At 54.5% G+C, this 461,373-nt stretch carries 381 protein-coding genes, 3 tRNA genes, 1 other RNA gene, 11 pseudogenes and 1 other annotated feature (2 of these 397 only partly in view); of the genes and pseudogenes, 210 read left to right on the plus strand and 186 right to left on the minus strand.

Annotation, left to right across the window (positions count from 1 at the left end):
- The 4 genes from AAGQ96_RS08560 to AAGQ96_RS08575 form a co-directional block, all read right to left on the minus strand.
- Nucleotides 1-384, minus strand: a protein-coding gene (locus AAGQ96_RS08560) for an IS3 family transposase (RefSeq protein WP_342755229.1) whose coding sequence is annotated in 2 segments (ribosomal slippage) — nucleotides 1-147 and nucleotides 147-384 — 1,149 coding nt in all (it extends 764 nt beyond the left edge of the window). Because the reading frame shifts where the segments join, the coding sequence is not laid out codon by codon here.
- Nucleotides 385-406: 22 nt separating this feature from the next.
- Complete coding sequence (locus AAGQ96_RS08565; RefSeq protein ID WP_342755278.1) at nucleotides 407-2,026, minus strand: DUF3732 domain-containing protein; 1,620 nt, start codon at nucleotides 2,024-2,026, stop codon at nucleotides 407-409.
- On the minus strand, nucleotides 2,023-2,475 hold the full coding sequence (locus AAGQ96_RS08570) for a three component ABC system middle component (RefSeq protein WP_336227586.1): 453 nt from the start codon (nucleotides 2,473-2,475) through the stop codon (nucleotides 2,023-2,025). Before AAGQ96_RS08570 ends, AAGQ96_RS08565 begins: the two co-directional genes overlap by 4 nt.
- Nucleotides 2,472-3,686, minus strand: a complete 1,215-nt coding sequence (locus tag AAGQ96_RS08575) for a hypothetical protein (protein WP_342755279.1) — start codon at nucleotides 3,684-3,686, stop codon at nucleotides 2,472-2,474. The genes AAGQ96_RS08570 and AAGQ96_RS08575 overlap by 4 nt, the downstream gene beginning before the upstream one ends.
- Before the next feature lie 511 nt (nucleotides 3,687-4,197).
- Between AAGQ96_RS08575 and AAGQ96_RS08580 the strand changes: the two are divergent.
- Nucleotides 4,198-4,399 (plus strand): annotated as a pseudogene (locus tag AAGQ96_RS08580) (IS3 family transposase); the annotation flags it as partial.
- A 62-nt stretch (nucleotides 4,400-4,461) separates the two neighbouring features.
- Nucleotides 4,462-5,379, plus strand: a complete 918-nt coding sequence (locus tag AAGQ96_RS08585; protein ID WP_342755280.1) for an SMEK domain-containing protein — start codon at nucleotides 4,462-4,464, stop codon at nucleotides 5,377-5,379.
- Between the two features lie 115 nt (nucleotides 5,380-5,494).
- On the opposite strand, the gene AAGQ96_RS08590 is transcribed toward AAGQ96_RS08585, so the two are convergent.
- The gene (locus AAGQ96_RS08590) at nucleotides 5,495-5,830 is read right to left on the minus strand and encodes a hypothetical protein (protein WP_342755281.1); all 336 of its coding nucleotides are present in this window, start codon (nucleotides 5,828-5,830) and stop codon (nucleotides 5,495-5,497) included.
- 85 nt (nucleotides 5,831-5,915) lie between these two features.
- Between AAGQ96_RS08590 and AAGQ96_RS08595 the strand changes: the two genes are divergently transcribed.
- Nucleotides 5,916-7,063 (plus strand): IS3 family transposase gene (locus AAGQ96_RS08595; RefSeq protein WP_342755229.1). Its coding sequence is split into 2 segments (ribosomal slippage): nucleotides 5,916-6,153 and nucleotides 6,153-7,063, totalling 1,149 coding nucleotides; the frame shifts between segments, so codons are not numbered across the junction.
- Nucleotides 7,064-7,079: 16 nt separating this feature from the next.
- Here the strand turns inward: AAGQ96_RS08595 and AAGQ96_RS08600 are convergent.
- Both AAGQ96_RS08600 and AAGQ96_RS08605 read right to left on the minus strand, forming a co-directional pair.
- Nucleotides 7,080-7,520, minus strand: a pseudogene (locus AAGQ96_RS08600) (restriction endonuclease); the annotation flags it as partial.
- 70 nt (nucleotides 7,521-7,590) lie between these two features.
- The gene (locus tag AAGQ96_RS08605) at nucleotides 7,591-8,043 is read right to left on the minus strand and encodes a hypothetical protein (RefSeq protein ID WP_001543683.1); all 453 of its coding nucleotides are present in this window, start codon (nucleotides 8,041-8,043) and stop codon (nucleotides 7,591-7,593) included.
- Nucleotides 8,044-9,092: 1,049 nt separating this feature from the next.
- Here AAGQ96_RS08605 and AAGQ96_RS08610 point away from each other — a divergent pair.
- The gene (locus tag AAGQ96_RS08610) at nucleotides 9,093-10,565 is read left to right on the plus strand and encodes a hypothetical protein (protein ID WP_342755282.1); all 1,473 of its coding nucleotides are present in this window, start codon (nucleotides 9,093-9,095) and stop codon (nucleotides 10,563-10,565) included.
- Nucleotides 10,566-10,702: 137 nt separating this feature from the next.
- Here AAGQ96_RS08610 and AAGQ96_RS08615 read toward each other — a convergent pair whose 3' ends face one another.
- From AAGQ96_RS08615 to ychF, 5 genes and pseudogenes are all read right to left on the minus strand, one after another.
- Nucleotides 10,703-11,530 (minus strand): hypothetical protein, encoded by an 828-nt coding sequence (locus AAGQ96_RS08615; RefSeq protein ID WP_001543686.1) that lies wholly within the window; start codon nucleotides 11,528-11,530, stop codon nucleotides 10,703-10,705.
- Entirely contained in the window at nucleotides 11,511-12,068 is a 558-nt protein-coding gene (locus AAGQ96_RS08620; RefSeq protein WP_001543687.1) for a hypothetical protein, read from the minus strand. The genes AAGQ96_RS08615 and AAGQ96_RS08620 overlap by 20 nt, the downstream gene beginning before the upstream one ends.
- A 151-nt stretch (nucleotides 12,069-12,219) precedes the next feature.
- Nucleotides 12,220-12,420 (minus strand): annotated as a pseudogene (locus AAGQ96_RS08625) (hypothetical protein); the annotation flags it as partial.
- A 179-nt stretch (nucleotides 12,421-12,599) separates the two neighbouring features.
- The gene (locus tag AAGQ96_RS08630; RefSeq protein WP_001543689.1) at nucleotides 12,600-13,793 is read right to left on the minus strand and encodes an integrase arm-type DNA-binding domain-containing protein; all 1,194 of its coding nucleotides are present in this window, start codon (nucleotides 13,791-13,793) and stop codon (nucleotides 12,600-12,602) included.
- Between the two features lie 214 nt (nucleotides 13,794-14,007).
- A complete protein-coding gene (gene ychF / locus AAGQ96_RS08635) occupies nucleotides 14,008-15,099 on the minus strand; it encodes a redox-regulated ATPase YchF (protein WP_147197159.1) in 1,092 nt (363 codons plus the stop codon).
- A 348-nt stretch (nucleotides 15,100-15,447) separates the two neighbouring features.
- Here ychF and AAGQ96_RS08640 point away from each other — a divergent pair, with 348 nt between their 5' ends.
- Together AAGQ96_RS08640 and AAGQ96_RS08645 are read left to right on the plus strand one after the other, a co-directional pair.
- A complete protein-coding gene (locus AAGQ96_RS08640) occupies nucleotides 15,448-16,929 on the plus strand; it encodes a SulP family inorganic anion transporter (RefSeq protein WP_147197161.1) in 1,482 nt (493 codons plus the stop codon).
- Between the two features lie 134 nt (nucleotides 16,930-17,063).
- Nucleotides 17,064-17,711 (plus strand): EAL domain-containing protein, encoded by a 648-nt coding sequence (locus tag AAGQ96_RS08645; RefSeq protein WP_147197162.1) that lies wholly within the window; start codon nucleotides 17,064-17,066, stop codon nucleotides 17,709-17,711.
- A 349-nt stretch (nucleotides 17,712-18,060) separates the two neighbouring features.
- Here the strand turns inward: AAGQ96_RS08645 and pth are convergent, their stop codons facing one another.
- Nucleotides 18,061-18,645 (minus strand): aminoacyl-tRNA hydrolase, encoded by a 585-nt coding sequence (pth, locus tag AAGQ96_RS08650; protein WP_147197164.1) that lies wholly within the window; start codon nucleotides 18,643-18,645, stop codon nucleotides 18,061-18,063.
- A 259-nt stretch (nucleotides 18,646-18,904) separates the two neighbouring features.
- On the opposite strand from pth, the gene ychH reads away from it, so the two are divergent.
- Entirely contained in the window at nucleotides 18,905-19,186 is a 282-nt protein-coding gene (gene ychH / locus AAGQ96_RS08655) for a stress-induced protein YchH (protein WP_147197167.1), read from the plus strand.
- A 129-nt stretch (nucleotides 19,187-19,315) separates the two neighbouring features.
- Here ychH and prs read toward each other — a convergent pair whose 3' ends face one another.
- From prs to lolB, 3 genes are all read right to left on the minus strand, one after another.
- Entirely contained in the window at nucleotides 19,316-20,263 is a 948-nt protein-coding gene (gene prs / locus AAGQ96_RS08660; RefSeq protein WP_013201847.1) for a ribose-phosphate diphosphokinase, read from the minus strand.
- A gap of 129 nt (nucleotides 20,264-20,392) precedes the next feature.
- Nucleotides 20,393-21,283 (minus strand): 4-(cytidine 5'-diphospho)-2-C-methyl-D-erythritol kinase, encoded by an 891-nt coding sequence (gene ispE / locus AAGQ96_RS08665; RefSeq protein ID WP_147197169.1) that lies wholly within the window; start codon nucleotides 21,281-21,283, stop codon nucleotides 20,393-20,395.
- A complete protein-coding gene (gene lolB, locus AAGQ96_RS08670) occupies nucleotides 21,280-21,903 on the minus strand; it encodes a lipoprotein insertase outer membrane protein LolB (RefSeq protein ID WP_147197171.1) in 624 nt (207 codons plus the stop codon). The genes ispE and lolB overlap by 4 nt, the downstream gene beginning before the upstream one ends.
- 226 nt (nucleotides 21,904-22,129) lie before the next feature.
- On the opposite strand from lolB, the gene hemA reads away from it, so the two are divergent.
- The 6 genes from hemA to kdsA are packed head-to-tail and all read left to right on the plus strand — an operon-like array spanning nucleotide 22,130 to nucleotide 27,439.
- Entirely contained in the window at nucleotides 22,130-23,383 is a 1,254-nt protein-coding gene (gene hemA, locus AAGQ96_RS08675; RefSeq protein ID WP_342755537.1) for a glutamyl-tRNA reductase, read from the plus strand.
- 38 nt (nucleotides 23,384-23,421) lie between these two features.
- A complete protein-coding gene (gene prfA, locus AAGQ96_RS08680) occupies nucleotides 23,422-24,504 on the plus strand; it encodes a peptide chain release factor 1 (RefSeq protein ID WP_147197174.1) in 1,083 nt (360 codons plus the stop codon).
- Nucleotides 24,504-25,334: a peptide chain release factor N(5)-glutamine methyltransferase gene (gene prmC / locus AAGQ96_RS08685; RefSeq protein WP_342755283.1), complete on the plus strand. Its 831-nt coding sequence runs from the start codon at nucleotides 24,504-24,506 to the stop codon at nucleotides 25,332-25,334. Before prfA ends, prmC begins: the two co-directional genes overlap by 1 nt.
- A 14-nt stretch (nucleotides 25,335-25,348) precedes the next feature.
- Entirely contained in the window at nucleotides 25,349-25,747 is a 399-nt protein-coding gene (locus AAGQ96_RS08690) for a SirB2 family protein (protein WP_342755284.1), read from the plus strand.
- Entirely contained in the window at nucleotides 25,744-26,553 is an 810-nt protein-coding gene (gene sirB1 / locus AAGQ96_RS08695) for an invasion regulator SirB1 (RefSeq protein ID WP_147197180.1), read from the plus strand. The genes AAGQ96_RS08690 and sirB1 overlap by 4 nt, the downstream gene beginning before the upstream one ends.
- A 31-nt stretch (nucleotides 26,554-26,584) precedes the next feature.
- Nucleotides 26,585-27,439, plus strand: a complete 855-nt coding sequence (gene kdsA, locus AAGQ96_RS08700; protein WP_147197182.1) for a 3-deoxy-8-phosphooctulonate synthase — start codon at nucleotides 26,585-26,587, stop codon at nucleotides 27,437-27,439.
- A 75-nt stretch (nucleotides 27,440-27,514) separates the two neighbouring features.
- On the opposite strand, the gene chaA is transcribed toward kdsA, so the two are convergent.
- Complete coding sequence (gene chaA / locus AAGQ96_RS08705) at nucleotides 27,515-28,606, minus strand: sodium-potassium/proton antiporter ChaA (RefSeq protein ID WP_147197184.1); 1,092 nt, start codon at nucleotides 28,604-28,606, stop codon at nucleotides 27,515-27,517.
- A gap of 399 nt (nucleotides 28,607-29,005) precedes the next feature.
- Between chaA and chaB the strand changes: the two genes are divergently transcribed.
- Complete coding sequence (gene chaB, locus AAGQ96_RS08710; protein ID WP_342755286.1) at nucleotides 29,006-29,236, plus strand: putative cation transport regulator ChaB; 231 nt, start codon at nucleotides 29,006-29,008, stop codon at nucleotides 29,234-29,236.
- 275 nt (nucleotides 29,237-29,511) lie between these two features.
- Nucleotides 29,512-30,189: a gamma-glutamylcyclotransferase gene (locus tag AAGQ96_RS08715; protein ID WP_342755287.1), complete on the plus strand. Its 678-nt coding sequence runs from the start codon at nucleotides 29,512-29,514 to the stop codon at nucleotides 30,187-30,189.
- 6 nt (nucleotides 30,190-30,195) lie between these two features.
- Here the strand turns inward: AAGQ96_RS08715 and AAGQ96_RS08720 are convergent, their stop codons facing one another.
- The 9 genes from AAGQ96_RS08720 to AAGQ96_RS08760 form a co-directional block, all read right to left on the minus strand.
- A complete protein-coding gene (locus AAGQ96_RS08720; protein WP_342755288.1) occupies nucleotides 30,196-31,632 on the minus strand; it encodes a serine/threonine-protein kinase in 1,437 nt (478 codons plus the stop codon).
- 54 nt (nucleotides 31,633-31,686) lie between these two features.
- On the minus strand, nucleotides 31,687-32,634 hold the full coding sequence (locus tag AAGQ96_RS08725) for a hypothetical protein (RefSeq protein WP_147197192.1): 948 nt from the start codon (nucleotides 32,632-32,634) through the stop codon (nucleotides 31,687-31,689).
- Between the two features lie 14 nt (nucleotides 32,635-32,648).
- Nucleotides 32,649-33,425: a PP2C family serine/threonine-protein phosphatase gene (locus tag AAGQ96_RS08730; protein WP_147197194.1), complete on the minus strand. Its 777-nt coding sequence runs from the start codon at nucleotides 33,423-33,425 to the stop codon at nucleotides 32,649-32,651.
- Entirely contained in the window at nucleotides 33,415-34,572 is a 1,158-nt protein-coding gene (tagH, locus tag AAGQ96_RS08735; protein ID WP_147197196.1) for a type VI secretion system-associated FHA domain protein TagH, read from the minus strand. The genes AAGQ96_RS08730 and tagH overlap by 11 nt, the downstream gene beginning before the upstream one ends.
- A gap of 39 nt (nucleotides 34,573-34,611) precedes the next feature.
- Nucleotides 34,612-35,310, minus strand: coding sequence for a type VI secretion system-associated protein TagF (gene tagF, locus AAGQ96_RS08740; protein ID WP_147197198.1), 699 nt, complete (start codon nucleotides 35,308-35,310; stop codon nucleotides 34,612-34,614).
- 17 nt (nucleotides 35,311-35,327) lie between these two features.
- Nucleotides 35,328-37,439 carry a type VI secretion system membrane subunit TssM gene (gene tssM / locus AAGQ96_RS08745; RefSeq protein WP_342755289.1) on the minus strand — a complete coding sequence of 704 codons (2,112 nt, stop codon included), beginning with the start codon at nucleotides 37,437-37,439 and terminating at the stop codon, nucleotides 35,328-35,330.
- Nucleotides 37,439-38,656: a type IVB secretion system protein IcmH/DotU gene (icmH, locus tag AAGQ96_RS08750; RefSeq protein WP_342755290.1), complete on the minus strand. Its 1,218-nt coding sequence runs from the start codon at nucleotides 38,654-38,656 to the stop codon at nucleotides 37,439-37,441. Before icmH ends, tssM begins: the two co-directional genes overlap by 1 nt.
- A gap of 101 nt (nucleotides 38,657-38,757) precedes the next feature.
- The gene (locus AAGQ96_RS08755; protein WP_147197204.1) at nucleotides 38,758-39,246 is read right to left on the minus strand and encodes an SH3 domain-containing protein; all 489 of its coding nucleotides are present in this window, start codon (nucleotides 39,244-39,246) and stop codon (nucleotides 38,758-38,760) included.
- A 292-nt stretch (nucleotides 39,247-39,538) separates the two neighbouring features.
- Entirely contained in the window at nucleotides 39,539-40,090 is a 552-nt protein-coding gene (locus tag AAGQ96_RS08760; RefSeq protein ID WP_147197205.1) for a YbhB/YbcL family Raf kinase inhibitor-like protein, read from the minus strand.
- A gap of 207 nt (nucleotides 40,091-40,297) precedes the next feature.
- Here AAGQ96_RS08760 and AAGQ96_RS08765 point away from each other — a divergent pair, with 207 nt between their 5' ends.
- Together AAGQ96_RS08765 and AAGQ96_RS08770 are read left to right on the plus strand one after the other, a co-directional pair.
- A complete protein-coding gene (locus AAGQ96_RS08765) occupies nucleotides 40,298-41,722 on the plus strand; it encodes a YchO/YchP family invasin (protein ID WP_342755291.1) in 1,425 nt (474 codons plus the stop codon).
- Between the two features lie 76 nt (nucleotides 41,723-41,798).
- Nucleotides 41,799-42,704 carry a bestrophin family ion channel gene (locus AAGQ96_RS08770; protein ID WP_147197209.1) on the plus strand — a complete coding sequence of 302 codons (906 nt, stop codon included), beginning with the start codon at nucleotides 41,799-41,801 and terminating at the stop codon, nucleotides 42,702-42,704.
- On the opposite strand, the gene AAGQ96_RS08775 is transcribed toward AAGQ96_RS08770, so the two are convergent.
- Nucleotides 42,705-43,772 carry a porin gene (locus AAGQ96_RS08775; protein WP_305790948.1) on the minus strand — a complete coding sequence of 356 codons (1,068 nt, stop codon included), beginning with the start codon at nucleotides 43,770-43,772 and terminating at the stop codon, nucleotides 42,705-42,707.
- Between the two features lie 812 nt (nucleotides 43,773-44,584).
- Between AAGQ96_RS08775 and AAGQ96_RS08780 the strand changes: the two genes are divergently transcribed.
- From AAGQ96_RS08780 to spy, 6 genes are all read left to right on the plus strand, one after another.
- Nucleotides 44,585-45,805 (plus strand): bifunctional succinylornithine transaminase/acetylornithine transaminase, encoded by a 1,221-nt coding sequence (locus AAGQ96_RS08780; protein WP_147197211.1) that lies wholly within the window; start codon nucleotides 44,585-44,587, stop codon nucleotides 45,803-45,805.
- Complete coding sequence (astA, locus tag AAGQ96_RS08785) at nucleotides 45,802-46,836, plus strand: arginine N-succinyltransferase (protein WP_342755292.1); 1,035 nt, start codon at nucleotides 45,802-45,804, stop codon at nucleotides 46,834-46,836. The genes AAGQ96_RS08780 and astA overlap by 4 nt, the downstream gene beginning before the upstream one ends.
- Complete coding sequence (gene astD, locus AAGQ96_RS08790; RefSeq protein WP_342755293.1) at nucleotides 46,833-48,302, plus strand: succinylglutamate-semialdehyde dehydrogenase; 1,470 nt, start codon at nucleotides 46,833-46,835, stop codon at nucleotides 48,300-48,302. The genes astA and astD overlap by 4 nt, the downstream gene beginning before the upstream one ends.
- Nucleotides 48,299-49,627: an N-succinylarginine dihydrolase gene (astB, locus tag AAGQ96_RS08795; protein ID WP_342755294.1), complete on the plus strand. Its 1,329-nt coding sequence runs from the start codon at nucleotides 48,299-48,301 to the stop codon at nucleotides 49,625-49,627. The genes astD and astB overlap by 4 nt, the downstream gene beginning before the upstream one ends.
- An 85-nt stretch (nucleotides 49,628-49,712) precedes the next feature.
- A complete protein-coding gene (astE, locus tag AAGQ96_RS08800) occupies nucleotides 49,713-50,723 on the plus strand; it encodes a succinylglutamate desuccinylase (RefSeq protein WP_342755295.1) in 1,011 nt (336 codons plus the stop codon).
- A 358-nt stretch (nucleotides 50,724-51,081) separates the two neighbouring features.
- A complete protein-coding gene (spy, locus tag AAGQ96_RS08805; protein ID WP_342755296.1) occupies nucleotides 51,082-51,570 on the plus strand; it encodes an ATP-independent periplasmic protein-refolding chaperone Spy in 489 nt (162 codons plus the stop codon).
- 130 nt (nucleotides 51,571-51,700) lie between these two features.
- Here the strand turns inward: spy and cho are convergent, their stop codons facing one another.
- The 4 genes from cho to AAGQ96_RS08825 form a co-directional block, all read right to left on the minus strand.
- Nucleotides 51,701-52,564 (minus strand): excinuclease Cho, encoded by an 864-nt coding sequence (gene cho, locus AAGQ96_RS08810; RefSeq protein ID WP_342755297.1) that lies wholly within the window; start codon nucleotides 52,562-52,564, stop codon nucleotides 51,701-51,703.
- Nucleotides 52,565-52,771: 207 nt separating this feature from the next.
- Nucleotides 52,772-53,599, minus strand: coding sequence for an ammonia-dependent NAD(+) synthetase (gene nadE / locus AAGQ96_RS08815; RefSeq protein ID WP_147197225.1), 828 nt, complete (start codon nucleotides 53,597-53,599; stop codon nucleotides 52,772-52,774).
- 121 nt (nucleotides 53,600-53,720) lie between these two features.
- A complete protein-coding gene (locus AAGQ96_RS08820; RefSeq protein ID WP_147197227.1) occupies nucleotides 53,721-54,914 on the minus strand; it encodes a multidrug effflux MFS transporter in 1,194 nt (397 codons plus the stop codon).
- The gene (locus AAGQ96_RS08825) at nucleotides 54,911-55,492 is read right to left on the minus strand and encodes a TetR/AcrR family transcriptional regulator (RefSeq protein ID WP_147197230.1); all 582 of its coding nucleotides are present in this window, start codon (nucleotides 55,490-55,492) and stop codon (nucleotides 54,911-54,913) included. The genes AAGQ96_RS08820 and AAGQ96_RS08825 overlap by 4 nt, the downstream gene beginning before the upstream one ends.
- Nucleotides 55,493-55,673: 181 nt before the next feature.
- Between AAGQ96_RS08825 and osmE the strand changes: the two genes are divergently transcribed.
- Nucleotides 55,674-56,009: an osmotically-inducible lipoprotein OsmE gene (gene osmE, locus AAGQ96_RS08830; RefSeq protein WP_147197232.1), complete on the plus strand. Its 336-nt coding sequence runs from the start codon at nucleotides 55,674-55,676 to the stop codon at nucleotides 56,007-56,009.
- 95 nt (nucleotides 56,010-56,104) lie between these two features.
- Here osmE and AAGQ96_RS08835 read toward each other — a convergent pair whose 3' ends face one another.
- From AAGQ96_RS08835 to AAGQ96_RS08855, 5 genes are all read right to left on the minus strand, one after another.
- Nucleotides 56,105-56,491 (minus strand): DUF6515 family protein, encoded by a 387-nt coding sequence (locus tag AAGQ96_RS08835; RefSeq protein WP_147197234.1) that lies wholly within the window; start codon nucleotides 56,489-56,491, stop codon nucleotides 56,105-56,107.
- A 129-nt stretch (nucleotides 56,492-56,620) separates the two neighbouring features.
- Complete coding sequence (locus AAGQ96_RS08840; RefSeq protein ID WP_147197237.1) at nucleotides 56,621-57,952, minus strand: MFS transporter; 1,332 nt, start codon at nucleotides 57,950-57,952, stop codon at nucleotides 56,621-56,623.
- A 219-nt stretch (nucleotides 57,953-58,171) separates the two neighbouring features.
- Nucleotides 58,172-60,436, minus strand: coding sequence for a catalase HPII (gene katE / locus AAGQ96_RS08845; RefSeq protein ID WP_147197239.1), 2,265 nt, complete (start codon nucleotides 60,434-60,436; stop codon nucleotides 58,172-58,174).
- A gap of 201 nt (nucleotides 60,437-60,637) precedes the next feature.
- On the minus strand, nucleotides 60,638-62,035 hold the full coding sequence (locus tag AAGQ96_RS08850) for an L-cystine transporter (RefSeq protein ID WP_342755298.1): 1,398 nt from the start codon (nucleotides 62,033-62,035) through the stop codon (nucleotides 60,638-60,640).
- Between the two features lie 156 nt (nucleotides 62,036-62,191).
- Complete coding sequence (locus tag AAGQ96_RS08855; RefSeq protein ID WP_147197243.1) at nucleotides 62,192-62,782, minus strand: metal-dependent hydrolase; 591 nt, start codon at nucleotides 62,780-62,782, stop codon at nucleotides 62,192-62,194.
- A gap of 235 nt (nucleotides 62,783-63,017) precedes the next feature.
- Between AAGQ96_RS08855 and AAGQ96_RS08860 the strand changes: the two genes are divergently transcribed.
- Nucleotides 63,018-64,214 (plus strand): L-talarate/galactarate dehydratase, encoded by a 1,197-nt coding sequence (locus tag AAGQ96_RS08860; protein ID WP_342755299.1) that lies wholly within the window; start codon nucleotides 63,018-63,020, stop codon nucleotides 64,212-64,214.
- 41 nt (nucleotides 64,215-64,255) lie between these two features.
- Here the strand turns inward: AAGQ96_RS08860 and hxpB are convergent, their stop codons facing one another.
- Nucleotides 64,256-64,927: a hexitol phosphatase HxpB gene (gene hxpB, locus AAGQ96_RS08865; protein WP_342755300.1), complete on the minus strand. Its 672-nt coding sequence runs from the start codon at nucleotides 64,925-64,927 to the stop codon at nucleotides 64,256-64,258.
- A 171-nt stretch (nucleotides 64,928-65,098) separates the two neighbouring features.
- Between hxpB and AAGQ96_RS08870 the strand changes: the two genes are divergently transcribed.
- Nucleotides 65,099-65,638 (plus strand): YniB family protein, encoded by a 540-nt coding sequence (locus tag AAGQ96_RS08870; protein WP_147197249.1) that lies wholly within the window; start codon nucleotides 65,099-65,101, stop codon nucleotides 65,636-65,638.
- Between the two features lie 3 nt (nucleotides 65,639-65,641).
- On the opposite strand, the gene AAGQ96_RS08875 is transcribed toward AAGQ96_RS08870, so the two are convergent.
- Nucleotides 65,642-66,535 (minus strand): fructosamine kinase family protein, encoded by an 894-nt coding sequence (locus tag AAGQ96_RS08875; protein ID WP_147197251.1) that lies wholly within the window; start codon nucleotides 66,533-66,535, stop codon nucleotides 65,642-65,644.
- Between the two features lie 106 nt (nucleotides 66,536-66,641).
- Nucleotides 66,642-66,935 carry a type V toxin-antitoxin system endoribonuclease antitoxin GhoS gene (gene ghoS, locus AAGQ96_RS08880; protein WP_342755301.1) on the minus strand — a complete coding sequence of 98 codons (294 nt, stop codon included), beginning with the start codon at nucleotides 66,933-66,935 and terminating at the stop codon, nucleotides 66,642-66,644.
- A gap of 244 nt (nucleotides 66,936-67,179) precedes the next feature.
- On the opposite strand from ghoS, the gene AAGQ96_RS08885 reads away from it, so the two are divergent.
- Nucleotides 67,180-67,935, plus strand: a complete 756-nt coding sequence (locus AAGQ96_RS08885) for a DUF481 domain-containing protein (RefSeq protein WP_147197256.1) — start codon at nucleotides 67,180-67,182, stop codon at nucleotides 67,933-67,935.
- Between the two features lie 46 nt (nucleotides 67,936-67,981).
- On the opposite strand, the gene AAGQ96_RS08890 is transcribed toward AAGQ96_RS08885, so the two are convergent.
- A complete protein-coding gene (locus AAGQ96_RS08890) occupies nucleotides 67,982-68,080 on the minus strand; it encodes a YoaK family small membrane protein (RefSeq protein ID WP_147197258.1) in 99 nt (32 codons plus the stop codon).
- Nucleotides 68,081-68,413: 333 nt separating this feature from the next.
- Between AAGQ96_RS08890 and thrS the strand changes: the two genes are divergently transcribed.
- From thrS to AAGQ96_RS08960, 14 genes and pseudogenes are all read left to right on the plus strand, one after another.
- Nucleotides 68,414-70,342, plus strand: a complete 1,929-nt coding sequence (thrS, locus tag AAGQ96_RS08895; RefSeq protein WP_147197260.1) for a threonine--tRNA ligase — start codon at nucleotides 68,414-68,416, stop codon at nucleotides 70,340-70,342.
- Nucleotides 70,343-70,345: 3 nt separating this feature from the next.
- Nucleotides 70,346-70,897, plus strand: a complete 552-nt coding sequence (gene infC / locus AAGQ96_RS08900) for a translation initiation factor IF-3 (RefSeq protein WP_071995442.1) — start codon at nucleotides 70,346-70,348, stop codon at nucleotides 70,895-70,897.
- 94 nt (nucleotides 70,898-70,991) lie between these two features.
- Nucleotides 70,992-71,189, plus strand: coding sequence for a 50S ribosomal protein L35 (rpmI, locus tag AAGQ96_RS08905; protein ID WP_004157374.1), 198 nt, complete (start codon nucleotides 70,992-70,994; stop codon nucleotides 71,187-71,189).
- Nucleotides 71,190-71,230: 41 nt separating this feature from the next.
- On the plus strand, nucleotides 71,231-71,587 hold the full coding sequence (gene rplT / locus AAGQ96_RS08910) for a 50S ribosomal protein L20 (protein ID WP_147197262.1): 357 nt from the start codon (nucleotides 71,231-71,233) through the stop codon (nucleotides 71,585-71,587).
- Between the two features lie 118 nt (nucleotides 71,588-71,705).
- Nucleotides 71,706-71,831, plus strand: a sequence feature (Phe leader region).
- A pseudogene (locus AAGQ96_RS08915) lies at nucleotides 71,715-71,756 on the plus strand (hypothetical protein). (Overlaps the previous feature by 42 nt.)
- 77 nt (nucleotides 71,832-71,908) lie before the next feature.
- Nucleotides 71,909-72,892, plus strand: coding sequence for a phenylalanine--tRNA ligase subunit alpha (gene pheS, locus AAGQ96_RS08920; protein WP_147197267.1), 984 nt, complete (start codon nucleotides 71,909-71,911; stop codon nucleotides 72,890-72,892).
- Between the two features lie 15 nt (nucleotides 72,893-72,907).
- The gene (gene pheT, locus AAGQ96_RS08925; protein ID WP_342755302.1) at nucleotides 72,908-75,295 is read left to right on the plus strand and encodes a phenylalanine--tRNA ligase subunit beta; all 2,388 of its coding nucleotides are present in this window, start codon (nucleotides 72,908-72,910) and stop codon (nucleotides 75,293-75,295) included.
- A gap of 4 nt (nucleotides 75,296-75,299) precedes the next feature.
- A complete protein-coding gene (gene ihfA / locus AAGQ96_RS08930) occupies nucleotides 75,300-75,599 on the plus strand; it encodes an integration host factor subunit alpha (protein ID WP_004157378.1) in 300 nt (99 codons plus the stop codon).
- Nucleotides 75,600-75,711: 112 nt separating this feature from the next.
- The gene (gene btuC / locus AAGQ96_RS08935) at nucleotides 75,712-76,695 is read left to right on the plus strand and encodes a vitamin B12 ABC transporter permease BtuC (RefSeq protein ID WP_342755303.1); all 984 of its coding nucleotides are present in this window, start codon (nucleotides 75,712-75,714) and stop codon (nucleotides 76,693-76,695) included.
- Between the two features lie 43 nt (nucleotides 76,696-76,738).
- Nucleotides 76,739-77,284: a glutathione peroxidase gene (locus tag AAGQ96_RS08940; RefSeq protein ID WP_147197273.1), complete on the plus strand. Its 546-nt coding sequence runs from the start codon at nucleotides 76,739-76,741 to the stop codon at nucleotides 77,282-77,284.
- Nucleotides 77,285-78,016, plus strand: coding sequence for a vitamin B12 ABC transporter ATP-binding protein BtuD (btuD, locus tag AAGQ96_RS08945; protein ID WP_342755304.1), 732 nt, complete (start codon nucleotides 77,285-77,287; stop codon nucleotides 78,014-78,016). It abuts the gene before it with no gap.
- 69 nt (nucleotides 78,017-78,085) lie between these two features.
- Nucleotides 78,086-78,544, plus strand: coding sequence for an NlpC/P60 family protein (locus AAGQ96_RS08950; RefSeq protein WP_147197277.1), 459 nt, complete (start codon nucleotides 78,086-78,088; stop codon nucleotides 78,542-78,544).
- Between the two features lie 381 nt (nucleotides 78,545-78,925).
- The gene (locus AAGQ96_RS08955) at nucleotides 78,926-79,669 is read left to right on the plus strand and encodes an EAL domain-containing protein (RefSeq protein WP_147197279.1); all 744 of its coding nucleotides are present in this window, start codon (nucleotides 78,926-78,928) and stop codon (nucleotides 79,667-79,669) included.
- A 101-nt stretch (nucleotides 79,670-79,770) separates the two neighbouring features.
- Nucleotides 79,771-81,204, plus strand: coding sequence for a YdiU family protein (locus AAGQ96_RS08960; protein ID WP_342755305.1), 1,434 nt, complete (start codon nucleotides 79,771-79,773; stop codon nucleotides 81,202-81,204).
- A gap of 243 nt (nucleotides 81,205-81,447) precedes the next feature.
- On the opposite strand, the gene AAGQ96_RS08965 is transcribed toward AAGQ96_RS08960, so the two are convergent.
- The gene (locus tag AAGQ96_RS08965) at nucleotides 81,448-82,494 is read right to left on the minus strand and encodes a 3-deoxy-7-phosphoheptulonate synthase (RefSeq protein ID WP_147197283.1); all 1,047 of its coding nucleotides are present in this window, start codon (nucleotides 82,492-82,494) and stop codon (nucleotides 81,448-81,450) included.
- A 155-nt stretch (nucleotides 82,495-82,649) separates the two neighbouring features.
- Nucleotides 82,650-83,477, minus strand: coding sequence for a pyruvate, water dikinase regulatory protein (locus AAGQ96_RS08970; RefSeq protein WP_147197285.1), 828 nt, complete (start codon nucleotides 83,475-83,477; stop codon nucleotides 82,650-82,652).
- A 475-nt stretch (nucleotides 83,478-83,952) separates the two neighbouring features.
- Here AAGQ96_RS08970 and ppsA point away from each other — a divergent pair, with 475 nt between their 5' ends.
- Entirely contained in the window at nucleotides 83,953-86,331 is a 2,379-nt protein-coding gene (ppsA, locus tag AAGQ96_RS08975; protein ID WP_342755306.1) for a phosphoenolpyruvate synthase, read from the plus strand.
- 59 nt (nucleotides 86,332-86,390) lie between these two features.
- On the opposite strand, the gene rprA is transcribed toward ppsA, so the two are convergent.
- Nucleotides 86,391-86,499, minus strand: an RNA gene (gene rprA / locus AAGQ96_RS08980) — antisense sRNA RprA.
- A gap of 256 nt (nucleotides 86,500-86,755) precedes the next feature.
- Nucleotides 86,756-87,874, minus strand: coding sequence for an AI-2E family transporter YdiK (gene ydiK, locus AAGQ96_RS08985; protein WP_147197289.1), 1,119 nt, complete (start codon nucleotides 87,872-87,874; stop codon nucleotides 86,756-86,758).
- 216 nt (nucleotides 87,875-88,090) lie between these two features.
- Between ydiK and AAGQ96_RS08990 the strand changes: the two genes are divergently transcribed.
- Together AAGQ96_RS08990 and AAGQ96_RS08995 are read left to right on the plus strand one after the other, a co-directional pair.
- Entirely contained in the window at nucleotides 88,091-91,144 is a 3,054-nt protein-coding gene (locus tag AAGQ96_RS08990) for an FAD-binding and (Fe-S)-binding domain-containing protein (protein ID WP_342755538.1), read from the plus strand.
- Nucleotides 91,144-91,569: a hotdog fold thioesterase gene (locus AAGQ96_RS08995; protein WP_147197290.1), complete on the plus strand. Its 426-nt coding sequence runs from the start codon at nucleotides 91,144-91,146 to the stop codon at nucleotides 91,567-91,569. Before AAGQ96_RS08990 ends, AAGQ96_RS08995 begins: the two co-directional genes overlap by 1 nt.
- Nucleotides 91,570-91,581: 12 nt before the next feature.
- Here AAGQ96_RS08995 and AAGQ96_RS09000 read toward each other — a convergent pair whose 3' ends face one another.
- The gene (locus tag AAGQ96_RS09000) at nucleotides 91,582-91,986 is read right to left on the minus strand and encodes a hypothetical protein (RefSeq protein ID WP_147197293.1); all 405 of its coding nucleotides are present in this window, start codon (nucleotides 91,984-91,986) and stop codon (nucleotides 91,582-91,584) included.
- Nucleotides 91,987-92,378: 392 nt separating this feature from the next.
- Here AAGQ96_RS09000 and sufA point away from each other — a divergent pair, with 392 nt between their 5' ends.
- The 7 genes from sufA (at nucleotide 92,379) to AAGQ96_RS09035 (ending at nucleotide 99,081) form a co-directional block, all read left to right on the plus strand.
- A complete protein-coding gene (gene sufA, locus AAGQ96_RS09005) occupies nucleotides 92,379-92,753 on the plus strand; it encodes a Fe-S cluster assembly scaffold SufA (RefSeq protein ID WP_342755307.1) in 375 nt (124 codons plus the stop codon).
- Between the two features lie 5 nt (nucleotides 92,754-92,758).
- Entirely contained in the window at nucleotides 92,759-94,252 is a 1,494-nt protein-coding gene (sufB, locus tag AAGQ96_RS09010; protein ID WP_147197298.1) for a Fe-S cluster assembly protein SufB, read from the plus strand.
- A gap of 57 nt (nucleotides 94,253-94,309) precedes the next feature.
- Nucleotides 94,310-95,056: a Fe-S cluster assembly ATPase SufC gene (sufC, locus tag AAGQ96_RS09015; RefSeq protein WP_147197299.1), complete on the plus strand. Its 747-nt coding sequence runs from the start codon at nucleotides 94,310-94,312 to the stop codon at nucleotides 95,054-95,056.
- Entirely contained in the window at nucleotides 95,031-96,314 is a 1,284-nt protein-coding gene (gene sufD / locus AAGQ96_RS09020) for a Fe-S cluster assembly protein SufD (protein ID WP_147197301.1), read from the plus strand. The genes sufC and sufD overlap by 26 nt, the downstream gene beginning before the upstream one ends.
- Complete coding sequence (gene sufS, locus AAGQ96_RS09025) at nucleotides 96,311-97,534, plus strand: cysteine desulfurase SufS (protein WP_342755308.1); 1,224 nt, start codon at nucleotides 96,311-96,313, stop codon at nucleotides 97,532-97,534. Before sufD ends, sufS begins: the two co-directional genes overlap by 4 nt.
- Before the next feature lie 24 nt (nucleotides 97,535-97,558).
- The gene (sufE, locus tag AAGQ96_RS09030; RefSeq protein WP_147197305.1) at nucleotides 97,559-97,981 is read left to right on the plus strand and encodes a cysteine desulfuration protein SufE; all 423 of its coding nucleotides are present in this window, start codon (nucleotides 97,559-97,561) and stop codon (nucleotides 97,979-97,981) included.
- 71 nt (nucleotides 97,982-98,052) lie between these two features.
- Nucleotides 98,053-99,081, plus strand: a complete 1,029-nt coding sequence (locus AAGQ96_RS09035) for a L,D-transpeptidase family protein (RefSeq protein ID WP_342755309.1) — start codon at nucleotides 98,053-98,055, stop codon at nucleotides 99,079-99,081.
- 115 nt (nucleotides 99,082-99,196) lie between these two features.
- On the opposite strand, the gene AAGQ96_RS09040 is transcribed toward AAGQ96_RS09035, so the two are convergent.
- From AAGQ96_RS09040 to AAGQ96_RS09065, 6 genes are all read right to left on the minus strand, one after another.
- Nucleotides 99,197-99,433 carry a major outer membrane lipoprotein gene (locus AAGQ96_RS09040; RefSeq protein WP_016169824.1) on the minus strand — a complete coding sequence of 79 codons (237 nt, stop codon included), beginning with the start codon at nucleotides 99,431-99,433 and terminating at the stop codon, nucleotides 99,197-99,199.
- A gap of 304 nt (nucleotides 99,434-99,737) precedes the next feature.
- On the minus strand, nucleotides 99,738-101,150 hold the full coding sequence (gene pykF, locus AAGQ96_RS09045) for a pyruvate kinase PykF (RefSeq protein ID WP_147197309.1): 1,413 nt from the start codon (nucleotides 101,148-101,150) through the stop codon (nucleotides 99,738-99,740).
- Between the two features lie 510 nt (nucleotides 101,151-101,660).
- Nucleotides 101,661-101,737: transfer RNA gene (locus AAGQ96_RS09050), tRNA-Val, on the minus strand.
- A 4-nt stretch (nucleotides 101,738-101,741) separates the two neighbouring features.
- A tRNA-Val gene (locus AAGQ96_RS09055) sits at nucleotides 101,742-101,818 on the minus strand.
- 4 nt (nucleotides 101,819-101,822) lie between these two features.
- A tRNA-Val gene (locus tag AAGQ96_RS09060) sits at nucleotides 101,823-101,899 on the minus strand.
- A gap of 146 nt (nucleotides 101,900-102,045) precedes the next feature.
- Nucleotides 102,046-103,419: an MATE family efflux transporter gene (locus tag AAGQ96_RS09065; protein WP_147197311.1), complete on the minus strand. Its 1,374-nt coding sequence runs from the start codon at nucleotides 103,417-103,419 to the stop codon at nucleotides 102,046-102,048.
- 233 nt (nucleotides 103,420-103,652) lie between these two features.
- On the opposite strand from AAGQ96_RS09065, the gene AAGQ96_RS09070 reads away from it, so the two are divergent.
- Nucleotides 103,653-104,309, plus strand: coding sequence for a riboflavin synthase subunit alpha (locus AAGQ96_RS09070; protein WP_342755310.1), 657 nt, complete (start codon nucleotides 103,653-103,655; stop codon nucleotides 104,307-104,309).
- A 63-nt stretch (nucleotides 104,310-104,372) separates the two neighbouring features.
- On the opposite strand, the gene cfa is transcribed toward AAGQ96_RS09070, so the two are convergent.
- Nucleotides 104,373-105,521 carry a cyclopropane fatty acyl phospholipid synthase gene (cfa, locus tag AAGQ96_RS09075; protein ID WP_147197315.1) on the minus strand — a complete coding sequence of 383 codons (1,149 nt, stop codon included), beginning with the start codon at nucleotides 105,519-105,521 and terminating at the stop codon, nucleotides 104,373-104,375.
- A 297-nt stretch (nucleotides 105,522-105,818) separates the two neighbouring features.
- On the minus strand, nucleotides 105,819-107,009 hold the full coding sequence (punC, locus tag AAGQ96_RS09080) for a purine nucleoside transporter PunC (protein ID WP_342755311.1): 1,191 nt from the start codon (nucleotides 107,007-107,009) through the stop codon (nucleotides 105,819-105,821).
- Between the two features lie 111 nt (nucleotides 107,010-107,120).
- Between punC and punR the strand changes: the two genes are divergently transcribed.
- A complete protein-coding gene (gene punR, locus AAGQ96_RS09085) occupies nucleotides 107,121-108,029 on the plus strand; it encodes a DNA-binding transcriptional activator PunR (protein ID WP_342755312.1) in 909 nt (302 codons plus the stop codon).
- A 61-nt stretch (nucleotides 108,030-108,090) separates the two neighbouring features.
- On the opposite strand, the gene purR is transcribed toward punR, so the two are convergent.
- Nucleotides 108,091-109,116, minus strand: a complete 1,026-nt coding sequence (purR, locus tag AAGQ96_RS09090; protein ID WP_147197321.1) for an HTH-type transcriptional repressor PurR — start codon at nucleotides 109,114-109,116, stop codon at nucleotides 108,091-108,093.
- Between the two features lie 294 nt (nucleotides 109,117-109,410).
- Complete coding sequence (locus tag AAGQ96_RS09095) at nucleotides 109,411-110,193, minus strand: C40 family peptidase (protein WP_147200582.1); 783 nt, start codon at nucleotides 110,191-110,193, stop codon at nucleotides 109,411-109,413.
- Nucleotides 110,194-110,549: 356 nt separating this feature from the next.
- Between AAGQ96_RS09095 and AAGQ96_RS09100 the strand changes: the two genes are divergently transcribed.
- A complete protein-coding gene (locus tag AAGQ96_RS09100; protein ID WP_147197323.1) occupies nucleotides 110,550-110,888 on the plus strand; it encodes a Grx4 family monothiol glutaredoxin in 339 nt (112 codons plus the stop codon).
- Between the two features lie 55 nt (nucleotides 110,889-110,943).
- On the opposite strand, the gene rnt is transcribed toward AAGQ96_RS09100, so the two are convergent.
- From rnt to eptA, 5 genes are all read right to left on the minus strand, one after another.
- Nucleotides 110,944-111,585 (minus strand): ribonuclease T, encoded by a 642-nt coding sequence (rnt, locus tag AAGQ96_RS09105; RefSeq protein WP_147197325.1) that lies wholly within the window; start codon nucleotides 111,583-111,585, stop codon nucleotides 110,944-110,946.
- 102 nt (nucleotides 111,586-111,687) lie between these two features.
- Complete coding sequence (gene gloA, locus AAGQ96_RS09110; protein ID WP_147197328.1) at nucleotides 111,688-112,095, minus strand: lactoylglutathione lyase; 408 nt, start codon at nucleotides 112,093-112,095, stop codon at nucleotides 111,688-111,690.
- 132 nt (nucleotides 112,096-112,227) lie between these two features.
- A complete protein-coding gene (locus AAGQ96_RS09115; protein ID WP_147197330.1) occupies nucleotides 112,228-113,331 on the minus strand; it encodes an alkene reductase in 1,104 nt (367 codons plus the stop codon).
- Between the two features lie 42 nt (nucleotides 113,332-113,373).
- Nucleotides 113,374-113,967 carry a TetR/AcrR family transcriptional regulator gene (locus tag AAGQ96_RS09120; protein WP_342755313.1) on the minus strand — a complete coding sequence of 198 codons (594 nt, stop codon included), beginning with the start codon at nucleotides 113,965-113,967 and terminating at the stop codon, nucleotides 113,374-113,376.
- Nucleotides 113,968-114,013: 46 nt separating this feature from the next.
- Nucleotides 114,014-115,645 carry a phosphoethanolamine transferase EptA gene (eptA, locus tag AAGQ96_RS09125; RefSeq protein ID WP_342755314.1) on the minus strand — a complete coding sequence of 544 codons (1,632 nt, stop codon included), beginning with the start codon at nucleotides 115,643-115,645 and terminating at the stop codon, nucleotides 114,014-114,016.
- A gap of 223 nt (nucleotides 115,646-115,868) precedes the next feature.
- Here eptA and AAGQ96_RS09130 point away from each other — a divergent pair, with 223 nt between their 5' ends.
- Together AAGQ96_RS09130 and sodC are read left to right on the plus strand one after the other, a co-directional pair.
- Complete coding sequence (locus tag AAGQ96_RS09130; RefSeq protein ID WP_147197335.1) at nucleotides 115,869-116,108, plus strand: DUF1289 domain-containing protein; 240 nt, start codon at nucleotides 115,869-115,871, stop codon at nucleotides 116,106-116,108.
- Between the two features lie 90 nt (nucleotides 116,109-116,198).
- Nucleotides 116,199-116,717, plus strand: a complete 519-nt coding sequence (gene sodC / locus AAGQ96_RS09135; protein WP_147197337.1) for a superoxide dismutase family protein — start codon at nucleotides 116,199-116,201, stop codon at nucleotides 116,715-116,717.
- A gap of 108 nt (nucleotides 116,718-116,825) precedes the next feature.
- Here the strand turns inward: sodC and AAGQ96_RS09140 are convergent, their stop codons facing one another.
- Nucleotides 116,826-118,193, minus strand: a complete 1,368-nt coding sequence (locus tag AAGQ96_RS09140; protein WP_342755315.1) for a heavy metal sensor histidine kinase — start codon at nucleotides 118,191-118,193, stop codon at nucleotides 116,826-116,828.
- Nucleotides 118,186-118,866 carry a response regulator transcription factor HprR gene (gene hprR, locus AAGQ96_RS09145; protein WP_147197341.1) on the minus strand — a complete coding sequence of 227 codons (681 nt, stop codon included), beginning with the start codon at nucleotides 118,864-118,866 and terminating at the stop codon, nucleotides 118,186-118,188. The genes AAGQ96_RS09140 and hprR overlap by 8 nt, the downstream gene beginning before the upstream one ends.
- A 134-nt stretch (nucleotides 118,867-119,000) precedes the next feature.
- On the opposite strand from hprR, the gene hiuH reads away from it, so the two are divergent.
- Nucleotides 119,001-119,405, plus strand: a complete 405-nt coding sequence (gene hiuH / locus AAGQ96_RS09150; RefSeq protein ID WP_342755316.1) for a hydroxyisourate hydrolase — start codon at nucleotides 119,001-119,003, stop codon at nucleotides 119,403-119,405.
- Between the two features lie 50 nt (nucleotides 119,406-119,455).
- On the opposite strand, the gene AAGQ96_RS09155 is transcribed toward hiuH, so the two are convergent.
- From AAGQ96_RS09155 to AAGQ96_RS09165, 3 genes are read right to left on the minus strand one after another with little or no spacing between them, the layout of a single operon-like run.
- Nucleotides 119,456-121,456, minus strand: coding sequence for an FUSC family protein (locus AAGQ96_RS09155; protein WP_342755317.1), 2,001 nt, complete (start codon nucleotides 121,454-121,456; stop codon nucleotides 119,456-119,458).
- Entirely contained in the window at nucleotides 121,453-122,310 is an 858-nt protein-coding gene (locus tag AAGQ96_RS09160) for an HlyD family secretion protein (protein WP_147197347.1), read from the minus strand. The genes AAGQ96_RS09155 and AAGQ96_RS09160 overlap by 4 nt, the downstream gene beginning before the upstream one ends.
- On the minus strand, nucleotides 122,307-122,546 hold the full coding sequence (locus AAGQ96_RS09165; RefSeq protein ID WP_342755318.1) for a DUF1656 domain-containing protein: 240 nt from the start codon (nucleotides 122,544-122,546) through the stop codon (nucleotides 122,307-122,309). The genes AAGQ96_RS09160 and AAGQ96_RS09165 overlap by 4 nt, the downstream gene beginning before the upstream one ends.
- Before the next feature lie 143 nt (nucleotides 122,547-122,689).
- On the opposite strand from AAGQ96_RS09165, the gene slyA reads away from it, so the two are divergent.
- Complete coding sequence (gene slyA, locus AAGQ96_RS09170; RefSeq protein ID WP_305790949.1) at nucleotides 122,690-123,133, plus strand: transcriptional regulator SlyA; 444 nt, start codon at nucleotides 122,690-122,692, stop codon at nucleotides 123,131-123,133.
- A 31-nt stretch (nucleotides 123,134-123,164) separates the two neighbouring features.
- Here slyA and slyB read toward each other — a convergent pair whose 3' ends face one another.
- Complete coding sequence (slyB, locus tag AAGQ96_RS09175) at nucleotides 123,165-123,632, minus strand: outer membrane lipoprotein SlyB (protein WP_147197353.1); 468 nt, start codon at nucleotides 123,630-123,632, stop codon at nucleotides 123,165-123,167.
- A gap of 284 nt (nucleotides 123,633-123,916) precedes the next feature.
- Here slyB and anmK point away from each other — a divergent pair, with 284 nt between their 5' ends.
- From anmK to AAGQ96_RS09205, 6 genes are all read left to right on the plus strand, one after another.
- Complete coding sequence (anmK, locus tag AAGQ96_RS09180) at nucleotides 123,917-125,038, plus strand: anhydro-N-acetylmuramic acid kinase (RefSeq protein WP_147197355.1); 1,122 nt, start codon at nucleotides 123,917-123,919, stop codon at nucleotides 125,036-125,038.
- Between the two features lie 30 nt (nucleotides 125,039-125,068).
- A complete protein-coding gene (locus AAGQ96_RS09185) occupies nucleotides 125,069-125,377 on the plus strand; it encodes an MliC family protein (protein ID WP_342755319.1) in 309 nt (102 codons plus the stop codon).
- 63 nt (nucleotides 125,378-125,440) lie between these two features.
- Nucleotides 125,441-126,097, plus strand: coding sequence for a pyridoxamine 5'-phosphate oxidase (pdxH, locus tag AAGQ96_RS09190; protein WP_147197359.1), 657 nt, complete (start codon nucleotides 125,441-125,443; stop codon nucleotides 126,095-126,097).
- Nucleotides 126,098-126,231: 134 nt separating this feature from the next.
- Complete coding sequence (gene tyrS / locus AAGQ96_RS09195) at nucleotides 126,232-127,506, plus strand: tyrosine--tRNA ligase (protein ID WP_147197361.1); 1,275 nt, start codon at nucleotides 126,232-126,234, stop codon at nucleotides 127,504-127,506.
- Between the two features lie 59 nt (nucleotides 127,507-127,565).
- Nucleotides 127,566-128,426: a pyridoxal kinase PdxY gene (gene pdxY / locus AAGQ96_RS09200; protein WP_147197363.1), complete on the plus strand. Its 861-nt coding sequence runs from the start codon at nucleotides 127,566-127,568 to the stop codon at nucleotides 128,424-128,426.
- Between the two features lie 137 nt (nucleotides 128,427-128,563).
- Complete coding sequence (locus AAGQ96_RS09205) at nucleotides 128,564-129,304, plus strand: nitroreductase family protein (protein ID WP_342755320.1); 741 nt, start codon at nucleotides 128,564-128,566, stop codon at nucleotides 129,302-129,304.
- 85 nt (nucleotides 129,305-129,389) lie between these two features.
- Here AAGQ96_RS09205 and AAGQ96_RS09210 read toward each other — a convergent pair whose 3' ends face one another.
- The gene (locus tag AAGQ96_RS09210) at nucleotides 129,390-129,815 is read right to left on the minus strand and encodes a MarR family transcriptional regulator (protein ID WP_342755321.1); all 426 of its coding nucleotides are present in this window, start codon (nucleotides 129,813-129,815) and stop codon (nucleotides 129,390-129,392) included.
- Nucleotides 129,816-130,062: 247 nt separating this feature from the next.
- On the opposite strand from AAGQ96_RS09210, the gene AAGQ96_RS09215 reads away from it, so the two are divergent.
- Both AAGQ96_RS09215 and AAGQ96_RS09220 read left to right on the plus strand, forming a co-directional pair.
- The gene (locus AAGQ96_RS09215) at nucleotides 130,063-131,496 is read left to right on the plus strand and encodes a non-oxidative hydroxyarylic acid decarboxylases subunit C (RefSeq protein WP_342755322.1); all 1,434 of its coding nucleotides are present in this window, start codon (nucleotides 130,063-130,065) and stop codon (nucleotides 131,494-131,496) included.
- Nucleotide 131,497: 1 nt separating this feature from the next.
- Nucleotides 131,498-131,731, plus strand: coding sequence for a non-oxidative hydroxyarylic acid decarboxylases subunit D (locus AAGQ96_RS09220; RefSeq protein ID WP_147197370.1), 234 nt, complete (start codon nucleotides 131,498-131,500; stop codon nucleotides 131,729-131,731).
- A 158-nt stretch (nucleotides 131,732-131,889) separates the two neighbouring features.
- Here AAGQ96_RS09220 and gstA read toward each other — a convergent pair whose 3' ends face one another.
- A complete protein-coding gene (gene gstA / locus AAGQ96_RS09225; protein WP_342755323.1) occupies nucleotides 131,890-132,495 on the minus strand; it encodes a glutathione transferase GstA in 606 nt (201 codons plus the stop codon).
- 87 nt (nucleotides 132,496-132,582) lie between these two features.
- On the minus strand, nucleotides 132,583-133,497 hold the full coding sequence (locus AAGQ96_RS09230) for a LysR family transcriptional regulator (protein WP_342755324.1): 915 nt from the start codon (nucleotides 133,495-133,497) through the stop codon (nucleotides 132,583-132,585).
- 95 nt (nucleotides 133,498-133,592) lie between these two features.
- Between AAGQ96_RS09230 and AAGQ96_RS09235 the strand changes: the two genes are divergently transcribed.
- Nucleotides 133,593-134,210: a glutathione S-transferase gene (locus AAGQ96_RS09235; protein ID WP_342755325.1), complete on the plus strand. Its 618-nt coding sequence runs from the start codon at nucleotides 133,593-133,595 to the stop codon at nucleotides 134,208-134,210.
- Entirely contained in the window at nucleotides 134,211-135,104 is an 894-nt protein-coding gene (locus AAGQ96_RS09240) for a pyridoxamine 5'-phosphate oxidase family protein (protein WP_342755326.1), read from the plus strand.
- A 190-nt stretch (nucleotides 135,105-135,294) separates the two neighbouring features.
- On the opposite strand, the gene dtpA is transcribed toward AAGQ96_RS09240, so the two are convergent.
- Nucleotides 135,295-136,758 (minus strand): dipeptide/tripeptide permease DtpA, encoded by a 1,464-nt coding sequence (dtpA, locus tag AAGQ96_RS09245; RefSeq protein ID WP_147197381.1) that lies wholly within the window; start codon nucleotides 136,756-136,758, stop codon nucleotides 135,295-135,297.
- Between the two features lie 715 nt (nucleotides 136,759-137,473).
- On the opposite strand from dtpA, the gene betI reads away from it, so the two are divergent.
- From betI to betA, 3 genes are all read left to right on the plus strand, one after another.
- Nucleotides 137,474-138,070, plus strand: coding sequence for a transcriptional regulator BetI (gene betI / locus AAGQ96_RS09250; protein ID WP_147197383.1), 597 nt, complete (start codon nucleotides 137,474-137,476; stop codon nucleotides 138,068-138,070).
- A 26-nt stretch (nucleotides 138,071-138,096) separates the two neighbouring features.
- The gene (gene betB, locus AAGQ96_RS09255) at nucleotides 138,097-139,554 is read left to right on the plus strand and encodes a betaine-aldehyde dehydrogenase (RefSeq protein WP_342755539.1); all 1,458 of its coding nucleotides are present in this window, start codon (nucleotides 138,097-138,099) and stop codon (nucleotides 139,552-139,554) included.
- A gap of 76 nt (nucleotides 139,555-139,630) precedes the next feature.
- Nucleotides 139,631-141,319 (plus strand): choline dehydrogenase, encoded by a 1,689-nt coding sequence (gene betA / locus AAGQ96_RS09260; protein ID WP_342755327.1) that lies wholly within the window; start codon nucleotides 139,631-139,633, stop codon nucleotides 141,317-141,319.
- 75 nt (nucleotides 141,320-141,394) lie between these two features.
- Here betA and AAGQ96_RS09265 read toward each other — a convergent pair whose 3' ends face one another.
- Nucleotides 141,395-143,311: a sigma-54-dependent Fis family transcriptional regulator gene (locus tag AAGQ96_RS09265; RefSeq protein ID WP_342755328.1), complete on the minus strand. Its 1,917-nt coding sequence runs from the start codon at nucleotides 143,309-143,311 to the stop codon at nucleotides 141,395-141,397.
- A gap of 275 nt (nucleotides 143,312-143,586) precedes the next feature.
- Between AAGQ96_RS09265 and ssuD the strand changes: the two genes are divergently transcribed.
- The 14 genes from ssuD to AAGQ96_RS09335 all read left to right on the plus strand — a co-directional run bounded on the left by ssuD (nucleotide 143,587) and on the right by AAGQ96_RS09335 (nucleotide 159,490).
- Complete coding sequence (ssuD, locus tag AAGQ96_RS09270) at nucleotides 143,587-144,753, plus strand: FMNH2-dependent alkanesulfonate monooxygenase (protein ID WP_147197389.1); 1,167 nt, start codon at nucleotides 143,587-143,589, stop codon at nucleotides 144,751-144,753.
- Nucleotides 144,754-145,851 carry a dimethylsulfone monooxygenase SfnG gene (sfnG, locus tag AAGQ96_RS09275; protein ID WP_342755329.1) on the plus strand — a complete coding sequence of 366 codons (1,098 nt, stop codon included), beginning with the start codon at nucleotides 144,754-144,756 and terminating at the stop codon, nucleotides 145,849-145,851. It begins immediately after the preceding gene.
- The gene (locus tag AAGQ96_RS09280) at nucleotides 145,844-147,349 is read left to right on the plus strand and encodes an FAD-dependent oxidoreductase (RefSeq protein ID WP_342755330.1); all 1,506 of its coding nucleotides are present in this window, start codon (nucleotides 145,844-145,846) and stop codon (nucleotides 147,347-147,349) included. Before sfnG ends, AAGQ96_RS09280 begins: the two co-directional genes overlap by 8 nt.
- A 3-nt stretch (nucleotides 147,350-147,352) precedes the next feature.
- Nucleotides 147,353-148,762: an LLM class flavin-dependent oxidoreductase gene (locus tag AAGQ96_RS09285; RefSeq protein WP_342755331.1), complete on the plus strand. Its 1,410-nt coding sequence runs from the start codon at nucleotides 147,353-147,355 to the stop codon at nucleotides 148,760-148,762.
- 561 nt (nucleotides 148,763-149,323) lie between these two features.
- Nucleotides 149,324-150,790 (plus strand): MFS transporter, encoded by a 1,467-nt coding sequence (locus tag AAGQ96_RS09290; RefSeq protein ID WP_147197397.1) that lies wholly within the window; start codon nucleotides 149,324-149,326, stop codon nucleotides 150,788-150,790.
- A complete protein-coding gene (locus AAGQ96_RS09295) occupies nucleotides 150,783-151,994 on the plus strand; it encodes an acyl-CoA dehydrogenase family protein (protein ID WP_342755332.1) in 1,212 nt (403 codons plus the stop codon). The genes AAGQ96_RS09290 and AAGQ96_RS09295 overlap by 8 nt, the downstream gene beginning before the upstream one ends.
- Before the next feature lie 2 nt (nucleotides 151,995-151,996).
- A complete protein-coding gene (locus tag AAGQ96_RS09300) occupies nucleotides 151,997-153,268 on the plus strand; it encodes an SfnB family sulfur acquisition oxidoreductase (RefSeq protein ID WP_147197401.1) in 1,272 nt (423 codons plus the stop codon).
- Between the two features lie 9 nt (nucleotides 153,269-153,277).
- A complete protein-coding gene (locus tag AAGQ96_RS09305) occupies nucleotides 153,278-154,480 on the plus strand; it encodes an SfnB family sulfur acquisition oxidoreductase (protein ID WP_342755333.1) in 1,203 nt (400 codons plus the stop codon).
- Nucleotides 154,477-155,841, plus strand: coding sequence for an LLM class flavin-dependent oxidoreductase (locus AAGQ96_RS09310; RefSeq protein ID WP_342755334.1), 1,365 nt, complete (start codon nucleotides 154,477-154,479; stop codon nucleotides 155,839-155,841). Before AAGQ96_RS09305 ends, AAGQ96_RS09310 begins: the two co-directional genes overlap by 4 nt.
- A complete protein-coding gene (locus AAGQ96_RS09315; RefSeq protein WP_147197409.1) occupies nucleotides 155,838-156,638 on the plus strand; it encodes a MetQ/NlpA family ABC transporter substrate-binding protein in 801 nt (266 codons plus the stop codon). Before AAGQ96_RS09310 ends, AAGQ96_RS09315 begins: the two co-directional genes overlap by 4 nt.
- Nucleotides 156,639-156,691: 53 nt before the next feature.
- Complete coding sequence (locus AAGQ96_RS09320; RefSeq protein WP_342755541.1) at nucleotides 156,692-157,729, plus strand: ATP-binding cassette domain-containing protein; 1,038 nt, start codon at nucleotides 156,692-156,694, stop codon at nucleotides 157,727-157,729.
- Nucleotides 157,716-158,363, plus strand: a complete 648-nt coding sequence (locus tag AAGQ96_RS09325; protein WP_147197413.1) for a methionine ABC transporter permease — start codon at nucleotides 157,716-157,718, stop codon at nucleotides 158,361-158,363. Before AAGQ96_RS09320 ends, AAGQ96_RS09325 begins: the two co-directional genes overlap by 14 nt.
- Before the next feature lie 143 nt (nucleotides 158,364-158,506).
- The gene (locus AAGQ96_RS09330; RefSeq protein ID WP_147197415.1) at nucleotides 158,507-158,713 is read left to right on the plus strand and encodes a hypothetical protein; all 207 of its coding nucleotides are present in this window, start codon (nucleotides 158,507-158,509) and stop codon (nucleotides 158,711-158,713) included.
- A gap of 9 nt (nucleotides 158,714-158,722) precedes the next feature.
- Entirely contained in the window at nucleotides 158,723-159,490 is a 768-nt protein-coding gene (locus tag AAGQ96_RS09335; protein WP_342755335.1) for a hypothetical protein, read from the plus strand.
- 43 nt (nucleotides 159,491-159,533) lie between these two features.
- Here the strand turns inward: AAGQ96_RS09335 and catA are convergent, their stop codons facing one another.
- The 7 genes from catA to AAGQ96_RS09370 are packed head-to-tail and all read right to left on the minus strand — an operon-like array spanning nucleotide 159,534 to nucleotide 165,245.
- A complete protein-coding gene (gene catA / locus AAGQ96_RS09340) occupies nucleotides 159,534-160,460 on the minus strand; it encodes a catechol 1,2-dioxygenase (protein ID WP_342755336.1) in 927 nt (308 codons plus the stop codon).
- 34 nt (nucleotides 160,461-160,494) lie between these two features.
- The gene (catC, locus tag AAGQ96_RS09345) at nucleotides 160,495-160,785 is read right to left on the minus strand and encodes a muconolactone Delta-isomerase (RefSeq protein WP_147197421.1); all 291 of its coding nucleotides are present in this window, start codon (nucleotides 160,783-160,785) and stop codon (nucleotides 160,495-160,497) included.
- A gap of 8 nt (nucleotides 160,786-160,793) precedes the next feature.
- On the minus strand, nucleotides 160,794-161,912 hold the full coding sequence (locus AAGQ96_RS09350; RefSeq protein WP_342755337.1) for a muconate cycloisomerase family protein: 1,119 nt from the start codon (nucleotides 161,910-161,912) through the stop codon (nucleotides 160,794-160,796).
- Nucleotides 161,896-162,675 (minus strand): 3-oxoadipate enol-lactonase, encoded by a 780-nt coding sequence (pcaD, locus tag AAGQ96_RS09355; protein WP_342755338.1) that lies wholly within the window; start codon nucleotides 162,673-162,675, stop codon nucleotides 161,896-161,898. Before pcaD ends, AAGQ96_RS09350 begins: the two co-directional genes overlap by 17 nt.
- A 10-nt stretch (nucleotides 162,676-162,685) precedes the next feature.
- Nucleotides 162,686-163,891, minus strand: coding sequence for a 3-oxoadipyl-CoA thiolase (gene pcaF, locus AAGQ96_RS09360; RefSeq protein WP_342755339.1), 1,206 nt, complete (start codon nucleotides 163,889-163,891; stop codon nucleotides 162,686-162,688).
- Nucleotides 163,884-164,549, minus strand: coding sequence for a 3-oxoacid CoA-transferase subunit B (locus tag AAGQ96_RS09365; protein ID WP_342755340.1), 666 nt, complete (start codon nucleotides 164,547-164,549; stop codon nucleotides 163,884-163,886). Before AAGQ96_RS09365 ends, pcaF begins: the two co-directional genes overlap by 8 nt.
- 9 nt (nucleotides 164,550-164,558) lie before the next feature.
- Complete coding sequence (locus AAGQ96_RS09370; protein ID WP_147197431.1) at nucleotides 164,559-165,245, minus strand: 3-oxoacid CoA-transferase subunit A; 687 nt, start codon at nucleotides 165,243-165,245, stop codon at nucleotides 164,559-164,561.
- 226 nt (nucleotides 165,246-165,471) lie between these two features.
- Here AAGQ96_RS09370 and AAGQ96_RS09375 point away from each other — a divergent pair, with 226 nt between their 5' ends.
- Complete coding sequence (locus tag AAGQ96_RS09375) at nucleotides 165,472-166,299, plus strand: IclR family transcriptional regulator C-terminal domain-containing protein (protein ID WP_342755341.1); 828 nt, start codon at nucleotides 165,472-165,474, stop codon at nucleotides 166,297-166,299.
- A gap of 114 nt (nucleotides 166,300-166,413) precedes the next feature.
- Here the strand turns inward: AAGQ96_RS09375 and tssD are convergent, their stop codons facing one another.
- From tssD to ydgT, 10 genes are all read right to left on the minus strand, one after another.
- Complete coding sequence (tssD, locus tag AAGQ96_RS09380; protein ID WP_147197435.1) at nucleotides 166,414-166,893, minus strand: type VI secretion system tube protein TssD; 480 nt, start codon at nucleotides 166,891-166,893, stop codon at nucleotides 166,414-166,416.
- A gap of 228 nt (nucleotides 166,894-167,121) precedes the next feature.
- Nucleotides 167,122-167,811: a hypothetical protein gene (locus AAGQ96_RS09385; RefSeq protein ID WP_342755342.1), complete on the minus strand. Its 690-nt coding sequence runs from the start codon at nucleotides 167,809-167,811 to the stop codon at nucleotides 167,122-167,124.
- Between the two features lie 414 nt (nucleotides 167,812-168,225).
- Nucleotides 168,226-168,858 (minus strand): endonuclease III, encoded by a 633-nt coding sequence (gene nth, locus AAGQ96_RS09390; protein WP_147197439.1) that lies wholly within the window; start codon nucleotides 168,856-168,858, stop codon nucleotides 168,226-168,228.
- Nucleotides 168,855-169,550, minus strand: coding sequence for an electron transport complex subunit E (locus tag AAGQ96_RS09395; RefSeq protein ID WP_147197441.1), 696 nt, complete (start codon nucleotides 169,548-169,550; stop codon nucleotides 168,855-168,857). Before AAGQ96_RS09395 ends, nth begins: the two co-directional genes overlap by 4 nt.
- Nucleotides 169,543-170,172, minus strand: a complete 630-nt coding sequence (gene rsxG / locus AAGQ96_RS09400; RefSeq protein WP_147197443.1) for an electron transport complex subunit RsxG — start codon at nucleotides 170,170-170,172, stop codon at nucleotides 169,543-169,545. The genes AAGQ96_RS09395 and rsxG overlap by 8 nt, the downstream gene beginning before the upstream one ends.
- Entirely contained in the window at nucleotides 170,172-171,233 is a 1,062-nt protein-coding gene (gene rsxD, locus AAGQ96_RS09405; protein WP_147197446.1) for an electron transport complex subunit RsxD, read from the minus strand. The genes rsxG and rsxD overlap by 1 nt, the downstream gene beginning before the upstream one ends.
- A complete protein-coding gene (gene rsxC, locus AAGQ96_RS09410; protein ID WP_342755343.1) occupies nucleotides 171,234-173,891 on the minus strand; it encodes an electron transport complex subunit RsxC in 2,658 nt (885 codons plus the stop codon).
- Entirely contained in the window at nucleotides 173,884-174,459 is a 576-nt protein-coding gene (gene rsxB / locus AAGQ96_RS09415; protein ID WP_147197450.1) for an electron transport complex subunit RsxB, read from the minus strand. The genes rsxC and rsxB overlap by 8 nt, the downstream gene beginning before the upstream one ends.
- Complete coding sequence (gene rsxA, locus AAGQ96_RS09420) at nucleotides 174,459-175,040, minus strand: electron transport complex subunit RsxA (RefSeq protein ID WP_067710437.1); 582 nt, start codon at nucleotides 175,038-175,040, stop codon at nucleotides 174,459-174,461. Before rsxA ends, rsxB begins: the two co-directional genes overlap by 1 nt.
- 308 nt (nucleotides 175,041-175,348) lie before the next feature.
- The gene (gene ydgT, locus AAGQ96_RS09425) at nucleotides 175,349-175,564 is read right to left on the minus strand and encodes a transcription modulator YdgT (protein WP_342755345.1); all 216 of its coding nucleotides are present in this window, start codon (nucleotides 175,562-175,564) and stop codon (nucleotides 175,349-175,351) included.
- Between the two features lie 540 nt (nucleotides 175,565-176,104).
- Between ydgT and ytfQ the strand changes: the two genes are divergently transcribed.
- The 6 genes from ytfQ to AAGQ96_RS09455 all read left to right on the plus strand — a co-directional run bounded on the left by ytfQ (nucleotide 176,105) and on the right by AAGQ96_RS09455 (nucleotide 183,911).
- Entirely contained in the window at nucleotides 176,105-177,061 is a 957-nt protein-coding gene (gene ytfQ, locus AAGQ96_RS09430; RefSeq protein ID WP_342755346.1) for a galactofuranose ABC transporter, galactofuranose-binding protein YtfQ, read from the plus strand.
- A 46-nt stretch (nucleotides 177,062-177,107) separates the two neighbouring features.
- On the plus strand, nucleotides 177,108-178,637 hold the full coding sequence (gene ytfR / locus AAGQ96_RS09435; protein ID WP_342755347.1) for a galactofuranose ABC transporter, ATP-binding protein YtfR: 1,530 nt from the start codon (nucleotides 177,108-177,110) through the stop codon (nucleotides 178,635-178,637).
- The gene (ytfT, locus tag AAGQ96_RS09440; protein ID WP_147197458.1) at nucleotides 178,630-179,640 is read left to right on the plus strand and encodes a galactofuranose ABC transporter, ATP-binding protein YtfT; all 1,011 of its coding nucleotides are present in this window, start codon (nucleotides 178,630-178,632) and stop codon (nucleotides 179,638-179,640) included. Before ytfR ends, ytfT begins: the two co-directional genes overlap by 8 nt.
- Nucleotides 179,633-180,616, plus strand: coding sequence for a galactofuranose ABC transporter, permease protein YjfF (gene yjfF / locus AAGQ96_RS09445; RefSeq protein WP_342755348.1), 984 nt, complete (start codon nucleotides 179,633-179,635; stop codon nucleotides 180,614-180,616). Before ytfT ends, yjfF begins: the two co-directional genes overlap by 8 nt.
- A gap of 292 nt (nucleotides 180,617-180,908) precedes the next feature.
- Complete coding sequence (locus AAGQ96_RS09450; protein WP_342755349.1) at nucleotides 180,909-182,138, plus strand: anaerobic sulfatase maturase; 1,230 nt, start codon at nucleotides 180,909-180,911, stop codon at nucleotides 182,136-182,138.
- A 93-nt stretch (nucleotides 182,139-182,231) separates the two neighbouring features.
- Entirely contained in the window at nucleotides 182,232-183,911 is a 1,680-nt protein-coding gene (locus tag AAGQ96_RS09455; RefSeq protein ID WP_342755350.1) for a sulfatase, read from the plus strand.
- An 83-nt stretch (nucleotides 183,912-183,994) separates the two neighbouring features.
- On the opposite strand, the gene araA is transcribed toward AAGQ96_RS09455, so the two are convergent.
- Both araA and AAGQ96_RS09465 read right to left on the minus strand, forming a co-directional pair.
- Nucleotides 183,995-185,500, minus strand: a complete 1,506-nt coding sequence (araA, locus tag AAGQ96_RS09460; RefSeq protein WP_342755351.1) for an L-arabinose isomerase — start codon at nucleotides 185,498-185,500, stop codon at nucleotides 183,995-183,997.
- Nucleotides 185,501-185,509: 9 nt separating this feature from the next.
- Entirely contained in the window at nucleotides 185,510-187,192 is a 1,683-nt protein-coding gene (locus tag AAGQ96_RS09465) for a ribulokinase (RefSeq protein ID WP_147197469.1), read from the minus strand.
- 355 nt (nucleotides 187,193-187,547) lie between these two features.
- On the opposite strand from AAGQ96_RS09465, the gene AAGQ96_RS09470 reads away from it, so the two are divergent.
- From AAGQ96_RS09470 to AAGQ96_RS09490, 5 genes are all read left to right on the plus strand, one after another.
- Nucleotides 187,548-188,531 carry an arabinose ABC transporter substrate-binding protein gene (locus AAGQ96_RS09470; protein ID WP_147197471.1) on the plus strand — a complete coding sequence of 328 codons (984 nt, stop codon included), beginning with the start codon at nucleotides 187,548-187,550 and terminating at the stop codon, nucleotides 188,529-188,531.
- A gap of 63 nt (nucleotides 188,532-188,594) precedes the next feature.
- Entirely contained in the window at nucleotides 188,595-190,118 is a 1,524-nt protein-coding gene (gene araG, locus AAGQ96_RS09475) for an L-arabinose ABC transporter ATP-binding protein AraG (RefSeq protein ID WP_147197473.1), read from the plus strand.
- 17 nt (nucleotides 190,119-190,135) lie between these two features.
- Nucleotides 190,136-191,116, plus strand: a complete 981-nt coding sequence (gene araH, locus AAGQ96_RS09480; RefSeq protein ID WP_147197475.1) for an L-arabinose ABC transporter permease AraH — start codon at nucleotides 190,136-190,138, stop codon at nucleotides 191,114-191,116.
- A gap of 9 nt (nucleotides 191,117-191,125) precedes the next feature.
- The gene (gene araC, locus AAGQ96_RS09485; protein ID WP_147197477.1) at nucleotides 191,126-192,043 is read left to right on the plus strand and encodes an arabinose operon transcriptional regulator AraC; all 918 of its coding nucleotides are present in this window, start codon (nucleotides 191,126-191,128) and stop codon (nucleotides 192,041-192,043) included.
- Nucleotides 192,044-192,130: 87 nt separating this feature from the next.
- Nucleotides 192,131-193,171: an oxidoreductase gene (locus AAGQ96_RS09490; RefSeq protein WP_342755352.1), complete on the plus strand. Its 1,041-nt coding sequence runs from the start codon at nucleotides 192,131-192,133 to the stop codon at nucleotides 193,169-193,171.
- Nucleotides 193,172-193,323: 152 nt separating this feature from the next.
- On the opposite strand, the gene add is transcribed toward AAGQ96_RS09490, so the two are convergent.
- Nucleotides 193,324-194,322 carry an adenosine deaminase gene (gene add / locus AAGQ96_RS09495; protein ID WP_342755353.1) on the minus strand — a complete coding sequence of 333 codons (999 nt, stop codon included), beginning with the start codon at nucleotides 194,320-194,322 and terminating at the stop codon, nucleotides 193,324-193,326.
- A 254-nt stretch (nucleotides 194,323-194,576) separates the two neighbouring features.
- Entirely contained in the window at nucleotides 194,577-196,091 is a 1,515-nt protein-coding gene (locus tag AAGQ96_RS09500; protein WP_342755354.1) for a YdgA family protein, read from the minus strand.
- A gap of 408 nt (nucleotides 196,092-196,499) precedes the next feature.
- On the opposite strand from AAGQ96_RS09500, the gene fumC reads away from it, so the two are divergent.
- Nucleotides 196,500-197,897: a class II fumarate hydratase gene (gene fumC, locus AAGQ96_RS09505; RefSeq protein WP_342755355.1), complete on the plus strand. Its 1,398-nt coding sequence runs from the start codon at nucleotides 196,500-196,502 to the stop codon at nucleotides 197,895-197,897.
- 68 nt (nucleotides 197,898-197,965) lie between these two features.
- Here the strand turns inward: fumC and tus are convergent, their stop codons facing one another.
- Nucleotides 197,966-198,895, minus strand: a complete 930-nt coding sequence (gene tus / locus AAGQ96_RS09510; protein ID WP_342755356.1) for a DNA replication terminus site-binding protein — start codon at nucleotides 198,893-198,895, stop codon at nucleotides 197,966-197,968.
- Nucleotides 198,896-199,046: 151 nt separating this feature from the next.
- A complete protein-coding gene (locus AAGQ96_RS09515; protein WP_147197489.1) occupies nucleotides 199,047-199,448 on the minus strand; it encodes an H-NS family nucleoid-associated regulatory protein in 402 nt (133 codons plus the stop codon).
- 733 nt (nucleotides 199,449-200,181) lie between these two features.
- On the opposite strand from AAGQ96_RS09515, the gene AAGQ96_RS09520 reads away from it, so the two are divergent.
- Entirely contained in the window at nucleotides 200,182-201,225 is a 1,044-nt protein-coding gene (locus tag AAGQ96_RS09520) for an AbrB family transcriptional regulator (protein WP_147197491.1), read from the plus strand.
- Nucleotides 201,226-201,279: 54 nt separating this feature from the next.
- Here AAGQ96_RS09520 and AAGQ96_RS09525 read toward each other — a convergent pair whose 3' ends face one another.
- Nucleotides 201,280-203,319 (minus strand): choline transporter, encoded by a 2,040-nt coding sequence (locus tag AAGQ96_RS09525; RefSeq protein WP_342755357.1) that lies wholly within the window; start codon nucleotides 203,317-203,319, stop codon nucleotides 201,280-201,282.
- A gap of 428 nt (nucleotides 203,320-203,747) precedes the next feature.
- On the opposite strand from AAGQ96_RS09525, the gene msrA reads away from it, so the two are divergent.
- The gene (gene msrA / locus AAGQ96_RS09530) at nucleotides 203,748-204,278 is read left to right on the plus strand and encodes a peptide-methionine (S)-S-oxide reductase MsrA (protein ID WP_147197495.1); all 531 of its coding nucleotides are present in this window, start codon (nucleotides 203,748-203,750) and stop codon (nucleotides 204,276-204,278) included.
- A 42-nt stretch (nucleotides 204,279-204,320) separates the two neighbouring features.
- On the opposite strand, the gene AAGQ96_RS09535 is transcribed toward msrA, so the two are convergent.
- On the minus strand, nucleotides 204,321-205,547 hold the full coding sequence (locus AAGQ96_RS09535) for an MFS transporter (protein ID WP_342755542.1): 1,227 nt from the start codon (nucleotides 205,545-205,547) through the stop codon (nucleotides 204,321-204,323).
- 156 nt (nucleotides 205,548-205,703) lie between these two features.
- On the opposite strand from AAGQ96_RS09535, the gene AAGQ96_RS09540 reads away from it, so the two are divergent.
- The 4 genes from AAGQ96_RS09540 to AAGQ96_RS09555 all read left to right on the plus strand — a co-directional run bounded on the left by AAGQ96_RS09540 (nucleotide 205,704) and on the right by AAGQ96_RS09555 (nucleotide 210,398).
- Nucleotides 205,704-206,621: a LysR family transcriptional regulator gene (locus AAGQ96_RS09540; RefSeq protein ID WP_342755358.1), complete on the plus strand. Its 918-nt coding sequence runs from the start codon at nucleotides 205,704-205,706 to the stop codon at nucleotides 206,619-206,621.
- A 110-nt stretch (nucleotides 206,622-206,731) separates the two neighbouring features.
- Nucleotides 206,732-207,949, plus strand: coding sequence for an ROK family transcriptional regulator (locus tag AAGQ96_RS09545; protein ID WP_147197499.1), 1,218 nt, complete (start codon nucleotides 206,732-206,734; stop codon nucleotides 207,947-207,949).
- Between the two features lie 119 nt (nucleotides 207,950-208,068).
- A complete protein-coding gene (gene bioD / locus AAGQ96_RS09550) occupies nucleotides 208,069-208,737 on the plus strand; it encodes a dethiobiotin synthase (protein WP_342755359.1) in 669 nt (222 codons plus the stop codon).
- 206 nt (nucleotides 208,738-208,943) lie between these two features.
- Nucleotides 208,944-210,398, plus strand: a complete 1,455-nt coding sequence (locus AAGQ96_RS09555) for an MDR family MFS transporter (protein ID WP_342755360.1) — start codon at nucleotides 208,944-208,946, stop codon at nucleotides 210,396-210,398.
- A gap of 35 nt (nucleotides 210,399-210,433) precedes the next feature.
- On the opposite strand, the gene AAGQ96_RS09560 is transcribed toward AAGQ96_RS09555, so the two are convergent.
- Both AAGQ96_RS09560 and AAGQ96_RS09565 read right to left on the minus strand, forming a co-directional pair.
- Nucleotides 210,434-210,727: a DUF1161 domain-containing protein gene (locus AAGQ96_RS09560; RefSeq protein ID WP_174822383.1), complete on the minus strand. Its 294-nt coding sequence runs from the start codon at nucleotides 210,725-210,727 to the stop codon at nucleotides 210,434-210,436.
- A gap of 51 nt (nucleotides 210,728-210,778) precedes the next feature.
- Entirely contained in the window at nucleotides 210,779-211,132 is a 354-nt protein-coding gene (locus AAGQ96_RS09565) for a DUF1283 family protein (RefSeq protein ID WP_147197506.1), read from the minus strand.
- A gap of 131 nt (nucleotides 211,133-211,263) precedes the next feature.
- Here AAGQ96_RS09565 and AAGQ96_RS09570 point away from each other — a divergent pair, with 131 nt between their 5' ends.
- The gene (locus tag AAGQ96_RS09570) at nucleotides 211,264-211,593 is read left to right on the plus strand and encodes a YnfA family protein (RefSeq protein WP_342755361.1); all 330 of its coding nucleotides are present in this window, start codon (nucleotides 211,264-211,266) and stop codon (nucleotides 211,591-211,593) included.
- Between the two features lie 121 nt (nucleotides 211,594-211,714).
- On the opposite strand, the gene ydfG is transcribed toward AAGQ96_RS09570, so the two are convergent.
- Nucleotides 211,715-212,461: a bifunctional NADP-dependent 3-hydroxy acid dehydrogenase/3-hydroxypropionate dehydrogenase YdfG gene (gene ydfG, locus AAGQ96_RS09575; RefSeq protein ID WP_147197510.1), complete on the minus strand. Its 747-nt coding sequence runs from the start codon at nucleotides 212,459-212,461 to the stop codon at nucleotides 211,715-211,717.
- A 400-nt stretch (nucleotides 212,462-212,861) separates the two neighbouring features.
- Here ydfG and guaD point away from each other — a divergent pair, with 400 nt between their 5' ends.
- Genes guaD through xdhC form a run of 4 tightly spaced genes read left to right on the plus strand, consistent with a single transcriptional unit; the run spans nucleotide 212,862 to nucleotide 218,760 of the window.
- The gene (gene guaD / locus AAGQ96_RS09580; RefSeq protein WP_342755362.1) at nucleotides 212,862-214,193 is read left to right on the plus strand and encodes a guanine deaminase; all 1,332 of its coding nucleotides are present in this window, start codon (nucleotides 212,862-212,864) and stop codon (nucleotides 214,191-214,193) included.
- Nucleotides 214,190-215,635, plus strand: coding sequence for a xanthine dehydrogenase small subunit (gene xdhA / locus AAGQ96_RS09585; RefSeq protein ID WP_342755363.1), 1,446 nt, complete (start codon nucleotides 214,190-214,192; stop codon nucleotides 215,633-215,635). The genes guaD and xdhA overlap by 4 nt, the downstream gene beginning before the upstream one ends.
- Entirely contained in the window at nucleotides 215,625-217,991 is a 2,367-nt protein-coding gene (gene xdhB, locus AAGQ96_RS09590; protein WP_342755364.1) for a xanthine dehydrogenase molybdopterin binding subunit, read from the plus strand. The genes xdhA and xdhB overlap by 11 nt, the downstream gene beginning before the upstream one ends.
- A complete protein-coding gene (gene xdhC / locus AAGQ96_RS09595; RefSeq protein ID WP_342755365.1) occupies nucleotides 217,981-218,760 on the plus strand; it encodes a xanthine dehydrogenase accessory protein XdhC in 780 nt (259 codons plus the stop codon). Before xdhB ends, xdhC begins: the two co-directional genes overlap by 11 nt.
- A gap of 58 nt (nucleotides 218,761-218,818) precedes the next feature.
- Here the strand turns inward: xdhC and AAGQ96_RS09600 are convergent, their stop codons facing one another.
- The 3 genes from AAGQ96_RS09600 to AAGQ96_RS09610 all read right to left on the minus strand — a co-directional run bounded on the left by AAGQ96_RS09600 (nucleotide 218,819) and on the right by AAGQ96_RS09610 (nucleotide 220,786).
- Nucleotides 218,819-219,286 carry a DUF3237 domain-containing protein gene (locus tag AAGQ96_RS09600; RefSeq protein ID WP_147197520.1) on the minus strand — a complete coding sequence of 156 codons (468 nt, stop codon included), beginning with the start codon at nucleotides 219,284-219,286 and terminating at the stop codon, nucleotides 218,819-218,821.
- 19 nt (nucleotides 219,287-219,305) lie between these two features.
- Complete coding sequence (locus AAGQ96_RS09605) at nucleotides 219,306-220,175, minus strand: MBL fold metallo-hydrolase (protein ID WP_342755366.1); 870 nt, start codon at nucleotides 220,173-220,175, stop codon at nucleotides 219,306-219,308.
- A gap of 104 nt (nucleotides 220,176-220,279) precedes the next feature.
- On the minus strand, nucleotides 220,280-220,786 hold the full coding sequence (locus AAGQ96_RS09610) for a phenolic acid decarboxylase (RefSeq protein WP_147197524.1): 507 nt from the start codon (nucleotides 220,784-220,786) through the stop codon (nucleotides 220,280-220,282).
- A gap of 98 nt (nucleotides 220,787-220,884) precedes the next feature.
- Between AAGQ96_RS09610 and AAGQ96_RS09615 the strand changes: the two genes are divergently transcribed.
- The 5 genes from AAGQ96_RS09615 to AAGQ96_RS09635 all read left to right on the plus strand — a co-directional run bounded on the left by AAGQ96_RS09615 (nucleotide 220,885) and on the right by AAGQ96_RS09635 (nucleotide 225,553).
- Nucleotides 220,885-221,754 carry a LysR family transcriptional regulator gene (locus AAGQ96_RS09615; RefSeq protein WP_342755543.1) on the plus strand — a complete coding sequence of 290 codons (870 nt, stop codon included), beginning with the start codon at nucleotides 220,885-220,887 and terminating at the stop codon, nucleotides 221,752-221,754.
- 61 nt (nucleotides 221,755-221,815) lie between these two features.
- Nucleotides 221,816-223,861 carry a peptidyl-dipeptidase Dcp gene (dcp, locus tag AAGQ96_RS09620; protein WP_342755367.1) on the plus strand — a complete coding sequence of 682 codons (2,046 nt, stop codon included), beginning with the start codon at nucleotides 221,816-221,818 and terminating at the stop codon, nucleotides 223,859-223,861.
- The gene (gene bla, locus AAGQ96_RS09625; protein ID WP_342755369.1) at nucleotides 223,858-224,745 is read left to right on the plus strand and encodes a class A beta-lactamase; all 888 of its coding nucleotides are present in this window, start codon (nucleotides 223,858-223,860) and stop codon (nucleotides 224,743-224,745) included. The genes dcp and bla overlap by 4 nt, the downstream gene beginning before the upstream one ends.
- A 99-nt stretch (nucleotides 224,746-224,844) precedes the next feature.
- Complete coding sequence (locus tag AAGQ96_RS09630; RefSeq protein WP_147197530.1) at nucleotides 224,845-225,231, plus strand: type II toxin-antitoxin system RelE/ParE family toxin; 387 nt, start codon at nucleotides 224,845-224,847, stop codon at nucleotides 225,229-225,231.
- Nucleotides 225,224-225,553, plus strand: a complete 330-nt coding sequence (locus tag AAGQ96_RS09635; protein ID WP_342755370.1) for a helix-turn-helix domain-containing protein — start codon at nucleotides 225,224-225,226, stop codon at nucleotides 225,551-225,553. The genes AAGQ96_RS09630 and AAGQ96_RS09635 overlap by 8 nt, the downstream gene beginning before the upstream one ends.
- A gap of 113 nt (nucleotides 225,554-225,666) precedes the next feature.
- On the opposite strand, the gene hpxO is transcribed toward AAGQ96_RS09635, so the two are convergent.
- Entirely contained in the window at nucleotides 225,667-226,824 is a 1,158-nt protein-coding gene (gene hpxO, locus AAGQ96_RS09640) for an FAD-dependent urate hydroxylase HpxO (RefSeq protein ID WP_147197534.1), read from the minus strand.
- Between the two features lie 241 nt (nucleotides 226,825-227,065).
- Here hpxO and AAGQ96_RS09645 point away from each other — a divergent pair, with 241 nt between their 5' ends.
- From AAGQ96_RS09645 to AAGQ96_RS09660, 4 genes are all read left to right on the plus strand, one after another.
- On the plus strand, nucleotides 227,066-227,701 hold the full coding sequence (locus AAGQ96_RS09645; protein WP_147197536.1) for an aspartate/glutamate racemase family protein: 636 nt from the start codon (nucleotides 227,066-227,068) through the stop codon (nucleotides 227,699-227,701).
- A gap of 97 nt (nucleotides 227,702-227,798) precedes the next feature.
- On the plus strand, nucleotides 227,799-228,245 hold the full coding sequence (locus tag AAGQ96_RS09650; protein WP_147197539.1) for a DUF441 domain-containing protein: 447 nt from the start codon (nucleotides 227,799-227,801) through the stop codon (nucleotides 228,243-228,245).
- Nucleotides 228,246-228,314: 69 nt separating this feature from the next.
- Nucleotides 228,315-228,731: a hypothetical protein gene (locus AAGQ96_RS09655; RefSeq protein WP_342755372.1), complete on the plus strand. Its 417-nt coding sequence runs from the start codon at nucleotides 228,315-228,317 to the stop codon at nucleotides 228,729-228,731.
- Between the two features lie 62 nt (nucleotides 228,732-228,793).
- The gene (locus AAGQ96_RS09660) at nucleotides 228,794-229,816 is read left to right on the plus strand and encodes a LacI family DNA-binding transcriptional regulator (protein ID WP_342755373.1); all 1,023 of its coding nucleotides are present in this window, start codon (nucleotides 228,794-228,796) and stop codon (nucleotides 229,814-229,816) included.
- 131 nt (nucleotides 229,817-229,947) lie between these two features.
- On the opposite strand, the gene AAGQ96_RS09665 is transcribed toward AAGQ96_RS09660, so the two are convergent.
- Nucleotides 229,948-230,862 carry a TIM barrel protein gene (locus AAGQ96_RS09665; RefSeq protein WP_342755374.1) on the minus strand — a complete coding sequence of 305 codons (915 nt, stop codon included), beginning with the start codon at nucleotides 230,860-230,862 and terminating at the stop codon, nucleotides 229,948-229,950.
- Between the two features lie 509 nt (nucleotides 230,863-231,371).
- Between AAGQ96_RS09665 and AAGQ96_RS09670 the strand changes: the two genes are divergently transcribed.
- Both AAGQ96_RS09670 and AAGQ96_RS09675 read left to right on the plus strand, forming a co-directional pair.
- The gene (locus tag AAGQ96_RS09670) at nucleotides 231,372-232,550 is read left to right on the plus strand and encodes a Gfo/Idh/MocA family oxidoreductase (RefSeq protein WP_342755375.1); all 1,179 of its coding nucleotides are present in this window, start codon (nucleotides 231,372-231,374) and stop codon (nucleotides 232,548-232,550) included.
- Between the two features lie 100 nt (nucleotides 232,551-232,650).
- Nucleotides 232,651-234,027 (plus strand): glycoside hydrolase family 10 protein, encoded by a 1,377-nt coding sequence (locus AAGQ96_RS09675; protein ID WP_342755376.1) that lies wholly within the window; start codon nucleotides 232,651-232,653, stop codon nucleotides 234,025-234,027.
- A gap of 72 nt (nucleotides 234,028-234,099) precedes the next feature.
- Here AAGQ96_RS09675 and AAGQ96_RS09680 read toward each other — a convergent pair whose 3' ends face one another.
- Nucleotides 234,100-235,374, minus strand: coding sequence for a Glu/Leu/Phe/Val dehydrogenase (locus AAGQ96_RS09680; protein ID WP_147197549.1), 1,275 nt, complete (start codon nucleotides 235,372-235,374; stop codon nucleotides 234,100-234,102).
- A 349-nt stretch (nucleotides 235,375-235,723) separates the two neighbouring features.
- Here AAGQ96_RS09680 and AAGQ96_RS09685 point away from each other — a divergent pair, with 349 nt between their 5' ends.
- Both AAGQ96_RS09685 and eptB read left to right on the plus strand, forming a co-directional pair.
- Nucleotides 235,724-237,061 (plus strand): D-serine ammonia-lyase, encoded by a 1,338-nt coding sequence (locus tag AAGQ96_RS09685; protein ID WP_342755377.1) that lies wholly within the window; start codon nucleotides 235,724-235,726, stop codon nucleotides 237,059-237,061.
- 228 nt (nucleotides 237,062-237,289) lie between these two features.
- Entirely contained in the window at nucleotides 237,290-238,948 is a 1,659-nt protein-coding gene (gene eptB / locus AAGQ96_RS09690; protein WP_342755379.1) for a kdo(2)-lipid A phosphoethanolamine 7''-transferase, read from the plus strand.
- Nucleotides 238,949-239,056: 108 nt separating this feature from the next.
- Here the strand turns inward: eptB and AAGQ96_RS09695 are convergent, their stop codons facing one another.
- Nucleotides 239,057-240,220 carry a hypothetical protein gene (locus AAGQ96_RS09695; RefSeq protein ID WP_342755380.1) on the minus strand — a complete coding sequence of 388 codons (1,164 nt, stop codon included), beginning with the start codon at nucleotides 240,218-240,220 and terminating at the stop codon, nucleotides 239,057-239,059.
- Nucleotides 240,221-240,576: 356 nt separating this feature from the next.
- On the opposite strand from AAGQ96_RS09695, the gene AAGQ96_RS09700 reads away from it, so the two are divergent.
- Nucleotides 240,577-240,978, plus strand: coding sequence for an H-NS family nucleoid-associated regulatory protein (locus AAGQ96_RS09700; RefSeq protein WP_147197557.1), 402 nt, complete (start codon nucleotides 240,577-240,579; stop codon nucleotides 240,976-240,978).
- A 131-nt stretch (nucleotides 240,979-241,109) separates the two neighbouring features.
- Here the strand turns inward: AAGQ96_RS09700 and AAGQ96_RS09705 are convergent, their stop codons facing one another.
- Nucleotides 241,110-242,123, minus strand: a complete 1,014-nt coding sequence (locus AAGQ96_RS09705) for an NAD(P)-dependent alcohol dehydrogenase (protein ID WP_342755382.1) — start codon at nucleotides 242,121-242,123, stop codon at nucleotides 241,110-241,112.
- Between the two features lie 114 nt (nucleotides 242,124-242,237).
- Here AAGQ96_RS09705 and AAGQ96_RS09710 point away from each other — a divergent pair, with 114 nt between their 5' ends.
- The 4 genes from AAGQ96_RS09710 (at nucleotide 242,238) to AAGQ96_RS09725 (ending at nucleotide 256,347) form a co-directional block, all read left to right on the plus strand.
- Nucleotides 242,238-243,179 carry an AraC family transcriptional regulator gene (locus AAGQ96_RS09710; protein WP_342755383.1) on the plus strand — a complete coding sequence of 314 codons (942 nt, stop codon included), beginning with the start codon at nucleotides 242,238-242,240 and terminating at the stop codon, nucleotides 243,177-243,179.
- Nucleotides 243,180-243,701: 522 nt separating this feature from the next.
- The gene (locus tag AAGQ96_RS09715; RefSeq protein WP_342755384.1) at nucleotides 243,702-245,366 is read left to right on the plus strand and encodes a ShlB/FhaC/HecB family hemolysin secretion/activation protein; all 1,665 of its coding nucleotides are present in this window, start codon (nucleotides 243,702-243,704) and stop codon (nucleotides 245,364-245,366) included.
- 11 nt (nucleotides 245,367-245,377) lie between these two features.
- The gene (locus tag AAGQ96_RS09720; RefSeq protein WP_342755385.1) at nucleotides 245,378-256,018 is read left to right on the plus strand and encodes a hemagglutinin repeat-containing protein; all 10,641 of its coding nucleotides are present in this window, start codon (nucleotides 245,378-245,380) and stop codon (nucleotides 256,016-256,018) included.
- Nucleotides 256,018-256,347 carry a hypothetical protein gene (locus AAGQ96_RS09725; protein WP_342755544.1) on the plus strand — a complete coding sequence of 110 codons (330 nt, stop codon included), beginning with the start codon at nucleotides 256,018-256,020 and terminating at the stop codon, nucleotides 256,345-256,347. The genes AAGQ96_RS09720 and AAGQ96_RS09725 overlap by 1 nt, the downstream gene beginning before the upstream one ends.
- A 75-nt stretch (nucleotides 256,348-256,422) precedes the next feature.
- On the opposite strand, the pseudogene AAGQ96_RS09730 reads toward AAGQ96_RS09725, so the two are convergent.
- A pseudogene (locus tag AAGQ96_RS09730) lies at nucleotides 256,423-256,539 on the minus strand (RstR family transcriptional regulator); the annotation flags it as partial.
- An 86-nt stretch (nucleotides 256,540-256,625) separates the two neighbouring features.
- Here AAGQ96_RS09730 and AAGQ96_RS09735 point away from each other — a divergent pair.
- Nucleotides 256,626-256,838 (plus strand): hypothetical protein, encoded by a 213-nt coding sequence (locus AAGQ96_RS09735; RefSeq protein WP_342755386.1) that lies wholly within the window; start codon nucleotides 256,626-256,628, stop codon nucleotides 256,836-256,838.
- 475 nt (nucleotides 256,839-257,313) lie between these two features.
- On the plus strand, nucleotides 257,314-257,592 hold the full coding sequence (locus AAGQ96_RS09740) for a contact-dependent growth inhibition system immunity protein (protein ID WP_342755387.1): 279 nt from the start codon (nucleotides 257,314-257,316) through the stop codon (nucleotides 257,590-257,592).
- A gap of 194 nt (nucleotides 257,593-257,786) precedes the next feature.
- Here the strand turns inward: AAGQ96_RS09740 and AAGQ96_RS09745 are convergent.
- Both AAGQ96_RS09745 and AAGQ96_RS09750 read right to left on the minus strand, forming a co-directional pair.
- A pseudogene (locus AAGQ96_RS09745) lies at nucleotides 257,787-258,089 on the minus strand (integrase core domain-containing protein); the annotation flags it as partial.
- Entirely contained in the window at nucleotides 258,058-258,282 is a 225-nt protein-coding gene (locus AAGQ96_RS09750) for a hypothetical protein (protein ID WP_342755613.1), read from the minus strand. The pseudogene AAGQ96_RS09745 and the gene AAGQ96_RS09750, both read right to left, overlap by 32 nt.
- A gap of 36 nt (nucleotides 258,283-258,318) precedes the next feature.
- Here AAGQ96_RS09750 and AAGQ96_RS09755 point away from each other — a divergent pair, with 36 nt between their 5' ends.
- Both AAGQ96_RS09755 and AAGQ96_RS09760 read left to right on the plus strand, forming a co-directional pair.
- On the plus strand, nucleotides 258,319-259,398 hold the full coding sequence (locus AAGQ96_RS09755; RefSeq protein WP_342755545.1) for a VENN motif pre-toxin domain-containing protein: 1,080 nt from the start codon (nucleotides 258,319-258,321) through the stop codon (nucleotides 259,396-259,398).
- On the plus strand, nucleotides 259,395-259,895 hold the full coding sequence (locus AAGQ96_RS09760; RefSeq protein ID WP_342755388.1) for an immunity 42 family protein: 501 nt from the start codon (nucleotides 259,395-259,397) through the stop codon (nucleotides 259,893-259,895). Before AAGQ96_RS09755 ends, AAGQ96_RS09760 begins: the two co-directional genes overlap by 4 nt.
- Nucleotides 259,896-259,941: 46 nt before the next feature.
- Here the strand turns inward: AAGQ96_RS09760 and AAGQ96_RS09765 are convergent, their stop codons facing one another.
- Nucleotides 259,942-260,145, minus strand: a complete 204-nt coding sequence (locus AAGQ96_RS09765; RefSeq protein ID WP_342755389.1) for a hypothetical protein — start codon at nucleotides 260,143-260,145, stop codon at nucleotides 259,942-259,944.
- A gap of 27 nt (nucleotides 260,146-260,172) precedes the next feature.
- Between AAGQ96_RS09765 and AAGQ96_RS09770 the strand changes: the two are divergent.
- Together AAGQ96_RS09770 and cdiI are read left to right on the plus strand one after the other, a co-directional pair.
- Nucleotides 260,173-262,053, plus strand: a pseudogene (locus AAGQ96_RS09770) (VENN motif pre-toxin domain-containing protein); the annotation flags it as partial.
- A gap of 316 nt (nucleotides 262,054-262,369) precedes the next feature.
- The gene (gene cdiI / locus AAGQ96_RS09775) at nucleotides 262,370-262,735 is read left to right on the plus strand and encodes a ribonuclease toxin immunity protein CdiI (RefSeq protein ID WP_342755390.1); all 366 of its coding nucleotides are present in this window, start codon (nucleotides 262,370-262,372) and stop codon (nucleotides 262,733-262,735) included.
- Nucleotides 262,736-262,786: 51 nt separating this feature from the next.
- On the opposite strand, the gene AAGQ96_RS09780 is transcribed toward cdiI, so the two are convergent.
- On the minus strand, nucleotides 262,787-263,047 hold the full coding sequence (locus AAGQ96_RS09780; protein ID WP_342755391.1) for a SymE family type I addiction module toxin: 261 nt from the start codon (nucleotides 263,045-263,047) through the stop codon (nucleotides 262,787-262,789).
- A 114-nt stretch (nucleotides 263,048-263,161) separates the two neighbouring features.
- On the opposite strand from AAGQ96_RS09780, the gene AAGQ96_RS09785 reads away from it, so the two are divergent.
- The 4 genes from AAGQ96_RS09785 to AAGQ96_RS09800 all read left to right on the plus strand — a co-directional run bounded on the left by AAGQ96_RS09785 (nucleotide 263,162) and on the right by AAGQ96_RS09800 (nucleotide 265,684).
- Entirely contained in the window at nucleotides 263,162-263,491 is a 330-nt protein-coding gene (locus AAGQ96_RS09785; protein WP_342755392.1) for a hypothetical protein, read from the plus strand.
- A 7-nt stretch (nucleotides 263,492-263,498) separates the two neighbouring features.
- Nucleotides 263,499-263,777, plus strand: coding sequence for a hemagglutinin repeat-containing protein (locus AAGQ96_RS09790; protein ID WP_342755393.1), 279 nt, complete (start codon nucleotides 263,499-263,501; stop codon nucleotides 263,775-263,777).
- A 61-nt stretch (nucleotides 263,778-263,838) separates the two neighbouring features.
- Nucleotides 263,839-265,455, plus strand: coding sequence for a VENN motif pre-toxin domain-containing protein (locus AAGQ96_RS09795; RefSeq protein WP_342755394.1), 1,617 nt, complete (start codon nucleotides 263,839-263,841; stop codon nucleotides 265,453-265,455).
- On the plus strand, nucleotides 265,436-265,684 hold the full coding sequence (locus AAGQ96_RS09800) for a hypothetical protein (protein ID WP_342755395.1): 249 nt from the start codon (nucleotides 265,436-265,438) through the stop codon (nucleotides 265,682-265,684). The genes AAGQ96_RS09795 and AAGQ96_RS09800 overlap by 20 nt, the downstream gene beginning before the upstream one ends.
- 52 nt (nucleotides 265,685-265,736) lie before the next feature.
- Here AAGQ96_RS09800 and AAGQ96_RS09805 read toward each other — a convergent pair whose 3' ends face one another.
- Together AAGQ96_RS09805 and AAGQ96_RS09810 are read right to left on the minus strand one after the other, a co-directional pair.
- Nucleotides 265,737-265,850, minus strand: a complete 114-nt coding sequence (locus AAGQ96_RS09805; RefSeq protein ID WP_342755396.1) for a SymE family type I addiction module toxin — start codon at nucleotides 265,848-265,850, stop codon at nucleotides 265,737-265,739.
- Nucleotides 265,841-266,143, minus strand: a pseudogene (locus AAGQ96_RS09810) (integrase core domain-containing protein); the annotation flags it as partial. The pseudogene AAGQ96_RS09810 and the gene AAGQ96_RS09805, both read right to left, overlap by 10 nt.
- Before the next feature lie 52 nt (nucleotides 266,144-266,195).
- On the opposite strand from AAGQ96_RS09810, the pseudogene AAGQ96_RS09815 reads away from it, so the two are divergent.
- Nucleotides 266,196-266,657, plus strand: a pseudogene (locus AAGQ96_RS09815) (VENN motif pre-toxin domain-containing protein); the annotation flags it as partial.
- Nucleotides 266,658-267,427: 770 nt separating this feature from the next.
- The gene (gene imm40 / locus AAGQ96_RS09820) at nucleotides 267,428-267,727 is read left to right on the plus strand and encodes an Imm40 family immunity protein (protein WP_147197585.1); all 300 of its coding nucleotides are present in this window, start codon (nucleotides 267,428-267,430) and stop codon (nucleotides 267,725-267,727) included.
- Nucleotides 267,728-267,778: 51 nt separating this feature from the next.
- Here the strand turns inward: imm40 and AAGQ96_RS09825 are convergent, their stop codons facing one another.
- Nucleotides 267,779-267,985, minus strand: coding sequence for a hypothetical protein (locus AAGQ96_RS09825; RefSeq protein ID WP_147197587.1), 207 nt, complete (start codon nucleotides 267,983-267,985; stop codon nucleotides 267,779-267,781).
- A gap of 1,261 nt (nucleotides 267,986-269,246) precedes the next feature.
- Here AAGQ96_RS09825 and AAGQ96_RS09830 point away from each other — a divergent pair.
- The 11 genes from AAGQ96_RS09830 (at nucleotide 269,247) to AAGQ96_RS09880 (ending at nucleotide 313,010) form a co-directional block, all read left to right on the plus strand.
- Complete coding sequence (locus tag AAGQ96_RS09830; RefSeq protein WP_342755397.1) at nucleotides 269,247-275,600, plus strand: amino acid adenylation domain-containing protein; 6,354 nt, start codon at nucleotides 269,247-269,249, stop codon at nucleotides 275,598-275,600.
- Nucleotides 275,601-275,630: 30 nt separating this feature from the next.
- On the plus strand, nucleotides 275,631-284,603 hold the full coding sequence (locus tag AAGQ96_RS09835) for an amino acid adenylation domain-containing protein (RefSeq protein ID WP_342755398.1): 8,973 nt from the start codon (nucleotides 275,631-275,633) through the stop codon (nucleotides 284,601-284,603).
- Nucleotides 284,600-296,236, plus strand: a complete 11,637-nt coding sequence (locus AAGQ96_RS09840) for an amino acid adenylation domain-containing protein (protein WP_342755399.1) — start codon at nucleotides 284,600-284,602, stop codon at nucleotides 296,234-296,236. Before AAGQ96_RS09835 ends, AAGQ96_RS09840 begins: the two co-directional genes overlap by 4 nt.
- Nucleotides 296,233-297,000 (plus strand): SDR family NAD(P)-dependent oxidoreductase, encoded by a 768-nt coding sequence (locus AAGQ96_RS09845; RefSeq protein WP_147197595.1) that lies wholly within the window; start codon nucleotides 296,233-296,235, stop codon nucleotides 296,998-297,000. The genes AAGQ96_RS09840 and AAGQ96_RS09845 overlap by 4 nt, the downstream gene beginning before the upstream one ends.
- A gap of 47 nt (nucleotides 297,001-297,047) precedes the next feature.
- The gene (locus AAGQ96_RS09850) at nucleotides 297,048-297,260 is read left to right on the plus strand and encodes an MbtH family NRPS accessory protein (RefSeq protein WP_147197597.1); all 213 of its coding nucleotides are present in this window, start codon (nucleotides 297,048-297,050) and stop codon (nucleotides 297,258-297,260) included.
- A 42-nt stretch (nucleotides 297,261-297,302) separates the two neighbouring features.
- Nucleotides 297,303-298,967, plus strand: a complete 1,665-nt coding sequence (locus AAGQ96_RS09855; RefSeq protein ID WP_342755401.1) for a cyclic peptide export ABC transporter — start codon at nucleotides 297,303-297,305, stop codon at nucleotides 298,965-298,967.
- Nucleotides 298,968-298,995: 28 nt separating this feature from the next.
- On the plus strand, nucleotides 298,996-307,410 hold the full coding sequence (locus AAGQ96_RS09860; protein ID WP_342755402.1) for an amino acid adenylation domain-containing protein: 8,415 nt from the start codon (nucleotides 298,996-298,998) through the stop codon (nucleotides 307,408-307,410).
- Nucleotides 307,407-308,144, plus strand: coding sequence for a glycosyltransferase (locus AAGQ96_RS09865; RefSeq protein ID WP_147197600.1), 738 nt, complete (start codon nucleotides 307,407-307,409; stop codon nucleotides 308,142-308,144). The genes AAGQ96_RS09860 and AAGQ96_RS09865 overlap by 4 nt, the downstream gene beginning before the upstream one ends.
- Nucleotides 308,144-308,833 carry an alpha/beta fold hydrolase gene (locus AAGQ96_RS09870; RefSeq protein WP_147197601.1) on the plus strand — a complete coding sequence of 230 codons (690 nt, stop codon included), beginning with the start codon at nucleotides 308,144-308,146 and terminating at the stop codon, nucleotides 308,831-308,833. The genes AAGQ96_RS09865 and AAGQ96_RS09870 overlap by 1 nt, the downstream gene beginning before the upstream one ends.
- 129 nt (nucleotides 308,834-308,962) lie before the next feature.
- Entirely contained in the window at nucleotides 308,963-312,076 is a 3,114-nt protein-coding gene (locus tag AAGQ96_RS09875) for an efflux RND transporter permease subunit (RefSeq protein WP_342755404.1), read from the plus strand.
- Between the two features lie 31 nt (nucleotides 312,077-312,107).
- Nucleotides 312,108-313,010 (plus strand): LysR substrate-binding domain-containing protein, encoded by a 903-nt coding sequence (locus tag AAGQ96_RS09880; RefSeq protein ID WP_342755405.1) that lies wholly within the window; start codon nucleotides 312,108-312,110, stop codon nucleotides 313,008-313,010.
- Here the strand turns inward: AAGQ96_RS09880 and AAGQ96_RS09885 are convergent.
- From AAGQ96_RS09885 to AAGQ96_RS09895, 3 genes are all read right to left on the minus strand, one after another.
- On the minus strand, nucleotides 312,979-313,794 hold the full coding sequence (locus tag AAGQ96_RS09885; RefSeq protein ID WP_342755546.1) for a substrate-binding domain-containing protein: 816 nt from the start codon (nucleotides 313,792-313,794) through the stop codon (nucleotides 312,979-312,981). The genes AAGQ96_RS09880 and AAGQ96_RS09885 overlap by 32 nt on opposite strands.
- 14 nt (nucleotides 313,795-313,808) lie before the next feature.
- Nucleotides 313,809-315,119, minus strand: coding sequence for an MFS transporter (locus AAGQ96_RS09890; RefSeq protein WP_342755406.1), 1,311 nt, complete (start codon nucleotides 315,117-315,119; stop codon nucleotides 313,809-313,811).
- A gap of 330 nt (nucleotides 315,120-315,449) precedes the next feature.
- Nucleotides 315,450-316,457 carry a LacI family DNA-binding transcriptional regulator gene (locus AAGQ96_RS09895; RefSeq protein ID WP_147197608.1) on the minus strand — a complete coding sequence of 336 codons (1,008 nt, stop codon included), beginning with the start codon at nucleotides 316,455-316,457 and terminating at the stop codon, nucleotides 315,450-315,452.
- A gap of 223 nt (nucleotides 316,458-316,680) precedes the next feature.
- Between AAGQ96_RS09895 and AAGQ96_RS09900 the strand changes: the two genes are divergently transcribed.
- From AAGQ96_RS09900 to AAGQ96_RS09920, 5 genes are all read left to right on the plus strand, one after another.
- On the plus strand, nucleotides 316,681-317,601 hold the full coding sequence (locus tag AAGQ96_RS09900) for a substrate-binding domain-containing protein (RefSeq protein ID WP_342755407.1): 921 nt from the start codon (nucleotides 316,681-316,683) through the stop codon (nucleotides 317,599-317,601).
- A gap of 52 nt (nucleotides 317,602-317,653) precedes the next feature.
- Nucleotides 317,654-318,832, plus strand: coding sequence for a Gfo/Idh/MocA family oxidoreductase (locus tag AAGQ96_RS09905; protein ID WP_342755408.1), 1,179 nt, complete (start codon nucleotides 317,654-317,656; stop codon nucleotides 318,830-318,832).
- 8 nt (nucleotides 318,833-318,840) lie between these two features.
- Nucleotides 318,841-319,782 (plus strand): sugar phosphate isomerase/epimerase, encoded by a 942-nt coding sequence (locus AAGQ96_RS09910; RefSeq protein ID WP_147197614.1) that lies wholly within the window; start codon nucleotides 318,841-318,843, stop codon nucleotides 319,780-319,782.
- A 242-nt stretch (nucleotides 319,783-320,024) separates the two neighbouring features.
- On the plus strand, nucleotides 320,025-321,473 hold the full coding sequence (locus tag AAGQ96_RS09915; protein ID WP_342755409.1) for a flagellin: 1,449 nt from the start codon (nucleotides 320,025-320,027) through the stop codon (nucleotides 321,471-321,473).
- A gap of 101 nt (nucleotides 321,474-321,574) precedes the next feature.
- Nucleotides 321,575-322,447, plus strand: a complete 873-nt coding sequence (locus AAGQ96_RS09920; protein ID WP_342755410.1) for a substrate-binding domain-containing protein — start codon at nucleotides 321,575-321,577, stop codon at nucleotides 322,445-322,447.
- A gap of 41 nt (nucleotides 322,448-322,488) precedes the next feature.
- On the opposite strand, the gene AAGQ96_RS09925 is transcribed toward AAGQ96_RS09920, so the two are convergent.
- Nucleotides 322,489-322,716 (minus strand): YgdI/YgdR family lipoprotein, encoded by a 228-nt coding sequence (locus AAGQ96_RS09925; protein WP_147197620.1) that lies wholly within the window; start codon nucleotides 322,714-322,716, stop codon nucleotides 322,489-322,491.
- Nucleotides 322,717-322,731: 15 nt separating this feature from the next.
- On the minus strand, nucleotides 322,732-322,965 hold the full coding sequence (locus AAGQ96_RS09930) for a YgdI/YgdR family lipoprotein (protein ID WP_147197622.1): 234 nt from the start codon (nucleotides 322,963-322,965) through the stop codon (nucleotides 322,732-322,734).
- A 232-nt stretch (nucleotides 322,966-323,197) separates the two neighbouring features.
- Between AAGQ96_RS09930 and grxB the strand changes: the two genes are divergently transcribed.
- Complete coding sequence (grxB, locus tag AAGQ96_RS09935; RefSeq protein ID WP_342755547.1) at nucleotides 323,198-323,833, plus strand: glutaredoxin 2; 636 nt, start codon at nucleotides 323,198-323,200, stop codon at nucleotides 323,831-323,833.
- Nucleotides 323,834-323,911: 78 nt separating this feature from the next.
- A complete protein-coding gene (locus AAGQ96_RS09940) occupies nucleotides 323,912-324,553 on the plus strand; it encodes a LysE family translocator (RefSeq protein ID WP_342755411.1) in 642 nt (213 codons plus the stop codon).
- Here the strand turns inward: AAGQ96_RS09940 and AAGQ96_RS09945 are convergent.
- Nucleotides 324,513-325,484, minus strand: coding sequence for an alpha/beta hydrolase (locus AAGQ96_RS09945; protein ID WP_342755412.1), 972 nt, complete (start codon nucleotides 325,482-325,484; stop codon nucleotides 324,513-324,515). The genes AAGQ96_RS09940 and AAGQ96_RS09945 overlap by 41 nt on opposite strands.
- Before the next feature lie 57 nt (nucleotides 325,485-325,541).
- A complete protein-coding gene (locus tag AAGQ96_RS09950) occupies nucleotides 325,542-326,156 on the minus strand; it encodes a TetR/AcrR family transcriptional regulator (protein ID WP_342755413.1) in 615 nt (204 codons plus the stop codon).
- 228 nt (nucleotides 326,157-326,384) lie between these two features.
- On the opposite strand from AAGQ96_RS09950, the gene fabV reads away from it, so the two are divergent.
- The 7 genes from fabV (at nucleotide 326,385) to crtB (ending at nucleotide 334,792) form a co-directional block, all read left to right on the plus strand.
- Entirely contained in the window at nucleotides 326,385-327,581 is a 1,197-nt protein-coding gene (gene fabV, locus AAGQ96_RS09955; protein ID WP_147197630.1) for an enoyl-ACP reductase FabV, read from the plus strand.
- A gap of 359 nt (nucleotides 327,582-327,940) precedes the next feature.
- A complete protein-coding gene (locus AAGQ96_RS09960) occupies nucleotides 327,941-328,858 on the plus strand; it encodes a polyprenyl synthetase family protein (RefSeq protein ID WP_342755414.1) in 918 nt (305 codons plus the stop codon).
- 40 nt (nucleotides 328,859-328,898) lie between these two features.
- The gene (fni, locus tag AAGQ96_RS09965) at nucleotides 328,899-329,942 is read left to right on the plus strand and encodes a type 2 isopentenyl-diphosphate Delta-isomerase (RefSeq protein WP_342755415.1); all 1,044 of its coding nucleotides are present in this window, start codon (nucleotides 328,899-328,901) and stop codon (nucleotides 329,940-329,942) included.
- Nucleotides 329,939-331,189: a glycosyltransferase gene (locus AAGQ96_RS09970; RefSeq protein ID WP_342755416.1), complete on the plus strand. Its 1,251-nt coding sequence runs from the start codon at nucleotides 329,939-329,941 to the stop codon at nucleotides 331,187-331,189. Before fni ends, AAGQ96_RS09970 begins: the two co-directional genes overlap by 4 nt.
- Nucleotides 331,186-332,349: a lycopene beta-cyclase CrtY gene (gene crtY, locus AAGQ96_RS09975; RefSeq protein WP_342755417.1), complete on the plus strand. Its 1,164-nt coding sequence runs from the start codon at nucleotides 331,186-331,188 to the stop codon at nucleotides 332,347-332,349. The genes AAGQ96_RS09970 and crtY overlap by 4 nt, the downstream gene beginning before the upstream one ends.
- Nucleotides 332,346-333,827, plus strand: coding sequence for a phytoene desaturase (locus tag AAGQ96_RS09980; RefSeq protein WP_147197647.1), 1,482 nt, complete (start codon nucleotides 332,346-332,348; stop codon nucleotides 333,825-333,827). Before crtY ends, AAGQ96_RS09980 begins: the two co-directional genes overlap by 4 nt.
- Complete coding sequence (gene crtB, locus AAGQ96_RS09985; RefSeq protein WP_342755418.1) at nucleotides 333,824-334,792, plus strand: 15-cis-phytoene synthase CrtB; 969 nt, start codon at nucleotides 333,824-333,826, stop codon at nucleotides 334,790-334,792. The genes AAGQ96_RS09980 and crtB overlap by 4 nt, the downstream gene beginning before the upstream one ends.
- On the opposite strand, the gene AAGQ96_RS09990 is transcribed toward crtB, so the two are convergent.
- Nucleotides 334,680-335,222 carry a sterol desaturase family protein gene (locus tag AAGQ96_RS09990; RefSeq protein WP_342755419.1) on the minus strand — a complete coding sequence of 181 codons (543 nt, stop codon included), beginning with the start codon at nucleotides 335,220-335,222 and terminating at the stop codon, nucleotides 334,680-334,682. The two genes, crtB and AAGQ96_RS09990, sit on opposite strands and share 113 nt — an antisense overlap.
- A gap of 42 nt (nucleotides 335,223-335,264) precedes the next feature.
- Nucleotides 335,265-336,128 (minus strand): LysR substrate-binding domain-containing protein, encoded by an 864-nt coding sequence (locus AAGQ96_RS09995; protein ID WP_342755420.1) that lies wholly within the window; start codon nucleotides 336,126-336,128, stop codon nucleotides 335,265-335,267.
- 123 nt (nucleotides 336,129-336,251) lie between these two features.
- On the opposite strand from AAGQ96_RS09995, the gene AAGQ96_RS10000 reads away from it, so the two are divergent.
- Nucleotides 336,252-337,628 (plus strand): NAD-dependent succinate-semialdehyde dehydrogenase, encoded by a 1,377-nt coding sequence (locus AAGQ96_RS10000; RefSeq protein WP_342755421.1) that lies wholly within the window; start codon nucleotides 336,252-336,254, stop codon nucleotides 337,626-337,628.
- Between the two features lies 1 nt (nucleotide 337,629).
- Here the strand turns inward: AAGQ96_RS10000 and AAGQ96_RS10005 are convergent, their stop codons facing one another.
- Entirely contained in the window at nucleotides 337,630-339,357 is a 1,728-nt protein-coding gene (locus AAGQ96_RS10005; protein WP_254446330.1) for an EAL domain-containing protein, read from the minus strand.
- Nucleotides 339,358-339,504: 147 nt separating this feature from the next.
- On the opposite strand from AAGQ96_RS10005, the gene AAGQ96_RS10010 reads away from it, so the two are divergent.
- Together AAGQ96_RS10010 and AAGQ96_RS10015 are read left to right on the plus strand one after the other, a co-directional pair.
- Nucleotides 339,505-339,933 (plus strand): thiol-disulfide oxidoreductase DCC family protein, encoded by a 429-nt coding sequence (locus AAGQ96_RS10010; protein WP_147197660.1) that lies wholly within the window; start codon nucleotides 339,505-339,507, stop codon nucleotides 339,931-339,933.
- A 227-nt stretch (nucleotides 339,934-340,160) separates the two neighbouring features.
- Nucleotides 340,161-341,033, plus strand: a complete 873-nt coding sequence (locus AAGQ96_RS10015; RefSeq protein WP_342755422.1) for an ABC transporter substrate-binding protein — start codon at nucleotides 340,161-340,163, stop codon at nucleotides 341,031-341,033.
- 140 nt (nucleotides 341,034-341,173) lie between these two features.
- On the opposite strand, the gene AAGQ96_RS10020 is transcribed toward AAGQ96_RS10015, so the two are convergent.
- The 8 genes and pseudogenes from AAGQ96_RS10020 to AAGQ96_RS10055 all read right to left on the minus strand — a co-directional run bounded on the left by AAGQ96_RS10020 (nucleotide 341,174) and on the right by AAGQ96_RS10055 (nucleotide 349,212).
- Complete coding sequence (locus tag AAGQ96_RS10020; protein ID WP_342755423.1) at nucleotides 341,174-341,614, minus strand: hypothetical protein; 441 nt, start codon at nucleotides 341,612-341,614, stop codon at nucleotides 341,174-341,176.
- Nucleotides 341,611-341,871, minus strand: a pseudogene (locus AAGQ96_RS10025) (hypothetical protein); the annotation flags it as partial. The gene AAGQ96_RS10020 and the pseudogene AAGQ96_RS10025, both read right to left, overlap by 4 nt.
- Before the next feature lie 181 nt (nucleotides 341,872-342,052).
- Complete coding sequence (locus tag AAGQ96_RS10030) at nucleotides 342,053-343,141, minus strand: alkylhydroperoxidase domain protein (protein ID WP_342755424.1); 1,089 nt, start codon at nucleotides 343,139-343,141, stop codon at nucleotides 342,053-342,055.
- Nucleotides 343,138-344,163, minus strand: a complete 1,026-nt coding sequence (locus AAGQ96_RS10035) for a putative FMN-dependent luciferase-like monooxygenase (RefSeq protein WP_342755425.1) — start codon at nucleotides 344,161-344,163, stop codon at nucleotides 343,138-343,140. The genes AAGQ96_RS10030 and AAGQ96_RS10035 overlap by 4 nt, the downstream gene beginning before the upstream one ends.
- Complete coding sequence (locus tag AAGQ96_RS10040; protein WP_342755426.1) at nucleotides 344,160-345,770, minus strand: ABC transporter ATP-binding protein; 1,611 nt, start codon at nucleotides 345,768-345,770, stop codon at nucleotides 344,160-344,162. Before AAGQ96_RS10040 ends, AAGQ96_RS10035 begins: the two co-directional genes overlap by 4 nt.
- Complete coding sequence (locus AAGQ96_RS10045; protein WP_147197672.1) at nucleotides 345,767-346,618, minus strand: ABC transporter permease; 852 nt, start codon at nucleotides 346,616-346,618, stop codon at nucleotides 345,767-345,769. Before AAGQ96_RS10045 ends, AAGQ96_RS10040 begins: the two co-directional genes overlap by 4 nt.
- Entirely contained in the window at nucleotides 346,615-347,559 is a 945-nt protein-coding gene (locus AAGQ96_RS10050) for an ABC transporter permease (RefSeq protein WP_147197674.1), read from the minus strand. The genes AAGQ96_RS10045 and AAGQ96_RS10050 overlap by 4 nt, the downstream gene beginning before the upstream one ends.
- Nucleotides 347,560-347,571: 12 nt before the next feature.
- Entirely contained in the window at nucleotides 347,572-349,212 is a 1,641-nt protein-coding gene (locus AAGQ96_RS10055; RefSeq protein ID WP_342755427.1) for a TIGR04028 family ABC transporter substrate-binding protein, read from the minus strand.
- Nucleotides 349,213-349,439: 227 nt separating this feature from the next.
- Here AAGQ96_RS10055 and AAGQ96_RS10060 point away from each other — a divergent pair, with 227 nt between their 5' ends.
- The 5 genes from AAGQ96_RS10060 to AAGQ96_RS10080 all read left to right on the plus strand — a co-directional run bounded on the left by AAGQ96_RS10060 (nucleotide 349,440) and on the right by AAGQ96_RS10080 (nucleotide 354,677).
- The gene (locus tag AAGQ96_RS10060) at nucleotides 349,440-350,147 is read left to right on the plus strand and encodes a GNAT family protein (RefSeq protein WP_342755428.1); all 708 of its coding nucleotides are present in this window, start codon (nucleotides 349,440-349,442) and stop codon (nucleotides 350,145-350,147) included.
- A 205-nt stretch (nucleotides 350,148-350,352) separates the two neighbouring features.
- Nucleotides 350,353-350,778, plus strand: coding sequence for a DUF2231 domain-containing protein (locus AAGQ96_RS10065; protein WP_147197679.1), 426 nt, complete (start codon nucleotides 350,353-350,355; stop codon nucleotides 350,776-350,778).
- Between the two features lie 12 nt (nucleotides 350,779-350,790).
- Nucleotides 350,791-352,113, plus strand: a complete 1,323-nt coding sequence (locus tag AAGQ96_RS10070) for a sorbosone dehydrogenase family protein (RefSeq protein ID WP_168199676.1) — start codon at nucleotides 350,791-350,793, stop codon at nucleotides 352,111-352,113.
- 272 nt (nucleotides 352,114-352,385) lie between these two features.
- The gene (locus AAGQ96_RS10075; protein WP_147197683.1) at nucleotides 352,386-352,913 is read left to right on the plus strand and encodes a PadR family transcriptional regulator; all 528 of its coding nucleotides are present in this window, start codon (nucleotides 352,386-352,388) and stop codon (nucleotides 352,911-352,913) included.
- A gap of 108 nt (nucleotides 352,914-353,021) precedes the next feature.
- Nucleotides 353,022-354,677 carry a methyl-accepting chemotaxis protein gene (locus AAGQ96_RS10080; protein WP_147197684.1) on the plus strand — a complete coding sequence of 552 codons (1,656 nt, stop codon included), beginning with the start codon at nucleotides 353,022-353,024 and terminating at the stop codon, nucleotides 354,675-354,677.
- Nucleotides 354,678-354,768: 91 nt separating this feature from the next.
- Here the strand turns inward: AAGQ96_RS10080 and AAGQ96_RS10085 are convergent, their stop codons facing one another.
- Nucleotides 354,769-355,674, minus strand: a complete 906-nt coding sequence (locus tag AAGQ96_RS10085; protein WP_342755429.1) for a LysR family transcriptional regulator — start codon at nucleotides 355,672-355,674, stop codon at nucleotides 354,769-354,771.
- Between the two features lie 111 nt (nucleotides 355,675-355,785).
- Nucleotides 355,786-356,184 (minus strand): cupin domain-containing protein, encoded by a 399-nt coding sequence (locus AAGQ96_RS10090; RefSeq protein WP_342755430.1) that lies wholly within the window; start codon nucleotides 356,182-356,184, stop codon nucleotides 355,786-355,788.
- Between the two features lie 867 nt (nucleotides 356,185-357,051).
- Here AAGQ96_RS10090 and AAGQ96_RS10095 point away from each other — a divergent pair.
- The 3 genes from AAGQ96_RS10095 (at nucleotide 357,052) to AAGQ96_RS10105 (ending at nucleotide 361,921) form a co-directional block, all read left to right on the plus strand.
- Nucleotides 357,052-358,209 carry a glycosyltransferase family 4 protein gene (locus tag AAGQ96_RS10095; protein ID WP_342755431.1) on the plus strand — a complete coding sequence of 386 codons (1,158 nt, stop codon included), beginning with the start codon at nucleotides 357,052-357,054 and terminating at the stop codon, nucleotides 358,207-358,209.
- 322 nt (nucleotides 358,210-358,531) lie between these two features.
- Nucleotides 358,532-360,907: a membrane-bound PQQ-dependent dehydrogenase, glucose/quinate/shikimate family gene (locus tag AAGQ96_RS10100; protein ID WP_147197689.1), complete on the plus strand. Its 2,376-nt coding sequence runs from the start codon at nucleotides 358,532-358,534 to the stop codon at nucleotides 360,905-360,907.
- Between the two features lie 204 nt (nucleotides 360,908-361,111).
- A complete protein-coding gene (locus AAGQ96_RS10105) occupies nucleotides 361,112-361,921 on the plus strand; it encodes a flagellin (protein WP_147197691.1) in 810 nt (269 codons plus the stop codon).
- 101 nt (nucleotides 361,922-362,022) lie between these two features.
- On the opposite strand, the gene AAGQ96_RS10110 is transcribed toward AAGQ96_RS10105, so the two are convergent.
- From AAGQ96_RS10110 to AAGQ96_RS10140, 7 genes are all read right to left on the minus strand, one after another.
- Complete coding sequence (locus tag AAGQ96_RS10110) at nucleotides 362,023-363,657, minus strand: GMC family oxidoreductase (RefSeq protein ID WP_342755432.1); 1,635 nt, start codon at nucleotides 363,655-363,657, stop codon at nucleotides 362,023-362,025.
- Nucleotides 363,654-364,190, minus strand: a complete 537-nt coding sequence (locus AAGQ96_RS10115; protein WP_147197694.1) for a sugar dehydrogenase complex small subunit — start codon at nucleotides 364,188-364,190, stop codon at nucleotides 363,654-363,656. Before AAGQ96_RS10115 ends, AAGQ96_RS10110 begins: the two co-directional genes overlap by 4 nt.
- Nucleotides 364,174-365,520, minus strand: coding sequence for a c-type cytochrome (locus AAGQ96_RS10120; protein WP_342755548.1), 1,347 nt, complete (start codon nucleotides 365,518-365,520; stop codon nucleotides 364,174-364,176). The genes AAGQ96_RS10115 and AAGQ96_RS10120 overlap by 17 nt, the downstream gene beginning before the upstream one ends.
- A 134-nt stretch (nucleotides 365,521-365,654) precedes the next feature.
- The gene (locus AAGQ96_RS10125) at nucleotides 365,655-366,365 is read right to left on the minus strand and encodes a hypothetical protein (protein WP_147197696.1); all 711 of its coding nucleotides are present in this window, start codon (nucleotides 366,363-366,365) and stop codon (nucleotides 365,655-365,657) included.
- 52 nt (nucleotides 366,366-366,417) lie between these two features.
- Complete coding sequence (locus AAGQ96_RS10130) at nucleotides 366,418-367,566, minus strand: beta-propeller fold lactonase family protein (protein WP_342755433.1); 1,149 nt, start codon at nucleotides 367,564-367,566, stop codon at nucleotides 366,418-366,420.
- 31 nt (nucleotides 367,567-367,597) lie between these two features.
- A complete protein-coding gene (locus tag AAGQ96_RS10135; protein ID WP_147197699.1) occupies nucleotides 367,598-368,233 on the minus strand; it encodes an aldolase in 636 nt (211 codons plus the stop codon).
- 20 nt (nucleotides 368,234-368,253) lie between these two features.
- Nucleotides 368,254-369,567: an MFS transporter gene (locus AAGQ96_RS10140; protein WP_342755434.1), complete on the minus strand. Its 1,314-nt coding sequence runs from the start codon at nucleotides 369,565-369,567 to the stop codon at nucleotides 368,254-368,256.
- A gap of 225 nt (nucleotides 369,568-369,792) precedes the next feature.
- Between AAGQ96_RS10140 and AAGQ96_RS10145 the strand changes: the two genes are divergently transcribed.
- The gene (locus AAGQ96_RS10145; RefSeq protein WP_342755435.1) at nucleotides 369,793-370,824 is read left to right on the plus strand and encodes a LacI family DNA-binding transcriptional regulator; all 1,032 of its coding nucleotides are present in this window, start codon (nucleotides 369,793-369,795) and stop codon (nucleotides 370,822-370,824) included.
- A gap of 3 nt (nucleotides 370,825-370,827) precedes the next feature.
- On the opposite strand, the gene AAGQ96_RS10150 is transcribed toward AAGQ96_RS10145, so the two are convergent.
- The gene (locus AAGQ96_RS10150; RefSeq protein ID WP_342755436.1) at nucleotides 370,828-371,529 is read right to left on the minus strand and encodes a substrate-binding domain-containing protein; all 702 of its coding nucleotides are present in this window, start codon (nucleotides 371,527-371,529) and stop codon (nucleotides 370,828-370,830) included.
- 153 nt (nucleotides 371,530-371,682) lie between these two features.
- Nucleotides 371,683-372,909, minus strand: coding sequence for an alpha-hydroxy acid oxidase (locus AAGQ96_RS10155; protein ID WP_147197708.1), 1,227 nt, complete (start codon nucleotides 372,907-372,909; stop codon nucleotides 371,683-371,685).
- 230 nt (nucleotides 372,910-373,139) lie between these two features.
- Here AAGQ96_RS10155 and AAGQ96_RS10160 point away from each other — a divergent pair, with 230 nt between their 5' ends.
- The gene (locus AAGQ96_RS10160) at nucleotides 373,140-373,802 is read left to right on the plus strand and encodes an aspartate/glutamate racemase family protein (protein ID WP_342755437.1); all 663 of its coding nucleotides are present in this window, start codon (nucleotides 373,140-373,142) and stop codon (nucleotides 373,800-373,802) included.
- A 3-nt stretch (nucleotides 373,803-373,805) separates the two neighbouring features.
- Nucleotides 373,806-375,098, plus strand: a complete 1,293-nt coding sequence (gene otnK / locus AAGQ96_RS10165) for a 3-oxo-tetronate kinase (protein ID WP_342755439.1) — start codon at nucleotides 373,806-373,808, stop codon at nucleotides 375,096-375,098.
- A gap of 166 nt (nucleotides 375,099-375,264) precedes the next feature.
- On the opposite strand, the gene AAGQ96_RS10170 is transcribed toward otnK, so the two are convergent.
- The 9 genes from AAGQ96_RS10170 to AAGQ96_RS10210 all read right to left on the minus strand — a co-directional run bounded on the left by AAGQ96_RS10170 (nucleotide 375,265) and on the right by AAGQ96_RS10210 (nucleotide 387,799).
- The gene (locus AAGQ96_RS10170) at nucleotides 375,265-376,158 is read right to left on the minus strand and encodes an SDR family oxidoreductase (RefSeq protein WP_147197719.1); all 894 of its coding nucleotides are present in this window, start codon (nucleotides 376,156-376,158) and stop codon (nucleotides 375,265-375,267) included.
- Between the two features lie 77 nt (nucleotides 376,159-376,235).
- On the minus strand, nucleotides 376,236-376,919 hold the full coding sequence (gene kdpE / locus AAGQ96_RS10175; RefSeq protein WP_147197721.1) for a two-component system response regulator KdpE: 684 nt from the start codon (nucleotides 376,917-376,919) through the stop codon (nucleotides 376,236-376,238).
- Nucleotides 376,891-379,593: a two-component system sensor histidine kinase KdpD gene (gene kdpD / locus AAGQ96_RS10180; RefSeq protein ID WP_342755440.1), complete on the minus strand. Its 2,703-nt coding sequence runs from the start codon at nucleotides 379,591-379,593 to the stop codon at nucleotides 376,891-376,893. The genes kdpE and kdpD overlap by 29 nt, the downstream gene beginning before the upstream one ends.
- 10 nt (nucleotides 379,594-379,603) lie before the next feature.
- A complete protein-coding gene (kdpC, locus tag AAGQ96_RS10185) occupies nucleotides 379,604-380,179 on the minus strand; it encodes a potassium-transporting ATPase subunit KdpC (RefSeq protein WP_342755441.1) in 576 nt (191 codons plus the stop codon).
- 10 nt (nucleotides 380,180-380,189) lie between these two features.
- Nucleotides 380,190-382,238, minus strand: a complete 2,049-nt coding sequence (gene kdpB, locus AAGQ96_RS10190; RefSeq protein WP_147197727.1) for a potassium-transporting ATPase subunit KdpB — start codon at nucleotides 382,236-382,238, stop codon at nucleotides 380,190-380,192.
- Nucleotides 382,239-382,243: 5 nt separating this feature from the next.
- On the minus strand, nucleotides 382,244-383,932 hold the full coding sequence (kdpA, locus tag AAGQ96_RS10195) for a potassium-transporting ATPase subunit KdpA (protein WP_342755442.1): 1,689 nt from the start codon (nucleotides 383,930-383,932) through the stop codon (nucleotides 382,244-382,246).
- Nucleotides 383,932-384,021 carry a K(+)-transporting ATPase subunit F gene (gene kdpF, locus AAGQ96_RS10200; RefSeq protein ID WP_147197732.1) on the minus strand — a complete coding sequence of 30 codons (90 nt, stop codon included), beginning with the start codon at nucleotides 384,019-384,021 and terminating at the stop codon, nucleotides 383,932-383,934. The genes kdpA and kdpF overlap by 1 nt, the downstream gene beginning before the upstream one ends.
- 175 nt (nucleotides 384,022-384,196) lie before the next feature.
- Nucleotides 384,197-386,158, minus strand: a complete 1,962-nt coding sequence (locus AAGQ96_RS10205; RefSeq protein ID WP_342755443.1) for a methyl-accepting chemotaxis protein — start codon at nucleotides 386,156-386,158, stop codon at nucleotides 384,197-384,199.
- 96 nt (nucleotides 386,159-386,254) lie between these two features.
- Complete coding sequence (locus AAGQ96_RS10210) at nucleotides 386,255-387,799, minus strand: methyl-accepting chemotaxis protein (protein WP_147197736.1); 1,545 nt, start codon at nucleotides 387,797-387,799, stop codon at nucleotides 386,255-386,257.
- Nucleotides 387,800-388,269: 470 nt separating this feature from the next.
- Here AAGQ96_RS10210 and AAGQ96_RS10215 point away from each other — a divergent pair, with 470 nt between their 5' ends.
- The 3 genes from AAGQ96_RS10215 to AAGQ96_RS10225 all read left to right on the plus strand — a co-directional run bounded on the left by AAGQ96_RS10215 (nucleotide 388,270) and on the right by AAGQ96_RS10225 (nucleotide 390,501).
- A complete protein-coding gene (locus AAGQ96_RS10215; protein ID WP_147197738.1) occupies nucleotides 388,270-389,583 on the plus strand; it encodes a CitMHS family transporter in 1,314 nt (437 codons plus the stop codon).
- 219 nt (nucleotides 389,584-389,802) lie between these two features.
- Nucleotides 389,803-390,012: a DUF2767 family protein gene (locus tag AAGQ96_RS10220; protein ID WP_147197740.1), complete on the plus strand. Its 210-nt coding sequence runs from the start codon at nucleotides 389,803-389,805 to the stop codon at nucleotides 390,010-390,012.
- A 102-nt stretch (nucleotides 390,013-390,114) separates the two neighbouring features.
- A complete protein-coding gene (locus AAGQ96_RS10225; protein ID WP_147197742.1) occupies nucleotides 390,115-390,501 on the plus strand; it encodes a NirD/YgiW/YdeI family stress tolerance protein in 387 nt (128 codons plus the stop codon).
- A 14-nt stretch (nucleotides 390,502-390,515) separates the two neighbouring features.
- Here the strand turns inward: AAGQ96_RS10225 and AAGQ96_RS10230 are convergent, their stop codons facing one another.
- Entirely contained in the window at nucleotides 390,516-391,022 is a 507-nt protein-coding gene (locus tag AAGQ96_RS10230; RefSeq protein ID WP_147197744.1) for a CinA family protein, read from the minus strand.
- Nucleotides 391,023-391,101: 79 nt separating this feature from the next.
- Entirely contained in the window at nucleotides 391,102-391,464 is a 363-nt protein-coding gene (locus AAGQ96_RS10235) for a hypothetical protein (RefSeq protein ID WP_342755444.1), read from the minus strand.
- Nucleotides 391,465-392,081: 617 nt separating this feature from the next.
- Between AAGQ96_RS10235 and AAGQ96_RS10240 the strand changes: the two genes are divergently transcribed.
- Complete coding sequence (locus AAGQ96_RS10240) at nucleotides 392,082-392,252, plus strand: general stress protein (protein ID WP_342755445.1); 171 nt, start codon at nucleotides 392,082-392,084, stop codon at nucleotides 392,250-392,252.
- Between the two features lie 400 nt (nucleotides 392,253-392,652).
- Entirely contained in the window at nucleotides 392,653-392,886 is a 234-nt protein-coding gene (locus AAGQ96_RS10245; RefSeq protein WP_147197746.1) for a hypothetical protein, read from the plus strand.
- Between the two features lie 116 nt (nucleotides 392,887-393,002).
- Here AAGQ96_RS10245 and AAGQ96_RS10250 read toward each other — a convergent pair whose 3' ends face one another.
- The 4 genes from AAGQ96_RS10250 to AAGQ96_RS10265 form a co-directional block, all read right to left on the minus strand.
- A complete protein-coding gene (locus AAGQ96_RS10250; protein ID WP_168199616.1) occupies nucleotides 393,003-395,414 on the minus strand; it encodes a membrane-bound PQQ-dependent dehydrogenase, glucose/quinate/shikimate family in 2,412 nt (803 codons plus the stop codon).
- 217 nt (nucleotides 395,415-395,631) lie between these two features.
- A complete protein-coding gene (locus tag AAGQ96_RS10255; RefSeq protein ID WP_342755549.1) occupies nucleotides 395,632-396,957 on the minus strand; it encodes an LLM class flavin-dependent oxidoreductase in 1,326 nt (441 codons plus the stop codon).
- On the minus strand, nucleotides 396,948-397,514 hold the full coding sequence (locus tag AAGQ96_RS10260) for a GNAT family N-acetyltransferase (protein WP_342755446.1): 567 nt from the start codon (nucleotides 397,512-397,514) through the stop codon (nucleotides 396,948-396,950). Before AAGQ96_RS10260 ends, AAGQ96_RS10255 begins: the two co-directional genes overlap by 10 nt.
- Nucleotides 397,511-398,512 (minus strand): MsnO8 family LLM class oxidoreductase, encoded by a 1,002-nt coding sequence (locus tag AAGQ96_RS10265; RefSeq protein WP_342755447.1) that lies wholly within the window; start codon nucleotides 398,510-398,512, stop codon nucleotides 397,511-397,513. The genes AAGQ96_RS10260 and AAGQ96_RS10265 overlap by 4 nt, the downstream gene beginning before the upstream one ends.
- 339 nt (nucleotides 398,513-398,851) lie before the next feature.
- On the opposite strand from AAGQ96_RS10265, the gene AAGQ96_RS10270 reads away from it, so the two are divergent.
- The 4 genes from AAGQ96_RS10270 (at nucleotide 398,852) to AAGQ96_RS10285 (ending at nucleotide 402,610) form a co-directional block, all read left to right on the plus strand.
- On the plus strand, nucleotides 398,852-399,811 hold the full coding sequence (locus AAGQ96_RS10270) for an Rpn family recombination-promoting nuclease/putative transposase (protein WP_342755448.1): 960 nt from the start codon (nucleotides 398,852-398,854) through the stop codon (nucleotides 399,809-399,811).
- Between the two features lie 284 nt (nucleotides 399,812-400,095).
- Complete coding sequence (locus AAGQ96_RS10275) at nucleotides 400,096-401,118, plus strand: methionine ABC transporter ATP-binding protein (RefSeq protein WP_342755449.1); 1,023 nt, start codon at nucleotides 400,096-400,098, stop codon at nucleotides 401,116-401,118.
- Entirely contained in the window at nucleotides 401,115-401,783 is a 669-nt protein-coding gene (locus AAGQ96_RS10280) for a methionine ABC transporter permease (RefSeq protein ID WP_147197757.1), read from the plus strand. Before AAGQ96_RS10275 ends, AAGQ96_RS10280 begins: the two co-directional genes overlap by 4 nt.
- Before the next feature lie 14 nt (nucleotides 401,784-401,797).
- Nucleotides 401,798-402,610, plus strand: a complete 813-nt coding sequence (locus tag AAGQ96_RS10285; protein ID WP_147197760.1) for a MetQ/NlpA family ABC transporter substrate-binding protein — start codon at nucleotides 401,798-401,800, stop codon at nucleotides 402,608-402,610.
- Between the two features lie 282 nt (nucleotides 402,611-402,892).
- Here the strand turns inward: AAGQ96_RS10285 and AAGQ96_RS10290 are convergent, their stop codons facing one another.
- Nucleotides 402,893-403,273, minus strand: coding sequence for a helix-turn-helix domain-containing protein (locus AAGQ96_RS10290; protein ID WP_147197762.1), 381 nt, complete (start codon nucleotides 403,271-403,273; stop codon nucleotides 402,893-402,895).
- Between the two features lie 574 nt (nucleotides 403,274-403,847).
- Nucleotides 403,848-404,963, minus strand: coding sequence for an NADH:flavin oxidoreductase (locus tag AAGQ96_RS10295; protein ID WP_342755450.1), 1,116 nt, complete (start codon nucleotides 404,961-404,963; stop codon nucleotides 403,848-403,850).
- A gap of 411 nt (nucleotides 404,964-405,374) precedes the next feature.
- Between AAGQ96_RS10295 and AAGQ96_RS10300 the strand changes: the two are divergent.
- Nucleotides 405,375-405,586 (plus strand): annotated as a pseudogene (locus AAGQ96_RS10300) (IS3 family transposase); the annotation flags it as partial.
- A 162-nt stretch (nucleotides 405,587-405,748) separates the two neighbouring features.
- On the opposite strand, the gene AAGQ96_RS10305 reads toward AAGQ96_RS10300, so the two are convergent.
- Both AAGQ96_RS10305 and AAGQ96_RS10310 read right to left on the minus strand, forming a co-directional pair.
- Entirely contained in the window at nucleotides 405,749-406,756 is a 1,008-nt protein-coding gene (locus tag AAGQ96_RS10305) for an ABC transporter permease subunit (RefSeq protein WP_147197766.1), read from the minus strand.
- A 12-nt stretch (nucleotides 406,757-406,768) separates the two neighbouring features.
- The gene (locus tag AAGQ96_RS10310) at nucleotides 406,769-407,809 is read right to left on the minus strand and encodes an ABC transporter substrate-binding protein (protein WP_174822357.1); all 1,041 of its coding nucleotides are present in this window, start codon (nucleotides 407,807-407,809) and stop codon (nucleotides 406,769-406,771) included.
- Between the two features lie 191 nt (nucleotides 407,810-408,000).
- On the opposite strand from AAGQ96_RS10310, the gene AAGQ96_RS10315 reads away from it, so the two are divergent.
- Both AAGQ96_RS10315 and AAGQ96_RS10320 read left to right on the plus strand, forming a co-directional pair.
- The gene (locus tag AAGQ96_RS10315) at nucleotides 408,001-408,783 is read left to right on the plus strand and encodes an ABC transporter ATP-binding protein (protein WP_342755451.1); all 783 of its coding nucleotides are present in this window, start codon (nucleotides 408,001-408,003) and stop codon (nucleotides 408,781-408,783) included.
- Between the two features lie 14 nt (nucleotides 408,784-408,797).
- The gene (locus AAGQ96_RS10320; protein ID WP_342755452.1) at nucleotides 408,798-409,847 is read left to right on the plus strand and encodes a cysteine synthase family protein; all 1,050 of its coding nucleotides are present in this window, start codon (nucleotides 408,798-408,800) and stop codon (nucleotides 409,845-409,847) included.
- Between the two features lie 45 nt (nucleotides 409,848-409,892).
- Here AAGQ96_RS10320 and AAGQ96_RS10325 read toward each other — a convergent pair whose 3' ends face one another.
- Genes AAGQ96_RS10325 through AAGQ96_RS10350 form a run of 6 tightly spaced genes read right to left on the minus strand, consistent with a single transcriptional unit; the run spans nucleotide 409,893 to nucleotide 415,128 of the window.
- On the minus strand, nucleotides 409,893-410,732 hold the full coding sequence (locus tag AAGQ96_RS10325) for a VOC family protein (RefSeq protein ID WP_342755453.1): 840 nt from the start codon (nucleotides 410,730-410,732) through the stop codon (nucleotides 409,893-409,895).
- A 14-nt stretch (nucleotides 410,733-410,746) separates the two neighbouring features.
- Nucleotides 410,747-411,898, minus strand: a complete 1,152-nt coding sequence (locus AAGQ96_RS10330) for an amidohydrolase (RefSeq protein ID WP_147197773.1) — start codon at nucleotides 411,896-411,898, stop codon at nucleotides 410,747-410,749.
- Nucleotides 411,899-411,906: 8 nt separating this feature from the next.
- Nucleotides 411,907-412,728, minus strand: a complete 822-nt coding sequence (locus AAGQ96_RS10335) for an amino acid ABC transporter ATP-binding protein (RefSeq protein ID WP_147197775.1) — start codon at nucleotides 412,726-412,728, stop codon at nucleotides 411,907-411,909.
- Between the two features lie 18 nt (nucleotides 412,729-412,746).
- On the minus strand, nucleotides 412,747-413,670 hold the full coding sequence (locus AAGQ96_RS10340) for an amino acid ABC transporter permease (RefSeq protein ID WP_147197777.1): 924 nt from the start codon (nucleotides 413,668-413,670) through the stop codon (nucleotides 412,747-412,749).
- Nucleotides 413,671-413,679: 9 nt separating this feature from the next.
- Nucleotides 413,680-414,189: a GNAT family N-acetyltransferase gene (locus tag AAGQ96_RS10345; RefSeq protein WP_147197779.1), complete on the minus strand. Its 510-nt coding sequence runs from the start codon at nucleotides 414,187-414,189 to the stop codon at nucleotides 413,680-413,682.
- Nucleotides 414,190-414,204: 15 nt separating this feature from the next.
- Nucleotides 414,205-415,128 carry an ABC transporter substrate-binding protein gene (locus tag AAGQ96_RS10350; RefSeq protein ID WP_147197781.1) on the minus strand — a complete coding sequence of 308 codons (924 nt, stop codon included), beginning with the start codon at nucleotides 415,126-415,128 and terminating at the stop codon, nucleotides 414,205-414,207.
- A gap of 234 nt (nucleotides 415,129-415,362) precedes the next feature.
- On the opposite strand from AAGQ96_RS10350, the gene AAGQ96_RS10355 reads away from it, so the two are divergent.
- Genes AAGQ96_RS10355 through AAGQ96_RS10380 form a run of 6 tightly spaced genes read left to right on the plus strand, consistent with a single transcriptional unit; the run spans nucleotide 415,363 to nucleotide 422,726 of the window.
- Entirely contained in the window at nucleotides 415,363-416,361 is a 999-nt protein-coding gene (locus AAGQ96_RS10355) for an MsnO8 family LLM class oxidoreductase (RefSeq protein WP_342755454.1), read from the plus strand.
- Nucleotides 416,358-417,686, plus strand: coding sequence for an LLM class flavin-dependent oxidoreductase (locus tag AAGQ96_RS10360; RefSeq protein WP_147197785.1), 1,329 nt, complete (start codon nucleotides 416,358-416,360; stop codon nucleotides 417,684-417,686). The genes AAGQ96_RS10355 and AAGQ96_RS10360 overlap by 4 nt, the downstream gene beginning before the upstream one ends.
- A gap of 12 nt (nucleotides 417,687-417,698) precedes the next feature.
- Nucleotides 417,699-419,312, plus strand: coding sequence for an ABC transporter substrate-binding protein (locus AAGQ96_RS10365; protein WP_342755455.1), 1,614 nt, complete (start codon nucleotides 417,699-417,701; stop codon nucleotides 419,310-419,312).
- A 2-nt stretch (nucleotides 419,313-419,314) separates the two neighbouring features.
- Nucleotides 419,315-420,292: an ABC transporter permease gene (locus tag AAGQ96_RS10370; RefSeq protein WP_342755456.1), complete on the plus strand. Its 978-nt coding sequence runs from the start codon at nucleotides 419,315-419,317 to the stop codon at nucleotides 420,290-420,292.
- The gene (locus AAGQ96_RS10375) at nucleotides 420,292-421,125 is read left to right on the plus strand and encodes an ABC transporter permease (protein WP_342755457.1); all 834 of its coding nucleotides are present in this window, start codon (nucleotides 420,292-420,294) and stop codon (nucleotides 421,123-421,125) included. Before AAGQ96_RS10370 ends, AAGQ96_RS10375 begins: the two co-directional genes overlap by 1 nt.
- Nucleotides 421,122-422,726: an ABC transporter ATP-binding protein gene (locus AAGQ96_RS10380; protein ID WP_342755458.1), complete on the plus strand. Its 1,605-nt coding sequence runs from the start codon at nucleotides 421,122-421,124 to the stop codon at nucleotides 422,724-422,726. The genes AAGQ96_RS10375 and AAGQ96_RS10380 overlap by 4 nt, the downstream gene beginning before the upstream one ends.
- 190 nt (nucleotides 422,727-422,916) lie before the next feature.
- Here AAGQ96_RS10380 and AAGQ96_RS10385 read toward each other — a convergent pair whose 3' ends face one another.
- Entirely contained in the window at nucleotides 422,917-423,867 is a 951-nt protein-coding gene (locus AAGQ96_RS10385; protein ID WP_342755459.1) for a sulfonate ABC transporter substrate-binding protein, read from the minus strand.
- Between the two features lie 334 nt (nucleotides 423,868-424,201).
- Here AAGQ96_RS10385 and AAGQ96_RS10390 point away from each other — a divergent pair, with 334 nt between their 5' ends.
- Nucleotides 424,202-424,660, plus strand: a complete 459-nt coding sequence (locus tag AAGQ96_RS10390; RefSeq protein ID WP_342755460.1) for an Exc2 family lipoprotein — start codon at nucleotides 424,202-424,204, stop codon at nucleotides 424,658-424,660.
- An 85-nt stretch (nucleotides 424,661-424,745) separates the two neighbouring features.
- On the opposite strand, the gene AAGQ96_RS10395 is transcribed toward AAGQ96_RS10390, so the two are convergent.
- The 3 genes from AAGQ96_RS10395 to AAGQ96_RS10405 form a co-directional block, all read right to left on the minus strand.
- Nucleotides 424,746-426,920, minus strand: coding sequence for a glycoside hydrolase family 3 C-terminal domain-containing protein (locus tag AAGQ96_RS10395; RefSeq protein ID WP_342755461.1), 2,175 nt, complete (start codon nucleotides 426,918-426,920; stop codon nucleotides 424,746-424,748).
- The gene (locus AAGQ96_RS10400; RefSeq protein ID WP_342755462.1) at nucleotides 426,920-428,764 is read right to left on the minus strand and encodes a glycoside hydrolase family 15 protein; all 1,845 of its coding nucleotides are present in this window, start codon (nucleotides 428,762-428,764) and stop codon (nucleotides 426,920-426,922) included. Before AAGQ96_RS10400 ends, AAGQ96_RS10395 begins: the two co-directional genes overlap by 1 nt.
- A gap of 139 nt (nucleotides 428,765-428,903) precedes the next feature.
- Nucleotides 428,904-429,920, minus strand: a complete 1,017-nt coding sequence (locus AAGQ96_RS10405) for a LacI family DNA-binding transcriptional regulator (protein WP_342755463.1) — start codon at nucleotides 429,918-429,920, stop codon at nucleotides 428,904-428,906.
- Between the two features lie 272 nt (nucleotides 429,921-430,192).
- Here AAGQ96_RS10405 and AAGQ96_RS10410 point away from each other — a divergent pair, with 272 nt between their 5' ends.
- Entirely contained in the window at nucleotides 430,193-431,152 is a 960-nt protein-coding gene (locus AAGQ96_RS10410) for a UV damage endonuclease UvsE (RefSeq protein WP_342755464.1), read from the plus strand.
- Between the two features lie 105 nt (nucleotides 431,153-431,257).
- On the opposite strand, the gene AAGQ96_RS10415 is transcribed toward AAGQ96_RS10410, so the two are convergent.
- Both AAGQ96_RS10415 and AAGQ96_RS10420 read right to left on the minus strand, forming a co-directional pair.
- The gene (locus AAGQ96_RS10415) at nucleotides 431,258-432,046 is read right to left on the minus strand and encodes an OBAP family protein (RefSeq protein ID WP_342755465.1); all 789 of its coding nucleotides are present in this window, start codon (nucleotides 432,044-432,046) and stop codon (nucleotides 431,258-431,260) included.
- A 96-nt stretch (nucleotides 432,047-432,142) separates the two neighbouring features.
- On the minus strand, nucleotides 432,143-433,471 hold the full coding sequence (locus AAGQ96_RS10420) for an amidohydrolase family protein (RefSeq protein ID WP_342755466.1): 1,329 nt from the start codon (nucleotides 433,469-433,471) through the stop codon (nucleotides 432,143-432,145).
- Between the two features lie 198 nt (nucleotides 433,472-433,669).
- Between AAGQ96_RS10420 and AAGQ96_RS10425 the strand changes: the two genes are divergently transcribed.
- Complete coding sequence (locus tag AAGQ96_RS10425) at nucleotides 433,670-434,080, plus strand: cupin domain-containing protein (RefSeq protein ID WP_147197809.1); 411 nt, start codon at nucleotides 433,670-433,672, stop codon at nucleotides 434,078-434,080.
- Nucleotides 434,081-434,250: 170 nt separating this feature from the next.
- A complete protein-coding gene (locus AAGQ96_RS10430; RefSeq protein ID WP_342755467.1) occupies nucleotides 434,251-435,276 on the plus strand; it encodes an LLM class flavin-dependent oxidoreductase in 1,026 nt (341 codons plus the stop codon).
- Nucleotides 435,277-435,561: 285 nt separating this feature from the next.
- On the opposite strand, the gene AAGQ96_RS10435 is transcribed toward AAGQ96_RS10430, so the two are convergent.
- On the minus strand, nucleotides 435,562-436,626 hold the full coding sequence (locus tag AAGQ96_RS10435) for an LLM class flavin-dependent oxidoreductase (RefSeq protein WP_147197813.1): 1,065 nt from the start codon (nucleotides 436,624-436,626) through the stop codon (nucleotides 435,562-435,564).
- Entirely contained in the window at nucleotides 436,627-437,823 is a 1,197-nt protein-coding gene (locus AAGQ96_RS10440) for an acyl-CoA dehydrogenase family protein (protein WP_342755468.1), read from the minus strand. It lies immediately after the preceding gene.
- A 319-nt stretch (nucleotides 437,824-438,142) separates the two neighbouring features.
- On the opposite strand from AAGQ96_RS10440, the gene AAGQ96_RS10445 reads away from it, so the two are divergent.
- Both AAGQ96_RS10445 and AAGQ96_RS10450 read left to right on the plus strand, forming a co-directional pair.
- Nucleotides 438,143-439,192: an ABC transporter substrate-binding protein gene (locus tag AAGQ96_RS10445; protein WP_342755469.1), complete on the plus strand. Its 1,050-nt coding sequence runs from the start codon at nucleotides 438,143-438,145 to the stop codon at nucleotides 439,190-439,192.
- Between the two features lie 17 nt (nucleotides 439,193-439,209).
- On the plus strand, nucleotides 439,210-440,142 hold the full coding sequence (locus tag AAGQ96_RS10450) for an ABC transporter substrate-binding protein (protein ID WP_342755470.1): 933 nt from the start codon (nucleotides 439,210-439,212) through the stop codon (nucleotides 440,140-440,142).
- A gap of 50 nt (nucleotides 440,143-440,192) precedes the next feature.
- Here AAGQ96_RS10450 and AAGQ96_RS10455 read toward each other — a convergent pair whose 3' ends face one another.
- Complete coding sequence (locus tag AAGQ96_RS10455) at nucleotides 440,193-440,666, minus strand: hypothetical protein (RefSeq protein WP_342755471.1); 474 nt, start codon at nucleotides 440,664-440,666, stop codon at nucleotides 440,193-440,195.
- Between the two features lie 829 nt (nucleotides 440,667-441,495).
- On the opposite strand from AAGQ96_RS10455, the gene AAGQ96_RS10460 reads away from it, so the two are divergent.
- Complete coding sequence (locus AAGQ96_RS10460) at nucleotides 441,496-442,281, plus strand: hypothetical protein (RefSeq protein WP_342755472.1); 786 nt, start codon at nucleotides 441,496-441,498, stop codon at nucleotides 442,279-442,281.
- A 492-nt stretch (nucleotides 442,282-442,773) separates the two neighbouring features.
- Nucleotides 442,774-443,748 carry an Rpn family recombination-promoting nuclease/putative transposase gene (locus tag AAGQ96_RS10465; protein WP_342755473.1) on the plus strand — a complete coding sequence of 325 codons (975 nt, stop codon included), beginning with the start codon at nucleotides 442,774-442,776 and terminating at the stop codon, nucleotides 443,746-443,748.
- 166 nt (nucleotides 443,749-443,914) lie between these two features.
- Here AAGQ96_RS10465 and AAGQ96_RS10470 read toward each other — a convergent pair whose 3' ends face one another.
- From AAGQ96_RS10470 to AAGQ96_RS10485, 4 genes are all read right to left on the minus strand, one after another.
- The gene (locus AAGQ96_RS10470) at nucleotides 443,915-444,952 is read right to left on the minus strand and encodes a tyrosine-type recombinase/integrase (RefSeq protein WP_342755474.1); all 1,038 of its coding nucleotides are present in this window, start codon (nucleotides 444,950-444,952) and stop codon (nucleotides 443,915-443,917) included.
- Nucleotides 444,953-445,481: 529 nt separating this feature from the next.
- Nucleotides 445,482-445,931, minus strand: a complete 450-nt coding sequence (locus tag AAGQ96_RS10475) for a hypothetical protein (protein ID WP_342755475.1) — start codon at nucleotides 445,929-445,931, stop codon at nucleotides 445,482-445,484.
- A 169-nt stretch (nucleotides 445,932-446,100) separates the two neighbouring features.
- Nucleotides 446,101-446,331 (minus strand): hypothetical protein, encoded by a 231-nt coding sequence (locus AAGQ96_RS10480; RefSeq protein WP_147197828.1) that lies wholly within the window; start codon nucleotides 446,329-446,331, stop codon nucleotides 446,101-446,103.
- A gap of 154 nt (nucleotides 446,332-446,485) precedes the next feature.
- Entirely contained in the window at nucleotides 446,486-447,583 is a 1,098-nt protein-coding gene (locus AAGQ96_RS10485; RefSeq protein ID WP_342755476.1) for an NADH:flavin oxidoreductase, read from the minus strand.
- 113 nt (nucleotides 447,584-447,696) lie between these two features.
- Between AAGQ96_RS10485 and AAGQ96_RS10490 the strand changes: the two genes are divergently transcribed.
- Entirely contained in the window at nucleotides 447,697-448,572 is an 876-nt protein-coding gene (locus tag AAGQ96_RS10490; protein ID WP_342755477.1) for a LysR family transcriptional regulator, read from the plus strand.
- Nucleotides 448,573-448,641: 69 nt separating this feature from the next.
- On the opposite strand, the gene AAGQ96_RS10495 is transcribed toward AAGQ96_RS10490, so the two are convergent.
- Entirely contained in the window at nucleotides 448,642-449,313 is a 672-nt protein-coding gene (locus AAGQ96_RS10495) for a GntR family transcriptional regulator (RefSeq protein WP_342755478.1), read from the minus strand.
- 113 nt (nucleotides 449,314-449,426) lie between these two features.
- On the opposite strand from AAGQ96_RS10495, the gene AAGQ96_RS10500 reads away from it, so the two are divergent.
- Genes AAGQ96_RS10500 through AAGQ96_RS10515 form a run of 4 tightly spaced genes read left to right on the plus strand, consistent with a single transcriptional unit; the run spans nucleotide 449,427 to nucleotide 452,899 of the window.
- Nucleotides 449,427-450,107, plus strand: a complete 681-nt coding sequence (locus AAGQ96_RS10500; protein WP_342755479.1) for a DUF2848 domain-containing protein — start codon at nucleotides 449,427-449,429, stop codon at nucleotides 450,105-450,107.
- An 11-nt stretch (nucleotides 450,108-450,118) separates the two neighbouring features.
- Nucleotides 450,119-451,468 carry an amidase gene (locus AAGQ96_RS10505; protein ID WP_147197837.1) on the plus strand — a complete coding sequence of 450 codons (1,350 nt, stop codon included), beginning with the start codon at nucleotides 450,119-450,121 and terminating at the stop codon, nucleotides 451,466-451,468.
- Nucleotides 451,465-451,605, plus strand: a complete 141-nt coding sequence (locus tag AAGQ96_RS10510) for a hypothetical protein (RefSeq protein ID WP_168199618.1) — start codon at nucleotides 451,465-451,467, stop codon at nucleotides 451,603-451,605. Before AAGQ96_RS10505 ends, AAGQ96_RS10510 begins: the two co-directional genes overlap by 4 nt.
- Nucleotides 451,592-452,899, plus strand: a complete 1,308-nt coding sequence (locus AAGQ96_RS10515; RefSeq protein ID WP_147197839.1) for an MFS transporter — start codon at nucleotides 451,592-451,594, stop codon at nucleotides 452,897-452,899. The genes AAGQ96_RS10510 and AAGQ96_RS10515 overlap by 14 nt, the downstream gene beginning before the upstream one ends.
- 397 nt (nucleotides 452,900-453,296) lie before the next feature.
- On the opposite strand, the gene AAGQ96_RS10520 is transcribed toward AAGQ96_RS10515, so the two are convergent.
- Nucleotides 453,297-454,106, minus strand: coding sequence for a flagellin (locus tag AAGQ96_RS10520; RefSeq protein WP_342755480.1), 810 nt, complete (start codon nucleotides 454,104-454,106; stop codon nucleotides 453,297-453,299).
- Between the two features lie 359 nt (nucleotides 454,107-454,465).
- Here AAGQ96_RS10520 and AAGQ96_RS10525 point away from each other — a divergent pair, with 359 nt between their 5' ends.
- Entirely contained in the window at nucleotides 454,466-456,778 is a 2,313-nt protein-coding gene (locus AAGQ96_RS10525; RefSeq protein ID WP_342755481.1) for an FdhF/YdeP family oxidoreductase, read from the plus strand.
- 49 nt (nucleotides 456,779-456,827) lie between these two features.
- Here AAGQ96_RS10525 and AAGQ96_RS10530 read toward each other — a convergent pair whose 3' ends face one another.
- Entirely contained in the window at nucleotides 456,828-457,829 is a 1,002-nt protein-coding gene (locus AAGQ96_RS10530; RefSeq protein WP_342755482.1) for a hypothetical protein, read from the minus strand.
- A gap of 294 nt (nucleotides 457,830-458,123) precedes the next feature.
- Nucleotides 458,124-461,373 carry the end of an amino acid adenylation domain-containing protein gene (locus AAGQ96_RS10535; RefSeq protein WP_342755483.1) on the minus strand. 5,162 nt of this gene lie beyond the right edge of the window, so 3,250 of the gene's 8,412 nt are visible here — the last part of the coding sequence; its start codon lies off the right edge, out of view; its stop codon occupies nucleotides 458,124-458,126.

Raw genomic sequence — 461,373 nt, forward strand, 5'->3', positions numbered from 1 at the left:
GCGGCTGCTGAAGCCAGGCGTAAAAGCCACTGGGATGAACATCCAGCACCCGACAGAGCAGACGAACAGGCCAGCAACTGCTGTTGTCACGGATAAAGGCGTACCTCAGTCGGACAGCTTTGCGAAGTACGCCGCGGCTTTTTTTAATATGTCCCGTTCGTCGGTAACCCGCTTCAGCTCCTTCTGGAGCCGGCGGATCTCGGCCTGAGCATCTGACTGTTCTTTATTAGTGGAAGAATCCGGACCGTACTTCTTTATCCAGGCGTAAAGGCTGTGGGTGGTGATATCGAGACGTGTTGCAACGCTGGCAACAGAATAACCGCGATCAACAACCTGTTTGACTGCTTCAATTTTAAACTCTTCGGGATAACGCTTACCGCTCATGGGCACCTCTCTTTAAGCCATCTTAAATGACTCGGAGGTGTCTGTTAAACACGTGGCGATTCAACGGAATCCATGGAACCTGCCTTGTCTTGGCGATCTCATGTATAGCAAGGAAAAAGGATATGTGAAGATAAAGGTAGTTTGAAGCACTCCCCACATCAGGCATTTTTTCTATTGTTGTTAAATCGGGAGAATGTAGATGTATAAGTTTTTCTTTCTCATAGTAGAAAGCAGAAAAGTCATTGTAGCCCTTTAGCGGTAGTTTTTTGAGTCGCTTGTTAATTAAAAGATTTAACCCCTGTTTTGCCAGAGTACTCTTCTCTTCATTTTGCTCGACTATCCCACGTAGTTCGGCGATAGAATCATCAAGATTATCTTGTACTACACGAGCGACCTGCTTATTGCTTTGGTTATAGACCGCAAGGTTTGCTTCCAATCGACCTAAATAACGATAGTAATCATTAGGGTTATACCTAATAGGCTGCTTTTTCTCCAGTAGCGACAGTTCCTCTTTGAGCTCCCATATTTTATTATTATTCTCTGCGTGTAAAATTTTTACCTCCTCAAGAAACGGGAAGCTTTTACGGCTACGCAATGAAGACTTAATATCAGAAAGTTCACGTTGTAATTTAGCGATAACTTCATTTGCTAAATCGGAAGGAAATATTTTGTCAACTTGTGAGTTGAATACATTGACAGGCTTGAGCGAATCTTCAGTTTCTTTTAATGCATTGGTATAAGTAGGCTTATCGTCGATAAATGCTTTCAATTGACGATTTTTGGCTGACAAGCCAAATATTTCACGTTCTATCCTTTCCACTTCATGCTTATAATCACTTGGTGCTGTAGGTGTTTGAATCAATTCATAGAGTACGTTAAGTCTGTCTTTATGCGATTCAGGAACACGCTCGATCACTCCTAAAGAATAGGCCTCTCTGGATAGAGTATCTATTTCTTCAGAAAATATAATCGCAGATATAGCATAAGACTCATTTTTTCTTGTCTGAACAGCTTTTTTTCGCTCCAATTCTAAGAGGCGATTCCGTGAAAGTGCGGTGTCTACATTTTCCGCTCCAATGGTCATTCTGAATGTTCGTTCAATTGCTTCCTGATAGCGGCCATCTGTCGGCCGAATGTATAGATGATCTGGTGCGACTATGGTGTTTTGGTCTTGGTAGCTGTATGCAAGGAAATTTCTGAAGGAAACCTTCGAACCCGCCTGAATGAATCGACCGCCATAGGGGACTTTCAACTCAGTATCAATCCCAAAGGCGCTGCTCAGGACTTTCTTTAGATTGTCTATTCGGACATTTAGAACTGGCAAAGTTGGGATTACGCCGTTCTCACTAAAATAGGCTTGGTCTGTTGTTCCATTGCTTTCTGAAGGGCGTGCTATGACCAGCTCTTTGCCATCAATAGCGATTTTGATACCGTACCAGTCTACTTTGGAATCGATATTAGTTTTCGATATTCCAGTAGTTTCGCTTGCTAGTAAGCAATAATCAATGATAAATAGAATTGATGATTTGCCTTTACCTGAGTCCCCTGTAATGACGTTTACACGGTTATGTAAGAACTCAAGAGTCCTTTTGATACCGTTCTTTTGCCAGAGGACAACATTGGAAATCTGAATGTTACTCACAATTCAATCCTAAAAGTTTGATAGAGATCTGAGGTGGCTTCACTGAGAATTAGACCGAGTTTGGGTCCAGCCGCTAAAATATCTAATGCAATTTTTCCAATCTCGGAACTACTTTGAAAAAAAATCTTTTCCTTGAGAACAAGATCATTATTTTTCAATGTAGCTATGCCAAGTTCCTGGGTTAGGAGTATTGTATTCAAGGAAGTGATAGTTAAGTCTTCATACCTTGCACGTACCGTTATAAATGCAGTTGGGTTAGAAATTAGAAGGTCTTTACTGCTTAAAACAACACTGTTTTTCCTCTTCAGAATAGAGCGTATGGCACTATCAAAAAGCAAGGGTAATACCAACATTACTTTGGCAAGAGGTAGGCTGTTTAATTTTGAATTTTCCAATGCACTTTGAATAGCAACCGTACCTATCAATTCATTTTGAATTAATCGATTCATTTTTTAAACCTACTCTGCCAGTCTTTACGCCAGCCAATACGGGGGAGGTTGGAAAGCTTCATGTATTTTCCACAACTCAAATTGCTTGGAAGCTCTATATTTTCAGCCTTCAAGGTATTGCACATTGTTTGGTCATAGCAGTTTTGTGATGCTTGCATGTGTGCAACATCATCTTCTTCTTTTATATTTCTATGCGATTGGTTGTGTAACAGTTGCCAATCAGAAACGGCCTTGTTTTCTAGTCGTAAATTTTCGCTCGCACTAAATGAGCCAGCTTTGCTCAAGGACTCCATAAACTGCTCAGCTAGCATCATTTCGACTCCACGATCAATGATTTCTTCATTGCTGATGCCAATGTCTTTGAGTTGGTCATGAAACTTACTGTTGTTAAAAGATAACTTATCTGGCCGCTGATAACTGTAGTATATATCAAGGAATCTATCGAAGTCGGTGGGATCAGACCGAGCGGATCTGATTATTCTATCAAAGCCGATTTCAGTTCTGAAATTGTCAAAATCAATGATTATTTTTTCACCACTTATGATTCTTGAGAATTTTGACTCTTTGAATGCACCGATCACGTGCTTTCTTGTATCTTCCAAACGTGATTCAGGGATCGAAAGCTGCCGAAGTGCTGACGATATTCTTGTTATGACAGAGGAGTTATCAGAGTGAAACTCGAATCGTTCCAAGACAAAAATGAGCTCTGTATCATCTGTCTGGGATACTGACTCTACATATTTTGCTAACGGATTTGGGGTGTCACCGGTTTTTTTTTGTGACTCTGTCAACGAAATTTCTTTTTCAATTTTTCTAATATAATTGAGGATTGCTTGAATATTCTGGCGCGGAGATTTTAGCAAGTTTACAAACGGTTGATTATTGATATTTTTGTTTGTGTAAAGTTGGAATGTAATTGTTCGACAAGACGGAAGATCCGGAACGAGCTTGAGCCAGTTATATAGGGTCTTCCAAAGATCAATATCTCGTTCTGTGATATTGCCAGGGTTGACAGAATGTTTAACCTGAATAAGTATAAGATCTTTGATGGAGGAATCTTCTGCGATAGTTTCTACGTGAATATCATCGTAGAGTTCAAGACCTAATGTTTGTCCTGGTCTGAGTTCGATAAGTTTTTCGATATATACAAGATCTTGGAATTCAAACCCAAGTGATGTTTTGTCCGCTGCTATTTTATCTGAATGATTCATGCCATTTTCACTCGTTAGCTGAAGTCCTTTTCATGCCTTTATGTCTCATGGAACAATCTTTAATAGCTGATTTGTTTGCTTTCCATGAACAACGAAAGGGTTGCTTAATTGATATAAAAACAAGCTGTTATCTTCTTAATAGCATACGAGGAGGATAATGTCTATCCGTTTTTCATGCTATTGTGGACCACGTGAATCATACACAGCGGGATTTGCGTCTGTGGGTAGATGTTGTTGACCGCATCCTGAAACGCTTTCACAGCATTCATGCAGAGAAATCGGTAGATACTCAATGCCCCGCCCCCCGATTTTTAAGCACTGTCAATACACTTAGCCAGGATATAGCGCATTTGTTTTCTGCCACCCATATGCCTAGTAACTCTTGTTTGCTTTCAATGTTAATGTCTATTGTTAGGGATGACGATTTTTTAATTAATCTACTACAGACAATCACAGGATTTAATCACAGTTTCGATGTATTTGACTGATGTGTCACCTGGGAGACCAGATGGTAGCAGAAAACGGTATGCGACGATGCTCAGATGGCTTCGAGTTAGGCTGCGGTGCGGGTAATGTTCGCGCTGGACTGTTGTAACTAGGAGGCTATAGACTGAGCCGCGAGTTCTATTAGCTAGGAAAGTTCGACCGTGAATGATGTGATGCTGAGAACGGTGGAAAAGTGCTTCGGCAATAGGTTACCAGACAAACCGCTTTAGTGATTGATGAATAACGGTTATGCGTGCATTCGACTTTAATTAGAATGGAGAGTAATAAAATGTTCGATAAGCAAAAGAAGATTGATCAAATTGGATTTGGGCTTGCATATCTAGAGACCTCAATCAAAACCTTCTCGACTGCTAATTATAATAACTTGGCTGTTGTTTCTGAAGATTTAATAAGCTCGCTTTTCAGTTTGCAGAAGGGGTACAACTTAGTGTCTACTAATATTTTAAAGTCAAATTATCCCGGTATAGATGCTGTGGACGTGAATGCTAAGGTTGGCCTTCAAATTACTTCGATTAAAACTTCAGCTAAAGTGAATAAAACATTAAGAGTCATTAGGGAGAATGATGTAAATAGGGATATTGATGTTTTATATATATTCATGAGTGCAGGGAGGCAAAGTAGTTATTCAATTACTGAGAGTTGCCCTGGCGTTGAGTTTTCTGACAAAAACATAATAAGCTTTAAAGATCTTAAGAGGTTACTGGCTGAGGATGATTTCAAGATCGCTAAAGCTTCAGAACTAATAGTGAAGGCATTACCAAGTATCTTTAGTGAGACTCGTGAGAGATATCAGGCTTTACTTGATAACATTGTAAATGTGAGATCTTTGTTGGATCGTAAAGCTTTCTGCGGGCATTATGCCATAGAAGAGCCTGAGTTAATGCTTAAAGCTTATCAGGAAACAAGGATCAGTATACAAACAAGCAAAATATTACATATAGAAAATAAAGATGTTGCGAATGCTTTTTCTAATATTAGATTGTTGATAAGTAATGCTGAGGATGAGGTGGCGGTCAAATATCCTGATGAATATATTCTATATAAGCATGGGAAAACAAATGCCTTTCAAAAGGTCTCTGCGGATTGTGTTCAAATTTTAATGAAAGTGCGTAATGAGATAGCTCGAGAGATAAGTGTTATTGATAAACAGAAAAATGATGTTCTAAAAAGAATATCCACGATGTAGTTTTTTGACATACTTTTTTTCTAAGATTAGGTGCGCGTTACTGTTGCTGGCACGCACCTTAATACGAGCTTATATCAAATAAGCGTTTCACTTGCTGAATTTCTGAACCCTCTGGTTATAACCCGAAAATATTTATATAGAACTGACCTTTACCTTCATCAGTTTTCTGAATCCGGTATGTGATTGGTAGAGAGTTTTGCAGGTCTGGTTTTGTGAATGTTAAGTCAGCCGCACACTGATAAACGTCAAGGCCTGATTCATGGCTTATTGTTCTGACATTTTCAACAGAAATCCTCACATCCTTATCCAGTGTCATGCTTTTCTCGATTGTCTTTCTGGCAATATCCACGACCAGGTTTTTTGCATCATCACTACTACATTTTGGCGTTTTCTCGCCGCAGCCAACCAGCAAACCAGCAGCTATTAATACCAGAAGCATTGTTCTTTTCATCTAAGATTCCTTCGTTAATTAATGAATCGCCACGTGTTTAACAGACACCTCCGAGTCATTTAAGATGGCTTAAAGAGAGGTGCCCATGAGCGGTAAGCGTTATCCCGAAGAGTTTAAAATTGAAGCAGTCAAACAGGTTGTTGATCGCGGTTATTCTGTTGCCAGCGTTGCAACACGTCTCGATATCACCACCCACAGCCTTTACGCCTGGATAAAGAAGTACGGTCCGGATTCTTCCACTAATAAAGAACAGTCAGATGCTCAGGCCGAGATCCGCCGGCTCCAGAAGGAGCTGAAGCGGGTTACCGACGAACGGGACATATTAAAAAAAGCCGCGGCGTACTTCGCAAAGCTGTCCGACTGAGGTACGCCTTTATCCGTGACAACAGCAGTTGCTGGCCTGTTCGTCTGCTCTGTCGGGTGCTGGATGTTCATCCCAGTGGCTTTTACGCCTGGCTTCAGCAGCCGCATTCTAAGCGCCACCAGGTAGATCTGAGACTGACGGGAAAGATCAAACAGTTCTGGCTGGAGTCCGGTTGCGTTTATGGTTATCGCAAGATCCATATGGACTTGCGGGATAGCGGGCAACAGTGCGGAGTGAACAGAGTCTGGCGACTGATGAAGCGTGTCGGGATAAAGGCCCAGGTCGGGTACCGGAGCCCGCGGGCACGCAAAGGCGAGGCCAGTATCGTATCGCCCAACAAGCTCCAGCGACAGTTCAATCCGGATGCTCCGGATGAGCGTTGGGTAACGGACATAACCTACATCAGGACTCACGAGGGCTGGCTGTATCTGGCCGTGGTTGTTGACCTGTTCTCACGCAAAATTATCGGCTGGTCAATGCAATCCCGGATGACAAAGGACATTGTCCTGAACGCACTGCTGATGGCTGTATGGCGGCGTAATCCGCAAAGAAAGGTGCTGGTCCACTCGGACCAGGGCAGTCAGTATACAAGCCATGAGTGGCAGTTATTCCTGAAATCACACGGCCTGGAAGGGAGTATGAGCCGTCGCGGTAACTGTCACGATAACGCGGTTGCAGAAAGCTTTTTCCAGTTACTGAAACGAGAGCGCATAAAGAAAAAGATCTACGGAACGCGGGAAGAAGCCCGCAGCGATATTTTTGATTACATCGAAATGTTTTATAACAGTAAGCGTCGGCATGGGTCGAGCAATCAGATGTCACCGACAGAATATGAAAACCAGTATTATCAACGGCTCGGAAGTGTCTAGATTATCCGTGGCGATTCATAGAGTTGAATGAAGTGGTCAGCAATAGCTTATCTAACAATGATGGTAACTGCTCCAGTTCGTTGAACCCTTTTCTAATCAGTACTTCCTGGAATAATCTTATCTCTGAATAATCACTATTGCGCTCACTATCTATGTTACTGTTGCTATCCTGATTGTTATACGAAAATCTTGATGTGTGAATATAGTTGGTAAAATAGGGGTCTTTCAGTGTGGCATATTTCAAAAGGACGTTTTCAAGTAGGGCGTTGAGTTGGGACTGCTCTTTCTTCTTACCAAATAAATCTTTTATGATGCCTTTAGACTGGTACTGGAAATCAGGGTAATAGGATGGATCTAATGGCGTCATTTGCCGAAATGTTCCAGATACCTCTGGAGAGCACCACGGACAGCTTGTTTCGAAGGTTGTTCTAGAACATGAATAGCATTGATAAATCATCATTATCCCTTATTATTTTACAGTGATTGCTTAGTGATTTTCTCCTTGGAGAATCATCCTTGAGATTTATCTAAAAATCTTTCAGGTTGATATCGAAATAGGGCGTCAATATCAGCTCTTCAAATAAATCATATTCGTGGTGCGGAACCTTAACAAAGGTAGAGTTGTGATTAGGTGTCCACCATTTCTCGACGCCATAATACGCTTCTCTGGCATTAGCTTTGTGGATCAGCCGGAATGGTCTGTCCATCCAACCATCACTATGCTTTGTGAAGTAATTGACTGGGCCGGTGAACTGACCAAGCAGGTATACACCCTGATTACCGTGAGTCAGGTAGAAGTAATCGCCAATCGGAGCGTTTACGAACTCCTCTGCTTGGCTGACGGAAGACTGTCCTTTACCAGCGGTCGTGCGGTGAATGTAGACGAGCTTTTCATCAATACATTCGACCATATCCAGGAATGAAAACTCCTTCCAGCCATGTGACAGCTTCCAGAAATTGGGCATCAAATCGGTATTCATAAGCCTCTTAACCTTACGTTATAAGTGATCGCAATCTGTTGAAATGCGGATCGATTGTGATGACCATTCTGTCGCTGAATACCCATAATCGCAACAAGGTTTGTTGATGAGCTTTTCGCTGAAATCGTTCAAAGAGGATATCGGGAAGGTATGTAGATGCGTTAACTCGCCTGGTTGCTGAAAATGGGTGATCAACACTACTCAGCACTGGCAGGCCAACCATGGTGAAAACATTTGGCGCTTTGAAAAAAGTGATTGAGTGATTTAGTGATTGCGGCTTTGTAGGCGAGCCTGGTCTCTGACTGTGCAATTCTGCATTCAGCGCTGAGCTGGGTTGCGGTTTTTCACCAGCAATTCGTTCATAAGCAAGGGGACTGTCCGCTTCGTCATCAGCCTATTGTACGGAGACCAGCCCGGCAGATTCAGAGGCCAATTACTTCACTGATTAATCGGTTAACAGGCAGAACTGAAATGAGTGACCTGCAAAAAAACACCCTTCCAGACCGCCCAACGTTGCCGGATTTTGGCGTGGTAGACCGGCGAACTACCGCTGCTGTTTAGTGTCCGATTCGCATCTCGTACAATGGTAGGGGGAAATCGGCGATAGTTTCCCCTTATTCTGATGGTTGCAAGGAGCGGTGGTTTTGAGCAAAGTTGAGGTTTCAAAAGAATAAAACCAGAGAATAACATGCGCCTACAACCGCTATTTAATATCACCGGGAGGAAGTTGTACCGCTTAATAACCGGTAACGTTTTACGTATCTGCTAATCCCATTCTGACCAAGCTGATATTTAATCGCTATTTACGTCTACAAGGTATATAGACGTATCTATTATACTCTTTATACACTCTATCTCTATATTACTGTATATATGTCATTACATACTATAGCCATTATCCAGTATCAGCTATCATGAGGCTCCAGCCTCCAATATTATGATCATTATCTAGCATCTGAACCTTGTTGGGTTCACTTATGATTTGAGTAATTCAGTTGTAAATAAATGAGGTCAGGGCATGGGGCTCTGCCCATATATACAGGTGAATTATGAAGCCATACATTACGCATAACAATATCCTTGTGACAGATTCAACGCTGGACTATTTCAAGTCGGTCGTTTTCAGTGTTCCTTATAACGGTGTGCCAAGTCTGCGGCGTCCATTTTATCGAAATATAGCAGTATTCCTTCAGCATGTTATATGTGTCGCTACCTGTAGCCGTAAGAACAGGAAAAAAGCAAAGATTAAAGCGAATAAAAAATGGTCTTATTCTGTGCCAGTACCATTTGAGCTGGGTAGGGATAAACTTCCCGGAGTATTTAAGAAAAGTGGGCCAGCCTATGAACGTGCAATGGAGGCACTGGCAAGCGCGGGAATTATCAAGCTAACCGGGTATTCAAATACTAATCATTTATGCCGGGAATATGCTGTTTCTCAACGTGTTCTGCGTAAGTTGTTTGGCAACGACCGCGAGGCATACCTTAGCCGTCAAGATCGCTACCATTATCTGACGGATATTTTCACCAAGCGTAAAAGTTACTCATTTGATGAACTGATTGGGGTTGCGATCGACCGTGGGCAGAACGCTAAACATAAGCAGTCTAAACGCGATATCCCTAACGCTGCCTTCAGGGAGTTGGTAGTGGGGGTCTGGAATAATCTTGAGCCGCTTGAAATCAATCTGGATGCATTGCTTGCTTATCATCGCAAACATCCCACGAAGAAGAACAAAATATTCATTTTCAACTTCCTGTCGCGACTGGCTGAAACAGGTGTGGATTTGGTGAAGGAATCACCGCTAACGGTTTCTTACAGGCAGTCGTATAAAACAGCGTACATCGGCGGGAGATCCTTTGAGGTTGGTACAGGCTTCCAGACTCTACCGTCTAAAATGAAGTGGGCGTGTCTGGCACGTGGTGTGAACTATGACATCAAGGGATGCCAGCTTGAGATACTGCGACATGAGCTGTTGAGTATTGGCATTTCGGACAAATCGCTGGAAAAGCTGGAAACTCAATATATCTGCCGGGTATTGCGTATTGCTGAAGAACTGGTGAAGCAATTCAGGTTTTCCAGCGTATTCAACGCCGGGTTCGTTACGCTATCGCTTAAATCCAGTACCCGATGCTTGCTGAACCGTGAGTTAGGCAAGGTCGAGGCTGAACGGGTACTGAAACGTTGGAAACGTCTTCTGAAACCCTTGAGGCGGGATCTGGCTTTACTACTGGATCATTACGAAGGCACAGCATTGACCAACCGTTATGGTAAATGCGTTACAAACGCGGTAGGGCAGCCATTCAATATTACCTATAAAGATGTTGCTGCGCGTAAACGCAGGAAGTCAGATGTGATACGCCGAAAGCTGTTGTCGCACATGTTACAGGGGCTGGAAAGTCAGGCTGTATACGATTACGTTGCCAGCCATAAGGGCGTTTGCGCACTGGAGCACGATGGGTTTGTTTCATATGAAGAGGTCACTGACTGGTCCCATCCATATCTTTTGATTGAGAAAAAGCATTAAAGAGAGTTATACATTATCTAAATCTGAGGATTCATAGACTGGGCTGGTATCTAATTAACTTATTGTATCTTTTTCATTATTGTCCAGATTCATTCAACTTGTGACAAAATACTTAATCGATATTCCTGAATCTATAGCTAACATTTTCTAAGGGGGACAATTTCAATGTGCGGCGTCAAAATTGCCGGTTTGGAAGAGCAGCAGTCCTTGAAAAGACGATCTGCGCCACAAGGACAAATATCATCCGGCAAGGTTTCTGTGAAGTCAATGCGTCGATGCCAGTCAAATGTCTTGTTGATTTCCCACCAGTAAAATAGGGTAGGAAGTTCTCGTATGATCATTTTAATACATTTATAATCATAATGATCCACAGTTTTCCCGTTCTCGTCCGTCTTGAAGGGAACACTATATTTGTTAACGGGATTTTTCACCATCGCAAAGCCTACAATTTCAAAATCTTCAATAATGCGATAGCAAATCTCTCCGTCATAAATTTCGCCCTTATCATGTCCGCAAAATTTCCTGGGAGTTATAGGGCTTTTACAGGTGCTGCATAGAATTTTCTTTTCAAGAAACTCTGTGCTGTTGAAAATCCGATAGGGAAACACCTCCTGCCAAAGAGGGACTTGGTGATACAGGAAATCCAGATAAACTTCTTGGCTCAGCATCTGAGGAAAATGACGTTTTAGGTTTCCTAATGTTATCTCGCATTGTTCAAGCAGACACCATGCCTTATAGAATTTCTCTCGGCGCAGTAAATTGATAAATTTTATATACATATTTTGCGCAAGTAGTGCGTTTTCCAGACACCAAATCTCTTTAGCCTCAGCTTGTTTACCTTGGCTTACCAACCGGCTCTTAAGTGTCTTACAAGCCTGTAGATACTTGGCTTGACGTTTTTCATTTGTTTTTTTTCTAGTGAACAGCTTAAGTTCAGCGATAAGCTCAAATTTTAGTGATGTCATCCGGTCCTTCTTTTGTTGACGACACGGCATTTTTAGGTCCATCACAGCCGTTGGTAAGTTGTAATAAGCGGGGTTCAATCTGTCGGAAGTCTTTTGCCGGGCCATTGTAACTAAGGAGATAATCGTTACATTCTCCTTCTATTTGCAAGGTAAGCGTAACATTATCCTCTGGCGCGCTTTTAATAATATCATAGACATAGCTAGTAAGTAGCCCGATCAGAACTGGAGCAACCACCTGCGTTACCAGTAAGTGTCCGAGTCTTATTTCTCGGGAATAGAGCGCGAGCTCCTGGTAATCATCATCGGCAATACATAATTCTGTCTGCCCAAGATGGGTCATATGTTTTTGAATAAACTGGAAAAGATCGACGGTTCCCTGAGGAAACGAGTAGTTGATGACACCTCTAAAGTTTTCGATTGGGAGAAAAAGGACTGAGGAGTGGCGCACGGACTCTATCATGTCCGGAGGGAGTTGCACTCGCTCCAGCCAATTCTGTCTGGACAATAATGAACTTTTGTCGAGTAATTCAATTTCCATATGCTTTATTCTGTTTTGGGAACCGCACTGAAATTATTATATCTGAACAGGCTCTGACTTCATATCACTGTGTGTGCTTGGTCCGGCCTCATGTCTGGTTGCAGTGGTCATCAAAAACGGAGGTTACTAATATGCATAAGCACCTATTTTGCCAGCTTTTTAGCATGGGTACGCTGAGTTGGCCTTCCGGGAACTGTTCTTCAACAACAGACTGGTAGAGTTGTTCTAACAAGACAAGTTCAGCCTCATCCATCTCATCAGAAGTAGCGCTCCCCTGCTTGTTAGCCAAAACTTGTTCACCAGAGTCTTTCTCATACTGGCCTTCACTGCTGGATACATGGTATCGGCTCATGGAGATGCCCTGTGTTATTAGAGGGATGGAAAAACAGAGGGATTATAACGCTGGATGAGTACAGTAAACAATATTCGCAAAATCATGTAGTTACAAAAGTGTAGGTTAAAATGTAGTTTTTATTCTCTTGTGGAAAATAATCGTTAGTAATAAGCGTTAACACACCAAAGCATCTTCGTTTACGACACATCAGTACTATTGGCAGTGCTTTTTACCCATCCCTCAAGCTTATCCGCCCATTCCTGCATCATCACTTTACGCTCATCAAGATAAGTTGCATGGTTGTATGTGCGACGAACATTGTTGGTATCAGCGTGCGCAAGTTGGGCCTCAATAGCATCAGGTCGATAGCCCATTTCGTTTAAACGCGTACTTCCTGTAGTTCGGGTAGCATGGGGGCTGTATGTCCCACTCCAGCCGAGGCTTTTAAGTAGCTGGCGGAGGGAGTGCGATGTCATTGGACCTTTCGGATTATCCCTGCCCGGAAAAAGGTGCTGTCGATGCCCAGTTAATCCCTGTAGCGTTCTGAGCATGTTGACAGCCTGGGAGGGAAGGGGAATAACGTGTTCTTTGCGGGCTTTCATTCGCGTTGACGAAATAGTCCACAGTGCGTTATCGAGATCGAATTCTTTCCATTCAGCCTCAGTTACTTCGGCTGGTCGCGCGAGCGTCCACCACATGAGCCACATGCAATAGTTAACCTGATATGAGCCACGACTATTGTCAAAACAACTTAATAGCCTCCCGATTTGCTGCGGATTCAATGCCTGTTTGTGCTGCGTTTTGTTTGCCGGAATCGCCTTACGCACTGGCCAGACAGGATCGCTATCTGCTCTAAGCGTCGCCACCGCCAGCTCAAAAACGGATGAAATGGTGCGGCGGGCTTCAGCGGCAACGGTCGGAGCTCCGCGCTTAGCCGTTTCCTGAAGAATTTTAAGAATGTGATGTGGAGTGATCTCCCTGACTGGGAGCTTACCGATTGCGGGAAAAACCACTCGTTCAAGCATATCCAGTCGGCGCGTTTTGGTGATTTCGGCCCAGTCTTTCATCTGCAACCACTCTTTGGCGATTAGCTCAAAGGTGTTACATGCGTCATTGACCTTGCGGATTTTATCTAACTGACGGGCCTGTGTCGGACTAACTCCATCTGCGACTAGCTTACGCGCTTGCTCGCATTTCTCGCGGGCTTCTGCAAGTTTGACCGTTGGGTATTCACCCAACGCAAACATGCTGGATTTACCGTTGAGTTTAAACCGATAGCGCCATGCCTTTTTGCCATTGGGTTTCACTTCGAGGTAGAGACCGTTGAAATCATTGAGTCGATAGAGTTTTTCTTTCGGCTTGGCAGTGCGGCATTGCGTATCGGTGAGCATAACGGGGCCTTGTTTAATTATTATACCGTTATTGTACTCACTTAAAATGAAGATGGAAGAATGTTGTACTCATCTATGTACTCATTTTTGACAGCGTTGTTACGAGATGATTTGAGACATTATGAAATGAAAAATCCACGCAATTGCGTGGATTTTATAGGTTTTTTTCGTTGTTATGAGATTCAGCGAAACCTCATGAGACAACAGGTTTTATTTAGACGTTAAACAGGAAGTTCATTACGTCGCCATCTTTAACGATGTAATCTTTACCTTCAGAACGCATTTTCCCGGCTTCTTTTGCGCCTTGCTCGCCCTTGTAGGTAATGTAATCTTCATAGCCGATAGTCTGAGCGCGGATAAAGCCTTTCTCGAAATCGGTATGGATTTTACCCGCAGCCTGTGGAGCGGTAGCGCCAACAGGGATAGTCCATGCACGCACTTCCTTCACGCCCGCGGTGAAGTAAGTTTGCAGGTTCAGCAGCGAATAGCCTGCACGGATTACGCGGTTCAGGCCTGGCTCTTCAATACCCAACTCGGCCATAAACTCTTCGCGATCGGCATCTTCCAGCTCGGCGATATCAGATTCCACCGCGGCGCAAACCGGCACCACAACAGAACCTTCTTTCTCTGCAATCGCACGAACCTGATCCAGGTATGGGTTGTTCTCGAAGCCGTCTTCGTTAACGTTTGCAATGTACATGGTTGGCTTCAGGGTCAGGAAGCTCAGGTAGCGGATTGCTGCCTTATCTTCTTCGCTCAGACCCAGCGAGCGCAGCATGCCAGCGTTCTCTAAATGAGGCAGACATTTTTCCAGCGCAGCCTGTTCCGCTTTCGCATCTTTATCGCCGCCTTTCGCACGTTTCTGAACGCGTTGCAGCGCACGTTCGCAGGTATCGAGATCCGACAGCGCCAGCTCGGTATTGATCACCTCAATATCATCCGCCGGGTCAACTTTGTTGTTAACGTGGATAATGTTGTCGTTTTCAAAGCAGCGCACAACGTGACCGATAGCTTCGGTTTCACGAATGTTGGTCAGGAACTGGTTGCCCAGGCCTTCGCCTTTCGACGCGCCTTTTACCAGACCCGCGATATCAACGAATTCCATGGTGGTTGGCAGAATGCGCTGCGGCTTCACGATTTCTGCCAGGGCGTCGAGACGGGAGTCAGGCATTGGCACCACGCCGGTGTTCGGCTCAATGGTACAGAACGGGAAGTTGGCTGCTTCGATGCCCGCTTTAGTTAACGCATTGAACAGGGTGGATTTCCCGACGTTTGGCAGGCCGACAATACCGCATTTGAATCCCATGTTTGAATCACCTTAAGCTATAAATCAGGGCGGCTTTTGCATCCCCTGATGTGTTGAGAGTGTTGATACTGCAAATTTCCCGACATTATACACGTAATTGCAGGCTGAATGGCGCTGATTTATCGCCGCGCCAGCGAGAAGAGGGTTGAGATCTGGTTCACATTTTTCCATACTGACGAAACCTGACACATGATGGAGACAGCCGCAGATGCATCGCTTCCTGCTTACGCCACCTTGAGACCTCCCCGCCATGCAACCTCTGTTGCGTTTCTCGTCTCCCTGACGACCGTGCCCGGCTACTGGCGGCACAGTAAATACCTGCATCATTTATAAAAACGGAAAATAAGTATGTTCAATCTGAGCAACCTCAAGGCTGCTGACGTCAAAAATGACGTTCTGGCGGGCGCGGTGGTCTCGGTGGCGCTGATCCCGGAAGCGACCGCCTTTTCACTGCTGGCCGGACTGTCGCCGACTATCGGTCTGCACACTGCCTTTATTTTAGGTCTGGTCACGGCGCTGTTTGGCGGCAAACCGGGCATGATTTCCGGCGCAGCCGGTTCCATCATTGTGGTGTTGATCAGCCTGATTCAGACACACGGTTATCAGTATGTGCTACTGGCCACTATCTTCGCCGGGCTGATCCAGCTGGCGATCGGGCTGTTCCGCCTGGGTAAATTTATTCGGCTGGTGCCACAACCCGCTATTTATGGCTTTGTGAATGGCCTGGCGATTGTGATTGCGCTGGCGCAGATCCCGATGATTAAAAACCAGGGACCGGTGATGTATGCGCTGGTGGCGCTGGCGATGCTGATTGTCTGGCTGTTCCCTAAGTTTACGAAAGTCATTCCAGGCTCGCTGGCCGCGCTGATCGCTATCAGCGCCATTGCAATCGGCTTTGGTCTGGACACCAAACGCGTGGGCGATTTGGCTGATATTTCCGGTTCGCTCCCGTTCTTTCACCTGCCTGAAGCCCCTCTAAGCTGGGCCACGTTGCAAATTGTACTGCCTTATTCGGTGATTATCGCACTTGTCGGTCTGATAGAATCGTTGTTAACGCTGGCCGTTTTGGATGAAATGGGCAGTAAAAAAGGTGACGGCAACAAAGAATGCGTGGCGCAGGGCATAGGTAACACGCTGTGTGGTTTCTTCGGCAGCTTTGCCGGTTGCGCCATGATTGGTCAGTCGATTATCAACTTTACGTCCGGCGGGCGTGGGCGCATCTCTAATTTTGTTGGCGCCGTTTTGTTGATTTTGTTTGTGGTTAGCCTGTCGAAATATATTGCGTTGCTGCCGGTTGCAGCGCTGGCCGGGATCATGTTCGTGGTATGCATTAATACCTTTGAATGGAGCTCGATCCGCCGTCTGAAGCGCATGCCGAAGCCGGATGCGGTGATTATGGTTGCGGTTACGGTGGTGACTATCTACACCGACTTGGCGATGGCAGTTATTTGTGGCGTCATCATTTCTGCACTGGTTTTTGCATGGCAGCATGCGCGCATTACCATCCTGGCACAGCAGGAGAGCGATGAGCAGAAGACCTATCAGCTTGAAGGTCCGCTCTTCTTTGGATCGGTAGTCAGTTTCCAGGAACTGTTTGATACTGACAAAGATCCGCAGGATGTGGTTATTGATTTTGCCCGTACACGGGTAATGGACTCAAGCGGTGTTGAGGCCATTGATAAATTGACTTCACGCTATCTGGCTGCGGGAAAAACCGTACGATTACGCCATCTTAGCGAAGATTGTATCAGTCTGTTGAAGCAGGCGGGGCCCTTCTGTAGTCACGAGCTTGATGCGCCTGACTATAAAGTTGCTGCTGACAAGCGTTAACGCATAAAGCTGGCGCGGGTCCTGCCGATATACATAAAAATTGCCGATCTGGCCGAAGTTGCAGAATGAAAATCTGTAGCTTTCCTGGTCGGCGAACATAACCACTGGCGGGATGTCCTAACTGGCACCATGGCATGATAAACGACTATATTTGCATTCCGATTCACTCCCTTAGCGGTGAGCTCATTGCACTGGATCTCACCCCTGTAGCAAATCAGGATAACTCAACATTCCTTGAGGCAGATCCGCAAACCCGGCTGCTTAGTCAGCTGTTGACGATTGAGCACTATGCCGACCAGTTCCAGCAGCATGGACTGTTGTGCTGTCTGAATATTGATTTTCAACTGGCCCGTGTGGTGACGGAATCGACCTTTATTCAGCAAATTCTCAGCCATCTGCCGTTTGTACGCCTGAAGCTGTCGGAAGATTTTCCTAATCTGCATGACGGGCCGAATAACCCGCTGCTGCGTACGCTGATGGAACAGTTGAATATCTTATGGCTGGATGATTTGGGCGCGGGCGATGCCAATCTGAATGCATTGCAGTCGAAGATGTTTGAAGTCGTGAAACTGGATCGTCAGTTTTATCTCGATAACGTCAGCAAGCCGTTTTTCAGCATCTTGATTGCGAATATTCGTCAGTATACCAATCGGGTAGTGATAGAAGGCGTTGAAAGCGCGATTCAGCTGGAGAAGCTTGCTACCAGTAAGATCTGGGGTGTCCAGGGGTATTTTGCCGCAACGATGGGGCTGTCCACGCTCGACGGTACGGAAGGGCCGTAAGGTTTGGGACTTGCTGTAAATGTTGGGCTAACTAATAATTTCGACCTGCTCCCGTTTAGCTCATCAGGCTGTCGGAAGCAGGGTCTGAAACGTTTTTAACGCCTACCTGTTAAAGCCGTACTTTTTCTCGAGAATGAACTGCGGCGCTTCCCAGTTTGGGCCTTTAAACACGCCACCTTTTTCACCTTTACAAAGTTTGCCTTCCGCTATGAGCTTAGTAAAAGTTCTGATAAGCAGACCTTCTGCTATAACTTCGAATCTTTTCTTCAAAAGCCTTTTGCAAAAAAATATAGCGACTTACATTAAAATATAAGCCGGTGATACTTTCCATATGCAGACGGATTAAATATTAAGCCTTATAACTGTGCAGACGATTCATGGCTTTTAACCTGTCTTCTTTCAGCCAGACTTCGGTACAGCGCGCCGCTTCATCAATGGCGTTATCGATTAGCGTCTGTTCAGCTGCCTGAGGTTTGCCCAGCACAAAACCCACCACCTTGTTCCGATCGCCCGGATGACCAATACCGATACGCAGACGGTGAAAGTTCAGGTTATTACCTAATTTACTGATGATATCTTTCAGGCCGTTATGACCACCGTGGCCGCCGCCCTGTTTGAATTTCGCCACACCCGGCGGCAAATCCAGCTCATCGTGCGCCACCAGAATCTCTTCAGGTGCGATGCGATAAAAAGTCGCCATTGCCGCCACGGCTTTACCGCTCAGGTTCATAAAGGTGGTCGGCACCAGCAGCCTGACGTCTTCACCGCCGATATTCAGCCGGGCGGTGTAACCATAAAATTTACTCTCTTCTTTCAGTGACTGATTGTGACGTTCAGCCAGAAGATCAACGTACCACGCGCCTGCATTGTGGCGTGTCGCGGCATATTCCGCGCCAGGATTGGCAAGGCCGACAATCAGTTTAATGCTGCTCACTTGTCTCTGTTCCTGAGAAGTCCGATAGGGAAGGGCGCTAGTGTACTAAGAGCGGCGGCAGAACTCAAAACTGCGCGTGATATCACAATAGTTGTGTAGCGTGATAATGCCGTTTCTATATAAAAATCAAGATGCTGCGCGTAAAGATTTGTCAGACTTTTAGCAGTAAATGTGATCTGTCCCGCAACGAGTTGCCAAACCATTGCATAAACTTATGGCACTAACCGCACAGGAAGGCACTGACTTTTGGAGGTGACAGATGAAACGCAGACACGTCAATTTAACCGGTAACGCCCTGATGGTTATTGGTCTGGCAGTCGTGGTAACAGGGATCGGCTATGCCGTACTCAATCAGCTGCCGCAGCTACAGCTGCCCCAGTTTTTAGCCAATGTCGCCATTTTCGCGATATTTATCGGTGCGTTAATGTGGCTGATCGGCGCAAGCATGAGCGGGCGTGAAAAGATTACCGATCATTATTACTGGGTACGTCGTTACGGGGACAAGCGTTGTCGCAGAGTATCAGGCCAGGGTCATCACTGACGGATCGTGATTCAGACAAACAAAAAAAGTGGGACGGATGAAAATCCGTCCCACTTTTTGTTTCAGCAGAGCATTATTGCTGGCGGCATGGCTGAAAAGGCAGCAATGCTAATTCAGCCGGTACGCCAATTAATGCTCGAACATCGCTGAAATTGACTCTTCGTTGCTGATGCGGCGAATCGCCTCAGCCAGCATGCCAGACAGCGTAAGCGTACGCACGTTTGGCAATGCTTTGATCTCTTCCGGTAGGGGAATGGTGTCGCAAACCACCACTTCATCAATCACGGAATTACGCAGGTTTTCAACGGCGTTGCCGGAGAAAATAGGGTGAGTAGCGTAAGCGAATACGCGCTTAGCACCACGCTCCTTCAGCGCTTCAGCGGCTTTACACAGCGTGCCGCCGGTATCGATCATGTCATCAACCAGCACACAGTCGCGGCCAGCAACGTCACCGATGATATGCATCACCTGTGAAACGTTAGCGCGCGGACGACGTTTGTCGATGATCGCCATATCGGTATCGTTGAGCAGCTTAGCGATAGCACGGGCGCGAACCACGCCACCGATATCCGGAGAAACCACGATTGGGTTTTCCAGACCAATCTGCAACATGTCTTCCAGCAGGATTGGGCTACCGAAGACGTTATCAACCGGGACATCAAAGAAGCCCTGAATCTGTTCTGCATGCAGATCCACAGTTAACACGCGATCGACGCCGACGCTGGAAAGGAAATCAGCCACAACTTTGGCGGTGATAGGCACGCGAGCGGAACGCACGCGACGGTCCTGACGGGCATAGCCAAAGTAAGGAATGACAGCAGTAATACGACCAGCAGATGCGCGACGCAGAGCATCGACCATAACAACCAGTTCCATCAGGTTGTCATTGGTTGGTGCACAGGTGGACTGGATGATGAAAATATCACCACCGCGTACGTTTTCATTAATTTGTACGCTAACTTCACCATCACTGAAACGACCGACGGCGGCGTCGCCCAGGCTGGTGTAAAGGCGGTTGGCAATACGTTGTGCTAGTTCCGGGGTGGCGTTACCAGCAAAAAGCTTCATATCAGGCACGAGAAGAACCTCAGGCTTTGCGTCCAGAGAATGAACATCTTCGTCAGCAGCACTGGGCGGAATACCGCTGACGGGTTCATACGGGTGTTGTAATGAGTGTCGTGCTGCTTCAGGAACAGTTTGATGCAGTCACGGCAACTCTAACTGCTCTGAAAGATGACGGTGCAGCGGCGAAACGTTAACGCCTCGCGCAACAAAGCCCTGCCATGCTTTCGGAGCAAGCTCAAACACCTGACGGGCAGCGGACTCGGTGTCGAATTCAGCAAACACACAAGCGCCGGTTCCTGTCAGGCGCGACGGCGCGTATTCTAGCAGCCAGGAAACAAGCTGTTCAACCTCACGAAAACGTTTTCTTACTACTGGCTCACAATCATTACGGTATTCGGCCTCTAATAACTGCTTGATCTGCCGCTGTGGCGTGTCGCGAATCAGTTCCGGATCGTTAAAAACCACCGGCGTTGAAATAGATACGCCAGGGTGAAAGACCAGATACCACTTCTCCGCCGGGCTAACCGGGGTCAGTTTTTCGCCAACCCCTTCGGCGAAGGCTGCAAAACCTTGTACAAACACCGGCACGTCCGCGCCAAGGCTCAGGCCCAGCGTGGCCAGGTCGGCAAAGCTGAAGCCGGTTTGCCAGTAATAATTCAGCGCGACCAGTACCGTTGCGGCATCTGACGAACCGCCGCCAAGCCCGCCGCCCATCGGCAAACGTTTTTCAATTGCAATCGATGCCCCGGCATTATCCGGCAGCGCTCCCCGCAGGCGTGCCTGTTCCTGCAACAGTTTCGCCGCGCGAACCACCAGATTTTCTTCGGCAGGTACGCCCGGAACTGCGGTGAGCAGCCGAATCTGACCGCTGTTATCAGGCTCTATGGTCAGTGAGTCGCCATAATCCAGAAACTGAAAAAGCGTTTGCAGGTCATGATAGCCGTCAGAACGACGGCCAGTAATATAGAGGAACAGATTCAGTTTAGCGGGTGCTGGCCATTTCGCGCTGGCTGACGGGTGGGTGGGTTTCATTTAACGGTCCAGCTATCCATTCTCAGCTTGATGCGCTGTTCGCCTTCGCGCAGTTCGAGGTTAGAAGGCAGCGCAGGCTTCTGGCGTTCGTCGTAGCCCTGATAGCTCACTTTCCACTGCTGACCGTCACGGCTGTAGTTCACTTCACGCAGGCGATACTTGTCATCAAGGGAGAAATCGCTCGCCTCGCCCGGTAAGCCCATCATCCACTGACGCAGGCTGTTTAGAGGAATATCCATACCGGTAAGCTGAGAAATCATTTTCTCGGCATCGTTACTGGTATAACGCTTGCCCTTGTTATCAACCAGCTGCACCACGCTGCCCTGTGCATCCAGCTGAAGTTCGGTACTGCCCAGCGGGTTAGTCAACAGTAAACGGTAGCGATCTGGCGCGGTTTGCTGCCAGTTGAAACGTGCATAAACTTTTTGCCTATCGGAAAGATAGGCAAAAGCGCCACGGGTCTGATACTGGGTAATTTTTTCGACAGCCTGCTGGTGCTGCTGCCACTGGGGGGAGGTAACACTCTGTCCGGGCCCCTGGGGTTTATTGACGCTACAGGCGGCCAGCACGATGCTGGCAAGCGGGAGAAGCCGCATCAGACGGCGATTCTTCATAAACATAGGGGAACAACTCCTCAGACTCCATGTGGGCGCTCATGCGCAAACTAACCGTTCAAATTATCGGCCTGCAAAGGCGGCGTCAATGCTCAATTTGTCTTATTTAATGCACAATAGCTATATCTTGTTACAGGGAACGGTGAAGGATGGCTTTTCTTGATCTCGCGCATCTTGTAGAATGCGCCTCTCAAAACCCTATCAACAGTGGGATAACCCAGACCAAATCACCATGACGTTGCTGGCACTCGGAATAAATCATAAAACGGCTCCTGTCGCTCTGCGTGAACGCGTGACGTTCTCGCCGGAGACGCTGGATCAGGCCCTCGACAGCCTGCTGGCTCAGCCGCTGGTGCAGGGAGGCGTTGTGCTGTCTACCTGTAACAGGACCGAGTTATACCTTAGCGTTGAACAGCAGGAAAACCTGCAGGAACAGCTGGTGAAATGGCTGTGTGACTACCATCAGCTCAGTGCTGAAGATGTGCGTAAAAGCCTCTACTGGCACCATGATAATGAAGCTGTCAGCCATCTGATGCGCGTTGCCAGCGGCCTTGATTCGCTGGTACTCGGTGAGCCGCAAATTCTCGGTCAGGTCAAAAAAGCGTTCGCAGACTCCCATCGCGGCCATCCGCTTTCCAGCGAGCTGGAAAGAATGTTCCAGAAATCGTTCTCGGTCGCTAAACGTGTGCGCACGGAAACCGATATCGGTGCCAGCGCCGTTTCGGTGGCCTTTGCCGCCTGTACGCTGGCGCGTCAGATTTTTGAATCACTCTCAACCGTAACCGTTCTGCTGGTCGGTGCGGGTGAGACCATTGAGCTGGCCGCACGTCATCTGCGTGAGCATAACGTGCAGAAGCTGCTCATCGCTAACCGTACCCGCGAACGCGCTCAGGCGCTTGCTGATGAAGTGGGTGCAGAAGTGATTGGCCTTGCCGACATCGATTCGCGTCTGGCGGAAGCCGATATCATCATCAGTTCTACCGCCAGTCCGCTGCCGATTATCGGTAAAGGAATGGTCGAGCGTGCGCTGAAGCAGCGCCGTAATCAGCCAATGCTGATGGTGGATATTGCCGTTCCGCGAGACGTGGAGCCGGAAGTGGGCAAACTGCCTAACGCCTACCTTTATAGCGTGGACGATTTGCAGGCGATCATTGAAAGCAATATGGCGCAGCGTAAAGCCGCGGCCGTGCAGGCCGAAACCATCGTGGTGCAGGAAAGCGGCGAGTTTATGTCCTGGCTGCGTGCGCAAAGCGCAGTAGAAACCATCCGCGATTACCGCTCGCAGGCCGACCAGATCAGGGCTGATTTAGAAAGCCGTGCGCTGGCTGCGCTGGAGCAGGGCGCAGATGCCCAGGCCGTGCTGCGTGAGCTGGCCCATAAACTGACAAATAAACTGATCCACGCACCAACCAAATCTCTTCAGCAGGCTGCCCGAGACGGGGACGATGAACGCCTGCAGATTTTACGCGACAGCCTTGGGCTGTAGCGTTTTCGCCTCTTTGATTACAAGGTAAAACAACATCGATGAAGCCTTCTATTGTTGCCAAACTGGAAGCCTTGCAGGAACGCCATGAAGAAGTTGAGGCGATGCTGGGTGACGCTGGCGTGATTGCCGATCAGGAGCGTTTCCGTGCGCTGTCACGTGAATATGCTCAGTTGACCGATGTCAGCCAGTGCTTCAGACGGTGGCAGCAGAACCAGGATGATATTGCTGCGGCAGAAGAGATGCTCAGCGATCCCGAAATGCGCGACATGGCGCAGGAAGAACTTAAAGAAGCCCGCGAGGCCAGCGAAACCTTAGAGCAGGAATTGCAGGTTCTGCTGCTGCCGAAAGATCCGGATGATGAGCGCAACTGCTATCTGGAAGTCCGCGCCGGAACCGGTGGCGACGAAGCAGCGATCTTTGCAGGCGATCTGTTCCGTATGTACAGCCGTTATGCGGAAGCACGCCGCTGGAAAGTGGAAGTGATGAGCGCCAACGAAGGCGAGCACGGTGGTTATAAAGAAGTGATCGCCAAAATCGTGGGCGACGGCGCTTACGGACGTTTGAAGTTCGAGTCAGGCGGGCATCGCGTTCAGCGTGTACCGGAAACGGAATCGCAGGGCCGTATCCATACGTCTGCCTGTACCGTTGCGGTGATGCCGGAAGTGCCGGAAGCGGAATTGCCGGATATTAACCCGAGCGATCTGAAAATTGACACGTTCCGTTCATCGGGCGCGGGTGGGCAGCATGTTAACACCACCGATTCCGCGATCCGCATTACTCACCTGCCAACCGGCATTGTGGTGGAGTGCCAGGACGAACGTTCGCAGCACAAAAACAAAGCCAAAGCGCTGGCGGTGCTCGGCTCGCGTATTCGTGCCGCCGAGATTGCCCGACGTCAGCAGGAAGAGGCGTCGACGCGTCGTAACCTGCTGGGCAGCGGCGATCGTTCCGATCGTAACCGAACCTATAATTATCCTCAGGGACGCATTACCGATCATCGTATCAACCTGACGGTTTACCGTCTGGATGAAGCAATGCAGGGCAAGCTGGATATGCTGATTGAGCCTGTGGTGCAGGAATACCAGGCGGATCAGCTGGCTGCGCTGTCCGAGCAGGAGTAATGGAAATCCGCCAGTGGCTGCGTTCAGCCATCACACAACTGGCCGAAAGCGACAGCCCGAAGCGCGATGCGGAAATTTTGCTGGGATTTGTCACCGGCAAATCCCGCAGCTGGCTGATCGCCTTTGATGATACGTTGCTCAGCCCTTCACAGCTTGAGCAGCTTGCCCCGCTGCTGGCCCGACGCGCCAGCGGGGAACCTGTCGCTTATCTGACTGGCGAACGCGAGTTCTGGTCATTGCCGCTCAGCGTTTCCCCCGACACGCTTATTCCCCGCCCCGATACTGAACTGCTGGTCGAACTGGCTCTCGCCCGGATCCCCGCTGGCGCAGCTTCCGTGCTGGATTTGGGCAGCGGAACCGGCGCTGTTGCGCTGGCGATAGCCAGCGAGCGGCCTGATTGCCAGGTAACGGGCGTCGATCGCATCGCGGCGGCTGTTGAGCTGGCGCAGCATAATGCTCAGCGACTGGCTATCAGTAACGCGTCATTTCGTTTGAGCAACTGGTTTAGCGCGCTCTCCGGGGAACGCTTTACGGTTATCGTCAGTAATCCGCCGTATATCGATAGCAATGATGAACATCTTCAGCAGGGCGACGTACGGTTTGAGCCAGACAGCGCGCTGGTTGCCGCTGATAACGGGCTGGCGGATATTAAAATTATTGCTGAACGTGCAGGAAATTATTTATTGCCCGGCGGCTGGCTGTTGCTTGAGCATGGCTGGCAGCAGGCGGCTCAGGTACGGGCAATTTTGAGCGAAAACCTATTTATCCAGGTGGCTTCCTGCCAGGACTACGGCGGTAACGACCGTGTCACACTGGCACAGCTGGCCTGATTAAGGAAGAGAGAATGACGGACTGGTATAGCGCGGTTAAGACGCTGCATATGGTGACGGTTGCCATCACCCTCTTGATGTTATTATTGCGTTTTTTTTGGTTACAGACCGGATCGGCAATGATGCAGCGTCGCTGGGTGCGCATCGTGCCGCATCTCAATGATACGCTGCTGCTGCTTTCGGGCGCCTGGCTGGTAGCGATCACGCATTTTTATCCGTTCAGCCCACAGGGCGCGTGGCTGACTGAAAAGCTGTTTGGCGTTATTATCTATATCGCCCTTGGGTTTGTTGCCCTTGGACGTAAACCACGCGCACAGAAAGCGCGCTGGATAGCCTTTATAGTGGCGATAGCCATGCTGGTGCTGATTTATCACCTGGCCACCACAAAAATGCCATTGTTGGGGATTGTATGACGTCGATAGCAACTGATGAACCCACAGCGATGCCGCTGTGCGAGGCGGTAATTGCAGCCACGTTGGCGATCCGTCCCGATTTTCCTGCTGAAGACGTGAAAAAGCAGCTTGCGGAGCTGGTCGCAGAGGCCCGCGCCTATGTTTCCTCGCAGACGGAACAGGATCTTCAGCTGGAAAAACTGATTGAACTGTTCTGGAAAAAGTGGGGATTCGGCGGCGCCAGCGGCGTATACCGCCTTTCGGATACGCTATGGCTGGACAACGTGTTGAAAACCCGCCAGGGAACCGCCGTCTCGCTGGGCATCATCTTCCTGCACATTGCCGAACAGCTGACCATCCCGCTGATGCCGGTGATTTTCCCCACCCAGCTGATCCTCAGAGCCGACTGGATTGATGAAGAGATGTGGTTAATCAATCCTTTCAATGGCGATACGCTGGATGAGCACACGCTGGAAGTCTGGTTGAAGGGCAATATTGGCCCGGTCGCGGAACTGTATGATGATGATTTACAGGAAGCCGAGCCGCAGCTGGTGCTGAATAAAATGCTGGATACGCTGAAAGCCGCGCTGATGGAAGAGAAACAAATGGAGCTGGCGCTTCAGGTCAGTCAGGTACTGGTAAATATGGATCCAGAAGATCCCTATGAAATCCGCGACCGTGGTCTGATTTTTGCCCAGCTGGATTGTGAACACGTGGCGCTGAGCGACCTGACCTATTTCGTTGAGCAGTGTCCGGAAGACCCGGTCAGCGAAATGATCAAATTACAAATTCACTCGATTGAACAAAAACAGATCACGCTGCACTAATCTGTAAACTCTGCATGAATAAGGCGAAGACATGAAACAAAAAGTGGTTAGCATTGGTGATATCAAGGTAGCAAACGATCTGCCGTTTGTGCTGTTTGGCGGCATGAACGTGCTGGAATCCCGCGATCTTGCCATGCGCATCTGTGAACACTATGTCACCGTGACTCAGAAGCTGGGTATCCCTTACGTGTTTAAAGCCTCTTTTGATAAGGCTAACCGTTCGTCTATTCGTTCCTACCGGGGTCCCGGTCTGGAAGAGGGCATGAAGATTTTCCAGGAGCTGAAACAGGCTTTCGGCGTGAAGATTATCACTGACGTGCATGAAGCCAGCCAGGCGCAGACCGTTGCCGACGTGGTTGACGTTATCCAGCTGCCTGCATTCCTGGCGCGTCAGACCGACCTGGTGGAAGCGATGGCGAAAACGGGCGCGGTCATCAACGTGAAGAAGCCGCAGTTCGTCAGCCCGGGTCAGATGGGCAACATCGTTGAGAAATTCGCTGAAGGCGGCAACGAGAAAGTGATCCTGTGCGATCGCGGTGCTAACTTCGGTTACGACAACCTGGTTGTGGATATGCTGGGCTTTAATGTTATGAAGCAGGTTTCTAACGGCAGCCCGGTGATTTTCGACGTGACCCATGCGCTACAGTGCCGCGACCCGTTTGGCTCTGCTTCAGGCGGTCGTCGTGGTCAGGTTACAGAGCTGGCGCGTTCTGGTATGGCTGTTGGCCTGGCCGGCCTGTTTATCGAAGCGCACCCGGATCCGGCTAACGCGAAATGCGACGGTCCATCCGCACTGCCGCTGGACAAGCTGGAGCCGTTCCTCAAGCAGATGAAAGCGATCGACGATCTGGTGAAGAACTTCCCGGAACTGGATACCAGCAACTAATCGCTGAGCGAGTAACAAAAAGAGCGCCTTCAGGCGCTCTTTTTTTATTGGCGTAGTGCCAGCAGCGGTAAAAATTTACAGCATAACCGTCATCAAATAGCCGGCGAACAGTGCAAGATGCGCCGCGCCATTCAGCACGTTGGTGCGCCCGGTCGAGAAGGAGATTTGGCAAAGAAGCAGGGCGGCAATCATGATGACCATCTGCGGCGACTCCAGACCAAATATCAGCTGTTGTCCGGTCAGGGTGGCAATGATAGTGACGGTGGGAACCGTCAGTGAAATCGTCGCCAGCACCGAACCAAAAAACAGATTCATCGCGCGCTGTACCTGATTAGCCAGCACCGCTTTTATCGCTCCCAGACCTTCTGGTGACAGGATCAATAACGCGACCAGGAAGCCGGTAAACTGCTCGGGCGCATTCATCTCGGTCAGTAAGGATTCCAGCGTGTTGGCGTTCATTTTAGTTACGGCAATCACAGCGATCAGATGAATCAGTAACCAGACGGTGTGCCAGAGGCTTGAATGGGCGGAAGGCCTGCCGTGATGCGGATCGTCGCCTTCGTCCTCATGCTCATACACAAACAGGCTCTGGTGGGTTTTGGTTTGAATCAGCAGGAATACGCCGTACATTGCGGCTGAAATCGCCGAGATCAGCAGAGCCTGCCCGGAAGTAAAATTGCCGCCCGGTAGCGCATTAGGGAAAACCAATACCAAAATACCCAGCGGGAAAATAGCGATAAGGTACTGTTTGACCCCGGCCAGGTTAACATACTGCGTGGCAAATTTACGGCCGCCAAGCAACAAAGCAAAGCCAACCAGCCCACCGGTAACAATCATGATGATCGAATAGAGCGTATCACGCATTAAGGCGGGGGCCGCGTCGCCTGTTGCCATCAGCGCGGAAATTAAACTGACTTCCAGAATCACCACCGACAGGCTGAGGATCAGGGAACCATAGGGTTCGCCAAGGCGGTGTGCCAGCACGTCAGCATGACGAACTACGCTGAATGCACTGCTCAGAATCGCCACCAGCGCCAGTAAATTGATCGCGATGATGACCGGGAAGGACGTCGAATCACCCCAAAGCCAAAGTATGGCCAGGGCAATGAGCGGTAAGATGAGAAACGACTCTTTATGACGAGTTTTGACGCTTTCTTGCGTGCCCATAGGTAGCTTTTCCTTATCACTGACGATTAACCGGTAGACGCGGCGGCCCACCGGTAAAAAAATACCATTTGTTTCAACCTGGTTATTTTACATACGCGGGCAGTGTAACGGCTAATGGGTTAAAAATGTGTAAAATTTACACTGATTTACGCATTAAAAGAGAAAAATCATAAACTTCCATTCTTTAAAATTTATTCAGTTATAACTTTATGAATTATATGAATTAATAATTTTTATTTTCACGCTATTTGTGGTGATTAATGCGCATTTGAATCGCATCTGTATTGGCTAAATTAGCCTTACAACCTGTTTTTTAATCCTGATGGCAATAACTGCATTGCTGGCACAGTCGTTAATTATGTTCCAGGCTTATATGGCCTAATCAGAGGAGGGAAAACGATGCCATACAGTACAAGATCTTCACTGCCTGACAGCGTGAAGCATGTCCTGCCGGCTCATGCTCAGGACATCTACCTGGAAGCATTTAATAGCGCCTGGGATGAATACAAAGAGAAGAAAGATCGCCGCGGTGACGAGTCCCGCGAAGAGGTGGCTCACAAAGTTGCCTGGTCTGCGGTAAAGCATTCCTATGAAAAAGGCGACGATGACAAGTGGCATAAAAAGCACTAGCTTTCCGCAGGGCGGCAGCCGCTGCCCTGCAAAACGTTTCCGTACGGTCTCCCGCGTCACGATCTCCGGCTGTTAACGGCCATCACACTTTTTGTCTGCCGGCCTTAAGTTTTTTCTTATGCGGCCGATGATAAACCTAAGTAAAATTTTTCGCTTTTGTGACAAAGTTCAAACTTGATTGCCAGGGACGAAATGACATATTGTCACCTTTAACGCAAAACAATTTTCGGAATAAGTTAACTTGTCGCAAGCATGAGCACGGGTAAGGGGGGTCAATGTTAACAAGGGATTTCTTATTAAAAGCGGATTGTAAGACGGCTTTTGGTGCAATCGAGGAATCGCTGTTATGGACCTGCGAACAGCGTGCTGCGTCGCTGAGCGCCACGCTTTCCTGTCGGCCTAATCACAGTCCGGTATGGATTTTCGGCTATGGTTCGCTAATGTGGAACCCTATATTCGAGTCCGATGAGGTGGCTGAAGGAACCTTAAGGGGCTGGCATCGGGCTTTCTGCCTGCGGCTTACGGCGGGACGGGGCACGGCTCAACAGCCCGGAAGAATGCTGGCACTGAAAGAGGGCGGCGAAACGACCGGGCTGGCTTTTCGCCTGCCGGAAGAAAAACTCCGTGAGGAGCTGGAGCTGCTGTGGAAGCGCGAAATGGTCACAGGCTGCTATCTCCCTACCTGGCGTGAGCTGGAGCTTTCAGACGGGCGTAGCGTGACGGCGCTGGCATTCGTTATGGATCCGCGCCATGCGCTTTACGAGGCCGATTCCTGCCCAAAAACCATTGCGCCGCTGATTGCTCAAGCCAGCGGTCCACTCGGCACTAACGCACAGTATCTTTACTCGCTGGAACAGGAGTTGAAGACGCGCGGTCTGTATGATGATTGCCTGACCGATCTGGTGCAGCGCGTGCGTGAATTACAGCAATGCCACGACCCTCTGGTCGGCTAAGCCGGCTCAGCTTCCAGGATTGATCAGCCAGGTGCCTGCCTTGTTAATCGTCAGGCTCTGGCGGTGAACCGCGTTCGCAGAATGCACTTCAATATTGTAGTTACCGGATGCCAGGTTCAGTGAGGCATAGCCGCTGTTGTTCGGCTTGACCTCGATCGGCGTGCCGTTGAGCAGCACGGTTTCGCCGCTGGCAAGCCGCAGGTAGACGGTAGCCATCATCGGCTTAGTATTCACTGCCGCTCCACCCGAGACGGTGCGGGTCGGCGCTGTTTCCGATCCGGCTATCGCAGGTTGCTGGGTATCGGCAGAGGTGTCTTCCCGGCTGAGAGAGATGGCCAGCGCAACCGCAGCCAGCACAGCGACGCCGCCGAGGGCGATAAGCGGTTTAGACAGTCGGGTTTTGACGCCGGGTATTTCCCCGCCTGCCACCGGCGGAGGGGTATAGCTGACTGGCTCCGGCTCAGGGACCGGTTCAGGTTCCTGCTGCGCCTCTGGCACCTCTTCCGACACAGCCGGTATGCTGGTCACCAACTCTTCTACAGAGCTTACGGGCAGGGCAATAAGCGCCGCTAATTCATCGATAGACTGCGGACGGTCCTGAGGTTTCATTTCCAGCGCGCAGTCAATGGCGTTGAGCAGCGACAGCGAGAATCCTTCCGGGCGCAGCTGGGCGAGCGGCTGGTAGCGATCTTCAATACAGCGCACCACGCTTACCGGCGGTGGGCTTCCGGTAACCAGCGTATGCAATACCGCGCCGAGGGCGTAGATATCCGTCCACGGCCCCTGGTCAATATCACTTTCTTCGCTGTACTGCTCAATAGGCGCATAGCCGGGTTTCAGCATAATCTCCGTTTCGTCGGAGAGGTTACCAATCGTTTTACGCGCTGAACCGAAATCCAGCAGCACCGGCAGCTGATTTTCCTGGATCTGAATGTTATCCAGCGAGATATCGCGGTGCAGGTAGCCGCCACGGTGGATGGTATCAATCGCGCCAAAAAGGGGCGGAAGCAGCTGGCGGATCCATTCATCGGTGATCCTTTCCGGGTGGCCTAACTGCCACTCTTTCAGGGTCATACCGCTGTAATAGAGCGTGCCCATATAGGCCGTGCCGTTCTCCTCCCAGAACCGCAGCACGTGCAGCAAGCCCGGATGGTTGAAGCGGGCCAGCAGGCGGGCTTCCTGAATAAAGCTGCTAAGTCCTGCTGAAAACAGTTTTTGATAGCGCTCGCCGCGCAGCACGATAGTCAGTTGTTCATCGCGGGAGGCGAGTGAAACCGGCAAATACTCTTTAATGGCGATGGTACGTTCAAGCAGGTGGTCCCAGGCACGATAAACAATGCCGAAGCCGCCACCGCCAATGACTTCTTTAATTTCAAATTCGTTAAAACGGTGGCCAGCCGGAAGGGCGTTGGGCACGTTCTTGACATTATCGTTTGCCGACATAGTAAACACTCTCTGAATGCCAACTTCTCTGCTGCTCCCATCCGGGAGAGCCGGTCAGTTAACAGTGCGCCAGGCGCCAATAGCCGGATCGGCCAGGTCTGCATGCAGGTCATCCACCAGCAGCACATTAATTTTTACTTTTGAATCGACGACTTTGCTCCAGACCTGACGCAGAGCATCTACGCGAGCCTTCAGGACGGCAGGGTCCGCCGCCTGGCTTTTGTCCATTTTTACCAGCAGTGCGCCATCAAATGACCAGACGTGCAAAGCAGGATTAAACGTCAGCACCAGCCAGCTGTTGGGGGCCGTCTTTTTACTGACGACCAGCCGTTGATTATTCGCCGCGACAACGTCCAGTTCTCCCGAAGCAGGATGGATATTGCGTAACGGAAATCCCTGGTAAAACTGGACGTCAACGGGCTGATCTTTCCCGTTAGAGGAAAGGGTCAACTGACTTTTCCCCTCCAGCCATCCTTCGGTAGAACAGCTGAGGTGACGATCGTCAGGGATAAACAGCGACTGGCCTTTTTCATCCCACCAGGTGCGAAAATGACAGCCACCGGGCAGATCGAAATGCTGCAATGGTGCGCTATTGGCTGGCTGTGACAAATCCAGCGGTTCCGCATTGCTGGCATTCGCCGCCGTTGTCCCGTCCGCGATAACGATTGGGCGCCAGTTCTGTTCTTTGGCTGCGGTACCGGCAGCCAGCACCGTTCCGGCAGCGTTGGTCATTTGCCATGGGAGTTCGGTAAGTTTGCCGCACTGGTTATTTAACAGCTTGCCGACGCGCGGCAGAAAACTGGTCAGGGTGCTGGATTCTTTGCTTTTACCGGAAACGAGGCGCAAGTGGATAGTCTCCTGACACCAGTCTCGCGGCGCATTACTTTCAACGTTGTCAATGAACACCTCCAGCGCCAGGCTTGGGGAATATACCACGCGGTAATCCTCAGCCTGAGCGGCAGTTGCAATCAACAAAGCAATAGCTGGCAACCCGTATTTCATAGTGTTCCTTGGTGTTAATCACGCGTCGGCAGGAAGCGTCCTGAGTCCGCTACGGATTGTAAGAGAGTGGTTTCCTGTGGCGAGCCAATCCAGACGGCTACGGCACTCAGGTTATCCTTCTGCTCGCTACGGTTGATGGCTTCCTGCATCAGCGCCAGCCACTCATGAGGCGAGCTGACCATACGCAGCGCCTGTTGCATCTCTTCCGGCGTCAGGCTGCACCAGAAACCATCGGTACAGACTAAAAAGGCATCGCCATCTTCCAGCGGCATAACCTCACTGTAACTCACCGGCAATGTACCGCCCGCACCCAAAGCATTATAGAGTAAGTTGCTGTTAATGCCGGAATTATCTACACCAGCATCCTTTAACTGCTGCGCCAGGCTATGATCGCGCGTGACCGCATGAATATACCCCCGGCGAAAGTGGTAAATCCTGCTGTCACCGGCATGCGCCCACCATGCACGCTGAGAATCACGGTCAATAAATACCGCCGCCAGCGTAGTGCTCATCCGATCAAAATTCAGAATTTTACTCTGTGCCTGGCGAATCGCCTGCTCGGCCTTATCGATCCATTCCGCGGTATCTGCTGGCTGAATAGGCTTATCGACCATCAGCTCAGCCAGCAACGTATCGCGGGCGATTCTCGCTGCCGTTTCACCGCCTGCCGTGCCCGCTACCCCGTCACAGACTAAAAAACAGGCGCAGCGTTCGCCTATCAACGCGCCCGTTTCATCCTGATTACTTTCCCGGGCACCCGTTTGTGAGGTCAATGCATAGTTAATGTTCATTCTTTTCCGGTTTGAGCTGCGAGTCTTTATACTGATTCACTTCCATATCATAGGCTTGCAGAAATGCGTCGCCGAAGAGGGTATGGAAATCGTCCTCAATTTCGCCAGACGTGTTCTGGTAGTGACGCAAAAAATAGTCCCACAGGGCGGCTTTTTTTACCGCGCTTAACCCTATCCGTGGAACGTTGCCATCACGACGGGCGTAATCTTCCAGCCGTTGCGGATTGAAAGATTGCAGCATGGCGGCAATAATCGCGCGGATCCCGGCAATCATCCCCAGCTGATGCGCCTGCAAATCCACTAACGCATCACGCACTGCCTGCTCAGGCGGCATAAAGCCTGGCATCTGGCTCTGATATATCTGCATCAGGACCGTCTTACCTGAAGGCAATATTTTGAACGGGTTGTTCGCTTCGTTCAGGATCATCGTCATTTCTGCCTTCACGCCGCGTTTCAGGATTGAACGTGATGAGAGCAGGGCGACGGTTCCCTGAGAAAAGAGGCTGAGCATTTTCCCCGTCGTGCGCATTTGGTCTTCTGTCAGCTGTGGCCTGCCCGCGCCATTATCCAGCCCCATGCCTTCCAGCAGAGCGGCGAGCAAGCGCTGCTCGTTGCCTTCATGTACAGCATTCTCAGCATGCGGCAGATCGCTGCGAACCGGGTCAATATCCAGCCGCGCATCGTTTTGCCGAACCTGACGAACGGCGGGCTGCTCGGGAGCAGGCACCACGACCGGTATCTGCTCGTTCAGGATACCCAGCGGATCGTTGGGCAATGTCTGGTCATGGCTGAATAATGCAAGGGGATCCACGTCGCTGAAAGCGGTATCCTGCTGGCGGTTGGGATCGCTTATCGTAATTTGATAATCGCCAATGCCCAGTATGTCGCCATGATGCAGAACAATTTGCCTGCCGCGATCGAGAGGGGCCTGATTATGCACCACCGCGATCACGCTACCGTGATTGGTCAGACGACACTCGCCGTTGCTGGCGATCTGGACGACTGCCTGCAAGCGAGAAATGGCGCGCTCGGTATCCGGTAAAACCAGATCGTTATCAACGCTACGGCCTATGGTGCCGCCTGGCGGCATAAAATCACAGGCGGTAACGGGCGCCTCGGTTCTGCTTTCAACAATGGTAAATCGCATGCGCTTTTCCTGAAGCCAAAGCCAACGGGCCAAATAACTCTATTCGAACATGGGTGGATAGAGTCCATGCCGACCCGGCTGTGCTACAGCGGCCGGATCGAATAACTGTGAGAATAGTTGTGCGGTAAGGTTGCCGCTGTGTTTATGGCTGGCCAGGGGATAACCATCGCTTTGATTTGTCCACCAGTAGCTGGTATAGCGCATGGGGTCAAAGCGGGTCGCCACCTCGTGCCATGCCAGCGTGCAAGGCAGATCCTGATAGCCAATCACATCCATAATATCTGAACGGCCGGTATCGGGCAGCGACAGCGGCGGCAGCGTCAGTAGCCTTTGTTCAAGCCGCTCGGGGGTCGATTGCTGGCTGACGGCCTGATGCAGCGTTTCCCCCAACGTCTGAAACCAGTCGCCAGATACTGCCAGCTGCGCCGGATGCCAGAGACTGACCGGCACGCTTTGCAGCGCCAGCAAAGGCCAGGTTCGGCCTACGCGATCGCGCGAAGGGAGCAGACAGCCAATTTGTACACGCTGTACACCGAGCGTAGCAGGGACGGCAAAATTCCACACCGGTGCGCGGCTAAAAAGCTCACCGTCACCCTCGCTCTGGTGATACCAGAGTGATAAACCCTGCTGAAACCAGTTAGACCAACTGGCGACAATCGCTTCCGGTAACCGACGCTGTAAAAAATCGCCGGTGCCGGGTAATTTCCCGTACCAACCCAGCATATTTTTATCTGGCATAGTCATCACCTTCCCGGCTAGTGAGGGGGGATAGCCTGAACCGGCGGAGCAATATTTGCCGCAGTGCTGCCAGACGGCCGTCCAGGACTCTCAAGATTAAACGCCAATTTTCTCATCACCAGCGCATTATCACGCGCGAACGGTGAAGTCTGGATCTGCCGATCCAGTAACTGGCTCAGATGCCAGTCAAGCTGCTGAAGCTGACGCGTCGTCACGTTGGCAGGCAACGTACGCTGCAAATTTTGCATTACCCAGCCGCGTAAAAATTCGCCATCGTAGCTGCGGGGCTGATACAGCATTTGATAAGCGCGCAGTGCATTGCGGCTGAATTCGCTATCCTCGCCTTTATCATTACGTAAAGTTTGCGTGATGTTCTGTGCCACGCGCGGCAGCAGCAACGTTTTTAACGCGTTCTGATAAAAGCCCTGTGCGGCGGCGTTAATCTGATCGCCACGGTACAGGCCGCCGCGCATGCTCAAAGGCGGCTCGTCAAGCCGGAAGCTACTGCTTTGCGGCAGGGCCACCAGGCTATTTAAGAAGGGTAGCAGATCCAGGATATCTCCGTGGTTATTGCCGATGAGTTGCTGAGCCTGACGGTCCACCGGAGGAAGCCGTGCTTCAACCTGTTGCAGATACTGCTGATTTTTATAGTAACTGGTGGCCCAAAGCAGGGTGGCGAGGATCAGCGCCAGGCCAAGCGAAGCGTAGCCCGTCCAGTGCAGCAGGCGATTGCGGTGTTCCCATGACCGATCGCTGCCCGCCAGCTCGCTCTCCTGAAAGATCAGATCGCTCATCAGCGCACGAATAAAGTAGCTCTGGCCTTTATTGGCAGGAATGGGCGCAATGCGGTTGACGCTGTTCCAGCTGGCGATAGGATGGCTGGAAGCCTGCGGCAGCTGAAGTTTGCGGGTCAGCTCTCCCATAATGCGATCGAAAGGCAGACCTTCCTGCGTGCCGCTGGTGAAAAACAGCCCGCGCGGCGCCCAGGGTATTTCACCCTCTTTCTCCGCGAAGACAATATCCAGATATTCCGCCAGTAGCGGACGCAGTGAAGCAAATTCCTGTGGGAAGAGAAAACAGTCGGCGCGCTGCGTCAGGTCGCTTTCCTTCGCCATTCTGCCCGCCAGCCCGGTTTGCAAACGCAGCGTCATGTCGTTGAACTGTTCAGTAAACAGTGACGTTAACGATTGTCCAGCAGGTCGCTCGGCGCCCCATGGGAAACCAAAGCCCCAGATACGGTCACGCTGCGTTTTATCCAGCGTACCGTAATAGCTCATAAAACCTTTCAGTAAATCGGTCTTGGTCACCATGATGTAGACCGGGAAGTGGATCCCGGTTTGCTGGTGCAGCTCCGCCATGCGGGTACGCAACGCCTGAGCCTGAAAACGACGAGCCTCGGCGGAGTCGCTTAACAGATCCGCGACGCTGATCGCCATAATCACGCCGTTAATCGGCTGGCGCGTCCGGTAGCGCTTAAGCAGATTAATAAAGGTCTGCCATTCGCTGGCATCTCTTGCCCGCTGGCTTTCCTGGAGCGTATAGCGTCCTGCGGTATCCAGCAGCACCGCTTCCTGAGTAAACCACCAGTCGCAATGGCGAGTACCGCCCACGCCCCGCAAGGCCGTTCTGCCGATGCTTTCGCCCAGAGGAAACTCAAGACCTGAGTTGATCAGCGCGGTAGTTTTTCCCGCTCCCGGTGCACCAACAATGATGTACCACGGCAGCTGATAGAGATATTGCGCATTGAAACGCTGAAGCCAGCCGCGTTTTTTCTTCTGCTGGGGGCCGGTGAAGTGGGTTTTCTTTAGCAGCGAAGCCGCTTCGCTGAAGAGCGCACCGAGCAGCTCTTCGGCGGCGGCCTGTTCGCTGTGATCGGCGCTGGAACGCTGCATATTGCTTAACAGCTTGCTGTTAAACCAGGCGCGGTAAAGCTGAGGGATCAGCTGGAAAAGGATCCACAGGAAATAGCACAGACCAATGGCTATCTGGCGATTAAGAGGGCTTTCCAGCCAGTGAGTATTATGGAACGACAGCTGCGGGCCGATCATCCAGATCAGCGCCGAAAGGGCGGTAATCCCTAAAAAGCTCCACAGCAGTCGGCTGAAAAAAAGCATAAACAAAGAAGGCATCAGAATTTTCTCGCCTGGCTGGTTTTCACTTCTGGCGCTGGGAACAGAACAATTTCGACCCGGCGGTTTTGCGCCCGGTTTTCGTCGCTGTCGTTAGGTAGCAACGGGCTGCTGTCGCCACGGCCTTCGCTGCGCAGTAAATGTTCCGGTTCCAGCATCTGCTGGCGCATCTGCGCGCTAATCGAGCGCGCCTGCGCCAGGGAATATTCATAATTTGAGGCAAAGTGCGTTGAATGCACAGGCCGGTTATCGGTGTAAACGCTGATTAAAATCGTGCCTTTGATATTATCCATCGCGGCAGAGACACGGGTGATAATCGCCCGGCCTTCCGGCGTAAGATCGCTGCCTGAAGGGCTAAACAGTTTGTCGGCGGCGATGATCACTTTGCTGCCATTAGTCCCGTCTGCCACGTCCAGCTGGCGAGCAGTAATCAAATCATCCAGCCGCTGGCGCAGATCTAATAGCGCCTGGCTCGAACTGTTGCGGGCAATTTCGTTCTGCGGCAGTGGCGTCTCCCAGATAGCCCGCAGCAGCGGTTCAGCCGCATTGCCTAAACGCCAGTTGAGGCCTGAATAAATCATGCTGGCGATGAAAGCCGTCAGCGCAATACAGGCCCAGAGCGGTACCGGAGGACGCCATCGCGAATCACGACCGACCGGCTCCAGCGGTTGAGGCTCTGGCTGCGGCGGTAATTCACCTCGCGTATCGTTGATTAACTGCGCAAGGCGATTTCTTACCGCGTCGCGTTGCAGCCTGCCTTGCTCAACCGCACGATAGCGTCCTTCATAGCCCAGCAGCAGGCAGTAGTGGATGACTTCCAGCAGCCATAAATGTTGCGCAGGCGTTTGAGAAATACGCGACAGCAGTTGAAACACTTTTTCGCCGCCCCAGCTCTCATTATGAAAAGTCACCAGCAAGCCGTTACCGGACCAGACGCCACGCGTTCCCCAGGGCGTTTGGGCCGCCGCTTCGTCCAGCACGCTGCAAAGGCAGTAGCGGGCGCCAATGATCATATCGAAAGGCAAACCGATGTTTTTGCTGCGCGCTTCAAACTGACGAATCTCATCAACCAGCTGCTGGCGCAGGCCGGCAGGGTCATCATGCGTTGCCGCCAGGCGGATCTGTACGATTGCATTCAGCAACGGCGCTGCTGCTGCAAGTAATGGGTTTTCCTGACCGCTAAAAGTGCGGGTGTCAGCAGGGTGTTCCGGGGTCATCAGGCTTTACTGTCTCAGCTGTTTGGCACCTGCAGCGCAGGCGCTATCCAATCTTATCAGACGGTGATACAGGGCCTTCCATGGCGCTGAGAATATCATGTCTATTCCAGAATCCAGGTGGCGGTATCGTTGTTACGGCAAGCCTTACTTTGCCCGCCAACGTCGACGCAAACTTGTTTGGCTTTACGTGGGCGAGGGCGATCGCTGCGCAGCGTGGCGTCATACAGGTCGGTTTTGACGCCCGCTTTGTACGGCACGTAACCAATAAGCTCTTGCTGATCGGGTTCGGCTACGGCTAGCCAGTGATTTTCCACTTCGCCCAGCACGGTGAACGGCTTGCTGTTTTCCAGATAGCGAACCACCTTGCTGCCAAAGTCCGGGCCGCTCATCACCGACGCGTTGTATAAAGCCCGGTAGGTTTCATTAACTGGCGTAAAGGTTTTTGGTGCATGAACGGCATGGCGATGCGTCAGCTTCACGCCATCGACTTCAGAAGTGACGAGCGTGTCGTCCGTCATCGGAGGAAGAGGAGCCTTGCATGCAGACAGCGTCAGCACAGCCAGCAGGGTTAACGCGATGCTTATTTTCACAGCGATCCTCGTGAATATCATCAGTGAGTAGTAGTGTTCACAAACCCGTCTCACACGCTTCAGTCGTCTGGGCAGAAAAAAGGCCAGTCGGCTGAAAATTATTCTGTTTTACATAAAGATAAATCTGTATTCAGTTTACATGACACTTTTGAGAATGGGAACAATTGCAGTGCCCGGCCTGACATGTTATTGCAGCCAGACCGGGGCAATCCTCACTTTTAAAGAAAGCGATGTCAATTTGATAAGTTCATTAGCGTGAAATTCACGCAGTGTAAGTAATCAGCAGCCTGTCTCAATGGTCGTTACCGTAACGGCCGACCAGGCCAGCTGCGCCAAGCGCATGACCTTTTAATCGTTGCAATAATTCCTCACGCGTCAGCCCCTGTTCAAGTTCACTGGCGGGTAAATCGGTGGCGATGAGCGTGAAGTTGTAATGGTGCAGTCCCGTTCCGGCGGGCGGACAGGGACCATAATAGTGCAGCGTGCCGGGACTGTTTTTACCCCCCGTGTAACCTTTGCCCTCGGTCAGCTCGCCCTGGGCAAAGCGGGTGCGCTGAGCAGGGATGTTGTAGCCAACAAAATGGTTTACGCCCAGGCCTTTCGCGCCGACCGGGTCGACAATCGTCAGGGCAAAACTTTTCGTCCCCTCCGGCGGGTTAGTCCAGCTTAACGCGGGCGAAACGTTTTCACCGGTACAGCTGATATTGCCTTTGGCCGCGCCAGCAAATTTCTTCTGAAGTACCGCGTTGTCATTAAAATCTGGCGAGCTGAGTGAAAAAAGGGGGGCAGCATAGGCGGCGTTGATGTTCGCCACCAGTGCCATCGCGAGTAAGGTTTTTTTCATCGTCACGTTCCTGTTTGGCGGGTCTGCGCAAAGTCTGGTCGATAAATACACGATCTGCCAGTGGCTTAACCCGGCGTCCATGAATCAATTGCCGCAGAAGGTGCCGTTAGCGGGGCAAAAGTGTTAAGCTGGCATTTATCTGATTTTGTGAGCCATCTTCCATTTTCATCGATTAAATTAGCTTGCCAGATGGCAAATTTTGAAATTATGAAAAATTTTAACCCTTGTTCCCTGCCGATCGCATCGCTACTTTTCTTTACGGCCGCCAGCCCGTTTGCGCAGGCGCTAACCACGGATACTCGCGTCGCCAGCGCGCCTTTTGCCGATCCCGCACGTTTTAGTGATTCGCTGCCTGATTTGGGCAGTGATAAAACGGGCGACACGGCGCTATCGAAGCGTGTCGCAGAAGCAATGAAAAGTATTGGCCAGGCCAGTATGAGCAGCGATGATGATAAATCGCTGGGCAGCGAAGCCGGGCAGTGGGCGTTTGAACATTTTCGTGATGAAGCGGCACGCCGGGCGGAAAGTGAAGGGAAAGAGCTGCTGTCGCCTTACGGTCGCGCGACGCTGTCGCTGATGGTCGACAGCAAAGGCAACTTTGATGGCACCTCCGCGCAGCTGGTCACGCCCTGGCAGGATAATTATCGGTATCTCACCTTCAGCCAGCTGGGTATTGAGCAAAGTGATTATGGCCTGGTAGGCAATGCCGGTCTGGGGCAGCGCTGGCTGCTCGGCAGCTGGCGTCTGGGTTATAACGCGTTTGTTGATGACCAGTTCGAATCCGATCTTCAGCGCGGCTCGCTGGGAGCAGAAGCCTGGAGCAATTTTCTGCGCTTTTCCGCCAATTACTACCAACCGCTTTCAAGCTGGCGGCAAAACGCGGCTGACTCGCAAATGCGTATGGCGCGCGGGTACGATATTACTACGCAGGGATATCTGCCGTTTTACCAGCAGCTTGGCCTGTCGGTAAGTTATGAGCGCTATCTGGGCAATAACGTCGATCTGTTTAACAGCGGCACCGTCAGCAGCAATCCTGCGGCCATTGAGCTGGGCGTCAGCTATACGCCGGTGCCGCTGTTTACGCTCACTGCCAGCCATAAAACGGCGGACACCGGCGAAACGCAGGATCAGCTGGGATTGAAGATGAACTACCAGATCGGCGTGGCTATCAGTAAGCAACTTTCGGCCGACAACGTTGCCGCAGCGCGTTCGCTAAGCGGCAGCCGCTATGATGTGGTAAGCCGCAACAATCTGCCCGTCATGGAGTTCCGCCAGCAGAAAACCCTGTCGGTGTTTTTAGCGACGCCGCCGTGGCAGGTGATGCCGGGTGAAACGCTGCCGTTGAAATTGCAGATCCGTCATAGCAACCCTGTCGCTGCGGTCAGCTGGCAAGGCGATACCCAGGCCCTCAGCCTGACGCCGCCAGCGGATAACACAGATCCTCAGGGCTGGAGTATTATTATTCCTGCCTGGGACAGCTCGCCGGAGGCCAGTAATGAATATCGCCTGTCGGTGACGGTTGAGGACAGCAAGCAGCAGCGCGTCACCTCTAACTGGATCACATTGAAATTGACGCCGCCGGTGACGTTGCAGGATCCTGATGCCAGCCACTTTGACCTGTTAGCGCCCTGATAATGGCAATGGATAAAACGTCCGACGCTATGACGGGAAGTTGTCAGCATTTACTTACTGCCTGAGCCTGTTCACTATGATTATTCGTCCGCATCGCAACTGGTTTCTCCGTCTCTTTTCCTGGCACGGCTCTGTGCTGCCCGATATTCTGTTTCGCCTGAGCCTGAATCTGCTGATGTCAGTGGTGGCCATTTTCAGCCTCGACTGGTATGAGACGCTGGGGGTGAAACTGACGCTGGCACCGTTCAGTCTGCTCGGCGTCTCCATCGCGATCTTCCTTGGTTTCCGTAACAGCGTTTGCTATGCACGCTACACCGAAGCCCGACTGCTGTGGGGCGGACTGCTGATCAACTGCCGTAACTTTCTGCGACTGGCACTTACGGTTGCGCCAGCTGATGGCCCGAGGATTGGCGCGTTGCTGATGGCGTTCAGCTATAGCCTGAAACACCAGCTGCGGCAGACCGATGCCAAAGCGGACATGTATCATTATCTGGGGGATGAAGCGGAAGACATTTTGCGGCGTCGCGCGCCAACCAATGCTATCGCGATGAAAATTTCGCAGTGGCTGGCTGAACAGCGGCGCAGCGGTAACGTCTCTGATATCGTGTTTGCCCAGCTTGATAACAGTCTTAACCAGCTTTCTCAGGTATTGGGTGGCTGTGAACGCCTGGCGAGTATGCCGGTTCCCTTCGCTTATGGCCTGTTGCTGCACCGCACGGTTTATCTGTTTTGTACGCTGCTGCCTTTCGCGCTGGTGCCCGATTTACACTATATGACGCCGCTGGTCTCAGTGTTTATCGCCTACAGTTTTCTGTCGCTGGATAAGCTGGCGGAAGAGCTGGAGATGCCGTTTGGTTATGCCAATAACCATTTGCCGATGGATGCCATGTGTACCAATATTGCCATTAACCTGATGGAAATGAATAACCAGCGCGAACTGCCGTCCGCGCCGGTTCCTGACGGGCGCTATCGTTTAACGTAATCAGAATTGATAAGTCAGCCCCACGCCGGTAATGTCGTCGGTTGCGGCACCAAGTGGATTATTGTCTTTTAGCAGGTTAATACGGTATTCCGCATAGGCCAGCATATTTTTATTAAAGTAATAGCTGGCACCGGCACTGATATATTTGTACAGATCCACGTTGCCGATGTTTTCAATATCCTTACCGCGTGAGGTAACAAAGGCCAGGGAAGGGCGCAAACCATTCAGGAACTGATATTGTGCGACCGCTTCAAAATTCTGAGCCTTATTGGCAAAGCCGCCGCTAACCGGCGTAGCGTTATGCGTTTCGCCATACATCGCCGCCAGATAAATCAAATTGGCATCGTATTTCACCGCCGTCGACCAAAGTTCGGCGCGATCGCCTTCGCCACGCGCGGCCTGATTCTGGGCCGTTGTGCGGTCTACGCTGGCCCATGCCGCCGCCAGACCCAGCCCGAAATCAGCCGTCCAGGAAAGGGAGGCGGCGTAACCATCGCCATTAGAGCGACGTACGGCATCCGTTCCGCTGCGTTCATTTTTACCCTGATACTGTGCAGCAATATTCAGCCCCTCTACCAGCCCAAAAAAGTCGCTGTTGCGCCAGGTAGCAACGCCGCCTGCACGTCCGGCTAAAAAGCTGTCGCTATAACCTGAGTCGCCGCCAAACTTCGGCAGCATATCGGTATAGGAGAGGGCATCATAAACAAGACCGTAATTACGCCCATAGTCAAAAGAGCCATACTTGCCGAATTTCAGACCCGCGTAACCCAGACGAGTTTTATTACCGGTTTGCGCATCGCTACCTTCCGAGTTATTGAGCTGAAACTGGTACTGCCACATGCCATAGCCCGTGAGCTGGTCATTGATTTGCGTTTCCCCTTTAAAACCCAAACGAGCAAAAGAGACGTCACCATTATTGGCTTCATCTGAAGAAAAGAGATGCCCGGCATTCACTTTTCCTGCCAGATCCAGTTTGTTACCGTCCTTATTATAAATTTCAGCGGCGTTAGCACTACCAAACGTTATTAGTGTCGGGATTGCCCATAGGATTACATTGCGCTTCATCATTTTTTACCCTGTGAATTATTTATATTTTTTGAGGTGTTAACTAGCATCGGGAAGAAAAATAACGGCTAACTATTTTTATCAGAATTCATTACTTGTAACAAATTGTAATTTAAGATTGCGTGGGGTTTTTATGGGCTTTTATAAACGGGGGATAATGGAGTTTATGTGGCAGGAATCTGTTAATATGATTTTTTGTTATAACAGTTAAATTATTATATTATTGATTTTAAAGTGTTTTTTATATCTAAAGCCTGGGATTTTACCTTTCTTTCTCTCTTGCAAAATATTTTTTATTTGGCAGGGCGTTTATTGGCGACGTAACTAAATAAAAAGTGATTTTGTTATCCATAAAAATATTTTGCTTTTCTCTGTTTGCAATGTTTTCACGATGTTTCAATGAATTTCCGCCGGGTTTCATTTCCTCCACAAATGTCTTTCAAAGGTTCGCTGGAGCCAGACGTTCAGTGCGCAATCAGGGTGCAGTAAGCCCCCTTTTAGTGCGCTAACTGCCTCATTTACGGGCTAAATCCTGGCAACGATCACAAAAACAATATTTTATTTTACGAATGCATAATTCCGCTCTTTTTTTATCTGCTAACCCGCTGCGGATTGAGGCGTATTCACTATTTATTCATTAAATGTGAATAGTGAGCTTGCTTAACCTGTTGATTGTTGGTGACAGAAAACGATTTATGCATTTTTTTGCTGGCTGGCACAAAGCATGCAATTTACAGTGAGGCTCAGATGAAGCAATTCATTAACATTATTTAAACTAAAAATTTACCTGCATTTGGGCAGGATAAGAGGTCGCCATGCAATCAGCAGTCACACGTGAAGATTTCGATCGGTGGATGATCCCCACTTACGCGCCCGCCAGCTTTGTGCCGGTTCGGGCTGAGGGCTCCACGCTTTGGGATCAGCAAGGGAAATCCTGGATTGACTTTGCCGGTGGCATCGCGGTCAACGCGCTGGGCCATGCCCATCCCGATTTACAGCTGGCTTTACAGCAGCAGGCCGCGCTGCTGTGGCATACCGGTAACGGCTATACCAACGAGCCGATCCTGCGGCTGGCAAAGCAGCTTATCGACGCCACCTTTGCAGAAAGAGTCTTTTTCTGCAATTCCGGCGCGGAAGCTAACGAAGCCGCGCTGAAGCTGGCGCGTAAGGTCGCGCACGATCGGGTTGGCGAGCAAAAAAGCGGCATTGTAGCCTTCAGTAACGCTTTCCATGGCCGCACGCTGTTTACCGTTTCCGCAGGGGGCCAGCCCGCTTACTCAAAAGATTTTGCGCCGCTGCCTGGCGGGATCCAACACGCCACGTTCAACGATCTCGCCTCAGCCGCCGCGCTGATTGATGACCACACCTGTGCCGTTATTGTCGAACCGATTCAGGGCGAAGGCGGCGTTGTCCCTGCCGATCCGGCTTTTCTTCGCGGCCTACGCGAGCTCTGTGACGCACATCGTGCGCTGCTGATATTTGACGAAGTACAAAGCGGCGTAGGGCGTACCGGTTCGCTGTATGCCTATATGCATTACGGCGTAACGCCAGACGTGCTGACCACCGCTAAAGCGCTGGGTGGCGGTTTTCCGATTGGCGCAATGTTAACCACCGGGCAGTATGCCAGCGCGCTGGGTGTGGGAACGCATGGCACCACCTATGGCGGTAATCCGCTGGCGGGCGCGGTAGGCGGAAAGGTCATGGAGCTGGTCAATCGCCCGGAAGTGATGGCGGGCGTAGCCCTGCGTCACCAGTGGTTTGTGGAGGGATTACAGGAGATCAACCGACGTTTGCCGTTGTTCAGCGAAATACGTGGCCTGGGCCTGTTGATCGGCTGCGTATTAAATCAGGACTACAGCGGCCAGGCAAAATTGTTCAGCCTTGCTGCGGCGAAGCACGGACTAATGGTACTGATTGCCGGTGCCAACGTAGTGCGCTTCGCGCCTTCCCTGATTATCAGCGAGCAGGAGGTGAAAGAAGGGCTGGCGCGTTTTGAACGGGCCTGCCACGACATCGTCGCAGGAGCGGGATCATGATGATTATCCGCCCTGTTGCACATGACGATCTGGCTCAACTGATGCAGCTTGCCGGTAAGACCGGCGGCGGCCTCACGTCCTTACCGGCCGACAGCGCAACGTTAGCGGCACGGATTGAGCGCTCGGTGCTAACCTGGCAGGATAAATTACCGCGCGCCGAACAGGGCTATGTTTTTGTGCTGGAGGATACGGACACCCGACAGGCCGTGGGCATTTGCGCAATCGAAGTCGCGGTTGGCCTTCAGGATCCCTGGTATAACTTTCGGGTGGGAACGCAGGTGCATGCTTCCCGTGAACTGAATGTCTATAACATCCTGCCTACGCTGTCGCTTAGTAACGATCATACCGGCAGCAGCGAGCTCTGTACGCTGTTCCTCGATCCTGACTATCGTAACGGCAAAAACGGCTATCTGTTGTCGAAATCCCGCTTTCTGTTTATGGCCGCTTTTCGAGAACGGTTTATGCAGAAAGTGGTGGCGGAGATGCGAGGCGTGAGTGATGAACAGGGCCATTCGCCTTTCTGGGAAAGCGTCGGCAGTCGTTTTTTCTCCATGTCCTTTCGGGACGCGGACTATTTATCCGGCACCGGGAAAAAAACCTTTATTGCCGAGCTGATGCCGAAACATCCCCTGTATATCAATTATCTCGCGCCGGAAGCGCAGGCGGTGATCGGACAAACTCATCCCCAGACTTCACCCGCGCGGGCGGTGCTGGAGGCAGAAGGATTCCGTTATCTGAATTATGTCGACATCTTTGACGGCGGCCCGACGCTGGAATGCGATATCGATCGCGTGCGGGCGATTCGCAAAAGTCGTCTGGTGACGGCGGTCATTGGTAAAGAGAGCGACAGCGACCAGCCGCTTTGCCTGGTCGGCAACGAACGCTATGAGGATTTCCGCGTCATGCTACTGAATACCGATCCGCAGGGCGATACCCTGAGCCTCAGCCCGCAGCAGGCTGATATTTTACGCTGCAGACAGGGCGATACGCTGCGAGTCGCGGCGCTGAACGTTGGGGAGAAAAAAGCATGACGCACTGCATCAATGGACAATGGTTAACCGGCAGCGGTGAAAACTTTACGAAACGGGATCCGGTAAGCGGCGAACTGCTTTGGCAGGGGAAGGCCGCAAGCGCCAGTCAGATCTCTTCAGCCTGTGAAGCAGCGCGCAACGCTTTTCCTGGCTGGGCCAGACGCCCGTTTAGCGAACGTCAGGCCATCGCCGAGAAATTTGCACGCCTGCTGGAGAAAAATAAGGAGCAGCTGGCGGCGACGCTGGCGCAGGAAACCGGCAAACCGCGCTGGGAAGCCGTCACGGAAATCCAGGCAATGATCGGTAAAATCGCTATTTCGGTTGAGGCTTACCATGCCCGTAGCGGAGAAAGCGTACAGGGTGAAAGCTCGCTGCGTCACCGGCCACACGGCGTCATGGCGGTGTTTGGCCCGTACAATTTTCCCGGACACTTGCCGAACGGGCATATTGTTCCGGCGCTGCTGGCAGGAAATACGGTCATTTTTAAACCCAGTGAACTGACGCCGCTGATTGCGGAAAAAACCGTCCGGCTGTGGCAGCAGGCGGGGTTGCCTGGCGGCGTACTGAATATGGTGCAGGGGGGGCGTGAATGCGGTCAGGCGCTGGCGCAGGAGCCCCAAATTGACGGCCTGCTGTTTACCGGCAGCGCAGCCAGCGGGCACCAGCTACATCAACAATTCGCCGGACGCCCGGAAAAAATGCTGGCGCTGGAAATGGGCGGCAATAACGCCCTGATTGTTGAAGACCCGGCGGATATTGATGCCGCGGTAAACATCGCCATTCAGTCCGCTTTTATCACCGCCGGTCAGCGCTGTACCTGCGCCCGCAGAATGTTGGTGAAACGCGGCGCGGCGGGGGAGGCTTTTCTTAAACGGCTGGTGGAAGTGGCCGGAAAAATCAAACCCGATCGCTGGGATGCCGAACCACAACCTTTTATGGGCAGCGTGATCTCTTTGCAGGCGGCGGAACGAATTTACAGTGAATGGCAGGCACGCGTAGGCGCGGGTGGTACGGTTCTACTGCCCATGCGTTGGCCAAATCGCGAAAGCGCCATGCTTACACCGGGAATTATTGATGTTACTGCCGTGGCTAACCTGGCCGACGAAGAGGTATTTGGCCCACTGCTGTCGGTTATCCGCTACGATGATTTTTCTCAGGCGATCCGTCTGGCAAACGCCACGCGCTACGGCCTGTCCTGCGGGTTGATCTCGCCGCAACGCGAGCAGTTTGACCGGCTGTTGATTGAGGCTCGTGCCGGCATTGTCAACTGGAACAAACCGCTAACCGGTGCGGCCAGCAGCGCGCCTTTCGGCGGGATCGGTGCTTCCGGTAATCACCGGGCCAGCGCCTTTTATGCGGCGGATTACTGCGCCTGGCCGATGGCTTCGCTCGAATCTTCCAGCCTGTCGCTGCCAGCAACGTTATCGCCAGGGCTGGATTTCAGCGTTGCCGGAGGTGAGCGATGAGCGCGCGTGAAGTCAATTTCGATGGCCTGCCAGGCCTGACGCATCATTACGCCGGACTGTCATTCGGCAACGAAGCCTCAGCCCGACATCAGCACCAGGTTTCTCATCCGAAACAGGCGGCGAAGCAGGGCTTACTCAAGATGAAAGCGCTGGCCGATCTGGGCTTTGTGCAGGGCGTCATTCCGCCCCACGAGCGGCCAAACGTGACGGCGCTACGGCAAATCGGTTTCAGCGGCAGTGATGCTCAGGTGGTGAGCGACGCGGCAAAGCGCGCGCCTGAATTGCTTTCGGCCACCAGTTCGGCGTCGGCCATGTGGGTGGCGAATGCGGCAACGGTTTCACCTTCTGCCGACAGCGCAGATGGCCGTGTGCATTTCACCGTGGCAAACCTGAATAACAAGTTTCATCGCGCAATTGAAGCGCCAACCACCGGCGCACTGTTAAGAGCGATATTTCGCGATCCGCAGCATTTTTGCGTTCACGATGCGTTACCGCAGGTGGCGATGTTTGGTGACGAAGGCGCGGCCAACCATAACCGTTTTAGCCAGCAGTATGGCGACGAAGGGATACAGCTGTTTATTTACGGTCGGGAAGAGGGCGGCGGTGGGCTGGTGCCCGCTCGCTATCCTGCCCGCCAGACGCTTGAGGCGAGTCAGGCGGTGGCGCGTCAGCATTTACTCGACGCTGGCCGCACGGTCTTTGCCCAACAGAATCCGGCAGTCATCGATCGGGGCGTGTTTCATAACGATGTTATCGCCGTCAGCAATCAACAGGTATTGTTTTGCCATCAGCGGGCGTTTCTCAATCAGGCCGGGCTTTTTGCCACGCTGCGCGAAAAATTTCCAGCTTTTACCCCAATTGAGGTGCCGGAAGATCGGGTCAGCGTCGCGGATGCCGTCGCCACCTATCTTTTCAACAGTCAGCTGCTGAGTAAAGCTAACGGCAAAATGCTGCTGGTTTTACCAGAGGAAGCCCGGCAGCACAGCGGCGTCTGGCGCTATCTCAATGAACTCATTTCAGCGCAAAATATTATCGACGAACTGCGCGTTTTTGACCTGCGCGAAAGTATGGGAAATGGCGGTGGGCCAGCCTGTCTGCGGCTGCGGGTGGTACTCACCCCGGCTCAGCTTGCGGCAGTGAATCCAGCGGTAATGATGAATGATTCACTGTTTGTCACCTTAAACGCGTGGGTCGATCGCCACTATCGTGACGACCTCACGCAGCATGACCTGGGCGATCCGCAATTATTAACAGAAGGACGGGAAGCGCTGGACGAACTGACGAAGCTGCTAAACTTAGGGAACATATACAGCTTTCAGCAATAATCACGGACGAACAGCGCGCGTCAGGCTATGCTAAGGCGCGCTCTGCCACTGGATGAAGGAGCAGAATTTATAATAAGGAGAATGTATGCAGGATTTTCTTAAGCAGACCCTGAGTGGAGAACCGCCTGCGCAGCTTTCAGGTCGTAACGATCGGCTGAGCTGGCAGTGGCTTGATGAAGGGATTCTGGAACTCACCCCAAACGGGCCGACATCGCAGGCTCTGGTGATTTCCGCCGGGATCCACGGCAACGAAACCGCCCCCATTGAAATCTTGAATGCCCTCATTAACCCGCTGCTGGCCGGCATGAAGCGGCTGATCCCCCGATTACTGATTATTTATGGCAACCCGGATGCGATACGCCATAACAAACGCTATATGCGCTGCGACGTAAACCGGATGTTTGGCGGACGCTGGCAGCAGTATGACGACAATATGGAAGCCCGTCGCGCCTGGCGGCTGGAACAGGCGCTGGAAACCTTCTGGCAGGCCGGAATGAATGAAGAGGTTCGCTGGCATCTCGATTTGCATACCGCTATACGTGGCTCTTGGCATAGCCGTTTTGGCGTCATGCCGCTGCGTGAGACGGACTGGCCGGACGACTTTCTGCACTGGCTGACGGCGGCAGGGCTGGAGGCACTGGTTTTCCATCGCGCGCCGGGCGGTACCTTTACGCACTACAGCTCACAGCATTTCAACGCCGCCAGCTGTACGCTGGAATTAGGCAAAGCGTTGCCGTTTGGCAGTAACGATCTGACGCAGTTTTCAGCGGCACGCGAGGCGCTTGCCGCCATAATATTTGGTGAAACGCTGCCGGAAGTAAAAGCTCCGCCGCTTCGCTACCGTGTTTCTCAGCAAATCACTCGCCTGTCAGAAGCCTTCGTGCTGCATATGAACAAGGACACGCTGAATTTTACCGCTTTTCCGCAAGGCACCTTGCTGGCAGAGGATGGCGACAAGCGCTGTTACGTGCAGCAGGCGAGGGAATACGTAATGTTTCCTAACCCGGATGTGGCAATTGGCCAGCGTGCGGGACTGATGCTGGTGGAAGACAACGCGCACAATGAGACTTCTGGCGCAGCAGACGCAGTGATTTAAAACGGTTGTTAATACCGGCGAAAGTTTGTTTCGCCGGTCCGACCGGCATTTCATACGTAATCTGCTCAGAAAGAGTGAACGGGCGCTGAAGCAGACAATCCAGCTTACTTATTCCTTTCTCAATCCTGCCGCCTGTATTACACTTCTCCATAATTTCTGCATTAATCAGTTTATATTCATACTCTTTTGCAATTCCTCACGCGATCCTTCTTATTCTCTCCATGATTGCCGCCTTTTTGTCTTTTATGCTTGCAGGGTTTTACCAACCCTCTGAGTACTTGACGTTCAGCGTATTAAGCTTGTTTCCGACATCGCGACATTGCTGTCGTCACAGAACTGAAAAGTAAGGATAAAAAATATGCGTAAATTAACTTCTCTGGTAGTGGCTATGACTCTGGCTATGGGCGCGGCGAACATTGTTCACGCAGCGGCAGATAACGTGACGCCACCACCGGCAGGCGCAGACAAACCTATGATGCACAAGCCACCTCGTCACGGCGGCCCGCACGAAATGTTTAAAGGTCTGAACCTGACTGAAGCTCAGAAAAAGCAGATGCACGAGATCATGAAAGATGCCCATAAAGATATGCCGCGTCCTTCTCTCGACGATCGTCGTGCCATGCACAGCGTTATTGCTTCAGACAGCTTCGACCAGGCTAAAGCGGAAGCACAGGCAACTAAGATGAGCGCGGAAGGCAAAGATCGTGCGCTGAAAATGCTGGCTACGCAGAACAAAATGTATAACGTGCTGACGCCAGAACAGAAGAAACAGTTCAACGCTAACTTTGAAAAGCACCTGACTGAAAAACCGCACCATGGCGACAAAATGCCACCTGCGGGCGAATAAGTTCTTAAGACTTGAGTAAGACCGCCGACGTTGTTCACACTGCTTATATGCCGTGGACAGCGTCGGCGGTTTTTCGTATCCACTATTTAGCGCTAACGGCTAAAGGCTTTCACCGACGGGCAGTTCGTCCTTAATTCAGCGGAATAATCGGGAACTTCCCGCTAAGGACTGGCTTACAGAGGATCTTATAACCATCGCTGTCAAAACCCTGCGGCGTTGATGTCAGCTTGCCAGCCTCGGCAATATCGTCCACCGAACCCAAATAAAACCAGTTATTGATAATATGGATCTGCGTTTGCAGCGGGCCTTCTTCCACCACGGCGACTGCGCCATTCCACGGCCAGCATTGCACGCGCACACGTTCCAGCGCGGCCAGCAATCGCTGGTGATGCGCTTCCAGCGTCTCTTTCCCACAGCAGGCTCCCGCACAGCGACCAAGGCTGGCACGGAAGCAGGCACGTCCTTTACTGACGTTTTCCAATCCCAACAGGCCCAGGCAAAGACGCTGTTCATCGGCAATTTTTTGCAGCGTTTCCAGCGCGGAGCGGCGGCTGGAATAGAGGCCGAACAGATCGGGCGTATGGGAAAAATCCACCTCTTTGGCATACACCACGCTGGGCTTGAGATTGCTGATATGCAGGGAGCAGAGCTGGCGGTTTTTCCGCAGGCGCTTATTGAACAGCGGCTGCTGCATTTTGATCATCTGTGCTTCCAGCAGCAGCGCGCCCAGTTCACCAGCGGTAGTAATCCAGGTAACGTGGCGAGCCTGGCGAAGCATTTTCGCTTCATCGGGCGTGCGGAAGTGTGACATCACCCGGCTGCGTAGATTAATACTTTTACCGATGTAAAGCGGCATAGATTCGCTTTCGCCATGAAAAGTATATACGCCAGGTAGAGAGGGCAGCCCTTCGAGCGAAGGACGTAAATGTTCGGGATATTGATAAATGGCCGCCGGCTCAAATGACAGGCGATGGCTTGCAGTACGTCTTACCACTATTGCACTCCGCTTACTGGTTACTTATACAGTGTAACAGCAGCGTAGTGGATAAAAAAGAGGCGTTTAAACCGGGGTTAACCGGAGATAACAGGATTTTATCGCTGGATACGCACCAGGGCATATTGGGGTAGGGTGAAAAAGGTTGTTATATCAGCAGGATCCGGGTCGTCCCTGACCCGTGTCGCTTACCGGACGGAAAAAATGTTATTTTTTCCAGAAATCATCAAATACGGTAATCGGCGGGCGACGTTTATGTTCGGTCTTCAAATACCAGCCTTCGATGATTTTAGCAGCGGCTTCATCAATGGTTTTACCTTCCAGGTACTGGTCGATCATCTCATAAGTCACGCCCAGCGCGACCTCATCCTGAAGTCCGGGGCGGTCGTCTTCCAGATCGGCGGTAGGGTGCTTAAGGTAAAGATGTTCCGGGCAGCCTAACGCTTTCAGCAGCTGTTTGCCCTGACCTTTATGCAGCCGGAACAGCGGGTTAATATCCGTGCCGCCATCACCGTATTTGGTAAAGAAGCCCGTAACCGCCTCTGCTGCATGGTCAGTCCCCACAACCACGCCCGAGGTCATTCCGGCAATGCTGTACTGCGCCTTCATCCGTTCGCGCGCTTTTTCGTTACCGCGCACAAAGTCAGAAACGGTAATGCCCGCATCGCGCAACGCTTTTTCACTTGCCTGAATAGCTTCTTTGATGTTCACCGTTAAAACGCGGTCAGGCTTGATGAAAGCGATCGCATCCTGACAATCTTGCTCATCTGCCTGCACGCCATGCGGCAAACGTACGGCAATAAATTGATAATCCTTATTGCCGGTCTCTTCGCGCAGTTCGTTGATCGCAGTCTGGCTCAGTTTTCCTGCCAGTGTAGAATCCTGACCGCCGCTGATGCCGAGCACCAGCGTTTTGATAAACGGATATGTCTTGAGATAAGACTTCAGAAAGTCGACGCTGGTGCGAATTTCCTGATTAACCTCAATAGTGGGCTTAACCCCCAGCGCTTCGATAATTTCCTGTTGCAGAGCCATTCACCTCTCCTCAGATTCAGTGCCCGCCGAGCTGGGCAGTTGCGAAAACGTCTGTTTTAAAACTTAACGCGCCCGGCGGGAAACAACAAGGCAGAATAAGGTTTTGCCGGTCTTTTGCTGATTATTCAGGCTTTTCCGGCTTCTGCGCTAATAACAGGAACAGGGTGATTGCCAGCAGATAGCAGCCAAATATGGTGGCGGTCATGGTCAGCACCGACGTGCCGCCAATTCCCGTGACCGGCACGGCGATCCCACCCAACGTAAACATGGTGACGCCAAGAACGGCGGAGGCGCTGCCGGCACGATGTCCCTGGCTCTGCATGGCCAGCGAGGCGGCGGCAACACCGACCGCGCCGTTGCTGGCAACGCTAAAGAACAAGGCAACCAGAACAAAAGGCAGCGCGGCCCCGCTAAGGCCGGTAAGCAACAGGCTGGCGGAAGAGACAAACGCCAGCGTCAGGCCGCCTTTTAACACCCGATACTCCCCCCAAAGCGGACTGAGACGAGCGCTGGTTTGTGAGGCAATAATCAGTCCAAATCCATTAGCGGCAAAGCAGAAGCTGAACGCCTGCGGCGACAGGCCATAAATCTGTTGCAGAACAAACGGCGACGCGCCGATGTAGGCAAACATGCCGGACATCATAAAGCCCTGCGTCAGGCAGAAGCCCATAAAAGGACGGTAGGTGATGACCTGGCCCAGCGCGGCCCAGGCGGAAAAAATGCTGCCCTGACTGCGGCGCTCTGGCATAAGCGTTTCGTGCAGCTTTACCCGCGCCAGAAACAGCAGCAATACGGCGATGGCTGCAATAACCATAAACAGGCCGCGCCAGCTGAATATGGCCATCATTGCGCCACCCATCACCGGCGCGGCAATAGGCGCAAAGCCGTTAACCAGCATCAATAACGCAAAAAAGCGCGTCAGGTCATGGCCGCTGTACATATCACGCGCAATGGCGCGGGACAGCACCGCGCCACCCGCGCCGAAAATGCCCTGTAGCAGACGCGCTAACAGTAATTGATGAATATTCTGCGCCAGCGCACAGCCGACGGAAGCGATTGTCAACAGCAGCAGAGAAATCAGCAAAGGACGAACGCGGCCATATTTATCACTCATTGGGCCAAAAAGCAGCTGGCCAGCGCCCAGACCGATCAGGCCGGCGGTCAGGCTTAGCTGTGCAGTCGCGGTGGGCGAATTCAACTCGCGGGCGAGTGCGGGTAACGCAGGAAGGTAAAGATCGATACAAAGCGGCCCTAAAGCCGCCAGCAGGCCGAGCGTGATGGCGTAGCCAAAACGATTGGAATGGGCAGGTGTCATGAATCCTCTGTCTTGAAAAGTAGATCGTTGAATTGTTGGTATAAAGAGTACAGGCGTTCCGCTGAGGCTTTCTGAGGCGTCAGGCGTCGGCATGAGGTGCCTTCCGTCAGGACAGCCAGAACCTCCACGCAGGCGCGGATATGTTCATCGCTGAAGTGCGGATAGTCTCGTTTTACATTTCGGCAGGCATGCGTGAACATGCGGTTATCGGCGTCGCTTACCATTTGTGCAACAACCGGGTTACGCGTCGCTTCGGCTGCCACCTCCATCATCAGGGCTTCATCATCTTCATTCAGCGCGTGACGCCACGCGAGCAGCCGCGGCAGATTGGTCGCCGCCGTCTCTTCCATGTGTTGCAGCCGCGTATCGATAATACGTTTCACCATCTCTTCGATAATCGCGTCTTTATTGGTGAAATAGCGATAGATCTGACCGACGCTCAGGCGCGCCTCTGCGGCCAGCTGCGCCATACTGGCACCGTGAAAACCTGCCTGGCGAAAACAGCGACGGCCAGCAGCGATAATCTCGTCCTGGCGTTGGCGATGCCGTGCATCGCGTGCTTCAGATTGTGTACTCATCACGCTTTCCCGCTCTTTGTCGCTCGCCAGACTGTGCGAGAGCGAACGTTCATTCTCAAAAAGGCCATTATAGTCACCCTGTTGATAAGGATGTTAGCGTTTTTCTCTGCCAAAAAGTTGATAACTCTGCATTTCTGTTCCAGGCTTATGCTCACATGGAAAATAAATGAGGAATAAAAACATGAATAAAGTAACAGGATTTATTGGTGCTGCCGTGGCTCTGGCTGTGTTGTCCGGTTGTACAGCTTATGACCGCGCCGAAAGTTTCGTAACCAAGCCCGTTGTTCAGGATGTTAAGAAAGGGATGACCCGTCAGCAGGTTCGCGATATCGCGGGACCACCTTCTACTGAAATCACCATGACGCATGCTCGCGGCACTTGTCAGACTTATGTGCTGGGCGAGCGTGATCATAAGCAGCAGACCTATTTCGTGAGCTACAGCGACACCGGCCGCGTGATGAATTATGGTTTCCAGAGCTGTAAAGAGTACGATACCGATCCGCAAGCGGGTCAGTAAGCTGTTATAAAAACCGGTGACGGATGTGACCGGTTTTAAACAATAAAAAAACACCCTGCCAGCGTACTGCGGCAGGGTGTTTTATTTTGTCCCGTTTACAGGCCTGGCGGGCGTGGCACTTCCAGGTAACGACCGTCAATATCCCGACGGTAGTAATGACCATCCTGCACGTAAAAACGCTCGCCGTTGTAGTCAAGCGCGTGCATATCACCGCTGAAGCGTTCCGCGGGTGGCTGTACAACAACATAGGTGTTGTCGTTCTGACGCTGATAGTAGTTGCCGTTTAGCGCGTAATAGGTCAGGCCGCCGATGATCACTGCTGCGGCGGCTTCCGGCAGAAAAGAGAGCCGTCCAGGGCCACCGCCACCATGGCCGTGACCATGATCCCAACCGGGTCCCGGGCCCCAGTCTCCGGGATGCGCAATGGCCAGCGTAGGGGCTAACAGCGTCAAGGCGAACAATGTACTTATCACCTTTTTCATAAAGTATCTCCTGGTTCTGACTGAGGCTAACATTACTCCGGGCCAGTGAAAACGCAAGAGGCAACCCGCCGCTATTGCGGGTTGCTTACAGTGCTTAACGTATTCTTAACTCTCTCTCCATGCTCTCTGTCAGATTGCTTCCTTACGCTGCGGATGGAAAACAGGGCCAGTCACCGTCAGCTTTTTCTCCGGCTGTAAAAACAGCATTGCCAGCATGCTGCCAAAGGCAATTGCCGCAGTGGCACTAAACATAGCATTGTAGCCATAATGCTGTGCCAGCCAGCCGCTAAGCATCGGAGAAATAATCGAGGCAAGGTTTGCGATCGCCAGCGTCATTCCGCTGTAGGTGCCGACCGTCGATTTAGGCGTGACGTCAATAACCACCGACCAGTAGACGTTGTTCACCAGCGCATTCAGCGCGTTGCCCAGCGTCATCATCAGAATAATAGCGGTTGCTGAAGGCATCCACGGGATGGCCATAAAGCAGAGTGCGGTAAGCATTAAAGTGACGGAGGCGAAGACATTGCGCGCCAGGCGCAGATTTTTGAAGCGTTTTAATAACGTGTCGGCAATTTTCCCGCCTAGCAGCACGGTCAAACAGGCGCCGCTCCAGGGGATCATGGCGACGTACCATAACGAGTGCAGATCATAATGGAAATTATCCTGCAGGTATTTGGGCCCCCATGTCACCAGGGTGAAAGTAATATAGAGAAAAGAGAAATAGCCCAGCGCGTTGCAAACAAGGGTACGGCTGCTAAAAAAACGCCACCAGGGCAGGCGGGGGCCAGCGGCGCTTTCAGCCTGGCCGTGCAGGATCAAATTTCGTTCAGAGGCACTGACGCGCGGCTGCTGTTCCGGCGTGTCGGTAAATGCGCGGGCGAAAAGCAGCATGGCTGCCAGTGAAAAAATCCCCAACAAAATAAACATCACTCGCCAGTCATTCGTTAATAACAACAGGCCAACCGCGACAGGCGCAGTGAGTAAAGCGCCAACCTGAGTACTCAGCAAGCCAATACCCAGCGCAATTCCACGTTCATTGTCAGGTGCCCAATGCGCGATGGCTTTGTTCATCAGGGCGTACGCTGGCCCTTCCGCAACGCCAAACATCACGCGCATTACCGCAAAGCCCATAATCGCCGAGCCGCCAAATAGCGCCATACCCAGCTCGCCAGCCCAGGCGGTAGCGATTTCCAGTAATGACCAGAGAACGCCAGCAAGGAGCCAGACCTTTTTCGTGCCTAAGCGATCGGCAAGAAAGCCGCCGCACAATGAGCCAAAAAGATAGCCAAAACCAAAATAGCTCAGCACCACACCAAGCTGGACTTTGCTGAAATGGAATTCGTCTGCAATCGCGTTAGCCGCAAAGGAGAGGGCGCCGCGATCGATGTAGTTGATTAGGGCGATCAAAAACAGCATGGCAAAGATTCGATAGCGATAACGGGTGTCGGTAGCAGCTCTCATGGATTGTCTCCTGAACAACGAGGGTATTCAGGAGAAGCAACTTTGATGCCACTGTTTTGACCGGCCGGTCAAAATGCAGAAGGTTGGGTATTTTAGTGCGGGATCCTGCTGGAAAGGGTGGGCAAAATAAGGCGAGGCTAAGCGCTTTGAGCCTGTCCAGCAAGGCGCAGCGTCGGCTGCACCTTACTGGAACGGCATCATGCCGCTTTACAGGGCAAATTATGCCGGAACGCTTAACGCTTTCTGACTGCGCGACCAGATACGGTGCGCGGCCATCGCGGCAAGGAATTCGCTCATCAGCACGCCTTCCGCCTTGCTGTCTTCGATAATGCCTTCTTCCTGCTCGCTGTCGCCCAGGCCAAATTGTGATTTAAAGCGGCGTGCGGCACCGCTCAGGCCAATCACTTTCAGATGCTTATAGGCTTCCAGCAGGAAGTAGCGCGCGTCGCCACTGAGCAACAGCGCGTCGATATTACCATCCGGCACGATAACGGCATCGAACGTCAGTGACGGCAGGCCGCTAAAGGTCGCGTCAATCGGCAGTGAAGATCCATCATCAGCGCGCACCTGGCCCATATGTGGCGCAAGCAGTTTGGCATGCACGCCCTGGGCTTTCAGTTCCTGGAGGATCGCCAGCACGTCGGCCGCTATCACGCCGTCGCTGATCAGCAGCGCCACCTGGCGTCCCTTGATGCTTCCGCTCGGTACGGCATAGAGGCTCAGGCTGGCATCTTTTTTCAGGCCATTAACATCTTTTGGCGGTGCGGTGTGCATTTTTTCATCCGAGAGCGCGATACCCAGATTTTGCGCCACGCCATTGGCCAGCGATACGTCGATATGAACCAGATGGTCGACAACGCGTTCACGGATATAGGGCCGCGCAACCTTACTTAGCTCAAATGAATAGGCGTCGATAATGTGCTGTTGCTCAACCGGCGTCTGACTGTTCCAGAACAGGCGTGGCTGAGAATAGTATTCACCGAAGGAAGGGCTGCGCTCGCGAACCTTATGGCCTTCAATGCGTTCCTGATAGCTTTCGAAACCGCCGCGATGGGGGGACGGAGGTGTTTCACGCGGCCAGTTATCATTGATGGAGTTCGGCTCGTAGTTAGCCGGGTTGGTATCAATGTCCATGCGGTGCATGCCCTGACGCTGGAAGTTGTGGTAAGGGCAAACGGGACGGTTAATCGGAATTTCGTGGAAGTTCGGCCCGCCAAGGCGGCTGATTTGCGTATCGGTATAGGAGAACAGACGTCCCTGAAGCAGCGGGTCGTTGGTAAAATCCATGCCGGGAACGATATGGCCGGGATGGAAGGCGACCTGCTCGGTTTCGGCAAAAAAGTTATCCGGATTGCGGTTCAGCACCATTTTACCGATAAGCTCAACCGGCACGAGTTCTTCCGGGATCAGCTTAGTCGCATCCAGCAGGTCAAAGTCGAACTTAAATTCGTCTTCTTCCGGGATCAGCTGCACGCCCAGTTCATATTCCGGGTAATCGCCCGCTTCAATGGCTTCCCACAGATCGCGACGATGGAAATCGGGATCGCGCCCGGTCAGTTTTTGCGCCTCATCCCATAGTAGCGAGGCTTTACCGGCCACGGGCTTCCAGTGGAAGCGGACGAAGGTGGCTTTACCTTCTGCATTAATAAAGCGGAAAGTATGAATGCCGAAACCTTCCATGGTGCGATAGCTGCGAGGAATACCGCGATCTGACATCGCCCAAATCACGTTGTGCAGGGTTTCAGGCTGAAGCGAGACGTAATCCCAAAACGTATCGTGTGCGCTCTGGCCCTGAGGAATTTCATTGTGCGGCTCAGGCTTCACGGCGTGAACAAAATCGGGGAACTTGTGCGCATCCTGAATAAAGAACACGGGCGTGTTGTTGCCAACCAGATCGAAGACGCCTTCCTCCGTATAAAACTTGGTGGCCCAGCCGCGGATGTCGCGCACGGTGTCTGCTGAACCTGCGCCGCCCTGAACCGTAGAGAAGCGGACAAAAACCGGCGTCTGCTGATTCGGGTCGCGTAAAAAATCAGCTTTCGTAATATCGCTCATATCGCGATAGGGCTGGAAGTAACCATGTGCTGCTGAACCACGCGCGTGAACGATACGTTCCGGAATGCGCTCGTGGTCGAAATGGGTGATTTTTTCTCGCAGGATAAAATCTTCCAGCAATGTTGGACCACGGGTGCCAGCACGCAGCGAGTTTTGGTCATCAGCAATGCGTGTGCCCTGATTGGTGGTCAGCGGGAAATTTTCACCGCCTTTGCGGAAGGTTTCCAGCGCGTCGAGCTTAGCGTTACTGGTCTCCGGCGCTTTCAGACTGCCTGGCGCCGTCGGCTGTTTTCCGGGAGGCGTTGGCTCGGACAGAGGCTTGTGTGAGCCGTCCGCGGGTGCCAGAGAATCCATGCCTGGCTTTGCCGAGTCGGGACCGGTTAGCGGGGCGTTATGGGTTATTTCCTTGTTATCGGTTTCTTTTGACATGCTCACTTGCTCCTGTTGTTGTCTTTTGGACTTCAGTAACTATAGAACAGTCAGGCGGATACGCATGAAAAGTACAGGGTTAAACATCTGAAACGCTGAAGGGAGAGCAGGGGCGCAATAAAAATGCCCCGCAAGCAGCAAACTTACGGGGCAGTAGCTCAGTAACGGCAGCGGGCCGTGACGACATTTGTGGGTAGGGCGTTACCGGTGTGCCAGTTCGGCATCTTCCCTGGCGTCGGCGTTTAGCAATGCGCGATCGGTTTGCTTCAGCCACTGGCTGGTCAGCGTACCGGCCGTCATTGAGCCATTCACGTTGAGCGCCGTACGTCCCATATCGATTAATGGTTCAATGGAGATCAGCAGCGCTACCAGCGTAACCGGCAGGCCAAGCGTAGGCAGGACGATCAGAGCAGCGAAAGTCGCACCGCCGCCAACGCCTGCCACGCCCGCAGAGCTGAGCGTCACGATGCCAACCAGCGTTGCAATCCACATCGGTTCGAACGGATTAATGCCAACGGTAGGCGCGACCATCACCGCAAGCATCGTGGGGTACAAACCCGCACAGCCGTTCTGACCGATAGTTGCGCCGAAAGAGGCCGCAAAGCTGGCAATCGATTCAGGGATCCCCAGGCGGCGAGTTTGCGCCTCAACGCTCAGCGGGATACTTGCCGCACTGGAGCGGCTGGTAAAAGCAAAGGTAATAACTGGCCACACTTTGCGGAAGAACACTTTCGGGTTAACGCCGTTGACGGCCAGCAGCAGCGCATGGACCGCAAACATGATCGCCAGGCCCAGGTAGGACGCCACCACGAAGCCACCGAGTTTAATGATGTCGTTGAGATTTGAACTGGCAACAACCTTCGTCATTAACGCCAGCACGCCGTATGGCGTCAGCTTCATAATCAGACGAACCAGTTTCATTACCCATGCCTGTAGCACATCAATCGCGGCCAGCACGCGTTCGCCCTTAGGTTTATCATCACGTAATAAATGAAGCGCAGCGACACCCAGGAAAGCAGCGAAAATCACTACGCTGATAATCGACGTAGGATTAGCACCGGTTAAATCGGCAAACGGATTTTTCGGTACAAAGGAGAGCAGCAGCTGTGGCGGCGAAAGATCGGCCACTTTTCCAACATAATTTGATTGCAGCGCGGCGAGACGAGCCGTTTCCTGTGCGCCCTGAACCAGCCCGTTAGCGTTCAGGCCAAACAGCCAGGTGACAAAGACGCCGACCAGCGCAGAAATAGCCGTGGTAAACAGCAGCACGCCAATAGTCAGAAAACTGATTTTACCTAATGAGGAGGCGTTATGCAGCCTGGCAACGGCGCTCAGTATGGAGGCAAACACCAGCGGCATAACAATCATCTGTAAAAGCTGAACGTAGCCGTTACCGACTAAATTAAACCAGCTAATCGACTCTTTCAGGACAGCACTGTCGGGCCCATAAATAGTGTGTAAAGCCAGTCCGAACAGCACACCCATTACCAGCCCGACGAGCACTTTTTTTGCCAGGCTCCACTGGGTTTTACCGCTTCTGGCCAGCAGCGTCAGGAGAGCAATAAATGCTACCAGGTTAAGTATCAAAGGAAGGTTCATCCCCAAATCTCCATTTATAGCGAGGGTTATACTGCCCTCTGGATATAATTCGTATCGCGTATTAAGTCCGCGGATCTGCAAATGGTAACAGTTCCGCGGATACGCACTATATATCCAAAATCAATAGCTTATAACTAAATGGAATTTAGGGTGACGTTATTGCGCCAGCGAGTGGTTAAGGAAGCGGCTGATGCTGCTTTGCACCGCATTTATTGCCTGGGGAGGCCAGTCTGTCTTGCCAAATCCAGGCGAACCTTGCGGGAAAATAATGGCGTAACCCACCAGCGCCAGGCAAAGCATTCTTTCCATCTGGTTGCCATTCTGGCTTCTGAGCAGCGGCAGGCGAAAACGCCAGCGGCATGGCCAGAGCAGCGGTACGCCTGCGGGGGTTAACATATCCGCAACGATATGGCTCAGATAACCCAGCACCAGTCCCTGAAATACATCGGCAGGCACTACCCATTCGGCCGGGACCTGTAAATTAAACAGCGCTACGCCGCCCGCTACCGCCAGTAGACTGTGGGTGAAGCCCCGATGGCCGAACGCCCGTGCTATGGGATGCGACAGCCAGCGGAATCGCTGCCCCAGAAACGAGCGCGGATGATCGATATCCGGCAGCAGGCAGGTCAGCAGCGTGGCGGGAACAATATGCCACCAGTCAGCGCTGGCCAGCACCGGGGTTAACTCGGCTCGCTTGGCAAAAATGGCGCTGGCAATGGCGAAAATGAGATGGCCTTCGGCCGTCATGGGATTACCTGGTAGTCGAACTGTCAATTCATCCAGTATAGGGGATATATACAGTAGAAGAAATATGTGACGCTGTAACGAAAGATAAATATTTCTGCCATAAGGTTAACATTCCGGCTCGTTTCGTGATCGATTATCCAGTTATTAGCTTTGATGCTGGTCTCTGCTGAACGTATTACGCTAAATGTTGACGTATTCACCATCACCAGCCTTATGTTGAAGGAGATCCTGCCTTATGAGCACCAGCGCTAATTCTCAGGCCGTAACCTATGCCCAGGCAACCGGTACAGCCACTGCGGCCGACACTGGGGACCGAATAACCTGGGTAAAACTTTCTCTGGCTTTCCTTCCTTTAGCCACACCGGTTAGTGATGCTAAGGTCCTGACCGGTCGGCAAAAGCCCCTCACCGAAGTGGCCATTATTTTTGCTGAAATCCGCACCCGGGAAGGTTTTGAAGGCGTGGGATTCAGCTATTCAAAGCGAGCGGGTGGACAGGGCATTTATGCTCATGCAAAAGAGATAGCCGATAATCTGCTCAACGAAGATCCTAACGACATTGATAAAATCTACAGCAAGCTGTTATGGGCCGGCGCTTCGGTTGGGCGAAGCGGCATGGCCGTGCAGGCGATTTCGCCGCTGGATATCGCCTTATGGGATCTCAAAGCAAAGCGTGCAGGATTACCGCTGGCCAAACTTTTAGGGGCGCATCGGGATTCTGTACGGTGCTACAACACCTCCGGTGGCTTCCTGCATACGCCGCTGGAGCAGGTGCTTAAAAACGTGGCGATTTCTCGTGAAAGCGGTATTGGCGGCATTAAGATTAAGGTCGGTCAGCCGGATACGGCAGAAGATATTCGACGACTCAGCGCCGTGCGTCATGCGCTTGGCGACGATTTTCCATTAATGGTGGATGCCAATCAGCAGTGGGACAGAGACACGGCTATCCGCATGGGACGCAAAATGGAGGATTTTAATCTGGTCTGGATTGAAGAGCCGCTGGACGCGTGGGATTTTGAAGGACATGCGCAGCTTGCCGCCGCGCTCGATACGCCTGTCGCCACAGGAGAGATGCTTACCAGCTTTCGCGAGCATGAGCAGTTGATTCTGAACAACGCCTGCGATTTTGTGCAGCCTGATGCGCCAAGAGTGGGTGGCATTACGCCATTTCTGCAAATTATGGATTTAGCGGCAAGGCACCATAAAAAACTGGCACCGCATTTTGCGATGGAAGTGCATCTGCACCTGTCTGCTGCCTATCCACTGGAGCCGTGGCTGGAGCATTTTGAATGGCTGAATCCGCTGTTTAATGAACAGCTGGAGCTGCGCGACGGAAGGATGTGGATTTCAGACCGGGCTGGTTTGGGCTTCACTATCAGCGAGCAAGCGCGTAAATGGACGGTGCTGGAGTGCGAGTTTGGCGAGCGGCCATAATAGTCAACGGAGCGGGGCTGAAGCAGCCTCGCTCCGCGGTTTTATTTGCCGTGCAAATGGCAGCTGCTTAACTCAACAAGCGAAGAAAGTTTTACGTCAGCCAGCGCCCAGCGCGGATCGGCGGCATAGTCAGGATCAGGCACGACAATTGAACGCATGCGCGCGGCTTTAGTGGCGATCATGCCATTAAATGAGTCTTCAAGCGTTACGCAGTTCAACGGATCGATGCCTAATTGCGTAGCGGCATCCAGGTAAACCTGAGGATGAGGTTTGCTGTAGGGCAGAGCTTCTGCCGACGCCAGCACGTCAAAGTAGTGACGCAGGTTAAACATCTCCAACACCTGTTTCAGCATATGCAGTGGCGAAGCGGATGCCAGCCCAATTTTTAACCCTTCGGCTTTGCACAGCTTCAGCGCCTGTTCCACGCCGGGTAACAGAGGGCGGGTCTCTTCAACCAGATCCAACGCGCGGGTAATAATCCGCTGCGTTACTTCCTGCTGGCTCGGGCCGCTCCACGGCAGCGTTTCGTACCACATACGAACGACCTGATCGATGCGCAAACCAAGCGTATCCGGTAACGCGTCTCGCTTTGAAAGATCGACATCCAGCGTTTCAAAAACGTCCAGTTCGGCACGGTACCACAACGGCTCTGAATCGATCAGCAAGCCATCCATATCAAAAATTGCTGCAAGCACTGGGCGTGACCACGTCATATTACGGCTCCGTTATCCAATTTTCTTCACCTTATCATGAAGTATTGCTGGACGATATCTGCGCATTCAGAGTGATAAGTCGCCATTTGCGCTTGCTGCAACAAATTTTCAGGCACATTTAGCGGCGGGCGGGTAAACTTACAGCCTCACAGCTAAAGGACAGGAGAAAGCATGACTTATCAACAGGCTGGGCGAGTCGCAGTCATTAAGCGTATCGCTGGCTGGATTATTTTTATTCCAGCGCTGATTTCCACGCTGATCTCGCTGATGGGGTTTCTGGAAAAAACCCGCGAAAAGCAGGAAGGGATTAATGCGGTAATGCAGGATTTTTCGCACGTGATGATCGATATGATCCGTTTCAACACCCATTTTCTCGATGCATTCTGGCAGAATTCCCCGATTCCTGATTTTAACCAGGGCAGCAATGTCTTGTTCTGGGTTATTTATATCGCCATTTTTGTGGGGCTTGCTTTACAGGCGAGCGGCGCCCGAATGTGGCGTCAGTCACGTCATCTGCGCGAGGGAATTGAAGATCAGATGATCCTCGAAAAGGCGAAAGGTGAAGAAGGGCGCAGCCGCCAACAGCTGGAAGAAAAAATTGTGGTGCCGCGCCATACAATTTTCCTGCAGTTTTTTCCGTTATATGTCCTGCCGGTTATCATTGCCGCCGCAGGCTATTTTGTGCTGAAACTCGCCGGGTTTATTCATTGATTTTCAGGCTGGGCGGGCGTGCTGTCTGCTCAGTTCGTCCAGATCCAGCAGCGTGCCTACCGCTCGCTGCGCTTCTCCCAACCAGTGTCCGCCAAACACGTTTGCCCTGTTCAGCAAATAATAAAGCTGATAGACCGGCTGACGCAGCAGATAATCGTCCGGCAGCGGCCAGACTGACTGATAGCCCTCGAAAATCTGACGTGGCAGCTCCGGAAACCAGGCGAGCATTGCCAGATCGCATTCTCGGTCACCCCAGTAGCAGGCAGGATCGAAAATCCATGGGCCCGCATCGCTGGCTCCACAGTTCGCCGGCCATAAATCGCCATGCAGCAAGGAAGGCTGAGGGTGATGAGCAGCCAATACGTTCTGCGCACAGCGGGTAATCAACTCTATATCGCCATACTGGATGCCCTTTTCTGCCGCCAGCTGTAGCTGCCAGCCAATCCGCTGTTCGGCAAAAAAAACAGACCAGCGTCGTAACCAGCTGTTTGGCTGAGGTGAGGTGGTAATGTTGTTATCAAAATCCAGACCAAACTGAGGCTGTTCGCTCCATTGATGCAAATGAGCCAGCTGTTGGCCCAGCTGCCGGGCGCTGTGTTCATCCAGCGCGGTAAGAGGAATATATTCCAGCAGCAAAAAACTGACCTCACGGTCGCTCCCTACGCCGTAAACTGCCGGAACGCGAACGGTGTTACTGCGGGAAAGAAGTTCAAGCTGGTCGGCTTCCCATGTGAACAGATCCAGCATCTCCCGGGTGTTGCACTTGATAAAAACCTCGTGCTCACCGTAACGAATACGCCATGCCGGATGGACATCACCGCCCGGCAACTCTGTGCGCTGGCTGATTTCAGCCTCACCTAACTGCTCACTCAACAGACGACCAATGGCTGACCACATAGCGGTTTCCTCTTTCGCTGTGTCTTGCAGGACAGGATGATACTAACGCTTAAATAATAATCAAAACCAGCGGTTGCGCACAGCATCGGGCATCTTTTACAAAACCTTAGGTTTTGCTGGCGGCCAGAAACGCGTCAAAACGTTGTATTTCAACCTCGGGTTTTTCTCCCAGTGCCATTTCACCCAGCCCCTCTGCCTGCTCACGGACTTTTTCTTCATCCAGTGCGCTAACAAGGCCAAAGCTGTTGGTTCCCAACTCAAAAGGATGGCCTTCTTTGTCGTGAAGGCTGGTGGTAAATCCGCCATTGGTCAGAGCGCTGTTCAGCTCAAGCACATCAGAAAGTCCCTTTTCCTCGAAACGGAAAGTGACAACATACTGTGTAACATCTGAATCACCCATAATTCACCTCGTTGTTAAGCCATCGTTTTTTAGCATAGCTCACCTGGCCGCGTCCGATCGGGCTATACTTTGCGCCGCCGGGGAAAGCGCTTCTCATTTCATTACTTTTTTTGCGGGTAACCAGGTGGAAAAATGCGATTTAATAAAATGTTACAACTCTTTCCATAAAAGGCATTGATCGTCTTTGAAAACTCTTCAGACTCACTCTTTTTTTCAACCTCAACAGCCGTATGGATCATATTTAATGAAAGCGCTTAATAAGTTGTCGGTCGTACTTTTACTTTCTGGCGGCGCCCTGTGCCATCAGGCTCTGGCGGATAACAATGTCTTCACGGTCATGGATGATCCTTCTACTGCCAAGAAAAATTTTGAAGGTAACGCTGCTGCGGGTTACCTCGCTCAAACCGGCAATACCACCAGTTCTTCACTAACTGCCAGCACCAATATGACCTGGTACCAGTCGCAGATGGCTTACAGCCTGTGGGGCAACGCCAGCAATACCTCTTCTAACGATGAGCGCTCTTCCGAAACCTATCAGGTGGGCGGTCGTTCGCGTTATAACATCAACACGGCCGATTACCTGTTTGGTCAGGCAAGCTGGTTAAGCGATCGTTTCAATGGCTACGACGGACGTTCTATTCTGGCTGCCGGTTACGGTCGTCAGATCCTGAGCGGTCCGGTTCACTCACTGCGTCTGGAAGCCGGTCCTGGTGTGCGCTACGACGACTACCATGATGGCGGCCATGAAACGCAGGCACTGGCTTATGGTGCGGCGAGCTACCAGTGGCAGCTGACCGATACCACTAAATTTATTCAGGGTGTTTCCGTGCTGGGCAGCGATGACACAACGGTAAACTCCGAAACCGGTTTACAGGTCGCGATCAACGCTCACTTCTCACTGAAGATGGCTTATAACGTTACCTGGAACCAGAATCCGCCGTCTTCTGCACCGGATAAAACCGATACCAAGACCACGATTCAGCTTTCTTACGCCATGTAAGAAAGCCTGTGGGTTATGCCAGGCATAACCCACACTCCTCCTGCCATTATGCGCCCGGCATCCATGCGCCGCTGGCGATAAACCACACCAGCAGAGCAACACCCGTTATTCCCACTGCGGCGGGAAATAAATAACCAATTTTCATTTTTTCTTTATCCGGAAGTGAGGGCCTCTGCGTAAGGACTCGTGCTGAGCGGAACGTTACCGGACAGCTTTTCAGCGAAACCGCAGATGACCACAAATAAGCCTTGTTAACTGACAAATTTTTTTCGCGCCGTGCATTTGTTGGCCATGGCGTGTAAGATACTACTCCTTCAAAGGTTTTTGCTAAATGGCTGCTTTTGAATATGTGTATCAGGCTTGACACCGAATCAGCAAATGTGAGTTGATTTTAAGTGCCAGGTTGCTGGTATATAAGTAAATTTCAATTTTGTATGTAGCCTTGCGTATGGGTTACCACTGCAAGTAAGGATGTATTATGCCTGTTATTACTCTTCCTGATGGAAGTCAGCGCTCTTTTGACCACGCCGTTAGCGTGATGGATATCGCCCAGGACATCGGTCCGGGTCTGGCTAAAGCCTGTATCGCAGGCCGTGTGAATGGTGAACTGGTTGATGCTGTCGATCCCATCACCGAAGATGCACACGTCGCCATCATCACCGCTAAAGATGAAGCAGGTCTGGAAATTATCCGCCACTCCTGCGCTCACTTGCTGGGTCATGCTATTAAGCAGCTGTGGCCAGATACTAAAATGGCGATCGGTCCGGTTATCGACAACGGCTTCTACTATGACGTTGATATCGATCGTACTCTGACCCAGGAAGACATTGAGCAGCTGGAAAAGCGTATGCACCAGCTGGCTGAAACGAATTATGACGTCATCAAAAAGAAAGTGAGCTGGCAGGAAGCGCGTGACGCCTTCGCTGCTCGTGGCGAAACTTATAAGATGACCATTCTTGATGAAAACATCAGCCATGACGACCGTCCTGGCCTGTATCATCACGAAGAATATGTTGATATGTGCCGCGGGCCGCACGTGCCTAACATGCGCTTCTGCCATCATTTTAAACTGCAGAAGATTTCCGGTGCTTACTGGCGTGGCGACAGCAACAACAAAATGCTACAGCGTATTTACGGTACGGCCTGGGCAGATAAAAAACAGCTGGCAGCTTACCTGTTGCGTCTGGAAGAAGCGGCCAAGCGTGACCACCGTAAAATCGGCAAGCAGCTTGACCTGTACCATATGCAGGAAGAAGCGCCGGGCATGGTGTTCTGGCACAATGATGGCTGGACTATTTTCCGTGAGCTGGAAGTCTTTGTCCGTAGCAAACTGACTGAGTACGATTATCAGGAAGTGAAAGGTCCATTGATGATGGATCGCGTGCTGTGGGAAAAAACCGGTCACTGGGAAAACTATAAAGAAGCCATGTTCACGACCTCTTCTGAGAACCGTGAATACTGCATTAAACCAATGAATTGCCCTGGACACGTGCAGATTTTCAATCAGGGTCTAAAATCATACCGCGACCTGCCTTTGCGTATGGCCGAGTTTGGTAGCTGCCACCGTAATGAACCCTCTGGTGCGCTGCATGGTCTGATGCGCGTGCGTGGCTTTACTCAGGACGATGCGCATATCTTCTGTACAGAAGAGCAGGTACGTACTGAAGTAAACAGCTGCATCCGTATGGTTTACGACATGTACAGCACGTTCGGTTTTGAAAAAATCGTGGTGAAACTGTCTACCCGTCCGGTGAAGCGCATTGGTTCTGATGAGCAATGGGATCGTGCCGAGGCTGACCTGGCTGCCGCGCTGAAAGAGAACGATATTCCGTTCGAGTATCAGCCGGGCGAGGGCGCGTTTTATGGCCCTAAAATTGAATTTACCCTGCATGACTGCCTGGATCGCGCATGGCAGTGTGGTACCGTTCAGCTCGACTTCTCCCTGCCGGGCCGTTTGAGTGCTTCTTATGTAGGTGAAAATAATGAACGTCAGGTGCCGGTGATGATTCACCGTGCGATTCTGGGTTCAGTGGAGCGCTTTATCGGTATTTTGACCGAAGAGTATGCCGGTTTCTTCCCGACCTGGCTCGCTCCTGTACAAGTTGTGGTGATGAATATCACCGATGGCCAGTCCGAATATGTTGCAGAATTGACCCAAAAACTTCAGAATGCGGGCATTCGTGTAAAAGCGGACTTGAGAAACGAGAAGATTGGCTTTAAAATCCGCGAGCACACTTTACGTCGTGTCCCGTATATGTTGGTCTGTGGTGATAAAGAGGTGGAAGCAGGCAAAGTTGCCGTTCGCACCCGCCGTGGTAAAGACCTGGGCAGCATGGACGTAAACGAAGTGATCGCGAAGCTGCAGGAAGAAATACGCAGTCGCAATCTTCATCAACTGGAGGAATAAGGTATTAAAGGCGGAAAACGAGTTCAACCGGCGCGTCCTAATCGCATTAACAGAGAAATCCGCGCCACAGAAGTACGACTGACTGGCGTCGATGGCGAGCAGATTGGTATTGTCAGTCTGAATGAGGCTTTGGAAAAAGCTGAGGAAGCAGGCGTTGATTTAGTAGAAATCAGCCCTAACGCCGAGCCGCCCGTTTGCCGTATTATGGATTACGGCAAGTTCCTCTATGAAAAGAGCAAATCTTCTAAAGAACAGAAGAAAAAGCAAAAAGTTATCCAGGTTAAGGAAATTAAATTCCGTCCTGGTACCGATGATGGCGACTATCAGGTAAAACTACGCAACCTGATTCGCTTTCTGGAAGAGGGTGATAAAGCCAAAATCACGCTGCGTTTCCGCGGTCGTGAGATGGCGCACCAGCAGATCGGTATGGAAGTGCTTAACCGCGTCCGTAAAGATCTGTGTGAAGACATGGATCTGGCGATTGTCGAATCCTTCCCTTCGAAGATCGAAGGTCGTCAGATGATCATGGTGCTCGCTCCTAAGAAGAAACAGTAGGCCATAAAGTGACCGCGACCCGACGGTGTATGCCGTCGGATTGTTGTCCGCCTGTCTGTTTTATTTTATTAACAATGCGAAGTGGATGTTTTAAATGCCAAAGATTAAAACTGTACGTGGCGCGGCTAAGCGCTTCAAGAAGACCGCCTCTGGTGGCTTCAAGCGTAAACACGCAAACCTGCGTCATATTCTGACTAAAAAATCTACTAAGCGTAAACGTCATCTGCGTCCGAAAGGCATGGTGTCTAAAGGCGATCTGGGTCTGGTTATTGCCTGCCTGCCGTACGCATAAGTAATTTTTTTTTAAATCAGAATATTAAACAGGAGAGCTAAATGGCTCGTGTAAAACGTGGTGTAGTTGCTCGCGCACGTCACAAAAAAATCTTAAAACAAGCTAAAGGCTACTACGGTGCACGTTCACGTGTATACCGCGTTGCTTTCCAGGCTGTTATCAAAGCTGGTCAGTATGCTTACCGTGACCGTCGTCAGCGTAAGCGTCAGTTCCGTCAGCTGTGGATCGCGCGTATCAACGCAGCGGCACGCACTAACGGTATTTCTTACAGCCGTTTCATCAATGGCCTGAAAAAGGCTTCGATCGAAATCGACCGTAAGATTCTGGCTGACATCGCCGTATTCGACAAAGTGACATTCTCTGCACTTGTTGAAAAAGCGAAATCAGCTCTGGCGTAAGTCAGGTGAAAGAGGGAGCTGGTCTCCCTCTTTTATTTTGTGTAACTTAAGCAATTTGTTGACATTTTTATCCATGCGTTTTTCAATAGGGCGCTGATACGGCGAATGACAACAAGGTAATACAAGCATGAACGCGAATTTTCGTTTCTTTTTTTACTTTAGCACCTGAACATCGGGGGCTTTTGCGCAAAGAAAAGAAACGAAAAATCGCGCTGAAAGCCTCCCTCGTGGAGGCTTTTTTATTTCCGGCGTAGCAAATCCAGGACAGAGTCGTCCCCATAAAAAACAGACCGGCCACGGCGGCTGGAAGAAGAGGAAAGCATGTCACATCTCGCAGAACTGGTGGCAAACGCGAAAGCGGCCATTACAGATGCACCCGATGTTGCCGCGTTAGATACGGTACGCGTTGAGTATTTAGGGAAAAAAGGTCATCTGACGCTGCAGATGACCACGCTGCGCGAGGTGCCAGCGGAGGAGCGTCCTGCTGCAGGCGCTATCATTAACGAAGCCAAGCAGCAGGTGCAGGAAGCGCTCAACGCACGTAAAAACGATCTGGAGTCTGCGGCGCTTAACGCTCGTCTGGCTGAAGAGACGATTGATGTCTCGCTGCCGGGACGTCGTATCGAGAATGGTGGCCTGCATCCGGTTACGCGTACGATCGATCGTATCGAAACTTTCTTTGGCGAGCTGGGCTTCGCGGTTGAAACCGGGCCTGAAATTGAAGACGACTATCACAACTTTGATGCGCTGAATATTCCGGGACACCATCCTGCTCGCGCCGATCACGATACCTTCTGGTTTGATGCGACCCGCCTGCTGCGTACCCAAACGTCTGGCGTGCAGATCCGCACGATGAAAAACCAGCAGCCGCCGATCCGTATTATCGCGCCGGGCCGCGTGTATCGTAACGATTACGATCAGACGCACACCCCAATGTTCCACCAGATGGAAGGGTTGATTGTTGATAAAAACATCAGCTTTACCAACCTGAAAGGAACCCTGCACGATTTCCTGAATAATTTCTTTGAAGAAGACTTACAGGTGCGTTTCCGTCCTTCCTATTTCCCCTTCACCGAACCTTCTGCGGAAGTGGACGTGATGGGCAAAAATGGCAAGTGGCTGGAAGTTCTGGGTTGCGGCATGGTGCATCCAAACGTTCTGCGTAACGTCGGTATCGATCCTGAAGTCTATTCCGGCTTTGCCTTTGGGATGGGAATGGAGCGTCTGACCATGCTGCGTTACGGCGTGACCGATCTGCGCGCCTTCTTCGAAAATGATTTACGTTTCCTCAAACAGTTTAAATAAGGGTGGGTTATTCCAATGAAATTCAGCGAACTCTGGTTACGTGAGTGGGTTAATCCGTCTGTTGACAGTGCAGCACTGAGTGAACAAATCACCATGGCCGGTCTGGAAGTGGACGGCGTGGATGCAGTAGCCGGTGCTTTTCACGGCGTAGTTGTGGGTGAAGTGGTGGAGTGCGGCCAGCATCCTAATGCAGACAAACTGCGCGTAACAAAAATCAACACAGGTGGCGATCGCCTGCTGGATATTGTTTGTGGCGCACCGAACTGCCGCCAGGGCTTAAAAGTGGCCGTCGCCACCGTCGGTGCCGTACTGCCGGGTGATTTCAAAATCAAAGCGGCTAAGCTGCGCGGTGAGCCTTCTGAAGGCATGCTGTGTTCCTTCTCCGAGCTGGGTATTTCTGACGATCACAACGGGATTATTGAACTGCCGCTGGATGCGCCTGTCGGCACGGATATTCGTGAATATCTGAAGCTCGACGACAGCACGATTGAAATCAGCGTGACGCCTAACCGGGCTGACTGTTTAGGCATTATCGGCGTTGCCCGCGACGTCGCCGTACTGAATAAAATGTCGCTGACCGAGCCACAAATTTCGCCGGTTGCCGCAACTATTCAGGATACTTTCCCAATCCGTGTCGATGCTGTCGATGCCTGCCCACGTTATCTGGGCCGCGTAATCAAAGGCGTTAACGTTAAGGCAGCAACACCGCTGTGGATGCGTGAGAAGCTGCGTCGTTGCGGTATCCGCTCTATCGATCCGATCGTTGATATCACCAACTTCGTGCTGCTTGAGCTGGGCCAGCCGATGCACGCTTTCGATCTGGATCGCATTGACGGCGGCATTATCGTGCGGATGGCAGAAGAGGGCGAAACCCTGACGCTGCTGGACGGCACGGAAGCCAAACTGAACGCCGATACGCTGGTTATCGCCGACCACCATAAAGCGCTGGCAATGGGCGGCATCTTTGGCGGCGAGCACTCTGGCGTCAATGAAGAAACCACCAACGTGCTGTTTGAGTGCGCCTTCTTCAGCCCGCTGTCGATCACCGGCCGTGCTCGCCGTCATGGCCTGCATACCGATGCCTCTCATCGTTACGAGCGTGGTGTCGATCCACAGCTGCAGCTGAAAGCGATGGAGCGTGCTACACGCCTGCTGCTGGATATCTGTGGTGGTGAAGCAGGTCCGGTCATCGATCAGACTAACCCGGCGTCATTGCCAGCACGCGCAACCATTACGCTGCGCCGTGAAAAATTGGATCGCCTGATCGGTCATGTTATTTCTGACAGCGAAGTGAGCGATATCCTGAATCGTTTAGGCTGTGAAGTCACGGAAGGGGAAGGCAGCTGGCAGGCAGTCGCGCCATCGTGGCGTTTCGATATGCAAATCGAAGAAGACCTGGTGGAAGAAGTTGCTCGTGTTTACGGCTACAACAATATTCCTGATGTGCCGGTTCAGGCTGGTCTGATTATGACCTCGCATCGTGAAGCCAATCTGTCGCTGAAGCGTGTGAAAGCGCTGCTGGTGGACAAAGGTTATCAGGAAGCGATCACCTACAGCTTTGTCGATCCTAAAGTTCAGGCGCTGCTGCATCCGGGCTTTGATCCTTTGGTACTGCCCAGCCCAATCTCGGTTGAAATGTCGGCGATGCGCCTCTCTTTATGGACAGGCCTGCTTTCTGCCGTGGTTTACAATCAAAATCGCCAGCAAAGTCGCGTGCGTCTTTTTGAAAGCGGATTGCGCTTTGTCCCTGATACACAGGCAAACCTCGGTATCCGACAGGATGTTATGCTGGCGGGTGTGATCAGCGGTACGCGATATGAAGAGCACTGGGATCTGGCGCGTGAGTCAGTTGACTTCTATGATTTAAAAGGTGATTTAGAGTCCGTGCTCGATTTAACGGGTAAACTGGCTGACATTCAGTTCCGTGCTGAGGCTAATCCAGCCCTGCATCCGGGACAGAGCGCCGCCATTTATTTACACGATGAGCGCATAGGTTATCTGGGTGTTGTGCATCCGGAACTTGAACGGAAACTGGATCTTAACGGCCGTACCGTGGTGTTCGAACTGGAGTGGGATAAGGTGTCAGACCGCGTCCTGCCTGATGCGAGCGAGATTTCACGTTTCCCGGCAAACCGTCGCGATATCGCCGTATTGGTGGCTGAAAACGTCCCTGCAGCAGATATCATCGCCGAGTGTAAGAAAGTTGGCGTAAATCAGGTAGTTGGCGTAAACTTGTTTGACGTGTACCGCGGTAAGGGTGTAAATGAAGGTTTTAAGAGCCTCGCTATCAGCCTGATTTTGCAAGATACCGGCCGGACACTCGAAGAAGAGGAGATCGCTGCAACCGTCGCCAAATGTGTTGCGGCGTTAAAAGAGCGATTCCAGGCAACCTTGAGGGATTGAACCTATGGCGCTTACAAAAGCTGAGATGTCTGAATATCTGTTTGAGAAGCTGGGGCTTAGCAAACGGGATGCCAAAGAGCTGGTAGAGCTGTTTTTTGAAGAAGTGCGTCGTGCTTTGGAGAACGGTGAACAGGTGAAACTGTCAGGATTTGGCAACTTCGACCTTCGCGACAAAAATCAACGTCCGGGACGTAATCCCAAGACCGGCGAAGATATTCCGATTACGGCGCGTCGCGTGGTGACTTTCCGGCCTGGGCAGAAGCTCAAAAGCCGGGTAGAAAACGCTACGCCGAAAGAAGACTGACGCATCTATAAAAGGCCGCTTTTGCGGCCTTTTTTATCGACGTCCCAAACCCACTTTCTTTTTCAGCGTTTCCCTCTAAAATCAACCTACTGATTTCATTAAGAACTCGCGAATGACTCTGCTTTCACAACAGATGAAACTGGCTCGTCGCCATCAGCGCCGGTGGCTGGCTGCTCTTGTGCTGTTCAGCGTGACGATGGCGATCCTCAGTCTTTGTACCGGCGACCGCTGGTTACCGCCGAACGTCTGGTTTAGTGATGAAGCTCGGCTGTTTGTCTGGCAGCTGCGTCTGCCGCGCACGCTGGCTGTTCTGTTAGTTGGCGCATCGCTGGCCGTCTGTGGCGTGGTGATGCAGGCACTGTTTGAAAACGCACTTGCGGAGCCAGGCCTGCTGGGCGTGGCGAATGGGGCCGGCGTAGGACTTGTATTGAGTATTTTTGCCGGTGTACAGATGCTGTGGCAGCTGAGTTTATTTGCAATAGCAGGCGCGCTGTTAGTCACCTTTATCCTGCTGCATTTTTCGCGCCGGCATCTTTCCAGCAGTCGGCTGTTGCTGGCTGGCGTGGCGCTTGGCATTATTTGTAGCGCCATCATGACCTGGATAGTCTATTTCAGTACCAATCTGGATCTGCGTCAGCTGATGTACTGGATGATGGGCGGCTTTAGCGGCACGGACTGGCGCTATAGCGGTTTACTGTTGGCGCTGTTGCCGGTATTGATCTGGCTCAGTACCCGCTGGCGGGTACTGAATCTGCTTGCGCTGGGCGAGGTTTCTGCGCGACAGCTGGGTTTGCCACTTCTACTGTGGCGAAACATACTGGTGCTTGCCACTGGCTGGCTGACAGGCGTAAGCGTGGCGCTGGCAGGCGCTATCGGCTTTATTGGTTTGGTTATCCCACATATTTTGCGCCTTAACGGCATTCACGATCACCGAATGCTGTTACCCGCCTGTGCGCTGGCAGGCGGCGGCGTATTGCTGGCTGCCGATATCCTGGCACGCATAGCGATTGTATCGGCAGAATTGCCCATTGGCGTGGTGACGGCGACGCTGGGCGCGCCGGTTTTTATCTGGTTACTGTTACGCAACCGGCCGTAGTTTCTGGCCGGTTTACTTCTCCCTTCTGATACAGGAACAATCCATGACTATTTTTGATACAGAACTGGTGACGCTGGATGGTGAACCGACCTCGCTGGCTAAATGGCAGGGCCAGGTGCTGCTGGTGGTCAACGTTGCGTCTAAATGCGGTTTGACCCCGCAATATGAGCAGCTGGAGAACATTCACAAAGCCTGGCACGATCGGGGTTTCTCGGTACTGGGTTTTCCGTGTAACGCCTTCCTTGGGCAGGAGCCGGGCAGCGCAGAAGAGATCAAAACCTTTTGTAGTAGCACCTACGGGGTGACTTTCCCGCTGTTTGAAAAAATCGAGGTTAATGGTCCACAGCGTCATCCACTCTATCGCCAGCTTGTTGCGGCAAAGCCGGAAGCCGTTTCGCCGGAAAGCAGCGGTTTTCTGGAAAAAATGGTCAGCAAAGGGCGCGGTCCAAAGGAGACGGGCGATATCCTGTGGAACTTTGAAAAATTCCTGATTGGACGTGACGGCACGGTAATTCAGCGTTTCTCACCTGACATGACGCCGGAAGACCCTATCGTGATGGAAAGCATCAAAGCGGCGCTGGCGAAATAAATGCTGCTGCATTGCGAAGGCGTTGCGGTAGCGCAACGCCTGAGTTCCTTTAGCGTGCAGGTCAGGAAAGGGCAGCTGATTCACCTGCTGGGACCGAACGGGGCCGGAAAGAGTTCATTGCTCGCCTGTCTTGCGGGTTTATTACCGGCGTCCGGCAAAATAGAATTTTTGGGGCAGCCGCTGAACCGCTGGTCAGGCTATGCGCTGGCCCGGCATCGCGCCTGGCTTACGCAACAGCAGATCCCTTCGGGGACTATGCCGGTTTGGCATTATCTTCAGATGCATCAGATCGGCGCTGATGACCGTACGTTAATGGCGCTGTGTGAAAGCTTCCAGCTGGATAATAAGCTGACGCGTTCTCTGGATAAGCTTTCGGGCGGGGAGTGGCAGCGGGTGCGTCTGGTGGCGGTCTTCTGTCAGATGGCTCAGCCGCAGGGGCAGTTACTGTTGCTGGATGAGCCGCTTACCGGCCTGGATCTTGCCCAACAGGCCGCTTTCGATCGTTATATTAATGCGCAGGTGAACGCCGGGTTGACGGTCATCATGAGCGGGCACGATCTTAATCACAGCCTGCATCATGCACAACGTGTCTGGCTATTAAAAAACGGCGCGCTGGTACAACAGGGCAGCGCCGGGGAGGTTCTGCAACCGGCAACCCTGTCAGCGGTTTATGAGGTTCCTTTTAAGCGCCTGTGCATTGAAGGACAACAAATCCTGACGACATTCCTTTGAAAGCATGACGTATATTGTCGGCAGGCCTTTTCGTCAGTAAAGTAGTCACAACTTATGAGGGATCCTGTTATGCGCTGCTGGTTTCTGTTTATTGCTTTCGTGCTCGCGGGTTGCAGCAGTCATGCGCCGCCGCCAAACGCGCGACTGTCTAACTCCATCACCGTTATCGCTCAACTGGACGATCAGCTTAGCCAGTGGCATGGCACGCCTTACCGCTATGGCGGTATGGGACATGGCGGGGTGGACTGCTCCGGTTTTGTCTATCTGACTTTCCGCGATCGTTTTGACTTACAATTACCGCGCACGACGTCTGCACAGACAGAAATTGGAACGCGAATTGCCAAAAAAGAGTTATTGCCCGGGGATTTAGTCTTTTTTAAAACGGGTGCGGGAGAAAATGGTCTGCATGTCGGCATTTACGATACCGACGATCGGTTTATTCATGCCTCGACCAGCCAGGGCGTTATCCGTTCTTCATTAAATAATGTCTACTGGAAAAAAGTTTTCTGGCAGGCAAGGCGGATTTAGTTATTGCTAATTAATAGCCTGCTAACCGTTTAAGAAAAAGCTTATTTATCCGGCATTTGATTTATGAAAATATTACCAGCGCTGCCTGATTTTTTAATCGGTAAAGAAACCTGTTGTGGTTAAAGTGACAGGGAAAATCGACTTATGTCAGATTTTTGTAAAGTGCCGTTAAAGCGAACAATGTTATGCTTCAAAAGTGCAAAAATATGATTTAATAGTTAAGCATCTTTCATGCAGGAAATGTGATAGCTTAGGGCTTTTAGCACAGGCCGATCCTTTATCCTGGCAATCCTGCCGCAGCTGAATTTAATAATGGTCCTGTCAGACCCTTGTTGCTGAGTCAGTCTGCGCAGTTTGCGACTTCATCATGGCTGAATAAAAATGAAAATCCATTTGGAAGCGGATTATAAAAGTTACACAGCATTCAACCCTGTCTACAGTTTTGATGGGCATCTTCTCTCTGTCGAACTGCTGACCCATTTCTCGCACAGCACGGCCAATGTGGCGATCCCGCAAGAGCTCCTGCTCCCGCAGTTGAGCTGCGAGCAACGGATGACCTTGCTGCAAAGCCAAATTAACAGTATTCAAAAACATCATGCCTTTTTTAGCGAACAGGGTGTGAAAGTGACGTTGAAAATAGACGAAATTTCCACAAAGGCCATTCTTGAAAGTGATTTTCTGAAATATAAACTGGACGGATTGTCTTGGCTTGAACTGGAAATAAACGAAAGCTTCCCGGATTTAAAACTGGGCAAGGATCACCCGGGGCTGATGGCGTTAAGCGAGCGCTTTGATTTAAGTCTGGCGAACTACGGTTCGGGCAAAGCGCCTTCCAAAGCCGTCTACGACGATCTCTTTTTCCGCATCAAACTGGATAAAGGCTTTATTCAGCATCATATTAACCGCCTGACTTTCAGACCACTAATTAGTACAGTGCTGGACCATATTAAGCCTCATTGTCAGCAGATTATCGTACAAGGTATTGATGATATTAGCGGACTGGAAAAAATCAGCGATTATGCTTTTGACGGTATTCAGAGTGCGCTGTTTTCCCCGGTAACGGAAGAAGCCCTTCCTTCGCTTATCCATCCTCCTAAAGTGCTTACTGGCGAACTGGTGCAATAACCCTGTAATAAGTCCGTGTTTACTACGTCGCTGACGGTTTACACTTAGACGATCAACTGACGTCAAATCCTGGCGACGTCCGGAAATCATAAGGGGACGTCATGCAATTCAATAATACCTGGCACAACGAGCTGGCCGGCTTTTACACCGCGCTGATGCCGACACCGCTTAAAAATCCACGATTACTTTATCACAGTCCTTCGCTGGCTCAGGAGCTGGGCATCGACGAGAGCCTGTTCAGCACCGCCGCGCCATGGAGTGGTGAATCTTTGTTGCCGGGCATGCAGCCTCTGGCACAGGTTTACAGTGGACATCAGTTTGGCGTATGGGCCGGTCAGCTTGGCGATGGACGAGGTCTGTTACTTGGCGAGCAGCAGCTTCCCGACGGGCGAAAAATGGACTGGCATCTGAAAGGTGCCGGACTGACGCCATACTCACGTATGGGAGATGGCCGCGCGGTTCTGCGCTCGTCACTGCGCGAATTTCTGGCCTCGGAAGCGATGCATCATCTTGGGGTGCCCACCTCCCGTGCACTCACCGTCGTAACCAGCGATGAGCCGGTATACAGGGAGACGACAGAGCGTGGCGCAATGTTGCTGCGCGTGGCTGAAAGCCATCTACGCTTTGGCCATTTTGAACATTTCTTCTATGGCGGCCAGCCCGAGAAAGTGCGCGAGCTGGCTGACTATGCGATTCGTCATCACTGGCCGCAATATCAGGATGAGCAGGATCGCTACCTGCTGTGGTTCAGCGATGTGGTCAAACGCACGGCCCGTCTGATTGCTTACTGGCAAAGTATCGGTTTTGCGCATGGCGTGATGAATACCGATAACATGTCGATTTTGGGCATTACGCTGGACTATGGCCCTTACGGTTTCCTTGATGATTACAAACCTGACTTTATCTGCAACCACTCCGATTATCAGGGGCGTTACAGCTTTGACAATCAGCCGGTAGTGGGATTATGGAATCTCAACCGGCTGGCTCACGCGCTTTCCAGTTTACTGGATGCAACCCAGCTGAAGCAGGCGCTATCTGGCTACGAGACTGAGCTGATGCGCTGTTGGGGAGAGAAAATGCGGGCGAAGCTGGGGCTGTTGACCCCCCATCGGGATGATAATGATATCCTGACGGGTTTACTGTCATTGATGACCAAAGAGGGTAGCGATTATACCCTGACGTTCCGCAAGCTGTGTGATACCGAGCAGCAGCAATCCCGCTCGCCGTTGCGCGATGAATTTATCGATCGTGAAGCCTTCGACAGCTGGTATAACGTTTATCGTCAGCGTTTACTTCAGGAAGCGCGACAGGATGAGCAGCGGCAGCAGGAAATGAAGCAGGTAAATCCGGCCATTATCCTGAGAAATTATCTCGCTCAGCAGGCGATTGAGCAGGCAGAGAAAGATGATATCAGCGTGCTGGCCCGGCTGCATCAGGCGTTGAGCCGTCCCTTTGATGACGCGCCGGAGTTTGCAGATTTAACACGTCGCCCACCGGACTGGGGCAAAACGCTTGAGGTAAGCTGTTCAAGCTAAAAATGGGTGGGGGGCTTTGACGGAAGAGCGGGTTGCAGCACAAATTCGCCGTGAATCCGCCCTCCAGGCTCGTGACGCGCGTCCCTGCGCGTCACGGTTCGCTTCTCCGGTCAGCTATTTCTGCCATAAGCCACGCTATTGCTGGTAGCCTCGCATGGGGATCCACGTAAGACTGAGTTAGCGAGGCGCAACCGCTTGTTGCCGCCAGCTTTCACCCGCTGCCGCGTTAACCTTACCTCGCCCTTAAAACCGTGTCTCAACAGCCTCAGCCAGCAACGCCAATACCTCTTCGCTGTCATCCCATCCCAGACAGGGATCGGTAATTGACTGGCCGTAAACCAGCGGCTTACCGCTCTCAACCTTTTGCGTGCCTTCCTGTAAGAAACTCTCAATCATTACGCCAGCGATCGCCTGCGTGCCTTCCCGGATCTGCTGAGCAACGGAAGCGGCAACGTCTTTCTGGCGGCGATGTTGTTTGAGACAGTTAGCATGGCTGAAATCGACCACCAGACGCTCCGGCAGCTTAAACTCACGCAGGCTGGCAGCGGCAGCGGCAATATCTTCCGCATGATAGTTCGGCTGTTTACCGCCGCGCATAATCACGTGTCCGGACGGGTTGCCGCTGGTCTGGTAAATGGTCATCTGACCATTTTTATCCGGCGATAAGAACATGTGGCTGGCTCGGGCCGCGCGTATGGCATCCACCGCAATCTGAATATTACCATCCGTACCGTTCTTAAAACCTACCGGGCAGGAGAGCGCCGAGGCCATTTCGCGATGGATCTGGCTTTCGGTCGTTCGTGCACCAATCGCACCCCAGCTAATCAAATCGGCAATAAATTGCCCCGTCACCATATCTAAAAATTCAGTCGCCGTCGGCATCCCGAGCGCATTGATATCCAGCAACAGCTTACGAGCGACGTCTAATCCGTGGTTAACACGAAAGCTGCCGTCGAGATCCGGATCGGAAATCAGTCCTTTCCAGCCGATTACCGTACGGGGCTTTTCGAAATAGGTACGCATAACGATTTCAAGGCGCGACTGATGCTGCTCTCGCAGTAGGTTAAGCCTGGATGCATAATCAACGGCGGCAGCAGGATCGTGCAGCGAGCAGGGACCGATCACCACCAGCAGGCGAGGATCGTCACCGGAAAGGATACGGGCAATACGCTTGCGGGAAGCGGTAACATTTGCCACAACAGCGGGCGTGATCGGATGCCGTTTCGCCAGTTCATCAGGCGTAACCAGGCTCTCGATGCGCGCGGTCCGCAGTTCATCTGTTTTGTTCATAGCGATCTCAAAAATTTTGTCTTCGCAGCGGCAGGAGTGCCGGGAAGTGATGGCGATCACAATAGCCTTGCCCCGAGGATGATTTCAACCCTAAACGCCCGTCGCACGAGCGTATCGGGAGAAATATCACTTTTTGACGCGATGGGTATTGCCGATCAATACATGCGGCGGTTAAGTCCCATAATATCGAGGATTTTTGTGGCGATTTCTTCAACGGAATAGTTGGTGCTGTTGAGGTAACGAATTTGATGGGTGCGGAAAAGGGCTTCGACTTCACCCACTTCAAGACGGCACTGGCGCATAGAAGCGTAGCGGGTATTTTCAGCGCGCTCCTGACGAATGGCGGCCAGACGTTCCGGGTCGATGGTCAAACCGAACAGTTTATGTTGAAAAGGTCTCAGGGCTGGGGGCAGTTTCAGGTTGTCCATATCGTCGGCGATAAACGGATAGTTAGCGGCCCGGATGCCAAATTGCATAGCGAGATAAAGGCTGGTTGGCGTTTTCCCGCAGCGTGACACACCCAGCAATATCACCTGGGCATCTTCCAGTCCACGCAGTGAAATGCCGTCATCATGCGCGAGCGTGTAATCGATGGCGGCAATGCGCGCGTCGTATTTGCCAAGATTATTTGCCGTCAGGCCATGCGTCCGGTTCGCTACCGGTGCCGGAGCAAGGCCTAATTCCTGTTGCAGCGGGGCAACCAGCGACTGCACAATATCCTGACAAAATCCGTCGCTTTGCAGGATAATCTCGCGAATTTCAGGCGTGACGATTGAGATAAAAACCAGCGGACGCACGCCGCTTTTCACATACAGCGCATTGATTTGTGCCTTAACTGCCTGTGCCCGCTGCACATTTTCCACAAAGGGCAGCGTGACGCTGTTGATGCCAACAGGAAACTGTGACAACACTGCATGACCCAGTACCTCGGCGGTGATTGCCGTCCCGTCAGAAATATAAAACACGCTTCTTTCAGTTTCCATTTTCTCATCCTGTAGCGAATTTAACGCAGACTAAAATAATTTACTGCTGTAAAGCAAATCCTGACGGCGACTACACTATAAGATTGATACCTTAAAACAGAATAAAGTAAATCTGTTATTTCCCTTGCGTGCCTCAGAACGGAATAAACATCGAATAATGAAATAACGTTTTCTTTTACTATTCATAAAAACAGGTGTTATCAAGAAAATCATTCTTAATTTTCATCATTATCGAATGAGGGATAAATTCGGCACAGAGACAAGCGTGTCATTTTTTAACTTCATGATAATTAAGTTTTTTATATTTAATTTCATCTCGGGCGTACAGAGTTTATTGTGCGGAATTTTCTTAAAAGCCATTTTTTAACCCGCTTGAACGATTCAACAGTTTCTTTCTGTATTAAGAATGTGCCAGGCTCAAAAACGTATAACTCTGTCCTCAATCAGTTAGTTAAATCATAAAAGGATTTCTTCAATGTCCAATAAAGACCTGCCGCTCGTGCTCTGGTATAACCAGCTTGGCATGAACGATGTTGATCGGGTGGGAGGCAAAAATGCCTCTCTGGGTGAAATGATTACTAATTTGTCATCGCTTGGCGTTAGCGTGCCGAACGGTTTTGCGACAACTTCTGAAGCTTTCAATCAGTTTCTCGATCAGAGCGGCGTCAATCAGCGTATTTACGAACTGCTGGATAAAACTGATATTGAAGATGTGGATGAACTGGCAAAAGCAGGTAAGCAGATCCGCCAGTGGATTGTCGAAACCCCTTTCCAGCCCGCGCTGGAACAGGCGATTCGTGAAGCCTATCAGCAGCTCTCCGCGGATGATGATGAAGCCTCTTTCGCCGTACGTTCATCGGCAACGGCCGAAGACATGCCGGATGCCTCTTTCGCCGGACAGCAGGAAACCTTCTTAAACGTTCAGGGCTTTGACGCCGTGCTGATTGCGGTAAAACACGTTTACGCCTCGCTGTTTAACGACCGTGCTATTTCTTATCGGGTACATCAGGGATACGATCACCGCGGCGTGGCCTTATCGGCTGGCGTACAGCGAATGGTACGCTCAGATGTAGGCGCTGCTGGCGTAATGTTCACGATCGATACAGAATCGGGCTTTGATCAGGTGGTCTTTATCACCGCCGCGTTTGGCCTTGGCGAAATGGTTGTGCAGGGGGCCGTAAACCCGGACGAATTTTACGTACATAAGCCAACGCTGGCGGCCGGGCGTCCGGCCATTGTTCGCCGCACGATGGGCTCAAAAAAAATTCGCATGGTCTATGCCGATTCGCAGGAGCATGGCGAGCAGGTCAGAATCGAAGATGTGCCAGAGGCGGAGCGCGATCGGTTCTGCCTCAGCAGTGAAGAAGTGGAGGCGCTGGCCGCACAGGCAGTACAGATCGAAAAACATTATCAGCGACCCATGGATATTGAGTGGGCCAAAGATGGCCACACCGGTAAACTCTTCATCGTGCAGGCACGCCCGGAAACCGTGCGTTCAAGCGGCCAGGTAATGGAACGCTACACCTTACAGGGTAAAAGCAAAGTGGTGGTGGAAGGGCGCGCCATTGGCCATCGCATTGGGGCCGGTGAAGTCAAGGTGATCCATGACATCAGCGAAATGAACCGCATTCAGAAAGGCGACGTGCTGGTTACGGATATGACCGATCCCGACTGGGAGCCGATCATGAAAAAAGCCTCGGCCATCGTGACCAATCGTGGTGGGCGAACCTGTCATGCGGCTATCATTGCCCGCGAGTTGGGTATACCGGCAGTGGTAGGCTGCGGCGACGCCACCGATCGATTAAAGGATGGTCATAAAGTCACCGTCTCCTGCGCCGAGGGCGATACGGGCTACGTCTACGACGATTTGCTGGATTTTGAGGTGAAAAGCTCGCAGGTAGATGAAATGCCTTCGCTGCCGCTGAAAATCATGATGAACGTCGGCAACCCGGATCGCGCTTTCGACTTTGCCTGTTTACCGAATGAAGGCGTGGGTCTGGCGCGTCTGGAATTTATCATTAACCGCATGATTGGCGTGCATCCTAAAGCGCTGCTTGAGTTTGATCGGCAGACGCCGGAAATACAGCAGCAAATCCGTAGCATGATGAAAGGATTTGACGATCCGGTTGAGTTCTATGTTGCTCGCCTGACCGAAGGGATCGCGACCCTGGGCGCGGCCTTTGCGCCTAAGCGCGTTATCGTTCGGCTGTCGGATTTTAAAACCAACGAGTATGCCAACCTGGTGGGCGGAGAACGCTACGAGCCGGAAGAAGAAAACCCCATGCTGGGCTTCCGTGGGGCAGGTCGTTACGTAGCAGACAGCTTCCGTGACTGCTTCGCACTGGAATGTGCGGCAGTTAAGCGCGTCCGCAACGAAATGGGACTGACCAACGTCGAGATCATGGTGCCGTTTGTTCGCACGGTAGCTCAGGCAAAAGCGGTCGTGGAAGAGTTAGAACGTCAGGGACTGAAGCGCGGCGAAAATGGGCTTTCTATCATTATGATGTGCGAAATACCCTCTAATGCGCTGCTGGCCGACCAGTTCCTGCAATATTTCGACGGCTTCTCAATTGGCTCAAACGATATGACGCAGCTGGCACTTGGACTGGACAGGGACTCTGGGGTGGTCTCTGAACTCTTTGATGAGCGTAATGATGCGGTAAAAGCGCTGCTTTCCATGGCTATCCGCTCGGCGAAAAAAGCCGGTAAATACGTGGGCATTTGTGGTCAGGGACCCTCTGACCATGAAGATTTTGCCGCCTGGCTGATGGAGGAGGGCATTGACAGCCTTTCACTCAATCCCGATACGGTGGTGCAGACCTGGCTGAGTTTGGCGGAATTACCGAAAAAATAGCATAAGGCACTAAAATAGTGAGCAAAGGCCAGATTTCTGGCCTTTTCTTTTGGATCGTACAAAAAAAAAGCCCATCACATGGGATGGGCAAAGACTACACACAGCAATTCGTTACGTTATTCGGGGAAAAAAGGTTGTTTATAAATCAACATGTTGATTGTAAAACATAGGGTTTATACTATTCTGCCGGACAGAGTGAGTCATTAAGAATCCTCTTATTAGTTTAAGTTCCGTAACCTTTTATTTGGGAAACTAATTGTTTTAATGCGCTAATCTGTACGAAAGGTAAACATTTGCCCTTAAGTTAGATGGCGTTGCGCTAAAAGTGCGCTTTACAGGTAAAAGTTGCTAATGAAATGAAACATTACAGGGAAGGGAAAGCTTTCTGAAAGAGGCGGCCAGCAGGCTGACCGCCTTCAAAGGACTATTTAGTGATGTTTTCTTGTTCTATTTCAGCAAGTTCTTCTACGACGTCCAGCGGATCGTCCAGTGGGGCAGGCGCCTCATGCATCCAGACGGAAAGCAGACGATAAGAAACAGCCAGCACTACCGGTCCAATAAACAGTCCGATCATCCCAAAAGCCACCAGGCCGCCAATGACGCCGGACAGTATCAGAATCATGGGCAAATCGGCCCCCATACGGATCAGCATTGGGCGAAGAACGTTATCCAGCGTGCCAACCACACAGCTCCACACCAGCAATACCGTGCCCCAGGTCGTGTCTCCGCTCCAGTACAGCCAGATAATCGCCGGGATCAATACTACCAGCGGACCAAGCTGCACCAGACAGGAGAAAATCATCAGCACCGTCAAAATGGTTGCATAAGGAATACCTGAGATAGCAAGACCGATCCCACCCAGCACGCCCTGAACCAGCGCGGTGACGACCACGCCAAGCGCAACGGCACGAATTGCCTGTCCGGCCAGTAAAACCGCCGCGTCGCCGCGACGAGAGGCTAAACGGAAAGCAAAGTGACGAATACCGTGGCCTACCTGTTCACCGCGCCAGAAAAGCAGCACGCTGAACAGCAACATCAGCCCGAGATGCAGCATAATGCGGCCAAAATGTCCGGCCTGCGCAAACAGGAAACCGCTGGTACGCCCGATGTAAGGCTGCACCTTGGCCATAATCGCGCTGCCGCCGCCAGCCACCATATTGTGATAAACGGCATAAAGTTTTTTGCCGCCCAGCGGAATACTCCTCAGCCAATGCATCTCCGGCATTTGTAAATGACCTGCCGTCGCCCAGGCGACCACCGGCCCGCTGTTTTCAATCAGGCTGTTAACCAGAAGCGCAATCGGGACGATAAACAGCAAAATCAGGATGATGGTCATGGCGATGACCGCCAGCGAACGTCTTCCCCACAGCCAGCCCTGAATTTTAATCATCAGCGGCCAGGTGGCAATCACCACCATGCTGGCCCAGGCAAAGCCCAGCACGAACGGCTGAACAATCCAAAAACTGGCCACAATCAGTAGAATGATAAACAGCAAAGAAAACACGATTTGCGGCATATCCCATTCTTTATGCGCGTTCTTCATTTATAAACATTTACCTCAATATAAGAGCAATAAAGGGAGCCCTGGCCTGAAGCTGCGTTGGACGGGCCTCCTGATAAGGCTATTAAACGCATTTTCGACTGAAACGGCACGTTATTCTTTTCTCTGCTTTTTTTGAAACCGCGACAGGTCATAAAAAAATGTGATAAAACCATGACAAAGCACAAACGTCATACACAACATTTTGGTCTCTCTATAATGATCCCACAGATTTCTCAGGCGCCGGGCCTCGTTCAACTGGTGCTGAATTTTTTGCAGGCGTTAGAGCAGCAGGGTTTTACTGGTGATACCGCGACCAGCTATGCCGACCGCCTTTTAATGTCCACCGACAACAGCATCTACCAGCTGTTACCCGACGCGGTGATTTTTCCCCGTTCGACAGCCGACGTGGCGCTGGTGGCCCGCCTGGCTGGCGAAGCGCGTTTCAGCAGCCTGACGTTTGCGCCGCGCGGCGGCGGCACCGGCACTAACGGTCAGTCGCTGAATCAGGGGATCGTAGTGGATATGTCCCGCCATATGAACCGCATCCTGGACATCAACGTTGAACAGGGCTGGGTCAAAGTTGAAGCGGGCGTGATTAAAGATCAGCTCAATGCCTTTCTCAAGCCCCTCGGCTATTTCTTCTCTCCCGAACTTTCTACCAGTAACCGTGCAACACTGGGCGGAATGATCAATACCGATGCATCCGGTCAGGGATCGCTGGTTTACGGTAAAACGTCCGATCACGTCTTGGGGCTGCGGGCGGTGCTGCTCGGCGGTGATATTCTGGATACACGAAGCGTACCGGTGGCAGTGGCTGAAACGCTGGCCCGGGAAGCCACGCCGGAAGGCGTTATTTATCGTACGGTGCTGGAACGCTGTCGCGATCGCCGTCAGCTGATAATCGATAAGTTTCCCCGGCTCAACCGCTTCCTGACGGGCTACGATCTGCGGCACGTCATCAGCGATGACCTGCAAAAAGTCGATCTGACCCGACTGCTGTGTGGTGCAGAAGGCACTTTAGCGTTCATTACCGAAAGCCGGTTGAACATTACGCCCATTCCTGCAGTCCGCCGCCTGGTCAATATTAAGTATGACTCTTTTGATTCTGCCCTGCGCAGCGCGCCGTTTATGGTAGAAGCGCAGGCGTTGTCAGTCGAAACTGTCGATTCCAAAGTGTTAAATCTGGCGCGGGAAGATATCGTCTGGCACTCAGTGAGTGAACTTATTGCAGACGTCCCCAATCGCGATATGCAGGGCCTGAACATTGTAGAATTCGCTGGAGATGATAAGGCGCTGATCGACGCTCAGCTGGCCTCTTTGTGCCAGCGTCTGGACGAATTAATGGCTTCGGGGCAGGCTGGCGTCATTGGCTATCAGCTGTGTGACGATATCAGCGGCATTGAGCGCATTTATGCCATGCGTAAAAAAGCGGTGGGATTGCTTGGCAATGCGAAAGGTCGGGCCAAACCTATCCCGTTTGTGGAGGATACCTGCGTGCCGCCGCAGCACCTGGCGGACTATATAGTCGAGTTCCGCAAGCTGCTTGATGGGCATAACCTGAGCTACGGCATGTTTGGTCACGTTGACGCGGGTGTTTTACATGTGCGCCCGGCGCTGGATATGTGCGATCCGCAGCAGGAAATGCTGATGAAGCAGATTTCTGATGAAGTGGTGGCACTGACAGCACGCTATGGCGGTTTGCTGTGGGGAGAGCATGGCAAAGGCTTCCGTGCTGAATACAGTCCGGCCTTTTTTGGTGAAGAGCTGTTTAATGATTTACGCCGCATCAAAGCGGCTTTTGACCCTGAAAACCGGCTGAATCCGGGTAAAATCTGTGCGCCTTATGGTGTGAATGAGCCAATGATGCAGGTCGATGCGGTCAAACGTGGCACCTTCGATCGCCAGATCCCGGTTAACGTTCGCACCAACTGGCGTGGCGCGATGGAATGTAATGGCAACGGCCTGTGCTTCAACTTTGATGTCCGCAGCCCGATGTGCCCGTCAATGAAAATCACCAGTAACCGAATCCACTCTCCTAAAGGCCGCGCCACGCTGACGCGAGAATGGCTGCGCTTGTTAGCAGAGCAGGGGGTGGATCCGCTGGAGCTGGAGAGACGTCTGCCGGAGCAGAAAGTCAGCCTGCGTGGATTAATTGAGCGGACCCGTAACAGCTGGCACGCCAGGCGTGGCGAATACGATTTTTCACATGAAGTGAAAGAAGCGATGTCCGGCTGTCTGGCGTGTAAAGCCTGTTCGACCCAGTGCCCGATCAAAATTGACGTGCCCGGTTTCCGCTCCCGCTTTTTACAGCTTTATCATACCCGCTACCTGCGTCCGGCAAGTGATTACCTGGTCGCCAGCGTGGAAAGCTATGCGCCGCTGATGGCGAAAGCGCCAAAGTTCTTCAACTTTTTTCTGCGCCAGCCGCTGGTGCGTGAAATGAGCAAAGCGCAGATTGGCATGGTGGATTTACCGCTGCTCTCGTCGCCTAATTTAAAACAGCAGCTGGCAGGCCACCGTTCAACGAATACCACGCTTGAGCAGTTAGAAGCGATGAGCGAGACGATCCGTGCGCGCCACGTCCTGATCGTGCAGGATCCTTTCACCAGCTATTATGAGGCCCGATTAGTCAGCGATTTCGTCGCGCTGGTGGAAAAGCTGGGTTATCAGCCCGTGGTGCTGCCGTTCTCGCCAAACGGCAAGGCGCAGCACATTAAAGGTTTCCTGCAACGTTTTGCCCGTACGGCGCAGAAAACCGCCGACTTTCTCAATCGTGTGGCAATGCTGGGGCTACCGATGGTGGGCGTCGATCCGGCGCTGGTACTCTGCTATCGCGATGAGTACAAAGAAATTTTGGCTGATAAGCGCGGCGATTTCCATGTGCAGCTGGTGCATGAGTGGCTGCAAAAAGCGCTGCCGGAACAGCCCGCTATGCCACAAAGCGGTGAATCCTGGTATCTGTTTGGGCACTGTACTGAAGTGACTGCGCTGCCAGCGTCGAGCCAGCAGTGGGCCGGCATTTTTGCCCGGTTTGGCGCCAGGCTTGAAAACGTTAGCGTGGGCTGCTGCGGTATGGCAGGCACCTACGGCCATGAGAGCAAGAATCTGGAAAACTCCCTGGGCATCTACGAGCTTTCATGGCATCAGGCGCTGCAAAAACTGCCGCGCCAGCGCTGCCTTGCCACCGGCTATTCCTGCCGCAGCCAGGTAAAACGCATCGAAGGCAACGGCATGCGCCATCCTTTGCAGGCCTTACTGGAACTCGTCTGATGGCCATTTGGCAACGACACACCACGCTGGAGCAGCTAAATCAGCTTAGCCAGGGTACAATGGTTGAGCATGTTGGCATTGTATTCACGTTCATCAACGACGAAAGTCTTGAAGCCACTCTGCCTGTGGATGCACGCACGCGTCAGCCCTTTGGCCTGTTGCACGGCGGAGCGTCTGTCGTGCTGGCAGAAACGCTGGGCTCCGTTGCCGGCTATCTTTGCAGCGTAGACGATCAGCGTGTCGTAGGACTGGACATCAATGCCAGCCACCTGCGAGCAGTGAGTGAAGGTGAAGTGCGTGGCGTCTGTCGTGCGATCCATCCTGGCCGCACGCACCAGGTCTGGCAGATCGATATTTTCGACCAGCAACAGCGATTATGCTGTACGTCACGCTTAACGACGGTTGTGCTCTCGGGTAAAAAATAAGGCCCAATCGCCTTATATAATCCAGGAGGCGTGCCTGACGAAATCGCTTTGCAGCCGGGTCGCTTTGTCCCACTCGCCGTTCAGCGCCAGCTGGTGACAAAGGCGGCTGAGCGTGTTGCGTGCCAGCTGCCAGGCCTGCATGCGAAACAGCCGTTCGCGTCCGGTGTTGGTTAACTCCTGCATCAGGCGCTGATGAAGGCGGCCAAGTGCATGCAGGTAGCTTTGGTCATCGCCATTAAGCTGACAGAGTTCAGCCATATCAAGACAGGTGTCATTAAACCTGCGCAGTTGTTCGGGAGTGGATTCCGGGCGGTTTAATTTTGCCTGGGCCATGTAGTAGTCGACGGTAATATCGCGGACGGAAAATTTGTATTCATCAATCTTATGTTGCAGCCAGGCACTCATCGACACATTCATTACAGGCCCCATTCGCGCTAATGATAATCATTATCATATAATAAATGGCGCATTATTCAACGCCACCCGCAATTATTTTTATCGATTCATGCTGCCTCTCAGATAAATTGGTAATAACAATACGCCACAGGGCTGAAAGAGTTAAAATAAGCATTATTACTGCTTAACGCAGCGCGGCTGATATTTACTGGCTGCTTTTCAATGTGTTACCATTTCGTTAAATCGTGCTGTAACACAAAGCGCAATCCTCTTCACAGGGTCTAAACTGATTAAAGAGACCGAAAAACCCCCTGTTAGCCTTAATCCCTGCAAAACAAGAGGTTGAAGAGACTATCATTATCACTAACATAGGGGTATCAGCCCGCAGGGCTTCAGACTCGCGAGGTAATGTTATGCCATCATCATCAACTGCTTCTTTTTCTCCTGACGACTACGTCTGGAAAGGACTGACGCTCACCGACAGCGCCGCTAAGCAAATTATTACGCTGGCTGCTGGCGACGCGCAGGTGAAAGGTTTACGGCTGGGCGTGAAAACGTCGGGCTGTGCCGGATTCGGTTACACCATGGACTTGACTAAAGAGCCGGCTACCGATGATTTAGTTTTCAGCCATAACGGCGCGAATCTTTACGTGCCGTTGCAGGCTATGCCCTTTATTGACGGAACCGAAGTGGATTTCGTTCGTGAAGGCCTGAACCAGATTTTCAAATTTAATAATCCTAAAGCTCAACACGCCTGCGGCTGTGGTGAGAGCTTTGGCGTTGAGTAAAGCTTATGTCTCGAAATACTGATACATCAGACGACGTGCAGGTCTGGGAAGGGAATCATCAGAAATACAAGGAAGGCTTTTTCACCCAGCTGCAAACGGAAGAATTCGAACACGGCCTCAGTGAAGATGTCGTGCGTGCGATTTCGGCCAAACGCAATGAGCCGGACTGGATGCTGGAATTCCGCCTGAAAGCCTATGCGGCCTGGCTGGAAATGGAAGAGCCACACTGGCTGAAAGCGAATTATAAATCGCTGAACTATCAGGATTACAGCTATTACTCAGCGCCTTCCTGTGGCAACTGCGACGACAGCTGCGCATCTGAGCCTGGCGCTCAGCAGGCTTCTGGCGCGCAGGCACCGAACTACCTGACGGAAGAAGTGGAAAACGCCTTTAAACAGCTGGGCGTACCGGTACGTGAAGGGCAGGAAGTCGCGGTAGATGCGATTTTTGACTCGGTGTCGGTTTCCACTACCTACCGCGGCAAGCTGGCAGAGCAGGGCATTATTTTCTGCTCGTTTGGCGAAGCGATTCATGAGCATCCCGAGCTGGTTAAACAGTATCTGGGCACCGTCGTGCCGGCAAACGACAACTTCTTTGCCGCGCTGAACTCCGCTGTCGCCTCAGACGGCACCTTTGTTTATATCCCGAAAGGGGTACGCTGCCCGATGGAACTGTCGACCTATTTCCGCATTAATGCGGCGAAAACCGGTCAGTTCGAACGTACGATTTTGATTGCCGATGAAGGCAGTTACGTCAGCTATATTGAAGGCTGCTCTGCGCCCGTGCGCGACACCTATCAGCTGCACGCTGCCGTAGTGGAAGTGATTATTCACAAAGATGCTGAAGTGAAATATTCCACCGTGCAGAACTGGTTCGCCGGTGGCGAATCTGAAGGCGGTATTCTCAACTTCGTAACCAAGCGCGCGCTTTGCGAAGGCGAGAACAGCAAAATGTCCTGGACACAGTCCGAGACCGGTTCTGCTATCACCTGGAAATATCCAAGCGTGATCCTCAGAGGCGACAACTCGATCGGTGAGTTCTTCTCGGTAGCATTGACCAGCGGCCATCAGCAGGCTGATACCGGCACCAAGATGATCCACATCGGGAAAAACACCAAATCCACCATCATCTCGAAAGGGATTTCGGCGGGTAAAAGCCAGAATACCTATCGCGGCCTGGTGAAAATCATGCCAACAGCGACCAACGCCCGTAACTTCACCCAGTGTGACTCAATGCTGATTGGCGCTGAGTGCGGCGCGCACACGTTCCCTTATGTGGAAGCGCGCAATAATACCGCTCAGCTGGAGCATGAGGCGACGACATCACGGATTGGCGAAGATCAGCTGTTCTACTGCCTGCAACGCGGGATCAGCGAAGACGATGCCATCTCGATGATCGTAAACGGTTTCTGTAAAGACGTTTTCTCCGAGCTGCCGCTGGAATTTGCAGTGGAAGCGCAAAAATTGCTGGCGATCAGCCTTGAACACAGCGTGGGTTAATCCGCGCTGCTTACGATCATTCAGCGCAATGCCCGAGCGTATTGCCCAGGAAACACTATGTTAAGCATTAAAGATTTACAGGTAAGTATCGAAGATAAAGAGATCCTGCGCGGACTGAGCCTTGAGGTGAAGCCGGGTGAAGTCCATGCCATTATGGGACCAAACGGTTCAGGTAAAAGTACGCTGTCGGCCACGCTGGCAGGCCGCGAAGAGTACGAAGTGACCGGCGGCTCGGTGAATTTCAAAGGTAAAGATCTGCTGGAGCTTTCTCCGGAAGATCGCGCGGGCGAAGGCATCTTTATGGCTTTCCAGTACCCGGTTGAAATTCCCGGCGTCAGTAACCAGTTTTTCCTGCAGGCGTCAGTCAACGCCGTGCGCAAATATCGCGAGCAGGAAGCGCTGGACCGTTTCGACTTCCAGGACTTTATTGAAGATAAAATTCACCTGCTGAAAATGCCGGAAGATCTGCTGACCCGCTCGGTTAACGTTGGCTTCTCTGGCGGCGAGAAAAAGCGTAACGACATTCTGCAAATGGCGGCGCTGGAACCTGAACTTTGTATCCTTGATGAAACCGACTCCGGTCTGGATATCGATGCGCTGAAAACCGTGGCAAACGGCGTCAACACGCTGCGCGACGGCAAGCGCTCGTTTATCATCGTGACGCATTACCAGCGTATTCTGGATTACATCAAACCTGACTTCGTGCACGTCCTTTATCAGGGCAAAATCGTCAAGTCGGGTGACTTTACGCTGGTGAAACAACTGGAGGAGCAAGGCTATGGCTGGCTTACCGAACAGGAGTAGTGACAACGCCCTGCAGCAATGGCATCACCTGTTCGAAACCCAGGGCGAGCACCGTTCACTGCAGGCACAGCAGCACTGGCAGCAGGTACTGCGTTTAGGGCTGCCGACGCGCAAGCAGGAAAACTGGAAATACACGCCGCTTGACGGCCTGCTTGGCCAGAATTTTGTTCTGCCTCAGCCTGCGACGCTAAGCAGTGCCGATGTCGCTGCGCAGGCACTGAACATCGATGCGGTGCGAATGGTCTTTGTTGATGGTCGCTTCAGCGCCGAACTGAGCGATAACAGCTGGGATCTGTTCGACATCCAGGTAACAAAAGCTGCCGGACGCCGCGAGCTGAGCGCACCCGTCCAGCCAGAAGTTTTCCTGCATCTGACCGAAAGCCTGGCGGAAGAGGTGACCACCATTCATCTGCCGCGCGGCAAGTCGGCGGCTCGGGCGTTGTATATCCTGCATATCAGCAGCGGCAGCGCACAGGAAGAGATGAATACCTCGCATTATCGTCATCATTTGCAGCTGGATGACGGTGCGGAAGCGACGGTCATTGAACACTATGTCAGCCTGAATGACGCTACGCATTTTACCGGCGCTCGCTTTACCGCGACCGTGGGTAATAACGCGCAGCTGAAGCATTACAAGCTGGCCTTTGAGCACGCCAGCAGCTATCACTTCTCCCATAACGATCTGGTGATTGAACGTGATGCGCGTGTGCAAAGCCATAGCTTCCTGCTGGGCAGTGGCCTTTGCCGCCATAACACCAGCGTGCAGCTGAATGGTGAAGGCACCGATTTGGGCATTAACAGCCTGATGCTGCCGGTAGAAAAAGAAGTTTGCGACAGCCGTACTTACCTTGAACACAACAAAGGGTATTGTCAGAGCCGTCAGCTGCACAAAACCATTACGCGTGATAAAGCGCGATCCGTGTTCAATGGCAAAATTACCGTAGCGAAGCACGCGCTGAAAACTGACGGCCAGATGAACAACAACAACCTGTTGTTAGGACGTCTGGCGGAAGTGGACACCAAACCTCAGCTGGAAATTTATGCTGATGACGTTAAGTGCAGCCACGGTGCGACAATTGGCAGAATCGACGACGAGCAGATGTTCTATCTGCGCGCGCGTGGTATCAGCGAAGAGTCTGCGCAGCGCATGATTATCTATGCATTTGCCGCAGAACTGACCGAAGCAATTACAGATGACGTACTGAAGGAAGCGGTGATGCAGCGTATTGCACAGCGTTTTCCCGGAGGCATTAAATGAGTTTTGACCTGACACGCGTCAGGGCTGATTTTCCTGTTTTGGCGCGAGAAGTGAATGGCCAGCCGCTGGCCTATCTTGACAGCGCCGCCAGCGCGCAAAAGCCGCAGGTGGTTATCGATGCTGAAAGCCGGTTCTATGAACACGGCTACGCGGCAGTGCACCGTGGTATTCACACGCTAAGCGCTGAAGCGACAACGGAAATGGAAAACGTGCGTGCTCAGGCCGCGCGTTTCCTTAACGCCGCTTCGCCAGAGGAGATCGTTTTCGTCAAAGGCACCACCGAGGGCATTAACCTCGTGGCCAGCAGTTGGGGAGGCAGTCAGCTGCAGGCGGGTGACAACATTCTCATTACCGAGATGGAGCATCACGCCAATATCGTTCCGTGGCAGATGATTGCGCAGCGTACCGGGGCGGAAGTACGCTTTATTCCGCTAACCGAAACCGGTGAGCTGGATCTCTCAACGCTGCCGTCGCTGATGGACAGCCGTACGCGGATGCTGGCCATTACTCAGGTTTCGAACGTGCTGGGCACCGTCAATCCGGTTAAAGAGCTGGTTGCTCAGGCCAAAGCGGCGGGCGTGGCCACGCTGATTGACGGCGCTCAGGCGGTGATGCACGGCAAAGTCGACGTTCAGGATCTGGACTGCGACTTTTATGTCTTCTCCGGGCATAAAATTTACGGTCCATCCGGGATTGGTATCCTGTATGGCCGTAAAGCCATGCTGGATCAAATGCCACCCTGGGAAGGCGGCGGCTCAATGATTGCCACCGTCAGCCTGACAGAAGGCACGACCTATGCCGCTGCGCCATGGCGCTTTGAGGCGGGTTCGCCAAATACCGGCGGGATTATGGGCCTGGGGGCCGCGCTGAAGTGGATAACCGGGCAGGATCTGGACGCTATCCATCAGCGTGAGCAGGTACTGATGCGTTACGCGCTGGACAAGCTGGCTTCCGTGCCCGATCTGGTCATCTACGGGCCCGAGCAGCGTGCAGGCGTCATCGCCTTTAACCTGGGCAAGCATCATGCTTACGATGTCGGCAGCTTCCTCGATCAGTACGGAATTGCTATTCGCACCGGTCACCATTGCGCCATGCCGTTGATGACGCATTACGGCGTACCGGCGATGTGCCGTGCCTCCTTTGTTTTGTATAATAGCGAAGAAGAGGCCGATCGCCTGGCGGCTGGCCTGACACGTATTCATCGCCTGCTGGGCGGCTGAGCCGTTTAGCGAAGGGAGGTTTTAATGGCAACGTTGCCAGACAAAGAAAAACTGGTGCGCAACTTTACCCGTTGCGCTAACTGGGAAGAGAAATATCTCTACGTTATCGAACTGGGTGCCATGCTGCCAGCACTGGCTGACGCGCTGCATCAGCCGGAGAACACCATTTCTGGCTGTCAAAGCCAGGTGTGGATCCTGATGGACACCGACGCTCAGGGCCGCGTGACGCTCGGTGGCGACAGCGATGCCGCTATCGTTAAAGGGCTGATTGCGGTGGTCTTCATCCTCTATCAGCAAATGACGCCTGCGGAAATTCTCGCGTTCGATGTCCGTCCGTGGTTTGCCCAGCTGGCGCTGACTCAACACCTCACGCCGTCCCGTTCTCAGGGACTTGAAGCAATGATCCGTGCCATCCGCTCCAAGGCTCAGGCGCTGACTCAGAGCTGAGTTGCTACACTTCTCGAAGGGCTTCCCGCCTCGCTGGTGGGAAGTTTTCTTTATCCTGACGAGAAATTAGCATGAAAATTTGCCTCACTTTGTCATTACTGCTGACCGCTTTCCTGTTTGCGCACCCTGCCAGCGCAACAGAATATCCTTTACCTGCTGCTGACAGCCGCCTGATCGGTGAAAACACCACCTACACCGTCCCCAACGACGGCCGCTCGCTGGAAGCCGTCGCCGCCCATTATAAAATTGGCCTGCTGGGCATGCTTGAAGCGAACCCCGGCACCGATCCCTGGCTGCCGAAAGCCGGCTCACGGCTGACCATTCCGGGCCAGATGTTGCTGCCTGATACCAAACGTGAAGGCATCGTCGTTAATCTTGCGGAGCTGCGGCTTTATTACTATCCGCCGAATGAAAACAAAGTGGTGGTCTATCCCATCGGCATTGGTCAGTTAGGCGCGAATACGCCGCCAATGATTACCCGCATCAGCCAGAAAATACCTCATCCCAGCTGGACGCCAACACCCAATATTCGTAAGCGCTATGCGCTTGAGGGGAAAACGCTACCTGTGACTATTCCGGCAGGGCCGGATAACCCCATGGGGCTCTTTGCGCTGCGCCTGGCTTACGGTAAGGGGCACTATCTGATCCATGGAACAAATGCGGATTTTGGCATTGGCATGCGCGTCAGTTCCGGCTGCATTCGTCTGCGGCCTGAAGATATAGAGGCGCTATTCAACAGCGTGCCTCAGGGCACTCGCGTGCAGATTATTAATCAGCCGGTAAAATATGCCGTGGAACCCGATGGTAAACGTTATATCGAGGTGCATCAGCCGCTTTCCCATACGGAGCAAGACGATCCTCAAACCATGCCGATTACGATGACGATAAATGCCAAAAAATTTGCCCGCAGCGCGCAAAGTGACGATGCGGTGATCAAAGAAGCGATTGCAAGACGTTCAGGTATGCCCGTGTTGTTGAACACAGGGGATACCATTGATAGCGAGACGGAGATGCCCGCTACGATGCAGCAAACGCATTCTGACAAGGGTTCAGCAAAAAAGGCTACCGTGACTCAGGTTCAGTCACAAAGCGCACAGTAAGAGGTATAGCTCGTTTTGCTGCGGAGAGGTGAGGAGAGAAGGGCCAGGGAAAGTGTTGCAAAAACAGGGCAAAAAAAATGGCGCACATTGTGCGCCATTTTTAAAACCAGAACTCTTACTTACGGTAAGAGTGAGCCTGGTTGTCCAGACGCTGGTTAGCGCGAGCTGCGTCGTCTTTAGCAGCCTGAACGTCAGAACGGATTGCGTTCACGTCGTTGCTCAGCTGGTCAACTTTCGCGTTCAGAGTCTGAACATCGGTAGACAGCTGGTCGATTTTAGCGTTGCTTGAGCAACCAGCCAGCAGAGTTGAACCCAGAATTACCGCGCCCAGTACCAGTTTAGTACGATTCATTATTTATACCCTCTAGATTGAGTTAATCTCCATGTAGCGTTACAAGTATTACACAAAGTTTTTTCTAATGAGAATAAATTTTTAGTGAGAACGTGCTTAAATTAGCTCGTTCGCTCAAAGAAGCACCGTCTTTCCAGAATTGTCTAAAAAATTTAGCGAAAACAGGCTATTTTAATCGGAGCGATCGACGCTTAACGGTAAGTTGGATAGATAATTTCGATTGAAATTTTTCGAGAGCGTGTTAACAAAATTGTAAAAAAAGCGCCTCTCAGGGCGCTTTTATCATGCAAGGCGTAATCTTTGATTACAGCACGTGTACAGAGGCAGTATTGGTGGTTCCACTTGGCACCAGGGCGCCGGAAACCATCACCACAACCTCACCCTTCAGGCCATAGCCGCTGGCGAGCGCTGCTTCTTTACCAATGCGGTAGAAATCGTCCGTAGAGGCGATCTCTTTAACCACAGAAGTAATGATGCCTTTACTGAGGATCAGCTGACGAGCCGTTTGCTCATTCGTTGTCAGTGCCAGGATCGTTGCGTTAGGGAAATATTTACGCACGGACTTGGCTGACTTACCACCCTCGGTTGCGACCACAATCAGCGGCGCTTCCAGTTTCTCAGCGGTTTCTACCGCACCGCGACAAACCGCCTCGGTAATACGCATTTTGCGGTTGTCATGCTGAGAATCGATACGGCTCTTCATCACGCGATCGGTACGTTCGCAGATGGTTGCCATGATAGTGACCGATTCCAGCGGGTATTTACCTTTGGCACTTTCACCAGACAGCATAACCGCATCAGTCCCATCCAGGATGGCGTTCGCCACGTCACCGGCTTCAGCGCGGGTAGGGCGTGGGTTTTTGATCATGGAATCGAGCATCTGGGTGGCGGTGATCACCACTTTGCGTGCACGGTTACATTTTTTGATCATCATTTTCTGGGCGAAGATCACTTCTTCAACCGGGATTTCTACGCCCAGATCGCCACGCGCTACCATGATGCCGTCAGAAGCATCAAGGATTTCGTCGAAGTTATTCAGGCCTTCCTGGTTTTCGATCTTGGAGATGATCTGGATGTGCTCGCCGCCGTGCTGCTTCAGGTGCTCACGAATTTCCAGCACGTCAGAACGTTTACGGATGAAAGAAGCCGCAACGAAATCAACGCCCTGCTCGCAGCCGAAGATCAAATCACGCTTGTCTTTCTCGGCCAGTGCAGGCAGCTGAATGGAAACGCCTGGCAGGTTAACGCCTTTGTTTTCACCCAGATCGCCGTTGTTTAACACCTTACAGATAACGGTGTTTTCAGTAACTTCAGTCACTTCCATACCGATCAAACCGTCATCTACCAGCACGGTATTACCGATTTTCAGGTCAGACGTTAAGCCAGCATAAGTCACTGCTACGCGCTCAGCATTACCAATCACTGACTGATCGGTAGTGAAGGTGAAGGTCTGGCCCGCTTTCAGCGAGGCATCAGCGCCGCCTTCCAGCTTCATGGTACGGATTTCCGGACCTTTCGTGTCCAGCAGAATAGCCGCCTGCTTACCGGTTCTATTCATTACCGCACGGAGGTTAGCGATACGCTTGCCGTGTTCTTCATAATCGCCGTGGGAAAAGTTCAGACGCATGACGTTCATGCCCGCGTCCAGCAGGTTGGTCAACATTTCTTCCGATTCGGTTTTTGGACCGATAGTACAAACAATCTTGGTCTTTTTCATGACGAGTCATCTGTTAAGTTGTGATGGATGAAAAAATCGAGATCCCGGTGGTTGGTGTTGCGCGCCGGAAAAGCATGGGTGCCAGAGCGGCGAACTGCGATACAGCTTAAGGATAGGTGACAGTAAAAGAGCGTGCAGGGGAAGTTTCAAGGCGGTTGAGCCACAGACGCGGTCAGGCGTTGCGCAGGATGCTATCGTTTTTGCTAAAAGGCCAACCATACGCTGAAACCATTCAAGTGAAACAATGTTTCGTATTATAGCGGTTCAAACAGGTGAAAACCAATTAAAAAGCGGACAAAGGCAAGGGAAAGGTTGTACCAGATCAGGTTGTTGCGTGAAAAATCCCTTTTGCGCTGCGGCGGCAAACGGTGACTGAGCGAGCCAGCACAGCTTTTCTGATTGCTTAATATTTATACAAAGACGGGAAGGGAAACGTTATGCCATAAAGCCGGTGTCAATATGCTGAAGTGGGAGAAGAGCGAAATGGAAAGGAGAGAAGCAGTACAGAGATGGTGCGTTCTAGAGGACTCGAACCTCCGACCCCCACCATGTCAAGGTGGTGCTCTAACCAACTGAGCTAAGAACGCGTTTTGGTGCGTCCGAGTGGACTCGAACCACCGACCCCCACCATGTCAAGGTGGTGCTCTAACCAACTGAGCTACGGACGCACTGTGGTGCGTTCTAGAGGACTCGAACCTCCGACCCCCACCATGTCAAGGTGGTGCTCTAACCAACTGAGCTAAGAACGCATCATGCCGTCTGGGTGACAGCGGGACGAATATTAACGACAGCCCAGGCACCTTGCAAGCGGAAATCCGTTTTTTTCAGCACGACTGCTGCGCAACTGTGCGAAGCGCAGCAAAATTAGCCATGGATGCCGTAAATCTTCGCAAAATTAGCGAGCTGCATGAGCCAGAATCACTGCCGCCGGCTGGCGCTGTAAACGTCGGATACGCCAGATCATCATCACCGCAGAAGAGGTCAGGCCGATAATGAACCCCGTCCAGAACCCTGCCGGTCCCATTTTCGGCACCACCCAATCGGTTAAGGCAAGGATGTAGCCGCTCGGCAGGCCCAGCACCCAGTAAGCAACAAAGGTAATAAAGAAAATGGAACGGGTATCTTTATAGCCGCGCAAAATACCGCTGCCAATCACCTGTATCGCATCTGAAAACTGGTACACGGCGGCTAAAAACATCAGCTGCGCTGCCAGCGCCACGACGGCGGGATTATCGTTATAGAGCAGAGCGATTTGCTCCCGGAAAGTGATAGTGAACAGCGCGGTCAGCACCGATAACCCCATTCCGACGCCTTGCGCAGTCCATGCTGCGACACGAGCCGCCTCTGTCGAACCCTGTCCCAGCCGAAAGCCAACACGGATCGTCGTCGCAACGCCAAGCGACAGCGGTATCACAAACATCAGCGAACTGAAGTTCAGGGCGATCTGATGGCCTGCAACGTCAACAATTCCCATCGGCGAGACCAGCAGCGCCACAACGGCAAACAGCGTCACTTCAAAAAACAGCGCAAGCGCAACGGGCAGCCCTAGCTTGAACAGGCGCCACAGCACTTTAGTATCAGGTTTGCTGAACCGATCTGTCAGGCGAATATCCCGCATTGAACCGGCGCGCATTACCCACCATTTCATCGCAACAAACATGACCCAGTAAACGGAGGCGGTAGCCACGCCGCAGCCCACGCCACCCAGGGCGGGCATGCCAAAATGGCCGTAAATAAAAACATAGTTAACCGGAATATTCACCAGCAGGCCGAGAAAGCCAATTACCATACCCGGCTTGGTGCGCGACAGGCCTTCACATTGATTTCGGGCAACCTGGAAGAACAGATAACCGGGCGCACCCCATAGCAGCGCACGCAGATATCTCACGGCTTTGTCCGCCAGTGCGGGATCGATATCGTGCATGGCGTGGATCATAAACCCGGCATTATAGAGTACCAGCATAACGAAAAATGCTGAGAATGCCGCCAGCCAGTAGGCCTGACGAACCTGAAAAGCAATGCGGTCGCGTCGGCCCGACCCGTTGTATTGGGCAACAACCGGGGTCAGTGAAAGCAACAAACCGTGGCCGAACAGAATAGCGGGAAGCCAGATGGAGGTTCCTACAGCGACGGCGGCCATATCCGTGGCGCTAACCGCGCCGGCCATAATAGTATCGACAAAACCCATAGCGGTTTGCGCAACCTGCGCAATAATCACCGGGAGTGCCAGCGCTAATAATTGACGCGCCTCAGTCAGGTACTTCTGCACGTATACACCTATATTATTGTAAGACTGAACAAGGAGGCACTGATGACAAAAATGCGCTTGAGGCAAAATGACAGCAGGGCAGGCGATACAGTGTAATGTTCATGGCGTAATTAGCCAATCGTCGACATGGAGAATAGCTCTTTCCGTCACGTTAAAATGCGGTTCGGCGTTTGGTTTTATCCCAAAGCCAGGGCAAACTAGGGCAGCGAAAAAATATTACTGAGGCCACAACTATGTTTACCGGTATTGTGCAGGGCACCGCCGAGGTGCTGGCAATTGAAGAAAAACCGAATTTTCGGACGCACATCATCAGCCTGCCAGACGAGATGCTGCCCGGTCTGGAACTGGGCGCTTCAGTGGCTCACAACGGATGCTGTCTGACGGTGACAGAAGTTAACGGGAATCGGGTCAGTTTCGATCTGGTCAAAGAGACGCTGCGTATTACTAATCTTGGCGACCTGCGTGCAGGCGATAAAATTAACGTTGAGCGTGCGGCGAAATTTAGTGATGAAATTGGCGGGCATTTAATGTCCGGTCATATTATGACCACGGCCGAAATCAGTAAAATTATTACGTCGGAAAATAATCGCGAAATCTGGTTTAAACCGCAGGATCCTTTGCAGATGAAATATATCCTGCATAAAGGTTTTATTGGTATTGATGGTATCAGCCTGACCGTCGGCGAAGTCACCAGGAGTAAATTCTGTGTCCATCTTATTCCTGAAACGCTGGCGAGAACCACGTTGGGCAGCAAGCGTCTGGGCGACAGAGTGAATATTGAAATCGATCCGCACACGCAGGCGATTGTAGAAACCGTAGAACGCGTCCTCGCGCAGCGTGAAGCCGCATTGCTGGCTGCTGCGGTAGAAGCCACATCACCTCAGCAGTAAATCTCAGGCAGGCGTGGTAACGAAAAAGGTCGGCAAATCGCCGACCTTTTTAACGGTTAACCGCTAGCGCGGAACGCGCAAACCGCCTTCGGAACCGTGTGTAAATACTACCTGCCAGAGCTGCATATGCCGCGCGCGAAAGGCACCAGCACAAGCGTTAAGATAGTAGGTGAACATGCGGTAAAAGCGCTCGCCATATTTTGCAGACAGCTGCGGCCAGGCCGCAAGAAAACGCTCGTGCCAGGCCATCAGCGTGACGTCATAGTCCGGTCCGAAATTGTGCCAGTCCTCCATCACGAAATGACCTTCGTGAGCAGCTGCAATATGACGCACAGAAGGCAGAAAACCGTTCGGGAAAATGTATTTATCCATCCAGGGATCGACATTATCGGCGGTCAGGTTTGAGCCGATGGTGTGCAGCAGGAAAATCCCGTCGGGTTTCAGATTGCGGTCAACCACGTCGAAATAGGTGGCGTAATTCTTTGGCCCGACGTGTTCAAACATGCCGACGGAAACAATCCGGTCAAACTGCTGATTCAAATCACGGTAATCCTGTAAAAGAATCGTGACGTCGAGACCTTCACCACGCTGTTGCGCCAGCTTCTGCTGCTCGGCAGAAATCGTGACGCCAGTGACTTTGACGCTATAGTGCTTCGCAGCATAGGCAGCGAGTCCGCCCCAGCCACAGCCGATATCAAGTAACGTCATGCCTGGCGAGAGCTGCAATTTTTCGCAGATTAATTTGAGTTTGGCTTCCTGCGCCTGTTCCAGCGTTTGCGCTTCTTTCCAGTAACCACAGGAATACTGCATATAAGGATCGAGCATCAGCGTGAACAAGTCGTTACCCAAATCGTAATGCTCTTTACCTACAATCCAGGCCCGTTTGCGTGACTGGAGATTAGTCAGGCGGGCGGCAGCGATACGCAGCGTATCTTTAAAATGATGAGGGAGTTGTTCGTCAAGTTTGGCTTCAAGCACCCGGTGAAAAAACATATCCAGCCGTTCGCATTGCCACCAGCCATCCATATAACTTTCACCCAGCCCCAGCGAGCCTTCCTGCAGGACACGCTTAAAAAAATCGGGGTGAGTGACCTGAATATCCCACGGGTGAGTACCATTGATTTCAACACCGGCTTTCTGCAGCATCTCCTGCACGATGCGGTACCACTGATTTTCTTCCAGGCTCACTTCTTCTATACACGATGAACTCATAGCCTCTCCATCACTTAGGGTGATTGAAACCTAAGAAAAGAATAGTCAACTTCTCAAGGTTTGTGAGAAAACGCACAGTATTTGCTGTACGACAGATTTCTTGTGCTTCAGAGGATTGAAAAGAAACCTGCAGAGTGGGCGATAGGCACCCGTGAAGAAAGGACAATCGGACGACCCTGTCAGGACTCAAAATGATACTGAATTGTTATATTTTATTGCCTGAAAATGAGTATATGCTCACGCCAGGCAATATTCAATATCATATTGTTAGGGTGCTAACTAAATACTTTCAGCGGCTTAACTTTCGCCGTGGGCGCTGGAGAAAGTCGTTTTTACCGTCCGGGCACGCTGTAACAAATAGCCTGCGCCTGCCAGAATAACCGTTGACAGCATCACCAGCGAGGTGGTGAACAACGGTGTGGTAATCAGCGTAGACACAATCAGGCTTGCAACAAAACATAACCCCAGTTGTAACGTATTTTGCAGCGCTGCTGCTTTGCCGCTGGCCTGAGGAAACGGCAGTAGCGCATTTGAAACCACAACCGGATAGATAGCACCGTTCGCCAGTGCCATGCCGCAAAACGGCAGCAGCAATGCGTAAGTGGAAGGCTCTTCAACCTGAGCGGCGATAAAAAACGCGCCCACGCTCAGCGCATATATCGCCAGCAGCCAGGGCAGCAGCGACGCACCCTCGGTATGTTTCAACAGCGTGCGGCAGCCATAGCCGCCAACCAGAAACGCCAGCGTCTGCGGAACATAGCTCAGGCCGATATCGCCCGGCGTCATGCCCAGTTCGGCGAGGATGAACGGCGAGCCGGTTAGCCAGGCAAAAAAGCTGGCGGAACAGGCGGCATAAATCAGGACGTTTCCGCTCCACACAGGCGACTTAAGCAGAGTGAAAAACCCGATTTTAGCTGCCGCCTTGTCGTCAGCTTTTGGCCTGGCGGGAGAGAGGAAAGCCGTAGCGACTAACAGCACGCAGGCGATCAGCATCAATACCAGAAAAATAGCGCGCCAGGAAAAATGGTTCAGCAGCCAGGCACCTAATAGCGGGGCCAGCGCCGGGGAGAGCGCAACCAGCGGCATGATGGAAGCAAAAACGCGGTTTGCAGCGGATGCCGGATAGCGATCGACAACCAGGGCCTGCCAGGTAACAGCCGCTGCACAAATGCCTACGGCTTGCAAAAAGCGTAATACCAGCAGCACGGTAGCGGATTCAACCCACCACATCGCCAGGCAGCTTACGGCGAAAAGCGACAATCCCATCAGCAGCACAGGTTTACGGCCAATTCGGTCTGAAAGCGGGCCCCAGATAAGCTGTGCCAGCGCAAAACCCGCCAAAAATATGCTCAGGCTGGCACTAATTGCACCCGGCTGAATTTGCAGGTCTTGCTGCATTGCACCAAACGCGGGTAAGTACATATCGGTCGCGAGAAAACCTGCCACGCTCAGCAGCGCCAGGTAAATAATAAATCCTTTCGAAGGCATTTTTTGCTCTGTATCCGTTATTACCAAAGAGGCAGGAGTCTAATTGAGTGCCAAAGGGGTTGTGAAACGGTATTATTTGTTTCTTACGTTCAAAAATATTGCAGGCAGAAAATGTGGTCTGAACATTCACTTGAAGTGGTCGATGCGGTTGCGCGAACCGGCAGCTTTACGGCCGCCGCGGCTGAGCTGCACCGTGTTCCGTCGGCTATCAGCTATACCATCCGTCAGCTGGAAGAGTGGCTGGCGGTTCCGCTGTTTGAAAGACGACACCGTGATGTCGCCCTAACCGATGCGGGTAGGGTATTTATTCAGGAAGGTCGTCTTGTCATCAAAAAAATGCTTGCCACTCGCCGCCAGTGCCAGCAGGTCGCTAACGGCTGGCGTGGTCAGCTGAATATTGCTGTCGATCGCATTGTTAAAGCCGAGCGAACCCGTCAGCTGGTGGTCGATTTTTATCGCCACTTTCCCGATATGGAGCTGCATCTTGCGCATGAGGTTTTTAACGGCGTCTGGGATGCGCTGGCAGATGGTCGGGTAGACGTGGCCATTGGCGCTACCCAGGCGATACCCGTTGGCGGTCGCTTTGCGTTTCGCAATATGGGCGCGTTGAACTGGCGATGTGTGGTACAGGCCGCGCATCCGCTTGCGCAACGGCTGGAACACGTCAGCGAGGACGCGATTCGCGAATGGCCTTCGCTGGTGCTGGAAGATACCTCAAGGGCGCTACCCAAAAGGACGACCTGGACGCTGGATAACCAGCGACGGCTGGTGGTGCCGGACTGGCAGAGTGCGTTTGACTGTTTGCTGGCGGGACTGTGTGTTGGCATGGTGCCGGGCCATCTGGCTCAGCCTTTGTTGCGCAACGGCACGCTACGCGAAATTACCCTGGATCCTGCTTTTCCTGACAGCCCCTGCTGCGTCAGCTGGTCGGAACAACAGGCATCACCGGCGCTGAGCTGGCTGCTGGACTATCTCGGCGAAACGGAAACGCTGAACAGCGAATGGTTGCGGGAAGAGTAAGCGGGCGGAGTGAGAATGAAACGCCGGTTATCTGCATTAAAGCAGATAACCGGCTAAAATCTTAGCGACGGTAATCCATAAACGGGCCGTCAGCGACCGAGCGACGCTCGATCAGCGTTGGATGAACCTCGATGGTCTGGGGCTCTTCGCGCTTGCTGGTGATGCGGTCAAGCAGCATATTGAATGCGGTTGCACCCAGTCGCTCTTTAGGCTGATGCACGGTGGTTAGCGCAGGCGCAAAGTAGCGTGAGTTGCGCACGTTGTCATAACCGATCACCGAAATATCCTGCGGGACACGCAGTCCCATCTCATCTGCTGCGCAAATTGCGCCCATAGCCATAATATCGCCGCCGCAGAATACGGCGGTAGGACGCTGCTTTTGCGCAAGAATTTGCTGCATCGCGCGATAGCCGGATTCCGGCTCGAAATCGCCCTGGACCAGCCACTCCTCACGCAGGGTGATGCCCGCTTCTGCCAGCGCTTTCAGAAAACCGGCATGGCGGCCGCCGCCGGTGTTGCGCTCCAGCTGGCCTGGAATGGCACCAATATCGCGATGGCCCCGGTCAATCAGATAGCGCCCAGCCAGATAGCCGCCTTCAAACGCGTTGTCCAGCACGGTGTCGGTAAAATCACCCCGTGATTCGCCCCAGTCCATCACCACCATAGGGATATTACGATGATCTTCCAGCATCTGAATCAGCTCATCGGGATATTCCGAGCACATCACCAGCAGGCCATCGACGCGTTTCTGCGCCATCATTGACAAGTAGGCCTGCTGTTTTTGCAAATCGTTATGCGCATTACCCAGGATCAGGGTATAGCCTTTGGCAAAACAGCTGTTTTCCACCGCTTCAATAATTTCGGCAAAATAGGGCGCTTCGCTGGACGTGGCAAGCAGGCCAATCGTCCGGGTATTGTTCACCTTCAGGCTACGGGCCACGGCGCTGGGGGAATAGTGCAATGCTTTGATTGCAGCCCAGACGGCTTCTCGTGTCTCTTCAGCGACGAAGCGGGTTTTATTGATGACGTGGGACACGGTGGTGGTGGAGACACCGGCGCGTTTAGCCACATCTTTAATGGTTGCCATGAAATAGCTACTCCTGCGCCTATCGCAACTTGCTGATAAGCATCTTGTTAAACGTTTGCCTGGTAACAAAGAAACCTGACGTTGGTTGGCGTTTTTTTTGTGGTCCGGATACGTCAGGAAGGAAAAAAAGGCGGTAAAAGCCTGCCGCGGAGCCCGATAAAATCTGGCCTCCTGGCGTGTTGCGCAACAAAAAAAAGGATTCTAACAAGGCTGGGGCGAGAAAACGAGATTTTTACGGCCCGACGGGGAAAATCTTTGCCTGTGTTAATGCTTTGTATAACCCGTCGGGCTCGGTTAGCGAATGGTTTTCGGCGTCATTACCCGACGAGCGCCAACGTAGTGACGCTGCCAGTAATCTTCGCTCAAGGCGGTAACCTGAATATCTTTGCCGGTACGCGGTGACTGAATAAATTTGCCATTCCCCAGGTAAACACCAACATGATCGGCGGTTCCGCGTCCGTTAATCTGGAAGAACACCAGATCGCCTTTCTCCAGCTCATCGCGTTTGATCGACGCCGCGTCACGCAGATGGAACATCTCATTAGCGGTGCGTGGAATTTTAAATTTCACCAAATCTTTATAGGCATACCAGACCAGACCGCTACAGTCGAAGCCGGTTTTAGGCGACGTCCCCCCCCACTGGTAAGGTTTGCCGAGCTGGCCCATGAGTTTGCTCATCGCGGTTTCGCGCGCTTTCTGATAGCGAACGCGGTGCGCTTTACTGAGCTTAAGGGGCGCTGTAGCAGAATTTTCCGTCAGCGATTCAGCCGCTTCCGGGTGGCGTGAGTGACGGCCATAGCGTTTTTTAGGCGGAAGCGCAGCGGTCTGAACGGTTTTCTTTTTAAATTTATACTTCTTCAGGATGGGCGTGCGAGCTTTTTTAGCGGTGACTTCTTTGACTTTTTTCGTGCCGGTTGATTTTACCGGGCGGCGTTTGCGACGATCGTCTTCACGTGCCGCCGTGTTGCTGTCCACTTTATGGTGGCTGGCATTGACGGGAGCATGGGGCGATGCGTGTGCCATATTCAGGAACAGTTGCGCAAAGGCCAGCATGATAAGCGTAATGAGTGAACGCATCGTTACCATTAACAGTTTGTGCTCCCGCCAGCGGCCAGAGCCTGGATAATTAGGGATATCTGCGCCAGGGCAGACAGCTCGGACAATTCTAATCGAACTCATTACCAAAGGGTTAGGCTTTTTTGTTTCAATAATACATAACACGTAAAAGCTGTAAAAATTAGCCGAATCAGCTGCTTATCTGCGCAGTTTCGCGCGGTTTTTTTCTAAAGTCAGCACACCAGATGGCTGGGAAATGGTATTTTAACGCAGGCCATCGCCTTGTTAGCTGTAAAACCCTGCTGAAAATGACGTTTTCATCAACGGGCCAGACTCGCTACAATTAACAGACATGTAGTTCTTAAAGGAAGCCATTTATGAGTACGATTGAAAAAATTGAGCGCCAGATAGCAGAAAACCCGATTCTGCTGTACATGAAAGGTTCACCAAAACTGCCAAGCTGCGGCTTCTCCGCACAGGCCGTTCAGGCGCTTTCTGCCTGTGGCGAGCGTTTTGCTTACGTGGATATCCTGCAAAATCCTGAAATTCGCGCCGAGCTACCGAAATACGCTAACTGGCCAACCTTCCCGCAGCTGTGGGTTGATGGCGAACTGGTTGGCGGCTGCGACATCATCATCGAAATGTATCAGCGTGGCGAACTGCAGCAGCTGATCAAAGAAACCGCGCAAAAGCATCCTTCTGACGCGGCTGAATAAGTTCATCAGTAAAGAAAAGGGCGGGAAATTGCTTTCCCGCCCTTTTTTATGTCAGTTATTCGGCCTGTGGCAACGGCCAGCCGCCAAGGCGTTTCCAACGGTTAACCAGCTCGCAAAACAGATCGGCCGTCTGCACCGTATCGTACAGGGCTGAATGCGCCTGAGCGCTGTCAAAAGGCATACCGGCTGCGGTACAGGCTTTTGCCAGCACCGTCTGTCCCAGTACCAATCCGCTTAGCGCGGCGGTATCAAAGGTGACGAAAGGATGGAACGGGTTACGTTTCAGCGCGGCACGCTCCGCTGCTGCGTTCATAAAGTTCAGATCGAAAGTGGCATTGTGCGCCACCATGATTGCGCGGTTACATCCCTGATCTTTAATCCCTTTACGTACCAGTTTAAAAATAGCGTGTAGGGCTTCGTATTCGCTGACTGCACCACGCAACGGATTCGACGGGTCAATACCGTTAAACGCCAGCGCTTCAGGTTGCAGAACGGAACCTTCGAACGGCTCGACGTGGAAATGCAGCGTTTCGTCTTTCTCCAGCCAGCCATCGCTGTCCATTTTTAGCGTAACGGCGGCGACTTCCAGCAATGCATTGGTTTTGGCGTCGAAACCGGCGGTTTCCACATCAATGACTACCGGATAAAAACCGCGAAAACGGCTGCTGAGGGCGTTCAGTTGGTTCGATTCAGACATCAGGATCTCACAGGGGAAAAATTGCAGCGCGTATTATGGCAAATTTCACGGCGGGATGCAGCAGAGGAAGGAAGAAGGGCGCCATAATGGCGCCCCGAAAGATTAAGCGCCCAGGCCGTGACCCGCGTGCTTGTTCTCAATCAGTTCGATTTTGTAGCCATCCGGATCTTCCACGAAGGCGATAATCGTGGTGCCGCCTTTAACCGGGCCCGCTTCACGAGTGACGTTGCCGCCATCCTTACGAATGCGTTCGCAGGTCGCTGCGACGTCATCCACGCCCAGTGCGACATGGCCGTAAGCGTTGCCCAGGTCATACTTCTCAGTGCCCCAGTTGTAGGTCAGTTCAATGACCGCGCCTTCGCTTTCTTCGGTATAACCAACAAACGCCAGCGTATATTTGTATTCAGCATTTTCGCTGGTACGCAGCAGGCGCATACCTAAAACTTTGGTATAAAAATCAAGGGAGCGTTGCAGATCGCCAACGCGCAGCATGGTGTGAAGTAAGCGCATAACATCCTCTTTAAAAAAACGTTATCATCCGATAACTAAGAAACAAGTATAGCGATGAAATCGCCCGGACGATAATCACGCCGGGAAATCTCATCGGGTGCAGCGAGCCGCTCAGCGCTGGCCCGCTGACGTTCAGTCGGCCAGTGACGGATAGTCGGTATACCCTTCCGCATCGCCGCCATAGAACAAGGCAGGGCGCTGCTCATTCAGCGGGGCTGCCTGTTGCAGGCGTTCAACCAGATCCGGGTTAGCAATATAGTCGCGGCCAAAGGCAACGGCATCAATCAGCCCTTTTTCGATCAAATCTTCGGCTTTCTCCGCCGTATAACCGCCAGCACCAACAATCACGCCAGGGTAAGCATGGCGGATAGCTTTACGGAAAGCCTCGCTGTAAGGCTTGCCGCCAGCCCAGTCTGGTTCCGAGATATGCAGATAAGCCAGCCTGCGTTTCGCCAGCTCAGCAATAAAGTACAGCGCGGCGGCTTCCTGATCTTCACCATTGTCCAGACCATTGAACGGGCCCAATGGCGAAATACGGATGCCAACGCGGTCTGCGCTCCAGCCGTCAATCGCGGCATCCACTACTTCGAGCGCAAAGCGGGTACGATTTTCAACGCTGCCGCCGTAAGCGTCGGTGCGCTGATTAGACGCGGGTGACAGGAACTGATGGATCAGATAGCCGTGAGCGGAATGCAGCTCAACCAGGTCGAAATCGGCTTCGCGAGCATTAATGACTGCCTGACGGAAATCATTAATCACGCCCGGGATCTCATTGAGTTCCAGCGCGCGAGGTGTAGAGGTCGCTTCACGAATGGCCTGGCCTTTTTCATCACGCAATGACGTGCGGGTTTCAGCGTTAATGGCAGAAGCGGAAACCGGAGCCTGACCTTCTGGCTGTACGCTGGTGTGAGAAATTCTGCCGGTGTGCCACAGCTGTACCGCACTGTGTCCGCCATCTGCATGGATACCCGCATTAATCGCTTTCCAGGCCGCAATTTGTTCGGACGTGTGCAGCCCAGGCGCACCAGCATAACCTTTAGCCTGGAAAGAGATTTGGGTGGCTTCAGTGATAATCAGCCCGGCACTGGCGCGCTGGCGATAGTACTCGCCCATCAGGGGCGTAGGGATATCGCCTGGCTCAATGCTGCGCAGACGCGTTAAGGGCGCCATAAATACACGGTTAGGCACGGTGATCGCGCCGGTTTTCAACGGGGTAAAAAGCTTATTCAGTTTCATTGTTACTCCTGGTAGACCGGTCGACTAGTAACGAGCGTTTTTTTAGAGCGGCGCTGGCAGCATCTGATTAATTTGCTGCCAGGCGTTTTCCAGCGGCCTGACGTCGCGAGAAATTTTACTCAGCAGGCTGGCACCAAGCCACAGCATATAAATGTTTTGTGCAACATCTTCTGCATTACTGACCCGCTGCAATGTTTGCTGCTGCTGCGCTTTCTGTAGCGCAGAGGTCAGTGTGGCAATTATCGCCTTAGACCCGGCATCCAGCGCAATGCGCATGGGTTCAGAGAGATCGCAAACCTCGGCAGAAAGCTTAACCGACAGGCAGCCGGCAAAGCTGCTTTCCTGACAGAACGTCTGCAACGACTGATGATAATAGTCGAGAACACGCTGACGCTGATCGCCCTGATGGTCGTCAAGGTAGCCGCGCAGCTGCTGATGATAATGCGCAAAATAACGCTCCAGCATGGCAACGCCAAACGCCTCTTTTGACGCGAAATAGTGATAAAACGATCCCTTCGGCACGCCCGCGACCTTCAGCAGCTCAATCAAACCCATGGCATGAAAGCCGCGCTGAACGCAGAGCTGTTCGCCAGTGGTCAGAATATGTTCGCGAGTATCAAAACGGGTCGTCTTCATGGCAGGTAGCGTAACAGACCAATCGGTCTGTTACAAATCCACCGATTCAGGACTGGCACGAACGGATCATATCAAGTGAAGGCTGATACACCGTCGTTTGCACGTTCATCATGCCCAATAAGGTATGAAAAACATTGTCTTGTGAAACATCTGAGCTGAGCGCTTCCTGCTGTAAGCACTGCTCTTTTATGCCATATGTCCGCAGATAATCGGGCGACAGCCAGAGTAACAAAGGAATATGGGTTTGCTGGGAGGGGGCAAAAACATAAGGGGCGCCATGCAGATACATGCCATGTTCTCCCAACGATTCACCGTGGTCAGAGAGATAAATTAGCGCCACGTTGTACTTCTCACTGTAAGACTTCAGCAGACCGATTGTCTCACTCAGCATCGAGTCGGTATAAAGAATCGAATTATCATAGGTATTAACCAGCGCCTGATGATCGCAATCCTGAATTTGATTACTGTCGCAGGTCGGCGTGAACTGGCGCATCGTCGCGGGATAACGGCGGAAGTAGGCCGGGCCGTGGCTGCCCATTTGATGCAAAACGATCACCGTATCGTCTTTAATGCTGTCGATATAGTGATTGAGCCGGTAAAGCAAAACGTCATCCAGACAGGATTCATCCTGACACAGGGTGTTAAGCTGCCATTTGGTCATATCGGTATGGGGAACGCGATTGCAGGTGCCTTTGCAGCCGCCATCGTTTTCACGCCAGAGCACATTGATGCCAGCATGGGCCATCACATCCAGCACGCCTTCCTGATGGTGGGCAAGATTGGCGTCGTAATGCTCACGTGGCATATTGGAAAACATGCAGGGCACGGAGATGGCGGTTTCCGTACCGCAGGAGGTGGCATTGCGATAATATATGACGCCCTCCTGCTTGAGTTTTGGATTGGTTTCCCGCGCATAGCCGCCGAGCGAAAAATTTTCTGCGCGTGCCGTTTCGCCCAACACAAAAACCACCAGGGTCTTTTTCTTTTCGGCGCTAATCAGCGGGCCTTTTTGCGCATCCTCACCGATTTTAACCAGCGTCTGATTCCCGGCAAACCAGCGATTATCCGCATAATGACCTATGCCGCTAAGCACGTTAGCGGGCGTCACCATTTTTACCAGGCCTTTATTGTTGCGCACCAGTGACGCGTATTCTTTATAGAATAATGCGGCGACAAGCAAGATAACCAATATGGAAACCAGCGCGGTTATAGCGCGAAAGGCGATATTCATCCACCAGGGATAACGGGTTTTTATCTTTACCAGTAATATCGCCAGGGCGGGTATTATGCCTGCGGCCATTAGCCAAATGACGTAACGCAGACTGAACAATGCGGCCGCTTCCTGCATGTCGGTCTCAAACACGTTCTGAATCATATTCGTGTCGATAACCGTGCCAAAACTGTAGATAAAATAGTTTGCTGCCGCGCTGGCTATTACCAGCACCATCAGCAGGGGCTTACGTATCCATGGCAGGGCAGCCACGCTGAAAATAAATAAAAAGGCGCTGAACAATACCAGCGGGATCGTAGCAGCGAACAAATAGTCCCGCAGTTTCTGGTAGGGAATCGTTTCCCAGGCATGAAAGAGGAAAACGGCATTAAGAATAAAGGTAAAGAAAAAAGCCATTAAGAGGTTAAAGGTGTTTTCGTTACAGTGTAACTTTCTCAGCAGGTTCATGGCAGCCCAGTCACGGAAGATTCTTCGATCAGCATAGCGGTATTACATTAACTAAACCTTAATAATTGCTAAACAATGATCAGATCCATTATAAAATTTATAACTCTGTTATTGGGTTCACAAACGAGACGCTTGCTGGCGTGGACGACTTGCGTCACGATTAACTTGCCGGAAACGCGCAGAGGAACTTGAATAGAAGGGCGTTCACTAACCGGGAGCCGACGTGGCCGAACAATTAGAATTTTTTCCCGTACCCAGTCCCTGTCGGGGTATTTGTCAGGCTGACGAACGAGGCTACTGCCGTGGGTGCATGCGCAGCCGGGAAGAGCGCTTTAACTGGATGGCATTTAGCGATACGCAAAAGCGCGAGATACTGCGTTTATGTCGGTTACGCTATCAACGATTGCAGCGCATCCATAAACCTGAATCGCCGGCCGATCCTGAACAGCCGTCACTTTTCTGAAAATTTTACTTATCTTTATGCGCTTTTTTTCAGGCGTTTTCCGGAATTCTGTTCAGACTTAAAGCTCTTAAAGACTGTTGAGGAAAGCGTATGAAACGCATTAATTTACTGGTGTTATCTCTCGGGCTGTGCGGGCTGGCGCATGCCGCCAGCGAAAAAGTAGAGATCAAGCTGGCTACCGAAAAAGGAGCCGGAGAGAGCATTGGCTTTGTCACCATTGATGAAACACCTTACGGCCTGAGTTTTACGCCCCAGCTGAAAGCGCTACCGCCGGGCATTCACGGCTTTCACGTTCATGCTAACGGGAGCTGCGAGCCGAAAACAACGGACGGTAAAGTGGTTGCCGCTGGCGCAGCGGGCGGACATCTTGACCCGGAAAAAACCGGGAAGCACCTGGGGCCCTGGCAACCCGGCCATTTAGGCGATTTACCGGCACTGTTTGTTACGGATGACGGCACCTCAACGTATCCTGTTCTCGCACCCCGCCTTAAAAAACTGTCGGAAGTAAAAGGTAAAGCGTTGATGGTGCACGTGGGTGGCGATAACCATTCCGATCATCCTCAACCGTTGGGCGGCGGAGGCGGAAGATTTGCCTGTGGCGTTATCTGAATAACGGCTGCACAACATTTTTTTCGCTAAAAGAAGCGAAAATGGACAGCAGTGAAGTGAGTGAATGCCAGAAAGCGGTCTGTCAGAGGGCCGTTTTCTGCCGTTATTTTATTTATCAATGTGATTAGTGAAGCTGATTCCAAAAATATTTTCCCCCCGGCAATGTTGATACCAGCACCGCCCGTCATGAAGTTTCGCAATGGCACTAACCAGCGAGAGCCCAAGACCGGAACCGGGCGTATGACGTGAGTTGTCTCCTCGCCAAAATCGTCGGAAAAGCTTCTCAGTCTCGGTTAATGGCAGACCCTGATTACTAACCTGCACTTCGGCGGCAGTATGATCTGAGCGGGCACGAAGGGTGATTTGACTCTGCATGGGTGCATGCCGGATAGCGTTAGTTAACAAATTTATTACTGCTCGCTGGAAAAGTATCTTATCCGCAAAGACCCACCCCGAAGCGTCCAGGTTCAGGCTGACAGTATGCTCCTCAGCCAGAGAGTCCATGAAATCGATAATGTTCTCCAGCATATCGTGTAACGGCCAATGCGCTTTTTGCAGAGTGATATTGTGATGATCTGCACGTGATAAAAAAAGAATGTTATCCGTCAGCCGTGACAGGTTTTCCAGCTCTTCGATATTGCCCTCAATGAGCTGCTGGTAGTGTTCGGGTGTGCGTTTTTGAATAAGCGCCACCTGATTTTGCCCTAACAGAATATTAACGGGCGTGCGGAGCTCATGGGCGAGATCGTCGGCGAACTGGTTCAGACGAGCAAAGTCTTCGGCCAGCCGGTGGCGCATTACGTTCATCGCATTACCCAGCGGCAGGAGTTCGGCAGGCAGTGTGCCAACCGGCACTGGCTGATTTAGCTGGTCCGCCTTTGTCGTCGCGGTAATTTCACTGAGCATCTTTATTGCCCGTAAACTCCGGCGAATAAGCAGGGGGCTGAGAATGGCGCTCAGCAACACCGCCGCAAGGCTGACAAAAAAACTCTTTTGCCGATAGCTGGCCAGAACCCTGGCTCTTTCACTGTTTATTCTGGCTACAACAATAGTGACCGGCAGGCCGTCAAAACTGCCCTGCAGACCCAGAATAGTGATTTCATCGCCGTTATTAACCCGCGAGCGATAAAGCGCCCTGGCCGTTGCAGCCTGTTCTACAGGTAAAGTCGCAACCGGGGGCAGCGTGATGCCCGTATGGTTGATAGCCACATCCTTGCCCCGTGCAGGATGAATGACAAGAATATCCTGGTGGGTATCAACCATACGGTTGAAGTAAAGCGGTAACGAAGCAGGTTCAGCACCATCCAGCAGGAGTTGTCTCAGCTGAGCGCCACGGTTAATCAGCGTCTGCTCGTCACGCCATATCAGCTCATTTTCCAGCGCCCGATATAGCGTAAAGGTGATGCCGGTGCAGGCCAGCGTAACAAGGACAATAAAGACTATCGTCAGCCTGAGCGTCAGGGATATCCTAAGCATTCCGTTCCCCATTCGCCGACAGGCAATATCCCATACCACGCACGGTGGTAATCAGTTTATGCCTGTAAGGGTCGTCCATCTTACGGCGTAACCGGCGGATAGCGACGTCGACGGTATTGGTCTCGTTATCGTAGTTAATGCCCCATACTTCACTGGCAATTAACGTTCGTGGCACGATCTCCCCGGCCCGGGTAGCCAGCAGCCACAGTAGCGCAAATTCTCGTCGGGTTAATGCGATACTTTTTCCTTCCCGGATCACGGATTGCCGCACTAAATCCATTTCCAAATCCGCCACTTTTAATGTCGTATCGGCGACATTATGTTGCCGCAGCTGCGAACGTACGCGAGCCAGAAGCTCAGCAAAAGAGAAGGGTTTCACCAGATAATCGTTGGCACCCAGTTCCAGACCACGGATTCGATCGTCTACGGAGTCTCTTGCCGTAAGACAAATAACCGGAACCGGGCGGGTGGTTCTGAGCAGTTGCAGTATCTGCCACCCGTCCAGGCCTGGCAGCATAATATCCAGAACGATCAGGCTATAGTTCCCTTCCAGCGCAAGGTGCAGGCCGTCTCGTCCATCACCCACCGCGTCCACTACGTAACCCGCTTCCTGTAGTCCTTTACTTACCCAGTCACGGGCTTTTTGGTTGTCTTCAATGAGGAGTATTTTCATCAGGCAAGTCTGCCATGGGGTCAGTAATTTGTCCTGCTGATTAGCGCAATATGACAATAATGTCATGCTGCTGTCAGGTGGACGGTATCCGTTGCAGGTTATGCTGTACTGGTCGAAAATAATGGAAACCAAAAATGAAAAAGAACCTCATCTTTACCGCTCTTGTTATGGCACTGTCGCTCCCCGCGGTGGGTCAGGCCAAAAATCTGTTAAGCGTCCATATCCTTAACCAGCAGACTGGCAAACCCGCTTCTGGCGTGGAAGTTACCCTGGAACAAAAGCAGAGTGATGGCTGGAAAAAGCTTAATGCAGCAACCACGGATCAAGAAGGCCGTATTCCCGCGTTGTGGCCAGCGCAGCCAGCGGCTGCCGGCGATTACCGGGTAGTGTTCCAGACGGGAAAATATTTCTCGGCACAGCACATGGAGAGCTTCTTCCCGGAAATCCCCGTGGAATTTCATATCACCAACACCGGGGAGCATTATCACGTTCCTCTGTTGTTGAGTCAGTATGGCTATTCCACCTATCGCGGAAGCTGAGTGTATAAAGCGTGCTACCGGAATTATCCTGCCGGATGAAACCGGCCGGCTTACTGAGGTAGTGCCACACGCAGCTGAGAGAGCGAGCAGTAGAGTCGCCAGACGATCCCGGCCAGCTCCGTCTCATTTGCGGTATGGCCCGCCGCCAGCGTGGTAACAATGGTTTGGAGTTCATTAAGGGTGTTATCCAGCGGATCCTGCTGCACGCCCTTCACGCTGATAATTTGTTGCAGATTACGCAGTGTGGCATCACGCAGCGCAGCAAGCGTTGCGGAATCCGTTTGCCATTCCCGCAGCTGCCAGACGATATGTGAGCAGTTCAGCAACACCACGCCCCAGCGTAAAAGCCAGATGCGGGCCGGTTCATCCCGACTATTGTTCAGCTGATTAACCCGATAGTAAATCAGCGATTCAAAATGACTCTGGTTGCGCTGCGGCCGCCGGCTTAGCTGATCGAGAAACTCCCTTCTGAGCGCGCGTATATGACGGCGGCTGCGGCGTTTATCCGAGCTGGGCCGCAAAATCTGAAACGCCACCCAAACCAGCAGCACGCCGCAAACTTTAGCAATGTTATCGTTAAGAAAGCTTTGGTAATCGTAATCAGGTGGATTCGTCACCGCTAAAAACGAGCCGCCGAAGACAATCAGCTGCGCCCACAGGCTGGCACGCTTTTTCTGTTGCAGCTTAAACAGCTGAAGCGTAATCAGCAGCGGGAACAGAAAAAGTAAAAACTGCCACAGCACGCTGACCTGTACCATCAGGCCAAATTTGATGATAAAGCTGAAAACGGACAGCAGCAGCAGCGTTTTAAGCAGCAGCGAAACGCTGCTGGTGGGCGAGGGCACCGAAGAATACAGCACGCAGCTGATAGCGGCGAGAGTCAGTGCAGCATCGCCTGAATCCCACTGGGTGGTAATCGTAAACGCGCAGCCCAACACGATGACAACAAAAGTGCGTAACGCACTCCAGCTGGCTTCAGCGCTGTCGCTGTGCCGTGCTAATGCGGGAACCGGCGGAGGTGAAAGCAAGGTGTCGGCATCGGCCCGTTCGAACTGGCGTAGCCAGCGGCTGACATTCAGATACAGCCAGCAAAAGTAGCGCAGCCGATGCCAGAAGGCATGATGGCGGTAATCGCCTTTGTCTTGTGGTGCCGCGCTCGCCAGGATGCGGGCGAGCTGATATTTATCGCAGTCGCTGCGCGCCAGTTCGGTCAACAGTTGCTGAAGGGCGGTGAAGACGATTTCAGGAGGATCGGGCCAGTTGAGCAGCATCCGCCGCAGGCTGGAAATCACGCTGGTCAGCCGCAGCTGCTGATGAAGCACATAGTTAAGGACATGGTTTTGACGCCGAAAGCGATAGTGACTCCAGAAAGCCTGAATGCGCAGCAGATTCATGGTCAAAATCTGCCCAATAACGTTTTCATGCGCGCTGCGAACATTATCGGTGGTTTCACGCTGCAACAGCAGGTTAGCATGCTCCAGCAGGCGACCGTGCATCTCCTTCAGCGATGTTATCAGGGTATCGCCATCGGAGGTGCTGGGCAAAATCATCATCATCAGCCCGCCGCACAGGATGCCGGAAATCACTTCACAGACGCGGGCCTGAGTAATATCCCACAGGTCGCTAATATCGGTAACGTTCACCGTGGTAAAGGCAATGATCGCTGCTGTATAGCCTGCAAGCGAGAAAGCGTAGGCGACATTATTTTGATAGTGGTTTTGGATCCAGGTACAGAGTGCCAGCCAGGAAGCGATGGCCAGGGCAAACAGCCAGGGTTCATTCAACGTATGCCCGGCAATCAGCAGTGCGGCGGCTGCCCCCATCAGGCTGCCGGCAATGCGACCCAAACTTTTGCCGATCACCCCGCCTAAGGTAGGAAAACTCACCACGGCGGCAGAGGTCATTGCCCAGTAAGGTTCGTCCAAATCCAGGCCATAGGCGATGCTCAGCGCCAGACACATGGCAATGGCGTTGCGTAACGCATAGCGCCATTGTCCCGGCGTGGCCTTAATCCATGGCAGCTGTTGCCACTCCAGCCAGCTAAGATTCATGGTTGAATGGAAATACTGCAGGTGGTGCCAGCGACAAGCGGCAAATCTTTGGGCACCCCAGTCAGCCGGATACGCACTGGCACTCGCTGCGCAAGACGCACCCAGGGAACGTTAGGTTTAATATCCGGGATCAGCCCGCTGTCGGTTTCAACGCTCTGATCGTAAATGGCCCGGCCAATACTCTCCACTTCGCCCGTCAGTTCCCGATTATCGCTGTATAAGCGAATGGACGCTTTATAACCGGCACGAATATGGCGTAGCTTGGTTTCTTCAAAATAGCCCATCACGTAGAAAGAGTGGCTGTCGACCAGTGCCACAATCGGCGTCCCGCTGGTGGCATAATTGCCGGGCCGCACCACCAGATTACTGATCCAGCCGTCGGCCGGTGCATAAATCTGCGTTTGCGAAAGATTCCATTTAGCCTGCTCCAGCTCGGCCTGCGCCGCCTTCTCCGCAGCCTCCATCGCTTTAGCATTGAGATTCGCCGCATCCAGATCTTCCGCGGAAATGACATTGCGCGGGAGATTCTGACGTCGGCGAGCTTCGTGCTGCGCCTTCAACAGATCAGATTGCGCCTTCGCCAGCCCCGACTCGGCGTTCAGAACGGCAATGCGAAAAGGCTCATCATCCAGCGTCATCAGCTTGCTGCCTTGAGTGACGTACTGATTATCTTTTATCGGCAACTGCGCGATCCGCCCGGAAACCTGCGGGGTGATATTGACCAGCTCGGCGCGAACTTTACCGTCTCGCGTCCAGGGAGACTGCATGTAGTAATTCCACAGCCACCAGCCGGCAAGAAGCGCAGCGGCAAAAAAAATCAGGGTGGAGAAGTATTTTAACGTGCTGAATTTCATACGATCACCAGGAGAAGCCACAGCGAAGCGCTGACGCAAAGAATAAACAGAGAAAGATCTAACAGCGTGGGATGCCAGATCTCCCCGGAGTAGATCCAGTTGCGTAACAGCGGATGGATCAGTAACCAGAAGAAAAAACCTAACAGCACGGCTTTAAACAGCGGTGGAAAATAGACTGACGCGCCAAATACCAGGTCGGTCAGTGGTGATGCGGAGGTTGAATGCGCGTTGCCCACGGAGTGATTCCCTCTTGCCGGATCGCGTGTTACGGGCCGGGTTAGCAATACAGTTTCATGGCGGATGAATTTGTATTTTGTCCTGTAAACTCGCAGAATAGTCTAGAATCAAGCTTGATAGCTAGCAAGCTAATTATAAGGAGATGAAATTGGATACCCCCTTAGGAACGGACCTGGCAAGACTGGTGCGCATCTGGCGTTCTTTAATCGATCAACGGTTAAAACCGCTGGAACTGACGCAAACACATTGGGTAACGCTGCATAATATCCATCAGCTGCCGCCTGAGCAGTCGCAAATCCAGCTGGCCAAGGCCATTGGTATTGAACAGCCCTCTCTGGTACGCACGCTGGATCAGCTGGAAGAAAAAGGGCTGATTACGCGTACAACCTGCGCCAGCGATCGCCGCGCAAAGCGGATTAAACTGACAGAAGAAGCTGCACCGATTATCACTCAGGTTGAACATGTAATTGATGCCACCCGAGACGATATTTTATCGGGTATCTCCCAACAGGAGATCGACAAAATGGTGACGCTGATTGCCCGTCTGGAAAAAAATATCCTGGAGCTACAAAACCGGGATGAATAAAAGAACCGGCTTTTTGCCGGTTCTTTCGCATTTAACGTGGGGAAACGGTGACCTGGCTGCCGTTTGAGGCCATCGCCACGCGTTGACCAACAGCATAACGGCTGGCGGCCTGTTTCTGGACCACCATAATGGTGTTGCCATCATCCTTACGGATCTCAAGCTCCACGCCTTCGGTTTTATTCATTGAGCCCTGAACACCCTGACCCGCAACGCCGCCTGCTACCGCGCCCGCAGCCGTTGCCAGGCTACGACCGGTGCCGCCGCCAAGCGTATTCCCCAGGAAGCCACCCAGCACCGCGCCGCCAATCGCGCCGATAACATTGCTGTCATCGCCGCCCTGAATTTGCACGGGTCTCACTGCGACCAGCGTGCCGTAGGTGACGCTTTGCACCTGTTTCGCTTCCGACGCACTGTAGACATCTCCGGAAAGATTACTGGTGTTCGTACATCCCGCTAAAGTTACGCCAGTCAGTGCCACGATCAATATGCGCTTGAACATTGTCAAAACTCCTTCGATTTCCATTTGCTGCAGTCAATTGCGCAGCGATCAATAACGTAATTATATGGCACAGGCAAGGCCTGCGTACTGATTGGGTTAAGAAAACTGGTTTAAGGATAGCGCAGGCAAGCTAAACCTGGAATCAATTGGTTGTGAATTGCCAGCGCTCTTCGTAAAAAAGGAATACAGCTCGGAAAACGCATAGTTAATCATAGAATTGCAGTACTATTTTTGCGACGCTGTAGAGATAATCTCATCTCCCCGATCGCGGGTAAGGCATAAGCATGAAATCTGGACGCTATATAGGCGTGATGTCAGGAACCAGTCTCGATGGCGTCGATGTGGTGCTGGCTGCGATTGACCAGCAAATGGTGGCGCAGCAGGCCAGCTATTGCCATCCCATCCCGGGCGAACTGCGTCAGGCCGTGTTAGCCATCAGCCAGGGGCAGCCGCTGACGCTTTCGCAACTCGGGCAGCTGGATACAAAACTGGGACGCCTGTTTGCCGATGCGGTGCTGACGCTGATTCGTCGTGAAGGTTTAGAGAGAGAAGATATCACCGCCATTGGTTGCCATGGTCAGACCGTCTGGCATGAACCGCAGGGCGACGCGCCTAACACGTTGCAAATTGGCGATAACAATCAGATAGCAGCAGCGACCGGTATCACGGTGGTGGGGGATTTTCGCCGGCGTGATATGGCGCTGGGTGGTCAGGGCGCGCCGCTGGTGCCGGCTTTTCATCAGGCAGTGCTGATGCACCCTGGTGAGCGACGCATGGTGCTGAATATCGGCGGGATAGCCAACCTGTCATTGTTGATCCCGGGCAAACCGGTCGGGGGTTACGACACCGGGCCGGGAAATATGCTGCTGGATGCCTGGATTTGGCGGCAGCAGCAGCAGCCGTTTGATAAAAATGGCGAATGGGGCAGCCGCGGGCAAATTATTTATCCTTTGCTGAAACAGATGCTGTCCGATCCCTGGTTTTCACTGCCGGCGCCTAAATCTACCGGGCGGGAATATTTCAATCTTGGCTGGATAGAACAGCAGCTGGCCAATTTCCCTGGCCTGGCCGCGCAGGACGTCCAGGCAACGCTGACAGAGCTAACCGCGATAACGATTGCCGAACAGGTGATGCTAAGCGGCGGCTGCGAGCGGCTGCTGGTATGCGGCGGCGGCGGCAAAAATCCACTGCTGATGGCGCGTCTGGCAAACCAGCTGGCGGGAACGGAAATCAGTTCAACCGATCGGGCTGGCCTGGACGGCGACGATATTGAAGCGCTGGCCTTTGCCTGGCTGGCATACCGCACCCTCTCCGGCGAACCGGGAAATTTACCCTCTGTTACCGGCGCGCGGGAAGCCTCGGTACTCGGTGCGATTTTTCCGGCCAATATTCCGCGCTGTAGATAAGACGCGCTTTAACAACCTTAAGGAGCAAGCATGAAAACCGTTCTTATGCTGACAACCCTGTTGCTTTCTGGCTGTAGCCTGTTTCATTCGTCGCCTGAAAGGCCGGTAACGCTGCACTACCAGTGCGGTACGCTGCCGCTGACGGTGAAGCTGGATAATGCCCGGCAGGAGGTTAATCTTATTCTTGATGGCAATCCGCTGACGCTGAAGCAGCTGCCTGCCGCCTCAGGCACCCGTTACGGTGATGGTCATTATGTTTTCTGGTCGAAAGGCGAGGGTGCATTTATTGAACGTAATGATAAAGTCATCATCAATGACTGCCAGCTGAATAACAGTTAAACCGTTGAAATCTATTATGATGAGGCGCACAATGCCTTTCCCCTGTCAGTGGAAACCTGAGCGATGAACGAGAGCGATAATTTGCAGCAGATTGCCCATCTGCGCCGTGAATATACCCGTGGTGGTCTGCGCCGTAAGGATCTGCCAGCCGACCCGCTGGCGCTGTTTGAGCACTGGCTTGGCCAGGCGGTTGAAGCACAGCTGCCCGATCCTACAGCGATGAGTGTTGCCACGGTTGATGAGAACGGTCAGCCTTATCAACGTATTGTATTGCTAAAACATTTCGATCAGCGCGGGATGGTGTTTTACACCAATCTTGGCAGCCGCAAAGCGCATCATCTTGAAAAAAACCCGCGCATCAGCCTGCTGTTTCCCTGGCACATGCTTGAACGCCAGGTGATGGTATTGGGGCGTGTTGAAAAACTGTCGATGATTGACGTGGTAAAATATTTTCACAGTCGCCCCCGCGAAAGCCAGATCGGCGCCTGGGTTTCAAAACAGTCGAGCCGTATTTCGGCACGTGGCGTACTGGAAGGAAAATTCCTTGAGCTAAAGCAAAAGTTCCAGCAGGGCGAAGTGCCGCTGCCGAGTTTTTGGGGCGGCTATCGCATTGTTATTGAGTCAATGGAGTTCTGGCAGGGCGGTGAACACCGGCTGCATGACCGTTTTTTCTACCAGCGTGAAGCCGACGGCTGGCAAATTGACCGGCTCGCACCTTAAACGCGCGAAATAATGGTGTTAAGCGCTGGCACAGAGTGCGCCAGCGCTTTATTCTATGTCCCTAATTTTCTCCGCTAGTCAGCGGAAAGCTGTGTACCAGCATAGGTGCAGACTTTTTTTTCATGGAGTCACAGATGGCCAGCAGTAACCTGATCAAACAATTGCAAGAGCGGGGCCTGGTAGCCCAGGTAACGGATGAGGACGCGTTAGCAGAACGACTGGCGCAAGGGCCAATCGCACTCTATTGCGGCTTTGATCCAACCGCCGACAGCTTGCACTTGGGGCATCTGGTCCCGTTACTCTGCCTGAAACGTTTCCAGGATGCCGGACACCGTCCTGTTGCACTGGTCGGCGGCGCAACCGGTCTGATCGGCGACCCGAGTTTCAAAGCGGCCGAACGCAAGCTCAACACCAGCGATACGGTTAACGAGTGGGTAGAAAAAATTCGCCGTCAGGTCGCCCCGTTCCTCGATTTTGACTGCGGCGACAACAGCGCCATTGCAGCCAATAACTACGACTGGTTTGGCAGCATGAACGTGCTGACTTTCCTGCGCGATATTGGCAAACACTTCTCTGTAAACCAGATGATCAATAAAGAAGCGGTAAAGCAGCGCCTGAACCGTGACGATCAGGGCATCTCCTTTACCGAATTCTCCTACAATCTGCTGCAAGGCTACGATTTCGCCTGCCTGAATGAGCAATATGGCGTTGCGTTGCAGATCGGCGGTTCCGATCAGTGGGGTAACATCACCTCCGGTATCGATTTGACGCGTCGCCTGCATCAGAATCAGGTCTTTGGCCTGACCGTACCGTTAATCACCAAGTCTGACGGCACCAAATTTGGCAAGACCGAAGGCGGCGCGGTATGGCTGGATGCGAAGAAAACCAGCCCGTACAAGTTCTACCAGTTCTGGATCAATACGGCTGATGCGGATGTCTACCGCTTCCTGAAGTTCTTCACCTTTATGGACATTGCCGAAATCAATGCGCTGGAAGAAGAAGACAAAAACAGCGGCAAAGCGCCTCGCGCCCAGTATGTACTGGCCGAGCAGGTTACAAAAATGGTGCATGGCGAAGCTGGCCTGCTGGCGGCGCAGCGTATCACCCGCAGCCTGTTTTCCGGCAGCCTGAGTGACATGACCGAAGCGGACTTTGAACAGCTGGCTCAGGATGGCGTACCCTTCGTCGAGCTGGAGCAGGGACAGGATCTACAGCAGGCAATGGTCGATGGCGATCTGGCACCGTCTCGCGGTCAGGCACGTAAGCTGATCGATTCCAAAGCGGTCAGCATCAACGGTGAGATCCAGCTGAACGCGGAGTATGGTTTTGAGCAGGCCGATCGTCTGTTTGGTCGCTACACGCTGCTGCGTCGCGGCAAGAAGAACTACTGCTTAATCGTCTGGAAATAATCCACATCCATTGAGGCCGGTCTGACCGGCCTTTCTTTTTGTCAGGGTAGCATTCCGCAATGAAAAATATTTTATCCGTTCAGTCGCATACTGTTTTTGGTCACGCGGGCAACAGCGCCGCAGAATTCCCAATGCGGCGTATGGGCGCAAACGTTTGGCCGCTGAACACCGTGCAGTTTTCTAACCATACTCAGTATGGTCACTGGACCGGTGTGGTGATGCCCGCTACGCATCTCAGCGAGATCGTCAAAGGCATTGCGGATATCGATCGCCTGAAAACGTGCGATGCGGTACTCAGTGGCTATCTGGGTTCTGCCGAGCAGGGTGAACAGATTCTGGAAATCGTTCGCCAGGTGAAGCTGGCCAATCCGAACGCCTGGTACTTTTGCGATCCGGTGATGGGCCATCCGGAAAAAGGCTGCATCGTGGCACCGGGCGTGGCTGAGTTCCACAGCCGTTACGCACTGCCAGCTAGCGATATTATTGCGCCGAACCTGCTGGAGCTGGAGATGCTCAGCGGCCATGAAGTCACCAGCGTGGAGCAGGCGGTCGCCAGCGCGCGCGAGCTGATTGCCCAGGGGCCAAAAATCGTGCTGGTTAAACATCTGGCGCGCGCCGGCCAGCGTAGCGATCGCTTTGAAATGCTGCTGGTCACCGCTGATGAGGCCTGGCACATCAGCCGTCCGCTGGTGGATTTCGGCGTTCGTCAACCGGTGGGCGTGGGTGATCTGACCAGCGGGCTGTTACTGGTCGATTTACTGCATGGGATGCCGCTGAAAGAGGCGCTCGAACATATTACGGCGGCGGTTTACGAAGTGATGCTGAAAACCCATGAAATGGGTGAATATGAGTTGCAGCTGGTGGCTGCACAGGATCGTATTGCCAATCCTCAGCAGCATTTTGACGCGGTAAAACTGTAAGCGCTTTTCTCCGGGCTGGTTCTCAGCCCGGATGGCCAGCACCTGCATCAAATCTTCCTTTCTCTTGCCATGGCATAAGGTGTTAAAACCCTCGATAGCAATGGCTTATACTCACTCGCAACTAACCCGGAGGTAAAATGAATTCAGTTTTTGATGTCCTCACCGCTCATAAAAGTGAGCGCAGCTTTACCGAACAGCCTGTTGATGCCGCGGCGCTGGAACGTATTGTTTTGTCTGCCTATCGCGCGCCTACCTCTGTCAATTCCCAGCAGGTTTCACTGGTCATCACCCGCAATGCGCAGGCACGCGAGAAGATTGCCGCTATTGCGGGTGGGCAGCCGTGGATTGCCAAAGCGCCGATCTTCATCACCTTTGTGCTGGATATGTATAAAAGCCGTCAGGCGATGGCTGCGATTGGCCGTGAGCAAATTGCCAACCAGAGCATTGAAAGTATCGTTGCTGGCGCCACGGATGTCGGGATTGCGCTGGGCAGCGTCATGGCTGCCGCCCGTGCGGAAGGGTTGGGAATTGTGCCGATCGGCGGTATCCGCCGTGATTCACAGGCGATGATTTCACTGCTGAACCTGCCCGAACAGACTTTCCCGGTTGTTGGTCTGGCTGTTGGCCATGTTGATGTGCCTGCCCATGCGAAACCGCGCCTGCCGCTCAGCACCTTTGTTCATGATGAGCAATATCACACCGAAGGGCTGGAAGAAAACATCGCCGCTTACAATCAGGAAATGGTTGAGCACTGGCAGGCTATCGGCCGCAGCGACGGTGAAAACTGGAGCGAAAGCGTCAGTGGTTATTATCAGAAAATCTATTTCCCGGATGTTTTATCCGCGCTGCTTAAGCAGGGATTCGGTAACGATAAATAGTCTTGATGCGTTCAGGACTGATTGTTAGGGCCGTTTAAGCCGGGTTCATACCCGGTTTTTTTTTAAACGTGGTAAAGCTTCAACGCTACTCGCCGTTTTCCTCCGTAATCATCTTCTGCAACAGACCCACTAAAACCTGCCGTTCTTCAGCAGAAATCCGTAAAAGAAAACGTTTATCTACCTCATTCGCAACCGGCTGTGCCTTCAGAAGAAGCTGCTCTCCCGCCTCGGTCAGCCAGATGAAGCGCCGTCGTCGGTCGCTGCTGCCGGGTTCACGCCTTAACAGCCCGCGATCTTCCATCCGCACCAGCATTTCTGCCAGCGTCGCCTTGCTGCTTAGCGCCGCATCCATTAAATCGACCTGCTCTATGCCGGGCTGTTCAGCCACCGCGCAAAGTACGGAATACTGCGGCTTGGTCAGCCCCTGCAACGCTTTTTGCCACTGGGCGGTGTGATCCTGGAATAAAAGTCGCATCAGGTGAAAAGGGGTGCTGGCGAGCGTTCGGGTCATGATTACTGTCTCAATTTAACAGGCGAAATAACGTTATGGTCCAAGAGTAACGTAACAGCTGGATGATTTTAATAAACTTTCCAATAAAGTCAGTAATATAACGTTCGTACGCGAACTATTTGCCTGGCCTCGCTTGTTTAATGCCTGACAAAACACTACGCTGGTAATGTTGTTCGCATGCGAACAATATCAATAAAGGAACCTGATGTTGTAAAACGACATCACCCGACAGCGGAGAGGATGAAGTATGGCATTTGATGATTTAAGGGATTATCTTCAGGCGCTCGACGAGCAGGGACAGTTACTGACAATTGAAGAAGAAGTTAAAGCGGAGCCGGATATCGCCGCCGCCGCGAATGCAACGGGGCGGATTGGAGAGGGTGCACCGGCGCTCGCCTTTACCCATATTCAGGGGTTTAATCAGGCCCACGTGGTGGTAAACACCCTGGGCTCCTGGAAAAATCATGCGATCGCGTTAGGGATGGCTCCTGCAGCGCCAGTCCGACAGCAAATTGAAACCTTTATTCAGCGTTGGGACAATTTCCCCATTGCCCCCGAGCGGCGGAACAGCCCACCCTGGGCGGAAAACAGCCGTGATGGCGAAGAGATCAACCTGTTCGATATTCTGCCGCTGTTTCGGCTTAATGACGGCGATGGGGGTTTCTACCTTGATAAAGCCTGTGTCGTTTCGCGCGATCCTCTGGACCCGGATCACTTCGGCAAACAGAATGTCGGCATTTACCGAATGGAGGTTAAGGGCAAGCGTAAACTTGGACTGCAACCGATCCCGATGCATGATATCGCACTGCATCTGCACAAAGCGGAAGAGCGGGGCGAGGATTTGCCGATAGCCATTACGCTTGGCAACGACCCCATTATCACCCTGATGGGTGCAACGCCGCTGAAATACGATTGGTCTGAGTACGAAATGGCAGGAGCATTACGCGAAAGCCCTTATCCCATTGCTACCGCGCCGCTCACCGGTTTTGATGTCCCCTGGGGCTCAGAGGTAATTCTGGAAGGCGTCATTGAAGGGCGCAAACGTGAAATCGAAGGCCCTTTTGGCGAATTTACCGGCCACTATTCGGGCGGCCGCAATATGACCGTTGTACGCATCGATAAAGTCTCTTACCGCACAAACCCAATATTTGAATCGCTCTATCTTGGCATGCCGTGGAGCGAAATTGATTATCTGATGGGGCCGGCAACCTGCGTTCCCCTCTATCAACAGCTGAAAGCAGAATTCCCCGAAGTTCAGGCGGTTAACGCCATGTATACCCATGGTTTGCTGGCCATCATCTCAACCAAAAAACGCTATGGCGGTTTTGCCCGCGCAGTAGGCCTGCGCGCGATGACCACGCCGCACGGGCTGGGCTACGTCAAGATGGTCATTATGGTGGATGAAGACGTTGATCCTTTTGACCTGCCGCAGGTGATGTGGGCGCTCTCATCGAAGGTCAATCCGGCTGGCGATTTAGTGCAGCTGCCGAATATGTCGGTACTGGAACTGGATCCGGGCTCAAGCCCTGCCGGCATAACCGATAAGCTGATCGTTGACGCCACCACGCCGGTCGCGCCCGATAAACGTGGCCACTACAGCCAGCCGGTAAAAGATTTGCCGGAAACAGCGCTGTGGATTGAAAAGCTGACCGCAATGCTGGCTAACCAACGAGGAGAGTAAAATGATTTGTCCGCGCTGTGCTTTTGATACCCTTGCAACACTGGCTCATTCTCCGGTAAAAGGCGTCTGGACGGTTTTTCAGTGTCAACGCTGCCTTTATACCTGGCGCAACACTGAACCCTTACGCCGTACCAGCCGGGAGCATTATCCGCACGCCTTCCGCATGACCCAAAGCGATATTGATAATGCGCCTGAAGTGCCCACCGTTCCGCCGCTGCTGGCAGACAGGGAGTAATTTTTCTTCACGGGGCGCCATGTGACTGCACTCTTGTGATAAGCGTACAGATTGCCATAGCCATGCAGCGATGCGATGACAATGGCTATCTGTTTTTGCAAAAGATCGGCAAAGAGCACGCGGCGACGGACGGTTTTTTCAAACGTCAGTCTCTTCTGCTAGCTCAGCCCTTCCGCCGCTAAGGCGTCTGTCACCGCTGGCCTCGCCGCTACGCGCTGAAACCACGCTTCCAGCGTCGTCAGTTCGTTTAAATTCAGCTTCAGGGATTTTGCCCAGCGCATGACGGTAAACAGATAGGCGTCCGCCACGGTGAAGTGCATACCCAACAGCCATTGCCGATCGCTGAGCTGTTGATTCACCCAGCTAAACTTTTGCTCCAGCTTTTTGCGCAGCAGGGTTTTGTACTCATCCGGCGTCGCAGAGCTGAACAAAGGACTAAACGTTTTGTGCAGTTCGGCAGAGATAAAATTGAGCCACTCCAGCGTCTGATAACGGGCCAGGCTGCCGGTCGGCGCAAGCAGCTGTCGGTCAGGCTTGAGGTCAGCAAGATATTGTACGATGGCAACGCCTTCAGTCAGCACGGTGCCGTCATCAAACAGCAGGGCGGGCACCTGGCCTTTGCTGTTGATCTGGTGATAATCCTCATGCTGTTCGGTGAGACCCGCTTTGGTATCAACCTTGATCAGGGTGAAATCAAGACCGGTTTCCAGCATGACGATATGCGGCGACAGCGAACAGGCACCGGGCATAAAAAACAGTTTCATCACTTGCTCCTCACTCCGTGGCGAAAGATCTCTTTAGCTTAACGCCGCATGGTTAAAAATCCAGCAGCAGAAGACGGCAGCAAAGCGTTAATTGTCCTGCCGCAAGCTTTCGTCTTTAAAACAGCCCAGCATCGGGAGCTCGCTGCGGGCAAGATCCCAAAAAGCCCGCACTCTGGCTGGCATAGACTTAATGTTTTGCGTCACCAACTGCACCGGCACGGCGCTGAGGCGATACGCCGGCAGGACTTCACACAACCGTCCATTTTTAAGATCGTCATACACCTGATAAGAGAGCAGGCGGGCGATGCCTTTTCCCGCGCGTGCTGCAATAAGCTGCGTCTCGACTTCATTAACGATTAACCTTGGGCGGATACGTACGCGCCGATCGCCACTGGCGGCAAAGCGCCACTCCCGGTTTGCCACCTGCGATGCACTGGCTATCAGATGATGGTCCGTCAGCGCGCCGGGAGAGGAGGGGGTACCTGCTCTGGCTAAATAGCCCGGGCTGGCGACCAGCATCCGCTGTACGCTGCCGACTTCGGCCGCCACCAGCGAGGAGTCACGCAGCTGTCCAATCCGTACCGCGATATCCAGCCCCTGTTCAATCAAATCCTGATAGCCATCATTGAGCAACAGCTCAATCTGAATATCCGGATAACGCTCCAGAAAACGCAACACCAGCGGCGCAATATGCTTGCGGCCAAACTGCACCGGTGCGGTCAGCCGAAGTTGTCCGTTGAGCTGGGTATAGGTCGCGGCGACCAGCGCCTGCTGATAATCATCCAGTAATCCTTTTGCCCGTTCGAACAGCGCTAATCCAGCTGGCGTGGGGGAAAGTCGGCGTGTTGTTCGCTCAATCAGGCTGGTGGCGAATCGGATTTCGAGAGCGGCCAGCGCACGCGTAATCGCCGCCGGTGAACGCCGCAGTGAACGGGCCGCCGCCGCCAGGCTTCCCTGCTGTACCACGGCGACAAACACCGCCAGCTCGTCGAGTTTATCCATGATTATTCCAGGTATCGAAATTATGAATTGTTATTTTTGCCCGTTTACGCCGTTTTCAGCAAGAGTATGCTGATGTAAACCCATCGGAGGTAACAATGAGTTCATTAACACTGTACGGCACCGCACTTTCCGGACACGTTCATCGTGTGCAACTGCTGTTGAACATGCTGGATCTGTCAGCAGAGTGGATCGAAGCGGGCGCAGATATCCGCGCCACCGACGCTTTTTTGCAGCTAAATCCACTGGGACAAATTCCGGTGCTGGTGGATGGCGACAGCGTCATCACCGACAGCAATGCCATTCTGATCTGGCTGGTAAAACGCTATGCGCCGGAAAGCCACTGGTTGCCGCAGGATCTCTATCAGGAAGTGCAGGTCCATCAATGGCTGGCAAAAGCGGCGGGCGAAATCCGCTACGGTGTGGCATCCGCCCGGATGATTAAGCAGTTTGGTACGTCAGAAAATTATGCCTCAGCCTGTGAGATTGCGAAAAAATTTCTGCCGCAGCTGGAGGCGCATCTTGGCGAGAGAACATGGCTGGTAGGGGAACACGTCACGATAGCCGATCTGGCCTGCTACGCCTATGTGGCCTGTGCACCGGAAGGCGGTATTTCGCTAAACGGTTATTCCGCTATCCAGCGCTGGCTGCAAAATGTGGCTTCACTGCCTGGTTTTGTCGCGCTGCCGCCGCTGCCCTATCCCGAGGAGAGGTAAATGTTTCATCCCGGTGAACGACTGGCGCAAGAGAAAGCGGGCTATAGACATGTCAGTGCCGCGCTTTACACGGCAATGCCGGACCAGCACCGCCTGTTTTATGCCGGGCTACGGCAATTCTATTTCAGCGTGCCCGATGCGAAAGGCTACCCGGTTGCCTGTGTGCTACAGGGAATACCGGGCTTTGTCTCGGCCCCGGATGCCGGGCATCTGGTGATCGGTCGGGCTTCGCTGGAGGCTGTAACTTATCTGCCTGAGCTTGAAGCGGGCATGCGGGTAGGTGGACTGGGTCTGGATTTGTCTAACCGACGTCGTAATCGGGTGAATGGCATTATAGAGAGCGTGACCGCCGAAGCAATTACGCTGGCGGTGCAGGAAAGTTTTGGCAATTGCCCGCAGTATATTCAGCGGCGAATGTTGCCAGAAAATTCGCCTGAGCGACTGCCTCAGCTGGAAGAACTGACCACGCTGGATGCGGATGCACGCTATCTGATTGCCGCCGCCGATACCTTGTTTATCGCCAGTCAGGCGCAGCGTGAAAATGGCGCAGGCGGGGCAGATATTTCACACCGGGGCGGCCTTCCCGGTTTTATTGGGCTGAGGCAGGGCCGCCTGCATATTCCTGATTATCCGGGAAATCGCTATATGAACACCTTAGGCAACCTGCTGGTAGAGCCGCGGTGTGCGGTATTGATTATGGATTTTCATCAGGGCGCGGCGCTGCATATTCAGGGCCAAGCCGACATTTTGTGGCAGCCGTCAGAAGGGGCGATTGAGCGCTGGCTGGTCATTGAGCCGGAAAGGATACTGCGGATCCGTCAGCTGCTGCCTGCTGCCGGACTGGCGGTTGAATATGCTGGCTCATCGCTGGCCGTTGGCAATAAAAAAGGGTGACATTGCTGTCACCCTGAGGTCGCGCTGGCACGAGGAACACGAGCCTTTCACAAAGACGCAAAAAGCGGCATCCATGCCAGCTCGACCAGGGCCGTCCATGGCCCTGGACGCTTTGTTCCAGGCTCATGTTCCTCGCGCTTTGAGTTCGTCAGCTGTCGGAGGGTGACAGCAATGTCGCCCAAATCATCACTCAGTCCTGAGTCATCCGGTTCAGCTTCGGCGCTGTCAGCATCATCAGCACGGCAATCACGCCGGTGGCGATACCAATTTGCAGGAACACGTCACCGTAAACATGCAGCGACTGCAAGGGATCGGTAATACCTGAAGGCACTGCCATCAGGTTAGCCACCTTACCGGCAATCATCGCTGCGCCAGCCGTGGTCAGGAACCAGGATCCCATAATAAAGCCCATCAGACGCTGTGGCACCAGCTGCGCCACCATCGCCAGGCCCAGACCGGAAATCATCAGCTCGCCCACGCTTTGCAGCGCATAACTCAAAATCAGCCAGTTCACCGACACAATGCCCAGCTGATTGGCGAATTTCGCCCCCAGCGGCAACACCAGGAAAGCAGCTGAACAGAGCAGCATCCCCAGCGCAAACTTATGCGGCATCGGTAAACGATCGCCCATCTTGTTGTAGATAGCGGCCAGAATCGGGCTGAAAATCATAATCCAGAAGGGGTTCAGCGCCTGATACTGCTCGGCCTCAAAAGCGATGCCCAGGATGCTGTGCTCCACGTTACGAATGGCGAAGAAGTTCAGCGAGGTTGGCATCTGCATATACAGAACGAAAAACACTACCGCTTCCGTCATCAGCAGAAAAGCGACGATCATTTTGCGACGCGCTGCGCCTTGCAGGGCAAAGGTTTCTTTGGCAAAGATGAAAACAATGGCCACGGCAACCAGCGCCAGAAGCAGACGGGCGATGCCCTGGTTATGCAGCATCCAGGTCGCAATAACGACCAGCACGGCAATGCCAACCAGCGTAGCCAGCAGCTTACCGATATGCAGTGGCTGGAAATCGGGTTTTGAACCGTAGGGTTTAACCCATTTGCGGCACAGCATAAAGTTGACCAGCGTAATCAGCATTCCGACGAAGGAGAGCGAGAACGCCATGCTCCAGCCGTAATGAGCGGCCAGCCACGGCGTCGCCAGCATTGAGAAGAACGAACCAATATTGATCGCCATGTAATACATGGTAAATGCGCCATCAAGACGCGGATCGTCTTTCTCATAGCAGGTCGAAAGCAGCGAAGAGGGGTTAGCTTTAAACAGACCGTTGCCGACGGCAATGGTCGCCATGCCGATATAGACCATGCTGACATCGTGACCAGACCAGGCAATCAGCGCATAGCCCAGCGCCAGCACCAGCGTACCCAGCACAATGACGCGCTTGGTGCCGAGCACTTTGTCACCCAGCCAGCCGCCCACAGCGATCAGACCGTACACCAGCGCGCTGAACGAAGAAAACAGCGTCACGGATTCGGATTCAGACATGCCGAGCATTTTGACGAGATAAACCGCCATAATGCCTTGCAGACCGTAATAGCCAAATCGTTCCCATAATTCGATTGAGAAAATCAAATAGAACGATCGCGGTTGCTTAAACGCGTTGAGACTCGGGGTCTCGGGATGTTTGTTTGCAGTTGACACAAGTACCTCTGGCGTTAAATCCTGATTCGACCTGAAAATTAAGTCGCCATCATTCAAGGTGGGCATTCGCCGCATGGTTATAAGATGGGAGAAACGGCAAGTAATTTCGCCGATTGCGGTGCATCAGGCAAGTCTTTTTTCCGGTAAGGGAAAAACGGCTTTAAAAAGGATGAAGAGAGGCCATTAACTCTATTTTTAGAGTTAAAAGCTAATTGATAATGTATTTCTGAATTTTCCTGCTAATAACAGGCTGCTTCTTGTACTTCACAGCACAGGTTTGCACCAGGCAATCGTTTGCGAGATGAAATAGGGCAAGGTGGAATGCAGGTAAAATAATCATCCGTTAATAGCCTGTTTACAGAGCAAGTAAACTGTTTAATGGCGGTTTACTGTTTGAAAATTTATTTAGTTGAGAAAAATGTGATTTAGATCGCTTATACGATGATATTAATTGTTGAAAAAAAACTTTTATTCCCTCTCCGTTAACACAACAAATCTCTCTGCTTCATTTCCTCCATAGCTTGCTCTGCCAGTAAATGCTGTTCTGTTACTAAGCCCAGTCTTCCCAGCAGAGAAAGAGAAATAAGCACGCAGAAAGGGCGTCGTCCGAACCCTGTTCAACAAAACCTCAGTGCACCGCTTCTTTTTATTGATTGAACGTTCAATATAAAATGACTATACTTACCCTCATTCAATAGCCAAAACCGATGAAGCGATGCCAAAAGTTGGAATGAAAGCCATTCGTCAGGCGCAGCTGATCCACGCCACCCTGACCGTTATCGATCGCGTAGGCCTGGCCGATGCCAGCCTGGCGCTGATTGCGAAAGAAGCCGGGGTGTCAACCGGGATTGTCAGCCACTATTTTGGCGACAAAAACGGTTTGCTGGATGCCTGTATGCGTCAGATCCTTTTCGATCTGTACAGGGCGGTGGAACACCACCGCAACCTGGCAACGGACGAACCGGCAGCGCGTATTCGCGCCATCATAGACGGTAACTTTGACGTGTCGCAGATTGCCGGGCCGGTACTCAAAACCTGGCTGGCTTTCTGGACCAACAGCCTGCATCAACCGGAATTACAGCGATTACAGCGGATTAACGACCGCCGGCTCTATTCCAACCTGACGGCGCAGTTTGCCAGGGCGCTGCCTGCACAGCAGGCGCGAGATGCGGGTGCCAGCATGGCAGCGTTAATCGACGGCTTGTGGCTACGCATGACGCTGGCGCCGCAGCCGATGGCGCAGGGGCTGCTTGAAGCCCGACAGCTTTGTTATAAAAATCTTGCGCTGTGGTTAACAACCCCGGCAACCTAAACCCCAAAGGAGGAGACATGGCAGATATGCAACGCCGTGGAATTTACATTAATGGCCGCGAAGAAGCCGGTCATGGCGAAACATTCACCACCATCAATCCCGCCAATGGTGAGGTACTGGCAGAAATCACCTCGGCCAGCCAGCAGGATATCGATCGCGCCGTGGCCACCGCAGAAGCCGGTCAGCGCATCTGGCGCAGCTACACGCCCGTTGAGCGTAGCCGCGTCCTGCTAAAAGCCGTTGCGATCCTGCGCGAGCGCAACCAGCAGCTGGCTGAGCTGGAGACTGCCGACACCGGTAAGCCCATCAGCGAAACCGCTGCGGTTGATATCGTCACCGGTGCCGACGTGCTGGAGTATTACGCGGGTCTGGCCGTCGCAGTGGAAGGGGAATCCATTCCTCTGCGTGACAGCGCGCTGGTCTACACTCGCCGCGAGCCGTTGGGCGTCTGCGCGGGTATTGGCGCATGGAACTATCCCATCCAGATCGCCATGTGGAAAAGCGCCCCGGCGCTGGCGACCGGCAACGCAATGATCTTCAAGCCAAGCGAAGTCACGCCGCTCAGCGCGCTGGAACTGGCAAAAATCTTTACCGAAGCGGGCCTGCCGGATGGCGTGTTTAACGTTGTTCAGGGCGCAGGAACCGTAGGCCAGGGACTGAGCCAGCATCCGAAAATCGCTAAAGTCTCCTTCACGGGCGAAGTGAACACCGGTAAGCGCGTGATGGCGGATGCCGCACTGGCTAACCTGAAGTCGGTCACCATGGAGCTGGGCGGTAAATCTCCGCTGATCGTCTTTGAAGATGCCGAGCTGGAACGTGCGGTAGACGGCGCGATGATGGCGAACTTCTACAGCAGCGGGCAGGTTTGTACCAACGGCACGCGCGTATTTGTGCATCGTTCACTGCTGCCCGCGTTTGAACAGCGCCTGCAGGAAAAGATGGCCGGTATTAAATGCGGCGACCCGCTCGATCCGCAGGTCAACTTTGGCCCACTGGTGAGCGAAGAACACTGCCAGAAAGTGGTTTCGTACCTGAACATCGGTAAAGAAGAGGGCGCTCGTGTGCTGGCAGGGGGATCGCGCATAACCGAAGGCGCGATGGCGAAAGGCTGCTATGTCGAGCCAACCGTGTTCACTGACTGTACTGATGATATGCGTATCGTGCAGGAAGAGATCTTTGGCCCGGTAATGAGCGTGCTGGTCTTTGACGACGAGCAGGAAGTGATTGAACGCGCGAACGATACCCAGTACGGCCTGGCGGCGGGTGTATTCACCACGTCACTCAACCGTGCACATCGAGTGATCCATCAGCTGGAAGCGGGTATCTGCTGGGTCAATAGCTGGGGCGAATCGCCTGCGCCAATGCCGGTTGGTGGCTATAAGCAGTCTGGCGTTGGCCGTGAAAACGGCCTGGAAACCCTGCATCACTATACGCGCACCAAGTCGATTCTGATTGAGATGGGTGAGTATCCGTCCGCATTCTGAGTCGCTGGCCTGAATAGCCATTTTGAACACTGATTACTAATTACCGCGGCTTCGGTCGCGGTTATCTGGAGGTTTAATGCAGAAATTTGACTATATCATTATTGGAGCCGGTTCCGCAGGCAACGTCCTTGCAACGCGACTGACTGAGGATGCTGACGTATCGGTACTTTTACTGGAAGCGGGTGGAAAAGATCACCGCTGGGACTTCCGTACCCAAATGCCAGCCGCTTTGGCTTATCCGCTTCAGGGGAAACGCTACAACTGGGCTTATGAGACCGATCCTGAGCCAAAAATGAACAACCGCCGCATGGAATGTGGACGCGGTAAAGGCCTGGGCGGCTCATCGCTAATCAACGGCATGTGCTACATCCGCGGCAACGCGATGGATTACGATAACTGGGCGAAAAAAGACGGGTTGGAAAACTGGTCTTATCTGAACTGCCTGCCCTATTTCCGCAAGGCGGAAAAGCGTGATATTGGTGAAAACGACTATCACGGTGGCGAGGGCTACCTGAGCGTCACCACGCCGAAAGCAGGCAACAATCCGCTGTTCCGCGCCTTTATCGATGCGGCTACGCAGGCCGGTCATCATGAAACCGACGACCTGAACGGCTACCGTCAGGATGGTTTTGGCCCGATGGACCGCACCGTGACGCCAAAAGGCCGTCGCTCCAGCACCGCTCGTGGCTATCTGGATGTGGCTAAGCAGCGTTCAAACCTGACCATCGTCACCCATGCGCAGACCGATCGCATTCTGTTCAGCGGCAAAACCGCAACGGGCGTGTGCTGGCTGCGCAACGGCAAAGAAGAGCAGGCGGAAGCCACGCGTGAAGTGCTGCTGTGTGCTGGCGCAATTGCGTCGCCGCAGATCCTTCAGCGTTCAGGCGTTGGCCCGCAGGAATGGTTGCAGGAGCTGGATATCCCGGTGGTTCACGCGTTGCCTGGCGTTGGCCGCAATTTGCAGGATCACCTGGAAGTCTATATGCAGTTCCGCTGCAAAAAGCCGGTCAGTCTCTATCCGTCGCTACAGTGGTGGAACCAGCCGGCGATTGGTGCTGAGTGGCTGTTTAACGGCACCGGCACCGGGGCCAGTAACCAGTTTGAAGCGGGCGGCTTTATTCGCAGCGATGACCAGCCAGACTGGCCGGATCTGCAATATCACTTCCTGCCGGTGGCGATTAACTATAACGGCAGCAGCCCGGTGAAAGAGCATGGTTTCCAGGCCCACGTTGGCCCCATGCGTTCAATGAGCCGCGGTCGTGTGAAGCTGACCTCGAAACATCCTTATGCCGCACCTTCGATCTTCTTTAACTACATGTCAGAAGACCGTGACTGGGTGGAGTTCCGCAACGCGGTTCGCCTGACGCGTGACATCATGAAGCAGCAGGCGCTGGCAGAATATTGCGGCGAAGAGATCCAGCCTGGTGCGCATGTGCAGAGTGATGAAGAGATTGACGCTTTCATTCGTGACCACGCCGAAACGGCTTATCACCCGTGCGGCAGCTGTGCGATGGGTAACGACGAAATGGCGGTTGTGGATGCAGAAGGGCGCGTCCATGGCATGCAGCGTCTGCGCGTAGTGGATGCGTCGATTATGCCGCAGATCACCACCGGCAACCTGAACGCGCCAACGGTTATGATTGCCGAGAAGATGGCCGATGTCATCCGCGGTCGCGCGCCGCTGGCGGTATCCACGGCGGATTACTATCAGCTACAGCGTGAAAAGGCTGAAGCAGAGCACGAAATGGCCGACGGCACCGTTTAACCGCTCGCCTTTTGCTTATTTGCACAACAAGCCTCTGGTTAACGCCAGAGGCTTTTTTACATCGAACATCCCGCCTCACAGCGCACTGCGCCATTTCGCTCGCTCTACCGGCATCTGCCAGACCGCATCCCGCACTTTAATGGCCCGTGGCAGCAGGCCGAGAGCATAAAACCTGTCGGCAATAGCCTGCTGCTCACGAACGATGGCAAAATCCATGTGCCGGGTTTGGTGGCTGCGCCGGGAAAGTGCATGGCTGAGCGAGGCGGTCGATAACCCCAGCTCGCCTGAAAGCAGCGTTGCCGCCTCACTGCGCTGGGTATCAATGTAACGGCCGGTCTGCTCCAACGCCGTCATCAGCGTTTGCAGCAAATCTGCCGAATGGCTGGCGAAATCGCGATGGGTAAGATAGAACTGATGGTTGTTGACGCGGCCTTCACCGTTAGCGATCACCCGCAGCTGCTGACCTTTTTCGGCGTCGCTGAGCAACGGATCCCACATCATCCAGGCATCCACCGCATGGCGATCGCTGGGCGTCAGTGGATACTTCGGCGGCGCGTAAACCACCCGCACATCGTCCAGCGTCAGTCCGGCTTCATCAAGAATTTGCAGCAGCAGGTAGTGCACGTTAGAGCCTTTGTTCACGGCAATGCGTTTGCCTTTTAAATCGGCCAGCGTGTGCAAATCGCTGTCTGCGGCGACCAGCAGCGCCACGCTTTGCGGCGCGGCCGGCTCCCAGGCGACATACAGCAGCGGACTCTGGCTGGCCTGGGCAAACAGCGGTGGCACCTCGCCGGTGGTGCCAAAGTCGATCTCGCCATGGCTAAGCGCATGCAGCAGCTGCGGCCCGGCGGGGAACTCGCTCCACAACACGCTGACGCCGCAATCGGCAAACTGCGCTTCCAGCGACTGCCGCGCCTTGAGAATGCCAAGGTTGCCGAATTTTTGATAACCGATACGCAGCTCGCGCTCCTGCGCTGTGGCCGTGGTGATGCGCGGTGTTTTTCCTGCCACGCTGCGGCGCGGCTTAATCAGGCCGATATGGCCCAGATGCGTGCGCAGGCTGTTGCGGCTGATGCCAAGCAGCGCGGCGGTCTGGATCTGATTGCCCTGGCTCATCTCAAACGCGTTACGCACCAGCGAGTCCATGATGCGCTGCCAGGCCGCACCGTCATTGCACGCCAGCTGCTGCCGCAGAAAGCTGTCGAGAGAATTCTCTGCCGCTGACGTTGCCGTCATCACCGGGCTGAGGCGCAGTTGCTGTGGCGTAATCAGCGGTTCTTTGCTCAGCAGCACGGCGTTATGTAGCGTATTTTCCAGTTCGCGGATATTGCCCGGCCAGGCATAGTCCATCAGCGTGGCCAGCGCCTCTTCGCTGAGTTTACGCTGTGGGCGACCCAGCCTGCGGGCGTACAACGTCAGGAAATGCTCCGCCAGCAGCGGAATATCCTGGCGGCGCTGTCGCAGCGGCGGCAGCGTAACGGCAGCCACGTTTAACCGGTAATAGAGATCTTCCCGGAAGCGTTTTTCACCGATCGCGCTGGCCAGATCGACATGGGTGGCGGCGATGACCCGGACATTGACCTTCACCGGGCGACGGGAGCCTACGCGGGTCACTTCACGCTCCTGCAACACGCGCAGTAGCTTTACCTGCAAAGAGAGGCTCAGTTCGCCGATTTCATCCAGCAGCAGCGTGCCGCCTTCGGCTGCCTCAAACCAGCCCTGATGCTGTCCGGCCGCGCCGGTAAATGCGCCTTTCTCGTGCCCGAACAGTTCCGACTCTGCCAGGCTTTCCGTTAGTGCACCGCAGTTGACGGCGAGAAAAGGGCGATCCCGTCTGGCGCTATGATGATGAAGGTAGCGCGCAACCACCTCTTTTCCCGTGCCGGTTTCGCCAACAATCAGCACGGTTGCGTCGGTAGGCGCAAGGCGATCCAGCACGCTCTGAAAAGCAAGGGAGGCGGGATCGATCAGCGCGGGAATGGCGTTATGCATCGCAAAATCCTGAGTGACAAGCGTGCTGTCACCATACCGCCTGACTGATAACAAAACGAGAGGGCGCAGCGCCGAAACTGTTGCATATGCAGCAGTTGCTGTATGCGGTGTGTTGCATTTGCAGCAGAACATCGCCCGGGTAAAAATAGTTAATTCACTGATTTATAATAAAAAATAAATCTTCATCGGCTGGCACGTTTCCTGCTAACTGATTTATAACCAAAGAGTCTGACTCTATAAGATAAATTCAGATAATGTTATAAGGATAAGCGATAATGAGCCACCCTTCACCGGAAAACATCAACGTCTTTTGGTTCCTGCCGACCCACGGCGACGGGCGCTATTTGGGCACTACGGAAGGCGGACGTGCGGTGGATTTGCCTTATTTACAACAGGTTGCGCTGGCAGCCGATAACCTCGGCTATTACGGTGTGCTGATCCCCACGGGCAAAAGCTGTGAAGATTCCTGGCTGGTGGCCTCGGCGCTGGCGCCCATCACTAAACGCCTGCGTTATCTGGTTGCCGTGCGGCCAGGCTTGCAGCCGCCAACGCTGGCGGCACGGATGGCCACCACGCTGGATCGCCTCTCGGAAGGACGTCTGCTGATTAACGTGGTCACCGGCGGCGATCCCGTTGAAAACAAAGGCGACGGTATTTTTCTCAGCCACGCCGAGCGTTATCAGGTCACGCGTGAATTCCTCGAAGTCTATTCACGCCTGCTGAAAGGCGAAAAGGTCGATTTCCACGGCGAACATATTCAGGTCGAAGGCGCTGAAGTGCTGTTTCCACCGGTGCAGGAAAACGGCCCGCCGCTCTATTTCGGCGGCTCCTCTGAGGAAGCTATCGACGTGGCTGCTAACCAGATCGACAGCTATCTGACCTGGGGCGAACCCGTAGAGCAGGTTGCCGAAAAGCTGGCAGTGGTGCGTCAGCGCGCGCAGGCACGCGGCCGCACGTTGTCATACGGCATCCGGTTACACGTTATCGTGCGCGAAACGGAAGAGGAGGCCAGGGCCGCTGCTGACCGGCTGATTGCGCATCTGGATGACGACACCATTGCTGCGGCACAAAAAATTTTCTCGCGGATGGATTCTACCGGTCAGGCGCGAATGAGCGCGCTGCATAGCGGCTCGCGCGACGATCTGTGGATTGGGCCAAACTTATGGGCTGGCGTCGGGTTAGTACGTGGCGGCGCAGGAACCGCGCTGGTGGGGAACCCGCAGCAGGTCGCCGGGCGCATCCGTGAATACCAGGCGCTGGGCATTGAGAACTTTATCTTCTCCGGCTATCCGCATCTGGAAGAAGCACACCGCTTTGCCGAACTGGTGATGCCGTTGCTGCCGCTGGCCTCCAACAGCGAAAAGCGTCAGCGTACCATCAATACCGGGCCGTTTGGCGAAACCATTGGCGGCGATCGCCGTCCGGCAAAAAACCGAGGATGAATGACTATGAGCAATCAACCCATCAAGTTCGCCTACTGGGTGCCTAACGTTTCGGGCGGCCTGGTCATCAGCGACATTCCACAGCGCACCAGCTGGGACGTTGACTATAACCGCAAGCTGGCGCAAATCGCCGAGCGGGCTGGCTTTGAGTATGCGTTAACCCAAATCCGTTTTACGGCGGGCTATGGCGCAGATAATCAGCACGAATCGGTCAGTTTCTCGCAGGCGCTGCTGGGCGCAACGGAGAAGCTCAAGGTGATTGCCGCTCTTCTTCCCGGCCCCTGGAATCCCACGCTGGCGGCAAAACAGATCGCCACCATCAGCCATCTCAGCAATGCCCGCATCGCGGTCAACATTGTCAGCGGCTGGTTTCGCGGCGAATTCAAGGCGATCGGTGAACCCTGGTTGGATCATGAAGAACGCTACCTGCGTTCGGAAGAGTTTATCCGCTGCCTGAAAGGCATCTGGCAGCAGGAAAGCTTTACCTTTGCCGGTGATTTTTACCGCTACCGTGACTATTCGCTGAAGCCGAAGCCGCTGGATCCGCAGCCTGAAGTCTTTCAGGGCGGCAGCTCGCGCGCCGCACGTGATATGGCCGCTAAGGTTTCCGACTGGTACTTCACCAACGGCAATACGCCGGCGGGGATCCGCCAGCAGGTTGATGATATTCAGCATAAGGCCGCGCAAAACCAGCATCAGGTAAAAGTCGGTGTTAACGGTTTTGTTATCGCCCGTGAGACCGAGCAGCAGGCGCAACAGGTCTTGCAGGAGATCCTCGATCATGCCAATCCGGAGGCGGTGAAAGGCTTTCAGCATGAGGTGAAAAATGCGGGTAGCGCCTCGCCGGAAGGGGAAGGCAACTGGGCAAAATCGACGCTCGACGATCTGGTGCAGTACAACGACGGCTTTAAAACCAACCTGATCGGCACGCCGCAGCAAATTGCGCAGAGGATTATGGCGCTAAAAGAGGCGGGTGCCGATCTGCTGCTGCTCGGCTTCCTGCATTTTCAGGAAGAGGTGGAATTTTTTGGTCGTGAAGTGATTCCGCTGGTGCGCGAGCTGGAGGCTCAGCGGCAGCCGGAGCTGCATCATGGTTGAGCGGCATATCGTCATCGTCGGCGGCGGTTTTACCGGCACCGCGCTGGCGATCCATCTGGCGCGTTTGGGCAGCGCGGGCTTAACGGTCACGGTTATCGAGCCGCGTCATCAGCTGGGACAAGGCGTGGCCTACGGTACTGACGATCCGGCACACCGCATCAACGTGCCCGCCGCACGTATGCAGCTTTCAGCGGCGCAGGAAGGCGAGTTTGACCAGTGGTATCGCGCCTCGGCGGCCTGTGCGCAGGATCCGGCCGCGCGCTGGCATGACGGCAAGATCTATCCACAGCGCGGGCAGTTTGGCGCATACGTTGCCGAACAGTTTGCGCAGGCTGCCCGCACGTCGGCGGTCAGCCTGCGGCACGTGCAGGATCGCGCCGTCGCGTTACGTCATCATGCAATAGTCACCGCTTCGGGTGCGGTGTTTCAGGCAGACGAGGTGGTGTTAGCCATCAGTCATCCGCCGCCCGCGCTACCGCAAATTTTGCAGCGATGGCTTGCGGGAGAGCACGGGCAAAACCACGCCGCTGAACGGACCGGCGATGCAGGCTCTGCCAGCCCTGCCGCGCTGATCGCCAATCCGTGGCAAAAAAATGCGCTCGCGGCGGTGGGCGCGGACGATCGAATCGCCATTATCGGTTCAGGACTGACCATGTCGGACGTGGTGGCCTCGCTGCACCGCCAGGGACATCGCGGTCAAATCGTCGCTTTCTCACGGCGCGGGCAACTGCCACGTGACAACGTCAGCGGCGACTATCCGGCGCGACCGCTGGATTACCAACGCCCTCAGGCCGCCACCGCCCTCGGCTGGCTGCGACGTGTTCGTCAGGAAGTGGCTCGGGCTGCGGAAGACGGTGTGCCGTGGCAGCTGGTGCTGGATGATATCCGCCTGAATGGCCAGCGCATCTGGCAACAGCTGCCGGTTGCCGAGCAGCGGCGTTTTCTGCGGCATCTGCGCCCCTGGTGGGACGTGCACCGTTACCGCATCGCCCCGCAGGTGAGCGAAATCCTGAATCAGTCTCAGGCCAGCGGCAGACTGCATGTGCTGGCCGCTCGCTTAACGGCCGTGCGCAGCGCAGAACAGGGTATTCAGCTAACGCTTCAGCCGCGTCGTGGCGTACGGGCTGCCTGGCCTGAGTGGTCTGAGCAGCCCGGGCTGCACGTCGATAAGCTGATTGTCACCACCGGACCGGCGCACGGCGCACTGCTGAACAGCGACGCTTTGCTCCACCAGCTGGCTGAAGCGGGGGAGATTCAGGCCGATCCGCTGGCACTGGGGATTTTGGTCAATGCCCATTCACAAGCAGTTAATCAGCATGGCTTTGCCAATCCGCATTTGCATGTTGTTGGACCCGCTGCCCGCGGTCGTTTTGGCGAACTGATGGGCCTGCCGCAGGTGGCTGAACATGCCGAAACGCTGGCGTATCAGCTTCTCGGCAAAACCCCGCACCCGCAAAAATCGTCCACTGACGTACTAAAAACTATTCCTCTGGAGTGAACTATGCCTGTGCAACGCGAAATTCGCCTGAACGCTTTTGATATGAACTGTGTCGGACACCAGTCGCCGGGGCTGTGGGCGCACCCGCGCGACCGCTCGTGGGAATATAAAGATCTCGCTTACTGGACCGATCTGGCGCGTCTGCTGGAGCGCGGTAAATTCGACGGCCTGTTTATTGCGGACGTGCTCGGTGTTTATGATGTGCTGAACGGCAATAACGAGGCCGCGATCCGCCACGCCACGCAGGTGCCGGTAAACGATCCGCTGGCGCTGATTACGCCAATGGCGCTGGTGACGGAGCATCTTGGATTTGGCCTGACGGCCTCGCTGTCGTTTGAACATCCTTATCCGTTCGCCCGCCGTCTTTCCACGCTGGATCATCTCACCAAAGGCCGCGTCGGCTGGAATATCGTCACTTCTTATCTGGAAAGCGGCGCGCGCAATATTGGCTACCGGGCGCAAACCGATCATGATGCGCGCTATGACTATGCTGATGAATATTTGCAGGTGGTCTACAAACTGCTGGAGGGCAGCTGGGAGGAGGGCGCAATCCTGCGCGATCGCCAAAAACGTCTGTTCAGCGATCCGGCCAAAATCCATCCGATCAATCATCAGGGGACTTTCTTCCAGGTACCGGGCATTCACCTTTGCGAACCTTCACCGCAGCGCACGCCGGTACTGTATCAGGCGGGTGCCTCCAGCCGGGGCAAGCAGTTTGCCGCCGAACATGCCGAATGCGTTTTCGTTGCTTCACCGTCAAAAGTGCTGCTAAAGAAAACGGTCGCGGACATTCGCCGACGCGCCGCAGAAGCGGGACGCGATCCCCGCAGCGTACTGATTTTCAACCTGCAAACGGTGATCGTTGGCGAAACGGATAAGGCCGCACAGGCCAAATGGCAGGAATATAAAAGCTATGTCAGTTATGAAGGCGCGCTGGCGCTGATTTCCGGCTGGACCGGTATCGACTTTGGACAGTATCAGCCGGATCAGGTGCTGAAGCATCTGCATACCAACGCCATTCAGTCGGCGGTGGAAACCTTCTCAACCGCCGATCCCAACAAACAGTGGACGGTGCAGGCGCTGGCGGACTGGGTGGGTATTGGCGGCTTTGGCCCGCTGCTGGTGGGCAGCGCTGAAACGGTGGCTGACGAGCTGCAAAGCTGGGTGGAAGAGACCGACGTCGATGGCTTTAACCTCGCTTATGCCGTCACCCACGAAACCTTCACCGACGTAGTAGAACTGCTGATCCCCGAGCTGCAAAGACGCGGCGTTTACAAGCAGGACTACCAGCCCGGCACGCTGCGTGAAAAACTGTTCAACCAGGGACCGCGCCTGACCGCGCCGCATCCGGGCGCAGGCTATCGACGTCAGTCCCAGGCCGAAAGTCCCTCACAGACAGTGGTCACGTCTTAATCTGCTAAAGCGCAGTGGGCAGGCTTCTGAAAAGGTGACGTTGTAACAAATCAGCATCGCCTTTTCCTGACAGCGCTAACTGTATCAAAACGGAATGAGCAGGCTTCTTAACAAGCGATGCCTGTGACAATGCAAAATGAGCGGTTTTCTGAGCAAATACATCTTTGAAAAAGCAACATTATTAGCATTTTAGGAAAAGCAACGCCTGTATTAAAGCGGGAGGGGAATGGGCCGGTAATAAAGCGTCCTGGGCCATGGACGGCCCAGGTCGAGCGGCCAGGGAGGGCGTTTTTTGCGTCTTTATGGACGGCCCATTCCCCTGACGCCTGCACCGGAACCGGCAGCCACATTACCAGCGAGCACCGGACCCGGCAGCCACAATGCCAACGATCACCGGCCTACTCCCCCCGAATCAGCCCCGCCGATCCGGCGTCTTCGCCTGCCTGAAAAATATCATTTAACTTATTGAATTTATTAAATTTAATAGCATATTTTGTTGTTTTGATGCGTCTCATTTTCGCTTTATAACAGCTCGACCTGCAAAATAATAATGAGGGTTCTATGAGCACCATCAACCTTGATGACGAAGGCGAATTGATTTTGCCCTCGCCGCACTCAACACCGATCCGCTCCGTCAGCGACGTGGCGCAACTGATCAACAGCAGCACCAGTAAAAACAGCTATGCACGCTTTATCGTTTTCCTCGCCCTGGGCGGCGTCTTTCTCGACGCCTACGATCTCACTACGCTCTCCTGGGGCATCGACGACGTGGTCAAAGAGTTTGGCCTGACCCCGACGCTCACCGGCTTAGTCACCTCGTCGATTATGATCGGCACCATCGTCGGCAACCTGCTGGGCGGCTGGCTCACCGACAAATATGGCCGCTATTCCGTGTTTATGGCCGACATGCTGTTCTTTGTGGTCTCGGCGATTGCCGCCGGACTGGCACCCAACGTCTGGGTATTGATCGGCGCACGGTTTCTGATGGGCATTGGCGTAGGCATCGATCTTCCCGTGGCAATGGCTTATCTGGCCGAGTTCTCGAAATTTACCGGTAAAGGCAACAAAGCGGCGCGGCTGGCGGCCTGGTGCCCGATGTGGTACGCCGCCTCGTCCGCCTGCTTCTTTATCATCTTCGCGCTTTATTTCCTGCTGCCGAAAGAGCATCTGGACTGGCTGTGGCGCGCCTCGCTGCTGTTTGGTGCCGTTCCGGCGCTGCTGATCATCGCCGTACGCAGTAAATTTATGAACGAATCGCCACTGTGGGCCGCTAATCAGGGCGATCTGAGCGGCGCGGCACGCATTCTGCGCGACTCTTATGGCATTCACGCGCACGAAGAAAAATCCGCCTCTGCGGCAGAAAAGAAAGCCCCACCGAAAGTCAGTTTCCGCGTGCTGTTCCAGAAGCCTTATCGCGAACGCACCATCGTCACCAGCGTGATGAACGTCTGCATCTCGTTCGAATATACCGCCATCGCCTTTTTCCTGCCGTCGATTCTGGCGCAGTTCCTTGGCGCTGGCATGTTCGAAACGATTTCCGCCTCGCTGGGGCTGAACGCACTGTTCGCCTTTACCGGCGGCCTGCTGGGCATGCGGCTGGCGTGGAAATTCCCTTCCCGCCACGTGGCCATTGCCGGTTTCGCGCTGCAATTTATCGCGCTGGTGGCGCTGGCATTGGTCGGTCATCCGCAGGCCACCTTCGGCGTGGTGTTTGCCATTCTGATGCTCGGCCTGTGGCTGTTCGCCGAAGGCTTCGGGCCTGGCGCGCAGATGATGATCTATCCGGCGCTCTCCTATCCAACGCATATTCGCGCTACCGGCGTCGGCTTTGGCCGCTCGCTTTCCGGTATCGGTAGCGCACTGGCGCTGTTTGTTCTGCCCATTTTGCAGGCCTCGTACGGCACTAACATGTTCTGGATTGTCTCGCTGGCCGCCATCATCCCGATCTGCTTCCTGATGGTGGTGCGCTTCGAACCGACGCGTCAGGACATTGACGACACTCAAGCTACTGGAGAATCCCATGTCTGAATCCAACACAGCACACGACAACGAGCTGGCTGCACGCTTCCGGCCAATCTTTGCCCGCATCGCCGAAGGCACCGTTGAACGCGAGCGGCGTCGTGCGCTGGCGCAGGAACCCATCCGCTGGCTGAAAGAAGCAGGATTCGGCACCTTACGTATCCCCCGTAGCGAAGGTGGGCTGGGTGCAACGCTGCCGCAGCTGTTTCAGCTGCTGACCGAACTGGCGGAAGCCGACTCTAATCTGCCGCAGGCGCTCAGAGCACACTTTGCCTTTGTGGAAGACCGCCTGAACCAGCCGGACAGCGAGGAGCGTAAACGCTGGTTCCGCCGCTTTATCGACGGTGAGCTGGTAGGCAGTGGCTGGAGCGAAATCGGCAATCTGAAACTGGGGGAAGTATTAACCAAAGTCGCGCCCGCAGAAGAAGGCTGGCTGCTTGATGGCGAAAAGTTCTACAGCACCGGCACACTCTACGCCGACTGGATCGATGTTTATGCTCAGCGCACCGACAACGGCCGCGACGTGATTGCGCTGGTGAACACGCATCAGGCGGAGGTTGAACGTGACGATGACTGGGATGGTTTCGGCCAGCGCCTGACCGGCAGCGGCACCACCCGCTTTAAGCGGGCCAGGGTAGATCGGACGCACGTCTATGACTTCAGCGAACGCTTCCGTTATCAGACCGCCTTTTATCAACACGTTCTGTTGTCAACGCTGGCCGGAATTGGCCGCGCCGTCACCCGTGACGCAGCGAAAAGCGTGGCCGCCCGCAAGCGCATCTACAGCCACGGTAACGCGCCGCAGGTAAAACAGGACGTTCAGGTATTGCAGGTTGTCGGTCAGATCTCCAGCTGGGCCTGGTCGGTTGAGGCAACGGTCCAGCGCGCCACGCAGTCGTTACAGCTGGCGTTTGACGTTCATCAGCAGGGCGGTGATGACGCGCAAATTCGTGAGGCCAATGTTCAGGCGGAACTGGAAGCGGCGAAAGCGCAGGTCATTGCCAGCGATCTGATCCCGCGTGCGGCAACGGAGCTGTTTAACGCGCTCGGTGCGTCAGATACCCGTGTCAGCAAAGCGCTGGATCGCCACTGGCGCAACGCCCGCACGGTCGCCTCACACAATCCGGTGATCTATAAAACGCGCAACGTCGGCGACTGGGAAGTCAACGGTCAAGAACCGACCTTTATCTGGCAAATCGGCAACGGTGAATAGCGATGGCTTCTGAAAAACTAACGGCGGCCAGCGGGGCGAGCCTGGCTGCCCACAGCGAAAGCCCGCTCAGCGACATTGACTGGCAGCCCCCAGAGCCTGCCGCAGTACTTGACAGCGAGCAACAGGCGCTTGCCGCAGCACGGCAGGTGGCGGCACTGGCGGTGGCCGATGCGGCAACGCGCGACAGGGATCGTATTTATCCGCTGGAGGCGCTCTCGCTGTTCAGCCGCAGCGGCTTAGCCAGCCTTTCTGTTCCCCGTGCTTTTGGCGGCGGCGGGCTGCCTTATCGCACCGTGGCGGAGGTTTTCCGCCTGATCTCGGCAGCCGATCCGTCGCTGGGACAGATCCCGCAAAACCACTTCGGCCTGATCCAGTTTGTTCGCGACGCGGGCACACCAGAACAACAGGCGGCGATATTCAAAGCGGTGGTCAACGGCCACCGGCTGGGCAACGGCGGGCCGGAGAAAAACAGCCGACACACGCGTGACGTGCAGGCACGGCTGCGACAAAGTGAACAGGGACTGCGGCTCAGCGGCGAGAAGTTTTATTCCACCGGCGCGCTCTTTGCCCACCTCATCGTCACCACCGCTGTTGATGATAACGGTAAGGCGGTCATGGCGTTTATACCGCGTCAGACACCGGGCCTGGAGATTATTGATGACTGGTCGGGCATCGGCCAGCGCACCACGGCCAGCGGCACGGTACGCCTGACGAACGTGTGGGTCGATCCGGCGCGGGTCATCGCGGTTCCCGACGCCGGGCAGCCTTCGCTGCGCGGCCCGGTTTCGCAGCTGATTCAGGCGGCCATCGATGCCGGAATCGCTCGCGGCGCTTTCGATGAGGCGTGTGAATTTATCCGTCAGCACTCACGTCCGTGGGTGGACGCGGGCGTGGAGCGCAATGCTTGTGATCCGCACCTGCAGGCGGATGTCGGACGCGTCTGGATCGCGTTACAGGCGGCGGAAGCGTTGCTTCGGCGTGCGGCAAATACGCTGGACGCGCTCGATCCCCAACGGCTTGATGCGGCCGGTATTGCGCAGGCGTCCATTGCCGTTGCCGAGGCCAAAGTACTGACAACAAACGTTGCGCTGACAGCCAGCGAAAAGCTATTGGAATGGGGCGGCAGCCGATCTTCACTCAGTGAACATAATCTGGATCGCCACTGGCGCAATGCGCGCACCCATACGTTACATGACCCGGTGCGCTGGAAGTATCACGCTATCGGTAACTATTACCTCAACGCGATTTTCCCGGCCCGTCATGCCTGGATTTAAGGAACGCACATGAGCCAGGTTAAGCCAAAACAGCCCGCCGCCGTCATTACCAGCGAGGCTCAGGCGCTCAGCGTGGCGCACGCGCTGGCTGCACAGTTTCGCCCTGAATCGAGCCTGCGCGACCGTGAGCGACAGCTGCCTGATACGCAGCTTCAGGCGCTGTTTGCATCAGGGCTGGGGGCGATAACCGTGCCGGCCGCCTTTGGCGGTGCGGCCGTCTCCAGCGTCGTAGTGGCGCAGATCATTGCGATCCTGAGCGAAGCCGATGCCGCCATCGGGCAAATCCCGCAGAACCACTTTTACGCGCTGGAAGTGCTGCGGGTAAACGGCTCGGCCAGCCAGCAGCGGCGTTTGTATCGGGAAGTGCTGGATGGCGTGCATTTGGGCAACGCCCTGGCAGAATTCCGCACCCCGGCCGCGCATCATCGCAGCACGTCGGTTTTGCCGCAGGGCGACGGTTTTTTGCTACAGGGGCAGAAGTTCTATGCCACCGGCGCGATCTGGGCCGACCGCATTCCCACCGCTGCACGCGATGGTGACGGCAAAGAACAGCTGGTGTTTGTGCCGCGCGAACAGGCTGGCGTCAGCGTAACCGACGACTGGTCGGGCTTTGGTCAGCGTACCACCGGCAGCGGTACCGTCACCTTTGAAGCCGTGATTATCGATCCGCAGGATATCGTGCCGTTTCAGAGCGCCTTTGAGCGGCCCACGGCGGTCGGCCCTTTTGCGCAAATTATGCATGCCGCCATCGATCAGGGCATTGCCCGCGCGGCCTTCAGTGAGATGCTCGACTTTATTCGTACCAAAGCACGCCCGTGGCCCGACGCGGGCGTGGAGCGGGCCGCAGACGATCCGCTGCTGATCGATCGTGTGGGACAAATGGCGGCGCGTTTGCAGGCAGGAGAAGCCTTACTGGAAGATGCAGGCGAGGCCGTGGATGCCGCGCAGCGCGAACCTGATGCACAACGGGTTGCGCATGCTTCCATACAGGTTGCCGCCGCGCGCGCCTGGACAACGGAGTGCGCGCTGGAAGCGGCGAACCTGCTGTTTGAGCTTTCAGGCACCCGCTCGGCGCTGCGGGAACATAATTTTGACCGCCACTGGCGCAATGCGCGTACCCATACGCTGCACGATCCGGTGCGCTGGAAATATCCACTGATTGGCGACTACATACTGAACGGCACGCTGCCACCGCGCAGGGGGACAATATGAAGCCGGCAAAACAGCTGTTACTGAACGCGTTTAACATGAACTGCGTTGGCCATATTCATCATGGCATGTGGACGCATCCGCAGGATCGCTCCACCGAATTTAACGATCTGGATTACTGGCTGGATCTGGCGAAAACGCTGGAACGCGGCCTGTTCGACGGTCTGTTTATTGCCGATATCATCGGCGTTTATGACGTTTATCAGCAGGGCATAGCGTTGACGGCCAGCGAATCTATTCAGCTACCGGTTAACGATCCGCTGATGCTGGTATCGGCAATGGCCAGCGTGACGCAGCATCTGGGCTTCGGCCTGACGGCGAATCTCAGCTACGAAGCGCCTTATCCGTTCGCCCGACGCTTATCTACCCTTGACCATCTGACCAAAGGCCGCGTGGGCTGGAACATCGTTACCGGCTATCTCGACAGCGCCGCCCGGGCGATGGGGCAAACCGAGCTGGTGAGCCACGATCGTCGCTATGACCAGGCCGATGAGTTTCTTGAGGTCTGCTATCGCCTGTGGGAAGGCAGTTGGGAAGAGGATGCGGTGATCAATGATAAAGCGCGCAGGCGTTATGCCGACGCCAGCAAAATTCACCCGGTACGCCATCAGGGCGAATTTTATCAGCTGGAAGGCTATCACCTCTCGCAGCCTTCGCCGCAGCGCACGCCGCTGCTGTTTCAGGCGGGAAGCTCCGGGCGCGGCACGCGTTTTGCGGCAAATCATGCGGAATGCACCTTTGTGAATGGGCGGACGCCGCAGGCGATGCGAATTCAGTCGGATAAGCTGCGTCGGGCAGCACAGGATGCGGGCCGCCAGCCTGACGATCTGAAGATTTTTATGGGCATCTCGGTGATCGTTGCGCCGACCGAAAGCGAAGCGCAGGAGAAATACCGTGAGTATCTGCGCTATGCCAGCCCGGAGGCGGGCGTGGCGCATTTTTCCAGTTCCATCGGCATCGATCTGGCGCAGTTCGGGCTGGACGAACCGATCCGCAGCGGCCCGACGCGGGCCATCGAATCCGTCAGCAAAGCCTTTGAAGGCTGGACGCGGCGGCAGCTGCTAGAGCAGCACGCGCTCGGCGGCCGCTACGCGCTGATTGTCGGCAATCCGTCGCAGGTGGCGGAGGCATTGATCAACTGGCTTGATGAAGGCGGCATCGACGGTTTTAACCTGACGCGCATCGTGAATCCGCAAAGCTATATCGACTTTATCGATCTGGTGGTACCGGAACTTCAGCTGCGCGGGCGCTATAAAACCGGCTATCAGCCCGGCACCTTTAGAAAAAAAATTTTTGGCGATAACAGGCTGCCGGATCGTCATCCGGCGGCTCGCGACCGCATCACTTCTGGGGATCCACGATGACATTTAAACACCTTTTGCTGGCCGGGATTTTGGGCCTGACTTCGACGGCAACGCTGGCGGCGAACTACGACGGGCCGCTGAAAGTCGGCACCACATCCGCCTTTGCGCCGCCGCTGGAAACCGCCGTAGCCGAGGCGAAAAAGCAGGGACTTGCCGTCGATCTGATCGAATTCAGCGACTGGACCGCGCCCAACGTCAGCCTTGAAAACGGCGATATTGACGTGAATCTGTTTCAGCATCAGCCGTTCCTTGATAACGCTAACCAGCAGGGCGGCTTTCACCTGGTGAAATACGCGCCCGCAATCATCAATAACGTCGGGCTTTATTCGCTGAAACACAGTAGCCTGGCGCAGATCCCCGATGGCGGCACGGTAGCCATCGCCAACGATCCGATTAACGGCGGGCGCGGGCTGCTGCTGTTGCAAAAAGCGGGGCTGCTCAGGCTCAAGCCAGGCGCCGGGCTGAAATCTACCCTGGATGATATTGTGGAAAATCCAAAGCATTTGAGGATCCTCGAAGTGGAGGCGGTACAGCTTTCCCGCTCGCTGGAAGAGGTCGATCTGGCGCAGGGCTATCCGCATTATCTGCGCGCGTCGGGGGTGATCGATCCAAACAACGCGTTGCTGTTTGACGGGCTGGAACACCCTGAATACGTCATTCAGTTTGTCATTCGCGATGGGCATCAGGACGATCCAAGACTGAAAAAGTTCGTCGACATCTATCAGCATTCCCCGGTGGTTCGCGCCAGCCTGGATAAATTTTACGGCAAGCTTTATCAGCCTGGCTGGAGCCAGTAATGGTCAGTTTTGCCTGGCCGGAGCAGGCCACGGAAACAGAACAATCGGTGCGGATGAGCAGTCGTGTGCATATTGCCGTAAGCGGCCTGGTGAAACGCTATCCGGGCCAGCACAGCGATGCGTTGCAGGAGATCAACCTGCATATTCCCCACGGCGACATCTTCGGCATTATTGGACGCAGCGGCGCCGGGAAATCATCGTTAATCCGCTGTCTTAACCGGCTGGAAAATCCTTCTGCTGGCAGCGTGGTGATTGAGGGTGTTGATATCGGCAGCCTGTCCGCCACCGAGCTGGTGAACTGGCGTCGCGGCACCGGCATGATCTTCCAGCACTTCAATTTGCTGTCGGCAAAAACGGTACGCGAGAACGTTGAATTACCGCTGCGCGTTGCGGGTGTCGCGAAGCCGCAACGCCAGCGCAAGGTCGATGAACTGCTGGCGCTGGTGGGGCTGGAAGCCTGGCAGCATGCTTATCCGGCCCAGCTTTCCGGCGGTCAAAAGCAGCGCGTGGGGATTGCCCGCGCGCTGGTTCACGATCCCCAGCTGCTATTGTGCGATGAGGCGACCTCGGCGCTTGACCCGGAAACCACGCGGGCAATCCTCGCCCTGCTGCGTGATATCAACCGGCAGAAGGGCATCACTATCGTGCTGATCACCCATGAGATGGATGTGATCCACGATTTGTGTCACCAGGTCGCGGTACTGGAACAGGGAAGGATTATTGAACAGGGCCCGGTATGGCAGGTGTATGGTGACCCGCAGCAGGAGACCACCCGGCTGTTGCTGAATCCGCATTCTGCCAGCCTGCCGGAACCGCTGGCAGATCGGCTTCAGCCTCAGCCCTCGCCCTTTTCCCGCCCGCTAATCTGTCTGCATTATACCGGGCAGGGCGCGGTGCCGGATCTGGCCAAACTGGCTGGCGTGTCTGGCAGCGAGCTGACGCTGGTTCAGAGCGCGCTGGAATGGGTGCAGGGGCGGCAAATTGGACGGTTGTTACTGCTGGCGGCGGCCAGCGGACAGCGTTTTCAGGCAAAAGATATTTCAGGGCGACTCGCCGATCGTGTGGAGGTAATAGGTTATGTTAGCGCTTGATCGACTGTGGCAGGGATTCCTGGATACGCTGATGATGGTGGGATGTTCCTCGCTGGCCGCGCTGCTGTCTGGTCTGCCGCTGGCGGTGATCCTTGTGACGTCCGGCCGGGGAAATCTCTTTCCCGCACCGACGGTAAACCGCCTGCTCGGCTGGCTGGTCAATCTGTTCCGCTCGGTACCGTTTCTGATTTTGATGGTGGCACTGATCCCCTTTACCCGTCTGATTGTGGGCACCAGCTACGGCGTCTGGGCGGCGGTAGTGCCGCTGACGCTGGCGGCAACGCCCTTCTTTGCCCGCATCGCCGAAGTCAGCCTGCGCGAAGTGGACAAAGGGCTGATCGAGGCGGCGCAGGCGATGGGTTTTCATCGCTGGCACATTATCTGGCACGTGCTGCTGCCGGAAGCGCGGCCCGGCATCGTCAGCGGTTTTACCATTACGCTGGTGACAATGATCAACGCCTCGGCAATGGCAGGCGCTATTGGCGCGGGCGGACTCGGGGATCTGGCTTACCGCTACGGCTATCAGCGTTTCGATACCCAGGTCATGGTGACGGTGATCGTGGTGCTGGTGGCATTAGTTACGCTGCTGCAACTCTGCGGCGATCGCCTGTCGCGTCGGTTAAATCATCGCTGAACCGACAGCTGTTGCATCAAATCGCGAAATGCTATAGACAGGCTGTCAGGTAATTCTTATTATTTGGCGTTGTCTTATAATCAGGCAGAGCACCAACACTGTTTTCTTCTGCCATGCTTATAACGAGACCCTCAGGAGGATTTATGACCGACTTTTTCCGCCGTGGATTCGCCAGGATGTTGGCTGCACCCGCTAAGCTGATGCATGGATCTATTCGCCAAAACATTCAACATTCCGACAGCAGTAAAATTCTTACGGACGCTAATGGTAATGCGTCATTAAACATGAATAATCAACATGTTCGCGAATCAATGCGCGCTCGTATGGAAGAGCTTGCCCGGGAACGCTAAGGAAAAGCAATGGGTCCTCTGGTCATTATGATCGTCCTCGTATGCGGGGTCTGGTATACAGAAAACCATTATCAGTCCCGCATCCGGCAGGCCAGAAGTAACGGCTGGGCTTCTTATTTTTACGTAGCAATGCACGGCTGCAGGTTTGCCATTCTGGGATTTGGGTTCGTTTTAGTTCTTTTTTTGTTGCTGCTGTTAATCACGCTGCTTATAAATTTGTTTGGATTGATATGGCCGGATATCCACGTTGATCTTTTTTCGTGGCTAACCGAAATCAAGATCATGTCATATCCTGTTTTTTTTTATTTTTCTTTAGGCACCGCCGGTCTTTTTGCCTGGTTCGCGGGAAATAATGCCAAAAAAGAAATTGAAGATGAAAAGAAGCGCCTTGCTGCCTATCGCGAAGTGGCTGCGCAGGATGGCATTGAAGCGCTATTAGTTCAGGCGATCGATGAAGATAAACTTATTTTCGTTACGCTAAAATCCAGAAAAGTCTACATTGGCTATGTTGCAGCGCCGCGAATTGAACATACGCATACACAGCATCTGGCCATCATTCCTTATATTAGTGGCTACCGTGATAAAGATACGCTTCGATATTACGAACAACACCGTTACTACGAGCTTTATCTCAGTGAAAATATTACGCCACGTTCTGAACCGCTTAATTTACAGCATTTCCGACATGTTATTCCTATGGATCAGGTTGAAGCCGTTTCGCTCTTTGATGTAAAGACCTATAAAATGTTCGATAGCTTTTCTGAAAAATCTCAATAATCGGGCATTTCCCTGCTGCCCGATTGCGCGTTAAAAACCGAACTCACCCCAGTACGCGTTCGCGTTTAATTTTTTCCTGTTCACGGCTCTCTTTGCTCGGCACCAGCTGGAAATCAAACTTCACCTCAGTGTGCGGCGACGGCATATCCCGCTCTCGGGCCAGGGCCTTATCGGTGACGCTAACCGGATCGGCAATCAGCTCTTCGCGCGTGGCAAAGGCAAAATCGTCCCACAGCCACAGATCGCCATTCAGATTGATCTGCGTGGTCAGATGCTTGCAGCCGGGCGCGGAGACAAAAAAGTGAATATGCGCCGGGCGATTACCGTGACGGCCAAGCTGATTCAGCAACGCCTGAGTAGGGCCATCAGGCGGGCAGCCGTAGCCGGAAGGCAGGATACTTCTGACCGCATAGCAGCCATCCGCGCCGGTTTTAATGCGGCGGCGCAGGTTATATTCGCTCTGCGACCGGTCAAAGAAAGAGTAATTTCCCAGCGTGTTAGCATGCCAGATATCGACAACGGCACCGGCTACCGGGTTGCCCTGCGGATCCGTTACCCGGCCATAAAGCCACATGGGTTCTCCTTCGTCCGTACCGTCATCCATACGCGTATACCCTTCCGCCAGCGGCGCATTAGCGACATACAGCGGTCCTTCAATAGTGCGCGGCGTGCCGCCGGCGGTGCCTTCGGCCTCCGCTTTAGCATCCGCGCGCATATCAAGAAAGTGTTCCAGTCCCAGCCCCGCCGCCAGCAGCGCCACCTCCTTACGTTCCCCAAGAACGTTGAGATAGTTCACCGCCTGCCAGAACTCTTCATCGGTGACATCAAATTTGTCGATGGTGCGGCACACGTCGCCCAGTAGCTGAGTCAGGATTGCTTTAAAACGGTCATCGCCGCTGTCTGTCGTAATGCCACAGCTGATGGCCAGCAGCTTTTCCAGCTCTAGAGGGTTAATCAGGGTCTGAGACATGGCGTCTTCCTCTTTGTAGGGTAGCTATTATTATTTACTGGTCATCATCTCTTATTGAGGAAGGATGGCGACACAGAGGCTGAATTTTCATCGTCATATAAGGATATAAAGGCAGACCGGTCAGGATTTCATGTAGCTCGTCGTTATTTTCGACGTCAAAGATACTGACGTTTTCATACAGGCCGGCAAGGCGCCAGATATGACGCCATTTCCCCGACTGCTGTAATTTCTGCGCATAGGCTTTCTCCTGCGCTTTTAATTCGCTGGCACGATCTGGCGATAGCGTCGCGGGAATATTTACCGTCATTTCTACTTTAAATAGCATGTTGTTCCTCACTGTTTACGGGTGTAGTGCCGAAGTTTGTCTTCATCAATTTCAATGCCCAGGCCCGGGCCTTGTGGCAATTTCACCTGACCGTTCTGATAATCCAGCGGTGTCGTTACGATGTCATCTTTTAACAGCAGCGGACCGAACATCTCGGTGCCGCTGCGCATTTGTAGCGTAGACCAGGCATGCAGCGAAGCCACCGTACCCAGCGTGCCTTCCAGCATGGTACCGCCATAGAGCGAAATACCTGCCGACTGGGCCACGTGAGCCAGCTTAATCACCTGCGCCGGGCCGCCAGCCTTGGCGATCTTCAGCGCGAAAGCGCCGGTAAAGCCGCCGCTTGCCAGCGCAAAAGCAGCATGGCTGTCGGTGACGGCTTCGTCGGCCAGGATCGTCACCGGCATGCGCTGGCTGAGCGCAATAAGATTGTGGCGTTCCTGCAACGCCAGCGGCTGTTCGATCATGCTGATACCGCCGTCGTGCAGCTGAGGTATAGCTTTCAGTGCGGTGGTCATATCCCAGGCCTGATTGACATCAACATGTACCGGAACGTCGTCACCCAACGCGGCTTTGATCGCCAGCGCATGCGCCACATCGGTTTCCAGCGGCTGCGCGCCAATTTTCAGCTTGAAAGCGCGATGACGACCTTCCGCCAACAGGCGATGTCCCTCATCAATATCTCTTTCCGTGCTGCCGCTCGCCAGCGTCCAGAGCACCGGTAACCGTTCACTCAGCGCGCCGCCGAGCAGGCTGCTGACCGGCAGCTTGTGCGCCTTGCCCAGCGCATCAAGAAAGGCAGTTTCCAGCGCCGATTTGGCAAAGGTGTTGCCTTTCACGCTGGTATTCATGGTTTCAGCCAGCGATTCGACGCCGCTGAAGGTTTTTTGGCAAAGCAGCGGCGACAGATAGCCATCAATGGCGGATTTGATCGCCTCAGGGCTTTCAGGACCGTAGCTCAATCCGCCAATGGTCGTCGCCTCGCCCCAGCCGGTAATACCGCCTGCGCAGGTCATTTTAACAATGGTCAGCGTCTGGCAGCCCATGGTTACCATCGACAGCTTGTGCGGACGAACCGTGGGAATATCCACCAGCCAGCAGGAAAGGGCTTCAATCGTTAAGGCCATGAATCGCTCCGGAAGTCAGGTAAGTCAGTACCTGTTGGCTGAATTCAGCCGCACAGGCGACGTTAGAAAGATGAGAGGCGGGCAGGGTACAGCAGGTTGCCGCCGGGGCACGTTCCTGAATCCACCGCGCATCGTTCAGGGTGGTAACGGGATCGGCCTGACCGGCGATCAGCAGCATCGGCCGCGTCATGTTTGCGACTTCCGTGCGCAAATCGGCTGCGGCCAGCACCTCGCAGCAGGCGGCATACCCTTCAGGCGAGAGCAGCTTCATTTCTGCAATCAGCGAAGCGACAACGTCGGGATGAGCGTCAATGAACGCATCGGTGAACCAGCGCTGCGCCGAGCCTTCAGCCACCGTCTTCATGCCTGCCTGACGCACGCTTTCGGCCCGGCTCAGCCACGCTTCTGCTGTGCCAATTTTGGCGGCGCTGTTGGCTATCACAAAACGGTTAAAGCGCGTGGGTGCGTATCGGTTAAGCCATAAACCGGTCAGCCCGCCGAGTGAAATACCGCAGAAATGCGCGCGTTCAATCTCCAAACGATCAAGCAAAGCAATCACATCATTGCTCAACGTCTCCAGCGTTATTTTACCGTCACCGGGGGAGGCGTTGCCATGCCCACGCGTGTTGTAGCGCAGAACGCGAAACGCCTGCGTAAACCAGGGCAGCTGCGCATCCCACATCTTCCAGCTGGTGCCGAGAGAGTTCGACAGTATCAGGACGGGAGCCGCCTCTGGCCCATCCAGTCGGTATTCGCTGTCCATATTTCGCTCCTTAGACGCGTTCCACAATCATCGCGATGCCCTGGCCGACGCCAATGCACATCGTGCAAAGCGCGTAACGACCCTGACTGTTTTGCAGCTGGTGTACGGCATTCATCACCAGGCGCGCGCCAGATGCGCCAAGTGGATGTCCCAGCGCAATCGCGCCGCCGTTAGGGTTGACCCATTCGGCATCGTCCGGTAAGCCCAGCGCCCTTGTTACGCTCAGCGCCTGGGCAGCAAAGGCTTCGTTCAGTTCGATGACGTCCATCTGTTGCAGCGACAGCCCGCTTTTATGCAGCACGCGTTCCACGGCACCGACCGGGCCAAAGCCCATTACGCTGGGGGCAATGCCGCTGGTGGCGCTGGCCACCACACGCGCGAACGGCCGTAACGCGTGGCGACGCACCGCCGCTTCACTGGCAACAAACATGGCGCAGGCACCGTCATTTAAGCCTGATGCATTTCCTGCCGTTACGCTACCATCGCTGTCCACAACGGGCTTCAGGCGGCTTAACTGCGCAAGCGTGGTGGCGCGGGGATATTCATCCTGCTGAAAGCATACGGGCTGCTCGTTTTTTTTCGCCGGGAGCGTGACGGCGACAAGCTGCGGCTGATAAAACCCCTTTTCCTGCGCGGCGGCGGTGCGCTGCTGGCTTCTGAGCGCAAAAGCATCCTGATCGGCACGGCTGATATGATACTGACGCGCCAGATTTTCTGCCGTTTGCGGCATCGATTCCACGCCGTAACGCGCTTTCATCTCGGGATTGACGAAACGCCAGCCCATAGTGGTATCTTCAATCTGCTGCTGGCGGCTGAAAGCCGAACCGGCTTTGCCCATCACGTAGGGGGCGCGCGACATGCTTTCGACGCCGCCCGCAATCATCAGATCGCACTCGCCGCTTTTAATCGCCCGCGCTGCCACAGCCACCGCGTCCAGGCTCGATCCGCACAGGCGATTCAGCGTGCAGCCGGGTACGCTAACCGGCAGTCCCGCCAGTAATAGCGCCATACGTGCCACGTTACGGTTATCCTCGCCGGCCTGATTGGCGCAGCCGAGTAGCACATCATCAATGGCTTCCGCGTCCAGCTGCGGCGCAAGCTTAAGCAGCTGCGCAAGAGGAAGGGCGGCCAGATCGTCGGCACGTATTGTTGCCAGGCTGCCATTGAGACGGCCAAATGGGGTGCGGGTTGATTGACAAATAAACGCCTCAGACATGCGTCACTTCCTCCTCAGCCAGCGCAAATTGCAGGGCAACCGGGGTGATTTCCTGCAAATAATCCGCCGTAATGTCACCCAGCAGCTCAATGACCACTACGCCTGCGGGCGTAATATCCATTACCGCCATATCCGTGTAGAGGCGATCGATACACTGCATACCCGTTAGCGGATAGCGACAGGTTTCGACCAGCTTGCACTGACCTTTTTTGGTCAGATGGGTGGTCATAACCCAGACTTTTTTTGCCCCGATAGCCAGATCCATCGCGCCGCCCACGGCCGGAATGGCATCCGCTTCGCCGGTGCTCCAGTTAGCCAGGTCACCCTGTTCTGAGACCTGGTAAGCGCCCAGCACGCAGATATCCAGGTGGCCGCCACGCATCATTGCAAACGAATCACCATGGTGAAAAAAGCAGCCGCCGGGCAACAGCGTCACCGGCTGTTTTCCGGCATTAATCAGTTCAGGATCGACGGGATCTTCAGCGGGCGAGGGCCCCATACCTAAAATACCGTTTTCACTGTGCAGGAAAATCTCTTTTTCCGCAGGCAGGTAGTCCGCGATCATCGTGGGCAGGCCGATGCCTAAGTTAACGTATGCACCGTCGGGAATATCACGGGCAATACGTTGCGCAAGCTGCTGGTGATGTAAACCTTTCATCGTTTCTCCTCAGGCGCTCAGCCGGATTTCCTGCGTGGGGATCTCTACCAGACGCTGCACAAAAATACCTGGCGTCACCACGGTTTCGGGATCGATCTCGCCCAGGGCAACCACTTCGCTTACCTGAGCCAGCGTGCAGTTGCTCGCGGCGGCCATAATCGGGCCAAAGTTGCGGCCAGTTTGGTTAAAGATCAGGTTGCCCCAGCGATCGCCTCTGAGCGCTTTGATCAACGCAAAGTCGGCCTTTAGCGGCATCTCCAGCACGTAATGACGGCCCTCGAATTCGCGGACCTCTTTCCCTTCGGCCAGTTGCGTACCGTAGCCGGTCGGGGTATACACCGCGCCTAACCCTGAGCCGCCCGCCTGGATCCGTGCCACCAGGTTGCCCTGCGGCACCAGCTCCAGCTCAATTTTTTTCTCGCGGTAAAGCTGGTCAAATACCCATGAATCGCTCTGGCGCGGAAAGGAACAGATGATTTTGCGCACGCAGCCAGCGGCCAGCAGGGCAGCCAGGCCGTAGTCGCCGTTTCCGGCATTGTTGCTGATCACGGTCAGATTGCGTGGACGATGACGGATTAAGGCATCCAGCAGTTCAGCGGGCTGACCGGCCGGGCCGAAGCCGCCAATCATCAGTACGGCACCATCAGCGATATCCGCCACGGCTTCATCCGTTGAGCTAAGCACTTTATTAATCATTACGGGAGAGTCCTTTTAAACATGACCTGATGAAAAATTAGGGCAACAAATGACCCGCAACAAGTGCGAATATCAGTATTTCGTGCGATTATCGAAGCAAAACCGATTCTGCCGTGGGATTTGTGATGGTTGTTGCAAAACTGTTAACTCGCAGGCAGGGGGGCAGGAAAAGATAAAAAAATACTGTTAACTCAGGATATAAAACGCGACCGCGAGGGACAGGAGTATGGCAGAGAGCAATAATGACAGTGAACTTCAGCACGTGCAGGAAATCAGCGAGCTGGCAAACGCGCGCTATAAGGGCGATCCTAACTTTATGACCTCGCTGGCGCGCGGACTAACCGTATTGCAGGCATTCACACCGGAACACGCATCGATGACGGTGCCGCAGCTGGCAGAAAATACCGGGTTACATCGTGCCGTCGTACGACGTTGCCTTTACACCCTCAATGCCCTGGGCTTTGTCTGGTCATCCGACAGTCGGCATTATCAGCTGCTGCCGCGCGTGCTGACGATTGGTCATGCGTGGCTGCACTCTTCAAACCTGGCGCGGCAGGCGCAAACCGCGCTTGAGTATCTTAGCATGCAGCTTGATGAGTCCTGTTCGGTCGCGACGCTGGATGGCGATGCGATCCTTTATATCGCCCGGGCATCCAAAAAACGCATTATGAAAATCGATCTGGATCGCGGCAGCCGTTTACCGGCTTACGCAACCTCAATGGGCATGGTGCTGCTTGCTGAACTGACGGAAGAGGAACTGGCTGGCTACTTCGCGCGGGTAAAACTTGACGCGCTGACGGATTTCACCCTGACCGATGAGCAGGCGCTGCGGATGCAGCTGAAAAAAGTGAAGCAGCAGGGTTATGCCATTAACGACCAGCAGCTGGAACTGGGGCTTCGTTCGCTGGCGGTGCCGATGTATTCCCGCAAAGGTGGGGTGGTCGCAGCGATGAATGTCGGGACGCATGCCGCGGAGGTTTCGTTAACGGATTTACATGACAGGTTCCTGCCGAGATTGCAGCGTGCGGCAATGGAACTGGCGCTGCTGTTATAGCGTAAGCGCCGCGGGTTAAGCCGGGCATTTTTTCTTCTCGTTAAAGATAGTATTTTCCAGCCTGTGATTTTTTAGTGTCGGAGGAGGCATTTGCCTCCTCTGGATCCACTGTTATCAGGCACAACAACGATCGTTCCATGAATCACGATAGATAATATTTCCTTCCGTATACTTCCAGGTGATCGCCTCATAGCGCAATTCGAGCGTTTCAAGATGCGTACTACTCATACCGTTAGGAGACAGGTAGGGTGCAACCGTCGTGAATTTGATGTTTTCCAGAATGATATTGAAATACTCGGCCTCGATGCCTGATTCCAGAATACGGTACATCTTGATTGTCGCCTTCTTCATGGTTCGACCTTCGCAGACGGCGCGGTACAGGAGTGGTGTTGTCCGATCAAATTCCTTCACTATCGTGACAGGGCGGTGAACGCGCGTACCAGTCAGTTTTCCCCAGCTCGGATCAACCGGAATAGTGACAGCATGGGAGAATGATTTTAACTCGACAGAGCCCAGCCGCTGTGGCATTAGACAACTGCCAACAATCGGAGAACCGTTCTCATCTTCAAGCCATAAATGTGCGGGTGTAGACATGTAATTTCCTTATCAGTGGGGTTAGACTAGTGTTAGTCATACAGTTTTTTATCCATCAAAAACAAAAGACCATAATTATGAAAAATAGAGGCACAGGCCAGACAGGTCCATCAGGGAATAATTGGAAAAAGACGACTGAAAACAAAAATGTAAGTACAGCAGGTCCATAATAAGAAACTAATGAACTAAATATTCGCCTAAAAATTCTTAAAATAAGATTCATCATATCTACCGAATCATCCTGGTGATAATTTCGGCGATACCTTCATCAGATGTCCACTGAGCTTTAAACGCCTCAGCACGTTCAAATAATGGTTCAACTAAAAAGTACATCATTTCCAATTCTTGCGCATACAGTGCAGAGTAGTAAGCAGGATAGGTTAAGTGAAGACGGTGTGCGCTATCTGCTGCTTTCTGGACGATGCCATATAGACCTGCGCCTACCAGGAATTTTGTAGCCCTGGCTCCAACTAAGGCACTCATATCAACACTCAGATTCATGCCGACGGCGACAGATGATGCTGCTGCTAAAGCAAAACCTGCTTTTGTCAGTGAACTGGCGGCAATATGAATGTTGACCATCATGAGAATTTGTTTGATATTTTCCAATTGATCGGAGGTCTTATATTTAAATATTTCTTCGAAATATATTTCAAGCATGTCACAGACGATGTTTCCATGCTGTATAAGCCGATAAATTGCTCTGGAAAATCTGATATCCTCGGTCTTTTGCTGTTGGCAGACGTCCTGATATTCATCCGTAAAACAGGATGTGTAATACAGCGCACGCGTAACACCTGCACCTATCATTTCAATCTGATTTGATACTGTTTTTTCAACGCCCTTTAATGCATGTTCAAACTTTAATGCAAGAATGTTATTGGCCTGCAAATAACTGATAACTTCATTGTTGTACATAGCTGCTCCTTGCTAGTTTTCATTAAATGCCGTTGGTTATTTTTACACTCGGAAAAGCGTCCGGTAAACAGTCGGGTCACAGATACTGGCACTCAGGGGCATTTTTACCGCACGAGCCTGAAGGGTATCACTGTTTTTTAGTGCCCTCATAGCGATCCGGATACGGACATTATTTCCGGGGGCAGGATGACAACTCGCGGTTAAGCAACAGGCAAAAGCGAACGGCTGGGGGTTTTGAACAGTGCCGGGCAGGAAACGTTGTAGAGGCTGTCTGATTGGATGATGCACAGCGGCTGGACTATCCTGCTGTAGATGGAACCGCACTGGCGCTGGCCTGGCGTCGACAGGACTCCCAGACCACCTTTTTTGATTTAATAATTTTAATTGAGCAGGGAGCCGGTCTGCCGTTGAAAATCAGTCCGTTTTCTCGCCATATTCGCACAGATCTTCAATCAAACAGGAGCCACAGCGCGGCTTGCGGGCGATGCAGGTGTAGCGGCCATGCAGGATAAACCAGTGATGGCAGTCGACCTTAAACTCTTTGGGAACGACTTTGATCAGCTTCTCTTCCACCTGTTCAACGTTTTTGCCGGGCGCAAATTTGGTGCGGTTACAGACGCGGAAAATATGCGTATCAACAGCAATCGTCGGCCAGCCGAAGGCGGTATTTAGCACCACGTTAGCGGTTTTTCGCCCGACGCCAGGCAAGGCTTCCAGCGCTTCGCGGTTTTCCGGCACTTCGCCGCCGTGCTGCTCCAGCAAAATGCGGCAGGTTTTGATCACGTTCTCGGCTTTACTGTTAAACAGACCGATAGTCTTGATGTACGTTTTTACGCCGTCCACGCCCAGCGCCAGAATGGCCGCGGGCGTATTCGCTACCGGATAAAGCTTTGCGGTGGCTTTATTAACGCTGACGTCCGTGGCCTGTGCGGAAAGCAGCACGGCGATCAGCAGTTCAAACGGGGTAGAGAACACCAGCTCCGTGGTGGGATGCGGGTTGTTATCCCGCAGTCGACTTAAAATTTGCTGACGCTTGTCCTTATTCACGCGGCACTCGCTTTCCCTTCCGGCACGGCGGCCTGCTGCGCCTTACGGGCTGCACGCGCTTTCATCTTGTTATCAATCAGGTATTTGGCGGCCAGCAGCATGCCCAGACCAATAAACGCGCCCGGCGGCAGCATCGCCAGCAGCATCGGCGAATCGAAATGAACGACCTGCACGCGCAGTACTTTCGCCCACGGGCCGAGCAGCTGATCGGCACCGTTAAAAATGGTGCCGTTACCGATAATTTCACGGATCGATCCCAGCACCACCATCACGCTGGTTGCCCCTAAACCAATTGCCATGCCGTCCAGCGCCGAGAGCGGCACGCTGCTGCGCGAAGCGACCGCTTCAGCACGACCGACCACAATACAGTTAGTCACGATCAGCGGAATAAAAATCCCTAACGACTGATACAGGCCGTAAGCGTAGGCGTTAATCAGCATCTGCACGCAGCTCACCACGGCAGCGATAATCATCACATAGATCGGAATACGGATATCGGCAGGCACCCAGCGGCGCGAGGCGGAAATGGCGCTGTTAGTACAGGTCAGCACCAGCGTTGTCGCCAGTCCCAGCCCGAGCGCATTGGTTGAGGTGGACGTGACCGCCAGTAATGGGCAGAGGCCCAGCAGCTGTACCAGCGCCGAGTTGTTTTTCCACAGCCCGCCGATCAGCAGGGTTTTAGCTTCACTCATTGGAGTCTCCACAGGTTGGCAGCGAGGCGAGTTGCCCCGGCAACGTTTCAACAAACAGCGTAGCGCGTTTTGTCGCGTTCACGACCGCGCGTGGTGTAATCGTTGCGCCGGTAAACTGATCGAAATCACCGCCGTCTTTTTTTACAGCGAAGTGCTGGTCATCTTTACCGTGCAGCTGAACGCCATTAAAGCTGTTGATCCAGTTGGAAATACGCAGCTCTATTTTGTCGCCGAGGCCTGGCGTTTCATGGTGTTCAACCACGCGCACACCCAGCACTTTACCGTTAAAATCTGCGCCGACAATCATCTGAATTGCGCCAGAATAGCCGTCCGGCGCGGTTGTCTCAAGCGCCACGGCCACCGGTTTATCATCTTTACGTGCCAGATAGAGGTGATGACCGCCGTTGCCGAGCGCCGGGTTGCTGACCAGATAACACTCCTGCTGAATGTGGTTATTGTACAGCTCCGGCGGCACAACCTGATCGAGCAGAATTTTTTGCTGCACCACGGTCTGGTGCTCAATGGTCGGTTTGGTCACGGCATTAATCACCGCCGTCAGTCCGGTGGTCACGGCAGCAAACAGCGCCAGCGTGACGCCGTTTTTACGAATCGCATCCAGCATCACTTCTCCTTACGATGGCCGTAAACGCGCGGCTGAGTATAGTAATCAATCAGCGGCACGGTAATGTTTGCCAGCAGTACGGCAAAGGCCACGCCGTCCGGATAACCACCATAGCTGCGAATTAGCCAGACCAGCAGGCCAATCAGTACGCCATACAGCAGACGACCTTTATTGGTGGTTGAGGCCGTTACCGGATCGGTAGCGATAAAGAACGCGCCAAGCATGGTTGCGCCGGAGAACAGGTGTACCACCGGTGAGACCAGGCCCTGAGGCGAGAGCAGCCAGCCCAGCGTTGAGAACACCGCCAGCGACAGCAGGATGCTGACGGGAATATGCCAGCGGATGCTGCGAGTCATCAGCAGGAACAGGCCGCCGACCAGGTAGCCAATGTTGACCCACTGCCAGCCGAGGCCGGCAATGACGCCGCTGTAAATCGGCTCGGCCAGCAGCTGCTCTGCGCTGTGGCCCGCGCGAAGACCGGTTTTAAAAGTATCCAGCGGCGTAGCCTGACTGACGCCGTCGACGCCAATTTGCAGCTGCTGCATGGTATGACCGTCCAGCGTCAGGCCGTGGAAAATCATGCTCAACGTATCAGCAAAGCCAGGCGTCACGGCCTGGAGCGCGTCCGGCGGCAGCCAGCTGGTCATCTGTACCGGGAAGGAGATCAGCAGCACCACATAGCCGACCATCGCCGGGTTGAACGGGTTCTGGCCCAGCCCGCCGTAAAGCTGCTTGGAGATTACCACGGCAAAAACGGTACCGATAACGATAACCCACCAGGGGGCAAGCGGGGGGATGCTGATCCCCAGCAGCAAAGCCGTCAGCAGGGCAGAGTTATCGCCCAGCGTCTTGGCTAACGGCTGTTTACGCAGCTTAAGGATAGCGGCTTCGGCACCAATACCTGCGGCGGCGGCAATCACGACCTGGATCAGCGTGCCCCAGCCGAAAAAGTACCATTGGGCCGCCAGGCCCGGCAGGCAGGCAAGCAGAACCAGCAGCATAATAGTGCCGGTGCTGCGGCGGTTATGAGTGTAGGGCGAACTAGCGATGCGAAAAGCCATTTAATCCTCTTGCGTAGAATGCTGCGCTTTGCGCGCTTTAACGCGAGCGATGGCCGCCGCCACTGCTGCTTTGCGGGGATCGACAACCGCCGATCCTTCATGATCTTCTTCAGTCGGCGTCGCGTCGGCTGTTGCAGCGCTTGCTGCCGCCGGCGCCGCTTCAGCATTTCCCGCCGCCTGAGCGGCTTTCTTTGCTTTGGCACGGGCGATAGCGGCCTCGACGGCGGCTTTGCGTTTATCAACCGGCGCGTCGGTTTCCGCTGGTGCTTCAGCTATTACAGCGTTTGCTGCTGTCGGCGTCGCTTCAGCTGTTGCAGCGCTTGCTGCTACCGGCGCCGCTTCAGCATCTGCCGCCGCCTGAGCGTCTTTCTTCGCTTTGGCACGGGCGATAGCGGCCTCGAAGGCGGCTTTGCGTTTATCAACCGGCGCGTCGGTTTCGGCTGGTGCTTCGGCTATTACAGCGTTTGCTGCTGTCGGCGTCGCGTCGGCTGTTGCAGCACTTGCTGCTACCGGAGCCGCTTCCGCATCTGCCGCCGCCTGAGCGGCTTTCTTCGCTTTGGCACGGGCGATAGCGGCTTCGACGGCGGCTTTGCGTTTATCAACCGGCGCGTCGGTCTGAGCTGCTACCGGAGCCGTTTCAGCCACAGCATTTCCCGCCGCCTGAGCGGCTTTCTTTGCTTTGGCACGGGCGATAGCGGCCTCAACGGCGGCTTTGCGTTTATCAACCGGCGCGTCGGTTTCGGCTGGTGCTTCAGCCGGTCTCGCGTCGGCTGTTGCAGCGCTTGCTGCCGCCGGCGCCGCTTCAGCATCTGCCGCCGCCTGAGCGGCTTTCTTCGCTTTGGCACGGGCGATAGCGGCCTCAACGGCGGCTTTGCGCGGATCAACCGGCGCGTCGGTCTGAGCTGTTTCAGCCTGAGGAGCCACGTCGGTCGCTGAGGCCACATCACTACCGGCCGCCTGAGCGCTTTTCTTCGCTTTGGCGCGGGCGATAGCCGCTTCAACAGCCGCTTTACGCGGATCGCCAGCCTGACGCGTCGCCGGTTCTGTCTCAGACTGTGTTTCCGCCTGATGTGCACGCGCAGTCGCTTTACGGGCATCCCGCTGCGCAAGCGCAACGTTGTCATTGCTCTCCTGCTTCGCCTGTGCCTGTTTCGCCTTCACGCGCTCCAGCGCCGCATCGATTTCGCCTTTATCATCCTTACTGACGGTGCGTTTAGCCTGCTGATGGCGGGCTTCACGCGCCAGTTTTTCGCGCTCAAGACGAGCCTGACGCGCTTCAAAACGGGCTTTAGCTTGCGCCGTCCGTTCGGCTTCCAGATCGATAGCGCGAATTTCCGCTTTTTCCTGACGGTAATACTGCACCAGCGGGATATTGCTTGGGCAGACGTAAGCACAGGCACCACACTCAATGCAATCGGCGATATTGTGCTCACGAGCCTTGTCGTGATCGCCGCCACGGCTATACCAGTAGAGCTGCTGCGGCAGCAGCGCCGCCGGGCAGGCATCGGCGCAGGCGCTACAGCGAATACAGGATTGTTCGTCGTCGTTGTTGCCCATTTCACTGGCGGAAGGGGCGAGAATACAGTTGGTGATTTTCACCACCGGCACGTCGAGCGTTGGTAACGTAAAGCCCATCAGCGGGCCGCCCATGATCACCATCTGGCCGGGAATCGGCGTAAAATCAGCCTGCTGCAACAGATGGCTGATTGGCGTACCAATTCGGCCCCACACGTTGCCAGGCCGCTGTACTGACTCACCGGTTAAGGTTACTACGCGCTCGGTCAGCGGCTCGCCATCGATAATGGCCCGTTTAACCGCCCAGGCTGTGCCGACGTTTTGCATCAGCACGCCTATATCGGTTGAGCGTCCGCCATGGGGCACTTCCAGCCCGGTGAGGATTTTAGTGAGCTGCTTCGCGCCGCCGGAAGGATATTTAGTGGGGATCACGCGAATTTGCATATCCAGCGCGCCGCCCAGCGCTTTTTTCAGCGCGGCAATCGCTTCCGGCTTGTTATCTTCAATGCCAATCAGCACCCGCTCGGATTGCAGCACCCACGCCAGGATGCGGCTGCCTTCAATCACTTCTGCGGCGCAGTCCTGCATTAGTCGGTCATCGGCGGTGATGTAAGGTTCACACTCAGCGGCATTGATAATCAGCGTTTTCACGCCGCGAAGGCCGCCTTTCAGCTTGGTCGCGGTCGGAAAGCCTGCACCGCCAAGACCGGCCACGCCCGCCTGATGGATCATCTCGACAAGAGTCGACCGCTCTGCCTGACGATAGTCGGCCAGCGGGCTTTTTTCGATCCAGCGATCCTCGCCATCCGGGGTGATAAAGATGCACATTTCCGCCAGCGCAGAAGGGTGTGCCGTCATATGAGGCGCAATAGCCTCAACGGTACCGGAGGTGGGCGCATGCACCGGCAGCATCCGGCCACGGCCAAAGGTCAGCGGCTGACCGCGCAGGACTTTATCGCCCGGGCTGACCAGCAGTTCACCTTCGTGACCAATATGCTGCTTGATGGGAATAATAAACCGCGCCGGCAGCGGCAGCTGACGCAGCGGCGTGCCGGTAGACTGGGTTTTCATTTCAGGGGGATGGATACCGCCTTCGAAATCCCAAAGTGGTTCTTTTTTAAGGAATTTAAACAGATTACGCATGGCTTTCCACAGAAATGACCTTGACCGGGATGCTTTGCAGATCCCACTTCCAGTTAGCGGTCGTCGTCGCTACCGGACGCATCTCAATGCAGTCGGTTGGGCAGGGAGCAACGCACAGGTCGCAGCCGGTACAGACATCGCTCAGCACCGTGTGCATCGCGCGCGTGGCGCCGACGATGGCATCGACCGGACAAGCCTGAATGCATTTGGTACAGCCGATACAGTTTTCTTCATCGATCCAGGCAACTTTGCGCTCCGGCTCGCGTGCTTCTTCATCGCCCAGCGGCTGCGGCTCAACGTTCAGCAACGCTGCCAGCTTCAGCATGGTCTGCTCGCCGCCCGGCGCGCATTTATTGATCATCTCATTATTGTTGCCGACCGCATCCGCATAGGGGCGGCAGCCAGGGTAGCCACACTGCCCACACTGGCTTTGTGGCAAAATCGCGTCGATTTGTTCAACAATCGGATCTTCTTCAACCTTAAACCGGCGCGAGGCATAGCCCAACAGGCCGCCAAACAGCAGGCCAAGCGCACTTAATACCGCTACAGCAATCCACACCGCACTCATCAGAATTTTACCAATCCGCTAAAGCCCATAAATGCCAGCGCCATCAGTCCCGCGGTGACCAGCGCAATCGACGACCCTTTAAACGGGGCGGGCACGTCGGCCAGCACCAGACGCTCACGGATACCGGCGAACAGCACCATCACCAGCGAGAAGCCAAGCGAAGCGCTAAAGCCATACAGCGCGGCCTGTAAAAACGTGTGGTTGAGATTCACGCTCAGCAGCGGAACGCCCAGCACGGCACAGTTAGTGGTGATCAACGGCAGGAAAATGCCTAACAGACGATAAAGGTCCGGGCTGGTTTTACGCACCACCATTTCGGTGAACTGCACCACAACGGCGATCACCAGGATATAGGCCATGGTGCGCAGATAGACCAGATCCAGCGGCAGCAGGATCAGGTGATTCACCAGCCATGCGCAAATCGAGGCCAGTGTGATAACGAAAGTGGTGGCGAGTCCCATGCCAATCGCGGTTTCCAGTTTTTTGGAAACGCCCATAAAGGGACAGAGGCCGAGAAACTTCACCAGAACGAAGTTATTCACCAGCACTGTGCCAATAAAAAGAAGCAGGTAGTCAGTCATGATTACGCCTGAGAAAAATAAAACGCGTTATTATCGGATATTCCAGGCTCTGCGACAACCGCAGGCCGGGGTAATCGCACTGAAGAGAAAACTTTTGCTTTTTTTTTAAGCGATGGGCAGGGCATCTTGTTTACTTAACTTCTTGAATAACAGATTAATATTTTGACTGGCGGAGGTGGCGTCAGGGGTAAAAAACGAGGAAAAATAAACAGCGCGCTGCGTCATTTAGCAACCAGCAACGCACTTACGGACAGGAATACTGACCACGGTGGGCCAACGCGTGACGCTTTCACGGTTCCAGAAACGGGTTATATCACGTAGCGCCAGACGGACTTCGGCACACAGCCAAGATCAAACAGACGACCACCTGAGGCCAGCTCGGCACGGCGGTGATCGGCAGCACGATACATGTCAATAATCTCTTTGTTATCGGTAAGAGAGTAGTTGAGGTGGTCGAAGAGTTTCTCCAGGGTATCCGGAGAACTTACTTTACGAAATTTTAACAGATAATCTTGAACTGTCATGTTTGCCGTTGAGGTCAGATATAAGAGGCTCCAAGTATATGACCCGCAAAAAAAGTGTCTATACGGTTAATGCAAAAAGAAGATAAATTCAGAATAAAGAGTAAGTCATTTCCGCATTCTTAATACCGCCATTGCCTTAATAGCGCTATTTCCGATATGAAGTCATTTTCAAAAGCAAAGAGGCGGTAAAAGTTCTGGTTAATGGCTGGCAGCATAAGATGTGCTCGCCGTCACATATTCCACAACAAACGCCGTTTTTCTGAATAAGGCGATTATGACAGAACCTGACCTGCTGCTTGTAATCGGTTTCATGAAGCCTCGCGATAACCGTTTCTCTTTTCTACAAATAATTAACAAATCATCCGCCGCTCTGCCAGGCCATTAATCCATATTATTGCCGTGCGGAATGTGCTGCGTTTTGGTAACTGCCTTTATTTGCGACGTTTTGTGAGCATTGTCGAAAATGTTTTCTGCGGCGTGGTCCAGACTTTGTCAGCATTTGACCCTACACAATAAAAAAAGTTAAGAGGAGCAGTGACCATGTGGAAGCGTTTACTTTTATCCACCTTCGTTAGCGCAAGCTTGTCGGGTGCCGCGCTGGCAGAAAACCTTACGGTTGGTTTTTCTCAGGTCGGTTCGGAGTCGGGCTGGCGCGCAGCGGAAACCAGCATGGCGAAAAGCGAGGCGAAAAAGCGTGGAATTACGCTAAAAATCGCCGACGGCCAGCAAAAACAAGAGAATCAAATCAAAGCGGTGCGATCCTTTATTGCCCAGGGCGTTGATGCCATTTTTATTGCGCCCGTAGTGCAAACCGGCTGGGAACCGGTACTTGAGGAAGCGCGGGACGCAAAAATCCCGGTTTTCCTGCTGGATCGCGCCATCGTGGTTAAAGACAAATCGCTGTATATGGCAGTGGTCACCGCCGACAACGTTTATGAAGGTAAGCTGATTGGCGACTGGCTGGTTAAAGAGCGCGCCGGTAAGCCTTGCAACATCGTTGAATTGCAGGGAACGGTAGGGGCCAGCGTGGCGATTGACCGTAAAAAAGGCTTTGCAGAAGCGATCGCCGATGCGCCTGGTCTCAAAATCATTCGTTCCCAGTCCGGCGACTTTACCCGCAGCAAAGGTAAAGAGGTGATGGAAAGCTTTATCAAGGCGGAAAACAACGGCAAAAACATCTGCATGGTTTATGCCCATAACGACGATATGGCCATCGGTGCTATTCAGGCAATTAAAGAAGCCGGGCTCAAACCGGGCAAAGATATCCTGACCGGATCTATCGATGGCGTGCCGGATATTTATAAAGCGATGCTGGCTGGCGAGGCAAATGCAAACGTCGAACTGACCCCAGATATGGCTGGCCCTGCTTTTGACGCGCTGGAGAAATTCCGCAAAGAAGGCGTTCAGCCGCCAAAAATTATCAAAACCGAATCCAGACTCTTTCTTACTGCCGATGCCCAGGCGCAACTCGATAAGAAAAAAGGCATGGGTTACTGATCCTCTCGCCGCCTGACTGCCAGGCGGCTTTTTTAGGGTATGGCGAATGGCGATCAACACCGGGGTATTCTCTTCCGCACCGCTGCTTGGCATCAGCGGCGTCAGTAAAACTTTTCCAGGCGTAAAGGCGCTGGACAATGTCTCATTTTCCGTATGCAGCGGAGAAATTATGGCGCTGCTGGGGGAAAACGGCGCCGGAAAATCCACGCTGATTAAAGTCCTGACCGGCGTGTACCAACGTGATGCCGGAAGCATTGAGCTGGCGGGTAATAAAATCAATCCGCGCAGTACGGCGGAAGCGCAAAAGGCGGGTATTGGCACCGTCTATCAGGAAGTGAATCTGCTGCCTGATATGTCGGTTGCCGATAACCTGTTTATTGGCCGTGAACCCAAACGTTTCGGCTTTATCGATCGCCGCAAGCTGGTCAGGCAGGCGAACGCCTTACTCAACAATTATGGCTTTGAGTTGGATGTGACCAGACCGCTGGGTCAATATTCAGTGGCGATGCAGCAGATTATTGCGATTTGCCGCGCCGTCGATCTTTCGGCCCAGATATTGATCCTCGACGAACCGACGGCCAGCCTGGACGCCAGCGAAGTCGAAATGCTGTTTACGCTGATGAATCAGCTAAAAGCCCGAGGTATGGGGCTGATTTTTGTCACGCATTTTCTCGATCAGGTCTACAAGGTCAGCGATCGAATCACCGTTTTACGCAACGGGCAATTCGTCGCTACGCGGGAAACCCGCGAGCTGCCGCGTCTGGAGCTGATTAAGCTGATGCTGGGACGTGAGCTGCTGGAAACCGCGCTACAGCGCGCGGGCAGCACCTTAAAAAGCAATCAGCCGGTGGTAGAATTCCAGGATTACGGCAAGAAAGGGACCATCGAACCGTTTAGCCTGAGCGTCCGTCCTGGCGAAGCGGTTGGCCTTGCCGGTCTGCTTGGCTCCGGGCGAACCGAAACCGCTGAGCTGCTGTTTGGCATTAAACGTGCCGACAGCGGCAGCGCCTTCATCAAGGGAAAAAAACGCACGATCCGCACGCCTGCTCAGGCATCCCGTCTGGGCATGGGCTTTTGCCCGGAAGATCGTAAAACCGACGGCATTATCGGTGCGGCGTCGGTGCGGGAAAATATTATTCTGGCTCTTCAGGCCCAGCGGGGCTGGCTCCGCCCGGTTAAGCGGCGTGATCAGGAACAGATAGCCGAACGCTTTATCAAAAGCCTGGGTATTCGTACGCCTCACGCAGAACAACCCGTCGAGCTGCTCTCGGGCGGCAATCAGCAGAAGGTTTTACTGTCACGCTGGCTGGTGACAAAACCGCAATTCCTGATCCTCGACGAGCCAACGCGCGGCATTGATGTCGGCGCCCACGCGGAAATCATTCGCCTGATCGAATCGCTCTGCGCCGATGGGCTGGCGCTGCTGGTGATCTCCTCAGAGCTGGAAGAGCTGGTGGGCTATGCCGATCGGGTGGTGATCCTGCGGGATCGCCAGCAGGTGGCAGAAATTTCGCTGGCCGAGCTTTCGGTGGCCGCCGTGGTTAACGCAATTGCGGCTGGGGGGACATATGCTTGAGACTCATCTCACATCGGAAAAAAGGCCAAAGCGTTTTCCACGAGGAATGCCGCAAATTGCGGCGCTGATCCTGGTGCTGCTCGCCGACAGCCTGGTGACGCACAACTTCTTTGCTATTCATCTTCAGGATGGCCGTCTTTTTGGCAGCCCCATCGATATTCTTAACCGTGCCGCGCCCGTTGCGCTACTGGCCATCGGCATGACGCTGGTGATTGCGACCGGCGGCATTGATTTGTCGGTCGGGGCGGTGATGGCGATTGCGGGCGCAACGGCGGCGACGCTGACGGTAGCCGGACACAGCCTGAGCATCATCGTGCTTGCCACGCTGGGCGTGGGGATTCTTTGTGGCGTATGGAACGGCGTGCTGGTGGCGTTACTGAAAATCCAGCCGTTTGTGGCCACGCTGATCCTGATGGTGGCCGGACGAGGCGTCGCACAGCTGATCACCCAGGGGCAAATTGTGACCTTTGACAGCGAAGCGCTTGCGCGGCTTGGCAGCGGCACGCTGTGGCTACTGCCGATACCGCTCTGGATAACGCTGATGCTGGCGCTGCTGGTCTGGCTGCTGGTGCGCAAAACGGCGCTGGGTATGTTTATTGAAGCCACGGGCATCAACCTGCGGGCGGCGCGAAATGCCGGGGTAAACGGCTCGGCTATTGTGATGAGCACCTATATTATCAGCGGCTTTTGTGCGGCGGTGGCCGGGCTGATCGTCACCGCGGATATTCGCGGGGCGGATGCCAACAACGCCGGTCTGTGGCTGGAACTGGACGCGATTCTGGCGGTAGTAATTGGCGGCGCGTCGCTAATGGGCGGACGCTTCAACCTGCTGCTGTCGTTAACCGGCGCGCTGATTATTCAGGCAATGAACACGGGTATCTTACTTTCCGGTTTTCCGCCTGAGCTGAATCAGGTGGTAAAAGCCGTTGTCGTCATGGCCGTGCTGCTGATCCAGGCTCCGGGCTTTATCAACCTGTTCAGGCGAGGGCGCCCACGTGTTTAAACGTCATCTGCCATTAACCATTACACTGCTGGTGTTTGTCGCGGGCTATCTGTTCTGCCTGAGCCAGTATCCTGGATTTGCCTCCACGCGGGTTATTGCCAACATTCTGACCGATAACGCGTTTCTCGGTATTATCGCCGTCGGCATGACGTTTGTGATCCTCTCCGGCGGTATCGATTTATCGGTCGGCTCGGTGATCGCTTTTACCGGCGTGTTTCTGGCTCGGGCGATAGGCGATTTCCATCTCGATCCCTGGCTGGCGTTTGCCCTGGTGCTGGTCATGGGGTCCGCTTTTGGCGCGCTGATGGGCTGGCTGATCGATGCGCTGAAAATTCCGGCGTTTATCATCACGTTAGCGGGGATGTTTTTTCTGCGCGGCAGCAGCTACCTGGTGGCGGAAAGTTCGATTCCGATCGATCATCCGCTTTACACGACGCTGTCCGGCATGGCATGGAAAATTCCCGGCGGCGGCCGTCTCAGCCTGCTGGCCGTGATTATGCTGCTTGTGGTTGTGGTGGGCATTGTGCTGGCACACCGCACCCGCTTTGGCAATCAGGTCTATGCCGTTGGCGGTAATGCCACCTCGGCACAGCTTATGGGGATCTCCACGCGCAGCACGACGGTGCGCGTCTATATGCTGTCCTCCATGCTGGCGACGCTGGCCGGCATCGTCTTCTCAATCTATACCTCTGCAGGCCATGCCCTGGCAGGCATGGGCGTGGAACTGGACGCGATTGCCTCGGTAGTGATTGGCGGAACGCTGCTTTCTGGTGGGGTTGGCACCGTGCTGGGCACGCTGTTTGGCGTGCTGATTCAGGGATTAATCCAAACCTGGATCAACTTTGACGGCACGCTCAGCTCCTGGTGGACAAAAATCGCTATTGGCATATTGCTGTTTGCTTTCATTGCGCTACAGCGGCTGCTAACGGTGATATGGGAGCGGCAGCAAAATGCACCGGTGAAGCGGCTCACCTGAAGTTTTACTTATGCGAGCGCGTTTCCATACGGGATGGCAATTACGAAAAAGTGAAAATTTTAGCGTGACTGGTCTCACATTCAGAAATTAACGGCGTTGTCAGGGGAACACGAAGCGGAGTAGTGTCCCCCGACACAGGGCGTAACTGTAATGCAGGCGAAACCTGAGAAAGCGACATGCAGAGTAATGCTGTCGCTTTCTCAGGTTTTTTTTCGCTCAAAAAAGGGACCACCGGGAAAAGCCGCATCGGATAGCGGTTTCCGGCAACGCATATGACCACCAGGGAGGTGTGATGAAGGCGCAACGGCAGAATTTTCAGCTTATCGCTAAGCCATCGGGTTCGCTCTGCAATCTCCATTGCGATTACTGCTTCTATCTTGAAAAAGCGCAGCTCTATCCACAGGGTCAGCACCACGGGAAAATGAACGGCGCAACCCTCGAAAACTTTATCCGGCAGCACATCGACGCACAGCAGGCCGACGTGGTCGACTTTATCTGGCAGGGGGGAGAACCCACCCTGCTGGGCCTCGATTTTTTTCGCGAAGCCGTGCGGCTTCAGCAGCACTATCGCCACGGCAAAACCATCAACAATTTTTTTCAGACCAACGGTATTCGCCTGAACGATGCGTGGGCGCTGTTTTTTAAAACGCATCGGTTTTTGGTGGGAATCTCGCTGGATGGCGACAAGGCCAGCCACGATTTATACCGAAAAACGCGGGCCGGAGACGGCACTTTTGACGCTGTTATGACCGGACTGGCGGCGTTAAAGCGCCATCATGTCGAGTTTAATACGCTTACCGTCATTAACGCTGACAACGTTAAAAAGCCGCTGGAGATTTACCATTTTCTCAAGCGCGCTGGCAGCCGTTATCAGCAATACATCCCGCTGGTAGAGCGGCAGAGCACACAGCCGGATGCCGATGGCATGACGCTGATCCAGCCCGATTTCAGCGGTCAGTGTCGGGTCACACCCTGGTCAACCCCCACCAAAGCCTGGGGGCGCTTTCTGAATACGCTGTTTGACCACTGGATACAGCATGATTTCGGCTCGGTGTTTGTGATGAATTTTGAGCAGACGCTGGCGAGCCTGACCGGCCTGCCTGGCATCTGCGTACACAGTGAAACCTGCGGCGGCAATCTGGTGCTGGAAGCCAACGGTGATGTTTACGCCTGCGATCACTTTGTCTGGCCTGAATACAAACTCGGCAATATCAATCAGAACACGCTGGCCTCCCTGGTGAATAGCGCAAATCAGGAGGCGTTCGGCCAGCGAAAGCTCAACAATCTCAGTACAGACTGTCTGAAATGCAGCGTACGGGCGCAGTGTCATGGCGGCTGTCCGAAGCACCGTTTTCTGTTGGCTGGCGACGGCAGGGCCAACAAAAATTATTTCTGTGACGGTCTGTTCCTGCATCTGCACCATTGTCTGCCCGTCATGCGCGAATTATTGCCGCTGATGCATCAGCAGCTTTCCGCCCGGCGCATCAGGAAGATCATGAAAAAATATTATCAGGGAGGGTAACGACATCATAACAAGCAGCGGTCTTTACATTGCTTCGCCATCCTTTAATAACGGCACGCCCAGCGGAACGGGCGTCAGAAAGAGAGGTCGACTATGAAAAACAGATTAACGATGCTGGCGCTCTGTTGCAGCGTGACGGGCGGAGCAGCCTGGGCGCAGGGAAGCGTCAATGCAGCCCCTTTAGCGCCAACGCAAAACAAGCCGAATATTGTTTATATCCTTCTCGACGATCAGCGCTATGACGCCTTCGGCTTTATCAATCCGAGAATTACCACGCCGCACATGGATGAGATCGCCCGTAACGGCACCTGGTTTAAAAACGCGTTTGTCACCACCTCACTCAGTTCGCCAAGCCGGGCCAGCATTCTGACGGGCATGTATGTCCATAATCATGGCGTTTCCGATAATAATCCGTCTGATTTATCGCGCCTGCATTATTTCCCCGAAAAGCTGCGGGATGCAGGTTATCAGACCGCCTTCTTCGGCAAGTGGCATTTTGGCGGTGCCGATAAAACGGCGAAAGCCGGCTTTGCCGGATTTGACCGCTGGGTTGGGCTGCTGGGGCAGGGCGATTACTATCCGATCAATATGTTTGGTGAACAGGCCATGTTAAATATTGACGGCAGGCTCACGCCGCAAAAAGGCTATATCACCGATGAGCTGACCGATTATGCCCTCGACTGGCTGAATCAGACCGACAAAAACAAGCCTTTTATGATCTACCTGTCGCACAAAGGCGTGCATGCAGATTTTTATCCTGCGGTGCGGGATAAAGGCAAACTCGCCAGCGTTAATTTCCCGCTGCCTGACACCTGGGCCGATACCGACGCAAACTATGCCGGAAAGCCGATGTGGGTGCGCAACCAGCGTAACAGCTGGCATGGGGTGGATTATCCTTACAATAAAAAAATGGATTTGCAGCAGTTTCAGCGCGACTACTACGAGACGCTGATCGGCGTTGATAATAGCGTCGGAAAGGTTCATGCATGGCTGAAGCAGCGCGGGCTGGATAAAAACACCATCATTATGGTCATGGGTGATAACGGCTTTATGTTTGGCGAACATGGTTTAATTGATAAACGAGCCGCCTATGAAGAGTCAATGCGCGTGCCGCTGATTGCCTCGGGGCCGGGCTTCGCTAAAGGCCAGGTGGTAGAGGATGTGGTTGCCAATATCGATATCGCGCCAACCTTACTTGATGCGGCGGGCATTGCCAAACCGAAGAACTATGATGGTGAAAGTTTCCTCGGGCTGGGTACGCAGCGCAAAAACATGCCGCCGAGAAAAGACTACTTCGTGTATGAATATTTTTGGGAATACAACTTCCCGTACACCCCGACCACGTTAGCTATTCGCACGCCGGAGTTTAAATACATTCAGTATTACGGCGTGTGGGATAAAGAGGAATTGTACAATATTGCGAAAGATCCGCAGGAGAAAAACAACCTGATTGACGCCACCGATAAAAAGACGATTGATACCAAAATTGCACTGAGGAAAAAGCTATTTGAGAGCCTGAAGGATCATAACGGGGCGAACATTATTCCTTATAACGAAAGAAATAGTCAGGGCATGGTTTTCCGCCATCAGCCGGAAGGTAAAAAGCTGGCCGATTTTCCTGCCGAATGGCTCAGGGGCAACAATCCGCGTGATAAATACAGCGGCGTCATTCCGGATGAGTATCACAAAGAGCAGGCCAGTGAAAAGGTCTTTGCTTCCTTTGAAAAAACCGAGAGGCTGGTTGCAGAGATGCTAAAACAACGGCAGGAATAGCAGGCCCCAGACAGCGCACGTCAGGAACGATGTAATAAGCGTGGCGTACCGGGACAGCCGTCGGGCGGTCCCGGTTTGAGTCATTAACGTTGATTCAGTCGATAGTAGGCTTCGTTCCAGCGCAGCGCGTCCTTAAAGCCGTGCAGCGTGGTTTCTTCATCAATGACCAGCACCTCAATGCCGTGCATTTCGCCATACTGACGCATATCCTCAACCGTCAGCGCCTGGCTGAACACCGTATGGTGCGCGCCGCCGCCCAGAATCCAGGTTTCAGAGGCGGTAGCCAGGGAAGGCTGAGCACGCCACAGCGCTCGCGCAACCGGCAGTTTCGGCAAAGGCTGGGGCTGCTCGATAGTGTCCACCGCGTTCACCAGCAGACGGAAACGATCGCCCATATCAATCACGCTGGCATTCACTGCGCGACCCGCCGGCGCAGAGAAAATCAGGCGTGCCGGATCGGCCTTGCCGCCAATGCCCAGATACTGCACGTCAATTAACGGGCGAGATTCTTTGGCGATAGAAGGGCAGACTTCAAGCATATGCGAGCCGAGCACCAGCTCGTTGCCGGGTGAAAAGTGGTAGGTATAGTCTTCCATAAATGACGTGCCGCCCGGCAGACCGGTCGCCATCACTTTGAAGATGTGCAGCAGCGCGGCGGTTTTCCAGTCGCCTTCACCGGCAAAACCGTAACCCTGCGCCATTAGTCGCTGTACTGCCAGCCCGGGCAGCTGTGTCATGCCGTGCAGCGTCTGGAAATTGGTGGTGAAGGCCATACAGCCTTCATCCTGAAGGAAGCGCTTTATGCCCAGCTCAATGCGAGCCGCATCCAGCACGTTTTGCCGCTTGTCGCCATTGGCCGCTGCCGCAGGCGTAAAGTCATACAGGCTTTCGTATTCGTCAATCAGGGCATGCAGATCGCCATCGGACACGCTGTTGATCACCTCGACCAGGTCGCCCACGCCCCAGCCGTTAACTGAATAACCAAACTGGATCTGCGCTGCAACTTTATCGCCTTCCGTCACCGCGACTTCGCGCATGTTGTCGCCAAAACGGGCAACCTTAAGCTGTGCACTGGCCTGTTTCGCCGCAGCGGCACGCATCCATTTACCAATGCGCTCCTGGGCGGTTTTATCCTGCCAGTGACCCGTTACCACGCTGTGTTGCAAACGCATACGCGCGCCGATAAAACCGAATTCACGGCCGCCGTGCGCGGTTTGGTTAAGATTCATAAAGTCCATATCCATGCTCTCCCACGGAATTTCCGCGTTGAACTGGGTATGAAATTGCAGCAGCGGCTTGTTGAGGATCGACAGGCCGCCAATCCACATTTTTGCCGGAGAGAACGTGTGCAGCCAGGTAATAATGCCCAGGCAGTCTTCGGCATGGTTGGCCTGACGGCACAGGGCCAGCGCTTCATCCGGACTTTTTACCAGCGGCTTCAGCGTCAGAGTAAACGGCAGATTACCGCCACGATTAAGCCCGTCCATCACTTGCTGTGCATGCTGTTCCACCTGACGTAACGTCTCCGCGCCGTAAAGATGCTGAGTACCGATGACAAACCAGACGTTGAGCGCGTTGAGCTGAGTCATAAAATCTCCTTAAACATTGGACAGGCGTGGGGCGAACTGCGGTTCGGCCACTTCACACCATTGAAGGTAACGCTGATAAAGTTGCTGATAGCGATCCACGCGGCTGAGGTCGGGCTGTAGCGTGGTCGCGATTGGGCTGGCCATTTTTTGCTGGGCGGCAGGGACATCGGCGTAGACACCAGCGGCAACAGCGGCAAAAATCGCGGCGCCCAGCGCACAGCACTCGTCGGAGGCCACAATATCCAGCGGACGGTTCATGACGTCACAGCAGACCTGCATAATTGCCGGGGATTTGCGGGCGATCCCGCCAAGGGTAAGCAGGTTTTCTACAGGAATATCCTGGCGCTCGAAACACTCCATAATGGCGCGTGCACCAAAAGCGGTGGCCGCAATAAAACCGCCAAACAGGGCTGGCGCATCGGTTCCCAGATTCAAATCGGTGATAACGCCTTTCAGTCGCTGATTGGCAAAAGGCGTGCGGCGTCCGTTAAACCAGTCAAGCACCACCGGCAGATGGTCCAGCTGGGGATCGGCCGCCCAGGCCTGGGTCAGTTCGTTGAGCAGGTTTTTCTGAATGCTTTCCAGATCGCCCTGAAGATGAGGATGTTTCTCTGCGGCCTGAACCAGCGGCCAGCTGAGCAGGCGGCTGAACCAGGCATACATATCACCAAACGCGGACTGTCCCGCTTCCAGACCTATCATTTGCGGCACCACGCTGCCGTTAACCTGGCCGCAGATGCCCTTGATGGCGCGTTCGCCGACGCGTTCAGGATCGGCAATCAGGATGTCGCAGGTTGAAGTGCCAATCACTTTAACCAGCGTATAAGGACCCGCACCTGCGCCAACCGCGCCCATATGACAGTCGAATGCGCCACCGGAAAGGGTCACAGTTGCAGGCAGCCCCAGGCGGGATGCCCACTCGGCGGTAATCTGGCCGACAGGGCGATCGGCAGTCCAGGTCTCGCTGAACATTGGCGTATCCAGATGCGCTGCCAGCATCGGATCCAGCGCATCCAGAAAGGCGCGATCCGGCAAACCCTGCCACTCAGGATGCCATAACGATTTGTGACCGGCGGCGCAACGGCCCCGACGGATTGCCTCCGGCGCAGTGGTGCCGCTCAGTAACGCCGGCACCCAGTCGCATAATTCAATCCAGGCCACCGCCGCTTCGCGTACTTCGCGGTCTTCGCGGCTTACGTGCAGGATTTTGGCCCAGAACCATTCTGAAGAATAAATACCGCCGATAAAGCGAGAATAATCAGCAAACTGGCCACTGTGGCACAGCGCCGTAATTTCTTCCGCTTCTTTAATGGCGGTATGATCTTTCCACAAAACGAACATCGCGTTGGGATTTTCAGCAAATTCCGGACGCAGCGCCAGTACGTTGCCATCGCGATCGATGGGGGCTGGCGTTGAGCCTGTTGAATCGACACCGATACCCACGACGTTTTCACGCTGGGCAGGGGTTAATTTAGTGACAACGTCACGAATGGCCTGTTCGAAAGCGTCAATGTAGTCCTGCGGATGGTGACGAAACTGATTGATGCGGCTCTGACAATAAAGGCCTGCTTTCCAGCGAGGATAAGCCACAACCTGGGTTTGCAACTCCTTGCCGCTGGCGCAATCTACCGCCAGCGCCCGCACTGAATCGCTGCCAAAATCCAGACCTATTGTGATGGCGTCCTTCTGCATTTTTACTCTCCGGCTAATCACTGTGTGACTACCCTAAGAAGTTACGCGTGCAGCAGTTAGGTTAGGGGCGCTGCATATATGCACTTTTCTGTCATTCGCCCGCGTTTTGTGATCCGCTTCAAAAGTTAACATTGGGTTAATTTTGCTAAATATATGGACTATTTAGCTGAATCTTCAGGCTGTGATACCGCTCTCCCTTTCTGGCCTCTCTTAACGTTAAAACTAGCGCTTACCGGCAACGGGAAAACCTCTCAGCGCCGAAACGACAGGCTTTTTAAGTTGTTAAGTTTGCTGCCCTACGATTGATACCGTTTACATCACACCGCAAAAAGCGGGAACTGAGCCGGAGAGCCTCATGCACAAATTTACTCACGCGCTGGCAGCGGTTGGCCTCGCCGCCGTTATGTCACATTCGGCTATGGCCGACACCATGAAACTGGGTTTTCTGGTCAAACAGCCGGAAGAACCCTGGTTCCAGACGGAATGGAAGTTTGCCGACAAAGCGGGCAAAGAACTGGGGTTTGAGGTGATTAAAATTGCCGTACCGGACGGGGAAAAAACCCTGAACGCTATCGACAGCCTCGCGGCCAGCGGTGCGAAGGGTTTCGTCATCTGTACGCCCGATCCGAAACTGGGCTCGGCTATTGTGGCAAAAGCCCGAAGCTACGACCTGAAGGTTATCGCGGTAGACGATCAGTTTGTTACGGCTAAAGGTAAGCCGATGGATACCGTGCCGCTGGTGATGATGGCGGCAACTAAAATCGGTGAGCGTCAGGGGCAGGAACTTTATAAGGAGATGCAGAAGCGCGGTTGGGATGCGAAAGAAACCGGCGTAATGGCGATTACCGCCGATGAGCTGGATACCGCACGTCGACGCACCAGTGGCTCAATGGAAGCGTTAAAAGCGGCAGGTTTCCCGGCGGGCCAGATCTACAAAGTCCCGACCAAATCTAACGATATCCCTGGTGCATTCGATGCCGGTAATTCACTGCTGGTACAGCACCCGGAAGTGAAGCACTGGCTGATTATCGGCATGAATGACAACACCGTGCTCGGTGGCGTACGTGCAACCGAAGGCCAGGGCTTTAAAGCGCCGGATGTGATCGGCATCGGCATCAACGGCGTCGATGCCATCAGCGAACTTTCCAAAGGCCAGGCAACCGGCTTCTTTGGATCGCTGCTGCCAAGCCCGGACGTGCACGGCTATAAGAGTATCCAGATGCTCTACAACTGGGTGAGTAAAGATGCCGAACCGGCGAAATTTACCGAAGTGACCGATGTGGTGCTGATCACCCGCGAAAACTTTAAAACCGAACTGGCCAAAAAAGGGCTGATGTAACAAGGATGGAGCCGCGAAGGCTGCGGCTCCGCATGCTGTACCGCAATGTACTCCGGAGGAATAATGAACACGCAACCCCCGTATCTGAGCTTTCACAGCATAAGTAAAACCTTTCCTGGCGTGAAGGCGCTTCAGGACATCAGTTTTGATTGCGAGGCAGGCCAGATCCACGCGCTGATGGGTGAAAACGGCGCGGGAAAATCGACGCTGCTGAAGATCCTTAGCGGCAGCTATCAGCCGACCAGCGGTGAAATCCGTCTGAAAGGCCAGCCGGTCAGCTTTACGCACACGACCGACGCGCTGGACGCGGGCGTGGCGATTATTTATCAGGAACTGCATCTGATCCCTGAGATGTCGGTGGCGGAAAATATCTATCTCGGACAGCTGCCGCAGCGGGCCGGTTTTGTTAATCGCTCGCTGCTACGTTACGAGGCGGGGCTTCAGCTGAAAAATTTAGGCATGGATATTGATCCGGATACGCCGCTGAAGTCGCTGTCGCTCGGCCAGTGGCAGATGGTGGAAATCGCTAAGGCACTGGCGAGAAATGCGAAAGTGATCGCATTTGATGAGCCAACCAGCTCGCTCTCGGCCCGTGAAATTGAACATCTGTTCCGCGTAATCCGCCAGCTGCGCGCGGAAGGCAAAGTGGTGCTGTATGTTTCGCACCGCATGGAAGAAATCTTTGCGCTCAGCGACGCCATTACCGTGTTTAAAGACGGCCGCTACGTGCGTACCTTTCACGACGTTGCGGCAACAAGCCATGATGCGCTGGTACAGGCGATGGTGGGCCGTGAAATTGGCGATATCTATGGCTATACGCCAAGAGATACCGGCGAGATCCGTTTGCAACTGGATAACGTGCAGGCCAAAGGGGTACGCATGCCGATTTCACTGACCGTTCGCGCCGGTGAAATCGTCGGGCTGTTTGGGCTGGTCGGTGCCGGACGCAGTGAATTAATGAAAGGCTTATTTGGCGCCACCCGCCTCACCGGCGGTGAAGTCCGTCTGGACGGTGAAAAGCTGGTTATCCGTGAACCGTCCGATGCGATCCGCGCCGGGCTGCTACTCTGCCCGGAAGATCGTAAAGCCGACGGTATCATCGCAGTACACTCGGTGCGCGACAATATCAATATCAGCGCCCGGCGCAACAATCTCACCGCAGGCTGTCTGATTAAAAACCAGTGGGAGCAGACTAACGCGGCCTCGCATATTCGCTCGCTGAATATCAAAACGCCAGGCGCCGATCAGCTGATCATGAACCTCTCCGGCGGTAACCAACAGAAAGCGATTTTAGGACGCTGGCTGTCGGAAGAGATGAAGGTGATCCTGCTGGATGAACCGACGCGCGGTATCGACGTCGGGGCAAAACATGAAATCTATAACCTGATTTATGCGCTGGCAGAAAAGGGCATCGCGGTGCTGTTCGCCTCCAGCGACCTGCCTGAAGTGATGGGTCTCGCCGATCGTATCCTGGTCATGCGGGAAGGCGCCATTGCCGGAGAATTGCATCATCACGAGGCCACCGAAGCGCTAACGCTGGCGCTGGCGATGCCGAAAACCACCCAACATACCGCCGTCGTGGCCTGAATCGAAGGAGCATTATAATGTCCATTACCACTTCCTCCGCGACGCCACCGACCCGTCGCGTCAACCTGAGCCGCATCTGGGATAATTTTGGCATGCTGGTGGTGTTTGCCGTGCTGTTTATCGGCTGCACGATTTTTGTACCGAACTTTGGCTCGCTGATCAATATGAAAGGCCTTGGACTGGCGATGTCGATGTCCGGCATGGTGGCCTGCGGCATGCTGTTCTGTCTGGCTTCAGGCGATTTTGATCTTTCTGTCGCCTCGGTTATCGCCTGTGCGGGCGTGACCACCGCCGTGGTCATCAATATGACTGAAAGCCTGTGGATCGGCATTGTAGCGGGCTTGCTACTGGGCGTGGCCTGCGGATTTGTTAACGGCTTTGTGATAGCGAAGCTGAAGATCAATGCGCTAATTACCACGCTGGCGACCATGCAGATTGTGCGGGGGCTGGCCTATATCTTCTCCGACGGTAAAGCCGTGGGGATAGAAGACGAGCGCTTCTTTGCGCTGGGCTATACCAACTGGCTGGGCGTACCCGCGCCGGTCTGGCTGACTATTGGCACCATGATCGTCTTTGGTTTTCTGCTCAATAAAACCACCTTTGGTCGTAATACGCTGGCGATTGGCGGCAACGAAGAGGCGGCCAGGCTGGCAGGCGTACCGGTGGTGCGCACGCGCATTATCATTTTTATCCTTTCCGGACTGGTTTCCGCTGCGGCAGGCATCATTCTCGCCTCGCGAATGACCAGCGGCCAGCCGATGACCTCGCTGGGCTATGAACTGATTGTGATCTCGGCCTGCGTGCTGGGCGGCGTGTCGCTGAAGGGCGGTATCGGCAAAATTTCCTACGTTGTTGCGGGCGTATTGATCCTTGGCACCGTGGAAAATGCGATGAATCTCTTAAATATTTCACCGTTTTCACAGTACGTGGTGCGAGGTCTGATACTGTTAGCCGCGGTGATATTTGACCGCTATAAACAAAAAGCTAAAACGGCCTGAGGAGGCGTTATGTATCATCGTCTGGCGCCGGTGGCGCAATCTAATCCGCTGTTGCCCGGCTATCCCTTCAATGCCTGGCTGGTCGCTGGCCTGACGCCGATCAATGCCGGCGATCCGCTCGATTTCTTTATTGATCGTCCCGCGGGTATGAAAGGCTACATTATTAACCTGACCACCAAAGGGCGCGGCCAGGTCTTCAGCGGTGACGATGCCTTTAACTGTGAAACAGGCGACCTGCTGCTGTTTCAGCCAAAAACCTCGCATTACTATGGCCGTTCTTCAGAAAGCGACTGCTGGCACCATCGCTGGATCTATTTTCGCCCGCGCGCCTACTGGAGCAGCTGGCTTCAGTGGCAGGATGAAAAGCAGGGTGTCGGCCGGTTACGGCTGCCGGAAAGGCTGTGGCCAGAATTTGAGCGGCTGTTCGCCACCATTGAACAAACGCATACGTCGGGCAAACGCTTTGCCGAAGAGCTGGCGATGAACTTACTGGAAAGATTGCTGCTGCGTGCGGTTGAAGAAGATCCGCGCAGTCATCAGCAGGTGCGCGATCCTCGCGTGGTAGAGGCTTGTCAGTATGTGACGAGCAATCTTGCCGGCGAGCTGAAGATCGACGAGGTGGCGAATCACGTCTGCCTTTCCCCTTCGCGGCTGGCACACTTATTTCGCGAGCAGATGGGAATTAATCTGCTGCGCTGGCGCGAAGATCAGCGTGTGATACGAGCGAAGCTGCTTTTGCAAACCACGCAGGAGCCTATTGCTACCGTCGGGCGCATTGTTGGCTACGACGATCAGCTCTATTTTTCACGCGTGTTTCGAAAAAGGGTCGGGGTCAGCCCCAGCGATTTCCGCCGCCGTTCGCTGGATGCCCATGATGCGCTGGTGGCCCGTGAAAGCTGGGACTTGCCTTTACGTGCCACTCAGTAACGATTTAGCAACAATTCAGGTTAATCCGCCTTGTTCTTACCCGGACAATCGTCTTAAATCAACCGGACTGAGACAAGAGGAATGCCAATGAACGATAAAATTCGTGTAGGGCTGGTCGGCTACGGCTTCGCCAGCAAGACCTTCCATGCGCCACTCATCAACGGCACGTCAGGGATGGAACTGGCGGCCGTTTCCAGTAGCGATGCCGCTAAAGTTCATGCCGACTGGCCTGCCGTGCAGACGGTGGCCGACGCGCAGGCGCTGTTCGACGATGCGTCAATTCAGCTCATTGTGATCCCTACGCCCAACGACACCCACTTCCCCCTGGCGAAAGCGGCGCTGAACGCAGGCAAGCATGTGGTGGTGGACAAACCCTTTACCGTCACGCTGTCACAGGCGCGTGAGCTGGAAGCGCTGGCTAAGGCAAAAGGACTGCTGCTGTCGGTATTTCATAACCGCCGCTGGGACAGCGACTTTTTAACCCTGAAGACGCTGCTGGCGCAGGGTACGCTGGGTGAAGTGCGCTATTTCGAGTCGCATTTCGACCGCTTCCGCCCGGAAGTGCGTAACCGCTGGCGCGAGCAGAAGGGCGCGGGAAGCGGCATCTGGTTCGATCTCGGCCCGCATCTTATCGATCAGGCGCTTCAGCTGTTTGGGTCGCCGGTAGCCATTAACGTCGATCTGGCTGAGCTGCGTCCTGGCGCGCAAACCACTGACTATTTCCATGCGGTGCTGACATATCCACAGCGTCGGGTGGTACTGCATGCCAGCATGCTGGCGGCGGCGGAATCGCCTCGCTATCAGGTACACGGCACGCGTGGCAGCTACGTAAAATATGGCCTCGATCCGCAGGAGGACAGCCTGAAAGCGGGCGCTCGTCTGCCGCAGGAAGAGTGGGGTTACGATATGCGTGATGGCGTGCTAACGCTGGCAAACGGTGAAGAGATGGCTGAAGAAACCTTGCTGACCACGCCCGGCAACTATCCCGCCTATTATGCCGGGATCCGCGATGCAATCAGCGGCGAAGGGCGCAACCCGGTAACGGCTGAAGAAGCCATTCAGGTTATGGAGCTGATTGAGCTTGGCCTCCAGTCCGCCGAGAAGCGTCAAACCCTGTCGCTGAAATAAGCGGTAGCGGAGCCATTGCCAACACGTTGCTGGCTCAGGGATCACGGGCTGCCGTCAAAATGCAAACAATGCCGTTTCTGGCGGCGTGTCGCGGGCCGACCCTGGCCCGCGATGCCTTGCTGGCGGCTTTGGCCAGCACAAAGCCCTGTCGGTTAAGCCGCCACTTTGGCGCGAATGGCGACTTTTTCCGCTTCGCTTAAGAACGCAATCTTTAAACCATTCTCCTGCGCGGTGCGGATCTGCTGCTGGCTTAGCCCTGCCTGGGGTGCAGCAACTTCATATTCATGCGCCAGCTCAATGCCCTGTACCGCCGGATCGTCAGTATTAATGGTTGCCAGGATACCGTGGTCCAGGAATGCGGCCAGCGGATGGTGAGCCAGGGATGACACCGTGCTGGTCTGAATATTAGAGGTCAGACAGGATTCAATCCCAATCTGCTGCGCGGCAAGATAATCCATCAGGGCAGGATCTTCGACGGCCTTCACGCCGTGACCAATACGCTCAGCACCCAGCTCACGAATGGCCTGCCAGATGCTTTCCGGGCCTGCCGCTTCACCCGCATGCACGGTGATGCGGAAACCGGCATCGCGCGCGCGGTTAAAGTGGCTGAGGAACTGACTGCCCGGGAAGCCCAGCTCGTCGCCCGCTAAATCCAGCGCGGTAATACCATCACGATGCGCCAGTAAACCTTCCAGTTCTTGCAGACAGGCGTCTTCACCAAAGGTGCGGCTCATAATGCCGGTCAGGCGCACGTCGATATCATGTTGCTGACAACCCGCACGAATGCCATCAATAACCGCTTCAACAACGCCTGCAATCGGTAAGTTATGGGTCATTGCCATATAGCCGGGTGAAAAGCGCAGTTCGGCATAGTGGATACCGGCACGGGCGGCATCCTGCACGTTTTCCAGCGCGACGCGACGGCAGGCATCCAGTGAGCCAAGCACCTTCACGCCCCAGTCGAGTTTTTGTAAAAAACTCACCAGATCGGGTTCGTTGTGCGTGACCTGCACGTGCGGACGCAGGGCTTCCAGCGTGGAAGCGGGCAGGGTGAGGTTGAATTCGCGACCTAAATCAAGAATGGTTTGAGCGCGAATATTGCCATCAAGGTGGCGATGAATATCGGTAAGGGGGATGCGGGAGTCGATCATGTCGGCGCACTCTGTTGTTAACGGTAAAGTGCATAACAGTATAAAAACATTTTGCGCAACTTCGCCAGCAAATTGCGCAACCTACTGCGTGTATGTTGTTTATTTGCGCGATGTCGCGCAGAAGATTACCCGCGGGGGAGAAGGACCATCAGGAAAAACGCACAAAGCGGCATCCATGCCGGCTCCGTATGCCCCAGAACGCGAACTGCACGTCCTGGGGGCTCCCGGCTTAAAGTCAGCCAGTCGAGGTAAGGTTATTGGGCGGGATCGGTCGGTAAAACCGTGGCGGGTGCATCGCTGCCCAGCATATAGCGGGACAGGAACTGTTCCAGCGTCATCTTCTCGCCGTTCATCGTCACCTGGCCAGTAGCATATTGCAGGCTGGCAACAATATTATTGTCTTTCTGCGTGGTCAGACGGAACATCTGGCCCATTGCCGCCACGCCTTTCACCTGCTGGTCGGCCAGTTTGGCCGCGTCTTCTTCTTTATAACCCTGCGCCATGGCGACATGCGTCATCATTTCTGTAGCCATATCCATTGAAATGGACAGCTTGCCATCCAGGGTTTTCAGTACGTTGTCAGCCGCCTGAGTCACATTTTGAGGCTGAGGCGCACCGGCTGCGGGATCTTTAAAGTGAACCGACAGGTTGAAGCTGCTCTCGCCTTTCTCATTTTTCCAGCTGAACGGGGCGATCGTGATTACCGGGCTGCCTTTTAGCAACAGCGGCAGGTTGTCGCTCATTACCTGGCTCATCCGCGCCTGATACAGCGCCGGGTTGTTTGCCACTTCCTGGTCGCTAAGAAGGGCCTGAACCTGACGGTTATAGTTCTCAGAGAAGGTTTTCATGCTGTTGGCATCAAACTGCGACAGCTTCACAGACAGCTTGCCCTGGCCGAAGTCCTGGTTCTGGATCTTCAGCGAGTTCAGGGCGTAGTCGATGTTGCCGGAAACCAGGCCTTTAACAGAATCCACCGAGGATTTGCCGTTCAGACCTTCTGCAATGAAAGCCTGCTGGCCGTTGACCGCCACGCTCAGTTTTTGCAGATCGATATTTTGATCGCCAACGCGGACGCCTTCCGGGCTTAAATGGGTGTTAGCGTTCAGCTTGAGGCCGTTAGCGGTAAACATTACCGGCATATTCAGCTGATTGCGGGTAGTCAGGACAAGGCTGTCCAGATCGCTGCTGACGTCCACTTTGTTACCGTCTTTATCGGCGCTGATATTCAGCGTGCCGCCATTCGACGCGAAACGCTCGCCGCTCTGCGCATTTTGGTAATCCAGCGGCAGCAGGGCAATTTCAGTGGCGGTTGCACCGCTATAGCCAACGCGGGTATCGGCCTGGATCACCGACTTACCTTTGGTCATTTCAAACAGCTTTTTCACCGCATCAGTATTTTCAAGCTGAGTATGAACGGAGGCCATACTTGGGATCAGGTTGAATTTTTTCAGCTGTGCGAAAGGGAAAGGACCGTGGTCGATCTTTTCAAGAAAAACGATGCTCTGTCCCGGTTTGATAACAGCGTTGTCTTCCGTCTGTGAATTGGACTGCAACACAAACCGTGCCGAGCTGCTGAACACGCCACGCTGATAATCCTGATAGCTGAGTTTCAGGCGGCTGTCAGGCGCGATATTGTTCATCTGCGCATTGGCGTTCTGCACCACCTGGTCCATGTTCTTTTCCAGTTGCTTACCGGTAAACCAGGCGGTTCCGGTCCAAATCACGCCAAGAGCGATAATTACGCCTGCCGCTATCTTTGTTTTTTTCATCTGTAAAGTCGTCCTTTTTTAAATCACCAATGCCGACAAAAAGGGCCATCCGACCCGTGTCTGACGGAGGGAAAACGCGATAAAGGCGTTTTTGTTTAATAAGTTAAATATCATAGCAACTGTGGCTTATCACGTCAGCCGCAATTACTGCATTGAAGGGTAAAGAGGTGTAATCCTTGCGGTGATGTCGCCACGCAATCCGCCAGGCTCAGCGGTCGAAAAGGCGTTGTCGGAGACCAATAACACCGTGTATTTGCTCAGAAATATAGCGTTGCAAATCGTATGGCGGGTGCAATAAAGACGATTGGGTCGCATAATGTTAAATTATTGTATGTCATACTATGCCCGCGCTAAATGCCCTGCGGGCAGAAAAAGGCTTAAACATTTCATTGTACAAAGGAGAGAGTCATGGCTGCCAACCGCATTGAAAAAGATTCAATGGGTTCCATCGAAGTTCCAGCGGATAAATTATGGGGCGCGCAAACGCAGCGTTCCCTGGAACATTTCCGCATCTCCAGCGAAAAAATGCCACCGGAGCTGGTCCACGCGCTGGCGCTGACCAAACGTGCTGCCGCCAAAGTGAACAGCGATTTAGGTCTGCTGCCCGATGAACGTTCGCAGGCTATCGTCCAGGCTGCCGATGAAGTGCTGGCAGACAAACATACCGGGGAGTTTCCGCTGGCAATCTGGCAGACCGGTTCCGGTACGCAAACCAACATGAATATGAATGAAGTGCTCGCCAATCGCGCCAGTGAAATTCTGGGCGGTGAGCGCGGCATGTCTCGTCTGGTTCACCCCAACGACGACGTGAACAAAAGCCAAAGTTCGAATGACGTTTTCCCAACGGCGATGCATGTCGCGGCTGTGGTCGCGGTAAAAGAGCATCTGATCCCGCAGCTGAAAGTGTTGCAGAAAACGCTGAATGATAAAGCCGAAGCCTTTAAAGACATTGTGAAGATCGGTCGTACGCATCTCCAGGATGCCACGCCGCTAACGCTGGGGCAGGAAATTTCTGGCTGGGTCGCCATGCTGAACCATAACCTGACGCATATTGAGCAGAGTATTCCTCATGTGGCAGAGCTGGCGCTGGGCGGTACCGCTGTCGGCACCGGGCTGAACACGCATCCTGAATATGCAGTACGCGTGGCTAAAGAGCTGGCAGAATTGACGGGCCAGCCTTTTGTGACTTCCCCGAATAAGTTTGAAGCACTGGCAACCTGTGATGCGCTGGTGCATGCGCATGGCTCGTTAAAAGGGCTTGCTGTCTCATTGATGAAGATTGCGAATGACGTTCGCTGGTTATCTTCCGGCCCACGTTGCGGCATTGGTGAAATTGCTATTCCTGAGAATGAGCCAGGCAGCTCCATTATGCCAGGTAAAGTAAATCCGACGCAGTGTGAAGCAATGACCATGCTGTGCTGCCAGGTGATGGGAAATGATGTTGCGGTGAATATGGGCGGCGCATCCGGTAATTTCGAGCTCAACGTTTACCGCCCGATGATCATTCACGATTTCCTGCAATCGGTGCGTATGCTGGCTGACGGCATGGACAGTTTTAATCATCACTGTGCGGTAGGCATTGAGCCAAATCACGATCGTATTTCCCAGCTGCTGAATGAATCACTGATGCTGGTGACGGCTTTAAATACCCATATCGGTTACGATAAAGCGGCAGAAATTGCTAAAAAGGCCCATAAAGAAGGCTTAACCCTGAAGGCTTCCGCGCTGAAGTTGGGTTATCTTTCTGAAGAAGAATTTGACAGTTGGGTACGTCCGGAAGAGATGGTTGGCAGCATGAAAGCCTAATATTCTGTAACAGAGTGAGAGAGCGGAAATCATTTCCGCTCTTTTTTTGTCTGCGTTTTATCTTCTGGTTACGACAATCTGTCGCTATAGAGATGCAGGCGGGGAATGATCAAAAAAAGCTTTTTTGCCTCAGGTTTAAAACGGTGCACAACTTTATCAGCATCATAATTTAATAACTCTCCCAGCTTGGGTACCGAAGCCGTATCGGGGCAAAGCACCAGCAATGGCGAAGGACAGGCGAACTGAGTTTGCTTCTGATCTTGCTTATTCCATACGCGAGCAATCGGTTGCACCTTTACCGGGCGTTTAATTTTCAGCCGGGCAGAGTGGGGTAATGAATTAACCGCCTCGATCTCATCCTGTAATTTTTCGGCCCATTGCTCACGCGTCCAGGGGGCGACTGCCCGTCCTGATTGCAGACTTTTATTGAGCTTTTCCAGCAGTTCCTCGCGGCTGATATTTTTAATAATATGTTTGTTTGCCCAGCCGAAACGTACCGAATCCGGCGCGTCAAGTAAGGTAATAGTCCGGTAAGCATTAAGGGTAATTAACCCCCTGAGATGGGTGTGCACAAAATCAAATCGTTCTTCACTGGGTACGCCAGATTCAACAGTGATAATTTCTTCCAGACGCTGCTTCAGGCTATTAATCTGACTAACCTGCTGGTGCAGGAGGCTGGCTTCCTGAGCGCTGGCCTGTAGACAAATAGCGCCAGGCAAACGCACGGCGGATTTTGTACTGACCGTTTCCGACTGATGCTGCATATAAAGACGACAAAAGTGAGTAATAGCCATTTGCAACGCGGTTTGTGCCAGATGTTGCTCCACGGCAATCTGCGTTAACGGATCGTTTTCGTGGCCTTTCTGAACGGGAGGCAGTTCAAACACTCGCGCAGCAAGCAGACGTCTGGCTGAGAGTTGCTCGCTTAGCGTCGCCAGGGCTTTCTCCAGCTCAGCAGCGCAGCGATGGAGATTATCTACCGCATCATAACGATTCATAGGTGCACCCTTAGTTACAACATACTGATGAGTATAACGCGATTAGTGGAAATAAACAGCTCAGGAGAGGGGGAATATAAAAAGTAAAAGGGGGGAGTTTAAGGAACGTAATAAAGAAGACGCCACGCTGAAGATTCAGCGTGGCTGAAGATTAGATCAGGAAATCTTCCAGTTTTTTACCTTGATCCAGCGCCTGCTTAATCACCGCAGGAGTACGACCCTGGCCGGTCCAGGATTTGGTTTCGCCGTTTTCGTCGGTGTACTGATATTTGGCCGGACGTGGAGCACGTTTAGCGCGAGATTTACCCGTCGTATTTTCAGCAGAGGTCAGTTCGCTTAAATCGATACCGTCGTCCAGAAGCATCTGGCGATATTTAGCCAGTTTCTCTTCTTTTTCTTTGATTTCAGAAGCGATAGCGGCTTCTGCATCACGACGTTCGTTAACAACCGCTTCAAGTTTTTCCAGCATCTCTTCCAGCTCAGATAAAGAAACTTCACGAGCCTGTGCACGAAGGGTTCGAATGTTATTTAATACTTTCAGAGTTTCGCTCATAAAGGAATCCGTAGCGTTAAGTGGTTTAAAAAATAGTGGTGTATGTACGACAAACAGTGTACATACAAATCTCTAAGTTAAAAACACCTGAATGGAAAAAAGTCTCTTTATTTACCTGCTTTTTCATTTTTTTTGCAAATTAGCGCAAACAGGAAAGCAATATATTATCCCTTGATAAGAAAATTCCTGGTGAAAGTGACGGTAAAAAAAACGGAAATGTGCAGTACGTTGCTCGAGTAATGGCCATAATTGCAGCGCATTATCCCTCTGGAATTATAACGAATTAGCCTGCTTACCGTTAGCATGCTGGCATACGTAACAGAATGCGTGCTGGACATATAGTCGAATTTAAAGCGTTGTAAACCTGAATATAGGAAATTTTTGAGGGAATAACTCATCGGATTTGTTGCTGTTGCGTTATGGCAATCCGAGGTTATTGCTGGATATCGAGTGCTTAACCGACGGAAATATTTTTTGTCAAAGCATTAAATGTGAAAAAAGATATTCCTTATCTGAAATTAGTTACAACATACTTTTTGTTAGTTTTTCATTAAGTCGCTGCAATATTGTGCACAAAGAGGATTAAGAGAGGCGATAATACAAAGCTAAAAAGTCAGGCAGGGCAGCGAGTTAAACAAGAGGTTATCTGGTGATTTAGCGAAGCCTGTGCCAGGCTGCCTTTATTCAATACGACCGTCTCCACCCTTTATGCCGTAATTGGCGGGAGATAAGCATGAAAACAGCAGTACGCTGGCTATGGTTAATCTTTTACTCTCTTCTGTTCGTTCTGGCCCTTGAGCAATTGCACCTTCCCGCCGCATTGCTGCTTGGGCCAATGGCAATTGCTATTGTCTTTGCTGCGTGGGATAAGCCGCTAATTGTTTATCGTCCTGTTATTTACCTCGCTCAGGGTGTTGTCGGATGCATGATCGCCCGGGCAATACCTGCCTCACTCTTTCCTGAAATAGTAAATAACTGGCTGCTATTCGCACTTACCCTGTTTTCGGTCATTATCGCCAGCGCCGTGCTGGGCTGGCTGTTAACACGCTGGCAGGTATTGCCTGGCTCAACGGCGATTTGGGGTTCTTCGCCTGGGGCGGCTACCGCAATGACAATCATGGCCGAAAGTTATGGCGCAGATGTACGGCTGGTCGCCTTTATGCAATATCTTCGCGTAGTGATTGTCGCGCTTGCTGCCACGTTAGTAGCCCGTATCTGGGCACCACCGATGGGTTCGCACGCTGCTTCAGGATTAGATATTATCCAGCCGGTTGCCTGGACAGCTTTCGGGCAAACTTCAGCGCTTATTTTGTGCTGCGTGGTCATCAGCCGTTATTTGCGTATCCCCGCGGGGGCATTATTACTCTCTCTGGCGGCTGGGATAACGGCTCAGGAAATGCAGCTAGTTGAGCTGGAATTGCCGCCAGCATTGTTAATGGTCGCTTATGCAATAATTGGCTGGAGTATTGGTCTGCGTTTTAACCGCGCCATATTGCTCTATGCGGCAAAAGCGCTACCCCGACTTTTGTTATCGATATTAAGCCTGGTGGCTATCTGTGGCGGATTCGCTTTTTTACTGGTTCACTTTGCAGGTATTGATCCCTTGACGGCATATCTGGCGACCAGTCCGGGCGGTGCCGACTCGGTAGCGATTATCGCCTCGTCCAGCCAGGTCGATATGTCATTTGTGATGGCGATGCAAACCGGACGCTTTATTATTGTCCTGTTTACCGGCCCGGCGCTGGCAAAGTGGGTAAGTAACAGGCGTTCTGCATAGGGTGATAAAAGTAAAAAGGCCAGGCTGTTTAGCCTGGCCAGAATCACTGTTTTATCAAACTTCAGGGAAGGGCATGGAATTGCCCGGCGCTTCACGGTGAATATGCAGGAAGGTTAAATGACGTTCGTACTGATCGAGAATGTCATTAATAATCTGCTCTTTGGTGTAGTCCATCAGATCGTTGCCCTGTGTTCCTTCCAGCAGGAAGGTTTCAAGGCGGAAATAGTCGGACTTACCGCTACGTGCACGGTAGGTAAATGCCGGAACGGAATAGCGCTGTGGCCAAATCTGATACAGGAAGCTCTGCTCATCACCCAGATTTACCAACATCTCCAGATGGTTCAGACGCTCGTCTTCCAGCGGTGGAAGCTCACTGACCTGCACTTTCGCACCGCGTCGCTCCAGCTCCATGGCGACCTCTTCCATTGCCGGACGACAGACATTATCCAGCATTTTCCGGGTATGCGTGCTGCCAGGGTAGTTCATCACGCGGGAAATACGCTGCTTCCAGTTCAGGCGATCTTCACGTGAAACCGGCACCGGCGGCGTACTGACTGTAGAACTTGCCCGACGGTGGTCTTCTACGCGCAGGGATTTATACAGGCCCGCCATCACAAAGAAAATCACAAAGCTGAAGGGCAGGCCCATAATCACCGTGGTTTTCTGAAGTGCCGTTACGCCGTTAACCATCAGCATGCCCAACGTCAGTAAACCGATAGCCAGTGACCAGAAGATACGCAGCCAGTTTGGCGCATCGTTATTAATGTCGCTCAGACGCGAGGTAAAGTTACCCAGCACCAGCGAGCCGGAATCCGCTGAGGTAACATAGAACAGCAGGCCGGTAATGGTGGCCACCGAAGCGCTGAAGGTAAACGCCGGATATTGCGCCAGCAGGCTGTAGAAACCGCGCTCAGGGTGGGCAAGCGTTTCCTGAGCCAGCGCCAGATTGCCGTGAATAATTTCGTTCAGCGCGCTGTTGCCGAAAATCGACAGCCACAGCAGGGTAAAGATAAACGGAATAGTCAGCGTGCCCACAACGAACTGACGAATGGTACGGCCACGGGAGATACGTGCCAGGAACAACCCGACAAACGGCGACCAGGCAACCCACCATGCCCAGAAGAACAGCGTCCAGTTGTTCATCCATTCCGTTGGGCGGTCGAAAGCAAAACTGTTCAGCGTCATGCCAACAAAACGATTGATATAGTCACCAACGTTCAGCACCAGCGCATTCAGCAGGAAGCTGGTATCGCCCATAAACAGCACGAACAGGATCAGGCCCAGCGCCAGCAGGACGTTTAGCTCAGACAGGATGCGAATGCCTTTATTGACGCCGGACGTCACCGAAATCGTCGCCATCACCACCGACAGCGCAATCAGCGCAGCCTGCGCGGTGATCCCTTCAGGCACGTCAAACAGAACCTTAAGGCCGTAGTTCAGCTGAACCACGCCAATCCCCAGCGTGGTGGCAATACCAAAGATAGTCCCCACCACCGCGGCGATATCCACCGAGTGACCGATCCAGCCGTTAATGCGTTTACCAAAAATAGGGTAAAGCGCCGAGCGGATGGTCAGCGGAAGGCCGTAACGGTAGCTGAAGTAGCCGAGCGCAATGCCCATCAACGCGTACATGGCCCAGCCGGTAACACCGTAGTGGAACAGCGTCCAGACCATCGCCTGACGGGCCGCTTCCATGGTTTGTCCCTGACCTTCGGGTGGCATCATATATTGCGTAACGGGTTCAGCTACCGAGAAGAACATCAGATCGATACCGATACCCGCAGCGAACAGCATCGCTGCCCAGCTCATCATGCTGAATTCTGGTTTTGATTGCTCCGGCCCAAGCTTAATGGAGCCAAAGCGTGAGGCGGCAATTAAAATGACGAACACCAGATAGACGGTGGCGGCAAGCAGGTAATACCAGCCGAAGGTGTTAGAGACCCATTCAAGGGTATTGTTGATCCACCGGTCAGAAAGCGAGGTGTAAAAAATTGTGGTCAGGGTAAATATCAGGATCAGCGCTGCTGAAGTATAAAAGACCACGGGATTAATGCGGTCTTGTTGTTCTTTCCTGGGTATTTCAGTCGTCGGCATAGATTCTCCGAAAAAATGCTCAAGAATAAACCCGTTTCACAAAGCGTGCCTTAGCGCATACTGGGTTGTGTCCGCCGTATATCCGCTAACTACACTGAGGAATGGTTCGGGTTGAGTGGGTTATCTTATTGATTTACGTTAAATGACTCGGTAATTTGTTGACCTCCTGAGCGATTTTGTTAAAAAAGATGCAATCACTATAGGTTTTATTGATTGAGCATTCAATTAAAAATAATTTCAGTATTTTTCAGGCTTTCAACAGGCCTTATCAATGTAGGGTTTTAGGACAAGTCATTTTCAGATTAAAGACGTCAGAAAAAAACGAGCCGCCCTGACGAATGGCGTTAAGCCCGCATTTATGCTGCAATGAACAGTGTTGAGGCGATCGTGCTGAACGTGAGTCGGTGGCACAGAGTTAACCAGGAGTTATTATGACTGAATATGCAATTATCGCTGGCGGCTGTTTCTGGTGTACAGAAGCAGTCTTTAAACAGATTAACGGTGTGGAATCGGTAGAAAGTGGCTATATCGGGGGCCATGTAGCCAACCCGACCTATCGCCAGGTTTGTACCGGCGAAACGGGCCACGCGGAAGCCATTCGCTTAGGTTTCGATCCGGAAAAAATCAGCTACGGTGATTTGCTGGATATCAGCTTCGCCACGCACGATCCTACCCAGCTAAACCGTCAGGGTAACGATATCGGCACTCAGTATCGCTCGGCGATTTTCCCAGCCAATGAAGCTCAGGCGGTGGAAGCGAAAGCGGCGATTGCCCGTGCGCAGGTTGACCATGACGAACCGGTCGTCACCACCATTGAAAGCGATGCACAGTGGTATCCTGCTGAAGATTATCACCAGAACTACTGGGAAGGCGAAGGGCAGGAAAACCGCTATTGCCTGGCGGTCATCCCGCCAAAACTACAAAAACTGCATAAGCGTTTCGCTGACCGCACCAAATAAGTCAGACAGGATGGGCGCGTGGCCCATCCTGTCTTCATCGCGTTAAAGCTGTCGGCTGCGTAAACGCAGGCCAACCAGCAGCGCTACTACCAGCAGCAGAGCAATAAATACGGCAATTCCCTGCCAGCCAAATTTGTGCCAAAACACGCCCCCCAGCGTTCCCGCCAGGCTTGAACCTAAATAATAACTGAACAGATAAAGTGACGATGCCTGACCTTTGGCACGCCGTGCGCGAGGGCCAATCCAGCCGCTGGCGACGGAATGCGCCGCGAAGAAGCCTGCGGTAAACAGCATCATTCCCGGAAAAATAAACCACAGAGAATTCACCAGCGTAATCAGCACCCCAGCCAGCATAATCCCGGTCGAGAACAGCAGCACGCTGGCGCGGCCATATTTTGCCGTCATCGCACCCGCTTTAGGCGAACTCCAGGAGCCGGTAAGATAAACCACCGACAGCAGGCCAACAACGGCCTGGCTCAACGACCAGGGCGGCGACAGCAGCCGGTAGCCAATGTAATTAAACAGGGTGACGAAAGCGCCCATCAGCAAAAAGCCTTCAGCAAACAGCAACGGCAAACCGCTGTCACGCCAGTGCAGGCGAAAGTTGATCATCAAACTGCGAGGCTTCAGGGAGGCCGGGCGAAAATGGCGCGAAGGCGGTAAAATTTTCCAAAACATCAGCGCGGAAGCCAGCGCAAAACAGCCGATCGCCGCTATCGCCACGCGCCAGTTGGCAATATCGGTGATGACTCCGCTTAACAACCTGCCGCTCATGCCGCCAATGGAATTACCGCTGATATACAGCCCCATTGAAAAAGCGATCACGCTGGGATGAATTTCTTCGCTCAGATAGGTCATCCCCACGGCCGCCACGCCGCTGAGCGACAGCCCAATCAGCGCCCGCATAATTAAAATGCCATGCCAGCTGGTCATGGTAGCTGAAAGCAGGGTACAAACTGCGGCCAGCAACAGCGCGGTCACCATTACCGGCTTGCGTCCAATGGCATCCGAAAGCGGCCCGGTAATCAGCAAGCCCAGCGCCAGCAGACCGGTAGAAATAGAGAGTGACAGGCTGCTGGTCGCCGGAGAAACGCCAAACTCCTGGGTTAAAACCGGCAAAATGGGCTGCACGCAATACAACAAGGCAAAGGTAGCCAGTCCGGCGGAAAAAAGCGCCAGGGTGACACGCATAAATTCTGGCGTGCCACGTTTAATAAACAGCGGGGGCGTGGCGCTGTCTGTAGCGCGAGGGCGAGTAGAAGGTTGAATGGCGGAGCGTCGTTCAGCACCGTTGTCGGCCACGATGCTGCGAGATGAGTGGTTCACTGCGATCCCTTAAAAAGAAGAAAAATTATACTGTTAACTGTAAGCCCGGCTTAATATGATGTCTAATCTATTAATAATCTCGAATGATACGTTTAAAATATGAATATTGAGCTTCGTCATCTGCGCTACTTCATTGCCGTGGCGGAAGAGCTGCATTTTGGTCGCGCTGCCCAGCGCCTGAACATCTCGCAGCCGCCGCTCAGCCAGCAAATTCAGCAGCTGGAACAGCAAATTGGTGCCAGGCTGTTGGCCCGCACCAACCGCAGCGTGCAGCTCACCGCGGCGGGCGAGCAGTTTCTTAGCGATGCCCGCCAGATTATGCAAAACGTGACCAACGCGGCGGATAAAGCCGCGCGGCTCCATCGCGGTGAGGAAGGTGAACTGCGGATTGGTTTCACCTCTTCCGCGCCGTTTATCACCTCCGTTTCTGATGCGCTGTATACCTTTCGCCAGCGCTACCCCGGCGTGCATATTCAAATGCAGGAAATCAATACCCGACAGCAGCTGGCGCCGCTCAATGACGGCAGGCTGGATCTGGGCGTGATGCGTAACACGCCGTTGCCAGAGACGCTATCGCACCAGCTGATGCTGCGCGAGCCCCTTTGCGCGGTGGTTCATCGGGCGCACAGGCTGGCGAATCGGGCCACGCTTTCCATAACCGAGCTGGTGGGCGAACCGTTCGTCTTTTTCGATCCTCAGGTGGGAACCGCTTTATATGCCGAAACCTTAACGCTACTGGAGCGTTACAGCGTTTCGCCTAACATTGCTCAGGAAGTCGGCGAAGCGATGACTATTCTCGGGCTGGTCGCGACCGGACTGGGCGTTTCAATTCTTCCTGCTTCGTTTCGGCGGGTGCGCCTGGAAGATGTCAGCTGGATTACGCTGAGCGAGCCAGACGCGTTATCCGAGGTCTGGCTGGTCTGGTCAAAACGGCGTGAAATGAGCGCGGCAACCCGGCAAATGATCCGGCTGCTGTTAAATAATCAGCAGAATGAATTTTCAAGCCGCATAACCTGAATATGTGCTCTGAATCACACTATAAATCAAACCGTTGACGTGCTGCCGGAACTGTTTCACCATGGGCCAGTGATTTATTTTGAGGCGCGAAAATAAGCGGGAGGAGGCGGGTGATAGCGGACAGTCAGCCTGGGCACATTGACCAGATCAAACAGACCAATGCAGGCGCGGTATACCGGCTGATCGATCGGTTTGGCCCCATTTCGCGCATTGAATTAGCCAAAAAGGCCCAGCTGGCCCCGGCAAGCATTACTAAAATCGTGCGTGAGATGCTGGAAGCGCATCTGGTGCAGGAAACGGAGTTTCAGGAAATCGGCAGTCGTGGACGCCCCGCTGTCGGCATAATTCTGGACACGGTGGCCTGGCATTACCTTTCTGCCCGCATTGGCAATGGCGATATCACGCTGGCGCTGCGAGATTTAAGCAGCCAGCTTATTGTTGAGGAAAATCTGCCGCTGCCGGTGGACGATCCGCTGCCTTTAATCACGCGCATTATTAATGAAATCGACCGCTTTTTTATCCGTCACCAGCGCAAGCTGGAACGCCTCACCGCGATTGCCATTACGCTTCCCGGTATATTGGATGCCAGACAGGGCATCGTGCACCGCATGCCTTTTTATCCGGTGAGGGATATGCCGCTCGGCAGCGAGCTCGAAAAGCATATTGGCGTGCCGGTTTATATCCAGCACGATATCTGCGCGTGGACGATGGCAGAAGCGTTATATGGCGCTTCTCGCGAAGTCAGTAACGTTATTCAGGTCGTGATCGATCACAATGTTGGCGCGGGCGTCATTGCTGATGGCCGGTTATTACACAGCGGCAGCAGTACGCTGGTGGAAATTGGACACACGCAGGTCGAGCCCTGGGGCAAACAGTGCTACTGCGGCAATCATGGCTGCCTGGAAACGGTAGCCAGCATTGAAAGCGTGCTGGAGCTAACCGCACAGCGCATGCAGTCTTCGCCGGAATGCACGCTGCACCAACAACCGCTGACCATCGAATCGCTGTGTGATGCGGCCCTGGCTGGCGATCCGCTGGCTAAAGATATCATTACCGGCGTGGGGCATAGCGTGGGGCGCATCCTGGCCATTATGGTCAACCTGTTTAATCCGGAAAAAATCCTGATTGGCTCGCCGCTGAACCGCGCGCAGGAAATCCTTCACTCTGCTATTACCGACTGCGTTCGCCGACAGTCGCTTCCCGCGTACAGCCAGCGCACCCGGGTTGAGCCGACGCATTTTCATAATCAGGGCACCATGCCTGGCGCAGCCCTGGTCAAGGATGCGCTTTATAACGGCACGCTGCTGGTCAAACTGTTGCAGGGTTAATCCTCTTTATCAAAAAAAATTGCGCTAACGCAAATTCAACGCTCGCTCGCTGACCTAAGATGATCCGTCTTAAATGTTAACAGTTGTTAATAAATAATCGTCAGGAGCGGACTCTCTACATGACCAGGTTAAAGCGAATATTCGTTACCGGTACCGATACCGAGGTGGGAAAAACAGTTGTTACCCGCGCGCTCTTGCAAAAGCTTGCAGAAGGCGGCAAGAGAGTGGCTGGCTACAAACCGATAGCAAAAGGGAGCCAGCAAACCGAGCAGGGGCCACGGAATAAAGATGCGCTGATTTTGCAGGCATCCTCTTCTGTTATTTTGCCCTATGAATCGGTTAATCCATTAACCTTACTGGATGATGAAATCAGTACCAGCCGTGACATGGTGGTTGATTATGCCAGGCTAAGCGAGGGGTTGCAGTCGTTAAGCGTGCAGGCGGACCACGTTGTGGTGGAGGGAACGGGCGGCTGGCTTAGCTTAATGAACGATCTGCGCCCGCTTTCTGAATGGGCCGTTGAGGAGCGCCTGCCGGTGATTATGGTTGTGGGGATCAAACTGGGCTGCATCAGCCACGCGTTGCTTACCGCCCAGGCGGTGATTAATGACGGGTTGCCTCTGCTGGGCTGGGTGGCAAACCGCATCAACCCGGGGTTGGCGCACTATGCAGAAATTATCGAAGTCTTAAGCAGCAAGATCCCGGCGCCTCTGCTGGGCGAGCTGCCTTATTTACCGAAACCTGAACGGCGGGAGCTGGCAGGCTATCTCGATTTAAGTCAGGTTTAATGGCGGTCACAGCGGTGCGCTCGCGCCGCTGCACAAACCTTTTCGGCCTTTCTCAGATCTGTTCCGCACGCGCTCCCCGTTCATTCGCTATTTTCCTCAGCGTTAAAGTCCCTTTCTCGCCATAATCTTTGCTGCCGATCGCACAATTCGGAAACACTGCAAGCCAATCCAGGCCAGACTAAAAGCACTATGAAAAAAGGATGCTTATGTCAGAAACAGCTCAAACACAGGTCGCGCACCGTCACTGGATATTGATTGCCGCGATGCTGGCGATGTTTATGGCCGCCATTGAGGTCACCATTGTCGCGACGGCGATGCCAACTATCATTGCGGAACTGGGCGGCTTTTCCCAATTTGGCTGGGTTTTTTCCATCTATTTACTGACGCAGGCCGTTAGCGTCCCCATTTATGGTCGGCTGGCCGATCTCTGGGGCCGGAAACGGGTATTCTTTTTTGGCACCTCGCTGTTTTTGGCCGGTTCGGTACTGTGTGGATTTTCCACCAATATGGGCTGGCTGATCCTGTTTCGGGCACTCCAGGGATTGGGCGCGGGTGCCATTATGCCGTTAACGGCAACCATCATCGCCGATGTCTATGCACCGAAAGAGCGGGCGGGGATCCAGGGCTGGCTCTCCAGCGTCTGGGGCGTTTCGGCGATTGTGGGGCCACTGACCGGCGCCTGGCTTGTACAGCATTTTAACTGGGCGCTGATCTTTTGGGTTAACGTGCCCATTGGTATAGTTTCTATGCTGATGCTGGCACGCTGGTTTCCTGAGCCAGACAGCCATAAAAAACAAAAGCTCAATCTGGCAGGCAGCGGCTGGCTGATGCTCTCCGTAACTGCGCTTCTGACGGCTCTGCTTCAGGCTGAAATGCTGGGCTACTGGGTGCTTGCGCTGCTTGCTGTGGCGGCCATCGCCGGTTATGCGCTGGTCAGACATGAAAAGCGTTCTGGCGAACCGCTGTTTCCGCTGGCGCTGTGGCGAAGCCGTACCATTGTTGCCGGTAATGCAGGAAACCTGATTATCGGCGCAGCGATGATGGGCATCAGCGCATTTTTGCCTGGCTGGATCCAGGGCGTGAATGGCGGTACGCCGCTCCAGGCGGGAAGCGCGCTGGCGATGATGTCAATCGGCTGGCCGCTGGCGAGCACGCTTAGCGGTAAACTGATGCTGCGGACTTCTTACCGTTTTACCGCGCAGCTTGGCTCGCTGTTGCTGATCCTCGGCACCGCAATGCTGCTGACGCTGCACAGCAACAGCTCGCTGGTGCATGCGGGGCTGTCTGCCTTTGTCATCGGTACCGGCATGGGCATGACCAGCACCACCTTCCTGATCGCCGTGCAAAACAGCGCGGAATATTCCATTCGGGGGATTTGTACAGCATCGATCATGTTCAGCCGCATGCTGGGTTCCGCGTTGGGCACCGCCGTGATGGGGGCGGTACTTAATTACAATCTAATGCGGCGGCTCCCGGAGTTTAAGGATCCTGTGCAGCAGATTATCTCTACCAGCCAGCGAGAGGCGTTACCGCACGCCAGCCTGCAACATATTATCGAGCAGACGGCTTCTTCACTGCACTGGGTTTTTGCGGTGTCGGTGGTGATTGCGTCAGGAAGTATGCTGGTGGCCAGAGCGATTCCGTCAGGCAGGCCAGAATAGAAAAGGGCTGCAATCGCAGCCCTTGAAGAGAAAACTTACGACGAAGGTGCGTCCTGAGAGGTGCCGGTATTTGCCGGAACCGGGGCGTCACCTTCGGCGCCACGCTTATAAACGATTTTCTGGCTATCGTTTTCGCAGTGTCCAACAACCTGACCGCCAGCCTGTTCGGCCTGATCGTTGGGAACGATTTCCAGCGTAAAACCGTTTGCCGGGACGCCGTTATTAATAATTTTCTGGTTAATGTCCGCTTTTACCGTTTCGCAAGATGCCTGCACCGCCAGCGGAGTGGCGATAATCAGCGCGGTTAATATCCACTTCTTACCTTTCATCATCCTGTCCTTTTGCGTGAATTCAGCGGTAACTATAGCAGCAATATTTCATCAGGGCGTGACGGGGCGTCCGGTACGGCGATCGAGACAGCGCAGGGTATTGGCTTCCCAATAAGCGTTAACGTTCAGACTCTGATCGCAGGCGTCACGCGTATCAATGGCACGGTCGTCTTTATCGAAATCTTTTTCGGCACGCAGATTCTGTTTGCTGCGCAACCGGTGGGTTTCGTCCCACTGCTGTTTTTGCTGACGCGCCTGCTCGTTGGTCAGTGCGCTACTGCCGTCCTGAATAATCAGCGTATCCGTTTTGGCCTGCGCCTGTTGCAGGCTAAACAGCGTGGCGAACAGTACCAGCGGCAAAGCGGCTTTGCTCAGCGTTTTTAACCAGACTTTACTCGTTTTCATCTTCGGTTCCTTTTCACTTCCAACGGACAGCCGACCCGAGCGGCTGCGACGATCGCTTGCAATAGTATATCATCAGCGCTGGCAGGCTAACCACTCAGCCCGCCCGGTCGTTGACGTTTCAGAGAGGAAGTATGTTAATAAAAACCACACTGCTGTTTTTTCTTACCGCGCTGGCCGAAATTATTGGCTGTTTTTTGCCCTGGCTGTGGCTGAGAAAAAACGCGTCTGTTCTGGTGCTGATACCTGCCGCCGCCAGTCTCGCGCTGTTTGTCTGGCTGCTGACTTTGCATCCCGCTGCCAGCGGTCGCGTTTATGCCGCTTACGGCGGCGTTTATGTCGTTACCGCTTTGTTATGGCTGCGCTTTGTCGACGGCGTCCGGCTAAGTTACTACGACTGGACGGGCGCAGCAGTGGCATTTTGTGGCATGTTGATTATCGTGGCAGGGTGGGGAAAAGCGTAGCCGGCTGCAAAATCGTATTCCGGCTAAGGCAGGCCCAGATGGCTGATAAACCTGAGCCTGCACTCTCAACAATTTGTACTGTTTTGCCGCCGGATCTGGCAGGCGGCGGCACAGCGCCTTATCAGGATTTATGCACTTTAAGGCCCGCCAGCGTTTGGCCAACCGGCATCATTTCCAGCGTATTAATATTGACGTGTTTCGGCAGCGTAGCGACCCAGTAAACCGCTTCGGTAACGTCTTCTGCGGTCAGCGGTTCTGCGCCGTCATACACGCTGTCCGCTTTCGCATCGTCACCTTTAAAGCGAACGTTAGAAAACTCGGTGCCGCCCACCAGGCCCGGCTCGATATCGGTAACGCGCAGCGCCGTGCCGTGTAAGTCAGTGCGCAAGTTCAGGCTGAACTGACGGACAAACGCCTTAGTCGCGCCATAAACATTACCGCCTGCGTAAGGCCAGCTGCCGGCAATCGAACCCAGGTTAATAATATGACCAATATTGCGTTCCACCATCGCGGGCAGCACGGCGCGGGTCATATAGACCAGGCCTTTATTATTGGTATCGATCATCGCTTCCCAGTCATCCAGGTTTGCTTTGTGCGCCGGTTCAATACCCAGCGCCAGGCCGGCGTTATTAACCAGCACATCGATGTTACGCCACCCGGCGGGCAGACTGGCCAGCGCTTCTTCAATGCCTGCGCGATTACGCACGTCCAGTTGCAGGGTATATAGCGCGTCGCCCAGCTCCTCTTTCAGGCTCTGCAAACGTTCCTGGCGACGGCCGGTGGCAATAACCTTGTGTCCCTCAGCGATAAAGCGGCGGGTGATACTCTCTCCGAAGCCAGCGGTAGCGCCAGTTACAAATACAATCATCTCACTGTTCCTCAACACATTTTGGGTTTTAATCACCATACCATTTCCATCATGAACTGATAAGAACGGATTGGTTATGATTAATAAGAAAAAATGCACGATGCTGGTGCGTTTCAAAATACCATTGCGATGTTATGGTGCGCCTGAAAGCGCCTTGTTAGGGTTTATTCGCTCCTGTAATCCCTTCAAACGGCATGGCAATCGTTTGCTCGCGCAGGCAACCGTTTGCGCATACGATTGGCCGGTAAGTCGCGCCTTTTTAACCGGGTTCTCTTATAATTAACTGAAAAATAAAGGCTAATTTAAATTTTCCAGCTGGCACGGCATTTGCAATTACCTCTTAAGGTTATCACCTGCGCTAATAAAGCGAGGGCCAGCGGCCCTCCCGGAAGGAATTACTATGTCAGTGTCCATTACTCAGGCTATTCGGGGCAGTTTTTTTGATATTGCCGCCACGGTCAGTCATCCACGGCAGTTGCCGGAGCAGGCCCGCTATATTGAAGACGGTTTATTACTGCTTAATGGCGGCAAAATTATTTCGCTCCAGCGCTGGGAAGAAGGGCAGCATCAGCTAACCGATGCCGTTATAGTGACAGATTATCGCGGCAAGCTGATTGTGCCGGGCTTTGTTGATACGCATATTCACTATCCTCAAACGGAAATGATTGGCGCCTTTGGCGAGCAGTTACTGGAATGGCTCCAACAATATACTTTCCCGACCGAGCGTCAGTATCACTGTCCCGACTATTCGGCAAAAATGTCGGCGTTTTTTCTGCACCAGCTGCTGAGTAACGGTACAACTACTGCTTTGGTGTTTGGTACCGTACATCCTCAGTCGGTAGAGGCGCTGTTCAGCGCGGCGGAAGTACTGGAAATGCGCCTGATCGCCGGGAAGGTCATGATGGATCGGCACGCGCCTGAATATCTGACCGAAACGCCGGAGCAGAGCTATGACCAGACGCGTGAACTGATTGAGCGCTGGCATAAGCGGGGCCGTCTCGGCTATGCGTTAACGCCACGCTTCGCGCCAACCTCATCACCTGCGCTACTGGCAAAAGTGCAACAGCTGAAAACGGAATATCCCGATACCTGGATGCATACGCACCTGAGTGAAAACCCGCAGGAAATCGCCTGGGTAATAGCGCTGTTTCCCGATCACGACGGCTATCTTGACGTTTATCACCAGTATCAGTTAACCGGGCGTCGCAGCGTGTTTGCACATTGTGTGCACCTGGCGGAAGAGGAGTGGGATTGCCTGCATCATACCCATTCCGCCATTGCTTTCTGTCCAACCTCGAATCTGTTTCTCGGCAGCGGGTTGTTTAATCTGCAAACCTGCTGGGATAAAGGCGTGAAAATGGGCATGGGTACCGACGTTGGCGCGGGCACCACCTTTAATATGCTGCAAACGCTGGGGGAAGCCTACAAAGTTGGCCAGCTTCAGCATTACAAACTGGCGGCGTACGAAGCCTTTTATCATGCCACGCTTGGCGGCGCCCGGGCGCTGGATCTGGATGATCACATCGGCAATTTCACTGCCGGTAAAGAGGCCGATTTTGTGGTGCTGGATCCGGCGGTTTCCGCGCTCCAGCAGATGCGTTATGCCAACAGCCGCGATATTTGTGAAAAACTGTTTGTGCTGATGACGCTCGGGGACGACCGCAATATCGCCCACACCTGGGTGAACGGCAAATGTGTCTGGCAGCAGCAAAAAGAGGAGAAAGCCGCATGATCCAGTTTTTACTCAATCAGGCCTTAGTCAGCGAAGCGGCAATCGATCCAAACCTGACCGTGCTGAATTATTTGCGCCAGTACAAGCGTCGCAGCGGGACAAAGGAAGGCTGTGCCTCCGGGGACTGTGGTGCCTGTACCGTCACGCTGGGTCGCGTCGAAAACGGTGAAATGGTGTATGAAACCGCCAACAGCTGCATGACTTTTATCAGTACGCTACAAGGCAAGCAGCTGATTACCGTCGAGGATTTGCAGCAGGCAGGCAAACTCCACCCGGTGCAACAAGCGATGGTGGATTGCCATGCTTCGCAGTGCGGATTTTGCACGCCCGGCTTTGTTATGTCGCTGTTTACGCTGCAAAAAAACAGCACGGGCTGGCAACAGCATCAGGCCGAGCAGGCGCTGGCAGGAAACTTATGCCGCTGCACCGGCTACCGGCCGATTGTCGATGCGGCCCGCAAGGCTTGTCACCACCCCGAGCCGGATAGCTTCCGCCAGCAGGAGGCCGAGACCGTAAAGCGCCTGAGCGCGCTGAAAACCGCTGAAGTGCAGGAAATAGCATGTAACGCGCATCGTTGCCTGTTACCGAAAACGCTGGATCAGCTGGGCGATCTGTTAAGCGAACATCCCGAAGCGAAGCTGCTGGCAGGCGGCACCGATCTGGCGCTTCAGGTAACGCAACACGCTAAAGCGCTGCCGTTGCTGATTGCGCTGGAACAGATTGATGAACTAAAAACCTGTCGGGCAGAGGCCGAAGAATGGGTGATGGGCGCTGGCGTTTCGTTACAGCAGTGCCAGCTGTGGCTGCGCGAGCATATTCCGTCCTTTGCGCGGATCCTTGAACGTTTCGCCTCGCTGCAAATCCGCAATCAGGGAACGCTTGGCGGCAATATTGCTAACGGCTCGCCGATTGGTGACACGCCACCGATGCTGCTGGCGCTTAACGCCTCGCTGGAATTGCAAAAGGGTGGCAGAGTGCGCCGCCTGCCGCTGGCAGACTTTTTCCTCGGCTACCGACAAACTGCGCTACAACCCGGCGAATTTATTCGTGCCGTTATCATTCAAAAAGTGACGGCGTCACAAAATTTCCGCGCGTGGAAGGTTTCTAAACGGCTTGAAGATGATATCTCTGCGGTTTTCGCTGCTTTTGCACTGGAAATCGACAGCGACAACCGTGTAACGCAGGCGCGTATTGCCTTCGGCGGCATGGCCGACATACCGAAAAGGGCGTTGCACTGCGAACAACAGCTGTTGGGAAAACCCCTGACGCTGCAATCTGTCGAACAGGCATGCCGCGCGCTGGAACAGGATTTTACGCCGCTGAGCGATTTTCGCGCCAGCGCCCGCTACCGCTTACAGGTGGCTAAAAACCTGCTGCGTCGTTATCACGCGTCGTTTTCTGACGAGCTGCAACTGGTGGAGGTTTCCCGCTATGTCTCATAATCGTCCGGAAGTAGCTGAAGAAGTGATTGCCAGACAATACCGGGAAGGCATCCAGAGCGGCGTCGGCAAAAGCAACAAGCATGAAAGTGCGGCAAAACACGTCTCGGGTGAAGCTGTCTTTATTGACGACAAGCTGGAGTTGCCTGGCATGCTGCACCTCTCTCCCAGGCTGAGCGAGCATGCCCACGCTCGTATCCGCCATATTGATACCGCGCCTTGCTATGCCATTCCGGGTGTCGTTAGCGTTTTGAGCTGGCAAAACGTGCCGGGCGAGCTGGATATCGGCCCGCTGGAACCTGGCGATCCCCTCCTGGCGAAGGATGTGGTGGAGTATGCCGGCCAGATTGTGCTGGTCGTTGCCGCTGAAACGCCACACGCGGCGAGGCTGGCGGCCGATGCCGCGGTTATCGAATACGATCTGTTGACCCCCGTTCTGGACGTCAGAGAAGCGCTGGAAAAACAGCATTTTGTTCAGCAGCCTCATGTGCATCAGCGCGGTGATGTGCAGGCGGCGCTGTCACGAGCGGCACATCGCTTACAGGGCGAATTTCATATCGGCGGTCAGGAGCATTTCTATCTGGAAACCCAGGTAGCGATGGTGATCCCGGGAGAAGACCAGTCGCTACAGGTTTTCTCCTCTACCCAAAACCCGACCGAAGTGCAAAAGCTGGTGGCTTCGGTGATGGGTATCACTATGAACAAAGTGACCATTGATATGCGCCGGATGGGCGGCGGCTTTGGCGGTAAAGAAACGCAGGCCGCCGGCGTGGCCTGCCTGTGCGCGGTGGCAGCGCGCCTCACCGGTCGCCCGGTAAAAATGCGGCTTGGGCGGCGGGACGATATGCGCATCACCGGCAAGCGGCATCCTTTTTACGTGCGCTACGATGTCGGCGTAGATGAGCAAGGGCGCTTTTGCGGCGTCAAAATCGATTTGGCGGCCAACTGCGGTTATTCGCTGGATCTCTCCGGTTCAATCGTCGATCGGGCCATGTTCCACGCGGATAACGCCTATTATCTCGGGGATGCGCTGATCACCGGCTATCGCTGCCGTACTAACACCGCCTCCAACACCGCCTATCGCGGTTTTGGTGGGCCTCAGGGCATGGTCGCCATTGAACAAATTATGGATCATATCGCCCGCAGGCTGGCGCTGGATCCGCTGGAAGTGCGCAAGCGCAATTACTATGGCAAAGAGACGCGCAATATCACCCATTATCACCAACGGGTTGAAGATAATCTGCTGGATGAAATGACTGAAATGCTTGAAACCAGCAGCGATTATGCGGCACGCCGGCGGGAAATCACCCTGTTTAACCAGAACAGTGCCTGGCTGAAGCGCGGTCTGGCGCTAACGCCGGTAAAATTCGGCATCTCTTTTACCTCCAGCTTTCTTAACCAGGCCGGTGCGCTGATCCTGATCTATACCGACGGCACGGTGCAGCTCAATCACGGCGGCACGGAGATGGGACAGGGGCTGAACACGAAGGTCGCGCAGATTGTCGCGCAGGTGCTGCAAATCGATGTCGATCAAATTCAGATCACCGCAACCGACACCGGCAAAGTGCCAAACACGTCACCCACCGCAGCGTCCAGCGGTGCAGATTTAAACGGTAAGGCGGCGCAAAACGCGGCGGAAATTCTTCGCGACCGGCTGATCGCCATGCTTTGCCAGCTGCACAGCTGTAGGGCAGATGAGGTCAGCTTCAGCAACGGCATTGTCAAAGTGCAGGAAAAACATTTTACCTTCCCCGATGTGGCGCAAATGGCCTGGCTCAATCAGGTGCCGCTTTCAGCCACCGGCTATTACAAAGTGCCCGGCATTCATTACGATCGTGAAGCGGGCCGCGGCACGCCGTTCTACTATTTTGCCTATGGCGCCGCCTGCGTGGAGTCGCTTGTCGATACGCTGACCGGTGAATACCGGCTGCTGCGGGCGGATATCCTGCATGACGTGGGCGCTTCGCTGAATCCGGCTATTGATATTGGTCAGGTGGAAGGCGGCTTTGTGCAGGGCGCTGGCTGGCTAACCTGCGAAGAGCTGGTGTGGAATGCGCAAGGCCGGTTAATGACCGACGGCCCGGCCAGCTATAAGATCCCGGCCATCGGCGATATGCCGCCCGATCTGCGGGTGACGCTGGTGGAAAACCGCAAAAATCCCAAAGACACGGTGTTTCACTCAAAAGCGGTAGGCGAGCCACCCTTTATGTTAGGCATTGCGGCGTGGTGTGCGATTCAGGATGCGGTGGCCAGCGTGGGCAATTATCAGCAACACCCGCTGCTGGACGCGCCAGCCACGCCGGAAAGGGTGTTTTGGGGAATGGAAAAAATGCGGACGGAGGCGGCTCATGAACGTTGATGACTGGATCACCGTACTGGCTTCACTCCGTGAAAAACGCGAGCCCTGTGTGTTGCTCACCGTGCTGGAGGACAAAGGTTCGGTGCCGCGCGATTGCGGCAGCAAAATGATTGTCACCGCCGGGCGAACTTACCTGACTATCGGCGGCGGCCATCTGGAGTTTCAGTGTCTTACTATCGCCCGCGAGATGCTCAACCAGCGTCATCCTCAGCCCAAAAGCGAACATTTCAACCTTGGCGCGCGCCTCGGGCAATGTTGCGGCGGCATGGCTACCGTCCTGTTTGAACCGCTGTTGCAGACGCAGCCGCAGATCGTGGTTTTCGGCGCCGGTCATGTCGGACAGGCGCTGGTCAATTTGCTGGCTACGTTACCCTGTCACGTATACTGGGTCGACGAGCGTCAGGCGCAGTTTACCGACGTGCCAGCGGGCGTGACGGTTTGCTGTCAGGAAGATCCGTGCGATCAGGTCAGGCTGATGCCGCCAGACAGTTACTACGTGGTGATGACGCATCACCATCCGCGCGATCTTGAATTATGCGAAGCCATTCTTAAGCGCGGCGATTATCACTATTTCGGCGTGATAGGCTCACAAACCAAGCGCCAGCGGTTTAGCTATCGCCTTGAGGGGAAAGGGTTCAGTCCGCAGCAGCTGGCAACCATGCGCTGTCCGATTGGTTTGCCGGATGTAAAAGGGAAGCTGCCCGCAGAAATTGCCGTGGCGGTGGCGGGTGAAATCATCGCCAGCTATCAGCAGCAACATCATCTCTGAGAAAGTTGCTGCCTGAGCGGCCCGCACGGCGGGGGCGGGAGCCGCTCAGAAATATTATTCAGGTGAGACGGTAAAAGTCGATGGTCACGCCGTCGGGCGTACGCTGGCCGGTACTGACGAAGACCGATTCCGTTAACCATGCTAAAGCCGGATCGTAGATTTCAAATGACGGCACGGTGCGAAAATAAAGTTCTTCGGTAGGGATACTGCTGAAAAAACGCATATCCTCATCGAACAGTCGGGAGCGGAACGCTTCCGGCACGCGACGAACCCCGTTATTTTCTATATAAACAGGGCCATGGTCAGTTTTTAGCGCGTAACGGGCCGAGAGCTTACACAGACCGTCGGGCATCACAATCTGGCTGTCAACGCCGCCAGCCATTACTTCTCCGTTCAGTTTTCCGCTCACCGTTCCGGAAAGGACAGGGATCAGCTGTCGCTTCCCGTACTCGCTGCTGTTCGAGACAATCTCAGGTTTCCCTACGTTCACTTTCACTGAAAAACTGTATTCAAGATCGGGTTTCATTTCACTTTCCTGGCAAGGTTCAGCCTTTTTCCTGTAGCGTGGCGGTCATATTTCTTAATGACACCGGCCAGTCGCCCGGCCAGCTGTACTTATCCTTAATGATTTTCGCACTGTATTCCAGGCAAATTTTTACCGGCAGATCGGGATAGATCCGTTCCATTTCAGCGATTAACGCCTCGCTGGTGCCGACACGCTGCAACACGTTAAGAAAGTCCTGGATATATCTGCGGGTAAAACCGATGGCGGAGGGGCTGAAATTGCCCGGAAGGCTTGAATGGCCAGGCACAACGGCTTCAGGTCGCAATGCTTCAATGATATCCAGGCTTCGCATCCATTGTGCGATACGTTCCGGCGTGCGCATATCCGCTATCCAGACATGGGCGTTATTAAAGACCAGATCGGACGCGATAAGGGTTTTAAGAGAAGGGATCCACAACGGAGCAATCGTTATGCAGTCACCGCTCATCTGGCCGAGGATTTTGATCTCATGACCTTCGAGATAAAGCGTGTCCTCTTCGACTGGCCTGACTGCAAATTTTGTTTTTGCCCCATTTTTCTGCAAAACTTCCCGCCCCCAGTAATCGATTTTAAAATCGAAAGCGTCGTTAACATCACTGGCGACGGTTTTACAGGAAATAACGTCAGCATCAGGAAAAACCTGTTTGATCACCTCCAGCCCCAGAAAATGATCCGGGTGCAGATGGGTAATAAAAATCCTTTTCAGCTCCCGTCCGCTTTCAATAATATCAGCCACCAGCCGGTGTGCATTCGCCAGGGTAAATTGCGCATCAACCAACAGGGCTTCTTTCTCCCCCATGATCAGCGTGGAGCTGACGCCAAAACCATCGTGCTTATCACTGCTGATAAAAACCTGGGTGGATAAGTCCATTTACGATCCTCTTGTTGGCTAAAAGGAGGCGCTGGAACGCCTCCCTGAGATTACTGACAGAGTAGTGGCAGGGGGAGAGCAAAAGCGCGCTCCCTTTTCGCTGATTAACGCAGATTGTCCGGGAAGTTGGCTGGCAGCTCGCTCGCCGCACAGTTTATGACGCTGTCATCGTCAGGGCCACAATCGCGAACAAAAGTGATGGTAGCGAACTCATCAATCACTTCGGTAGGATAAGCCGGGCCAGCTTCGCGATAGCGTTCCATCTCGGCGATGTGCTCATTCTGGAAACAGACGGTTTTCTCCGGATTGTTCATTACCCAACGTGGGAAGAAAATCGTGCCGTGGAACAGGTTGTCACCGAGGTTTGCAATCAGGCTGACGTCAGTACCGGTAGGCTCAGTCCAGGAGATTTTGTAGGTCTCCTGACCGACGCGGACGATATAAGCACGCTGATCTTTTACCCAACGGTTGCCGACCAGCCCGCTGTGAATACGGTAGTCCAGCGTCTGTTCATTTTTCACGTAAATTTCATAATTCCAGCCGTTATCGTAGGTATAAACCAGGTGTTTACCAACGAAACCACTAAGATCCTGTTTATCGAATTTGCTCATGATTTATTCTCCTTCATTGAATGGCTTTAGATTATCATTCTGAATTTTCGATGAATAATGCTATTTTTAAATCAAACCTATCGAAATTTTGGATGAGTATGCACAAATCAACGCTGGAACAATGGAGCCTCTTAGATAAGGTAGTCGAGCTTGGCAGCTTCGCCAAAGCTGCGGAAGCCACCTGGCGCAGCCAGTCCTCCGTGAGTTACAACCTGGCTTCGCTACAGGAGAAGCTGGGTGTGGCACTGTTGCAGACCGAGGGCAGAAGAACCGTGTTAACGCCCGCCGGTGAGGTGCTGCTCACTCAGGTTCGCCCTCTTTTAAAATCTTTTTATTATCTGGAAAGTTCTGCGGCCTCGCTTCGCGAGGGTACCCGCACCAGGCTGGAGCTGGTGGTCGATAATATTTTTCCCCGCAGCCGCCTGTTTGCCGTATTACGCGAGTTTCAGCAGCAATATCCTCATACTCAGGTCAACCTGACCGAAGTGCTGGAAAGCGAGCCGCTGTTGACGGAAGCGGATGTGATGGTACTGAGCCGGAGGCAGGATATGAGTGGGCGCGGCGAGTGGCTGATGAACATTGATTTTGTGGCGGTGGCGCATGCCGATCATCCGCTGCATCACCAGCCGCAGCCGCTAAATGAAGACGATCTGGCATCCTGGCCGCTCATCCGCATCGTTGGACGCGAAGCCAAAGCGGGTATCGATGAAACGGGAGCGGCTCAATGCTGGACATTCTCCACGATTGACGCAGCAATTGAAGCCATTACCTGGCAGGTGGGCTATGGCTGGCTGCCTGAAGAGCGCATTGCCCAACAGTTAGCGAATGAAACGATAAAAATTTTACCTCTCGCGCATGGAATAAGACGCGCCACGCCGCTGCATTTAATTGTCAAAAAAGAGCTGGTTGCCATCGACCAGCAAATTCAGACGCTGTTAGCACTGTTTATAAAAGCCGGGCAGCGTTAACCGATTGGCTTGGGAGGATTATCGGCCTATGCTGAAGTCTTGCGAAGACAAGGAGATAACCATGCAATCGAATCCATTCAGCCAGCCAGGCACGCTGCCTTTTCAGGCGCCGCCTTTCGATAAAATTTTAGAGAGCGACTACCGTCCCGCCCTCGAAGAGGGCATGCGTCAGAAGCGCGAAGAAGTGGAGGCGATTGCCAGCCATCCTGATGCCCCCACCTTTGCTAACACTTATCAGGCGCTCGAACTGAGTGGGCAAATGCTGAAGCGCGTCGAAAACGTCTTCGGTGCCATGACCTCCGCCAATACCACCCCTGGACTGCAACAGCTTGATGAAGAGATGTCGCCAAAGCTGGCGGCGCTGGATGATGACATCAAGCTAAACAGCCAGCTGTTTGCCCGGCTGGACAGCGTTTATCAGCAGCGTGCAACGCTTTCGCTGGATGCCGAATCGCTGCGGCTGGTGGAGGTCACCTGGCAGGCCTTTCAGCTGGCGGGTGCCAGCCTGACAGAAGAGAAAAAAGTACGCTTAAAAGCCCTTAACCAGCAGGCGGCGACGCTGGGCGTACAGTTTACCAATCGCCTCCTGGCCGCAACCAAAGCGGGCGGCGTGGTGGTCAACGATATCGCGCAGCTCGCGGGACTCTCCGGCGCGGAAATCAGCGCGGCGGCGGAAGCCGCAGCAGAAAAAGGCCTGACCCACAGCTGGCTGCTGGCCTTGCAAAACACCACGCAGCAGCCGGATCTGCAAAGCCTCAGCAACCGTGACACGCGGGCCGCTCTTTTTAGCGCTGCATGGAACCGTGCTGAAAAAGGCGACGAAAACGATACGCGTTCGCTGGTATTACAGCTGGCGGCGCTGCGGGCGGAAAAAGCGGCACTGCTGGGCTTTACCAGCTTTGCAGCCTGGAGCATGGAAGATCAGATGGCGAAAACGCCGCAGGCCGCGCTGGAATTTATGCGGGAAATCGTACCGGCCGCGACGGCCAGAGCCACGCGTGAAGCGGCCGATATTCAGGGAGTGATCGACAGCCAGCCAGCACCGTTTAAACTCGCGGCGTCAGACTGGCTGTTTTACGCCGAGCAGGTGCGACGCGCCAAATACGATCTTGATGAAAGCCAGGTCAAACCCTATTTTGAACTGAATAACGTACTGGAAAATGGCGTTTTCTGGGCTGCAACACAGCTGTTTGGCATTACCTTTGCGCCCCGTACTGATATTCCGGTTTACCATCCTGACGTCCGTGTTTATGAAATCAGCGACAGTAATGGCGAAGCGATGGCGCTGTTTTATACCGATTTCTTTAAGCGGGACAACAAAGGCGGCGGCGCCTGGATGAGCAACTTCGTCGATCAGTCCACGCTGCTGGGCACGCGTCCGGTCATCTACAACGTTTGCAACTACAGCAAGCCTGCGGCAGGCCAGCCCGCGCTGATCTCCTGGGACGATGTTATCACCCTGTTCCACGAATTCGGCCACACGCTGCACGGCCTGTTTGCCGAACAGCGCTATCCGAGCCTGTCCGGCACGGCCACGCCAAGGGATTTTGTTGAGTTCCCTTCGCAGTGTAACGAGCACTGGGCCAGCGATCCGCAGGTGTTCAAAAACTATGCCCGACACTACCAGACCGGCGAACCAATGCCCGCTGAGCTGCATGAGAAAATCAATCAGGCCAGCAAATTCAACAAGGGTTACGACATGACCGAACTGCTGGCTGCCGCGCTGCTGGATATGCACTGGCACAGCCTGCAAAGCGGTGAGAAAGTCACGGACGTGGGCAGTTTTGAGGCCGACGCATTGCGGCAGGAGAAGCTGGATCTTGACGCTGTACCACCGCGCTATCGCTCCAGCTACTTCCAGCATATCTGGGGCGGTGGCTACGCTGCCGGTTACTACGCCTATCTGTGGACACAGATGCTGGCGGATGACGGCTTCGAGTGGTTCCGTGAACAGGGAGGGTTAAGCCGCGAAAACGGGCAGATCTTCCGCGAAAAAATCCTTTCACGCGGCAATAGCGAAGACCTGAAAAAATGCTATTCAGACTGGCGCGGCAGGGATCCCGAGATCGAAGCGATGTTGATCAACCGGGGGCTGAAAGACGCATGAATCCTTCATATCAACGCCGCAAACTGCTGATCGCCGCCGCCGCAATGCCATTGCTTGTCGGCCTTAGCCCGCTTTTAGCGCGGGCTGAGGCTGACTCGTTATCTCAGCAATTAGCCAGTCTGGAACGGGAGGTGAACGGCCGAATCGGCCTGGCGCTGCTGGATACCCACACCGGCGAAAAGCTCACCTACAGAGGCGATGAACGCTTTCCTCTGTGCAGTACTTTTAAACTGCTGGCCGCGGCGGCAGTTTTACGCCGTAGCGAGCAGCAGCCTGATTTGCTGCTGCAAAGGATGCACTGGACGCCAGCCGAACATCTCGCTTATATGCCGGTGACGGAAAAGCATCAGGACGAGGGCATGACCCTTGAGGCGTTGTGCCTTGCCGCCTTGCAGTACAGCGATAATCTGGCTGGCAACCTGCTGCTGAAAACGCTGGGCGGCCCGGCGGGGATCACCGATTTTGCCCGTGGTTTGGGTGATAACGTCACGCGCCTGGACAGAAACGAGCCTGCGCTGAATACGGCGGTGCCCGGCGATCTGCGTGATACTACGTCGCCGCTGGCGATGCTGGGCAACCTCAACACGCTGCTGCTCGGATCGGGCTTAGCGCCTTCGTCGCAGGAAATACTGGCCAGCTGGCTGAAGGGCAACACCACCGGCAAGAAAGCCATCACCGCTGCCGTTCCCGCGGGCTGGATAGTGGGTGATAAAACCGGCAGCGGCGACTATGGCACCACCAATGACGTTGCTATCCTCTGGCGGCCGGACGCTACACCTTTGCTAATGGCCATTTACTTTACCCAACAAGGCAAAGACGCGCGTTCACGCCAGGATGTGCTGGCAAAAACAGCGCGGCTGGCGCTGGCGGCGCTGAAAGCATAACCTCGGCACAATTTATTGCCATTAAATATATACCTAAGTACTATAGTTATTAGGATTGAGGGTAAGGATACATGCTCTTATTATAGGGAAATAATAAGTATGGAGATTTATGTTTTGAAGGTGTTCGACAAGAACACTAAAGGTGACGGCATTGATGACACCATACTGTGCACGGCCGCACAGGAAGTCATAAACGGGGTGTATGAGGCGAGCTTAGGTGGCGGTGTATTTAAGAAACGCATCCCGCTTCCTAATACGGGTAAAAGCGGTGGGGCACGTACGGTTGTTGCGTTTAAGGCAGGAAATTGCCTGTTCTTTATGAACGGTTATGCGAAGTCAGGCACCAGCAGTTATGGCAAAGAGATTCCGGATGATGCTCTTAAAGCCTATAAAAAACTTGCCGCTGATTTGTTTGGTATGACACAAGCGCAGATTGACGCTCAAGTGAAAGCGAAAACGATGCGAGAGGTAAAATGCGATGGTTGATCATCTAAAAGATTTGCAAGAAATGGCGCATGAAATGGTCCCTCAAGGCGGCATTTCTGAAGACACAGTAAACTACATTGATGCGCGGGTGAGACTGCGCGAACTGCGCGCTCAGCTGCCAGCCATTATCGAGATGAATGGTGAGGCGATTCGCGCGCTGCGTGGCCGCTTTAATCTCAGCCAGGCCATGCTGGCTGAGTACGTGAATATGTCTGTTATGACTGTTTCAAAATGGGAAAGAGGGGAGAAAAAACCGAATGGTGCAGCTCTCCGTGTGCTGAGCACTCTCCTTGAAAAAGGCCCGGAAGTTTTCAGGATTTAACCGAGCATTGTATTCCTGAATCAGATATTGAGGCCGAGTATTTCAATATACATAACCGAACTAAAGCCCGTTTACGCATAAGCAAAAACGGGCTTTCCGCAACCTGAAACCGCCTACGCCAGCGGGCCGCCCTGGATGGTGTCGCACATGCCGTGAATAATGCGTTCGCCGGTTTCGCTCTTCAGTTCTTCATACCACTGCTCGGTGATCGCCATCTCTTTGCCGTGCGTCACGTCACAACGCTTACGCGCTTTCAGCACCAGATCTTTAACCCGATCGGCACGCTTGTGCTGATAGCGCAGCAGCGCATCTTCAATGCCTAGCGAGTTGCTTTGCAGGCTGTTAGCCAGCACCACCGCATCTTCCATTGCGGCGCAGCCGCCCTGACCAATATCGGGCGTAGTGCTGTGCGCAGCGTCACCCAGCAGCGCCACGCGGCCTCTTACCAGCTGAGGGAAGGGATCGATATCGTGGATTTCAATCCGGTTAGTGGTTTCTGGCTCAATCAAATCGATCAGCTTTTGCACGGGCGCCGCCCAGCCGCTGAAATAGCGTTTCAGATCGTCGCGCAGGGTCGCCCGATCCTCCGCCAGTCCCGCAGGCAGCGGCACATCAAAAAAGAAATAGAAGCGGTTACGGGCGACCGGCATCAGGGAAACGCGTTTGCCTTCACCGACAAAGGTGGTCCACTGCGTGGCGGGGGCAATGGCCTCATCGATGGTTACCAGGCCGTTCCAGTTAACGTATCCGGCATAGCGACGCTCCACTTTATGACCCAGTACATAAGGGCGCACCACGGAATGGGTGCCGTCGCAGGCAATCAGTAAGTCGCCGCTGGCCTGAGTACCGTCGGCGAAAAAAGCCGTTACGCCATGTTCATCCTGCTCCACGCGGGCTACACGTTTGCCAAACTGCACCTGTTCGCGGCCATACGTCTCCAGTAACATCGCCTGAAGCTCGGCCCTGGCAACCGGGTAAGGGCGTTCACCCGCATCCTGTACCAGCGGATCGAGGCTGAACTGCGTCAGCGTCGTGCCGTCACGAAAATCGTTATAGGCCATCGTCTGCATTGGGCCGCCCAGCGCGCGCAGCGGTTCCTTCATGCCCAAAAAATTGAGGCACTTGACGCCGTTCGGCCAGATGGAAATAGCGGCACCAACCGGTTTAATTTCCTGTACCGCCTCAAATACCGCCGTTTCAATACCGAACCGTTGCAGCGCAATGGCGGTACACATGCCGCCGATACCGGCACCAATCACAATTGCTTTCATCCGCTTCTCCTTTCAAGATATCAGCAAAATTAAGCAATTTTTGTACCAGATGTTTTCAGCCGTTCAGGCCGGTAAATACGGAGTTCTGAAACAATCGTTTCACTGCGTGGCTGCATCAACAGGATGCATTGCACAATAAAAGTGCATAGCGACTGAAACCTTTGCAATTAATGCACAGGGTGTTTGGCAAGCGCAGCGTAATTTGTCACAGTGAGTCTTCACTCATCATGGAGGGGGTAACATGGCGACCATAGCCTGTTTGCACGCGGCCCGCAGTAATATCGACATTTATGAGCAGGCGTTACAGGTGCTGGAATATGATGATATCCAGCTGCTGCATCGCGTTGAGGATCGGCTTTTTGAACAGGCGCTGGCCAGCAACGCGCTGACGCCTGACATTGCTGATGCTACCCGTCAGGCAATTGAAGAGATGTGTCAACATGCGGACGCGGTGATTGTCACCTGCACCACGCTGGGGGCCAGTGCGTGTGACGCCAGTCAGTTTAGCAAGCCGGTGTTTCGCGTCGATGCGACGCTGGCAAAAGCGGCCTCGCGTTATCATGGTTCAATTCTGGTGCTCTGCACAGCGCATTCCACCCTTGAGGCGACACAGCGTATCTTTGCCGCGTTTATCCCTGGCGAGCGGCTGGCGGTTGAGCTGATCCCGCGCGCATGGGCGTTTTTTAACAGCGGCGATGAAGAAGGCTATTATCGCCAAATAGCCGACTATATTAAGCAGCGGCCGGAATGCTCGCTGGGCTGCATCGTGCTGGCTCAATCCTCAATGGCGCGGGCTGAAAAATATATCAACAGCACCCTGGCCGTGCTGACCGGCCCGGAAGTGAGTTTGCAGACGGCCATTGAGGCGATTATCTGAGCAGTTGTTTCTGAAACGTTAAAAAAAATACCCGCCGGACAGCAAAGCGTTTTATGGTGTAAGTCCCCAAACCGGCCATTTTTTCAGGAAAGAGACTATGTTCGATATGACGCTGCTGATCTTATTGTGCCTGGCAGCCCTGAGTTATTTCAGCCACAACCTGACCGTGGCGATCGCGCTTTTAGTGTTGATCGTCATCCGCATGACGCCGCTTAACAGCCTTTTTCCCTGGGTTGAAAAACAGGGCGTTACCGTCGGTATTGTGATTCTGACTATCGGCGTTATGGCACCCATCGCCAGCGGTGCCATTCCCACCAGCACGCTGCTCCACTCGTTTTTACACTGGAAATCGCTGCTGGCCATCGCCATCGGTATTTTTGTCTCGTGGGTGGGAGGACGCGGCGTGACCTTAATGAGCTCGCAGCCAACCATTGTCGGCGGATTGTTGATTGGCACGATCGTTGGCGTATCGCTGTTTCGTGGCGTGCCGGTGGGGCCGCTGATCGCAGCCGGGCTGGTTTCGCTGTTCCTGGGCAAGTTATAGCGGCTTGCGCCGCCATATCACTCTGATTTCTGCTATGATTGCGCTCTTTTTTTCAGGCAGGAGATGCGGGTGAGCACCAAACAGGGCAAGCGCAACAAGCGCGCCAAACTTAAAGCTAAACAGGCGAACAATGCGCGAGCGCGCGGCAAGCAGCTGGATGCGGTAGGGCGTCAAAGCTACCAGGCCACGCCGGAAATGCTGGCGCTGTTCGATACGTTGCCACCGCTGGATGAGAATGGCGAGATGCCTTTTGTCGCCGACGTGTATCGCTGGTCAGCCGAAGAATATGGTTTTGATGGCACCAGCCGTGAAAACGATATGCTGCAGGTTGCAGCGCTTTGCGTGCTTTACATCCACTGGCGCACCAGTGAGGGTTCGACTTCGCTGATGCAAAATGAAATGATCGAAGCGGCCATTCGCCTGACCGAAGAGAACGACGCCTTTAAAACGCAGTACGAAGCGGCGGAAACGGCACAAAACCAGTAGATTTGTCGGGCGGTGTACGCATTTTGCGGTTCGTCGTGTGGCAGGCATAAAAGGGAGCGAGGATGGCTTCACATCCGACAATGAACGACGTTGCCCGGGAAGCCGGGGTGGGCGTCGCGACGGTAGACCGGGTGATTAACCGCCGTGCGCCGGTTAAACCCGCCACGCAGCAGCGGGTAATGGATGCCGCCCGCAGGTTAGGTTTTAGCGCCGGAAAAGGGATGACATCCTCTGCCGTGCCTTGTCGGCTGGGTTTTATTTTGCTGGACAGCGGCGCGGAATTTTACCGTCAGTTCAGCGAGCAGCTGCGCTTCCATGCTGAGCGTTCAGCGCACATTGCCGCTAATCCGCACTTCGTCTGGCTAAGTATCAATGCCAGCCAGCAAATTGCCGACGCGATCGTTGAGCTGGCGGGCCGTGTCGATGTGATCGGCATCGTCGCAACGGACAATCCCGTGGTGAATCAGGCGATCAACCATGTGCAGGAGAAAGGCGTACGCGTCTACACCCTGTTCAGTGAACTGACCGCGAGCGGCTGCGCAGGTTATATGGGGCTGGATAACCGCAAAGCCGGACGTACGGCAGCCTGGATGATCTCCCGCTTGTGCAAACGGCCGGGTAAAATCGGCATTTTGTTGGGCGATCACCGTTTTCTGTGCCAGGAGATGGCGGAGATCGGCTTCCGTTCCTGGTTTCGCGAAAAAGCCGCAGAGTTCGATATTCTGGAGCCGCTGCGCAGCTATGAAGACGATGGGATGGCAGAGCAGGCAACGCGCACGATGCTCGAGGAAAACAGTGATTTAGTGGCGCTGTACGTGCCGAGCGGAGGCGTGGACGGCGTGGTTCGCGCACTGCTGGCGGCTAAAAAACAGCAGAGCAGAACGCTGACGGTTGTCTGTCACGGGCCGATTGCCCACGCGCAAAAGGCGCTGCTGGAAGAAGTGGTAGACGTCTTTATCTGGCACAGAATGCCGGCGCTTGCAGCAGAGATAATCGCCGCCATTGCGGACGATTTCGTTCACGAAGCGCGCGGTAATCAGCAGCGCTATTTGCCGTTCGACATTCTTACCGTTGAGAACTTTTAGGCTGATTTTCGTTTTCTGACCGCTGAAAAGTTCTGGTCTGGTTGTCGCTTCTTCACCGTTCAGCCCTTACCGCGTAATTGTAGCCTTAACGGGCGATTTGCTCGCCCGTTAAGGCATCCAGTCGCTTATGTTTAAAACCCCACGCTGCGCAGATAATGCAGGCTGGCGGTGACATCGTGCAGGCTGCCCGCGACATCCCGGGGATCTCTTTCCTGTTCAATGGTGATCCAGCCGCGCCAGTTCAGTTCCTCCAGCAGCGCTTTTACCCCCGGATAATCGACGTCACCCGTCCCTAACGGACACATCACGCCCGCCGCACAGGCGCTGAAAAAGTCCTGTTGTCCGGCAATTGCCGCTTCATAAACCGTCTTGTTCACATCCTTGAAGTGCAGGTAATCGATGCGGTCGGCATATTTGCGTAGCCATTGCACCGGGTCCAAACCGGCGTAATAGAGGTGGCCGGTATCCAGACAAAGCCCGGCGGTTGCGGCGGGGATCGCCTGCGCAATGCGATCGATCTCATCACCGAACTCAATAAAGCCGCCGGCATGAGGATGGATCACCGGACGCACGCCATATTCGCGCCAGGCAATGCGGCTCAGTTCGCTAATGTGTTTAACCATGCGCTGCCAGTCAGCTTCAGGCAGGCGCTTTGCGCGGGCAGACTGTCCGGCACAGCGCGCGCGTTCTGCATCGCCAAAATCAATTATCACCAGCCAGGGCGGCGTTTTTGGGCCATCTGCCTGGGCGATCGGCACTTTTTGCAAATTGGCACAAATCGCATGGGTCAGCTCAACCATCGTGCCAAAGTGGCTTTCTGATACCAGATCGTCAAACAGGGTTCCGGCCACCAGCGACAGACCATGATGATCCAGCGCCCGAGCCAGCGTCGTCGCATCGGATGGCAGATAACCCCACGGGCCAAGCTCAATACTGTGATAACCGGCTTCACGCGCTTCGGCCAGCACGGTTTCCCACGGCGGCAGAAAAGGATTTTTCGGGTCATCCACGCCCCAGCTACAGGGCGCATTAGCGATTGAATACATAGTGACTCCTTTAGATTTGACGCGCCGTTGAACCTGTTGCCAACGCGGCCACGGCGCGGACAGCGATAACATAAGTCGGGTGATGCCGTTGAGACTGAGGTTTCACGGTGGAGCGAGGGTAAGCATCAGGATGAACCGAGACTATGGCAGAAGGAATATAAATTCCATTTATTGTTTTATTGGAATATTAATTCTTTGAAGTGGGTCATGAATTGATGGTTTCTATAGGGTTTTTGATAGATTTTGATAGTTAATTTCCCTGGGCTAAAGCTGCACGCTTTCTCTGAAGCAGCCGTGTTTGTCTTATCTTTGAAAACGCCATTTCGCCCTGAATACTGCGTTATTCTCTGAGAGTAAATCTTCAGATTGTGATCTTCTCCATGAATTATAACGTTTCACATTTGACTAAAAGTGGAATTATTCTGAGAGTGATTATGAAAGTCTAAATCATAAATTGTGCGGTATTTTGATAGATAAACATCATTTATTTGATATTCAGTGAGGTCATTATGCTAAACGGAGAGAAACAGATTTCCCGCCCGCTGCGCTGGGCAATGGTCGGCGGCGGTCGTCTGAGCCAGGTGGGTTACAAGCATCGTAGCGGCGCATTGCGGGATAACACCGCGTTCGAACTGGTGGCCGGCGCGTTTGATATTGACGCCCGGCGCGGCCGTGAATTTGGCGTGAATATTGGCGTTGAGGCCGGCCGCTGTTACGACAGCTGGGCGCAGATGTTTGCTGATGAAGCCAGCCGCAGCGACGGTATTGAAGTCGTCACCATCGCCACGCCGAACGGAACGCATTATGAAATTTCCAAAGCGGCGCTGAATGCAGGATTACATGTTATCTGTGAGAAACCGCTGTTTTTTACCAGCCAGCAGGCACGCGAAATCAAGCAGCTTGCCGCAGAAAAAGGGTTGATTGTCGGCGTGACCTACGGCTATTCCGGGCATCAGATGCTGCTACAGATGCGCAAGATGATTGCGCAGGGTGATATTGGCGATGTCCGCATGGTGGAAATGCAGTACACGCACGGCTTCAGCGCTAACGACAGCGCGGATAAATTTTCCGAGGCGCAAAAATGGCGGGTGGACCCGAAAATTGCAGGCCCGAGCTTTGTGCTGGGCGATCTCTCCACCCATACCTTTTATATTTCGCAGCTGGTTTTACCGCAGCTTCAGCTGAAATCGCTGCTTTGCGATCGCCAAAGCTTTATTCCTTCCCGTGCACCGCTGGAGGACAACGCGATGGTGTTAATGCACTATCACGGCGGAGCCGTAGGCCGGATGTGGACCTCTTCGGTTAACGCCGGATCGATGGACAGCCAGTTTATTCGGATTATCGGCTCAAAAGCGAGCCTGGAATGGCGCGATTCACAGCCTAATGAACTGCGGCATGAAAGACAAAATCAACCCAATCAGCTGCTCCATCATGGCATGCCTTATCTTGATGAAACGGCGCTGGCCGACGATCGCCTTGGCGCTTTGCATACGGAAGGCCTGACCGAGGCCTGGTCAAATATTTACCTGAAATTTGCGCTGGCCATCGATGCGAAGCAGCGGGGAGAGGAAGCCGCGCTGGCCGACATGATCTATCCCGATATTGATGCGGGCATTGAAGGCGTGCGCTGGGTTGAAAACTGTGTGCGTTCGGCTGACCAAGGGGCCGTCTGGGTCAACTACGAATAAGCGGGCGGGTCGGGAAGGGCATCCGGAGCCGGGATATGATAAAGTTTTGTCCTCAAAATAATGCGGAGCTTCCCGGCTCAGAATGCGTAAAGGGATTTCTATGTTTTTTCCAGCTACACGGCGCTGGCAGGCCATCGCGATGATTGTTTGCGGCTTTATCCTCACGGCCTGTGGGCATCCACCGCTGGAAAAAAAACCGGTGGTGCCCGTGGTTACGCCGCAGCCACGCCCCGCGCCTGCGCCCGTTATCGATCGGCCGATGCGCGGCGTCTGGCTGGCGACCGTGCAGCATCTCGACTGGCCGCCGCTCAATACGGTCAACATGACTGACGATGCAGAACGAATCCGTGCACAGCAAAACGCGCTGATCGATAAGCTCGATAACCTGGCGTCTGTCGGGGTGAATACGATCTTTTTTCAGGTCAAGCCGGATGCAAGCGCGCTCTACCACTCCAACATCCTGCCCTGGTCTGACGTGCTGACCGGCGAAAATGGAAAAGATCCCGGCTACGATCCGCTGCAATTTATGCTGACCGAAGCGCACAGGCGCGGGATGAAAGTTCACGCCTGGCTCAATCCCTATCGTGTTTCAATGGATACCTCGGCAAGCACCGTGGCGGCGCTCAGGCGGACGCTCAGCGGTTCGCCAGCCAGCGTTTTCGCCTTACATCCAGACTGGGTGCGTACCGCAAGTCATCGCTTTGTCCTCGATCCGGGCGTGCCCGAAGTGCGCGAATGGATAGCCAGCGTGGTGGCGGAACTGGTCACTCGTTACGCGGTTGATGGCATTCAGTTTGATGATTACTTTTATTATGAAACCCCAACCTCGCGGCTGGACGATCGGACAAGCTGGCGACAATATGGCCAGGGATTTGCCGATAAAGCCAGCTGGCGACGCAACAACACGCTGCTGTTGGTGAAGGATATCAGCCGGACCATCAAATCGCTGCGGCCGGAGGTAGAATTTGGCATCAGCCCGGCGGGCGTGTGGCGCAACCGGGGTGACGATCCGCAAGGCTCAGATACACGCGGCGCTGCTGCGTACGATCAGGCTTTTGCCGACACGCGTCTGTGGGTCCACGAAGGGTTGCTTGATTATATTGCACCGCAAATTTACTGGCCCTTCGCCCGACAGGCAGCCCGTTACGACACGCTGGCAAAATGGTGGGCAGATGTGGTCAGACCCAGCCACACTAAACTCTACATCGGCGTGGCGCTCTATAAAGTCGGACAGCCTTCTAAAATGGAGCCTGACTGGATAGTGGGTGGCGGCGTAGCGGAGCTGCAAAGAGAGCTGGATCTGAATGAGGCGCTGCCGGAAATATCGGGTACGATTTTGTTCCGCGAAGCCTTTCTGCGCCAGCCGCAGACGCAGCAGGCAGTCGATTATTTGCGCTCCAGATGGCAGCATTCGGCCTTACAAGATGAAAAAACCGCGCCTGTACGCAGGGGCGTTTTTACCCGTAACGGCCCTTAGGTCCGGGAATCAATAAGGTGCGAAAAGCAGATTCCGCACCTTATTAAATCCGGTATGTTGGCCGTGGCACTCTTAGCCCGGATAAATACCGCGATCCTTACGCGCCATCAGAATGCGCTCGCAGGCCACGATATAGGCCGCGGTGCGCAGGCTACAGCTTTTCTCACGGGCTTTGTCCCAGACGTGGATCATCGCTTCGGTCATGATCTTGTCCATGCGCGCATTGATTTCGCTTTCGCTCCAGAAGAAGCTTGCCATATCCTGCACCCACTCAAAATAACTGACAGTGACGCCGCCCGCGTTGCAGATCACATCCGGAACAACGGTAATGCCGCGTGAAGTCAGCATGTCGTCGGCATCGGGATAAGTTGGGCCGTTGGCCCCTTCCAGCACCAGCTTGCAGTTAAGCCTTTCCGCCCGCGCCGCGGTAATTTGTCCTTCCAGCGCGGCAGGGATCAGGATATCCATCTGCACATCCCAGAATGCCTCGCTGGCAATCTCCTGCGCGCCCTGGAAGCCGGCGATTTTTTTGTGGCTGGCCTGCCATTCGGTCAGCGCATTTAAATCGATCCCCGCGGGATTAAACAGCGTTGCCGTATGGTCCTGAATAACCACGACCCGCGCGCCAGCTTCCACGAACAGGCGAGCCGCTTCGCTACCTACGTTACCAAAGCCCTGCACCGCAATCTGCGCGCCTTCAATCTCAATCCCTGAACGACGCGCCACTTCCCGGCCGGTAATAAACACGCCACGCCCGGTCGCTTTTTCACGTCCCAGCGATCCGCCCAGATGAATCGGCTTGCCGGTTACGACGCCGGTGATGGTGGTGCCGTGATTCATGGAATAGGTATCCATCATCCACGCCATCACTTTGGCGTTGGTGCCAACATCCGGTGCCGGAATATCTTTTTGCGGGCCGATAATCAGGCCGATCTCACTGGTATAGCGGCGCGTCAGGCGTTCCAGTTCACCATCGGAAAGCGCAAAGGGGTCGACGCGAATGCCGCCTTTCGCGCCGCCATACGGCAAGTTCACCGCGGCACACTTAATCGTCATCCACGCAGATAGCGCCATCACTTCATTCAAATCGACATCAGGATGGTAACGGATACCGCCTTTACCCGGCCCGCGCGAAAGGTTGTGCTGCACGCGGAAACCTTCGAAATGGCGAATCGTGCCGTCGTCCATCTGCAAAGGGATATCAACAATCAGTGCGCGCTTGGGGTGGCGAAGCGTATCGATCCAGCGGGACAGGTCGCCCAGATAAGGGGCAACGCGGTCGATTTGCTGTAAATAAGTAGACCAGGCCGATGTGCTGCTTTCAGAAGCGTAAGAGAGCTTATCCATAACAAACCTTTTCTGAATTAGTGATAAATGCTGCAAAATCGCGGAGAGTGAGGTGCATATGACTTGCACGACGCACAATCTATCACCAAATGAATGTTGGAAATTCATTAAATTAATGTGAATTTTATGGTGAGAGGTGATTTGTTTAGCGCCAGACGAATAAATAATTAAGCACCGGGTTACAGGAGAGGACAAAGAGGGGCTGTTTTTCCATAGTTATGCAGATAAAATGCATATCTGAAACATTGATGTTATTTATCAAAAGTTTGAATGCGATCATATTTTGCCGTACGGGAAGCGGGTTGGGCTGGCTGTTCATGCTCTTCCTGCAATATGACGAGGAGCCATTATGGATGCCAGCACACAATCGTTTTTACAGCAGTTCCCCTTACTGAAGAAACTCTCCGCACTGGAACCTGTCACCTGGGTTAACCCGCGAGCAACCACCAGCGAGGAAGGATTACGCCACGTCGGGCTGACGGCCGCTCAGGTTGATGACGCCGCACAGCGGCTGCAACGCTTTGCGCCCTGGCTGATAAAAGCCTTTCCGGACACGGCGGCCGCGCAGGGCGTTATTGAATCTGAAATCGTGGCGCTACCTCGCCTGCAACAAACCCTGAACAGTCGCTTCAGTACGCAGGTAACGGGCCGGCTGCTGCTGAAAAAAGACAGCCATCTGCCGATTTCCGGTTCCATCAAAGCGCGTGGCGGTATTTATGAGGTGTTAACGCATGCGGAAAGCCTGGCTATTCAGGCCGGTTTGCTGCACGAAACGGATGATTATGGCCGTCTTTTCTCCGATGAGTTCCGCCAGTTTTTCTCGCAGTATTGCATTGCCGTAGGGTCAACCGGCAATCTCGGGCTGTCGATTGGCATTGTCAGTGCCCGGCTGGGCTTCCGCTGTTGCGTTCATATGTCGGCAGATGCACGGGAATGGAAAAAGCGGAAATTGCGCGAGCATGGCGTACAGGTCATTGAATATCAGGACGATTACAGCGTCGCGGTGGAGCAGGGGCGACGTGAGGCGGCCAGCGATCCCCACTGTTTCTTTATTGATGATGAAAACTCCCGCACGCTTTTCCTCGGCTATGCCGTTGCGGGCGAGCGCGTCAGGCAACAGCTTCAGGCCATGGCAGTGACGGTTGATGCTGAACATCCGCTTTTCGTCTATTTGCCGTGTGGCGTGGGCGGCGGGCCGGGCGGGGTGGCTTTTGGTCTGAAGCTGGCTTTTGGCGACCATGTGCACTGCGTCTTTGCCGAGCCGACGCACGCGCCCTGTATGCTGCTGGGCGTCCACACGGGTCTGCATGATGCTGTCGCGGTTGGCGATCTGGGCATCGACAACCAGACGGTTGCGGATGGCCTTGCGGTTGGACGCGCTTCAGGTTTTGTCGGGCGCGCAATGGAACGGCTGCTGTGTGCTTTCTTTACGGTCAGCGACGAGCAGCTGTTTGAACTGCTGGGCCTGCTGGCGCAGGAAGAAAATCTGAGGCTGGAGCCGTCGGCACTTGCCGGGCTGCCGGGTCCCTGGCGGATGCAGCAGGCCGCGGATGCCCAGGCGGAACAGGGAATGAATGCGCAACGGTTCAGCCGGGCAACGCACCTGGTTTGGGCTACGGGTGGCGGAATGGTGCCTGAAGACGAAATGGCAAAATACCTTGCGGCGGCGGAACAACATTTCAGCTAAGCAGCAGCCGTACGGGCCTGATACCAGCGATAAATTGACTTTGCGGTGATCCTGTACGGCTGTCATCACACTTTTTGTTACATTATAACGATCTGTTTTTCAGTCGCTAAACCAAACTCACGCACCTTTACACTGTCCTAACCCATTCACGCTGTGGCAATAACTATAAACTCCTCGTGCTAAGGCCGTTCTGCCATGAAACCCACTGCAAAAAATATGACGTAACAGATGAAAAAACTGCTTTTTTTGACTCAGCAACGGGTCTGCTGCCTGCTCGCTTTCTACATTGGTATTTTATTAAACCTGCCCATTTTTCTTCGGCGTTTCCATCAGCTGCGCTACGACGCTCTGCTTTCTACCGGCATTGAAATCGTCGCGGCTTTTGCCCTGGTGCTGTTTACCACCCTGCTGGCGTCGCTGGCGGGCCGCCTGCTGTTCCGTATTTTACTCTCACTGCTGGTAGTTGGCTCGGTCGCCGCCAGTTATTACATGATCTTTTTCAATGTGGATATCGGTTACGGCATCATCGCGGCAGTGATGACCACCGACAGCATGGATCTGTCAAAAGAGTCGATAGGCTGGAATTTTGGCCTGTGGCTGGTGTTAGTCAGCCTGTTGCCGCTGCTGATACTGTGGCTGGCTCCGCTACCGGAGGCGGTGTTGCATCGTCGTAACGGCGGCGCAATGCTGCGTCGGGCGGGCGTGATGGTCGCGGCTGGCTTATGCTGCTGGCTGCCGCTAAAGGTGATGGGTAAGCATCAGGACAGCCTGGACCGCCAGCATAATCGCATGATGGCGAGCTATGGCGGCGTCGTGGCAGGCACCTACTCGCCGTCTAACTGGCTGTCTGGTATGGGGCTTCTGGCCTATAGCAGCTGGAGCCAGGCGGAAGACAGCCGTAAACTTTTCGATCCCGCAGCGCATTTCACCTACACGCCGCCAAAAGACGTTAACGATCTCTACGTCGTATTTGTTATCGGCGAAAGCGCGCGTCGCGATCATATGGGCGTTTATGGTTATGCGCGTGACAATACGCCAAACCTGGACAAAGAACCCAACCTGGCGGCGTTACAGGGCTATTCCTGCGACACCTCAACCAAGCTCTCGCTGCGCTGTATGTTCGTCAGGGAAGGCGGAGCTTCTGAAGCGCCAGAACGTACGCTAAAAGAGATGAACGTTTTCTCCGTGCTGAAAAAGCAGGGCTTTTCTTCCGAGCTGTTTGCGATGCAAAGTGAAGCCTGGTTCTATAACAAGGCGCTGGCCGATGATTATGCGCTGCGTGAGACCATTCAGTCGGAGAAACGCAACGTTGGCAAACCGATTGATGATATGGCGCTGGTCAGCGAGCTGAAGGATTCCCTTGATCGTCATCCGCAGGGCAAACATCTGGTGATCCTGCATACCAAAGGGTCGCATTATCTTTATACCGAGCGCTATCCGCGTGCTTTTGCCCGCTATCAGCCGGAATGCATGGGCATTGATGATAACTGCTCGACGCAGCAGATGGTAAACTCCTACGACAACAGCCTGCTCTACACTGACCACGTGCTGGAACAGGTGTTTAATCAGCTGCGCAATCGTAACGCCATCGTTTTTTATGCTTCCGATCACGGCGAATCGATTTCAAAAAATATGCACTTCCACGGCACGCCGCGTAACGTGGCACCGATGGCACAGCGATCGGTGCCGATTATGGTTTGGGCTTCAGATAAATTCCTTGCGCATCCCGATCATGCTGCGGCCTTTGCTCAGCTGAAAATGCTGGCTAAAGACAAAACGCCGGTTTTCCACGAGAAGCTGTTCGACAGCATATTGGGCTGCGCGGGCTTCACTTCACCGAATGGCGGCATCAATGAATTGCGTAACTGGTGTCATGTGAAGCAGTAAGCCGGAAAGGGCGATTAACGCCTCCCTAAACGGCCTGGCAACAGATAAAGGACGGCGTGGCAACACTGCCGTCCTTTTTAATGAGATCGCTTCAGCGGTGAAAATGCCTTATTCCTGCCATTTTAATAACGTCTCTTTATCGACGATATTGCATCTTCGGGTTGCCTGCTGAAGCTTATCACGAAGATTTTCATCAAAATCTTTGTCACCTAATCGATAACTCATACTTTCAGTTAAAACGGCAGGGAGCGTTTTCGGGCAAATCAGGCTGACGGTTCCCATTGAAAAAAGGTTAACGCCTTCAACGATATGAAATTTCGTATCTTTACTTTCTGTCAGCGACCAGTTCTTGCCTGAAAACATTTCTGCGGGATATTTATCTGCCGGAACCGCATAACGGTAAACCGTCAAATCCATCACGCCTGATAATTTCATGGATAAATTAATTATCATTGCCGGGATAACGGGGAGCAGACTTGATACCAGCGCTAACGCCATCAATGCTGCACAGCTAAATATGGCCAGTCTTTTGAATATATGGCTTTTTAAACCTATGAAGACGAGCAAAGGTACCAGGGTGATTATCACAATAAAATAGGTCAGGCCAAATAACAGTAACGCTTCTTTTAAGTTTCCCGTACCGTCAGGGAATTTCAACGTTTTGATCAGCAATCCCATTGGGAAAACGAACAGCCAGGATGCCACACCGATCATCGTTGGCTTAAAAAAATGAATCGTTAAAACGAATTCCCACCAGTCCCACCCGGACAGGTAGCGGGAGCGTTTATGGGCTATATGACGATTAAACCACAGGTTTAACAGAATACATATCACACTATTTGCCAGGAAAAATAAACCTACAGGCCATGCAGCACCCGGTTTTTTATTAGCAGGATAAAAATAACAAAACGCAAAAAAAAGAATTACCGCAAGAAATGAGCCCCATAAGAGGATCCTGACATAGTTACTCTTGATCTTTTGGTAATCGCTATGGTTACGGGGACTTCCCTGTAAAATCAGTGCTGAAATTATCGAGGGGGTAAAGAAAACCAGGCAAAAAAGAAAGATGCTTAAAACAGAAGAAAACGCAATAAAAGAGAAGATATCTTTAAAGCTGACAACCTGTAAAAAAATGTCCTGACGGCCTAAGCGGTACAGAAAGACCCAGGTAAACAGGATTGCTATACCCGTTAAAATAGCGGTTGGCGTCAGGATTGAAATAAGCCATCTTTTTACATTTTTACCCTGCAACAGGTCATCTTGATTGCTCATTTGACGGTTCCATATGTTAGGAGAATGTAATCAACGCCTTATTATTTATATTACGCAAGGTAAAGCAATCTATTTTTGGGTGGGGGCCTTTTTTTGCGCACGATAACAGGACTAATTTCACTGGCCTAAAAATGATTATTTTTTAATTTCGTTAAATATAAGAAGAAAATTTTGCCTGACTTTTAGTCACCCTTGATTTTAGGGTTTGTATCTAAATTGAACAGTTTTATGTTTCATATTCTGTTAATGCGGGTAATCATCCGTTCAACGCGATAAATCAAAACAATAAATGTTATCCTTGTCTCGTCAGTGAATGCTCGCTGGCTTATTTGATTTGAGATTTAAGGAAGTAAAGTATGAATTTTAACCTGAGTAGCCTGAAAAATATCCGTTCATTACGTGCGCAGACGCGTAATATGGCTACAGAGGAGCTGGAAGAGATCCGCGAAAAGCTCAATATTTTAATCGACGAACGTCATATTGAACGGCAAGCGGCTGAAGCAGCGCATCGTGAAAAAGCTGAAAAACTGGCCATGTATCACGAACTGCTGCTGGAAGACGGTATCTCTCCCGCAGAACTGCTGGACGGCATAAAGCGATCTGGCATGCCAAAAAAAGCACGCGCGCCACGCCCTGCTAAGTATAAATATACTGACGTCAACAATGAAATCAGGCACTGGACGGGTCAGGGCCGCACACCTTCTCCCATTAAAACCGCCCTTGAAAATGGCCAGTCTCTTAATGACTTCCTGATTTAATCAATGCTGCCTGAAGTGAATGGTTCAGGCAGAACTGTTTGATCGGTAAAAGCGGGCATCTGCTGATGCCCCCTCTGTGTGATCGGAACCTGAATATATCAGACGCTGTTAAACAGCGTGAGCGTGCAGTCTTAGCTGATGGAAATCACCACCTTGCCGGTCTGCTGTCGGCTGTCAAAATAGCGCCAGGCTTCAACAGCCTGCTCAAACGCAAAGACTTTACCCACTACCGGTTGAAGCTGGCTTAGGGTCAGTGCAGCATTCATCGCAATAAAATCTTCACGACTGCCCACGCTGAACGGCCTGACAGTTGCGCCACTTTTAAACAAAGTCATAAAATCAACGGCCTGGCTCCCGCTGGCAACAAAGCCGAGCAGCGCGATTTCACCGCCCGCCGCGGTCGAAAGCAAAGACTGCTTCAGCGTACCCGGCCCACCGATTTCTACCACCCGCGCCACGCCTTTACCCTGAGTTAACTCGCGCACCTTAACCGACCATTCAGGATTTTGCTGATAGTTGATAATGTGATCGGCACCAAGCGTGGTGAGCAACTGTGCTTTTTCATCGCTGGAGGTCAGTGCAATAACCCGCGCGCCCATCAGTTTGGCAAATTGCACGGCGAACAGTGCTACGCCGCCGGTGCCCTGTGTCAGTATGCATTCACCCGGCTGTATTGGTCGGGACTGTTGCAGACTGTTCCATGCCGTGACGGCTGCGCAGGGCAGGGTCGCGGCCTGCTCCCAGCTCAGATAATCAGGGATTGCTACCAGCGTCTCTTCATCCACCACTTTATATTGTGTTAACCAGCCATCGGCTTGCGTGCCGTAGGTTCCTCGGGCAGCGGCATCATCTCGCTTACCACTAAACCAGTAGGGAAAGAAGCTACCCGCCACCCGATCGCCAATGTTAAACAGGCTCACTGCCTCACCGGTGGCGATGACTTCACCTACGCCGTCTGATAAGGGAATGAGACCGGCTTTAGGTGAGAGGGTGCCCGTGCCGTGCAGGATCGCCAGATCGCGATAATTGAGGCTACAGGCATGGACTTTAATCAGCACCTGATTACGGCCAAAAACAGGTTGCGGTTCGTCGATCAGCCTTAATCCTTCCAGGCTGCCAAAACGTTCAAGACGATAGCTTTGCATCGTGCCTTCTCATTGATTTAGTGAGTGTTTCATTACCTTAAGGGGTTTTCACTGGACTATGAATGTCTTAAAACGTATTTTTAGTGACTTATCGTCCAAAAAAGCGAGCGTGCTATGGATCCTCTTGATGACGTCTTCGCCGCCATGCGCCTGCAAAGTGCGCTCTATTCGCGCCTTTTACCACTTGCGCCTTGGGGCGTTAGCTTTATAAAAAGCGCTTCTCTGCGCTTTGGATTTGTAGTTTCAGGTCAGTGCTGGCTACTTGCTGAGGGGCAGCAACAGCCGGTCAAACTGCAACAGGGCGATGGCTTTCTGGTGCAGCCTGACACGCTGTTTTCTCTGGTTGATCACCCCGCCAGCCCGACGCGCTGGTGTGAAGATGTTTTTGCCGAATGTGCCGGTAAAAATCTCAGCTTTGGCGGAGAGGGCGAAGCAGCCGATATTCTTTGTGGTTACTTTACTTTTGACCGTGCGGGCGCCGAGCCGTTGCTGTCACTGTTACCTTCGGTAGTTATTATACCGGCTGATGCAACGCGTTCACCGCTGTTAGAAGCGACGTTAAAACTGCTGGCACTTGAAACCGTCGAACAACATTTAGGATCGCGCGTTGTAATCAGCCGTCTTGCCGACGTGATGTTTGTGCAGGCCATCAGGGCGCATTGTCTGCGTGAGCAAACGCATCAGGGGTGGATTGCGGCGCTGGCGGATGCCCGGCTTTGCGAGGTGGTTAAACGTATACATCAGGACATTGCCAGGCCATGGAGCCTGCAAATGCTTGCCAGAGAGGCGGGGATGTCGCGCTCGTCGTTTGCCGTGCATTTTAAAGCGGTTACCGGAGAAACGCCGGGCGACTATCTGACGCACTGGCGGATGTACCGCACTCGCTGCTTACTGCGACACCCCAGCTTAACGCTTAGTGAGATTGCCGGGCGCGTCGGTTACGACTCGGCAATGACGCTGGGGCGTGCGTTCAGGCGCTTTGCTGGCATAACGCCGGGAGAATATCGCCAGCAGATCAGGCAGCAATTTCCGTCGTCCGCCATCAGGCAGAAATAAAGCTAACCCGATGAATCTGTCTCAGGATTCGAAACGGTTTAGGAGGACGGCTGCGCAGTGACAACATCACGACAGCCTTCAGTGAATTGTAAGGCACACCATCACGGGCCTGCCTGCGGACATTTTATTACCGAAAAGCGCCCGGAAGAATTTTGTGCGCTGACTGGCGCTTTTCTACAGGAAAAAGGTCACAGCACGCGTTAACGGGATCCGGTGCGATTGCAGGGTTCTGTCGTTCATCACATAAATTTAATAGCGGAAAACGTTACCGATCTCGCTTTCTGAATAAAGGCAGCACCTGCTGCCTTTATGAATTAAATTCTACTCGTTTAGCGATCGCGCATTTTTTAAAGATAAAAGAGAGGTGATTTGATTTATGTCGGCAGATTAATATCCCATAACGCGCATTATCAAAAATAATTCGTTTTTTAGCTTATTCGGGAACTTTCCGATAGTTAAGGTGTTATTCTTCGCACCCTTACTTACATAATCCTTACAATCAGTTTCACTGAACTTTTAACGATGAAAATTAAAATAGGAAAGTGGCTGGCGTTGTCTGCTGGTTTGTTTTTTTGCAAGGTACTTGCTGCACCGCTAACCCCGGGCGACCGCGATTATATTCAGACTCAGCAACAACAGCAGCTGGAGCAGAACCAGCAGCAGCGTAATGCGCTTTGGCATGCTTCCACACCGCACAGCGCGCCAGCAGCGGCTGGCACACAGTCAGGGCAGTGCTTTCCTGTTCATCGTATTATTATTAAAAACGCTACGCTGTTATCAGTCAGACAGCAATCAGCATTAACGGATAATTATAATAACCGCTGCCTGAACTTAACGGAAATTAATGCGCTTGTGCATGCAATTTCTGACTGGTATATGCAGCGGGGCTATATTACCAGTCGGGCATTTCTTAGCGAGCAGAATTTATCCTCTGAAGAATTAACGATTCCCGTACTTGAAGGGAAATTAGAGGCTGTACGCCTCAATGGCGTGCACTCGCGCATGTTAGAAACAACCTTTCCGGGGCTGGAAGGGAAAACGCTCAACCTGCGCGATATAGAGCAGGGAATGGAGCAGATTAATCGGGTACGCAGCTCACCGGTACAGATTGAAATTGTGCCGTCGCAAAAGCCAGGCTATTCGATTGTTAATCTGACCAGTCAACCTGAATTTCCCGTTAGCCTCTCGGCCGGTTTTGATAACAGCGGACAGAAGAGTACCGGCGTGGGTCAGCTTAACAGTGCCGTTACCGGTAATAATCTGCTCGGACTGGCCGACCGCTGGTTTATCAGCGGCGGCCGCAGCAGTGCGTTCAGCGAGTGGCGTGATGCACAGAACCTTCAGGCTGGCGTCAGCATGCCGTACGGCTATGGCCTGCTGGATTACAGCTACAGCTGGAGCAATTATCACAGCAGCTTTATCAATAACGGCTTTACCTGGCTGAGCAACGGCGACAACATCGCGCACCGGCTGAACGGCTCCTGGGTGCTGCTGCGCAATGGCACGATCAAAACCGGCGTTCAGATTGGCCTTAACCGTTATGCCAGTCACAACTTCCTCAATCATACGCTGTTGCAAAGCAGCAGCCGCAAGATCACCAGCCTTCAGTTCGGCCTGAACCATACGCAAAAAATCCTCGGCGGCGTCGCTACCCTGAACCCGGTACTGAGTCGCGGCATGCCATGGTTTGATGCCGAAAGCGACGCGGGCAAAACCGGTGATTTACCCAAAGCGCAGTTTCGTAAATGGAGCCTGAGCGGCAGTTTTCAGCGCCCGATCACCCAAAAGCTCTGGTGGCTGAGCAGCGTCTACGGGCAATGGTCACCGGACCGGTTGTATGGCAGCGAACGCCTCACCCTTGGCGGCGAAAGCTCGGTGCGCGGTTTCAAAGAACAGTATCTCTCCGGTGATGCGGGCGGCTACCTGCGTAACGAACTGAACTATTCGCTGTTCAGGCTACCGGACATCGGTGAGGTCAGCAGCCTGCTGGCCGTCGATGGCGGCTGGCTGAAGAGTGACCCGCAGAATCGCCGTTCCACCGGCACGCTGTGGGGCAGCGCCGTAGGTTTCGCAACACGGAATACGCATTTCTACAGCCAGTACACGCTTGGCATCCCACTTAGCTATCCCGGTGAGTTGGCCCCGGATCGCGTCAGCATTTATGCCCGCTTTGGGCTGATCTTTTAAGAGGAAGGATTATGGACGATCTGAAGCCGGTTTCTCTGGCCCGTCGCGCACTGAGCTATGTGATTTGCTACCTGATTGCCGTACAGCCGATGCTGCCTGCGGCCGCTGCGGCCATCACCCCGGTCACGCCGGGCACAAAAATGGACGCGGCAGGCAATGGTGTGCCGGTGGTCAATATCACCGCGCCGAACCAGGCGGGCGTGTCGCATAACCAGTATCAGCAGTTCAACGTCGGCAAGGAGGGGCTGATCCTCAATAACGCCACCGGCCAGCTCACACAGACCCAGCTTGGCGGGCTGATCCAGAACAACCCTAACCTGAAAGCCGGACAGGAAGCCCGCGCAATCATCAACGAAGTGGTCGGCGCTAACCGCTCTCAGCTACAAGGCTATACCGAAGTGGCGGGTAAAGCGGCCAACGTGATGGTGGCGAACCCGTACGGCATTACCTGTAGCGGCTGCGGCTTTATCAACACGCCGAACGTCACCCTCACTACCGGTAAACCGCAGCTGGATGCCAGCGGCAATCTTGCCGCGCTGGAGGTGAGTAAAGGGTCGGTGATCGTTGAAGGTCAGGGGCTTGATGGCAGCAGTGCAGATGCGGTGGCGATTGTGGCGCGCGCCACGGAAATCAACGCGGGCATTCACGCTAAAGACCTGTCGGTGACAACAGGTGCAAACCGCGTCGGTCAGGCGGGTTCCATCACGCCAATAGCGGGCGAAGGTGCCGCGCCTGCGGTCTCGGTAGACACTGGCGCGCTGGGCGGCATGTATGCCAACCGGATTCACCTGGTCTCAAGTGAAAAGGGCGTCGGCGTTAACCTTGGCAACCTGAATGCGCGTCAGGGCGATATGGTGCTGGATGTTAACGGCCAGCTGACGATGAACAACAGCCTGGCCAGCGGCGCGCTAAAAGTGAAGGGCGAAAGCCTGACGCTCACCGGCGATCATAAAGCGGGCGGCGCGGTTACGTTGAGTGCCGGGAACAATATTGTCGTTCAGTCCGGTTCGCTGCTCAGCGACGGTGATATCACGCTTAACGGGCAAAATAACGTCAAGCTCGCAGATGCACACCTGACGGCGGGCCGGACCATCGGCCTGAGTGGTCAGACCGTCAATATCGACCAGAACAGTGAGGCTAACGGTGCAGGCAATATTACGCTGTCCGGTACACAACTCGGTAATGAAGGACAAATCCGTTCTGGCCAGCAGCTTGATATTACTGCCGATACCTTAACCAATAAAGGCTCACTTGCGGCGGATGGATCGCTGACGGCTCAGGTCGCCGCGCTGGAAAACCAGGGCACCTTACAAAGCCAGCAGGCACTGTCGCTGGCGGGAAACACTCTGCTTAACGGTGGGAAGATCGCCAGCGGCGGCCAGCTGACTATCCGCCATCGTAGCCTGACGCAGAACGGATCGCTTTCTGCCGTCAACGGACTGGCAGTTGCTGCCGATACGCTGACGGCCAGCAGCGGATCGCGCATCGCCAGCGAGGGGAATATTGCTCTGAAGGGCGATGTTATCCGGCTTGCAGGCGAGATAACGGGTGGCGATCTTACCGCGATCGGTAAGCAAATCACCACCGACGGTAGCGCGCAGTTGCAGAGCAAAGGCGCCCTGCAACTCACCGCTAATCAGGCCACGCTGAACGGGACGCAAACGGCCGTTAAGGCAATGCGCCTGAACGCCGATGCTCTCCAGCACGGTGGGAAAAGCTACGCTGACGAGTTATCGATTGAGGCAGCAGAAATCAGCAACAGCGGAACGCTGATCGCGCCTGAACTGATGCTGACCAGCCAGCGCCTCAGTAACAGTGGACTCATGCAGGGCGATCGCAAGCTGGGCCTCACCGCCAGCCAGTTCGATAATTGGCAGGGCGGTACGCTCCACAGCAATAGCGATCTCTCGCTTGCGATTGCCCGGATCAATAATCAGGGCCTGATCACCGGTGATAACGCGCTTTCATTCAGTGGCGACAGCCTGACTAACGGCGGCGAAATCAATGCTGTCAGTCTTGATCTCTCCAGCCTTAGCCTGACCAATCAGAACACCGGTCTGATGCTGGCAAAAAACGGCCTGACCCTTTCAGGTGAACAGCTCACTAACGCCGGACAACTGGCGGCGGAGACGCTGAATCAGACAAAAGGCGACCTCAGCAATACGGGCAGTATGCAGGCCGTGCAGGCTATGCGTTTGCAGACGGGAACGCTGGATAATCAAGGCACTTTACTGAGTGGCGATACGTTAAATCTGACGGCATCCGTTCTGAACAACGCCGGTCAGCTACAGGCCGATACGCTGGCGCTGGCCGCGGATAAAGCCAGCAATACCGGCACCCTGCGCAGCGACGGGCAGAGTCAGCTTCAGGTGGTTGGCGAGCTGGCGAACAGCGGGTCGCTGATCGCGAAGGCGCTGACGTTACAAGGCGATCTGCTCAACAGCGGTTTACTTCAGTCCGCAGATGTTTCGATCGGCGGCAATAGCGTGCGGAACGTAAGCGACGGCCAGATTCTGAGTGAAAACACGCTTCAGGTTAACGCTAACACCTTCGTTAACCAGGGCAAGATCGCGGCGCAGTCGCTCACCCTCTCTGGCGGCGCCCTGACCAATAGCGGGCTGCTTCAGGGAACTGACGGTTTAAGCGTCACGGCTAACACGGTTGAAAACCAGCAGGCAGGGCGCATGCTGACCGGCGGCGATCTGACGCTGGATGCGGGGCAGTTAACAACTGACGGCGTCTTGCAGGGTATGAACGCCACCGTCACGGCCGCTGACTGGCAGCATAACGGTTCTTTGCTGGCGACGGGAACGCTGAACGCTAACCTCTCCGGCCTGCTTGCCAGTCAGGGCGATCTGATGAGTAAAGGCAGCACCGACATCAATGCCGGCACCTTTAACAACAGCGGTTCGCTACTGAGCGAAGGCGATATGACGCTCGGCGGCGGTAGCCTGATCAATACCGGCGCGATCCAGGGAGATAACCTGACTCTTCGCCCGATACAGATCGACAACGACGGCTCGCTTACTGGTCTACAGTCGCTCACGCTGGGCGCTTCTGCGCCTGTAAGAGCGCGTATGCTGCTCGCGACAACATCTTCAACCCTGCCAGCACTGACCAACGGCAGTCAGGGATCGCTGTTAACTCTCGGCACGCTAAAGATAAAAGCCGGCTCGGTGAGCAACGACGGTCGCTGGCAGGGACAGCAGATCCTGCTGGATGCGCAGAACCTTTCCCAGCGCGGGGCTATTCAGAGCGCGGATGCGTTGCAGCTGCTCCTCAGCGACAGGCTGGAGGCAGGAGCGAACAGCAAGATTACCGCCAACGGCACGGCCGCGCTCCAGGCGCTGACGTTCAGCAACGGCGGGGAATGGACCGCTAAAAATCTTACGCTGACCGGCAATACCCTGACCAACAACGGCGCGATCGGCGGCGTCAATGGCCTGACGCTCGCCTTGCAGGGCGCGTTCACTCAGCAGCAGGATAAAACGCTGCTCAGCGCGGGCAAGCTGACGCTCGATGCCGCCTCGGTAAACAATCAGGGACGCGTGCAGGGAAAATCTCTCCAAATCACCTCGGGACAGCTGGATAACGGCGGTCGCTTACAGGGTGATGACGCCACGGATTTGACGCTGGCCGGCAATCTGAATAACGCGGCCAGCGGCAGCATTATCAGTAACGGACCGCTGACCCTCACTACGCCGGGCCTGGTTAACGCCGGGCTGATCCAGAACGGTAACGGCTCGGTGCTTTCGGTTGCGGGCGAGACGCGCAACAGCGGACGGCTGCTGAACGACGGGACGCTGAACCTGAACAGCGCTTCGCTGAATAACAGCGGCTGGCTTCAGGCTACGAACTTACTGGCGAATGCGGCAACGCTTCTCAACAGCGGCACGGTGCTGGCTGAACAGCAGGGCGTGCTCACCGGTAACAACCTGACTAATCAGGGCACGGCGCAGGGCAACAATCTTACCGTTAACTATCAGCAGATTAACAATAGCGGCACGCTGCTTGGCAACGGCCAGCTGGCGCTGGATGCGGCTCAGGTTAACCAGCAGGGCAATGGCCGCCTGTTCAGCGGCGGCGATCTGACCCTACACAGCAACGGGCTGGACTCTGCCAGCCAGATTGTAGCGCTGGGCAACCTGGCGCTGACGCTGGCTAACGGCTTTAGCGCGCGCGGCGTATTGGCCGCAGGAAATACGCTTAGCGTCAGCAGCAATGGCGATATTGATAACCAGGGCACCCTTCAGGGCAATGCGATCAACCTGAATGCAGGCGGCGTGCTCACTAACAACGGCCAGATTACGACGGGCGGCGGCGTCAGCACCCTGAGCGGCAGCCGCATCGATCTTAACGGCGCGGGCACGCTTCAGGGCGGCGGCGACGTGGCGCTTAACAGCCGCAGCGATATCAACGTCAACGGCTTTACCGGCACGCGTGGCTCAATGACGCTGACCACGCCGGGCAGCATCGTCAATACGGCGCTGCTGTATGCCGGTAATAATCTTTGGCTGCTGGCCAACAGTATCCGTAACCAGCGCGGCGATATTCTGGCCGGAAACAATCTGTGGATGCAGCGCGATGCGGCGGGAAATGCCAACGGCGAGGTGGTAAATACCTCCGGCACGGTGGAGACGCAGAATGGCGATATTAGTGTCAATACCGGACACCTGTTGAATACGCGTGACGGATTGAGCGTATCGCAAAGTACTACCACGGCACCGACCAGGGCGGGCCTTGGTGATGCGACGATGACGATATCCATCTGGGAGTTACCCGTTGGCAGCTATGGTTATTTTACTACAGTCACTACGACAGAGAGCGGTGGCGGATGTGCCGGAGCGGATGGAGGATGTTCCACACACACCGACGTCAAAACATATTACGGAACGCTTGCTGAATCGGCGATACAGAAGTTCGCGCTGACTACTGGCACAACAAATGTGATCAGTAACGGCGGGGCGGGTCGTTTCGCTTCCGGGCATGATGTGGTTATCCGGGCTGATCATCTGGAAAATCAGGCCAGCAATATCCTGGCAAACGGCAATATAACGCTTGCCGGTAATCAGCTCGAAAATCAAAGCTGGCAGGCCGGGACGAACAGCGATGTACTGGTTTACGAGCACAAAGCGGTGGCTGGGACAATCAAAATTGGCGAGAAAAGAACCCAAAATGGCGCCAAAGGCAGCAACTTAACCTATAAATTGACGGGCCATGAAACCGAATACACTCCCGGCGAACTCTACCGCGCCGTTATCCAGGCCGGTGGCAACGTCAGCGCGAATTTCAGCAGCGATCTGAGCAATACCAGCACCACGGCCAATGCGGGAGCAACAGGAAATACGCTGGCAGCCCCTTCGCTAAACACCTGGAGCACGCCAGCCCGTGTTGCCGCGTTACAAAAGCAGAGCCTCAACGGGACGGATAAGGTTGCGGTAAATTCACCGCAGTGGCGCGACCTGCTACAAAATGCAGTTCAGCAGGTCAATGGCGCAGTGGGTCTTGATAACGCTTCCGCTAACCTGCCTTCCGCAGGCAATACGCCGGGCAGTCATTCGCTGAAAAATTATCAGCCGAAAAGCGTGGATACCAGCGCTTATCCGCTGCCTTCTGGTGATAACGGTTACTTTGTTATTTCACCTGAAAGCAAATCACCGTATCTGATCACTTTAAACCCCAAACTAAACGGGCTGGGGCAGCTGGACCAAAACCTGTTCGGCGATCTCTATTCGCTGCTGGGCGCACAGCCTGCCGGTGCGGTAAAAGAAACCCGCGCACAGTATACCGATGAGAAGCAGTTCCTCGGCTCGGCCTATCTGCTTAACCGTCTGAATCTGAAGCCCGATAACGACTACCGTTTCCTTGGTGACGCGGCTTTCGATACCCGTTACGTCAGTAACGCCGTGCTTAACCAGACCGGAAATCGCTACCTCGGCGGCACAGGCTCCGATCTGGAGCAGATGCGCTACCTGATGGATAACGCTGCCGCCACACAGCAGTCTCTTGGACTGGAGTTTGGCGTGTCGCTGACCGCCGATCAGCTGGCTTCGCTGGATAAAAGCATTATCTGGTGGGAAGCGGCAACCCTGAATGGCGAGACGGTGATGGTGCCAAAAGTCTACCTCTCGCCGAAGGATGCCGTAGTTCAAAACGGCAGCGTGATTGCCGGTAATAACGTCACGCTGAAGGCTGGAAACGTCGCCAACAGCAGCAGCACCCTTGTGGCGCAAAATGCGCTGGCGCTGGACAGTCAGAACTCAATTGAAAACCTGAACTCGGGACTGATTCAGGCCGCCGACAGCCTGAAACTAACCGTGCTGAACAGCATCACCAATGTGGCTTCCACTATCAGTGGTAAAACCGTGGCGCTGGAGAGCGTAAACGGCGATATCAATAACCTGACCACGGCACGGCTCTGGCAGTCCGGTACACGAAATGGTAAAGGCACCCCGGGAGTGCTGACTGAAACGCAGAGCAGCCAGACAGGCGCCATTTCCGCAACCGAATCGCTGTCGCTGCAATCAGGCAGAGACATTAACGTGCAGGGCGCAACACTGCGCGCCGGTGGCGATCTGCTGATGAGCGCCAGCAATGACATCAACGTTACCGCCAATCAGCTGACAGCAAGCAGCGGACTGACAGATTTCAAAAACGGTAAACGCACCGTTGTAAACAACAGTAGCGTGTCCAGTCAGGGAAGTGACATCACCGCGGGCGGCAGCCTTGCCATGCAGTCCGGGCACGATCTGAATATCAAGGCCAGCACGGTGAATGCAGCCGGTAACGCGGCTCTCGCGGCAGGTAACGATATCAATCTGCAAAGCGCAGCAACCAGCCAGAACAGTAGCCAGGGAAAAAGTGAATCGCACAGCAGCGGACTGGCCCGCACCACCGTCACCAGCGGCAGCGATTTGACGCTGGCCGCCGGACGCGATCTCAACAGTCAGGCGGCCGGGCTGGTGGCTGACCGGGATGTGGCGCTTGCAGCGGGTCGGGATGTCAATCTGACGGCGGCGCAAACCGCTTCCGGCAACAGCGACAAAGCGAGCAAAAAGACGGAAATCACTGAATCCGTCCGTCAGCAGGGAACTGAAATCGCCAGCGGCGGCAGCACCTCGGTTACCGCCGGGCGTGATGTGAACAGCGAGGCCGCGCAGGTGACGGCCACGCAGGATCTGGCGGTCAGTGCCGGTCGCGATATCAACCTCACCACCGCCACCGAAAGCGATTACCGCTACAAAGAGGAAACCAAAACCAAAAAAAGTTTCCTGAAAAAAACCACCACGCATACCGTTAAAGAAAGCAGCGATACGGCAGAAAAGGGAACCCTGCTGAGCGGCGATAACGTCACGCTAAACGCGGGCAACAACCTGCTGGTTAAAGGTTCTGCGGTTGCCGGTGAACATGACGTCGCGCTGAAGGCCGGCAATAACGTCGATATCGTTGCCGCCACCAACACTGATTCCAGCTGGCAGCTTAGCGAGAAAAAGAAAAGCGGCCTGATGGGCAGCGGCGGTATTGGCTTTACGATCGGCAGCAGCAAAACCCGTCAGGAGCTGAAGGAAAAAGGCACCACCCAGAGCCAGAGCGGCAGTACCGTGGGGAGTTCAGCGGGTAATCTGAGCATTAGCGCCGGCGGGCAGGCGCACGTTGTCGGCTCCGACCTGATTGCAGGCAACAACCTGTCACTGAGCGGTGACAGCGTGGTAATCGACCCGGGTCACGACAGGCGCATCAGCGACCAGACGTTTGAGCAGAAGTCGAGCGGACTGACGCTGGCGCTTTCCGGCACGGTTGGCAGCGCGATTAACAGCGCGGTGACCACGGCCCAAACGGCCAGCAAGGAAAGCGATGGTCGCCTGGCAGCGCTTCAGGCGACAAAAGCGACGCTGTCCGGCGTGCAGGCGTCGCAGGCTATGCGCATGGATACCTCGAAAGGCAACGATCCGGCCAACAATAACACTATTGGCGTTAGTGCCACTTATGGCTCGCAGTCGTCCAAATCGACCAGCCACAGCGAGCAGGATCGCACCAGCGGCAGCACGCTAAACGCGGGCAATAACCTGACCATCGCCGCCACCGGCGGCAAGGAAGGCGCACAAAGCGGCGATATCACCCTTGCGGGCAGTCAGCTAAAAGCAGGCCGGGACATGGCGCTGAACGCGGCGCGCGATATCACGCTGCTTTCCGCTCAGGATACGGATCTCACCACCGGGAAAAACGAGAGCAAAGGTGGCACGCTGGGGATCGGCATTGGTGCCGGTTCAGGCGGCTGGGGGATCAGCGTTTCCGCCAGCGTGAACAGCAGCAATGGCAGGGAGAAGGGCAACGGCGTCACGCAAAATGAAACCACGCTGGATGCAGGCCGTCAGCTAACGCTGAGCAGCGGACGCGACACCACGCTGAGCGGGGCGCAGGCGAGCGGCAGCAAAGTCGTGGCGGACGTGGGCCGAAATCTTACGCTGAGCAGCATGCAGGACAGCAACAGCTATGACTCGAAGCAGACCAGCGTCAGCGCGGGCGGCAGCTTTACCTTTGGCTCAATGAGCGGTTCGGCGTACCTCAGCGCTAACCGCGACAAAATGAAAAGCAACTACGACTCGGTGATTGAGCAGACCGGGATCTTTGGCGGGCAGGACGGGTTTGATATTACCGTCGGCAACCACACACAGCTGAACGGCGCGGTCATCGGTTCAACGGCAGCAGCGGATAAAAACCGGCTGGATACCGGCACGCTGGGCTTCAGCGATATCGATAACCGCGCGGATTATAAGGTGCAGCACGTGGGCGGCAGCTTCAGCACCGGCGCACCGGCCGGCAGCCAGATGCTGAGCAACATGACGTCCACGCTGCTCAGCGGCCTGGGCAGCAGCGGCCATGCGGAGGGCGTTACCCATGCCGCCGTCTCTGAGGGAACGGTGGTGATACGCGACCAGCGCGGGCAGCAGCAGGACGTCAGCCAGCTCAGCCGCGACGTGGCCGGTGCCAACGGCAGCATCAGCCCGATTTTCGACAGGGAAAAAGAGCAGAAGCGGTTGCAGACCGCGCAGCGGGTCGGCGAAATCGCGGGCAAGGCGATGGAGATGGTGCAGACCGAGGGCACCCTGCGCGCAACCGGGGCGGGCAAAGCTGAGCTGGCGAGAAAAGGCGTGCAGGAGCCGGGTGAAAAGGCCACCAGGGAAGAGTGGAAAGCGTACAACGACGTGCTGACCGGCACTGACGGTTACAAAAACACCGAGGCGAAGTTCGGCACCGGCAGCGCCATCCAGCGCGGTATACAGGCCGCCACGGCGGCGTTGCAGGGGCTGGTGGCAGGCAACGTTCAGGGCGCAATTGCGGGAGCCTCTGCCCCTTACCTGGCGGAGCTTATCCACAGGGAGACCATCACAACCGGTCCCGACGGAAAAGAGGTGGTTAACGAACCGGCCAGCCTGATAGCGCACGCGGTGCTGGGCGCCGTGGTAGCGCAGATACAGAACAACTCAGCGCTGGCGGGGGCAACAGGCGCGACGGCAGGCGAGTTTATCGCGCAGCAGCTTTATCCGGGCGTGGATCGTGATAAACTCAGCGAGGAGCAGAAGCAGATCGTCAGCGAGCTGGGCACGCTGGCGGCAGGGCTTGCAGGCGGTATAGCCGGAGACAGCACCGCCAGCGCGGTTGCGGGTGCGCAGGCCGGGAAGAATGCGGTTGAGAATAATGCGCTGAGTGTGCCGGGTAACAAATCCCGTGCTCAGGAAATGGCTCAATGTCAGGGCGGAGCCGCCTGCGAAAAAGATGTCATTGATAAGTACAAAAAAATCAATGCTGAGCAGCATGAAAGCGTAGTTGGATGTAAAGGCGCTCAGGACTGCGTTAATAAAGTTAGTGAAGTTAGTCAGTTACAAGCCGATTACGCCAGCCGTACCAATGAGTTGCTGGAGAAAGCGCGCACTAGTGGCGGATTAAGTCCGGCAGAACAGGACGAATTAGCTGTTCTTCAGGTGACGACCATCCAGCTTGAAACGGACAGAAACGCGGCGATCCATAACGCGCTGATGTCCGGTGATTCAGCGGAGGCGAAGCAGCTTGCTATCAATTCATTAGCGCAAGCGGCAGGAACCAGTGCTGCGGGGATTGCAGCAGGAGTTGGTAAAGGAAATAAACTCCCTGCGAGCGCTGAAAAAAATGTTGTGATCGTGGATTCAGGTCAAAAAGGTGCCTGGAATAAAAATCTGAATAAACCGGAACCAAACACGATTTATCAGGTTGATGGAAATAAGACTTATTATACTGATGAGTTGAGTCGCACGACTAATGTTACAGCTTCACTTAGTCTGTCAAAAAGCGATAGAAACACCTATCAGCAGTGTAAAGCTGGCAAATGTGGCAGCACTGGCGACGAAGGAGGTCACTTAATTGCCAGTATATTCAATGGCCCAGGTGAAAAACTCAATCTTGTTCCTATGAATGGTAATCTCAATAAGGGAGCATGGAAGCAAATGGAGAATTCATGGGCTACGGCATTGAAAGATGGGAGAAAAATTGATGTTAATATTCAACCAATTTATTCAGGGAATAATACAAGGCCAGACAGGGTGATTGTCCAGTATTCAATCGATGGGAGTAGACCTGTCAATGTTGATTTCAAAAATTCTCCCGGAGGTAAATGATGCAGAATGTGGATTTTGAACAAAAGATAGGTCAAATTTTATACGGTTGCGGGCCAGAGAATGCAAAAAAAATCATAGTAAGAGCCGAAATTTTCACTGAAAATGATGGCGGTAAATATGAGTTTGATTATTTTGACGAAAATGATGAATTGGACTGGTTCTCCCCCGATGGAAGAGCTGTTGCTGATTTGACAGATGTTTTAGTCGCTTATAAGTCGTTCTTTTCAGATAACAATTTGACTGATGGGAAACCTATTTGGTCAAAGTGTGAGATAACAGTTGATATTCCAGAAGAAAAAATACATATAAATCTTCATTATGACGATTAACGAAAATCAACTCCCTCATAGTTGGTGGTGGTCAGCGGGCTGTTAGTGTTAGTGCACCTTCAGTTCGCGTCCGTGTTAACTCTCTGCTTTAGCCACCTTCCTTGCAGAGTCCTGGCGGCGGGACTGGTACTTGATAATCATGCTCTCCAGTACTTCGCGAACTATCGCCTGTTCGTTCTCCGGCAACTGGCTGTTATGCGCTGGGTGATGGCTGGAACAATATACTGCCATCAGGAGCGATAGATTATGGGCAGTCTCAGGTAATCCTTGGTACAGAGATGATACAGGGTGGCGCCTCGCCTGATGAAATCGCGGCAGCACTGTCGAAAGCGGCCAAAGGCGATATGCCTGAAGGGCAAAATGCAGTAGAGGGATTACTGATAGCCTGGGGTAACTTCTTAGGTGTGACGTTAGACGTCGTTATGCCGAATGAGCAAATGACGCCACAAAAAGCGGCTGAAATACTGTCCAGCGGTGTGCCAACCAGTTAAGCCAAACTTCTGCAATATGTGGCGGCTAAAGTATTTTTAACTATTGCAACGAGCACGACAGTTAAAGCAGAAACAGGCAATTCTCTAATCTACCACGAAAATTGTGGGGCGCATGTAACTAAGAAACATGTTGCTCAGTCTGATGCTGTATTACTTTCTCGACTTAAGTCAGAACCGCGGCTTACCGCATCTTCAACATTCTTTAATATCGAAGCCGCAGACAAAGCCATAGGTAACGGTATATCTGCCAATAAGAAGAAACTAACAGACTGACGATCTGACGATCTGGCGATCAGGGAAGATTAATCTCGCAGCATCAAGAAAAATTCAATGTCGGTTAAGTTATACAGAAAGGTGATAGTGCATCTCATCTATCCAATAAAATAACTATAGTTATAGTTATAGATAGAGATCCGTTAATGCCAAATGGCTATCGGGTACATACTGCATATCCAAAATGATAACGGGGAAAAACATGGAATTTGAAAATATTGCCTATCTGTTAGGTGCTTATTTTCACCAAGATTGGTTCTATGATGCTCCAACTCCTGATGATGTAATTGGATATTTTGTTGAAAATGAATCGGCGGATAGAGTACTTGCTCTTAAACAGGAAATCAGCCAACTCTTAGCTAGTGATAATGTATCGATCTCAGATACTTTTATCATTGATAATAATGGATATTATGATCCTGGTGCAGACGGTTTAACTGTCCGTGAATGGTTGCAGAATATACAACATATTTTAGTTTAAAGTTTTATCAGTAGAAATCCCAGCCAATCGGCTGGGATTTCTACTTTATATGTCAGTCAGTTACTCTTCTCCCGCCAACTGGATAATCAGCTGTTTTGGTTCCGGGATCACCTCAATCTTCTGCACGGTATCAAAGCTAAAATCTGCCATCCAGTGGCCCTTCAGGGTGATGGACGGTTGTAAATAGACCCGTGTTAGTTCCACGCACTTTTTGAGATCCCAGCCAGATGGTGTTGTGATTCGTATTCCTCCGGTGTCAGGTTGTTCAGTCATTCATGTGGACGTTCACAGTTATATTCTGAAAGCCCCCGCTCTGTGATTTCTCGTACTTCGTTCAGCGTCCTGAACAGATAGAAATCGAGTATTTCAGTGCGGTATGTCCGGTTAAAGCGTTCAATAAATATATTCTGAGTCGTTTTGCCTGGTTCAATAAATTCCAGCCTCACTGCGTGAATTTCTGCCCACTCAGCCAGCGTTAGCGAAATAAATTCCGGGCCGAAGTGGAAAGCGTACAACGACGCGCTGACCGGCACTGACGGTTACAAAAACACCGAGGCGAAGTTCGGCACCGGCAGCGCCATCCAGCGCGGCATCCAGGCCGCCACGGCGGCGTTGCAGGGGCTGGTGGCAGGCAACGTGCAGGGCGCAATTGCGGGAGCCTCTGCCCCTTACCTGGCGGAGCTTATCCACAGGGAGACCATCACAACCGGTCCCGACGGAAAAGAGGTGGTTAACGAACCGGCCAGCCTGATAGCGCACGCGGTGCTGGGCGCCGTGGTGGCGCAGGTGCAGAACAACTCAGCGCTGGCAGGGGCAACAGGCGCGACGGCAGGCGAGTTTATCGCGCAGCAGCTTTATCCGGGCGTGGATCGTGATAAACTCAGCGAGGAGCAGAAGCAGATCGTCAGCGAGCTGGGCACGCTGGCGGCAGGGCTTGCAGGCGGTATAGCCGGAGACAGCACCGCCAGCGCGGTGGCGGGTGCGCAGGCCGGGAAGAATGCGGTTGAGAATAATGCGCTGAGTGTGCCGGGTAACAAATCCCGTGCTCAGGAAATGGCTCAATGTCAGGGCGGAGCCGCCTGCGAAAAAGATGTCATTGATAAGTACAAAAAAATCAATGCTGAGCAGCATGAAAGCGTAGTTGGATGTAAAGGCGCTCAGGACTGCGTTAATAAAGTTAGTGAAGTTAGTCAGTTACAAGCCGATTACGCCAGCCGTACCAATGAGTTGCTGGAGAAAGCGCGCACTGGTGGCGGATTAAGTCCGGCAGAACAGGACGAATTAGCTGTTCTTCAGGTGACGACCATCCAGCTTGAAACGGACAGAAACGCGGCGATCCATAACGCGCTGATGTCCGGTGATTCAGCGGAGGCGAAGCAGCTTGCTATCAATTCGTTAGCGCAGGCGGCAGGAACCAGTGCTGCTGGGATTGGGAAGGCGGGTAATCATTCATCTGGAATTAAAGATAATAGATTACCAATCCCTGAAGCAACAGTTGCAAACAATGGATTTAAAATTGAATCTAATCCCAAACATACGCCAGGTGCACCTGGTTCCAGACCTAGTGCAGGGATAGAACCAAAGAATTCTTTATCGCTCTTCGAGAATTCGATTGCTACAAAAGATCCTAAGATAAGACTATCAATTGATAATGATGGGAATATTCATCGATTCTTTAACACTAACAAAGATGGCTCTGGTACTTATCATTGGAGTGGCAGTACTGGTGATGGTAAAAATGCTTTAGGTAACAGAGAACTGGGTAGCTTCAATAAAGAAATTAAAGAATTAAAGGACAAAAAATGATCTTTGGTAAACCTTTTGAATTTGCTGTTTTTTATGAAATGTTAGAAAAAACAGAGGATAACTACTGGAAGTATGGGATCTTTAGTTTTTTTATTGAGGATGAAATCTATCCGTCGAAAGGATCAAATTATACATTACATATGGCTATTAATTATTTAAAAGATAGCCAGCAAGAAATAAATAGCTGTAAGAGTGTCGGGTTGTCCTTGTCAGAAGATGCGTCAGAGTTGATAACGCAGTTAGCTCATTCACATGGAATGCTTGTTGATAGTGATCCTGATGATCTTGAATTACCTGATTCTGAAGCGTTAGGCGTTTTTTTAAGCCCTGTTGAAATATCAGACGTTGGATTTTATTTGTTTTATTATCCTAAAGATAACGATGAAGAGTGTTTAATATACAGTTCAGATTATGGCAGCACAGCTAAAAAAACCACTTTAAAGAAAGGAACGGTCATTAACGTGATCCAAAAGCTTCCCTATCAAGAATCTGTATAGGTATAAATCCCAGCCCTCACGGCTGGGATTTTTACCTTATAACCAGTTAATTACTTCTGTGCATCGCCTGCCACTCACCCGTTCCCGGTGGCAGTGACCGCTTCTGCGGGGTCGTAATCACCTGGATAAACTCCGCGATCTGCCGCTGCTTACGGGCAGAGAGCTTTTTACAGGCCTGGCGTAACTGGGTCAGCACTTTCGGCTCTGCTGCCTTCGTGCTGGCGCTGGAGCAGGCTATGCGGATGGGCAACCGTTCATCATCCGCACGGAAACCACGCTGGATGCATGTCGTCAGCTAACGCTGAGCAGCCAGCAGGACAGCAACAGCTATGACGCGAAGCAGACCAGCGTCAGCGCGGGCGGCAGCTTTACCTTTGGCTCAATGAGCGGTTCGGCGTACCTCAGCGCTAACCGCGACAAAATGAAAAGCAACTACGACTCGGTGATTGAGCAGAGCGGGATCTTTGGCGGGCAGGACGGGTTTGATATCACCGTCGGCAACCACACGCAGCTGAACGGCGCGGTCATCGGTTCAACGGCAGCAGCGGAGAAGAATAAACTCGATACCGGCACGTTAGGGTTCGGGGATATTGAAAACAAAGCGGATTACAGTGTTGAGCACCAGAGCGTCGGTGTCAGCACCGGCGGCAGCATCGGCGACCAGTTTAAAGGGAACATGGCCGGCAACCTCCTGGCGGGACTGAACGGTTCGGACAGCGCCAGCTCGACCACCCACTCCGCCGTCAGCGAAGGCACGATTACTGTCCGTGACCGGGAAAAGCAGACACAGGATATTGCGCAGCTGAGTCGTGATGTGGAAAATGCGAATCCGGGTCTGGATAAAATCTTCGACGCGGAGAAGGAACGGAACCGGCTGAAGGCGGCGCAGCTCGTGGCGGAAATCGGGGCGCAGGCAATGGATATTGCCAGCACTGAGGGTCAGATAGCGGGCGAGAAAGCGAAGCGTGACCCGGCAGCGCTTGAGGCGGCAAAAGCGGCGCTGGTCGGGAAAGGTAACCTGAAGCCAAACGCCGACCAGATAGCGGAGCAGGCTTATAACACTGCGATGGCGCCGTTCGGCACGGGCAGCGCGCTGCAACAGGGACTCCAGGCGGCCACGGCGGCAATCCAGGGGCTGGCGGGCAGAAACATTGCTCAGGCTGTAAGCGGTGCGGCTGCACCGTATCTGGCGGAGCAGATACATAAGCTGACCACGGATGCGAACGGTAAGGTTAATACCGAAGCGAACCTGATGGCGCATGCGGTCGTTGGCGCAGTAACCGCTTACGCAGCAGGAAACAGCGCGCTGGCCGGGGCTTCGGGCGCGGTGATGGGCGAGTATATCGCGCAGCAGATGTATCCGGGAGTTGATCGTAAAGATCTGAGGGAGGATCACAGACAAACCATCAGTGCGCTTGGAACGCTGGCGGCGGGACTGGCGGGTGGCGTTGTTGGTGACAGCACGGCTGATGCTGTCGCGGGTGCTCAGGCCGGGAAGAATGCGGTTGAGCAGAATCACCTGCATGTGTCGGAGAAGACAGAACTTGAGCTGGCGAAGCAGAAACTCCAGAACAGCAAAGATCCGGCGGAGCGTGAGCAGGCTCAGCAGAAGATAAATGAGCTGAACGAACTGGATATCAGCCGCGACCAGAAAGTGCTGGATGCCTGCGGTAACGGCAATGCCGGAAGCGCGGCATGTGCCAGTGCAAGACTGGAAGTTATCGCGGTAAAAGGTGAATACGAAACCGGCTCCTATAACTCGAAGATCAGCCAGCAGTATGCAGACTCCTACGGTAAGATCGTTGACCTGCTGAATATCACCAGCGTTGATGCGCAGAATCAGCAGCAGGTGAAGGATGCGATGGTGAATTACGCCATGGTTCAGCTTGGCGTAGACAAAGCAACGGCAGAGCAGTACGTAACGACCTATGACGGGATGAAGATCGTTGCTGCTTCGATGTCGCCAGTGCTGGGAACGGCAGCGGCGAATAAACTCAGCGCGATGGTTAAAGAAGCTAACATTTATCCTTCGGGGGTTAGTTTTAAGGTTGACCAACCGAAACACTTAGCCACTGTTGATGGATTTACACAAAAATCAGGAATCTCAGGTGGCCATAATGCAAATGCTTTTTATGAGGCTGTAAACAATATGATGTAAAAATCATTAGTGAAACACCTACCGCGATAAAAGGCATTACAGAGATTAGATATCAAATACCTACTAAAGACCGTGCAGGAAATCTCACGGGAGAATATAAAAATAGTATTGAAACAAAAACCATTTACAATCCTAATATATTTACCGATCAGAAAATGTTAGAACTTGGACAACAAGCAGCAGCTAAAGGCTATAACGATGCAATGGCGAGTAAAAACGGGCAAGCTAGTGCAACTGTTGACGGCGTTAGCTTCAGAATATATGTAGATAAATCTACTGGAACAGTGCGAAACTTTCACCCTAACTGAGGCTAACAATGAAAAAAGAACTATTTAATCAACAGGATGAGAATGCAGGGTTAAATACAATTGTTATGTCCTATTTTGACAGGATTTATGAGGACAATAAATTTTTAGAAGCTATAGAATTATTGTCTAGAAAATGGACGTTAAATGTTGATGGTGCCTATTGCAACTTTCCAGATATGAATAGCTATGATGAAGAGGATCATTTTGAAGGTGTGCAATTTGCAATAGGTTATCCCTCTTCAGAAGATGATACCGTAATCGTCAGCGAAGAAATCTGCTATCAATATATCCGTTTAGCCTGCTCTAAATATCTTCATCTTCATCAAGAAGATACAGATAAAGTGAATGAATTACTGGCTAAGATCCCATCTTAAAACTTAAAACCCCAGCCCTCACGGCTGGGGTTTTCCTTTACAAACAGCTGGTTAATCCAGCCTGCACCACTCAACCATCCCTTCCGGGATCTTCCGCAGTCGCTTCTGCGGCGTGGCGATCACCTGGATAAACTCCGTAACCTGCTGCTGCTTACGTGCCGAAAGCTTTTTGCAGGCTTTACGCAGCATGGTCACCACTTCCGGTTCAGCGGGCGGTTCCGGCTGCGGCTCCAGCGCCGTCCCGGTATCAAATCCCGCCTCCACCAGCCAGTGGCCCTTCAGCGTAACAGCCGGAACGGTAATTCGCGTCACTGACATAACCGACGGTATAACAACGGGTTGTGAGTGTGCCTGTCTCTGGCTTATGACGTGTCTTAGTCATAATCAACTCCCTTATAGTTGCCTGTGGTCAGCACCGTGGGCAGCGTGAGCCTGACTGCGGGCAGCGCCATTAATTCGGCCGTCACCACCGTAAACGAGGCCACGAAAGAGAGCGACGGTCGCCTCGCGGCCTTACAGGGGGTGAAGGCGGCGCTCAGCGGGGTCAGCGCCACTCAGGCGGCCAGGCTGGATGCGGCCAGAGGTGACGACCCGGACAACAAGACGACCGCCGGCCTCAGCCTCTCTTACGGCAGCCAGTCCTCCAAATCACAAAGCACGCTTAACCAGAAAACGCAGCAGGAAAGCAGCCTGACGGCGGGCAGTAACCTGAGCATCACCGCCACCGGCAGCGGCGTACAGGGGGGAAAATGGTGATATCAGCGTGCAGGGAAGCCAGCTTCAGGCGGGTAAAGACATGCTGCTGTCGGCGAACCGCGACGTGAACCTGGTCTCCGCTGAAGAATCATCACAGACGCGCGGCAGCAACAGCAGCAAAGGCGGCAGCGTGGGCGTGGGTATCACCGCCGGCAGCGGCGGGACGGGCTTTAACGTGTCCGCCAGCGTCAGCGCAGGCAAAGGCCACGGGAATGCCGACAGCATAAGCCACCGGGAAACCGCAGCTGAACGGGGCGGTAATCGGCTCCACCGCAACGGCAGATAAAAACCGGCTGGATACCGGCACGCTGGGCTTCAGCGATATCGATAACCGCGCGGATTATAAGGTGCAGCACGTGGGCGGCAGCTTCAGCACCGGCGCACCGGCCGGCAGCCAGCTGCTGAGCAACATGACGTCCACGCTGCTCAGCGGCCTGGGCAGCAGCGGCCATGCGGAAGGCGTTACCCGCGCCGCCGTCTCTGAAGGCTCGGTGGTGATACGCGACCAGCGCGGGCAGCAGCAGGACGTCAGCCAGCTCAGCCGCGACGTGGCCAGTGCCAACGGCAGCATCAGCCCGATTTTCGACAGGGAAAAAGAGCAGAAGCGGTTGCAGACCGCGCAGCTGGTCGGCGAAATCGCGGGCAAGGCGATGGAGATGGCGCAGACCGAGGGCACCCTGCGCGCCACCGGGGCAGGCAAGGCTGAGCTGGCGAGAAAAGGCGTGCAGGAGCCGGGTGAAAAGGCCACCAGGGAAGAGTGGAAAGCGTACAACGACGCGCTGACCGGCACTGACGGTTACAAAAGCACCGAGGCGAAGTTCGGCACCGGCAGCGCCATCCAGCGCGGCATACAGGCCGCCACGGCGGCGTTGCAGGGCCTGGTGGCAGGCAACGTGCAGGGCGCAATTGCGGGAGCGTCAGCCCCTTACCTGGCGGAGCTTATCCACCGGGAGACCATCACAACCGGTCCCGACGGAAAAGAGGTGGTTAATGAACCGGCCAGCCTGATAGCGCACGCGGTGCTGGGCGCCGTGGTGGCGCAGATACAGAACAACTCAGCGCTGGCGGGGGCAACAGGCGCGACGGCAGGCGAGTTTATCGCGCAGCAGCTTTATCCGGGCGTGGATCGTGATAAGCTCAGCGAGGAGCAGAAGCAAATCGTCAGCGAGCTGGGCACGCTGGCGGCAGGGCTTGCAGGCGGCATAGCCGGAGACAGCACCGCCAGCGCGGTTGCGGGTGCGCAGGCCGGGAAGAATGCGGTTGAGAATAATGCGCTGTCGGGTCTGGAAGGATTCGGCACCGGCTTCCAGAATAATGTTCAGGCCCAGGGATCGCTGGTAAATAATACGAATCTTACTGATGAAAATGGCAAAGTGCTGAACCCAGCAACACCAAGGGAAATTAAGTATGCCTCAGATAAGCTGGTGACGGGCGAATTACCTGCCGGACAAAATGCGGTAACCGGCTTATTAACGGCGTGGGGGGCAGGCGCAACAACGGTCATGGCACCTGTCCTGTTGCCCGCTACAGCAACGGCGGGAAGTGTTATCGGTGCAGGTGCAATTGGCGGTTCGACAAATGTGTTTAATCAGTTGAACAGCGGGGGACCATTCAGTGCGACTGATGCGCTTTTAGCCACAGGTCTCAGTGGATTAACTCAGGGTAAAGGGTTCTGGTTCACTGAATTAGCAAGTATTACTGGTGCTTATATAGGCGCTAAATCGCAGGGGAAAGATGCTACAGCTCCGATGATCGGTGCAGGCTTGGGAACCCTTGGAGGTGCTACTATAGGAAAAGGTGTCGAACGACTACAAACTACAATTCCTCAATTTACTGTACCTAAAATAACAGGGGCGGTCGCTGAATCAGCCGGTTCTGAATATCTTGGAAGTTCCGCACAGAATCTAACCGAAAAAGTTCAGCAGAAATTTGAGAAAAATAGTTATGCAAAAGAAGAAAATTAAACTCTTGTTATTATTGGTCACATCATGGACAGTTGGCCTTTTCATTACTCTTGTGGGTGGTCGATTACTTATATCTCTGGCATCCTATTTTTTAGTGGGTGATTTTGATTTTGATAGAAATAACTTAATCAGAGGAACTGAAATATCAATAGGATACGGTATTATTATTGGCGTGGGGCAATGTCTCATGTCGAAAGAGAAACCAGCCTCGCCTTTAAATCCCAAGTGACATAGTAAAATCCCAGCCCTTGCGGCTGGGATCTTTTTATCTGTCAGTCCGATCACTCCTCAGCCAGCCGGATGATCAACTCGCCCTGCTCACAAGTCACCTCAACCTTTTTCCCCGTCTCAAAACCCAGCTCCTCCAACTGTAAATAGACCCGTGTTAGTTCCACGCACTTTTTGAGATCCCAGCCAGATGGTGTTGTGATTCGTATTCCTCCGGTGTCAGGTTGTTCAGTGATTCATGTGGACGTTCACAGTTATATTCTGAAAGCCCCCGCTCTGTGATTTCTCGTACTTCGTTCAGCGTCCTGAACAGATAGAAATCGAGTATTTCAGTGCGGTATGTCCGGTTAAAGCGTTCAATGAATATATTCTGAGTCGTTTTGCCTGGTTCAATAAATTCCAGCCTCACTGCGTGAATTTCTGCCCACTCAGCCAGCGTTAGCGAAATAAATTCCGGGCCGAAGTGGAAAGCGTACAACGACGCGCTGATCGGCACTGACGGTTACAAAAACACCGAGGCGAAGTTCGGCACCGGCAGCGCCATCCAGGCCGCCACGGCGGCGTTGCAGGGGCTGGTGGCAGGCAACGTTCAGGGCGCAATTGCGGGAGCCTCTGCCCCTTACCTGGCGGAGCTTATCCACAGGGAGACCATCACAACCGGTCCCGACGGAAAAGAGGTGGTTAACGAACCGGCCAACCTGATAGCGCACGCGGTGCTGGGCGCCGTGGTGGCGCAGATACAGAACAACTCAGCGCTGGCGGGGGCAACAGGCGCGACGGCAGGCGAGTTTATCGCGCAGCAGCTTTATCCGGGCGTGGATCGTGATAAACTCAGCGAAGGGCAGAAGCAGATCGTCAGCGAGCTGGGCACGCTGGCGGCAGGGCTTGCAGGCGGTATCGCCGGAGACAGCACCGCCAGCGCGGTGGCGGGTGCGCAGGCCGGGAAGAATGCGGTAGAGAATAACAACCTGGCCGTACTGGGCCAGGGAGTAAGGCTTGTCGCACAAGGATGCACTAAAGTCGCGGCCTGTCGTAATGCGCTGATAGAAAAAGGTCTGGGAAGCCTGCTGGGGATTAGTACCGCAGTCACCGTGCTGGATAAGCTTTCAGATACTGATAAAGAGTATGTATTGGGCGTTGCCGCAACGGGCCGTGCCGATTTGATAGAAAAACTGACGCCAGAGCAGCGTGAAGCTTATAATTACATGGTTGCTCAGGATCAAAAAGGACTAGTCACTATCTTCCCTCAGCCGGACAGGGATGTGACGGGTGGCAGGCTGATTAGTCCGGCGCAGGATGAAAACAAGGGAACGTCGCTGGTTACGCCGGATCGGTCTGGCAGTAATAGTTCTATTATTACTATATCCCCTGAAACCCAGCCGGGAAAAAATGATGGGATATTCATTAACCCCAAACCGGTAGAAAATACTGGCAGCAGCTATATTTCTGAATCTTCTGGTAAGAGCAGTGCTGGCGACTTCTTTACGGGAACGACCTATACAGATAAAGTCAAACAACAAGCGTCTTCTGGAGACTTTCATTCCTTCCCTGAATCTGTAGATGGCCATGCTAATCAGGGGACAGTATCAGTAATTACAGGAGGCGATGGCGTAGAGCGCCTGAGGCTCGAGATATCAGGCAGTTACCGTGGGAAAGAAGGTATATTCGAATATATACGTGAACCAAATGGTTCTATAAATCACCGGCTTTTTGTTCCTAAAAAATAAATGGAAATGGAAAAATAATGATTAATAAAATCCTGGAGTTGTATTCACGTTGTGGAAAAAGCCTTTTGGAGAATGGGATTCATGATGCAGTTCTACCAATATCTGTAGCGGATGAGGCATTAGAACTCTTTTCAGATGCGAAATGGACAGTTCTTGGTGGAGATGTCTATCAACATGAAAATAATGAAATGAAAAATTTTTATGCTGATTGGTATTGTAATTTAGTGGATCCTTATGAGAGCTGTGATTACGCAAGAGAGCATTTAAGAAAATTAAAAAGTGACAATATTTTTATCTCTTTCACAATAAAAAACTGAATAAATCCCAGCCGGTCAGCTGGGTTTTTACTTTAAAAACAGCTACTTAATCTAAATTAATCGCCACTCAATTATCCCATCTGGGATCTTCCGTGGCCATTTCTGCGGCGTGGCGATAACCTGAATAAACTCTTCGATCAGCTGCTGCTTACACACCGTTAGCTTCTTGCAGGCCTTGCGCAGTGTGGTCACCACGTCCGGTTCTGCTGGCAGTTCCGGCTGCGGCTCATGGCGGGTAATAATCAGGCAATCCTGCATCACCTCCTTACGTCAAAAGGTGTGCCGGTCATAAATTTCGTCTCAACCAGCCAGTTCACTCCAGGGGAGCGACCAATATAGGCTCAAACGCTCACTGCTCCGGGCGTATCCCACAATATAACTCCTTGTTGTTATGGTTATATGCGTAACTGGCTAAAAAAATTGTTCAGCATATTGATGCCTGCCGGAAGATCGCTAACACCTCATAACAGTGGCTGACGTTGGTGATTAATCAAACGATGTAGTAGTAAATCATATCCGCAGGAGCATATCACAGATTAGCCGCCTAGGTGATGCGTGAACCGATGTGGGAATACATCCGGCGCCAGGATGAGAGTCGGGCTTACGTGGAGAGTGCTGATTCATACCATACGATACAATAATGCGTTACCATTCCGGTTGAACATTTTTAGTGGCAGATCGGTCATATCTCACCTTACTTATTCAGCAGGCAGCGAATTTCCAAGAAATTTAAAACACCCTCCCGAATTATCCCCTCTTTCTATCCTTTGATATCAAATTACCCCTTTGCTTCGCGGTAGCATGCAAAAACAGACGTGTGCATAAATTAACCAGTAGCGCATTTATTAAGCAATATAAAAACTATCTATTGTCCTAATGCAAAAAAATTCCATCGACAGGGGAAAAAATTTCCCGGCTGATAAGGCGTTATTTTTTTATAGGGAAAATCTTAAAAACGGATTAACGCAATTACAGCCTCTAAAGCCCTTACAAAAATGCTCTTCAGCCAGCCTGGATAGCGGGTTACAGCGTAATACGTATTAGAGAATTTGTATAAACAGGAGCCTCAGGGAAAAATTGTTCTTATACGAAAGGCCTTGCTGACATATTTACGTCATTCTCAAGGTGTAAAACGTTAAGCAGATAAATTATATAGGGAATTTTATTTTTGCTGGTTGAAAAGGCCTTAAGTTATTGAGCTTATACCTGAAAACCTCGACGAACAGGCACCTTGAAAAATAATAAAAAATTTTGATATTTGGCGCTTTACGCAGTTAAAAAGAGTTGATAGTGTTTAGAAAAATTTTAGTCTTATTGTTTGCGTAATTGTTGATTATTCCTTGTTTTACATGTGGTTGTGCTGAGCCCCTGTTCCGCTATTGGCAAATCCCAAGCGCTTAAAACAAATAAGCATAAACATTACTGATATTTAAAAAATTCCATCAGATTAGATCCACTAATCATTGTGGTCGCGATCGTGCTGTGACGGCGAATCTGTTTACCAAAAAGGTGAATGTGCATGTTGCTCGATAAACAGGCTGAAATTCTTACCAAACAAGCGTTGTATCCATCAGAGGCGCTGTTCAATATCGGCGCGATTATTGATATCAGAGGGCCTTTTGACGAAGGTCGAATGCGTGAGGCCGATCGGGCAGTAAAACGAGATCCCGCCCTGCGTTCAGCCTTGTCTGTGACTGCCTGGGAGCCTGAAATCATCACGCTTGATGACCACAGCACCCCGCTGGAAGTGCTGGATCTCTCCGGCCACGATGATCCTTTCCAATCCGCTATTTCCTGTATTGATCAGCGTCTGCAACAGACCTTTCCTTTTGACGGAAAAACGGCCCTGTTGCGTCATACGTTAATACGTATTGCAAAAGATCATCATTTGATGGTGGGGTTCTACCATCATTTAGCCTACGATGGTTGGGCTACTTCCCTGATTTATCAGCGTTTAGCCGCATTTTATAACGGCACTGCTCAGGGCGAGTTCGGCAGCAGCGTTTTACCCTTAAGTCTGCAAGAGCAATTTAACGCTGAGCGGGAGTATAAAAACTCGCGCTTATTTGCAACCGACCAGACATATTGGCAGGCAAGGCTGACGGGTTATGACACCACGCTGTTTCCGCAAGGATGCAGAGAGGTGACCGCGCGACGTCACTCGTTTACCGTTGAGCCCCATCATCGCGACAAGTTGCAGGCGCTTGCGCTCAGTTCAGGCGGAACGCTTTTTCAGGCGCTGACAGGCATTACTGCCACCTTCCTTTTCCGGACGTTTGGCGTTGATGATATTGTTCTCGGTTTACCCGTGCTAAACCGTCGGTCGGCCCGCGCCAAACAGACGTGTGGTTTGTTTGCTAACGTTCTGCCTTTTCGCCTTCAGAGAAAATCGCGCGACACCTTTAGTAGCCTTTTAAAAAATATTAACGCTCTGCTTAAAGCTGATTATCGGCACCAGCGCTTTCCTGCTAATCAGTTATTAAGAGGCGGCGTATCGTATGAAGCGAGCCTTTCCTATGAAAAACATGATTACAGTGCGGCTTACGAGGGGACTGATACCCGGCTGACGGTATTATCAAGTCCTTCTCAGGATTATCCTTTAAAGATCTTTATTCGCGATTATGACGCAGAAAGACCACTCACAATCGATATCGATTACAACGTCTCTGCCTTCAGCGAAATAGATATCGAGCGTGTATTTTCCGATTTTGAAAATATCCTGGATAACTGTATCGCTTTCCCCGAAAGAGAATTGTTTAGCAGCAGTCAAATAACGCCTGCAAAAGCTGCTTTTGCCCAGCCAACTGTCACCGACGATCTCTGTACTCAGTTTGAACTGGCAGCAACACGCTATGCCGGACGGGTGGCAATCAGCTGCGACGGCCAGCAGCTCACTTATGCCGAACTTGACCAGGCGGCGAACGCGCTGGCATGGCGGCTGCGCGAGCGGGGGATTGGCGCCGGGCAGCAGGAAAGCCTGGTCGGGCTGAGCGTGGAGCGCGGTCCCGGCCTGCTGGTCGGCATCCTCGGCATTCTCAAGGCAGGCGGGGCGTACGTGCCGCTGGATCCGGTTTATCCGGCCGAACGTCTTTCTTTCCTTGTGGCCGACAGCGGCATACGGGTGGTGGTGGCCGACGAAGCGGGCCTGACGGCAATGGCCGGACAGGACGTGCAGCGGGTCGGGCTGGCGACGGAAGGCTTAAACCCGACGGGCGAGGAGGCGAGGGATGCACGCCTGTCGGGCAGCTCGAATCGTACGAACGAAGCGGCACCGCCGCGTTCCCTGCATCCGCAGCAGGCGGCGTACGTTATCTACACTTCCGGCTCCACCGGCCAGCCTAAGGGCTGCGTGGTGACGCATGCCAACGTGTCGCGACTGTTTACCGCCACCGCGCATTATGAGTTCGGCGAGTCGGACGTCTGGACGCTGTTCCACTCCTATGCCTTTGATTTCTCGGTCTGGGAGATTTGGGGCGCGCTGCTGCACGGCGGACGGCTGGTGGTGGTGCCTTATCTGAGCAGCCGTGACCCGGAACAGTTTGCACAGCTGCTGGAAGAGGAGGCGGTGACGGTGCTGAGCCAGACGCCGGCGGCCTTCCGCCAGCTGGTTGCCGCTTCTGCCCGTCAGACCTTCCCGGCGCTGCGGCTGGTCTTCTTCGGTGGCGAGGCGCTGGAGCCCGGCAGCCTGCGGCCGTGGTACGCGCGGCACGGTGAGCGGGTGCGGCTGGTGAATATGTACGGCATTACCGAAACCACCGTACACGTTACCGAATACGCGCTCTGTGCTGCTGATAGCGAAAAACCGGCAAGCGCGATTGGCGAACCCCTGGCGGATCTGCACGTTCAGGTGCTGGACCGCTACGGCGAGCCGGTACAGGCTGGCGTAACGGGAGAAATGTACGTGGGCGGTGCAGGCGTGACGCGGGGCTATCTGGGCCGCGCGGCGCTGACGGCGCAGCGTTTTGTGCCGGACCCCTGGGGCTCGCCAGGCTCAAGGCTTTACCGCTCGGGCGACCTGGCGCGGCGGCTGGCGGATGGAAACCTGATCTATCAGGGACGTGCGGACCAGCAGCTGAAGCTGCGCGGTTTCCGCATTGAACCGGGCGAGATCGAAGCGGCGCTGCGTGAAGAGGCGGGCGTCCGCGACGCGGCGGTGCTGCTGGACACGCCGGAGCAGGGCCAGCCACGGCTGGTGGCTTACGTGGTGGGCGGAGAAAATTCGCAGGCGTTGCGTGAAGCGCTGTCGGCCCGGCTGCCCGCGCACATGGTGCCTGCGGTGATAATGCCGCTGGCGCAGCTGCCGCTGACCGCGCACGGCAAGCTTGACCGCCGGGCGCTGCCAAAGCCGGAAATCGCGGTCGCCGACGGGGCGGGCGCAAGAAACGAGGTTGAACAGACGCTGGCCCGGATCTGGAGCGAGGTGCTGAACATCCCTGAACCGGGCATTGACGAAAACTTCTTTGCGCTGGGCGGCGACAGCATCAATTCACTCCAGGTTATCGCCAAAGCGAGAGCGGCGGGGATCAACGTGACTATTGAAGGTTTTTTAGCCGCGCAATATATCCGTAAAATCGCGGCGGGCGTAAAAAATAATGATACGGCCAGTAACGATGAGAGCCTGACATCCCCGTTTAGCTTGCTGTCGGCATCGGACCGTGCGCTTCTGCCGGACAACGTCGATGATGCTTTCCCTTTATCCAGATTGCAGGCCGGAATGCTGTTTCATTCCACGCTTGCGGAAGAAGGGGCTATTTTTCATGACGTTTTTACCTTCCGGTTACGCATGCCGTGGGATGAGCAGGCGTGGCGTCATGCGCTCGAGCGGCTGCCTTCTTTCCATACGCCGTTGAGAACCTCTTTCCACTGGACGGGTTATAGCGAACCAATCCAGATTATTCATTCATCAGCCGAAATTGCGTATCAAATTATTGACCTGCGCCCGCTGGCGACGGAACAACGGGAACGCGAAATCGCTGCTTTTATTGCTGAAAGCAAGTCATATCATTTTGAACCGGCCGTTGGGCGCATGTTCCGCGTGAGCCTGCACCGGCATACCGATGAAGAATTGCAGCTTACCCTTGATTTCCATCACGCGATTTTCGATGGCTGGAGCGTTGCTACCCTGCTGAGTAGCTTAATTCACAGCGTTACCAACGCGGATGCCAGCGTTGCTCAAACCCTCTCTGATACTTCAGCTAATACCGCTTTCGTGGCGCTGGAACGCCAGGCCGAGGCTGACCAGCACCTCATTGAGACATGGCGCAAACGCGTCTCGGACGTAGCGCCGACGCTGCTTGGTAGAGATGTTTCGGGCGAAGCAGCAACCGCAACGCGCCAGGTCAGGCGCAAAGTGTTCCGCCTGCCCGATCCTTTAGCAAACCAGCTTAAACAACGCGCTACGGATTTGGCGATTCCCCTGAAAATCGTTTTGCTGACGGCACACCTGAGCGCGTTAGCAAAAATCAGCGGCGGAGCAGTGACCACCAGCGGTTACGTTACCCATGGCCGTACGGCAGGCGCGGATAAGGCTGTCGGCCTCTTTTTGAATACTCTCCCTTTCAGCGTGGCGCTGCCGCCAGCCAGCTGGCGCGAACTGACAGAGTTGATAGCCGCCGAAGAACGGGGGCTTCAGTCAATACGCCGCCTGCCGGCCGCTGTCATTAAGTCACTTAACAGCGGCATGCAGCTCTATAACGTCAGTTTTAACTACATCCATTTTCACATCTATGGCGGCCTGCTTGATCTGCCTGATTTCCAGGTTGTGGATGTTGATATTTATGAAGAAACCGATTTTCCGCTCCTCGCCCAGTATTCGCAGGATCCTTTTGATGGCTCACTGGAAATCACCCTGGTTTCCGATCCCGCTGTTGTGGCTGACTGGCAGGTTGAACAGTTTGGCGAGTTTGTCATGCACGCTGTGGAGGCCATCGCCAACAGGCCAGATACCCGCTGGTATGCCAGCCTTCAGCCAAAAACAGTCGTGCCCCACTCAGAAAATTCGGTGAAAGCCGTTTTCGACCTCTGTACTCTGTTTGAACTGGCAGCAACGCGCTACGCCGATCGGGTGGCGGTCAGCAGCGACGGCCAGCAGCTCACCTATGCCGAACTTGACCGGGCGGCCAACGCGCTGGCATGGCGGCTGCGCGAGCGGGGGATCGGCGCCGGACAGCAGGAAAGCCTGGTCGGGCTGAGCGTGGAGCGCGGTCCCGGCCTGCTGGTCGGTATCCTCGGCATTCTCAAGGCGGGCGGGGCGTACGTGCCGCTGGATCCGGTTTATCCGGCTGAACGCCTCTCCTTCCTGACCGCTAACAGCGGCGTCCGGGTGGTGGTGGCTGACGAAGCGGGCCTGACGGCGATGGCCGGGCAGGATGTACAACGGGTCGGGCTGGCGGAAGGCGTGAGCCAGACGAATGCAGCGTCGGCGGGCGTGAGCCCGTCGGACAGCGCCGATCCTGCGCACAACGCGCCGCCGCCGCGCTCCCTGCATCCACAGCAGGCGGCGTACGTTATCTACACCTCAGGTTCCACCGGCCAGCCCAAGGGCTGCGTGGTGACGCATGCCAACGTGACGCGGCTGTTTAGCGCCACCGCGCATTATGCGTTCAGCGAGTCGGACGTCTGGACGCTGTTCCACTCATACGCCTTTGATTTCTCAGTCTGGGAAATCTGGGGCGCGCTAATGCACGGCGGACGGCTGGTGGTGGTGCCTTACCTGAGCAGCCGTGACCCGGAACAGTTTGCACTGCTGCTGGAAGAGGAGACGGTGACGGTGCTGAGCCAGACGCCGGCGGCCTTCCGCCAGCTGGTTGCCGCTTCTGCCCGTCAGACCTTCCCGGCGCTGCGGCTGGTCTTCTTCGGTGGCGAGGCGCTGGAGCCGGGCAGCCTGCGGCCGTGGTACGCGCGGCACGGTGAGCGGGTGCGGCTGGTGAATATGTACGGCATCACCGAAACCACCGTACACGTTACCGAACACACACTCCCGGCGGCCAGCGTCGACCAACCGGCAGGCGCGATCGGCGAAGCGCTGGCGGATCTGCACGTTCAGGTGCTGGACCGTTACGGCGAGCCGGTGCCTTTGGGCGTGGCGGGAGAAATGTACGTGGGCGGTGCAGGCGTGACGCGGGGCTATCTGGGCCGCGCGGCGCTGACGGCGCAGCGTTTTGTGCCGGACCCCTGGGGCGCGCCAGGCTCAAGGCTTTACCGCTCGGGCGACCTGGCGCGGCGGCTGGCGGACGGAAACCTGATCTATCAGGGGCGTGCGGACCAGCAGCTGAAGCTGCGCGGATTCCGTATCGAACCGGGCGAGATCGAAGCGGCGCTGCGTGAAGAAGCGGGCGTCCGCGACGCGGCGGTGCTGCTGGACACGCCGGAGCAGGGCCAGCCTCGGCTGGTGGTTTACGTGGTGGGCGGAGACAATCCGCAGGCGTTGCGTGAGGCGCTCTCAAAGCGTCTGCCGGAACATATGGTGCCTGCGGTGATAATGCCGCTGGCGCAGCTGCCGCTGACCGCGCACGGCAAGCTCGACCGCCGGGCGCTGCCAAAGCCAGAAATTGCTCTGCGCTCAAACGAAGAGGGCTATCAATCCACTCTTGAAAAAGAAATTGCCGGGTTATTGGGTAGCGTGCTTGGGCTGTCTGGCCTGGGACGTCATCAGAGCTTTTTAGAAACCGGCGGCGATTCAATCCTGGCGACTCAGGCGTTATTCCGTCTGCGTGAACGTTATGGGGTTGAACTGCCCCTGCGTCATATTTTTGAAGCGGGGACGGTCGCCGCACTGGCAGAAAAAATCACGGCGCTTCGGCAGATTAATAATGGGGAGCGCCAGAACACGCATTCAGCTCCGCTTCTGCCATCACGACGTCGTCAAAAATGAATGACAAATTTATTGTAAGGAGCGAGCGCAGTGAATAATTTTTACGATGACTCTGAAGCCCTGATATTTCCCTTGTCTTCATCACAACGGCGTCTCTGGACCCTGGCTGAAATAAATGAAGCGGACGTAAGTTATAACATTCCTTTTGCGCTACGCTGCCGGGGGCGGTTTAATTATCAGGCATTGCGTCAGGCATTAACCGATATAGAGCAGCGTCATGAAATTTTGCGCACAAGCTATGGGATAGTGGATGATATCCCGATGCAGCGCATCCATCAGCCCGACGACGACCTGGCGCTGCCGCTTATTCGCATCGAAGAATCCCAGCTCGGACAAAGGCTGGAGCAGGATGCAGCCGAACCTTTTAATCTTCAGCTCGCTCCGGTATTCCGTGCCCGTGTTTATCAGCTGAGTGACGAGCACCATATTCTTTCTATGGTGATCCACCATATTGCCTGCGATGGCTGGTCGGTCGGTATTCTGCTGCGTGAGCTGAGTCATTATTATAATGCCCATGTCGCTAACATATCGCCTGAACTCTCCGAACTCCCTCTGCAATATGCTGATTATGCCGAATGGGAAGAGGCGGAACTTAAGCGTACGGCATCTCAGGTAAAGGTAAAAGAATATGACGCCCCGCGTGCGGCTTATTTGCCCGGATGTGAAAATCAGGATCCAGAGAATATTAGCCGGGGTACAGTTCAGCAACAATTCACCGCAGATTTTGTGCATCAGCTTAATGCTCACGCTCGTGAACGTAATACCACTTTATTTGTCACCCTGATGACTGGCTTTATGGCGCTGTTAAATCGGTTAACCCAAACCGATGACGTCTGTGTCGGTTTTCCGGTTGCCAACAGAAAGCGCAGCGAGCTTGAAAATATGGTGGGGTATTTCGTTAATACGCTGGTTATCCGCGATGAGATCAAGCCGGGAGAGAGTTTTGACAGCCTGGCGGAACGCTGTGGAGCCGCCGTCCTTGACGCAATGGAACATGAAGATGCCAGCTATGAGAAGCTGCTGAAGCAGACCCATCGTGAAAATACCAACAGCGTGCCTTTTACCGCGATGTTTGCTTTCCAGAACACGCCTTCGACCGCGCTTGTTTTCACCGATCTGCAAATCCAGTCAATCGATCTCTATCCGGTTCAGGCCAAATTTGATTTAACGCTGCTGCTGAAGCAGGAAGGCGACACGCTGACAGCGACTTTCGAGTTTCGTCGCGAGCGGATTTTGCCTGAAGTCGCCCGTGCCTGGATGCATTGCTATCAACGCTTATTAGCAGCGGAAGTCTCTACGCCGCATGAGGCGATCGATCGCGTACCGCTGGCGGACATTACGCCGCGCTCGTCTTTGCAAAAACACCCGGCTCCGGTTGATTTATGCCAGCAATTTGAAGCGGCAGCAACACGCTATGCCGATCGGGTGGCGGTCAGCAGCGACGGTCAGCAGCTCACCTATGCCGAACTTGACCGGGCGGCCAACGCGCTGGCATGGCGGCTGCGCGAGCGGGGGATCGGCGCCGGACAGCAGGAAAGCCTGGTCGGGCTGAGCGTGGAGCGCGGTCCCGGCCTGCTGGTCGGTATCCTCGGCATTCTCAAGGCGGGCGGGGCGTACGTGCCGCTGGATCCGGTTTATCCGGCTGAACGCCTCTCCTTCCTGACCGCTAACAGCGGCGTCCGGGTGGTGGTGGCTGACGAAGCGGGCCTGGCGGCGATGGCCGGGCAGGATGTACAACGGGTCGGGCTGGCGGAAGGCATGAGCCAGACGAATGCAGCGTCGGCGGGCGCAAGCCCGTCGGACAGCGCCGATCCTGCGCACAACGCGCCGCCGCCGCGCTCCCTGCATCCGCAGCAGGCGGCGTACGTTATCTACACCTCCGGTTCCACCGGCCAGCCCAAGGGCTGCGTGGTGACGCATGCCAACGTGACGCGGCTGTTTAGCGCCACCGCGCATTATGCGTTCAGCGAGTCGGACGTCTGGACGCTGTTCCACTCATACGCCTTTGATTTCTCAGTCTGGGAGATCTGGGGCGCGCTGCTGCACGGCGGACGGCTGGTGGTGGTGCCTTACCTGAGCAGCCGTGACCCGGAACAGTTTGCACAGCTGCTGGAAGAGGAGGCGGTGACGGTGCTGAGCCAGACGCCGGCGGCCTTCCGCCAGCTGGTTGCCGCTTCTGCCCGTCAGACCTTTCCGGCGCTGCGGCTGGTCTTCTTCGGTGGCGAGGCGCTGGAGCCGGGCAGCCTGCGGCCGTGGTACGCGCGGCACGGTGAGCGGGTGCGGCTGGTAAATATGTACGGCATTACCGAAACCACCGTACACGTTACTGAACACACACTCCCGGCGGCCAGCGTCGACCAACCGGCAGGCGCGATCGGCGAAGCGCTGGCGGATCTGCACGTTCAGGTGCTGGACCGCTACGGCGAGCCGGTGCCTTTGGGCGTGGCGGGCGAAATGTACGTGGGCGGCGCGGGCGTGACGCGGGGCTATCTGGGCCGCGCGGCGCTGACGGCGCAGCGTTTTGTGCCGGACCCCTGGGGCGCGCCAGGCTCAAGGCTTTACCGCTCGGGCGACCTGGCGCGGCGGCTGGCGGACGGAAACCTGATCTATCAGGGGCGTGCGGACCAGCAGCTGAAGCTGCGCGGATTCCGTATCGAACCGGGCGAGATCGAAGCGGCGCTGCGTGAAGAAACGGGCGTCCGCGACGCGGCGGTGCTGCTGGACACGCCGGAGCAGGGCCAGCCTCGGCTGGTGGCTTACGTGGTGGGCGGAGACAACCCGCAGGCGTTGCGTGAGGCGCTCTCAAAGCGTCTGCCGGAACATATGGTGCCTGCGGTGATAATGCCGCTGGCGCAGCTGCCGCTGACCGCGCACGGCAAGCTTGACCGCCGGGCGCTGCCAAAGCCAGAAATCGTGGTTTCGGGCGGAGAGGGCGCACGGACGGAAGTGGAACAGACGCTGGCGCGGATCTGGAGCGAGGTGCTGAATATTCCTGAGCCGGGCATTGACGAAAACTTCTTCGCGCTGGGCGGTGACAGTATTAACTCACTGCAAATCGTCTCCAGAGCAAGAGCCGCCGGAATTGTCATCACGCCTAAACAGGCGCTGCTTTTCACCACGATCCGCAAGCTTTCAGCCGTAGCCACCCCGGTTAAAGGAAGCGCGGCTCTGGAGAACAAGAGCCGCAGCCTGTCGGGTCCTTTACCGACCACGCCGATTGTCGCCTGGTTCCAGGCGCTGACCCTACCCGAGCCTGCCCACTGGAACCAGTCGCTGGCGCTGGAGATTACCCAGCCGGTTGCGCCAGCCTTACTCGCACGCGTGCTGAATGCGGTGGGGCAGCATCACGACGCCTTCTGGCTGCGCCTGGATTACAACCGTGCAGACAGCCTCTCTCTGGCAGAACGTTCGCCGGAAGCTTTCCCCCTCGAAATCTGCAACCCAGGCTCGCAGGCGGAGATGGACGCGGCAATCCTTCAGGCGCAACAGCATCTCTCACTGGATAACGGTCCTGTTGCCCGCGCAGTGCTGATCCAGCGTGCAGAGCAGGCGGACATTCTGGTGCTGGTCATCCACCATATTGCGATTGACGCGGTTTCCTGGCACATCCTGCTGGACGATCTTGATGTCGCTTTAAAACAGCTGCTTAACAATGATCCGATTGCACTTGCATCGGTGGTCACTGACCTTTCGGACTGGGGGCAGCATCTCCAGACGGCGGTAAAAAATAGCGATCCGCAACCCTGGCTGGCAATGGCGTCCCGGGGCTATCCTTCTCCCTTCCGTCATTCGGTAAGTGTGCAGGGGCGAAACAGAGAAGAGGGGCTGACGGTCTGTAAACGCACTTTATCGTCTGAGAGCAGCGCGTTATTCCTCCAGCTGTTGGCTAAAGGCAGCGAAGCGCGTGCTTCCGCCCTGTTGTGCGCCGCGCTGTGGCGGGTATTTGGCGAGCGCTCGCTGGCCGTAACGCTGGAACACAATGGCCGTGATGCCCACAGCGACGCGGACCTTTCCCGCACTCTCGGCTGGTTTACCAGCTTGTATCCTTTCCTTTTCACCGGCTCGCAGTCTGAGCTGGAGTCGGCGGAGCTGCTGGTCGAGCTGGAATCCTCGCTGCTGAAGCTGGCACCGCATAAAGCAGAATATGGCCTGCTCCGCTGGCTGGGCGCTGATGAAGAGGTTCGCGCCACGCTTGATGAGGCCGATCTGCCTGCATTAAGTCTGAACTATCTGGGCAGCGTGCCTGACCAGCCGGAAGGGAAGTTTGTGCTGCGTCACGATATCAGCAGCGTCGACCGCGCCGCCGGGAACATCCGGGCCTTTACCTTGGATCTGGTGGCGGTGGTGATCGACGGCAGGCTAAGATTTTACTGGAACTTCTGTCGTCACGTTCTCAAACCGGAAATTGTTGAAGCGTGGGCTGACGAGCTGCAACAGCACTTGCAGCAATTGCTCGCCGAGCTGACTGCCCGGCCGTTACTGGCGGCGGACTTCCCTTTTTCCGGCCTCGGACAGGTTCAGTTTGACGCGCTGGTCGGCCAGCGCCGCATCACGGATATCTATCCTTTATCGCCTTTGCAGGAAGGGATGCTGTTCCATAGCGTCGCCGAGCCGGAGCACCACGCTTATCACGAGCAGGCCATCGCCACGCTTGAACGGCTGGACCCGGAACTGTTCATTGGCGCATGGAAAAAATTACTCTCCAGGCACGATATTTTACGCACCAGTTTTCACTGGCAGGATCTCCCGCGTCCGTTGCAAATCGTGCATGCAGAGGCTGAACTGCCAGTTAACGTGTTCGACTGGCGCGGCGAAGATCATCGCCAGCGGCTTGCCGAATTTTTGCAGGAAGATGCCGAAAACACCTTTGATTTAAGCGCTTCTCCTCTGCTGCGCATCATGCTTGCCCGAATCGATAACGACAGCTGGCGCTGGGTATGCAGCTATCACCACATTTTAATGGACGGCTGGTCCCTGCCTTTATTGATGGGTGAGCTGGTTGAAATCTATCAGGGAATGGTTGCGGCATTGCCGTCAGACCTTCCGCCGCCCGTACAATATGGTCTTCATATTGAAAAGCTCGTTAACAACACCCACCGCCACAGCAGCGAGCTGTTCTGGCAAAAGGCGCTGGCGGGCCTTGAGCGGCCTACGCTGCTAAGTCCTCGTCAGCAGTCAGGCCAGGCCGTTTACCATGAGCTGATGGTATCGCCATCGCCAGAGTGGGAGCAGGCCGTACGCCAGTCAGCACGCGAGGCTGGCGTCTCGCTGGGCAACGTCTTCAATGCCGCCTGGGGGATTTTGCTGGCGCTCTCCGGCTACGGCAACGACGTGGTCTTTGGCAGCACGCTTTCAGGCCGCGAGGCGGGCGTGGCCGACGTTGATAAAATGATTGGGCTGTTCATCAACACCTTACCGTTACGGCTGCGCTTGCGCCCCGAGATGAGCGTGCGCGATTTACTGCACGAGGCCAGGCAATATCAGGCGAATTTGCAGGAGCACAGCCACGACAGGCTGGTTGACGTGCAGCGCTGGAGCGGTATGGAAGGGGAAGGAACGCTGTTTGACAGCGTTCTGGTGATTGAAAACTACCCCGGCGGCGTGCCGGAAGATAATGGCAAAGGCTTCCGTTTAGCCGAATTCCAGTATCGGGAGCATTCGAATTATCCAGTCACCCTGGCGGTGCTTCCCGATAACGGCCTGAAAATCAAGCTCGACTACAACTGCGCCACCTTTGATGACGAAGCGGCAGCCCTGCTGCTGACGCGTTTAACCGATCTGATCGGCAAAATGGCTGCCGATGCGGACCGTAAAATTGGCACCCTGGATCTGCTGACTGATGCTGAGCAGAAACAGGCTCAGCAGGTGTGGAATGCGGGGGCGTCAGCCGCTGTCGCGCCGGTGCTGGCGCACCAGATGTTTGAAGCCGTTGTTGCCCGCCAGCCGCACGCGCCCGCGCTGTTACAAGGGGATGAGCGGTACGATTATTTCCGGCTTAATCAACAGGCCGACACGCTGGCGGCGACGTTACAGCAGCAGGGCGTTGGCGCTGAATCGGTGGTCGCGGTGATGCTGTCGCGCGGACCTTTTGCCGTCATCTCGCTGCTGGCGATCCTGAAAGCGGGTGGCGTCTATCTGCCGCTGGATGCGGAATATCCTGTCGAACGTCTCGACTACATGCTGCGGGACAGCGGCGCTGTGATGCTACTCAGTGACAGTGCGCACTCCGTCAGCAAGCTTAATGCCTTACCAAACTTGCTGCTGCTGGACGATTTTGATTTCACCTCGCAGGCCCGGCCTCGCTCCTGCGACAGCCTGACCGCCGACAATCTGGCTTATCTGATTTATACCTCGGGTTCCACCGGCAAACCCAAGCCGGTTGGGGTTACTCATGACGGTATTGCCAATCTGCGGGCAGAAACCGAGCGCATGCTGGGCACCGGTGCCGACGCCCGGGTCTATATGCAGGCTCCGCTGAGTTTCGATGCCTCGGTCTGGGAAGTGATGATGGCGCTGTTCGGCGGAGGGTCGCTGGTTCTGCCTGAAAGCGATGCTGAAGGCGATGTGCTTGATGCGCTACACCGCGCGGCTGAACGTCACCAGTTTACTCACGTACTTGTCACGCCCGCATTGCTGGGCCTGCTGTCTGATTATGCGTTACCGAGCCTGCATACGCTGATTGTTGGTGGCGACGCGGCGGCACCCGGCATGTTGGCGCAGTGGGCGCGAAGCAGACGGGTTTTCAATGCCTACGGACCTTCGGAGTGCACGGTCTGCGTGGCGATTGAGCCATGCGACGTCAACACGATCACGCCGCCTCTGGGGCTGCCGCTACGGGGCATTGCCATGTATCTGCTCGATTGCTGGGGCAATCCTGTTCCACCAGGCGTCAGCGGCGAAATTTTCCTCGGCGGAGAAAGCCTGGCCCGTGGCTATATCGGACGGCCCGCGTTGACGGCCGCCGCGTTTATACCTGATCGCTTCAGCAACGTTCCCGGCGCACGGCTGTACCGCACCGGCGACACCGGGATCCGCCTGGCGGATGGCCGCATCAAGTACGCCGGGCGGCTCGGCGGCTATGCCAAACTTCGGGGCAACCGCATCGATCTTAATGGGGTGGAACTGCTGTTGCAGAGTCATCCTGCCGTACGGGAAGCGTTGGCGATGATCCGCACCGTGGAGAACGGCCAGTCTCTGGTCGCCTGGGTGGTGACTGAAGGGGAGGTGGAACCTGATGCGCTGCGCAATTACATGGTTGAACATGCGGCAGCCTATGAAGTGCCTGGCGCCATCGTACCCTTAGCAAAATGGCCGCTAACCCCGGCGGGGAAAATCGATCGTAACGCGTTACCGCTTCCGGCAGCCACGCCTCGCCAGGCCTCTGAGGGTAAGGCGCTCAAGCCTGTAGAAACCCTCCTCCTGCAAATCTGGTCGCAGGTCCTTGGGCGTGATGACATCGACATTCATGACGATTATTTCTCCCTGGGCGGCGATTCGATTATCGCGCTGCAAATCACCTCGCAGGCTCGTCAGGAAGGCTGGGCGGTAACGCCGAGAATGGTATTACAGCATCGAACCGTGGCGGCGCTCGCCGCGATGGCAGGCGTACTTGAAACCAACGCGCTTGAGCCTGAAGAGGCGAAGGTAGCACTGGCACCCATCCAGCACTGGTTTTTTGCCCAAAACTTACCGGCTGTAGCGCACTGGAATCTGAGCGTGCGCCTGGCGCTACAGCACCCGCTGGACCCGCAGCTGCTTCAGCGGGCGCTTGATGAGCTGGTCCGGTTCCATCCGGCGCTGCGCCTGCGTTTTGACAGCATTGCGGGCGTCTGGCATCAGCGTTACGTTGCCTCAACAACGGTTCCCCTTGAGCGCCTGCCGGCTGCTCATCAGCAGGCGGCAGCAAGAGAAGCAGAGCTGCAATCTCTGCTCGATCTCTCTGAAGGCCCGCTGCTGCGCGCGGCGTATCGTGATGTTGGTGAAACGGGCGAAGCGGAACTGCTGTTTATCGCCCACCATCTGGTAATGGATACCTGGTCATTACGGATCCTGATTGAAGACCTGGCGTCGATTTATACCTCGTTGCACGGTGGCACGCCGGTCAGGGTGCTGCATGAAGGCACAAGTTACCGGCAGTGGTCACAGTGGCTGAACGATCGTGCCGCTGATTTCCGCGACCAAACCCGCTACTGGCAAACCATGCTGGATGCCGGTGCCAAACCCTCAGCGCTGCCGCAAAAAGGCGTGGTCGGCGATCGCCGGGTGCTGTCCGCCGAGCTGGACAGAGAAACCAGCGCGTTCCTCACTGGCGAAGCTCATCAAATCTGGCACAGCCGTGGACAAGAACTGCTTTTGACCGCGCTGGCCCGAGCGTGGCATCGCTGGTGTGGCACCCATTACCTGGCTATCGAGCTGGAAACCCACGGACGTGAAGAATTTCATGACGTCAAAATGGACCTCTCGCGCAGCGTCGGCTGGTTTACCGCGCTGTTCCCACTGCGTATTGAAGCGGGCAACGACTGGCCGGGGATCGTCGATAACGTCAAGCAGACTCTGCGCCATATCCCTTCCGGCGGTCACGGTTACGGCGTTTTACGTTATCTGCTTAAAACCCCCGAAATTTGCCAACTGGCAGCGCCGTCTGTCAGCTTTAACTTCTTAGGCGATACGGCGATGTCGGCATCGTCCGACATGGATATCCGGCTGTCCCGACGCGAAGCCGGACCCGGTCAGGCCGCCTGTCAGCGCCTGCCACACGCCCTGAACGTAACCGTGATGCTCGTCGCGGGTCGGCTGCGGTTCTCGTTGGCGTATGCCGACCCCGCGGCCGATTCACCGATGCAGGCATTGTTAAATCATTACCAGGATGCCCTGCACGATTTGGCCGAATATTGTCGCCTCGCCGAGCCGGTTGACCTTCAGAGCAGCGATGTCTCCGGGGTTCGTCTCAGTGAAACAGAGCTGTCTGCCATTTTGAGCGATTTAACCGAGGACGACGAATGAACACCAATGTTAAAGCGAAAATACGTATCGAGAGTGCCCATAAGCTGACGCCTTTGCAGATGGGCGTGCTGTTCCATGCGATGTACGCGCCCGACAGCGCGGCCTATTTTGAACAGCTTTTCTGTCGTCTTAACGGGGAGATCGATCCGCAGCAATTTAAGCAGGCGCTGGCGCTGCTGGCCCAAAGACATGCGATCATGCGGATGGGGATTGTCACTAAAGGGCAGCGCGATCCGTTGCAGGTCGTGCTGGAAAAAGCGACGGTGCCGTTTACCCTGTACGACTGGACCGATCGCAGCGCAGAGGTGCAGGAAGCCGCATTTGAAACGCTGTTAGAAGACGACCGCAAAGCGGGTTTTAACCTTAACCGGCCGCCGCTGATGCGCTTTATTTTAGTGCAGTTTGGCGAGCGGGAATGGCGGCTGGTATGGAGCCATCATCATCTGCTGCTGGATGGCTGGTCGGTGCAGCTGTTGCTGAAAGATTTCTTCCAGCTGATGGCGGGTGACCGGGCCGAAGCGACCTCCCGGCCATTCTCTGACTATCTCGCCTGGCTGGAAAGACAGCCGCAAGCGCGCGCGGGTGATTTCTGGAAAAGCCTCCTTGGCGATGTAAACACGCCAACGCCGCTGGGCATCGATAAACCGGCCAGCACTGAGGGTGGGAAAGAGTTTGCAGAGCGCCGCCATACGCTGATCGTGCCGGGGCTTGCCGGCACCGCTTCTGAATGCAAAGTCAGCGTCGGCACCCTGCTTATGGCTGGCTGGGGCATGCTTCTCGGACACTACGCGCGCAGGGACGATGTGACCTTCGGCGTCACCTTATCGGGACGCGCTATCGATCTGCCCGGCGTCGATAACATTATTGGCCTGTTGATCAATACGCTGCCGCTGCGATTACGACTGACGCCGCAGCGCAAGATTGCCGACTGGCTGGCAGAGGTGCAGGAAGCGCAGTTTTCCCTGCAACGCTATTCTTACAGCGCCCTGTCAGATATCCAAACCTGTAGCGGCGTGCCGCAGGGAACGCCGTTATTCGAAAGCTTAATCATCATCGATAATTTTCCGGTGGGCGACCTGCGTCTGGGCGAAGGGTTACCGTTTGAGATAACCGGAATTGATCTGTTTGAGCGGACCCATTATCCCATCGCGCTGACGCTGGTGCCGAAAGAGGGCGAGGTATCGTTAAAGCTGGGTTATGACCGCAGCAGAATCGACGATACGTCAGCAGAAGCCTTAATCGGCCATTTTGATTCCCTGCTGAATGAAATCATTCGTCAGCCAGAAGCGACGCTTGAGGCGTGGGCTGCCTCTCTGGGCGACACGCCGTTATCCCTCCCACACAGCGAAACTTCACTGGAAAGCAGCGCACAGCAGACCGCTAAGTCCGGGCCTCCAACGGAGCAGTTCTGGCGCAGCTACTTCCAGGCACTGGAACTGCTCAGTCCGGTTGGCGAAGAGACCACGCGGACCGGCGTCCACCAGCAACTGACCACCACGCTTTCCCCGACGCTGACCCAGCGTCTCTCAGATCTTGCCGCCAGCCAGCAGGTCACGCTGAATACCCTGACGCAGAGCGCTTACGCGGTGGCGCTGGCTCGTCTGACCGGCCGACAGGACGTGCTGTTTGGCGCGACCCTGTCCGAACGGGAATCGCTGGCTCGGTCTGAAAGCAGGGCGGGCCAGCCTGTCCAGACTTTACCGCTGCGGGTCGACTGTGCGCCGGGCATCCCGGTTGCCACGCTGTTCAGCCGGGTACAGGCTACTCAGCATGATATTGAGCAACATGCCGATGCAAACATGGCTGATATCCAGCGCTGGTCAGGCCTTGCCGCCGGTCAGCCGCTTTATGACAGCGTGTTGCTCGGGGATCACTCTGTAGCCGGGCAAAACCCGGGTACGGCGGCGAACAGCCATGATGCTGATTACGCGTTCTCGCTGTATATCAAACCCGGCGGGGCAGAACTGACGCTGGAAGCGGTATTCGAGCCCGAACGGGTTGAACCGGCACGGGCAGCTATGCTGCTCGATGGCGTGAGCAGCCTGCTGGCACAGCTGGCTGACGGGGCAACCCACGTCGGCGCGCTGCGGCTGACCGCTGTGCAGAGCAGCGCGGCGGTTCAGCAAACCGGCGAGCCGGACCCTGGCCTGCCGGAACTGTTCCGCCGGGCGGCCGGCCGGTCACCGGCGGCGCGCGCGGTCACCGGCGCGGACCGCGAGCTGAGCTACGCGCAGCTGCTGACCGAGAGCCGCAACTTTGCCCGCCACCTTGTCAGCCACGGCGTCGGGCCGGGCGCGGCGGTGGCGGTCTGCATGGCGCGCGGGGCCGACATGCTCTCCGCGCTGCTCGGCGTGCTGTGGGCGGGCGCAGAGTATGTGCCGGTTGACCCGACGCATCCGGCGGCCCGCCGGGCGATGATCCTCGAGGACGCCGCGCCCCGGCTGGTGGTGGTGGACGCCGAAAACGAAGCGGCCTTCAGCGACGCGCCGGCGCTGCGCTACGTGCGCGACGGGCAACAGGCCGACTTCACCCTGCCGGGCGACGCGCTGTCGCCGCCCGCGCCGGCCTACACCATCTTCACCTCCGGCAGCACCGGCCGTCCGAAGGGCGTGCAGGTAACGCACGGCGCGCTGGCGAACATCCTGCTGCACTTCCGCACCAGCCCGGGGCTGGAAGCCGGCGACCGCCTGCTGGCGGTCACCACCCTGAGCTTTGACATCGCCGCGCTGGAGCTTTTCCTGCCGCTGAGCTGCGGCGCGGAGGTGGTGATTGCGCAGAACCAGCAGGTCACCAGCGGCACGCTGCTGGCCGGGCTGATTGCCCGTCACGATATCACGGTGATGCAGGCGACGCCGGCCAGCTGGCGCATGCTGCTGGCGGCGGGCTGGACGCCGCCGGCAAACTTCCGCGCCTGGTGCGGCGGCGAGGCGCTGCCGGTGGAGCTGGCGCGTGACCTGGTGGCCTGCGGCGTGCGGCTGTGGAACCTGTACGGCCCGACGGAAACCACCATCTGGTCGGCGGAAACCGAAGTTACCGCACCGGTCAGCGGGCCGCTGTCGGTCGGCGGGCCGATCCGGCGCACCGGGCTGTACGTGCTGGACGCGGCCGGACAGCGGCTGCCTGCCGGGGTGAGCGGAGAGCTGGCGATAGGCGGCGCGGGGCTGAGCGCCGGCTACCTGCGCGACCCGGCCCGGACCGCGGGGCGCTTCCGCCCGGATCCTTACAGCGCGCGGCCGGGCAGCCGCCTCTACCTGACCGGCGACCTTGCCCGCGAGCGCGGCGACGGGCGCATTGAGGTGCTGGGCCGGCTTGACCATCAGATCAAGCTCAACGGCTTCAGGATCGAGCTGGGCGAAATCGACGCCGCGCTGCGTGCGCTGCCGGGCGTCAGGGACGCGGCGGCGGCGATTCACCCGACGGCGGGCGGCGGCCAGCTGGTCGGCTATCTGGTGGCGGCCGGGGATGCGCCCGGCGAGGCGGCCTGGCTGGCGGGTCTGGCGGCGGCGCTGCCGCGCTACATGCTGCCCACGGCGCTGGTGCAGCTGGCCGCGCTGCCGCTGACGCCGAACGGGAAAATTGACCGTAAAGCGTTACCGCAGCCACAAATTCGCAGCACGGCTTATGTGGCACCGCGCACGGCTGAGCAGAAAACGCTGGCAGCCATCTGGCAGGAAGTGTTGGGTGTGGAGCAGGTCGGGCTTACCGACAACTATTTTTCTCTTGGCGGCAACTCAATCCTCAGCATCCGTATCGTTACGCAAGCTGCCGCACAGGGGATCGGCCTGACGATTGAAGATCTGTTTCAAAAGCTCACTATCGAACGCCTGACGCAAAGCAACAAGGCGCCGGTTCAGGTGATACAGGAACCTCTGCCGGAAGCCTTTGCCCTGCTTAGCGATGAGGATCGTCGTGCCGCTCCTGCTGGCGTGGTGGACGGTTATCCACTCAGCGAACTTCAGGCTGGCATGCTTTTTCATGCCGGTTCCGACAACACGCAGCAGCTCTATCACAACGTGGTGAGTTACCTGCTCGACAATCCGGCGATGGCGATCGGGCAGGTGCGTCGGCGACTGCGTAAGCTGGTCGCCACGCACCCGGTGCTGCGCACGAGTTTCGCATTAGCAGGCTACAGTCGGCCTTTGCAGTGGGTTTGGGAACAGGCAGAACCGCTAATCGAAGAGGAAGATTTACGGGCGCTAAGCGCGGTCGCGCAGCATACCCTGGTGGGCCGGGCGCAGCAGCGCTTACGCGAAGAAAAATTCGATCTGGCCCGGCCGCCGCTGCTGCGGATGCTTTTCCAGCGCCTTGACGACAGCCGCTGGCAGGTAACGATTGCTCTGCACCACGTGATCCTTGATGGCTGGAGCCTGGCCTCCCTCCTGACCGCGCTGCTGCGGGTTGATGAGTCGGAAACGGCGGCACAGCCGCAGCCTCTGTTCCGTGAGTTCATCCATCTGGAACAGCAGGCGTTACACAGCACGCGGGACCATACGTTTTGGCAGAAACAATTAAAAGATTTACCGGTCACAACGTTACCGCGCTGGCCGTTTGCCGGGAAACAGGCGGATGTCAGCCAGGTCAGCTATGACAACCCGTTCCCACCGGAACTCTGTCGCGCCTTATCAGCACTGGCGAAAGAGAAGGGATTACCGCTAAAAAGCGTCCTGCTGGCGGTACATATGCGCGTGCTTGCACACTGGAGCGGTGAGCGAGAGGTGGTAACAGGTTTAGTCACAAACGGCCGTCCTGAGCGTGCTGGCAGTACCGAAGCGCTGGGGCTGTTCCTGAATACGCTGCCCGTGCGGGTTGATAGCGGTAATCTAAAATGGCGTGAGCTGCTGGAAACGGTCAGGCAGGTTGAGATCGACCAGCTGCCGCATCGTCGTTTCCCGATGACGGAACTGCGGCGGATGCTGCAAAACAGAACGCTGTTTGAAACCACCTTCAACTTTGTCGATTTCCACGTCTACAGCGAGCGCGACAACGTTGAGCCGGTGCAGGTGCTGAACGCCGCAGGCAACCAGGCGTTAGATATTCCGCTGGCGACCAGTTTCAGTGTCGATCGCGAGCAGGGTCTGCTGCACCTAATTTTAACCTGTGACGGCACTCTGTTCCCGGCCGCACAGGTTGAGGCTATTGGCGCCAGCTATCAGCGTGCAGCTGAAGCCCTCGTTAACGGCACGGAAGAGGTTGAGAGCGTGGCGCTGATGTCGGCACAGGAACGGGAGGACATTGCACGCCGTTCTTCAGGCGATTTCCCAACATCGCAGCCGCCGTCGGTATTGCAGGCATTTCAGGCTGCCGCCGCGCGCCATCCGCAGGCCATTGCGGTGATGAGCGCTGAAGGTGAGCTGGACTACGCAACGCTTGACCGACGCTCCAGCGAACTGGCTGCCCACATGCAGCTTGCCGGACTCCAGCCAGATGTGCCTGTTGCGCTGCTGTTTGAGCGCTCCCTTGATCTGACCGTCGCCATGCTGGCGGCGATGAAAGCGGCCTGTCCTTATGTGCCACTGGCGACTTATCTGCCACAGGGACGACTGGCGGAAATCCTCGCTGATGTCAGGCCGCAGGCGACGCTGAGCATGAAAGCACTGCAACACATTCTGCCGGTGGGAAGTGATGCCGGTCGCCTGTTTGTGCTCGATGCCTTACCCGATACCTCTTACCCGCTTCCTGCCCTGAAAGAGGCGCATCCGGCTACGCTGGCCTATGTGCTGTTCACCTCAGGCTCAACCGGACGTCCAAAAGGGATTGGTATCCCCGCGAGTGCGCTCGCTAACCACATGGCATGGATGCAGCGCCGTTTCCCGCTTGCGCCTGGCGACCGGGTCCTGCAAAAAACGCCGGTGGGGTTTGATGCGTCGGTATGGGAATTCTGGGCGCCGCTGATGGCAGGCGCGACCCTGGTCCTGCCCGCAGACGGGGTACAAAATGATGCTGTAGCCATGCTGGAAGCGGTTCAGCGCAATGCCATTACCGTCCTGCAAGTTGTGCCGAGCGTGCTGGATATTTTAATCGGGATGCCTGAGCTGGCGGCATGCCGGTCACTCCAACGCGTTTTTGTCGGCGGCGAAGCGTTACAGGCGGCAACCGTTGAGCGCTTTGCAAGCGTACTCGGCGTGCCGCTGATTAACCTGTATGGCCCGACTGAAGCCACCATAGACAGCACTTTCGCCTGCTATCGCGGCGAGGCAGGAAACGTTGTCAGCCTCGGGGAGCCGATTGATGGCGTCTCTGTTTATGTACTCGATCATTGTCAGCAGCCCGCAGGCGTCGGTATTTATGGCGAGCTGTGGATTGCCGGAGCCGGACTGGCAAGGGGCTACTGGAATCGCGCTTTGGATACCGCAACAAGCTTCCGCCCGAACCCTTTTTCATCGCAGCCGGGCGAGCGCATGTACCGTACCGGCGACGTGGCCCGCTGGCTGCCGGAAGGTGGTCTGCAATACGCAGGACGTAGCGACAGCCAGATAAAATTGCGCGGCAACCGCATTGAGCTGGCGGACATTGAAGCCGTGCTCGCCCGCCAGCCTGGCGTTACCCGTAATGCCGTACGCGTTTGCGGCGAAGGTCGGGGACAGCTGGTCGCCTGGGTGATGGGGCCAGCAGGTCAGGATCCCACGCAGCTTCTCACCGCGTTACGGGCTCATTTGCCGGATTACATGCTGCCGCAGCGGGTGATCAAGGTCGCCAGCTGGCCACTGACGCCTAACGGTAAAACCGATTATAAGGCCTTGCCCGCCGCCGCGCCTGAACCGGGAAATCCGCTTGTTGTCGTGGAACCGGCGAACCAAATCGAAAGCGATCTGATTGGGATATGGCAGGGGCTCCTGCCGCACCAGACCATAGGCGCGACAGAAAACTTCTTTGAAGTAGGTGGCGATTCGATCCTTGCCATGCAAATTGCCGCAGAGATGCGCCGCAGAGGCTGGATCATGTCGCCTCGCCACCTGTTTGAACAGCCCACCATCCGTGAGCTGGCGGCGGTTATTGTCCCGGTACAAAACCACTATCAGCCACAGCACGAAGCCCCGGCCGGCCTGCTGCCGCTGTCACCTACGCAACGCTGGTTCTTCGATCTGGCGCTCTCCAGCCGGGCGCACTGGAATCAGGCCGTGATGATCCGCGTTCCGCAGCATATTCAGCCGCACCGTCTGTATAAAGCGCTGGCGCGACTGGTTAGCCTGCATGAGGCGTTCCGTCTGAGCTTCCTGAAGAAAGAAGGGCGCTGGTTTGCTCAACTGAAGGAAAATGCAGGCGATTGGTACAGCAGCGTGAACGTCTCCGATCTTTCAGCCGATGAATACGAAAAGGGGATGGCGGCGTTAGTCGAAAGTATTCAGCGCACGCTTAACCTGGAGCAGGGGCCGTTATTAAAAGCGGTTCACATCGATAAAGGGCTGGATAAAGAGGGCCGACTTTTGCTGGTGATCCACCATCTGATCGTCGATGGCGTTTCCTGGCGCATCCTGCTGAACGAGATCAATTTGCTGCTTGAAGGTGATGAGCTGAGTCCACCGCCAATGGGCTTTGCCGCCTGGCTGGCGTTGCAGGAGCGCGCTGAGATGCCTGAAGCCGTTCGTGACTACTGGCTGACGCAGGCCGAAAAAGCGGCAGAGGATTTTCAGGTGCCTTCCTTTATTCAGCCCCTGAACAGTGGCCATTACGCCCAGGCTAAGACGATTGAGAAATCATTCGATCGCCAAACCACGCAGCGGCTTATTGATCATTCGTCACAGCATCTTAAGGCCCGGCCCGTAGAGCTTTTACTCACTGCAATTGTCTGTGCGTTAAGCCGCTGGACGGATGAGGAGCGCATCGCCCTGACCCTGGAAGGACATGGCCGCGACAATGCGGAAGCGTGGCCGCTGGAGCGCGCGACAGGTTGGTTTACGGTTTTATATCCGGTGATGTTCGACCTGAAAGACACCGACAGCGAAATGGCGGTGCTTCAGACGGTTAAGAAGACGTTGCGGGAAGTGCCGGATGGCGGTTATGGCTATGGACAGCTGCATGACCCTGCCCAGCTGCCGACTCTCTCCTTTAACTATCTGGGCCAGTTTGACGAGAGCGATGAAGATGGGCTGACGGTGGTAGATGAAGCGGTTGGCGACAACGAAGATCCACAAGGTAAACGTCCGTTCTCACTGGAGATCGTCGCTTTTATCCGGGCCGGTAAACTGACCTTACGCTGCGTATTTGACGATCGCATTCCTGAGGCGTCAACGATCACGGCGGTAATCGATTCCGCCTCCAGCTGGCTGCACAAAATGCTCGACCGGGAGGATGTTTCCAGCGCCTGGACGCTTCAGGACTTCCCGCTGGCCGATGTGGAGGAGCGCAGCCTGCCGGTGGCGCTGGGCGATGCGGGCAGACATCTTGCCGATTTGTGGCGAGCCACGCCTGTTCAGGAGGGAATGCTGTTCCACAGCCGCCTGGAGAATGGCGCGAGCGACGTCTATCTGGAACAAATCGTGATGCGGCTGCACGAGGACGTTGATGCGGCTCTGCTGGCACAGGCGTGGAACAGCGTGGTCAACCGTCATGATGCCCTGCGGGTCTCCTTTGTCTGGGAAGATCTCGATCGCCCACAGCAGCGAGTCTGGCGGAACGTTGAGGTTCCTTTCGAAACCGTCGAGTTGCCGAAAGAGGCGGGCGACGCGGCACTTGAGGCCTTTATGGCGCAGGATCGCCAGCGCGGTATAACGTTGACCGTCGCGCCACTGATGCGGGTCAGCCTGCTCAGAAAGGATAACAAACCCTGGCGTCTGGTATGGCTGCACCACCATGCGCTGCTGGACGGCTGGTCGATGGCCGTCATCTTTAGCGATCTGGCTGAGTGCTATCGTGCGTTGAAACTCAACCAGAGCTGGCCGAAAACGCCTGCGCCTTCCTGGGCGACTTACCTGCGCTGGCTGGGACAGCAAAAGACCACGCAGGAAGCGACCGGGCGCTACTGGCGCAGCTACTTCCAGGCACTGGAACTGCTCAGTCCGGTTGGCGAAGAGACCACGCGGACCGGCATCCATCAGCGGCTGACTACCCGGCTTTCCCCGGATCTGACACGACGTCTTTCCCGTCTGGCCGCCAGCCAGCAGGTCACGCTGAATACCCTGACGCAGAGCGCTTACGCGGTGGCACTGGCTCGCCTGACCGGCCGACAGGACGTGCTGTTTGGCGTGACCCTGTCCGGCCGTCCGGCCGAGCTGGCCCAGTCAGAAAACATGGTGGGCTTGTTTATCCAGACTTTACCGCTGCGGGTCGACTGCGCGCCGGGCGCGCCGGTTGGCACAGTGTTCAGCCGGGTACAGGCTTTGCAGGGTGAGATTGAGCAACATGCCCACGTTCATCCGGCCGATATTCAGCGCTGGTCAGGCCTTGCCGCCGGGCAGCCGCTTTATGACAGCGTGTTGATTTTTGAAAACTACCCGCTGGGTCAGGGGCTGGTAGAAGCCTCGAACAGCCTGGATATCGATGTCATTGAGGTGCTCGACCATCCTCACTACGCGTTTTCGCTGTATGTCAAACCGCGCGGGGCAGAACTGACGCTGGAAGCGGTATTCGATCCCGAACGGGTTGAACCGGCACGGGCAGCTTTGCTGCTCGACGGCGTGAGCAGCCTGCTGGCACAGCTGGCTGACGGGGCAACCCACGTCGGCGCGCTGCGGCTGACGGCTGTGCAGCACAGCACGGCGGCTTCGCAGGTTAACGAACCGGCCTCGCAGCGCGGTGCGGTGGTTCAGCAGACGGCCTCGCAGAGCAGCGCGGCGGTTCAGCAAACCGGCGAGCCGGATCCGGGCCTGCCGGAACTGTTCCGCCGGGCGGCCGGGCGGTCACCGGCGGCGCGCGCGGTCACCGGCGCGGACCGCGAGCTGAGCTACGCGCAGCTGCTGAACGAGAGCCGCAACTTTGCCCGTCACCTTGTCAGCCACGGCGTCGGGCCGGGCGCGGCGGTGGCGGTCTGCATGGCGCGCGGGGCCGACATGCTCTCCGCGCTGCTCGGCGTGCTGTGGGCGGGCGCAGAGTATGTGCCGGTCGACCCGACGCATCCGGCGGCCCGCCGGGCGATGATCCTCGAGGACGCCGCGCCCCGGCTGGTGGTGGTGGACGCCGAAAACGAAGCGGCCTTCAGCGACGCGCCGGCGCTTCGCTACGTGCGCGACGGGCAACAGGCCGACTTCACCCTGCCGGGCGACGCGCTGTCGCCGCCCGCACCGGCCTACACCATCTTCACCTCCGGCAGCACCGGCCGTCCGAAGGGCGTGCAGGTAACGCACGGCGCGCTGGCGAACATCCTGCTGCACTTCCGCACCAGCCCGGGGCTGGAAGCCGGCGACCGCCTGCTGGCGGTCACCACCCTGAGCTTTGACATCGCCGCGCTGGAGCTTTTCCTGCCGCTGAGCTGCGGCGCGGAGGTGGTGATTGCGCAGAACCAGCAGGTCACCAGCGGCACGCTGCTGGCCAGGCTGATTACCCGTCACGACATCACGGTGATGCAGGCGACGCCGGCCAGCTGGCGCATGCTGCTGGCGGCGGGCTGGACGCCGCCGGCAAACTTCCGCGCCTGGTGCGGCGGCGAGGCGCTGCCGGTGGAGCTGGCGCGTGACCTGGTGGCCTGCGGCGTGCGGCTGTGGAACCTGTACGGCCCGACGGAAACCACCATCTGGTCGGCGGAAACCGAAGTTACCGCACCGGTCAGCGGACCGCTGTCGGTCGGCGGGCCGATCCGGCGCACCGGGCTGTACGTGCTGGACGCGGCCGGACAGCGGCTGCCTGCCGGGGTGAGCGGAGAGCTGGCGATAGGCGGCGCGGGGCTGAGCGCCGGCTACCTGCGCGATCCGGCCCGGACCGCGGGGCGCTTCCGTCCGGATCCTTACAGCGCGCGGCCGGGCAGCCGCCTCTACCTGACCGGCGACCTTGCCCGCGAGCGCGGCGACGGGCGCATTGAGGTGCTGGGCCGGCTTGACCATCAGATCAAGCTCAACGGCTTCAGGATCGAGCTGGGCGAAATCGACGCCGCGCTGCGTGCGCTGCCGGGCGTCAGGGACGCGGCGGCGGCGATTCACCCGACGGCGGCCAGCGGCCAGCTGGTCGGCTATCTGGTGGCGGCCGGGGATGCGCCCGGCGAGGCGGCCTGGCTGGCGGGTCTGGCGGCGGCGCTGCCGCGCTACATGCTGCCCACGGCGCTGGTGCAGCTGGCCGCGCTGCCGCTGACGCCGAACGGGAAAATTGACCGTAAAGCGTTAGAAGCAACAAAAGTCACTCCTAAAAACGTCACCGGGCTGGCCCCGGAAGGGCCGGTAGAAACGGCCGTCTGTGCAATATGGCAAACGGTCTTTGCGCGGGATCGGGTTGGCGTTGAGGACGATTTCTATGCCCTGGGTGGCCATTCGTTAATGGCTACTCAAATTCATACGCGTATTACCCGCATTTTCCGCATTTCCCCGCCGCTGGGCGAAGTGTTCAGGGCAACCACACCGCGTGAGCTGGCAGCACTCATTTACACCCACTCCGATACAGAGCGGGCTGCTCAGCTGGCTGACGCCTATTTACGTCTGCGATCTATGACCCCGGAGCAGCGCCAGGCGCTGCGCAATGGCGGATCGCTTATCACAGGAGGTTCGGCATGAATTGGGAAAAATCGCTCGCCATCGTCACCGGCGCAGGAGGCGGCATTGGCGGGGCGTTTGCCCGTCACTTGCTTGAAGGAGGGTGTCGGGTCGTCGCCGTCGACAAAAAGGGTGACAGGCTGGATCGGCTGGCGGGAGAGTGCCACGCCTTTGGCGACGCGCTGACCATCCGACCTGTTGATGTGAGCAATGAAGCGGAAGTCCGCGCTTTCTTTAGCGAAATCAGCATGAGCGTTGGCGTGCCAGACATCCTGGTCAATAACGCTGGCGTGCTGCGTGACGGTCTGCTGGTGAACAAGGATGCAGACAGCTACGTGCGAAAACTGCCGACGGCGCAATGGCGGGGCGTGCTGGACACTAACCTGACAGGCACTTACCTGATGAGTCGCGAGTTTGCCGCGCAGCAGGCCAGCCAGCCAGCAGGCGGCGGGATAATCGTCAACATCTCTTCCGTGACCAGCGCAGGCAATCCAGGCCAGTCTGCCTACGCGGCGTCAAAAGCGGGCATGGATGCGCTTACCCGAACCTGGGCGCTGGAACTGGCCTCCAGCCATATTCGTGTGGTCGGTATCGCCCCCGGCCTGACCGACACGCCGATGGCGATGGCCCTGCCTGAAGCCGAGCGAGAGTCGATGCTGAAAAATATTCCGCTGGGGCGTATCGCCAGCACGCAGGAGATCTGGCTGGGTCTGCGTTTCGCTCTGGAATGTGATTATTTCAACGGTCGAGTGTTGACCATTGATGGCGGAGCAGGCTTCTGCTGAGGCTGCCCGCGCAATAGCACTACCCATGTAATTTACAGGAGATCGTTATGAGTGAAGTTGAAAACAATGCCGTTACCTACACCGTGGTGATGAATCATGAAGAACAGTACTCAATTTGGCCAACTTATCGTGATCTGCCAGCCGGCTGGCAGGAGGTCGGCAAATCAGGGAGTGAACAGGAATGCCTGGCGTACATTGAGGAGGTCTGGACAGATATGCGTCCACTGAGCTTACGCAACGCCATGGCCGGCAATCGTTAAATTCGGGTCAATAACGACTTCGATCCGAACAGGAGAGTGAACATGAACATGTACAGGCTACTTTCTGAACGTCCGCAGGGCGCCCCCCGGTTGTCAAAGCTCCTGGCGGCGCAATCGCTGGCCGGGCTGGCAGGTGCCGGGCTGGTCGCCATCCTTACACAGGCAGCGCATGCCGTTGAACAACAGGGAAAGGTGCTCCCGCTGGTCGCGCTTACCGCCTTAACGCTGTTCATGTTCCTTTTCAGTCAGCGTTACGCCATGCGCTGTACGGCCCTGCGCGTGGAGCGTTCAATCCACAACGTGCGCGTGCGGGTCGTGGATAAATTGACAAGAATTGATTTGCAGACGTTTGAACAGATAGGCGAGAAGAATTTGATGGCGTGCGTGGAGAAGGACATCAAAACCATGTCTAACGCCTGTACCGCCATTATTGCCTCCGGCCAGTCGGTCATGCTGTTCGTTTGCGCGGCCGCTTATCTGGCCTGGCTTTCACTCCCGGCCTTTCTGCTCACCGCCGGGACGATCGTTTTTGGCGTCGCGCTGAACTTTATCAGAATGCGTTCAATATTCACCGCCACTGAACAGGCGTTGCAGTCAGAAAACAGCCTCTCCGGGCTAACCAGCCACATTGTAAGAGGATTTAAGGAACTCAAGCTGCACCAGAAACGCCGCCGTGAAGTGTATGAGGAACTGGTTGAGGCGTCTGATAAAACCGCCAGCCTGAATCAAAAAGCCTTTGGCCTGGCGACTGACCATATGATTTTGCTGCAATCCATTCTCTACGTTTTGATCGGGCTGGTGATCTTCGTTCTGCCTCTGGCAGGGCAGATGCAGACGCTTTTGCAGGTTCAGGTGATTGCAGTCATCCTGTTTCTTAACGGACCGCTCAGCCAGTTTATCGGCATTTTACCGATGTACGCGCAGGCGAATGCTGCCGCGCACAGTATTGGTGAGCTGGAGCAGCGGCTTGATGCCGCCGCCAATCGGGATCCCGACTTGCCCGACGTTGTTCCTGAAGCTATGCGAAGTATTGAACTGAGGGATATCCGTTTCGCCTATGAGGCAAACGGCGGTCAGGCATTTGAAATCGCGCCGCTGAATATGTTGATTTTTCAGGGAGAGATCATCTTTGTCACCGGCGGCAACGGTTCAGGAAAATCGACGTTCCTTAAATTGCTGACCGGCCTGCGGTTTGCCAACCACGGCGATCTGCTGCTGAACGGCGAACGCGTTAACAAGCCTGAAAAAATTGCCGGTTATCGCGCGTTGTTCTCGGCAATCTTCTCCGATTTTCATCTGTTTACCAAACTGTATGGCGCCGAGATCCCACGTCGCGCCATGGTGACAGAGCAACTGAACCGGCTGGCGCTTGGCAACAAGGTTCGCCTGGAAGGACGTACTTTTACGCCGCTGAATCTGTCAACCGGCCAGCGCAAGCGGCTTGCCCACCTTGTCACCTTGCTTGAAGACCGGCAAATCTACATTTTTGACGAATGGGCTGCCGATCAGGATCCCCATTTTCGCAGCTGGTTCTACCGCGAAGAGCTGCCCAGACTCAAATCGCTGGGCAAGACCATCATCGCCGTGACCCATGATGAACAGTACTTCGAATACGCTGACCGCTGGTTCCATTTCGAGGAAGGCCGTTGCGAAGAGAAATACCTTAAGCCTGCCATCCCCGTGCGCCTTTTTCCCGAACATGCCTGATTAATTCTGGCCATTGAGGAGTGACCTGATGAGTGTTAGTGGTAATTTGGACCAGAACGATTTCTTTGAAGAAGATCTTGACCTGCTTGATGCACTGTTATCTGACGATGTGCGGGTTAAAGAACCGGCCATTGCCACGCAGGCGGTGAACAAGGGGCCGTTATCCTTCCAGCAGGAGCGCCTGTGGTTTCTCAGCGAGTTGGATCCTGATGCGGCGGCCTATACGATCTTCAACGCATTTCGGTTACAGGGCCAGCTGGACGAGAAGGCGCTGTTTGCGGCGCTTGAGACGCTGGTTGAGCGGCATGAAGCGTTGCGCACCGCCATTTGTAGCCAGGACGGGCAGGCACAACAGGTAATTATGCCGGCTTATATGCCGGTGCAAAACAGCGTCGATTTGACGCAGACAGAAGGTGAAGCAGCCGAGCAGGCGCTGCACAAACTGTTACGCAGCGAAGCGGCTCGCCCGTTTGTACTCAGCGACGGAAAGCCTTTTCGCGTGGTACTGGCTAAGCTGGCTGCCGATGAACATGCCCTGATGCTCAGTCTGCATCACATTATCAGCGATGCATGGTCGATGACCGTGCTGATGGGCGAGCTGGCCGTGATTTATCATGCTTATGCTCGCGGCGAAGAGCCGCTGCTGCCTCGCCGATCTCTTCGCTATATTGACTATGCTCTTTGGCAGCGAGGAAGCACTGCGGCCAAAGACCGTGAAAGCAGAGAAATGGCTTACTGGCTACAGGAGCTGGAGGGGCTGCCTCTGCTCGAACTGCCCACCGACTTTCCCCGACCGCAGAAGCAAACGTTTAACGGCGCGACGGTAAGTTTTCAGCTGCCCGCGACAACGACCCACGCTTTGCAGAAGCTGTCGGCCAGCGAGCGTACTACGCTGTTCAGTTTACTGATGGCTGCGCTGCACGTGCTGATGGCACGCCATGCACGCCAGTCTGACGTTGCCATCGGCACGTCGATTGCTGGCCGGGACGATCAGGCGCTGGAAGGGCTGATTGGCTTCTTTGCCAATATGGTGGTGATCCGCGCAAGGCTGGAGCAGGACCCGAGCTTTCGCACGCTGCTAAGAACCACCGCCGCTAAGGTGCATGCCGCTATGGACCACAGCACGCTGGCTTACGACCGGCTGGTTGAGGGCATGAAAATTGCGCGCGATCCCAGCCGCAATCCGATTTTCCAGGTGGCCATGACGTTGCTGAATCTGCCCGGCTCGCGGATGTCTCTGGGCACGCTGGCTGCTGAGAAATTGCTCAGCCAGGAAGCGGCCCGTTTCGATCTGGAACTCTTTTTGAGCGAGTCTGACGGCATCCTGGCCGGCACCTTTGTCTATAATACCGATCTCTTTTTGCCCGCCTCGTTAAACCGTCTCACCGAACAATGGCTGATATTGTTAGCCGACATTGCCGCCTCGCCCGATAAGCCGGTGTCGCAACTGGCGCTGATTAACGACAGTGCCGCTTTACTACCGTTTCCGCGCCAGACGTCGCCAGCGGCGGTCAGACCTTTACACGAACGGATAGTGCAACAGGCGGAGAAGTGGCCCGATCGTCGCGCGCTACAGCTGGGCAACGAGCGCCTCACCTACGGTGAACTGGCCTCTCAGGCCCGCCAGATTGCCCACGCGCTGATCGCCGCAGGCATTAATACTGAGCAGCCGGTAGGGTTATGGTTTGAGCCAGGCTTTGGCATGATCGCCGCGATGCTGGGCACATGGATGGCTGGCGGCGGCTATATGCCTGTTGATATCCACTCGCCGGCAGAGCGCATTGCCACCATTATTGAAGACAGCGAAGTCAAATTCATGCTCTCTGACAGCGCTCATTCAGGGACGATACCGATTTTCGCCGGCACCCTTCTCTGCATCGATGAGATCGATAACCCGCCGCAATGTGACCTGCCTGAGGTGAGTCCTGAACGGCTTGCTTATATTATTTATACCTCCGGTTCGACGGGGCGTCCTAAGGGCGTCGAGGTCACTCACGCTAACGCAGCGAGACTTTTCTCTTCCTGCGACAGCCTGTTCGAGTTTGAAAGAAGCGACGTCTGGACCTTCTTCCACTCCTACGCCTTCGATTTTTCGGTATGGGAAATCTGGGGCGCGTTGGTTCACGGCGCTTCGTTATTGATCGTGCCGCCAATCGTGGCGCGGTCGACCGACAGCTTCTACGATCTCCTGTGTGACCAGAAAGTCACCGTTTTAAGCCAGACGCCGTCAGCTTTTCGCCAGCTGATGGCCGCCGAAGAGGCCAACCCTCGCGAAGGCGATCTGGCGTTGCGCTATGTCGTATTCGGCGGAGAGGCGCTGGATATCGCCAGCCTGGCTTCGTGGATGGATCGCCATGGTGATGAGGAGCCACGGCTGGTCAATATGTACGGTATTACCGAAATCACCGTCCACGCGACCTTCCGCCTGATTACTTACGCTGATTTACCCCGAGCGGCCAGCAGCGTTATCGGCACGCCGTTGCCTGATTTATGTCTGCGCCTGCTCGATCCTAATGGTGAACCTGTACCGGAAGGGATGGTGGGTGAAATTTTTGTCGGCGGAGCCGGTGTGGCACGTGGCTATCGCAACCAGCCAGCGCTGACGGCCGCGCGTTTTCTCCGTGATGCCAGCGGCATGCCGTTATACCGCAGCGGCGATTTGGCAAGGATCAATGCCTGGGGTGAACTCGAATACCGTGGCCGTGCCGATTCTCAAATCAAATTACGCGGTTACCGCATCGAAACCGGGGAGATCGAAAATACCTTAAGGCGTCATCCTGCTATTGAAGATGCCGTGGTCGCCGTCAGAGGGCAAAACGACGCCGCGCGGCTGGTTGCCTGGGTACGTAAACGCCCAACGTCTCTGCCACAGGGTGGCCCTACTGCTGAAGACTGGCGGCCAAGTTTCGATATGATTTATGCCGCCGAGGTCGAGGACGACGATCTTGACGTCGTCGGCTGGAATGACTCTTACGACAACAAGCCGCTGCCGCTTGAGCATATGCGCCTGTGGCGGGATGAAATCCTGCAACGACTGCGCGCCTTACAGCCAACCCGTGTTCTCGAACTGGGCACCGGTTCCGGCATGCTGCTGCTGCCGCTGGCGGAAGAGGTTGAGCGCTATCAGGGGCTGGATTTCTCCGCTGAAGCCGTCGCGCGTCTTTCCCGGAAAGTCGCCGGGCGCGGGTTTACGCATGTTCAGCTGGAGCAGCGGGAAGCCAGCGACCAGGCCGGATTGCCGGATGATTTCGATTTAGCAATCCTCAATTCCATCGCGCAATATTTCCCCAAAGCCAGCTATTTTATTGATGTCCTCGATCAGGCGATGCAGCGACTGAATGCGAGCGGCAGCCTGTTTGTCGGCGATTTGCGGCATCTGGGGCTGTTAAGGCATTTTCACGCCAGCCGTCTGGTCCATCGCCGACCTGCTGAATCTGACCGGGCTAGCCTGCTTGCGCAGCTGACAAAAATGGTCGAGGGCGAGAAAGAACTCCTGGTCGATCCCGCATTCTTCTTCCACTGGGCCGCTCAGCGCGACGATATCGCCCGTATCGATATTTTACCGAAGGTAGGTGGCGGGCAGAATGAACTCACCACTTACCGTTACGATGTGGCGATCCTCAAAGGCACGCCGCAACCATCGCAACCCTGCGAGCGCATTGACGTCGCCAACATTCACGCTGCCTGGCAGGGACAGCCTGCATTCATTAGTGGCATCCCCAATCCACGGCTGGCGGCTGTCGACGCTTTTCTCGGCTGGCTGGAAAGCGATGCCGATGCAGCGCCAACGTCACAGCAGTGGAACAACTGGTCCAGCGCTGAGGCGGGCCAGGCGCCTGGGGTGTTGGCAGAGCAGTGGCAGTCACGCGCGGGAGCTGCGAAGCTTTACTGGACCGTTGAAGGGCAGCCAGGGCACTTTGAGCTGGCTGTAGCGACCCGCATCGAAGCGCTGCCCGCTTTAGCGCCTTCCGTCACTATTGATGCAGAACTGACCCAATTTTTCAACGTCCCGTCGAAACTGAGAGAGGAAGAGCCGCTGGCAACGACGCTGCGGCGCTATCTTGCCGCTTATCTTCCCGACTATATGCTGCCAGCGGTCTATATCCCGCTGGAGACTTTTCCTCTGACGCTGAACGGAAAACTCAATTACTCAGCGCTTCCTGAACCGGAGGAAGTGCAGGAAGTCACCGCCGATCGGCATCAGCATTTCAACGATACCGAGCGCAAAGTAGCAAAAATCTGGACCGAGGTGTTGCAGCTGGCCCAGCCGGAACTGCATGCCAACTTCTTTGAGAAGGGCGGCCACTCGCTGCTGGCGACGCAGGTTATTTCGCGCCTGAACGCGGCGTTTTCGGTGAAATTGCCGCTGAGAAGCCTGTTCGATCATCCTACCATTGCCGGGCTGGCCGCGATGCTGGAGAGCCTGCTGAAAAAAACCAGGCAGTCATTGCCGCCGTCAGCCGACCTCAAAGCGGTTCCGCGCGGTGGCTTACTTCCGCTGGCTTATACCCAGCAGCGCTTCTGGTTTATGGAGCAGATAGATCGGGGATCGATTGGCTCTCATAATATTTCGTTAGCCCTCAGGCTTCGTGGACAGTTAGTGCCTGCCGCGCTGCGCGCTGCTATTCAGACTGTTGTGGCTCGCCATGAAGCGCTGCGCACGGTATTTGTCCAAAACGAGGGTGAGCCTGCGCAGCTCATCAAATCTGACTGGACGCCGGAGACAGAGGAAACCGATCTTAGCCACCTTTCCCCCAGCGAGGCTGAAAAGGCGCTGAGAGAGCGGATTGCTGTTCAGGCTAACACCCGGTTCAAACTTGACGTCGCACCACCTTTGCGACTGGACCTTGTACGTTTAAGCGAGCAGGAACACGTGCTGCAACTCACTCTGCATCACGCCATCTGTGACGGCTGGTCACTGGGCGTGATGGTCCGTGAATTCAGCGAGTGCTATGCAGCCAGCGTGGCCGGCCGGGCGCCGCAGCTGCCTGCCTTGCCGCTACAGCTGGCTGATTTCGCCGTCTGGCAGCGAACGGAGCTGGCCGGCGCTCGTCTGCAATCGCTGCTGCAACAGTGGAAACAGCGTCTTCTGGGCGCGCCTTATGGCCTGTCGCTGCCTTTCGACCGGGTGCCACCTTCTGACGTGCCAAAGATGGGACAAATCATCTATTTCAATTTCGATGCGGCCCAGCTGCGCCAGCTGAAACATTTCGCCGAAAGCCAGGGCGCGACCCTGTTTATGGTACTGACGGCAGGTTATTCCGCCCTGTTGAGCCGCTACAGCGGAACGTATGATGTGGTGATCGGCACGCCGATTGCCCAGCGACAGCATAAAGAGCTGGAGGGCATTGTTGGCTGTTTCCTGAATACGCTCGCCTTGCGTATTCAAAGCGATGCAGGGATAAGCGGCCGGGCGTTGTTGGCTCACGTGCGGGAACGCGTGCTGGAAGCGTATGAATGGCAGGACGCGCCGTTCGATGCGGTGGTCAGCGAGCTTAGCCCCGAGCGGTCACGCGATCGTCATGCTCTGTTCCAGACCATGCTGACGCTGCAAAATATGCCGTTGGGGAAATTTACGCTACCGGGGCTGGAAGCCGAGCCCTTGCAGGGCGAGGAAGGGGTGGCGGGGTTCGATCTCAGCGTGACTTTTATTGAGACTGCTGACGACAACGGCCAGTCTGGCCTCCAGGGCATGCTGGAATACGATGCGAATAAGTTCCTGCACGCTTCGGTAGAACGCTTCTCAACCCAGCTGCATTCCCTGCTTCTGGCAATGGCAACCACACCGGAAACGCCCGTTGCGACGCTGGACCTGCTGGCACCGGGCGAGCGCGAGCATCTGCTGGAGGTGCTCAACGAGACGGACCATGCGATCCCGCATGAGCGCTGCCTTCACGAGCTTATTGCTTTACAGGCAGCTCGTACGCCTGACAGCATTGCCGTTCGCGACGCTACGGGCGAAATCAGTTACGCAGAACTTGAGGCGCGGGCGAATGCCGTAGCCTGGGCTTTGCACGAACATGGTGTCGGTCCCGACAGCATTGTCGGCCTCTGTACCGAACGCGATCGCGGCATGGTGATTGGGCTGCTGGGAATAATGAAAGCCGGGGCGGCGTATCTTCCGCTGGATCCGGATTACCCTGCCGGACGCCTGGATTTGATACTCAATGACGCCCGGCCTGCCGTGCTGGTCACCCAGTCTGGCCTGACATCGGCGACCTCCTTCAGCGGGCCTAAAATCCTGCTTGAGGATCTCGGGCTGGCGGACCCGTGTCCAGCCAGTGGGGTGATGCCTGCTAACCTTGCCTACATCATCTATACCTCCGGGTCCACGGGCGTGCCGAAAGGGGTGATGATTACCCACGCGGCGATTGTTAACTACCTTAGCTGGGCACTTGAGACCTATACCCCAGGCAGCGAAGGTACCGTTCTGATGTCGCCTTCCTATGCCTTTGACGGCAGTATGACCACGCTCTTTACGCCGCTGATTAGCGGGCGCTGCATGCAGCTGATGCTGCGTGATGAAGTGCTGTCACGCACCCGTTACGCGCTGCTGGCGCGCAGCGAGCAGCTGGCTCTGATCGATTGTGGCCCGGCACAGCTGGACGTTTTGCAGCAGGTGCTGGAGCCGGAACAGCTGGCCAGCAGCCGCGTAGAAGCCATCGTTATTGGTGGCGAGGCGCTGCAAGCCTCAACCGTTGAACAGTGGCGTCGCCATGCGCCGTCCACCCGGTTGTACAACGAATATGGGCCAACTGAAGCGACCGTCGGCTGCTGTACTTATCAAATTACCGCTGCTTCACCGTGGTTCGGACCGATGCCGGTTGGTCGCGGGATCTGGAACGTCAGGGTCTACGTTTTAGACGAGCAGATGCAGCCAGTGCCTCCCGGCATTGCTGGCGACCTTTACGTGGCGGGCAGCGGGCTGGCGCGTGGATATGCAGGCAAACCTGGGCTAACTGCGCAAAGTTTCATTCCGGATCCGTTCTCGGTAGGGGGACGCCTGTATCGCACCGGCGACCGCGCAAGCTGGAGCACCACCGGCGTTATCAACTATCTCGGCCGCAATGACGATCAGGTGAAATTCCGTGGTTTCCGCATTGAGCTGGGTGAAATTGAGGAAAAAATACGCCAATACCCGGGCGTGACTGAAGCTGCGGTCAGGGTGCATACCGACGATCGGGGAAACAATTCGCTGGTCGCTTACCTGGCAGAACAGCACGATGGCCTGACGCACGATTTAGCCGCCTGGCTGCGAGAACGGCTGCCGGGCTTTATGGTGCCGTCGCACTACGTCCGGCTTGACGCGCTGCCGATATCCGTTAGCGGAAAAGTGGATCGTAATGCTTTACCGCTTCCTGACAATATAGGTAACTCAGAAGCAGAGAAACGCGAGACCAGAGCGCTGAACGCCATCGAACAGCGTTTGGCGACGATCTGGCGTGAAGTGACAGGGCATGCGGTAAACGATCCTGAAGCTGATTTCTTCGAGGCCGGCGGCGATTCGCTCAGAGCGGTGAAGCTTATTTTCCTGATTGAACGCGAATTTAAACGCGCTTTACCGCTGGCCAGCCTGTTTGGGCTGCGTACGCTTGAGGCGCAGGCTGTCGCGATTACCGCTGAAGTGAATACCCCGACCGACGTGCTGGTTCCCATCCACGTTCGTGAAAATGCCCCCAGCGTGGTGCTGGTGCACGACATCTCCGGGCAGATCCTCTCCTACCGTCCGCTTGCTGAGCAGCTTAAGGCGTTTAGCGTCTATGCTATTCAGTCGCTCGCAGCGCAGCATGAGAACGCGCCGTCGATCGCCCAGATGGCAGAGCTCTATGCTCGCGCCATAGTGGAAGCCAACATCCCCGGGCCGCTAATCCTGGCGGGACATTCGTTTGGCGCTCAGGTTGCTACCGAGCTGGCCCGAACGCTGACTGCTCAGGGTAAGCCGCCGTTACTGCTGGCAATTCTGGACGGTATAGCTGAGCCAGACCGGGCCTCTTTAGATCAATTACCTCGCGACGATCTGGATTTGATGGACTACATGATCCGCACCATTGAGCTGTCGATAGAAAAACGTATCGATCTGGATGCAACACGTCTGCGCGCGCTGCCTGAAGCCAAACGTGCAGGCTGGATTACCGCCAAAATTACCGAGGCGGGTGTCGTTCCTGAACAGACCTCACCGGAGCATGTTATGCAGCTGTTTACCATTTATAAAAACAATCTGGAAAGCCTGCACGGCTATCAGCCCGGGCGGGTTACCTGTCCGGTGGCGCTATGGTCGACCGAAGCGCTTTACCCGCAGGGAGAGGCCGGATGGGGCAATTATGCTGACCGGGTAACGGTTCAGCTGGCCAGCGGCGATCACGTCAGCATGCTCAAACCTCCCCATGTACAGGGACTGGCGGCGAGCCTGGCTCAGGCCATCAACGACGAGATGCCATCATGAGTATTCCACAACTCATCCATCAGGTTTGGTTTCAGGGGGAAGCACAGCTTCCCGAGAAATATCGCCGTTACCGGGCATCCTGGCAGCGCCATCATCCAGACTTTCAGTGCCTGTTATGGGATGCGCACGCCTTACGGGAACATGTGGCCACTCACTGGCCGCAGTTTTTGCCTGTTTACGATGCCTTCCCACACGATGTACAGCGCATGGACAGCGCTCGTTATTGCCTGCTGGCCACGCTTGGTGGGATCTATGCGGACATGGATATTGAATGTCTGCGGCCTGTCGATGAGCTGCTGGCAGGCCACGAGCTGATCCTTTCCGAGACCGTCGGCTACAACATTGCCTTTATCGCCAGCGCGACGGGCCATCCGCTGTGGGAAACGGTTTTGCATCATCTGACGCACAAAATCTATGCGGGGCTGGATGACGTGCCGGCGTTTATGCGGGAGAGCGCTGCCATGCAGATCGCCGCCGTTTCCGGGCCTCGTTTCTTCACGCTGTGCGTGGAGGAGAGCGGGGTACTGGCGCTTGCAGAGACGCTGGCCTGTCCTGGCGACTATTTTGAGGGAAATGGCCGTACTGAGAACGGCATCGCCTACGGGCGGCACGATATGGATTTGAACTGGATGTCTCCGTCGGCCCGGCTTCTGTCCAGACTGGCGCGCGGTTTTTCATCGATAGCGAGCGGGATGCGTTTCCGCCGCAAAAAGAGTAAAGGAGAAAGTTTCTAATGCGTCTGATTTGTTTCCCTTATGCCGGAGGCAGTACAGCTGTTTTCCGTGGGCTGGCCCAGTTACTGCCGGATATTGAGGTCCATACGCCTGAACTACCGGGGCGCGGTTCGCGAATGAACGAGGCGGCGCATGCGTCAATGGAAGCGCTTGCGGAACAGATGATGACAGAACTCGCTCCCCATTTTGAACGCCCGTTTGCCTTATTTGGCCACAGCATGGGCGCGGCGCTTGCCTTTGAAATTGTTGGCAGACTACCGTTGTCCGCTCGCGCCAACCTGCGCCATCTGTTCGTTAGCGCCTGTCCCGCACCCGGCTATCCCTCTCGCCGGTATAAACAGTTGCAGGGCCTTAATGATGCTGACTTTGTTGAAGAGTTACGTCGCCTTGGCGGGACACCTTCGGAGGTACTGGACAATGCCGAACTGATGGAGCTGCTGCTGCCGATGCTCAGGGCCGACTTCACCGCCGTTGAAAATCATCAGGCAAGATCCGGCACCCTTCTTGACGCCAGCGTAACGGCTTTAGTGGGCGATCGGGATGACAAAGTCAGTGCTGAAGCGGCGGCAGGCTGGCGGAACACAACGCGTGGCAGCTTTGAGTCACACATATTGCCGGGCGATCATTTTTTCCTCAGGCCGCAGTTTCTGACTATCGCTGATATTATCAATCTGCGAATGGCCGCGTAGCCATCAATTTGCGACCGGCAGCCTGGTCATCCGTTTGTGACTGGCAGCCTGGTCGCCTTCAGGCTCTTCGGGATAAGTCCCACCAGGGTGAATCAACCATAAAGCCAATGCTATATACGGAAATTCCTGATGCCGCAGTTTTTTATTAATCGCCCCATCTTTGCCTGGGTTGTTGCGCTGTTTATCGTCCTGGCGGGACTGATTGCGATTCCGCAGCTGCCCGTCGCGCAGTATCCGTCGGTCGCACCACCCAGCGTCAGCGTCAGCGTTTCTTATCCGGGTGCCACGCCTGAGACGATGAATGAGTCGGTCATTTCATTGCTGGAGCGAGAGATTTCGGGCGTGGACAACATGCTCTATTTCGAGTCAACCAGCGATACCTCGGGCACGGCGAGCATTACCATCACCTTTCGTCCGGGAACCGATATCAAACTGGCGCAGGTCGATGTGCAAAATAAGCTCAAGGTCGTAGAGCCACGTTTGCCACAGACGGTCAGGCAAAACGGACTGGATGTGGAGGCAGCGAACTCGGGGTTTCTGATGATTGTTGGCCTCCGCTCGCCCTCGGGCGCGTACAGCGACCAGGATCTGAGCGACTATTTTGCCCGTAACGTTTCTGAGGAGCTTCGGCGTGTGCAGGGCGTGGGGAAAGTGCAGCTGTTTGGTGCTGAGAAAGCGATGCGGGTGTGGTTAGATCCCAACAAGCTGTTCACCTATAACCTCTCGGTTAGCGACGTCGTTACCGCGCTAAGCCAACAGAATGCCCAGGTTTCGCCGGGCCGCGTTGGTGATGAACCTGCACGTCCGGGTCAGAGGGTCACCTATCAGCTAACCGTCCAGGGGCAGCTTTCTTCGGTAGAAGAGTTTCGCAACATTACGCTTAAAGCGCGGAAAGATGGATCCCGCGTGCGGCTAAGCGACGTGGCTCGTGTTGAGCACGGGCTGCAATCTTATGCATTTTCCATCCGCGAAAACGGCAAGCCTGCAACCGCCGCCGCTATTCAGCTTTCGCCGGGCGCCAACGCAGTGAGTACGGCAGAAGGCGTAAGCGCGCGGCTGAATGAGCTCTCTTCAGTACTGCCTGAAGGCATGGCGTTTTCTGTGCCTTTTGATACCGCGCCGTTTGTGAAACTGTCGATTGAAAAGGTTATTCATACCTTTATTGAAGCGATGGTGCTGGTGTTCCTGGTGATACTGCTGTTTTTACAAAATCTGCGCTACACCTTTATCCCAGCCATTGTGGCCCCTGTGGCGCTGCTGGGTACCTTCACCATTATGCTGCTTGGTGGCTTTTCCATTAACGTGCTGACCATGTTCGGCATGGTACTGGCGATTGGGATCATTGTTGACGATGCCATTGTGGTAGTGGAAAACGTCGAGCGTTTAATGGCGGATAAAGGGATGTCGCCAAAAGAGGCAACGCGTGAAGCGATGCGCGAAATCACGCCTGCCATTATTGGCATCACGCTGGTGTTAACGGCGGTCTTTATCCCGATGGGCTTTGCCAGCGGATCGGTCGGGGTAATTTACCGGCAGTTTGCGCTGTCCATGGCGGTCTCGATCCTCTTTTCAGCCTTCCTGGCCCTGACGCTGACCCCGGCTTTATGTGCTTCTTTACTGAAGCCCGTCACTACGTACGGGAACGATAAAAAGGGCTTTGCAGGCTGGTTTAACCGACGTTTTAACGGGCTGACGCATCGCTATCAGTCAGGATTGCGCTTCACCCTGAAACGCAGCGGAAGGGTGATGATCCTTTATGCCTTGCTGTGCGGCATCGTTTTTATCGCTTACCGTGCGTTGCCGTCTTCATTTTTGCCTGATGAAGATCAGGGCTATTTTATGACGGTTTTCCAGCTGCCGTCGGATGCCACTCAGGAGCGAACCCGCAAGGTGGTTGATCATCTGGAATCTGTTGTTGCCCAACGGCCGGGTATCGAAGGCAATATCTCCGTGTTTGGATATGGCTTTTCCGGCTCCGGCCCGAATACGGCTCTGGCCTTTACCACGCTGAAGGACTGGGACCAGCGCAAAGGCGCGACGGCCGCAGGCGAGGCGATGTTTGTTCAGGAAGCGATGAATACGCAGCCCGACGCGACGGTGATGAGCCTGATGCCGCCCGCAATCGCCGATATGGGCACCTCATCAGGCTTTACGCTCTATCTCGAAGATCGGGGCGGCAGAGGCTATACGGCGTTAATGCAGGCGGCGACAAAGCTGACCGAGCTGGCCGCTGGCAGCGCGATTGTGAGTGGCGTTTACACTGACGGATTGCCGGAAGGCGTTAGCGCGGATTTGAAAGTCGACCGGGAGAAAGCGCAGGCGATGGGGATCTCTTTTGATGAGATTAACCAAACCTTGTCGGCGGCTACCGGCTCTAACTACGTCAATGATTACACCGATAATGGCCGCGTGCAGCAGGTGATTGTGCAGGCTGACGCGCCGTATCGGATGCAGCTCCAGGATTTGCTCAAGCTTTATGTACGCAACAGTAACGAAGAGATGGTGCCGCTCTCGACCTTTATCACTGCCCGCTGGACGCAGTCACCGCAGCAGCTCAACCGTTATCAGGGCTATCCGGCGATAAAAATTACCGGCAGTACCTCGCCAGGCTATTCAAGCGGTGCGGCAATGACGGAGATGGAGCGTCTGGCCGCAACCTTGCCCAAAGGCTTTATGGCAGAATGGAGCGGCGCCTCGCTACAGGAAAAAAGCTCTGCGGCGCAAATGCCCATGCTGATGACTTTGTCGGTGCTGGTGGTGTTTATGGTGCTGGCCGCGCTGTATGAAAGCTGGTTAATACCGCTTTCGGTGATGCTGGTGGTGCCGCTTGGCGTGGCGGGCGCGCTGGCGGCGGTTTATATAGCAGGTATGCCAAACGATGTATTTTTTAAAGTGGGCATGATCACGCTTATAGGCCTCTCAACCAAAAATGCCATTCTTATCGTTGAGTTTGCGCGGCAGCTGCATGCTCAGGGAGCGACGGTCTTTGAGGCTACCGTTGAGGCGGCACATCTGCGCCTGCGCCCGATTATTATGACCTCGCTGGCCTTTACGCTGGGCGTTGTGCCGCTGATGCTGGCAACGGGGGCCAGCGAGAGTACTCAGCACGCCATTGGCACCGGCGTATTTGGCGGTATGATCGGCGGCACGCTGCTGGCGATTTTCTTTGTGCCGGTTTTCTTTGTCGGTATCTCATCGGTGGTTGCAAAATTGTCCTCATCGATCGGCAGGAAAAAACAGTAATTTTAATCAGCGTTTTAAGGACATGATGCCGATGGCAGTGAATTTTGATTTGAACGATCTTTATGCTTTTCGTGCATTGACCGAGTACGGCAGTTTTAAAGCGGCGGCAGAGGCGATCTGTATTTCACAGCCTGCTCTTAGCCGACGAATTGATAAACTGGAGACGTCGCTTGGCGTTCAGCTTTTTGAAAGGACAACGCGTCGCGTGAACCTGACCTTAGCAGTCAGGACGTTTGCACCCCGCGCGCAGCAGATTCTGGCGGATCTGGAAGAGGCAGTGCTGGAGGTGAGTGATACACGTCAAAGCCGAAGCGGTTTAGTGACCGTGGCCTGCGTGCCTTCAGCCGCCTACTATTTTATGCCAAAAGTTATTGCCCGTTTTCAGTCACGCTATCCCCGCGTGCGGATAAAACTGATCGACTCCAGCGCCGGCAATGTTTATGACGCGGTGATGAAAGGACAGGCTGATTTCGGGCTGAGTTTTACCGGATCTCCCCAGCCCGATGTTCTATTCAGAACGCTGGTCGATGAAACCTATGTCGCAGCATGCCGTCACGATCATCCCCTCGCAGCAAGAGAAAGCCTGACGTGGCGGGAATTTTATACCCATCCTTACGTCAGGCTTGATAAGACGTCTGGCAACCGTAACGTGCTGGATCAGGCATTAACAGGCATCACGCCGGACTGTCAGAGCGTATGCGAAACCCGTCACGTCACGACGCTGCTCGGTATGGTCGAAGCGGGGCTTGGCATTGCTGCCGTTCCGGCCATGGCAATGCCCAGGGCCGGGCATCCGGTGCTAACCAGCCTGGCGTTAACAGACCCCACGGTAAAACGTAACGTGGGGCTGCTTAAACGTCACGGACGAGAACTTTCCTCTCTGGCCAGCGAGCTGGAAAAGCTTATTTTTGAGGTGAACGCGCTGGATGGTTAGTCTTCTGTTGCGCAACCGTATCCAATCCCGTTGACTGCACGATCGGTTGTACCTGTTTTGAAGAAAGATAGTTCAGCAGGGCTTTCGCCTCCGCAGGACTGGCGGAGCTTGCCGCTACGGCACCTGCAAACCGCGTGGCGTACTGCACGTCATCAGGAATTTTACCAATAAAGACGACGCCGGAAACGGGCAGAAGCTCGCTCACTTGTTGAAAGCCTATCTCATACTGGCCCCTGGCGACCGTTTCTCCCACCGGCGTTTTTTCCACCTTGTGCGCTTTGGCCGCCACCTGTTGTTCAATGCCCAAGGTCTTAAACAGCTGCTCCTGAACATAACGCCCGCTGGCGCTGTCTGAATAGGCGATTGATGTAGCACTATGCAGGACTTTACTGAGCCGCTCATTGCTACTGATATCCGGCTTGCTGTTACCCGCTTTAACCACGGCACCAATTTTTGAATCGGCCAGTTCAGTGCGTGTGCCGGGCAGGATTTTACCCTCTTTGGCAAGGCTATCCAGCGCGTAACCTACCATAATAACGACATCTGCTTTTTCACCGGCGGCCAGCCGGTTCGGAATGGCCTCTGCCGATTGACCCATTGACGGCCCCGGCACCGTTTTTATCTTCAGCGTGTTGCCGTTCTGTGCAGCGTACTGCGGCTCCAGCTTCTCCCAGGCTGCTTTAAACCCGCCTGAAATCATCACGGTAAGCTCTTTGGCCAGTGAATGGCTGCTGACCGCGCACAGCATCAAAACCAGTAAAGTTTGTTTTAACTGTTTCTTCATCATCCTGGCTTCCCTTATCCGAAGTTCTTTTTAACGGAATGATGCAGCTGAGATTCCTGCTTATAGAGGAATAACGTTGCGAGCAGGGCGCAAACGGCGGCGAAGCTCATCCAGAGTCCCGGCGCTGCTTTATCACCCGTGACCTCAATCAGCACGGTCGACATGGCGGGGGTAAAACCGCCAAATACGGCAGTTGCCAGACTGTAAGCAAGAGAAAAACCCGCCACTCTAACTGCGGCTGGCATAATTTCAGTTAGCGCCGGGATCATTGCACCGTTGTACAATCCGTAAATAAAGGATAACCACAGCAGCACGCCCAGCATGGAATAAAAGCTCGGGTCGGCAGCAAGGAATTTTAATGCCGGATAAGAAGTTGCAATTGCAATAAGCGCCATCGTAATTAATACGGGTTTGCGGCCAAATCGATCTGAAATAGCGCCGCCGATGGGTAGCCAGATAAAATTGGAGACTGCAACAAGTAGCGTCACAAGCAAACTGTCTGAAGCGCTTAACAGCAGCACTTTTTTTCCAAAGGTTGGCGCGTAGACGGTAATCAGGTAAAAAGCGGTTGTCGTCATGGCAACCATCAGCATGCCCGCAACAACAATTTTCCAGTTTTTGACCAGGGTGCGGAATACGTCAGAAATTTCAGGATGGCTACGGCGGGAATTGAACGCGTCCGTCTCTTCTAATTTACGACGCAGGAAGAAGATGAAGGGAACGATTAGGCAGCCAAAAAGAAAAGGAATGCGCCAGCCCCATTCACGTATAGCGGCGTCATCGAGTAATGCATTAAGCGCGAAGCCCATCGCGGCGGCGACCATAATTGCCACCTGCTGGCTGCCGGACTGCCAGCTGGTATAAAAGCCTTTACGACCGGGGGTTGCGATTTCGGCTAAATAGACCGACACGCCGCCCAGCTCCGCCCCAGCTGAAAAACCCTGTAATAAACGGCCCAGCAGCACAAAAAAAGGCGCCCACAAACCAATGGCGTTATAGGAGGGAATTAACACAATTAAAAAAGTCCCCGTCGCCATGATCGACAAGGTAACGATTAATCCCTTTCTTCTGCCGACTTTATCGATATAGGCGCCCAATACTACGGCGCCCAGAGGTCTCATTAAAAAACCGGCGCCGAAAACGGCAAACGTCATCATCAGTGAGGCAAACTCGCTGCTGGCAGGAAAAAAAGTATGGGCGATATAGGTGGCGTAAAAGCCAAAAAGGAAAAAATCAAACTGTTCAAGAAAATTTCCTGACGTCACGCGGAAAATAGCACCGATGCGCGAGCGTAAGGTAGCCGGATTTACAGAGGCAGGTTGCATAACAGACTCCAATATTTATGTGCGTTATTTTAATAAAACGTTGAATATTGAAGACTGAAACATCCTGGATAAGTTAATAAGTGCATTTTTCGGATGAATTAATGCTCTGTACGCATTAATGACGCAAAAAAAGAGGGAAAGGTCCTTAAAGCATGCATTAGTGAGATTTCCGTCAAATTTTCAGATAAAACCGGCTAACCCGTTGGTTTCTTCTTTTGTGATAGCGATCGCGCTCAGTCAGAGGTCCATGCGGGCGACTTCATCCGGCTGGGTCTTGCCAGCGGCAGGCGGATACACTCCGTAATGACAGCTTTATCTCTTCTCCTCCGATTACGGCTTCAGGTGAGAGCGACGGATACGCAATTCACCCTGTTGCCACGCGTTATCTTCCGTACTTCCCCCATCGATAAGACGCGCGATCGCTTCCTGCATCAGCCGATCAACCCGCTGGCTGAAGGTGGTCAGCTGCCAGCCCGGCGCGGCAGCCTCATCAATGTCATCAAACCCCACGACCGCGAGCTGTGTCCTGGGCGCAATGTCGCGTATGGCCGCCATCGCACCCAGTGCAAGAATGTCGTTTTCGCAAAACAGCGCTTCAATACGGTCGGCCGCTGAGACCTCAAGCAAATAGCGCTGCATTGCCTCGTAGCCGAGCTGACGCTGGTAATGTGCCGCAGTCAGTTCCCGTTCCAGCGTATAGCCCATCGCTGTCAGTTCGGCGCAAAAACCTTCCTTACGCAGCAGATGCCCGTCATCAGCACCAGGCCCGGACAGATAACCAAAGCGCTGGTGGCCCTGTTCAAGCAGCAGTCGCGCGATGATGCGTCCTGCCTGATAGCCATCGATATTGACCGCATCAATGCTCTCTTTGCTGTTGCGGCCGACCTGCACTAGCGGAACGTTATGCATCTCTTCTGCGATGGCAATCAGCTCCGGCGTCAGCGCCGTGCCGAGAAATAAGATGCCGTCGACCTGAAGCTGGTCCGCCAGCGACATTACCGAAGGGTAATTGTCACCGGTAATGTTCAGCATTAACGCCATATAGCCACGCGCCTGAAGCTGTCGCGTGACTTCATCCAGCAGCTGCATTGAATGCGGATTTTTTAGTTCATCGATCACCACGCCGATAATGTGGGTGCGTTTCTGCGACAGGCTTCGTGCCAGCAGGTTAGGGCGATAATCCAGCGCTTTCGCCGCCGCGAGCACGCTCTCACGCGCTTTGTCTGAAATGGATGCGCCCGGCGTAAAGGCACGGGAAACCGTCCATTTGGAGACGCCCGCTTTTGCCGCCACGTCGCTGGCGGTGGATTTGTGTCGCTTTGCTTGCTGTTGAGTCATCGGCCACGTTTCCCGGTTGGATGTTGCGATTATGTTTTATCTTTGCACCCGATTGCAAACTTTTTGTGATCGAGCATGGTGTATTTAAAGAATGCTAATTGACTATTTATAACGCGCATCCCACAGTCATCCCGTTATCAACGACAAGTTATGGCTAAAAGGGCAGTGAGAGGTCGCTCTTCGCGTCACGGAATGAATAATTATTCTTACCCTACAGGACCCGATGATGAAAAAGACACTCTGTTTTATCTTATTACTGGTGCTCTCATCCAGCGCCCAGGCAAAAACCTGGCAGGTTGGCGTGGCACTGGCCAACTTTGACCTGAATTTCGTTTCCATTTTACGTACGCAAATGATTGAAGAGCTTAAGGCGCAGGGAATAAAAAGCCAGTTCTCAGACGCCAAAGGTGACGTCGCATTACAGGTACAGCAGGTCGAAGATTTTATTAATCAGGGCGTCGACGCCATCATTCTTAACCCGGTTGATACTCAAGGGGTTACGCCGATGATCAATGCTGCGAAGCAGGCCAATATTCCGCTGATTTTTGTTAACCGCAAACCGGAAGTGCCGTTGAGTGGTGCCATGGCCTATGTGGGTTCCGACTCCGCGCTGAGCGGCAAAATGCAGATAGAAGCGCTGGCGAAACAGATGAACTACCGGGGCAATATCGCCATTCTGATGGGTGCTTTATCGAACGAAGAAGCGCGCGAACGCACCCGGGCCGTTGAAGCGTTTGTCGCACAGCATAAGGAGATGAAAGTGGTGGAGAAGCAGAGCGCCAAATGGCAGCGTAACGAGGCGGTAGACGTGGTCTCCGGCTGGTTACTCAACGGCACGCCAGTAAACGCCATTGTGGCAAACAACGATGAAATGGCGATTGGCGCGATCATGGCGCTGAACCAGGCGAAGCGCAAAGATGTGCTGGTGGCCGGTATTGACGGCACGCCCGACGGCCTGCAATTCATTAAAAATGGCGAAATGGTGGTGACGATTTTTCAGGATGCGAAAGGCCAGGCCAGTGGCGCAGTAAAGGTGGCTCACGCTCTGCTGGAGAAGCAAAAAGCAGCCAACTATAACTGGATCCCTTACCAGACCGTCACCAAAGCAAATTATCAGCAGTTTGCCGATATGAACCCTCAGTAGTTTTTATCAACCTTAAATTGCACCCGGGTGCAATAAAATGTATGGAGCAACTATGTTAAACGGTGAAAAACAGATTTCACGCCCGTTGCGCTGGGCGATGATTGGCGGTGGGCGGCTGAGTCAGGTTGGCTATAAACATCGCAGTGGAGCATTACGCGACAATACCGCTTACCAGATGGTCGCCAGCGCCTTTGATATTGATGCGGCGCGCGGACGGGAGTTTGGCATAAACCTCGGTATTGCTGGCGAACGCTGTTATGACAGTTACCAGCAGCTGCTGGCGGAAGAAGCCAAACGTGACGACGGTATTGAAGTAGTGACCATCGCCACGCCAAACGGCACCCATTATGAAATTACCAAAGCGGCGCTGGAGGCGGGCATTCACGTGATTTGTGAAAAGCCGCTGTTTTTCACCCGTGCCGAAGCAGAGGAGATCAAAGCGCTGGCCGAAGCCAGAAGGCTGGTTGTTGGCGTGACCTACGGCTTTTCGGGGCATCCGCTGCTGATGCAGATGCGGGCAATGATCGCCAAAGGTGAAATTGGCGAAGTGCGAATGGTGGAGCTGCAATATACCCACGGTTTCAACGCCAGCGACAGCGCCGATAAATTCAGCGACGCGCAGAAATGGCGTGTCGATCCGAAAATCGCCGGGCCCTCTTTTGTACTGGGCGACATCTCTACCCATACCTTCTATATCTCGCAGCTGGTGCTGCCCGAACTGAAAATCAAAAGTCTGTTATGCGACCGGCAGAGCTTTATTCCGTCCCGCGCCCCGCTGGAAGATAACGCGATGGTGCTGATGCACTACGAAACCGGCGCGGTGGGGCGCATGTGGGCTTCAGCCATTAATGCCGGATCGATGGACAGCCAGAGTATTCGTGTTATCGGTTCCCGCGCCAGCCTGGAATGGAGCGACGCCAACCCGGGCGAACTCAAATATGAGGTGCAGGGCCAGCCAAATCAGACGCTGCATCACGGTATGCCTTACCTCGACGAAAGCGCGCTGGCGGATGAACGGCTGGGCGCGCTGCATACCGAAGGGCTGGCCGAATCCTGGGCCAATATCTACCTGAAATTTGCTATTGCCATCAGCGCCACCCAGCGCGGCGACACCCAGACGCTTGAAACGCTGATTTATCCCGATATCAACGCCGGCCTTGAGGGCGTGCGCTGGATTGAAAACTGTGTCCGTTCAGCCGATCGCGGCTCCCTGTGGGTCAACTACCAATAAGGAAAAGTATGAAACTCTCATTTTGTACCGACAGTCTGGGTCATCTGCCGTTTGAGCCGATGCTGGATAAGCTGCTGGAGCTTGGCGTCACCGGCGTGGAGATGACCACCGGCGGCTGGTCTTCGGCCCCGCACATCCGCACCAAAGAACTGCTGGAAAGTGCGGGCAAGCGCCAGCAGTTCTTAAAAGCGATTGAGAGCCGGGGCATGACCATCGCCGCGCTCAACGTCTCGGGCAACCCGCTTGATCCCGGTGCGCTGGGCCAGCGACACAAACAGGAAACCGAAGAGGCGTTGCAGCTGGCGGGCGAGCTGGGCGTGAAGAAAATCGTGATGATGAGCGGCCTGCCGCCCGCCAGCCCGCACGATACCATCCCGAACTGGATTACCTACACGGTCAGCTGGCCGCCGACGCTGAAAAACTGCCTCGACTATCAGTGGAACGAGGTCGCTATCCCTTACTGGCTGGGGCTGGTAGAGCGTGCCCGTCACAGCGGCGTGGAACGCTTTGCGCTGGAAAACTTCAGTGCGATGCTGGTGTGGAACCCGGAAACGCTGTTCCGCCTGCGCGATGCGGTAGGGCCGATGGTCGGACTTAACCTCGATCCCAGCCATCTGATCTGGATGGGCGCCGATCCGATTGCCGCCGCCCGTGCGCTGGGGCCGGCAATCCATCATGTACATGGCAAAGATGTTCGCCTGGAGCGCGGGCTGGTCGATATTAATGGCCTGCTCGAAACCAAACCGGTGGAGGAGGTGGCTAACCGCGCCTGGAACTATGTGGCGGTAGGCTGCGGTCAGGATCTCCAGTGGTGGAAAGCATTCTTCTCGGTGGTGCGCATGATGGGCTACAACGAATGGGTCTCGCTGGAAATGGAAGACTTAACCATGTCGGTGGATGCCGGAATCGCCTCGTCCGTTGCTGCACTACAGCAAACGATTAGTCAGTAACGTTATACCGTGACTGCGGCAGCATTGCCGCAGTCATCTGCCCGGTTAGCGTTTTCAGGCAGGACGCAGATCACCGTAGCAACTGCTGTAGCTGCATAATCGCCGACAACGCAGGGCAGGATGTTGGCTGTTTGGGTGAACCGGTACCTTCCACGCGCTGTGTAAAGGTTGTTCATTTCGCTAAAGCCCGTTACAGCGAAGCCGATAATCCCATTCACCTCCAATAACTGCACTGAGTGATTATGTTATCTGTAAACCATAACGAAACGGTCGCATCGGCGAACAAGTCGCGGACAGCCAACATGTCTCTGCTGGCGCAGTCTATTGAGCGGCTTTCCTCCGGGCAGCGTATCAATGGTGCTAAAGACGATGCGGCAGGCCAGGCCATTGCTAACCGCATGCAGTCCAATATCAATGCCGACAGCACGGTGACGCGCGGTCTGAACGACGCAATTAGCTATGCACAAACGGCGGAAGGCAGCCTGTCGGTCGTCAGCGATATGCTTATCCGCGCCAAAAGCATTGCTGTGCATGCCGCAAACGGCACGATGTCGGTTTCCGATCGTCAGAGCCTGGACGGGGAATATCAGCAGATCCTTGCAGCAATCGGCAATATTGCCAACGGCACTGAAATTTTTGGCAAATTTCCGCTGGCAACCGGACACCCGCAGCTGCCACCGGTTATGCTGGGCGATGTAGCGCCAATCAATACCAAATTCCCGGTGCAGGGGCAGAACTATTCGTTCAGCTCCGGCGTGGTGCCTTTGGCGTATATTCCTGCCGGTGCAACGAATATCTCGATCACCATTGACTCGTTGAGCATGGATGATGACCTGCAACTCTTTACCCGCGACGGCAAACATCTGGTGGGAACGCCGATCGACGGCAGCGATGCGGATTACACCTGGGCGAGCAAGGGCGTGACCGATGACGCATCTGCTACCGCACTGCTCACCACCAGCAATGGATTCAGCAGCGGAGCCAGCTATGACGACAGCGAGCTGATTACCGGCGGCTCCTCGTGGAACTTAAGCGGCAGCGATGCGCTTAGCTACAACGGCATGGACATCAGCTACAGCGGCGACGGCGATCGTTACGAAGATGCGGCCACCGGCGGGTATAACGATGGCCTGGTGGCCGGAAATTCGCAGGAGCGGATCACCATTGATAGCGTGTCGGAAGACCTGATTGTGGTGGTGGTAGGCAATGGTTCCTTTAACGCCAATCTGACCTGGGGGACGCTACCCGAACCGACGATTACCCCCACCGTTCCGCCGAAACAGAGCGGGCCGTTAACGGTAGTCACCAGCGCCAACTATGGTCAGCCGTTGCAGTCGGATACGATTGACGCGACGCCGAGCGATCCAAAATCGCTGGGATTAGCCAACACCAGCCTGCTGACGGACGGATCCACCCGAACCGCGATGCAGGCGCTGGATGCCGCACTGGAAACGGTCAGCGGCTATCGCGCCGACTATGGTGCAAAAATCAACCGCTACGAATCCAACAAATCGGTGTTAAGCCAGCAGAGCATCGCCACGCAGGCAGCGCAAAGCCGTATCGACGATGCGGATTACGCGCAGGAAAGCAGCCAGCTGGCAAAAGCGCAAATTAAAGAGCAGGGCCAAAACGCAGTGATGAAAATGGCAAATCAGTCGGCGCAAAATGTCCTTGAGCTGCTGCGTGACTGATTAACTTCGAGCTGCCGCACATATTTTCTGCATTAACCTGTTGAAAGCCGTCGGGTTCCCTTACTGTTACTCACTCCAGTTAACCTGAAGGCGAATCAACAATGAACAGCGAACCTGCGCATCAGTCCAGCCCAAAAGTGAACCTTATCGGCGTCATCAGTCCCGTGCCCGCCACGCCTTTTAGCGTAAAGATGCTGGATGAACTTACCCGGCAGCTCGGTGAACGGGGGTATTTGACGCTGTTGCTGCCTGTCGATGCGCATCCAGACTTACTGCAAAAAACCCGCCAGCTGGCGCTGGCTGGGCTGATCTGTCTGGAGGCACCGGCGAGTAACATGCTGGCCGCGCTGAAAGAACCGCTTCCTTACCCGGTTATCCCTGTTTGCAGCAGCAGCGCTGATGCTGAGGATAGCGTCAGCATTAACGACCATGCGGCGGCAGAGCAAATCGGGCGATTACTGGCGGATCAGCCGCATCAGCGCTTTGGTTATCTGCAAGGACGAGCGGGCGCTGAACCTTCGCGCAGGCTGGCAGGCTACATCGCAGGCTTGCAGGTTGCCGGGCAAAAAGTTGAAGTGCTAACCGCGGGCGATAGCGATCGCGAATCCGCCTATCAGGCGATGATGCGCTATTTGAAACAGGCGCGGGCGTCGGAACGAATTAACGCACTCTTCTGTGAAAACGATCTGCTGGCCTTTGGCGCAATGCAGGCCATTCGCGATTTCGGACAGGGCGCACACATTGGCGTGGCGGGCTTTGACGATAGTGATGAAGCCGGTACTTCCACCTGGCATCTGACCAGTTGGGCACAGCCTTATGCATTGCTGGTGACGGAAGCGTTAAACCGGCTGCTGAAGAACCGCCGTGAAGAAGAGGGCGCATGGCGTGAGGGTGAGCTGAGAATCAGACATTCTCATCTGGCGAAAGCCGCGCCCGGTGAAATGGCGAAATGTGGCTGCGCCAGTCGGCATTAACAACCCTTAACAACAAGGCCGCCCGCAGGCGGCCATCGATCTTAGTGAGGCACTTCCGAAACGGCCTTCACGTCAGATTTATTGATCTGCTGCTTAACGCCGTTCGCATCGGTGTAGCCCAGCAGTCCGGTTTCCGACTCTTTCGGTTTGCCGTCGCTGATAATCGTTCGACCATCGTTAGTATGAATCGCATAGCTCGTGGTGGTGCAGCCGGATAAAAAGGCCATGCCGAACAATGCAACCAGCGGTAAAACCAATGATTTTTTCATTTTCAGTTCCTTTTATCAGTTATCGAGCTCGTTCATATTGCTGATTTGATCGCGATTGATCTGTTCTGTTTTGCCGGTTTGGGCATTCTTAAAGGAGACCAGACCGGTATCGTCATCAACCTGAGGCTTACCATCCGTCACGATAGTGCGGCCGTCGGTGGTGCGGATTGCCTGATTAGAAGAGCAGCCTGTCAGCGCGCCAACGGTGGTAAAAAGCAGGGCAGCGGCTAAAATTGTTTTAATTTTCATCATCCTTTCCTTAGTTCAACAATAACTATGACAATACTGGAAGCGTAGACGGATTTTGAAAATTTACTACATTACAGGCGGCAGATAGTTACACCCTTCGCACAAATCATGCCTTTTATGACCCGACCCGGCCGGGATGAAAAGACGGCGGCGGTGGCAACTTTTTCTGCTCAGAGGTAGTATGGCTTTTTTTCACCCTGTTAAATTCCTCAATAATACCAGCGAGTTGCCGATGAAACTGCATATCTATGAACACTGTCCTTTTTGCGTACGGGCAAGAATGATCTTTGGCCTGAAAAATATTCCTTATGCAACGGCGGTGATCCCGGAAGGTAACAGCGAAATTCCTCTACGCATGGTTGGCCGCAAAGTGGTGCCGATACTTGAAAAAGATGACGGCACTTTTATGGCAGAAAGCATGGATATTGTGAAATTTGTCGATGCATTGTCAGCACCGCGCCTAACCGACGCCGGGATCGATCCGGCCGTTAAACAGTGGTGCGATGAAGCCACCAAAACGCTGTTCCTGCTGGCGATCCCGCGCTTTACTCAGGGCGACTTTGCCGAGCTGGCAACCGAAGAGGCAAGGGGAGCCTATATCGCTCGTGAAAGAAAAGCGTTTGGCGACCTGGATGCGCTGATGGCCGATACGCCAGCACTGTTAAGCGATATGCATGCCAGGCTGGAAACGCTGGAACCCCTGTTAGCAGGCAGAACGGCTGTGGACACCACGGACTTTATCCTTTTCCCGCTACTGCGCTCGCTCACCATTGTTTCCGGCGTGCAATTCGGCCCGGCAACGCTTCGCTATCTTAATAAACTGGAAAAACAGGCGGGTGTTGATCTGCTGTTTAATCAGGCACGCTGATACGACCTTAATTATCGCCTGCGTTTTTAAACCGGAAGCCAGCAGAGGACAGCCCGGCTTCGTCAATGGAGAAGTTGTATGCTCGATATCATTCACTATCCGCTGTTTGTTGCCGCCGTGCTGGTGCTGGTTGTCACACCCGGCCCGGACCTGGCTTACGTTATCGGGCAAAGCATCGCCAATGGCCGCCGCTCTGGCGTGATATCCGCGGCGGGTGTGGCGCTGGGAAGCTGCGCGCACACGGTGGCCAGCGCTGTAGGTTTAACGGCGATTATTGCCGCCTCACCAACGCTGTTTTTGATGGTTAAATACATGGGCGCGCTCTATCTGATCTGGCTGGGAAGCCGCATGATATGGAGCACCTTTAGCAAGAAGGCGAAACCGTCAGAGGAAATCAAATCCATTCCTGCCGTCAGTACCGGTAGCCTGCTGTCACGTGGCTTTATCACTACCCTTACCAATCCTAAAGTCCTGTTGTTCTTTATCGCTTTTTTCCCGCAGTTTGTGACCGTTGGCGGCGAACACCAGGCGCTTTCGTTCGTGGTGTTGGGGATTACCTATGCCATTGCCGGATTTGCCACGGATACCACCTTTGCACTGATCGCGGGCAGCGCCGCCAGCGCCGTGTCGAAAAATCACAAGCTGCAAAGATGGCTGGACCGGGTAGTCGGCGCGACCTTTATTTCGCTGGGGGTGCGGCTTGCACTGACGCGTCGTTAAAAAAATCACTCAGCTCGCGGGCGATTGCCTGCGGCTGCTCTTCAGGCAGGAAATGGCCGCAGTAAGGAACCCGTATGCCGGAAACGTTTTCGGCAAACGGGCGCAGCGGTGCCGCCATATCGGCAATGGAGCCGTGATCGGCGCTGATTGCTAACACCGGCATTGGCAGTTTTCCTTTGGCAAGCAAGGCTTTGTTTTGTCGGGCTGAAAGCTCAGCGGCACGATAATAAGCCAGCCCGGCGCGTAGGCCGCCGTCGCGGGTCAGAACGCGCAAATACTCCGCCAGATCGTCCTCAGTAAACACATCCGGGCAGGCCGTTTTTCTCTTTAAAAACCATTCCAGATAAATTCTCTCGCGCCCGGTAATCAGCGCTTCCGGCAGATCGGCAATCGAATGAAAGGCAAAGTGCCAGGTTTTCCACGCCTTATCCGGGGTGACCGGCAGCGCGTCCGGCAACGTCACGCCAGGAATTCCGGCATCCAACAGGGCCAGGCGTTTCACTTCATCACCGTAAAGCGCCGTAAAAGGCCACGCGACCCAGGCACCGACGTCATGCGCCGCCAGAAAATAGCGATCTATCTTTAACTGAGCCAGTAAGCCGTGGATTTTTTCGGCAAGCGCCTGGGTATCATAACCGGAATCCGGTCGGTCGGAATCGCCCTGGCCCGGTAAATCGGGCGCGATAATATGAAAGGTGTTCATCAACGGCATCACCTGCCGCCATGCGTACCAGCTTTGTGGGAAGCCTGCCAGCAGCACCAGCGTTTCGCCGTCAGGATTTCCTCCCGTGACGTAATGCAACCGCACCCCGTCGACCGTGGCATAGCGGTGGACGAACCCTTCAAGCCCGCTGACGGCAGAAGAGTGCGGTTGCGCACAGGCCTGGCGAAGCGGCAATGCGTGAGCGATCGCATGTTGTGGATTTGGCATAACAAGATCTCCATGAACGGTTAATTAGGAACTGATCATTTCCAAAATAGATAAATTTTAATCGACGATTTTTAATACCATAGCGACCACGGCTTCAGGATCGGCAATATTGCCGACTTTACCCACCACCCGCAGCCCAAACAGCAGCGACAGCAGCACGTCAGCCGCCGTTTCGATATTCAGCCCGGCCGAGACGGATCCATCCTGTTGCCCCTGTGAAAGCAGCGACAACAAATGCGTTTTGTTGCGCGTTATCGCCTGCTGCACCAGCGCCGCCAGCTCATCATCCAGCACCTGAAGCTCGGTCGCGCTGCCGACCACCAGGCAACCGCGCCTTCCTTCCACGCCGTGAGCGGATTCGAGATAAAATTTCAACACCTCTGCGAGCCGCTCGCGGCCGTCAGCACCGTTTTCCATGCGCTGACGCAGATCGGCATTACGCACTGAGATATAGCGTTCGAACGCGCGAAGAAACAGGCTGCGCTTATCTTTAAACGCCTTGTAGATGCTGCCCGCGGTGAGATTCATCGCCTCGCTTAAATCGGCAACAGAAGCCGCGTGATAGCCTTTTTGGCGGAATACCAGCATGGCCTTATCGACCGCCAGCTCGGGATCGAACTCTCGCGGGCGACCGCGTTCTTTGGTTGTATTTTGGGTAACAGAAGCGTTCATAAATTTCGCATATAGGAAATGATTGATTCCAAAATGCCAGATAAGCGCGCTAACCGCAAGCGACCACAAGGCGTACGGCAACAAAATTTGTACGGCGAAGGGCAAATTGCGTCTGAGAAATAAGCAAATAAGCCGACTCGCCGCGCCTTACCGCCCGCCTGCTTTACTTGAAAGCACACTAGCGGGTATTCTACTGCGCATATTTACTAAGACGATCTTGAGGTCGACATGATTATTAAACCACGCATTCGTGGCTTCATCTGTATTACTGCCCATCCGGCAGGCTGCAAAGCTAACGTTGAAAAACAGATTGAGTATGTAACCCGCAATGGCAAAATTGCCAACGGCCCGAAAAAAGTGCTGGTGATCGGCGCGTCTACCGGTTACGGCCTGGCGGCACGTATCTCCGCTGCTTTCGGCTGCGAAGCCGACACGCTGGGCGTGTTCTTCGAGCGTCCGGGCGAAGAAAACAAAACCGCCACGGCGGGCTGGTACAACTCTGCGGCATTTGAAGAGCTGGCTGAAGCAAAAGGCCTGTATGCCAAAAGCATCAACGGCGACGCTTACTCAGACGCCGTGAAGCAGAAGACCATTGAACTGATTAAACAGGATCTGGGTCAGGTTGATCTGGTGGTTTACAGCCTGGCCGCGCCACGCCGTACCCATCCGAAAACCGGTGAAGTGTTCAACTCCACCCTGAAGCCAGTCGGTAAAACGCTGACCACTCGCGGCCTGAATACCGATAAAGAAACCATCACCGACATCACGCTGGAGCCGGCTTCTCAGGAAGAAATCGACGGCACCGTCGCGGTAATGGGGGGGGAAGACTGGCAGATGTGGATCGACGATCTGAAAGCGGCCGGCGTGCTGGCTGACGGCGCAAAAACCACCGCCTTTACCTACCTGGGCGAGCAGATCACCCATGACATCTACTGGAACGGCTCCATTGGCGAAGCGAAAAAGGATCTGGACAAGCGTGTTCTGACCATTCGCGATACGCTGGCTGACAAAGGCGGCGACGCGCGCGTTTCCGTACTGAAAGCCGTGGTCACCCAGGCCAGCTCCGCTATTCCGGTCATGCCGCTGTACCTGTCGCTGCTGTTTAAAGTGATGAAAGAGAAGGGTACTCACGAAGGCTGCATTGAGCAGGTTTACGGCCTGTTTAAAGATAGCCTGTACGGCGCATCGCCAATTCTGGATGAGGTGGGCCGTCTGCGTGCCGACTATAAAGAGCTGGCACCGGAAGTGCAGGACGAAGTCACCAAATTGTGGCCGACCGTGACTGACGAAAACCTGAACGAGCTGACCGACTTCGTTGGCTACAAAACCGAGTTCATGCACCTGTTCGGCTTCGGTCTGAGCGGTGTGGACTACGATGCCGACGTTAATCCAGATGTGAAAATTAAAAATCTGGTGCAGATGTAAGTGAAAAGGGCGTCCTGCGGGACGCCTTTTTATTTCCCGCCTTCCTGTATGAATCCGTTTCCAAAACTGTTCCACGCTGCGCTGATCCTTCCCGCTCTCTGCTGCTGTGCTTCTTCAATGTTTTCAACCGGCATTTTAAGTCTGCATTATTTTTCCCGGTAGACTTTCGACCCGGCAAAAAATTCGCCCAATATTTGTGAGTGAAGTCAGCAAACTATTCATTCTAATCTAGTCTTAACAAATGAAGCTCTCCCGAGTCTGACCGTCATTCGTTCTTTGAAGTTAACGCCTGGCCGGGTAGCTGCCTGGCAGCAGAACGTTTGCGGTATCGCTCACTCCCGAACATAACGGAGAAACCCGTGACAGCAACGATTTCAGCCAATGTCGACCCCTTACTGAGTCAGGAAAGCGAACTGCGCAGGCTGCGTGACGCAGTCAACCAGCGTCTGTCCCAACTTTTACCGGTGGGCAGCGAACGAGATCGGATAAGTGAAGCGATGCGGGAAGGCACGCTCGCGCCCGGTAAACGCATTCGGCCCTTGCTGTTAATGCTGGCCGCCGGTGATTTAGGCTGCGACAGAAATCATCCTGGCCTGCTGGATCTGGCCTGTGCCGTCGAGATGACGCATGCGGCCTCGCTGATGCTGGATGATATTCCCTGCATGGACGATGCGGCGCTACGGCGGGGTAGACCGACCATCCACCGGCAATTTGGCCAGGACGTGGCGATTCTGGCGGCGGTTGCGCTGCTGAGCAACGCCTTTGGCGTGGTGGCGGGCGCGGCGGGATTGTCGGATACCTGCCGCACTCAGGCCGTCGCTGAACTCTCTGCGGCGGTCGGTTTACAGGGGCTGGTTCAGGGGCAATTCCGGGATCTGCGCGAGGGTAGCGCTGCCCGCAGCGCCGAAGCCATTGCCGATACCAATGAGTTGAAAACCAGCGTGCTGTTTAACGCCACCTTGCAAATGGCCGCGCTGGCAGCAAATGCCTCGCCAGCGGTGAAGAGCAAACTGAACTGCTTTGCCCGCGAGCTGGGTCAGGCGTTTCAGCTACTGGACGACCTGGCCGACGGACACAGCGGCACCGGTAAGGATACGAATAAAGACGAGGGCAAATCTACGCTGGTGGCGCTGCTAGGCGCTGAAGCGGTGCGGCAACGCCTGCGCGAACACCTGCACAGCGCCGACCAGCATTTCTCATGGGCCTGTCAGCAGGGCCTGGCGACAAGGCAGTTTATGCAAACGTGGTTCAGTCAGCAGCTGGCAACGTTTAGTTAACCTTGAAGGGCATTCCGGCTTTGCTTTTAATGGAGAGTTAATGAAGGACGCAAACCTTATCCAGCGTAAAAACGACCATCTGGACATCGTGCTGAACCCCTCTCGCGCTGTCCATTCCGCCCGCACGGGATTTGAAAACTGGCACTTTGAACACTGTGCGTTGCCCGAGCTGGATCTTGACAGCATCGACCTTCACAGCACTCTTTTTGGACGCGCCCTTAAAGCACCGCTATTGATCAGTTCGATGACCGGCGGGGCCGCTCGCGCCAGACATATTAATCGTCATCTTGCTGAAACAGCGCAGCTGCTGGGTTTGGCAATGGGCGTTGGATCGCAGCGCGTGGCGCTGGAAAGCAGCGGGCAGGAAGGATTGAATCGCGAACTGCGTGATATCGCGCCCGATATTCCCCTGCTGGCGAACCTCGGCGCGGCCCAGATCAAAGGCTCTCGCGGGCTGGATTATGCGCGGCGTGCGGTTGAAATGATCGATGCGGATGCGTTGATTATCCACCTTAACCCACTTCAGGAAGCGCTACAGAAGGATGGCGACCGCGACTGGCGCGGCGTTCTTGCTGCTATCAGCCAACTGACTGCAACGCTGGAGGTGCCGGTTGTGGTGAAAGAGGTGGGAGCAGGCCTTTCTTCCGCCGTCGGCCAACGGCTGGCCGGGGCAGGCGTGGCAATGCTGGACGTGGCGGGCGCAGGCGGCACCAGCTGGGCTGCGGTTGAGGGTGAGCGGGCCAGCGATCCGCGGCTGCGCGCCGTGGCAATGGCTTTTGCCAACTGGGGAATTCCCTGTGCCCAGGCGCTGCGCGACCTGCATCATTCATTGCCCACAATGCCGCTGATCGCTTCTGGCGGTATCAAAGACGGTATTGACGTTGCCAAGGCGCTTTGTCTGGGCGCCGATTTGGTGGGTCAGGCGGCCGCCGTGCTGCACAGCGCGAATACCTCTGCGCAGGCTGTCACCGATCACTTCCAGACGGTCATTGAGCAGCTGCGCATTGCCTGTTTCTGTACCGGCAGCAGCAACCTTAGCGAACTTCGTCAGGCTCCGCTGCGCTACAGCGGAGCGAATGCATGAGCCATTTCGCGGTGATCACGCCGCCGCTCTACAGCCATTTGCATGCGATGCAGGCGCTGGCGCAGGTGCTGATTGCCCGCGGGCATCGGATCACTTTTATTCAGCCCGCCTCTGCGGCCGCAACGTCCCTTGAGCGGGATGTCGCCGTGCACTACGTCGGCGTGGCCGCCGCCGATCTGGCGGGCAGGCCAGGTGAGATTTCTTTGTTCAGCCTGATCGGTCAAATGTCCCGTACCACCGAAATGCTGTGTCGGGAACTGCCCGGCGCACTGAACGCGCTGAAGGTGGATGGGCTAATTGTCGATCAGATGGAAGCGGCGGGCGGGTTGGTCGCCGACGCGTTAGGACTGCCTTTTGTCTCGGTAGCCTGCGCGCTGCCGGTTAACCGTGAAACCGGCCTGCCGCTGCCGGTGATGCCGTTTGACTACGCAACCGACAAGCGCGCGCTAAAGCTTTACGATACCAGCAGCCGGGTTTACGACTGGCTGATGCGCAGCCACGATCGGGTGATTGCCCGCAACGCGGCGAAATTTGGCCTGACGCCGCGGAAAAGCCTGGATCAGTGCCTGTCGCCGCTGGCGCAAATCAGCCAAACCGTGCCGCTGCTGGATTTTCCCCGCCAGGCGTTGCCAGCCTGTTTCCACCACGTCGGGCCGCTGCGGAGCCAGAAAGCGGGCAGCGCGAAAAGCGCATGGCCCGTTTCACCGTCGCGTCCTTTTGTATTCGCCTCGCTGGGAACGCTACAGGGCCATCGGTTTGGGCTGTTCAAAACTATCGCTCACGCCTGCCGCAGCCTTGATGTGCAGCTATTAATCGCCCATTGCGGCGGTCTGAATGCCCACCAGGCCGATGTACTGCTGGCCAGCGGCGCGAACTGGGTGACCGATTTTGCCGATCAGCCGCAGGTGCTACAGCAGGCACAGGCCGTTATCACGCACGGTGGGTTGAATACGGTGGTGGATGCGGTAAATAGCGCCACGCCCATTCTTGCGGTGCCAATTGCCTTCGATCAGCCCGGCGTGGCTGCCCGCGTCGCGTGGAACGGCCTTGGCCGCCGGGTCTGCCGTTTTGCCACCAGCAGCACGATGGCGAAAAATTTAAGCCTGTTGCTGAGCGATGACGGCTACCCACGCCGTCTCGCCGCTGCCCGCCAACAGCTGCAACAGGCGGGCGGCGCGCTGCGTGCTGCGGATATTATCGAACAGGCATTTAAAACCCAGCCCGCAAGGCTTGAGGCGGCGGGATGAAGCAATGGGATGTTATTTTGGCCGGCGGCGGGCTGGCGAACGGATTGATCGCCCTGCGTCTGCGCCAGCAGCAGCCGTCGTTACGTCTGTTGATGGTGGAAGCGGGGCCTTCAGCGGGCGGCAATCACACCTGGTCTTTCCATGAAGACGATTTAACCGCGGAGCAACATCACTGGATTGCGCCGCTGGTAGCGCATCGCTGGCAAGGCTATGACGTGCGCTTTCCTCGCTTTACCCGCACGCTCACCAGCGACTACCTCAGTATTACCTCGGAACGCTTTGCAGAGGCAATTGGCGAACTGCTGGGCGAAGATTTGCTGACAGGCTGTGAAATCAGCGCGCTAACCCCGCAGAGCGTCCGGCTTGCCGATGGCCGAACCTTCACCGCTGGCGCGGTGATTGATGGCCGTGGCTATCGGCCCAGCCGGTATCATACGATTGGGCTACAGGCGTTTCTGGGGCAGCAATGGCAGCTGGCGCAGCCGCATGGTCTTCAACGTCCGATCCTAATGGATGCCACGGTCGACCAGCAGCAAAGCTACCGCTTTGTGTATACGCTGCCGCTTTCCGCCGACACGCTGCTGATCGAGGATACGCACTATCAGGACAGCGTGGCGCTGGATCCCGACGCGGCCCGCCAACGCATTGCGGACTATGCTGCCGCGCAGGGCTGGCAGCTCCAGACATTACAGCGAGAGGAGTGGGGCAGCCTGCCCATTACCCTGGCGGGGCAACCCGCGGCGTTTCGTGCGCAACATCAGCTTCCCTGTAGCGGCTTGCGGGCCGGGCTGTTTCATCCAACCACCGGCTATTCACTGCCTCTCGCCGCGTCTCTGGCCGATTTAATCGCCCGCCAGCCGACGCCAACATCGGCATCGCTGAATGCAGCGATCGGGTATTTCTCGGCCCGTCAGTGGCGGCAACAACGTTTCTTCCGCGTACTTAATCGTATGCTGTTTCTGGCCGGGCCACCGGCGCAAAGATGGCAAATTATGCAGCGTTTCTATTCTCTTGATGACCGGCTAATCGCCAGGTTTTACGCCGGTCATCCGACGCTTACCGACAGGATCCGTATTCTGACCGGTAAGCCACCGGTACCCGTTGGCAAAGCTCTGCTGGCGGTACTCAAAAAAACTTCCAGGTTGCGAGCTTTCAGATGAAGAAAACAATTGTTATTGGCGCTGGATTAGGTGGACTGGCTTTAGCGATCCGTCTTCAGGCCTCAGGGCTGTCTACCCTTTTGCTTGAAGGGCGTGACAAGCCCGGCGGGCGGGCCTATGTCCGCCGTGAACAGGGTTTCGTCTTTGACATGGGGCCAACGGTGATCACCGATCCCTCCGCCATCGAGGAGCTGTTTACCTGTGGCGGCAAGCGGATAGCAGAATATATCGATCTGCTGCCGGTGACGCCTTTTTACCGGCTGTGCTGGGAATCGGGCGAAGTGCTGGAATACGGCAACGATCAGCAGCGGCTGGAGGAGCAAATTGCACGTTTCAATCCTGACGATGTCGAGGGCTACCGTAAGTTCTTCCGCTATTCCGGCGAGGTATTCAAGGAAGGGTATCTGAAGCTGGGGTTTGTGCCGTTTCTCTCTTTTCGCGATATGATCCATGCCGGCCCCCAGCTGGTGAAACTGCAGGCGTGGCGCAGCGTCTACAGCCTGGTGTCGAAATTTATCAAAAACGAACACTTGCGGCAGGCGTTCTCCTTTCACTCGCTGCTGGTCGGCGGCAACCCTTTTGCCACTTCCTCAATCTATACGCTGATCCACGCGCTGGAGCGGCAGTGGGGCGTCTGGTTCCCCAGAGGCGGCACCAATCAGCTGGTCCACTGCATGACCCGGCTTTATCGCGAGCTGGGCGGCGAGATGATCGTGAACGCCAAAGTAGAGCGTCTGGAAACGGAAGGCGATCGCATCAGCGCGGTGCGCTTGCAGGATGGCCGTCGTTTTGAAGCGGCAGCCGTGGCCTCCAACGCTGACGTGGTACATACCTATGACAAACTGCTTAGCGACCACCCGCGAGGCAAAAAGCGGGCGGCCGAGTTGAAAAAAATGAGCATGAGTAACTCGCTGTTTGTGGTCTATTTTGGCCTGAATAATCCGCACAGCCAGCTGGAACATCATACCGTCTGCTTCGGGCCGCGCTACAAGGAGCTACTCGACGATATCTTCCATAAAGATTCATTGTCGGACGATTTCTCACTTTATCTGCATGCACCGTGCAAAACCGATCCGACCATGGCGCCGCCGGGCTGCGGCACCTTTTACGCGCTGGCACCGGTGCCGCATTTAGGCACGGCCAATATTGACTGGGATGTTGAAGGGCCGCGCTTCCGCGAGCGCATTTTCGACTATCTGGAAAAACACCATATGCCGGGCCTGCGCGAGCAGCTGGTGACGCATCATATTATGACGCCCTTTGATTTTCGTGATGAGCTTGATGCGCACCTGGGGTCAGCGTTTTCTGTCGAACCGCTGCTAACCCAAAGCGCCTGGTTCCGCCCACACAATCGCGACGACCAAATCGAAAACCTTTATCTGGTTGGCGCGGGCACGCATCCCGGTGCGGGGATCCCGGGCGTGCTGGCTTCGGCCAAAGTCACCGCTAACCTGATGATTGAGGACAGCAGGAAATGAATCAGCCTTTACTGGCGCATGCGACCGAAACCATGGCCGTGGGGTCGAAAAGCTTTGCAACTGCCTCAAAGCTGTTTGATCCGGTTACCCGCCGCAGCGCACTGATGCTCTATGCCTGGTGTCGGCACTGTGACGACGTGATCGATGGGCAGACGCTGGGCTTTAACAGCGATATCAACCCGCAGGAGAGTCCGCAGCACAGGTTGGCAGGGCTTCGGACGCAAACGCTACGCGCCTGTGCAGGCGAACCGATGCAGGAACCCGCCTTTGCCGCTTTTCAGGAGGTGGCGCTGGCGCATGGTATTCCACAGCAGCAGGCTTTCGATCATCTGGAAGGCTATGCCATGGATGTGCGCGGCCAGCTTTGCCATACCTTTGATGACACCCTGCGCTATTGCTACCACGTCGCGGGCGTAGTGGGGCTGATGATGGCGCGGGTGATGGGCGTGCGTGATGAGGCCGTGCTGGATCGTGCCTGCGATTTGGGGCTGGCATTTCAGCTGACCAATATTTCGCGCGATATTATTGAGGATGCCGAAATGGGACGCTGCTATCTGCCCCTGAGCTGGCTTGAAGAGGCCGGCCTGACGCTGGAAAACTACGCCGCGCCCTCACAGCGGGCGGCACTGGCTGGCGTGGCGCAACGGCTGGTGCTGGCGGCAGAGCCGTATTACCGTTCGGCGCAGGCAGGGCTGCGTGGCCTGCCGCTGCGATCGGCCTGGGCGGTGGCGACCGCAAGCGGCGTTTACCGTGAAATTGGCGTCAAGGTACGTCGTGCCGGAACGGATGCCTGGGCGCGGCGGGCCGGCACCAGCAAGCTGGAAAAACTGGGGCTGCTGGTATCCGGCGCGGTTAAGGCCGGGGCTTCCCGGCTGGTGTCGTCGTCGCCTCGTCCTGCCGATCTCTGGCAGCGCCCTGGCGCTTCGGACGGCCATGCCGCTGCCGCAGGACTGCCTGAAGTTTAGCAACCGGTGGCGCATAGAGAAAACCAAACGAGACGCAGCCTTCGCGCCCGCGTACCGCATGATGCAGGCGATGCGCCATATACAGGCGCTTGAGGTAGCCGCGTCTGGGCACGTAGCGGAACGGCCAGCGCTGATGCACCAAACCATCGTGCACCATAAAGTAGAGCAGGCCGTACAGCGTCATGCCCGCGCCAATCCACTGTAGCGGCCAGACGCCGCGGCTGCCGAACGCGATCAGCACAATCGCCAGTACCGCAAACAGCGCCGCATAGAGATCGTTCAGCTCAAACCGGCTGCTGTGCGGTTCGTGGTGGGAAAGATGCCAGCCCCAGCCCCAGCCATGCATAATATATTTGTGAGCCAGCGCCGCGATGATTTCCATCGCCACGACGGTGAACAGGACGATGAGCGCATTGTACAGCCACAACATAATAATCCCCGTGATCCGTTAGGTGCGTTAAGCGTAGCCCATTTAGGCCGGCACGATCTCCAGCATGTCGGTCATGGCGCGCAGGTTGGCCGAACGGCTGCCTTTTCGCCAGACCAGCCAGATATTGATCAGCCCCATTTGTCCGGCCAGCGGCCACGCCGACACGCTGTCCTTGCCGGGCATATTTTCCAGCATGCTGCGCGGCACCATCGCCAGCCCGGCTCCCGCGCTGACGCAGGCGAGGATACCGTGGTAGGACTCCATCTCAAAAATCTTACCCGGTGCGGCATTCTCCCTCGCGAACCAGTTTTCAAATAAGCGGCGGTATGAACAGTTGGCGCGAAAGGCGTAAATCGTCGCGCCCGAAATGGTGGTAGCGCTGGTCACGGGCGGATGGTTGAGCGAGGAGATCACCACCATCTCTTCGGCAAACACGGGCATACCTTCCAGTTGAGGATGCTTAGGCGGGCCATCGATAAACACCGCACTGTACTCGCCAGCCAGCAGGCCATCAATCATTTCGCCGGAGGGGCCGGTGGAAAGATCCAGCTCCACGTCCGGCCATGTCTGGTGATAGCGGGCAATGAGCGGCGGCAGGCGTACCGCGGCGGTGCTTTCTATTGCGCCCAGCGTGAACACGCCCGTTGGATGCTGGCTGGAAACCTGCAAACGCGCTTCTTCGGTCAGGGCCAAAATGCGGTGGGCATAATCCAGCAGCGTGCGGCCCGCATCAGTAATATGCAGGCGGAGCTTCTCACGGCTGAACAACTGCGTGCCCAGCTCTTCTTCCAGCTGGCGCAGGCGTGTAGAGATATTCGACGGTACGCGATGCAATTTACCGGCGGCGGCAGTTACGCTGCCTTCCTCAGCGATGGCGCGAAACACTTCCAGCTGGGTCAGATCCATACATTCTCTTTTTGAGTAAGATATTTTCATTATTATTCATTTTTAAAGAATGAATGACAAGCTTATGATGTCTCCATCGCAAATGACTTTCGTTGGGCAAGCACCCGACCATCAGGAGAATGTATGACGACTTCCTCTGCCGTTTCCCGCAATCCTTTCACCGGCGAAATTATCCGCCAGACGCCGTTCGCCTCAGTAACTGACGTGGAAACCGCGCTGCAACAAACCGACAGCGCGTTCCAGTCATGGCGCCACAGTGAAATCGACAGCCGTAGCCAGCTGCTGCAAAACATGGCGGCGGGTCTGCGCAAGCATGCCCGTTCACTGGCTGAAATGATGACTGATGAGATGGGTAAGCCCATTACCCAGAGCCTGGCCGAAGTGGAAAAATGTGCCCGTCTGTGTGAATGGTACGCCGAACAGGGGCCGGCTTTTCTGGCCCCAGAAGCAACGCGGGTGGAAAACGACAAGGCTTACGTCAACTACCTGCCGTTAGGCCCGGTCCTGGCGGTGATGCCGTGGAACTTCCCGGTCTGGCAGGTGCTGCGTGGCGCGGTGCCAATCATCATGGCGGGCAACAGCTACCTGCTGAAACCTGCACCGAGCATCATGGGCAGCGCGCTGTTGTTGCAGTCAGTGCTGACCGAAGCGGGTGTGCCACAGGGTCTGTTTAGCGTGGTGAATGCCGATAACGATGCCGTGGCAAAAATCATTAACGACCGTCGTATTGCCGCCGTCACGCTAACCGGCAGCGTACGTGCCGGTGCCGCAATTGCCGCGCTGGCGGGTGCAGCAGTGAAGAAAAGCGTGCTGGAGCTGGGCGGCGCCGACGCCTTTATCGTGCTGGCAGATGCCGACATTGATGCGGCAGTGAAAGGGGCCGTTGCCGGTCGCTTTATGAACGGTGGCCAGGTTTGCATGGCAGCGAAACGCATTATTGTGGAAGAAAGCATTTTTGCTGAATTCCGCGACAAGTTCGTTGCGGCAGTGAAAGAGATGGTGGTGGGCGATCCGCGCGACGAAGCGACCTATATTGGCCCGATGGCGCGTTACGATCTGCGTGACGAGCTGGATACGCAGGTGCAGGCGACGATTGCCGAAGGTGCCGAGTGCCTGCTGGGTGGCCATGTTATTCAGGGCGCGGCTAACTTCTATGCGCCAACGGTGCTCAGCAACGTGAAGCCAGGCATGACCAGCTTCAAACAGGAACTGTTTGGTCCGGTAGCCTCACTGATTGTGGCGAAAGATGCCGAACACGCTATTGCCATGGCTAACGACTCTGAATTTGGCCTGGGCGGCAGCCTGTGGAGTCGGGATCTGGCTAACGCCCGCAAGCTTGCTGCAAAAGTCGAAACCGGCGGCATGTTTATCAACACGCCGAGCTTCTCCGACCCACGTGTGCCAATCGGCGGCGTGAAGCACAGCGGCTATGGTCGCGAGCTGTCGCACTTTGGTATTCGTGAGTTTACCAACGCGCAGACAGTCTGGCTGGAATCCTGATTTAGCCCGCGAACATCTCGCCCTTAAGCCACTGTTCAACCCCTTCCGGCGGAAGGGGTTTACTGCAAAAGTATCCCTGAATTTCATCGCAGCCAAAGCTGCGCAGCGTCAGCAACGTCTGCTCATCCTCAACCCCCTCTGCCAGCACGACATAGTGCAGTTCTTTCAGCATCGCTATCACATGCCGGACAATGGTACGGCTGGCGTTATCGGTCGCCATCTTCCAGACCAGCGAGCGATCCAGCTTGATCACGTCCACCGGAATGCGCTTGAGGTAGTTAATATTGCTGTAGCCGGAACCAAAATCATCCAGCGACAGACCAAAACCGCGCAGCTTGAGCTGATTCAGACCGGCCAGCGCTTGCGGACACTCCAGCATTCTTTCCGTTTCCAGACACTCCAGACGCAGCAGCTCGGTGGGCATACCGGCCCGCAGCATTTTCGCTTCCAGCCGGTCGGCAAAGCCAGGGCTGGCCAGATCGCTGACGCTGACGTTGACCGACACCGGCAGATTCACGCCTTTCGCCTGCCACAGTTGCAGCTGGGACAGCGCGCTGGCGATAACCCAGTTTGTCACTTCTGCCATCAGGCTGGTGGTCTCCACCAGCGGCAGGAACGTCATCGGCGGCAGATTACCGAGGGTGGGATGTTCCCAGCGCAGCAGGGCTTCCAGACCCACCGGCAGCCCGCTGTGCAGGGAAAGCTGGGGCTGATAAACCAGATACAGGCCGCCTTCGCCGCGCAAAGCCGTTGACAAATCATGCAGCAGATGGAAATCAAGTTTGCGGCGGTTGTCGAGCGCTTCATCATAAGTCTGCCAGGGTTTGCGCAGACTGATAGCTTCATGCAAAGCGCTAAAGCCACGGCGCACAATTTCCGATGGTGTAGAGTTTACCGGCACAAAATTCACCTCGCCCAGATGAATACTGAGGTCAATCGTAATGCCTTCATGCAGTCGGGCGTGGGCGCTGCTTAATTTTTCGCCTGAACGCTGTAGCCAGGCGTACGATCTGGCAGCCGAGAGCAGGGCGAAGCAGCCTTTCGTAAAGCAATATAAAACCTCCTGCGGCTGAAGTTGAAGCCGAATGCGCAGCAGCTCAATCATATCTTTTTGCAACGTTTCCAGCGTGCCCATACCCAGCGAACGGGCAATTTCATAGGCACGCGTCACATCCAGACATTCAATCAGCACCAGACTGTGCCGCTCCTGCACGCCCATCTCTTTTAGCAACGCCAGGTCCTGCATCAGCTTTTGGCGATTGGGAAGAGAAGTGACAACGTCACGAAGGCCGTTGTTAAGCCAGGCGTCCAGCCAGGAGGTGATGATATCGGCCAGCAGCTGTAGCATCTCTATTTTATGCTGCGGGAAAAGATGCGGCTGAACGTCGGCAACGCACAGCGTACCGATCACCATGCCATTGCTTAACTTCAGCGGCGCACCTGCATAAAACCGGATAAACGGTACATCAAGCGTCAGGGGATGCTCGCGGAAACGCTCATCGTGATGCGTATCCTGACAGACCAGAATCGTGCCGCTGGCCAGCGTATGGCGGCAGAGCGCATCTTCAAGCGACGTTTGCTGCAATGCAAAACGCTGCGCCGCTTTAATATACTGCTGCTTCTCATCCATCACGGAAATAAAACTGGAGGGGATTTCCAGCAGCCGGCTGGCCAGCTCGGTAAACTTGCTGAGGATCTCATCCCGTTCGCTATCAGTGGTAGTAAACATCTCCAGCACCTGTGGGTGCCGGTTATCTCCCAGGTTGTTTGTCATAATCGCCTGCAAATTATTCCCCATCGGGAAAGCTAATAGTTAAGCTAAACTTGTCTGGAGGGCCGATGCATTAAGCCGCCACGCACAAATTTGGATAACAGCATGTCTCATTCTTCTTCAGCAGCGCCGCACGATCGGATCGTGCTTTATGATGGCGTCTGCAAACTCTGTAACGGCTGGGTCAATTTTCTGATCCGCCATGATACGGGTCATCAGGTTCGGCTGGCTGCGGTACAAACCCGTAAAGGCAAAGCGTTGCTGATTGCAGCAGGCATGTCGCCGGATGAAATCAACACCATTGTCCTGTTGGATAACGGCCAGGTATACCTGCGCGCCGAAGCCATTTTTCGGGTAATGAAATGGCTGCCCTTCCCATGGCGAATTTTTAGCATTCTGCGTTTTTTTCCAAAAGCCATCAGTAACCGCTGCTACGATCTCATCGCCCATAACCGTTATCGGCTGTTTGGCCGATATGATGAGTGCCAACAGCCCGTAGCCGATCATCCACAGCGCTTTCTGGACCAGCCTTAATACAAACTGATGGCTATCGGCCAGGATAAGGAAGCGAAGAGGGCAGGAAAACCCTTTTTCTGGCAAAGGTTTGCCGGATAACTTCTTTGTCGCCACCTGCCGCCTTTGTTAAAGATGTGATAATAAAAAAATCACCCTACAGGACATCTTATGCAAATTTCCTCAGCCCGTTTCACCCCTTTAACATGCCCTTCGCGACGTCCGGCAAACCTGAAGGGGAAAACCGAATGACGCTGCGTGTGGGCAGTCACCCGGACAACCTTTCCCTGTTTATTTTGCGCCACCGGGGCGAGCTGGAGACGCAGGCGGTAAGCCACGGCTGGCAGGTGGAATGGATGGATTATCAGCATGGCGCCGACAGCGCGGCTTATCTTGCCAGTCATCAGCTCGACATTGTGGGTACGGGAACGACATCGCCGCTCTATGCTCAGGCAAAGGGGCTGGACGTCGCTTACCTGGGAGCCTCCCCCGTGAGTAATGCTAACTGTGCGCTGCTGGTGATGAAGGAGAGTCATTTACAGGTTCCGCAGCAGATCAAAGGCACGCGTATCGCCTGCATCCGGGGATCGGTTACCGATCGTTTTTTAGCGCAGCAGCTGCTGCAAAATGGCCTGACGCTGAAAGATATCACCCTGGTCGATTTGAGCGGCAGCGAGTCGCCGCGAGCCTTGAGGGAAGGGCGCGTGGATCTCTGGGCGGCAATCGATCCCTGGCTGAGCGCGGCTCGTGATGCAAAGATGGTACGTATGCTGGGGCAGGTTGATGAGTTTATTGCCAACCGCACGCTGTTCTGGTGCCGGAAATCTTGGCGTGAGCGCTATTCGCGGCAGGCCAGGCTGGCTTTATCGGTGCTGGCAGAGAACGACCGCTGGATCGCCACACATCCGCTCCAGGCGGCGGAACTCATTCACCAGCATCTGGCTGGAAGTATTAGCGTGGAGAGCTGGTTTACCGCGCTTCGTCGGCGTTCATGGGGGATCCTGCCGGTCTCAACGGAGCTGCTCGCTGAACAGCAACGGCAGGCGGACGATCTTGTTGCCGCTGGTTTTCTCAACAACAGCCTGATTATTAATAGCGCCCGGCAGGGACTTCAGGCATAAACGGGGTGCGGCGGCCTGAGGAACGAAAGCCCACGCGGATCGGTGTGGCCAGGCAAAAGGAGCGTTGGTTTTGGTTTGACTTTTACCTGGCCGAAAAGCCACGTCGAAGGTTCGCTTTTCGGCCCGGATTGCTATTAGCTTTAATCTTTTGAAAGATCGTAATTATTACGACTCATTTGAATGATAACGACAGGGGGTGATGGAAATGTACTGACCGTGACTTCCCCTTTTGAATGTGCCGATAGCCAGCATTCGGCTTCGACGTCACACTCGGTTTGTGGTTTAAAACCGGTTGAGAGCAAATAGTCCCTGACATTTTTTGTTTGAGTGGTGCCTTTAAACCGTATTTCATAGACAAACGCATGGGGTCCACTGATGTTTGTATAATGGAATGTGTAACTGTCAGAAATTCTTGGCATATTTTTTAGCAAGTCTGGAGTGTAATATTCATACTCGTTTTTATCCATTTGCGTATATGCGGCGCTACTGGCAAATTCCATCTTTGCGTAAGGCCAGGCGATAACAGCGAACAGCCCGACTATCGCGAATAATCCTGAACCGATTTTTGTCACTGTCTTCATAGTCCCATCCTGTTATTTCCAGCCCCTAAGACCACAAAGGTTTTGTCATTGGCAGGCAGGATAACGTTCCCGGACAAAAAGTCGTTATAAGGGACAACGGTTTTCATGAACGGCGGTAGGGTTGTCTGGCGTGGGCGTGCGTTAGGGAATTTTTCAGGATCGGGAAACAGTAATGGCGTAAATCCCTTTACTTTAAATGAGCCGATCTTACCGTAATAATCCCATCGTTTTAATGCCTCTTCTTTTTTTACCGGTCTTTGATGTTACGGCGTATTTTCCATCCATGATATCGCTTCGTTTGCTCATCCCTAATATTCCCTGGCTGCTTAGTTAATAAAGCAATCTGTTTGCGGATTTGATAATACGCCTCTGGTTTCAGCTGTAAACATTTGCCTCAAACGCCAGGGAAACCAGGCAATAAGCGGGCTTTAACGTCTGTTATTCAAACGGCTCCCCCAGCGTCAGCATCAGCCGGTTCGCCCAGGCGAAAAAGGCGCTGGCCTGCACCAGATCCAGCAGTTGCAGTTCATCCAGCCCGATTTCGCGTAGCGCATCAAGCTGGCGGGGCGAAGCGTTGGGCGGCGTTGTCGAAAGGGCCGCTGAAAAGGCGATAATTTTTTGCCAGCGATCGGACTGGCCCGTCTCCAGCGCCTGACCCGGCGGCGTGGCAATCAGCCGCGCCACATCATCCGTCTGTTTAGACAGCTGGCTGGCTTTGCGGGCATGCACGGAAGCACAATAGATGCAGCCATTGACCTTGCTGGCCACTGCGGCTGCCAGCTCGCGTTCGGCACGCGGCAGGCCTCCCGAAGTATAAAAGATGCCTTTGTCGGTCAGGGTCCGCTGTTCCAGCAGCGGCAGATTACGGGCCAGCAGGCGAAAATAGTCAGAATCCGCGTGGCCAAATTTTGCCAGCGTTGCCTGCTCCAGCGCGTTAAATTCGTCCAGAGGTTTAACCGCCAGCCAGGGTTCCCAGTGCAGTTCCCGTTGCGTAAAAGCCTGGGGGGCAGGTTGACCGGTTGCGGTTCGGGGTTCGCTGCGCCAGACGGCTGCCACTGCTTCATGACTGCCGCGCGGCACGCTATGGCCCGCCAGCAACCGCAGTCCGGTGAGCAGGCGGCTTTGGAAACTGACAAAGGCGACCAGTTGTGACAGTGTCACAATGTCCTGCACCGACCAGCCCGCTTCCCGCAATGCGTGCAGATCGCCCTGCGTCGCTGCGGCAGGTGTGAAAGTCAACGTTTCTGCGTGAGCGAGTGCCGCCTGCAAGCCTGCGCCTTCGGCGGGTTGGGATGGCAGGCTGGCGTAATAATTAGCCAGCTGCGGCGCCTGATGCCACAGCGCAACCTGCCGGGCGAGCGCCGCGCGCCAGCTGAGAGGAAAACTTTTGCTGGCAGATGAAAACAAAATCTCATGACTGCCCTGGGTATGTTCAGTCGCCGCACCGCGCAGGGCGCGAGCCTCGGCGAGCGCGCTGGCGGATTTGATTTCAGCCAGTTCATCAAGCAGATCTTTTGTCCGGGTCATGATGCTTCTCCAACGGTAAGGGGATCGGTGGGCGAACGCCAGCCAAAGGCGGGCGCGACGGCGCTCGCCAGTAGCTCAATGGAACGCAAAATATAGTGATGAGGCGGATCGATTGAGTGCACCTGGAAGGAAATGTCCGTTGCACGCGCTAAAACCGAGTCCTGACGCAGTGAGGCAATAACCTGACGAGGCGATCCCAGATGAACATCAAAGGCGGCGATATAGTCATCCAGCGTGGAGCCTTCAATCGGATGTCCGGCGGCACGATGATGGGCGGCCTGCTGCGACAAACCCGGTACTGCCAGCGCCCGGGCCTCTGCGCCATCGTCAGCGACAAAGGCGGTGCGCGAAGCCAGAATGCGCGGCTCTACGCCTGCCGGTAGCGCAGCCAGATAGGCATCAATCATCGGATTCTGGATGTCATCCAGCGGCAGTAAGGGTTGTACCTGTGGGCGAGGCTGCGTGCGGGAGAGCATCAGCCCATGGCCAGCGGCACCGATGCGGGCCGCACCCTGTACGGAAAACGTGGCCTGCCAAACCCGATCGAGCAGCTGTGGCGCGGCTGGATAAAGACGGTTATCCGCATGGCCGAGGGTTTCGCCACGCCATGCCGAGAGCAGGGTTTCCAGCTGAGTGGCAAACGCGTCGCCGCGGGTTTCCAGCGTTAAATCAAACGGCAAAAACGAGGTCGCCGTACCGCCCGAGCCAAAACCGAGTTCAATACGGTGATCGGCCAGCAAATCCAGTACCGCCGCGTCTTCCGCGACCCTGATTGCATTCTCCATGGGCAGCGTAATGATGGCGGTACCGAGGCGAATGCGCGACGTCTGCGCCGCAACGCTGGCCAGAAACAGCAGCGGCGAAGGTAAACCCCCTTCCTGTTCATGAAAATGGTGCTGGGCAATCCAGGCGCTGTCGAATCCCCATTTTTCCGCGTGCAGAATTTGTGCCGTCGCCAGACGGTAACGCTCGCGGGGCGAAGTTTTATCCAGCAGACGCGTAAAAAAGCCAAGTCTTTTCATACGGTTTCCCTCTCATGCCTGAAAGTTGGAATAGCGGCGAGCAGCGTGCGGGTATAGTCGCTGGTGGGCCGGTTAAAGACGTTTTCCGTTGGGCCGTGATCCACCAGTTTTCCGGCGCGCAGCACCGACACGCTGTGTGCCAGCTGGCGAACCGTGGCTAAATCGTGTGAGATAAACAGATAGGTCAGGCCCATTTCCTGCTGTAGCTGCCGCAGCAGACTGATAATTTGCGCCTGGACGGTGACGTCGAGAGCGGAAGTGGCTTCATCCAGTACCAAAATTTTAGGGCGAAGCACCAGCGCCCGCGCAATGGCAACGCGCTGCCGCTGTCCACCAGACAATTCTCGCGGCTTGCGGCTTAACAGTTCAACGGGCAGGGCAACGCGGTGGGCGATCTCTTCCACGCGCTCGCGCCGCTGGTCTTTACTGAGCGATAAAAAATTGAGCAGAGGTTCTTCAATAATGCGGTACAGCGTTTGCAGCGGATCCAGCGAGGCAAAAGGATTTTGCCAGACCAGCTGGATTTTCTGCCGCAGCTGGCGCAACGCCTCAGGCCTCAGCCCCGCCAGTGGAATGCCATCCAGCGTGATGGTGCCGCTTTCCGCCTGCGTAAACCCGGAGAGGATGCGGGCGAGCGTGGTTTTGCCGGAACCGGATTCCCCAACCAGCGCATGCGTGCTGCCGCTTGCCACGCTGAAGGAGACGTTATCCAGCGCCTGAAAGCGGCCTGCGCGTCCGGCAGAAAAGCCTTTACTGATGCCGCCGATCTCAATCGCGGGCAGCGCCAGGCCGGGCGCTATGCTGGCCAGTTTGGGCGCGGCAAAGGCCGGCGCATCGGCGAACAGCTGGCGGGTCCAGGCATCTTCCGGCGAGTTCAGCACGCGGGAAGTTGGGCCTTGCTCAACAATTTTCCCGGCGCGGAAAACTACAATCCTGTCGGCGCGGGCGGCGGCCACGGCGAGATCGTGGGTGACAAACAGCACTGCCGTACCGTATTCGCGGCATAAACCGGCGATCAAATCGAGAACGCGTTTCTGCACCGTTACATCCAGCGCGCTGGTCGGCTCATCGGCAATAATCAGCGCGGGCCGTAGCGCAATGGCAATGGCTATCAGCACGCGCTGTTTCATCCCGCCGGAAAGCTGATGTGGATACTGATCCGCCCTGAGTTCAGGGTAACTGAGGCCGACGCGGGTCAGCAGCTCAATTACTTTTTGCCGCTGCTGTTGACGTGAAAGGCGCAGGTGCAGATGCAGGATCTCCGCCACCTGGTCGCCGATAGTCATCACCGGATTGAGCGAACTGCCGGGATCCTGAGGAATTAAACTGATACGTGCGCCGCGCAGCGCGTTGAGCCTTTTCTGTGACCAGTCGCTGATGTCGCTGCCGTTGAGGATAATCTGGCCGCTTTCGCGTTCGCCGTTAGGTGCCAGCAGGCCGATAATGGCCTGAGCGACGGTGGTTTTACCGGAGCCGGACTCGCCCACCAGCGCGACAAATTCCCCGCGGTTAACGGCAAAGCTGACGTTGTGCACCACGCGTTTTTGCCCGCTGTCGCTGTGATAACGAATATTGACGTTTTGCAGTTGCAGAACCGCTGTGTTCATCGGCGTTCTCCTGAAAACTGGCGGCTGATGCGGTTAGCGGAAAGAACCACCAGCACCACAACCAGCCCGGGAAACGTGGTCAGCCACCAGGCGGTGGCAAGATAGTTGCGGCCTTCGGCGATCAGCAATCCCCATTCCGGCGTTGGCGGCGGCGTACCGTATCCAAGAAAGCTGAGGGTAGAAATTGCCAGAATCGCGTTACCGAACTGCAACGCCGAGAAGGCCACAACCGGCGTGAGCGAGTTGGGTAAAATATGCCGGATCAGCACCCTGAAAAAGGTTCCGCCGCTGCCATAGGCCGCCTCAACAAAATCCGCATGACGGACGCGCATCACTTCAGCGCGGGCGAGACGGGTGAAATTGGCGATGGAGGTGATGCCCACGGCGATGGCTGCATTGACCGTACCAAAGCCGAGCAGGATGATTACGCTCAGCGACAGCAGCAGGCCGGGGATCGAGAGCAGGACGTCCACCAGGCGCATCAGAACCGTTTCCGTTTTGCCACCGACCGCACCAGCCACCACACCCAGCAGCGTGCCGACCGTCAGGCCCAGCACGACCGCCACCAGCGCACCACTCAGGGAATGTGACGCCCCCCAGATAATGCGGGCAAAAAGATCGCGCCCCAGCTGATCGGTACCCAGCCAGTGGCCCGGCTGAGGCGCAAGGCGCTGTGCGCCAGCGACGCCTTCGGTGCCGCTCCAGTCGGTAAACCAGCCGGGTGCGATTGCCCAGGCGATTGTCACTACCATGACCAGCCAGGCAAGCAGCAGGCCGGGCTGCCAGCGCCGGCGCAGCAGCCAGCGTTTGCGGGCAGGCGTTCTGAGGGTTAAATCGACCAGGCTCATGATAAGACTCCCTGGGAATGGGTCAGACGAGGATCGAGCAGCGGCGTAACGGCATCCACCAGCAGGTTAACCAACACAAACCCGCTGGCGGAGATCATCACGATAGCCTGAAGGACCGCCACATCCTGGTTGTTCACCGCCTGCTGCGTCAGCTGCCCCAGACCCGACAGGCCGAAGACGGTTTCGGTAATCAGCGCACCGGCAATCAGCTCGCCCAGCAACAGCGCGGCAATGGTTAGCGTTGGCAGCAGCGCATTGCGAGCGACGTGATGCAGCAGAACCCGTCTCTGACTGGCCCCTTTTGCCCGCGCGACGGCGACAAAAGGCTGCGTTTGTACGCTGTCGATACTGCGGATCAGGATCTGCGCCAGCGGCGCGGAAATCGGTATTGCCAGGGTGATAATGGGCAGGATCAAGCCGACCCAGACGCCAGGATTGATGACCGGGACCCAGCGCAGCTGAAAAGAGAAGATCTGAATCAGCGCAATCCCCAGCCAGAAGGTAGGCAGGGCGATAAACAGTGAAGGCAGCGACTGAAGCGCATTGCGCAACCCGCGCAGCCCGGTCAGGCTGGACGCGAAGGCCAGCAGCAGGGCGATCAGCAGCGCCAGCGCAAAACCGGGCAGCGCCAGACGCAGCGTGGCGGGAAAGTTTTCTGCAATCAGGCTGCTCACCGGCACGCCCGCCTGGACGGAATAGCCAAAGTCCCCCTGCAACATTGCCAGCAGCGTATGCAGATACTGCTGCCAGAAGGGCGTGGACGCGCCGTAAATCTGGCGCATTTCCTCTATCTGCGCCGGGCTGAGGCCAAGATCCGGGTTCTGAAACTTAATCAGGATCGCATCGCCAGGCAGCACCTGTAACAGCACAAAAGAGACGGTAAAAGCGGCCCACAAAACCAGCAGCGCCTGCCCAAAGCGGTTAACCAGATAGCGCGTCACGGTTATCTCCTCTTAATGTTTTTCCAGCCAGACGCCGTAAAACGCCGGGCGACCCACCGCCTCAAAACGCAGCCCTTTCAGCCAGGGCGCGCTGGCAAAGACCTGCGGCTCTTCGAAAATGGGAATGTTATAGGCGTTAGCAATCAGGTAGCGCTGTGCGTCGCCGACCAGCGTCAGACGTTTCTGCGCGTCGGTTTCGGCAGAGATGGCGGTAAGGATCGCGTTCAGCTTCTCGTCCCGGAAGCTTTTTACCTTGCTGCTGGAGCCGCCCTTTTGCAGTAGCGCATCGCGGTTGTCGGGATAAAACATGCTTTTCACCACGTCAGGATCGGCGCGGCCGACTTCCGATACCGTCAGCGGCGTTTTTGAAGGGTCAAGATTATCCAGCGTGCGGCTTCCGGCATCGCCAGCGCGTACCTCAAGAGCGACACCGACCTGCTTCCACTGCTGCGCCACCAGCTGCAATACCTCTTTGTTCTGCGGCTGGGGCAGGGATTCATAGACGGTCAGCGCCAGCTTTACGCCCGCTTTCTGACGGATGCCGTCACTGCCCGGCTGCCAGCCCGCTTCATCCAGCAGTTTTTTCGCCTGTTCCGGGTCGTACTTCAGCTGTGCGCTTAAGTCGACATAACCCGCCGCGCTTTTTGCCAGCACGGAGGTGGCCTGCGGATAGTTGGCGGAAAACAGCGTGGTGACAATCTGCTGGCTGTTGGTGGCATGCAGCAGCGCCTGGCGCACGTGCAGATCGGCTACCAACGGGTTATCCGGGCGGAAACTCAGGCTGTCATTTACGCCTCGCGTCGGGGGGGCGTAAATCGGGAACTGCTGGTCGCTGGCCTGTTTTTCATCATAAGCCTGCACCTGGCGGATCAGATCGGACTGGCCCGCCAGCAGTGCACCGATGCGCACGCTGTCTTCTGGCGTCACGATGATTTTGATGGCATCCAGGTTTGCGCGACCCTGTTGCGGAGAATTTTTCGGCCCCCACTGATAATCCTTGCGGGCGACCAAATCCACTTCACGTCCCAGCTTTTCATCACTGATTACAAAGGGACCGGAACCGATGATATGTCGCGCATCGCCCAGCGCATCGAAATTTCTTGCCAGCGTACTCAGCGAGACCAGTCCCGAACCGATGGTGGCGGTGCCCTGTAAAAAACCGGGCGACGGTTTGCTGAAGTAGAATTTTACCGTCAGCGGATCGACAACCTCACTGCGGGCATAGTTATTAATCACTTCCGAAACCGGCAGGCGGTTTTGTTTGTTGCCCAGCCCGTAGGTATCAAAATTCTTCGCTACCGCGTTGGCATCCAGCGGCGTGCCGTCAGAAAAAGTGACGTTGGGACGCAGCTTAAAGGTGTACTCGGTTTTCTCCGCGTTGCTGGTCCAGCTCTCAGCTATCCAGGGTTCAACCTGCAAGGTTTGGGGATTCTGCCAGGTCAGTTTATCGGTGATCTGATTCAGGATGCCGCCGTTGGGATAAAACCCGCCGGCGGGGGGATAGAGATTGGTGTGCGCCTGCTGTTCCAGATAAATCAATGTCCCGCCCTGAACGGGACGATCGGCAGCGGCAGCCTGCCCGGCAAACAGCGTCAGCGAGGCACCGATAGCCACAGAATGAGAAAGCGCCCGCAGGCGAAAGGGAAACGGCATGGTCAGTCCTTTAGCGTCAATAAGTTATTGCTAATATCCAGCCGGGAAGCGATGGGGTGAACCGAGAAATTCAGCTAACAATAGCTGCCAGGTGAATAACTGACGCCGGTGATATTTTCAACAGCATGCAGGCGAAGTAAGCCGCTGATTTTCAGATAAAGCGGTAGCAGCGGCCGCCGGCTTTATGCTTTACCATGAGGAAAACGAACCGGTTCAGGAGAAAAGCTGTGTCTGTAAACGTGAACGAATTTCAACAACCCGTCGGTGAAACGCTTGAGGCGTGGGAGCCACGCCCTTTGCCACAGCGCGTCACGCTGTTCGGGCGTTTTTGTCGGCTGGAACCGCTGAGCGCAGACCATATTGCCGATTTGCTGGAGGCTTACGGCAACGCAGAGGATGGCAGAGACTGGACCTATATGTTTTCCGGTCCCTTTTCCCATGAGGATGAGTTCCGCCGCTATCTTTCTGACGCGGCGGCGAGCCGCGATCCGCTGCATTTTGCCGTTATTGACGCGCAGGGCGAACGGGCGGTGGGCACGGTAGCGCTGATGCGCATTGCACCACAACATGGCGTGATTGAAGTTGGCCACGTTGCTTTTTCGCCGCTGCTTCAGCGCACGCCAGCGGCAACCGAAACGCATTTTCTCCTGATGCAGTATGCTTTTGAACAGCTGGGCTACCGTCGTTACGAGTGGAAGTGCGACAGCCTGAATGCCCCTTCGCGTAAGGCGGCATTGCGTCTGGGCTTCCGCTATGAAGGGCTGTTTCGCCAGGCGATCGTTTATAAAGGCCGCACGCGTGATACCACGTGGTTTTCCATTATCGACAGCGAATGGCCCGCCGTCCGTCAGGGGTTTGTACGCTGGCTGGATGAACGCAATTTCGATCCGCAAGGTCAGCAGCGACACGGCCTGGCGGCGTTAAGAAATCAGTAAGCTGCGCTGCGGCATCGATCCCGCGCCGCCCGGACAGGTTAATCTTAAAAATCACCGAAACGAGCGGCCTGGGCGCGGGTTTATTAATTATTCATCACATTTGCGAACACGAAGTCATTAAATTTACTAACCTTTTACAGTCTGCATCAGGGCGGCTGGCGTTTCGGGTCGCCGTTTACGTTCATTTTGTATAAGGAGCCGGTGAATGACTTCTCAGGTGACATCCCGCCATTCTACTTTTGCCGTGGCCGTCTATTCGCTTTTACATCCTGTCCCGCTCGGTTTTTTTGTCGCCGGGTGGATTTTCGACATCATCTATATCTACAGCACGGAGGTGCTCTGGACACAAGGCGCCAGCTGGCTGATCGCCATCGGTCTGGTGATTGCCATCATTCCTCGTCTGATCAATCTGGTTCAGGTCTGGGTCGGCGCGGCTTATCCGCAAGGATCGGCGGTAAAGGTGCATTTCTGGAGTTATCTGGTCGCTATCGTGCTGGAAATTTTCAACGCCTTTATCCACAGCCGTGACGCTTTTGCCGTGGTGCCGACCGGCGTCATTCTCTCCACGCTGGCAGTCATTTTGATGCTGTTCGCCAACCTGCAACTCGCCGTGCGCGAACGCACCGCTTAAGGAGGCGTCATGATGAATAAAACAACGCTGTTCTCTCTGCTGGCCGTCTCGATTTCCCTGACCCTGAGCGGTTGCGACGACGGGGCAAAGATCGATCCCGCAAAACAAACTGGCGCAAATCCTGAGCTGCCGCCCGCGAAAAACTTTTTGATACCGCCGATGCAGGTGCCCGGCGGCACGCCGTGGAAAGAGGGTGAAAAACCGAAGGTGGCGGCAGGGCTGAAAATCGAAAAAGTGGCGGACGGCCTGAAAAGTCCTCGCCAGCTTTACACATTGCCAAACGGCGACGTGCTGGTGGTGGAAGCCAGCGGGCCAAAAGCGCCTGTCAGCCAGCCCAAACAGCTGATTACCAGCCTTGTTAAAAATGCGTCGGGCAAGGGGGGTAAAGGCGGAAACCGCATCACGCTGCTGCGTAACGCCAGCGGTGATGGCAAAACCTGGCAAAAATATCCGTTCCTGGAAAATCTTTCCTCGCCGTTTGGCGTACAGCTGATCGGTGACACGCTGTACGTGGCGAATGCCGACGCGCTGAGGAAATATCATTACCAAAGCGGCGCAACGACCATTACCGATCCGGGCACTGAGTTAACCGAGCTGCCTGGCGGCCCCATTAATCATCACTGGACCAAGTCGCTGCTCGCCAGCCCTGATGGCAGCAAACTCTATGTGGGCGTCGGCTCTAACAGCAACATTACGGAAAACGGGATTGGCGCGGAGTATCGCCGGGCTGACATTCTGGAGGTGGATGTGGCATCGGGCGCGAGCCGGATTTACGCCAGCGGCCTGCGTAATCCCACCGGTATGCAGTGGGAGCCGCAGACCGGCAAGCTGTGGGCCATTGTCAATGAACGTGATGAGATCGGTGCCGATCTGGTGCCGGATTATATGACGGCCGTGCAGGAAGGCGGTTTCTATGGCTGGCCCTACAGCTACTTTGGCCAGCATGTTGATGAGCGCGTTCGCCCGCAGCGGCCGGACCTGGTGAAAAAAGCGCTGAAGCCTGACTATGCCTTAAGCTCCCACGTGGCACCGCTGGGGCTGTGGTTCTACACCGGCACCAATTTACCGGCGGAATATCGCGGCGGTGCCTTTATCAGCGAGCACGGCAGCTGGAACCGTAAGCCGCTGAACGGCTATCAGGTAGTGTGGGTCGCCTTCCGTAACGGCAAGCCAGAAGGGCAGCCGAAACCGGTTGTCACCGGTTTCCTGACCGACGATCGGAAGGAAGTGCGCGGTCTGCCGGTTGGGCTGACCATGGACAAACAGGGCGGATTAATGATTGCCGATGACGCCGGAAACGTGGTCTGGCGCGTTACCGCGGCGGATAATCCCTAAATCGGCTTGCTGGCAGACTGTCGTCAATGACCTGTTCGTTCGGGTATTTTGAGGTCATTGAGATAGTGCAGGCACGAGGAACACAGGCCTTCCACAAAGACGCAAAAAGCGGCATCCCTGCCGGCTCCGTCCATGGCCCAGGACGCTTTGTTCCAGGCCAGTATTCCTCGTGCTTTGAGTTTGTCAGTAGTCTGCGTTCCCGAGCATCCTTATTGAATTTTCCCGGGGGCTAAATTACTATCAGCCCCCTTTAAAACGGGCTCAGGCAGGCAATGAAACTCTCTGACAATTCTCAGCAACGCGCCAGCGACTCAGGGTCCACAGCGCGCCGGAAACGACGTGAAAAAATGCTGGATGCGGGCGATATTCGCCTGCTGATCCTGCACTTTATTGCGCAGGGCGCCGCGCATGGCTATGAGCTGATTAAATCGATTGAAGATCTCTCCAAAGGGGAATACTCGCCCAGCCCGGGCATCATCTACCCCAATCTGACGCTGCTTGAAGAGACGGACTGCGTCGAAGTGGCCGATCCGCAGGCTGCACGTAAAGCGTTTCGCCTCACCGCCGTTGGTCAGCGTCAGCTGGAAGACAACCAACCCGCGCTGGCGGAGATCGTCAGCCGACTAACCTCCATGGCGGTTCTGGTTAACAACCGCAGCATTCCTGCCATCGAAAACGCGATTTACAGCTTTAAGATGGCGTTAAACAACCGGTTATCCCAGCAGGCGCTCTCCGGGGAAACCCTGCATGCAATCGTTGATGCGCTGGAAGAAGCAGCGAACAAAATCAGGCGCAGCTAGTCGTTGCCGGATTTTTGTGCAGTTGCATAATAAAAAAACCTCTTAGCCTAATGTTACCGGTAACGATGCCGATATAGCCAACTTCTGCCTTATTAACAGGATGCCGCTATGTCTGTTTTCACTCGTATCAAAACGTCCTCATTTCTGCTGTGCAGCATTATTGCCTTTGGCGCGCTGCAATTTATCGCCGGGGTGCTGTTTCTCACCTCACTCAGTCACAATAAAGACAGTTTTGCGACCGCCTCTTCAGCGAATGACCAGGTGACCGCGCTAACCAATGCCTGGTACGAGTTAAACGCTGCCCGTGCAGACGTTAACCGCGTGCTGATCTGGCTACAACGGGAAGGGCCAACCAGCAGCGTGGTGGGCACTATGGTCGACCATGGCAAAGCGATGCTGGCGCAGGCCGACCGCGATTTCAAAGCCTACCAGTCCGGCCCGGTTGTCGCTGGGCTTGACCCGTCGCTGAACAGCAAGCTGGCGCAAAGCTACCAGGTCTATGCCGGTCAGCTTAACCAGCTGATGGCGATTGCGGATCGTCGCGATATGCCAGGCCTGTTCACCATCAACGTGGCGGCGAATCAGCAAATCATGCAGGGCGATTACGATCGCTGGCGCGCGGCAATTGGCCAGCTGGCTAAGGATGCCTCCGCCGACAGTAATCAGACTTTTGTACAAATGCTGTGGTTACTGGGTTCCATCATGCTGCTGGTGGTGATTTTTATCCTGATCTACTGGTCTGTGATCAAGCGCGTGCTGATCCAGCCGTTGAACCGCGCACTGGAACACATCAATGCCATTGAGCAGGGCGATCTGACCCAAACCATTGTTGCCGAGCGCGATGCCCGTAACGAGATGGCTCATCTGCTGTCCGGCCTGGCGGTAATGCAAAGCTCGCTGGTAAAAACCGTCAGCAACGTGCGTAACGGCGCGGATGTCATCCTGACCGGCGTGTCTGAAATCGCGATGGGCAATAACGACCTCTCGTCGCGTACCGAACAGCAGGCGGCTTCTCTGGAACAGACGGCGGCCAGCATGGAGCAGATTACCGCGACCGTGAAACAGAATGCGGATAACTCGCATCAGGCTGCACGACTGGCGCTTTCCGCTGCCGAAACGGCGGAAAAGGGCGGTAACATTGTTGATGGCGTGATTAAAAGCATTTTTGGCTTACAGGAAAGTTCGAAAAAAATCGCAGAAATCACCGGCGTGATCGAAAGTATCGCGTTCCAGACCAATATCCTGGCACTGAATGCCGCCGTTGAAGCGGCACGCGCCGGGGAAAATGGCCGTGGCTTCGCGGTAGTCGCGGGTGAAGTTCGCAATCTGGCACAGCGAAGTGCAGTGGCGGCGAAAGACATTAACGCGCTGATTGCCGAGTCTTCAACGCGTGTGGACAACGGCTCACGCCTTGCCGCACAGGCTGAAGAGTCAATGCAGGCGATCGTGGTTTCCGTGAAGCAGGTTCGCGACATCATGGATGAGATCTCTTCCGCGTCGGATGAGCAGAGCCACGGTATCAGTCAGGTTGGCCTGGCCGTTTCCGAGCTGGATCGCGTGACGCAGCAGAACGCGGCGCTGGTGGAAGAATCTTCTTCTGCCGCTGCCTCGCTGGAAGAGCAGGCAGGGCACCTGAACCAGGCGGTGGCCGTTTTCCGTCTCGCTTCGCGCCCGGTGAACGCCGCCACGCCGAAAAAAGCCGCGCCGCTGAAAGCACCCGTACTGGCCGCTGCGGGTGGAACGGATAACTGGGAAGCCTTCTGATCCCGGTGACGCTGTCACTCTCTGAGCAAGCGCACTGAGTAAGGTTGCCACTGACCCGCAGAGAGCCTGCGGGTCAGTCTGCTTTATCGAATTATCGGCGTGAGCTGCTCTTAACGCGCACCGCGTCGATAAACGCCGCAAAAGCGGTAGTATGCTGCTTACGGCTGGGATAATAGAGGTAATAACCGGGAAAAGGCGCGCACCAGTTTTCCAGCACTTTTTCCAGTCTCCCTGCGCCGACCAGCGCTTCAACGCTATCTTCCGGCACCATCGCCAGGCCAATCCCGGCGACGGCGGCATCGATGCGCGGCTGAAGATTATTAAACGTCAGTTGTCCTTCCACCCGCACCCGCATCTCACGCTGATCCTGCTGAAATTCCCAGGCATAGAGGCCACCCATCGTAGGCAGGCGCATATTCACGCAGTTATGCTGCTGAAGATCCTGCGGCGTTTCCGGCCGACCGTAGCGGGCGAAATAGTCGGGCGAGCCTACCACAACCATGCGCCAGTCAGGCCCGATGCGCACGGCGATCATATCTTTCGCCACCTGTTCGCCCAGCCGAACGCCTGCATCAAAGCGGCCACTGACAATATCAGTCAGTACGTTGTCAGAGACAACTTCAATGTTCACTTCAGGAAACGCCTTCGTGAACGTTTCCATCGCCGGCCACAGCGTTGAACGCAGCGCATGCTCGCCCGCGCTGATACGAATATTGCCTGCCGGCCGGTCACGCAGCTCACGCAGCGCAATCAGTTCGTTTTCAATTTCTTCCAGTCGGGGACCAATTGTCTTAATCAGGTGTTCACCCGCTTCGGTTGGGGCAACGCTGCGGGTGGTACGGGTGAGCAAACGCAGCTCAAGACGCTCTTCCAGCCCGCGAATGGCATGGCTCAGCGCCGATTGCGATACGCCCAGTTTCGCTGCCGCTTTGGTAAAGCTCTTTTCACGGGCGATAACCATCAGCGAAATCAGATCGTTGAAATTGTCTTTAAGCATGGAGGAGTTCAGGTGTTGTCGGTCAGATAAAAGCAGTGTAGCGATTATGCGGCAGGAGAAAAGCAAAAAGACCGGGACGCCACTGGCGAACCGGCCTGGCAGGTGAAGGGTCTATTGCGGATATTGTTCGGCGGAGACGTGCTCCAGCCAGTCAACCACTTTACCCTGTTCAGCTTCTGCTATTGCGATGTGAGTCATCGATGTTGTTGCGGATGCGCCGTGCCAGTGCTTCACGCCCGGTCGGATCCAGACGATATCGCCCTGGTTTATGCTGCGTGCTGCTTCCCCCCATTCCTGAACCCACCCCTGACCTTCGGTGACGATCAGCGTTTGCCCCAGAGGATGCGTGTGCCAGGCAGTACGCGCGCCTGCGGGAAAGCTGACGGTGGCTCCGCTCACGCGGGCAGGTTCGGTCGTGTTAAAGGGCGCGGTGATTGTCACTTTGCCGGTGAAATACTCCGCCGGGCCTTCTGCGGCCGGTTTGGCATCCTTAACAAAAATATCGATCATGATCGTTCCTCAGTGGTTATCATCAGCTTTTGCATGCCTTAATGATATGTCATTAATAAGCGCTGACTATGAGTATGATCCACTTGATGTTATTAGCCTGATTCATTAATAAGGTGTATCCGCCTTAAATTACGGCATTAGGACATTTCTTATTCAAACTGGCGTTTAATTACCCTCAGGTAAGCAAATTCTGGCGATATTGCCGTCTGCCTTTTTATTACAGCCAATACAGATGTTTCTTAATTATCCTTTCACCACGGCTTTCTTATGGTGGGCGCTGCGGCTGTGCAAGCCGCCTGGGAGGGAGGCTGACCTCCGGCGTCCTGCTCAAACATAAAGAATTCTTCTTCTTTATTCGCTGATTTTGAGTGGGATATCGTAAATGGACAGGATAATTAAGGGGGAAATTCTGTGGCTTTTAACGTTTTTTTTACCCAAACTCCGCTTTCTGTTGGACTCATAATCAGGGGGTTACTGCGTACGCAGCCGTTGAAAAGAGAGCGTGGGAAGAGGCTGAAGCCGTACCACCCTTGACCTGAGGGCGTTAGGCAGAATATCACCCGCAGCGGATGTAATAAGATATTACTTTTGGTTACGAGGTTTTTTCAGCCTTGAGTCCAGCGAAAAACGAAAACCGGCCACAAAGAGCGGGTAACATTTAACTTATTTTTAACTTGACGGCGGGGGGAGCGAAATTTTCCCTTTGGGGAATTAAATGCCACTTTTAATATTAAGACAATGCCCGTATTTACTTGTCAGGCCTTCTGTGGTGGAGTACACGGGCGTCATGGAATGAAGACCAGGGCAAAATTGAATTCTAATAATATTACTCAGTACAGTTAGCATTACTTTCTATGAGGTGGCGGTATGAGAATCGGCGTATCTAACGATAACTACCCGGAGAAAAGAACAATAATAGTTGATTCAGGCATGGAATATATTAACTTCAAAAATAAGAATCTCTATTCTTATATCAACCTTGTTAATATGAAATTCTTCCGCCAGAGCAAAATTTTTCTTTTCAAACCGGTGATCAGCTCGCCGAAGCGGGACGTGGATGTTTTTCACGTTTTCAACGAGATAGCAATAACAGATCGCAAGTGGGTCGCGACATTCGAGACCGAATTACCGCGTATTCTTCCGCCTAAAAGCGGCAATAAAGATGAGAACCGCGCGAAGCTACAGCGTCTTTCTTCCGCCCTTACTGCCAATAATTGTTTAGCGCTGATTGCGCTCTCTGGCGCGGCCTACAAAATGGAAATGAAGCTGTTCCGTGACAGTCCGGAACTGTCGCAGACGATTCGCGATAAAATGGTGGTGATGCATCCACCGCAGAAGCTCTATACGCCGGTTCGTGCGTCGCGTAAAAGCGCAACGCCGATTCATTTTGTATTTATCGGCAAAGATTTCTACCGCAAAGGCGGGGGAGAGATCGTGCGGGCGTTCGACGAACTGCTGACGGAAAACAAAATTCAGGCCAGCCAGGTTAAAGTGACGCTGATTGGGGATTTAAAAAAGACGGGTAACTACGCGCTGGGTAAGTATCAGGACGAGCCGACCTTTGCCAGCGAAACGGAAGCGATGATTGCCCGTCATGGCGACATATACGAGCACGTCCCCTCCATGCCTAACGATCGGGTGATGACGCTGCTGCAAAAAGCAGATGTGGGTCTGCTACCCACCTGGGCTGAAACCTACGGCTTCTCGGTGCTTGAAATGCAGTCCTGCGGCTGTCCGGTTATCACCACTAACGTGCGTGCACTGCCGGAAATTAATCCGATCGAAGCGGGCTGGCAGGTCACTCACGAGCTGAACGATGATTGCGACTACAGCGTCTCTTCCGCGCAGGAACGCGACCGGTTACGCAGAAAAACCATCGATCAGTTAAAGGTGATTATCACAGATATTGTTGAAAAGCCGGAGCTGATCACTCAGAAGGCTAATGCCGCTATCGCCCGTATTCGTGACGAACACGATATGGAAGCTTACCAGATCAAACTGCGCTCGCTGTATAACCAAAAATAGCGGCACCTGCGCCCGTCCGTGGCCGTTGCAGTCCCACCCGGGCTGCCCCTGTTCCCGTACGCGGCGTTTCACGCCTGGCGTGTTCCGTGTTTCAAGTTTGAGCCGGTGCTGATTTCAGCGCCGGGCTTGCTGTTTTACCTCTGCCGTCCTCTTTTTTAGCGGTTTATCACCGTCTCTCCTGAAAAATCATACCAATACGAAATCATCACCTAAAATACATAAATTAAATACAGTTTTCATTCAATGTTATTTTAGTTAAATTTGTGTTGTTGAAATGTAATTTAAATGACAGATCACTCCTGAGATTAACCGAGAGACGAAAATGATAAAACTAACCGGTATTGTGTTAGCGATCGTGGGTATCGCAATGCTTTACATGGGCGGCAAGCTATTGCTGCTGGGTGGCACGCCTTTTTATGCCATTATTGCCATCGGCCTGCTAATTACCGCCGTCGCGCTGTTTTACAAAAAGAAATTTGCTCTGACAATTTATGCGGTACTGATGTGGATTGTTGTGGCCTGGACCGTATTCGAAGTCGGCTTCGATAAATGGCAGTGGATCCCCCGTGGCGATCTGATTGGCCTGTTCGGCGTGTGGCTCGCGCTGCCATGGATTGTGCGTCCGCTATCGCGCGTCAGTAATCCTGCTAAACCCGCCAGTTTTCATCCCTTCCTTGGCTCCACCGTGATTATTATCATTGCTGTGGTTATCGGCCTGATGTTTTACGATCCCTATCCCAAAGAGGGCACGCTAACCAGTCAACGTAACCCGATTGCCGACAGCCTGCCGGGCAATGACTGGACGGCCTACGGCGGAACACCTGACGGCCTGCGTTTCTCAAAGCTCAATCAAATAACCAAAGACAACGTCAATAATTTGCAGCTTGCCTGGACATATCATACCGGCGACGTGCGTGACAGTAATAAAGATGCAACGGAATATACCTTTGAAGCGACGCCGCTGAAGGTGAATGACACCGTCTATTTCTGTACGCCGCATAATGAAGTGCATGCCCTGAATCCTGAATCCGGCGCGCTGAAGTGGAAATATCAGCCGACCAAAGATCGCTCTTATTTGCAGCAGCATCAAACCTGTCGCGGCGTGAGTTATTATCAGGAAAGCCAGGCGACAGCGTCCAATACCGCGACTGCTCCGGCGCTCTGCCGTAAACGTATTTTCAATGCCACAACCGATGCGAAATTAATCGCACTGGATGCAGACAGCGGCAAACTCTGCGCCGGTTTCGGTAATAACGGCACCGTCGATTTACGGGCTAATATGGGCAATATTCGTCCTCACGCCCTGATGCAAACCTCTGCGCCGCTGGTGGCTGGCAATCTGGTTATTGTTGGTGGCTCGGTAATGGATAACGGTTATAACAGCGGAAATCCATCCGGGGTCATCCGCGCTTATGACGTTAACAGCGGTAGCCTGGTGTGGAATTTCGACCCGGCTAATCCTGACAATACGCAGCCGCTGCCTGCCGGACAACGTTATCCGCAGGACACGCCTGTCGCCTGGGCGACGCTGAGTGCGGATGTGAAAAACGGTCTGGTCTATGTGCCGTTTGGCAACGCCTCGCCGGATGAGCTGGGCGGCAAACGCGATCCAAACAGCAATACCGAAAAGTTCCGCGACACGCTGGTGGCGCTGGATCTGAAAACCGGCGCGTTTAAATGGCGCTTCCAGTCTTCTAAACATGACTTGTGGGACCGTGATAATCCGTCCCAGCCGTCGCTGCTGGATATTGATTATCAGGGCAGTAAACAGCCGGTGGTGATCCTGCCGACTAAAACCGGCAATCTGTTCGTGCTGAATCGCCTGACCGGCCAGCCGGTTTATCCGATCAATCAGGTTGACGTTTCTACCCAGGGCGGCGTAGCGGGTGAGAAATTCTCGCCAACCCAGCCGGTTTCTGCACTGAACTTTATTCCCGATCCGATTGATGAGAAATCGATGTGGGGACTGACGCCGTTTGACCAGATGGCCTGTCGGATCGATTACAAATCCCTGCGCTATGACGGCAATCCGTGGACGCCTGCCACCGAAGCGGGCTCTATCGTCTTCCCGGGGAATATCGGCGTCTTTAACTGGGGTTCAGTGGCCATCGATCCGGAACGGCAAATCCTGGTGGCATCGCCGGTTCGTCTGGCCTACAAGTACAACCTGATTAAGCGTACGCCAGAGACCGAAAACAAGCGTCTGTTCACCAAAGACGGCACGCCGTACTGGAATGAGAACTTTGAAGGGGATTACGCTATCCATATCCAGCAGTTCGCCTCCAGCCTGGGCATTCCCTGCATCGCTCCACCCTGGGGCCGTCTGGTTGGCGTGGATCTTACCACCGGTAAAACGGGCTGGCTGCGACGCGTTGGCACGACTAAAAACCTGAAAACCACCTTCCTGCCGGGCCGCTTCCCCATCGGTTTCCCAATGGGAATGGTGGCGCACGGTGGCCCGCTGACCACCGCGGGCGATCTGGTATTCCATGGCGCTACGGCAGATAACTTCTTCCGGGCCTATGACATCAATACCGGTAAGCTGCTGTGGCAAACCGAACTGCCGGCAGGCGGACAGGCGACCCCGGCAACCTATATGGGCGCGGATAATAAGCAGTATGTGATTATCGCTGCGGGTGGCCACGGTTCTCTTGGCACCAAAGAAGGCGATGCGGTGATGGCGTTCCGTTTGCGTTAAGATTTATCTGTCTTACCCCGTCTTCCAGCAGGAAGACGGGTTTCCCCTCTCAAACAGCCCGCTTTGCCGCCTTATTCACGCGGGCATGATGATTTTCCTGAAAAGTTTTTTAAAGTTCTGACAAAGGTCGCCGATAAAGAATGCAGACGGTGACGGGCAGCCTGGCGCCGTACAGACCCAAGTTACTTTTTGAAGGAAAATATTATGTCCGTTATTAACACTAACATTATGTCTTTGACCACTCAGAACAACCTGAACAAATCCCAGGCTTCTCTGAGCACCGCCATTGAGCGTCTTTCCTCTGGCCTGCGTATCAACAGCGCAAAAGATGACGCCGCGGGCGAAGCTATCGCTAACCGCATGAATTCTCAGATCAAAGGTCTGACCCAGGCTGCACGTAACGCTAACGACGGTATCTCTCTGACTCAGACAGCTGAAGGCTCTCTGAACGAAATGAACACCAACTTACAGCGTATCCGTGAACTGACCGTTCAGGCGAAAAACGGCACCAACAGCGCTGACGATATCGACTCAATCCAGAAAGAAGTTGATGCACGTCTGTCTGAAATTAACCGTATCGGTAAAGCAAGTACCTTTAACGGCACGGCGATCTTTGATACCACCGGCAGCGTAAACATTCAGGTTGGCGCTAACGACTCTACCGACGCTAACGTGATCAGCATCTCTCTGTCAGGCGCAGGCTTCCAGACCACTGGTCTGGGCGCGACTTTCGACGTGACCGGTGGCGACCTGTCTGACCTCGACGCGCGTATCAAAAACGTGGATACCGCACGTTCAGGTCTGGGTGCGATTCAGAACCGTTTTGAATCTACCATCAACAACCTGAACACCACGTCGACTAACCTGACCGCGTCTCAGTCACGTATTCAGGATGCTGACTACGCAACGGAAGTGTCTAACATGTCCAAAGCGCAGATCCTTCAGCAGGCCGGTACCTCCGTGCTGTCAAAAGCCAACCAGGTTCCACAGGGCGTGCTGTCTCTGCTGCAGTAAGTCTTTCTGGTTTACCTCAGAACGCAAAAACCCGGCCTCGGCCGGGTTTTTTGTTTTTGGGAAGGTGCAGGCGCGTTAAACGCCGTCTCCCACGCGTAAATTTATACCTTAACCGTTTTCAGCAGATAATCCGCCAGCCGCAGGCTGAGCGCCGCGCCGGTCAGCGTTGGATTCATGCAGGAGGCCGAAGGCATGACGCTGGTCCCGGCAATAAACAGGTTAGGGTGATCGTGGCTCTGGCAATGGCGGTTGACCACGGAGTTTTTGGCATCATCGCCCATGATCGTCGTGCCCATAATGTGCTGCCGATCCTGATAGCCTGTATCGATTTTTGACACGTCCGCATTGAGCAAACGGGCGAAATTATTAAAATCCAAAAGCCCCTGGGTTTTACCGGCGTGCCAGTAATCGGTCACGCTGTAGTAAATTTCCGGCACCGGCAGGCCAATCGCGTCCTGCCGGGTTTTGCTCGGCACGATACGGTTTTCCGCCAGCGGCAGGGTTTCAAAGTCGATGGCAAAGTTCAGCGATCGCGCCGACATCCGCTTTAACTCTTCATCCAGTTTTGAACCCAGCACGCCTTTTTTGATCAGCGAAGCCGCGTAGTCAGCGGTCGGCACGGTATTGCGCACTTTGATTTTGTAGCTGGGGAAATCCTTGCGGAAAGGGCCGTCGCGATTATTCAGATAAACCAGCAGTTCGGTTGGCCCCTGTCCCGGCCAGACGTCCTCTTTCATCATCACATTCATGCTGATGCCGGTATGGCCCATCAGATTGCGGCCAACCTGGTCCGAACCGTTAGCAATGCCGTTCGGGTAACGTGCCGAGGTCGACATCAGCAGCAGCTTGGGCGATTCAATCCCGTAAGCCGCCAGCACAAAATAGTTGGCGGTCAGGTGGTGGTTGGAGCCGTCAGGTTTGCGATACCAGATACCGGTGATCTTTCCCGCGTCGTCCGCCTCGATTTTATACACCACCGAATTATCCAGCAGCGTTGCGCCGTGTCGTTCCGCTTCATCAATATGCATTGAACCATCATATTTGGCCGCGATGGGGCAGACAGGATTGCAGTTATTATTGCCTGCGCAGGCCGGACGTCTGCCGTACGGGCGGGTGGCGCGACCGTTCGGTTCCATCACCGGGTTGTAGCCGCCTTTACCCAACAGTTCAGAGAGCCGTTTAAACAGATAGCTCGGCTCCAGACCGGTCATTGGAAAAGGCGTCGAGCGCGGCGGCCAGGCTTCGCCGCCGTGCCCGCTCTCATCCTGGCCATCCATACCGGAAACGCCCAGTTCCCGCTCCGCGCGGCCATACCAGGGCTCCAGCTCCTGATAGTCAATCGGCCAGTCGCGCCCTCGACCGTACAAGCTTTGCAGCTTAAAGTCGTTGGGGATCATCCGCCACAGCGCCGAGCCAAAATGCCAGGTGGTGCCGCCGACCACGCGCAGGTATTTGGTGGGGTACTTCACCGGGCCTGTCTGTTGCAGATACTCGCCATAGGTGGAAGGGACATGGGGCAGGTCGGGATAGGGTGAGCCTACGCCCTGCAATTTCATATTGGTCAGCGACATCTTGAATGGCGAGTTGCGAAACCGTTCGACAATTTCCTGGCGCTTAATGCGCGGGCCGGCCTCGACGATAATTACCGATTTGCCGGCTTTCGCCAGCTCGGTCGCGACCAGGCCGCCCATCACGCCGGAGCCAATAATGACTACGTCGGCATCAACCTGCTTCATGCTGCTTCTCCTTTCTCTTTCACCTTCTGCGCCGGATCCCAGCCCCAGGAATCGGGGCCACCGCCGTAGGTTGGCACCACTAAAATATCTTTCGTTGGCAGGTACATCATTGCGTCGGCATAGGCGATCAGTTCGCTGCCTGCGCCTTCACCGACCACGCCGGTATACCAGCTGGCGATAATTAACGAGGCGGTTTGAAAAAGCGGGTGTGTCGCATCAACAGCCCGAAGAAAGGCATCCACATGGGCGAAATTCTGCGTGGCAATATAGCCTTTGAGGGCAGCAAACCGCGTTGGGAAATCCGCATAATGTCGGCACAGGGCAGAGTAATAGCGTTCAGCGAGGATCGGGCTGGCGGGTCGGCTGACCAGAAAAGAGGAGGTCGCGACAAAGCCGCTCTCCGCGCTTTGCTGTGCAGCGGCCATTTGCGCCGGGAACAGCGAGGAACAAACGGCGCTGAGTGACAAAACGGCCATACCTTGTAATAAGCGGCGGCGGCTGAAAGCCGGAGACGCTTTAGTGTTCTGTGGCATTACGCCTCCTTTTTCTGCTGAGCAGGATAAAAATAGCGATCAACACAACCAGCGCTGCGGCAATGCCGGCGATCGCTAAAGGTCGGGTCAGCTGTACCAACAACGGCGCATCGCCGCCTTCGCGCAATGTTTTAACCTGCTGCGCGGTAACGGAAACCTGCGGATTACCGAAGTTTTTTAAGACGTAATTACTGACGTCGGCGATCTGTTGGTCGTTAAGACGATTGGTAAAATCGGCATCTGGCCCGAAAGCGGGCATCGCGACAGGCTGATTGTTGACGTTGCGCTGCACGCCAAACAGGATGGCTGAAACGAGGTTATCGGGCCGATCGGCTCCGGTTGCGCTGTTATGAAAAAGCGCAGGGTAACGCGAGTTGCCCTGGCCTGCGGGCTGATGGCAGTTTGCACAGCTGCCGCTGAACACAACCCAACCGGGATCGGCGCTGGCCTGGCCGCGTAGCTGCTGTTCACTGTCGGCGCCAGAACCATAGCCATCCCGAGCCTGGGGAGCGCCGGTATTCACGGCGGGAACCTGACGCAGGTAGGCCACAATCGCCTGAATATCCGCATCGGAAAGGTGCTGCAAACCGTGCTCGATAGCTTCCGCCATCGGCCCCGCCGCCTGCGCTTTACCGTCAAGGCGGCCCGTTTTCAGATATTCACTTAGTTCAGCGGCGCTCCAGTCGCCAATGCCGGATTGATCCGGTGTGATATTCGGTGCATACCAGCTGCCCAAACTGCCGCCGGAGAAAGCCCGATCGTTTTGCTGGCCCATCAGCACATTGCGTGGCGTGTGGCAGGTATCACAGTGCGCCAGCGCATTCACCAGATAGTCTCCCCGGTTCACCAGGTCAGACTTATCGGGATTCGGCATAAAGCGGCGACCGTCGGCAAAAAACATATTCCATACGGCCATGGATGCACGAATGTTGTAAGGAAAGGGCAGGTGGGTTTGCGGCGTGGCAATATCGACCGGGGCCACGGCGTTCATGAAATAGAGATAAAGTGCGTGAATATCGTCGTCGCTGATGGCGGCGTAAGAGGTATAAGGCATAGCAGGGTAAAGATGTTCACCCTGTTTATTAATGCCTTCCCGTACCGCCCGCGCAAAATCCTGCTCGCTGTATTCACCGATGCCATCGGTTTTTGACGGGGTAATATTACTCGCGAAAATGCTGCCTAACGGCGACTGTATTGCATAGCCGCCCGCCATCGGCGCGCCTTGATGCGGCGAGGTGTGGCACGCTCCGCAGTCGGCGGCCGTGGCAAGATATTTTCCTTTGGCAATCAGATCCTGGTTCTCGTCAGGCTGCGCGTGCGCAAACTGCATCCCGGTGACAAGGATCAGGCTCATCGCCAAAGGCAGACAATGTCGTCTCACCTGACATGCTCCTGTAAAAGTGAAATGTCGTTATTTTTATTAGAAAGTGCCGGTTGCCCGCGGAAAACCGGCGGCAACCGGCTTTAGAGCAGTTCGTAATCGTTGAAGATAAGCGGCGTATCGCCCCCGTTGGTGAGCTCGATTTTTTCCGGCCCGGTTAGCTGGGCATCACCGCGATGCAGCCAGACCTCTTTATTACGGTTAGGCTTGCCGGGAATCGATTCCAGCAGGCGACCCTCGGTAAAGAAGACGCGCACGCCTGGCCCGTGCTGGTTATAGAGCGTGGTGCTTTCGCCGGGTTGCAGCGTGACTTTCCAGCCCTTCACCGTTTTTTGATCCAGAACCTGCTGGAACACCGGCAGATCGGGACGCGTCGCGCCGCCAAAATGCTGGGGGCCGGGCTGGTTGATCTCAAAGGCGACCTGCTGGTTCAGCGTGGTGCCGGTATTGGTCACTTTGTCGGTTTCTGACTTGCCCTGATGCGCGCCAAACTTGACGTTGCCACTTTTCATCTCGCCATCTTTTGGCGGCTTGTCGGGATAAGTGGTGTGCGTCAGGCTGCCATCAATATGGGTATTCACGTAATCAAGATGCTGCTCGTGAAACAGCGTGGACTGGCCCGGCCGGATCATCACGCGCATCACGGTGACATATTGGTTTTCCATAATTACGTGATGCAGCGGTTCCAGATTGGTGGCGACAACCTGTTCTGCGGCACTGGCAACAGGCGAAGCGGCAAAAGCAAAGCCCGTAGCGATGAGGGCGGAAAGAAGGGATTGCGAAGTACGTTTCATAAGATCTCCGGTTAGGGCTGGTCTGCCGGGCCGTAGCCGACCCGGGTTAAACTTATTTCTCAACAACAGTGACCCAGTTAGCGCCTTTATCCGTTGGATACTGGCCGGCCAGCGTCAGCGCGCCGGTTGACGTATTGATGGTATAGAGCGAAAGCTGAGTGGATTTCTGCCCGGACTCAATCAAAAAGCGTCCGCTGTTATCGATGGCGAAGCCCCGCGGCTGCCGTTCGGTCTTAACGCTGCTGAGATAAGTCAGATGACCGTTGTTCGGGTCAACTGAGAAGGCGGAAAGGGTACTGCTGGTGCGTTCGGTCGAGTAGAGAAAGCGGCCATCCGGCGTCAGATGAATATCTGCCTGCCAGATGCGGGGCTTCTGAGAAGGCGGCAAATCGTCATCACCGGTCAACGGTCTGGCCTCGCCACGCTGCATCTCTTCTTTCGGCGAGACCGAATTCACCACTTCTGCGGGGGTGGTGGTGCCATTGGCATTCACCGTCAGCCGCGAAATATTGCCCGCCATTTCGGTCAGAATATAGAGGTTGCGTTTACCCTGCTTATCCAGCGCGGGCGCAAAAGCAAAGTGACGCGGGCCGGTTGCCGCCTCGTCCTGAATATTAACGAACGGCGGATCGTTTGGCGTGACCTTGCCCGTTGACGCATCAAAGCGGTACTGCAACAGCTGATCGGCGCCCAGCAGGGTAACGTAAAGAAAATGATTGGTAGGATCGACCTGAATAGCATGGGCGCGTTTACCGGTATGCACGACCTGAACCGGCTCGGCCTCGACCAGCCCCTCTTTATTAATACGGTTGATACTGAACAGATCGCCACCGTAGGAGGCGCTAAGCAGGTAATGTCCCTGCTTATCCAGCGACAGATAGGCCATGCTTTCCGGCAGCGGCGTCTGGCCCGCTTTTACCAGCTGTCCATCGGGCTGAATATGAAAGGCCGCCACGCTGTAAGGCTTGCTGCGTACCGAGACATAAAGCATTTTTTTGTCGGGTGACACCACGGAGGACATCGCTTTTGCGCCCGCCGGAAACGTGCCGATCGGCTGTAGCGCGGGTTTGTTTTTATCCAGCTGATAACCGGTAACGGTGCCGCTGTCGGCGTTGGAGACGTAGATCAGGGTTTGTGCCTGCGCGGTTCCGGCCAGCGTCATTAACGACAGTAGGGTGCCAGCATAAAGATTTTTATTCATTGTTATATCCTTATTATTTAACGGTAAGGTGTTACCAGCGGGCAGAAAATACCTCGCAAAGCTCGGCCACCTCATCCTCACCCAACGGCTGAGGCTTAACCGTCGCCTGCATCCACAGCTTTGCCGTTTCTTCCAGCTCCTCTAAGGCAAAGCAGGCGGCGGCAATCGAGTTTCCCCAGATAACCGGGCCAAGCCGCGCGAGCATGACGCCGCGAACCTCAAGCGCCAGCTGAGCAACCCGATCCGCCACCTGTGGCGCACCCGGACGACAGTATGGGATCAGCGGGATTCTGCCGACTTTCATCACCTGATAAGGGGTAATCGGCGGCAGAATGCTGGCTTCCTGCCAGACACCTTGCAAAGTCAGTCCTACCAGACTGGTAGAGTGAGTATGGACGACCGCCTGCACTTCGGGATTGCGATCGTAAACCTGACGATGCAGCAGCAGCGTTTTTGACGGCTTGTCACCGGCGATCCAGTCACCGTTCAGGCTGACTTTGGCGATACGATCCGGTTCAAGCCGGCCCAGGCAAGCATCCGTTGGCGTAATCAGCCAGCCGTCGGCCAGCCGGGCGCTGATGTTTCCGGCACTGCCGACGGTATAGCCGCGATCGAACAGGCTTTTACCCGCCAGGCAGATCTCTTCACGCAATTGCAGTTCACTCATTTTTTTCTCCGCTTTGAGGTTCAGGCTTTATGATCGGCCGCGATCACGCCGCTGACCTGCTGGTTTTTTTCAATCGCCAACGGTTCGATTTTGCCCATGACAAACATGAAGTTCAGCGCGCCAACGAGACAGATCCCGCCAGCGACCAACAGCGGCACCACAAAGGAACCGTGGCTCAGGGTCAGCATCAGCCCGGTAAACGATGCGGTGACAATGCCCGCGAGGTTGCCGGCAAAATTCTGGATACCGCCGAGCGTGCCGACGTAGCCGGAATTCGGCGCGACATCAGCAGGCAGCGTCCAGATATTGGCGGCGGTAAAAGCTAAACCGGCATAGGTAAGCGAGAACAGCGTCAAAATCACCGTAACGCTGCTGGTAAAAGCGGCGAAAGCAATCACGGAAGAGAGCAGCATCCCGGCAATCAGGCAGGATTTACGCGCGGTGGTTAGCGAAAAGCCTTTGCGATAAAGCCAGTCGGAAGTGATGCCGCCCAGCAGACTGCCGGGAATGCCCATCAGGGCAGGGATGGCACCAATCGTCCCCAGCTCTTTCAGGGAGAAACCGTGCGCCATGGTCAGATAGGTCGGGAACCAGGTCACAAAGAAATAGGTGGCGAAGTTCATGCAGAAAAAGCCGATCATCATGCCCCACACCGTTCTGAAGCGAAACAGACCGGCAATATTGACCTTCTCATTTTTATCCACTGTCTGGACGCCGCGATCGGCCAGCAGGTTCTCCCGCTGTTCAGGGTTCAGGCCTTTCATCGCCTCTGGCTCGCGATAAAACAGCAGCCAGATAGCCACCCAGGCCAGGCCCAGCGCGCCGGTAACCACAAACGAGGTTTCCCAATCCCAGGTGCTGATCAACCAGGCAACCAGAGGCAGCGCGATGGCGCTACCGGCACGCGGACCGGCATCAAAAATGCCGCTGGCCGTCGCCCGCTCCTTCTTCGCAAACCATGAATAGACCACTTTTGCACAGCCGGGATTACCGCCAGATTCCCCGATCCCCAGCAGCAGGCGTGAAGCAAAAAGGGAACCGAAGCCCCGACCAAATGCGGTCACGACGGTAAACAATGACCACCAGCCTACCGCGATAGCCAGACCGGCACGGGCACCCAGCCGGTCAAGCAGGCGACCGGCAGGAATTTGCATCAGTGCGTAAGTCCAGAAAAATGCGCCAAGGATCAGCCCCATGCTGGTGTCATCCAGCCCAAGATCTTTTTTTATATGCGGTGCAGCGATGGCGAGGTTAATGCGATCTATGTAGTTGATGGCGATGGCGAAAAAGCAGAATGCAATCATCAGCCAGCGGACTCGTGGGTATCTACGCATGGTGAATTCCTTTATTATCTCGGTGCGTTGGCGAGCGGGCCGGGACGCCTGTCGTCAGGTTGATTGTTATCGTTTGGTAAATTTTGGTCTGTTTCTGATAATATGATGTTAAAAGTAAGCGATTACAAAATTCAGTCAAGCAAAAAGTAAGCGCTTTCAAAACGAGATCTGGCCTGTCTGCAATTTTTGTGGACGGCATCACTAATTTCACTCTGGAGACCGACGATGTCCGATAAGCCTTCACCTCCCGCAAGAGTTTCTCTGGAAGATGTTGCCCAGCGTTCGGGGGTGTCCACCGCGACGGTCTCTCGGGTATTGAACGGCAGCGCGTCGGTGCGGCAGTCACGTCGCGAGGCGGTAGAGCGAGCCTGTGAGGAATTGGGATATGTGATCAATCGTGCGGCAAGAACGCTGGCGTCACGACGCAGCATGACCATTGGCGCGGTTGTACCCACGCTGGCGACGGAAACGTTCTCCCGCCCGCTGGCCAGCTTTCAGCAAAAGATCCATCAGTCGGGTTACACGCTGCTGCTGGCCAATTCCGACTTCGATCCGCAGACCGAACTGAACGAGGTGAACAAGCTGGTGGAGTACGGCATCGATGCGCTGATGCTGGTGGGCAACAGCCACCATCCGCGTTTGTGGGAACGGATTAATCAGCAGGGGATCCCCTGTATTCAGACCTTTTCCGTCGATCAGCGCTACCCCAGCGTCGGCTACGATAATCAGCTGGCAGCGAGTGAAATGACGGCGCATCTGCTGGCGCTGGGCCACCAAAAGTTTGGCGTCATCGTCGGCACGCCGCCTTCTAACGATCGTATTTCTGAACGCATTACCGGCACGCGCAATGCGCTGGCAGCGGCGGGTTTGCAGCTTGATGAGGCGAATCTTATCAGCAGCGCTTTCACCATGAACGAAGCACGACAGGCGATGTTTAAGCTGCTGGATGGCCCAAACCCGCCTACCGCCGTGATCTGTGGCAATGATTTACTGGCATTCGGCGCAATGCGCGCGGCGACAGAACGCTATCTGCGCATTCCTGGCGATATCTCCATAACCGGCTTTAACGATTATGAATACGCTGAACACCTTGAACATCCGCTGACCACCATGCGTGTGGAGCTGGCGCAGATTGGTCTCTGTGCGGCGGACTACCTGCTGGCTACGCTAAACGGTGAAGACGCGCCCCGGCAAACACAGCTAAAGCCGGAACTGATTGTACGCGGCAGCAGCGGCTCTGCGCCTCGCCAGCGCTAACCCTTAGTTGCGCAGCGACATGCCGAACGCCTCGAACGCGCGGCCCGCTTCGGCAGAGCGCAGGAAATCGAGCAGCGCGGCGGCCCCCTGCGGATTCTGCGCGTTGGCAAGCACGCCAGCTGAGATCGAGGTCGGCTGCTGCACGGCATCCGGTAGCGGCCCAATCACCTTAATGCCTTTCACCGCCAGCAACTCGCTGATCTGCTGTACGGCAATGTCCGCTTTGCCTGCGATAAGCTGGCTGGCGGTAAAACCTTCGCCGATCGTGGTGGCGCGTGCAGCCATCGCTTCTTCAATCCCCAGCTGCTTCAGCACCGTCTGAAAGTAAATGCCGCTGGCACCGCCCAGAGACCAGCAGACGGATTTGGCGGCCAGCAGTGCTTTTTTCAGCGCCTCAACGCTGCTGATATCGGGCGCTTCGGCTTGCGGCAGTATCGCCAGACCAATCGGTGAATCCACCAGCTCCACGCGGCTGCCGCCCGTAACCACCCCTTCGGCAATCAGCTTATCCATCGCCTTAACGGTAACGATAACCGCATCGGCCGGCTCTCCAGCGGCCAGCTTTTTTTCGATCGCCGTGGTGGGGCCCCAGTCGATCGCCAGCGGATTATCCGGATGCTGTGTTAGCCACGTGGCTTCCAGCTGTGCAAAGGGCGCCCGGATGGCGAGCGCGCTGAACAGGCGAATTTGTTGGTTTCTGCTCATAAAAATCCTCTTAAGAGAGTGTTAACCCTGCACAGGAGCAGGGAGCATGCGCAGGCAAAAAAAGCCGTCCGTAGCAGCCCTTAACGGGCCGTCCATAGCGCGTGATGCTTGCTCCAGGCGTGTGCTCCTTTCGTTCCAGGCGCGTGCCCGTTATCAGCTTTTCCGCAGGTAGCTGGCGTCAAGTTCTGCCGGTGTACGCACGCCAATCAGCGCCAGATCGCGGTCGATTTCGTCCCGTAAAATATGCATGGCGTGTTCCACACCTGTCTGGCCGCCCACCACGGCGGCGTAGAGGAAAGGACGTCCGAGAAAGACAAAATCCGCGCCCAGCGCCATCGCTTTCATCACGTCGGTACCACGACGAATACCGCTGTCGATGATCACTTTCATTGCGCCTTTTTTGGCCGCGATTTCCGCCAGCGTTAGCAGCGGCGGCACGGTGTGATCCAGCTGGCGACCGCCATGATTCGATAAAATGACCGCGTCCGCCCCCAAATCCCGTGCGATAAAAGCATCTTCCGGTGACATCAGTCCTTTGATTACCAGGTTGCCGGGCCATTTTTTGCGAATGGCCTCGACGTTTTTCCAGCTCAGCTTGTCGCGTGCCTGAGTATTGCGTACCTTGCTGGACATCATCGGCGGGCCACGTTCGGCATCGGTATTTTCAAAGTGTGGTGCGCCGTGGCGCAGAAAGGTTTGCGCCACCGTTCCCAGCAGCCAGCGAGGGTTCATGGCGCTTTGCAGCGCCACTTTTGGCGTAATTTTTATCGGCATGCTAAACCCGCTGCGGGTGTTGTGCTCGCGGTTGCCGAGCATCGGCGTGTCGCCCGTCACCACCAGCGTCTGATAACCAGCGGCGGCAACGCGATCGAGTAAGCGGTCGATGCGTGGCTGATCGCCCGCCAGATAAGCCTGGAACCAGGCGTCCGGGTTCGCCTTATGGACATCTTCCAGTTTTACCAGCGACGATGCGCTGAGGATCATCGGTACGTTCATCTCCCGTGCGGCTTTAGCCAGGGCAATATCTGCCTGATAAGCCACAAAAGAGGCGCCCCCCAACGGCGCCACGCCAAACGGGTGCTGATAAGCGTGACCGAAAAGCGTGGTGCGCTGATCGCGGCCAGAGACGTCTCTGAACATGCGGGGAATAAAAGTATATTGTTGATAAGCTTCGATGTTTCCGGCAATGCCGCGTCCGGTTTCCACGCCGCCTGCCACATACTGATAGATCATATTCGGCAGGCGGCGTCGTGCGTGACGTTCAAAATCATCTAACGCCAGCAAATCACGAAAATGGCGCGGTACCGTTTTTACCGCCGGACTCTTCACGACCGAGGGCGATGCCGTGCGCAGGGAAGAGGAATTTGCAGATGATGTCATAGTGCGTTCTCACAATCGGAGGATAACCATCAGGCTCGGGCAGGACTGCGCCTGACCAAACAGGAAAAAATTTTGTAAGCGCTTTCAATTTTGGTCAATCATCTCTAACATTTCAATAACACCCTGGCATCCTTATTGGGTTTTTATGTGATCCGGCTCACTTTACAGCAATATTTGTAAGCCCTTACATTTAACGCAACCCCCCGACAGCCTGTTTTCTGGAGATGATTATGCGATCCCGAATTGTATTACTGCACGCCACGCCCGTCGCGATGACGCCGATCCATACTGCTTTTAACGAGGTCTGGCCTGAGGCGGAAACCGTTAATTTGCTGGATGACGGGCTTTCTCTTGACCGCGCCAGGGAAGCGGAACTTTCGCCAGCGCTGACGGAGCGCTTTGTCCGGCTGGGACGCTATGCGTATGACATGCAGGCGCAGGGGATTCTGATTACCTGTTCCGCCTTTGGACCCGCCATCGATAAGCTGGCAGCCGCCTTGCCCATTCCGGTGTTAAAACCGAACGAAGCGATGTTTCATCAGGCGCTTGCGCAGGGGAAAAATATCGGCATGCTGGCAACGTTTGGCCCGGCGGTAGAGACGATGACGGAAGAATTTAACGACTATGTTAAGCAACATCATTCTTCGGCCCGTTTAACGACGGTGCTGGTTGATAAGGCCATTGATTTACTGAAGCAGGGCGATGCCGAAAGCCATAACCGGCTGGTGGCTGAACGCGCACAGGATCTGGCCGGTTGCGATGTGATTATGCTGGCACATTTTTCCACTTCCCGTGCGGCGGCCAGCGTGCGCCAACAGGTTTCGGTGCCGGTGCTGACCGCGCCTCATGCGGCCGTGCAGCAGATGAAAGCCCGCATCGCGGGTAAGGAGTGACGTATGTTAATTGGCGTAATTGCAGATGACTTTACCGGCGCCAGCGATATCGCGGCTGCCCTGACCAAAGGATTGGGAGAAGGGGGGCTAAAAACCACCCAGTATCCGGGCCTGCCGACCCGACCCGCCGGGGGCGATGTTGAAGCAGGCGTGATTGCCCTTAAAAGCCGCTCAATACCCGCGCAGGAAGCCGTGGCACAGTCGCTGGCTGCCTGCCGCTGGCTGTTGGATCAGGGCTGCCAGCAGATTGTCTTTAAATATTGCTCAACTTTTGACTCTACGGACGAGGGCAATATTGGTCCGGTCATTGATGCGCTGGCGGCACTGTTGGAGACGGAGAGCGTCGTCGTTTGTCCGGCGTTCCCTGCAATGGGCCGTACGGTTTATCAGGCGCATCTGTTTGTGCATGACCAACTGCTCAGCGAATCCGGTATGGCCCATCACCCGCTGACGCCCATGAAAGACGCCGATTTGCGACGCGTGCTGCAACCGCAGACGACGAACCGCGTGGCGCACGTCCCGTGGCAAACGGTGGTTCAGGGCAGCCAGGCAATCCAGGCGCTTTTTGCTCAGCAGGCACAGCAGGGGCGAACGCTGCATATTGTTGATGCCCTTAGTGATTATGATCTGACGGCTATTGGTCGCGCCTGTGCAGGAGCAAAACTTGTTACCGGCGGTTCAGGCATCGGACTGGCGCTGTCGCACAATTTTATCCGTAGCGGACAGGCATTTGGCCAGCCGGCGCGGGCGTCGTTTGTTAACGGGCCGGAAGCCATCCTGGTCGGCAGCTGTTCGGGGGCGACCCGTGAGCAGGTAGCCTGGCATCAAAAAACGCATCCGGTGATGGCAATCGAGGTGAAAGCAGTACTGAGTGGCGAAACCGGGCCGGAACAGATTGTGGCTTTTATTCGGCAAAATCAGGGTAAGTCGCCGTTGGTATACTCATCAGGCGAGCCGGATGCGGTTAAGGCCATACAGCAGCAGTATGGTCGGGAAAACGTGGCAGGCGCGCTGGATAATCTGTTTGGCGAAGCCGCAAAGCAGCTGGTTGCTGCCGGGGTAAGGCGAATAGTTGTCGGCGGCGGTGAAACGTCGGGCGCGGTCGTGAGCGCGCTGAATTTAACGGCGCTGGAAATTGGTGAAGAGATCGATCCCGGCGTGCCGGTAATGCTATCAAAAGGAGATAACCCGATTGCGCTGGCCCTGAAGTCAGGCAATTTTGGCGGGAAAGACTTTTTTGCACGTGCGCTGGAAAGGCTGAAGGGTCAGGCGGTTACGGGAGATGATGCTCGTTAAATAATTGCTGTTCGCGTGGAAAGGATGATGACCAAACTGCTGCGTTCAGGTCAGTCTGTTGACTGACGCCGGTATTGGAACCCGAAGCGTAAACCTGAAAAGCCCGCCGCCGAATAACGTCTCCCGTTCAGGAACCCGTCATCCGGCGGCAGTGGCAGATTAAAACTTAAAGCGTGCCGGTACCGCCGTCAGAACACCAGACCTGTCCCGAGGTAAAGCTGCTCTCGGTAGAGGCTAACGTCACGTAAAGCGGGGCAATTTCAGCAGGCTGGCCAGGACGGCCAAGCGGTGAAGTCGCGCCAAACTCCTTCACTTTTTCCTGCGGCTGACCGCCGCTGGACTGCAACGGCGTCCAGTAAGGTCCGGGTGCCACGGCGTTGACGCGAATGCCTTCTTCGCCCAGCTGTTTCGCCAGCGCTTTAGTAAAGGCAACGATACTGGCCTTGGTCTGCGCATAATCAAGCAGAATTTCGCTTGGCTTATAGGCCTGCACGGAAGAGGTATTGATAATGCTCGCGCCACGCGGCAGATGATCTACGGCCGCTTTGGTAATCCAGAACATGGCATAGACGTTCGTTTTGAACGTGGCGTCAAAGTCTTCCGTGCTTAACGTACGGATAGATTCATTAAACTGCTGACGACCCGCATTGTTAACCAGGATATCCAAACCGCCAAGCTGGCTGACAGCATCGCTTACCAGTTTTTTACAAAATTCCTCGGAACGGATATCGCCTGGCAGGGCAACGGCTTTACGGCCCTCTGCCTCAATCAGCTTAATCACCTCGGCAGCATCTGACTCTTCTTCAGGCAGATAGCCAATTGCCACATCAGCGCCTTCGCGAGCATAGGCAATGGCAACCGCGCGGCCGATACCAGAGTCGCCGCCGGTGATCAGCGCTTTACGGCCCTGTAAGCGACCGGAACCGCGATAGGTTTTTTCACCGTGATCGGGTTGCGGGGTCATTTTGCTGGCGATGCCTGGTGCGGCCTGCGGCTGCTCGGGGAAAGGTGGTTTAGGATACTCCACAGTTAGCAGAGATTTTTTTGCCTGTTCGCTCATCGTGTTGTGCTCCTTCATCTGTGGTTTTGTATCAGTAAGCCTGGCACAAATGTGATGTTTGTCACGTTGAGTTGCGTTTATAACTGAAAACGATAGCCAATCCCCGTTTCAGTTAGCAGGTGCTGCGGACGGGCCGGGTCGTCCTCCAGCTTCTGTCGCAGATGGCCCATGTAGATGCGCAGATAATGGCTGCGGTCAATGGCGCCCGGCCCCCAAACCCTGGTGAGTAACTGTCTTTGGGTAAGCACTTTACCCTGATTATTCAACAGCACGGCCAGCAGCCGGAACTCAATCGGCGTAAGATGAAGTTCTGTGTCATGCCGGGTGATGCGGCGGGCGGCGAGATCAACCCGTACGTTGCCGAAATGATAAACCGGTTCGCTGTCGGGTGATGTCGCTGAGCGTCGCAGCGCAGCCCGCAGACGGGCCTGCAATTCGCCAATGCCGAAGGGCTTGCTGAGATAATCATCAGCACCGGCGTCAAGCGCGGCGATCTTATCGTCTTCTCCACTCCGTGCAGAAAGGACAATAATGGGTGCCTGACTCCACTGGCGAAAATCGCGGATAAATTCGAGACCGTCGCCATCCGGCAATCCGAGATCCAGAATCACCAGATCCGGTTTGCGCGTGGCGGCTTCAATTAACCCGCGTTGCAGGGTTTCGGCATCATAAATCCGCAGGGCCTCGTCCTCCAGCGCAGTGCGCAGAAAGCGGCGGATCTCTTTTTCATCTTCAACTATCAGCAGGGTTTGCGTAATCATCAGTTTCCGTTAATTTCGGCACAGGTGCCTGGGGCAGCGTAGCGATAAAACTCGCGCCGCCTTCAGCACCGTTATGGGCAACGAGAGTTCCGCCATGAACGTCCACAATTGCCTGGCAGATAGCCAGCCCCAGTCCAACGCCGGGCACAGAAGATTCTTTATTGCCACGAGCGAATTTGGCAAAAATAGCCTGTTCCATGCCGGGCGGAATACCCGGGCCGGTATCCCACACCTCAAGCATCAGCTCGCCGGGTTTGATGCGGCTTCTTATCCCAATTTTCGCGCTGGTTCCGGCGTATTTCGCCGCATTTTCCAGTAAGTTTATCAGCACCCGTTCAAATAAAGGGCCATCTACTTCAATCAGCGCCAGCGGATCGTCCATATCCAGTAGAATATGCCGTCCTCCTAAGCCAGGTTCCAGCATTTTTAACGCGCTACCCACCACTTCTTCCAGCGTGAGCCACTCTTTTCGCAGGTTAAAACCGCCGGATTGTAAGCGGGCCATATCCAGCAGATTGTTCACCAGTCGGGTCGTGTTCAGAACATGTTGACGAATTTCGCTGGCCTGCGGCGCATGGGCCGATCCCTCGCTGGCGAGGTCCAGCGTCAGGATTTCAGCCTGACCAAACAGCACGGTAAGCGGTGTGCGCAGGTCGTGAGACAGCGCCGCCAGCAGCGAGTTTCGCAGCTGTTCCCGTTCGCTGGCAAGACGAGACTGCTCTTCGCGCGTGGTTAATGCCAGACGTTCCAGCGCGCTGGCGACCAGCAAAGTAAAGGTTTCCAGCAGACGTTGCTGTTCCGGGATCATCATTAACAGCTTGCTGCCTGATGCGACCACCACAACGCCTAACGTTTCATCTGCACTACGCAGCGGCATCATTTGCCAGGGGACGCCGGGCAGGGTATCCGTTCCTGCGCCTGCCGGTTGCCCGCTGTTAAAGCTCCAGCGAGCAATTGCCTCATCCCAGGCAAACGGGCCGTCGACGCCGTGCCAGGCCGTCAGCTGGCCGGTGCCGTCAGGGAGCAGCAGCAAACTGCGAGCGTTAAAGGTTGAATGAATAAAATGCGCGCTGGTGGTGGCGATAGCGTGGGTTGTACGGGCGGTTGCCAGCGATTTAGACATCTCATAAAGATGTCGGGTACGCTGTTCCCGATAGCGTGCAATACGCGCCTGGTAGCGAACGCCCGCAGTCAGGTTGCCGACAATCAGTCCTACGCTCAGCATCACGCCAAACGTCAGTAAATACTGTACGTCGGAAACCGCGAGCGTGCCGCGTGGCGCAATGAAAAACAGGTCGAAGCTGATCACGTTTAGCACCGTTGCCAGTACCGAAGGCCAGCGGCCATATTTCAGCGCGATGATCACCACACCAAGCAAATAGATCATCACCAGATTCGCAGCGTCAAACGCTGCCAGCCACCGGCTGGCAATCAGCGTAATCACAGCGGACATCAACACCGCCAGCGTACAGCCCCGGATCTGTACCCGCCACTTTTCGCTGAAGCTGCGGTCGTCTTGTTTTTGCTCTGACCAGACCGTGGCTTTGTCTTCCAGCGCCACGATCACCAAATCGAGGTCGGCAGCACGGTTGGCCAGCCTGTCGGCAAAAGCGCTGCCTTTTAACCAGCGTTTTCCGGCACGTCTGCCGATGATTATTTTGCCAAGATTGTGTTCGCGAGCGTAGCGTACAACGGCTTTGTCTGCGCAGGTATCGGCGAGTACCGCGGTTTCCGCGCCCAGTTCCTGAGCGAGGCGTAAGGCGCTGAACAGGCTGCGTCGCTTTGCAGGCGCGACCCGATGAAGCCGGGGCGTTTCTACGTAGACGGCATACCACTGGCTGCCCAACTTCGCCGCCAGCCGCGCTGCGGTACGTACCAGCTTTTCGTTACCTGTTCCTTCGCCAAGACAGAGTAAAATCGCGTCCCGTGTATGCCAGACCTTCTCCTCTCCTTTGATATCGCGCCAGGCGCGCATTTGATCGTCAACCCGATCGGCGGTGCGTCTGAGCGCCAGTTCACGCAGGGCGATCAGATTGCCCGGCCGGAAAAAATGCTCGATGGCGCGTTCGGCCTGCTCACCCAGGTAAACCTTGCCTTCATGCAGGCGCTGGAGGAGATCGTCCGACGGCAGATCCACCAGGATCACCTCATCTGCCTGGTCGAACACCGGGTCTGGCAGCGTCTCACGCACCTGGATACCGGTTATGCCGCTCACCACGTCATTCAGGCTTTCAAGATGCTGAACGTTAACGGTCGAAAAGACGTCAATACCTGCGTCGAGCAGCTCTTTTACATCCTGCCAGCGTTTGGGATGACGCGAGCCAGGCGCGTTGCTGTGCGCCAGTTCGTCCATCAGGATCAGCGAAGGGCGACGAGCCAGCGCCGCGTCAAGATCGAACTCCTGAACCGCGCGACCACGGTAAATCCGGCGTTTAGCGGGCTGGACAGGCAGCCCGTCAAGCAACGCTGCCGTCTCCTGGCGCTGGTGGGTTTCCACCACGCCAATGAGGATATCCAGCCCCTGGCTGCGCAAGCGCTGCGCTTCCTGAAGCATGGCGAAGGTTTTGCCAACGCCCGCACAGGCACCGAAAAAAATCTTCAGTTTGCCGCGATAGCGGGTGTTCGCCTGCTTCAGCAGATGTTGCGGATCGGGACGGAAAGGCTCCTCACTCATCGCGTATTCCTTACTCTTCCTGCATGGCGTCCAGCGCCAGGTTCAGTTCCAGAACGTTAACCCATGGCTGACCGAGAAAACGCAGCGGTGGCTGGTGGGTATTGGCATTAATCAACCGCCTGACCTGTTCCGCTGGCAAATCACGGGCGCGGGCAACGCGTGGTAGCTGCCACAGGGCAGCCTCCGGTGAAATACCGTAATCAAGACCGCTGGCTGACGAGGTCAGTAAATCAACCGGAATGGCGGCGGTAGCCTGCGGATTTTCTGCCCGAAGCTGCGCTACGCGTTCGGCTACAGCCTTATCAAGGGCCGGGTTGCTGGCGGCAAGGTTACTCCCGCCGCTTGCCATCGGATTATAGGGGAGGTCGGCGGTGGCGGAAGGACGACCGTGAAAATATTTTTCCTCACTGAATGCCTGGCCCAGCAGGCGTGAGCCGCGGATCTGACCGCGATCTTCAATCAGTGACCCCCCGGCCTGCTGCGCAAACCAGCTTTGCCCCAGTGTGGTTGCCAGAAAGGGATACAGCACGCCGGTTATCAGCGTCAGTAAAATCAGCACAACGAATGCAGGACGTAGTTGAGACACGGGAAACTCCTTACATCAGACCAGAGAGCGTCAGAAGCAGATCGATCGCTTTGATGCCGAGAAAAGGCACCGCCAGGCCGCCGAGGCCGTAAATCCACAGATTGCGACGCAGCATGGCCGCTGCACTGAGTGGCTTATAATGCACGCCTCGCAGCGCCAGCGGGATCAGCGCCACAATAATCAACGCGTTAAAAATCACCGCGCTGAGAATGGCTGACGCGGGTGAATGCAGATGCATAACGTTTAACGCGTTCAGCTGAGGCCAGCTGGCGGCAAAAGCAGCCGGGATAATGGCAAAGTACTTCGCCACGTCGTTCGCCAGGCTGAAGGTGGTCAGCGAGCCGCGTGTCATCAGCATCTGTTTGCCAATATGCACGACTTCAATCAGCTTGGTGGGATTTGAATCGAGATCCACCATATTTCCGGCTTCTTTTGCGGCCTGTGTTCCGGAGTTCATGGCGACCGCTACGTCAGCCTGAGCCAGCGCCGGGGCATCGTTGGTGCCGTCGCCGGTCATCGCCACCAGCCTGCCTTCTGCCTGATACTGACGAATTAGCGCCAGCTTGGCTTCCGGCGTTGCTTCGGCGAGAAAATCATCGACGCCCGCTTCGGCGGCAATGGCCGCTGCGGTTAAGCGGTTATCACCGGTGATCATCACCGTTTTGATGCCCATTTTACGCAGCTGAGCGAAACGGGTTTTGATCCCGCCTTTTACCACATCCTTCAGCGCAATAACCCCCAGCGCCGTTGCGCCTTCGGCCACCACCAGCGGCGTGCCGCCGGTTCGGGCGACCTCCATCACCAGCTGGTCGATCTCAGGCGGAAAGTGGCCACCGTTTGCCTCCACGTGCCGCCGTATCGCTTCTGCGGATCCTTTACGAATAACCAACTGGTTAAGATTGATACCGCTCATGCGAGTTTGGGCGGTAAAGGGGACAAAGGTGGCATTCAGGCTTTGAATTTCACGCTCGCGCAGGTTAAAACGCTGTCTTGCCAGTACCACAATGCTGCGCCCCTCCGGGGTTTCATCGGCGAGTGATGCCAGCTGTGCCGTATCGGCCAGCCTGCTTTCTTCCACGCCCGGCGCAGGCAGAAAGGCGGATGCCTGCCGGTTGCCCAGGGTTATGGTGCCGGTTTTATCCAGCAGCAGAACATCAACATCGCCCGCCGCCTCAACGGCGCGGCCGCTGGTGGCGATAACATTCGCCCCGAGCATCCGGCTCATGCCGGCCACGCCGATAGCGGACAGCAATCCGCCAATGGTGGTGGGGATCAGGCAGACCAGTAGCGCGACCAGCACGGTGACACTCACGGCGTTGCCGCTCCAGGCGGAGAAGGGCCATAACGTAGCGGTTGCCAGCAGGAAGACGATGGTCAGGGCAATCAGCAAAATGGTCAGGGCGATTTCGTTCGGCGTCTTGCGGCGTTTAGCCCCTTCGACCATGGCGATCATCCGGTCAAGGAAGGTTTCGCCGGGGTTGACGCTACAGCGGATCACCAGCCAGTCGGAGAGGATCCGCGTGCCGCCGGTCACCGAGGCAAAGTCACCGCCTGACTCACGGATAACCGGAGCCGACTCGCCGGTGATGGCGCTTTCATCTACCGATGCGCCTCCTTCAATCACTTCACCGTCGCAGGCAATAATTTCCCCCGCTTCTGCCAGCACGATATCGCCTTTGCGCAACTCCTCTGCCGGAACGAGATCGACAGCGGCTTCGCGATGCGGGGCGCGGAGTCTGCGGGCGAAAACGGTTTTTTTTACGCCTTTCAGACTACTGGCCTGCGCCTTGCTGCGGCCTTCCGCCAGCGCTTCGGCAAAATTAGCAAATAACACGGTAAACCACAGCCACAGGCTGATAGCGGCGGTAAAACCCGCGCTGCCTGAGAGCGTACCGAACAGCATGCCCAGCGCCAGGAGAGAGGTGAGTAAACTGCCAGCCCAGACGATAAACATCACCGGGTTACGCCACTGCGAGCGTGGATTAAGCTTTTTCAGAGCTTCGATCAGCGCCTGCCGAACCAGTGAGGGCTCGAACAGCGCCAGTTGCTGACGACTCATAAAGATTACTCCGTAAAGATGCGGGTCAGGGAAAGGTGTTCCGCAACCGGGCCTAGAGCCAGGGCTGGGATAAAGGTCAGCGCGCCGACCATCAGCACGGTTCCCGCCAGCAGGCCGATAAACAATGCGCCGTACGTCGGCAGCGTGCCCTGAGTGGCGGGCTGCGTTTTTTTCTCTACCAGCGACCCGGCGATCGCCATGACCGGAACGATAACCAGAAAACGGCCCAGCAGCATGCAAACGGCTAACAGCAGATTCCAGAAAGGCGAGTTGGCGGCCAGCCCGGCAAAGGCGCTGCCGTTGTTGTTGGCCGCCGACGATAATGCGTAAAGCACTTCGCTAAAACCGTGGTTGCCGGGGTTGAAAATCGCAGCGCGTCCGGCATCGGTCATCAGTGCCAGCGCGGTGCCGGTGAGCACCAGCGCGGGCGTGACCAGAATCGCCATTGCGGTCATTTTCATCTCGCGTACATCAATCTTTTTGCCAAGATATTCGGGCGTTCGACCAATCATTAAACCGGCAATAAATACCGCCAGCAGCACAAACAGCAGCATGCCGTAGAATCCAGAGCCTACGCCGCCAAACACCACCTCGCCGATCTGCATCAGCCACATCGGTATCATGCCGCCCAGCGCGGTAAAGGAATCATGCATGGCGTTCACCGCGCCGCAGGAGGCCGCGGTGGTCACCACCGCGAAAAGCGCACTGGGCAGGATGCCAAAACGGCTCTCTTTGCCTTCCATATTGAGATTGCTGGTAGCGCCCAGCGCGCTGAAGTGAGGGTTGCCCTGGGTTTCACACCACATGACTACCGCCACGGCGGCGACAAAAATCAGCGCCATGGTCCAGAGAATGCCTCGCCCCTGACGGGCATCGCCAACGGCTTCACCAAAGGCAAAACAGAGCGCGGCCGGGATCAGCAGTATCGCCAGCATCTGAATGGCGTTACTCAACGCCGTGGGATTTTCGAACGGATGGGCTGAGTTCGCGTTAAAGAAACCGCCGCCGTTGGTGCCGAGCAGCTTAATCGCTTCCTGCGAGGCGACCGGCCCCATAGGCATCAGCTGTTTTGCACCTTCTACAGTGACAAATGGCTGATATTCATTGAAATTTTGCAGTGCGCCCTGCTGGATAAACAGCAGAGTGATAATCAGCGACAGCGGCAGCAGCACCCACAGCGTAATGCGAATCAGATCCTGCCAGGCATTGCCGAGCAGCGAGGTTTGTTGACGGGTAAAAGCGCGGATCAACGCAAACGCCACCGCCATCCCGCTGGCTGCGGAGAGGAAGTTTTGCACGGTCAGGCCGACCATCTGGCTGAAATAACTGAGGGTGGTTTCGCCCGCATACGCCTGCCAGTCGGTATTGGTCACAAAACTCACGGCGGTATTCAGCGCCAAATCCCAGCTCAGGCCGGGCAGGTGCTGCGGATTCAGCGGCAAATCGCCTTGCAGCATCAGCAGAGCCAGCAGCAGCAAAAAGCCCAGCCCATTAAACAGTAAAATCGCCAGCAGATAGCGCTGCCAGTTCATTTCTTCATGGCCAGTGGCGCGCCAGAGCACCGTTTCTACGCGCCCGATCCACGGCAGCGGCTCGCCTGCGATCAGCTTTGCCAGCAGGCGTCCCAGCGGTTTTGCCAGTAACAGCAAAACCAGCATATAGCTGGCGATCAGTAAAAAGCCCGGGAGTGCCATCAGAAGGCCTCCGCGTTAATCAGGGCATAGACTAAATAACCCAGTAACAGTAGCACCAGCACCACGCCGGCAATTACGCCTGCACCCATTTTTCATCTCCCTAAGCGTTATAACGATATGGCGAGAGTGTAAAAATTAGGATGCAAAAATGGCGTATAAACGGCGGGGTGCGGTGTAAAAAAAGTATAAAATCGTGCTGAAAAAATTAAGCCCCGCCATAAAAGCGGGGCTTAATTCACGTGCTTACCTCTGAACCGGTTTACATCACGAGCGCACCAAATCCTGCAACACGGTCAGCTGCGCCACGGCTTTATGCATCGCATCCATCCCGTCGGCGGCATTTTTCAGGCGATCGATGTTTTCGGCCATACCCTGACGTTCAGCGGCATTTTGCTCGCTGAGCGTACTGATTTGTCCGCGTGCTGACTCACTCTTCAGCGCCATATCTTCGGTCGTGGCAACCGTTTTCGAGGCGGTTTTACGAATACGGGCGATCGTCGCTACCGTTTCGTTGATGCTGCTACGCGTGGCATCTGCCTGTTCTTTTGATGAACGAGCCAGGCGGCGCACCTCTTCTGCTACTACCGCAAATCCACGGCCCGCCGCACCGGCACGCGCCGCTTCCACAGCGGCATTCAGCGCCAGCAGGTTAGTCTGATCGGCAATCGTACTGATCCCGCTGGTGATCTGGGTGATCCCCATTGATATTTTTTCCAGCTCGCCGATTTCCGATCCCAGCTCGTCCTGCGCTTCCAGCGTTACCGTGGCGGCATCACCAATAGCGCCGATATTTACGCCGGCAATGTCCAGCGCAGCGCTCTGGCGATTGGTTGCCTGTTCCAGCAGCGGGAAGGTTTTAATCACCGGACTAATTTCCTGCTGGTAGTTAATGACTTTCTCAATAACGTCAGTTTGCAGCGTATGTAAGGCTTCCCAGCGGCGCAGCGATCGCTGGGCGTAATGACCGGCGTAGTCGGCATATTCAATGGGAAAGCGCGTCATCGCCTTTACGTCATGGTCGTAAAAGGCGAGGGCGGAGAGCGTCTGGTTAATCGGCACGCCAAAGATTTCACCGAAGCTGGAGAAGCCCGCCGCCGGTATTCCCTCAAACAGCTCAGCAGAAGGCAGGCTTTCCGGGTTATTCAGGCGGCGCAGCAAACAGTCGTTCAGCAACAGGCCGACCGGTTTGCCCCAGCTGGCAACAAATTTTTCCCAGTCACGTTTGGTCGCCGAGACAAAATCATAGGCTTCGAGCAGATAGAGGCGATCGCCGAATTCCAGATCGCAGAAAAACGACAGGCTGCCCGGCTCAATTTTTGCCACTGAACGAATAAAATATTCATCGGCCACTTTTACGCCAAAGGTTTTTCCTTTTAGCTTCTCTTCGAGTTGCGCAGGCTGACACTTCAGATAGTCGCACAACACCTGAACGACAGGCTGCTGGCGTCCTTTAGCATCGAACAGCGACGTGACGGTACGCGCCACCGGATCGGCTTCTGCCACCAGCCAGCTTTGTGATGTCGGCTGGAAGTTCTGGCTTTTAAAAGGCGCAAAAGATTTCCCTTTGGCCATTTTGCAAAACACGATGACCGCTTTGTTTTGCAGGATCTGCTGATTAGTCGCAATCCAGGTGCCGGCAAAGTCAGTACGGCCTCCGGCAGAACCGCCAATCGCCAGGCAGGGGAAGCGGCCGCTGTCATACCAGGCCTGCATCAGGAAGCCTTCTGAAGAGGAGAGGCCATCGCAGTAGATCATCGCAAAGGTCTGCTCGGCAGAAAGCGACATATTGACCTGCAAACGGTCGAGCTGCGCACGGATGCTGGCGATACGCTCGGTGACGTTGGCTGTCGCCGGCATTTTAAGATCAACGGTATGGACTTCATGCCCGGCAACCACCTGATTCGGCAGCCACATCCAGCTTCCCTGCGGCCCATTAGTGGCGCAGTAGGTGGATTTGCCTTTTTGCGCGCAAAGCGCACCGGTAGAGGAAAGCACCAGCACGGTACGTCCGGGCTGGCTCATTTTCTGCCAGGCCGCGTTCACTTTGGCAAAATCCGCTTCTGGTGGGACAAAAACCATCAACAGGCCGGAACCGGATCCCGCGCCCAGCTGGTTAAATGACGTAGGCAATGCCCGACAGTCATAGGTTTTACTGACTGGACGGGCAGCCGTGGGGTTGAGCCTCTTCGGCAGCAACACATTGCAGAAATCAGTTAATTTACTCATGGTGTTCTCTTAAAAAAAATGGCTGTTTACCCCTTACAATAGGGTTTTCTTGTTTTAATCATCACGCTCCCGTCTTCACGGGAGCGTGGGTCGGACTCAGGCGTCTGCCAGGCGGAAAGTAGAAACGGAGTGGGTTAAATGCAGCACCTGTTCTTCCAGCGAGGCGGACGCGGCGGCAGATTCCTGCACCAGCGCCGAGTTTTGCTGGGTGACGCTGTCCATTTCCGTCACAGCCTGTTCAATCTGGCTGATTCCGCGGCTTTGCTCATCGGACGCGGTGGAAATATGATCCATCAAGACATCGACCTGGCTGACTGATGCGATAATTGCGCCAATCGCATCGCCAGTTCTGGAAACCTGATCGGAACCGGCTTTAATGTTGGCGACGGATTCGGCAATCAGGCTTTCAATTTCTTTTGCCGCAACCGCGCTGCGTTGCGCAAGATTGCGTACTTCGCCAGCGACAACGGCAAAGCCGCGGCCCTGCTCACCTGCACGCGCTGCTTCAACCGCCGCGTTCAGTGCCAGAATGTTGGTCTGGAAAGCGATACTGTTGATAACGCCGGTAATGTCTTCAATCTTTTTCGAACTGCTGTTAATCAGCCCCATGGTGACAATCACTTCCTGCGACACTTTCTCGCCGGTTTTGGCATTTTTCACCGCTTCGCTGGTTAAACGGCTGGCTTCAAAAACGTTTTCGGTGTTCTGTTTTACCGTTGCGCCCAGCTCTTCCATGCTGGCGGCCGTTTGCGTCAGGGCAGCAGCCTGTTGTTCAGTACGCGAGGCAAGGTCAACGTTACCTGCCGCAATTTCCTGCGAGGCACTGGATACCGTCTGCGTGGAGCTACGAACCTGGCTGATGATTTCAGTCAGAGAGCGACGCATCTGTTCCATGGTGCGCATCAAATCCTGAATTTCGCTGCGTGAAGAGGCTTTCACCGGCACCGGCGTGTCCAGAATCCCTTCAGAAATCTGGCTGCAATGGGTTTTGGCGCTGTCCAGCGGGTTAAGCACATAACGCTTCAGGAACATCAGCACGGCGGCGATCACCACCAAAAACAGCACGCTGAAGGCGATAATCAGGCCAATCCCGAAGACAAAGTGGCTCTGTGCTTCAGCATTCAACCGTTTCGCATATTGCTCATGCAGCGCCAGCACCTGATCCAGCTGGATTTCATACGCCCGATCCAGGCGCACGACCGTCGCAATCTGGTTTTTAAAACGCTGCTGATCGTTAGCGCGTGCGGCTTCAATCATGGGGTCGATACCCTGCTGACGATAGGCCAGATAGGTATTGCGATAGGCATCGGCCAGGGCAGCTTCATTTGCCAGTTTTGGCGCGGCGAGATAGGCCTGGAAAGCCTTATCCGCTTTGCCCATCACCTCATTCAGCCCGTCCATCGTCGGCTTAGACTGTAGGTTGCCATCCTCCATCGTTTTCATATATTCCATTACGCGCACCCGTAATGTACGGCTGTGGTTAATGGGATCGATGATCGACAGTACGACGCGAATCTCTTTATTCACCGCATCCAGCGACTGGTTACTGCGCGTCAGCAGCCAGACGTTGGCGATCATACTGGCGAAAAAAATGATAAATAAGAAAGATAAAACCAATAGTGAAGACTTTTTAAGCGACATCTGAACATCCTTAACAGGGACTATGATGCAGTGAGTATCGGCATTCCGGGGAAAAGATTTAGTTCTGGCGGTAACTTCACCTCGCTTAAGCCGCGCGTTATGTGGAAGAACTAAATCAGAAATGCTTATCAGATGGCGCATTAGTGAATAGCGAGCGATAAGTCTTTTGCTATGAATGCCCGCAAGGGGATGATTTTGAGCGGTGTGCGTCGGGACGATCTCAATCACAATAATTTCTGTCAGCGTGCCGGAAAGCCGATCGCTATCACTGTTTGTTGTTAAATAAATGTCAAATTTTATAAGCCTGGTATTAACTTTATTCAGCCGGTTGGAACTAAAACAACGGGTTAGCATTTTAATCTGAAATATTTTAATTAATTAGTAACCTGCGTTAACAACAATTAGATAACTTTTCGCTATGGCCGCCACCGACAGAAGGCGAATGCCGAATTGTAACGGGAGTAAATATCGTGTTGACCATACTCGGTTTTTCGATGGTGACCTGCTTCATGTATCTAATCATGAGCAAACGGATGTCGGCGTTGATTGCGTTGATTATCGTGCCGACCACCTTTGCGCTGGTGTTTGGCTATTACCAGGGATTGGGTGAGATGATGCTGAACGGCGTCAAAGCCCTGGCGCCGACAGGGGTGATGTTAACCTTTTCCATTCTCTATTTCGGCCTGATGATTGACGCTGGCCTGTTTGATCCGCTGGTTCGCTTTATCCTGAAACTGGTGCGCGGCGATCCGCTGAAAGTGCTGGTGGGAACCGCTATTCTTACGCTGCTGGTCTCGCTGGATGGCGACAGCTCGACCACCTATATGATTGCGGTGGCGGCTTTTCTGCCGCTCTATCGCAAGCTGGGCATGAACGTGCTGGCAATGACCTGTCTGGTGAATCTGGCCAGCGGTATTATGAATCTGTCTCCCTGGGGCGGCCCGACAGCCCGTGCGGCGGCTGCCTTACGCATTGATGCGCTGGACATTTTTATTCCGATGCTGCCAGCGATGTTTATCGCCTGTGTGACGCTGGTCGGCATGGCCGTTCTTTTTGGTCTGCGTGAGCGCAAGCGCCTGGGGGTAATTAGCATCAGTAATCAGCATCTGGATGAAATTGAGCTGGGGCTGGGGGATGCTAAAGAGTGTGAAGCCAATCGCCGTCCGAAAATGTTCTGGCCTAACTTTATCCTCACCACCGCATTATTAGTGCTGTTGGTCACGGGGCTGATGCCGATCCAGATCCTGTTTATGCTCGCCTTTGCCATTGCGGTGATGCTGAACTATCCCTCGCTGGAACAGCAGAAAGCCCGTATCAGCGCGCATGCGGGCAACGTGCTGGCGGTGACTTCGCTGATATTTGCCGCCGGTATTTTCACCGGTATTCTCTCAGGAACCGGCATGGTCGATGCGATGGCAAAAAGCCTGCTGGCGGTGATCCCCCACAGCTTTGGACCTTATCTGGCAGTGTTTACCGCGCTGGTCAGTCTGCCATTTACCTTCTTTATGTCTAACGATGCCTTCTACTTTGGCATTCTGCCGGTGATCGCCCAGACGGCTGCGGGTTATGGGATTTCCGCAGAGGAGATTGCCCGCGCGTCGATTATTGGCCAGCCGTTTCACCTGCTCAGCCCGCTGGTACCCTCAGTCTATTTGCTGGTAGGGCTGGCGAAAGTAGATATTGGCGATCATCAGCGTTTCTCCATCAAATGGGGGATTCTGGTCAGTATGGCGCTGCTGGCAGGCGGATTACTGTTCGGCGCATTCCCGTTCTATAACCGATAGCGGCACAGCTGGCCTGCCTGGGAAGGCAGGCTGGCATCCGGGCGGGCTACTGTCCGGGCACGCAGAATTCTCTCTTTGTGAACAAGTTAATGTGATCTGCGTCACATCAAAGGGTGACATTCCTTACGGGTAAATTGCGGGATAACCTTTGCCGACCAATACTTTTTGAGTCTATACACCTGAAAGTATTTATCGCAGTAACGGTAAAGGAGAAAGGCGATGAAGCGTGACGCACTGAGTGAAGAGTATTATGACGAGGTTTGCCGGGTAATTGGTGATGCGGTGATCGTGCTGTCGGAAAACGGTTTTAACACGCAGCGTGATGTGCTGACCCAACTGCTGAAAAAAACGCGACACGAACGTGAAGATGCGGACCGCGACGAGCAAAAGGTGCTGGAGCATGCTATCCGACTGATCAAGCCCGATTAATTTCGTTTTTTTTCACCAGTCCGCCACTAAAACAGGCTATTTCTGCCAGGCTTGAAGAGTGAAAAAACAGAAGTGGACAGCCTGATCCTTTAAGGAGAGAAAATGAAAAAGATTCTGACCCTGGCAATACTGTTAAGTTTTGGCGCAATGGCCGACGAAGGTGGATTCAAGGCGGGCGAAGCGCCGCCGCCGCCGCACAAACAGGACGCCGGCTATAAAGGCTCTGAAGATACGGCAGAGACCAAAATCACGCAAATCCGCTCACTGCGCGACGGGGCGTGGGTGACGCTGGAAGGAAACATCATCAAAAAAACCGGTGGTGATACCTACGATTTTCAGGACAAGTCCGGCGCGATTAACCTGACCATTCCAAAATCGGCGTGGGGCGGCAAGAAATACGATTCGAAAGATTTAGTCCGCGTTAGTGGATTTGTTAAAGGCAAAGGTAAACAGACGCATGTGCTGGTGAAGCAACTCGGCGAGCCTTAAGGCCCGCTCCAGAGTCAGGAAGTCGCCTGGCGCGCTTCGGCAAGCAGTTGAGTGAGATGCTGAAGAGAGAAAAGGGCGGCTTCATGCACCACGGTTCCCGCATCCCCGGCAATGTATCTTACTGTGCTACACACCTGTTCGTCAGGCAAACACCAACCAAACCAGATTGTCCCCGCCGGGGTACCGTCTTCCCCACCGTCAGGTCCGGCATAGCCGCTTACCGCCAGGCTAACGGCTTCACCAGAGACGGCCTTCGCGCCCTCCGCCATTTCCCGCACGGTGGCTTCGCTCACGGCGGTATTTACCCGCAATGTATTTTCACTGACGTTCAGGAGACGGTGTTTGGCGCTATCGGTATAGGTGACAAAGCCGCTGGTGAAAAAAGTACTGCTGTCGCTGGCGGCACCCATTGCGGAACTGACCAGCCCGGCGGTACAGGATTCCGCAGTAGCCAGCTTTACGCCCGCCTTTTTCAACGCTTCGCCCAGCGCTTCGGCTGCCATTATCAATTCTTTATCCATATTATTCCTCTGTTAGCTAATACTCCGCTTCAGAAGTATAGATAAAGTTAACCGACATTCCTCCGCGCCAGCAGGCAAGTTAAACATTACTGACGATCATTACCGCCTTTGATTTGGAATCGATATTGGAAAGAGGGAGCCAGCTTTCGGTAAAAGGCGTTTCGTTAATTAGCGGTTCATGTAATCGAGAATGGTCCTCAATCACTGATGGATGGTGGAATTCTTCCAGCCAGCGCGAATACCGCGCAAGAAGAAGTTCCCGATTCTCGTTGGTACTGAAATTACGGATAAGCAACCATGAGGGGGGATCGGATTGATCGCGTACATAAAGTTCGAAGCGAGGCGAGGTCAGTTCGAACACCATAGGTTTGACCAGGAATACGTCCGTAAAGCGGATCCGGGACCATTTGTTGAGTAGGGTAAAAAAATGCTGTTTTTCCATGCTTCACCGCAATGAATATGCACAGTTTAAGGTTTGGCAGCCGCAGATAAAATCTGCCTGGCTGAACCAGCGTCGTTTTTCCCTGTATAAGCCGGATGCAACCGGTAAAGAGTAAAGTGAAGCATGCTGTATCTTCCAGTTAAGAACTGCCGTACAGCTTGTAGGGATAATGTAAAAATTGGTAATTTAAGTCCAGTTTTTTATGCAGCTTTTGACGCTTTTAGGAATGCGCTCATAATTTCAGCACAGGACCATCGCAAGCTGTCACTGTAGGGTGCCTGTCAGGGGAAGGCAACGAAAGGTTTTTGGCGGTAGGGCCGCCGTCATCTTATTGAAAGCACCAGAAAATGATATTTAGAAGTCAGGAATAAAATTATTTTTTAAAATTAAAATAATAACAATATCTGTAATTTTTAATATTCATGTTAATCATAGAGATAGAGAAAAAAGATATTTTTGTAATTTTGTTCTGCCGTTTCCTTGCAATTATGTTGTCTGCTGCTAAATTTAATAACGCGAGACGCCCACTATTAAATAACTTCTGTATTTCTCAGATTTTCAGGGTGAAAACCCGGAAAGGTTAGTGGGCATTCTTTTAACACGAAGAGGACATTTGTATGACTCAGCATCGTGGTAATGCAGGAAATTTCTCCGAAGATCGTGAAAAAGCATCTGAGGCAGGAAAAAAAGGCGGTCAGAACAGCAGCGGTAGCGGTAACTTTAAATATGACCGTGAAAAAGCGTCTGAAGCCGGTAAAAAAGGCGGAGAAAAAAGCCGCAAAAGCTAAGCGCTAGCTGAAATAGCCTCAAAGGCATCCGCCGCCCCGTTCTGTAATGGGGTGGTGGTTTTCTGTTTTCTGAAAAAACTTCTTTGATTCATACGCAACATCTTTCCTTGTGAGCATCTTTCCTTATGAGATAGTGGCAGGCTCAATAATCTCTTTCTCTATTTACATTAGCGTTATTATTTCGACAGGTTATTGTAAATGCATCGCGTGATGCATTCCGCCTGCAATAAGATAACGCTGATAATGCAGTTTCAGAATAATTTGCCGCTGCGCTTAGATAAAAACTTTGTATACTTTAAAACATTATGGAACTTGAGCCGGGGCACCTCCCGGATTGTAGGTTAGAGGCAGAGAAGGAGGGTGGTTATACCGACCTCTCTGTCAGGAAGAGAATTTGCGCATGCTTAAAATGATTAAAAGCCTTTTTGCCAGCCCTGAAAGGTTACTCAACGCGATGTCGCGAAATGATGTGCAGGAAGCGAAAGATGATGGAGAGCGGATCCTGATTGATGAAGATGGCTGCGCCTCCGTTAATCTGAACAGCCAGGAAGTGCATGAGGATTTCTCCCGACACGTGGAGATGTTGAAGCGGGCAAAAAGAACGCCCGGCGGTACAGACCGTGCAGAAGAATAAATTTTATAGAATTCAATGAACTTTCCGCCAAAAGCGTGGACTAATCCTGTAGTGAGATTTCACTGTAACGAATTTCAGCCCCCTTAATGGGGGCATTTTTTTGCGCTAAATCCGCTTCAGTTCCCCCGGGCAGGGAGAGCGTAGGCTACCAATGCATCACCAGTGGTGGTGCCCAGTCCGCCGTGCCCCCCTGCCGCAATAACCACGTATTGCCTGCCATCGTCGCCGATATAGGTCATTGGCGTTGCTTGTCCGCCTGCCGGCAGGCGGGCGCGCCACAGCTCTTGTCCGCTCTCTTCATCAAAGGCTCGCAGATAGTTATCCGCTGTCGCCGCCATAAAAATCAGCCCACTGCGGGTAATAATGTTGCCGCCCATCATAAAGATTCCGGTGGGTAGCGGGGCGTTGGTATGGGTCCCAAAAATGTTCATATCGCGAGTTGTGCCGGCTGGTCTTTCCCAGGCAATTTTACGGGTGTTGAGATCAATGGCAACCAGCTTACCCCAGGGCGGTGCGCTACACGGCGCACCCAGCGCGGTTAGCCAGGGTTTTACCACCGCCGCCCAGGGTGTACCGTACTCTGGTCCTACGGCGAACTCTTTTGGTTTGGGATAGGATTGCTTGCTGCCCCAGCCAGCCCAGTTTTTCATCAGGCCTTCTTTTACCGCTTCGTCCGCTTTCATCATCTGCATGGTGAACGGAATGTAACTGGTATTAGCAATTAACAGATGCCGTTGCGGGTCAACCGAACCGCCATACCAGTCCATCACGCCATCAAAAGCAGGATAGGCGATTGAGGTACCTTCTGCGGGCGGCGTGTATTGGCCCTGGTAGCGATAACGATGAAACTGAATGCGACAGATAAGCTGATCGACAGGCGTTGCTCCCCACATATCGGTTTCTTTCAGATCGGGTGGTGAAAGCTCGGGCATGCCTGCTGGATCGGGTTGAGTAGGAGAAAGACGTTCTCCAGGTAAGGATGGCGATGTCGGCACGGGTTTTTCATTGACCTGCGCTAAGGGCTTACCGGTGCGGCGATCCAGCAGGAACAGCTTGCCCATTTTAGTTGTTTGCACCAGTGCCGGAACGGTATCGCCGTTTTTTCCGGGTAAATCGACCAACGTTGGACCAACGGGGAGATCAAAATCCCATACGTCATGATGGACCGTCTGGAAATGCCAGCGCTCTTCACCGGTATGGATATCCAACGCCACCAGCGAACTGGAATATTTCTCATCAAAAGAACGCCGGTGGGCGCCGTAATAATCTGGCGTCGCGTTTCCTAATGGAATATAGATTAACCCCAGTTTTTCATCGGCGGTATAGGTTCCCCAGCCGTTGGGCGTACCGCGGGTGTAAACTTCGCCAGGTTTTAACGGCGCGTTCTGCGGCGTTCGGCCCATATCCCAGGCCCAGTCAAGCTGGCCGCTGTTAACATCGTAAGCACGCACCACGCCGGACGGCTCTCCGGTGGATTGGTTATCATAAATCCAGCCGCCAAGCACAATGCGCCCCTCCATGACCATCGGTTGTGACGTGATGAAGTGGAAGCCGGGTGGCACCTCGCCCAAATGGTCGGTCAGGCTGACAAAGCCGTTTTGACCAAAAGAGGGACAGGGTTGCCCCGTTTGTGCATTCAGCGCGACCATCCGCGCATCGCTGGTGGTGGTAATAATTTTTTCCGGGCAGATGCGGTCATCCACGGTTTTACTGTATGCCACGCCACGGCAGGCCAGATATTCATTGGCTGAAGTATCGGCTTTGGGATCAAATTTCCATCGTGTATGCCCGGTTGTGGCATCGAGAGCGATCACTTCACGGTGCGGGGTACAAATATAAAGCGTGTCGTTCACCTTGACAGGAGTGACTTCGAAATTAAACTCTCGTCCGGCTTTATCTTCTCCTTTGCGCAGATTGTCACCGGTATGAAACGTCCACGCAGGTTGCAGCTGGCTGACGTTTGCTGGCGTAATTTGCGTAAGGGGAGAAAAGCGCTGACCTGCGGCAGTACGACCATAATGTTGCCAGTCGTTATTTCGATCGCTTGCGTCGCTATTCTGAGACCCGGCAGCGGGCAACGATTCCCGGTGCACAAACCGCTGGCCGGTTATGTGCCAGCCCGCGTAAAATATGCCTGCAAGGGTTACGATGTAGACCACGCCTGCCAGCGTACCGACCCGGTGTTGGCCCTGTGCCGCCATGACTGGGCGAGTCACCCACGGCATGCTGCACCAGACGCCCAGTACGGCCAGTGCAAAAAGACGTGGCATTAACTGCCAGCCATCGAGACCGACCTCCCACAGTGACCAGATCAGGCAAACAATAAATGAAAGCAAATAGAGCCAAATCCCGGCAGCCTGACGCCGGACAATCAATATGCCGCTCAGCAAAAAGCCAGCACCAAACAACAAATACCATGGGCTGCCACCAAGCGCCGCCAGCCAACCTCCCAGCAGCAGAAACGCCAGTCCGAACAGCCCGACGACAATCCCGGTGAGAGAAGAGAACGTAAATAATTTCTTCAGCATGATGTGTTAATCATTAAGTTAGGGGTGAATCAAGGATATAAGGCGTGACGGCGGGCGAGGGAGAATGACGAAGTTATCCATGCGGATAATTTAAACAGCTTCTATAACAAAGGATTAGGGCGAAAGATTATTGTCTCAAAATCTTACTGGCGGCGTCGGGTGTAAACATCGCTCCTCACTCATTGCACTTAGCCTGAGGAGCGGATGAGTCTTGATGTTATTCACCTTGTTTCGCGACAAACTGATTTTCCGGTTCCGCCAGCCCAAGGTTTTCACGCAAGGTTGCGCCTGCGTATTCTGTACGATACAGCCCGCGCTGTTGCAAAATCGGCACGACCTGGTCGACAAAGTCATCAAACGAGGTGGGTGTTCCGCCTCGCACAATAAATCCATCGGCTGCGCCAGTGGTAAACCAGTGCGCCAGCCCGTCCGCCACATCCTTTGCGGTACCAAGGAAAGTAGGACGGGGTGTAGCGGCTTCAAGCGCGACCTGACGCAGCGTCAACGACCGCTCTGCCGCCTGTTTCTTGATTGTATCCGTGGTGCTGCGGAAGCTATTGCTGCCTAAATCGCCGATATCCGGGAACGGGGCTTCAGGATCGTACTGACTGAAATCATGATGTTCGAAATAGCGCCCTAAATAGTCCAGCGCCTGCTCAAGCGTCACCAGCTGCGCGGTCTGCTGATAGCGGCGCTCTGCCTCTTCCAGACTCTCGCCAATAATGACGCTAATCCCCTGAAACAGTAAAATACTTTCAGGTTTTCCGCCGTTGGCCACGCGCTGACGGCGCACATCATCAGCATAAGCTTTAGCCAGCTCGGGCGTTTCCTGGCGAGTATAGATTGCATCCGCCGCCTGAGCAGCAAAAGCTTTCCCCCGATCGGAGGCGCCTGCCTGAAACACAATTGGGCGGCCCTGCGGCGTTCTGCCCACGTTCAGTGGCCCCTGTACGTGGTAATAGTCACCCTGATGATTGAGCGTATGCATTTTTTCTGGCGCAAAAAACTGCCCCGTCTGCTTGTTACGTATAAAAGCGTCGCCTTCCCACGAATCCCAGAGTCCTTTCACCACCGTGACAAATTCGGCAGCGATGCGATAGCGCTCATCATGCTCAGGATGCACCAGGCGTGAAAAGTTTTTTGCCGACCCTTCTAAAGGCGAGGTCACCACGTTCCAGCCTGCGCGTCCTCCGCTCAGGTGATCGAGGCTGGCAAACTGGCGGGCGACGGTAAACGGCTCGCTGTAAGAAGTGGAAAGGGTGGCGACCAGACCAATATGCTTCGTCACCAGCGACAGCGCCGAGAGTAACGTAATGGGTTCAAAACGATTAAGAAAATGTGGAATCGATTTTTCAGTGATATACAGTCCGTCGGCAACAAATAACAGATCGAACTTGCCCTGTTCAGCCTTGCGCGCCAGCTGCTGGCAAAACTGTACGTTGATGCTTGCGTCTGCCACGGCATCCGGATGGCGCCAGGCAGACATATTTCCTGACGCGCCCTGAATAATTGCCCCTAAATGCAACTGTCTGCTCATGCTAATCCTCCGGAGCGGGCCCGTTTGACGCAGAGGTCTGGGGAGGGCTGTGAAGGCGTAAAGGAATTTACCGCCAGCTTGAAATCTTTTTTCATATAAACGAGTTCCACGCCCAGCGGATTCACCCGATAGTGAAACGGCTGGTAGCCGCGCTGTTCATACAGCGAAGTCAGCCACGGATGGCGAATTGCCGTCGCCAGATAAACAGCTGGGGACTTCAGCGTGTCACGCAGAAAATCCTCTTCGGCATAGCGGATAATCTGGCTGCCATAACCCTGAGCTTTTGCCGTTTCATCGACCGCGAACCAGTGAATAAAGGGCCAGCGGGCGGGATCGTTTTCCGCTGCCAGCCAGGGCATGCGCACCGTTATTGTCGCTGTCAGCCCGCGTTCAGTTTCCAGCACGAAAGTGGATTCACGGCGGATGACCGCAAGCACGTCCTCCACGCTGGCCCGGGTAATAGTGAAGTGAATATTATGTTTGAGCAGGCTGGCGTAGGCCCGCTGCAACAGGGCATGCAACTGAGGCGCCTCATCCTCGCGGGCAAGTCGAATTCGGTTCATAGCGTCGCTCCTGACAACACATCGTAGCCCGAGGCGAGCGCAGCCAGAGAAGCAAGGCGGGCGGTAGCGTTGCTTATTGGGGTATCAATCACAAATTCATCAATGCCGTAGCGGGCCTGCAAGGTCGCCAGCTGGCGATGAACCTGCGCGGTTGTGCCGGTCAGCACCAGCGACGGACGCTCTTCAATATCATGGGGGCCGCCGCCCGATTGTCTGATCCAGGCTTCGGCCTGCTCAAGACTGCCGACGCTAACATGATGACCTTCCGCATCGGTGAGGCGAAACTGCTGGCGTGGTCCTAACAGATCTTCCGCCTGTTCTTTGCTGTCAGCGACAACGACCGGAACCGCCAGCAGGGCTTTGCGTCCGTGGCTGAGCCGGTGATAGGTGCCGATCGCGCTTGAAATCTCCTCCTCGCTGCCGTTGAGCTGGGCCGCAAAAACAAACTGCCAGCCTGACTCGGCGGCAAGACGGGCGGTGGCCACGCTGGCACCCAGCAGAAAACGTTCGGCAGGTTCGGGTGGCACAGGGGTGACGATCGGGCTGTCAGGCTCGTTCGCCGCCGCTGGCGAGAGTAGCCAGTCAGTTAGCTGCTGTAATCGTGCAGGAAAATCGGCGCCAGGGATACCCTGCTGTAGCGCCCGGGTAGAAAACGGCAATCCTCCCGGCGCTTTTCCCACGCCAAGATCGACGCGGCCGGGAGCCAGTGAGGCAAGCTGGTTAAAATTCTCCGCCACTTTAAACGGACTGTAATGTTGCAGCATCACGCCGCCTGATCCAACGCGGATGCGACGGGTCTGCGCCAGTATCCAGGCAATGGTAATCTCGGGAGAGGAAATCGCTAACTGAGGATTATTATGATGCTCGCTCAGCCAGAAACGATGAAATCCCCAGCGTTCTGCGCTTTGCGCCAGCGCCAGGGTTCTTTGCAGGGCGGCGGCAGCGCCTTCCTGGCCGTCGACCGGACTTTTTTCCAGCAGCGATAAGCGGTATCCCATCTGTGTTCCTTGCATTCAGGTTAATTGACCTGTGGCTGAGAGCATGCCCAGCGGACGGTGTGATTTATTCGCAGAAGATCAGAAGTGATAACAGTATCAGGGCAGGTTGCGGGTGGTGTAAAAGTACAATAATGAATGTGAAACGTCGCGTTTCGGCAAAGCGGTATTTATTGCAGGCACGCGCCGCTCCCGCTCAAAAAAGAATTCCAGAAAACGGCGCGCCGTCTTACGTTTAAATTTTGGAAGATGTTTAGCAAATCAGTCGTTAAATTTTATAAAGATGCGGACATTCAGATATGATCCTGCCGGAAAAAGGGATTTATCTAACAGGAAGAGAGGATGGCTAAGACAAACGGAAAACGCCAAAAAGGATTTAGCGGTACGCCACACGATTCCGCGTTTAAATGGTTTCTGACTCAACCCGATATTGCTAAAGACTTTATGGCACTACATTTACCCGCAGAATTACAAAGCATTTGCGATCTTAATACGCTGAAGCTGGAGTCAGGAAGTTTTGTGGAGGAAAGCTTACGCCTCTGTTACAGCGATATACTTTATAGTGTAAAAACGACGGAGGGGAACGGCTATATTCACGTCCTTATTGAGCATCAGTCCACGCCCGATCGGCATATGGGCTTTCGACTTCTGCGTTATGCAGTCGCTGCTATGCAGCGCCATCTTGATGCCGGATACAGTCAGTTGCCTCTGGTGATCCCGATTTTATTTTACACCGGCAGGCAAAGTCCTTATCCGTACTCAACAAACTGGCTGGCGGAGTTTGATAATCCTGCGTTGGCTGAGAAAATATATACCGCTTCGTTTGCGCTGGTCGATGTCACCGTAATACCTGACGACGACATTATGTCACACCGCAGCATGGCGGCGTTGACGCTGTTGCAAAAACATATTTACCAGCGTGATCTGATCGATATGGTAAACCGATTAGCCGAGGTGCTTCTCAACGGATATCTGACGGGACAGCAGCTGGTTTCGCTGATAAACTACCTTATTCAGGCAGGTGAAGCTTCAAATGCAAAAATATTCATACGCGAGCTGGCACAGCGACTGCCACAACATAAGGATGAACTGATGACTATTGCACAGCAGCTTGAACAGGCGGGCATCGAAAAAGGGATTGAAAAAGGGATTCAGCTTGGCGAACAACGCGGCATCGAAAAAGGACGCAAAGAAGAAGCGTTAAAAATCGCCCAGGCCATGCTGAAAAACGGTCTCGAACGCGCCACTATTTTAAAATTAACCGATCTTACCGAAGGCGATCTCGCTCAGATCCATCACTGATGCCATTAAGACCGGTCATTCGCCGGTCTTCTGTTTAATTATTATTCACGCCCGCTTATATCCCACAAAAACCTCTGCCACGCCTGTTGCCAAAGCGTAATCCACCTGTCATTCTGAATCTTTATTCCATTTGGTTATATAACATACTATTACAATCTTTTTCAGCAGGTCCATGCCTGCCTACTATCGCGGAGGCTATAAGTATTTCCAATAACGTACTAAAAATAGTCAGTGCATTTAACCAGCGGCTTCGCTAAATATTCGACGAATAAAACAGGCAACAAATGATAGTTTTGCGCAACGTTTCCAGAACCTTTCATGGCAGCGCTGGCCCCATCAAGGCGGTCGATGATGTCAGTTTGAAGGTCGACCAGGGTCAGATCTACGGCATTATCGGCTACAGCGGCGCGGGGAAAAGCACCCTGATCCGTCTGCTCAACGGGCTGGAAAAGCCGACCAGCGGCAGCGTCACCATCGCGGGCAAAGATATTGCTCAGGCAAAAGGCGAGGCGCTGCGTACGGCGCGGCTGAAAATCAGTATGGTTTTCCAGCACTTTAACCTGCTGTGGTCACGCACGGTCAGCGAAAATATTGCATTTTCGCTGCAAATTGCGGGCGCGCCAAAAGCGGCAATCAAAGCCAGAGTCAAAGAACTTATCGAGCTGGTCGGTCTGAACGGGAAAGAGGATACCTATCCGGCAAACCTCAGCGGCGGCCAGAAGCAGCGTGTCGGCATCGCCCGCGCGCTGGCAAATAACCCGGAAGTGCTGCTGTGCGACGAGGCAACCTCCGCGCTCGATCCGCAAACCACGGATGCGATTTTGGATCTGCTGCTGGACATCAACCGTAAACTGCAACTGACCATTGTGCTCATCACTCATGAAATGCATGTGGTGCGCAAAATCTGTCACCGCGTAGCGGTAATGGAAGCGGGGAGGATTGTGGAAGAAGGCGAAGTGCTTTCAGTCTTTACCCATCCGCAAATGCCGATCACCCGTCAGTTTGTGAAGCAGACGACAGAATACAGCAGCGCCGATACGCCGTTCAATCCGGCGCTGGTTGACTACGCCGCGGGCAACGTGCTGAAGCTGACCTTTGTTGGTCAGAATACCCGCCAGCCGATTGTCGGCGAACTGACGCTGAAATATGCGCTACCGTTTAACATCCTGCACGGAAAGATGACGCAAACCGCTAACGGAAATTTAGGTGAGCTTTGGCTTCAGGTTGCCGCCAGCAACAGCCAGCTGGAAAGCATCCTCGCAGATTTACATGCTCACGCGATTACTACCGAGGTGGTTACAAAATGATTGAGTCACTCTTTCCTCATTTGAAGCTGGACCAGCTGTGGGCCGCCACCTGTGAAACGCTGTATATGACCGCGCTCTCCGGCGTGGCGACGTTTGTTCTGGGTATTCTGCTGGGCCTTGCGCTGTTTTTAACCGCGCGTGGCGGATTGTTTCAGAATCGCGCCGTTTACTCGGTGATTTCAGTGCTGGTAAACGTCTTCCGTTCGATTCCTTTTATCATTCTGATTGTATTGCTAATCCCGTTCACCAAAACGCTGATCGGTACCATTTTGGGGGCCGATGCCGCTTTACCTGCGCTGATTGTCGGGGCGGCACCGTTCTACGCGCGTCTGGTAGAAATCGGCCTGCGTGAAGTGGATAAAGGGGTTATTGAGGCGTCCCGCTCAATGGGAGCGCGGATGAGCACGCTGATTTTTCGCGTGCTGCTGCCGGAATCTTCTCCGGCATTGGTTTCCGGTATTACCGTCACGCTGATTGCTTTGGTGAGCTATAGCGCCATGGCGGGTGTGATTGGTGCAGGTGGTCTTGGCAACCTGGCTTATCTGGAAGGCTTCCAGCGTAACCACAGTGATGTAACGCTGGTGGCAACGGTAATGATTTTAGTGATCGTATTTATTATCCAGTTCCTGGGTGATGTTCTGACAACACGGCTCGATAAACGCTAACTTTGGGGTATGAAATGAAAAAAACACTGACGCTGCTGGCTGCAGCAACGCTGGGTGCGCTGAGTCTGAGCGCGTGGGCAGATACGCTGACTGTCGGCGCTTCTAACGTACCGCATGCTGAAATTCTCGAGCAGGCTAAACCTGTTCTGGCGAAGCAGGGTATCGATCTGGAAATCAAACCGTTCCAGGACTATATTCTGCCGAACACCGCGCTGGCCAGCCGTGATATCGACGCTAACTATTTCCAGCACGTTCCTTATCTGAACAGCGTGCTGAAAGATCACGCTGATGATAAAAGCTATGACTTTGTCAGCGCGGGCGCGATCCATATTGAGCCAATCGGCATCTATTCCAAAAAGTACAAGTCGCTGAAAGATCTGCCGCAAAACGGCAAAGTGATCATGCGTGATGCGGTGGCGGAAGAAGGGCGTATTCTGACCATTTTTGAGAAAGAAGGCGTGATTAAACTGAAGCCTGGCGTCAGTAAAGTGGATGCGCGCATCAGCGACATCGTGGAAAACCCGAAACACCTGAAGTTCCTGGCAAACGTTGAAGGTGCGCTGCTGCCGCAGATGTATAACAACGATGAAGGCGACGCGGTAGTGATTAACGCTAACTACGCTATCGATGCAGGCCTGGATCCGGTTAAAGATCCTATCGCGGTAGAAAGCGGCGAAAATAACCCGTATGCCAATATTATTACCGTGCATCGTGGCGATGAGAACAAGCCGGATATTAAAGCGCTGGTAACCGTGCTGCATTCCAAACAGATTCAGGACTGGATCCGCACCAAATATAAAGGCGCTGTTATTCCGGTTAATAACTGATTTAATCTTCTGCGTTAATTAAAGGCCGGGAAACCGGCCTTTTTTATGTCAAAAATAATGTCTGAGTGGCACAGATGAAGTATTGATTATGCTATACGGGAAGTTATGACCTGCTCCCCATTGATTAGTGAATCTTGATGTTAGCAACGCCCGCTTCTGGCTGTGAGTTCAATGGGTCAATGCAACGCTATCCAGGCCATTGGTACTACCGCCTCGCAGGAGAGCATAATTGGACACAGTGTGCGAAGAAGGCACCATCCCCTCTGGCTAGTAAATATCCTCTTACAGCCCTCCATCCTTTCTCGATGTGTCATACGCACGCTGCGCTCTTTCCATCGCGGAGCCGTTGGCGAGCGACCAGTTATACAGGGCAGAAAAGGGTTCGCGTAGCGAGGAGCCAAGATCGGTAATGGTGTACTCGACGCCGACCGGCTGCGTCGGCAGGACTTTGCGACTGACAAGGCCGTTGCGCTCCAGACGCTTCAGTGCCTCAGACAAAGCCTTGTGGGTGATGCCATCAAGGCGGCGCTTGAGGTCGTTAAACCGCACCGGCTGCATGCAAAGGACGTTCAGGATCAACACTGTCCACTTGTTGGCAATATGTTCGAGGATGGGCCGCGTCACGGTGACATTAAGCGGCAGTTCGAGCACTTCTTTGGACATGGGTATACGCCTTAATATCTGAGCACTCTCAGGTACCTTTTTGTAATTAGATATCGGAATGATAGCATACATCGTCACCAGCGACAGAAGGACGTATGAGCAGGCTTTCAGAAAGCATTGCTGTCGTGATCGGTGGCCGTGGCGGCATTGATTGTGCCATGGCAACGCATCTGGTCGGAGGGCTTGTCGGCTCTTCGCGTCAACAACGGCATGCTGCCTCGTGCTCATCACGCCTTGGGTACGGGCATTCAGACAACCGACATTCCCTTTTACTCACAGGCTTGATGCCGTACGGTGCGCTTTAGGTAAGTCGCATTGGTCATGATGCTCTTTGGCTCAGCATTCGCTGTGGCCCACTATTATGCGGACGAATGGGCAGGGCAGCTATCGCTGTGAAACACAAAGCGGCGGTCGCTTTGATTGAAGTCCGCGAGTAAGGTTAGCCCAAACTCGCGAACTATTTGGTCAATCCCCGGCGCAACGATCATCCCGATCTCCGATATGGCAGGCCGGGGCCTCTTTGTTCCGTATCTCGTTACGCCGGGTTCGAGGTGGTGAACGGCGCGTCCTGTTTCTACACCAGTTTGGCGAGCGAGGCTGCGTCAAAGTCCTTCAGGGCGCTGCTATTGCCGGTTCGTACTTTCTCAGACCATGCCGGATCGGCGATGAGGGCGCGACCGACGGCGATAAGGTCGAACTCATCGCGCTCCATCCGCTCTACAAGTTTGTCGAGTTTGGCCGCAGACGAGCCCTCACCGCCGAACGCGCCCATAAAGTCTCCCGTTAGGCCGACCGAGCCGACGCTGATCGTGGCCGCGCCGGTCAGCTTCTTGGCCCAGCCTGCGAAATTCAGGCCGTGTTCGCCATCGATGTCCGGGAACTCGGGCTCCCAGAATCGGCGCTGCGAGCAGTGCAGCACGTCAACGCCGGCCTCTACTAAAGGAGTCAGCCAGTCGGCCATGAGATCGGGCGTCTCCGCGAGCCGCGCGGTGAAGTCCTGCACTTTCCACTGGCTGAGGCGCAGGATGATCGGAAAGTCGGGGCCGACGCTCGCCCGAACTGCCGCGACGACCTCTGCGGCAAAGCGCGAACGCTCGCCGATCGTGGCACCACCGTAGCGGTCGTTCCGACGGTTGGTGGCGGCCCAGAAGAACTGGTCAAACAGGTAGCCGTGCGCCCCGTGTAGCTCAAGGGTATCGAAGCCAAGACGCTTTGCGTCACTGGCGGCGCGGGCAAAGGCGGCGATCGTATCGGCAATGTCGCCATCGCTCATGGCGACGCCGCGCTCAACGCCTGGTGCCTCCAATCCAGACGGGCTTTCGACGGGCGAACCCGGCACCCACTCCGTCAGAAAGCTCTTGAGCGCTCCGGTATGCCAAAGCTGCGGGCCCATTCTGGCTCCGCCATCATGAACCGCATCGATCACGCCCTTCCAACCGGCCAGTGCCGCGTCGCCGTGGAAGAATGGGACGCCCGGGTCGTTCCGTGACGCTGGGCGATCAATCACTGTACCTTCGGAGAGGATAAGGCCGACTCCGCCCTCCGCTCGACGGCGATAGTACGACGCATGCGCCGCACCTGGGATCCCATCCACTGCGAAGCTGCGGGTCATGGGTGCCATGACGATGCGGTTTGGCAGCTCCATGGCGCCAATACGGAACGGGCGAAACAGGACATCGGTAGCAGTCATCAGAGCCTCCTTTGGAAAGTGCGGTTCGGCAGTTCAGTGGCGCCAATAGGGAATGGGTGAGACAGGACATCGGTAACAGTCATCAAAGCCTCCTCTGAAAGGATCTTACTGGAAAGACCCTGACGGTATCCGAAATATATTAAGGTGACAAGAACGCACTTAGAGTCGCCCAGGTATATGCAAGTAAACCGCATGCCTGAGGGCAATCACAATACTTCTACCGTTATAGAGCGGCCTGTGCGGCATTCTGCGCCAGGCTGGATGGGACCTTCCGAATTCGCCGATAAATCTGCCGGTTGCCAGAATATGCAGCCAGACTGAAGCCGGTTATTCTTGATTATGAATGGATCACATACGGGGAGCGGGTCACAGGGTCACTAACCGATATAGTGGATGTATTTAATCTTGAGGGCAGGTCACTGCAACTGGAAATCAAAATACGGTGGTATGGAGGCCAGCGATATCAGAAAGATGTGATTGAAAAAAACTCTGAAGCCAGTAGCAAAGCGGGAGCTGATAAAGCATGTAGTGCAGACTTTTTCTCTCAGCGTCAGACAGGCCTGCCGCTTTTTTCTCTGAGCCATACTGTTTATCATTACCGCCCCGACATGTTGCGCGATGAAGCGTTTTCACACCTTTAACGTTGTGGATGGCTATAACCGCTCTAAGCGCTGGCGAATGAAATTGACCTGAATATACCGGCACCGCATTTTATAAAATTTAAAAGTGCCCATCCGCAAATGAGCACTTTATTTTATTGCGATCGCATAAGTGATGTCACAGCCTTACCATTTCACCCCGTTACGCTGCCAGGCCAGCGTCCGATCGCGCACGCTGAACAATAACGTAATGACCGAGGAAAACAGCACGGCCATCACAATCAGCGCGCCATACATATTGGCATAGGCTGCCCAGCCCTGCGCCCACTGCAAATACCATCCCAGGCCGGACTTCACGCCCATCATTTCAGCGGCGACCAGCACCGAGAACGATGCGCCCAGTCCCATAAACAGCCCGACAAAAACGTGCGGCAGTGAAGCGGGCACCGCCACGCGCAGAATTAAAAAGAGGTTGCTGGCACCCAGCGTGCGGGCCACATCATAGTAACGGCTGTCCACGCTGCTCACGCCCGACCAGGTCAGCACCGTCACCGGGAACCAGGTTGCCAGAGCAATCAGGAAAATGGCAGCGGAGAAGCTGGAAGGGAAAAAGTAGAGCGCCAGCGGCAGCAGCGCCGTGGACGGCACCGGCCCGAGGAAACGCAATACCGGATGCACCCAGTAGCCCAGCCCCCGCGACCAGCCGATGGCAACGCCGGTAACAAAACCGCTCAGGCTGCCGAACAGAAAACCCAACGCCAGCAGCCGTAGCGAATTAAGCACGCTGTCGCCAAGGCGCGGCCAGTCGGTGGCGTAAGCTTCAATCAGCGCACGCGGTGGGGCAAAAAACGGCGGCGGCAGGAGAGCCAGTTTTGCCGTCACCAGCTCCCAGATGCCGATCAGCACGGCCAGCGCCACCAGCCAGCGCGCGCCACGGCGCAGCGGATCGGCCAGCAGGCGTAGACCGGCCTTGCTGACTAAAGCCGCCACCGACAGCACGCTGGCAAAGAACACAAACAGGTGATGCGTTTCATTTACAAAGCGCGGCGGTGCAAAGCCAACCTGCTTATCCGGCCAGACAATCATTAATGCGGCCAACGCCCACCAGGCAACGATTGCCAGCAATAGCGTTGGCGTCAGTACCGGCTGCTCCTGGCGGGCAGGATTCAGATGGTCAAGCGTTTCACTGGACATGCGGTCTCCTTATCAGGCCATTGCGTGATGCTGAGTATGTGAGGCGGGCAGCAGTTCCGGCACGTAATGTTCGGCAAACAGCCGGGCATCGGTATCGGGACGAATAACGTTAATGGTTTTCAGCTCATTGACGTAAATCGCCACTTCTTTGCGCAGCTGGTCGCCGGTAGAGTGATGGTGATGGGTGTGCTCGCTGAGCATGGCGGTGATGTCTTCAATCGGCACCTGGCCGGGCACGAAGGGCGCGAAGATTTTTGCCGTTTCGGCAGGATGATCGGCAGTCCACTGCTGCGCATCGACAATCGCCTGAGTAATGGCGCGAGCGACCTGCGGATTGTCACGCACCAGGGAGCCGCGGAGGCCCAGTACGCAGCAGGTCAGGTTTTTGTACTCGCCGTTCAGGTTGTTGTCGACTTCAATCAGGCCATCGTGGTGCTTAATCAGCCAGCCTTGCGGGTCGTCGGTGGCCAGCGCCTGCACTTCGCCTTTACGCAGCGCTTCGCCAAACAGGTCGGCAGGATACTGTACCCAGTTGACCTGCTTATCGGGATCGATTCCCTGTTTGGCCAGCTGAATAGCGAAGAAGTTGCGGATCGGACTGGCCTGGTCGGTAACGGCCACGCTTTTGCCCACCAGATCTTTCACGCTGTTGATCCCCGCATTTTTCGGTGCCAGCAGGCGCATACAGCCACCGTGCGTGCCAACCGTCAGATCCACATCAAAGCCTTGTTCCAGCGGCTTGAGCCAGCGTAGCGCCATGCCAATGCCGCCATCAGCCTGACCGGTAGCAATAGCCTGAAGCAGAGCATCCGTCGGGCCGCTAAAATTTACCGGCTCGACATTGAGGCCATATTTTTTAAAAAAGCCCTGCTGTAGCGCCACGGAGATGGGAGCCTGACAGACCGCCGTCTGTCCCCAGGCGAGCTTAACGGTGGTCAGTTTATCCTCCGTTGCCGCCCAGACCGGCAGCGCCGGGGCCAGACTCAGCCCGGCAGTCAGTAAGCTTATTTTTTGCAGAAAAGAACGGCGTGATAATGCGGTGAGTCCGGTCATGGGTTATTCCCTGAATAATGAAGTATTCCTTATATTCCCCGGGAATGGCGTCGCGCTGAAATAACAATAGCGCATTAACTTTGCCAGCCTGAACTTATTCATTTTCAGCGTTAACTTTGCCAGTATTGTTTATTTACCTTTATCGGTGTTTGTTAAATATTGAAGAAAAGTACCGACCAGAAGGGTGAATTATGTCAGTTGCGGAAACGCTCAGTCCGGCTACCGGTCTGGCGCTGGAAATTAATAACGTCAGCCACGCCTTCTATCTGGAGGGAAAAACATTGCCGGTGCTGGATAACGTCTCTCTCCAGGTGCAGCCGGGCGAGTTTGTGGCGCTGCTGGGGCCTTCTGGCTGCGGTAAATCAACGCTGCTGCGCCTGGTTGCCGGGCTGGAAGCACCCGCGGCAGGTGAAATCACCGAAGACGGTAGCGCGCTGCATGGCCCGGATCCCAGCCGGGTCGTGGTCTTTCAGGACCCGACGCTGTACCCATGGCGCAGCGTCTGGCGCAACGTGGCGCTCGGGCTGGAAACCCGCGGCAAAATAACCGATGAAGGGCGGCAGCGCGTCGATCGCATCCTGCAAAAAGTGGGCCTGAGTCAGTTCGCCAACGCCTGGCCGCATCAGCTTTCTGGCGGGATGGCGCAGCGTGCCGCGCTGGCCAGGGCGCTGGTAAACCGGCCGAGACTGCTGATTCTGGATGAGCCGCTCGGCAAGCTCGATTCGCTAACCCGCATCAGGATGCAGCAGGAACTGGTGGCGCTGTGGCGTGACCAGCAGTTCAGCGCGCTAATGGTAACGCATGACGTGGAAGAAGCGTTACTGATGGCCGATCGCGTGGTGATATTCAGCCCGCGTCCGGCGCGAATTATCGAAACTATTCAGGTATCGCTGCCCTGGCCGCGACGCCGTGACGATCCCCGACTGATCCAGCTACGTACTCAGGCGCTGGAACTGCTCGGAGCAGAATCCTGAGCCAGGAGCGCATAATGACAATTCACAATGGCCTTAATGAGCTGGTGGGGCAGACGCCTTTATTACGTCTGAACGGTTTTATCCGGCAGTTTCAGTTACCGGCGGAACTGATCGCCAAGCTGGAATATTTTAATCCCAACCACAGTATAAAAGACCGCATTGCGCTGGGGATGGTGGAAGAGGCGGAGCGCGATGGCCGTTTGAAACCGGGTATGACGCTGGTTGACACCACCAGCGGCAATACCGGCATCGGACTGGCAGCGATTGCCGCGGCTAAAGGTTACAAGTTTCGCGTCTATCTGCATGACAAATTAAGCGCGGAGCGCTTTGCCGTACTTCAGGCGTTTGGCGCAGAGATTATTCCCTTCAGCCAGGTGCCAGGATTCGACAAAATCATTGAGGAAAGCGATGGGGATTTCGTCGCTGCTGCGGGCTGGCTGGCTGAAAATGTGATCCTGAAAGAGCCGAATATTTGCTTTACCGGACAGCTGACGAATCCGGCAAATCCCCAGACACATTATCGGACCACCGGCCCCGAGATCTGGCAGCAAACGGCAGGAGACATCGATCTGTTAGTCGCCTCGGTTGGCACGGGCGGCACGCTTTCCGGCACCGGCCGCTACCTGAAAGAACAAAACCCGGCTATCCGGCTGATTGGCGTGGAGCCGGGCGAATATTCGATTCCTGATATCGACAATCCCGACACGCGAGAGATAACCGGCGTGCATGCCTTCAGCCACGTGTTGCCTGAACGCGTACCGCTGACGCTGGATCGGGAGCTGTGCGACGAGGCTTTTGCGGTCGAAAGCTGGCAGGCGGTGGCGACTGCACGTGAGGTGGCGGTTTCCGATGGGGTGCTGGTGGGGGAGTCTTCCGGCGCGGTGCTGTATGCCGCTCGGGAGATTGCCCGCCGGCCGGAAAATGCCGGTAAACGCATCGTCGCTATTCTTGCCGACAGCGGCCTGACCTATCTTTCCACCGGGTTGTTCGATCCGACTGTCACCCCTGAAGCGCTTAAAAACGCGGCGCTATTACGCCACGCGCAGCCTGAACCTGTTGGCTGAATCTGCCACGCTTGCCCGGCCGCTTTTTGCTGCCGGGCTTGCTGGCTAGCACCAGAACCGCAGCGCCAGGTTGAACGCATGTTCCGCCTTCACCTGACAGGCGCCATTAACCGGCGTGAAGGGAATATCACCCGCCATCAGGCTTACCCGCAATCTTTCAGCAGAAGTGGTGCGAATGCCAAGCGCTGCCATGCGGGGAGACCCGTCAAAATCACCGGGCAGCGAGCCATATTCCGCCAGTACCGCTTCCGGCTTTAGAAAACGTACTCTGGCCACGCCGGCAGCCAGCTCTGCGCCGCCTTCGGTACGCTTAATCCACTCTGCGCCAAACAGCTGGCTGTAAACCTCGGCGGCGAAGAAGGGGTCGCTGGCGGCGATAACAAAATCGGTAATATTTGCCGCGCCGTTGGGATGGCGTTGCCACGCATGCTGCCAGACAGCATCGGGCGTCAGATGCTGGCAAAAAAAGCTGCGGCCGTTAGCGACCGCGCCGTTTTTCAACCGCACGGTGCAAAATCGAGCCTGTTTCTCCTGCCCGTCGGGAAGCGTTACCGGACGATAAAATTGCTCAGGTTGATCGCTTTCCAGGCCCCGCTCGCGCAGATGCTGCCAGACTTCATCGGCGTTCTGCGTTTTCCACACCAGGCCGTTCAGGCCGGGCGGTGAAGTCCAGATAGCTTTACGTAGATCCGCCGCCCCTGGCTCATAACCCAACAGTTCGAGATAGTTTTCACCCAGCACGGCGAGATGATTGCTGGAGCCGAGAGAATGGTTTCCGCGCGCCGTTAACTGAAAGCCAAGGCGGCGAAACAGCGTGGCGGCTTCATCAAGCCGATCGGCCACGTTAATGACCGCATGATCGAGAACAGGTGCGAGTGCAGACATAGATCTCTCCCGAGTCAGACTGATGTCGTTTGCCGTGTTTGTGCCGTGATATTAGCCAGCGCGCGCTCCGCCAGCTGGCTGAAGTAACGGGCGGCTGGAGCCAGCAGCGCCTCGTCAGGATCAAAACCGGGATGGTGCAGGCCAAACGGGCTGGCGCTGCCGATACTGACAAAAGCGCCAGGGATCTGCTGCAAATAAAACGCAAAATCTTCGCCGCCCATTTGCAGCTCTGCCCGTTCAGCACGGTAACCGCTGTCGGTGGCAACATCCAGGCAGAACGTCGCCCATGCTGGCGTGTTAACCAGCGCAGGTGGGCCGGGTTGCCAGATAAGTTCCGCCTGGGCACCCAGCGCCGCCGAAACGCCGTCAATGATCTGGCGGATTTTTTGCGGGATTTGCTGGCGAATCCGATCGTTATGGGTGCGGACTGTGCCTTCCAATTCTACCGTTTGCGGCAGCACGTTCCACGTATTCCCCCCGCTGATGCGGGCAACGCTGACCACCACCGACTCCAGCGAGCTGTAAGTCCGGCTGGGCAGCGTTTGCAGTGCGGTGACAATGCTGCTGGCAACCACAATCGCATCCACACCTTCCTGGGGGCGGGCGGCATGCGCGCCTTTGCCGGTAACGCGGAGGGTAAAACGATCGACATTGGCATAAAAAGCGCCGCCGCGGGTTCTTAGCGTGCCGAGCGGGTATTCCGGTGCGTTATGCATACCGAATATCGCCTGCACGCCTTGCAATACGCCAGCTTCTAACAGCTGATTCGCCCCGGTAAAAATCTCTTCAGCGGGCTGAAACAGCAGGCGCACACGGCCGGCCAGCTGCTTTTCTTTCGCCTTCAGCAATTGTGCCGCGCCCAGCATGACCGAGCTGTGCAAATCGTGGCCGCAGGCGTGCATCACGCCAGCGGTGGACGAGCGAAAAGGGCGGTCGGTCGCTTCTTCAATCGGCAGCGCGTCGATATCGGCCCGCAAGGCAATCAGCGCCTCGCCGCTGCCAATTTCTGCCACCACGCCGGTTTTCAGCCCGTAATCGATTTCGCGGATAGCCTGCTGTTCCAGCCACTGGCGGATCCGCGCCGTGGTAGCAAACTCTTCGCCGGAGAGTTCAGGATGCTGGTGCAGTTCACGCCGCCAGGCAATCAGTTGACTGTCAAAATTCATCTTCTCTCCTAAATGACCCGTTCCAGGAAGCGTTGGGTACGGTGATGCGCGGGCCGGGTCAGCACCTGCTCGGCGCTGCCCGATTCCACAATTTTGCCGTCAACCATAAACACCACCCGATCGGCTACCTGGCGGGCAAAGCCGATTTCATGCGTGACCACCACCAGCGTCACGCCCGACTTCGCCAGCTTTTTAATCACCTCCAGCACTTCGCCCACCAGTTCCGGGTCCAGCGCCGACGTGGGTTCGTCGAACAGCATCACTTTCGGATTCAACGCCAGCGCGCGGGCAATCGCGATGCGCTGTTGCTGACCGCCGGAAAGCTGACGCGGCCAGGCCAGCGCTTTATCTCGCAGCCCAACGGTATCCAGCAGGTCATAAGCCCGTTCGATTGCCTGTTTGCGGGTGAAAAGACCATGCACCACGGGGGCTTCAATGATGTTGTCCAGCACGGTCAGATGTGGGAAGAGGTTAAAGCTTTGGAAAACATAGCCAACCTGAATACGCTGTTTAAGGATTGCCCGCTCTTTCAGCTCATACAGGCGGTCGCCTTTTTGCCGGTAGCCGACATACTCGCCGTCGATTTGGATAAATCCTTCATCCACCCGCTCAAGATGATTTATCGTGCGCAGCAGGGTAGATTTGCCGGAGCCAGAAGGCCCGAGAATGACGTTAACCGTTCCGGGCTCAATCGTCAGACTGACGTTATCCAGCGCGGTAAAGGCACCATAGCGTTTGCTGATATTGCTGATATCGATCCGGCCCTGACGGGTCTCTGGAAGCGGACGGACATCGCGGTGCTGCGGATAGAGTTCAAAAGCTTCAGACATCAGAGAGTTCCTCAGAAATTACGCGCGTGCAGTACGGCGGAAAAAAGCGAACCGGCCAGGGGAGGACTGGCGCAGGACACCCCGTGAGAAATAACGCTCGACGTAGTGCTGAATGACGGAGAGCACGGTGGTAATCAGCAGATACCAGACGCTGGCCACCATCAGCAGCGGGATCACCTGCTGCGTGCGGTTGTAAAGCACCTGCACGGTATAAAACAGTTCAGGCATCGACAGCACGTAAACAATCGAGGTGCCTTTAGCGAGGCTGATGACCTCGTTGAAACCGGTGGGTAAAATCGCCCGTAACGCCTGCGGCAGAATAATGCGAAAGGTCCGGCGCGAAGGCGGTAAACCCAGCGCGGCAGCCGCTTCATACTGACCATGATCCACACCGGCAATACCCCCACGAATGATTTCCGCGGTGTAAGCCGCCTGCACCAGCGACAGCCCCAATACCGCAACGGAAAACTGATCCAGCAGGTCGGTAGTGGAATAGCTGAAGAAGGTCAGGGAAGTGAACGGGATCCCCACCGACAGGTTGTCGTACAGATACGAGAAGTTGTAGAGGATGATCAGCACCAGCAGCAGCGGCAGGGAACGGAAAAGCCAGATGTATCCCCAGGCGAGCGCGTTCAGCAGCCAGGATTTCGACAGCCTTGCCAGCGCCAGACCGGTCCCGATAACGCAGCCAAACACCGTGCCCAGCAGCGTCAGCAGCAGCGTTCTTCCCAACCCGCCAAGAATGGTTGGGTCAAAGAACCACTGGGCAAAGACCTGCCATTCCCAGCGTGGATTGGTGGCGACGGACTCAATAATGCCCAGCAGAATAAACAGGGAGAACAGTGCCCCGAGCAGCCGTAAAGGGTAGCGAGCCGGAACGACAGTGAGCCGGGCGTGATGCTGGCTGGCGATCTGTGGCCGGGACAGGGTTTTAAAGGTCATCGCGTACTCCTATGCGCTGCGCTGAACGGGCTGGGTGAGCAACGTTTTAATAAAGGGCAGGCGACCATCATAGGGCGGCCGCGAATAGATCTCCGGATCCGCCAGCGGATCGAACTGCGGCAGATAGCCCTGCGCCAGATAAAGCCGTACCGCTTCAGGCTGACGGAAACCGGTGGTCAAAAACAGATCGCTATAGCCCTGCAACGCGGCCAGCCGCTCCAGCTCCAGCAGCACCTTCTGCGCCAGCCCCTGCCGCCGCATACTGGGGTGCGTCCAGATGCGTTTCAGTTCGGCAGTCTGGGCGTCGTAACGCTTGAATGCACCCATAGCAATTGGCGTTTCATGGCGTAGCAGGACGATAAATGCGCCGTCCGGCGGCGCATAATAGTCCAGCGGCTCCTCTTCCTGTTCGCCGAAATAGTCGCCGTAGCGGGCGCGATATTCGGCAAACAGCCCTTCAATGATCGGCTCAATCAGCGGATCGTCCGGGCGGGTATGGACAAAGGTTTCTTCAATCATCAGCTTCTCCCGTTATCAGTCGCCAAGGCCCGGCGGGTTAATTTCGGAATGATCAATTTTTTCAACCGACTCGCCCCAGCGATCCAGCACTTGCAGATAGCTACCGCTGGCAATAGCGCTGTCAAGCGAGGCCTGTACGGCATTGACTAAACCGTTACCTTTTTTCAGCGTAACGGCGACGTTAGCGGTTTTCGGCCAGCCGCCCGCCACCGTCCCCGCCAGCCGGGTGGTGCCGGTCAGTTTGGCTTTATACGCGCCGGTGACGTTGGGGCCAAAGGTGGCATCGGCGCGGCCCGACTGGATCGCCAGCGTCGCGGCGGCGTCGTCGGTCACGTAAAGCGGCTGCACGGCGGGAAGGCCTTTGGCCTGATTTTCTTTATCCCATTGCAGCAGGATCGCTTCCTGATTGGTGCCGGAACCAACAATAATGCGCTTGCCCGCAATATCGGGTGCCGACGCTATTTTGCTTATTTTGCTGTTGCTCTTAACATAAAAGCCCAGCGTATCCTGACGGTAGGTGGCAAAATCAAAACGGGCCTTGCGTTCTTTGGTCACGGTAATATTGTAAATCGCCGCATCGTATTTCCCGGAGGCGACGCCAAGCGGCCAGTCTTCCCATGAGGCGGGAACGATTTTCACTTTTAATCCCAGCCCGTCGGCGACCAGGCGGGCCATATCCGCTTCACTACCAATAACGGTTTTATTATCCCGGGCGAACAGGCCAAACGGCGGGGCGCTCCCCAAAACTGCGGTAGCGACGGTCAGCGTGCCGGGCGTAACAAATTTAAAATTAGCCGGGATCAGCGATTTCGCTTTATCACTTTGTGGTGTATGAATCGGTTTTTCGTTAGCGATCAGGTCGATACCGGGTGCTGCCTGCACGCTGGCACTCAGCCCCAGCAGCAGTGTTAACGTGGTTAAGCGATTGCTATGCATCATTTATTTTTATCCCTGCGGTGAATTGATTGCACTATTCAGGATGCGCAGGCTTAAGTAAAACAACAAAAACAAATAACCATAGGGGGAAATAACAATTACCAGAGAAAACTTTTCGGCTTTATTTTTACGCTACGTATTTTGTTATTTCCAACAATGCTAAGTGAAATTTAATATTTAGCCGCGGCAGCGAGATATGAAATTCTCCTTATAAACAGGATTATGAGGAACGTTGCCATGGGTTATCGCCTGAGTTTATTAGATCAAAGTCCGGCAGAAGAGGGACAAACGCCGGAGGCCGCGCTGAGTGCCACGCTGAATTTTGCCCGTGAAGCGGAAAGACTGGGCTATCACCGTCTGTGGGTGTCCGAACATCACGACAGCGACCGGCTGGCAGGCAGCTCCCCGGAAGTGCTGGTCGCCTGGCTACTGGCACACACCTCGCGGCTGCGCATCGGGTCTGGCGGCGTGATGTTGCAGCACTACAGCCCGTATAAAGTGGCGGAAAATTTTCATCTGCTGGCCGCGCTGGCACCCGATCGGGTCGATATCGGCGTTGGCAAAGCGCCGGGCGGCCTGCCGCTGTCCACTAAAGCCTTGCAGGGCGCGCGGGCCGGACATAATGAAGATTTCCCGGCTCAGCTAAAGCAACTGACCCATTATCTGACTTCAGCGACCGAACCCGCTGGCGGCGACAGTGCACGCGCCTTACCCGCCCCGGCGATTGCGCCGCAGCGCTTTTTACTGGGCGCCAGCCCTGAAAGCGCTCGACTCGCCGCCTCGCTCGGCTGGCATTTTGTTTTTGCCGGTTTTATCAATACCAACGAACAGGCGATGCAGGAAGCCGTACTTACCTATCACGAATACGCGGCCGGCAAAGGCAAGGCGCTCATCAGCCTTGCGGCCGTGGCGGCAGAGACGCAGCACCAGGCCGCTGAGCTGGTGGCCCAACAGCACAATTATCGCGTCACGCTCGGCGACAAACACGTCACCGTCGGCACGCTGGAACAGGCCGAAGCCTTTGTCCGCCAGTCGGCTGCCAGCGAGCACCGCATCGAGAAACAAACCGTAAACGTCCTGCACGGCACCGCCGACCATATCCATCAGCGACTGACCGCGCTTAGTCAGCGGCTGAACGTTGACGAATTTATTCTGCATACGCCACTGACCGATGTTGGTCAGCGCCTGCGTTCAATCACGTTGCTGGCTGACCAGCGAATTAAGGAGAACGGATGAGCACTCAAATTAAGTTCGGCCTGATGCTGCACGGCGCAGGCGGCCATATGAATTCCTGGCGTCATACCAGCGCACCGGCAGATGCCAGCGTCAATTTCCGCTATTTCACCGATCTGGCGCAGCGGGCAGAAAACGCCGGTTTCGATTTTCTGTTTGTTGCTGACGGATTGCATATTAATGAAAAATCGTTACCGCATTTCCTCAACCGCTTTGAGCCGATTGCGCTGCTCTCGGCGCTGGCTTCGGTGACGCACCAAATTGGCCTGGCCGGAACGATTTCGACTTCCTACAGCGATCCCTTTACCGTCGCCCGCCAGCTCGCCACGCTGGATAACATCAGCGGAGGCCGTGCCGGATGGAACGTAGTGACATCGCCACTGGAAGGTTCCGCCAAAAACTTTGGCAAAGCGCATCCTGACCATTCGCTGCGTTACAAAATCGCCGAAGAATATATCGATGTGGTGCAGGGCCTGTGGGATTCCTGGGAAGACGACGCTTTTGTGCGCGATCGTGAAAGCGGCGTCTTTTTCGATGCGTCCAAGCTGCACAAGCTCAACCATCACGGGGCGTTTTTCTCGGTGGAGGGGCCGTTGAATATTCAACGTTCTCCGCAGGGGCAGCCGGTGATCTTCCAGGCTGGCGCATCGGATACCGGTATCGGTCTGGCAGGAAAATCCGCGGATGCGGTGTTTACCAACGCCCGGACGCTGGAAGAGGCGAAGACCTACTCAGACAAACTTCAGGCCTCGGTTGCGGAAAATCATCGCCAGCCGGTAGCGATCTTCCCCGGCATCAGCCCGATTGTCGGCAAAACGGCAGAAGAGGCCGAGGCGAAATATCAGCATCTGCTCTCGCTGCTGTCTCTGGAAGATGTACTGGCCTATTTGGGACGTTTCTTCGACCACCACGATTTTAGCCAGTACGACCCGAACGGGCCTTTCCCGGAGCTGGGCGATCTGGGCCAAAACACCTTCCGTTCCACCACGGATGCGATTAAGCGCCGGGCAAAAGAGGAGCCGATTACCCTGCGGCAGATCGCTTATGAAACTGCGCTTCCCCGCGGCGAATTTTTCGGCACGCCGGAACAGGTCGCCAGCGCGCTGATCCGCTGGGTTGAAGAGGGCGGCGCGAGCGGCTTTATCATCAGCGGGCCGGTGCTGGTAGAAGCGCTGGACGATTTCACCCGCTACGTTCTGCCACTGCTGGCTGAACGTGGCTACTGGCAGCCCTCAAAGGAAACCACGCTGCGTGGCAGACTCGGTATCCCTTTCAAAGTCAGTCGCTATGCGCAGCCGGTTCGTACTGCCGCGCTGGCAGGCAAATAAAAGGAGCTAATCTTGCCTGTTACCTTAACTCGGGCGACGCTGCGTCGCCCTTTGCTGGCCTTACTGGTGAGCGGTCTGCTGGCAGGATGCGATCAAGCCGCCAGCGAAGCACCTGCCGTTCCGGCAAAAGCCGCCGCACAAAAAGGCGGCAATTTGCTGATAGCGATTGATACCGACCCAAATTGTCTCGATCCGCAGCAGGCAGGTAACAATAATTCGCTGAATATTGGTCGCCAGTTGACCGATTCCCTGACCGATCAGGATCCACAAACGGGCAATATCGTGCCGTGGTTAGCGACAAAATGGCAAATTGACGAAGGCAACCGGCGGTTTACCTTTACTCTTCGTGACAACGTCACCTTTAGCGACGGCACGCCGTTTACCTCACAGTCCGTTAAAGATAATTTTAACGCTATTGTGAAGTTGGGTGCGCGTGCTTCACTGGCGTCAACCTATCTGAAGGGGCTGAAGCAGATTGATACCCCGGACGCGCAAACGGTGGTCATCACCTTTCAGCAGCCGAATGCGCAGTTTTTACAGGCGACCTCCACCATGAGTTTGGGGTTCTTCGCCCCCAGTACCGTGGCCGCCCCGGCCGAAGCGCGCTGTCAGGGATCGCTGGCAGGTACCGGGCCGTTTGTGCTGAAACAGTTTGTGCATAATCAGAAAGTGGATCTCGTCCGGCGGAACGGTTATCAGTGGCCGTCGTCACTGGCAAAACATCAGGGCGAAAGCTACCTGGATAGCGTGGAATATCGCGTGATCCCGGAGAGCGGCGTACGGTTCGGCAGCCTGATTTCACGTCAGCTGGATGTTAACGTTGGCGTCACGCCGCAGGACGAAGCGCTGCTGCTGGCGAAAAATATTCACCTTATCGCCCGCACCAATCCCGGGCTGGTTTACAGCCTGTTCCCTAATCAGTCCACGCCGCTGATGGCTGAAGCACCGCTGCGTCAGGCGTTAAACCTGGCTATCGATCGCCAGGCGCTGAAGCCGGTGCTTTCGCGCTATCAGTCGGCGGCGACCTCGGTGCTGGCAAAAACCACGCCGCTTTATCAGGATCTCAGTGCCGATCTGGGTTACAACCCGCAGGCGGCTGAAAAACTGTTGGAAGAGAATGGCTGGCGGCGCGGCGCGGATGGCATTCGTAGCAAAAACGGTCAGCGCCTGAGTTTCCGTATCAGCTACTGGCAGTCGGCACCGTTTATTGAGGTCGTGCAGCAGCAGCTGCATCAGGTGGGGATCGATCTGCAACTGGAAAAAGCGCCTATCAGCCAGGTCGTGGCGAGGCAGGCGGGCGGCAAGCTGCCGGTTGACTTCTACAATCTGACCCGCTCCGATCCCGACGTGCTGCGAACGGTTTTTGACGCTGGCGGACGCAATGTTAATCATCGCCAGCCCGCAGAGGTCGATCGGCTGCTGTTGCAGTCCAGCGAAACGCTGGAGAAGGCACAGCGGCAGGATTACGTTACTCAGGCGGCGAAACAGCTGATTGCAGAAGGCAACGCCATCCCGCTGGTGGAGCTGGCAACGGTGATCGCGACCGGGCAGAACGTGCGGGGTTTTCATTTTGATGCTTCCTCCCGCTTCCAGCTTTATGACACCTGGCTTACGGCGAAGGAGTAAAAATGAACGATCTCTTGCTCGCCACGCCGAAGAGCCGCCGTCGGCTCCCGGCTTCCCTGAAGCGTGCGTTGCAGGGCATCGGCGTACTGTGGGCAGCCTGGAGCCTGACTTTTTTCATCCTGTATATTCTGCCTGCCGATCCGGTGACTATCATGCTGAATCAGGGCGAACAGAGTACCGTTGACGCGGCTCAGGTCGCCGCGCTTAAGGCGCAGTATCATCTCGATCTGCCTGTCTGGCAGCAATATTTGCTGGCGCTGTGGGATCTGCTGCATCTGGATCTTGGCAAATCGATTATCAGCGGTGACAACGTCACTGATTTAATTATTCAGGCGCTGCCGGCGACCTTACTGCTGGCGGTCTGCGCGCTGGTCGTGGCGCTTATTGTCGGCGGTGGTCTGGCAGCGGGTACCAGCGTCTTGCCGTCCGGGAGAATTAAATCGATGCTGCTTGCGCTGCCTTCACTGGGTGCGGCGCTGCCGACCTTCTGGTCAGGTTTACTGTTGCTACAGCTTTTTTCGTTCAGCCATGCCTGGCTCCCGGCCATGGGAAACCGTGGCTGGCAGTCGCTGGTGCTGCCGACGCTGACGCTGGCAATCCCTACCGCAGCCACCCTCGCTCAGGTCATGAGTCGTTCACTGGCAGAGGTCTGGCGGCGACCTTTTATCGATGCGCTGCGCCTGAAAGGCGCGGGAACAGCCCGCTTGCTCTGGCGTCACGTCTTGCCGAATGCGGCCATTCCGTTACTGACGCTGTCCGGCATGGTGTTTGGTCATCTGCTGGCGGGCGCGGTGATTACCGAAACGATTTTCTCGCGCGAAGGGCTGGGGCGGCTCGCTGAAGGCGCCGTTTCTGCCCAGGATATTCCCCTGGTACAGGGCGTGGTATTGACGGCGGCCACGGTTTTTGTCGTGGTGAATTTTATCACCGATGCGATCTATCCTCTGCTCGATCCACGCCTTGCGACGGGAGAACGCTGATGAGTGAAACCCTAACCGTCAAGCCGCTAAGCCGTCCTTTTGCACTGAGCCTGTGGCTCAGCGTTGGCCTGCTGCTGCTGGTGGCATTATGGGCGCTGTTTCCCGGCTGGTTTACCGGGCAAAGCCCGCTGGCAGGCGATCCTGTGCAGGCCTTGCAGGCACCTTCCGCCGCGCACTGGTTCGGCACCGATCATTTGGGAAGAGATCTCTACAGCCGCAGCGTATTTGGTACGGCGCTCACGCTACAGGCGACGCTGTTTTCCACCGCGATTGCGCTGTTTGTCGGTACGCTGATGGGCGTGCTGGCGGGATATACCGGCGGCCGGGTCGACAGCATCTTTATGCGCGTCATCGATATTCTGATGGCCGTACCTAATCTGCTGCTGGCGATGGCGATTATCACCGTACTCGGTTTCGGCACGTTACATATTGCTATCGCCGTCGGGCTTTCTTCCGTGGCGACTTTTGCCAGACTGTCACGGGGAGAGGTATTGCGTAGCCGCACTCATCTGTTTGTTGAGGCGGCGAGAGTCGGTGGCGTGGGGCATTTGACAATTATACGCCGCCATATTTTACCGCATGCGCTGGCACCGGTACTGTCGCTGGCAGCCCTTGAATTGGGGTTTGCGCTGCTCTCCGTCTCCGCCCTGAGCTTTCTGGGTTTTGGCGCGCCGCCGCCCCAGCCGGAATGGGGACTGCTGATTGCCGAAGGCCGCAACTATATTGCCGCTGCGTGGTGGTATACCACCTTGCCGGGGCTGACCATTGTGCTTACCGTGCTGGCGACCAACCGTCTGGCCGGTTTTATTCAGGACAGGGTGGAGGAGCCATGACCCAACCCTTATTAGATGTGGCGGCGCTGTCGGTGGACTACTTTTCCCGTCAGGGGGAAGCTATCCACGCGGTGAAATCATTGAGTTTCACCGTTGATCCCGGCGAGGTAATAGCCCTTGTCGGCGGCTCCGGCTCCGGCAAGTCGACCACCGCTGCGGCGCTGGTTGGGTTGCTGAAGGGGAAAACCCGCCACGCCGGACATATTCGCTTTAACGGCCAGGCGCTGGAAAATGCCAGCCAGCGCCAGTGGCAGCAGCTGCGAGGCGTGGAAATCGGCTTCGTGCCGCAGGATCCGGCCCAGGCGCTGGATCCGATCCAAAGCATCGGCAAACAGATGATTGAAGCGCTGACGCTGCACGGTGTGACCCGTCGCGATGCGGAGCAGCGAGTGCCGGGGCTGCTGGCTGATGTCGGTTTGCGTGATGCCTCGCGGATCGTTGCCAGCTATCCTCATCAGCTTTCAGGCGGGATGCGGCAGCGGATTTTGCTGGCGATGGCCCTGTGCCATCACCCGAAACTGATTATTGCCGATGAGCCGACCAGCGCGCTGGATGTCAGCGTGCAGAAACAGGTGCTGGATACGCTGGATGCGGTGGTGGAAAGCAAGGGAATAGCGATGCTGCTGATTACCCACGATCTGAATATTGCGCTGGAGCGGGCCGACCGGATACTGGTGATGCATGAAGGACGACTGGTGGAAAGCGGCACGCCTGGCAGCCTGCTGCATCAGACGCGGCATCCTTATACTCGCCGCTTGCTGGACGCCTCTCCGGCATTCTTAACCGTTCCCTGGCGTAAACCGCTGGTCTCGAGGCCGCTGATGCAGGCGCAAAATCTGGTCCGGCATTTTCCGCTGAAAGATGGCCGCCGTTTTCCTGCGGTGGATGATATCTCATTTCCTGTCCTGCGTGGCGGCACAACCAGTCTGGTCGGTGAATCCGGCTCGGGGAAATCCACCACGGTGCGTATGCTGATGGGGCTGGAAGCGTCAGATGCCGGGCAGGTGATTTTTGACGATGTCGCGTTCACCTCGCTTGCCGCTTTTCAGCGCCCTGAGTTTCGCCGTCGGGTACAGCTGGTGTGGCAAAATCCGTTCGCTTCGCTTAACCCAAAAATGACGCTGGAGGAGATTATTACCGAACCGCTACGGGCGTTCAGATGCGGCAATCGCCAGCGCCAGCGTGAGCGGGCGGCAGAACTGCTGACGGCCGTGGAGCTGCCGGTAAGCCTGCTGAACAGCCGTCCCGGGACGTTATCCGGCGGCCAGCGCCAGCGCGTAGCGATTGCCCGGGCGCTGGCGATTTCGCCGGACCTGGTGATCCTTGATGAGCCCGTGTCCGCGCTGGATGTGGCGGTGCAGGCGCAGATCCTCCAGCTGTTAGAACGCTTACAGCGCGAGCACGGCCTGACCTATCTGTTTATCTCTCATGACCTGGCGGTGGTGCGGCAGATCTCGGATTACGTGGTGATAATGCAGCAGGGAAAGGTGGTTGAGCAGGGTGCAGCGCAGCAGATCTTTACCTCACCGGGCGCGGATTATACCCGCCAGCTGCTTTCACATGTTCCGGGCGCGAACGGATATAAAAAAGTGGCAGGGTGATTTTGCCGCAGAATTCGTTTACACCGTGCTGGCGCGAGGAACATGAGTCTTCCACAAAGACGCAAAAAGCGGCATCCGTGCCAGCTCGGCCTGGGCCGTCCATGGCCCAGGACGCTTTGTTCCAGGCTCATGTTCCTCGCGCTTTGAGTTCGTTAGCAGTCTGTACGGCAGGGTAATCCTGCCGATGCCGTTACTGTTTTTTATCAAGTGACCAGGTGGCGCTACTGACGTCAACTTTTACCGGCAACAGCCCAATCTGGCTAAATTTGTCGGCCAGAGCCTGCTGCTCTTTGAACACCTCCGGCGTCATGCGTTCAGCGCCAAACGGCATTCGTGCCAGCGCCCGCTGCCAGATGGGTTGAGGCAAACCGGTCGAGGTAGAGAGGATCTTCGCCGTCTCAGCCGGATTTTTATTCGCCCAGTCGCTCAGGCTGCCCAGTTCATCCACCACCTTTTTCGCCGTCTCCGGCCAGGTTTCCGCGAACTTACGGCTGGCAAGATAGAAGGTGTAGTGCGGTACCAGGCCTTCGGCATTTTTCACCAGCCGCGCTTTAGCATTGGTTTCCACCTCGGCGTAGTAAGGATCCCAGATTACCCAGGCATCAACCGCGCCACGCTGAAAAGCCGCGCGGGCATCAGCGGGCGGCAGATAAACCGGCGTGATATCTTTATAGCTCAGGCCCGCTTTTTCCAGCGCGCTGACCAGTAAATAATTCACATCTGATCCTTTATTCAACGCCACGCGTTTGCCTTTTAAATCGGCTACGTTTTTAATCGTGGAATTTTCCGGCACCACGATGGCTTCCGTTTTTGGATTAGCCGGTGAATGCGCCAGATAGACCAAATCGGCTTTCGCGGCCTGGGCAAAGGCCGGGGGCGCATCGCCGGTTGCAGCCAGATCGATACTGCCGACGTTTAATCCTTCCAGCATTTGCGGGCCAGCAGGAAATTCTACCCAGCGTACGGCGATGCCCTGTTTTTTAAAATCGTCATCCAGCGTGCCGCGATATTTCAGCAGAGCAAAGATATTGGCTTTCTGGTAACCGATATTGACCGTTTTTGGCGCATTCTCCGCCATGGCCGCCTGGCTTGTGACTAAAATCGCTGTCGCGATAAGGCTGCTGAAAAGGGTTTTTTTCACTGTTTTATCCCATAGTTAAGGTGCTGTCTGCGCAACATAGCAAACTGGCGGGCTTCAGCTTAGCGAGTAAAAATTCTATGGTTAGCGAAAAAAAGCATAGTGGGTCGGTCAGTTTTTTTTTCAATTGTTTGTGAAATTATAGAAAGCTGATTTTCATTTAATGGTGAGGGTTGTTTTATATCCCGCATCAGTATGCTAACCGGTTATTACATGTTTATGTAAATTGTTATCGTAACTTTATATGCGCAGAGGGTAGGCATAATAAAAATAATTATTGTGAGATGCTTTCAGGAAAAAGTAAAAATAACTCGCCATTTTTTCGGGGAACAGGATAATGCGCCCGGCTTTATTCACTTTATTCGTTTTCAAGGAAGAATTAATCATGAACGTAGTTTTTCGGTTTTCTGCGGCGTTATTTGTCTTTCTGCTCAGCGCCTGCGCCGGTCAATTAACCAGTGTCGATCGACAGGCTAACCATGCTGCACATCAGCTGGCGGCCAGCAAATTCGATCCCGCATTTCGTTTAAACATAACGGATACGGCTAAGGGGCTTCGCCCCTGTTTACAACAGGCCTGGCAACGCGGGGTGGACGACCGTCAAAAAGGGGTCACGCGTCTTCAGGCCGAAGCGAACAGGGAGGCGCTGCGCAATGCAGAAAATCCTGCTCTGGGGCAGATACGGTCGCTCTTCGTCGGCAAGGTTTATGAGGCCGATCGACCCGAAAAAGCCCCAAAGATTATGCTGGATGCTATGGCGGCCAGCTACCGGGACGGCTATGAGGGGCGCCCGTAAGCAGCAGGCCGGGCGATGGCCATTACCGCTACGACTCGCGCATTAATTACCGGTCGTAGCGGGTGAGGTTCAGATCGCCGGAACCTTAAGCCGACGTCGTTTTCGGCTGGCGTTGACGGCCAAACCGCTGTTCGGGTAAAACGAGCGTGCAGGTCAGCATAAATTCGGCCGCATGACGGCCTGCGGCTATTTCATACTCGCCTCCGGCAATCACCCATTGCCCGCTCTCGCTGTGCCAGCAGGCGATAACTTTAGGTTCCAGCATCAGCGTGACCTGGCGACTTTCTCCCGCGGCCAGTTCAACACGGGCAAAAGCCGCCAGCCGCGGCACGTAAGCCTTATTCACCGGCTGAATGTAAATCTGCACGACCTCAGCCCCTGGCCTGTCGCCAGTATTGGTCACGTCGAGCGAGACTTCGATGCCTGCACCCTGCCGTGATGCGCTGAGATGGCTGCTGCTAAAGGTGGTATAGCTCAGCCCATAGCCGAACGGCAACAGCGGTTTTTGCCTGGTGCGGGCATACCAGCGGTAGCCCACGTCGGAACCTTCGACGTTATAGTCGATATGCAAAATATCGCCTTTAACCGGGACGCCGGGCAGCGAGGTGGTTGTTTGCGGATCGATCTGCGAAGGCTGTGGCAGCTGTTGTTCATGCAGGGGAAAGCTCACCGGCAGGCGACCCGATGGGTTGACCCGACCAAATAACACACCGGCAATGGCTTCGCCGCCGCCCGAGCCCGGATACCAGGCTTGCAGCACGGCAGCCACATCGTCAAGCCACGGCAGCGTCACCGCGCCACCTGTCTCCAGCACCACAATGACCTGTTGATGGCTTGCCGCCAGCGCCGCGATCAGCTGATTTTGCTTATCGTCTAACGCCAGCCCCTGCGCATCCAGGGCTTCTGAACGCCACTCTTCAGCAAAGACAATAACCGCATCGGCATCACGGGCCTGTTCCACCGCGCTGGCAATATCCTCACCGCTATGAAAATCGACTGAGGCGGCACCTGACTCGGCGCGGATAGCATGTAGCGGTGGGGAAGGCTGGTAAACTTTGTCCGTGGCAATGCCCATAAAATCAATGCCCGGCAACCGCAGGCTGCCAACCGGCGTCACCGCCGATGAACCGCCGCCGGCCAGTACGCCCTGGTCAGCATGTGCACCGACCACCAGCAGCCGTTTCGCGCCTTTCTTCAGCGGCAACAGGCTATGACGGTTTTTCAGCAGCACAATTCCCTGTTCCGCCTCACGCTGGGCCACCAGGCGGTGAGCCATATAATCAATATCACCGCCCGGCTGCGCCGGATGTTCAATTGCCCCCACTGCAAACAGGCTGCGTAAAATGCGCCGCACCATATCGTCAATTCGGCCTTGCGGCACAATACCGGCCGCAACGGCTTCACGCAGAGGGCGATCGAACCAGGCCTGCTGGTCAAGATTGGCACCTGACTGCACATCAAGCCCGGCAAGGGCCGCTTTGGCCGCAGAATGGGTCGCTCCCCAGTCGGACATGACCCACCCGGGATAGCGCCAGTCGCCTTTCAGCACTTTATTGAGCAGAAACGCGTTTTCGGAGGCCCATTCACCGTTAACAAGGTTATAGCCGGGCATCACAGCACCGGGTTTACCCGTATCAATGGCTATTTCGAATGCCAGCAGGTCCGACTCGCGCATTGCGGCCTCATCCAGATCTGAACTGACCACTACGCGGCCCGTTTCCTGAGCATTGACCGCAAAGTGTTTAACGGTTGAGACCACGTGTTGTGACTGTATGCCGAGCACCGAATGGCCGGCCATCACGCCGGTTAGCAGCGGATCTTCAGAGAGATATTCAAAGTTACGGCCGCCTCGCGGTTCGCGGATCACATTCGCGCCGCCAGCCAGCTGAACGTTAAATCCTTTAGCAAAGGCCTCGCGACCTACCATTTTTCCGCTGCGTTCGGCCATGTCTGGATTAAAGGTGGAGGCGAGCAGCAGGCTGGAAGGCAGGGCGGTGGCATTATCGCCGGGACGGACATTGCCCAATGCGGTAATGCCCAGGCTCGCGTCGGACTGCTGCATAGCGGGAATGCCCAGGCGCGGAATGCCGGGATAAAAAGCGGCGGAACCGATAGCGCCTTCCGGCAAAGGCTCATCGCCCAGTGGGATCGCCATCGGCCCGGAAAGCCAGGCGTATTTTTCATCTTCCGTCATCTCGGCCAATACGATTTCTGCCTGCCGATCGGCAGACAGGCCAGGTTGTTGCCAGCAATATTTCATCAGGTTCCCTCCGCGTTAGCATCTTCGGTTTGTTTGGGGTGTGACAGCGCCTGAGCGGCACAGATTAAGGCCAAATGGCTCAGGCCTTGGGGCAGATTGCCACGCCAGCTGCCGGTTCTGACATCAAACATCTCGTTAAAGGTTTCCACGTTGCCGCGGTTGCACAGGCATTCAAGGATCTCCTCCATCGCCTGCTCTGCCTGCCCGGTTTCGCCCATTGCAGCCAGCGCTTCTGCCAGCCAGAACGAGCAGGCAACAAAGGTGCTTTCCTCTTCCTCGACGTTGCTGTAGCGATAAAGCATGGCGCTGTCGTGGCCCAGTTCATGGCGGATCGCCTGATAAGTTGACAACATACGCTGAGGATTTACCGTGTTGCCGTAGTGATGAACCAGCGCCAGCGAGGCATCGAGCCGATCCTCGCTGCCGACATAGAACAGATAGGCCTGTTTCTTATCCGACCAGCAAAATTCTTCAATCCAGTCGCGAATACGATCGCGCTCACGTCTCCAGCGGGCTACCCAGGTGGGTTCGATATGCTTGCCGTCCGCCATGGCGACCGCCCGATCCAGCGCCAGCCAGCAGGCCATTTTCGAATGGGTGTAGTGCTGCTCATCTGGCAGTTCCCAAATGCCGGAATCCTTTTGTCGCCAGCTGTCCGCGCAGCAGTTCGCCAGCTCGCCCAGCATGCGGGAAGTGGCGATATCCAGCACGTGCCCGGCTTCAATGAACAGCTGTGCAGTTGCGAGCATGTCGCCATACATACTGAGCTGCACCTGGTCGCGCGCGTTGTTTCCGACACGAACCGGCTGGGAATTGCAGTAGCCGCTCAGCGGTAAATAACGCTCCTCGGGAACGATATCGCCTTCCAGCGTATAGCAGGCTCGTAGCTTAACACCGTGACGAATAATGGTGCGCGTAAGCCAGGAAAATGCCGCTTTACAATCTTCCAGCGCCCCCAGATAGACAAAAGCCTTAATGATCAGGCAGGCGTCGCGTACCCAGGCGTAGCGGTAATCATAGTTTTTTTCGCCGCCCAGGCCTTCGGGTAAGGAGGTGGTCGCCGCCGCCGCTAACGCGCCGGTAGGTGAATACCACAAAAACTTCAGCGCCAGCGCCGAGCGCTTGACGTGCAGCGGGTACTTACCGTCATAGCTCAGATGATGTACCCAGTCGCGCCAGGCAATATGGCTGGTTTCAATCCGATCGTTAATAGCCGCAAGGCTCGGTACGGCCAGCGGCTCTTTTTCGCTGGCGAGCAGGGCGATCAACGACTGCGAGCCAGGCGATGTGGTCAGCCGCCCGGAGATTGCTTCATCGCTGAAATGCGTCATTGTCACGTCATCGCTGCTTTTCAGCATTGCCATCAAATCGCCAATATGAAAGACCGTGCCCTGTTGGGTATCAGCCAGCCAGGGAGAACGGGTTTCCGCCATGGTGCCAAGGCGCAGGTGAAGTTTGAGTTCAACAGAACCGTCCAGGCCTTCAATACGGCGTGCCAGCTCGCTCCAGGGCAGTCGGCCCGCCAGCGAGCTGTTAAGTGACTCCGTTAGCCGCACCGAACCGCTGTCGGTTTTATAACAGGTTTCCAGTACATTACTGTCTTCGCGATAGTGTCGCTGTACCTGATACTCGCCCACCGGCTCAATCTGGAAAAAACCGCCAATCTGCGCATCCAGAATACGATCGAACAGCGGCGGCGAATCCAGATTTGGCGCACACCACCAGTCAATTGAACCGTCAGGCGCAATCAGCGCAACAGAGCGTCCTTCGCCGATGGCAGCGTAATCACCCAGGCCGACAAAGCCTTTTTCACGAACGGGGGAACGGTATGTTTTGTTATCCACCAGACATCCTTTGTGCAGAACGGGAGTTGCCCTTTTAACCCCAGCAGGCGCGCCACGATGCGGACGACAGCAACACTCGTGAGGGAAATTAGGTTGTTGATTGAAAAGTATAGGTAATTTTCAGCGGACTGGCGCAAGACTAATCGAGGTTTTCGGCGGTCACGATGTTTAACGCTACTTTGCCGTCGCTGTACATTTCTGGTTGATAGCCCGTTTCCAGATGACGCAGCATAAGATCCACCGCCAGCCTGGCGTGCTGCGGGGCATTTTGATCGAGGGTAAACGAGACCACATCATCACAGAGCAGGGTTCGGGTCAGGGAATAGAGTTCATGGGTGATAAAGATACAGTTACCGGGCAGGCCGTGCCGCTGTAAAACGGAGGTGATTTCGCTGTTGCCCAGCCCCGTATTGTAAATGCCGGCGACCTCTTCAGCGTGGCGCAATGCGTCGTCCAACAGGCCGCGGATCCGTTCGCGTCGGTCTTCGCCGGTCAAGACTTCCCGCAGCCGGATATGCGGCGCACGGGCAGTAACCGCTTCACGAAAGCCTTCGATACGCTGACGGTGCGCCAGGTAATCGGTTCGTCCGCTGATCATAATTACCTCGCCGGTAACAGCCGTCTTGCTCATCAATAAACCGGCTGTGCGACCGGCCTGATACTGGTTGATGCCGACGTGGCATAGCCTGCTGGCATCAGGGATATCCGTCACAATCGTAATCACCGGCACGCCCGCTGCCTGACAGTAAGCCAGCGCCTGATGAATAGCCGCATAATCATGACCGAAGACGATGAGTCCGTCGCGTTTCTGACTGCTTTCAACAATCGCCTGCGCCAGCTTTTCCGGCTGTGATTCAGGAATGCAGGTTCTGTGCAGCGTCAGGCGCTGATAGCCCAGCTGGCTGGCTATTGCGCTAAAATCGCGGGTCAGACGCTGAAAAAAGAAGGATGCGTTACCGCTCAGGAAAACTTCAATTTGCCAGGGCTGCCGGTACGCTTCCGGTAACTGACGTTTGAGTCCGGCTTCGCGCGCAACCTGTAGCACTTTGCGTACGGTTTCTGGTGATACGCCGCCGCGATCGTTGAGCACCCTGTCTACGGTAGCCACACCAACACCCGCCATTTTTGCCAACATTTGCAGGGTTAATTTTTTCATTCATTGCCGCTCCCAAAATCCCTGAAAGGTGTTTTTACTCGAGTCGCCAGACCCGTTTCAGGATCTTCACCACGCCGCTACGGGTCGGGATAGTATGCGCAGGTTACTGCTAAACGCAACCTGCTGAAACAACTGATACAAATGGCCGTAACGGTAAAGACCGGGGCTCTTATCCTTTCTCCGGCCTGACGGGCAAATCTTAAGTCAGGCCGCTAACGGGCAGCCCGCAAAATTTGAGACTAGACTCTGGTATGACGTAAACAGGGGGTAGGATGAAATTAGGCTTTGCTTGTAAATATATTAATGAAGATTTAAAACAGCTTTATCCATTTAAAGCCACCACGCGCACCCGTTTTTTAAGCTTAGATAATCACCAAAGAACAGCGCTGATTTTCACGCTGGCAAAAAATAATCTGACCCATCTTTATCTTATTTTAGAGCAGATGGCTTCGCAGCCGGAAGATCTGCGGATGATGAGGATTGGCAGCGATTTTTTGCCTTTATATACCGTGCCTGAAGCCACGCCGCTCTATGCGGATTTTTTACCCGAACTTCACGATTTATTCAAAAAATGCGGTGACTTCGCCCGGAAAAATAATATTCGTCTTTCTTTCCATCCGGGACAGTATTCGGTGCTGGCATCTGATAATCCGGCAGTGGTCGATCGGGCGCTTGAAGACGTGGAATACCACGCCTTATGTGCATCGCTGATGGGCTATGGCAGATCGTTCCAGGATTTCAAGATTAACATCCATATGAACGGTAAAAAGGGGCTGGCGGGATTCAGAGACGCTTTCGCCCGCCTGAGCCCGGCAGCTCAGCGGATGTTGACCGTGGAAAATGATGAAATTTCCTGCTCGCTGGATGACGTATTGCAAGCCAGAGACTTATGTCCTGTGGTGCTGGATATTCATCATCACTGGGTGAAAGAGAATGAATTCATTAAGCCGGACGATCCGCGTGTTGCCTTAATTAAAGAATCCTGGCGCGGCGTAAGGCCGGTTATGCATTATTCAGTATCGGTGGAGGGGTTAATTCCTGAGCAGGGTTTTCCCGATCAGGCAATTTTGGGCGTCGCTAAAACAAAACTTCGTGCGCATTCCGATTACTATTTCAACGATACGCTGAATGACTGGGCCTTGTCGTTTGGTGACTTCGATATAATGTGCGAGGTAAAAATGAAGAATTTAGCCCGCGACAAATTATATGCGCGCTGGTTGACGAAACAGTAAATAAGAGGGCGCTTTAGTCAGTCAATGCCCTGATAAACTTCATGTGCATGTAACACAGGCTGGTCACAAAGCGTCCCGGGCCGGGATTGCCCGGGACGCTTCTGGTCACAGTTTTCCCGCATGCGTTTGTTCTGACGTGCCAAAGTGCGTATCGCCCCTGGCCGCAGCGCCGCCACCCTTAACGCTTTCCAGCTGTACGGTATTGCCTTTTTCCCAGGCATTCGCGCCCTTTGCTACCGGATGCGCGACGATATCCTTGCGTGAATCCCTGATTTTCTTCGTATCAACGTCGAAGCGTTTATCGCGGTCGGTTAACAGCCGGGGATCCATCTGGCCGTCAGCGGTAAAGCCCATCATCAGCGCCGGAATACCCATCGGCAGGGTTTTATCGCGATCGGTATGCCAGGTGTGCCAGGTTTTACCATAGGTATTGACGATGCGCGTCATCAGCGCTTTTTCAGCAACGGGCGGCAGACCCGGCGCAATCAGGCTGCCCGATTTCACTTCATACTGATGGCTGTGCCAGTATTTTTTCTCTTCCGGCGGCAGCGTCTTAAACAGCCGTTCGCTGATGATATATTCCACCCCCATCAGTTTGGCATCGCGGGTATTCCCGTCGTAAATCACCGCCTGCATCACATCATCATTAAGGATCGTGACGTAATGGTGGGCTTCCATCTGGCCATTATGATCGCCGTTATAAAAATGAAAACCATCCAGGTAGGCGTTAATCGCATCAATCGGCGGCCGGGATTGCATCACCGCCGCACCGCTGTCCAACACTTTCATTTTTCCGGAGGTTGGCGCGCCGGGGCTGGTCACTTTCGGCGGGCTGTTATTCGCGCCGCAGCCGCAGAGAAGCAATACGGCGAGCAGGGGGATTGTGCCTTTCATAACTGGCTCCATTAGGTAAGGGAATGTCTGAAATTGTTAACTTTTGCTGCAAAGCCTGGCAGGTTACTGGCGTTTATCAAGCTACCAGGCACCAGCTTATTCCAGTAAATGCCTTGCCGAGTTATTGGCTTTATCAATCAGCCCGGTCATGTTCACTCCTATCAGGTTGCCGTCGCGCTTAACCAGGCGGCCATCCACCAACACGGTGTCGACATTTTCGGGCCTGGCGGAATAGACGATCAGCGCGGCAGGATCGCCGCCGCCAAAACCGCTCATATTTAGCGTGCCGGGGTTGATAATTTGCACATCGGCTCGCTTACCCGGCTGGAGCGTGCCGGTGATGTTGCCTAATCCTGCGGCCTCGGCACCCTGACGAGTGGCAAGCGCCAGCAGATGTCGGGCATCGGGTTTGCCTTCATCTTTTGCTCCACCGCTCATCAGCAGGGCAGCCAGCCGCAGCGTGGCAAACATATCCGCGCTGCCCGCCAGCGCGTTGCCGTCAATGCCCAATCCCTGACGCGTGATGCGGCTGAAATGATCCAGCCGCGTCAGGCCATAGGCAACATGCGCTTCACTGATCGGGGTGAGCGCCAGACTGCCGCCTGCCTTTTCCAGCGCATCCAGCTGCTGCGGTGTGGCGTCTGTGGCATGGACGACGGTAACGAAAGGCGCGAGATAATCACGCTGGATCAGCGCGTTAAACATCGCATCGGCCTGGCCGCTGACGTGAACCTGTACCGGCAGATGGTGCTCACGCGCAAACTGATATTCACGGTCACGCATTGTCCAGTTACCGGCATCCTTTAAATCTTTTGGCAGGCGCCATGCAAGGCCCAGTGAGACGCGCGGTGTTTGTTTGGCTAACAGGGTTTGCAGATGCGATAAATCAATTGGCGAACGGGTGGTTTTATCAGGCCCGCCATAAAACATAATCGCCCGGATACCGGCGTCATTCAGCGCCTTGTAGCCCGCATCGGCCCATTCCGGGCCGCGGATATTGTCAAAAAAATCGCTGCTGGTGGTAATACCCGCCGCCAAAAGCTCCAGCGCGCCGCTATACATGGCGATGTAGACATCATCAGGCTGCATCGCAGCGCCTGACCGGCTACTGACCGCAGAAAATTTCCCTTCTTTATTACGAAACTGACCGCGCATTGTGGTGATCCACAGATGTGAGTGGGCATCGACAAAACCGGGTAAAACAAATTTTCCGCTGGCGTCAATTATCTCGGCATCGGGTTGCTGGAGATTTTTACCCATTTTACTGATGCTGTTACCGTCAATTAACAGATCGGTATGCGGCTGGTCAGCCATACCGGACTGCATAGAAAGAACGTAGCCGTTTTTGATCAAAATGGGTGCCGCACTGGCGGTTGGCGAAATGAAAATAGCGATATAAAGGGCAATGACCCACGCTGGATACATAGTTTTCTCCGGTTGGTAGTGGCCTTCTGATGCGATAAAAGAGTGAGGGACTTAATCAAGGTTAGCTGAGTTGCTTAGAATGGCTTCGGAAGAACATGGATAACGACCAATACCAGCCTGGCGAAAACTCTTTCTTGAAAAAGGCGGTTTTTTATATTTTAGCTATACTTATCATTAGGTTAAAATAAGGGGGAACGCATGCCAAAGCAGAATCATCATGACGCCGCTAAAACACAGCCGCAGGAGATTGTCAGTGAAACGCTGATGCAAACAGGCCAGGCGTGGAACGGCACGCCCTATACGGCTTACCCCGGCGGGAAACCGCAGTTGACGGTCATGAAAATGCACATTCCGGCGCACTCCGCGCTACCCTGGCATTCGCATTCGATGCCCAATATTGCCTATATCCTCTCAGGCAAGCTAACCATTGAAGACCAGGCGAGCGGTAAAACGCATCAGGTGAGAGCGGGCGAAGCGCTGAATGAAGCCGTAGGTGATATTCATCGCGGATATACGACCGATGAGCCAGCGGAGTTGGTCATTGTTTATGCGGGTGCAGAAGGGCTGCCGCTTTCTGTTTCGCTGCCCGGAGAACCGGAAGAATTTTAGGCCAGCCGATCGATTGCGCCCTGTCTTAGCTGAAATCATGCGAAAGTGTCATTAGACAACACGCCTGCGCAACGTTAATTTAGCGGGATAATACCTGAACGCCTCTCTGCTGCCCGCCAACTGCCGTATTTGCAGGCAGCAAAATGCGCCACTCTGATAAGGCCTGTACCATGAAAAAAATCGGATTTCTGTCGTTTGGTCACTGGACGCCGTCGCAACAGTCGGCAACCCGTTCCGCGGCGGATGCGTTGCTGCAATCTATCGATCTCGCGGTCGCCGCAGAAGAATTGGGGGCCGATGGCGCCTGGTTCCGCGTACATCATTTTGCCCGTCAGCTTAGCGCGCCTTTTCCGCTGCTTGCTGCGGTAGCAGCGCGTACCAGCAAGATTGAAATTGGCACCGGCGTGATTGATATGCGCTACGAGAATCCGCTTTATATGGCGGAAGAGGCGGGCGCAGCGGATCTGATCAGCGGTGGACGCTTGCAGTTAGGTATCAGCCGCGGTTCGCCGGAGCAGGTGATCGACGGCTGGCGCTATTTTGGTTATCAGCCGCAGGAAGGCGAAAGCGATGCGGATATGGGCCGTCGCCATACCGAAGCGCTGCTGGAAGTGCTGCGCGGCGAAGGCTTTGCCAAACCGAATCCGCAGCCTATGTTTCCTAACCCGCCGGGTTTATTGCGCACGGAGCCTTACTCACAAGGGCTGCGCGAGCGGATTTGGTGGGGCTCCGGCTCTAATGCCACCGCAGTCTGGGCAGCAAAGTCAGGGATGAACCTGCAAAGTTCGACGCTGAAGGATGATGAAACCGGCGAACCCTTCCATATTCAGCAGGCGAAACAGATTCAGGCTTACCGGGAAGCATGGAAAGCAGCCGGGCATCAACACGAGCCGCGGGTCTCCGTCAGTCGCAGCATCTTTGCGCTGACTAATCAGCAGGATCGCGCCTATTTCGGTTCAAGCGGGCAGGGTGGCGATCAGGTCGGTTATCTGGACGAAAAAACCCGCGCTATTTTTGGCCGCAGCTATGCAGCGGAACCGGAGCAGTTAATTGAACAGCTGGCGAAAGACGAAGCCATTGCCGCAGCCGACACGCTACTGTTAACCATTCCAAATCAGCTTGGAGTCGATTACTGCGCCCATGTGATGGAAGCGATCCTGAAACATGTTGCTCCTGCCTTAGGCTGGCGCGAATAACGGCGTATTTACGCTTCACAATTTTCCGTTAACAGACTGAAACGCCGCTCTCTTTTTAAAGGGCGGCGTTATTTATTGGGAACAGCCAATACTGGCTGTCGGGTAGCTTTTATTTTAGTTACAACATACTAATGTCTGTTGTTTATCCGCTCACTATAACATCGAGCAGCCATTAGTCAGGCAGAGCAAAAAGGCGAGAATCAGAAGCCAGCAGCTGAAGCTTGCCAGCCTGTGCCGCACATCATGGGCAGCAGGCTGGTGGAAGTCGGCAGGTGAAATGAATACTCAGGATGCCAGAGTCGCAACCTTCTCACGCATCAAGGGGATAAGCTGCTGCCCGTAAACGGCTGCATCGCGCAGCTGATCAAAGCCACGAAACAGGAAAGTGGTCACGCCCAGGCGGTAATATTCCAGTGCAGCATTGGCAACCTGCTCAGGCGTGCCAACCAGTGAGGTCGAATTACCTGCCGCGCCGGAGAGCGCCGCAATCTCAGTCCACAGGCAGCTGTCGTGAACGGCTTTTTCTTTGGCAAAACCGTACAGCCGCTGTGAGCCGCTATTACTGTCCGGATTGGCACTCGCCGGATCGATCAACGCTTTCGCCCGCGCCAGAATCCGCTCTGCACGCGCCCACGCCTCCGTTTCGCTGTCGCCAAGAATAGGGCGCAGCGACAGGCTAAAGCGGATTTTATCTTCACGACCATATTTTTTTGCGGCAGATTTTACCTGCGCGATGCGCTGTTTGATTTCTGCCAGCGGCTCGCCCCACATCATGTAGACATCGGCATACCGGGCTGCAACTTCTACCGCAGCCTCAGACGCGCCGGAGAAATAAACCGGTATATGACCTTCAACCGGTTTCACCTGCGTCAGGTTATCCCGGATGCGGTAAAAATCGCCGTGATGATCGAAAGGCTGCTGTTGATGCCAGGTATTGAGCATGACCTGTAGATATTCGGCAGTCCGTCCATAGCGGCTGTCCTTGTCCAGCCAGTCGCCATCGCGTTGCAAATCGCCGCTATCGCCACCGGTAATGACATTGATGGCAACGCGTCCCTGACTGAGCTGATCCAGGGTGGCAAACTGCCGTGCAGCGAAAGTGGGCGCCTGAAAACCAGGACGATGCGCCACCAGTAAACCCAGTTTATCGGTCTGCGCAGCTACCCAACTGGCGAGGATTAACGAATCGGGCGCGCGGGTATTGACGGCCAGCAGGACTTTATCGAAACCGGCGTATTGCTGCGTTTGCGAAAAAGCCCGGATAAAATCAGCGTTGACTAAAGGGCCTTCGGCAGCCAGCGCCTCGCTGCTTTCCTGCGATCCCACCAGGCCAATAAATTCCAGGCTCATTTATACACTCCTCTGTTGATTCGATGAAAATGCCAGAACACGCTGGCCTGCGGTTTGCAGGATCACATCGTCCTGAGGCGTATGGATGCGTGCGCAAAGCACGTTGCGAAGATGACGTTGCAGATCGCTACGGCGTGACAAACCCGGATTTCCGGCGGCTTCAATAGCCAACTCAACGGCCTCAATCGCCTGACTGGTGATCAGATGCTTTAACTGGCCGCCGCGGACAGGATCAATGTTGCCTGTAGCCGCACTGTGCAAAAGCGTTTGGTTGCTGAACAACAGGGTATCGATGCGCCCGGCGAGGGCTTGAAAACGGGGAAGGGTTGCCAGCGGTGCCTGAAGCGCGGAAGGTATCCGATGCTGCAAAAAATCATGTAGCCACTGCTGCGCGCTTTGCGCGACGGCATCGTAAACGGCCGAGAGCAGCACCGACATCCACAACGTTTCCTGTGCGTCCTGGGCCGCAGGTCGCTCACTCAGGCTGATAGCATGGTCAAAAGGGATCGTCACCTGCCGGAAAACGACCCGATGACTACAGGTCGCCCGCATGCCTAAATGATCCCAGTCATCAATAATTTGCACGCCGGAGGCGGAAGCGGGTACCAGAAAGCTGCCGGTCAGCGGCTCTGGATCATCGGTAGCGCCCCAGACCAGCAACCAACTGAGGCCGTGACTGCCGGTTGAATAGATTTTTTCACCATCAAGCTGCCAGCCCTTTTCAGTACGGGTAGCCCGCGTGGCAGGAAGCCCACCGCGTGCCGGGGTTCCCAGCGCCGGTTCGACTCTTAATGAATTGATCAGCGCCCCGTTCTTAACAATGTCTGCTGCAACCTGTTGTTGTAACGCTGCCGTCCAGCCACTGGCCGTCCGTAAGCGTAGCGAGTGCAGATAGTGCATGGTCAGGATTAACGCTGACGACGGATCGCCCTTAGCAACCGCCGTTATCACACGCAGCGCGGTTGCCAGATCACATTCGTTGCCGCCCAGCCGTGCGGGCAGTGCCAGCCTCAGTAAGCCGGCATCGTGCAACTCGGCAAAATTATCATGGGGAAAATCACCGGTGACATCATAGTGCGCGGCCCGCTGCGCAAAGGAGCGGGTCAGGGCGGCAAGACGTTGCGGGCTGCCCGGATCTGAATCAACCCTCTGCGGATCAAACCCGGAGGAAAAAGGGGAAAAGGCCGGACTGTTCATCTGTTTCAACGCCTCCACTATTTCATATTTCTGAATAGCAGAAACAGAAATATCGCGAAAAATTCGATGACAGAATGCAAATTAGCGCATCAGTTGTAAAAGACGTAAAACAGATAAGGTAATTAACTATCGGCATAATTATTTTTTAAAACAGAGGGGTGATTAATATTATGATGAGACGAGAACTTTGCACAATCATTTCTTATCTTGATGATTTATAAAATTTTTACATTAAATTACTTCATTATTCAGCCTGCGGTTAAGCGCGGGAATCACGTTGACGCTATCCAATTAACCCGTTCGGAATGGAGCCTGTAGAGTGAATCAAAATTTAATATTGTCGCGTCGGCGGCTTTTGGGATTATTGGGCGGCGCTGCCGTTACCTCTTTATTCAGTCCGAACGTTCTGGCGCATAATATGGCTGGCATGAATGGCACAACGGATATTGAAGGCCCGGGGAAATGGGCATTACCGGCAATGCGGAAGGTTAAACTGGCGGTTAATCTAAACGCTATCTGCATTGCACCGGTAACGGTTGCAGATAAACAGGGCTTTTTCCGTCAGCACAATCTTGATGTGGAGTTCGTCAACTTTGGTAATTCAACCGAACTGCTGCTGGAGTCGATCGCCACTGGCAAAGCCGATGCGGCAGTGGGCATGGCGCTGCGCTGGCTGAAAGCGCTGGAACAAGGCTTTGACGTCAAGCTCACGGCAGGCACGCACGGCGGCTGTATGCGGTTGGTTACGCTGGCTCAGGGGCCGCAAAATTTTGCCGATCTGAAAGGGAAAACCATTGGCGTAACGGATATGGCAGCGGCAGATAAAAACTTTTTCTCGCTGCTGCTGAAAAGGCACGGTATCGATCCGGTAAACGATGTTAGCTGGCGCGCTTACCCGCTGGATCTGTTACCGATGGCGCTTCAGAAAGGGGAAATTCAGGCGGCAAGCGGCTCCGATCCGGTGATGTGGCGGCTTATTAACCAGTCTGGATACCGTGAACTGGCGACCAATCTTACGGATGAATATGCCAATCTCAGCTGCTGTGTCGTGGGCGTGCGTGGTGCATTGACGCGTGATGCCCCCGCCGTTGCCGCAGCCATCACCCATGCCATTTTACAAGCCCATGCCTGGGCTGCGAAGCACCCGGATGAAATCGGCGATGAATTTGTCAGCCACGCGCTTAACACCACGGCTCAGGAAATTAGCGCCGTACTTCAGACGCATACCCATGGGCACTCGGCAACGGGGGACGCTTTTGTTAAGGAACTGGCAGTCTACGCCCGCGATTTAAAAGCCATTAATGTACTGCGGCCCGATACCGATCCGCAGCTGTTTGCTCGCGGCATTACGGCCAATGTTTTTGCCTGAAGAACCAAGGAATTTTAATGAAACGTTCTCTGTTATTAATCATGCTGTTGGCAGGTGCCGCCACGCAGGCCGACGATGGCGTGACGCTGCGCATCGCTGATCAGAAAGGTAATATGCGTGCCCAGCTGGAAGCAACCAACCTGCTGGAAAACCTGCCGTATCATATTGAATGGGCAGAGTTTCCGGCGGCAGCTCCCTTAGCGGAAGCGCTAAATGCAGGCGCTGTTGATGTCGGCATTATTGGCGATGCACCGCTGCTTTTCTCCATAGCGGCCGGTTCGCAGGTTAAGGCCGTGGCGGTAGACAAGTCCGATCCTTACGGCACGGCGGTGGTGGTTAATAAGGATTCCGCGATTAAAACCGTTGCGGATCTGAAAGGAAAAAGCATCGGCACCGGCAGGGGATCGGTAGGACATTTCGTTGCGTTGAAGGCGCTGGAACAGGCCGGCATCAAACCTGAAGAGGTGCATTTCCGTTATCTTACCCCGTCAGATGCTAAAATTGCGCTGGCCAGCGGCGCGGTGGATGCCTGGGCAACGTGGGATCCTTACACCGCACTGGCAGAAACCTCGGGGACCGGTCGGGTACTGGTGAGTGGGCGAGGGTTATCGACGGGGAACAGTTTCCTGGCAGCGACCGACAGCGCACTGGCTAATGAAACGAAGCGTAAAGCACTTCAGGATTATATTAACCGGCTGGCTGAAGCGGAAAAACAGGCGTACGCCAATATTGATAATTATTCGGTGACGCTGGCTAAAATCATTGGTTTCCCGAAAGAAGCGATACGACTCTCTTTTGGGCGACGTCAGTCACACTGGCAGGCGATTGACAGTGCCACCATTACCCAGCAGCAGGAAACGGCTGACTTTTATCAAAAGCAGGGACTGATAAATAAGCCTTTGCAGGTGGAACCGACCTTTTACCGGGGGTTAACGGTGCAGGCGCAGTAGAGGAAGAAAAGAGAGGCATCATGCCTCTCTTCATTACAGGCCGTCATTCGTTAAGCTGATTTCTTTTTACTGTGTTTCCGATGATGGCTTTTCACGCCGACAAAAGGCGCAAAGCTAAAGTTTATTCTGGCTTGACCGGTACGTGGGGAAAAAAGGACATCCATTTCATCTGTAAATTCAGCGCCGTTCTGATAGTTAAGCCTGAATATAAAGTTAGACATCATGGTCCAGTTAATTATCCATTCCACATCAACCAATTGTGAATCTTCAAACAATATATCATTAAGCAAATATTCGAAAGCATAATTATCTAAAGGCCAGGTGACAGAGCGTCCGGCACTGTCATCATAAATATATTCAATGTCAGAACTGATAAGGGAAATATCGCGTATATCATAATTTCTGCAAGTGGTCAGGAAAAAATTGAAGAATTGCAGTAAAGCATCTCGCATTGCTACCTGTGGTTTTCCCCGCAGGCTTTCATCAACTCTACCAAAGTTTGAAGACAGGTTCAGCTGAGGCATGATAGTTACCCGTAGTTAATTTATTGACAATATAAGATCCCTGGAATACATGCAGGTATTTACAGGGAGTTTGCAAGACAATTTAACCTTAGCACTACTTTTAACTGATTGCGTAAATTAATAATAACTGGTAGTGCCAGTTATTCTTATTAATTACATTTTCTATCAGTCTGCAATAGCTGCTCACATTAGATATTATTTTTTATTTTAGTTTGACTGGTTGCTGTTAAAAGTATTTTTGATCGTGATTTTTAATATTTCACTTTTTCTAACTCTTGCATTAAATGTATTTTTCCTTGCGTCAAGACCCGGAGGGAATATCTCAAGTGACCAACCTTTTCCTGCCTGATTTTATAAAAACCCGCTTTCAAATGACAATGAAATTAATTAGGGCATTATTTTCCTTTAGTTGCCTGATTTTTATGACTTTTTAATGATATCGCCGTCTTAATGATCTAAGGAAAATCTGATAGGATGCGTACGCAATTGACTGATTTAACAGGGGATTGTTATAAGTTAACTCGTACTTAACATTCTTATCCCTTCTGTTATTTAGATTGCGTTACTGATAGAAGTGGGGGCTATTTCGTTAAAAAAAGCCAGTACTGATATAAGCGCAAAGAGAATTTCACAGGGGATGGATTTCATCTCTGACGGCAGGCTATTAATTCCAATTCCATAAAAGGAGGAAAAAATGCATTAAATAGTCTATGTGAGGGGGGCTGCTCAGCAGCTTTAACTGAGTAGTAATAAGCAAGGTTTTTTTTAAATTAAAACGTTTTTACTTCTGTATAACTAATCAAAAACTTAATAACTCAAGGAGTTACCTATGTCTACTTCATTGTCTCAATCTATTTTATCTTTAAATTCCGTTACCTCGGCACTTAAATCAGCAACTGGCGGAGCGGGTGATGACTCGATTAGTCAGGTTACGGGTAATCTGGCCCAGATTACCGATATTATTACCCGACTTCAGGCGGAAGGTAAGGCGTTTGTTACTTCCACTACTGCGGCACTCAGTAGCATTAAGCCTGAAGATCTTTCAAATGCCTCAACCTATAGCGATCTGCTAAAAACGGCCGTTGCTGATTTTTCTAACTCGGTAGAAAGTGCAATTAAAACCCTTTCTCCGCTTAAAGATTCAGTATTAACTTTCGGAAATGGCATTCAGAGCACGGTAACTACGCTGACCTCGGAACTTTCTACCCTTCAGAGCACGCTTGCCGGTAATCAGGCAGCGCTGACCAAAGCGCAGAAAAGCTACAGTTTGCTAAGTGGATTGGGTTCTCTGGGTGGCGTAGTCGGCTTATCGGGGGCGCTTGCACTGGTGAAAAGCCTGGAGAGTATTGTTTCCGGGAACCAGCTGAAGCTACAGGATTTGCAAACTACGCTTGCGGATAAAATCAAACTGCTGAGTTTGCTGACTTCCGCCAACGGCTCAGTCGCTGATAGTTTCAATGTTTTACCGGGCCTTTCAGGGTCGTTGCAATTTTTGCAAACCGACGTGGCGAGTCTGGCAGCCGATATAAGTGACAATGCTTCAGCAGCGGCCATTCCGGTCATTATTTCTGCTATTACAGGCGCATTAGCTGAAATTAACAGTTCAGTAAATTGAGTTTTTGTCTCTATTTTCCCAGGGCTTCGGCTCTGGGTTTTTTTACGGCATGACATTATTGATTCTGCCGGTTTATGCTTTGTAAAATATTCTTCTTAAGCCAGTCAGTAGACCGCGTTGCGCGTGCCATTACCGTTGGGCAGCTAACCTCTTCAATTGCGCATGAAATAAATCAGCCGCTGGTGTCTATCGTAGCCAATGCCGGAGCCAGCCAGCGATGGCTTAAACGAGACCTCGCGAATCTGGAGAATGCCAGTAAAAGCCTTGTTTACAGGCAGTTAAACATAACATGAAATGAGTAGTGATAAGTTACAGATTATCAGATGATTTTTATTAATAGTGGGTATGGAATATTAGTTACAGCACGCAATTCTTTTTCTATAATTAATCTCTTATCTTATATACCCCTCAAAAAAATACAGGTATGCACGCCCGGATTTCGCTATAATCCCGCTTCTCGAAAAGAGAATTCCAGGGACAACGGAGCAGGGAATGTCTGACAGGAAAACAAAGGGCCGCAGGAACGCGAGCCCGACACCGCACGATCTCGCCTTTAAACAGTTTCTGACCCATCCCGCTACCGCACGGGATTTTATGCAGCTGCATTTGCCCGCGGAGCTGCAGGCCGTCTGCGATTTCAGCACTCTTAAGCTGGAGTCCGGCAGCTTTGTTGAGGAAACGCTTCGTCCCTATTTCAGCGACGTGCTCTACAGCCTGAAAACCACGGCCGGCGATGATGGCTACGTCCACGTTCTTATCGAACACCAGTCCACGCCGGACAGGCACATGGCGTTCAGGCTTCTTCGCTACGCGGTGGCGGCCATGCAGCGCCACCTTGACGCCGGGCACAAAAAGCTGCCGCTGGTGATACCGGTGCTGTTTTATACGGGAAAGCGCACTCCCTATCCCTATTCAACCCGCTGGCTGGATGAGTTTAATCATCCCGGGCTGGCCGGTAAGCTTTACGGCGGTGAGTTTCCGCTGGTTGACGTCACGGTGATTTCCGACGACGAGATAATGGGCCACCGCAGCATGGCTGCCCTGACGCTGCTGCAAAAGCATATTCACCGGCGCGACCTGGCAGAGCTGCTGGACAGGCTGGCGACCCTGCTGCTGAGAGAACCGGTTACGGGACAACAGCTGACATCGCTGATAAACTACCTGATACAGACGGGTGAAACGGCAGACGCAGAGGCGTTTGTACGCGAACTGGCACAGCGTGTGCCGCAACATGGAGACGCTTTGATGACCATCGCACAACAGCTTGAACAGAAGGGCATTGAGAAAGGCATTGAGAAAGGCATTGAGAAAGGCATTGAGAAAGGCATTCAGCTTGGCAGGCAGGAAGGCCGTAACGAAGGTAAACTCGAAGTCGCCCGTACCATGTTGCAGAACGGCCTGGATCGCAATATCGTCATGAAAATGACCGGGTTAACTGAAGACGATCTGGCGCAAATCCGCCATTGATGGTTCGTTGCCTGACCGTCAGCCTGTAATCACCTCATACACCAGCGTCACTGGAGATAATTGCGCTGTTTTCAGGTAATCTCAGCACGTTTACTTTTTAGCACCACTTTGTTTTTTTGTGCAGCAAAGTGGTTATCAATAAAAATACCAATCCCAGCGCTATGCTTTATTTCCCGCCATGGCGAGCTTCCATTAGATCGACCATCGCACCCTGATGTGCATCTACGTTTCGTATATAGCGCATCAGCGTTTCTGGTTTCTTCCAGGTACCTTCCTGCATAATCTGCGCTACAGCGTAGCCTTGCTTTGCCATATCCTGAGCCGCGCCAACACGTGCGCTGTGGCCGCTCCAACCCCGATAACGATTTTTATTGGCTTTAGCGGGCTGAAGAGGTCCGGCAATTTGCCATGCCTGAATAAAAATAGCCTCAAGCGCTGGCGTAGTGAGCGGACGGTCGCAGGTCACTATCACCTGATTACTTCGATGCACCGGGCCAAACAAAAAGGCATCGGGTTCAACCGCCAGCCCGGCACTTTCAATCCATTCGGTTAGCCGCTGGCTGGAAAGGGTGCTCAGAGCTTTAATCAATCCACCCGTTTGCACAATGGTTTTTGTCCAGCCAACGTCCAGAATTATTCGCCCATCTTCCGCGCGCGTAATATCGCCAACCCGCAGACGGGCCAGTTCACTAATACGCAACAGCGTACCGTAAGCAACATGCAGAAAAGCCAGGTTGCGCATTTCCTTTTTACGTGACGAGTTCCTCCAGCGCTCATCCAGCATCATCAGGTCTGCCAGACGAAAAGGAACGGCCTGGCCGGTACGTTCACCCGCGATCACTGCGGTTCGATTAATCTTTTTAATAGTACGAAAAACCAGGGGTGAAACCGTAGGGGAGATCAGACCTGCGTTGCGATGCAGCATTGCAATCAGTGAAGCATGTGTGGCGATGGTAGAAGAGGCCCGGCCTGATGAATGCAGAAAGCCAAGATAGTCACGCAAATCAGCCGACTGCATTGGCAAAAAGCTGCGGGAATTATCTGCCGCCCAGCGAAAGCAAATGCGCATTACGCTGAGTAGTTGTCGCCAGGTATTGGCAGAAAAAGCCTCTTTATCTTGTACAAATTCTTTCAGCCGCGCAGAAATCGCGTCATCAGATGAAATCAGGGGCAGCAGGTCGTCAGCTGCTGTTATTTCAGGCATAACGTGTCCAATAAATACTCCATTTAACAATCGATCGCGCTACGTAAATTCTATAGAAAAAGCAGGGGAGTTACCCTAAAGAATTCGCGTAGCGTTACCGGCTCGCTGTTTATAATTTAAACACCCATGAGCCGGCATTAAAAATGGTCACGATCGAAAAAAGTTAGTTAGCGATCTTTTTTGCCGCAGAATTTTATCATAATTGCTCAACACCAGGCCATTTTAACTTTATATAAGTCCCATTATATAAAGTTAAAGCGGTAATTGCTCAAAAACCAAACAAAAATCGCTGCCGTTGGAGGGGTTACAGCGCAAGTGTCAGCGCGGATCAGGATAGGGCAAAACAAGGGATATGCCGTTCACTATGCAGAAAGATGCCTGGGAACAGTGCGCTACTGGTAAGATTATATAGATCTTTCATGATCGCAGAAGCATGCGATCCGCTCAGTATCTAAGCATATACAGGCCTGCTGGCAATCAGCGTGTCGTGCTCCAGAGGGCTACCTTCTGTAAACCGAATACTCAGATTTTAACTGTTCCAGGTACCCACGATATTATTGAGTACATAGGCGCTCTCATCATAATCTATCAGGCCCGGAGCGATAAAACTGCCGAGCAGAGCTTGACCATCATCGACAAAGAAAATAAGAAGAAGGTTATCATCGAGATAGAGATGAAATTTGGTTGTCAGCCTTACCATATTCGTAATGCTGTACGAGGATAAATAACCGAAATCATGCGGGATATTTTCTGTAATCATCTGCGTTAATTGACCGGTAGTGAATGAAAATGGCCAGCTATTAGTAAACTCCAGGGAAATGATATTAATATTTAACTGTGAGTATATCGTTGCATTTGCATAGAAATTTGTATTCTGATCGGAGCCATTAAGAAGTGCCTTCGCATAAGTTTGCATATTTATGGGCGCGACAGGTATAAGGGAGATGGTATTTCCCAGTAACGTCATCAATGTATCCACAAGCTATACCTCCGGGATCATCATCCCGCATCAGGAAGACAGCTGCCACGGACAGCAGAACAGGTGGCCGTGGGGCGATAATGATAAGCATATACTCGGTTAGTAACAAAGCCAGTTAACCCCTAAAACAGGGGCTAACCAGCAGGATCGCACGAAGGCAATCTACATTTTAATGCGCGGGTTGTTGCTGCTGCTGTTTCTCTTGCTCTTTCTTCTCTTTTTTATTAGCCATATGGTGGCCAACTGCACAGCCTGCCGCCGCGCCAGCCACGCCGTGATGCTTAATGTGTCCAGCCACGCCGCCAACTGCAGCCCCTTTGATGCAGCCTTTTGCCTGTACCTGAGACGTGGCAGAAAGCAGCAGACCGAAGGTAACCGCTAAAACTGATAATTTGCGCATAACTCTTATCCCTTAAAAATTGATGTAAATATGTTATTGATTGGTAAGAGAGAATAGCGTGCTTTAAAGGAAAGGCCAGCGTATGGCCTTTCTTTCAGAGCAGTCTGCAATTCAAAATATTTCAGGCGGCGCTTGCCTCAAAGTGGTAAGGCGTTTACTGATTAAGCTCGCGTTCTTTGATGTCCGCAATCGGACTCAGGATGTCGCGATCGAACTCGTTTAACGGCTGATCAGCTTTAACCCGCTCAGGCCAGTCATGGTTTGCCAGAGCGCCACGACCGAGTGCGATAAGATCTGCCCCCATCGCCATCACCTCTTCTGCGCGACCAGGATCGTGCAGGGCACCATTGGCAATCAAAGTGAGAGAAGGGGCATATTGATGCGCGAGCTCAACCAGCGAACGCTCGTCATCGGCAAATGCAGGCTCCCAGGCTTCATACTCCGTCACATGGATGAAGTCCACGCCAGACTTTTCCAGCAGCGAAAAGATTACCCGGGCATCTTCCACGCCTTTTCCCCATTTATGCACGAAGTCATTCACTTTGCCCTGCGAAATACGAATACCAACCGGAACGTCTGCGCCGAGACGCGCACGAACCGCCTTAATCACTTCAAGGCCAATGGTCATGCGTCCAGCCGTATCGCCGCCCCATCTGTCAGTGCGCAGGTTACTGTATTCAGTAAAGAACTGGTCGAGTAAATAGCCGTTTGCACCGTGGATTTCCACGCCATCAAACCCGGCCTCATGGACAGCACGTGCCGCTGCATCCGCAAAATTGGTTATAATTTCTTCAATCTCGCTGTCACTCAGCTCACGCGGTAACGGGTATTGTCCTTCTCCGCGATAAAACGGCATCTGCTCCCCTTTAGGGCGGATTGCAGAGGGCGCTACCGTCTCAGTCACATAATGGTTTCCTTGTGACAGCGCGCCAGCGTGTTGGATTTGAGCAAAAATAGCCGCTTCCTGGCGGTGAACAGCATCGGTTATCTCCCGCCAGGCATTGACCTGCGCAGTGGAAGTAAGGCCCGCCTGAAAAGCATAGGTCTGTGACCAGGCCCGATCGATATAGATGCCTTCGGTGATAATCAGACCAAAACCGCCACGCGCCAAACTCGCGTAGTAGCGTTTCATTTTTTCACTGGCGCAGCCATCTTCGCTGGCCGTTACACGCGTCATTGGCGCCACGGCAAGACGGTTTTTCAAACTGATGTTGTTGCCTTTCAGGGCGGTAAATAAAGGAGAGTGATTCATATTTTATCCGTTCGCAATTAACCTTGTGGAGTAATATAGTCTCTCTGATTTGGCGCTTAAACAGGCCATTATGATATGCTGGTATAACGATAATCGTTATAAAAGTCGGCGCTATGAACCTTAATGACGTGCAGCTTTTCCTGATCATTACCGAAACGCTCAGCCTTTCTCAGGCGGCTAAAAGGCTGGATATTTCTCCTATGGCGGTTTCCCGGCGGCTGGCCGGACTGGAGGGCGAGCTGGGCATTCGGTTGATACAGCGCACGACGCGTTCCGTTTCTCTGACGCCCGAAGGCGCTGAGTTTATTCCCTACGCCAAAACCCTTGTTGAGGCGGCAGAAAGTGCGAAAGCCTCGTTCTCACCTGATGCAAAAGGCGCGTCAGGTTTATTACGGATTACGGCACCTTCCGGCTTTGGCCGCCGGCAGATACTGCCGCTTATCCCTTTGCTGCTGGCTGGCAATCCAGCGCTGAAAATTGATTTACAGCTGAATGAAGAGGTAGTCGATATTGTTGGCCGCGGCATTGATGTGGCTATCCGCATCGCGAAGCTAAAAGATTCAAACTTGATTGCCCGCAAGATAGTCGACAATCCCCGCATACTTTGCGCATCTCCTGATTATATTAAACAGGTTGGCGTGCCTGATACGCTTAACGATCTCACTCACCACAACTGCCTGAGGTTAACCAGCGTTTTGCAATGGACGTTTGAACAGGAGGGCCAAAGCACCAGTATCAGCGTGGATGGCAGATTCAGTTCAGGCAACGTTGAAAGCGTCAGGGAACTGTGTATGCAGGGTATTGGACTGGCACAGTTAACGCTGTGGGATGTTAAAAAAGAAATAGAGGAGGGCACGCTTATTGAAGTGAAGTTGCAAGACGCCCGCCCTCAGGATCTTTCCGTTTGGGCGCTGTTTCCTACCACGCGACATTTACCTCAGCGGGTAACGGTTTTTATTGAAGCCTTGAAAGCCTCGTTGATTAAGTGAAGGGCACCAACTGGTACCAGCGTCGCCCAGTCTCCATGTGCTGAGAGGCTAAAACTATCGGCTTCGTTTTCAATAATTCAGCAAAGCCTGTTTAAACGAGAAAATATGGACGCGCGCGGCTTCTGCGGCACGTTCTGTATCACCGTTTTCCAGCGCGTCGATAATCGCATCGTGCTCGATAATCACTTCCTGCATATGACTCTCGCTTGATAACGTTGTGGCCCAGAAGCGTTGAGCCTGCGCGTGGATTACGCTGAGAATATCGGATAAACGGCTGTTTCCGGCAATGTCCGCCAGCCGCTGATGAAATTCGCGATCCAGCAGCATGACCTCGACCCGATTGCGCGCTTCGCTGGCGGCGGCAATCTGCTGATTTAGCTGCCTGAGCGAGACGATATGTGACGATGTCACTTTTCGGCTGGCGAGTTGCAGGCATAGCGTTTCATTTACCATACGCACTTCTATCAACTCCAGCGCATCATCAATCGAGAGAGGGGAAACCATCACCCCTTTACGCGGGATAATCTGCAACAAGCCTTCGGTCGCCAGCCGGTGCACGGCCTGATTAACCGGCGTCCTGCCCATCGCCAAATCGTTCATCACCTGCGCGGTATTCAGATATTCGCCCGGCTTATAGCGCAGCGTGATGAGTTTATGTTTGAAAGCCTGATAGGCCTGCTCGTTAAGAGAAAGCGCTCGGGGACTGGCTGCATCAGGCGCTTCAGCAATCGCATCACTCATGTTTTTTTCCTTATCCAACGTTCTCACCATATTACACAAAAAGGTGGCATGAAAATCGCAAGATTGAAAATAGTGTGAAATTTCACACGAATTTCATTTAAGGGGAAAGAGCGATGAAACTGACGTTTACCACCGATGACAAAGCAGCGCCACTGATTGAAGTTGAGATAAATCAGCTGGTTATTGCAGGCTGGGTAGGAAGGGATCGGCAGGCGGTGTTGCACCACATCAGGGAGCTGGAAGCGCTGGGCGTGCCCCCGCCAGGTGCAGTGCCGCTGTTTTACCGCGTCACCACTAACCAACTCAGCCAGCAACCTCATCTGGAAGTTGTAGGTGCAGAAACGTCAGGCGAGGCGGAGCCGTTTGTCTTTTTCCATCGGGGTGAATACTGGGTTTCGCTCATTTCCGATCATACCGATCGTCATCTGGAAACGTTCAGCGTTGCCCTGTCGAAACAAGCCTGTATTAAGCCGGTTGCAGGCCACGCCTGGCGGATAAAAGAGGTTGCTGAACACTGGGATGCATTGGAACTGAGCGCCTGGATTAAAGAGCAGGGCGAATGGGTCAGCTATCAGCAAGGTTCACTGGCTTCTTTATTGACGCCGATGGATTTGCTGGCGCGTTATCTGTCTGACACGCCGGCCGAAGAGGGTTTTGCCATGTCCTGCGGCACGCTGAGTGCGCTGGGCGGCATTCGTCCGGCCAGTGATTTCCGCATGGCGCTGCACGATCCCATCCTGAACCGCACGCTAACCCATCAATACAGCACTGGTCTGTTGCCAGTCGTAGCCTGAGGAGACTGACGATGACGACACTATGGCAGGCCAGCCAGCGGCTGAAAGAGGGTGAGGCAACCCCGCAAGACTATACCGAGGCGGCGCTGTTTGCCGCCACGGAGAAAAGCGGTGAGGGCGCTCGCGTCTTTACGCGCTTATATACCGATAATGCCCGCAGACGGGCGATTCAGGCGGGTATCCGCTGGCAAAAGGGTGAAGCACTCAGTTCCGTCGACGGTTTACCGATCAGCATTAAAGATCTGTTCGATGTGGCTGGTGAAGCCACCACCGCAGGCTCCACGCTGTTGATCAACGCGCCCGCAGCGAAGACGAACGCCAGTATGGTGAACCGTCTGGAACAGGCCGGTGCGGCGATCGTCGGTAAAACCAACATGACCGAGTTTGCCTTTTCAGGACTGGGCATCAATCCGCATTACGGCACGCCTGCAAATCCGTGGCAGCGCAACTCGCCGCGCATCCCTGGCGGTTCCTCCTCCGGCGCAGCGGTATCGGTAAGCGATGGCATGTGCCTGGGCGCAATTGGGACGGACACCGGCGGCTCGGTACGCATCCCGGCGGCGCTTTGCGGCCTGACGGGATTTAAGCCCAGCGCCAGCCGCATCGGGCAAGCCGGTACGCTGCCCCTTGCCGCTTCGCTCGACAGTATCGGCGTTATCGCCCATGACGTGCGCAGCTGCTGGCTGCTGGACAGCATCATTGCTGATGAACCACTGATGCTTGCAGAATGCAATCTGTCACAGGCGCGTTTTGCGATCCCACAAACGCGCGTGCTGGATGATTTAGAAGATGACGTCCGCCAGGCCTGGACCGCCACGCGCGATCTGATTCAGGCTGCGGGTGCAACGCTTGTCGAGATACCGCTAACGGAGCTGGCCGAGCTGACAACCCTCAACGCACGCGGCGGCATCATAGCCTGGGAAGCCTGGCAATGGCACCAGCAAAGCGCGCAGTCACGGCCGGAAGCTTACGATCCCCAGGTATTAACCCGTCTTCAGGTCGGCCGCGGGTTAACCGCGCAGGATGCCGAAGAGCTTTATCAGCAGCGTGCTGCCTGGAAACAGCGTGTGGAGGCCGCACTGACGGATTTTGACGGGATGCTTATGCCCACCGTCCCGCGTATTGCGCCCACTATCGCCGAACTTGACGATCCGCAGCGCTACAAAGAAATCAATGCACTGATGCTGCGCAATACCAGCGTTATCAACATGCTGGACGGCTGCGCTGTTTCGCTGCCGTGCCATCAGCCGGGCCACGCGCCGGTGGGGCTGATGCTGGCCGCCACCCAGGGTAAAGATGCCGCAGTACTGAGTCTGGCGTTAGCCCTGGAAATCCTTCTTTTACGGAGGAGATCACGATGACTCTTTCCCACGGCATGCTGTTTGTCGCCACCCAGATTGCGCCTGAAGATGAGGCTGATTTCAATCCGGCGGATGTGCAGCTTTACCCGCTCAGCTGGCAGTTAACAAAGCAGGAGATGACCCATGGCGAATACTGATTCCACGCTGCTCCAGACCGCCCGGAGCGGAATGTCTAAAACGGGTCGGCTGGCCGCGGCCAGTTCGGTGGGCACCGCGCTCGAATGGTATGATTTCACCGTCTATAACATTATGGCGGCGCTGGTCTTCAACCATGTTTTCTTTCCCAGCTTCGACCCGCTGGTCGGGACGATTCTGGCCTTTTCCACCTATGCGGTTGGCTATATTTCCCGCCCGGTCGGGGGGTTTATTTTCGGTCATTTGGGCGACGTTGCCGGCCGCAAAGCGGTGCTGATTACCACGCTGGTGATTATGGGCGTCACCACCGCGTTGATGGGCCTGCTGCCCGGCTATGCGAGTTGGGGTATCTGGAGCCCGGTACTGTTGGTCACGCTGCGCTTTATTCAGGGAATTGCGCTGGGCGGCGAGTGGGCAGGTGCCGTGCTGCTCTCTATGGAACATGGCGATGCCAACAAACGGGGACGTAACGCTTCGTTCGCCCAGGTTGGCCCTTCCTGCGGCACGCTGATTGGCACCGGTTTTATCACCCTGGTCACGCTGGCGCTGAGCGGTGACCAGTTTCAGGAATGGGGCTGGCGCGTGCCGTTTCTGCTGAGTCTGCTGCTGGTGATGTTTGGCCTTTGGCTTCGCCGTGGCGTGGAGGAGACGCCCACCTTTGTCGCCATGCAGGCCAGTGAGAAAACCACGCACACGCCGCTGAAAGAGGTCTTTGTTCGCTATCCACGCGAATTGCTGATTGCGGGAGGCGCGCGCATCGGTTCCGATGTGCTCTATGCACTGGTCGTGGTCTTTACGCTGACCTATGTTACAACGGTGCTGCACTTGCCGCGGCCGGTCGCGCTGCTGGCGACCATGCTGGGCGCAATTGGCAATGCGATTACCGTGCCGATGTTTGGTGCACTTTCCGATCGGCTGGGCAGAAGGCCGGTTTATATCGCAGGCGTGCTGCTGGCGGCGGTTTGGTCATTTGTCTTTTTTGTGCTGCTCGACAGCGCGCAGACGGTATTGATTGTACTGGCGGTCATTGTCGGCCTGCTGATCCATGCGGTGATGTATGGCCCGCAGGCGGCATTTGTCACTGAACAATTTCCCGGCCACGTTCGTTATGCCGGTTCTTCGCTGGCTTACACCCTGGCGGGTATTGTCGGCGGGGGTTTTGCGCCGCTGATTATTACTTCGCTTTATAAAGAGATGGGCAGCACGGTGTGGGTCTCTTTATATGTTTGCCTGGCGCTGGGGATTACGCTGATTGCATTATGGAAGGCAAAAGAGACGGCATATAAACCGCTGTAAACCCGTTTAATTCACAGTAAATAAAGCCTGACCGCTGTCGGGCTTTATTTTTTCCATACCAAAAATCCATTACTTGTCTTCCGGATCGTTAAAGAAGAAGGCGACTTTATTACCGTCAGGATCGCGCAACCAGGCAACGTAAAAATTCTTCCCGTAGGCATCGCGCCGTTACCGGCAACAGCAGGCCTGCCATCAAAAGGTTTGGCGATAAAACGGCATCGTAAAATTTTTCGGCCGTATGCAGATCGTTACTGCCAGGAAATAAATAACTGAGCATACCTTATCCTTTTGCCTGTTCTTATCCTTTTTAATGAAGTCGAAGCACGGCCAGAATGCAATAAAAAAGAAAACCCCGGCCGAAGCCGGGGTTTTGCGTTCTGAGGTAAACCAGAAAGACTTACTGCAGCAGAGACAGCACGCCCTGTGGAACCTGGTTAGCTTTTGACAGCACGGAGGTACCGGCCTGCTGAAGGATCTGCGCTTTGGACATGTTAGACACTTCCGTTGCGTAGTCAGCATCCTGAATACGTGACTGAGACGCGGTCAGGTTGGTCACAGAGGTGTTCAGGTTGTTAATGGTAGATTCAAAACGGTTCTGAATCGCACCCAGGGCACTACGTGAAGTATCCACGTCTTTGATACGCGCATCGAGGTCAGACAGGTCGCCGCCGGTCACGCTGAAGGTAGCGCCCAGGCCAGAAGCCTGGAAGCCTGCGCCTGACAGGTCGATGCTGATCACGTTAGCGTCGGTAGAATCGTTAGCGCCCACCTGGATTTTTACGCTGCCGGTGGTGTTGAAAATTGCCGTGCCGTTAAAGGTACTTGCCGCGCCGATACGGTTGATTTCAGACAGACGTGCATCAACTTCTTTCTGGATTGAGTCGATGTCGTCAGCGCTGTTGGTGCCGTTTTTCGCCTGCACGGTCAGTTCACGAATACGCTGTAAGTTGGTGTTGATCTCGTTCATTGACCCTTCAGCCGTCTGAGTCAGAGAGATACCGTCGTTGGCGTTACGTGCTGCCTGAGTCAGACCTTTAATCTGAGAATTCATGCGGTTAGCGATAGCTTCGCCCGCAGCATCATCTTTTGCGCTGTTGATACGCAGACCAGAAGAAAGACGCTCGATGGCGGTGCTCAGAGAAGCCTGGGATTTGTTCAGGTTGTTCTGAGTGGTCAGGGACATAATGTTGGTATTGATAACGGACATAGTATTTTCCTTCAAAAATTGACTTGGGTCGATTACGGCGCCCGGATGCCCGTCACCGTCAGTGAATTATTTATCGGCGACAGTTGGCAGAACTTTAAACAGATCTGTGAAAGATCTTCTGGGGGCGTTATGACCGCTGAAAAAAACGTAACCGGCCTTATCTGCTGTCTTTCAGGCGAAGCAAAGCAGCCCCTGAAATTACTCAGGCGCTGACCCCTTACGGGATGACAGCGGCTACCGGACAGCACGCACGCGAGGGGGCAGTAGCGTTTTGGCAACATCCTGAAAACAAAATTCCCCGCCACCGGGAAACCCCTGCTCTACGCTAAAAAGACGGTATTTTTTAGTGAGCGAGTCGAATGAAACAGAATAATAAGGGTATTTCACCCTATAGCGGATCGGCAGGGGGTTGGGGCGCACTGAAAGCGGTGGCCGATGCCATTCGCGGCCAGATGGCCGTGAAGCAGGATGTGATCGCGCTGTTCAAAGTTAACCAGCCGCAGGGCTTTGACTGCCCCGGCTGTGCCTGGCCCGACCCGCGTCATGGATCCTCGTTCGAGTTCTGTGAAAACGGCGCAAAGGCCGTTTCTTGGGAGGCAACCAGCAAGCGCACCACGCCTGAATTTTTTTCCGCGCACACCGTTAGCGAGCTTTGGTCGCGCAGCGCTTACGAGCTGGAAGGCGAAGGGCGACTCACACATCCCATGAAGTATGATGCCGCCAGCGATACTTATCAGCCCATAGAATGGGAAACCGCGTTCCGGGAAATCGGCGAAAAACTGCAAGGCTACGATCCCGACAGCGTGGAGTTTTACACCTCCGGCCGTGCTTCCAACGAAGCCGCTTTCCTCTGGCAGCTTTTCGCTCGCGAATATGGCACGAATAACTTTCCCGACTGTTCAAACATGTGTCATGAGCCGACCAGCGTCGGACTGCCGCAGTCAATTGGCGTTGGCAAAGGCACCGTTGAACTGGACGATTTTGACCATTGCGATCTGGTGATCTGTATCGGTCACAATCCGGGAACGAACCATCCTCGCATGCTCGGCACGCTGCGTGAAGTGGCTAAACGCGGCGCAAAAATCGTGGCGATCAATCCGCTGCGTGAACGTGGCCTTGAGCGTTTTACTTCGCCTCAAAGCCCGGTCGAAATGCTGTCGCTCAGCTCCACCGAATTAGCGTCAACCTATTATAAAGTGCGGGTTGGCGGCGATGCGGCGGTGTTAAAAGGGGTGATGAAATGCCTGCTCAAAATGCATGATGAGGCGCTGACAGCAGGGAAACCTGGCGTGGTGGATGAGGCCTTTATCCAGCAGCACACGGAAGGCTTCGCCGCCCTTAAAACCGATCTCGACGGAACGGACTGGCAGCATATTGAGAAAGTCTCCGGGATGACGTTCGCCGAAATCCAGAACATCGCACACCTCTATGCCTCGGCAGAAAAAACCATCATCTGTTACGGCATGGGCATCACCCAGCACCAGTACGGTACGCAGAACGTGCAGCAAATCGCTAACTTACTGCTTATGCGTGGCAACATCGGCAAGCCTGGCGCAGGCATTTGCCCGTTACGCGGCCATTCCAATGTGCAGGGCGATCGCACCGTTGGCATCACTGAAATTCCGCCGCAAAGCCTGCTCGACAGTCTGGAAAACGTCTTTGGCTTCAGGCCGCCGCAAAAGCACGGGCACGGTGCGGTCAGTGCGGTTCAGGCGATACGCGACGGGCGCTCTAAAGCGTTGCTCTGCCTGGGCGGTAATCTGGCGGAAGCCATTTCCGATCCGCAGGTAACGTTTGCGGCCATGCGCAAGCTGGATCTGGTGGTGCATATGGCCACCAAGCTCAACCGTTCACATCTGCTGCTGGGTAAGCATAACTATCTGCTGCCGGTGCTGGGCCGTACCGAAACGGATCGGCAGGCATCCGGCGAACAAAGCGTAACCGTTGAAGATTCCATGTCGATGGTGCATGCGTCACGCGGTACGCTGAAACCCGCTTCGCCATTCCTGAAATCAGAACCGGCGATAGTGGCGGGACTGGCTAAGGCGACGCTGCCCGCGACGCGGGTTGAGTGGGACAAAATGGTCGGCGATTACAACGTTATCCGGGAGGCTATTGAGGCGGTGTTCCCGGCATTTAAGGATTTTAATCAGCAAATTCTTCAGCCTGGCGGTTTCCGTTTGTATAACGCCGCGTCGGAAAGGAAGTGGCTGACGCCATCAGGACGCGCGCAGTTTAAGGTGATGCAGGGCATTAATGAAGATCCGCGCTCGCTAAAATGTCACGACCTGGTGCTGACTACGCTGCGTAGCCACGATCAGTACAACACCACGCTTTACGGTCTGAACGATCGCTATCGCGGCGTCACCGGCAGACGCGACGTGCTGTTTATGGCAGCCAGTGAGGCTGAAAAACGGCAGCTTCGGGTGGGAGACAAGGTCAATATGATTGCGCTGGATCCGGATGGCAAACAGACTTCACGGCGACTGAATAGCCTGACGATAGTGGTGTATGACATGGCGCCCGGCTCCGTCGCGGCTTACTACCCGGAAGCTAACGTACTGGTGCCGCTCGACAGTTTTGATACCGAAAGCGGCATTCCGGCCTATAAAAGCATTCCAGTGGCACTGGAACCCGCCAAGGTGCTCGAAACGGAAGGCGTTATACGCTAGCTGCCGCATACAGAGAGGCGTAAAGCCTCTCTGTAATATAACGGTTCGCTTATTTTGAATTAATAACCTTCCAGCTGCTACCGTTTGACATATACATCAGCTGCTGTCCTTTTTTTACCTGAGTAATAGCGCCATTGACATGCACGGATGAACTATAACCCGCACGATGATCGATAAATATTGATTTCCATTTAAGCGTGTCAGGGTGTGGAAAATAGATATCGGGTGCCCACTGACCATCCTCAGATCGAATAGCGACCAAATCGACTTTGTTCAATGCACCAGCGAGTGTCTCGGCGGTTAAATCGTTATTATTAACGATCGAGACGGTAGGGGCATTCAGGGAAGCGACAGCACCAAGATTGCTCACGGTATTAATGCAGGCATCACCATCGCATGCCGCTTTTACCACATAAGGATCGTTGCAGTTGCCATAGGTGAAGGTACTCTGCCCGGCTTTTGTATGGTCATCGCCTGTGGGATTGAGAAAGGTTGAACTTTGCGCGCCCATGACATAACAGGAAGAAAGTTGCCCATCGCCCTGAGAGTATTCTTCGACAAAACCGGAAGAGGCGTAGAGTTTGCCGAATGTTTCGGGAACTTCAATAACGCCAACCGTTGTGGTTGTGCCGTCCATCTGGTCGGTCACGACACCCGTTACCAGATTGCCATTTTTGGAAACATCTAATTTGTACTGATGACCGGTTTTCCACGGAACAATAATCTGGCATTGTACGCCTGAATTCTCGTGATCAAAGAAACTGCATGTCCCGCTCTTCCAGCCGGTTGCCTGCCAGATAGAGTAATTAAAGGCATGAACGCCATTACCCCTGTTTTGTAAACCAATATACCCTCCATCTCCCTGCTTAAAGTGAAACTGATTCGCCCAGTAGTATCGGGATCCGGTTCCGCCATCGTTACTAATCTGCTGGAAGAAAGAAAGTTTATTAAATTCTGCGCTTTCAGGCCATGCATGCCTGAGCGAGACAATCCCTCCGGCGACAACGGCCTGGCTCAGGGGGCTTATCAAAAATAATAAGGGGACTAACAATGTTTTTTAATTCTGTGATTCATCGTGTTCTCCAGAAAAATTGCATGCTCGCGCGTTATTTAAATTCAGATGGCGGATAAAGGACTTTGTCATTCATGGTTATTTCAGCGCTTATGATAGCGGTGAGGAATAACTGTTCTTTAAACGAGAGTTTATTGTTGTCTGCAATTATTAATAGGGAGTGGTAATTATTGCGAGGTACGATAGCGCGTTGCCGTTAAGAGACGCGGCTACGTTAAGGGAAGGGGATAACCCAATAAAACGGCGGAGCGTTCTCCGCCGTGGATAAAAAGATTACCGCGTCAGCAACCGGTCCAGCAATGGCCCCAGTGTCGTCAGCGACTCGGCGGAAAGGATATCCGCGTGCTCGCAATTCAGCGGCCAGATTTCAAGTTCACCGACAAACGGTGCCCAGGTTGCCGGCACGTCCATACCCTCCGGCACGGTTTTCTGCGCCATAAACAGGGTAGCTTTGCCGTCAAAACGTGCCGTTTTGGCGACGGATAACCGGGCAACGGCATCTTTATAGTTGGCAACGATGGTGTTAAACATCGCGGCTTTCTCTGCCAGCAGCTGCGGATCGCTTTCTTCCTCCGTCGAGGCCATAAACTGCGCCTGCTCGCGAGCCACTTCCTGCTGCGCCTCCATTTCATCCGGCGTACGCCACGCCTGGCCTTCCGACGGATAGGTATCCAGCAGGCCGAGGAAGGCGACCTCTTCGCCAGCCTGTTGCAGCCTGGTCGCAATGCCCTGAGCCAGCGATCCGCCCAGAGAATAGCCCAGCAGCCAGTACGGTCCGTGCGGCTGCAACTGACGAAGGGTCGCCAGATGACGATCGCACATGGCGTCCACGCTGTCGCAGGCGGCGATAACGCCCGAAGGACGCGGCGACTGTAAACCGACCACCGGGTAGTCGCCACCGAGATAGTGCAGCAGGCTGCTGTACTGCCAGGCGAAGCCGGAAGCCGGATGCAGGCAGAACAGCGTTGGCCCGGTGCCGCTACGCAGCGGTAACACTTCCGCGTTACCGGCATCGTCAGCGCCATCAGCGCCGTCCAGCAGGGCGGCGAGTTTCTCCACGCTGCGGGCGGTGATGATTTGGCCAATGCTGAGCGAGCGAGAGGCATTACGACGAAGTTCAGCGGCCAGCTGCATCGCCAGCAGCGAGTGGCCGCCTAAGGCAAAGAAATCATCGTCGGCAAACACCCGTTCACGGTTCAACAGGGCGCAGAACAGCCCGGCCAGCAGCTTTTCGCTGTCGCTCTGCGGCACGCGACCCGCAGCCCGGTCCAGCTGCGGTAACGGCAGGGCTTTACGATCGAGCTTGCCGTTGGCGCTGAGCGGCAGGTGTTCAATCAGCATATAGCTCACCGGCTGCATATGCGCGGGGAGGATCGCCGCGAGCTGGGTTTTAACCGTTTCTGTATCCAGCGCAACGTGCGGTTCGGCTACCAGCCACGCCAGCAGCTGCCGATTGTCCGCGCCGCTATGCTGCTGCGTCAGCGCCTTCGCGGCCACGATCGCCGTGGCCACGCCCGGCAGCGTTTGCAGCGCCTGTTCAATTTCACCGGGTTCAATACGCTGACCGCGAATTTTCAGCTGATCGTCGCTACGCCCTAAGTAGTCGACCGCGCCGTCTTCACGCCAGCTGGCAATATCGCCGGTGCGATACATGCGCTCGCCCTCGGCAAACGGTGAGGCGACGAAGCGTTGTGAAGTCAAATCCGCGCGATACAGATAGCCTTCTGCCAGCTGCACGCCGCCGAGATAGAGATCGCCCGGCACGCCCACCGGCACCGGACGCAGCAGGCTGTCCAGTATATGCAGCTGCGTGTTCCAGACCGGACGACCAATCGGCACGCCTGGTCCCGCGCAGCTCTCCAGCGCTTCGCCGCTGGCGGGTTGGTAAGTGACGTCCACGGCCGCTTCGGTCGGCCCATAAAGATTGTGTAACGGTGCCGGGCACAACGCCTGCCAGCTGTAAGCCAGCTCGCAAGAGAGCGCTTCGCCGCTACAAAATACCCGCTTCAGGCTACTGAGCGTGCCATGTTGCCGTTGCAGATGACCCACAAAGGCCGACAGCATGGAAGGCACGAAGTGCAGCGTGGAAACCTGATAATCCGCGATCAGCTGTGCCAGTATCTCAGGATCGCGATGCGCGTCCGGCGGGGCCATCATCAGCTGTGCGCCCGTTATTAACGGCCAGAAGAATTCCCAAACCGAGACGTCAAAGCTGCACGGTGTTTTTTGCAGGATCACATCGTCGGCCTGTAGCGGATATTCATGCTGCATCCAGCGCAGGCGATTGACGATCGCCTGTTGCCCGACCACCACGCCTTTCGGTTTGCCGGTTGAACCGGAGGTATAAAGCACATAAGCGGGGCGGTTTACGTTCGCAGAAGGCAACGCGTGCTGCGGGCGCGATACGGTGTCAAACCGGTCAAAGGTCAGCAACATGCCCAGCGATGAGAAACGTGATGCCAGCGACGATTCGGTAATAATTACCACCGGGCGAGCATCATCCACCATCAGCGCAAGACGCTCATCGGGATAACCGGTATCCAGCGGCAGCCATGCGCCACCCGCCAGCAGAACGGCGGTCAGCGCCACGCTGAGGCGGGCGGAGCGAGGCAGCGCAACGGCCACAATATCGCCCGGGATCACACCGGCTTCGATCAGCCGATCGGCCAGCAGTTCGGCCTGACGCAGCATCTGACGATAGCTGAGCTGGCACTCCACGTCCCGCAATGCCAGCGCGTCCGGCGTCAGCGCCGCCTGGGTGCGAATCGCCTGTTGCAGCGTTTCAGCAGGCAACGCGAGCTGAGTACGGTTGACGTCGGCTATCAGGGCCTGTTCAGCCGCCGTCTGCAGCTGCCATTGCGCCAGCGGTAAATCCGGCTGGCGAACCAGCTGCTCAAGCAGCAGCAGCAGGCGTTCTGCAAAGCGCCGCGGCTGAGTGACAGTGTCACGATACTCCATGATCAACGTCAGGCCATCGTGCGGCAGAACCAGCAGCGTGAGCGGATAATGCGTGTAGCCACGGTTATGAATCGCTTCACAGCGAATGCCCGCCTCGCTTGTAAGCAGCGTCTGGTTATCAGGATAGTTTTCTACTACCAACAGCGTGTCGAATAGCGTCCCGCAACCGGCCAGCTGCTGAATGTCGGCTAATCCCAGGCAATCCTGCTCAATCAGCTGAATTTGCTGTTTCTGGTGATCGAAGAGCTGGTCAGGCAAGCTGCGTTCGGGCTGATAACGTATCCGCACCGGCAGCGTGTTGCTGAACAGGCCGACATGCTGATCCAGACCGTCAATTTGTCCAAAGCGACCCGATACCGGCGAGCCGAATACCACATCGTTCTGACCGCTGGTGATGGCCAGCTGTAAGCCCCAAATGCCCTGCATCAGCGTATTCAGCGTCAGTCCCCGGCTGCGGCACAGCGCCAGCAAACCGCGTTCCAGTCCCGGCTCAAGCTTGAGACGGATTTCATGCACCTTACTGGCTGCCGCTTCCTCAAACAGCAGCGTCGGGCGCACATCCTGC

It is taken from the genome of Pantoea sp. MBD-2R, from assembly GCF_039134845.1.
In the GTDB taxonomy this organism is placed as follows: Bacteria; Pseudomonadota; Gammaproteobacteria; order Enterobacterales; family Enterobacteriaceae; genus Erwinia.

Bases quoted from the DNA above. Each gene is read 5' to 3' on its own strand.
- AAGQ96_RS08570 (WP_336227586.1), bottom strand. From the start codon at position 2,475: ATGAATCGATTAATTCAAAATGAATTGATAGGTACGGTTGCTATTCAA.
- AAGQ96_RS08575 (WP_342755279.1), bottom strand. From the start codon at position 3,686: ATGAATCATTCAGATAAAATAGCAGCGGACAAAACATCACTTGGGTTT.
- AAGQ96_RS08585 (WP_342755280.1), top strand. From the start codon at position 4,462: ATGTTCGATAAGCAAAAGAAGATTGATCAAATTGGATTTGGGCTTGCA.
- AAGQ96_RS08590 (WP_342755281.1), bottom strand. From the start codon at position 5,830: ATGAAAAGAACAATGCTTCTGGTATTAATAGCTGCTGGTTTGCTGGTT.
- AAGQ96_RS08605 (WP_001543683.1), bottom strand. From the start codon at position 8,043: ATGAATACCGATTTGATGCCCAATTTCTGGAAGCTGTCACATGGCTGG.
- AAGQ96_RS08610 (WP_342755282.1), top strand. From the start codon at position 9,093: ATGAAGCCATACATTACGCATAACAATATCCTTGTGACAGATTCAACG.
- AAGQ96_RS08615 (WP_001543686.1), bottom strand. From the start codon at position 11,530: ATGACATCACTAAAATTTGAGCTTATCGCTGAACTTAAGCTGTTCACT.
- AAGQ96_RS08620 (WP_001543687.1), bottom strand. From the start codon at position 12,068: ATGGAAATTGAATTACTCGACAAAAGTTCATTATTGTCCAGACAGAAT.
- AAGQ96_RS08630 (WP_001543689.1), bottom strand. From the start codon at position 13,793: ATGCTCACCGATACGCAATGCCGCACTGCCAAGCCGAAAGAAAAACTC.
- ychF (WP_147197159.1), bottom strand. From the start codon at position 15,099: ATGGGATTCAAATGCGGTATTGTCGGCCTGCCAAACGTCGGGAAATCC.
- AAGQ96_RS08640 (WP_147197161.1), top strand. From the start codon at position 15,448: ATGTTCAATCTGAGCAACCTCAAGGCTGCTGACGTCAAAAATGACGTT.
- AAGQ96_RS08645 (WP_147197162.1), top strand. From the start codon at position 17,064: ATGATAAACGACTATATTTGCATTCCGATTCACTCCCTTAGCGGTGAG.
- ychH (WP_147197167.1), top strand. From the start codon at position 18,905: ATGAAACGCAGACACGTCAATTTAACCGGTAACGCCCTGATGGTTATT.
- ispE (WP_147197169.1), bottom strand. From the start codon at position 21,283: ATGAAACCCACCCACCCGTCAGCCAGCGCGAAATGGCCAGCACCCGCT.
- lolB (WP_147197171.1), bottom strand. From the start codon at position 21,903: ATGTTTATGAAGAATCGCCGTCTGATGCGGCTTCTCCCGCTTGCCAGC.
- hemA (WP_342755537.1), top strand. From the start codon at position 22,130: ATGACGTTGCTGGCACTCGGAATAAATCATAAAACGGCTCCTGTCGCT.
- prfA (WP_147197174.1), top strand. From the start codon at position 23,422: ATGAAGCCTTCTATTGTTGCCAAACTGGAAGCCTTGCAGGAACGCCAT.
- prmC (WP_342755283.1), top strand. From the start codon at position 24,504: ATGGAAATCCGCCAGTGGCTGCGTTCAGCCATCACACAACTGGCCGAA.
- AAGQ96_RS08690 (WP_342755284.1), top strand. From the start codon at position 25,349: ATGACGGACTGGTATAGCGCGGTTAAGACGCTGCATATGGTGACGGTT.
- sirB1 (WP_147197180.1), top strand. From the start codon at position 25,744: ATGACGTCGATAGCAACTGATGAACCCACAGCGATGCCGCTGTGCGAG.
- kdsA (WP_147197182.1), top strand. From the start codon at position 26,585: ATGAAACAAAAAGTGGTTAGCATTGGTGATATCAAGGTAGCAAACGAT.
- chaA (WP_147197184.1), bottom strand. From the start codon at position 28,606: ATGGGCACGCAAGAAAGCGTCAAAACTCGTCATAAAGAGTCGTTTCTC.
- chaB (WP_342755286.1), top strand. From the start codon at position 29,006: ATGCCATACAGTACAAGATCTTCACTGCCTGACAGCGTGAAGCATGTC.
- AAGQ96_RS08715 (WP_342755287.1), top strand. From the start codon at position 29,512: ATGTTAACAAGGGATTTCTTATTAAAAGCGGATTGTAAGACGGCTTTT.
- AAGQ96_RS08720 (WP_342755288.1), bottom strand. From the start codon at position 31,632: ATGTCGGCAAACGATAATGTCAAGAACGTGCCCAACGCCCTTCCGGCT.
- AAGQ96_RS08725 (WP_147197192.1), bottom strand. From the start codon at position 32,634: ATGAAATACGGGTTGCCAGCTATTGCTTTGTTGATTGCAACTGCCGCT.
- AAGQ96_RS08730 (WP_147197194.1), bottom strand. From the start codon at position 33,425: ATGAACATTAACTATGCATTGACCTCACAAACGGGTGCCCGGGAAAGT.
- tagH (WP_147197196.1), bottom strand. From the start codon at position 34,572: ATGCGATTTACCATTGTTGAAAGCAGAACCGAGGCGCCCGTTACCGCC.
- tagF (WP_147197198.1), bottom strand. From the start codon at position 35,310: ATGCCAGATAAAAATATGCTGGGTTGGTACGGGAAATTACCCGGCACC.
- tssM (WP_342755289.1), bottom strand. From the start codon at position 37,439: ATGCCTTCTTTGTTTATGCTTTTTTTCAGCCGACTGCTGTGGAGCTTT.
- icmH (WP_342755290.1), bottom strand. From the start codon at position 38,656: ATGACCCCGGAACACCCTGCTGACACCCGCACTTTTAGCGGTCAGGAA.
- AAGQ96_RS08760 (WP_147197205.1), bottom strand. From the start codon at position 40,090: ATGAAAAAAACCTTACTCGCGATGGCACTGGTGGCGAACATCAACGCC.
- AAGQ96_RS08765 (WP_342755291.1), top strand. From the start codon at position 40,298: ATGAAAAATTTTAACCCTTGTTCCCTGCCGATCGCATCGCTACTTTTC.
- AAGQ96_RS08770 (WP_147197209.1), top strand. From the start codon at position 41,799: ATGATTATTCGTCCGCATCGCAACTGGTTTCTCCGTCTCTTTTCCTGG.
- AAGQ96_RS08775 (WP_305790948.1), bottom strand. From the start codon at position 43,772: ATGATGAAGCGCAATGTAATCCTATGGGCAATCCCGACACTAATAACG.
- AAGQ96_RS08780 (WP_147197211.1), top strand. From the start codon at position 44,585: ATGCAATCAGCAGTCACACGTGAAGATTTCGATCGGTGGATGATCCCC.
- astA (WP_342755292.1), top strand. From the start codon at position 45,802: ATGATGATTATCCGCCCTGTTGCACATGACGATCTGGCTCAACTGATG.
- astD (WP_342755293.1), top strand. From the start codon at position 46,833: ATGACGCACTGCATCAATGGACAATGGTTAACCGGCAGCGGTGAAAAC.
- astB (WP_342755294.1), top strand. From the start codon at position 48,299: ATGAGCGCGCGTGAAGTCAATTTCGATGGCCTGCCAGGCCTGACGCAT.
- astE (WP_342755295.1), top strand. From the start codon at position 49,713: ATGCAGGATTTTCTTAAGCAGACCCTGAGTGGAGAACCGCCTGCGCAG.
- spy (WP_342755296.1), top strand. From the start codon at position 51,082: ATGCGTAAATTAACTTCTCTGGTAGTGGCTATGACTCTGGCTATGGGC.
- nadE (WP_147197225.1), bottom strand. From the start codon at position 53,599: ATGGCTCTGCAACAGGAAATTATCGAAGCGCTGGGGGTTAAGCCCACT.
- AAGQ96_RS08820 (WP_147197227.1), bottom strand. From the start codon at position 54,914: ATGACACCTGCCCATTCCAATCGTTTTGGCTACGCCATCACGCTCGGC.
- AAGQ96_RS08825 (WP_147197230.1), bottom strand. From the start codon at position 55,492: ATGAGTACACAATCTGAAGCACGCGATGCACGGCATCGCCAACGCCAG.
- osmE (WP_147197232.1), top strand. From the start codon at position 55,674: ATGAATAAAGTAACAGGATTTATTGGTGCTGCCGTGGCTCTGGCTGTG.
- AAGQ96_RS08835 (WP_147197234.1), bottom strand. From the start codon at position 56,491: ATGAAAAAGGTGATAAGTACATTGTTCGCCTTGACGCTGTTAGCCCCT.
- AAGQ96_RS08840 (WP_147197237.1), bottom strand. From the start codon at position 57,952: ATGAGAGCTGCTACCGACACCCGTTATCGCTATCGAATCTTTGCCATG.
- katE (WP_147197239.1), bottom strand. From the start codon at position 60,436: ATGTCAAAAGAAACCGATAACAAGGAAATAACCCATAACGCCCCGCTA.
- AAGQ96_RS08850 (WP_342755298.1), bottom strand. From the start codon at position 62,035: ATGAACCTTCCTTTGATACTTAACCTGGTAGCATTTATTGCTCTCCTG.
- AAGQ96_RS08855 (WP_147197243.1), bottom strand. From the start codon at position 62,782: ATGACGGCCGAAGGCCATCTCATTTTCGCCATTGCCAGCGCCATTTTT.
- AAGQ96_RS08860 (WP_342755299.1), top strand. From the start codon at position 63,018: ATGAGCACCAGCGCTAATTCTCAGGCCGTAACCTATGCCCAGGCAACC.
- hxpB (WP_342755300.1), bottom strand. From the start codon at position 64,927: ATGACGTGGTCACGCCCAGTGCTTGCAGCAATTTTTGATATGGATGGC.
- AAGQ96_RS08870 (WP_147197249.1), top strand. From the start codon at position 65,099: ATGACTTATCAACAGGCTGGGCGAGTCGCAGTCATTAAGCGTATCGCT.
- AAGQ96_RS08875 (WP_147197251.1), bottom strand. From the start codon at position 66,535: ATGTGGTCAGCCATTGGTCGTCTGTTGAGTGAGCAGTTAGGTGAGGCT.
- ghoS (WP_342755301.1), bottom strand. From the start codon at position 66,935: ATGGGTGATTCAGATGTTACACAGTATGTTGTCACTTTCCGTTTCGAG.
- AAGQ96_RS08885 (WP_147197256.1), top strand. From the start codon at position 67,180: ATGAAAGCGCTTAATAAGTTGTCGGTCGTACTTTTACTTTCTGGCGGC.
- AAGQ96_RS08890 (WP_147197258.1), bottom strand. From the start codon at position 68,080: ATGAAAATTGGTTATTTATTTCCCGCCGCAGTGGGAATAACGGGTGTT.
- thrS (WP_147197260.1), top strand. From the start codon at position 68,414: ATGCCTGTTATTACTCTTCCTGATGGAAGTCAGCGCTCTTTTGACCAC.
- rpmI (WP_004157374.1), top strand. From the start codon at position 70,992: ATGCCAAAGATTAAAACTGTACGTGGCGCGGCTAAGCGCTTCAAGAAG.
- rplT (WP_147197262.1), top strand. From the start codon at position 71,231: ATGGCTCGTGTAAAACGTGGTGTAGTTGCTCGCGCACGTCACAAAAAA.
- pheS (WP_147197267.1), top strand. From the start codon at position 71,909: ATGTCACATCTCGCAGAACTGGTGGCAAACGCGAAAGCGGCCATTACA.
- pheT (WP_342755302.1), top strand. From the start codon at position 72,908: ATGAAATTCAGCGAACTCTGGTTACGTGAGTGGGTTAATCCGTCTGTT.
- ihfA (WP_004157378.1), top strand. From the start codon at position 75,300: ATGGCGCTTACAAAAGCTGAGATGTCTGAATATCTGTTTGAGAAGCTG.
- btuC (WP_342755303.1), top strand. From the start codon at position 75,712: ATGACTCTGCTTTCACAACAGATGAAACTGGCTCGTCGCCATCAGCGC.
- AAGQ96_RS08940 (WP_147197273.1), top strand. From the start codon at position 76,739: ATGACTATTTTTGATACAGAACTGGTGACGCTGGATGGTGAACCGACC.
- btuD (WP_342755304.1), top strand. From the start codon at position 77,285: ATGCTGCTGCATTGCGAAGGCGTTGCGGTAGCGCAACGCCTGAGTTCC.
- AAGQ96_RS08950 (WP_147197277.1), top strand. From the start codon at position 78,086: ATGCGCTGCTGGTTTCTGTTTATTGCTTTCGTGCTCGCGGGTTGCAGC.
- AAGQ96_RS08955 (WP_147197279.1), top strand. From the start codon at position 78,926: ATGAAAATCCATTTGGAAGCGGATTATAAAAGTTACACAGCATTCAAC.
- AAGQ96_RS08960 (WP_342755305.1), top strand. From the start codon at position 79,771: ATGCAATTCAATAATACCTGGCACAACGAGCTGGCCGGCTTTTACACC.
- AAGQ96_RS08965 (WP_147197283.1), bottom strand. From the start codon at position 82,494: ATGAACAAAACAGATGAACTGCGGACCGCGCGCATCGAGAGCCTGGTT.
- AAGQ96_RS08970 (WP_147197285.1), bottom strand. From the start codon at position 83,477: ATGGAAACTGAAAGAAGCGTGTTTTATATTTCTGACGGGACGGCAATC.
- ppsA (WP_342755306.1), top strand. From the start codon at position 83,953: ATGTCCAATAAAGACCTGCCGCTCGTGCTCTGGTATAACCAGCTTGGC.
- ydiK (WP_147197289.1), bottom strand. From the start codon at position 87,874: ATGAAGAACGCGCATAAAGAATGGGATATGCCGCAAATCGTGTTTTCT.
- AAGQ96_RS08990 (WP_342755538.1), top strand. From the start codon at position 88,091: ATGATCCCACAGATTTCTCAGGCGCCGGGCCTCGTTCAACTGGTGCTG.
- AAGQ96_RS08995 (WP_147197290.1), top strand. From the start codon at position 91,144: ATGGCCATTTGGCAACGACACACCACGCTGGAGCAGCTAAATCAGCTT.
- AAGQ96_RS09000 (WP_147197293.1), bottom strand. From the start codon at position 91,986: ATGAATGTGTCGATGAGTGCCTGGCTGCAACATAAGATTGATGAATAC.
- sufA (WP_342755307.1), top strand. From the start codon at position 92,379: ATGCCATCATCATCAACTGCTTCTTTTTCTCCTGACGACTACGTCTGG.
- sufB (WP_147197298.1), top strand. From the start codon at position 92,759: ATGTCTCGAAATACTGATACATCAGACGACGTGCAGGTCTGGGAAGGG.
- sufC (WP_147197299.1), top strand. From the start codon at position 94,310: ATGTTAAGCATTAAAGATTTACAGGTAAGTATCGAAGATAAAGAGATC.
- sufD (WP_147197301.1), top strand. From the start codon at position 95,031: ATGGCTGGCTTACCGAACAGGAGTAGTGACAACGCCCTGCAGCAATGG.
- sufS (WP_342755308.1), top strand. From the start codon at position 96,311: ATGAGTTTTGACCTGACACGCGTCAGGGCTGATTTTCCTGTTTTGGCG.
- sufE (WP_147197305.1), top strand. From the start codon at position 97,559: ATGGCAACGTTGCCAGACAAAGAAAAACTGGTGCGCAACTTTACCCGT.
- AAGQ96_RS09035 (WP_342755309.1), top strand. From the start codon at position 98,053: ATGAAAATTTGCCTCACTTTGTCATTACTGCTGACCGCTTTCCTGTTT.
- AAGQ96_RS09040 (WP_016169824.1), bottom strand. From the start codon at position 99,433: ATGAATCGTACTAAACTGGTACTGGGCGCGGTAATTCTGGGTTCAACT.
- pykF (WP_147197309.1), bottom strand. From the start codon at position 101,150: ATGAAAAAGACCAAGATTGTTTGTACTATCGGTCCAAAAACCGAATCG.
- AAGQ96_RS09070 (WP_342755310.1), top strand. From the start codon at position 103,653: ATGTTTACCGGTATTGTGCAGGGCACCGCCGAGGTGCTGGCAATTGAA.
- cfa (WP_147197315.1), bottom strand. From the start codon at position 105,521: ATGAGTTCATCGTGTATAGAAGAAGTGAGCCTGGAAGAAAATCAGTGG.
- punC (WP_342755311.1), bottom strand. From the start codon at position 107,009: ATGCCTTCGAAAGGATTTATTATTTACCTGGCGCTGCTGAGCGTGGCA.
- punR (WP_342755312.1), top strand. From the start codon at position 107,121: ATGTGGTCTGAACATTCACTTGAAGTGGTCGATGCGGTTGCGCGAACC.
- purR (WP_147197321.1), bottom strand. From the start codon at position 109,116: ATGGCAACCATTAAAGATGTGGCTAAACGCGCCGGTGTCTCCACCACC.
- AAGQ96_RS09095 (WP_147200582.1), bottom strand. From the start codon at position 110,193: ATGCGTTCACTCATTACGCTTATCATGCTGGCCTTTGCGCAACTGTTC.
- AAGQ96_RS09100 (WP_147197323.1), top strand. From the start codon at position 110,550: ATGAGTACGATTGAAAAAATTGAGCGCCAGATAGCAGAAAACCCGATT.
- rnt (WP_147197325.1), bottom strand. From the start codon at position 111,585: ATGTCTGAATCGAACCAACTGAACGCCCTCAGCAGCCGTTTTCGCGGT.
- gloA (WP_147197328.1), bottom strand. From the start codon at position 112,095: ATGCGCTTACTTCACACCATGCTGCGCGTTGGCGATCTGCAACGCTCC.
- AAGQ96_RS09115 (WP_147197330.1), bottom strand. From the start codon at position 113,331: ATGAAACTGAATAAGCTTTTTACCCCGTTGAAAACCGGCGCGATCACC.
- AAGQ96_RS09120 (WP_342755313.1), bottom strand. From the start codon at position 113,967: ATGAAGACGACCCGTTTTGATACTCGCGAACATATTCTGACCACTGGC.
- eptA (WP_342755314.1), bottom strand. From the start codon at position 115,645: ATGAACCTGCTGAGAAAGTTACACTGTAACGAAAACACCTTTAACCTC.
- sodC (WP_147197337.1), top strand. From the start codon at position 116,199: ATGAAACGCATTAATTTACTGGTGTTATCTCTCGGGCTGTGCGGGCTG.
- AAGQ96_RS09140 (WP_342755315.1), bottom strand. From the start codon at position 118,193: ATGCTTAGGATATCCCTGACGCTCAGGCTGACGATAGTCTTTATTGTC.
- hprR (WP_147197341.1), bottom strand. From the start codon at position 118,866: ATGAAAATACTCCTCATTGAAGACAACCAAAAAGCCCGTGACTGGGTA.
- hiuH (WP_342755316.1), top strand. From the start codon at position 119,001: ATGAAAAAGAACCTCATCTTTACCGCTCTTGTTATGGCACTGTCGCTC.
- AAGQ96_RS09155 (WP_342755317.1), bottom strand. From the start codon at position 121,456: ATGAATCTTAGCTGGCTGGAGTGGCAACAGCTGCCATGGATTAAGGCC.
- AAGQ96_RS09160 (WP_147197347.1), bottom strand. From the start codon at position 122,310: ATGAAATTCAGCACGTTAAAATACTTCTCCACCCTGATTTTTTTTGCC.
- slyA (WP_305790949.1), top strand. From the start codon at position 122,690: ATGAAATTGGATACCCCCTTAGGAACGGACCTGGCAAGACTGGTGCGC.
- slyB (WP_147197353.1), bottom strand. From the start codon at position 123,632: ATGTTCAAGCGCATATTGATCGTGGCACTGACTGGCGTAACTTTAGCG.
- anmK (WP_147197355.1), top strand. From the start codon at position 123,917: ATGAAATCTGGACGCTATATAGGCGTGATGTCAGGAACCAGTCTCGAT.
- AAGQ96_RS09185 (WP_342755319.1), top strand. From the start codon at position 125,069: ATGAAAACCGTTCTTATGCTGACAACCCTGTTGCTTTCTGGCTGTAGC.
- pdxH (WP_147197359.1), top strand. From the start codon at position 125,441: ATGAACGAGAGCGATAATTTGCAGCAGATTGCCCATCTGCGCCGTGAA.
- tyrS (WP_147197361.1), top strand. From the start codon at position 126,232: ATGGCCAGCAGTAACCTGATCAAACAATTGCAAGAGCGGGGCCTGGTA.
- pdxY (WP_147197363.1), top strand. From the start codon at position 127,566: ATGAAAAATATTTTATCCGTTCAGTCGCATACTGTTTTTGGTCACGCG.
- AAGQ96_RS09205 (WP_342755320.1), top strand. From the start codon at position 128,564: ATGAATTCAGTTTTTGATGTCCTCACCGCTCATAAAAGTGAGCGCAGC.
- AAGQ96_RS09210 (WP_342755321.1), bottom strand. From the start codon at position 129,815: ATGACCCGAACGCTCGCCAGCACCCCTTTTCACCTGATGCGACTTTTA.
- AAGQ96_RS09215 (WP_342755322.1), top strand. From the start codon at position 130,063: ATGGCATTTGATGATTTAAGGGATTATCTTCAGGCGCTCGACGAGCAG.
- AAGQ96_RS09220 (WP_147197370.1), top strand. From the start codon at position 131,498: ATGATTTGTCCGCGCTGTGCTTTTGATACCCTTGCAACACTGGCTCAT.
- gstA (WP_342755323.1), bottom strand. From the start codon at position 132,495: ATGAAACTGTTTTTTATGCCCGGTGCCTGTTCGCTGTCGCCGCATATC.
- AAGQ96_RS09230 (WP_342755324.1), bottom strand. From the start codon at position 133,497: ATGGATAAACTCGACGAGCTGGCGGTGTTTGTCGCCGTGGTACAGCAG.
- AAGQ96_RS09235 (WP_342755325.1), top strand. From the start codon at position 133,593: ATGAGTTCATTAACACTGTACGGCACCGCACTTTCCGGACACGTTCAT.
- AAGQ96_RS09240 (WP_342755326.1), top strand. From the start codon at position 134,211: ATGTTTCATCCCGGTGAACGACTGGCGCAAGAGAAAGCGGGCTATAGA.
- betI (WP_147197383.1), top strand. From the start codon at position 137,474: ATGCCAAAAGTTGGAATGAAAGCCATTCGTCAGGCGCAGCTGATCCAC.
- betB (WP_342755539.1), top strand. From the start codon at position 138,097: ATGCAACGCCGTGGAATTTACATTAATGGCCGCGAAGAAGCCGGTCAT.
- betA (WP_342755327.1), top strand. From the start codon at position 139,631: ATGCAGAAATTTGACTATATCATTATTGGAGCCGGTTCCGCAGGCAAC.
- AAGQ96_RS09265 (WP_342755328.1), bottom strand. From the start codon at position 143,311: ATGCATAACGCCATTCCCGCGCTGATCGATCCCGCCTCCCTTGCTTTT.
- ssuD (WP_147197389.1), top strand. From the start codon at position 143,587: ATGAGCCACCCTTCACCGGAAAACATCAACGTCTTTTGGTTCCTGCCG.
- sfnG (WP_342755329.1), top strand. From the start codon at position 144,754: ATGACTATGAGCAATCAACCCATCAAGTTCGCCTACTGGGTGCCTAAC.
- AAGQ96_RS09280 (WP_342755330.1), top strand. From the start codon at position 145,844: ATGGTTGAGCGGCATATCGTCATCGTCGGCGGCGGTTTTACCGGCACC.
- AAGQ96_RS09285 (WP_342755331.1), top strand. From the start codon at position 147,353: ATGCCTGTGCAACGCGAAATTCGCCTGAACGCTTTTGATATGAACTGT.
- AAGQ96_RS09290 (WP_147197397.1), top strand. From the start codon at position 149,324: ATGAGCACCATCAACCTTGATGACGAAGGCGAATTGATTTTGCCCTCG.
- AAGQ96_RS09295 (WP_342755332.1), top strand. From the start codon at position 150,783: ATGTCTGAATCCAACACAGCACACGACAACGAGCTGGCTGCACGCTTC.
- AAGQ96_RS09300 (WP_147197401.1), top strand. From the start codon at position 151,997: ATGGCTTCTGAAAAACTAACGGCGGCCAGCGGGGCGAGCCTGGCTGCC.
- AAGQ96_RS09305 (WP_342755333.1), top strand. From the start codon at position 153,278: ATGAGCCAGGTTAAGCCAAAACAGCCCGCCGCCGTCATTACCAGCGAG.
- AAGQ96_RS09310 (WP_342755334.1), top strand. From the start codon at position 154,477: ATGAAGCCGGCAAAACAGCTGTTACTGAACGCGTTTAACATGAACTGC.
- AAGQ96_RS09315 (WP_147197409.1), top strand. From the start codon at position 155,838: ATGACATTTAAACACCTTTTGCTGGCCGGGATTTTGGGCCTGACTTCG.
- AAGQ96_RS09320 (WP_342755541.1), top strand. From the start codon at position 156,692: ATGAGCAGTCGTGTGCATATTGCCGTAAGCGGCCTGGTGAAACGCTAT.
- AAGQ96_RS09325 (WP_147197413.1), top strand. From the start codon at position 157,716: ATGTTAGCGCTTGATCGACTGTGGCAGGGATTCCTGGATACGCTGATG.
- AAGQ96_RS09330 (WP_147197415.1), top strand. From the start codon at position 158,507: ATGACCGACTTTTTCCGCCGTGGATTCGCCAGGATGTTGGCTGCACCC.
- AAGQ96_RS09335 (WP_342755335.1), top strand. From the start codon at position 158,723: ATGGGTCCTCTGGTCATTATGATCGTCCTCGTATGCGGGGTCTGGTAT.
- catA (WP_342755336.1), bottom strand. From the start codon at position 160,460: ATGTCTCAGACCCTGATTAACCCTCTAGAGCTGGAAAAGCTGCTGGCC.
- catC (WP_147197421.1), bottom strand. From the start codon at position 160,785: ATGCTATTTAAAGTAGAAATGACGGTAAATATTCCCGCGACGCTATCG.
- AAGQ96_RS09350 (WP_342755337.1), bottom strand. From the start codon at position 161,912: ATGGCCTTAACGATTGAAGCCCTTTCCTGCTGGCTGGTGGATATTCCC.
- pcaD (WP_342755338.1), bottom strand. From the start codon at position 162,675: ATGGACAGCGAATACCGACTGGATGGGCCAGAGGCGGCTCCCGTCCTG.
- pcaF (WP_342755339.1), bottom strand. From the start codon at position 163,891: ATGTCTGAGGCGTTTATTTGTCAATCAACCCGCACCCCATTTGGCCGT.
- AAGQ96_RS09365 (WP_342755340.1), bottom strand. From the start codon at position 164,549: ATGAAAGGTTTACATCACCAGCAGCTTGCGCAACGTATTGCCCGTGAT.
- AAGQ96_RS09370 (WP_147197431.1), bottom strand. From the start codon at position 165,245: ATGATTAATAAAGTGCTTAGCTCAACGGATGAAGCCGTGGCGGATATC.
- AAGQ96_RS09375 (WP_342755341.1), top strand. From the start codon at position 165,472: ATGGCAGAGAGCAATAATGACAGTGAACTTCAGCACGTGCAGGAAATC.
- tssD (WP_147197435.1), bottom strand. From the start codon at position 166,893: ATGTCTACACCCGCACATTTATGGCTTGAAGATGAGAACGGTTCTCCG.
- AAGQ96_RS09385 (WP_342755342.1), bottom strand. From the start codon at position 167,811: ATGTACAACAATGAAGTTATCAGTTATTTGCAGGCCAATAACATTCTT.
- AAGQ96_RS09395 (WP_147197441.1), bottom strand. From the start codon at position 169,550: ATGAGTGAAGCTAAAACCCTGCTGATCGGCGGGCTGTGGAAAAACAAC.
- rsxG (WP_147197443.1), bottom strand. From the start codon at position 170,172: ATGCTGGATGCGATTCGTAAAAACGGCGTCACGCTGGCGCTGTTTGCT.
- rsxD (WP_147197446.1), bottom strand. From the start codon at position 171,233: ATGGCTTTTCGCATCGCTAGTTCGCCCTACACTCATAACCGCCGCAGC.
- rsxC (WP_342755343.1), bottom strand. From the start codon at position 173,891: ATGCGTAATCTGTTTAAATTCCTTAAAAAAGAACCACTTTGGGATTTC.
- rsxB (WP_147197450.1), bottom strand. From the start codon at position 174,459: ATGAGTGCGGTGTGGATTGCTGTAGCGGTATTAAGTGCGCTTGGCCTG.
- rsxA (WP_067710437.1), bottom strand. From the start codon at position 175,040: ATGACTGACTACCTGCTTCTTTTTATTGGCACAGTGCTGGTGAATAAC.
- ydgT (WP_342755345.1), bottom strand. From the start codon at position 175,564: ATGACAGTTCAAGATTATCTGTTAAAATTTCGTAAAGTAAGTTCTCCG.
- ytfQ (WP_342755346.1), top strand. From the start codon at position 176,105: ATGTGGAAGCGTTTACTTTTATCCACCTTCGTTAGCGCAAGCTTGTCG.
- ytfR (WP_342755347.1), top strand. From the start codon at position 177,108: ATGGCGATCAACACCGGGGTATTCTCTTCCGCACCGCTGCTTGGCATC.
- ytfT (WP_147197458.1), top strand. From the start codon at position 178,630: ATGCTTGAGACTCATCTCACATCGGAAAAAAGGCCAAAGCGTTTTCCA.
- AAGQ96_RS09450 (WP_342755349.1), top strand. From the start codon at position 180,909: ATGAAGGCGCAACGGCAGAATTTTCAGCTTATCGCTAAGCCATCGGGT.
- AAGQ96_RS09455 (WP_342755350.1), top strand. From the start codon at position 182,232: ATGAAAAACAGATTAACGATGCTGGCGCTCTGTTGCAGCGTGACGGGC.
- araA (WP_342755351.1), bottom strand. From the start codon at position 185,500: ATGACTCAGCTCAACGCGCTCAACGTCTGGTTTGTCATCGGTACTCAG.
- AAGQ96_RS09465 (WP_147197469.1), bottom strand. From the start codon at position 187,192: ATGCAGAAGGACGCCATCACAATAGGTCTGGATTTTGGCAGCGATTCA.
- AAGQ96_RS09470 (WP_147197471.1), top strand. From the start codon at position 187,548: ATGCACAAATTTACTCACGCGCTGGCAGCGGTTGGCCTCGCCGCCGTT.
- araG (WP_147197473.1), top strand. From the start codon at position 188,595: ATGAACACGCAACCCCCGTATCTGAGCTTTCACAGCATAAGTAAAACC.
- araH (WP_147197475.1), top strand. From the start codon at position 190,136: ATGTCCATTACCACTTCCTCCGCGACGCCACCGACCCGTCGCGTCAAC.
- araC (WP_147197477.1), top strand. From the start codon at position 191,126: ATGTATCATCGTCTGGCGCCGGTGGCGCAATCTAATCCGCTGTTGCCC.
- AAGQ96_RS09490 (WP_342755352.1), top strand. From the start codon at position 192,131: ATGAACGATAAAATTCGTGTAGGGCTGGTCGGCTACGGCTTCGCCAGC.
- add (WP_342755353.1), bottom strand. From the start codon at position 194,322: ATGATCGACTCCCGCATCCCCCTTACCGATATTCATCGCCACCTTGAT.
- AAGQ96_RS09500 (WP_342755354.1), bottom strand. From the start codon at position 196,091: ATGAAAAAAACAAAGATAGCGGCAGGCGTAATTATCGCTCTTGGCGTG.
- fumC (WP_342755355.1), top strand. From the start codon at position 196,500: ATGGCTGCCAACCGCATTGAAAAAGATTCAATGGGTTCCATCGAAGTT.
- tus (WP_342755356.1), bottom strand. From the start codon at position 198,895: ATGAATCGTTATGATGCGGTAGATAATCTCCATCGCTGCGCTGCTGAG.
- AAGQ96_RS09515 (WP_147197489.1), bottom strand. From the start codon at position 199,448: ATGAGCGAAACTCTGAAAGTATTAAATAACATTCGAACCCTTCGTGCA.
- AAGQ96_RS09520 (WP_147197491.1), top strand. From the start codon at position 200,182: ATGAAAACAGCAGTACGCTGGCTATGGTTAATCTTTTACTCTCTTCTG.
- AAGQ96_RS09525 (WP_342755357.1), bottom strand. From the start codon at position 203,319: ATGCCGACGACTGAAATACCCAGGAAAGAACAACAAGACCGCATTAAT.
- AAGQ96_RS09540 (WP_342755358.1), top strand. From the start codon at position 205,704: ATGAATATTGAGCTTCGTCATCTGCGCTACTTCATTGCCGTGGCGGAA.
- bioD (WP_342755359.1), top strand. From the start codon at position 208,069: ATGACCAGGTTAAAGCGAATATTCGTTACCGGTACCGATACCGAGGTG.
- AAGQ96_RS09555 (WP_342755360.1), top strand. From the start codon at position 208,944: ATGTCAGAAACAGCTCAAACACAGGTCGCGCACCGTCACTGGATATTG.
- AAGQ96_RS09560 (WP_174822383.1), bottom strand. From the start codon at position 210,727: ATGAAAGGTAAGAAGTGGATATTAACCGCGCTGATTATCGCCACTCCG.
- AAGQ96_RS09565 (WP_147197506.1), bottom strand. From the start codon at position 211,132: ATGAAAACGAGTAAAGTCTGGTTAAAAACGCTGAGCAAAGCCGCTTTG.
- AAGQ96_RS09570 (WP_342755361.1), top strand. From the start codon at position 211,264: ATGTTAATAAAAACCACACTGCTGTTTTTTCTTACCGCGCTGGCCGAA.
- ydfG (WP_147197510.1), bottom strand. From the start codon at position 212,461: ATGATTGTATTTGTAACTGGCGCTACCGCTGGCTTCGGAGAGAGTATC.
- guaD (WP_342755362.1), top strand. From the start codon at position 212,862: ATGTCAGTGTCCATTACTCAGGCTATTCGGGGCAGTTTTTTTGATATT.
- xdhA (WP_342755363.1), top strand. From the start codon at position 214,190: ATGATCCAGTTTTTACTCAATCAGGCCTTAGTCAGCGAAGCGGCAATC.
- xdhB (WP_342755364.1), top strand. From the start codon at position 215,625: ATGTCTCATAATCGTCCGGAAGTAGCTGAAGAAGTGATTGCCAGACAA.
- xdhC (WP_342755365.1), top strand. From the start codon at position 217,981: ATGAACGTTGATGACTGGATCACCGTACTGGCTTCACTCCGTGAAAAA.
- AAGQ96_RS09600 (WP_147197520.1), bottom strand. From the start codon at position 219,286: ATGAAACCCGATCTTGAATACAGTTTTTCAGTGAAAGTGAACGTAGGG.
- AAGQ96_RS09605 (WP_342755366.1), bottom strand. From the start codon at position 220,175: ATGGACTTATCCACCCAGGTTTTTATCAGCAGTGATAAGCACGATGGT.
- AAGQ96_RS09610 (WP_147197524.1), bottom strand. From the start codon at position 220,786: ATGAGCAAATTCGATAAACAGGATCTTAGTGGTTTCGTTGGTAAACAC.
- AAGQ96_RS09615 (WP_342755543.1), top strand. From the start codon at position 220,885: ATGCACAAATCAACGCTGGAACAATGGAGCCTCTTAGATAAGGTAGTC.
- dcp (WP_342755367.1), top strand. From the start codon at position 221,816: ATGCAATCGAATCCATTCAGCCAGCCAGGCACGCTGCCTTTTCAGGCG.
- bla (WP_342755369.1), top strand. From the start codon at position 223,858: ATGAATCCTTCATATCAACGCCGCAAACTGCTGATCGCCGCCGCCGCA.
- AAGQ96_RS09630 (WP_147197530.1), top strand. From the start codon at position 224,845: ATGGAGATTTATGTTTTGAAGGTGTTCGACAAGAACACTAAAGGTGAC.
- AAGQ96_RS09635 (WP_342755370.1), top strand. From the start codon at position 225,224: ATGGTTGATCATCTAAAAGATTTGCAAGAAATGGCGCATGAAATGGTC.
- hpxO (WP_147197534.1), bottom strand. From the start codon at position 226,824: ATGAAAGCAATTGTGATTGGTGCCGGTATCGGCGGCATGTGTACCGCC.
- AAGQ96_RS09645 (WP_147197536.1), top strand. From the start codon at position 227,066: ATGGCGACCATAGCCTGTTTGCACGCGGCCCGCAGTAATATCGACATT.
- AAGQ96_RS09650 (WP_147197539.1), top strand. From the start codon at position 227,799: ATGTTCGATATGACGCTGCTGATCTTATTGTGCCTGGCAGCCCTGAGT.
- AAGQ96_RS09660 (WP_342755373.1), top strand. From the start codon at position 228,794: ATGGCTTCACATCCGACAATGAACGACGTTGCCCGGGAAGCCGGGGTG.
- AAGQ96_RS09665 (WP_342755374.1), bottom strand. From the start codon at position 230,862: ATGTATTCAATCGCTAATGCGCCCTGTAGCTGGGGCGTGGATGACCCG.
- AAGQ96_RS09670 (WP_342755375.1), top strand. From the start codon at position 231,372: ATGCTAAACGGAGAGAAACAGATTTCCCGCCCGCTGCGCTGGGCAATG.
- AAGQ96_RS09675 (WP_342755376.1), top strand. From the start codon at position 232,651: ATGTTTTTTCCAGCTACACGGCGCTGGCAGGCCATCGCGATGATTGTT.
- AAGQ96_RS09680 (WP_147197549.1), bottom strand. From the start codon at position 235,374: ATGGATAAGCTCTCTTACGCTTCTGAAAGCAGCACATCGGCCTGGTCT.
- AAGQ96_RS09685 (WP_342755377.1), top strand. From the start codon at position 235,724: ATGGATGCCAGCACACAATCGTTTTTACAGCAGTTCCCCTTACTGAAG.
- eptB (WP_342755379.1), top strand. From the start codon at position 237,290: ATGAAAAAACTGCTTTTTTTGACTCAGCAACGGGTCTGCTGCCTGCTC.
- AAGQ96_RS09695 (WP_342755380.1), bottom strand. From the start codon at position 240,220: ATGAGCAATCAAGATGACCTGTTGCAGGGTAAAAATGTAAAAAGATGG.
- AAGQ96_RS09700 (WP_147197557.1), top strand. From the start codon at position 240,577: ATGAATTTTAACCTGAGTAGCCTGAAAAATATCCGTTCATTACGTGCG.
- AAGQ96_RS09705 (WP_342755382.1), bottom strand. From the start codon at position 242,123: ATGCAAAGCTATCGTCTTGAACGTTTTGGCAGCCTGGAAGGATTAAGG.
- AAGQ96_RS09710 (WP_342755383.1), top strand. From the start codon at position 242,238: ATGGATCCTCTTGATGACGTCTTCGCCGCCATGCGCCTGCAAAGTGCG.
- AAGQ96_RS09715 (WP_342755384.1), top strand. From the start codon at position 243,702: ATGAAAATTAAAATAGGAAAGTGGCTGGCGTTGTCTGCTGGTTTGTTT.
- AAGQ96_RS09720 (WP_342755385.1), top strand. From the start codon at position 245,378: ATGGACGATCTGAAGCCGGTTTCTCTGGCCCGTCGCGCACTGAGCTAT.
- AAGQ96_RS09725 (WP_342755544.1), top strand. From the start codon at position 256,018: ATGCAGAATGTGGATTTTGAACAAAAGATAGGTCAAATTTTATACGGT.
- AAGQ96_RS09735 (WP_342755386.1), top strand. From the start codon at position 256,626: ATGATACAGGGTGGCGCCTCGCCTGATGAAATCGCGGCAGCACTGTCG.
- AAGQ96_RS09740 (WP_342755387.1), top strand. From the start codon at position 257,314: ATGGAATTTGAAAATATTGCCTATCTGTTAGGTGCTTATTTTCACCAA.
- AAGQ96_RS09760 (WP_342755388.1), top strand. From the start codon at position 259,395: ATGATCTTTGGTAAACCTTTTGAATTTGCTGTTTTTTATGAAATGTTA.
- cdiI (WP_342755390.1), top strand. From the start codon at position 262,370: ATGAAAAAAGAACTATTTAATCAACAGGATGAGAATGCAGGGTTAAAT.
- AAGQ96_RS09800 (WP_342755395.1), top strand. From the start codon at position 265,436: ATGCAAAAGAAGAAAATTAAACTCTTGTTATTATTGGTCACATCATGG.
- imm40 (WP_147197585.1), top strand. From the start codon at position 267,428: ATGATTAATAAAATCCTGGAGTTGTATTCACGTTGTGGAAAAAGCCTT.
- AAGQ96_RS09825 (WP_147197587.1), bottom strand. From the start codon at position 267,985: ATGCAGGATTGCCTGATTATTACCCGCCATGAGCCGCAGCCGGAACTG.
- AAGQ96_RS09830 (WP_342755397.1), top strand. From the start codon at position 269,247: ATGTTGCTCGATAAACAGGCTGAAATTCTTACCAAACAAGCGTTGTAT.
- AAGQ96_RS09840 (WP_342755399.1), top strand. From the start codon at position 284,600: ATGAACACCAATGTTAAAGCGAAAATACGTATCGAGAGTGCCCATAAG.
- AAGQ96_RS09845 (WP_147197595.1), top strand. From the start codon at position 296,233: ATGAATTGGGAAAAATCGCTCGCCATCGTCACCGGCGCAGGAGGCGGC.
- AAGQ96_RS09850 (WP_147197597.1), top strand. From the start codon at position 297,048: ATGAGTGAAGTTGAAAACAATGCCGTTACCTACACCGTGGTGATGAAT.
- AAGQ96_RS09855 (WP_342755401.1), top strand. From the start codon at position 297,303: ATGAACATGTACAGGCTACTTTCTGAACGTCCGCAGGGCGCCCCCCGG.
- AAGQ96_RS09860 (WP_342755402.1), top strand. From the start codon at position 298,996: ATGAGTGTTAGTGGTAATTTGGACCAGAACGATTTCTTTGAAGAAGAT.
- AAGQ96_RS09865 (WP_147197600.1), top strand. From the start codon at position 307,407: ATGAGTATTCCACAACTCATCCATCAGGTTTGGTTTCAGGGGGAAGCA.
- AAGQ96_RS09870 (WP_147197601.1), top strand. From the start codon at position 308,144: ATGCGTCTGATTTGTTTCCCTTATGCCGGAGGCAGTACAGCTGTTTTC.
- AAGQ96_RS09875 (WP_342755404.1), top strand. From the start codon at position 308,963: ATGCCGCAGTTTTTTATTAATCGCCCCATCTTTGCCTGGGTTGTTGCG.
- AAGQ96_RS09880 (WP_342755405.1), top strand. From the start codon at position 312,108: ATGGCAGTGAATTTTGATTTGAACGATCTTTATGCTTTTCGTGCATTG.
- AAGQ96_RS09885 (WP_342755546.1), bottom strand. From the start codon at position 313,794: ATGAAGAAACAGTTAAAACAAACTTTACTGGTTTTGATGCTGTGCGCG.
- AAGQ96_RS09890 (WP_342755406.1), bottom strand. From the start codon at position 315,119: ATGCAACCTGCCTCTGTAAATCCGGCTACCTTACGCTCGCGCATCGGT.
- AAGQ96_RS09895 (WP_147197608.1), bottom strand. From the start codon at position 316,457: ATGACTCAACAGCAAGCAAAGCGACACAAATCCACCGCCAGCGACGTG.
- AAGQ96_RS09900 (WP_342755407.1), top strand. From the start codon at position 316,681: ATGATGAAAAAGACACTCTGTTTTATCTTATTACTGGTGCTCTCATCC.
- AAGQ96_RS09905 (WP_342755408.1), top strand. From the start codon at position 317,654: ATGTTAAACGGTGAAAAACAGATTTCACGCCCGTTGCGCTGGGCGATG.
- AAGQ96_RS09910 (WP_147197614.1), top strand. From the start codon at position 318,841: ATGAAACTCTCATTTTGTACCGACAGTCTGGGTCATCTGCCGTTTGAG.
- AAGQ96_RS09915 (WP_342755409.1), top strand. From the start codon at position 320,025: ATGTTATCTGTAAACCATAACGAAACGGTCGCATCGGCGAACAAGTCG.
- AAGQ96_RS09920 (WP_342755410.1), top strand. From the start codon at position 321,575: ATGAACAGCGAACCTGCGCATCAGTCCAGCCCAAAAGTGAACCTTATC.
- AAGQ96_RS09925 (WP_147197620.1), bottom strand. From the start codon at position 322,716: ATGAAAAAATCATTGGTTTTACCGCTGGTTGCATTGTTCGGCATGGCC.
- AAGQ96_RS09930 (WP_147197622.1), bottom strand. From the start codon at position 322,965: ATGAAAATTAAAACAATTTTAGCCGCTGCCCTGCTTTTTACCACCGTT.
- grxB (WP_342755547.1), top strand. From the start codon at position 323,198: ATGAAACTGCATATCTATGAACACTGTCCTTTTTGCGTACGGGCAAGA.
- AAGQ96_RS09940 (WP_342755411.1), top strand. From the start codon at position 323,912: ATGCTCGATATCATTCACTATCCGCTGTTTGTTGCCGCCGTGCTGGTG.
- AAGQ96_RS09945 (WP_342755412.1), bottom strand. From the start codon at position 325,484: ATGCCAAATCCACAACATGCGATCGCTCACGCATTGCCGCTTCGCCAG.
- AAGQ96_RS09950 (WP_342755413.1), bottom strand. From the start codon at position 326,156: ATGAACGCTTCTGTTACCCAAAATACAACCAAAGAACGCGGTCGCCCG.
- fabV (WP_147197630.1), top strand. From the start codon at position 326,385: ATGATTATTAAACCACGCATTCGTGGCTTCATCTGTATTACTGCCCAT.
- fni (WP_342755415.1), top strand. From the start codon at position 328,899: ATGAAGGACGCAAACCTTATCCAGCGTAAAAACGACCATCTGGACATC.
- AAGQ96_RS09970 (WP_342755416.1), top strand. From the start codon at position 329,939: ATGAGCCATTTCGCGGTGATCACGCCGCCGCTCTACAGCCATTTGCAT.
- crtY (WP_342755417.1), top strand. From the start codon at position 331,186: ATGAAGCAATGGGATGTTATTTTGGCCGGCGGCGGGCTGGCGAACGGA.
- AAGQ96_RS09980 (WP_147197647.1), top strand. From the start codon at position 332,346: ATGAAGAAAACAATTGTTATTGGCGCTGGATTAGGTGGACTGGCTTTA.
- crtB (WP_342755418.1), top strand. From the start codon at position 333,824: ATGAATCAGCCTTTACTGGCGCATGCGACCGAAACCATGGCCGTGGGG.
- AAGQ96_RS09990 (WP_342755419.1), bottom strand. From the start codon at position 335,222: ATGTTGTGGCTGTACAATGCGCTCATCGTCCTGTTCACCGTCGTGGCG.
- AAGQ96_RS09995 (WP_342755420.1), bottom strand. From the start codon at position 336,128: ATGGATCTGACCCAGCTGGAAGTGTTTCGCGCCATCGCTGAGGAAGGC.
- AAGQ96_RS10000 (WP_342755421.1), top strand. From the start codon at position 336,252: ATGACGACTTCCTCTGCCGTTTCCCGCAATCCTTTCACCGGCGAAATT.
- AAGQ96_RS10005 (WP_254446330.1), bottom strand. From the start codon at position 339,357: ATGTTTACTACCACTGATAGCGAACGGGATGAGATCCTCAGCAAGTTT.
- AAGQ96_RS10010 (WP_147197660.1), top strand. From the start codon at position 339,505: ATGTCTCATTCTTCTTCAGCAGCGCCGCACGATCGGATCGTGCTTTAT.
- AAGQ96_RS10015 (WP_342755422.1), top strand. From the start codon at position 340,161: ATGACGCTGCGTGTGGGCAGTCACCCGGACAACCTTTCCCTGTTTATT.
- AAGQ96_RS10020 (WP_342755423.1), bottom strand. From the start codon at position 341,614: ATGAAGACAGTGACAAAAATCGGTTCAGGATTATTCGCGATAGTCGGG.
- AAGQ96_RS10030 (WP_342755424.1), bottom strand. From the start codon at position 343,141: ATGACCCGGACAAAAGATCTGCTTGATGAACTGGCTGAAATCAAATCC.
- AAGQ96_RS10035 (WP_342755425.1), bottom strand. From the start codon at position 344,163: ATGAAAAGACTTGGCTTTTTTACGCGTCTGCTGGATAAAACTTCGCCC.
- AAGQ96_RS10040 (WP_342755426.1), bottom strand. From the start codon at position 345,770: ATGAACACAGCGGTTCTGCAACTGCAAAACGTCAATATTCGTTATCAC.
- AAGQ96_RS10045 (WP_147197672.1), bottom strand. From the start codon at position 346,618: ATGAGCCTGGTCGATTTAACCCTCAGAACGCCTGCCCGCAAACGCTGG.
- AAGQ96_RS10055 (WP_342755427.1), bottom strand. From the start codon at position 349,212: ATGCCGTTTCCCTTTCGCCTGCGGGCGCTTTCTCATTCTGTGGCTATC.
- AAGQ96_RS10065 (WP_147197679.1), top strand. From the start codon at position 350,353: ATGACTTCTCAGGTGACATCCCGCCATTCTACTTTTGCCGTGGCCGTC.
- AAGQ96_RS10070 (WP_168199676.1), top strand. From the start codon at position 350,791: ATGAATAAAACAACGCTGTTCTCTCTGCTGGCCGTCTCGATTTCCCTG.
- AAGQ96_RS10075 (WP_147197683.1), top strand. From the start codon at position 352,386: ATGAAACTCTCTGACAATTCTCAGCAACGCGCCAGCGACTCAGGGTCC.
- AAGQ96_RS10080 (WP_147197684.1), top strand. From the start codon at position 353,022: ATGTCTGTTTTCACTCGTATCAAAACGTCCTCATTTCTGCTGTGCAGC.
- AAGQ96_RS10085 (WP_342755429.1), bottom strand. From the start codon at position 355,674: ATGCTTAAAGACAATTTCAACGATCTGATTTCGCTGATGGTTATCGCC.
- AAGQ96_RS10090 (WP_342755430.1), bottom strand. From the start codon at position 356,184: ATGATCGATATTTTTGTTAAGGATGCCAAACCGGCCGCAGAAGGCCCG.
- AAGQ96_RS10095 (WP_342755431.1), top strand. From the start codon at position 357,052: ATGAGAATCGGCGTATCTAACGATAACTACCCGGAGAAAAGAACAATA.
- AAGQ96_RS10100 (WP_147197689.1), top strand. From the start codon at position 358,532: ATGATAAAACTAACCGGTATTGTGTTAGCGATCGTGGGTATCGCAATG.
- AAGQ96_RS10105 (WP_147197691.1), top strand. From the start codon at position 361,112: ATGTCCGTTATTAACACTAACATTATGTCTTTGACCACTCAGAACAAC.
- AAGQ96_RS10110 (WP_342755432.1), bottom strand. From the start codon at position 363,657: ATGAAGCAGGTTGATGCCGACGTAGTCATTATTGGCTCCGGCGTGATG.
- AAGQ96_RS10115 (WP_147197694.1), bottom strand. From the start codon at position 364,190: ATGCCACAGAACACTAAAGCGTCTCCGGCTTTCAGCCGCCGCCGCTTA.
- AAGQ96_RS10120 (WP_342755548.1), bottom strand. From the start codon at position 365,520: ATGCAGTTTGCGCACGCGCAGCCTGACGAGAACCAGGATCTGATTGCC.
- AAGQ96_RS10125 (WP_147197696.1), bottom strand. From the start codon at position 366,365: ATGAAACGTACTTCGCAATCCCTTCTTTCCGCCCTCATCGCTACGGGC.
- AAGQ96_RS10130 (WP_342755433.1), bottom strand. From the start codon at position 367,566: ATGAATAAAAATCTTTATGCTGGCACCCTACTGTCGTTAATGACGCTG.
- AAGQ96_RS10135 (WP_147197699.1), bottom strand. From the start codon at position 368,233: ATGAGTGAACTGCAATTGCGTGAAGAGATCTGCCTGGCGGGTAAAAGC.
- AAGQ96_RS10140 (WP_342755434.1), bottom strand. From the start codon at position 369,567: ATGCGTAGATACCCACGAGTCCGCTGGCTGATGATTGCATTCTGCTTT.
- AAGQ96_RS10145 (WP_342755435.1), top strand. From the start codon at position 369,793: ATGTCCGATAAGCCTTCACCTCCCGCAAGAGTTTCTCTGGAAGATGTT.
- AAGQ96_RS10150 (WP_342755436.1), bottom strand. From the start codon at position 371,529: ATGAGCAGAAACCAACAAATTCGCCTGTTCAGCGCGCTCGCCATCCGG.
- AAGQ96_RS10155 (WP_147197708.1), bottom strand. From the start codon at position 372,909: ATGACATCATCTGCAAATTCCTCTTCCCTGCGCACGGCATCGCCCTCG.
- AAGQ96_RS10160 (WP_342755437.1), top strand. From the start codon at position 373,140: ATGCGATCCCGAATTGTATTACTGCACGCCACGCCCGTCGCGATGACG.
- otnK (WP_342755439.1), top strand. From the start codon at position 373,806: ATGTTAATTGGCGTAATTGCAGATGACTTTACCGGCGCCAGCGATATC.
- AAGQ96_RS10170 (WP_147197719.1), bottom strand. From the start codon at position 376,158: ATGAGCGAACAGGCAAAAAAATCTCTGCTAACTGTGGAGTATCCTAAA.
- kdpE (WP_147197721.1), bottom strand. From the start codon at position 376,919: ATGATTACGCAAACCCTGCTGATAGTTGAAGATGAAAAAGAGATCCGC.
- kdpD (WP_342755440.1), bottom strand. From the start codon at position 379,593: ATGAGTGAGGAGCCTTTCCGTCCCGATCCGCAACATCTGCTGAAGCAG.
- kdpB (WP_147197727.1), bottom strand. From the start codon at position 382,238: ATGAGTCGTCAGCAACTGGCGCTGTTCGAGCCCTCACTGGTTCGGCAG.
- kdpA (WP_342755442.1), bottom strand. From the start codon at position 383,932: ATGGCACTCCCGGGCTTTTTACTGATCGCCAGCTATATGCTGGTTTTG.
- kdpF (WP_147197732.1), bottom strand. From the start codon at position 384,021: ATGGGTGCAGGCGTAATTGCCGGCGTGGTGCTGGTGCTACTGTTACTG.
- AAGQ96_RS10205 (WP_342755443.1), bottom strand. From the start codon at position 386,158: ATGAGTAAATTAACTGATTTCTGCAATGTGTTGCTGCCGAAGAGGCTC.
- AAGQ96_RS10210 (WP_147197736.1), bottom strand. From the start codon at position 387,799: ATGTCGCTTAAAAAGTCTTCACTATTGGTTTTATCTTTCTTATTTATC.
- AAGQ96_RS10220 (WP_147197740.1), top strand. From the start codon at position 389,803: ATGAAGCGTGACGCACTGAGTGAAGAGTATTATGACGAGGTTTGCCGG.
- AAGQ96_RS10225 (WP_147197742.1), top strand. From the start codon at position 390,115: ATGAAAAAGATTCTGACCCTGGCAATACTGTTAAGTTTTGGCGCAATG.
- AAGQ96_RS10230 (WP_147197744.1), bottom strand. From the start codon at position 391,022: ATGGATAAAGAATTGATAATGGCAGCCGAAGCGCTGGGCGAAGCGTTG.
- AAGQ96_RS10235 (WP_342755444.1), bottom strand. From the start codon at position 391,464: ATGGAAAAACAGCATTTTTTTACCCTACTCAACAAATGGTCCCGGATC.
- AAGQ96_RS10240 (WP_342755445.1), top strand. From the start codon at position 392,082: ATGACTCAGCATCGTGGTAATGCAGGAAATTTCTCCGAAGATCGTGAA.
- AAGQ96_RS10245 (WP_147197746.1), top strand. From the start codon at position 392,653: ATGCTTAAAATGATTAAAAGCCTTTTTGCCAGCCCTGAAAGGTTACTC.
- AAGQ96_RS10250 (WP_168199616.1), bottom strand. From the start codon at position 395,414: ATGCTGAAGAAATTATTTACGTTCTCTTCTCTCACCGGGATTGTCGTC.
- AAGQ96_RS10260 (WP_342755446.1), bottom strand. From the start codon at position 397,514: ATGAACCGAATTCGACTTGCCCGCGAGGATGAGGCGCCTCAGTTGCAT.
- AAGQ96_RS10265 (WP_342755447.1), bottom strand. From the start codon at position 398,512: ATGGGATACCGCTTATCGCTGCTGGAAAAAAGTCCGGTCGACGGCCAG.
- AAGQ96_RS10270 (WP_342755448.1), top strand. From the start codon at position 398,852: ATGGCTAAGACAAACGGAAAACGCCAAAAAGGATTTAGCGGTACGCCA.
- AAGQ96_RS10275 (WP_342755449.1), top strand. From the start codon at position 400,096: ATGATAGTTTTGCGCAACGTTTCCAGAACCTTTCATGGCAGCGCTGGC.
- AAGQ96_RS10280 (WP_147197757.1), top strand. From the start codon at position 401,115: ATGATTGAGTCACTCTTTCCTCATTTGAAGCTGGACCAGCTGTGGGCC.
- AAGQ96_RS10285 (WP_147197760.1), top strand. From the start codon at position 401,798: ATGAAAAAAACACTGACGCTGCTGGCTGCAGCAACGCTGGGTGCGCTG.
- AAGQ96_RS10290 (WP_147197762.1), bottom strand. From the start codon at position 403,273: ATGTCCAAAGAAGTGCTCGAACTGCCGCTTAATGTCACCGTGACGCGG.
- AAGQ96_RS10295 (WP_342755450.1), bottom strand. From the start codon at position 404,963: ATGACTGCTACCGATGTCCTGTTTCGCCCGTTCCGTATTGGCGCCATG.
- AAGQ96_RS10305 (WP_147197766.1), bottom strand. From the start codon at position 406,756: ATGTCCAGTGAAACGCTTGACCATCTGAATCCTGCCCGCCAGGAGCAG.
- AAGQ96_RS10310 (WP_174822357.1), bottom strand. From the start codon at position 407,809: ATGACCGGACTCACCGCATTATCACGCCGTTCTTTTCTGCAAAAAATA.
- AAGQ96_RS10315 (WP_342755451.1), top strand. From the start codon at position 408,001: ATGTCAGTTGCGGAAACGCTCAGTCCGGCTACCGGTCTGGCGCTGGAA.
- AAGQ96_RS10320 (WP_342755452.1), top strand. From the start codon at position 408,798: ATGACAATTCACAATGGCCTTAATGAGCTGGTGGGGCAGACGCCTTTA.
- AAGQ96_RS10325 (WP_342755453.1), bottom strand. From the start codon at position 410,732: ATGTCTGCACTCGCACCTGTTCTCGATCATGCGGTCATTAACGTGGCC.
- AAGQ96_RS10330 (WP_147197773.1), bottom strand. From the start codon at position 411,898: ATGAATTTTGACAGTCAACTGATTGCCTGGCGGCGTGAACTGCACCAG.
- AAGQ96_RS10335 (WP_147197775.1), bottom strand. From the start codon at position 412,728: ATGTCTGAAGCTTTTGAACTCTATCCGCAGCACCGCGATGTCCGTCCG.
- AAGQ96_RS10340 (WP_147197777.1), bottom strand. From the start codon at position 413,670: ATGACCTTTAAAACCCTGTCCCGGCCACAGATCGCCAGCCAGCATCAC.
- AAGQ96_RS10345 (WP_147197779.1), bottom strand. From the start codon at position 414,189: ATGATTGAAGAAACCTTTGTCCATACCCGCCCGGACGATCCGCTGATT.
- AAGQ96_RS10350 (WP_147197781.1), bottom strand. From the start codon at position 415,128: ATGATGCATAGCAATCGCTTAACCACGTTAACACTGCTGCTGGGGCTG.
- AAGQ96_RS10355 (WP_342755454.1), top strand. From the start codon at position 415,363: ATGGGTTATCGCCTGAGTTTATTAGATCAAAGTCCGGCAGAAGAGGGA.
- AAGQ96_RS10360 (WP_147197785.1), top strand. From the start codon at position 416,358: ATGAGCACTCAAATTAAGTTCGGCCTGATGCTGCACGGCGCAGGCGGC.
- AAGQ96_RS10370 (WP_342755456.1), top strand. From the start codon at position 419,315: ATGAACGATCTCTTGCTCGCCACGCCGAAGAGCCGCCGTCGGCTCCCG.
- AAGQ96_RS10375 (WP_342755457.1), top strand. From the start codon at position 420,292: ATGAGTGAAACCCTAACCGTCAAGCCGCTAAGCCGTCCTTTTGCACTG.
- AAGQ96_RS10380 (WP_342755458.1), top strand. From the start codon at position 421,122: ATGACCCAACCCTTATTAGATGTGGCGGCGCTGTCGGTGGACTACTTT.
- AAGQ96_RS10390 (WP_342755460.1), top strand. From the start codon at position 424,202: ATGCGCCCGGCTTTATTCACTTTATTCGTTTTCAAGGAAGAATTAATC.
- AAGQ96_RS10395 (WP_342755461.1), bottom strand. From the start codon at position 426,920: ATGAAATATTGCTGGCAACAACCTGGCCTGTCTGCCGATCGGCAGGCA.
- AAGQ96_RS10405 (WP_342755463.1), bottom strand. From the start codon at position 429,920: ATGAAAAAATTAACCCTGCAAATGTTGGCAAAAATGGCGGGTGTTGGT.
- AAGQ96_RS10410 (WP_342755464.1), top strand. From the start codon at position 430,193: ATGAAATTAGGCTTTGCTTGTAAATATATTAATGAAGATTTAAAACAG.
- AAGQ96_RS10415 (WP_342755465.1), bottom strand. From the start codon at position 432,046: ATGAAAGGCACAATCCCCCTGCTCGCCGTATTGCTTCTCTGCGGCTGC.
- AAGQ96_RS10420 (WP_342755466.1), bottom strand. From the start codon at position 433,471: ATGTATCCAGCGTGGGTCATTGCCCTTTATATCGCTATTTTCATTTCG.
- AAGQ96_RS10425 (WP_147197809.1), top strand. From the start codon at position 433,670: ATGCCAAAGCAGAATCATCATGACGCCGCTAAAACACAGCCGCAGGAG.
- AAGQ96_RS10430 (WP_342755467.1), top strand. From the start codon at position 434,251: ATGAAAAAAATCGGATTTCTGTCGTTTGGTCACTGGACGCCGTCGCAA.
- AAGQ96_RS10435 (WP_147197813.1), bottom strand. From the start codon at position 436,626: ATGAGCCTGGAATTTATTGGCCTGGTGGGATCGCAGGAAAGCAGCGAG.
- AAGQ96_RS10440 (WP_342755468.1), bottom strand. From the start codon at position 437,823: ATGAACAGTCCGGCCTTTTCCCCTTTTTCCTCCGGGTTTGATCCGCAG.
- AAGQ96_RS10450 (WP_342755470.1), top strand. From the start codon at position 439,210: ATGAAACGTTCTCTGTTATTAATCATGCTGTTGGCAGGTGCCGCCACG.
- AAGQ96_RS10455 (WP_342755471.1), bottom strand. From the start codon at position 440,666: ATGCCTCAGCTGAACCTGTCTTCAAACTTTGGTAGAGTTGATGAAAGC.
- AAGQ96_RS10460 (WP_342755472.1), top strand. From the start codon at position 441,496: ATGTCTACTTCATTGTCTCAATCTATTTTATCTTTAAATTCCGTTACC.
- AAGQ96_RS10465 (WP_342755473.1), top strand. From the start codon at position 442,774: ATGTCTGACAGGAAAACAAAGGGCCGCAGGAACGCGAGCCCGACACCG.
- AAGQ96_RS10470 (WP_342755474.1), bottom strand. From the start codon at position 444,952: ATGCCTGAAATAACAGCAGCTGACGACCTGCTGCCCCTGATTTCATCT.
- AAGQ96_RS10480 (WP_147197828.1), bottom strand. From the start codon at position 446,331: ATGCGCAAATTATCAGTTTTAGCGGTTACCTTCGGTCTGCTGCTTTCT.
- AAGQ96_RS10485 (WP_342755476.1), bottom strand. From the start codon at position 447,583: ATGAATCACTCTCCTTTATTTACCGCCCTGAAAGGCAACAACATCAGT.
- AAGQ96_RS10490 (WP_342755477.1), top strand. From the start codon at position 447,697: ATGAACCTTAATGACGTGCAGCTTTTCCTGATCATTACCGAAACGCTC.
- AAGQ96_RS10495 (WP_342755478.1), bottom strand. From the start codon at position 449,313: ATGAGTGATGCGATTGCTGAAGCGCCTGATGCAGCCAGTCCCCGAGCG.
- AAGQ96_RS10500 (WP_342755479.1), top strand. From the start codon at position 449,427: ATGAAACTGACGTTTACCACCGATGACAAAGCAGCGCCACTGATTGAA.
- AAGQ96_RS10505 (WP_147197837.1), top strand. From the start codon at position 450,119: ATGACGACACTATGGCAGGCCAGCCAGCGGCTGAAAGAGGGTGAGGCA.
- AAGQ96_RS10510 (WP_168199618.1), top strand. From the start codon at position 451,465: ATGACTCTTTCCCACGGCATGCTGTTTGTCGCCACCCAGATTGCGCCT.
- AAGQ96_RS10515 (WP_147197839.1), top strand. From the start codon at position 451,592: ATGGCGAATACTGATTCCACGCTGCTCCAGACCGCCCGGAGCGGAATG.
- AAGQ96_RS10520 (WP_342755480.1), bottom strand. From the start codon at position 454,106: ATGTCCGTTATCAATACCAACATTATGTCCCTGACCACTCAGAACAAC.
- AAGQ96_RS10525 (WP_342755481.1), top strand. From the start codon at position 454,466: ATGAAACAGAATAATAAGGGTATTTCACCCTATAGCGGATCGGCAGGG.